Genomic DNA, 453509 nt, shown 5'->3' with positions numbered 1-453509 from the left:
AACAGGCCTTCCACTCGGCGGCGCGCGTGCTGAAGGAAACCGGCTGCAGCGCCGTCAAGCTCGAAGGCGGGGCGGAAATGGCCGAGACGGTCGCCTTCCTCACCAGCCGCGGCATTCCCGTGCTCGGCCATGTCGGGCTGATGCCGCAGCTCGTCAACACCACCGGCGGCTATCGTTCGCTGGGGCGCAACGACCGCGAGGCGGAGAAGATCCGTCGCGACGCCAGGGCGATCGACGAGGCCGGCGCCTTCGCCATCGTCGTGGAAGGCACGGTGGAACCGCTGGCCCGCGAGATCACGGCGACCCTCAGCGCTCCCACGATCGGCATCGGGGCGTCGCCCGCCTGCGACGGCCAGATCCTGGTTTCCGACGACATGCTGGGCATTTTCAACGACTTCAAGCCGCGCTTCGTGAAGCACTTCGCCGAACTTGCGCCGCTGATGTCGCAGGCCTTTGCCGACTACGCGGCCGAGGTGAAGGCGCGGACCTTCCCCGGCATCGAGCATACGTTTCAGGTGAAGAGCGAAAAGAAGGACTGAGGCGGGCGGGCCCTTGGGTACCGCCGGTGTGTCTTAGCGGCGATGTCGGGCAGTTTTTGCTTTGTTCCATCAGCCAAACGGATCAGTCGTTCAGCGAAATTGATTTGTTCACTCAAGGTTCCGGCCCTATTTCCTGAGGCTTCGGAAGAGGTCAGACCAATGCGGTTGCGACGTTCCGTCCTTCCCGGTCAGGAGTGCCGATGAGCGGCTCGGAATTGATGCAAGGCGCACGGCGCGGCATAGCGGTTGCGGTCTCTGCGGCGCCCTTCGGGGTGCTGTTCGGCGCGGTGGCGGTTGAGAAGGGCTTGTCGGTCGGCGATGCGCTTTTGATGAGTGCGACGATCTTTGCCGGTGCCAGCCAGCTTGTCGGCGTGGAGTTGTTCCAGCATTCGGTGCAGCCTTGGCTCGTTGTTCTCTCGGTCTTTGCCGTCAATTTTCGCCACGTGCTCTATTCGGCGGCGATCACCCGGCATTTTACGGGCTTCAGCCTGCCGCAGAAGCTCATCAGCTTCTTCTTGCTCACCGATCCGCAGTTTGCCGAGGCGGAGCGCCGGGTGGAGGCGAGCGGCGGCGTTGGCTTCGTCTGGTATATGGGGCTTGGGCTGACGGTCTACATGGCCTGGCTGGCAGCCACGCTCGTCGGCACGCTGTTTGGCCGGCTGATCGGCGATCCCAAGGCGATCGGGCTCGATGTGCTGCTGCCGATCTATTTCATGGGGCTGGTTCTTGGCTTCCGCAGCCGGGACAACTGGCTGCCGGTGGTGGCCGTCAGTTCGGTTGCCTCGATCATCGCGATCAAGGTCGTGGGGACGCCCTGGCATGTCAGCCTCGGCGCGCTTGCCGGCATCCTCGTGGCTGCGCTCTTGCCGCCGCGGGGCGGGGCAGCCGCAGAGGTGGCGGAGGATGCACCTGCCGGCACGGTGCCCGTGGCGGGGAGCATCGAGCGATGAGCGATCACACCTCGATGGCCTGGATCATCCTGGCGGCGGCGCTGGCGACCTTTCTCACCCGCGTCGGCGGCTACGTGCTGATCACGCGCATGCGCCGTATTCCGCCGCGGCTCGAGGCCGGGCTGAATGCGGTGCCGGCGGCGGTTCTTTCGACGCTCGTGGCGCCTGCCTTCGCCTATGGCGGATGGGACGTGGCGCTGGCCATGGCGGCGGCGCTTGCCATTGCGCTGCGCTATTCCACGCTGCTTGCCATGGTCGCTGGTTGTGCGGCGGTGGTTATCCTGCGCAACGCCTTCGGCATCTGAAGGGGCGGCGTTTCCCCATCGAAGGAAACGCCTGATCCCCCGATCAGAGAGGCGCGGTGGCTTGCTCCAGCCAGCGGCGCACGCTTTCGCCCTCGATCATCGGCATCAGCTTATCCCGTGTCGTGGCGTGGTAGGCATCGAGCCAGGCGCGTTCCTCGGCCGTCAGCAGGTCCGTTACCACCAGACGCCGGTCGATCGGGCACCAGGTGATCGTCTCGAAACCGAGCATCGGCAGGTCGCCGCCCTCGATCATGGCGGCCTCGTTGACGACGATCAGGTTCTCGATGCGGATACCGAAGGCGCCGGGGCGGTAGTAGCCGGGTTCGTTCGACAGAATCATGCCCGGCAACAGCTCCTGCTGGCTCGCGCGGGAAATGCGCTGCGGCCCCTCATGTACCGAAAGATAGGAGCCGACGCCGTGGCCGGTGCCGTGCGCGAAATCGGCTCCGGCCTTCCAGAGCGCGATGCGTGCCAGCGGATCGAGATCCACGCCGCGCGAGCCCTTGGGGAAACGGGCGGCGCTGATGGCGATCATGCCCTTGAGCACGAGCGTGAAGAAGCGCTTTTCCTCCGCGCCGACGGAGCCGATCGCGACCGTGCGGGTGATGTCGGTGGTGCCGTTGATGTATTGCGCGCCGGAATCGATCAGGAAGAGCGTGCCGGGTTCGATGGTCCGGTCGCTTTCGGTGGTGACGCGGTAGTGCATGATGGCGGCGTGATCGCCAGCGCCTGAAATCGTGTCGAAGGAAATGTCCTTCAGCGGGTTCTGCAGCCGTTCGCCAACGGTGCGGCGCGTGGCCTCCAGCTGCTTCGCCACGGCAATTTCCGTGACCGTGCCGGGCTCGGTCTGGTCCAGCCAGGCGAGGAATTCGACCATGGCGGCGCCATCCTGCAGATGGGCGCGGCGGGCGCCTTCGATCTCGGCAGCATTCTTGCGGGCACGGGGAATACGGGCCGGATCGGGCGCCTCGACGACCGTGCCGCCGCTCTCAGTGATGAGGCGGGTGAGCGCACAAGGGGCGAGATCGGGATCGAGCAGGATGCGGCGGCCCTCGGCGGCAAGGGCCGCCAGATGCCTGCCGAATTCGGACGGCGGGGCGAGGTTGGCAAGCTGGGTGAGATAGGCTTCCTCGGTGATCGGCGCCTTGCGCTTGTCGATGAAGAGCACCGGCAGGCCCTCGGCCGGCACGATGGCGCGGGCCAGCGGGTGGGGCGTGTGCGGCACATCGGCGCCGCGGATGTTGAAGGCCCAGGCGACGGAGGAGGGGTCGGTGATGAGCACGGCGGAGGCGCCGCGGTCGCGGACGCCCTCGGCGATCATCGCAAGCTTTTCCGATGCGAGCTGGCCCGCATGGTCGAGGCTCTGAAGGGTGATGCGGCCGAGCGGTTCGGCAGGGCGGTCGGTCCAAAGGCGGTCGAGCGGGTTGTCGTCGAGCAGGGTCAGCGTCCCGCCGATGCTGTCCAGCGCGGCTTCGAGCTTGCGCACCTCGGCGCCCGTATGCAGCCAGGGATCGATGCCGAGGCGGAAACCCTTCGGCGCATGGTTTTCCAGCCAGCGATGCGGCGGTTCGCCAATCAGGTCGCCGCCGGTAAAGACGGCCGGATCGACCTGCTGGGCCAACTGCGTGACGTAGCGGCCATCGACGAAGACCACCACCTCGTTCGGCGTAACCAGCGCGATGCCCGCCGATCCGGTAAAGCCCGTGAGCCAGGAGAGCCGTTCGGCGCAGGCCGGCACATATTCACCCTGGAACTCATCGGCGCGGGGCACGAGGAACCCGTCGATGCCGGCCTCCTTCAGGCTGGCGCGGAGCGCCGCGACACGGGCGACGCCGAACTGGGGCGTGGAGGTGACATCGAAGGACTGGAACATGAGCGGTCTTCCCGGCAAGCGATTCTGTCTGGTGGGCGCCACGCTAGAGTATTTCGGCCGCGAGCGGAATCGCTTCAGTGTCGTGCAAGCTGCGCCCTGCACGTGCTGATGGTCCAGTGGAAATGCGAATCACCTCAGCTCTTTACGGGCTCGCGTTCATGCGACTGGCGAGGTGGGGTGGCCTGCGGTCTGCTCCGATGACCCACCGCGCGCGGCATTCAAGGCGGGATTATGTCTAGGCCTATGCGCATGCTGCATGGCACCCATTCCCCTGGCCCTCTGTCTCGCAGGTGCGAAGGCGCCTATAAGCGAGCCAACAAGAGGGCGCGACGAACGCCCACCCGAAAGGAAATGAAAATGCCGGTTTCGATCTATCGCCACGCCAAGAGCCTCGATGCAGCCCAGCAGGGTCGCTCCGCACTGCGCGTCAGCGGTTCCATGATGGCTTCCAACGATGCGACGATCGCTGCTCTCGGCCTGTCGCGCGAGGAAACCCGCCGCCGCGGCGCACATCGGTAAGTTTCAGAGCTAAGTGTTCTGAACCCATGGTCTTGTCCGATACCCCTCCTCCCTCATCGGCCTGACCTTCAGAACACCTAGGTCCGCTTGAGCGCTCCTCCTCCTCCTCAAGCTCGCGGACATGTCGGATTTCCGACCTTAAGGCGGTGCCATCGGCACCGCCTTTTGTCTGTCTGCCGATCGGTGAATGCGGGCGCGCCCGGCCGTAGGGTCGGAACACCTGGCCGGTAACGGGGAGGTTTCGGGCGGCGGCCCGAATCAGCGCGAGAGGAGGATCGTCACCCAGCCGTTGCGCCAGAGCGTGCGCACGTGCTTGAGACCCGCGCCGTTATAGGCCGCGAGCACCTTCCACCGCTGGCTGGCGAGGATGCCGGAGAGAATCACCAGACCGCCGGAGGCGAGGTTGCTTTCAAGCTGCGGCGCCATGCGCATCAGCGGGCGGGCCAGGATATTGGCGATGATGAGGTCGAAAGGACCGTGGTCGCGGAAGGCGGTGGAGTGGAAGCCGGCGGCGGTGACGGCCCTGACGCCCGCAGCAGCGCGGTTGCGGCGGATGTTTTCCTTCGCGACGCGGGTGGCGATCGGGTCGATGTCGGTGGCGAGCACCGGGATGTTCGCCATGCGATAGGCGGCGATGGCCAGCACGCCGCTTCCCGTTCCGAGGTCGAGCGCGTTGCGGATCGCCGCCTTCGCGCCGCCGGAATGGGAGGCGCCGCGCTGGCGCAGTACCCATTCTATCATTTCCAGACATCCGGCCGTCGTGCCGTGATGGCCGGTGCCGAAGGCCTGTCCTGCATCGATCTCGATGGCGATGTCGCCGGCCTTCACCTTGTCCCGATCATGCGACCCATGCACGAGGAAGCGGCCGGCGCGTACCGGCTGGAGGCCTTCCAGCGACTTGGCGATCCAGTCCACGTCGGGCAGCACCTCGCGGTGAATCTCGAGGCCCGCGAAGTTTTCGGCCAGCAGGTCGCGAAAACGTTCCGCGACTTGATCCTCATCCTCGAAGTCGAGATAGACGGAGGCTTCCCAGATGTCGTTCTTCTCGTCCATCTCCATCGTTGCGATGGCGAAGCCGTCGTCCTCGAACAGGCTTTCCATGCAGGCGAGCACCCGTTCGGAATCGTTTTCGTTGGTGACGACGTAAAGTCTGAGTTCGCTCACGATGGCTTTCCCGAAGAGGCTTGGGCTTTCCCAAAGACGTTTGCCGACGCCAGCAGCGCCGATGTGGCGCCGCTTTAGCATCTTGGAGGATCGGGGGGAAGTTTCCGCGCGCCGCGCAGGCAGGCGCCGATCAGCCGGCGATCAGGTTCTTGAGCTTCTGTTCGGCCGTATCCGTGGTTTCCTGGTAGGCGATGGTGCCCTTGAAGTCGCCGTCCTTGTCCAGAAGAAAGACCGAGGCCGTGTGGTCCATCGTGTAGTCGCCGGTCGGGTTCTTCTCATCGACGGGCACCTTGCGATAGTAGACCCGGAAACCCTTGGCCATTTCCAGAACCTTGTCCGGCGGGCCGGAAATGCCGGTGATACGGCTGGAGACATTCGAGACATACTGGCCGAGGATCGCAGGCGTGTCGCGCTCAGGATCGATGGTGATGAAATAGGCCTGCAGCTTCGTGCCGTCAGGATCGACCTTGGTCAGGAGACCGTTCAGCTCGAAAAGCGTGGTGGGGCAGACTTCCGGGCAATGGGTAAAGCCGAAGAAGAGGGCGGTCGGCTTGCCCTTGAAGGCGGCTTCGGTGATCGGCTTGCCGTTCTGGTCGACCAGCGAGAAGGGAACGCCGAAGGCCTTCGTGGCGATTTCCTGCCGGTTTGCGCTCATCTCGAAGGTGAGCCAGCCGAGAAGGGCCGCCAGCAGGCCGGCCGCGGCCCACAGGATGATGCGGAAATTTTTCATGCTCGTCATCCAATCCGAAGTCTTGCGGCGAACCCGGCACGATGGGGAAACGTCGCGGGCCGCCCGCGCGGCTTCCCTCTAACAAGGCTATCCGATGCAGGCAAAGGGCGAATTGACGCGTCCTGTGTGGCGGATCCGCGCTTGGTGCGGTGCTCAGAGGCACCAGGAGAGGCCGGCCTGCTGGAGGGTGAACAGCATGTCGCTGCCATGCGTCAGCCAGGTGTGCCAGCCCCAGGTGAACAATAGCGTGAGCACCAGCACTGCAGCCGGCAGGGCCGCATGCCTGGCGATCTGGGGATAGACTGTGTCGCGCAACCTCGTCATGGCGCTGATCCTATCACTCACGGCGCGTTTGGTCACGGGGTGCTGCGCGGGGACGTAACGTTAGCGAAAACCACCGGATTTGCGGGGTTGGATTAGCTATTGGTTAATTCATCTGTCCGAAAATTGATCATCGGGGATCGGATCGCAGCAGTCATCGCATGCGCGGCAGGCGGCGCGGCTCGACCTGTCGATTTTCACGGGCGCGACCCGGTGGCAAAGGGACACTTCATGACGTCCACGGCAAGCATGCAACGCAATCTGTCGGTACGGCAGCGACTGACTTTGCTCGGCGCCGCTGCGCTGGTCGGGTTCGGCTCGATGCTGGCGACGGGGTTCTACCAGAACAGCCAGGTCAGCGCGGCGCTCGACCTTGCCGATGATGCGCAGGACAATCTCGGCATCATCAACAAGATGCGGCTTGCCAACACGGAAGTCGTGCTTGCCGCCATGGACACGATCATCGACCGCGAGGAGAAGGTCGTTCAGCCCGAGCGTCTGAAAATCATCGACGAAAACTTCAAGATCCTTTCCGACATCACGGCGCTGAAGGCCGTCGCCGCCGAGACGGGGCAGGCTGCGGCGCTGGAGCGCTTCGAAGGCGATGTCGCGGCACTGCGCCAATCCATCGGCGTCGATCTGAAGACCATGGTGGAGACGGGCGCCTCGGCCGATGCCTATGATGCGATCGATGACACGATCGACGGCGCGGGTGAGCGCGTCAAGGCGGTGCTGCAGACCATAGCCGATGCCGGCGCAACCTATGCCGCCGAACGGGTCGCCGAGGCGCGGGAACGTTCGCATAACACGGTCATGATGCAGCTCGGACTTGGCATCGCCGCCATGGTCAGCATGCTGCTGTTGCTGGTCGTCAACGGCAACATCCTGCGCCGCGGCATCGATACGGTGCTGGAAGGCATGCAGCGCGTGCTGTCTGGCGATCTCGACAGCCGTGTGGCTGCGCTGGAGCGCAGCGACGAAATCGGCCATATGGCACGGGCGCTCGAACAGTTCCGGCAGGCGGCCATCGACAAGCGTGCGCTTGAGGCGGACGCCGCGCGCCGCCAGTCGGAGACGGACGAGGAGCGCGCGACGCGTGAGGCGCAACGCGCTCAGGAAGTCCAGCAGGTCCAGTTTGCCGTCGAAGCCCTCGGTCGCGGTCTCAACCGGCTTGCGGAGGGCAACCTCACCGAGACCATAAGCCAAACGTTCCGCGACGACCTTGAAAGCGTGCGCCGCGACTACAACCAGACCGTCTCGCGCCTGAAGCAGGTGTTGAGCGACGTGAGCGAGAACGCCCGCTCCATCCATGCCAACAGCCGGCAGATGCGCGCGGCGGCAGACGACCTGTCGCGCCGTACCGAACAGCAGGCGGCTTCCCTGGAGGAGACGTCTGCGGCCCTCAGCCAGATCACGTCGACGGTCAAGACGTCGACGGAAAAGGCCGAGGAAGCCACGGCGATGGTCGATGCGACGCGTATCAATGCCGAGGAATCCGGTCGCATCGTCAGCGAGGCGATTTCTGCGATGGCCCGGATCGAGACGGCATCAAACGAGATCGGCAAGATCATCAACGTCATCGATGAGATCGCCTTTCAGACCAATCTCCTGGCTCTCAATGCCGGCGTCGAGGCCGCCCGTGCGGGCGAGGCGGGCAAGGGCTTTGCCGTCGTGGCGCAGGAAGTGCGCGAACTGGCGCAACGCGCCGCGGGTGCTGCCAAGGACATCAAGTCGCTTGTTGCCCGGTCGGGCCAGGAAGTGGGCACCGGCGTCGAGCTCGTGCAGGCGACCGGTCAGGCGCTCGGACGGATCGGCGAGGATGTGATACGGATCAACGAGCATGTCCGTTCGATTGCCCAGGCCGCCCGCGACCAGTCGATCGGCCTCCAGGAGATCAACACGGCCATCGGCCAGCTCGACCAGATGACGCAGCAGAATGCCGCGATGGTCGAGGAAACCAATGCCGCCAGCCACACGCTGGCGCAGGATGCCGACAACCTCACCCAGATCATCGGCCAGTTCCGCCTCGATGCCGAGGATCGCAACCAGGCGACCGTCAACCAGGGCTGGACAGGATCTTCTTCGTCATCCGGTTCCTCACGCCCGTCAGCCGCCGTCTCGTCGCTGCGCACCGTTGCGCCGACCATCTCCGCCGGCCCGGTCGCGGCAACGCGCACCAGCCGTTCCGCCCCATCACCCGCCAAGGCGCTCCTTGGACGCCTTTCCGGGGCCTTCGACAGCAACAGCAACCCGCCGGCCTCCAAGCCTTCGACCTCCGGCGAAAACTGGGAAGAGTTCTGATCATGTCCAATGCCATCAAGCAGACCGGGGCCTACCTGGAAATCGTGTCGTTTCATCTCGGCGACCAGGAATTCTGCATCGACATCATGGCGATCCGCGAAATCCGCGGCTGGGCGCCGGTGACGCCGATGCCGCATACGCCTGACTTCGTGCTCGGCCTCATCAACCTGCGCGGCGCGGTGATCCCGGTCATCGACATGGCCTGCCGCCTCGGCATGAACATGACGGAGCCGTCCGAGCGCTCCGCCATCATCGTCACCGATATCGCCGGCAAGCTGGTCGGCCTGCTGGTCGAACAGGTTTCCGACATGATGACCATCAAGAGCGAGGCGTTGCAGCCGCCGCCGGAAATCATCCCGGAAGCCCAGCGCGCCTTCTGCCGCGGCATCGTGGCGCTCGAGAAGTCGATGGTCTGCTTCCTCAACCTCGACACCGTGATTGCCGACGAGCTGGCGCAGGCCGCCTGATCCCTTCAATCGCAGCACTCTTCACGGGCCCTGGCAGCAATGCCGGGGTCTTGTCGTCTGGTGTAACGGCATTCGCGTTGCCGGCATGGATCGGCTGGTGACCGGCGGCAGCGAGTCGGGCTAGATCAGCCGCACCATCCATGCGGCAAGGAGAGCGTTTCATGAAGTGCCTGCTTCTCATCGATATCCAGGTGGGCTTCTGCCCAGGGGGCAATCTGGCGGTTACCGAGGGCGACGCCGTCGTGCCCGTCGCCAACCGGCTGATGGCGGAAGGGGGCTATGATCTCGTCGTGGCCTCGCAGGACTGGCACCCGGCCGACCATGGCAGTTTTGCTTCGCAACATCCTGGCGCGGCGCCGTTCACGATGGGGGAACTGAACGGCAAGCCGCAAATGATGTGGCCTGATCATTGTGTTCAGGGCACCCACGATGCCGACTTCCATCCCGATCTTGCAATGGGTGCCGTCGACCATGTCCAGCGCAAGGGCATGAATCGGCTTGTCGACAGCTACTCCGCCTTCCGCGACAATGATCGCGACGCCGTGACGGGGCTGGCCGACTGGCTTCGGGCGCGCGGTGTGTCGATCCTCGATATCTGCGGACTGGCCACCGACTACTGCGTGCGGTTCTCTGCGCTCGACGCCCGCGAGATGCTGCCCGGGGTGACGGTTCGTTTCGTTGCCGATGCAAGCCGCGGGATCACGCCTGAGGGCGTCGCAGACGCAGAGGCCGAGATGCGGGCCGCCGGTATTGCGGTCGTTCAGGCTGCCGATCTCATCGCCGCGGATTGACGCTCGCGGCGCGTTCAAGCGACCGTGATGCAGAAATTTCGATGGTCGGCGAAACTATTCTCGTTTTGCTTCGTTTTCTGGCTGTGTCGACCCGGTGATCTTCCCAAGACGGACATCGGACAAAACGCAGAAGAATTTCCGCACTGTATCGAACAGCGGATGTAAAACGAACGAAGACAGAAGGAGAAAGACCATGAAGACTTCGATCAAGCTCGCCATTGCTGCAGCTCTTTTCACCACCGCCGGCTTCGGTTCCGCCATGGCTCGCCCGGACAACGGCGATTACTACGTAGGTGCCACGAAGCAGATGTTCTCGGCCGAAGGCTCGTCCTCTGCCGGCACCGCAGCTCCGGCCCTGCCGGAAACCGGTGAGAGCGCCTATTACGAAGGCGTATCGCGTCAGCCGAACGTTGACGTCATGAGCACCGGCTCGATCGACCGCGGCCAGCCGAGCACCTTCGTACCGGGTGAAGGCCGCTACTACCGTGGCGTTGAAGCCCCGAACTAATAAAATGTTGTCCTCACGGACATCACGAAGCGCCCCGGCATCCAAGCCGGGGCGTTTTGCGTTTTGCCCTCACGCAGCCGGGCCGGCGGGGCCGGCGCAGCCGCTGTCCTTTACGGTTTGCCCTTGGTCCAGGTGACGGGCTGATTGAAGAGAGGCACGGTCGAGATCGACATTTTCGCGGACCCATCCTTGATCTGGCTGGAATGGGCCAGATAGATCAGCGTGTCGTTCGCCTTGTCATAGACGCGCGTCACGATCAGGCTTTTCCAGATCAGCGAGAGGCCTTCGCGGAAGACGCTTTCGCCACCCTTCGACAGGTCAATGTCCCCGATCTCGATCGGGCCGGTCTGGCGGCAGGCGATCGCGTTGTTGGAGGGATCCTCGAACCAGTTGCCGTTCTTCAGCCGATCGATGACGCTGCGGTCGAAATAGGTGATGTGGCAGGTTATGCCCTTGACCTTTGGATCGGCGATCGCGTCGATCAGGATGTCGTTGCCGATCCAGTCCACGCCAACCTTTCCGACCGTTTCTGCACGGGCTGCGGGGGCGGAGAGGGCAAGGAGCGCCACGAGGCCGCCAAGGGCGGCGCGAAAGGCAGGCTGGAACATGGAGTGACTCCGTTCGATGAAGTTGGTCTGCCGCCAAGATAGTGTGGTCATCCCCCGATCTGTAGTGGGCGGCAGACGCCCGTTGACCGAAACGCGGCTTTCGGCAGTTCGAAGGCCGCAGCCGGAGCCCGCCAGATACCGATCCTTGGCCTACCCGTGACACCGTGGATCGGGTCTGGCAGGCACTCACGTCCGGCGTATCTCGGGCAGGGCCCGTTCCGCCGGTTGTGACGGATGCGACGGGGCGAGATCGGCGCCGCGCATCTGTGCGGCGGCGGCGAAGAGCGCGCGGGTGGCGGCATCCATGTCGGAGCGGCGCCGGCCGGAGGCGGCGGCCCGATTTCTCCCGGCCTGTTTGGCCGCGTAGAGTGCGGTGTCGGCTTCGCGCAGCGCGGCGGTGATATCGGCCTGAAGATCCGCAGCGCGGTCCACGGGGGCGACGCCAAAGCTCGCCGTCAGGCAGATCACGTCCTCGCGGCTTTCCGCATCGACCAGCCGAACCGGGCTGGTGGCGAGGCGGTCGCGCATCCGTTCGGCATGGCGAATGCCGGCTTCCTCGCCTACGCCGGAGAGCGCGATGCCGAATTCCTCACCGCCGAGGCGGCCGACCAGCGCCGTGCCGGAGCCGTCCGGCGCTGCAGAGCCCGCCAGAATGGCGGCGGCATGGCGCAGCGCCTCGTCACCCCCGGCATGGCCGAAGCGGTCGTTGATGGCCTTGAAGTGGTCGAGGTCGATGAGCAGGAGCGTCACCTGGGCATCGCGTCGCGTTGCCTTTTCCAGCATGGCTTCGGCCTTTTCCAGAAAGGCCGGGCGGTTGAGAAGGCCGGTCAGGTCGTCACGCTCTGCCCTGCGGAGCAGAAATCGCAGATCGCAGGCTGCAAACAGGACGAGCGCTGCTGCGAGCGCGACGGAGGTCGCGGCTGCCTGCAGGTTCAGATCCGGCGCGGTGACCTGAATGGCAGCGGCGCCGGCCAGTCCGAGTACCGCCGGAAGACGCCAGACGCGCGGCGGCAGGCGGTTGACGCCAGACCTTGGGCGGATCAACGGCAGGATGGCGCCCAAAAGTGCGGGGGCGGCGTTGTTGGTGGCCACAACCAGCGCGGTTACCAGCACGCAAAGCCCGACCGCGGCATGGGGTTCGAGCATGCGCAGCGGTCCGGGCGGCGCAAGTGTTGCGATCGGCTTCAGGCGCCAGGGAAAGGCCATGAAACCGAAGAAGAGCAGAAGGGCTGCGAAGTGATGGGCTGCCGTCAGAAAGACAGGAGCCGCCCCCAGGCAGGCTGCAATCGAGGCCGAAAGCGCGGTCACCAGCGATGACCCGATCAGCCAGCCCCCGACATGCCGGTGCAGCGAGGGGAGGAAGAGTGCCGGCAAAAGCACGGCATATAAAAGCATAACAATCGAAAAGGCGTTCACTGTCATCTGTGCCACCCGCTTTTCACCTATGTCCCTGCGGCCCGTCATGGTCGCATCGGCACAGCTACACCGGGAAAGGTTAATTTTTACTGGCCAGAATTAGGGGTGTTTGAATCTCTTGCTCCAATGCCGCCATTTTCCCCAGGCAAGGCACGTCTTCATCCGGTCAAGAGGAGGCTTAGCGCTGACGGAACTCTGCATGACGTCTCTGCGCCGTTTCGCACAGGAAGGGTTCGCTCTTAAAGGTTTTGGTTACCATGTTTTGTCATGGTTAACGGGTCCCTTCCGGAGCGGCCCGTTTCGCCGACATCCCTGGGCGCGTTTGCGTTGTCGAGTTCGGGTAAGAGTATGACGGTGTCTTCCAGTCCAGTTTCCTCGAAGGCCGCCCTGCGCGGTTCTTCCGGCCGCCGCAAGCAGCGTTCGGCCTCCGCGCTCGCCCTGGGGCTTGCCGCTCTTCCGGTTGCCGCCCTTTTCTGGTCGGCAGTCACATTCCTCTCCGTCCAGCATGCGGCAACACCGCCCGGTGGCGTCGGCGCCGTGCGTTTCGATGCCTCGCTTGGTCTGAAGCCGATCGTGCGGCAGGCACAGGCCGAGCGTCTTGTTGCGCCGGACAAGTTTGCCCGCCTGTCGAAGCCGACGGAATCGGAAAAACGCCAGGCCATGCTGACGGCGGAAGCCATCAAGGCCTCGCACAAGCGGCAGACGGTTCTCGCCGCAATGACCAAGGCCCGCGTCGAGGCCGAGATCGCACGTGCCGAGGCCAAGCGCCACAAGGCTGCCGATGATGCCGCCGTCGAGGTGGCGATGGCGGCGGAAAGCGATGCCTCGCCGCTGGTGACGGCGCTTGTCGATCCGGCCGCGAGCCAGGTCGAGACGACCCGCAAGCCCTTCGACCTCGTGCTCCAGGAGCCGGCATCCGACATGGCGCTCGCCTTGCCCGAGAGCGTGCCGCTGCCGGTTCTTCGCCCGCGCACCGCCATGCTCGCGCCTGAAGCAGACGAGGATGACAGCGAAGACCAGAAGCCTGCACGCGGCCCTGTCAAGGCGAATGCCAAGCCGGCCGTGGATGGCGACGCGCCCGAGGCGCAGAGCAAGCCGCGTCCGCGCAATGCCCGTCCCGAGAAGGAACTGGCCTATGCAAAGCCCGAAAAGTCTTTCTTCGAAAGTCTCTTCGGCGGCGGCGCCGACAATGGTGCGTGGCCGGGTCGCGGAACGCGCATTGCGGTCTACGACATCTCCGGCGCCACGGTCTACATGCCTGACGGTACGCGGCTCGAGGCCCATTCCGGCATCGGCGAGATGCGCGACAATCCCAAGTACACGCATGTGAAAATGCGTGGACCGACGCCGCCCGGCGTGTTCCGTCTGAGCATGCGCGAAAGCCGGTTCCACGGGGTGGAGGCGCTGCGCATGACCTCGGTCGATGGCACGAACCCGCGGGGTCGCGACGGTCTTCTGACGCATTCCTACCTGCTGCGCCGTTCGCCGGGCGACTCCCACGGCTGCATTGCCTTCCGCAACTATCCGGCATTCCTGAACGCCTTCAAGCGCGGTCATGTGAACATGATCATCGTCGTGGAAAGCATGCCGAAATCGAAGACGCAGATCGCCCAGCTCTATCGCCGCGGCGTGTGACGCAAACCGCCCTTGACGCCTCCAAGGCCCGCTTCCGGCATTGTTCCGGGAGCGGGCCTTTTGCTGTCGGCAGCCTGTCAAATAAGTGTCATGCGGGCGTGGAATAAGCGGCCTGAACCATCGTTTTCCGCAAGATCAGGGACCGGGCGCCATGAACCACGACGACCTCAAGCAGACCGAGGACAGGGACGGCGCGCTCGACTGGCTCGAAGCCGAACTCCAGGACACGCTGGACGAAGATTACGAGCTTGAGCTGTCAGAGCCGGAGATTTCCGAAGAGCTGCGGCGCATCTACAAGACCAGCCATCCGCCGTCGATTCCGCGCGCGGACTATTTCCGGGCGCTGCTCAAGCTGCAGTCGGAGTTGATCAAGCTGCAGAGCTGGGTCTCGCACCACAAGGAAAAGGTCGTCGTTCTCTTCGAGGGTCGCGACTCCGCCGGCAAGGGCGGCGTCATCAAGCGCATCACCCAGCGTCTGAACCCGCGTGTCGTGCGCGTCGTGGCGCTGCCGGCGCCGTCCGACCGCGAGAAGACGCAGTGGTATTTCCAGCGCTACGTGCCGCATCTGCCGGCCGGCGGCGAGATCGTGCTGTTCGACCGCTCCTGGTACAATCGCTCCGGCGTCGAGCGCGTCATGGGCTTTGCCGGCGAGGATCAGGTCGAGCAGTTCTTCAACGACGTGCCGGAATTCGAACGCATGCTGGTGCGCTCCGGCATCCGTCTGGTGAAATACTGGTTCTCGATCACCGACGAGGAGCAGCAGATGCGCTTCATGATGCGCATCCACGATCCGCTGAAGCAGTGGAAGCTTTCGCCCATGGACCTGCAGTCGCGCGTGCGCTGGGAGGCCTATACCAAGGCCAAGGAAGAGACCTTCGCGCGCACCAATATCCCGGAGGCGCCCTGGTACATCGTTGAAGGCAACGACAAGAAGCGCGCCCGCCTCAACTGCATCGATCACCTCCTGTCGCTCATTCCCTACGAGGATGTGCCGCATGAGGAAGTGACGCTGCCGCAGCGCGTCTTCAACCCCGACTACGAACGCCAGGTTCTGCCGCGCGATCTCTACGTGCCGGAGAAGTATTGAGGCGGGACGCCTGATGGTGCTTTCGCATGTGCGAACCCGGACAACGACTCCGTCCGGGCTCCTCCGCCTGTCTGCCTTTGCGCGTTGTCAACACAGACCAAGACACCGTGTCCTCGGCGCATGCCGTCAAAGCGGATCGCATGCCTCGTCATGAGCAAGCCGACTGCCGCGCAATTTGAGGGACGTGCGGTAGTTCACGCAATAGAGCTGGTAAGCGACCTTATCTCCAATCGGGCCAAGGTCTTTCAGAATTTCGCAATCGCGCGCATTCTCACGCGCACACATCAGCGCGAGCCTGAGCATACCGGTGGCAAGCTTGCGCATGCTGTGCTGATCGATCGGCCCCGTCTTTCCTGAGATGGGATTGATGCCGTATGTCGAGAGCTTGGCGTCGTTCTCATGCTTTTGCTGAGATCTGCCGAGAATGGTGCGAACGACTTCAATGGCTTCCTGCTTCTCGTATATCTGCACGACGCTGGGATTCCGCTTCTTGCAAAGCAAGTCGTTGTGCACGAAGGACGTATCAAATGTCACTGCCGACACGTCGTTAAAGCACTTTGCGAGGTGGATGGCCAGGCCGCCGCCAAGGGAATGTCCCGTGGCTATGAACTGCACGTCATAAGACGGATAGCGGGCCTTGATGTGCTCTTTCAGCAGATGGAACTGTGTTTCGATTTCTTTATACTGATTGAAGGGCAAAAAAGGCGGGATGATCGAAAAATTCGTCAACCAGTCATTGATGGCGCTTGGCCCATCCGTGCCCCGCGCTGCGACCATGACGTAGAGGCATTTGCGGATCGCTTGATAATAGGTGTCGAACGACAAGCCTGTCAGGCTATTCGAATATCGATGCGGAAGAGCGCTCTTCGGCTGCCACTCGAGTCTCTTCCACCCGAGATTCGATGGGTTTCGGCTCGGCAGGAAAAGGAATTGCTGGTCATTGTTTGCGTAGGCGTCCTCGCTGGCCGCTGCATATATACCAAAAGACGCGGCGAGGAGTTCGGCGTTGAAATTTCGCTTTCCCCGATAGTCTTTATCGATGGGCTTGACCAGAAAGTCGGTGCAGCGTCTTGGCGGGTCCGCAGAGGCTGGCCGCGCTCCCGCATTGGCAGTGACGCACGTCCCCAACAGAACCATGCACGCTATTGAGAGCACAAATTTCCACATCGTTTCACCCTGCACAAAGTCCTTTGTGCAGGGTTCTAGACTTTCAGACCGCGGTCAAGCCGAAACTCGCCCAAAGGTAGCAAACGCGTTTTTTATCAAGGCAACGGCGTGAAAGATGTCCCGCTCACGTTTTCCGTCCTTCAGCGCGCGCGGGCGACCTTCTTCGGGGCGGGCAGCACGCCTTCGCGCTGCAGCTTCTTGCGCTCCAGCTTGCGGGCGCGGCGGATGGCTTCGCCCTTTTCGCGGGCGCGCTTTTCCGACGGCTTCTCATAGGCGCTGCGGGCCTTCATTTCGCGAAAGACGCCTTCGCGCTGCAGCTTCTTCTTGAGGACGCGGAGGGCCTGATCGACGTTGTTGTCTCGTACCAATACCTGCAAGGCGATATCCTTTCGTGTTCGATGGGCGGGCCGGCGGCGAACCGCGGCGATTAAAATGGGCGCGTCTGTCAGCCGTCGCGGCGCGGGGTGGGCGTCGTGCGGCGGCTGCGGATGCTGGATGTGGTCAGCCAAGAGCTACCGGTGAGGGGCGCATCCGTGTCTGCGGACGCGGCATCACCATCCGGGCCGGACGAGGCCTCGATGTCACTTTCGGTGATGCGGCGCTCGAACTTCTCGTCACCCAGCTGGACGCGATACTGGCGTTCGCCATTTTCCTTCACGGGCAGAAGGCCGACGATCCTGCATTCCTTGGCGCCGGCGTCGGGGCGGATGATGCCGGTGATCAGCGTGACGTTGTCGCCTATGGCGTAGGGTGTGTTGCGCATGGTTCAATCCTTGGTGGGCCGCGGCTGCCGCAAAACGGGCGCCACCGGCGATGGGACAATCTGCCGTGGGGGCAGGGCGAAGGCTTCGGGTCGCGGCGGACGTGCCGTCGGAACGTGGCATCAGGCGTTGTTCCGCCCGAGGCATCATCGATCTTGCATCGGGCAACAGCCCCGGATCGCCACAGAACAGAAAGAACCCGGGCATGCCGACGCTTTGGCTTGCGACTGTCTGCGCGGGTCGAGCGGTGCCGTTGTCATCAAGAAAACGGCTGGCCGAAAAAGCAAAAAGGCCGGGCTTTTGACCCGACCTCTCCCGTCACTCCGATCTCAGGGCGGCGCGATCATGAGCGCGCACAAATCCCGAAACCAAGGTCCAGCTGCCAGTACATCCGTGGTCAGCCGTCCTGAGTGACAATTGCTGCAGCTTCAATCAAGCGGCCTTGAGGTTGTCAGCGGCGTTCTTGCCCGACTTGCGGTCACGAACCAGCTCGAACTGAACCTTCTGGCCTTCATTGAGCGAACCCATGCCGGACCGTTCAACGGCCGAGATGTGAACGAATACGTCGGCAGAGCCGTCGTCGGGCTGAATGAAGCCGAAACCCTTGGTTCCATTGAACCACTTTACAGTGCCAGTTGCCATAACGATTTCCTTCCAATCGTCTGAGAGTGCGGACACACCATGCCCGCTTTCGATCGAATTTTGAGAGGAAACAGTAAGGGCGCTAGGCCCTAGCAATGATCACAAGCAAGTCTCGATGGGCTAGATATAGACCCTCTCGTCGAATATGCAATGGCGAGCAGCGGTATTTTATTTCCAATCCATCTCTGAAATGCCCTGAAGCCGCTGGAAAGACGGGTTTTTCATCAGCCGAAATATTTTCGTGATCGGCGATTTTACTTTCCCGTTGCGAGGCCTTCGTGACGGATTGCGACGCCCGTCACGCTTTTTCCACGAAGCCGTCCAGCACGCGTTTCTGGCCGGCGCGGTCGAAGTCGATCGTCAGCTTGTTGCCTTCGATGGCGGAGATGTTGCCGTTGCCGAACTTCAAGTGGAAGACGCGGTCGCCGACGGCAAAGCGCGAGGGCTCGGCGGTCGTGGACTTGGCGATCAGCTCGCCGTCGATGGTGCGGCCGCGCGGGCCGCTTTCGCCGTAGCCGATGCGCTCCACCGCATGGCCGGAGCGGTTGCCCCAGTTGGTGCGCGTGGCCTCCGTCTTGTTGGTCTGGGCGCGTCTCCAGCCGGGGGTGGAATAGGAGTTGGCGAAGGGTTCGGCCTTGTCGAAGCGCGACTGGCCATAGCCGCCCCGCCCGTAGCCGCCATAGCTCTGGTCGATCTCGGCGACCTCCACATGCTGGTGCGGCAGTTCCTCCAGGAAGCGGGAGGGGATGGTGGATTGCCACAGGCCGTGGATGCGGCGGTTCGACACGAACCAGATGTGGCAGCGGCGCTTGGCGCGGGTGAGGCCGACATAGGCGAGGCGGCGTTCTTCCTCGAGGCCCGAGCGGCCGCCCTCGTCCAGCGCGCGCTGGTGGGGAAAGAGGCCTTCCTCCCAGCCGGGCAGGAAGACGGTCTCGAATTCCAGCCCCTTGGCGGAATGCAGCGTCATGATGGAGACGGCGTCGAGGTTTTCGTTGGTCTCGGCATCCATCACCAGGGAGACATGTTCGAGGAAGCCGCGCAGGCTCTCGAAGGCCTCCATGGAGCGGATGAGTTCCTTCAGGTTTTCCAGCCGGCCGGGTGCTTCGGCCGTCTTGTCCGCCTGCCACATGGCGGTGTAGCCGCTCTCGTCGAGGATCTGCTCGGCGAGTTCGGTGTGCGGCATGGTTTCGAGCAGCGACTGCCAGCGGCGGAAATCGGTGACGACGTCGAAGAGCGCCTTGCGTGCCTTCGGTTTGAGCTCGTCCGTCTCGATGATGTCGGCGGCGGCGGCGAGCATGGGGATGTCGCGGGCGCGGGCATAGTCGTGGAGATTGCGGATCGTGGTGTCGCCGAGGCCGCGCTTCGGCGTGTTGACGATGCGCTCGAAGGCGAGGTCGTCGGCCGGCTGGCAGACGAGGCGGAAATAGGCCATGGCATCGCGGATTTCGAGGCGCTCGTAGAAGCGCGGGCCGCCGATGACGCGATAGTTGAGGCCGAGCGTCACGAAGCGGTCTTCGAATTCGCGCATCTGGAAGGAGGCGCGCACCAGGATCGCCATGTTGTTCAGCGGATGCTTGCCGCGCTGCAGCTGCTCGATTTCCTCGCCGACCGCGCGGGCTTCCTCTTCCGAATCCCAGGCGGCATGGACCTGCACGCGCTCGTCGTCGGGGTCCTGCCGGTCGGTGAAGAGCGTCTTGCCGAGGCGGCCTTCATTGTGGGCGATGAGGTGGCCGGCGGCGCCGAGGATATGTTCGGTCGAGCGGTAGTTGCGCTCGAGCTTGATGACCTTGGCGCCCGGGAAATCCTTCTCGAAACGCAGGATATTGTCCACCTCCGCGCCGCGCCAGCCATAGATCGACTGGTCGTCGTCGCCGACGCAGCAGACATTCTGCGGCACGCCCTTTGGGCGCTGGGCGAGCAGGCGCAGCCACATATATTGCGCGGTGTTGGTGTCCTGATACTCGTCGACGAGGATGAAGCGGAACTTCTGGTGATACTCGCCGAGCACATCCGCATAGGTGCGGAAGATGCGGATCGGGTGCAGCAGCAGGTCGCCGAAGTCGCAGGCGTTCAGCGTCTTCAGGCGGGCCTGGTAGGCGGCGTAGAGCTCGCGGCCCTTGCCGTTGGCGAAGGCGCGGGCGTCACCTTCGGGAATGTCGGCGGGGTCGAGGCCCTTGTTCTTCCAGCCGTCGATCATGCCGGCGAACTGCTTGGCCGGCCAGCGCTTGTCATCGATGCCTTCGGCCTGGATGAGCTGCTTGATGAGCCTTGTGACGTCGTCCGTGTCGAGAATGGTGAAATCCGAGCGCAGGCCGACGAGCTCGGCATGGCGGCGCAAAAGTTTCACGCCGATGGAGTGGAAGGTGCCGAGCCAGGGCATGCCCTCGACGGCATGGCCGACGAGAACGCCGATGCGTTCCTTCATCTCGCGCGCTGCCTTGTTGGTGAAGGTCACGGCGAGGATCTGCGAGGGATAGGCGCGGCCGGCAGCCAGAATATGGGCGATGCGGGTCGTCAGCACGCGCGTCTTGCCCGTACCCGCCCCGGCGAGAACCAGAACGGGACCGTCGATGGTCTCCACCGCCTCGCGCTGCTCCGGGTTGAGGCCGGAGAGATAGTCGGGCATGCGATGGGCGTCACGCGCGGCCATGGCGCGCGCGGCGATGCCGCCGGAGGGGGCGCCGGCGCCCTCGGGGCCGTGCGTCCGGGGATCCGCAAGGGGCGCATCGGGCGCCGCGCGGCCGGGCTTGCGCACCGGCGCGGGTTCCTCGTCGAAGAAGGGAATATCGTCAAAGCCGCTGATCATGCGGCCCAATGTAGTGATTCGGGTCTGAAAGGCCAGAACGTGTTCTGCTTTTATTCCCGAATCCAAGCCCTTTCGGCGCAGGGCCGGCGATATCCCCAGCCTCAGTTGCGGTCGGCATCGAAGGCGGGGTCCACCGGCAATTGCAGGGCCGTGGCGAGCTGGTTGGTCTTGCCGGCGAGCGCTATTATCGACAGGAGTTCGGCGTGCTGCTCGCGCGTCAGGCCCTTCGCCTTGGCGGCCGCCGTGTGGGAATGGACGCAATAGCTGCAGCCGTTGGTGACGGAGACGGCGATGTAGATCAATTCCTTGACCAGCGGATCGAGCGTGGACGGCGTCGCCATCACGGCTTTCACCTCGGCCCAGGTGCTTTCGAGCAGGGCGGGATCGAAGGCGAGGTAGCGCCACATATTGTTGACGAAGTCGGATTTGCGTGTGGCGCGGATGTCGTCGAAGACAGCCTTGACGCGGGGATCGGACTCGAGATCGGCGGCGGGCGTGACGGTGCTCATGGTGTTCCTCCGGCAGGGGAAGCGGGCCGACGGATGGCCCGCTTCCGGTGTTCGATTTCAGACGAGGGCGAAGACGCGGGCCGGTCCGCCGGTGCCGCCCTTGACCTTCGGTGCGCCGACGATGAGCGTTGCGCCCTTTTCGGGCAACTGGTCGAGATTGGCGGCGGCTTCCAGGCCCCACTTGCCTTCGGGCAGCCAGCCGTAATGGGTGGCGAAGTCGGCGGACTGGCCGAAATCGAGCGAGAGCGTATCGACCGCGATGCCGGCGGCGGTGGTGTTTTCCAGCAGGTACTTCGCAGCCTCCACGTGGAAGCCGGGGAAATGCATCTTGCCGGCATCGTCGGCATTGCGGAATTTCGGGGTGCCGAAATGCTTGGTCCAGCCGGAATTCAGCGCCACGCAGGCATTGGCGGGGATATCGCCGTTCTTTGCGACCCAAGCCTTGATGTCATCGGGCGTCAGCTGCGCATCGGCATTTGCATCGGCCTTGGCGCGGATGTCGATGACGACGAGGGGCACCACGAGATTGGCGACCGGGATTTCGGCGACCGACTGGCCGTTTTCGGAAAAGTGCAGCGGCGCATCAACATGGGTGCCGGTGTGTTCATTGACGCGCAGTTCAAAGAGATTGAACTTGTGTTCCTTGTAGTTGAACTTCTGTTCGCGGAAGAACTGCTTCTGGCCGAAGAAGGTGGGTGTGTCCTCCGACAGCTCATGCGTGAGGTCGGTGACGGCCGCGGGCGTGGCGGCAAAGGCGGGTGCCACGGGCGCGCTGGCGGCCAGCACGGCCGCGGCGGCGCCGCCCGCGGAGGCCTTGAACAGGTTGCGGCGCGAGAGCATGCGCGATTTGACGGATTCGATGACGCAGGCATTGCACATTGGATGTCCCTCTCCATGTTTCCGATTGCCGGCCGACGCGGGTTGCAAAGGCAGTCGGCCCAGCATCCAGAAGGTGGCCGCGCGATACGGGCAGCGTCAAGGACAGGTTTTGCGCGATCCCGTCGCGGCAAGGATTACAATTCGGTAACCTCCCCATTCTGTGATCGGATGGCGGTTTGCAATGCAGCACAGTCGGACTAGATCATCGCGGCATATGAGCATTTGACGTGCCCCGGGGCCTCTCGCAATCCGGGCGAAGATTTCCTTGGAGATGAAACGAGATGCGGCTTTGGCAACAGGTTGTCGTGAGCGTTGTCGTGATCGGCGCGGGTGTTGCGGTCTGGGGGCGGATGTCGCCCGGCGCGGCCGGGACGCTGCGCGCCGCAGGCCTGCCCGACACGGTCGTCGCGGTACTGGCGCCCGCCCAGCCGGCCACCGAGGCGGGGCAGGCGCAAAGCGGCAACCAGCGCCGCGGCGGCGGCCCGGCGCTCGTCGTCACCCGTCCGGTTGGTTCGGCCGTCATCAATGACCGGCTGAATGCCATCGGCAATGGCGAGGCGATCCGTTCCGTCACGGTCACGCCGTCGGCCACCGGCAACCTGACCGAGATCCTCGTCAAGTCGGGCGATGTCGTGAAGACCGGCCAGGTGATCGCCAAGCTCGATTCCGAGGACCAGACGATTGCGGCGCGGCAGGCGCGGGTCGCGCTCGACAGTGCGCGCGAGAAGGTGGAGCGCTACCGCAAGAATGCCTCTGCCTTTGCCGTGCAGGACCTGCGCGACGCCGAGACCACGCTGCAAGGGGCGGAACTGACGCTGCAGGCGGCCGAACTTGATCTGAAGCGCCGCGACATCACGGCCCCGACGGGCGGCATCGTCGGGATCATCACGGTGAATGTCGGCGATTACGTCACCACCTCGAGCCCGATCGCCAATATCGACGACCGATCCGAAATTCTGGTCGATTACTGGGTGCCAGAGCGTTTCGCGACCAAGATCACGGTCGGCCAGCCGGTGACGGCCCAGGCCGTCGCCCAGCCCGGCAACCCGCTGTCGGGCGTCGTCCACGCTGTCGACAACCGCATCGACCAGACGAGCCGGACGCTGCGCGTGCGCGCCCGCATCGACAATGCCGACGACCGGCTGCGGGCCGGCATGTCGTTTTCGGTGACGATGGCCTTCGACGGCGACCGCTATCCGACCGTCGATCCGTTGTCGGTGCAGTGGAGCGGCGACGGCTCCTTCGTCTGGCGCGTGGCGGGCGAGAAGAGCGAGCGCGTGCCGGTGAAGATCGTGCAGCGCAATCCCGACAAGGTGCTGGTGGAGGCCTCGCTTGCCGATGGCGATCCGGTCGTGACCGAAGGCGTGCAGCGGCTGCGGGACGGCGGTGCCGTTTCCGTCGCCGGCCAGACGCGCGGCGATGGCGCGGCCCCGCCGGCCGGCGCCGACAAGACGGCCAAGGCGGAAGGGGCGCGCTGATGAGTGCTGACAAGACCGACGCCGTTTCTCACACGACGGAAGGGCAGGGAACGGCCGCTGCCGTAAAGGCCGGCGGCAGTGCCGGCTTCACGGCGCTCTTCATCCGCCGGCCGATCTTCGCGCTTGTCGTCAACACGCTGATCATCGTGGCCGGGCTTGCCGCGCTGAACGGCGTCGAGATCCGCGAGCTGCCGCAGGTGGATCGCCCCGTCGTCTCCGTCACCACCGATTTCGACGGCGCATCGCCTGAAACCATCGATCGCGAGGTGACCTCGATCGTGGAGGGCGCAGTCGCGCGCGTGCAGGGCATCCAGAAGATCGCCTCGCGCTCGTCCTTCGGCTCCAGCCGCGTGACGATGGAATTTTCCGAAAACATCGATATCGGCCAGGCCTCCAACGATATCCGCGATGCGCTCGGCCGCATCCGCAACCAGTTGCCCGACGGCATCGACGAACCGCGCATCGTGAAGGCCGATGCCGACAGCCAGCCGATCATGCGGCTCGCGCTCACCTCCGACACGCTGTCGATGGAAGACATGACGCTGCTCGTGGAAAACGAGATCAGCGACCGCCTGGCCGCCGTGGAAGGCGTGGCCGACGTCGCCGTCTATGGCGACCAGGAAAAGGTGTTCCGGATCGATGTGGATCAGGCCAAGCTCGCCGGGCGCGGGCTGACGGTGGCGAACCTGCGCACGGCGCTCGCTACAGCGTCCTTCGACGTGCCGGCCGGCTCGATCACAAGCACCAGCCAGGACATCACCGTGCGCGCCACGGCCGATCTCCAGACGCCGGAGGACTTCGAAAACCTCTTGATCGGCACCAACATCCGCCTGCGCGACGTCGCCTCGGTGACGCTCGGCCCGGATACGGGGCAGACGGCGCTGCGCTCCAACGGCAAGCCCGGCATCGGTCTCGGCATCGTGCGGCAGGCGCAGTCCAACACGCTGTCGATCTCGGACGGCGTGCGCGCCGCCGTCAGCCAGATGGGCAATATTCTCCCCGAGGGCACGCAGCTCGCCATCACCAGCGATGATGCCAACTTCATCAAGGGCGCCATCCACGAGGTGGAGATCGCGCTCGTCGTTGCCGTTATCATCGTGACCATCGTCATCTATCTCTTCCTGCTCGACTGGCGCGCGACGCTGATCCCCGTCATCACCATGCCGATCGCGCTGATCGGGACGGTGGTGGCCATCTATCTCGCGGGCTTTTCGATCAACATCCTGACGCTGCTCGCCATCGTTCTGGCGACGGGTCTCGTGGTGGACGATGCGATCGTGGTGCTGGAAAACATCGTGCGGCGGCGCAGCGAGGGGCTCGGGCCGCGGGCGGCGGCCGTTCACGGGACGCTGGAGGTGTTCTTTGCGGTCATCGCGACGACGGCGACGCTGGCAGCGGTCTTCATCCCGCTCTCCTTCCTTCCGGGGCAGACGGGCGGCCTGTTCCGCGAGTTCGGCTTCGTTCTCGCCTTTTCCATCCTGCTCTCGGCCTTCGTGGCGCTGACGCTGTGCCCCATGCTGGCCTCGCGCATGCTGACCACCCACAAGGAGCATGGCGGCGGGGTGATGGGGAAGATCGGCAATGTCTTTGCCGGCGGCTATCGCCATGCGCTCAGGGCCTGCCTCAACGCGCCGCTCGTGGTCTTCATCGTCGCCTTGCTCTTCACCGGTGCCGGCTTCCTGATCTTCACGGGCGTGAAATCGGAGCTGACGCCGCAGGAGGACCGCGCGTCCGTCATGCTGCGCATCACCGCGCCGCAGGGCGTGTCGCTCGACTATACGCAGTCGCAGATGCGACGCATCGAGGATGGTATCCAGCCGCTTCTCGACAGCGGCGAGATTGCCAACGTCTTCTCGATCTCCGGCCAGGGCGGCTCGACCAATTCGGGTTTCATGGTGCTGACGCTGGCGCCCTGGGGTGAGCGCGAGCGCACGCAACAGGCGATCGCGGCCGACATCAACAAGGTCACGGCGCGCATCCCGTCGGTCCGTGCCGTGACGAACCAGCCGAACAGTCTCGGCATTCGCGGCGCCGGCCAGGGCCTCCAGATCGCGATCGTCGGCAATGACTACACCAAGCTCGGCGATGCCGCGTCCGCGCTCATCCGGCAGATGGAGGACAGCGGGCGCTTCCAGAACGTGCAGCGCAATTACGAGCCGAACCAGGCGCAGCTCTTCGTCACCATCGACCGGGAGCGGGCCTCCGATCTCGGCATCGACATTACGGGTCTCGGCGCGGCGCTTCAGGCGATGCTGGACGGGTCGAGCGTCGTGGATGTGTTCGTGGAGGGTGAGGCCTATCCGGTCAAGCTGATGTCGTCGACCAATCCGGTCAACGACCCGACCGACCTCCAGAACATCTTCCTGAAGACCGGCGACGGCAAGATCGTGCCGATGTCCACCATCGCTGCCGTCGAAGAGCGGGCCGTGGCGCCGGAGCTGACGCGCGAGCAGCAGCTGCGGGCCGTCTCGGTTTCCGCCGGTCTCACGGACGGGCTGGCGCTGGGCGAAGCGCTGACCATGGTCGAGCAGATGGCCGAGCCGCTGCTGCCGCCGGGTTCGCGCATTATTCCGCTGGCCGAAGCCGCGACGCTCAACGAAAATGCCAACGGCCTGATCATCACCTTCGGCTTTGCCATGGTGATCATCTTCCTCGTGCTCGCAGCGCAGTTCGAAAGCTTCGTCTCGGCTGTCATCATCATGATCACGGTGCCGCTGGGTCTTGCCTGCGCCATGCTCGCCATGCTGCTGACGGGCACCACGATCAACGTCTACAGCCAGATCGGCCTGGTGCTGCTCGTCGGCATCATGGCCAAGAACGGCATCCTGATCGTGGAATTCGCCAACCAGCTGCGAGACCGGGGCTTGAGCGTGCGCGAGGCGATCGAGGACGCCGCCAACATCCGCCTGCGGCCCGTCATGATGACGATGATCGCCACGATCGTCGGTGCGGTGCCGCTGGTGCTGGCGCAGGGCGCAGGCGCGGAAGCGCGCATCGCGCTCGGCTGGGTGCTGGTCGGCGGTCTCGGGCTTGCAACGCTGGTCACGCTGTTCCTGACGCCCGTCGCCTATCTCGTCATTGCCCGGTTGACCAAGCCGCATGCGGACGAAGAGCGGCGCCTGGCCGAGGAAATGGCCGCGGCCGAAAAGCTGGCGGCCCAGCCTGCGGAGTAGGTGCCGCGTCCGCTTTCCCGCAGCCGGGTTTCAAAAGGCGGTCCTGCGGAGCCGCCTTTGTCCGTTTCTTGATGTGTTGATTCATGTTCTGGACAAAGTGATTCCGATTTGCACAGTAGCGCCCTGAAAATGCAGCATTTCGACGCTTGGTCGGGAGGGTGCACCGGGGAGTGGGTGCGGCTCCGGCGGAGAGTGGCGGGCGCGGGCGAGGAGGATGGTCATGCACGGGACGCGGTTGGACGGGGATGCCGAAAAGCGGCGTGCAGCGGGACTTGCCGATCTGCGGGCGCGGTTTGGCGATCGCTTCCAGGCCGGCGAAGCGATCCGTTCGCAGCACGCCAACACCACGACCTACATTCGTCCGCAACTGCCTGATGCCGTGATCTTTGCCGAAAGCGAGGCGGATGTGCAGGCCGTGGTGATCGCGGCCGGCGAGTATGGGCTCCCGATCATTCCCTTCGGCACCGGCAGTTCGCTGGAAGGCCATGTCAACGCGCCCTTCGGCGGCATCAGCCTGGATTTGTCGCGGATGGACAGGGTGCTGTCGGTGAATGCCGACGACCTCGACTGCACGGTCGAGCCCGGCATCACGCGCGAGGCGCTGAACACCTATCTGCGCGACACCGGTCTGTTCTTCCCGATCGACCCCGGCGCCAATGCCTCGATCGGCGGCATGACCTCGACGCGGGCATCGGGCACCAATGCGGTGCGCTACGGGACCATGAAGGACAACGTGCTTTCCGTGACCGCGGTGACCGCCGGCGGGCGGATCGTGCGCACGGCGCGGCGCGCCCGCAAGTCCTCGGCCGGCTACGATCTCACGCGGCTCTTCGTGGGTGCGGAAGGCACGCTCGGCGTCATCACGGCCGTCACATTGAAGCTTTACGGCATTCCGGAAGCGATCGGGGGCGGGGTCTGTGCCTTCCCGAGCGTCGGGGATGCCTGCAAGGCCGTCATTCTCACGATCCAGAGCGGCATTCCCGTGGCGCGGATCGAGCTTCTGGACGACACGCAGGTTCGGGCCAGCAATGCCTATTCCGGCCTGACGCTTGCGGAGACCGCGACGCTTTTCGTGGAGTTTCATGGTTCGCCGGAGACGGTGGCCTTGCAGATGCGGCAGTTTTCGGAGATTGCCGCGGACTTCGGCGGCACCGATTTTCGCGCCACGACGGATGCGGCCGAGCGGGCGGTGCTGTGGAAGGCGCGCCACAACGCCTATTGGGCGCAGAAGAGCCTCCGGCCGGGTGCCGGCATCCTCTCCACCGATGTCTGCGTGCCGATCTCGCGTCTGGCCGATTGCGTGATGGAGACACAGGCCGACATTGCCGAGAACGGCTTCCTTGCGCCGATCGTCGGCCATGCCGGCGACGGGAACTTTCATGTTGGCCTGATCTTCGATGATCAGGATCCGGTGGAGCTGGAGCGTGCGATGGCCTTCGTCGCCCGGCTGAATGCGAGGGCGCTTGCCATGGATGGCACATGCACCGGCGAGCACGGGGTGGGGCAGGGCAAGATGAAGTTCCTCGCCGCCGAGCATGGCGAGGGGCTGGAGCTGATGCGCGGCATCAAGCAGGCGCTCGATCCCCAGATGATCTTCAATCCGGGCAAGATTTTTGCTGTCGGCGCGGATGCGGGCGGCTATGTAGGGTAAAGGCCCGGTCGGAACGGCCGGCGACCTCAGGCAACAGCCTCGACGGGCGGGAACGGGAACAGACGAGTGCTGTCGCGCATACTGGTGACAATCGGCGGGCTTCTGGTGGTGGCGCTTTTTGCGGCGCTCATCGCGCCCTATTTCGTTGACTGGACGAATTTCCGCCGCGAGTTCGAGGCGCAGGCGACCCAGATCCTCGGAAAGCCTGTCGTCGTCCATGGCAGTGTGGACGCACGTCTGTTGCCGTTTCCTTCCGTGACGCTGAATGACGTACGCGTTGGCGAGGGCGAAAGCGGCCAGCCGCTGATCCAGGTCGCCCGCTTTTCCATGGATGCCGAGCTCGCCCCGTTCCTCAGCGGCGAGGCCTTCATTTTCGACATGCGCATCGAGGAGCCGAAGGCGACGCTGCGCCTCCAGCCGGATGGTACGCTGGACTGGGCGCGCGGCCGTCGTGCGGTCATTCCGGCCAAGGTGGTTGTGCTGGAAAATGTCGAGATCACCGGCGGCAGCATCGATTTCATCGACGAGCAGACGGGGCGTTCGCGGCGGATCACCGATCTTTCTGCTGCGGTTTCGGCCCGGTCGCTCGCGGGACCCTGGCGGATCGACGGGCGTGCGGCACTGGACGGGGAGACCGGTGGCTTCTCGCTGACGACCGGAGCCGCTTCCGAAGCGGAGGGCCTGCCGCTTCGCGCACGCGTCATGCCCGATGCACGGCCCTTCGGTGTGGATCTCGACGGTCTCGTCAAGATTGTCGATTTCAAGCCGGTCTATGAAGGCGACTTCACGCTGGTGCATGGCGAGAGCGACCAGAAGGACGCCGGCTCGAACGAGTTGCCGCCGCGGCTGAAGGGCAAGTTTGCCCTGACGAACGAAAGCGTGCGCGTGCCGGAGTACCGGCTGGAAGTGGGCCCGCGCGACGATCCTTATCTTGTGACCGGCGAAGCCACACTCGATACCGGCAAGGAACAGCGCTTCCTGCTGGTGGCCGATGGCCAGCAGATCGACGTGAGCCGGATCGGCAATGCCGGTGGCGAGGCGGGCAAGACGTCCCGCAATCCGTCGCTTTCGATGCGCGAGCGCTTGCAGGCGGTGCTGGGCATTGTCGCCGATATCCCGATCCCGCAGGTGCCGGGTCGCGCCAGCCTGCGCCTGCCGGCGATCGTCGTCGGCGATACCACGGTGCGCGACGTCAGGCTCGATGTGGTGCCTGATGGCAACGGCTGGCAGGTAGAGAACGCCGTGGCGCTGCTGCCGGGGCGGACCCAGCTGGAGGCCAAGGGCCGGCTGACACTGAAGGGCGAGCGCGCCTTTCGCGGCGATCTCCTGATCGCATCGAACCAGCCTTCCGGCCTTGCCACCTGGCTTGCCGGCTCTGTCGATCCCTCGCTGCGCTCGCTGAAGACTGCGGGCTTTTCGGCGTCCGTCAATCTGACCGATACGCTCCAGCAGTTCGAGGGCCTTGAGATTGCCGCGGGTCCGGCGACGCTGAAAGGCCATATCGAGCGCCAGTCGCTGCCCGACCAGACCCCATCGCTGACCATTGCGCTGAAGGGCAATCGCGTCGATATCGATGCGTTGCGCGCGCTGACCGGCATTGTCGCCGGCGACAATTCCACCGATGCCATCCTCGCCCATACGATCGCGATCGATTTGCAGGCCGATACATTTGCAGCCTTCGGCGAGGAAGCGCGCGACGTGCAGGCCGTACTGACCTCCAAGGGCGGGCAGTTGCAGATCGAGCGCCTGTCGGTCGGCGATCTCGCAGGCGCCAAGCTTGCGGCATCCGGCCGGGTCAGCGGCTCGCTGACACAGCCCATCATCGGTGCGAAGATGAAGCTGGCCGCAGCCGATCTTGCGCCCTTTATCGGGCTCGTGGCGCGGCACGTTCCCTCCCATCCGCTGCTCGAGCGGCTCGTGCGCGGCGGGGGATACTATACAGATGCGGCGCTCGACCTGACGCTGACGGCCGGTAGCAAGGACGGCAATGCGCCGGTGACCTTCGGCGTGATCGGCACGGCAAACGGCACGCGGATTGCCGCCCATTACCAGGTGCCCGATTTCCTGCGGGCGCTGGCCGGCAAAAGCATGGTCCTGGAAGCAACACTGGAAAACCCAACGACGCTGACGCTGATGGGGCAGGCGGGCTTCGATCCGCTGCCCTTCGATCTCGAGCCGAACGGCGTGCTGTCGCTGCGCCTGCAAAGCGACGACACGGGGGCCGGGAGCGGTGCCGTCACTTTTACCGCTGAGGGGACGTCGCTTGCCGCCAACGGCAATTTCAGCCTTGACCGCGACCGCTTCCTCGAGGGCGAGCAGACCGTGACGATCGACAGTCGCGACCTCGAACCGTTCCTGCTGCTGAAGGGCGTGGCGCTGCCCGGTGCGGGGACGGGGCTTCCCGTCAAGATGACGGCGAAGCTGGTGACGACGAGCGGTGCGGTGGCTGTCAACGACATCAACGGGCAGGCCGATGGCAACGGCTTCAAGGGCGAGCTGAGTTTTGATCGCAATGCGGCGCAGGCCAAGGTCACCGGCAAGATCGCCGTCGATCGCGCCGCACTCTCCTGGCTGGGCGAGACGGTGCTCGGGCCGGTCGAGGACGTGAGCGGCGGTGGGCTGGCGCGGACCCCGGTGGCTCAACCGTTCTGGAACGGCGTGGATATCGCCATCGATCTCTCGGCAGGGACGTTCGATACGGGCCTTCTCACGCCTGTCCAAGGCTTTACGGGCAAGCTCGCCTTTACCGGGGATGCCGTGACGCTCGACGCCATGGCCGGGACATGGGTGGGCGGCCAGCTTTCCGGCCGCATATCGGCCGGTAGCGGCAATCAGGCGGCGACGTTCAGCGCGCGGGTCGATCTTGCCGGCGCCGACCTGGCGCAGATGAGCTGGATGCGTGCAGGCGCGCCGGTACTTTCCGGCAAGGGCGATCTTTCGGTGTCGGTCGAGGGCACGGGGGCCAGTGTTGCAGACGTTGCGCAGACGCTGAGCGGCTCGGGCTCGGCGACGCTTTCCGACGTGACGGTGACGGGGCTGAACAGCAAGGCGCTTGAACCGCTGCTGAAAGCCGCAGACGGAATGGACGGCGAGTTGAAGCCGGAGCGTCTTCTGCCGGAGGCAGAGCGGAGCGTGCTTTCGGGGCAGACCAGCCTCAAGACCGTGAGCCTGCCGTTCAACATAGCAGGGGGAACGCTGCGTCTACAGTCGGTGGCGGCCGGCGATGATTCGGCGCTCTTCACGGCCAATGCGGCCCTTGAGCTTGCCGACCGGACGCTGGACGGTGCGCTCCAGGCAAGCTTCAAGCCGGGCGACCAGGCGATGTCCGGCGCCGAGCCGGCGGTGACGCTGAATTTTGCTGGGGCTCTTGCCGCACCCCAGGTCAGTCTCGATGTCGCCGATCTCTCCAATTTCCTGTCGCTGCGCGCCTTCGAGCGCGAGCGGCGGCGCGTCGAGATCCTTCAGGCTGCCGTGATCGAGAAGCAGCGTCTGCGACGGGAGGCCGCTCTTTACAAGGCGCGGGCCGAGGAGCGGGAGCGTGATCGGCTCCGCGCGATCGAGGAAGAACGGTTGCGCAAGGCTGCCGCCGAGCGGGCCGAGAAGATCCGCGTGGAGGCTGAGATCCGCAAGCAGGAAGAGGCGCGAAAGGCCGCAGAAGCCGAGGCTGCACGCAAGGCCAAGGCAGAGGCCGACCGGCAGGCGGCCGAAGCGGCAGCGCGACGCGCGGCCGAACAACAGGCGGTGCCGCAGCGGGCAACGCCCATCACCGGACCGGACGCGGTGACGCGCGGCGGAGAATTGCCGCCCCCGGTTTCCGGCGCGACAGGCAACTGACGGGCTCCGGTCGCCGTCCGTAAAGGCGCGCGCCGGATGTTCGGCTCTTATGTCGTCTTTTGCCGACGCCGGTCTGTCGCCTCAACTGGACCACAGCGCCGCTCTCTTTCACCTCAGCATCTCTGCCGGTCACGGGATGGCGTCGGACTGCCGCATGCTTTTCCATGTCCCGCCTTGCCCGGTAGCCAAGGGATCGCGCTTCGGCCGACGGATTGTCATCTGCGTCGCTCAGGCCGGTGCTCCAGGATCTGTTTAAAGAAAAATAACCGTGTCGATCCTCGTTTCACTACGGTCGGATAAGGCGCCGCAAGACATGATCGCCTTCTTGATCTCGAGGCCGAAGATTAAAAATCATATGATATTATGTTTCTTCTGCGTTTCGTATCTTCGATATCCCCGTAATGTCTTCCTTTATGATATTTGCGCTATCCGATGCATTCTTCCCATCCGATTAGAAAAGTCTTAGAGGTATTTTTCTATCGTTTTCGTGGTGAAGCTTGACGCATGGAGGCGGCGAGGTCATGACGCGGATCTCGCGGTTGAATTTCTGGGTACTGACGGTCGGCGGTGCTGTTGTTTGTGCGGCGCTCTGTTCGGCGGTGACGGCCTATTTCATCGCGCCGTTCGGCTGGCAGGTCATGCGCGTTTCCCTTGCACTTGCGCTTGGGTTGCCGCTGGGGCTCGGCCTGCCGATTTTTGCTTTCCTTGCCGTCAAACTGCGTGAACTCTCCGAAAGCAACGACAGGCTGCTTCGGCTGAACCGTCTGGATGCGTTGACCGGCGTGCTCAACCGCGCCACCTTCACTGCCGAGGCCGAGGGCGTGCTTGCCGATCGTGACGCACGATCCGGCGTGCTGCTGATCATCGATGTCGATCACTTCAAGCAGATCAACGATTGTCACGGACACAGGGCCGGGGATGAGGCGCTGGTGGCGATCGGCCGGAGCCTGGAGGCTGCCGTGGAAGGCCGGAGTGCTCTTGTGGGGCGGCTCGGAGGCGAGGAGTTCGGCATCCTGCTTCCGTGTCTTCGGGCAGATATGGCGACGCTCGTTGGCGAGCACGTGCGCCTTGCCATCGAGACCATGGCGCGCCCGGCCTCGCTGGAAGCGCATCCCATCACGGTCAGCGTCGGTGCATGCGCCTTCACGACACCTTCGGAGTTTGCGCGTGTTTTCAACCGCGCCGACGAAGCTCTTTATGCCTCGAAGCGCAATGGCCGCAACCGCGTGACGCTGGCCGCCGGGGATGTGCCGGAGGACACGCGTGGCCAGGAGCCTCGCCCACGTTTTGCGCAGGTTCGCTGAGCCGTTCAGGCTGTCGTCTAGAGCACTTCCGGTGAAAACGGGAACACCTGAAATACTCTATCTGTTTGTTTTGACGCAGTCCGGATGCAAAACCGCTAACGCAATTTTGCTGGACGTACTCTAGGCAAGCGGCTGGCCGGCCTGTTTCACCCAATGGAAAACATAGAGGCGGATGGCGGAGGAGAGGTTGGTCTCCGCATCGCGCCCGTCATCGATTTCGGCGATCAGGCGTGCCAGCGCCATGTCGCGCGCAGCCGCGATCGCCTTCAATTCCTGCCAGAAGGCCTCTTCCAGGGTGAAGCTGGTTCGGTGACCGTGAAGGGTTGCGGAATGTTTGCGGATCATCGCGGTGTTGACACGGGGCTTGAGAGGCTTCGAAAAATGAGTCCGCCGGCTCCGGCAAGGCGCTGATCACTCCGGCTTTTCAGGCTTCGATCCATCCGGCCCGGACGTGCCTTCGAGGCGACCCTGGTCCAGTCGGCGCTCGGCCTGATCCTTCAGCGCCCGGGTCAGCGTCTTCTCGGCCTTGGTGCGGCCATGGGCGAGGCGATTGGCGTCGGCGGCGCGCTCCTTGTCGGCGCGCGCCTTCTGCTTGCGGGCCATGCGGAGATTGATGATCTCGGCCGCCATGGCGTCTCTCCGGTTGATCGATCAGTTCTTCTTGCGGAACGCGTCGAGGGAGACGACGGAGGCGCCGGCCGGCTTGTCGCCGCCCTCTTCGCCCGTCTCCGAGCCGGCCTTGTCGTCGCTGCGCTCGACCGGAGCCAGCGGATAAGCGGTGATCTCCGCGCCGTCCTCGTCCTCGTCATCCATGGCGGCAACGTCGAATTCCAGCTCGAAATTGACAGCCGGATCATAGAAGCCGCGGATGGCATTGAAGGGGATGACGAGCTTTTCGGGCGTGTCGGAGAAGGACAGGCCGATTTCGAAGAGCGATTCGGTGACCTTGAGATCCCAGAACTGGTGCTGGACGACGATTGTCATCTGCTCGGGATACTTCGTCTTCAGGTGCTGGGAAATCCGCACGCCCGGCGCGCCGGTGAGGAAGGTGATGAAAAAGTGATGGTCACCCGGGAGATGGCCGGTGGTGGCAACCTCGGACAGGACCTTCCGGATCACGCCGCGCAGCGCGTCCTGGGCCAGAATGTCATAACGGATGTGGTCCTGGGACATTGTTTTCCAATCTTCTTCAACTCGAACCCTGACCGATCTTATGCCACCGGCCACGCGTGCAGGAAAGACCCGCAAGCGAATCCTGAAAAGGTATAAACGATTTCGCAGAAGGAAAGAAGGTGAAGGCTTCTGTTGCCAGGTGCCTTCGGACCCCGCCTTACGGTGCTACCCGCAAGGGCTTGATTTGAAGTGTCGCACTGCGATTAAGCAGCGAGACGAGCTTCAGCATAGTTGTCGTTTGCAACTACAATTTTAGCCCGATAACGGTGGTACAATGCCGAGCAAAAGAGCGATCTTTACACCCTTGTCGATCCTATTTCGCCCCCATCAGCAGCCGGCCGCGCCGTGATCGTCCGCCGGTTCCTGGTGGAGGCGCCGGGTACCGCCCCCGGGTCCAATAGGTTTATTTCATCGTCCGTTTATTGCCATAGCCGCCCGAAGACGGCCCGAAGGATATAAGATGTCAGAACGATGAAGGGAAGGGGGCGGGAAAAATAGTCTGCAGGCGGACATCCCCGCGAAAGCGGTGGACGCGTCGTAGGCCGCGCTTGGAGCGGCAGGACCTATGGGGTAGGGTCCGCACGATCTTCCAGACAACGGGACCGGCGCCATGCGGCAGTATCACGACCTCCTTCGCCACGTGATGGACAACGGCATCGACCGAGGCGACCGCACCGGCACCGGCACGCGCGGCGTCTTCGGCCACCAGATGCGCTTCGATCTTTCCGAGGGCTTTCCGCTGGTGACGACCAAGAAGCTGCACCTGCGCTCGATCATCCACGAATTGCTGTGGTTCCTGAAGGGCGACACCAACATCGCCTACCTCCGGGAGAACGGCGTGACGATCTGGGACGAGTGGGCGGACGAGAACGGTGACCTCGGGCCGGTCTATGGTTACCAATGGCGTTCGTGGCCGGCACCCGACGGCACCCATGTCGACCAGATCGCCAATCTGATCGAGGGGCTGAAGACCAATCCGAATTCCCGCCGCCATATCGTGTCTGCCTGGAACCCGGCGCTGGTGGACGACATGGCGCTGCCGCCCTGCCACTGCCTGTTCCAGTTCTACGTGGCCGATGGCCGGCTTTCCTGCCAGCTCTACCAGCGCTCGGCTGACATCTTCCTCGGCGTCCCCTTCAACATCGCGGCCTATGCGCTGCTGACGATGATGGTGGCGCAGGTGGTGGGGCTGAAGCCCGGCGATTTCGTCCATACGCTCGGCGATGCGCATATCTATTCCAACCATTTCGAGCAGGTGCGCGAGCAATTGACCCGTACGCCGAAGACGTTGCCTCTGATGAAGATCAATCCGGCCGTGAGGGACATCTTCGGTTTCCGCTACGAGGATTTCGAACTCGTCGGTTACGAGGCGGATGCGAGCATCAAGGCGCCGGTGGCCGTCTGACAGGGAGCGCGTCTGCGGGCGGCGTGGCATAGGATGAGTGAGGCAAAACTGGTGCTGGTGGTGGCCGTTTCGCGAAACGGCGTGATCGGTCGCAATGGTGATCTGCCGTGGCGCCTGCCCTCCGATCTCAAGCGCTTCAAGGCGCTCACCATGGGCAAGCCTGTCATCATGGGTCGTCGCACCTGGGCCTCGATCGGCCGGCCGCTGCCGGGGCGGCCGAACATTGTCGTCACGCGCGATTCCTCCTTCGTCGCCGACGGCGCGGCGGTTGTCGGATCCGTTGCCGAAGCGATTGCTCTCGGGCGCCTGGAGGCAAGGCGGCTCGGGGTGGACGACGTCTGCATCATCGGTGGCGGCGAGATCTACCGCCAGACGATCGATGAGGCGGATCTGATCTATGTGACCGAGGTCGGCGCTGACATCGACGGGGATACGCGTTTTCCCGAAATCGACCCGGATCGCTTCGTCCGCAGCTTCCAGGAAATCCTGCCGCAGGGCGAAAAAGACAGCCATCCCATGCGTTTCGTCACCTATTCCCGCCGTTCGTAAACCCTTTTGCGCACTTCACGAACAATTCTGCGGCATTTCAGCTGTTGCCGGGTGCTGTGCGTTGAAAGCCCATGTTTCGATACCTATAACGGGATCACGGGAAGCGGCCGCGCGAGCAATTGGCGCGCCGGTGCCGAGGGAGTTCAACTAAAGAGGATTTGATGCCCTGGAGCAATCAGAATGGCGGCGGCCCATGGGGCGGCGGCGGCGGTAACAACCGGCCGGGCGGACCCTGGGGGCAGGGCCCGAACCGTCCGAAAGGCGGCGGTGGCGGTCGAGGCAATGGCGGACCGCCGGATCTCGAGGAAATCATCCGCCGCGGACAGGACCAGTTGAAGAACGTGGTTCCGGGGGGCTTCAATGGCGGCGTCGTCGCGATCGTCGCGCTTCTCATCCTCGGCTTCATGCTGATGAATTCGATCTACACCGTCCAGCCGGACGAGCGTGGCGTGGAGATGCGCTTCGGAAAGCCGAAGGAAGAGGTCTCGATGCCGGGCCTGCACTTCCACTTCTGGCCTTTCGAGACCGTGGAATTCGTGAAGGTCACGGAACAGCAGCAGAATATCGGCGCGCGCGCATCCTCGACCCAGAATGCCGCGGGACAGATGCTGACGGGTGACCAGAACATCGTGAACGTGCAGTTCTCGGTGCTCTATTCGGTCACGGATCCGAAGGCCTATCTCTTCAACGTGGAAGATCCGGCCGATACGCTGCAGCAGGTGGCCGAGAGCGCCATGCGCGAGGTGGTCGGTCGCCGTCCGGCGCAGGACATCTTCCGTGATAACCGCCAGGCGATCGCCGAGGACGTGAAGACGACCATCCAGGCGACCATGGATACCTATGGCGCCGGCATTTCCGTCAACACGGTCGCGATCGAGGATGCGGCCCCGCCGCGCGAGGTTGCCGATGCGTTCGACGAGGTGCAGCGCGCCGAGCAGGACGAGGATCGCTTCGTGGAAGAAGCCAACCAGTACGCCAACCAGGTTCTCGGCCGCTCGCGCGGTCAGGCCGCGCAGATCCGCGAAGAGGCAGCCGCCTACAAGGATCGCGTCGTCAAGGAGGCCGAGGGTGAGGCCCAGCGCTTCATTTCCGTCTACGACGCCTACAAGGCGGCGCCTGACGTGACGCGTCGCCGTCTCTTCATCGAAACCATGCAGGATGTCATGGGCAAGTCCAAGAAGGTGATCATCGACGAGAAGAACGGCCAGGGCGTGCTGCCCTATCTGCCGCTGAACGAGATCGGCCGTCCCACGGCCGGCCAGGTGACGGGAGGGGCCCAGTGATGAACGGTAGCCGTCTTCCCATTTTCCTGATCGTCTTCGGCGTGGTGCTACTGGCGCTCTATTCGTCCATCTTCGTCGTGAACCAGCGCCAGCAGGCGGTCGTGGTGCGCTTCGGCCAGATCCAGTCGGTCAAGACCGAGCCGGGCCTCTATTTCAAGCTGCCGTTTGCCTTCATGGATGCCGACCGCGTGCAGTATGTCGAGAAGCAGGCCCTGCGCTTCGACCTCGACAATATCCGCGTGCAGGTGTCCGGCGGCAAGTTCTACGAGGTCGATGCCTTCGTGGTCTACAAGATCGCCGATGCCCGCCGCTTCCGCGAATCGGTCTCGGGTGATCGTCTGTCGGCGCAGGCGCGTCTCAGCACCCGTCTCGATGCGTCGCTGCGCCGGGTCTACGGTCTGCGTGGCTTCGAAGCCGCCCTTTCCGAAGAGCGCGCCTCGATGATGCGCGAAGTGCGTCAGGACCTGACGCGGGACGCCGAAAACCTCGGCATCCTGATCGAGGACGTCCGCATTCGCCGGACCGACCTGACGCAGGAAGTCTCGCAGCAGACCTTCGACCGCATGAAGGCCGAGCGTCTGGCCGAAGCCGAGCTGATCCGCGCCCGCGGTAACGAAGAGGGCCAGCGCCGCCGCGCCATCGCCGACCGCCAGGTCGTCGAGATCGTCGCCGAAGCGCAGCGCGATTCGGAAATCCTGCGCGGTGAGGGCGAAGGCGAACGGACGCGCATCTTCGCGGATGCCTTCAACCGTGACCCGAGCTTCTTCGAGTTCTACCGCTCGATGAATGCCTATCAGGCCTCGATTGGCAGCGCGGACACGACGCTGGTGCTGTCGCCGGATTCGGAGTTCTTCCGCTTCTTCAACAATGCGAACGGCACGACACCTCCGGCCGCGACGTCCGGGACGCAGGCCGCCCCGTCCGCCCAGCCGCAGGCACAGCCGGCCCAGTAAGGTACGGCGGTGGCGGTCGCGGCCGCCACGCCATGATCGTCCGAGAGGGGCCGGTTTGACGCCGGCCCCTCTCTTTGTTTTACGCCGCCGTTTCCTGTCGACGTTTTCTTGTAGACAGGGCGCGTCTGCTGCCGCAAATACCGGAAGACCGATTGCGTCCGGCGCTGCCGGGCCGCATGTTTGCCGGCGCCGGTCCCGCCTGGCTTCTCCGAGGTTGAACACATGTCCCGAAAGCTGCTGATCCGTCTCGTGGAGGCCGAATATGCCATCACGCGGCTGAACGTTGGCTCGCAGATTCCCCACTGGTTGCCGGGCCCCGGCTTCTGGACGGTGTCCAGCTCGCGCGAGGAGATGACGCTCGTCTGTCGCGCAGCCCGCGTGCCTGCAACGGTCCAGACATCCGGCGGATGGCGTTGCCTGCGCATCGAGGATCATTTTCCGGTCGATGTTCCCGGCGTTCTTTCCGCGCTCCTGCAGCCGCTTTCCACGGTCGGCGTTGCCATTTTCGCCAACTCCACCTTCAGCACGGACTATGTCTTCATCGCCGGCGGCGATCTGGAGAAGGCGCTGAAGGCGATGCGCGAATTCGGGCACGAGATCATCTGACCTGCCGCAGGTGGCGCACGCGCCTTCTTCTCACGTTGCGGTGTGCAGCCGAAAAAGTCTGTAGACGCGTCTTCATTCCGCCTTATCTTGAGGTCCATCGTCGGGCTACAAGGGCGGACTGCGGGGCATGAACAGGCCCGGCCGGCCATTTTCAGCCCGACCCGACACGAGAGGTTTTCATGCTGCCTTCGATCCGTCCCGCGACCCGCCGCCTTCTGGCGCTGTCGAGCGCACTCGTGCTTGTCTCCGGCGCCATCGCCCCGGTCACGCCTGCCATTGCGCAGACGCGGCCTGCCAATACCACGCAGCAGGGCCCGGCCTCCGTCGCCGATCTTGCGGAAGGCCTGCTCGGCGCCGTCGTCAACATCTCCACCTCGCAGAATGTGAAGAACGAGGACAAGGCGCCAATGCCCCAGGTGCCGGAAGGCTCGCCCTTCCAGGATTTCTTCGACGAATTCTTCAAGGGGCAGGGCCAGGACGGCAACCGGCCGCGCACCGTCAATTCGCTCGGCTCCGGCTTCGTCATTGACCCCGCAGGCTACATCGTCACCAACAACCACGTGATCGACGGCGCCGATGACATCGAGGCGAATTTTGCCGATGGAAGCAAGCTGAAGGCCAAGCTGATCGGCAAGGATACCAAGACCGACCTCGCGCTCCTCAAGGTGGAGCCCAAGAAGCCGCTGACGGCGGTTCCCTTCGGCGATTCGCGCAAGATGCGCATAGGCGACTGGGTGATGGCGATCGGCAATCCCTTCGGCCTTGGCGGCACGGTCACTGTCGGCATCGTTTCGGCGCGCGGGCGCAACATCAATGCCGGCCCCTACGATAACTTCATCCAGACGGATGCCGCCATCAACCGCGGCAATTCCGGCGGCCCGCTGTTCAACATGTATGGCGAGGTCATCGGCATCAACACGGCGATCATTTCTCCGTCGGGTGGTTCGATCGGCATCGGCTTCTCGGTGCCGACGGAGCTTGCGGAAAACGTGATCAAGCAGCTGCGCGACTTCGGCGAGACGCGGCGCGGCTGGCTCGGCGTGCGCATCCAGCCGGTAACGGACGATATTGCCGCGAGCCTCGGCATGGAGCGCCCGCGCGGCGCGCTGGTGGCCGGCATCATCACCGGCGGGCCGGTGGCAAACGGCGAGATCAAGACGGGTGACGTCATCATCCGCTTCGACGGCAAGGATGTCGGCGAGATGCGCGACCTGCCGCGCGTGGTGGCCGAAAGCCCGGTTGGCAAGGCGGTCGATGTCGTCGTGATCCGCGACGGCAAGGAGCAGACCGTGAAGGTGACGCTCGGCCGCCTGGAAGACAGCGAAGCGGCTGCCGCTGCCGGCGCGGAAGAAAACCCGACCGTGGCGCCCGAGGAGGGGCAGGAGCAGTCCGACGAAAACGCAGCGCCCGAAGATCCGCCGGCCGTCGAGATGCCGGCCGATGGCCGCGTTCTCGGCATGAAGCTCGCCGAACTCGATGATGCCGCCCGCAAGAAATATGGCATCAGCGAGGATGTCGAAGGCGTCGTGATCACGGAGGTGAAGCCGGGCACGGCGGCGGCCGAACGGCGCCTCAAGGCCGGCGACGTGATCGTCGAGGTCGCGCAGGAGGCCATGACGACGCCCGAGGACGTGCTGACGCGGGTGGACAGCCTGAAGAGCGACGGCCGGCGCAACGCGCTGCTGATGATCGCCAACAAGACCGGCGAGCTGCGCTTCGTCACCGTGCGGATGGAATAGCGGACGGATCGGCTCGCGGGAGGGTGTCATGCCGCAGCGGATGATGGTCATCGAGACGCGCGGTGCGGGGCTCTACGAGTTCACCCGGGAGGCGAGCCACTTCGTGTCCGAGGCCGCTGGCCGGGCAGGCGAGCGGCTTCTGACCGTCTTCGTGCGGCATACGTCCTGCTCGCTTCTGATCCAGGAGAATGCCGATCCGGATGTGCGCCGCGATCTCGACGCCTTCTTCCGCCGCCTGGTGCCGGCGGCAGATGACCCTGCCATGGCCTATCTCGTCCACCGCGACGAGGGGCCGGACGACATGCCTGCCCACATCAAGGCGGCGCTGACGGCCGTGTCGATCGGCATTCCCGTGCATGCCGGCCGCATGGTGCTGGGCACCTGGCAGGGCCTCTATCTGTTCGAACACAGGGCTCGTCCGCACAGGCGCGAGATCGTGCTGCACCTGTCGGCATGAGTGGGTGCGGGCGCTTTCGCCGCAGCGACGAGGTGCTGGACAAATCGCGCGTGTGGCGCGAATCTGATGGCGTACACCGAGTGTCATTTGTCTGTCATGGCGCGCCGTTTTCGGGAACGTCTTCAAGGCTTTGGCGTTATCGCTTTCGGCGTGTGCCCGGCAGCAGCCTTTCCCGTGCGGTGGAAAGACCGTCCCGCTGCGGGATGATCGCGACCACCAAAAGGCGGGACCGAACCCGCCGAGCCGGAGGACCCCCAATGACCGATGCCCAGACCGTTGTCAGTCGCTTCATCGAAGCCTTGAACCGCAGGGATTTCGACACGATCGCCGCCTTTCTTGACGAAGACGTGGCGCTTGATTCCCTGACAGGCCAACGCACCATCGGCGCCGAGCCGCTGCGCATCGCCGTTGCCAATTATCTCAGGCATTTCGACGAGACCTTCTCGGACATCGTGCTGATGCACGATGCCTTCGGTCAGCGGGTCGCCGCCGATGTGACCGCGCACGGCACCTATCGCGAGACCATGACCGGCTTTCCCGAAGCGCGGCAGCAGAGCTATGCGATCCCCAGCGTCTTCATCTTCGAATTCGAGGATGGTGCCGTCTCGCGCCTCAGCCACTATCGCAATACGCGGGTTTTCGAGGAAATGCTGGCGCGCTGACGGACGCAGGCGCCCGGCTGAATGGGGCATGAACGGCCAGTTCCGGCAGCGTTCAGCTTGATCCTCTATAGTGATCGTCAATGGAGCGGATAGGCCCGCTCCCGATGGGCGCAGGGGAAGCGGTTCTTCTCTTCCGCCCGATCATCAGAGGGATGCCCGATCTCGAACGAGGGGCAGCCTTCAGGACAGCCACATGGCCGGCGGCGCAGGACAGAGCGCCGGGCCCGGACAATGGAGACGACGATGAAGACCTTTCTGAAGACCGCCGTGATCACGCTTTCCGTCGCGCTGACGGGCCTCACCGGCATGGCCGTCACGGCGCCGGCCGCCAAGGCCGATACGCTCGAATTCCGCATCGGCCCCGGTGGTGTCGACATGCGCGAGCGGCCGCGCTGGGGTCACCATGACCGCTGGGACCGCGACCGTCGCGGCCGCTGCCACCCCGGCCTCGCCGTCGAAAAGGCCCGCGACTACGGCTTCCGCCGTGCCCAGGTCGTCGATGTGACGCCGCGCCGCGTGGTTGTCGAAGGCCGCCGCTTCGGCGACTACCGCACCATCAGCTTCGCCAATGTGCGCGGCTGCCCGGTGCTCGGCCGTTAAGGTTCAACGGGAAAACACGGTGCCGCGGCTTTGCCCGGCGGCACCGGCTCGCGCATGAAAACGCGACGGATTTCTTCGGATTGATACCGCCCGGCGCCCGGATCTGTTCCGGCAGCGGTCGGTTCATAAGGCACCCTCCACGGAACGCGCCCTGTGGAGGGTGTTTTCGTGCGACCTGCCGGACACCGCGGGGATCATTGGGCAACACGTCAGTGATCGCGGGATCACCTTCGACACCCCATGCGCCCGTGTTGAACCGCATTGTCCGAGGCCGAAGCGATCACGCGCCGGCTGGACATGTGCGACAGCCGGGGCGCTGCTGCGAACGCCCCGGTGACGCCGAAGACTTAGCGCTCTGTTCGATCTGACAGGATCAGATCGGCGCTCTAAGTCCTCTTTTCTAAAGCATAATCTTGTCGATCCTCGTTTCAATCCGGTCGGATTATGCTCTAGTCGCCGATCTCGAAGCGCATGGAGACGGAAACCGTGTAATTGTTCTCGCCCGCGGCGATCGGCACGGACTCCGCACCGGCATCCTTGGCCATGGTCCGCATCATCTGCGGCATGGGGATCGGCTGGCCCATGGTTTCGGAGATTTCGAGCACACGACCGACCTTGATGCCGGCAGCATCCGCCATCGTCTTCGCCTTCTCGACCGCCTCGGAGACGGCTTGTTTGCGGGCCTGCGTCATCGCGGCCTTGGGGTCGTCATTGGCGAACTGGACCGTGCCGCCCTGATTGACGCCGAGCGTCACGGAGCGGTCGAGGAGATCGCCGAGCCGCTTGAGATCCCGCAGCTTGACCGTCAGCGCATTGTTGGCCTGGTAGCCGGTCAGCTTTGGCGGCCTGTTTTCGCCATTGGAGTTGTCGTAATAGGTGTATTGCGGGTTGATCGAAAAGCCGCTCGTCTGCATGTCGCGCTCGGCAATCCCGTCTTCCTTCAGCGCCGCCAGCACCTTCTCCATCGCCGTATTGGTGGCCGTGACGGCCTCCCGCGCGGTGGCTGCCGTTTCCTGGACGCCGAGGCTGATGATGGCAATGTCGGGGGCAACCTGCGCACTGCCTTCGCCGGTCACGACGATCACACCCTTCTGCGGCCCCTCTGCCGCAAGTGCGGGAAGGGCCGCGGTCGATGCCAGCGCAGCCAGAAGGAGGGCACCGGCCAGACGGCGCGGTACGGCAATGAAATCAGTCATTTCGGGTCTCCGATGTTTCCTGTCCCTGCTGCCGGTTGTGGCCAAGGAATGTGTAGGGATTGCGGCACCGCCTTTACGCCCCCGCCGAATTCGGCTAGAGCCGGAACTGAGAGGCGCCGGCAACCCGCAAGGTGCGGCCGGGCGCTCCAAAGGGGTCCCATTGCCCCTGCGCCGCTTCTGCGGCCGGGCCTGTAGCTCAATGGTTAGAGCCGGCGGCTCATAACCGCTTGGTTGGGGGTTCGAGTCCCTCCGGGCCCACCAATTTTCCAAGTCATTGTTTTATTTATTTTTATCTCGTCGCTGACGCTGTTCCGTCCGTGTAGTCGTGTAGTCCTGTGGTCGTGTCGGTGCGGCGGGCTGGTAGGGGATTTTTCAGGGAAGGATAGTGGGGGTGCTGGACAAGATAGTGGACATGGTCCACTATCTTCGCTGCGGCGCACAATGGCGACCGCGGGCGAACAAAGTTACAAGAACAAGGGGAACTTATGTCGCACACCTCCACGTCGGCCGACGTGGTGCTGTCCGTTCGCAATCTGACGGTGGATCTGCCGCCGGGGATGGAGCGCACGCACGCGGTCAGGGATATTTCCTTCGATCTCCATGCCGGTGAGATCCTCTGCATCATCGGCGAATCCGGTTCGGGCAAGTCCGTGACCGCCAATACGATCATGGGCCTTCTGTCGCCCGTCATCAAAGTCAGCGCGGGCGAAATCCATTTCAGGGGCATGGACATTCTCGCCGCCCGCGAAGACGCCATCCGTCCGCTGCGCGGCCGGGCGGTGTCGATCATTTTCCAGGATCCGCTGTCTGCGCTCAACCCGCTGATGACGGTCGGTGACCAGATTTCGGAAGTGCTGGAGGCCCATGGCCATGGCACGGCCGAAAGCCGCAAGGCCAAGGTGCTGTCGCTGCTGGAAGAGGTGGGCCTGCCCGATCCGGCGCTGATGCGGCTGCAATATCCCTTCCGGCTCTCCGGCGGGCAGCGTCAGCGGGTGATGATCGCCATGGCGCTGGCGCTCGATCCGGACGTGCTGATCGCGGATGAGCCGACCACGGCGCTCGACGTGACCACGCAGGCGCAGATCCTCGATCTCATCCGCAGGATCCAGAAGCGCAAGGGCATGAGCGTCATGTTCATTACCCATGATTTCGGTGTCGTTGCCGAGATCGCCGACCGGGTGGTGGTGATGGAAAAGGGGCATCTGGTGGAACAGGGCCCGGCCGATCAGGTGCTGGTGCATCCCGCCCATCCCTATACCCAGCGCCTCGTGGCTGCCGTGCCGCGCATGCGGGCGCGGGCTGCCGATGTCATCGCGCAAGATGAGCCGCCCGTGGTGCTCGAGGTGGAAAACCTCGAAAAGGAATATCGGGCCGGCGGCTCCTTCTTCCGCAAGACGCGGGTCGTCAAGGCGGTCAATGGTGTCAGCTTCACGCTGCGCAAGGGGCAGACGCTCGGCGTGGTCGGTGAAAGCGGGTCGGGCAAATCCTCCCTCGGCCGGGTGCTTCTGAAGCTCCTGCAGCCGGATGGCGGGTCGATCCGGTTCGACGGGCGCGACATCGCGGCCATGGGCGAGGACAGCTTTCGGGCGCTTCGGCCCTATATCCAGATGATCTTTCAGGATCCCTTCGCCTCGCTCAATCCGCGCCACACCATCGGCAGGATCCTGACGGTCGGGCCGGTGGCGCATGGCGTGCCGGTGGGAGAGGCGCGCGCCAAGGCGTTGCGGCTGCTGGATCTCGTTGGACTGGACGCGCAGGCCTATGACCGGTTCCCGCACGAGTTTTCCGGCGGGCAGCGCCAGCGCATCGGCATTGCCCGCGCGCTGATGTTCGATCCGGTCGTGCTGGTGGCCGACGAGGCGGTCTCGGCGCTCGACGTGTCGATCCAGGCGCAGATCCTCGAACTGCTGGCCCGCGTGCAGGCGGAGATGAAGGTGGCGATGATCTTCATCACCCATGATCTGCGCGTGGCGAGCCAGATCTGCGACGAGGTGATCGTCATGCATCGCGGCGTGGTGGTGGAGAAGGGGCCGCCGGCCACGATCTTCCGCGATCCGCGCCACGACTATACCCGCAAACTCGTCGCCGCGATCCCCGGCGCCGACTGGGAACCGGCCGCCGCGGCCGTGTGATCCCTTCAGGCGGCGGTTTTCCACGCCTGGCGCGTGTCGGATGGCTTGTGAGCGCCCGCGCTTCCGCTGGTTCCGAAGGGGGCCGGCGGCGCTTGTGTTTTTGTTTTCAAGATTTTGATTTTACTGAAAAAAATAGTCGATTTTGCCGCAGAAAATAGTTGCAAATATCCACTATCTGTCCTTTCATATTGTCACGGAATTGAAATACGACAGCGACGGAAGCCCGAAGCTGCGGCCTGCGCGATGCAGGCCTGCGGACGGGAGAACTCTTGTCCAGTCGAACGGAAACCCGATGACGAAACCGCCTTCAAAGCCTGCGATCAAGCCGCCGACGGTGCCAGAGGACATCAACATCGATGTGCTCGAGGATACGCTGAGCTTCTACATCCGCACCATCAACCTCGCGGTGTCGCGCGATCTCGATGAGCGGCTGGAGGGGCTGGATGTCGCCAAGGGCACGGGCAAGATCACCACGCTGCTCCTGGTCGACGACTATCCGGGTATCCGGCCCTCGGTGATCGCCCACCTCATTCTGAAGGACCGCTCGGCCATGGGCCGGCTCATCGACCAGATGGAGCATCACGGCCTCATCCGGCGTGAGGTGTCGCCGGACGACAGCCGCGCGCAGCAGCTTTATATCACCGAGGCCGGCGCCGCGCTGGCGGTGAAGATCCGCGAGATCGTCCCGCAGCAGTCGCGCGATTTCTTCTCCTTCATTCCGGACGACGAGCAGAAGCTGGTCATCGATATCCTGCGGCGCGCCTATCGCCGGATCGTGGGGCTGTCATGAGCGATTTTCCCAAGGGCGCCGTGGCGCTGATCTCGGGTGCCAGCCGCGGCATCGGCGACCATGTGGCGGCGGAACTGTTGCGGCAGGGCTGGAACGTGTCGCTCGGCATGCGCACGCCCGTCATGCCGGCCTGGGCGGAAGGCGAGGAGGATCGCGTCCAGCTCTTCGCCTACGAGGCCGGCGACGTGACGGCGGAGGCGCGATGGGTGGAGGCGGCCACCGTCCGCTTCGGCCGTATCGACGCGCTCGTCGCCAATGCCGGCATCATGATCCCGAAGACGGTGATCGAGGCCGAGGACGAGGATATCGAGGCCATGATGCAGGTGAACCTCAAGGCGCCGCGCCGGCTGGCGAAGGCGGCCTGGGAGACGCTTGCGGCGACGGGCAGGGGGCGGGTGATCATCCTCGCCTCGCTCTCCGGCAAGCGGGTGAAATCGGCCGGTGCCGGCAGCTATTCGCTCTCCAAATTCGCGGCCGTGGCGCTGGCGCATGCCATTCGCCAGACCGGTTTCGACCAGGGTATCCGGGCAACCGCCGTCTGCCCCGGCTTCGTCGCCACCGACATGGCGATGGCGCTGACCGACCGGCCGGCCGACCTCCTGACGCAGCCGGACGATCTCGCCCGCATCATCGCCATGCTGATTGCCCTTCCCAATTCGGCCTCGGTCGCCGAATTCGCCATCAATTGCCAGCTTGAGGAATTTTTCTGAGATGCCCGGTCCTTATGTCGTTCCCGTCCATGGCGATGCCGAGCTGCCGAAGGAGGTGGATGTCGTCGTCATCGGCGGCGGGATCATCGGAACATCCACCGCGCTGGAGCTTGCCGACAGCGGCCTGCGCGTCGCGCTCTGCGAGAAGGGCGGCATCGGCCACGAACAGTCGAGCCGCAACTGGGGCTGGGTGCGCATCTCCCGGCGCGACCCGCGCGAGGTGCCGCTGATGGCGGAAGCGCTGCGCATCTGGGCCGATCTCAACCGACGCACGGGCCGCGAGACCGGCTTCAAGCGCTCCGGCATCGTCTTCACCTGCGCGGATGAGAAAGCATTCGACGAGCACGAGCGCTGGAACCGCAATCTCGAGGGATACCAGATCGAAAGCCGCATGCTGAGCGCGGCCGAGTTCAACGCCAAGTACCCCGGCAACACGATGAAGATCGCCGGCGCGCTCTATACGGCCGGCGACTGCCGCGCCGAGCCGCAGCGGGCCGCACCCGCCATCGCGGAGGCTGCGCGCGATCGCGGCGCGCATATCCTCACCGAATGCGCGGTGCGCGGCCTGCAGATGGCGGGTGGCAAGGTGTCGGGCGTCGTGACGGAGCGCGGCGAGATCGCCTGCACATCCGTCGTGCTGGCGGGTGGCGCCTGGTCGAGCCTCTTCATGGGCAATAACGGGCTCGACCTGCCGCAGCTCAAGGTGCTGAACTCGGTATTGCGCACCAAGCCGCTGGAAGGCGGGCCGGAGGAGGCGATCTGGGCGAGCGGCTTTGCGCTGCGCAAGCGCCAGGACGGCGGCTACACGATCGCCGACGGGGCCCAGAACATCGTCGATCTCGTGCCCGCCTCGTTCCGCTACGCAACGAAATTCCTGCCGGCCTTTTCGCATGAATGGCGCTCGCTGCGCTTCCGGCTCGGTGGCCGCTTCTTTGATGAGGCCCGCATTCCGCGCCGCTGGGCGCTCGATGAGGCCTCGCCCTTCGAATACAACCGCGTGCTCGACCCGATCCCGTCCAAGGCCATGTCGGATGCGGCGCTGAAGCGTCTCTCGGTCGCTTTCCCGGTCTTCAAGAAGGCCGAGATCGCGCAGCGCTGGGGCGGGATGATCGATGTGACGCCGGATGCGGTGCCGGTCATCGACGCCATCGATGCGATCCCGGGTTTCCACGTCGCGACCGGCTTTTCCGGCCATGGCTTCGGCATCGGCCCGGGGGCCGGGCGGCTGATGGCCGACATCGTTCTCGGGCGTACGCCCATCGTGGAGCGCCGCGACTTCCGTTTCAGCCGCTTTTCGGATGGTTCGAAGATCGAACTCATCAGCGGCTTTTGACGACCAGAGCGGCCGGCGGTCCGCCGCCGGTCGCAGCGCATGCCGGCAGGGAACTGCCGTCGGGAGGCTCAACCGCCCAGAGAGGCGGAGGCACGCACTGAGATGACTTGTCACTCCATCGGATAAAAGGGGAACTGAAAATGTCCGATACCAAAAAGCCATTCCTGAACACCACGCGCCGCCAGGCGCTCGGCCTTCTCGCCCTCGGCGCCTCCGGCGTCGTCATGACCGGCCTGCCGGGGTTCACCCGCGCCTTTGCCCAAGGGGCCAAGGATGCCAAGGGACAGCTGACGATCGGCTTCTCGCAGGAGCCCACCGTCTTCAACCCGCACATGCCGCATATCGAGGTGGATGAGGGCATCCATTTCAGCATCTTCGATCCGCTGTTCTATGTGGACGAGAAGGGCGCCTTCGTTGCCGCACTCGCCGCCGAAGTCCCGACCGTCGAAAATGGCGGCATCTCCGCCGATGGCCTCAGCTGGAAGGTCAAGCTGCGCGACGACGTGAAGTGGCATGACGGCACGCCGTTCACGGCCGAGGACGTGAAGTTCACGCTGGAACTTCTGGTCGATCCGAACTTCCGCTCCTGGCGCAAGACCGGCCACGAATATGTGCGGGAGCTGACGGTGGTGTCGCCGACCGAGATCACCTGGAAGATGGAAAAGCCGTTCGCGCCCTATCCGTCGATCCTCGCCTCCACCTTCATCACGCCGAAGCATGCCTTGGGTTCTGCCGCCGACCGCAACACGGCACCCTACAACAATGCGCCCATCGGCACCGGTCCCTTCAAGTGGAAGGACCGCGTTGCCGGCGACTACATCCTGCTCGAGGCCAATGCCGACTATTTCGGCGCCGGCCCGCATATCGGGAAGCTGATCTACAAGTACGTTCCCGACCTCAACGTCATGTACACGCAGTTCAAGACCGGCGATATCGACGTGGTCGGCTTGCAGTGGATCACGCCGGATCATTACGACGAGGCGAAGGCGCTGGAAGGCAAGGTCGTCACCGTCGTGCCGGGCTCGACGGTGGAATCCTTCACGCTCAACATGGAGCGGCCGCAGTTCAAGGATCCCAAGGTGCGTCAGGCGCTTTACCACGCCATCGACAAGCAATCGATCATCGACGCGCTCTATTACGGCCTGCCGACGCCGACCGAGAGCTATGTGCCGCAGCAGTCCTTCTATTACAATCCGGACCTGCCGAAGCATGAATATTCGATGGAGAAGGCGAAGGCGCTGCTGGACGAGGCGGGCTGGGTGCCGGGCGAAGACGGTATCCGTGCCAAGGACGGCGTGAAGCTTGCCTTCACCTGCTCGACCACGGCCGGCAACCACATCCGCGAACAGGTGCAGCAGTACATGCAGCAGTCGTTCAAGGATCTCGGCATCGACATGACGATTTCCAACCTGCCGCCGGCCGTCATGTGGGGCGACTACTGGATGCTGTCGAAGTTCGACACGGTCATCGTTGGCCTCGACTTCCTGACCGGGCCGGATCCTGATACCTCCGACTTCTTCCGCTCGACCTCCAGCCCCGCCAAGGGCGGTTCGGGCCAGAACACCTGGCAGTTCGCCAATGCTGAAGTGGACGAGCTTCTGGCCAAGGGCGGCAGCCTCTTCGTGCCGGAAGAGCGCAAGGCGGCCTATCTCAAGATCCAGGAGATCATGCGCGCCGAACTGCCGTTCCTGCCGCTCTTCCAGTACGCCACCGTGCGCGGTCACAAGCAGGGTGTCGAAAACGTCGTGTTCAACATCAACACCCGCATCGACACCTGGAATGTCGGCAGCTGGACTGTCAGCTGATGTGAGCCTGCACCGGGCCTCAAGCGAGGCCCGGTCCATCGCATCGCGACGGCCCAAACCCGGCGCCTGCGCCGATCCGGCGCCGGCTGCCCGTGGCCGTTGCGGACGATCCTCAAGGCATGCCCCCGCCGCACGGATGCGCGGGCTGACCGGAGCTTGACCCATGGTCTCCTATCTTCTGAACCGCCTGTGGCAGAGCCTCGTGCTTCTGGTGCTCGTTTCCATCATCGGCTTTGCCGTGCTCAACCTCGCGCCCGGCGGTCCGCTCTCGCAGTTTGCCCTGACCCCCGGCATGACGCGGGAAGCGCTCGACCGCATCGCCGAGCAGATGGGGCTCAACCGTCCGCTGCCGATCCAGTATCTCGACTGGGCCTGGCGACTTTTGAGGGGCGACTGGGGCACATCCTACCGCGACCAGCGGCCGGTGCTGGAGATCATCTCTGGGCATCTTTTCGCGACGCTCCTGCTGATGGGATCCTCCACGCTCATCTCGATCCTCGTCGGCACCTGGATCGGCATCAAGGGCGCGACGAAGCGCTATTCGCTTTTCGATTATACCGCCACCGTCGGCGCCATGGTGGCGCTGTCGATCCCGACCTTCTGGTTCGGCCTCGTCGCCATCTACGTTTTCGCGCTGAAGCTCAAATGGCTGCCGGCCGGCAACATGTACACGATCGGCGACCAGTCCTTCTATGACTATGCCATCCATCTCGTCATGCCGAGCCTCGTGCTGGCGCTCGTCAACATCGCCGTGTGGAGCCGCTACATGCGCACCGCGACGCTCGATGTGATCAATCAGGACTTCGTCCGCACGGCCCGCGCCAAGGGGCTTTCGCCGCGCCGCGTGCTGATGAAGCATGTGGTGGGGAACGCCCTTTTGCCGATGATCACGCTCGCCGGCCTGCAACTGCCGACCATTCTCGGCGGCGCGCTGGTCACCGAAACGGTCTTCACCTGGCCGGGCATGGGGCGGCTCTTCCTCGATAGTCTCGGATACCACGACTATCCCGTCGTCATGGGCCTCCTGATGTTTTCCGCCATTCTCGTTCTCGCCGGCAGTCTTCTCGCCGATCTCCTCGTCGCGCTGGTCGATCCGCGCATCCGTCTCGGCTGATCGCCGGTCGCCACCTGCCTGAAGGGATAGATCCATGTCCGCAGCCACGCTTCCGACATCCGCCGCCGCACCCGGCAGCCACTGGTGGCAGAGCCGCACCGTCCGCCGCTTCGCACGCCACAAGCTCGCCGTCGTCGGTGTCGTGATGATCGGGATCCTGATCTTCGCCTGCGTCGTCGGCCCGCATCTCTTGCCCTATGACGAGCTTTACATCGACCTGCGGGCCCGTTTCGCGCCACCGCTCACCGGCTACCACATTTTCGGCACCGATCCGCTCGGGCGCGATATCGCGGCACGGCTCTTCAATGCCGGGCGCATCTCGCTGCTCGTCGGCTTCTTCGCCATGGTGCTCTCGACGCTGATCGGCACCGTAATCGGCGTTGTGGCCGGCTATTACGGCGGGCGCGTTGGGGCGGTGCTGATGCGCTTCGTGGATGCCTTCCTGTCCTTTCCGAGCATCTTCCTGCTGCTCGCGCTCGCCGCCTTTGTGAAGCCCAGCCCCTTCATGATCACTGTCATCATCGCGGTGACGAGCTGGATGGAAATCGCCCGTCTGGTCGAGGCCGAGGTGCGCTCGCTGCGTGAGCGCGATTTCGTGCTGGCGGCGCGCATGCTCGGCCTGCCGAACGGCTGGATCATGTTCCGCGAGCTTCTGCCGAACGCGGTCGGGCCGATCATCGTGGCGGCGACGCTGACGGTGGCGCGGGCGATCCTGCTCGAGGCCTATATCAGCTTCCTCGGCTACGGCATCCAGCCGCCGCTGCCGAGCTGGGGCAACATGCTGAACGGCGCGCAGCAATATCTCGACAAGGCGCCGTGGCTCGCCATCGTGCCCGGCGTCGCCATCACGCTCGCGGTCACCAGCTTCAACTTCATCGGCGATGGCCTTCGCGATGCGCTCGATGCGCGCAGCGACCTGAACTGAGGGGGAGGATGCCATGACGCGGTTTTCGCCCTTCGACGCCACGCTCTGGTATGCGACAGCCGCCGCTGCCCCGCGCACGGAAACGCTCGACGGCACGGTGAAGGCGGATGTCTGCATCGTCGGTGCCGGCTATGCCGGGCTGACGACGGCGCTGGAACTCGCCAAGGCCGGCGTCAGCGTGGTCGTGCTGGAACGGGAGGAGGCGGGCTTTGGCGGTTCGGGCCGCAATGCCGGCCACTGCACGCCGACCTTCACCCATTACAGCCTGCCGGAGCTGCGCAAGATGCTGGGGCAACCCTGGGCGGAACGGCTGATCGACCGGCAGACGCGGGCGAACGACCGGGTCGCCGCCATGGTGCGCGACTACCAGATCGACTGCGAGTGGGTGCAGAACGGCTATGTGATGGGCGCGCACTACAAGGGTGCGCTGGCCGGTATCCGCAAGAAGGTCGAGACCTACAATGCCGTCGGCGCGAAGACGCGTTTCGTGGACCGCGACGAGGTGGCCGCGATCACCGGTAGCCCGCGCTTTCACGGCGGCTGGCTGCACGAGGAGGCGGGGCATCTCAACCCGCTCGGTTACGCGCGCGGGCTGGCGCGGGCCGTCATCCAGGAGGGGGCGAAGATCTTCACGGGCTCTGCCGCGACGTCCTGCGAGCGCGAAGCGGGCGGCGGCTGGACGGTGGGGACGGCGGGCGGCGCCGTGATTGCCGACAAGGTGATCTTCACGACCGGTGCCTATACGGTCGGCGGCTGGCCGAAGCTCGACCAGACCTTCAAGATCCAGCGCGTCTTCGTGGCGGCGACACAGGTGCTGTCGGAGGAAACGCGCCGCAGCGTGCTTCCGCAGAACACCACGATCCATGACGGGCGCGGCGACATCTACGTTTACAAATACAATGCCGAAGGCCGGATCGTTGCGTCGATGTTCCCCATGGGCCGGCGCGGGCGCGACATGGCCTATACGCGCCAGGTGATGAGCGAGCGGCTGAAATGGCTGCATCCTGATATCCGCGAGGAGATCCGCTGGGACTATTTCTGGTTCGGCGAACTCGACATGCAATATCGAACCATTCCGCGCTTCTACGATCTCGCGCCCGGCGTCGTGGCGCTCACGGGCCTGTCCGGCCGCGGGGTGCCGACCGGCTCGATGCTGGGATCGATCCTGTCGGAATGGGCGCTGGGCAAGCCGCAAAACGAGCTGGCCTTGAAGCTGGAGCCGCTCAAAGCCGCACCCTTCTACATGGCCTTCGGGCCGGCGCTGACGCTGCGCTACTACCGGATGCGCGACAATCTCGCGACCCGTCTTTCCGGCGCGGCGCTGCCGCCGCACGCCTGACAACCATCAGAGATAACCCAAGGAGACTGCCGCAATGAGCATGCCCATCTACAACATCGCCGACGACATCGACCTCACGCCCGCCATGCCGGCCGAGGGCCGCGATGACGGTTCCTATCGCCGGCCGATCTGGCAGGATACGGTCGAGAACGGCACGATCGTCGCCGTCTGGAAGGCCGAGCCCGGCATCTACAACTATCCGGGCCGCGATCTCGAAGAGACTTTCGTGGTCGTGGAAGGGGAAGCCATCTATTCGCAGGCCGAGGAAACTCCGGTGAAGATCGGCCCCGGCACCATCGTTTCCATTGCCAAGGGCGTGCCGAGCCGGCTGGAAATTCTCTCGCCCTTCCGCAAGCTTGCGACGGTCGTGCCGAAGCCCTGATACTTCAGCAAGACTGGACAAGGGACAGCCAGCCCGCAACTCCCTGCAGTATGCGCGCCGCGCTCACCCGCGGCGCGCACTCCGCCCTGTTCGGCGGCATTTATCCACGCCTCACGTGCCCGGCATGGCCGCAAGGGATCCGATGTGAAGCTGAAGGGGGCTCTCCTCGGATCCTTCATAAGTCTGCATATATATTAGACAAATTTCAACAGACACATGGTATTCCGGCAGAAGGGATGGGCGCCGAGCGGGGGGATGCCATGGATCTGGCCGGGCGGGCCCATTTTCGATCGATTCACGTGTTGCGTGGCGCGGCAGCCTTCTCGGTGCTGCTGTTTCACCTGCATGTGCAACTGGTTCGGATGGGCTATGATGGCTGGTGGCCGCAGTTTCTGCAAAGCGGCGTTGATCTCTTCTTCGTCATCAGCGGCTTCGTGATGTGGCAGACGACGGCCGGCCGAACGGTCGGGGTGGTCGACTTCTATGGGAAGCGACTGCGCCGGATCGCGCCGCTCTACTGGATGATGACGACGGCCATCGTCGTCGTGGCGCTGGTCGTGCCAAGTGCCCTGCAATCCACACAGATCAGCCTCTGGCATACTCTGGCGTCCTACCTCTTCATCCCATCGGTGACACCGGGCGATACGATCATCGCGCCGGTTCTCCTGCCGGGCTGGACGCTGAACTACGAAATGTTCTTCTACGCCATTTTCGGCGCATGCCTGTGGATGCCGACCATCTGGCGGCTGCGCATCGTGCCGGCCCTTCTCGTCGCTATCGTGCTGGCCGGCCTTGTCTTTCGTCCGCAGGCGTCGGCGCTGGCGTTCTGGACATCGCCGATCATCCTCGAATTCGGCTTCGGGATCATCGCCGGCTACATGGCCTCTTCGGTCAGCTTTTCAAACGGCGCGCTGGCGCGGCTCTTCATCCTCAGCCTTGCCGTGGTGATGGGGACGGGCAATCTCGAGCTCGGCGAAAGCCGCTGGCTGCTGCACGGGCTGCCGGCGGCGATCATGATGCTGAGCCTCGTCGGCATCGAAAGGGCAGGCGCGCTGCCACATCTGCCGGTGCTCTCTCGTCTTGGCGACTGCTCCTATTCGCTTTATCTCTCCCACGGCCTCATCCTGTCGGCCGTTGCGCAGGGCTGGCGCGGCATGGGCTGGTCCGGATCGGTGATGGGGTGGCTGACCTACATGGTCTGCGCCGTCGCCGCAGCCGTCCTCGTCGGCTGGCTGGTCTACCGCCTTGTCGAAAAACCCGCGATCGGGCTGGTCGCAAGCCGCAGGACACCCGCTGCCGCCTGAGCGGGCGGCGCAAAAAAAGGACGAGGGGCCGGCCTTCTCCCGTGGCCGCCCCCTCGCGTTCCGCGTCGTGTCGACCAACGCGTTCCTGGTCTCTGTTATCGCCTCAGGCAGCCTTGCGCGCGCCTTCGCCGGCGGCGTTGACTGCCGTTTCGGCCAGCTGCGTCAGGCTTGCATCCGTCTTCGTCTCTTCCTTCAGGGTCGCATCCAGAAGTGCCACGGCATCCTTGTAGCCGAGCTGGGCGGCCCAGGCCTTCAGCGTGCCGTAGCGGGCGATCTCGTAGTGCTCGACGGCCTGGGCTGAGGAGACAAGGCCGGCATCAAGCGCTGGCGTATCCTTGAATTCCTCCATGATTTCCTCGCCTTCGGCGATGATGCCCTGGATCGCCTCGCAGGTCTTGCCCTGGGCGCGCTTGCCGATGATCTCGAAGACCTGCTGCAGGCGCTCGATCTGGCCCTGGGTTTCTTCCTTGTGCTGCTCGAAAGCCTGCTTCAGCTTGTCGTCCGTCGCCGAACGCGCCATTTTCGGCAGTGCCTTCAGGATCTGGCGTTCGGCGTAATAAATGTCCTTCAGCGTATCGTAGAACAGGTCGTTGAGGGTCTTGGTGGCCACGGGAAACTCCTTGTCGGATGACGTCAGCATCGGGGTGAGGGCGGTCCGGACAGGTGGGGCGCTCGTCTGCCGTTTCGTTGGCCGTGGCGGGAAATCGGAAAAACCGCCGCGTTCGCCATCCCTGTCGCGTCCGATTGACACGAACCGTTCCTCTGGCCGCCTAACCGGACCTCCCGCGAAACGTTCCCGTAAATGTTCAGAATTCTGGTTGGTGCGTTTGACGCTAAGCGTCAGAGATGATGATCGAGGAAGAACCACTGGTCGATGTGGGCGCTGACGACGGGTTCGATCACGGCGTTGAGGCGGGCGACATCGGTCGCGAGGCTCGCGCCGGCCTCGTCTTCGGGTGTCAGGTCGAGAGATGGAAGCCAGCGACATTCGAAGCGGGCGCCATCGCGGCGCAGCACGTGCACCGGCACGATTGAGGCGCCGGAATGGCGCGCCAGCCGGACGGCGATGGCGAGGTTGCCGGCCAGGTGCGGCGGGCGGCCGAAGAAGGGTGCCATGATGCGGTTTTCGAAGCCCTCGTCGCCGAAGATCATCACGACGCCGTCCTTGCGGGCGAGATGTTTCAGGGCCGGCCTGACGCCGCGAACGCCGGGCGCCAGAAGTTCGGCGCCGAAATTGCGGCGGATGCGGCAGGCCGTGCTGTGTTCAAAGCGGCTTTCCGGCGGCATGTAGAAGGTGGCGACCGGCACGCCGAGCGTTCGCAGCACCGGAGGCAGGAGCTCCCAGTTGCCGAGATGCATGGCGAGAATGATGATGGGTCCCCGGCTGCGGGCTGCATGCAGGTGCTCGGCACCGGTGATGGAGACATTTCGGCCGCTGGCGATGCGTGGCAGGACGGAGAATTCCGCCATCAGCCGGCCCTTGTTGCGCCAGTTGGCGCGCATGACCGCGGCCGGGTCGAGGTCCGGGCGAATGCGGGCGGCGTTTTCCTGCATGCGGCGGCTGCGGCCGGGATAGAAGCGGCAGACGATGCCGTAGTGGAAGGCGCCGAGCATCGACGCCCAGGCGGACGGCAGAAGCTTCAGGCCGTGGAAGCTCAGCCATTTCGGGGCATCGTTCAGCGTGTCGTGCCACCAGTAGCGAAGGAAGGCCTGCCGCCGCTCACCCCCGGCGAGAAAATCGGCGAGCGGGGGCGGCGTCTCTTCCTGCCAGACGAAGGCCTTGCGGGTTTCAAGGCCGGCATCCGTGTTCTTGGTCCGCATCGTGCCGTGCTCCCTACCGCGCCTGAAGCGTCATCGGCATGCCGCCCACGGGCCTCAGCGTCAGGCGCGAGGCCGGCCTGACCTTAACATCCGGTGCGAGGCGCAATGTAAAGCGCTGCGCGAGGATGGCGAGGCAGAGAATGGTTTCGGTCAGGCCGAATTGCAGGCCGGCGCAGATGCGCGGCCCGAGCGCGAACGGAAAGTAGGTGTAGGGCGCGGGGCGGCCCGGACCGAGGAACCGTTCGGGCACGAAATGGTTCGGCCGGTCCCAGACATCGGGATTGCGGTGCATGAGCCAGGGCGAGATGGTGACGAGCCCGGCCGGCAGCACGTCGATATTGCCGATCCGGTCGGCCTCGCGGGCCTGACGGCCAAGCAGCGGCACAGGCGGATAGAGCCGCAGCGTCTCTTCCACGATCGCGCGTGTGTAATCGAGCTTGCCCACGTCTTCGAGGGTGGGGCTGCGGCCAGCGCAGACGCGGTCGATCTCCGCATGCAGGGCTTCCTCCGCCCACGGGGCATGGGCGAGGAGATACCAGGCCCAGGTCAGCGTTCCCGCCGTCGTTTCCTGTCCGGCCATGAAGATCGTCGCGGCCTCGTTGCGCAGTGCCGCGAGATCAAGGCCGAGTTCGGGGTTCTTCTGCTGGCGGCGCACGAGAAGGTCCATCATCGAGCCATCGCCATGGGTGGCTTCGAGATGGTTGCTGGCAACGCGGTCGATGACGGCGCGCACGCGTTTGATGGCGCGCCGCAATCGCGGCGTCTTCAGGACCGGAATGCCGTCATCGAAGCCGGCGACATAGGCGAGGTTGATGTTGTCGACGACGCCCTGAAAGCTCGTGAAGCCGCAGACGACCTCGTTGGCCGCATCCGGGCCGATATCGTCGCCGAAGACGGCGCGGGCGATGATCTCGGCCGTCAGCCCGCCCATTTCGGAGAGCGCATCGATCGTGGTGCCCGGCGGCAGCTCGCACCAGCGCGTGACGAGCGCCTGCGACACCTCCTCCATGTGACGGGAAAACTGCGGTATGCGGCCCTTGTGCACGATGTCGGCGACCAGCGGCCGGCGGCATTTCCATGTCTCGCCATCGGAAATGAACAGGCCGTCGCCCAGAAGGTGTTCCAGCGCCCGGCGCATGGAGGGCGCCTTGCGCTCGAAATTGTCGTTGCGCGTCACCAGGACGTATTTGATGTCGTCCGGCACATTGACGGTGACAAGCTGGCGCCCGAAGCCGCGCATCTGCGAATTGCGGGTGCGATAGTCACTTTCGCGGAAGACGCTCAGATAGTCGCGGCGGGCGAGGCGGTAGAGACGGATGAAATCGCGCCCCGGACCTGTCATCGGCTCGGGACGCGCTGGCTCGAAGCTGCCCTCCGCGATGGTCTCGATAATGGCCGGCGGGTCCGCCCGGAAGGAAAAATGCATGCATCAGCACCAGGGATGAACGATGCGGGCGCGGAGCGCGACCGGAGGGAGGGAAAACCGCGAAGCCCTGCGGCGGCGCGTGGCCTGAAGCTTTGCCGCTGATTGCCGGGCTCCGCAAGCCCGGCCGGGGCGCAACATGCCATCAATCTTGATGAGTCATCGCTATCGTTCGAAGGGTTCACCGAGCGAGGCGACGCCGTTCAGCTTCAAAAGCCGCCTGTTGGCGGAGATGATGCCGAGAACGATGATGGTGACGAGGTAGGGCAGGCTGGAGAGAAGCTGCGAGGGCAGATCGATCCCGGTCGCCTGTGCCGCAAGGCTCATCAGCGACACGGCGCCGAAGAGGCAGGCGCCGAGGAAGATGCGGCCGGTGAGCCATGTGCCGAAGACCACGAGCGCAATCGCGATCCAGCCGCGTCCGGCGATCATGCCATCGGCCCACAGCGGGGTGTAGACGACCGAGGCATAGGCGCCGGCAAAGCCCGCCAGCAGGCCGCCAAACGCGATGGCGGCGATCCGCACGGCGATGACGGGATAGCCGATCGCATGGGCGGCCTTCGGATTTTCGCCGATGGCACGGATGACGAGGCCGGTCCGGGTGAAGGCAAAGCCGGCCCAGATGGCAAGGGTGAGAAGCAGCGACAGGAAGACGACGATGTCCTGCACAAAGAGCCCGCCGATGACCGGAAGATCGGAGAGGCCGGGGATTGCAAGCTTCGGCAATCCCTTCACCGTCAGGCTCTCGTAGGTCTTGCCGAAGAGGGCGGAGAGGCCCTGGCCGAGAATGCCGACGGCAAGGCCGGCGGCGACCTGGTTGGCCCGGAAACCAAGGGCGACGAGCGCGAAGACGAGGGAGAGGGCGACGCTGGCGAGGCCGGCGGCGAGGAAGGCGAGGATGTGGCCGCCGCCGTGATAGACGATGATGAAGGCGATGACGGCGCCGAGCGCCATCAGGCCTTCCACGCCGAGGTTGAGCACGCCCGCACGCTCGACGACGAGTTCGCCAAGTGCGGCCAGCAGGAAGGGCGTTGCCGCCGCCAGCATGCCGGACAGGATGAAGTCCACCGCGTTCATGCTGGCCTCCGGTCTGCGGGTTTGCGCCATTCGAGGCGATAGCGGACGAAGGCGACCGCGATCAGATAGGCGATCAGCAGGCTGCCCTGGAAGACGCGCACCGCCGCGATCGGCAGCTCGGCCGAAACCATGGCATTGTCGCCGCCGATATAGAGCACGGCCATGAACAGCGCGGAGACGATGATGCCGAGCGGATGCAGGCCGCCGAGATAGGCGACGATGATGGCGGCATAGCCGTAGCCGGTGGAAATCGAGCGCTGCAATTGCCCCAGCGGGCCTGCGACTTCCGCCGCCCCCGCAAGGCCGGCCGCAAAGCCGCCGATCAGCAGGGAGAGCCAGATGGCGCGGCCTTCGCTGAAGCCGGCATAGCCGGCCGCACGCGGTGCGAGGCCGCCCACCTGGAGCTTGTAGCCCATGAAGCTCTTCTGCATGAAGACATAGGCTGCGAGCGACAGGAGGATCGTCAGCGGGAAGGACCAGTTGACGCGGGTGCCCTCGATGAGGATCGGCACCATGGCATCGTACTGGAACATCACCGATTGCGGGAAGTTGAAGCCGTTCGGATCCTTCCAGGGGCCGAGCAGCAGATAGTTCAGCACCTGCGCGGCCACGAGGCTCAGCATCAGAGAGACGAGGATTTCGTTGGCATTCAGCCGCACGCGCCAGAAGGCGGTGATGGCGGCCCACAGCGCGCCGCCGATCGCACCCGACAGCAGCATGGCCGGCCAGATCCAGCTGCCGGTCGCCATCGGATACCAGACGGGGATGGCGGAGGCGAAGATGGCGCCGAGGATGAACTGGCCTTCCGCGCCGATGTTGAAGACCTTGGCGCGGAAGCCGATGGCCAGACCCTGCGCGATGAGGAGCAGCGGGCCCATCTTCAGCAGCACTTCGGAAAAGGCCGCCCAGCTCAGGAAGGGTTCGAGCAGCATGGCGTGGAAGACGGCGCCCGGCTCCTTGCCCATGACGGCGTAGAGCGTGAGATTGAGAAGGGTCGCAATCGCCAGTGCGGCGATCGGCGCCAGCACGGTCGCCGTCAGCGAGGCGCGCTCGCGGCGCACGAGGTGAGGGAAGGCGCTCATGCCGTGACCTTTCCGGCGCTGGCCGTCTCGACGCTGGCGGTGTGGTCCGCGCCGATCATGTAGCGGCCGACATCCTCGACGCGCGTGTCCCGTGTGACGAGGGAGGGGCTGAGCTCGCCGGCGTGGAGAACCTGGATGCGGTCGCAGATCTCGAAGAGCTCCTCGATCTCCTCCGATACGACGAGGATCGCCATGCCGGCATTGCGCAGTGCAATCAGCCGCTGGCGGATGGCGGTCGCCGCGCCGATATCCACGCCCCAGGTGGGTTGCGCGACGAAGAGCAGTTTCGGGGCCAGCATGATTTCGCGGCCCACGATGAACTTCTGCAGGTTGCCGCCAGAGAGCGCGCCTGCTTCCGCCTCCGGGCCGGGCGTCCGCACGTCGAAATCGCGGATGCAGGTCTCGGCGAAGGTCTTTGCGGCGGAACGATCGATCAGGCCGCCTTTCACGAGGTCGAGCGGGTGGGCGGTCAGGATGCCGTTCAGCACGAGCGAGAGTTCCGGAACGGCGCCGCGGCCGAGGCGATCTTCGGGCACGAAGGCAAAGCCGAGACTGCGGCGGGCGGCGGCATCGAGGCGCCCGACATCCGTGCCCATCATGAAGATCCGGTCGGTCGCCTCGCGGCCGAGCCGAGTTTCGCCGGAGATGATGGCGGAAAGCTCGGCCTGCCCATTGCCGGAAATGCCGGCAATGCCGAGGATTTCGCCGGCCTTGACCTCCAGCGTCACCTTTTTCAGGGCAACCGCGAAGGGATCGTCCGGCCTGTGGTCGAGGCCGATCAGTTCGAGGCGCTTTTCGCCCGTCTCGACGGCGGCGGCCGGCGTGATCTCCGGCATGTCGCGGCCGATCATCATGCGGGCGAGATCATGGGCATCGTGTTCGCGCGGGTCCACATGGCCGGTGACGCGGCCGGCGCGCAGGATGGTGGCGCGGTCGCAGATGGCGCGGATCTCCTCCAGCTTGTGGGAGATGAAGAGGATGGAAACGCCGCGCTCGCGCAGGCGCTTCAGCGTTTGGAAGAGCTTTTCGACCGATTGCGGCGGCAGAACCGAGGTCGGCTCGTCGAGGATGATCAGCTTCGGGTCGGTCATCAGGCAGCGGATGATCTCCACCCGCTGCCGTTCGCCAACCGAAAGCGCATGCACCTCGGCGAGCGGATCGACCTCCAGCCCGAAATCGCGGCCGAGCGTGCGCACGCGCTGAACCAGCTCGCTCTTCTTTCCGGGCACGACGAGGGCGATGTTTTCGACGACCGTCAGGGTCTCGAAGAGCGAGAAATGCTGGAAGACCATGCCGATGCCCTGACGGCGCGCCTCGGCCGGCGAGGCGAGCCGGATCGGTTCGCCCTGCCAGGTCACCGTGCCCTCGTCCGGGGTTTCCACGCCATAGATCAGCTTCATCAGCGTGGATTTGCCCGCGCCGTTTTCGCCGAGGATGGCGTGGATCGAGTGTTCCGCCACGTCCAGATCGATGCCCTGATTGGCGCGGATCTGGCCGTAGCTTTTCGAGAGGCCGCGAAGCGAGAGCAGCGGTGTGGTCATCGGCCGATGGTCACTTCGGCAGCGGCGTTGCGACGCCCTTGACGTGCCAGTCCATGGCGACGATCTCGCCATCCGAGAGCGTCTTGCCGGCGGCGACCGCTTCCGACCCGTCGGCCTTGGTGATGGGGCCGGTAAACGGCGAGAAGCTACCATCGGCGATCTTCGCTTCGGCTTCCTTGATCTTCGCCACGGTATCGGCGGGCACGGCCGGGTTCCAGTCGACCACCTCCACCACCTTGTCGGACACGCCGAGGAAGGCATTGGCGCCCTTGAAGGTGCCGGCCACATGCGCATCCACCGAGGCCTTGAAGAAGGGCGACCAGTCGGTGGCCACGCAGCCGAGATAGGTCTTCGGGGCGTAGCTCTTCATGGAGGAGTTGAGGTTGAAGGCGTAGACGCCGGCCTCCTCGCAGGCGGAGATCACGGAGGGCGTGTCCTGCGCATTGGAGAAGATCACGTCGCAGCCCTGGGCGATCAAGGCTTTGGCGGCTTCCTGCTCCTTGGCCGGGTCGAACCAGGAATTGACCCAGACGACGGACACCTCGATGTCGGGCTTCACCGCCTGGGCGCCGAGCGTGAAGGCGTTGATGGAGGTGATGAGCTCGGGGATCGCGAAGGCGGAGACGGAGCCGAGCTTGCCGGACTTGGTCAGCGCGGCGGCGGCCATGCCCATCAGGTAGGTGCCCTGGAAATATTTGGCGGCGAAGGGCGAGAAGTTCGGCGCGACCTGAAAGCCGGAGGCGTGCAGCACGGTGACGCCGGGGTTGCGCCGCGCGATCTGGAGCGCACCGTTCTGGTAGCCGAAGGAGCCGGCGATCAGCACCTTGTTTCCGTCGGCCACGGCCTTGTTCATGATGCGGTCGGCATCCGGGCCTTCGGGGATGTTTTCGAGCACGGTGACCTTCACCTTGTCGCCATAGGCGGCCTTGACCGGCTCAAGTCCCGCGGCCAGCGCATGGCCCCAGCCCACATCGCCGATCGGCGAGGGCACGACGAGCGCGATGCCGAGCGGCTCGTCGGCGGCAAGGGTCACGCGGGCGCCGATGGCGCTGGCAAGGCCGGAAAGCGCGACGCTCTTCAGAAGCGTGCGGCGGTTGATGGCGGTGATCATGTTCGGTTCCCTCTTTTGGTTGTGTCGGTTCAAAAGTCGATGGTGGCGAGCGCGGCTTCCGCGTCCGCAAAAAGCCTGCCTTCGTCGAGGCCGGTAAATTCGCCCTTCGCCCAGACGATGCGGCCGTTGATCATGGTCATGTCGGTCGGCGCGCCGATGCCGACCTTTGCGATCAGGCTCAAGGGATCGTGGCGCGTGCCGACATAGTCCATGCGGCGCGTGTCGATGGCGAAGAGATCGGCGGCCATGCCGGGCGCGAGGCGGCCGATATCGGGCCGGCCGAGCAGCGCCGCGCCGCCCGTCGTGGCATAGCCGAGGAAATCGGCCGGCGGCGGCACGGGATGGGTGCGGGTGGAGGCCACCAGGCATTGCAGCATGTAGGCCGAATGGATGCAGTGCAGGAGGTTGGAATTGTCATTCGACGCAGCGCCGTCGCAGCCGAGCCCGACGGTGACGCCAAGCGCGCTCATGGCCGGAATGTCGGTCACTTCCGCGCCCACCAGATAGACGGGCTCGGGGCAGTGAGCCACGCCGGTGCCGGAGGCGGCCATGGTGCTCAGTTCGTCGTGGGTCAGTTCCCAGCAATGGGCGTAGAACGTATCCGGGCCGGCAAAGCCCATGTCGTGGAGGTAATCGACGGTGCGGGCGCCGTGGCGGGCAAGAATCACGGGGCTTTCGCCTTCGCCGACATGGGTGTGGAGCCGGACACCCTTGTCGCGGGCAAGGCGTACCGATTCCACGAAGGTCTCGCGATAGCCGTTGACGGGCTGGCAGGGCGCGACCACGACCTGGCGCAGGCTGAAGGGTGTCGCGTCGTGATAGGTGTCGACGAGGCGGGCGCAATCGGCGATGAACTCGTCCGTCGTCTCGAGCATCTCGTCGGGAATGGTGGAGCCTTCCGCCTTCGGCAGCGAATTGCCGCCGCGGCCGGCATGGAAGCGCATGCCGAAGAGGTCGGCGGCTTCGAACTGCCGGTCGATCAGCCGCTTTCCGGCATGGCGCGGGAAATTGTACTGATGATCGAAGGCCGTGGTGCAGCCATGCTTGATCAACTCGGCCATGGCCGTGACGGAGGAATGGTAGAAGCAGTCCTCCGTCAGTCGCGAGAAGATCGGGTAGATCCGGTCAAGCCATTCGATGACGGAGAGCTTCGTCCAGTCGAGATCGGCGCGGTTGCGTACGAAGCACTGGAAGAAGTGGTGGTGGGTGTTGACGAGGCCGGGATAGACGAACCAGCCGCTGGCATCGGTGACCTCGATGCCGTCCGGCAAGGGGCCGGCCGCGAGGTTTTCGCCGATCGCCGCAATTGCGGGACCGTCCGTCAGGAGGTCCACATTACGACGGACGGCGGGGCCGATGCCGTCATTGACGATCACGGCGGCGCAGTTTTTCAGGAGGTGACCGGCCATCGGGTCAGGCCTCCGCTGCCGCTGGCGTCTCGTGCGGATCGGGCTTCAGCTCGTGCAGGCGGTGAATGCCCGGCATTTCGATGAAACCGTCGAGCGAGCGGATCGCGCGCATCCAGAGCCGGATCGAGGGGTAGGCGTCGAGCGATACGCCGCCGTCCGGCGCCAGTGCCACATAGGGGAAGCAGGCGATATCGGCGACCGTCGGCGCGCCGCCGACGAGGAAGGCTTCGCCCTTCAGCCGCTGTTCGAAAAGGGCGGCCTCCAGCTCACGCAGGGCAGCGATCCCTGCACAGCGCAGCGCGCCGATATCGCCCGGACGATGCAGCATTTCGGTAAGACGCGCGCCGCCGAGGCTGGCGGTGAGGCGGGCGGAGAAGGCGAGCCATTGCTGGATGCGTGCCGTCTGGACCGGCGCGCCAGAGCCGAGAAAGGCGGGAGCGGCCCTGCCGGCGATATAGACGAGGATGGCTGCCGACTCGGTCAGGATGAGATCGCCATCGTCCTGCGGGGCGACGAGGATAGGGATGGAGCCGGCCGGGTTCAGCGCCAGCAGCTCCGGGCCGCGATGCTCGGCGCCGGGGTGAAAATCGACCGGCCTCAGCGTCAGCTTCACGCCGGCGAGTGCCGCCATCAGGCGCGCCTTGTAGCAGCTCGGCGAGAGGATGTAGTCGTAAAGGATCATGGCGGGGAGGGTCATTGGGCCACCAGCTGTGCGCCATAGGTGAAGTCGTGGCGTTTGAGCCAGCGGCGATAGGCGACGGAGGTGAGGTCGGCGCGCGTCGGCGTTTCCATGCCGGGGTCGAGCGGCAGGCGGCGCGGGATCTGGTTTTCGAGGATCGAGCGATCCTGAAGGAAGATCATCTGCTGGAAATGGATGAGGTCGGTCATCGGCGTGTCGTCGTCATAGAGCGCCATCCACGGCCAGACATCGCAGAGGTCTTCCGTCAGCGGCTGCACGAAGAGGGTGATGACATCCCATTCGCCGGGGCGCGGCGGGCAGGTCTTGTAAAGCACCGAGCAGGTCGGCGCGGGCACGCGGTACATATATTCCGTGGTGATGCCGCCGCTTGCCGATTTGGCGGCCTGCGGCTGGTAGAACGTCACCTGTGTCGCCCAGACCTCGTCGGTGTCGTCGCGGATCTCGACCTTGTAGTTCTCGACCTCCGTATGGGGCTCGGCGCCGAGGATGTCGGTGTGGACGAAGGGGAAGTGGGCGATGTCGAGGAAATTCTCCACCGCGCGCAGGGGCGAACAGCGCACGCGCACCACGCCGACATCGACGAGACGGCGGCCGGGCTGCTCGGCTTCGGGAATATCGAAGAGCGGTCTGGCGGGGGCGCCCAGCGACGACCAGACATGGCCGTAGCGTTCGGTGACCGGCAGCGGGCGGCCATCGGCGGTGACGACTGCCGCCTTGCCGTCGTGGCCGCGCGAGACGCGGATCGTCTCGCCCATCAAAAGGGTCTGGCGTCCCTCCGGCAGGAGCCGGCTGATGAGGCCGACGGGATACCACTGGTCGATCATGGCGTTCACGGTCATGCGGCCTCTCCGGTGACAGCAGCGGCCTCGGCCGTGCGGCGAAGCGTTTCCAACGCGCGGGAGGCTGCGACCTTTTCGGCGTCGGTGGCGTCTGCGGCAAGGAGGAGGTGAAGGAGGATGCTGCCGTCCTCGGCTGCGGGGGCGATCAGGAGACGCGCCCTTGTCTCGCGGACGCTCCACTCCAGGCCGCCATCGGAAAGGGGCGTGCCAAGGCAGGCGGCGAGCGTTTCGGCTGTCGCGGCGAGCGTGATGCTGCGCAGGCCCGCAAAACCGTCATGGGCGGGCGGTGCGCCGGCATCCTCGCCGGCTGCGACCCAGAGGATGCCGTCGCGCTCGGCGGCGCTGTAGGTGGCAACGCGGATGGCTTCGGGCGGCGTCAGGCCGGGATGGGCGGGTATGGCCAGGCAGCGACCCGTCTTTGCATAGCGCCAGCCGTGATAGATGCAGGACAGCGCCTCGCCGCGCACGAAGCCGTGCGAGAGCCGCATGCCGCGATGCGGACAGCGATCGGCGACGGCCGAAACGGTGCCGCCCGCCGACCGCCAGAGGGCGAGCGCAGCATCGGCAAGACGCGCCGGGATGACCGATGCCGCCGGCAGATCCGCCGACAGGGCGACCGGTGTCCAGGCAGGGGCAGTATCCTTGGGCATCGTCAGTCTTTCCAGAGCGGGCCCGGAGAACGGGTGTTCGTCCGGCCTTCACTCTCTTTTGTCTCGTAGCGTTTCCGCCGGAGCGCGTGACTGCGGCGGGAACATAACACTGGCATTCCAGAGGCTTGACCCTCGGATCGCGTTTGGCTGAACGGGTGTCGCGCCGGCAGCCGACCTGCACGTTTGCACGAAATTTCCGCAGGTGCAATGATGGCTAATATTTGCGCACGTACCTTTTTTCAGGTGGGCGCAGCGCCTGCCATCCGGGGCTGTTCATGGCTGTGAGATTGCAGCTTCCGCGCGCCTGATGTCCTCGACCCAGACGTCGATCGGCCCCAGCGAACAGCCCATTTCCATGGCGTCGAGCAGTTCGATCGGGCCGGCAACGGTCAGTTCGATCCGCTCGGGGTCGGCGTGCTCCACGGTTTGGTCGATGCCGAGCCGGGCGGCGTGGCGGCGGATCCAGGGCAGAAAGGTCGGGGCGCCGAGCAGGCCGACAATCGTCATGCGCTCGGTGCGGATTTCGGGCGAGGTACCCCGGGGCAGGGCAGGCGCCGGAAACTGGTGATGAGACGTGACCATGGAACGCTCGGTGTCTCGGCCGGACGATCAGAAATCGCCGAACTCGGCCTTGTAGAGAAGCTTGCTGCGCGGGGCGGCCTGGATCGGCTCGAGGCGGCGCATGCATTCCTTGTAGTGTTCGGTGGCGCGGTGGGCTTCCACCGCCTCGGCGGAGGCGAAGACTTCGTAGAGGACGAAGGTGTTGGGGCTGGCTTCGTCCCTCAGCACGTCGAAGCGGATGTTGCCGGGTTCCTTGCGGGTGCCCGCATAGTTCAGGCCGATCGCGTCCCGGAATTCCTGCTCATGACCTTCCTTGATATGGACCGTCACCATCTGGATCAGCATGTGTCTTTCTCCTCCGCAAGCCGACGCGCCCGCGCCGCTCCGTCGGTGGTAGACGGTGGCGATGACAGCGTCAATTGTCGCGGGGGGCGGTCGGCGCCGGCGTCAGGCGGCGATGGGCATATGTACGGGCGACAGGGCCTCGAAGCTCGGCCGTGCGAGGAAATAGCCCTGCATGTACTGCACGCCGAGGTCGCGAAGGACGTTGAATTCACCTTCGGTCTCGATGCCCTCGCAAATCGTCGTGACGCCGAGTTCGGCAAGCATGGCGATCGTGTGTGCGACGATGGTGCGGGCCTGAGGCCGTTGGTCGATGTCGCGGATCAGTGCCATGTCGAGCTTGACGATGTCGGGGACGAAGAGGTTCAGGAGGTTCAGTCCGGACCAGCCGGCGCCAAAGTCGTCGATCGCCGTCCTGAAGCCCATGGCCTTGTAAGACTTCAGGATTTTCAGGAGATGTGCTGTATCGACCTGCTCGCTCTCGGTGAATTCGAAGATGATGTGGCTTGTCGGAAACCCGTACTGCGTGGCCGCTTCCAGCGTGGCGCGGATGCAGGCCCTCGGCTCGTAGACGGCGTTCGGCAGGAAGTTGATCGACAGGCGCGCGTCGTTAGAGGCAATCGCCAGCCGTGCGGCCAGCTCGATCGCCTTGACCCGGCAGCGCTGGTCGAAGGCGTAGAGCGAGGCTTGCGAAACCTGCGAAAGAATGGCGCCCGCGCCTTCGCCATTCACGCCGCGGACAAGCGCCTCGTGTGCAAAGGGCCGCCCGGTTCTGATATCGACGATCGGCTGGAAGGCCATGGTGATGTCGATGGGGAAGGCCGTTCCGTTCGCACAGGACGAGCAGCTCATGCGTGCGACTCCAGATTATCTTCAAATAGACGTATAATCGACGTTCGTAACCGATGCGTTACTTTTTGTCCCACGAATGTCGGTGTGTCGCCCATGCTGAAGCGTGGAAGCTGCCCGCTGTCGGTCGCGCGCGGCTACACTCTGAGTGTTGCGTCCGGCAGTTCGCCCTTGATCTCGCGGTCCATCACGTCCCATGCGGTCTCGATCGTGTCGGCCATGTGGAAAAGGCCGGTGGTGCCGAGCACCAGCACGTCCGCGCCGGCATTGACCATGCGCGCATAGGTCTTCCGGTTGCAGGAGCCGTCAATCTCGATCAGGAAGTTCAGGCCTTTGCGCGTCCGGAAATCGCGCGCCGACTCGATTTTCTCGATGACTTCCGGAATGAACGGCTGTGCGGCGTAGCCGGGATCGACGGTCATGATCGTCAGCTTGTCGAGGCGGTGCAGATAGGGCTCCACGGTCGAGAGCGGGGTCGCCGGATTGATGGCCATTCCCGGCTTGCAGCCATGGGCGCGGATCATCTCGATCGTGCGGAAGGCGTGCGCGTTGATCACCTCGGCATGCGGGGTGATGTAGGCGGCGCCCGCCTCGGCCAGAGCCGGCACCCAGAAGGCGGGATCGGTGACCATGAGATGCGCATCCATCGGCACATCCGTCACCTTTTTCACCGCCTTCATGAAGAAGGGCGAGAGCGTCAGGTTCGGCACGTAGTGGCCGTCCATGATATCGATGTGGAGGAAGTCGGCGCGGCTGTCGAGGAAGGTCAGCTGTTCGCGAAACAGCGACAGGTCCATGCACATCAGGGACGGGGCGATATGAACTCTCATGCTGCGGTCCTCCTCGACCGGAAACGGAATTTTCAGAGCGTGCCGAACATGGCTTCGGCTTCGGCGCGGGTCGGTACGCTGTCGGACGAGCCCTTGCGGGTGCAGGCAAGCGCGCCGCAGGCGGATGCGAAATGGATGGCGCGCTGAAGGCCGACGCCCTCCGCAAGGGCAACGGCCAGTCCGCCATTGAAGCTGTCGCCGGCAGCGACCGTATCAACCACGGTCACCGGGAAGGGCGGCAGATGCAGGTCGATGCCGTCGCCGAGCGCATAGACGCCGCGGGCGCCGAGCTTGACCACCGCCGTGCCGACGCCAAAGGCACGCAGGCGCTCTGCGGCAGCGCGCGCGGACGGCAGATCGACGGGATCAATCCCGGTGATCTTGAGCGTCTCGACCTCATTGGGGGTGGTAATGTCAGCCAGCTTCCAAGCGTTGCTGTCGATCGGCGCGTCCGGCACGGGGGCGGGGTCGAGGACGTAGAGCCCGCCGCCGGCCCGCACCCGGGCGGCCGCTTTCAGCGACGTTTCGAGGGGTGTCTCGATCTGCGAGAGAAGGACGCGGGCGCCGCGCAGCGCGCTCTCGTCCAGGACGTCTTCCGTCAGCGTGTCGTTGGCGCCGGGAATGACGATGATCGAATTCTGGCCGGAGGCGACAATGGGAATGACGGCGATGCCGGTGGCGGCTACCGGATCCGTGGTCACCGACCGGGCATCGATGCCGCGGCTGGCCAGCCGTTCGCGCACGAAATCACCGAAGGCATCCGCGCCGATGCGCCCGATCAGTCGGGTCGGCGCGCCAAGGCGGGCGGCGGCGGTCGCCTGGTTGCAGCCCTTGCCACCCAGCACCATGGCATAGGTTTCGCCCTTCATCGATTCGCCGGGCGCCGGCATCCGGGCCGAATAGGTGACGATATCGACGTTGATGCTGCCGATGACGACAACGGACATGGTTCTCATTCCTCCAGGCTGCCCGCTCGGTGCACGGCCGGACGGATCAGGCGGTGCGTCATGCGGATCGCCGCACTCTTCCTCCGCCCAAGGCTTCTGCGTCAAGCCATGGCGTGCAATCTGACGGCATTCGCGGCGGAAAATTTTGACGCGCGTCAACACCGCCGGGTTGTGGCTTCGCAGATTGGAATGTTTCTAAGATTTAACTTTCCTTGGAGGAGACGGTCGGCAATATGGCGGCGATCTTTGCCAAGGAACCCGCTCCCCGTGAAAGACCTGCTTTACAAATATGCCACGCCGTTGACGACCGGCCTTTTCATCATCTCGCTGATCTCCGGCGTCTTTCTTTTCGTCAAGATTGGCGGCCCGCTGAAGGGCATCCACGAATGGCTGAGCATGGTGCTGATCCTGCCCTTCGTGCTGCATCTCTGGCGAAACTGGCGGCCCTTTACCGCCTATTTCAGGCGTAAACCGATGATGATCGCGATTGCGATCAGCGTGGCGCTCACCATTCCCTTCTTTCTCGCCAGCGGCTCGCGGAGCCTTCCGCCCTACGTCCAGTTTTCCCGCGCCATGCTGAAAGGCACGCCGGCGGAGCTTGCGCCGGTGCTGGATGTTCCCGCCGCCGAGATCGTCGCTTCGCTGGTTGCGGCCGGCTATGCGGGCGCGCAGGAGAACAAGAGCTTCGAGGTGATCGCGAGCGAGGCGGCCAAGGATAACAATGCAATGATCGCCACGCTCGCGGCCGTCAGGTCCAAAGCCAACTGACGTTGGTTGGCATATCAGCTCAGGCCGGCGTCACGAAGTCGCTGCGACGGTAGCCCTGGATGTAAAGAAGCGCCGTGAGGTCGCCATGGTCGATGCGGATCTTCGCTTCGGCCGCGACTGCGGGCTTTGCGTGGAGGGCAACACCGCTTCCGGCCAGCTTGATCATGCCGAGATCGTTGGCGCCATCGCCCACGGCCATTGCCTCTGCGGGCGTGATGCCGAGGCGTGCGGCGATGTCGATCAGGGCTTCGACCTTTGCTTCGCGGCCGAGAATCGGGCGTGCGACCTCGCCGGTCAGCCTGTCTTGCGAAACGATCAGCGTGTTGGCGCGGTTTTCGTCAAAGCCGAGACGGGCGGCGACCGGGCCGGTGAAGACGGTAAAGCCGCCGGAGACGAGCGCGGTGTAATGGCCGCGGGCGCGCATGGTCGCGACAAGTTCCGGGCCGCCGGGCATTAGCGTGATGCGCTTTTCGATGACGTCACCGACGACGGAGGCCGGCAGGCCCTTCAGCAGCGCGACGCGCTCGATCAGCGCCGGCTCGAAGGCGATCTCGCCGTTCATGGCGCGGGCGGTGATGGCGGCGACCTTGTCCTTCAGGCCGACTTCGGCGGCGAGCTCATCGATGCACTCCTGCTGGATCATGGTGGAGTCCATGTCTGCGATCAGAAGCCGCTTGCGCCGCGTGTCGGCCTCCTGCACCACGACATCGACGGGGTGTCCGGCGACGGTCGCGCGCAGGGTATGTTCCGTTGTGGCCGCGTCCGCGCCGTCCTTGAGCACGATGTCGCAGGCGATGCCGTCGGCAAGCCAGTAGAGACCTGCCGCATCAACGGCGGCGGCAGCCGCTTCGCCGAGGGTCGGCGTCAGCATGGGGTTTGACGGAGCGGCGACAAGCGTGGCAACCAGAGCCATGATGAAGAACCTCGACGATCATTTCGACGCGATCCTGATAACGGGGCCGACAGCGAGCGGCAAGTCGGCGCTTGCACTTCGCCTTGCCGAGACGGTTGGCGGCGAGATCGTCAATGCCGACAGCATGCAGGTCTATGACACGCTGCGCATCCTGACGGCGCGTCCATCCGCGGATGAGATGGGCGGCATTCCCCATCATCTCTATGGCCACGTGCTGGCCGAACACGTCCACTCGACGGGCGCCTGGCTGCGGGAAGCGGCCGACGTGATCGCGGACATCCGTGCGCGGTCGAGGATCCCGATCGTGATCGGCGGGACGGGGCTCTATTTTCGGGCCCTGACCGGCGGTCTTGCGGACATGCCGACCATTCCCGACGCCATCCGGGACGGGCTGAGGGCTCGCCTTGATGCGGAGGGCGCGGAAGGGCTGCACCGGACGCTGTCGACAGTAGATCCGGAAACGGCGGCGCGGGTCGGCCCCGGCGATGCCCAGCGCGTCCTGAGGGCGCTTGAGGTGTTCGAGGCCAGCGGGCGGCCTCTTTCACAGTTCCAGAAGGAAAGCGGCCCGCAGGTCGTTGATCCCGCCCGGTCTCGGAAGCTCGTCGTGCTGCCGCCACGCGACGTGCTCTATCAGCGCATCGACCGCCGCTTTCAGCAGATGATGGACGAGGGCGCGGTGGAGGAAGTGCGCGCGCTTCTCGACAAGGCCATTCCCGACGATCGGCCGGTGATGCGGGCCATCGGGGTCGCGCAGATCGGCGATCTCCTGGCCGGCCGGATATCCCGGGATGAGGCGGCCTCCCTGGCGGCGACTGCGACGCGCCAGTACGCCAAGCGGCAGATGACCTGGTTTCGCAACCAGATGGGCCCGGACTGGCGGCGTATCGATCCGACAGACCCGGTGCAGCTGGAAGCCGCTTTCGCGCGATGACGGCTATTTGTTGAACAGGCCGCCAAGCGGTTTGCGGATCAGACTTTCCCGAAGCGAGGAAATTTCCGTGCGCTGCGTTTCCTGGCCCGCGGGGCGATAGGTGGCGCGCTCCGGCGCCGGAGCGGGCCTTGCTGCGGGCGTCGCTTCCGGTGGCTCCGCCATGTCGCCGTCTTCCGACAGCAACTGTTTGCGGATCTGGTCGAAGCGCGCCTGCGTGGCGTTCGGCATCGATGGCGAGGCGAGCGATCCCGTGTCGCGCGGCAGCATGGAGGCGCGGTAGGAAGGAAGCGGCGCGGCGCTGCCGAATTCGTCGGCTGCGTCGTCAAACGTCAGGCTGTCTTCGCGTTGCTCCATGCCGAGGCCGGCCATGTAGCTGTTCTGGAAGGCCGTGATGTCGGGCCCGCTGACGCCGCCCGCCGCACGCATGCGGCCGACGATCGTGGCGAGATCCACCGTGGCGTTGTCGGCGGATTTCCGCTCCTGCCGGCTGAGGCTAGCACGCGGCAGGAGGCGTTCGCTGACGCGGTCGAAGCGCATGCGCATCGGCACCCGCACGGCTTCGCCAAAGGCGATGGCTTCGCCATTGCCGATCGATGCGATGAAGCTTGTGGTCGATGCCGAGGAGTTCGGCAGGGCCGAGCGGATGATGTCCTGGTCGCGCTCATTGGCAAGACGCATGGCAAAGACCGTCGAGCACTGGGACAGGATCGTGGGGTCCAGTTCGCCGGGGCGCTGGGTGATGATGCCGAGCGATACGCCGTATTTGCGGCCTTCCTTGGCGATGCGAGCAATCGCCTGGCGGGTCGGGAAGAAGCCGAGATTGGGGTCGGCCGGAATGTAGCGGTGGGCTTCTTCGCACACGACCAGCATATGGATGCCGCCGCTGCTCCACAGGCCGATCTCGAAGGCCATGCGGCACAGCACGGAAGCGACGGCATTGACCACTTCCGACGGAATGCCGGAGAGCTGGAAGGTGGTGACCGGTCGTCCTTCGCCCGGAATGCGGAAAATGCGGGTCAAGACATCAACGATCGTGTCGGTGATCGTGTTGGTCGAGAACATGAAGCGGAAACGGGCATCGTTGATCGCCGAGAACAGCTTCGTCTTCAGCGACCGAAGATGCGGCTTTTCCTGCCGCCCTTCCAGCTTGCCGATGCGCTCGTCGATGGCCGCCATGAGGTCGGCCATGCGGTAGGGCACGGGCGTATCCGCGGTGTAATTGTGCTTCTCGGCCTGACGGCGCACGTTGCCGGTGTCGGTCGCACCACGGAAGGCGCGCTTTGCTTCCGGGATCGCCTCGCGCAGGATGTCCAGTTCGTCGGGGATCGGCGGGCGGCCACGAAAGATCACCTCCGCGAACTCCTCTAGCCGGAAGAGCCAGAAGGGAAGGTCGAGTGTGTCGGTCTCGATGACGACGGCGTGGTCGGGGAAGGCGGCGGCGAATTCGTTGTGCGGGTCGAGGATCAGGACGCGCAGCTTCGGGTCGGCTTCGATGGCCTTGTGCAGCAAAAGCGTCACCGCCGTTGACTTGCCGACGCCGGTCGTTCCGACGATCGCGAAGTGCTTGGACAGCATCGAGGGAATATGGATCGTCGCGGCGATCGTCTCGTCCTGCGTCAGGCGGCCGATGGTGCAGACATCGCTGAGGCCGGTGTCGTAGATCGTCGCGAGATCGGCAGTGCGGATGCGGTGGGCGATGGCGCCGAGATAGGGATACTGGCTGATGCCGGAGGAGAACTCCGGTTTGCCGTCCGGCCCGTTCCAGACCTCTCCCATCAATTCGACCTCGATGGCGAAGGTATTGTCGCTGGCCTCGCCCCAGTCATTGTCGGTCGTGCGCATGGACGATGCCAGCGCGACGACGCGACGCGTTCCGACGGAAATGGAAATCAGCCGCCCGACCGACCAGAGTTCGGTGAGCGAGGTTTCGCCCTGTTCGGCGACAGCGGCAATCGTTGCGCGCGAGCCACCGCAGGCGACCACGCGACCCAGAAAGCGGTTGCCGCGCGTCAACGTGTCCCGGCGCTCCGCTTCGGTCGCTTCCGCGCCAACCTCTTTCCTGTCCGTCAAGGCAAACCTCTTTTGCTTCGAAGGAACAGTACAGGATCCTCGTTTAACAACCGGTTGCCGTCGCAGGCGTCGCCCGTTTTCGTGGAAACGTTGACGACGGGCCATTTTGCCGCTACGGGTGTCGGCCATGAACATTTTCGCAAACATTCTTGTGGTGGGACGGCGCATGGGCAGGATGGTGTAACCATCCGGCAATAGCCACCCATGCGCAAAACGAGGCTCCTGACGGGGCCTTTTTTTATGTCTTCAAACAAGCTAGCAGAGCCGGAAACAGAACCATGGACGGAAACAGGCCGATGAGCGGGACGGAAATGCAGATGACGGGCGCGGAGATCGTTCTCCAGGCGCTGAAGGACAATGGTGTCACGGATATCTTCGGCTATCCGGGCGGCGCCGTGCTGCCGATCTATGATGAGATCTTCCAGCAGGACGACATCCAGCACATTCTCGTGCGGCACGAGCAGGGCGCCGGCCACATGGCCGAAGGCTATGCCCGCTCGACCGGCAAGGTCGGCGTCGTTCTCGTCACTTCCGGCCCCGGCGCGACCAATGTCGTCACGGCGCTGCAGGATGCGCTGATGGACTCCATTCCGCTCGTCTGCCTCTCCGGCCAGGTTCCGACCACGCTCATCGGTTCGGATGCCTTCCAGGAATGCGACACGGTCGGCATCACGCGGCCCTGCACCAAGCACAACTGGCTGGTCAAGGATGTCAACGAGCTGGCCCGCACCATTCACGAGGCGTTCCGCATCGCGCAGTCCGGCCGTCCGGGCCCGGTTGTCGTCGATATCCCGAAGGACGTGCAGTTTGCGACCGGCACCTACACGCCGCCATCGGTCTCGCCCATCCAGTCGAGCTACCAGCCGAAGAAGCAGGCCGATCGCAAGCGGATTCAGGAGGCCGTCGAGCTGATGCGCACGGCGCGCCGGCCGGTCATCTATTCCGGCGGCGGCGTCGTCAATTCCGGACCGGAAGCCTCGCGGCTGCTGCGCGAGCTGGTCGAGATCACCGACTTCCCGATCACCTCGACGCTGATGGGTCTCGGCGCCTATCCGGCCTCGGGCAAGAACTGGCTCGGCATGCTGGGCATGCACGGCACCTACGAGGCGAACATGGCGATGCATGACTGCGACGTCATGGTCTGCATCGGCGCGCGCTTCGACGACCGCATCACCGGCCGGCTGAACGCCTTTGCCCCGAATTCGAAGAAGATCCACATCGACATCGATCCCTCCTCGATCAACAAGAACGTCCGCGTCGATATTCCCGTCGTCGGCGATGTCGGCCTGGCGCTCGAGGAAATGGTCATGCTGTGGCGCTCCTCGGCCAAGGACCTGGCCAAGAACCGCCTGGATGACTGGTGGACGAGCGTCGAGCGCTGGCGGGCGCGCAAGTCGCTCTCCTACACGCCGTCGAACGATGTCATCATGCCGCAATACGCCATCCAGCGGCTCTACGAGCTGACCAAGGACCGCGACACCTACATCACCACCGAAGTCGGCCAGCACCAGATGTGGGCTGCGCAGTTCTACGGTTTCGAGAAGCCGAACCGCTGGATGACCTCGGGCGGCCTCGGCACCATGGGCTACGGTTTCCCGGCGGCAATCGGCGTGCAGGTCGCCCATCCCGACAGCCTCGTCATCGACATCGCCGGCGATGCCTCGATCCAGATGTGCATCCAGGAAATGAGCTGCGCCGTGCAGTATAACCTGCCGGTGAAGATCTTCATCCTGAACAACCAGTACATGGGCATGGTGCGCCAGTGGCAGCAGCTCCTGCACGGCAACCGCCTGTCGAACTCCTATACGGAGGCCATGCCCGATTTCGTCAAGCTCGCCGAAGCCTATGGCGGCGTCGGCATCCGCTGCGACAAGCCGCAGGATCTCGATCAGGCGATCCTTCAGATGATCGACACCAAAGCGCCGGTGATCTTCGATTGCCGTGTCGCCAATCTCGCCAACTGCTTCCCGATGATCCCCTCGGGCAAGGCGCATAACGAGATGCTGCTGCCGGACGAGGCGACCGACGAAGCGGTTGCCAATGCCATCGATGCCAAGGGCCGTCAGCTCGTCTGACCGGGAGGAACAGGACCATGAACGCACAGCTACAGCCGACCGGATCGGCCTATTTCATCGCCAAGGAAACGCAGTCTGTCGAAAGCCACACGCTTTCGGTGCTGGTCGATAACGAGCCGGGCGTTCTTGCCCGGGTCATCGGCCTGTTCTCCGGCCGCGGCTACAACATCGAGAGCCTGACGGTGTCCGAGACCGAGCATGAGGCGCATCTGTCGCGCATCACCATCGTGACGCGGGGAACGCCGGGTGTTCTCGAACAGATCAAGGCCCAGCTCGAGCGCATCGTGCCCGTGCACCGCGTCGTGGATCTGACGGTGCGTGCGCGCATGCTGGGGCAGGAGCGTCCCATCGAGCGCGAGGTGGCGCTGGTCAAGGTTGTCGGTTCGGGCGAAACGCGTGCCGAAACCCTGCGTCTGGCCGATGCCTTCCATGCCAAGGTTGTGGATGCGACCGTCGATCACTTCATCTTTGAAATCACCGGCAAGTCATCGAAGATCGACCAGTTCGTCTCGGTCATGAAGCCGCTCGGCCTCAACGAGATCTGCCGCACCGGGATCGCGGCCATGAACCGCGGCCCGCAGGGCATGTGACAACGCCTTCGTTTTGATGGCACGGTGCCGCTGGAGATCAGACCATCTCCAGCGGCATTTTTCGTTGCGGCGGGGGAAAGAGGGCGTCGAGCCTTTCCCGATCCCCATCGGTCAGGGCAATATCCAGGGCTGCAAGGTTTTCATCTACGCGGTGCGGGTCCGACGTCTTGGGGATCGCCACGACGCCGGGACGCGAGAGCACGAAGGCGAGTGCCAGTTGCGCCGGCGTTGCCTGATAGGCCTTGGCCATGTGGACGAGATCGGGATGGCGGGCGAGAAGGCCCTGCTCGATCGGGGAATAGGCCATGACCGGCATGCCGTGCGCCCGGCACCAGGGCAAGAGATCGAACTCGATGCCACGCCGGGTGAGGTTGTACATCACCTGATTGGTGGCGCAGTTCTTGCCGTTTTCGACTGCAAACAGCTCTTCCATGTCGGCGACGTCGAAATTGGAGACGCCCCAGGCGCGGATCTTGCCGGCGGCCTTCAGCGCCTCGAAAGCAGCAACCGTATCGGCAAGGGGATGAGAACCGCGCCAGTGGAGAAGGTAGAGGTCGATATGATCCGTCTTCAGCCGTTCGAGGCTCCGCTCGCAGGCGTCGATGGCGCCGGTGCGGCTCGCATTCCACGGATAGACCTTGCTGACGAGGAAGACCTGGTCGCGGCGGCCGGCCATCGCGTCTGCCACCACCTCTTCGGCGCCGCCGTCGCCATACATTTCCGCCGTATCGATGAGCGTGATGCCGCGATCGAGGCCGTGGCGGAGGGCGGCGGCCTCGCCTTCGGCCGCTTCCTCCCGTTCGCCCATCGTCCAGGTTCCGAGGCCAAGCACGGGAATGGACATGCCGCCCGGTAGCGCTGTCTGTGGAACTGCCCCTGCCATGCCATTCTCCTATACGCGCTTTGTCAGCTTTCGCCCGGGATGTTATAATGGGCTATCAAGGAGCGCTTCAATGACGAAGGTTACGATCACATTGTCGGAGGACAGTTCCGCCATCCGCCTGCCGCAGGCAGCGATTGACGAACTCGGGCTGAAGGCGGGCGACATTGTCGATTTCGTGGTGCGCGACGGACGCGGTGTGATCGAGGCGAAACGGCAGAGGCTCGCGCCGTCGCTGGAGGAGATTGTCGCCGAAATTCGCCGACTGGGGCCACAGAATGAACCGCCAACGGTGGACTGGGGTCCGGACGTCGGCTCGGAACGTTACTATGACCACGAATGATCCGCGTGTTTATCGCGCGGGTGACGTCCTGATCCTCACGCTGGACCCGGCACTGGGCACGGAGCAGTCCGGGCGCAGGCCTGCACTGGTCATTTCGAATGCCTTGATGCACGAAGTGTCCAAGCGCATCATCGTTTGCCCGATTACACGAAACATGACGCCTTGGCCGACAAAGGTAACAATCCCGAATGGTTTCAGGACCAAAGGCATGATCCTCGCGGACCAGGTCCGCTCACTCGATCATGACGCACGGGTTCTACGCCATGTCGAAAGGCTGCCGGACGATATCGTCTCCCTCGTGCGCAGCTATGTCGGACGTCTCCTCGATCTCGAGGTCGCATCCGGGGCCTGAGCGCTTTGTCACCGCCGCATCAGACGGTCTGCGAGCAGGCGGGCGATGGTGGGGCCGATGGCCATGACGATCAGCAGGCGGGCGGTCTGCAGGGCCATGATGAAGGGCACGTCCACATCGATGGATGCGGCAATGATGGCGATCGAATCCATGCCGCCGGGGCTGGTCGCGAGATAGGCCGTCAGGGGATCGATGCCGGCGAAGACGTGCAGTGCGTAGGCGAGCAGGCCGCAAAAGCCGATCAGGAGCAGGATGGCACCCGTGACCGGCACCAGGGCGCGGCCGGCATGCAGCAGCACGTCGCGGTCAAAGCCGAGACCGATCGTCCAGCCGAGCAGGGCATAGGCAAGCGCCAGCACGAGTTCCGGGACATAGAAGGACAGGCCGGCCACATGCAGCACGGCGCCGAGCACCAGCGGACCGAGCAGCAGGCCGGCGGGCAGGCGCGTCGCCCGGCCGAGGAGCGTGCCCGCAAGCGCGATGGCGGCGGCGGTCATGGCCTCGGCGTAATCGGGCATCTCGAAGAAGGCGTGGGCGGGCGTGCCGGCGGTGACGCCTGCCACGGTGCGCGCGACGATGGCGGCAATGCTGGCGACGAAGATGACGCGCAGATACTGCATAAAGCCGACGAGACGCGCATCCGCGCCATAGGCCTGCGCCATCAGGACCATGGCGGAGGCAGCGCCGGCCGAGGAGCCCCAGATGGCGGTGGTGGCCGGCAGTACCTTCAGCCGCGCCAGCGCGTAGCCGCTCAGCGCACTGACGGCTATCACCGCGACGATGGTCGCCAGAAAGAGCGGCCAGCGGGCCGCGAAGGTGACGAGGATGTCGGCCGTCACGGTGGTCGCGATCATCACGCCGATGACGGCCTGCGCGAAACTGCGGCTGAAGGCGGGCATGGAAAGGCGGACGCCGGCGAGCGCGATCATGATGCCGGCGGCCATGGGGCCGATCAGCAGGGCGGCGGGCAGGCGCACGGCCTCCAGCACGAGGGTAATGGCAAGGCTGAGGGCGATCAGCGAGAGCCAGCGCAGGGCGATTGCGGGCATGGGTGTTTCGCGCTTTCCTCGGCTTGTCCGTCCGGCGGTCTCTTCAGGACCGTTCCGACCGTCTGCGACTCGTCTCCCGCCTTTCTTCTAAGCCGATCCCCGCGGCATGGGGAGATCCGCCGGGGCGATTTCTTCGATCACGCGCAACCGTCGATTTGGCTTGCAGGCCGAGGCCGAATCCTGCCACCTCCAGCCCATGCAGTTCGCACCCCAACAGGATGAAGCCCTCAAGGCCGTTTCACGCTGGCTGAAGGAGGGTCGCTCGCCGCTCTTTCGCCTGTTCGGCTATGCCGGCACGGGCAAGACGACGCTTGCCCGGCATTTTGCCGAGAATGTCGATGGCGAGGTGCTGTTTGCAGCCTTCACCGGCAAGGCGGCGCAGGTGCTGCGCTCGCGCGGGGCGTCCAACGCCAAGACCATCCATTCTCTGATCTACCGGCCGCGCGGTGAGGAAGAAGTGGAAAACGAGGAGACCGGCAAGACGCAGGTCGCGCCGATGTTTTCCATCAACCGCCAGTCGCCCGTCGCCAAGGCGGCGCTGATCATCGTGGACGAATGTTCCATGGTGGACGAGCAACTGGGCAAGGATCTCATGAGCTTCGGCACGCCGATCCTCGTGCTGGGTGATCCCGGCCAGTTGCCACCCGTTTCCGGCGGCGGTTTCTTCACCAACGAGGAGCCGGATTTCCTTCTGACGGACATCCACCGGCAGGCGCGCGACAACCCGATCATCCAGCTCGCCATGCAGGTGCGCGAGGGCAAGGAGATCATGCATGGCGACTATGGCACCGCGCAGGTTATCCCGCGCGGCGAGGTGACCCAGCCGCTGGTGCTGGAGGCCGACCAGGTGCTGGTGGGAACCAACAAGACGCGGCGCCGCTACAATATGCGGCTGCGCGAGCTGAAAGGCTTCACCACGGAATATCCGCAGTCCGGCGACAAGCTGGTGTGCCTTCGCAACGATCCGGCCAAGGGGCTGCTCAACGGCTCGCTCTGGCAGGTCATGAGCTCGTCCAAGGAGACGGTGAAGCCCGGCATCAACCTGATGATCCGGCCGGAAGACGACGACATGGACCGCGGTGCGGCGAAGATCAAGCTGCTGAAGGCCGCTTTCGAGGAAACGGAAGGCGAGATCCCGTGGTCGACGCGCAAGCGTTACGACGAGTTCGACTACGGCTATGCGCTGACGGTCCACAAGGCGCAGGGCTCGCAGTGGAACACGGTCGTGTTGTTTGACGAGAGCTGGGCGTTTCGCGACACGCGCGAGCGCTGGCTCTACACGGCGATCACGCGCGCCGCCGAGCGCATCACGATTGTGCGCTGACGGCGAGCAGGATCAGGGGGCCGTCAGGAGATTGAGATTCGTCACGAGCGGCGCATCGTCCTTGGCGCTGGCGCCCAGGGAGCGCTGGCAGGAGCGAGCGGCGGCGAAGGCTTCGCGTGTCAGCTTCTGGTGATAGATGCTGGTCTTGGTCAGGCACAGCATCAGCGGGCTGGAGAGCCCGGATTTCTCCGAATAGGCAAACAACGTTCCGGTGACCTTGAGCCAGCTTGCGGCCAGCGTGGTCGACTCGAATGTCAGGTCGGCCGATGTGTCGATGCTGTCAGCGGTGATAACCCTGGTTGCCACCCGGTCACGGGAAGGGTCGTGGATGAGGTCGACCACGAGGTCTCCGTCGGCGTTCAGTGTCCGGATCTGAATGGAGAAGCGCATATCGCGCACCGTACCGTAGGGCGGCTGAGCGGTGCCGGGCATCGGGTAGACCTGAATACGATAGTTTGTTGCTGCTTCCCGCATCGCTTCGGCAAAGCGGCGTTCCGCACCGCCGGCCGGCCAGCTTTCGGCGATCGACACGAAGGGAAGGGACAAGGCGCGATCCCCACCGGGTTGGCTAAGTCGTGTCGAGAAATGGCCGTTGCGAGCGCCGTCGAGGGATAGGGCAGGGGTGCTGAGCGGTGCGAAAAGGGCCAGCGGCAGCACGAAGGACAGTAGTGCCATTGGCGAGGAAAGCGGCTTCGGCCGCCAGGTCGCGCGGGCCGCGGCAGCAGGCGTCACCGTTCCTGCAGGGGCCAATGGATCCGCCGCGTTGCTGACATGCTGCGGAGCGAGCGGCGCGTAGGATGGCACATAGGCGCCTCTTGGCAGGCTGATCCGCCAGGTCTCGTCCCCGACTTCTTCGTCGTAATAGCGGTCGAGAAGCTTGCGCAGCTTTCCCGCATGCACGCGAACAAGGGGGTCGGTATCGGCGTTGAAGTCCGATGGCTTGCCGAAGACGTCGATGGCGATGGCATAGCCCTTCAACTGGGCGCCTTCGCCGGCCAGTTCCCGTGTGACCACGTAGGAGAGAAAGTTTCGCAGCCGTTCGGAGCGCGAGAAGACGTTGCTCGACAAGACCCTGTCGAGACTCAAGCGGATGTCCGCGTGGGATGGCCTGGTCCCCTGGAGCATGGCACTTTCTAAAATTCAGATCCTGGCGGGATGGCTGCCGGTCGACATGGTCGCCGACGGTGCCACTGTCAGTCGATTCGGGCGCCTGACGAAAGCGGCACCATCGCGTTCTTACCTTCGTATCCACAGAAGAGGCAAGCCGGACGCGTAATGGTGGGGACAATCTTCTGCGTCCGTTGCGACCATCTCCGGTCGCTCGGATGCCGGGCGTCAGACGTCGCCCGGCATCCGCGTTTTTTTGTCAAAGCTATCCACCAAGGCGCCGCGCCCGAAAGGCCGTGAAGCGCGCCGCCTCGTCCTTAAGGCCGTATCAGGCGCCGAGGGCCGCCTTGTTGGCTTCGAGGAAGCTTTTCAGATCCTGCGGCGCCTTGCCCGAGAGCGTGCGGACATCGTCCGTCACGACGTCGAAGAGGCCTTCGCGGGCATTGCGGTCGAAGGACACGAGAGCCGGGATGAAGCCTTCCGGAAGGCCGGCATGGGCAAGGCCCGTCGCAAGGCTTGCATCATCGATGTTGACGACGGCGATCGGCTTGCCGGTGATCTCCGTGACGAGGGCCGCGATTTCGCCGTTGGTGTAGGCTTGTCCGCCGGTCAGCGTGTAGGTGCGGCTCTCGCTGCCTGCAGCCAGCAGCGCGCCGGCGGCTGCGGCGGCCAGGTCCGCGCGGGCGACGTAGGGGTTCCGGCCTTCGCCAGCCGAGGTGTACCAGGTGCCGGAGGCCAGAGCTGCCGGCAGCGACATGAAGAGGTTTTCGGCGTACCAGGAGTTGCGCAGGATCGTGTAGGCAATGCCGCTTGCCTTGATCACCTCTTCCGTCCCGAGGTGGTCAGGCGCAAACGTGATGACAGAGGTGTCGGCGTTCGGCAGCGAGGTATAGGCGATGTGGCCAACGCCGGCGGCCTTGGCAGCGGCGACGGCGGCCTTGTGCTGGCGCAGGCGGGTCTGGTTCGCGTCGAGCGCATCGGTGGAGATGATGAGCAGCGTGTCGACGCCGGCAAAGGCCGCGGCAAGCGTATCGGCAGACGCGTCGAAATCGACGGCGCGGGTCTGGACGCCACGGGCAGCGAGATCGCCAAGCCGGGCCGGGTCGCGGCTGCCGGCGACGATGTCGGAGGCAGCGATCTTGCCGCTTGCGAGCAGATTGTCGATGACGAGACGCCCGAGCTTGCCCGAAGCGCCGGTGACGAGAATGGTCTTGCCCATAGTGAGTTCCTCTTGAGCGGCCGGGAAGCGCGAAACTGCGTCTTCCTCGTGAAATATCTTCAGTCTCTTTTTGAGACCATGTCTTATTTCGGAATTGACGGGAGATTGTAAAGGAGGCAGAAAATCATGCGAAGGTTACTTGGAAGGAACCACCATGAACAGGCATGTGCGTGACAGCCGGGGCGAGCGGGTGCTGACGGTGATGGGCCTGAGCTTCACCGCTTCCGACTGTCCGGTGCGCGATGTGGTCGATCACATGGGCGGCAAGTGGAATGTGCTGCTGATGTTGTCGCTGGCGGCGGGTCCGACGCGATTTTCGGCGCTGAAGCGGCAGATTCCCGATATTTCCCAACGTATGCTGACGCAGACGCTGCGCGATCTGCAGCGCGACGGCTATATCAGTCGTACCGTCTATCCGACGCTGCCACCGAGCGTCGAATATAGCCTGACGGAACTCGGGCAGTCGTTCCTCGGGGTTCTGAGAGTGCTTGTCGACTGGTCGGTCGAGCATCACGGCGCAATCAAGGATGCGCGCCGCCGGTTTGACAGCGACGGCGCCTGAGCGCCGCGCTGCGTTTTCCGAGCCGCCATCAGGCGACGCGGCGTTCCTCTTGGCGGTCGGCGAGCGCGAAATCGACTGCTGCCGCAGCGTGGATCGCGGTCGAGTCGAAGCCGGGAAGCGGCAAGTCGGCAGGATCGAGGATCAGGCAGATTTCCGTGCAGCCAAGGATGACGGCGTCGGCGCCATCTGCTTTCGCCGCCTCGATCAGGAGACGAAGATCGGCTCGCGAGCTGTCCTTGACTTGGCCTTGGCAGAGTTCGTCAAAGATGACTTCGTGGGTCCGCGTGCGGCCCTGTCCATCCGGCACCATGATCTCGATGCCGTGGCGCGCCATGCGCTCGGCGTAAAAGCCGTGCTCCATCGTGTAGCGGGTGGCGAGCAGCAGCGGCTTGCGGCAGCCGGCAGCGGTCAGCGCGGCTGCTGTTTCGTCGATGATGTTGATCAGCGGCACCTTAACGGCGTCGGCGACGGCATCGGCCACGAGATGCATGGTGTTCGTGCAGATCAGCACCGTGTCGGCACCGGCGGCCTCGAGCCCGCGGGCGACGTCCGAGAGCGCCTTGGCGGCGCAATCCCAGCGGCCGGCCTTCTGAAGCGCGACGATGCGGGCGAAATCGACCGAATGCAGGATGACTTCTGCCGAGTTCAAGCCGCCCAGACGATTGCGCACGGCCTCATTGATCATACGGTAATAGACGAGGCTGCTCTCGAAGCTCATGCCGCCAATCAGTCCGATGGTCTTCATCTCGCAGTCCCCTTCGTTGCGTTCGGTGATGATGAACGGATGATCGCGCGATTTGCCTGCGAGAAGGTCGCAAAGATTGCTTTCCTTGCGTCTTGTGACGCGATAAATTTGCTTTCTGATGTGAGATGACGCGAAAAATTTTCGTGAAGGAGGATTGTTGCGATGCTGGATGAGCGTGATCGCAGGCTTCTGGCGCTGTTGCAGACGGATGCGTCGCTGCCGATTTCGGAACTGGCCGAAAAGGTGAGCCTTTCGCTGTCGGCCTGTGCGCGGCGCATTCAGCGGCTGGAGGAGAGCGGCCATATCGCGGCGCGTGTTGCGGTGCTCGACCGGGAGAAGATGGGGGTGCCGACCACCGTCTTTGCGCTGATCAAGACCGCGCACCATCAGGACGGCTGGATCGAACTCTTTCGCCGCACGGTTGGCGAGATCGCGGAGATCACCGAGGCGCACCGGCTGACCGGCCATTACGACTATATTCTGAAGATCGTGCTGCCGCGCGTCGAACACTATGACGTCATCTACAAGGAGATCGTCAGGCGCGTGGAGCTTTTCGACGTCTCTGCTTCCATCTCGATGGAGGTGCTGAAAAGCGGAACGAGCGTGCCGGTCGGGCACGCTCGCTGACAGGCTCGAGGCCGGCGTTCAGTCGAGGTCGATGTGGCGGCGGTCGTCGCAGTGGCGGATCGTGTTGCGCTTGCCGGCACGGTCGTGGAGGGCGGCCCAGGTGGTCGCGCAGTAGGCACCGCCGCGCTGCAGCAGAAGGATGCGTCCGGGCGCGCGCACGTGGGTGATCGGCGCCGAGGCGGCGCCGGAGAAATACTCGCCGCGGCCGCCGTTGCCACCGTTGTCATTGCCGGTGTTTCCGCGGTCGAAGGACTGGGCGAAGGACGGTGTCACGATCGCGGACAGCGCAGTTGCCGTTACGATCAGCATGGATGCGGTCTTCAGCATGGGATGCTCCTTTCGAGGGTGGTGGACGCCCTCCCGGCGTCCTTGTCCCCATCCTCGCAAAGGGCGCTCGCTGCCGCTGTTCCCGCCGGAACAGGCGGCACTTACTGCGGAGTGGCGAGGGCCGGATCGTTCTCGCAACGCGACAGGGGGATCTGCTTGAAGCTGTAGATCGCCGTGATGCGCTCGTCGGCGGTGTCGACGTCTACCGACATGCAGGCGCAGGCGTAGCCGTAGTTGCCATTGGTGGCGCGGTAATCGCCGGCGGAGATATCGGGGACGAGATCGAAGCCATCGGGATAGGAATCCGAGCCTTGCGTGCCGATGGTCCAGCTGGCGTCGGCATCCGTCAGCCACCAGTTGCCGGGTGTCGGGTTTTCGATATAGCCGCAGCGGTTTTCAGCGGCTTGCGCGCCCGCGGCGATAGCGGAAACGGTCAGGGCGCTCAGAAAGGCGAGGGAGATCAGCGACTTCATTGGGAAACCTCGATTGCTGCCTCAGGGCTTGGGCCCGTCAGGTCAGACGTTTGCAGGAAAAACCGTCGCCGCTCGCCTGTGAGAACCACTCCATGGTCGTCTTCGTCACGGCGGAAAGGTTGATGCGGTAGTCGTCGTCAAAGGAAAGTGTCCAGATGCCGTCCTCCACCGTTGCCGCGCGGATCGGCATCGGGCCTTCGCCGGCATCATAGTGCGTCGGCGTGAAGGTGAAGGTCGCGACCTCGCAATCCCAGCGGCCGACCCAGGGGGGTGTCAGGCTGTCGGCGGCGCGTGTGGGCGTTACGATCGTGCCTGCAAGCAGGGCGAGGGCGAGGATGCCGCGCATGACCGGGTGCCTCAATTGTTGATGGCTGTGATTGCCCAATGGGTCGCCGAGCAGGTGGAATTGTCGCAGATGGCGGCAAGCCAGACCGTGCCGTCGCCGATCGCGACGCCGTCGCCATTAACGAGGAGATCGCCGACATCGACGCCGGTGATGGCATCCAGCGTGTCCTGCGTGACGATCGTGTCGAAGTTCTCCACGAAATCATTGGCGTTCTGGATGTCGTAGGTTTCGCCATTGGCGTTGACCGTCAGGGGATATTCCGCGAAAGCGGCGATGCTTTGTGCATCGTGGCCCTTGGCGCTTTCGCGCAGGCCGTCGAAGGTCTCCCAGAAACCGTCCGTATTGCCGTGCATCGCTTCGATGCGCGCCTCGACATCCTCCTGGCTTCCCGCTCTCGCGGGCAGGGAGGAGGCGAGGAGGGCCGCCGCCAGGCCAAGGGCGAGCGGCAGTTTCGTCAGGGAGGCGGAGGGCTTGCGCATGGGGGCCGGCATCGTGGTTTGTTGGACAATGCCAATGTCTTAGTCGATTGTGCGGGGCCTGTGCAGGGGGTGTATCCCGGCGCGACCGCCGCCGCCCCACCATTTTCGGTCCCATTGCCGCTTGACGCCATCCTCCGGCAATGCCATAAGGCGAACCGTACCGTACGGTACTGAAATTTGGCGCCGGAGAGCGCCGCGGGAGGAAGCCTTGCAGATCGACACCACCTTCGACGCGCCGGAGCGCTCGGAACGGCAGGAAGCCGTTCTCGATGTCGCCCTTGGCCTGCTGGTCGAGGGTGGCGAGAAGGCGCTGACGACGGCCGGTCTGGCGCGGGCGGCGAACTGCTCCAAGGAAAGCCTCTACAAGTGGTTCGGCGACCGCGACGGTCTGCTCTCGGCCATGATCGCCTATCAGGCGAGCAAGGTGCGCGGCGTCGAGGTCGAGGGCGGGCGTCTGACGGCCGATCGGCTGAAGGCGCTGCTGGTGACCTTTGCGCAGGATCTGCTCGGCGTTCTCTCCGGCGAGGTATCGCTGGCGCTGAACCGGCTGGCGATCGGGCAGGCGAGCCGCGAGAGCTCCAAGCTCGGCCGGCTCCTGGAGGACCAGGGTCGCCGGCAGGTGCGCCGTCGCGCGATCGGGCTCATGGAGGCGGGCCGGCGTGCGGGCCTCCTGCGCTTCGAGACAAGCGAGATCGCTTACGAGAGCTTCTACGGCCTCGTTGTGTCGGATCTGCATCTGCGCATGCTGCTCGGCGAGGATGCCGGGCCGATGAAACATGAGTTTTCCCGGCGGGCGGGGCGGGCGGTAGACGCCTTTCTCACGCTCTACGGGACGGGAAGGGATACGGCAGCGGCCTGAGACGGGCTGCTCCGAAGGAAAACGACGAGCCAAGGGAAGGACACCACAATGCGCGTCTATTACGATCGTGATGCCGATTTGAACCTCATCAAGGCCAAGAACGTAGCCATCGTCGGCTATGGTTCGCAGGGCCGTGCGCATGCGCTGAACCTCAAGGACAGCGGCGCCGCCAACGTGGTCATCGCTCTCAAGGCCGGTTCGCCGACCGTCAAGAAGGCCGAGGCCGACGGCTTCAAGGTCATGACCGTTGCCGAAGCCGCCAAGTGGGCCGACCTCCTGATGATGGCGACGCCGGACGAGCTGCAGGCCGACATCTACAAGGCCGAAATCGCCGGCAACATCCGTGACGGCGCAGCGATTGCGTTTGCCCACGGCCTCAACGTCCATTTCGGCCTCATCGAGCCGAAGGCCGCGCTCGATGTCGTCATGATCGCGCCGAAGGGCCCGGGCCACACGGTTCGCGGCGAATACCAGAAGGGCGGCGGCGTTCCCTGCCTCGTTGCCGTTCACCAGAACGCTTCGGGCAACGCGCTTGATCTCGCACTCTCCTACGCCTGCGGCGTTGGCGGCGGCCGCTCCGGCATCATCGAGACCAACTTCAAGGAAGAGTGCGAAACCGACCTCTTCGGCGAACAGGTCGTTCTGTGCGGCGGTCTGGTCGAACTGATCCGCGCCGGCTTCGAAACGCTGGTCGAGGGCGGTTATGCCCCGGAAATGGCCTATTTCGAGTGCCTGCACGAAGTGAAGCTCATCGTCGACCTGATCTATGAAGGCGGCATCGCCAACATGAACTACTCGATCTCCAACACGGCCGAGTGGGGCGAATACGTGACCGGCCCGCGCATCATCACCGCCGAGACCAAGGCCGAGATGAAGCGCGTGCTGCACGACATCCAGACCGGCAAGTTCACCTCCGACTGGATGCAGGAATGGAAGGCCGGCGCCGCCCGCTTCAAGGGCATCCGCCGCATGAACGACAGCCACCAGATCGAGGAAGTCGGCGCGAAGCTCCGCGGCATGATGCCCTGGATCGGCAAGAACAAGCTCGTCGACAAGGCTGTGAACTAAGCGGCTTGCCGACCCCGGTCATCGCAGCGGCACGCCTTCGGCGGTGCGGGGATCGGCAAGAACAGGCTCGTCGACAAGGCTGTGAACTAAGCCTCGTTTATCATGTAGCAGCAAGCGGCCGGGGACATATCCTCCGGCCGTTTTGCGTTGGGGTTCCAAACTTCGAGGCAGTTCGGTTTCGTCCCGGAAAAGGCCGCAATGCTGCACCAAAAATTAGGTCAGCATTATTGACTTAAATCCGGACTCATGGTCAGGTGCGGCACAAAATTTCGAGGAAACACGTCATGAATTGGGAAAGCATCTTCGCCACCCGCGCGAGCCGCATGAAAGCGTCCGAGATCCGCGAGCTTCTGAAGCTTCTGGAGCAGCCGGACATCATCTCCTTTGCCGGCGGAATTCCTGACGTGGCGCTGTTTCCGAAAACGGAGGTGTCGGAGGCCTATGCGGAGGTTCTGACGGGTGCGCAGGGCGATGCGGCGCTGCAATATTCGGTGTCGGAAGGCTACAAGCCGCTGCGGGACTGGATCGTCCAGGACATGGCCAAGATCGGCATCACCTGCACGGCGCAGAACGTCTTCATCACGTCCGGCTCGCAGCAGCTGCTCGATTACCTCGGCAAGCTCTTCCTGTCGCCGAAGGATACCGCACTCGTCACCTGGCCGACCTATATGGGCGCGCTCGGTGCCTTCAATGCCTACGAGCCGAACTACGACAAGCTGGTGCCGCTCTCCAACCGCGAGCCGGCCTCCTACACGGATGCGGCGGTCGAGAAGGGCGGGCGCGTGAAGTTCGCCTATTGCGTGCCCGAATTCCACAATCCGACCGGCGTCACCATGACGAAGGCCGAGCGCGAATGGCTGCTCGACCTTGCCGAGACGCTCGACGTTCCCGTGATCGAGGATGCCGCCTACCAGTCGCTACGCTACGAGGGCGAAAGCGTGCCGCCGATTCTGGCGCTCGATCTTGCCCGCAACGGCGGCGATATCGAAAAGACCCGCACCTTCTATTGCGGCACCTTCTCCAAGACGCTGGCGCCCGGCCTGCGCGTCGGCTGGGTCGTCGCCAATTCGGAAGTCGTTCGCAAGCTCGTCCTCATCAAGCAGGCCGGGGATCTGCATTCCTCGACCGTCAACCAGATGGTCATCACCAAGGTTGCCGAGCGTCTCTACGACCAGCAGCTCGCCAAGATCCGCGCCGCCTACGGCCACCGCCGCAAGCGCATGCTGGCCGCGCTTGAGGCGCATATGCCCGCGGGTGTGGAGTGGACGAAGCCCGAAGGCGGCATGTTCGTCTGGGTGACCCTGCCGAAGGGCATGGACGGTGCGACCCTGCTGGCACGGGCGCTGGAAACGGTGCGCGTCGCCTTCGTGCCGGGCAAGGCCTTCTTTGCCGACGGTTCGGGCGAGAACACCATCCGCCTGTCCTTCTCCTGCGCCTCCGACGAGATGATCGACAGCGGCGTGGAGCGCCTCGGGCAGCTGATCCGCGCCGAAGCGCCGAAGGCTGCGTGAGAATAATCCGACCGGAGTGAAACGAGGATCGACAAGATTATGCTTTGAAAAAGAGGGCTTAGAGCGCCGATCTGATCCTGTCAGATCGAACAACGCTCTAAGCTAGCTTTTTAATTGATGGACTTTGTGGAGGGCCTGCGTGGATGCGCGGGCCCTTTTTGATTCCGGGTGAGGGAAGTGAGGACGCTTGGTGCCGTGCAGCGTGGCCGCTTTCGCTTGCTTTCTGGCACCAGCTACACCCCACCCGCCGTCATTCCCGGCCTCCGAGCCGAGAATCCATTCCAGGGCTGCGCAGCGCCGCGTGGGTCCTCGGGTCAGGCCCGAGGACGACGGAGGAGAGGGTGGAGAGTGGCGAGAGGACGGGCGGCGAGGCGGCGTGTCTCCCTGCACGGCGCCGGCACCGTCACCCGTCCGATCAGTCCCGCGCCAGCACGATGATCCGGTCGGCCGCTTCGAAGGCGACCTTCTCGGACTTCTTCGGGTTGACCAGCACGCCGGCGAGATCACGGGTATCGGCGTCGCCGGCGCGCTGGCGACGGTAGCCGATGGCGATTTCGCCACGTTTGAGGGCGGACAGGCAGACCGTGTAGAAATTCACGGGATTTGCGATGTCGATATAGTCGGACATCGGCCGCATGTAGATCTCCGAGCCTTCCTCATCCAGCAGCTCGTCGAAGATCGCCGACATGCTGGCGTTTTCCGAGGCCTGCGCGAGCATCAGGCTGACCAGCTTGTTGCTGACGACGAAATCGTCGGCGCGGGTGACTTCGGCGAGATCGCGGTTGCGCACGTCGATCATTTCGCTGACCACGCTGATATGGCGGCCGGCGGCGTCGGCGATCTTGCGCAGTTGCAGCAGCACCACCAGCGTGCGCGTGTCGGCCGATTGCGCGCCCATATGGTCGCTGTAGCCGAGTACCAGCACATGGTCGTAGGAGGGCACCTCGAGCGCGTCGAGCTGGCGGCGGTCGCTTGTGTCGATCCGCTTCAGTTCGATCGCCAGATTGTCGTTGGCCCGCTGGATGCCGGCGACATCGGCGGCAATGTCCGGCGTGTCGGCGGCGATCGTCAGCAACGAGCCCGGCGCGACATAGCGCGAGAGTTCGCCGGCGATGATCGGGCCGCGGCGGTTCCAGCCGAGAATGAGAGTGCGCTCGGCGGCGGCCTTTCGCGGCTGCGGCGGGCGCACGGCCTCGCGCGTCAGGCGGATCTCCTGGTCGGACATGCGGATGGCGGCGTCGTCTTCGGCGATGACGATTGCCTTTTCGCCGGGCGCGAAGACGCGGGTCGGGTGCGGGTTCAGATGCACCTTGCCCTCGGCATCCTGCAGGCCGATGAGGCTGCAGTGTTCATAGCCCATGACGCCGGCGGCAAAGGTCTTGCCGGTGAGGCCCGGCTGCTCGACCGTGTAAATCTCGCAGCCGTCGAAATCCAGAAGCTCCGAATAGACGGCGCTCAGACCCGCCTGCCGGCTCGAATGCACCACGATGCGCGAGATGAGCTCGTCGGCCAGCACCAGTTGCACCTCGCCACCGCCGACGATGCGGGCGACTTCCGCGTTGCGTGCATCGCGGATTTCGGCCGCGATCTGGTAGGGCTCCTTGCGGCGGTTGGGATCATGGACGATCGCCAGCACCGACTTGATGACCTGTGAATCCGGGTCTTCCGTTTCCGGCGACAGGACGACGACGGAGCGCGATGTCTGCGGGTTGACGATGCCGAGATCGTAGAGATCGGTCGGATCGCCGCTGCGGCAGATGATCTTTGTATTGGCGAGGTCGGGCACCTTGTCGGCGATATCGTCCTCCATCTCCACCTTGTCCTTCGCGGCAAGGATGACGATGTAGGGCCGCCGCCGGCTTTTGTTGGCGATGACGAGTTCGGAAATGACGTCGAAGATCGAGGGCGACCAGTTGAGGATGATCGTGTGGTCGCGTTCCAGCACATGGGAGCGGCCCTTGCGCAGCTCGTCCAGCTTGTTGTCGAGGCCGGAGGAAAGGACGCCGATCAAGGCCGAGAAGACGAAGATGCCGGCGATCGTCACCACGAGCGAGACGCCACGGAAGCTCCAGCCCATGTCGCCGCCCATGGTGCCGGCATCCATGGTGCGCATCAGGGATTCCCAGGCGCCTTCGATGAAGCCGACGGGCTGTCCGCCTTCCGGCGCAATGCCCGTCACCGCCAGGAACGCGGCGGCGATCATGATGACGATCAATGAAATGACTGCGAGCCAGCCGATCAGCGCCACTGATCCGCCGGCCATGCTCTTGTCGAAGGCGTAGCGCAGCCGCGCCCCCAAGCTGCCTCTGTTCTGCATTCCCCAAACCTATCTGTCCGACTGACCGAGAAATCGCAGAAAATCAGCGTTTCAGCAATGAGCCGGCAAAGCAATCGGGCGGCCGTTTTTGGTTCTGCGGCCGCCCTGCGTCTCTCGCCGGGTGGCCGGCTGCCTCAGCGCGCGCCCGAGCACTGCCAGCGCACGACGCGGCAGCCATCGGAATATTGCGAGCACTGCTTGATGGCTTCGCGGCGAGCGCGGTTGCTGTTGCTGCCCCAGCCAGAGCCCCAGCCGCCATCATCGCCGGCGGCGACGGCGCCGCAGGCATTCTTGAACCAGATGGCGACGCGGCAATCACCTGCATTCTCGTAGCAGTTCTGCTGCGCCTCCCTTTCGGCCTGGCGGCGGCTACTCCAGGAGTAGGACCAGCCGGTGGCGCCGGTATCGGGCGAATAGGAGATGGCGCCGAAGCTGTCGGCGAGTGCGCCGTGCGCGGAGACGAGCGAGGCGAGGACGAAGCCGAGGCCGAAAATCGAGCGACGAAGAACAGACTGCATGTGATTTCCCCAAGATTGTGGACCGAGACTGATCCGGAAGGCGATGCTGATATAACGGACACAGGCAATGACTTATTCGTAAGCGGGATGCGCCCATTTCCGGGCCTAATCCACGCCACGCCGGTCGTTTCGTGCGGGCGGTTAACGGGGGATTTCCGGCGGGCACTTCGTGTAGTCTCGCGTCATTGCAACGGATTCGCTCTGCCCATGTCGCTCCGCATCGCCACCTTCAATATCGAGAACCTGATGAGCCGCTTCGATTTCAGCGGTTTCCGCAACCAGCTCAAGCAGGATCGGGTGCTGAGGCTCTTCGAGGTCAGAAGCGAGGCGGAATATCAGCGGCTGGAGGAGGCGCGCACCATCGCGCATACCGACGACACGCGCCAGCTCTCCGCGCTGGCCATCGCCGAATGCGACGCAGACATCCTCTGCCTGCAGGAGGCCGACGACATGGCGGGGCTGCAGGCCTTCGAATACGGCTATCTCTTCAAGATGGTCGGTAATGGCTACCGGCGCAAATATCTGATCGAAGGCAACGACACGCGCGGCATCGATGTCGCCGTGCTGATGCGCGAGGAGACGCGCGACGGCGAGCCGATCATCTGCACCAATGTCCGCTCCCATGCCGCGCTCACCTATGGCGACCTTGGCCTTCATACGCCGGATCTTGCCGAACTCTCGCACCTGCCGACCGATCGCATCTTCAAGCGCGACTGCCTGGAGCTCGACATTTCCGTCGGAGGGCGGTCCTTCACGCTCTATGTCGTGCATTTCAAGTCCATGGGGCCGGCGCGCGACGGGCAGGACGGGCGCGCCGCGACCATGCCGGTGCGCCGCGCCGAGGCGCTGGCCGTGCGGCGTATCATCGAGGACCGTTTCGGACCGCGGGGCGGGGAGGCGTCTTTCATCATCGCCGGCGACATGAACGATTATCAGGAACGCGTCGATGTGATCGGCGACAGGCGCAGCGGCTACCGTTTCGAGCCGCGTGCCGAAGGGGAAAGCGCGCTCGACGTCTTCAGCCAGGACGATTTTGCCGAGAACATCGTGCGGCGCCGGGCCGAGATCGACCGCTGGACGCTTTTCCACAGCCGCGGGCCGCAGGAACGTCATCTTTGCCAGCTCGATTACCTCTGGCTGTCACAGGCGCTTGCTAGACGCAATCCGGGCGCCGTGCCGGAGATCATCCGCGCCGGCCAGCCCTTCCGAACCCTTTTTCCGCCGGGGCAGGCGGTGGAGCGCTTTCCCCGGACCGGCTGGGACCGGCCGAAAGCCTCCGACCATTGCCCGGTCGTCGCCACACTGGAACTCTGATGTCACCCGTTCAGCCTGCCCTCATCACCAACGGTATCCCCGAATATGCGATCTTTCCGGTCGATCATCTCGAACTCAACGTCTCCGCCGATCCGCATCCGCTGATCGCCAGCCACGGTGGCGAGATCCGCGACAACTGGGCGGCAGAGGTGGCGGCCAATCCGGCGCTCTACGATGGCACGATGATCCTGCAGCGCCGCATCGTGCTGTCGCCAGGCTCGGTCGTCGCGACCGGCCATGTGGTGCCGTTTTCGACGCTTCTCTACTGGCGCAGGGCCAAGCCGCCGGGTGGCGCGGCGCATCTGTTCTCCATTCCCGTGCTGCTTTCGTCGGACAATGCCGTCATCGCGATCCAGATGGGGGCGCATACGGCCAATCCGGGCAAGGTCTATTGTGCTGCCGGATCGCTGGAGGCGGAGGATATCGTGGACGGGCGCTGTGACGCCGATATCAACATGGCGCGCGAGGTGATGGAGGAGACCGGGCTGTCGCTGTCGGATGCCGCTGAAGTCGGTGGCTTCCACGCGCTGCACGCGGACGACTATGTGACGCTCTTCCGCGTCTACCGCTTTGCCGAGACGGCCGAGACGCTGCTCGCCCGCATTGCCGCGCACACGGCAACGGAAGCGGAGCCGGAGATTGCCGGGGCTGTCGCGATCCGCGACGCCGATCCCGGCCGCCACCACTATGCCCATTTCATGCCGCCCATGCTTGCGTGGATTTTCGAAGGCGGGCAGGTTGACCGCCTCAAGACCTGAAGAAAGCAGGAAGGGAGCCTCCCATGTCGCGCCGTTACGCCATCTACGATGTCTTCACCGCCGAACGCCTGAAGGGCAATCCGCTGGCGGTGGTCTTCGATGCCGAGGGGCTTTCTGACGCCGCCATGCAGGTGATCGCTGGCGAATTCGCGCTGTCGGAGACGGTCTTCGTGCTGCCGCCCGACAATCCCGCCCACGGGGCGCGGCTGCGCATCTTCACGCCGGCCCATGAACTGCCCTTTGCCGGCCATCCGACGGTTGGCACCGCGATTGCGCTCGCCGAGGCCAGTCATCCCGGCGCAACGATCGATCTCGTGCAGGTTCTCGAGGAGACGATCGGGCCGGTGCGGTGCGCGATCCGGCTCGCTGAGGGCGAACCAAGCTTTGCCGAATTCGACCTGCCGCGCCGCTCCGAGCCCCTGCAGGCCGCCTTCGACCGGCAGGCGGTGGCGGACGCGCTCGGTATCAAGAGCACGGATGTCGGCTTTGAAAACCATGTGCCGATGCTCTGGAGCGCGGGCGTACCCTTCGTGACCATTCCCGTTCACGACCTTGCGGCTGCGGCAGCCATCGAGTTCGACCCGGCCGGGTGGGAGCGCATCGCGCCGCTGGCCGAAGGGCGACTCGCAGCCGCCTATGTCTACTGCCGGGGCGGCATCCACCACCAGGCCCGCTTTCATGCGCGCATGTTCGCGCCCGGCATGGGCATCGTCGAAGACCCCGCCACGGGCGGTGCGGCAGCGGCCTTCTCCGGGACCATCAACCACTTCGACCAGCCGACCGACGGCCACCATGCCTTCCTGATCGAGCAGGGCGTGGAAATGGGCCGCGCCTCCTACCTCCACCTGCATCTCGACATCGCACAGTCGAAGGTGAGCGCTGCGCGGATCGGTGGACAGGCTGTGAAAGTGGCTGAGGGGGTACTTTTCGTCTGAGAGGATGCGGTGGAGCGACCTGTGGGTCCACCTGATTCTCTCTGGCGATTGCGCGCTGGCTTAGCAGGCCGTCAACGGCAAAACACGATCACGCGGTTTGCGAAACGGTTGCAGGACTCTGTTTAAGAGATTGATTTGGTGGGTGATCACGGGCTCGAACCGTGGACCCGCTGATTAAGAGTCAGCTGCTCTACCAACTGAGCTAATCACCCATCCGGACCGCGTCGCCGCGGTGTGAGGGGGGCTATAAAGAGCTTCTTTCGGCTTGTCCAGCACCTCGCGAAACTTTTTTGAATTTCTTTTCGCTGGTGCGAAATCAGCCTGTGGAAATCGGGCGGCGGGTGGGGCCGGCGCGGTGGGCGCCGGCCCTTGCCTGGCAGGGATTAGCGGAAAAGGGTCCATTTCTTCGGACGGAAGGCGAGGCGGGCGCCGTCCACATTGCCCCGGTCGCTCGGCAGTTCGATTTCCACGCTTGCGCCGGAGGCGCCGGTGGAAACTTCGACGTGGCGTGTGCCGGCAACGCGGCGGGACGCCGTGACGACGCCGGCCAGACAGCCGCCGCAGCCGTCCAGCAGCTCGATGTCGTGGGGGCGGAAGTAGAGCTTGGCGTCGCCGTCGGGTTGGCCGGGCGTCTTCACGCCGATCGGGCGGTCCTCGAACCAGACTTCGCCACCTTCGACGCGCACCGCAAGCGTGTTGGATTCGCCGATGAAGCCGTAGACGAAGGGGGAGGCGGGCGTGTCGTAGATCTCGTCTGCGGTGCCGACCTGCTCGATCTTGCCCTTGCTCATGACGACGACGCGGTCGGCGAGTTCGAGCGCTTCTTCCTGATCGTGTGTGACAAAGACGGTGGTGTGGCCGGTGCGGTCGTGGATGTCGCGCAGCCACTTGCGCAGTTCGCGGCGCACCTGGGCGTCGAGCGCGCCGAAGGGCTCGTCGAGCAGCAGCACGTTCGGCTCGACCGCCATGGCGCGGGCGAGCGCCACGCGCTGGCGCTGGCCGCCGGACAGCTGCGCCGGATAGCGCTTTTCGAGGCCGGTCAGCTGCACGAGGTCGAGCAGTTCCAGCGCGCGGCGGCGGATGTCGTCGGCCGGCGGCCGGCGGTCGGCGGAGCGGACCTTGAGGCCGAAGGAGACGTTTTCCAGCACCGTCATGTGGCGGAAGAGGGCGTAGTGCTGGAAGACGAAGCCGATATTGCGCTCCTGCACGGTCTTTTCCGACGCATCCTCGTCGCTGAAGAAGATCTGGCCGGTGGTCGGCGTTTCCAGGCCGGCAATCAGGCGCAGCAGGGTCGTCTTGCCGGAGCCGGAGGGACCGAGCAGCGCGATCAACTCGCCCGAGCGGATGTCGAGGGAGACATTCTCCAGCGCCGGGAAGCGGGCGAATTCCTTGACGATGTTCTTGACGCGGACTTCCATCAATTCAAGCCTTTCAGTGCCTGCGGCCGCTGGAGATCACATCCGAGAAGCGCAGCTCCAGGAGCGTCTTCAGGATGAGGGTGACGAGGGCCAGCAGGGCCAGCAGGGTCGCGACCGCGAAGGCGGCCACGAAGTTATATTCGTTGTAGAGGATCTCGACCTGCAGCGGCATGGTGTTGGTCATGCCGCGGATGTGGCCGGAGACGACCGAGACCGCGCCGAACTCGCCCATGGCGCGCGCGTTGCACAGCAGCACGCCATAAAGCAGGCCCCATTTGATGTTGGGCAGCGTCACGTAGAGGAAGGTCTGCCAGCCGGAGGCGCCGAGCGACAGTGCCGCCTCCTCATCCGCCGTGCCCTGTTCCTGCATGAGCGGGATCAGTTCGCGCGCGACGAAGGGGAAGGTGACGAAGACGGTGGCAAGAACGAGGCCCGGCACGGCGAAGAGGATCTGGATATTGTAGCTCTTCAGGATCGGTCCGAGCAGGCTGTGGGAGCCGAAGAGCAGCACGAAGACCAGGCCGGAGATGACCGGCGAGACCGAGAAGGGCAGGTCGATCAGCGTCGTCAGGAAGGCCTTGCCCTTGAACTCGAACTTGGCGATGGCCCAGGCGGCGGCGATGCCGAAGACAAGGTTTAGCGGCACGGCGATGCCGGCGACGATGAGCGTGAGGCGGATGGCCGAGAAGGTCTCGGCATCGCCCAGCGCCTCGAAGAAGGCCGGCACGCCCTTGCGCAGGGCTTCCGTGAAGACGGCGATGAGCGGCAGGACAAGAACCAGCAGCAGGAAGACCAGCGTCAGGCCGATCAGGGCGCGGCGAGCGAGCGGACTTTCGGTCGTGGCGCTTTGAACGTTCAGGCTGTCGGCATCATGCGCCATAACCATACCTCCTGCGGCTCCAGGCCTGGATGCTGTTGATCACCAGCAGCATGGCAAAGGAGATGATGAGCATGATGACGGCAATGGCCGTCGCGCCGGCGTAGTTGAACTCCTCGAGCCGGATGACGATGAGGAGGGGCGCGATTTCCGAGACATAGGGCTTGTTGCCGGCGATGAAGATGACCGAGCCGTATTCGCCCACGCCTCGGGCAAATGCGAGCGAGAAGCCGGTCAGCACGGCCGGCGCAAGGCCCGGCAGCAGCACGCGGCTGATGGTCTGGAAACGGGTGGCGCCAAGCGTCGCTGCGGCTTCCTCCACCTCGCGGTCAATCTCTTCCATGATCGGCTGCACCGTGCGCACCACAAAGGGCAGGCCGACGAAGACCAGCGCCACGACGATGCCGGCCGGGGTGAAGGCGATCTTCAGGCCGAGGGGCTCCAGAATGGAACCTATCCAGCCATTCGGCGCGTAGATGGCCGTCAGCGCAATGCCGGCGACTGCCGTCGGCAGCGCGAAGGGCAGGTCCACCATGGCGTCGATGATCCGGCGGCCCCAGAAGCGGTAGCGCACCAGAACCCAGGCGAGGATGACGCCAAAGACGACATTGACGAGGGCGGCCACGAAAGCGGTGCCGAAGGAGACCTTCAGGGCCGCGATCACGCGCGGATCTGCCGCGAGCGCCAGAAAACTGGAAAAGCCAATGCCGCTGGCGCGGGCAACGAGCCCGGCCAGCGGAATGAGAACGATCAGGGTCAGCCATGACAGCGTGACGCCGAGCGCCAGTCCGAAACCCGGAATGACGCTCGGCTGTCTGATCTGCCATCGCCGCTGGGTGCGATGTATGGTCAAGTCTTATTGTCCCGGCTTGTAGATCTGGTCGAACACGCCGCCATCTCCGAAGAACTTCGGCTGAGCTTCCTTCCAGCCGCCGAAATCGTCAATGGTCGCGAGCTTCAAATCCTGGAAGCGGGCGATGTCCGCCTTGTCGGCCAGTTCCGGCTTGAAGGGGCGGTAGTAGTGCTTGGCGGCGAGCTTCTGGCCGACATCCGAGTAGAGGTATTCGAGATAGGCTTCGGCAACCTTGCGGGTGCCCTTGCCATCGACGTTGCCGTCAACGAGGGCTACAGGCGGCTCGGCCTTGATCGAGACGGAGGGGGTCACGATCTCGAATTTGTCCGGGCCGAGCTCTTCAAGCGAGAGATAGGCCTCGTTTTCCCAGGCCAGAAGCACGTCGCCGAGGCCGCGCTGCACGAAGGTGGTCGTTGAGCCGCGCGCGCCGGTATCGAGAACCGGGACATGCTTGAAGAGTTCGGTCACGTATTCCTGTGCCTTGGTGTCGTCGCCGCCGTTTGCCTGACGGGCCCAGGCCCAGGCTGCGAGGAAGTTCCAGCGCGCGCCGCCGGAGGTCTTCGGGTTGGGCGTTATGACTTCGATGCCGTCCTTGACCAGATCGCCCCAGTCCTTGATGCCCTTCGGATTGCCCTTGCGCACCAGGAAGACGATCGTGGAGGTGTAGGGGGCGCTGTTGTTGGCAAGGCGACCCTTCCAGTCGGCCGGGATCTTGCCGGTTTCCTTGGCGATGGCGTCGATGTCGGCTTCGAGCGCCAGCGTCACGACATCGGCCTCAAGGCCGTCGATCACCGAGCGGGCCTGCTTGCCGGAACCGCCGTGCGAGGTCTGGATCGTCACGGTCTCGCCCGTATCCGTCTTCCACTTTTCAGCAAAGGCGGCGTTGTAGTCCTTGTAGAGTTCGCGCGTCGGATCGTAGGAGACGTTGAGGATCGTCGTGTCGGCAAAGGCGAAGCCGAGGGCGCCGACCTGGATCGCGCTGGCCAGCAGGGCCGTTGTCAGGATGCGCGTGAAGCGTCTGGACTGCATGTTCACCTCCATTGTTGATGATCAAACACTATCAGTTCAGTCGTGTTTCGGAACGCAGGAATTTCCTTCCTGATGGCACGTCAGGGAAACGTCCTGTCTTTCAGGCGTCCATTCCGGGAATGGTGTGCCCGGCGGCTGTCGCGCTCAGGCTGTCGGCCAGCGTGGTGCCGTCGAGAATGTCACGCGTCGCCTCGGCCACCTTGGCAAAGACATGGCGAATCTCGCAAGCGGATTCGCTCGTGCAGTCGGCACAGCGATGGTAGGCGACCTTGCTGAGGCAGGGCAGCGGGGCGAGGGGGCCGTCGATGAGACGCAGCACCTCGCCGAAGCTCACGGCATCCGGCGCGCGCATCATCAGGTAGCCGCCGGCCTTGCCGCGCCGGCTGGTGACGATGCCCTCGCGCTTGAGGTCGAGCAGGATCTGTTCGAGGAACTTCTTCGGGATATTCTGGCTTTCGGCGATCTCGCCGATCATCAGGCTCGTGCCGGGTTCGACGCGGGCGAGCGCGACCAGCGCCCGCATGGCATATTTGGCTTTCTGCGAAATCATTTCTTCACGCCGGCATTGTCACGCTCAGATGACACGCCGTTTTTGTCCGGCCTGCCACGTCCCGGCACAATCGGCCGGAACGTGGCGGCAATGCAAGCCCGGTCGGGGCGTGTCCTGCTCGATCTCTCTAGAATTCCGGAAAGAAATCGGGTTGAACGCGCCGGTTTGTGAGCTTCAGCGACCGATCCGGCTGGATGACGTAGGTTTCCTCGACGCGCCGTCCGCGATCATCGAAGAACTGATGGGGCACGATGCTGCCGATCGGCGCCTTCGTCAGCTTGGTCCTGGGTTGGCCATTATAGGTGATGCTGCCGGGGATGGGCTCAAGGCCGGGGCCGTCGGTGGCCGTGCAGCCCGCAAGCACACCGCCTGCAAGGAGGATGCCTGCGAGCAGAGCGGCGATGCGACCGTGTTTCATTTTTCGTCTCCCGTGTTCCGAGATGGGATGTAGGCCGCAAAGGCCCGTCGAACAGGCGTTGATCCGGACAGTCGCCACGATTTGTCATGCTGCGCTGCAACATAATTCTTGCATCCGGACGAATCTGTGGAACACTTCGATCTATGGGAGGGATAACGGAGCGCTTGTCATGCGACTGACCCTGCCTGCCTGTCTTTCCGCTTTCATCCTTGCTGCGGCGCCTGCCGCTTCTGCCGCCTCCGCGGGCGATGTGCGCAGCGATCTCATCGAAAAGATCGCCGACATCGTCGCGATCGGACGACTGTGTCCGGCGCTTGAGGTGGATATGATCAATGTCACCACCGTCTCGCGCGGCAGCCGGATCGGCGAGCGCGCCGAAGATTATGCCGTGATCGAAACGCTTGCGAGCGCGCGGGAGGGAGCGGTTTTGAGAGCCGGCCTGACGGACAGCGCCTGCCTGGACGGCGCGCGCCGTTACGGTCCCGGTGGCAGCACGCTGCCGGGCATGCTGCGGCAACGCTAGGCGCAGGGCAGGATTGCGAAGCCTTGCCTTTCTTGGTCATCTTTTCGACATGGGAAGAGGCTGTAGACAGTGGCCGCCCGGCCGTCTATTCGCCGGGATAGCGAAATCCGGGGCGAAGGCTTTGCGCACCGGCTTTCGACGCTAGATTGGCACGATGCGGCGAGGCCGCAGCCCATAGCCGCTGACCGCGAGAGGAGACCGGAGAGCATGCCCGACCGGATCTGTGCGCCCGAAGAGATATTGAGCTTCTGGTTCGAGGAATTGACGCCCGAGAACTGGTTCAACCCGACACCGTCGCTCGATGCACAATGCGAGCGCCGTTTTGCGCCCACGCATTTGCATCTCGCACGGGGCGTGCCGGATAGCTGGCGCAGCACTCCGGAGCGGCGGCTCGCCGCGATCATCCTGCTCGACCAGCTTCCGCGCAATATCTATCGGGGCACCGCGCTTGCCTTTGCGACGGACGGCCTGGCGCTGGCGCAGGCCCGCGAAGCGGTGGCGACTGGCGATGACCAAAAGGTATCGGCCGACCGTCGGATCTTCTTCTACCTGCCCTTCGAGCATTCGGAGGATCTGCAGGACCAGGAGACGGCTGTCGCGCTTTTCACCACGCTCGGTCATCCGCTCTATCTCGATTACGCCATCCGCCATGCGGAGGTCATTCGCAGCTTTGGCCGCTTCCCGCATCGCAATGCCATGCTCGGTCGCGCCTCCAGCGAGGCGGAGGCTGCCTATCTTGCCCAGCCAGGCGCCGGATTCTGACCCGATGATCAATCGCTGCAATCACCGTGCCGGGCCTTCGGCGCGCGCCCTTCTTCTGTTTTTCGTCTTCGTGGGGCTGGTAGCTTCCGGCACACGGGGCGCGCTGGCGCAGACAACGACCCAGCCCGCCCCGCTGCAGCAGGTGCAGCAGATCCAGAAGCAGTTGCAGCAGCAGGGCCAGCCGCCGGCCGACGGTGCCAATGCCCAGCAGCCACCGGCCGACGGTGGCGCCCGCACGGAAACGAGCGCGCAGGTCAGCGCCGAGCTTGACAAGGAAGCGGCAGAGCTGAAGCGTCTGTCGTCATCCTTCGACGCCGCCAAGGACGACGACGTTGCGCTGTCTGAGCTCAAAGTTTCCGTCGATGCGCTGGCACGCCAGATCCTCACGACCTCGGCCGCGACACGCCCGCGTCTGGAAGAGATCAAGGGGCGCCTGACGGAGCTCGGTGATCCGCCGGGCGAAGGGCAGCCGCCGGAAGCTGCGGCTGTGACCGCCGAGCGCCAGCGCCTGATGAGCGAGCGCAACGACATCAATGCGCTGACCGGGCAGGCCGAGAACCTGTCCATCAGTGCCACGAAACTATCGAACGCCATCACGGCCACGCGCCGTACGCTGTTTTCCAAGGCGCTTTTCGGCGTCACGCAGATCTCCGGCGAGATGTTCTCGACGGCTGCAGATGCCTTTACGGTCGAGATGCAGACGCTCGGGCGCAGCCTGACGAGCTGGCTCAGTTTCTCTTGGACCTACAAGCGGCTGCCGCTGCTTGGCGCGATCTTCCTGTCGCTGTGCTCGGCGGCCGTGTTCCTTGCGGGCAGCAAGCGGCTGTTCGCCTCGATCTTCCGGCGGGATCCCGAGGACGACGATCCCAGCTATTTCCGCAGGCTGTCGGTCGCTTTCTGGTCGACGATGCTGCCGACGATCAGCGTCTCCGCCTTCGCGGTCACCAGCTATCTGTGCCTCGATGGTTTCAACGTGCTGCGCTCCGATATCGCGCCGCTCGTGTCCAACCTGCTCGGCACCATTGTCGCCGTGCTTTTCGTCGCCACGCTGTCGCAGGCGGTGCTGGCGCCTGCCTATCGCCGCTGGCGACTGGTCGCGGTCTCCGACAGTGGCGCACGCATCCTGACCGGCATCATCTTCGCCATGGTCCTCGTCAACGGCATCGACTATCTGCTGGCCGAGGTCAGCGAGGTCTTCGGTTCGCCCGTCGTGCTGACGGTGGTGAAGAGCTTCTTTGCCTCGATCATCATCGGTCTCATCGTGATCGGCGCCTCCATGGTCCGGCCGCTGCCGCCGGCAGAGGACGACATCGATGCCAAGCCGCGCCGCTGGCCGCGCTACATTTCGACGCCGCTCTTCCTCATCGGTCTCTCGCTGATCGGCGCGGCCGTCACGGGCTATGTGGGGCTTGCCCGCTTCATCGCCACGCAGATCACCATTACCGGTGCGATCGCCGTTGTCATCTATATCGGCATGCTGGCGGGGCGGGAGCTGTCGCGGCAGGGCGCGTTTGCCGATACGGCGATCGGCAGCCGGCTGGAGAAGCGCTTCGGGCTGAGCGCCGTCGCGCTGGACCAGATCGGCCTTGCGGCGAGCCTTGGAACCTATGCGCTGGTCATCAGCGTTTTCGTGCCGTTGCTCTTCCTGCAATGGGGCTTCCAGATTGCGGATATCCAGTCCTGGGCCTACCGGATCGTCACTGACATCCGCATCGGCAGCATCACGATTTCGCTTGCCGGCATCCTGGCCGGCCTGCTGCTGTTTGCCGCCGGCTACATCATCACCCGCTGGTTCCAGCGCTGGCTGGACAGCAGCGTGCTGGCGCTGAGCCGGGTCGATACGGGCGTGCGCAACTCGGTGCGCACCGGCGTCGGCTATCTCGGGGTGGGGCTGGCGGGGCTTGTCGCGATCTCCGCGGCCGGCATCGACCTGTCGAGCCTGGCGCTCGTTGCCGGCGCGCTTTCGCTCGGTGTCGGTTTCGGTCTGCAGAACATCGTCTCGAATTTCGTCTCGGGCCTGATCCTGCTTGTCGAACGCCCCTTCAAGGTGGGCGACTGGGTGACGACGGGCACGACGGAAGGCTTCGTCAAGCGCATTTCCGTCCGTGCGACCGAGATCGAGACATTCCAGCGCCAGTCGATCATGGTGCCGAACTCGCTGTTCATCAATGCGCCGGTCGGCAACTGGACGCACCGCAACCGGCTCGGGCGGGCCGATATTTCCGTCGTCGTCGGCTATGACGCCAATCCGCGCCGCATCCTCGAACTCCTCGCCGAGATCGCCGACAAGCAGCCGCAGGTCTTGAAAAACCCGGCGCCGATGACCGTCTTCGTCGGCTTCGGCGACGAGCGCATGACCTTCGAACTGCGGGTGTTCCTGGCCGATATCGTCAGCTCCATGGCGGTGCGCAACGATCTGCGGCTGCAGATCTTCGAACGGTTCCGCGCCGAGGGAATTGCGAGCCCCTTCGTGGTGGCGGACGCCGGTACGGCACTCGTTGAGACCGAGGAGGCTTCGAAGTCGGCCGCCCAGCCGGGTGATGCTACCAGCGCCTCGGCGACGGCGGCCGCCCCTTCGGTGGTCTCGCCGCCGCAGGCCGCGGTCACGACACAGGCGCCCGTGCCCCTTCCCTGGCAGCCCGGCGCCCGGCGGTAAACTTCGGTATTTCCACAAAAACGGCGTGCCATTCCGGCACAGCGCTTGACACGCGCCATTCAGCCATCATTCAGCCGCCCTGCCTTAAAACGGGTGCAATTCCTTCCGGGAGCACCTACAGTCTCCGGTGGAAGCGCCGCGCACGACCCGACGCAATCGCGCCGAGGGCGGGGCCGGCCGAAAGGGGCGACGCCTTGGCGTCGATGGGCCATGCTGAAGATTGCGACCGTTCTCTTTGCCGCTGTTTCCGTTGCCGGCCTTGCCCGCGCGGCGACCATCACCAACAAGGATGCCGATACGGCCGTTCTGGTGGTCGTCGAGGGCGAAAGCCGCATGGAGCTTGCAATCCCCGCCGGTTCTTCCGAACAGGTCTGCCCCAGCGGCTGCTTCATCACGACGCCCAGCGGCGACCGGATAGGTCTTGAAGGTGGCGAAACTGTCGAAATCGTTAACGGTTCGGCACTCATCAAATAAGAATTGAATTAACCTGAGCGCAAAGCTTTGAGGTTAGTGTTTTTCCAGGGGCGCTCATGGGGAAACACTCAATGTCATTTTTTGGCCTGTCCGGAATGGTCTATTCCGGTGAATCGCTGAACCATCACCGTATCGTTCTGGCGGAAGATTCCAATCTGTTCTCTGCAATGGTTTCGAAGCGGCTGAAGGAGCTGTTCGATATCGATGTGATCGTATGCCGGGATTTCGACGACCTGCAGTTCGCAATCGAGAATGACAGTTTTCCTGCAGCGCTGGCGATCACCAATATCAACCTGCCGGGCGCGGAAAACGGGCAGGCGCTGAACTACCTGATCGAGATGAGCGTGCCGACCGTGGTCTTCACCGGCACCTTCCAGGAAAGCATCCGCGCCGAGATTATCGCCAAGGAACTCGTCGACTACGTGCTGAAGGACAGCGTGCTGGCCGTCGACATGCTGGCGGAAGCGGTCTGCCGCTTCCTCACCAATCACCGCCATCACGTCCTGATCGTGGACGACAGCCCGACGGCGCGCGCCATTCTGACCACGCAGCTGAAGCGCTATAATTTCAAGACGAGCGCGGCCGAAAACGGTGCTGTCGCGCTGGAGGTTCTCAAGAAAAACCCGGATATCGAGCTTGTCATCACTGACTACAACATGCCGGAAATCGACGGTTTCGAACTGACGCGCCGCATCCGCTCCGGCTATGGCATGCACCAGCTGCGCATCATCGGCGTGTCCTCATCCGCCGACCGGCTGCTGTCGGCACGGTTCCTCAAGGCCGGCGGCAATGACTTCGTCATGCGGCCCTTCGTCAACGAGGAATTCTACTGCCGCGTCAACCAGAACCTCGACACGCTGATGAAGATCCGCTCGCTTGCCGAGCGCGTGAAGGCTGTCGCCTGATCACTTCGCGGTCATCGTCACACAAAGACCCCGCCGTCATTGCTGCCGGCGGGGTCTTTGTTTTGCGAGGCCAAAGGGTTTCCGCGGCTCAGCGGACGGCCTGAAGGGTCAGCTTGCGATCGGCGCGCTCCTGCTGTGGCGAGCGGTTGTAGAGTTCGCGATAGCACTTGGAGAAATGCGAGGCGGAAACAAAGCCGCAGGCGACTGCCACTTCCACAACCGGCATGGCCGACTGAACCAAGAGGTGGCGGGCGCGATCGAGGCGGATTTCGAGATAGTAGCGCGCCGGCGAGCGGCCCATTTCCTGGCGGAACAGGCGCTCGATCTGCCGGCGCGAAAGATCGGCCGCGTCAGCGATTTCCAGAAGGGACAAGGGCTCTGCAAGGTTGGCTTCCATAAGCTCGATGATCGACAGAACCTTGGAATTCTGAACGCCGAGGCGGGCGCGCAGCGGCAGGCGCTGGCGGTCATGGGAGCCGCGCACGCGGTCGGTCAGCGCCTGTTCGCAGACGCGGTTGACGAGGTTCTCGCCGAAGTCCTGGTCGATCAGATTCAGGACCATGTCGAGGGAGGCGGTGCCGCCAGCACAGGTATAGATGTTGCTGTCGATCTCGTAGAGGTCGGCGTAGACCTCTGCCTGCGGGAAGGCTTCGGAAAAGCCCGGCAGATTTTCCCAGTGGATGGCGCAGCGCTTGCCGTTCAGCAGGCCGGCTGACGCCAGCACATGGGCGCCCGTACAGAGGCTGCCGACCGCAATGCCGCGATTGTAGGTCTCGCGCAGCCAGGCGTTGACCGACTTGTTGTAGAAATCCTCGACATAGATGCCGGAACAGACGATGACCATGGAAGGGCGGTTTTCGCCGCCGAGCAGCTTGCGTTCGTCGGCCAGCGAGGTGTTGGCCTCGATGCCGATGCCGCTCGAGGACAGAACCTTGTCGCCGTCGGTGGAGGCGAGGCGCCATGTATAGGCTTCGTAGCCGAGCATCCGGTTGGCGATGCGCAGCGTTTCGATTGCCGCAGAAAAGGGCAGCATCGAGAAGTTCGGCACGAGGAAGAAGACGAGCGAGCGCTTCTTCGACAGCGGTTTTGACATGGCTTTGTTCCCCGGTTCTTTGTTCCCATTGCGCCTCTTATGCAAAGGAACTGCTTTTCCATTTGCGACATTTAATCGAAATGCGGCGACGGGTGCGCTGCACAATCCATCACGAGAGGTGATTTTGTCATCGGAATTGTGTCGCATTTTCGCTGCGTCGCCGGGGATAATGACGCAGACGGGCAAAAATCACTGTCGATGACGTGTTTGGCCTGGATTTCCCATCGGATGGGACGGTCGGGCGCGGGGCTGACCTGTTTGCGACTTTTGACGGCAGGCTGAAATAAAAACGGGCACCTCGTTTCCAAGGTGCCCGTCAGGCGTCAGATGGACCGTCATGGTCCTGATATCGGCACGCAGGTTTCACTCGGCCACCCCGTGGTTTTGGGCGGAGGTGATGGTGCGATAGCCCATGTCCTTGCGCAGGTCGTGCGGCATGCTTTCGAGAGTGCGCTGGTCCTGATAGCGCTGATAGGCCGTGAGGAGGCCGGCGACTGCGGCGGTCAGGCGGGCGAACCGGCGCGACAGCGATGCGGGGTCAAGCGGCTGCAGGGTGCGGGGATAGTCGAATGTATCGAGTGCCATGGTCTTCTCCTTGGGATGGCGGGGATGTGCAGGCCGATTATCGGTAGGCCGATCGCATCAGTCCAATGAATGATTTTTCGCTAAAACATCACGAAAACTGAAGTGTGCGCTGGCGGGCATCTCCCGCATGGAGGCCGGTGCCCGGTACGGCCAGCCGATATCGTCCAGCAAATGCGACGGAAGCTTTTCGATTTCGGCGATCACGTGCCGCATGCGGCGCCGGTGGGCGAGGTTTTCCAGCCGGCGGGCGATTCCCGTCAGCATGGCCGACACAGGGTCGGGTGGCGGGCGCCGGAGCGAGATGTCGATGGTCATGGTCCTGTCCTTCAATTGGGGAGGGCTCCCCTGAGCAAGGCCAGTGTCTCGCCGAATTGACTTTCAGGGAAACGAAATGATATCGTCATAAAGATCAATAAATCTGAACGGTGACGCCATGGCCCTGTCCTCCCGCCCCAACCTGCCGCTTCTGGAAACGGATGTGCTGCGCACTTTTATCGCCATTGCCGATACCGGCAGTTTCACGACGGCGGGCGAGGTGGTGTTCCGCACGCCGTCTGCCGTTTCGATGCAGATCAAGAAGCTGGAGGAGATGCTGGGCGTGCCCGTCTTCCGCCGCGATGCGCGCTCGGTGTCGCTGACGCCGCATGGAGAGATGCTGCTGAGCTATGCGCGGCGGATGATTGCGCTCAACAACGAGGCCGTGGCCCGCTTCGTTTCTCCGGAGATGAACGGCGTCGTGCGGCTCGGCGCGCCGGACGATATCGGCGAACTGATGCTGCCGGGCATTCTCCGGCATCTGTCGGAGACCTGGCCCAATCTTGCCGTCGAGGTCACCATCGACAATTCCACGCATCTGCGCCGCGCCGTGGAGGAGGGGCGGCTGGATCTCACCCTCTTCAACTTCCTGCACGGGATCGCGCCTGATCCGGCGCTCAAGGTGATGACCGAGGATCTGGTCTGGGCCGGCAAGCGCCACGGGCACGCGCATCTCAAGGATCCCGTGCCGATTTCGGTCTGGGAAGAAGGGTGCGTCTGGCGCAAACAGGCGCTGGATGCCCTGACGGCGGCGGAAAAGCCGTTCCGGGTTGCCTATTTCTGCGCCCATCACATGGGCCAGATCGCCGCCATCCGCGCCGATATCGCGATCGCGCCGCTCGCCCGCTTCCTGCTGCAGGACGACATGGTGGCGCTGGACGAGCGGGACGGGCTGCCGAAGCTCGGCACTTACGACATCGGCCTTGTGACCCGCGAGGGTGCGACGCAGCCGGTGCAGGCGGTGGCGGAATATGTGCGCTGCGTTCTCGGCGACCGCTCCGTGCTCGACAGCGTCAAGGCGGCGGCCTGAAAGCCGCCGACAGGTGACAGGTCGGGCCTATTCGCGCGAGCGGCGACGGCGGCGCCCGCCATCGGCGGCGTCGGCCAGAACCTTGCGCTCCGGCAGGGTCACGACCTTGGCGAGTTCCGGGAAGGCATCGGCCTTGTTGGGCATGGCCATGGCGTTCACGAAGAGCTGCTGGAAATTGCCTTCCAGCGCCGTCTCGATCTTTTCGATGCGCTGCACGACGCTTTCGATCTCGCGGCGGTGATCGCGGTTCAAGAGCGCCATCAGCGCGCCGGTGCCGGCGGCATTGCCGACTGCCTTGACCTCGGTGAGATCGCAGTCCGGGATGAGGCCCAGCACCATCGCGTATTTCGGATCGATAAAGGAGCCGAAGGCGCCGGCGAAGCGGATCGTATCGACGGTCTCGACGCCCTGCTTTTCCATGAGAAGCTTGATGCCGGCATAAAGGGCGGCCTTGGCGAGCTGGATGGCGCGGATGTCGTTCTGGGTGACGGTGATGCGCTGCTCGCCGTCATGCAGGAGGTAGGAGAAGGTGCGTCCGTTCTCCAGGATGCGTGGGCTCTTGGCCGCCATGGCACCGTCCACCACGCCATCCTCGGAGATGACGCCGGCGAGATACATTTCCGCGACGACTTCGATGATGGCGGAGCCGCAGATGCCGGTGATGCCGACATCCTTCGCCGCTTCGGCAAAACCGTCCTCGTTCGACCACTTATCGACGCCGATGACGCGGAAGCGGGGTTCGAGCGTTTCGGGGTCGATGCGCACGCGCTCGATGGCGCCCGGTGCCGCGCGTTGGCCGGCGGAGATTTCCGCGCCTTCGAAGGCCGGGCCCGTCGGCGAGGAGGCGGCGACCACGCGCTCGCGATTGCCAAGCACGATTTCGGCGTTGGTGCCGACATCGACCAAGAGCATCATGCGATCCTGGCGATAAGGGCCTTCCGACAGCGTCGCGCCCGCCGCATCCGCGCCGACATGGCCGGCGATGCAGGGCAGCATGTAGACGCGCGCGCCGCGGTTGACGTCGATGTCGATATCGTGGGCCCAGTATTGCAGCGCGCCGGAGACGGCGAGCGCGAAGGGCGCCTGGCCGAGCTCGGTCGGATCGATGCCGAGGAAGAGGTGGTGCATGATGGGATTGGCGACGAAGACCATGTCGAGCACGTCGTGGCGATCGACGCCGCCTTCGGTGCAGACCTTTTCGATCAGGCCGTTGATCGCCTCGCGGACAGCCTTTGTCATGGCCTCGCGGCCATCCGGGTTCATCATGACGTAGGAGACGCGGCTCATCAGGTCTTCGCCGAAGCGGATCTGGGGGTTCGACGTGCCGGAGGAGCCGACGATGCGGCCCGACAGCAGCGAGACGAGATGCATGGCGATCGTCGTCGAGCCGATGTCGCAGGCAATGCCATAGGCCTCGTTCTTGAGGCCCGGATAGAGCGCAATGATGAAGGGCCGCGAGCTTTCCATGTCGCGATGGATGGCGGCGGTCACGCCCCAGTTGCCCTTGCGCAGGATGGACTGCACCTGAGGAATGAGGTGCGGCGCGATCAGCAGGTCCTTGAAACCCCAGTCCTTTGCGAGCATCACTTTCAGCCGGTCGAGGTCGCCGAGCGGCTTGTGCATGTCGGGCTCGTCCACCTCGACATAACAAAGCTGGACGGCGGCGTTGCGCTCGATGACGCGGTCGGAGGCGGCCTTGCGCACCACCTGCGCATTGACGACGGTATCCTGCGGCACATCCACCACGAGGTCGCCCTGGATCAGGGCCGAGCAGGAGAGCCGCCGGTTTTCCGGCAGGCCACGGACCTTGTCGTAGCGCTCTTCCTTCGGGCCGCGCGGCGAGATGTGGTCGTTGGAGGAGGTGATGCCATGCTTGGCGAACTGCCCCTCCTGCACCTCGATCTGGCACCGCCCGCAGGTGGCCCGCCCGCCGCAGACGCTCTCGACATAGACGCCCAGCTGCCGGGCGGCCTCGAGCACGGGCGTTCCGACGGGGAAACGGCCACGCTTGCCGGAGGGCATGAAGAGGACGAGGGGATCTGCGGACATGATGTTCCTTCCAACTTTTTAGCCCGGGCGAGACAGGCGCGCCCGGGCTCAACAGCCTTGGTTGTCGGCTTGACGTTTACTCCGTCGGTGCACCCGCACCCACGCGGGCAGCACGGCCACCACGACGGCCGCCCGATGCGGCGGGGGCCGGGGTTGCCGGGGCGGCGGCGCCGTGGCCGCCTTCGGCCGGCTTGTAGTCGCGGTAGGTCTTGATCCAGTTGGTGCAGTTCGGGTCGGTGCCGTTCAGCACGTTGGCGGCGCGCACGGCTTCCATTTCCTGCGGGCGGCAGGGGTTCATGATGGCGGACGTCATGCCGGCGCCGATGACCATGGGGATGAAGCCGGCATTGATGCCGTGGCGGTGCGGCAGACCGAAGGAGATGTTGGAGAGGCCGCAGGTCGTGTTGACCTTCAGCTCCTCGCGCAGGCGGCGCAGCAGCGCGAATACCTGCTGGCCGGCGGTGCCCATGGCGCCGATCGGCATGACGAGCGGATCGACCACGATGTCATGGGCCTTGATGCCGTAATCGGCGGCGCGCTCGACGATCTTCTTGGCGACGGCGAAGCGCACGTCCGGGTCCTCGGAAATGCCGGTCTCATCGTTGGAGATGGCGACGACCGGCACATCATACTTCTTGCAGAGCGGCAGGATGGCTTCGAGCTTTTCTTCCTCGCCCGTGACCGAGTTGATCAGCGGACGGCCCTTGGCGACCTTCAGCGCGGCCTCGATGGCGGCGGTGACGGAGCTGTCGATGGAGAGCGGCACGTCAACGAGGCCCTGGACGATCTCCATCGTCTGGACGAGCAGGCCCGGCTCCGTCTCGTTCGGGTTGACCGAGGTCACGCCCGCATTGACGTCGAGCATGGTGGCGCCGGCTGCGACCTGCTCCAGCGCGTCCTTGATGACGGTGTCGAAATTGCCGGCGATCATTTCGGCGGCCAGCTTCTTGCGGCCGGTCGGGTTGATCCGCTCGCCAATCACGCAGAAGGGCTGGTCGAAGCCGATGATGATTTCGCGGGTGGCGGATGCGACGATGGTGCGGGTCATGGGATCTTCCTCGGCGATTCCAGGGGATATAAAGACTTCTTTATATCGTTATGTGGTGGGTTGCAAGCTGTCTCGACGGGCGGGTCACCCTCCCGTGGCCTGCCCCTCGTCATTCCCGCAGCCCGGCTCAGGACAGGCGGGCGGCGTCTTCCTGCATCTGATCGACAAGCTCGCGCATTTCCGATGCCGGGCGGCGCTTCCAGGGGGTGCGGCCCTTCAGCACGCCGGATTCATGCACGATTTCGGCGACATATTCTTCCTGGCGGTAGGCCATGACGTGGATGCCGGCAACGCCCTCGATCTCCTTCACCTCATTGATGATGTCGATGCAGAGCTGCTTGCCTTCCTTCTTCTGGTTCTCCGCGCCCTCGAGACGCTTGATGACGCTGTCGGGAATGTGGATGCCCGGCACGTTGGAGCGGATCCACTTGGCGGTCTTGGCCGACGCCATGGGGCCGACGCCGACGAGGATGTAGCACTTCTCGTGCAGGCCGAGATCGCGGACCTTCTTCATGTATTCCCTGAACATGGGAACGTCGAAGCAGTACTGGCTCTGCACGAACTGGGCGCCGGCCTCGATCTTCTTGCCGAGGCGATAGGGACGGAAATCGTAGGGCGGGGCGAAGGGGTTGATGGCGGCGCCGAGGAAGACCTGCGGCGGGCTCGTCAGCTTGCGGCCGGAGAGGAATTTCGAGTTGTCGCGCATGATGCGCACGGTTTCGAGCAGCGACATGCAGTCGAGGTCGAAGACGGGCTTGGCGCCCGGCTGGTCGCCGGCCTGCACGCCGTCGCCGGTCAGGCACAGGATGTTGGCAACCCCCATGGCGGCCGCGCCGAGCACGTCGCCCTGGATGGCGATGCGGTTCTTGTCGCGGCAGGCGATCTGCATGATCGGCGCATAGCCCATGCGCGTCAGCAGCGCGCAGATGCCGACCGAGGACATGTGGCAGTTGGCGCCGGAGGCATCGACCGCGTTGATGCCGTCCACCCAGCCTTCGAAGATCGCGGCGCGTTCATAGACGTCTTCCGGATTGGCGCTGTCGGGCGGATTGAGTTCGGCGGTGACGGCGAATTCGCCGCGGCGCAGCACGCGTTCCAGACGGCCGCGCGAGGAGTGGCCGGGCAGGGGATCGAGCGGCAGGTGGGGCCCGAGGGGGTTTTCGTCGATCATCGGCATCTCTGTCAGGCGTCCTTGGCGGCGTTTTCGCGGGCGGCGGCGGCTTCTGCGGTCACGCGCAGCCAGGAAGAGGTTTCGCGCAGCGACTGGTTTACCGGCTTCTGCACATTGAGGATCGCGTCACCCTTTTCCATCTTGCGCGAGCCGTTCCAGGCCTGCACCCACACACAGGGCATGTCGGGCTCGACCTCGCAATTGCCGTTGGCGCGCACGCCGCCGCAGGGGCCGTTGCGCAGTTGTTTCGGACAGTTCATCGGGCAGGACATGCCCGTGGACGACAGGGCGCACTGGCCGCACATGCGACAGTCGAAGAGGAAGCCCTTCACGTGCTTCTCGACGAAGGTGACGGGACGCTCGACCCTGTTGTAGCCGAGCGCCTTCCACACGGGGTGGAGCATCAGGAAGAGGCTGGCGAAGCGATGGTAGAACCATTCGAGGAAGCGCGCGTTGCGCACCGCCCACAGGCGCACCGTATATTTATGGCGGGCGCGGCGGTTGGGCGATACGCCGGAGGGCGTGAAAGCCCCCGACGCTGCCTTGGCGCCCGGCGCGACATTGCCCGAGCGCTCCTTCGTGTCAGCCATCGTTTCGTCCTCCTGCCTTGACGAGCGCGACCAGCCGTTCCTTGTCGTAGGCCGCTTCGAGCTCGGCGGCGGCGCGGTCTGCTTCTGCTTCTAGATCGTCGGAGACGGGCACGGGATCGGCCTTGCGCCATTCGGCGAGATAGTCGTCGGTCTCGGCCGCGCCGGTGCGCATGGCGCACATGTCGATCGCCTCGGTGAAGCGCAGCGAAAGCTCGCGCTTGGCGGTCTTGCGGCCCTGCTTGATGATGACCTGGGCGGGGATGTCGCGCCAGTAGACGACGATGCGGTCTGCCATGTCCTCAAATTCTCCTCTTGGTCTGCGAGAATGATGAACCGGCCCGCGCATGGCTCACCTCGCCACGACGCCGGACCGGCTCAAATACGACGCTCGCACGGTTGATCGGAGAATGCGATCCGGCCGCTACCATATCCCACGGGAAATGCCGTGCCACAGCCAGGTCCACAGGGGCGGGTGGTACCATTGCCGCGATGCCCCCTCTGCCGCCACGGGCGCGAGGCGGCCGGCCAGGGCGTCGTCGATGGCGCGGACGGCAATGTCGGTGGCGCCGGCCGTCTGGAGCAGCGGGTAGGTGTGGATCGTGTCGCGTTTCGACGGCGTCAGGCGCTTGGTGTAGAGGATTGCACCGGTATCGACACCGGCATCGACAAGATGCACGGTGGCGCCGAAATTGTCTTCGTCGCGCATGACGCGGGCCCAGTAACCGCCCATCAGGCCGCGATATTGCGGATTGATGCCGGCGTGGAAATTGAGGACGGGGCAGGCAATGGCGGCGAGTGTGGTTGCCTGCAGCATGCGGCAGGAGATGAGGAAGACGACGGCCGGCTTCTCGGCCTGGAGTACGGCCAGCGCCTCGGGCGTGTTGATCGAGCCGATGGGAATGGTCCGCACGCCGGCCGCCCGTTCGGTCGATGCGTCGTAGCTTGACAGGATTTCAGCGGCGCGGGCGCGGGTGAAGCGTTTGCCGAAGCGGGAGACGACCATCGTTGCAAGCTGGCCGAGCGCGCTGATCCACCCGAGCTTGCGGGCGCGGCGGCGCAGGAACAGCGCCTTCGATTCCGGTGGCTCCTGAAGAACGACGATGTCGGAAAAGCGACGTGCCAAGGCATCGATCATCACCGACGGGTTTTCGCCGCCGGCGGTGACGATGACGATGCGTCCGGGAAGCCGGTCCATCACAGGAAGGCCGTGACGAGGGCGCCGGCCGCGGCGATGACGCCGGCGACGACGACGAGGGACAGAAGGCCGAGCACGCAGCCGATGGCGAGCACGATACCATCGCGCTGGCTGTGGGCCAGGCCGATGACGGCGATGGCAAAGGCGGGCGCCCAGTTGCCGAGCGGAATGGGCAGGAAGACGACGGTGGCCAGGACGAGGCAGAGGGCGCCCACGGCGCGCTCGGCAAGGCGCGATTCGATGATCCAGAAGCGGGGCCTGACGAGCCGTTCGACGCGCTCCAGCCAGGGCGTGATGCGGGCGACGACAAGTGCGAAGGTCGCCGTCTCCATGGCATAGTTAGCAAGCTTCGGCGGCAGGCTGACGCGCGGCAGGCGCGAGAATGTCATCTGGAAGGCGAGGTAGACGAGCGGCAGGCCAAGGAGGAAGGTGGCACCCGGCGGCAGCGGGATGAGGTTCGGCAGGGAAAAGACGACGAGGAAGGCGCCGAAGGAGCGGTCCTCCATCGCGATGGCGATATCGCGAAGCGACATTTTCGGCCTGTCCTGCCGGGAAAGCTCGGTCAGCAGCTCGGAGAGTTTTTCCGAGACCGGTGGCGGTGATGCGTAGTCCCTTGCCTCGAATGTGGTGTCCGTCATCCCCGTTGTCCTTTTCTCGTTTTGCAGACAGGATGCGCGGGGGCGCTTAGCAACCGCTTAAGGCGGGGCCGTGGCAGAAAACTGACGAAGATCAGGCCTAACAGAGCGTTATCGCCCGATACGGCACCGGGGGTGGGTCAGAGCCGTTTCAGGTCGGCGGCGAGATCGCCGTAGCCGGTGAAACGGTATTCGTAGTCGAGGCCGAGCTTCAGGGCGGCGTCCTCGGCCTTGCGCTGCAAATCCTCGTCCTGCGTCTGGGCGAGGTAGATCAGCTTGCGGTAATGGCCGAAATACATGTCGCGCAGCTCGGGATGCCGGTCGAGGCCGAGCGGCTCGACGACGAAGGCCTCGAACTGGCGGGCGAGGAAATCCGTTAGGAAAAAGGCTGTGAGATCGTCGTCCCAGCGCGCCGCGAAGGCCTCGTTGCCGGCGAAGAAGGAATAGCAGTGCGGACCGGCGATGCGCTCGACGCCGGCCTTCTCGCAAAAGACATCCAGTGCTCCGCCGGTGCCGCAATCGGCATAGGCGACGAAGATGCGGGTGTCGGGGTCTTCGGCGCGCTTTTCGGCAATCGCCTTTGCAAGGCCGGGCACGATGCGTTCGGGGTGGTTGTGCCAGATGGCGGGCAGACAGTGGAGATCGATGTGGGCGAGGCCGCTTGCCTCGCAGACGGCGAGGATTTCGCGGGCGAGCGCGCCGCAGGCGATCACGTGAACTTTTTTGGCCGTGATGCGTTCTGGGTCCCGAGAGGCCTGCGCTGTGTCGCTCTCGCTCGAAACGTCCATCGAAAGGAACCCTTCCATGACCAAATCTTCCATCGCTCTTCTCGGTGCTGCCGCCATTGCCGTCCTGACCCTGTCCGGTTGCGGCAATACGATCCGTGGTCTCGGCAAGGATACCGCAAACGCGGTGGATGCGACACAGGATGCCGGCCGCAGCGTCGAGCGTGCCGCCAAGTAAGGCCGAACTGGCCTGAAATGACGAAAGCCGGCTGCGGGTGCGGCCGGCTTTCCTGTTTTACGCGGTCTCGCCGGCCAGATCAGAGCTGGTTGTGGCGGCGCTTGAGGAAGTCCTTGGCGGTTTCGACGGCGATGGCCGCATCACGGCAATAGGCGTCGGCGCCGACGGCCTTGCCGAATTCCTCGTTGAGCGGCGCGCCGCCGACGAGAACGACGTAGTCGTCACGGATGCCCTTTTCCTTCATGGTGTCGATGACGACCTTCATGTAGGGCATGGTGGTGGTGAGCAGCGCCGACATGCCGAGGATATCGGGCTTCTCGCGCTCGAGGGCTTCGAGATAGTTCTCGACGGGATTGTTGATGCCGAGATCGACCACGTCGAAGCCTGCACCTTCCATCATCATGCCGACAAGGTTCTTGCCGATGTCGTGGATGTCGCCCTTGACGGTGCCAATGACCATCTTGCCGAGCTTCGGCGCGCCGGTTTCGGCCAGAAGCGGACGCAGGATCGTCATGCCGGCCTTCATCGCGTTGGCCGAGAGAAGCACTTCGGGAACGAAGAGAATGCCGTCGCGGAAATCGACGCCGACGATGCGCATGCCCTCGACCAGCGCTTCGGTCAGAATGTCGTAGGGCGTCCAGCCGCGTTCGAGCAGGATGTTGGTCGCTTCCTCGATCTCCTCCTTCAGGCCATCGTAGAGGTCGTCGTGCATCTGCTGCACGAGTTCCTCGTCGGAAAGCTCCGAGAGAATGATGTCATCGTCTGCCATTGTGTGGTTCCTCGTTCCCAGCGCGGTCAGGCGAAAATCCGGACGCGTCGATCCCATGCTAGCCATGCATACGGCAAAATCCCTTTTCGAATGCGACGTGGCGTGCGATGAAAAGCGACGGTGCCGGCCGGCGCGATAGGCTTAGCAAAATCAATGCATTCTTGCCATCTGGAAATGTTTGCCGATGATGTGTTCGAGTTGCGGCACTTGGTGGCGCATTGAGACCGGCCCCGCTCTGGCGGCTCGATAGCATATTGGGCGACACGGGCCTGACGGCGCGTTCTGGGAGAGGAAACGAGACATGACTGACATCACCGAACAGACCCCGCCCGAGGCTCCCGCGCGCCGGTCGCGCTCGGAAGGTCGCGGTGCCGCGGCCCGGCGCGCCTCGCGGACCGGCGGCGGCGCGGGCCCCTCCTTGCCCTACATCACGCGCAAGATTCGCGAATACGAGGTGCTGGACGAGGAAGGCCTGGCGCTGATCGAGTATAATGCCGAGACGGTGCTGGAAGAGATCGGCATCGAGTTCCGCGAGGATCCGGAGGCGCTGGCGCTGTGGCGTGAGGCGGGTGCGGACGTGCGCGGCGAGCGCGTGCATTTTCCGCGCGGCCTGTGTCGCGCGCTTCTGAAGACCGCGCCGAAGGAATTCACCTGGCATGCGCGCAACCCCGAGCGCAGCGTTCACATCGGCGGCAAGGCGACCGTTTTCGCGCCGGTCTACGGCCCGCCCTTCGTGCGCGACCTCGAAGGTGTGCGCCGCTATGCGACGATCGAGGATTTCCGCAATTTCGTGAAGCTCGCCTATATGGCGCCGTCCATGCATTCGTCCGGCGGCACGGTCTGCGAGCCGGTGGACATTCCGGTGAACAAGCGTCACCTCGACATGGTCTACAGCCACATCAAATATTCCGACAAGCCGTTCATGGGCTCGGTGACGGCGCCGGAACGCGCCGAAGACACGGTCGCCATGGCGAAGCTCGTTTTCGGTGACGAATTCGTCGAAAACAACACGGTGACGCTGAACCTCATCAATGCCAACTCGCCGATGGTCTTCGACGAGACTATGGTGGGCGCGCTGAAGGTCTATGCGCGCCACAACCAGGCCTGCGTCGTCTCGCCCTTCATTCTTTCCGGCGCCATGAGCCCGGTGACGGTGGCGGGTACGCTGACGCAGATCCTGGCCGAAGTGCTGGCCGGCGCCTCCTTCACCCAGCTGATCCGCAAGGGCGCGCCGGTGCTGTTCGGCACCTTCGCCGCCTCGATCTCCATGCAGTCGGGCGCCCCGACCTTCGGTTCGCCGGAGCCGTCGCTGGTCTCCTACGGGGCCGCGCAGCTCGCGCGCCGTCTCGGTCTGCCGTTCCGTACGGGCGGTTCGCTCTGCGGCTCGAAGGTGCCGGATGCGCAGGCCGCGCATGAGTCGTCCAACACGCTCAACATGACGCTGCTCGCCGGCACGAACTTCGTGCTGCATGCCGCAGGCTGGCTGGAAGGCGGTCTGATCTCCTCCTACGAGAAGTTCATGATCGACCAGGACCAGCTCGGCATGATGCAGAAGCTTGCCGAGGGCGTGGATCTTTCGACCGAAGCGCAGGCGCTGGATGCGATCCGCGAAGTGGGTCCGGGCAGCCATTATCTCGGCTGCGCCCATACGCAGGCCAACTTCCAGACGGCCTTCTACCGTTCCCCGCTCGCCGACAACAATTCGTTCGAGCAGTGGGAAATCGAAGGTTCGAAGCGCATCGAGGAACGCGCCAATGCGCTCTGCCGCTCGTGGCTCGACAGCTACGAGGCTCCGGCGCTCGATCCGGCGATCGACGAGGCGCTGCTCGCCTTCATCAAGGCGCGCAAGGACTCCATGCCCGACGCCTTTACCTGAAGCGAGCCCGAAAACGCCAGGGAGCAAGGCGGGGCGGCCAAGGTCGCCGACATGATCCAGAAGGAAGTCTGGCGTCCCCATTACCAGGTGATGGGGCCGCGGCCGAAATGACGGCCGGGATGGATCGTGGCGATGCCCGGCCGCGACTGGACAGGATTGCCGAGGATCTGGCGCCGCACGGATTGTCTGCCCGCGGCGTCGTCGTTTTTGGCGAGGATGACGACCGGCCGGCCCTGATGAGCGGTGAGCCGGCCGCGAGCGTCGTGCTGGTCGGCGCGGTGGGCGGCTCGTTATTCGAACCGTTCACGGCTTGGCGGCATCGGGATCCGGCGGGTGGCGGCAGCGATCCGCTCGACACCTGGTCGAAGGCCGTGATCGCGCCGGTGGCAGCGGCGCATGGCGCGACGGCCTTCTTTCCCTCCGATCCGCCCTATCAGCCGTTCCAGCGCTGGGCGATGCGGGCGGAAGGGCTGAAAGCCTCGCCGCTCGGCATTCTCATCCACCCCGACCATGGCCTGTGGCACAGCTATCGCGGTGCGCTGGCCTTTCCTGTTGTCATCGAGGCCCCGGCTGTTGCCGCCCGTCCTCACCCTTGCGAGACCTGCCGGACGCGCCCGTGCCTTTCCGCCTGTCCGGTCGGTGCGATCAGAGAGGACGGGTTTGCCGTGGCGGACTGTCGCCGGCATCTTCGCCTGGCGGAGGGGCAGGCGGGCTGCATGCTGGACGGGTGTATCGCGCGCAACGCCTGTCCGGTCGGGGTCGCAGACCGTTATGGACCGGACCAGCTGCGCTTCCACATGGCGGCGCTGACGCTGTGATCATGCCTTGGGATAGGCGCGCTCCAGCCCGCCGGATCGGGTCAGGCCGGCCTTGAAGGCCTGATAGGCGGGGTGCTGGCTGGAGCGGGCGACTTCGCTCAGGCGAATCTGCAGCCGCGCCGGGGCCTTGTCGCCAAACCAGTGGCCGAGCCGGTCGAGCTTCATGGAATTCAGGAAGGGGGCGGTCGCCTGACGGTCAAGGTGCAGGTGCAGGCCTTCGAGCAGGTTGTCGTCCTGCAACGGGTTTTCCATGATCAGCATCACGTAGGACTGGTCGGCTTCGCCGAAGGCCTGCAGCTTGTCGGCAAGGCTTTCCCGGTCTGGGAAGGAAATGGCGGCGCTGTTCATGGCGACTCGTCTCCGGCTCATCACCCGGATGTGATAGGGGATCGGCCGGCGGGCTTCAATCCGCCGGCTTCGTGATCCACCGTTGCCTAAAGCGCATCGCGATCTTTCAGATTCGCTCCTGACGCTTTCGCTTTTTGTTCTATCGCATGTCGTTACCGCAAAACCGCTGCACACTTTTGCGCGACATGCTTTAGCCGCGACGGCCGCGGCGTTCGCGCGGGGCTGCTGTCGGGCCTTCGTTGGCGGTCTTGTTGCGCAGCGGGCCGATGCGCTCGACGATGGTATCCAGCGTCGGGCGCGGGCCGGGCGTGTGGCTGTCGAGCGCCTCGCGCATGGCGGCGAGGTGGTTGCAGGACGTGCCGCAGCAGCCGCCGATGATCTTCGCGCCGGCATCGCGGGCAAGGCGCGCATAGTCGGCCATCAGCGGCGGCGTGCCGGAATAGAAGATTTCCGAGCCGCGGAATTCTGGAATGCCGCAATTGCCCTTGACGACAACCGTCGCGTTCGGATCGGCCTCGGTCATGTCGAGGAGCGAGGAGAGGATGTCGGAGGCGCCGACGCCGCAATTGGCGCCGACCGCGACCGGGCCGTCGCCAATATCCTTGGCCACCGCATGGATGTCGCGCGGGTGCAGGCCCATCATGGTCTTGCCGGCGGTGTCGAAGGAGCCGGTATAGACATAGGGCAGGCCGACGCGCACGGCCGCTTCGGCAGCGGCGCGGATTTCGTCTGCCGAGGACATGGTCTCGATCCAGAGCACCTCGGCGCCGCCGGCCTTCAGGCCTTCCATCTGTTCGGCGAAGGCCTCGACGGCGTCCTCGTAGGAGAGGGCGCCGAGCGGGATCAGCAGCTCACCCGTCGGGCCGACCGAACCGGCGGTGATGACCTTGCGCGGCGCCTTGTCGGCCACGGCGCGGGCGATCTCGGCGGCGCGCTTGTTGAGCGCATGCACGCGGTCCTGAGCATGATGGAGCTTCAGGCGATGGCGGGTGCCGCCGAAGGAATTGGTGAGGATGATGTCGGCGCCGGCATCGACGAAGTCCTGATGAAGCTTCGTGATGTTTTCGGGCTTTGCCTCGTTCCACAGTTCCGGCGCTTCGCCGGCCTCCAGGCCCATGGCAAACAGCGAGGTGCCGGTGGCGCCGTCGGCGAGCAGCACGCCCTTCTTCTGGAGCAGGTCGGAAAGCGGATTGGCGGCAGCAGTCATCGGGCACCCTCTCGAAATCAATTACAGAGAGATATAAAGATATCTTTATGTGATGGCAAGGCCGCATGTGGATGCGATGTTTTGCGTGGCTGATCAGCGGCGGAAATCGGCGTGCCGGGCCATGCCGAGGCCGAAGATGGCCAGCGCCGTCAGAAGCCACTGCGGATCGGCGCGGTTGAAGATGAAGGATTCCAGCATGCCGTTATAGGTCATGAAGATGATGACCATCATGCAGAAATCGGCAAAGGCGCGGTTGGCGGGATATCGCGTTGCCTTCACATAGTCGAAGAGCGGCTTGACGAAGAGAATGGCGATGATGATCGGCCCGCCGATCAGGCCGAAGGTGATGATGGCGTCGAGGAACGTATTGTGCCCGGAGACGATGCCGCGCACGTCCCAGTTTTCCTCGAAATTGGCTTCCATGCCCATGATAACGGGCGAGAGCCAGAAGCCGGCAAAGCCATGGCCAAACCAGGGATGATCGGCAATCGCGGCCGCGCCGAACCGCCAGATCGCGTCGCGTCCGGTAAAGGTATAGTCCTCGAGAATGGCCGACGTGATGTGCAGGAAAGTCGGCGAGAAGATCGTGCCGATTGTCAGGCAGCCAACGAGCACGGTGAACATGGCGTGCGAGATGATCGTGAAAAGGGAACTGCCGATGGCGCGGCCGGCAAGGACGAGCATGATAGCGACGGGCAGGAAGCCCATGGTGGTCTTGGACCCGGTATGGGCCACGAAGATGAAGGCGAGCAGCGTGATCGCCGCACCGCGCAGCATGGCGCCGCATCGGAACGCGTAGATGCCGAACATGGCGATCACCGAGAAGATCGGCGCCGTGACGTTCTTGTGGATCAGGTGGCCGCGCCAGAAGCCGGCATGCCAGGCTTCCGCGCCCGTGCTCTGGTGGATGGCCTTGGCTGGCAGGACGACGAGGGCGGCGTAGTCAATCAGCACCAGCGCAAGGACGGCTGTTGCACCCGCATTGACGAAGTCGCGCTCGCTGCGCGGGATGGCGATCAGGCCGATCACGATCAGCATGGCAACGAGGCTGAGCGTCAGCCCGCGCGCGGCCGATTGGGGATCCCAGGATTGCAGGCAGGAGACGTAGGCGAGCGCAAAGACGATCAGCCAGCTTGGCGAGACGAGGCGCGAGAGTTTTCCCCGCTCCACGGTCACGAGAATGGCGAAGAGAAAGACGAGGCCAAGACCGAGATAGCCCACCTGATTGACGACATTGGCCGTATCGACCACCACGACATCGGGATCGAGGTCGCCCAGGAAGGGCGTCAGCGTAAAGATGATGATGAACAGGCCGAAGCCCGAGAGAATGGAAGCCGCCGTGCGGACCACCCGGTCGAGGCCGGGCCCGATGTCGGGTGGTATCGCGGTCCTGATGTCGGCGCTGCGCACGGTGATGACTTTCCGGTAGTGGCTTGGGCCGGTGACGGGTTGGGAAGGGCAGTTTGCCTGGAGCCTACCCTGTGCCGAACATGGTTAAGGCGTGCTTAATGCCTGATGACGACGAGGTCTGGCGAGCCTGCAGAACGGGGAGAGGATGGCCACGCATGGCGCGCGGTCGCCTCGATCTCCGGACGTAGCGATATAACCCGAAGCGTGCCCGCGATGCCGGAGTTGGTTTCGCCTTTTCCTTGAGTGAAAGGCCCCGCCCGGATGGGCGAGGCCTTTGCTTTGGGATGCGTGACGGTGATGCGCCGCGTTGTCCGGCGCGATCAGGCCGCCTTCAGATGCGTCGTCGGGGTGACCATTGCCGAAATGATCGAGGCGAGATCGATGGCGCCGACCGGCCGGCCGGCCGCATCGACCACATGGGCCGTCGTGATGTTGTTGGCCGTCATCTGGCGGGCAGCATGTTCAAGCACCGTGCCTGTTGTGATGGGCATGCCGGTGGGCTGACCGCTGATCGGATGCATGATGGTCTCGACATTGATCACGCGGCCGCGGTTCACTTCCTTCACGAAGGCGGTGATGTAGTCGTCTGCGGGGTGGAGCACGATCTCCTGGCCGCTGCCCTGCTGCACCACGCGGCCATCGCGCAGGATGGCGATCTTGTCGCCGAGGCGCAGCGCCTCGTCGAGATCGTGGGTGATGAAGACGACGGTCTTCTTCAGTTCCTTCTGCAGATCGAGCAGAACCGTCTGCATGTCGACGCGGATCAGCGGATCGAGTGCCGAATAGGCTTCGTCCATCAGCAGGATGTCGGCATCGTTGGTGAGTGCGCGGGCGAGGCCGACACGCTGCTGCATGCCGCCCGACAACTGGTTGGGATAGTGGTTTTCGAAGCCCTTGAGGCCGACGCGCTCGATCCAGCCGCGCGCCCGCTTCTGGCTTTCCGTCCGGTCCACGCCCTGGATTTCCAGACCGTAGATGGTGTTTTCGATGACCGTGCGGTGCGGCAGCAGCGCGAACTTCTGGAACACCATCGCCGTCTTGTGGCGGCGGAATTCCCTGAGATCGTTCTCGTTCATCTTGCAGATGTCGACGCCGTCATAGAGCACTTCGCCGGCTGTCGGATCGATCAGGCGGTTGATGTGGCGGATCAGCGTCGATTTGCCGGAGCCGGACAGGCCCATCACCACCATGATGCCGCCGGCGGGCATGGAGATGTTGATGTCCTGCAGGCCGAGCACATGGCCGTGCTTTTCGTTCAGTTCCGCCTTGCCGAGGCCGGCCTTGACCTGATCGACGAAGGCGCGACCGTTGGGGCCGAAGATCTTGTAGAGGTTCTTCACCTCGATCGCGTGACTAGCCATGGATGACCTCCGAATGCTTCTGCAGGCGCCGGCCGAAGGCCTGGCTGGTGCGGTCGAAGATGATGGCGATCGCGACCAGCGAGAAGCCGTTCAGGAAGCCGACCGTGAAGAACTGGTTGTTGATGGCCTGCAGCACGTTGCGGCCGAGACCGCCGACGCCGATCATGGAGGCGACGACGACCATGGCGAGCGACATCATGATGGTTTGGTTGATGCCGGCCATGATGGTGGGCAGCGCCAGCGGCATCTGCACGTTCTTCAGCTTCTGCCAGCCGGAGGAGCCGAAGGCGTCGGCTGCTTCCAGCACTTCCTTGTCCACCAGGCGGATGCCGAGGTTGGTAAGGCGGATCATCGGCGGAACGGCGTAGATGACGACGGCGATCAGGCCCGGCACCTTGCCGATGCCGAAGATCATGACGACTGGAATGAGGTAGACGAAGCTCGGCATGGTCTGCATGACGTCGAGGATCGGATTGACGATCCCCTGGGCGCGATCCGAACGCGCCATGACGATGCCGATTGGGATGCCGATGAGAATGGAGATCAGCGTACAGACGGTGACCATGGCGAGCGTGATCATCGTGTCGTTCCACAGGCCGACAAGGCCGATGGCCGCCATGGCGAGCGCGGTGCCGATGGTGATCCTCATGTTGCGGCTGCCAGCATAGACGACGGCGACCATTGCGGCGAGGATGATGATCCAGGGCGTGTTGACGAAGACGCCTTCGAGGAAATTCAGGAACCACTGGAGCGGCTGGACGAGCGAGTCGATCGCATTGCCATAGGCGCGAACGAAGCCCTTGAAGCCATCATCGATCGTCTTGCGCGCGGTTCGGATGGTCGTGTCATCTATCGCCGGGAATTTGCACAGCAATTCCGGCAGCATGCTACATAAAGATGCCATTCTTGTCCCCTTTTATGTCCGTCACGGACCCGGATGGCGGCCTGATCGCTCGTGTTGGCGATGGCTGCTCTTGTGTCCAGCGCCCTTAAGGGCGTCCGCTCTCATGATCGTCGGCGAAATTGGCGCGCGCCGCTTGGCGGTTTGCGACGCACCGTTCCATGGAAACGGCGTTGTGACCAGTCTTCCGGACATCGAGATGTCATCAGCCGGTCTGCTTGCAGCGATGACTGACGACAAAAAGGCAGTCGCCATGCGTCGGTGCATGGCGACTGCCCGTGACACTGCGCCTTAGAGGGCGGCCTTGACCTTTTCAGCCACTTCCGGGGAGACCCACTTGGTCCACATGTCCGGGAAGTTCTGCAGGAAGTACTTGGCGCCGTCCTCGTTGGTGCCCTGGTTGCTGTCCATCCAGGCCAGAACCTTGTTCACGGTGCCGTTGTCCCAGTTGCGGGCCTTGACGTAGTCCATGGCGACGCCAGCCTTGTCGGCGAAGCCCTTGGTCACGACCGTGTAGACGTCGGAGACCGGATAGGCGTTCACCTTCGGATCCGGGCAGTCCGGAACGGCCGTGCAGGCATCCCAGTCGGCCTTGTTATGCTCGACGCCGAAGGACAGGCGGGTCATCTCGTACTTGCCGAGGATGGCCGTCGGTGCCCAGTAGTAGCCGAGCCAGCCCTTCTTGTTTTCGAAGGCGTTGGCGATCGAGCCGTCGAGGCCTGCAGCCGAGCCGGTATCGATCAGTTCGAAACCGGCCTTTTCGGCGCCGAGCGCGCGGTAAAGGTTGGCGGTCGAGACCTGGCAGTTCCAGCCGGCCGGGCAGTTGGTGATGGCGGCCTTCGAGGCATCTTCCGGCGCCGGGAAGAGTTCGGGATGCTTCAGCGCATCCTCGACCGTCTTGATGTCGGGGTGGGCGTCGGCGAGGAACTTCGGAATCCACCAGCCTTCGACGCCGCCTTCGTTCAGGATCTTGGCGGCTTCGATCAGGCGGCCTTCCTTGACGGCAGCGTCCAGCGGCGTGCGCACGGCGTTGACCCAAAGTTCCGGCGCCATGTCCGGCTGGCCCTTTTCGTTCATGGACGCAAAGGTCGGCATGGTATCGCCGGTGACCAGCGTCGCCGTGCAGCCGTAACCGTTTTCGAGAATGAACTTGTCCACATGGGCGGCGACACCGGCGGACGCCCAGTTCATTTCGGCAATCGAGACTTCGCCACAGTCTGCGTAGGCGGCCGAACCGGCCAGGGCATAGAAGCCTGCGGCGATGACGGTGGATGCGAGCAGTTTCTTCATGGTCTCTCAGACCTCCCAGTCTGGATGCAGCGTTCGATGTGCGCGGCGAGCCAGGGTGCTGCGGCGCCCCGGAGCCAAACGTTTCACTGGCCCCCAACGGGGAGAAGGCTGGTTGCAACCGGCTTTCCCCGTGCAAGACCGGGCCCCGCCGAACCTGTTTTACGGTCGCCTGCTATCAGCCGCCGGTCCGGTCGTTTCGGAGCCATGGGAGGAGCCTAAGTAATCCGGAAGAGAAATCAACCGCCCCGGTCCGCACCGAGGCCGATGCTGTTCCAGACAAAGGCCGGTCAAGGAAAGGGAAAATCGGCGATTGCGACATTTTCGGCAAAAAATGCGCAGACAAATGCCCTTCTCGTGGGCAAATTTGGCGTCTGTGACACATCGGTGTCAAGACTCTGTTTCATTTCAGACACTTGCTATCCTGTCTGCGTCGAGCGAAATATTTTTCGCACACGGGAAAAAAGTGAAATTTCGCCTGTTCACCATTGGTTTACCACCCGCTAACCAACCGGTAACGATGTCCCGCTATTTGTCTTCTTGCGGCGGGGGACACTGCCGCTGGTCCGGATCAGGTTGTGCGTACCGGACCTGCAGCGATTGCGGGATGCGTATTTTCCCGTTTGGCCAGGCGTATTTTGGCGGGCCGCGCGATCCTCCTTGAGGTTCGGCGCGGCCTTCGCGTGTCTGCAGAGGCGATCTCCCACATAGACCTGCTTGCGAAATGAAAACTTGCGACATGAAAAAAGGCGCACTCGGGAGCGCGCCTTCGTTCGGTCCGCCATAGTCTCAGAATATCAGCCGACGTTGCGGGTGCGGATGAAGCCGAGCGGGCCCATCGGGGAATCGGCGACCATGTTGCGGACGCGCGACTGGTTTGCCGGCACCTGGGAGTTCCAGGCGATCTGGAGAAAATTCGGCTTGCTGAAGATGAACAGCATGGGTGTGACCTCAGGTAAGAGGAAGTCTCGCGCTTCCTTCGTGTTGATGGCGCTGATATAGGCTCGGATATGCGGCTTCGCAACGCCGAAATCGGCTGCGAATGTCGCAAATGCGATACTATGCAAACTTTGCATGGCTCCTCCGTCGAGCACCGCTTCCGGTGCATAAACGGAGGCGGCGAAATTGAGGCAGGGCAGGGGATTGCGGCGGTTCTGCCACAATCGGACGGAGACGGAATGACGCGCGCGATCATGCTGCAGGGGACCGGCTCCGATGTCGGAAAATCGGTATTGGTGGCGGGGCTCTGCCGGCTGGCCTCCAACCGGGGTCTGAAGGTGGCCCCGTTCAAGCCGCAGAACATGTCGAACAACGCCGCCGTTTCCGATGATGGCGGCGAGATCGGGCGGGCGCAGTGGCTGCAGGCGATCGCCGCGCGCGTGCCCTCGTCGGTGCACATGAACCCTGTTCTCCTGAAGCCGCAGTCGGAGGTCGGCAGCCAGATCATCGTGCAGGGCAAGGTGGCGGGGCAGGCGCGGGGGCGCGACTATCAGGCGCTGAAGCCGAAGCTGATGGATGCGGTGCTGGAGAGCTTTTCGATCGTCGAACAGGGCGCCGATCTCGTGATCGTCGAGGGCGCGGGCTCGCCGGCGGAAATCAATCTCCGGGCCGGCGATATCGCCAATATGGGCTTTGCGACGCGGGCCGGCGTGCCGGTGGTGCTGGTCGGCGATATCGACCGGGGCGGCGTGATCGCCTCTCTTGTCGGCACGCATGCGATCCTGCCGCCGGAAGACCGGGCGATGATCGCGGGCTACATCATCAACAAGTTCCGCGGTGACGTCAGCCTGTTCGATGACGGGCTGACGGCGATCGGCGCGTTCACCGGCTGGCCCTGCTTCGGCGTCGTGACCTGGTTGAAGGCCGCCGGCCGCCTGCCGGCGGAGGATTCGGTGGTGCTGGAGCGGCGTCTTGCCGGTCGCGGGCGGGCGCTGAAGATCGCCGTGCCGGTCTTGCCGCGGATCGCCAATTTCGACGATCTCGACCCGCTGGCGCAGGAGCCGGAGGTTGACCTCGTCTTCGTGCGGCCGGGCGAGCGGCTGCCGGCCGATGCCGGTCTCATCATCCTGCCGGGCTCGAAATCGACCATTGCCGACCTTAGGGATTTCCGCATGCAAGGCTGGGACCAGGATCTGGCCCGGCACCGGCGGCGCGGCGGGCAGGTGATCGGTATTTGTGGCGGCTACCAGATGCTGGGGCAGCGCGTGACCGATCCGCTCGGCATCGAGGGCAGCGAGCGGGAGATCGCGGGCCTCGGCCTGCTCGACATCGAGACGGAGATGGCGCCGGAAAAGACGGTGCGCAACTCCTCCGCCCATTCCACCGTGCACGATGTGGCGCTGTCCGGCTACGAAATCCATCTCGGCAAGACGACGGGTGCGGACTGCGCCCGCGCGCCCGTCCTGATCGACGGGCGGCCGGACGGGGCGATGTCGGCGGACGGGCGGGTGTTCGGGACCTATCTGCACGGGCTGTTTTCCAGCGATGCCTTCCGCCGCGCACTTCTTGCCGATTTCGGCATCAGCGGCGGGGTGGAGGACTACCGCGCCTCCGTCGATGCCGCACTCGACGATGTTGCCTCGGAACTGGAGACGATGCTGTCGCCGGATTTCCTGTCACGGCTCTTGGATGGCGCCGCCTGACGGCGCGGGCGGGCTTTGACTTTTCGGCCGTAAATATCTATTGCTCGGCTCAGGATGGTTCCCGGGCCGGGCGGCCGGCTTGGGAGTAAATGGGAATGCGAAGGGATGGACCCATGTCGGGCATCCTCATCGCAGCCGACCCCGCGACTGTAGAGCGGTCAGGGGTCGCCATCCGGCAACGTTGCTGCTCACCTCGGATTTGCGCGTGTCGTGCAAGGCGGGTTTTCGGAAGCGGTGCTGGAAAAGCCACTGGATCAGGCATGATCAACCGGGGTGGGGCGCCTCTATTTTCTACGAATCGCCCGCCTTTTCATGCCGCTTCGATCCGGGAAGGCGAGGCGACCCCGTTTTCGCGCCGGCATCATGCCGGACGCGAAGGGACCCGCGAGCCAGGAGACCTGCCATCCGAAACGGGCGAAGAGCCCGGTCGGGCGCATCATCGCCCATTCGGCCAGCACGGAGGTTGTCATGGCTCGCGAGACTGTCCGGTGGGGCACTGTCCCCGCCACCCGAATTCATTGCGTGCGTCGTGACCGCAGGCCTGCGGCTGCCGTACGGTGGTCCACGTGACGGCGTCTTCCTCCCGCTCCATTTTCGTGCTCGGCGGCGCGCGCTCCGGCAAGTCCTCCTTTGCGGAGCGGCTCGTCGTGGAGAGCGGTCTTGCCAGCGCCTATATCGCCACCAGCCGTGCCTGGGATGATGAAATGCGGGCGCGCATTGCCGCCCACCGCGAAAGCCGCGGGCCGTCCTGGCAGACGGTCGAGGAGCCCATGGATCTCGTCGGCGCGCTGGAAAGGCTCGATGATCCCGGCACCGCGATTCTCGTCGATTGCCTGACCCTCTGGGTCACCAATCTGATGATGGAGGAGGCTGATATCGCCGCCGAATCGGCGCGGCTCGCAGGCCATCTCTCACGGGCCAAAGGGCTGGTCGTTCTCGTCTCCAATGAGGTCGGGCTCGGCATCGTTCCCGAGAACGCCATGGCGCGGGCCTTCCGCGATCATGCCGGCCGCCTGCATCAGGCGGTCGCCGCGGCGTCTTCAGAGGTTTACTTCGTGGCGGCAGGGCTGCCGCTGAGAATGAAAGGTTGATTTCCATGGCTTCCACGACGACGCAGACGGGCAAGATCCCCGCCACCGTCATCACCGGCTTCCTCGGCGCCGGCAAAACGACGATGATCCGCAACCTGCTGACCAACGCAGGCGGCCGGCGCATCGCCCTCATCATCAACGAATTCGGCGATCTCGGCGTCGATGGCGAGGTGCTGAAGGGCTGCGGTGCGGAGGCCTGCACGGAAGACGACATCATCGAGCTCACCAATGGCTGCATCTGCTGCACGGTGGCCGATGATTTCATCCCGACCATGACGAGGCTTCTGGAGCGCGAGAACCGCCCCGACCACATCATCATCGAGACCTCGGGCCTCGCGCTGCCGCAGCCGCTCGTCGCGGCCTTCAACTGGCCGGATATCCGCACGCAGGTGACGGTGGATGGCGTGGTGACGGTGGTGGACAGCGCCGCTGTGGCCGCCGGCCGCTTTGCCGACGATCACGACAAGGTGGATGCGGCGCGCGCCGAAGATGACAATCTCGACCATGAAAGCCCGATCGAGGAGCTTTTCGAGGACCAACTGACGGCGGCCGACCTCATCGTGCTCAACAAGACCGACCTCATCGACGCCGATGGCGTTGCCGCCGTTCGCGCCGAAGTCGCCTCGCGCACGCACCGTAAGCCGGCGATGATCGAGGCCCAGAACGGCGAGGTGGCGGCGGCCGTGCTGCTCGGTCTCGGCGTTGGCACGGAAGGCGATATCGCCAACCGGAAGTCCCACCACGAGATTGAGCACGAGGCGGGCGAAGAGCACGATCACGACGAATTCGACAGCTTCATCGTGGAACTCGGCCCGATTGCCGATCCCAATGCCTTCGTCGCGCGGCTGAAGGATGTGATTGCGGCCCATGACGTGCTGCGCCTCAAGGGTTTTGCGGATGTGCCGGGCAAGCCGATGCGGCTTCTGATCCAGGGCGTCGGCCAGCGCATCGACCAGTATTTCGACCGTCCCTGGGCAGCGGGCGAGACGCGGAGCACCCGCCTCGTCGTCATCGGCCTGCACGACATGGACGAAGCGGCCGTGCGCGCTGCCATTGCCGCAGCGGTCTGAGGGTAGGAAACGATGCATCTGCTGCTGGCGCAAAAGGGAACGATCAGTGACGGGGACGAGGCGATCGACCTTGGCCAGTCTCCGGCCGACATCCTGTTCCTGTCGGCAGCGGATACGGAGCTTTCCGTGGTCGCTGCCGCGCACCGCCAGTGGCGGGCCGCGCGGCCGGATGTGCCGCGCTTGCGCGTCGCCAGCCTTGGCATGCTCAAGCATCCGATGTCGGTCGATACCTATGTGGAGCGCACGGCGCGGCATGCGAAGCTGATCGTCATCCGCCCGCTCGGCGGCGCCAGCTATTTCCACTATGTGCTGGAAGCGCTGCATGCGGCGGCGGTGACGCACGGGTTCCAGATCGCCGCGCTGCCCGGCTGCGACAAGCCCGATCCCGGCCTCGATGTCTTCTCGACCGTGAGTGCCGAGGCGCGGGCCCAGCTCTGGGCCTATTTCACCGAAGGCGGCATCGACAATGCCGTCGGCATGCTCGCCGCCTGCGAGGCGCTGATGGCGGGCGAGCCGCTGCCGGCGCCGGCGCGGCCGCTGATGAAGGCGGGCATCTGGTGGCCGGGGACTGGCCTCGTCGGCACGGATGAATGGGCGGCGCTCGACGCCTCCCTGTCGCGGCCCGCAGATGCGCCGCTCGCGGCGATCTGCTTTTACCGCGCGCTGGTGCAGAGCGGCGAAACGGCGCCGGTTGAAGCTCTGGTGACGGCGCTTGCGGCCGAGGGACTGCGGGTGCTGCCTGTCTTTGTCTCCAGCCTCAAGGATGCGGTATCCGTGGCGACTCTCGACGCAATCTTCGAGCGCCATGCGCCGGATGTCGTGATCAACGCGACCGGCTTTGCCGTCTCCGCGCCCGGCGCGGACCGCGTGCCGACCGTGCTGGAGGCGCGCGGCGCGCCGGTCCTTCAGGCGGTGCTGTCCGGCTCCACCCGCGAGGCCTGGACCACGTCAGCGCAGGGGCTGATGGCGCGCGATCTCGCCATGAATGTCGCCCTGCCGGAGGTGGACGGGCGCGTGCTGACGCGGGCGATCTCATTCAAGGCGGCGGCTGTCCACGATCCCGATGTCGAGGCCAATATTGTCGGCCACCAGCCGGAGCCGGGCCGCATTGCCTTCGTGGCATCGCAGGCGGCCGGCTGGGCGCGGCTGAGGCACCGCCGGCCGGCGGAGCGGCGGGTGGCGATCATCCTTGCCAATTATCCCAATCGCGACGGGCGGCTCGGCAATGGTGTGGGGCTCGATACGCCGGCCGGCATCGTCGAGGTGCTGCGGGCGATGGCGACGGAAGGCTATGATGTCGGCGAGCTGCCGCTGGACGGCGAGGCACTGATTGCCCATCTCATGGCCGGGCCAACGAACGCCGCCCATGACGGGCGCGAGATTCGCGAGAGGCTTTCGCTGAAGGATTACAAGGCCTTCTTCGAAAGCCTTCCTCTTCAGAATCAGTTTCAGGTTCGCGAGCGCTGGGGTGCGCCGGAGGCCGATCCCTTCTTCACGGAAGGCGGTTTCGCACTGTCCCTGTCGCGCTTCGGCAAGGCGATGATCGGCATCCAGCCGGCGCGCGGCTATGCGGTTGATCACAAGGAGAGCTACCATTCGCCGGATCTCGTGCCGCCGCATGGCTATCTCGCCTTCTATGCGTTCCTGCGCCGCTCCTTTGCGGCCGACGCGATCATCCACATGGGCAAGCACGGCAATCTGGAATGGCTGCCGGGCAAGGCGCTGGCACTGTCTGAGGCCTGCTGGCCGGAAGCGCTGCTCGGCCCCGTGCCGCATCTCTATCCCTTCATCGTCAACGATCCCGGCGAGGGTACGCAGGCCAAGCGCCGCACCAGCGCTGTCATCATCGATCACCTGACGCCGCCCCTGACGCGGGCGGAGAGCTATGGGCCGCTGAAGAACCTCGAAGCGCTGGTGGACGAGTATTACGAGGCAGCCGGCGGCGATCCGCGCCGGCTGCGGCTGCTGTCCAAGCAGATCCTCGACCTCGTGCGCGACATCGGGCTCGACCGTGACGTGGGCATCGACGATCGCGACCCCGAGGACAAGGCGCTCGAAAAGCTCGACGCCTATCTGTGCGATCTCAAGGAATTACAGATCCGCGACGGGCTGCATGTCTTCGGCGTGGCGCCGGAGGGGCGGCTTCTGACCGACCTCACGGTCGCGCTCGCCCGCGTGCCGCGCGGTCTTGGCGAGGGCGGCGACGAGAGCCTGCAACGGGCCATCGCGGCCGATGCCTTCGGGTCTGCGGGGGCCGGGTTCGATCCGCTGGATTGCGTGACGTCTGACGCCTGGGCCGGCCCGCGTCCGGCTTTGCTCGCCGATGTCTCGGACGCGCCGTGGCGAAGCAATGGCGACACGGTGGAGCGGATCGAGCTTCTCGCGGCGCAGTTCGTTTCCGGTGCCGTTCCGTGTCCGGATGATTGGCCTGCGACGCGCGCCGTGTTGTCCGAGATCGAAGCGGCCATCCGCCCTTCCATCGAGGCCTGCGGACGCGCGGAGATCGCGGCGCTGCTCACCGGTCTCGACGGCCGTTTCGTGGCGCCCGGCCCCTCCGGTGCGCCGACGCGCGGGCGGCCGGACGTACTGCCGACGGGGCGCAATTTCTTCTCCGTCGATAGCCGCGCCGTACCGACGCCGGCTGCCTGGGAGCTGGGGCGCAAGTCTGCGGAACTGCTCATCCGCCGCTATCTTCAGGATCACGGCGACTGGCCGACCTCTATCGGCCTCAGCGCCTGGGGCACGGCCAATATGCGCAGCGGCGGTGACGACATCGCGCAGGCCATGGCGCTGATCGGGGCGAAACCCGTCTGGGACATGGGCTCGCGCCGCGTGACCGGCTACGAGATCATCCCACTCGCGCTGCTCGGCCGGCCGCGCGTCGATGTGACACTGCGCGTCTCCGGCTTCTTCCGCGACGCCTTCCCGGAGCAGATCGCGCTTTTCGACCGCGCGATCGGGGCCATTGGCGGCTTAGACGAGGATGACGAGGACAACCGGATTGCGGCGCGCATGCGGGCCGAGACCGCGCGGCTCGTCGCGGCTGGCATGGCGGCGCCGGATGCGGCACGGCGGGCCTCCTACCGCGTCTTCGGCGCCAAGCCGGGCGCCTATGGCACCGGGCTGCAGGCGCTGGTCGATGCTAAGGGCTGGAGCGAGCGGGCCGATTTCGGCGAAGCCTATCTCGACTGGGGCTCCTATGCTTACGGTGCCAACGAGGAGGGCGCGGAGGCCCGCGGCTTGCTGGAAGCGCGCCTCGAAAGCGTGCAGGCCGTGGTGCAGAACCAGGACAATCGCGAGCACGACCTGCTCGACAGTGACGATTACTACCAGTTCGAGGGCGGCATGAGTGCGGCCGTCGAGAAGTTGTCCGGCGCGCGGCCGACGCTCTACCACAACGACCATTCGCGGCCCGAAAAGCCCGTCATCCGGACGCTCGAGGAAGAGGTGGGGCGCATCGTGCGCGGCCGCGTCGTCAATCCGAAGTGGATCGCCGGCGTGATGCGCCACGGCTACAAGGGCGCCTTCGAGATGTCGGCGACGGTGGACTACATGTTCGCCTTCGCCGCCACGACGGGCGCCGTGCAGTCCCACCATTTCGAAGCGGTCTATCAGGCCTTTCTCGTCGATGATGCCGTGCGCGGCTTCCTGGAAGCGCGCAATGCGTCTGCGCTGCGCGACATTCGCGACCGCCTGACCGAGGCGATGGACCGGGGCTACTGGACCCCGCGCTCCAATTCGGCGCGTTTCGACCTCGACAATCTGGCCGTTGCGGCCGAGTGACATGCATTCCGGGAGTGAAGAGATGAGCGAAGAGATCAACGAGAGCGGCGAAGGCGTCGAAAAGGTGGAGGACGGCGCGCGCCATGCCATGAAGATGGCGAAGAAGAAGGTCGCGCGCGAGAAGATCATGGCGACCAAGACGGACGAGAAGGGGCTCATCATCGTCCACACCGGCAAGGGCAAGGGCAAGTCCACGGCCGGTTTCGGGATGATCTTCCGCCATATCGCCCATGGCAAGCCGTCGGCCGTCGTGCAATTCATCAAGGGCGCCTGGCAGACGGGCGAGCGCGACCTGATCGAGGCGCATTTTTCCGATCTCTGCCAGTTCTACACGCTCGGCGAAGGCTTCACCTGGGAGACGCAGGATCGGGCGCGCGACGTCGCGATGGCGGAGAAGGCCTGGGAGAAGGCCAAGGAACTCATCCGCGACGAGCGCAACTCGATGGTGCTGCTCGACGAGATCAACATTGCGCTGCGCTACGACTATATCACCGTGGCCGAAGTGGTGCGGTTCCTGGCCGAGGAAAAGCCGCCCATGACCCATGTCGTGCTGACGGGCCGTAACGCCAAGGAGGAACTGATCGAGATCGCCGATCTCGTCACCGAGATGGAACTCGTCAAGCACCCGTTCCGCTCGGGCATCAAGGCGCAGATCGGCGTCGAATATTAAAACCCGGCCCATTGCCTGAGCGGATTGGCGGGATCGGCGAGAAGCCGGATGGCGAGTGCGATGGAGGACAGCACCAGCAGAGGCTTGATCATGCGCGCGCCGATCCGCATGGCGAGGCGGGAGCCCACCTGCGCGCCAAGAAACTGGCCGACTCCCATGACGATGCCGACCTTCCACAGCACGACGCCGGCCAGTGAGAAGACCGCGAAGGCGCCGATGTTGGAGCCGAAGTTGAGGAGCTTCGTGTGGGCTGTCGCCTTCAGGATGCCGAAGCCGGCGAGCGTCACGAAGCCGAGCATGAAGAAGGAACCGGTGCCGGGGCCGAAGACGCCGTCATAAAAGCCGATCAGCGGCACCAGTGTCAGCGAAAAGGCGAAGGGGGAGATGCGCCGCGCCCTGTCCTCGTCGCCGATGCGGGGCTTCAGGCCGAAATAGAGGGCGATGGCGATGAGCAGCAGCGGCAGCGCGGCCCTGAGCAGGTCGCCGGGCACCTGCGTGGCCAGCAGGGCGCCGATGACGGATCCGGCGGCCGAGATCGCCGCCATCGGCAACTGTTCGCGCAGGTTCACATGGCCGCGCCGGGCATAGGCGAGGCTTGCGGAGCCAGAGCCGAAGAGCGATTGCAGCTTGTTGGTGCCGAGCGCCTCCAGCGGCGGGATGCCTGCGATCAGCATCGCGGGAAGCGTGATCATGCCGCCGCCGCCGGCGATCGAATCGATGAAGCCGGCAATGAAGGCGGCAATGAACAGGAAGACGAGCAGGTGGACGGCGAGGTCATGCACGGCGGGGGCACTTTCATGCTGGTGGAAGCGTGGCGGAGATCCGCACCAGACGCCGACTCTTCGGTCGCATGGTCGCGGGCGTCACACACGGCGCCGCGCGGCCGGATAGTCGTCGCGGCGCGGGCGCTGTCTGCTTCTTGCAGGTTCGCGGCCAAATGGCAAAGCCGGGTCGCGACATTTCACGTCCGGCCGACATCCGTGGCGCGGGCGCGGTGGCCGATGGCGCAAACGCGTTTGACCGTCTCCCGGCCGTGGTCTAGAACTGTGACACTGAGACGACGGCGTCCGCAATGCGACGGACACGCCGGCCTCCGGGATTGCGTCGACCCAGACCGGGGACGCCCAGGGAGCCGTCGGGAAACATGTTGTGCAAGGCAAGGCTTGTCTGCCTGGCCGGGTATGGGTGGCGCTGCGGTTCGCTCGGGTCCGAGGGAGGCCTTCATGTCCGCACATCCTGCCACGTTTTCCATGCCCTCCCGTTGCTCGTCCCCCCGTTCCTCGTCGTGCCTTTCCCCGTCGTCCGGGCACTTGGCCCACGCTCTTGCCGTGCTCCCGCCTGCGCCCGACGCCGTTCGCGACTGTCTCGTTCTCGGCCTTGGTTGCGAATGCGGCACGTCGGCGGGCGAACTGATCGCGCTTGCTGAGGACGTTCTTGCCGGAGAGGTTCTGGCTGAAGAGGTTCTGGCTGAAGAGGTTTGGGCCGGGCAGCGACCGGACGGGCAGGGCGTGCCGCTGCCGGGCCGGGCCGTCCTTTTGTCGGCAATCGCGACCATCGACGGGCGGGTGGCTGAGCCGGCCATGCATGCCACGGCCGCGCATTTCGGCGTGCCGCTGCTGGTCTTCGGCGCTGCCCGCCTTGAATGCGAGACGCCGCGTCTCGCGACACCTTCGGAGGTGGTCTTCCGTCTTGTCGGCTGCCACGGGGTGGCGGAATCGGCCGCGCTCGCCGCTGCCGGTCCCGATGGCGCCCTCGTGGTCGCCAAGCGGAAATCGGCCCGCGCGACGGCGGCCCTTGCGCGGATACCGGCCGATAAATCTCCGTCGGGCTTTTCCGGATTTGTCGAATCGAAACAGGTGCCTGAGCGGGCTTTTTCGTGTGATGATTCCGCATCTTCATGTTTTGATTCAGGATTTTCCGGGATCTGCGTTGCCGCGAGGCCCGGATCGTGAGCGCGGGCATCTTTGACGGGCTGCCGGCCTTGGAAAAGGGTCATGTCTGGCTGGTGGGCGCCGGGCCGGGTGATCCGGGTCTCCTGACGCTGCTGGCCGTCCACGCGCTTCGGGAGGCGGACGTGATCGTCCATGATGCGCTGGTCGATCCGGCTTGCCTCAGCCATGCGCGGGCCGGAGCCCGGCTCGAATTTGCGGGAAAGCGCGGCGGCAAGCCCTCGCCCAAACAGCGTGACATTTCGCTTCGCCTCGTGGAACTGGCGCGGGCCGGCCACCGTGTGCTGCGGCTGAAGGGCGGCGATCCCTTCGTGTTCGGGCGCGGCGGCGAGGAGGCGCTGACGCTGGTCGAGAACGGTGTGCCCTTCCGCATCGTGCCGGGCATTACGGCCGGTATCGGCGGGCTTGCCTATGCCGGCATTCCTGTCACGCATCGCGAGGTGAACCATGCCGTCACCTTCCTCACCGGCCATGATTCCTCCGGCGTCGTGCCCGACAGGATCGCCTGGGATGCGATCGCCAGGGGATCGCCCGTCATCGTCATGTACATGGCGATGAAACATATCGGCCAGATCACCGGGCAACTGATGGCGGCCGGTCGGTCGCCTGACGAGCCGGTCGCCTTTGTCTGCAATGCCGCGACCCGCGCGCAGCAGGTGCTGGAGACCACGCTGTCGCGCGCCGAGGCCGATGTGCGGGCATCCGGGCTGGAGCCGCCGGCGATCGTCGTGATCGGCGAGGTGGTGCGGCTGCGTGGCGGGCTCGACTGGCTCGGCGCCCTGACCACCGGCCGTGTTCTGGACGCGGGCGTCGATGGCGGCCGTGGCCGGCGTGATGTAGCCGGAGATGCGGCATGACGGGCATCCTGATTGCCGCGCCGTCTTCGGGCAGCGGCAAGACGACGGTGACGCTCGGGCTGATGCGGGCGCTGCGCAATCGGGGCATCCGGCTGTCTCCGGGCAAGGCCGGTCCCGACTACATCGATCCCGCCTTCCACACGCTGGCCAGCGGCGAGACCTGTTTCAACTACGACCCCTGGGCCATGCGGCCCGAGCTGATGCGCTGGCGCGCCGACGCCGCGGTCGCAGACGGGCGCCTGCTGCTCATCGAGGCGATGATGGGGCTGCATGACGCCTCGTCGGACGATTACGGCTCGCCGGCAGACCTTGCCGCGCTGCTTGAACTTTCCGTCGTGCTGGTGGTGGATTGCGGGCGCATGGCGCAGTCGGTCGCGGCGCTGGTGCGCGGCTATCGCGACCATCGCAGCGATGTGACGATCTCGGGCGTCATCCTCAACAAGGTCGGCAGCGACCGGCACGAGGGCATGCTGCGCGGTGCGATCGAGCGGATCGGCATGCCGGTGCTGGGGGTGATCCGGCAGGATGCGGGCCTGAAGCTTCCCGAGCGGCATCTCGGCCTCGTGCAGGCGGGCGAACTGACCGATATCGAGGCCTTTACCGAGGGCGTGGCCGGCGTTGTGGCTGCCGGCATCGACCTCGACGGGCTGATCGCGCTGGGGACGCGCGGCACGCCAGCGGATCTCTCAGCGGTCAGGGCGGTGGCGGGCATTCGTCCGCCCGGGCAGCGGATCGCGGTGGCGCGCGACGTCGCCTTTGCCTTCTCCTATCCGCATCTTCTGGAGGCCTGGCGGCGGGCAGGGGCGGATATCTCCTGGTTTTCGCCGCTTGCCGACGAGGGGCCGGCGGCGGATGCGGACGCGGTCTATCTGCCCGGCGGCTATCCCGAGCTGCATGCCGGCCGGCTTTCGGCCGCGGCCCGGTTTCGCGCCGGCATGGAAGCGGCGCGCGCCCGCGGCGCGCTCGTCTATGGCGAGTGCGGCGGCTACATGACATTGGGCGAGGGCATTGTCGCGGCCGATGGCACACGGCATGCCATGCTCGGTTTCCTGCCGCTGGAAACGAGCTTCGAGAAGCGCCGCCGCCATCTCGGCTACCGGCGTATCCAGCCGATCGGCGGCGCGCCTGATTTTCTGGGCGGGCCCCATCGGGCGCATGAGTTCCACTATGCGAGCATCCTATCCGAAGGGGCGGCGGAGCGGCTGTTTTCGGCCGTGGATGCGCGCGGGCAGGCGCTCGGCGGCGTGGGCTTGCGCCTCGGCCGCGTTTGCGGTTCCTTCATGCATCTCATCGACCGGGAGCCGGCATGACGCATCATTTCTTTCTTCTGGCCGGCGCGCTCCTGCTCGACCGCGTGGTTGGTGATCCCGACTGGCTGTGGCGGCGATATCCGCATCCGGTCGTGCTGTTCGGCAAGGCGATCTCCTTTGCAGATCAGAAGCTCAACATCGAAACGGAACGATTCGAACAGCGGCGCTTCAAGGGTGTCGTGGCGATCGCGTTGCTCGTGGGATTGAGCCTGGCGGTCGGCTGGATCCTGCACGCAGCCTTCCGGCATTTCGGATTGATCGGCCATTTGCTGGAAATTGTCGTGGTGGCCGTGCTTCTGGCGCAGAAGAGCCTCGCCGAGCATGTGTTGAGGGTTGCCATCGGCCTGCGCGAGGGCGGTATCGAAGGCGGACGCCAGGCGGTGTCGATGATCGTGGGGCGCGATCCGAAGGCGCTCGACCAGTCCGGCATCTGCCGTGGCGCGATCGAAAGCCTTGCCGAAAATTTCTCCGACGGCATCGTGGCGCCGGCCTTCTGGTATGCGGTGCTCGGCCTGCCGGGCATTGTCGCCTACAAGATGATCAACACGGCCGATTCCATGATCGGTCACAAGAGCCCGCGTCATCTCGCCTTCGGCTGGGGTGCTGCGCGGCTCGATGATCTCGTCAACTGGCCGGCCTCGCGGCTTTCGGCGCTTTTCGTGTCGCTTGGCGCCGGCCTGCGCTTCGGGCCGGCGGCGATCCGGCGCGGGCTTGGCGGGGCGCTGCGCGATGCCGGCATGCACCGCTCGCCCAATGCCGGCTGGCCGGAGGCCGCACTTGCCTGGACGCTCAACGTGCAGATTGCGGGTCCGCGCTCCTATGGCGGCGTGGTCGTTGCCGAGCCGATGATCAACGGGGCGGGGCGTGCGGCGTTGACCGCTGTCGACATCGAGGACGCCGTGTCGGTCTTCCTCCTGGCCTGTTCTGTTCTCCTGGCCGCCACAGTCGCTGCAGGCGTAATCTTCAGCCTCGTCTAGGCGTATCCTGACATTGTCCCAAAAGTGGATGCTCTGCCGTGTTCGAAGATATTCGCGGCGATCAGCATCACGCACTGCATCCATTGTGGGACGAAGTTCTGCCAACCTGTGACAAAACAGGGACTTGCCGCAGTGTTGCATTGCCGGTCTTACAAATGCTCCGCAATGCTTACCCATCAAGGTTAACAGCCGGTTTTTTCCTTCGCCTGTTCCCTTCGTTACTGCTTAATGTTGCCTCAGGGAAATACAGGTATATCCTTCTTCAACGGGACGGCCCTTATGGGCCTTGGTGGGTAAGAGGGGCTAAGATGAAAAAACTGTATGCGGGGGCGCTTGCCCTCATTCTTGCTGTGTCCGGCGTCAGCACTGCTTCCGCAGCCAATGTCGTCGCCAATATCAGCCTGTCCAGCCAGACGATGACGGTGACCGAAAACGGTGTGGTCAAGTATCGCTGGAAGGTCTCGACGGCGCGCAAGGGCTATGTGACGCCGCAGGGCGCCTGGAAGGCGAAGTGGCTGTCGCGCAACCACCGTTCGCGCAAGTACGACAATGCGCCGATGCCTTATGCCGTGTTCTTCAATGGCGGCTATGCCGTTCACGCCACCTTTGATCTCAAGCGCCTTGGCCGCCCGGCCTCGCATGGCTGCGTGCGTCTTCATCCGGATAATGCTGCGACCTTCTTCTCGCTCGCCCAGCAGGCCGGCCTCAGCAACACACGCATCGTCGTCAGCAACTGATCCGGCAGTCGTAGCCGGATCTCAGTCCATGCCGGCGTAGCGGGCGAGGCGGTCCATATCGGGCACGTGGACTTCGCGGTTGTGCTCGACGGCGATGACACCGTCCTTGCGCAGCTTGGTGATCTGGCGGCTGACGGTTTCGATCGTCAGGCCGAGATAGTCTGCAATGTCGGCACGCGACAGCGGCAGATCGAACCGGCTGACGTCGCTGGTCTCAGGATCGATATGCGTGGCAATCAGGTGCAGGAAGCTTGCGACCTTTTCCTGCGCCGTCTTGCGGCCGAGGGTGAGCATCCAGTCGCGCGCCTCGTCCAGTTCCTTCAGGGCCTGTTCGTGCAGCCGGTGTTCAAGTTCCGGCGACTGTTCCACAAGACGTTCGATGACGCTGCGCGGGAAGGCGCAGATCTGGGTGTCTGTCGCGGCTTCGACGGAATGGGCGCTTTCCGTGCTGAAGGGACGGCCCATGAAGTCGGGGGCGAATTGCAGGCCGACAATCTGCTGGCGTCCGTCGGCCAGCATCTTGCTGAGCTTCACCACGCCGCGAATGATGTTGGCGTAACCCGGCGCGCGTTCGCCCTGACCGAAGACTTCTGTACCTGCATCGAGATCCCGGCGCTTTGACTGGCGCGAGAGCTCGGTCAGTTGTGACGGGTCCAGTGCCCCGCAGACACCGCCGTGGCGTGCCTCGCAGGACAGGCAGACGACCGGGATACCCGAAGTGTGTACATCCTCACGCTGTTGGTCGATCGCTCGCACATGCATCATCCTGCATCCCCCGCCACTATTGCCATTATCCAGCCCGATGAACATTCATCAATAGTTCGATCGGAGGATTTACGCGGCTGCGAAACAATGCCTCGCAGTGATTTGCACATTATCAAGTTTGCCTGAACGGGGACTTGATCGAAATCAAGGCGCGGAAAATAACCTCGCGATTTATCTCTCTGATCAAAGGGAGATGCCGATGTCCGAGAGCCTTGCCGCACGATTAGCCGCCCCGGTGCCACGTTACACGAGCTACCCGTCCGCACCGCATTTTTCCGGCGCGGTCGATGCGGACACCTACGGAGATTGGCTTGCACAGTTGAATCCGGGCAGCAGCCTCTCGCTTTACCTCCACATTCCCTATTGCGATCGTCTGTGCTGGTTCTGCGCTTGCCACACAAAGCAGACGCAGCGCTACGAACCGGTCACCGCCTATCTGCAGGGCTTGTTCCAGGAAATCGCGCTTGTCGGCACGCGCGTTCCGGCCGGCGTGACGGTGACCGACATCCATCTCGGCGGCGGTTCGCCGACCATGCTGCAGCCGCAGGACATGATCGCACTGAAAGAGCGGCTTGCAGACGCCTTCCGGCTTGCGCCCGATTGCCGCATCAGTGTCGAGATGGACCCGAACGATCTGGATGAGGCGCGCCACGATGCGCTCGCCGCCATCGGGCTTACCCGCGCCAGCCTCGGCATCCAGGATTTCGAGCCGCAGGTGCAGGCTGCCATCAACCGGCACCAGACGTTCGAGCAGACACGGGATGCGATCGATGCGTCGCGGTCACGGGGTGTGTCCTCGGTCAATTGCGACGTGCTCTACGGTCTGCCGCATCAGACGCTGGCCTCGCTGGAGCGCACGGTGGAGCGCATTCTGTCGCTTCGCCCCGACCGGATAGCGCTTTTCGGCTATGCCCATGTGCCGTGGATGAAGAAGCACCAGACGATGATCCCGGAGGCCGCGCTGCCGTCTACCACCGAACGCTTCCGGCAGATGCAGCACGCCGGTCAGATGCTGACGGCAGCGGGCTACCAGCCGATCGGCATCGACCACTTCGCGCTGCCGGATGACAGTCTGGCGGTCGCCGCGCGGGAAGGGCGGCTGAAACGGAATTTTCAGGGTTACACGGATGATGCCGCCGATGCGCTGATCGGGCTCGGCGCCTCCTCCATCGGGCAATTGCCGCAAGGCTATGTGCAGAACCAGCCGGCGACGGGGGAATATCTGCGACAGGTTGCGACGGGCGCCCTACCGGTGGTGCGCGGCTATGCGCTCAGCGCCGATGACCGGCTGCGGGCGCATGTGATCGAGCGGCTGATGTGCGACTTCTCCGTCGATCTTTCCGATCTTTCGACCCGCTTTACCGATGGCGCGACGATGGCGGACGAGATGCGGCAGACCGTGCTGATGGATGATGACGGACTGACCGTGATGGAGGGCGACATCTTCCGGCTGACGGCGGCGGGGCGTCCTTACGCGCGCACGGTCGCAGCGCGTTTCGATGCCTATCTTTCGAATGGCAAGGGGCGCCATTCGATCGCGGTGTGACGCGGAGGCCCCTCAAAACTTCATCGGGCCCATTGGCTTTTGGCCGGCATTTACCTATAGCTTCGCCAAATTCCAGAACCGAAGAGGTATCCAATCGTGACTGCAACGTTCGACAAGGTCGCCGATATCATCGCCGAGACGAGCGAAATCGACCGCGAGACCATCACGCCCGAAAGCCATACGATCGACGACCTCGGTATCGACAGCCTCGACTTCCTCGACATCGTCTTCGCGATCGACAAGGAATTTGGCATCAAGATCCCGCTCGAGCAGTGGACGCAGGAAGTCAACGAAGGCAAGGTTTCGACCGAGGAATACTTCGTTCTGAAGAACCTCTGCGCCAAGATTGACGAGCTGCGCGCCGCCAAGGCCTGAGCCTCGTTCGTTTACAGCGACACACATCCGATGCCGCCGTCGCGCCTCAAGCGCTTGACAGGCGGCATCGGCGTTTTTACTTCACCCGCAGTTCCGCGGCACCGTTTCACCGGGCGTCGCATCAAAAGACGCTCCGTCTTCAGTCAGGTCCGGCCGCGATGCTCCTCGAATATTTCCAGATGATCGACCGCGTCGACAGCATCGACCTTGCTGCCGGCAGGCTCCATGCGACCGCCGTCGTGCCGGAGAAGAGCCCGGTTTTCGAGGGGCATTTCCCCGGCTATCCGCTGGTTCCCGGCGTGCTTCTGATCGAGACAATGGCGCAGGCCTCGGGTTTCCTGGTGCTTGCCAAGACCGATCTTTCTGCCATGCCCTTCCTGATGTCGGTCGATGGCGCGAAGATGCGCAGCTTCGTCGAGCCGAACGCTGTGCTCGATATCGAGGCGCTGCTGGAGCATGACGGCTCCGGCTATGCCGTGACAAAGGCGCGCATCACGTCTGCGGGCAAGAAGGTCTGCGATGCGCAGCTGAAACTGAAGACCGTGCCCTTTTCGCAATTGCCGATCGGCGATGTCGTGAAGCGCCGGGCCGAAGAGGTCGGCCTGATCGCCGCGATCGCCGCCAATGGCCAGCCGGAGACCTGACCCATGAGCGCAGCCAACGACGTCGTCATCACCGGTGTCGGGATCGTCACCTCGCTCGGTGTGGGGGCGGAAGCGCATGCCGCGCTTCTGTCGTCGGCGAGCGCGCCCGCCGTCCATGTCGAGGCCGAAAAGTTCGCGCCCTATCCCGTGCATCCGCTGCCGGCCATCGACTGGTCGCAACAGATACCCAAGAAGGGCGACCAGCGGCAGATGGAAAACTGGCAGCGCCTCGGCGTCTTCTCTGCCGGCCTGGCGCTCCAGGATGCCGGCCTCAAGGAGGATCTGGCCGCCTGCGGCAGCATGGACATGATCGTTGCGGCCGGCGGGGGCGAGCGCGATATCGCCGTCGATTCGATGATCGTGGACGAAGCGCTGAAGCGAAACGACCGCGAGCAGTTGCTGAACGAGAAGCTGACGACCGAGCTTCGCCCGACACTGTTCCTTGCGCAGCTTTCCAACCTCCTGGCCGGCAATATCTCGATCGTCCACAAGGTCACCGGCTCCTCGCGCACCTTCATGGGCGAGGAAGCCGCCGGCATTTCCGCCATCGAGACGGCTTACGCCCGCATCAAGGCCGGCCAGTCCACCCACACGCTGGTGGGCGGGGCCTTCTCGGCCGAGCGTCTCGACATGATCCTCCTCATCGAGGCGATCCAGGGGCATGCGCTCGGAGCCTGGGCACCGATCTGGTCGCGCAGCCGCGAGGAGAACGGCGGCGGCATGATCCTCGGTTCCGTCGGCGCCTTTCTGGTGCTTGAATCGCGGGCGCATGCCGAGGCGCGCGGCGCACGCATCCACGCGACGATCGATGCGGTGGGTGGCGATCGCGGCAATCGCGAGGAGGGGCGCTTCGAAAAGCGTCTCGACTGCCTCACCGCGCCTGCCGGCACACCGTCGGCCGAGACATCGATGATCTATAGCGGTACGACCGGGTTTCCGGAACTGGCTGGCCGCGAGCGCGACTTCCTGCGCCAGCGCTTTCCCGGTCTGCCGATGCGGGCCTATGGTGGTCTGGTGGGCCACGGGCTGGAGGCGCATTTTCCGCTCGGGCTTGCGCTTGCCGCACTTTCTCTTTCGAACGGCGCGCCGGCACCGGCTTTCGATCCCTCGGAGAAGCCGGCCTCGGGCCGTCTCGAGACGGCGATTGTCACCACGGTCGGCCATGCCCGCGGCGAAGGTGTCGCCGTCCTTTCCGCGCCGCAACGGGGATAACACGCGATGAGCACGAAGTTCACCGATCATCAGGGACGCCCGATCGTCGCCGTCACCGGCATGGGCGTGATCACCTCGCTGGGGCAGGGGCTTGCCGATAACTGGGCGGCGCTGACCGGCGGCGTTTCCGGCATCCACCGGATAACGCGGTTCCCCACCGATGGTCTTTCCACCCGCATCTGCGGTACGGTCGATTTCATTGATCTACCGGCGGAAAATGCCGTCGAGCGCTCCTATGCCATGGCGCGCGAGACGACCATTGAGGCGCTGGCGCAGGCGGGACTGTCCGGTGATTTTGGTGGCCCGCTGTTTCTCGCGGCGCCGCCCATCGAGCCGGAATGGGAGGCACGCTTTGCGCTTGCCGACCGGTCCAAACCCTCGGAGAAGCCCGGGGACGCCTATAACCGTTTCCTCGCGGCGTTGCGCGAGCGGCCCGATCCCGTGTTCCACGAGGCGGTCCTGTTCGGCGCCATCTCTGAGCGGCTGGCCGATCGCTTCGGCACGCGGGGTCTCCCGGTGACGCTGTCGACCGCCTGTGCGTCCGGTGCAACCGCCATCCAGCTCGGCGTCGAGGCGATCCGCCAAGGACGGGCGGAGCGGGCGCTGACGGTCGCGACCGATGGTTCCGTGAGCGCCGAAGCGCTGATCCGCTTTTCGCTGCTCTCGGCGCTCTCCACCCAGAACGACCCGCCGGAAAAGGCCTCCAAGCCCTTCACCAAGGATCGCGACGGCTTCGTGATCGCGGAAGGGGCAGCGACGCTCGTTCTCGAATCGCTGGAATCGGCGCTGGCGCGCGGCGCGACAGTGCTCGGCATCCTGAAAGGCTGCGGCGAGAAGGCCGACAGTTTCCACCGCACGCGCTCCTCGCCGGATGGCGGCCCCGCGATCGCGACGATCCGCGCGGCGCTGGAGGATGCCGGCATCAACGAGGATGCGATCGGCTATATCAACGCCCACGGCACCTCGACGCCTGAAAACGACAAGATGGAATATGGGGCGATGCTCTCGGTCTTCGGCGAACAGCTTAAGGCGATTCCCGTCTCCTCCAACAAGTCGATGATCGGCCATACGCTGACGGCGGCCGGAGCGGTCGAGGCGGTGTTCTCGCTGCAGACCATGCTGACCGGCACGCTGCCGCCGACGATCAACTACCAGAACCCGGACCCGGCCATCGAACTCGATGTCGTGCCGAATGTGAAGCGCGAAGCGAGCGTTTCGGCCGTGCTGTCGAACTCCTTCGGCTTCGGCGGCCAGAATGCCAGCCTCGTCATGACGCGCGAGCCGGCCTGAAGCGGCCAGCCGAGACCGGACGACTGAAACAAGGACAAGACCATGCGCGCATTGCAGCTCATCGACGACCGCAAGCTTGAAATCACCGACCTGCCGGAGCCGGATGCGCCGGGTCCGGGCGAGGTGACGCTGCGGGTCAAGGCCGTGGCGCTGAACCACATCGACGTGTGGGGCTGGCGCGGCATGGCCTTTGCCAAGCGCAAGATGCCGCTCGTGATCGGCGCGGAAGCCTCCGGCGTGGTGGACCAGATCGGTCCGGGCGTTGCCAACGTTCTTCCCGGCCAGCTCGTTTCCATCTACGGCGCGCGCACCTGCGGCCTTTGCCGTGCGTGCCGCGAGGGTCGCGACAATCTATGCGAACATGTGGGCGGGGTGCACGGCTTTCACCTCGACGGCTTCGCGCAGGAGAAGGTGAACCTGCCGGCACGCCTGCTCGTTCCCGCCCCGCCCGGCGTGGACGCCGTGGCGGCCGCACTGGCGCCGGTGACCTTCGGCACGGTCGAGCACATGCTTTTTGACAATGCCAGGCTCGAGCCCGGCGAGACCATTCTCGTGCATGCCGGCGGTTCCGGCATCGGCACGGCGGCGATCCAGCTTGCCAAGAAGATCGGCTGCACCGTCATCACGACCGTCGGCTCGGATGACAAGATCGAGAAGGCCAGGGCGCTCGGTGCCGACCACGTCATCAACTACCGCACCGATCGCTTCGAAGGCGTGGTGCGCAAGTTGACGAAGAAAAAGGGCGTCGACGTCGTCTTCGAACATGTCGGCAAGGATACTTGGGCGGGGTCCATGCTCGTGATGAAGCGCGGTGGGCGTCTGGTGACCTGCGGCTCGACCTCGGGCGTCTCCACCGAGATGAACCTGATGATGCTGTTCCAGCAGCAACTGAAGCTCTTCGGCTCCTTCGGCTGCCGCATGGAGAACATGGCGAATGCCATGCAGAAGATGGCGCGCGGCCTCGTGCATCCCGTTATCGATACGGAAGTGACCTTCTCGGATATCGACCGGGCTCTGGAGCGCATGGAGGGTCGGCAGGTGTTTGGCAAGATCGTGCTGAGGCTCGACTGACGCCGATGAGGATGCTGATCACCCGGCTGGTGCTGTCGGCGGAGCATGCCCGCCAGTGGTTCAACGCCCAGGTGGCGTTTCTTCCACTTACCGTGATGAAGCTCTTTCCGGCCGATCCGGCGATCCGGTTTGCCGATCGATTCGCGCGCTGGCTCGGCCCGAAACTCACGTCGCGCCACAGGCTGACGTTCACCAATCTGCGCAATGCCTATCCGGAGAAGTCCGAGGCCGAGCTGGAGGCGATCGCGCTCGAAAGCTGGGGCAATATCGGCCGGATGGCTGCGGAGTATGTTTTTCTCGACACGCTTTTCGACTTCGACCCGGACAGGGCGACGCCGGGCCGGATCGAAGTGTCGGGTATAGAGAGCTTTCTCGATCTGCGCGCCAATCCGCGACCTTTCATCGTGTTTACCGCGCATTCGGGGAATTTCGAGCTGTTGCCGGTCGCCGCATCGGCCTTTGGGCTGGACGTGACCGTGCTCTTTCGCCCACCGAACAATCCCTATATCGCAAAGAAGATTTTCGATTTTCGGAAGAAGCGCATGGGCCGGCTGGTTCCTTCCCATGCGGGATCTTCTTTCACTCTGGCGCGTCAGCTGGAGAAGGGCGGAGGGGTCGGCGTTCTTGTTGATCAGAAGTTCCACAAGGGCGTGAAGACGAAATTCTTCGGGCGCGATGTGCAGACAAATCCATTGCTTGCCAAGCTGGTGCGCCAGTTCGAGTGCGACGTTTTTCCGGCTCGCTGCATACGTCTTCCCAACAATCGCTACAGGTTGGAACTGGAGCCGGCAATTGCCATTCCTCGCAAGCCCGATGGCCGCGTGGATGTAAATGCGACGGCGCAGGTACTGAACGACAAGGTCGAAAGCTGGGTGCGTGAATATCCCGGCCAGTGGCTTTGGTATCACGACCGGTGGAACATCAAGCGCTCTCTGTGAGTGCGACAGAATTTACGTCGTTCGACACAGGTACCGATAACTTACGAATTTGTTTTTTGCCGATAGCCGATTATACTGACGACCTGACCTCGGATTTCGATTACAGATTGCAAATTCGAATCAGGCTCGGAAAGATGGTGGGGCTTCGAAGGCAGAGTCCGAAGACTGCCGCCACCTGTTGCCGACCAGCAGCATCTTGATATTCTTGGCGGTTCCTGTTTTTGGACCTGCAGCCGCGGTTTCTGTTTGGGGGGAGCGCTTGAGGGATCTCGTTGATCGTTTCTGGCTGAAGCACGCACAGCTACAGCAGGCCATCGAATCATCCAACGATGCACTGGTCGATAGCCTTGATCGTGAGCTGGATGACCTGCTGCACGCCATTCACGAGATCGAAGCAGATGGCTTCGACGATGCAAGAATCCAGTTCGAGTTCTTTACCGCGCTCACTAAGGTCGAGGCGCAGGATTTCGCCTGTGTGACGCGCAACAGTGAACTCCTATCGCAGCTCGCGGACCGCTACTTCGATGAGGATGCGATTTCGAGGGGACGCTACGGGATGCGGCTGCCGGAAATTTTCCAGCCGAACCCGCTGTCGCAGGAAACCTATCTCAACGAGGCCATCCTCGATGCCATGCCTGACCGGATCGCTGTCGTCACGACCGATTACCGGTATCTCTACTCCAACCCTGCCAATGCCGCATATCTTGATCAGCGCCCGATGGACCTGATCGGACGTCACATCGTGGAGTTCGTGGGTATCCAGCGTTTCGAGTTGCGGGTGAAGGAAAAGCTTGATGCCTGCTTTGCAGGCGAGACGGTCGATTACACCTTCACCAAGACGAGCGGGAACCGCACGGTTGTGGTGCGATGCAGGATGACGCCGTGCTACGCAGGTCCCGGCAAGCTGATCGGCGCCATCCTTATCCTGCAAGAGACTGCCGACCGCCGTCGTTCGATCGCCGCCTGAGGCGGTCGAGTTCAGCTTCCCAATGCGGTTCGTCGGACGACGGGGCGCAGGGTCTCAGGACTGAGAGTTTGCCAGTCCGCGTGTTGCCCCGATCAAGTGCTCGCGTTCGAAGGCGATATGGCGCCGCACAGTGGTGAAGAATCCGCGCAGCATGTATCCGATCGTTTCGGGATGAACGCGGGGATCGCCAGCTGCAAGCCTGTGCAATGCGTCGGACAGCTCGTCGGCGAAACCCTCATCCTCACAATGCTCGAATTGCAGGCGACGCAGCGTGTCGGCGAGGTTCGGCGCGCCGGGAAAGCGGGCTGAGATCGCCGGAAATACAGTTGTTTCCTCGAAACGATGGGCCTGTCGGACGATCTGGGCGATCGCTTTGGCCGCATAGAGGCAGCGCTGCCGGTTGATCTCGGCAGGAAGGCTGTCGGCGATTGCCTCCAGCTGGTCGCAGACCGCCAGCTTTTCGCGATGGATGTCCTCCAGCCTCAGCAGGCTCTCGGCGAAACCTTCGCTGCTCTCTGGCAGGTGTGTACGGACGGCGGCATCAGGTTCGCGTGACGCCCCGTGCGGCGTGTTGAAGCTTGCCACGGCATATCCTCCGCTCCAGCCGCGGGTGCGGCAAATGGCCCAATCTCAGGTGTTCATTGTCTGCCACCGAGGTCCTTCAGGCCTTGATCTGGATCAAGGTCGCTTCCCCCCCGATCTGACAAGTCTCACCCAGCCGAAGAGGGGAGCCGCATCAAGGCGGCAAGCCCGGGCAATCCGCGAAATCAGTTGGGGGACCAACGATGAAATACAGTACCGAAACCGCCTTCGTGGGCATCGGCGCGTTCCTGGCATTGCTGGGCGCCGGGTTTGCGCAGGACTCGCTTTTCCAGGCCCATATGTGGGTCCTGTTCTTCACGCTGCTGGTCGCGACGGTCCTCCTGTTGCGCCGCATCAGCTTTGCGCCGGCTGCGGCCAGCGCCGGCAACCGCACGGAATATTTCGATACGGTGGTCAAGTATGGCGTCATCGCCACCACCTTCTGGGGCGTGGTCGGCTTTCTGGTCGGCGTCGTCGTGGCGCTGCAGCTCGCCTATCCCGATCTCAACATCGAGCCGTTCTTCAATTTCGGCCGCATGCGCCCGCTGCACACCTCGGCGGTCATCTTCGCCTTCGGTGGCAATGCTCTCATCGCAACCTCCTTCTACGTTGTGCAGCGCACCTCCCGCGCCCGCCTCTTCGGCGGCGACACGCTCGGCTGGTTCGTGTTCTGGGGCTACCAGCTCTTCATCGTCATGGCCGCCACGGGCTATCTGCTCGGCATCACGCAGGGGCGCGAATATGCGGAGCCGGAATGGTATGTTGACCTGTGGCTGACGGTTGTCTGGGTCGCCTATCTCCTCGCCTTTCTCGGCACGATCATCCTGCGCAAGGAGCCGCATATTTATGTGGCCAACTGGTTCTACCTCGCCTTCATCGTGACGATCGCCATGCTGCACATCGTCAACAATCTGGCGGTGCCGGTCTCTTTCCTCGGCGTGAAGAGCTATTCGGTCTTCTCCGGCGTGCAGGATGCGCTGACCCAGTGGTGGTACGGGCACAATGCCGTGGGCTTCTTCCTGACGGCCGGCTTCCTCGGCATGATGTACTACTTCATCCCCAAGCAGGCCAACCGCCCGGTCTATTCCTACCGCCTGTCGATCATCCACTTCTGGGCGCTGATCTTCATGTATATCTGGGCCGGTCCGCACCATCTGCACTATACGGCCCTGCCGGACTGGGCGCAGACGCTCGGCATGGTGTTTTCGATCATGCTGTGGATGCCCTCCTGGGGCGGCATGATCAACGGCCTGATGACGCTTTCGGGCGCCTGGGACAAGATCCGTACCGACCCGATCATCCGCATGATGGTCATGGCCGTCGCCTTCTACGGCATGTCGACCTTCGAGGGGCCGATGATGTCGATCAAGGCGGTCAACTCGCTCAGCCACTATACGGACTGGACCATCGGCCACGTGCATTCCGGTGCGCTCGGCTGGGTCGGCATGATCACCTTCGGCGCGGTCTACTACCTCACGCCGAAACTGTGGAACCGCCAGCGCCTCTACAGCCTGCGTCTCGTCAACTGGCACTTCTGGCTCGCCACGCTCGGCATCGTCGTCTACGCCGCCGTCATGTGGGTGGCCGGTATCCAGCAGGGCCTGATGTGGCGCGAATATGATGACCAGGGCTTCCTCGTCTACTCCTTCGCGGAATCGGTGGCGGCGCTGCATCCCTACTACGTGCTGCGTGCGGTGGGCGGCGCCATGTATCTCGCCGGCGGGCTGATCATGGCCTGGAACATCCTGATGACCATCCTCGGCCACGAACGGCAGGAAGCCCCCATTCCGGGCGCCCAGCCTGTCCTTCAGCCGGCAGAATAGGAGGGCATGACCCATGTCCATTCTCGACAAACACGCGATCCTGGAGCGCAACGCGACGCTCCTCCTGGTCGGCTCGCTGCTCGTCGTCTCCATCGGCGGCATCGTGGAGATCGCACCGCTCTTCTACCTCGAGAACACGATCGAGAAGGTGGAAGGCATGCGGCCCTACACGCCGCTGGAGCTGGAGGGCCGCAACATCTACATCCGCGAAGGCTGTTATGTCTGCCACAGCCAGATGATCCGTCCGTTCCGCGACGAGGTGGAGCGCTACGGCCACTACAGCCTTGCGGCTGAGTCCATGTACGACCATCCCTTCCAGTGGGGGTCGAAGCGCACCGGGCCGGATCTCGCCCGTGTCGGCGGCCGCTATTCGGACGAATGGCACGTGCAGCACCTGACCGAGCCGCGCTCGGTCGTGCCGGAATCGATCATGCCGGGCTACAGCTTCCTGGCGACGACCGATCTCAAGGTCGAAAATCTGGCGGCGAACCTGAAGGCCAATGCCGATGTCGGCGTGCCCTATGACCATGCGATGATCGACAATGCCGAGGCCGATCTCAAGGCACAGGTCGATCCGAACGCGGATACGACCGGGCTCGAGGCCCGCTATCCCAAGGTGAAGATCGCCGATTTCGACGGCAATCCGAAGCGGTTGACGGAGATGGATGCACTCGTGGCCTATCTGCAGATGCTCGGCACGCTGGTCGATTTCTCCACCTACGATCCCGCAACCGGCTACCGGTAAGGAGCACCCCGATGGAAACCTACACTGCCATGCGGCATTTCGCCGACAGCTGGGGGCTGCTCGCCATGACGCTGTTCTTTGCGGGCGTCATCCTCTTCACCCTGCGTCCCGGCGGCGGAAAGGAAGCCGCCAGCGCCGCCGAAATCCCTCTGAAGGAGGATTGATCATGGCCGAGAAACATGTGGACGAACTGAGTGGCGTCGAGACCACCGGCCATGAATGGGACGGCATTCGCGAACTGAACAATCCGATGCCGCGCTGGTGGGTCTGGACCTTCTACCTCACCATCCTGTGGGCCATCGGCTATGCGATCGCCTATCCCTCGATCCCGCTGCTGACGGGATCCACCAAGGGGCTTCTCGGCTATTCCAGCCGCGCCGAGGTTGCCACCGAACTCGCCGATGCCAAGATGGCGCAGGCCGGGTTCATCGAGAAGATCGCCGCTGCCAGCGTCGATCAGATCGTTGCCGATCCGCAGCTCAGCCAGTTCGCGATTGCCGCGGGTGCCTCCGCCTTCAAGGTCAACTGCGCCCAGTGCCATGGCACGGGGGCGGCGGGTGGGCCGGGCTATCCCAACCTCAACGACGACGACTGGCTGTGGGGCGGCTCGGCTGAGCAGATCTACACGACGATCCTGCACGGCATCCGCTACACGCAGGACCCCGATACTCGTGTCTCGGAAATGCCGTCCTTTGCCGACTTGCTGACGCCCGAGCAGATGAAGCAGGCGGCGGCCTATGTGGTCAGCCTGTCGGACACGCCGTCTGATGCGGCGCTTGTCGGACCCGGCAAGCAGATCTTCGCCGACAATTGCGCGGCCTGCCATGGCGAGGACGCCAGGGGCAACCGGGATGTAGGCGCGCCGAACCTGTCGGACGCCATCTGGCTGAAGGGCAAGGGCGAGGCGGCGATCATCGCGCAGATGCGCGCACCCAAGCACGGCGTGATGCCGGCCTGGCAGGCCCGCCTCGGCGATACGACCGTCAAGGAACTCGCCGTCTTCGTGCATTCGCTGGGCGGCGGCGAATAGAGCATAATCCGACCCGAGTGAAACGAGGATCGACAAGATTATGCTTTAAAAAAGCGGGCTTAGAGCGCCGATCTGATCCTGTCAGATCGGACAGCGCTCCAAGCGCTCATACCGGGCCGGGGAGAGGCGAGGCCACGCGGGGAGACCTGCGTGGCCTTTTTGCCTGTCCGCCGCGATATGAGATGCCCGCCGCGAGGGGGTATGTCCGTTCTCAGGCGGACGGCGGTCCGGCGTTCTCCGTCCAGACGGCGAGTTCGTAGCCGTCCGAATCGGTGAAATGGAAGCGCCGGCCGCCGGGGAAGGTGAAGATCGGCTGGCTGATCGTGCCGCCGGCCGCCGTCACCCTGGCTTCCGCGGCTTCGATATCGTCGGCGTAGAGAATGACGAGGGGACCACCGCTTGCACGCACCGGTGCCGTGGTCGTCAAGCCGCCGGCCAGGCGCCCGTCGCGGAATTCGCAATAGGCCGGCCCGTAATCCACAAACTGCCAGCCGAATGCGCTCCCGTAGAAAGCCTTCGAGCGGGCGATATCGGTGACGTTGAATTCCACGTAGTCGATCCGGTTGTCGCGTGGCGGACGCGTGGTGGTTTCTGCGCTGGGCATCGGCTTCTCCCGCAAGTCTGATCCTGTTTTGTTCTCATTCCTACCATGCCCGCGCAAGCGCCACAATGCCGCAGATTGACTTAAGTCAAGGTGTCCGGCGGAGGTGCATGGGAGAAGGCTGTCACCACGAGGACATGCCCGATGAATCTCTACACCGCCCCCGATCTCGAAACCGTCGATGTCGAGCGCCACGATGCGCAGCCGGTCAATTCGGCAAAGCTGCGCAAGCCGCTTTACGAGAAGCGCAGGAAGATCTTTCCCAAGCGCGCCAGCGGACGGTTTCGGCAGTTCAAGTGGCTGGTAATGCTGGTCACGCTCGGCATCTATTACCTGACGCCCTGGATCCGCTGGGATCGTGGTCCTTATGCGCCGGATCAGGCCGTTCTGATCGATCTCGCCGGGCGTCGCTTCTATTTCTTCTTCATTGAGATCTGGCCGCAGGAGTTCTTCTTCGTCGCCGGCCTGCTCGTCATGGCGGGGTTCGGACTGTTCCTTGTCACCTCCGCCGTTGGTCGCGCCTGGTGCGGCTATGCCTGTCCGCAGACGGTCTGGGTCGATCTCTTCCTGGTGGTCGAACGCTTTATCGAGGGTGACCGCAATGCCCGCATCAAGCTCGATGCGGCGCCCTGGAGCATCGACAAGCTGTGGAAGCGGGCGAGCAAGCATGCGATCTGGCTGCTGATCGGGGTTGCGACCGGCGGTGCCTGGATCTTCTACTTCGCGGATGCGCCGACATTGCTTCTCAATGTGCTGACGGGCGCCGCCGCGCCGGTCGCCTACATCACCATCGCCATCCTGACGGCGACGACCTATGTCTTCGGCGGTCTCATGCGCGAGCAGGTCTGCACCTATATGTGCCCCTGGCCGCGCATCCAGGCGGCCATGCTCGACGAGAATTCGCTGGTTGTCACCTACAATGACTGGCGGGGCGAGCCGCGCACCAAGCATGCCAAGAAGGCGATCGCGGCCGGTGCCTCCGTCGGCGACTGCGTGGATTGCAATGCCTGCGTCGTCGTCTGTCCCATGGGCATCGACATTCGCGACGGCCAGCAGCTGGAATGCATCACCTGTGCGCTGTGCATTGATGCCTGCGATGGCGTGATGGACAAGATCGGCCGCGAGCGCGGGCTGATCTCCTATGCGACGCTCAGCGACTACGAGGCCAACATGGCACTGGCGCGCGGCGCCGATGGGGCGATCGACCCGACGCGGGTGCGGGACGCGAGCGGCGCGTTTACCGAAAAGCTCCGGCATTTCGACTGGCACGTGATCTTCCGGCCACGCACGCTTCTCTACATGGGGGTCTGGACGCTGGTCGGCGTGGGTCTGCTCATGGCGCTTTTGTCGCGCGACCGGCTGGAGCTCAACGTGCTTCACGACCGCAACCCGCAATTCGTGCTCGAATCCGATGGTTCGGTGCGCAACGGCTATGTCGTGAAGCTCCTGAACATGATCCCCGAGGAGCGTGTCATCACGCTGTCCATGGAGGGCCTGCCGGGTGCGGTGATGCGGATCGCCGGTCAGGCACCGGGCGATGGCCGCAGTTTCGCGGTGCCCGTCAGCCCCGACAGGGTGACGACGCTCAAGGTCTTCGTGACACTGCCGAAGGACGCGCTGTCCGACGTGGACGACGATGATGCGGGTCTGCGCTTCATCGCCGAGGACACAGCCAGCCACGAGCGGGAAATCTACAACGCCCATTTCAACGCACCGGGAGAAGAATGATGGCGAAAAGCATGGTTGAACCGCGCGAGAAGGTCTTTACCGGCTGGCACATGCTGGCGATCCTCATCGCATTCTTCGGCACGGTGATCTCCGTCAACCTGCTGATGGCCTGGTATGCGACCTCCACCTGGAGCGGCCTCGTCGTCGAAAATTCCTATGTCGCAAGCCAGGAATTCAACGAGAAGGCGGCGGAGGCCCGGGCGCTGACGGCGAGCGGCATCCGCACGACGCTTGCGGCCGACAGCGGATCGGTCACCTACCGGCTGCTTGCGGCCGACGGCACGCCGCTTGCCGGTGTTGCGCGCGTACAGGCCGCGTTCCGCCGGCCCGTGGAAAGCCACGAGGATCTGATCTTTGACCTGACGCCGAAGGGGGACGGAACCTATACGGCGACGCTCGCCATCAAGCCCGGCCAGTGGATCGCCGACATCGACACGACCGGCACGGATGCACAGGGCAAGACCCGCCGGCTTTACCGGGAGGCGGTACGGCTCGTTGTGACGGGAGGCCGGCCATGAGCTGCTGCGCACCGGGGACGGAAGCGGCCCTCGACATGGCCGGCGCGGGCGGTGAGCTACCGCCATCGGAGGAACTGCTGCTTGCCAGCCGCCCGCTCGGCAACGGCTGCCGCCAGATCGACCTCAGCGTGCCGGGCGTGCATTGCGGCACCTGTATCACGACGCTCGAGGGCGCGCTTGCGGGGCAGGCAGATCTTCTGAGCGCCCGCGTCAATCTCTCCACGCGGCGTCTCAGCGTCGTGTTTCGCGAGGCGGGCGAGGGCGGGCCGGTCGATCCGCGTGCCATCCTGGCCCCCCTTGCCGGCACGGGCTATGCCGTGCACCTCTTCACGCCGGGCGAGGAGGAGACCGACCGGGAGCTGCAGGGGTTGATCCGCGCTGTCGCCGTCTCGGGTTTTGCGGCGGCCAACATCATGCTGCTGTCGGTGTCGGTGTGGTCGGGTGCCGATCATGCCACGCGCGATCTCTTCCACTGGATCTCGGCGATGATCGCCGGACCGGCGCTGATCTATGCGGGGCGCTTCTTCTACCTCTCCGCCTTCCGGGCGCTCAGGCATGGCCGCACCAACATGGATGTGCCGATCGCGCTGGCCGTGACGCTCTCCTATTGCATGTCGCTCTACGAGACGATCCACCACGGTGCGCATGCCTGGTTCGATGCCTCCGTCACGCTGCTGTTCTTCCTGCTCATCGGCCGTACGCTCGACCATCTGATGCGGGGGCGGGCACGGTCGGCGATCAGCGGTCTGGCGCGGCTGATGCCGCGCTGCGCCATGGTGGAACGTGATGACGGCGCGCGCGAATACCGCGCGACGGCCGACATTCGTCCGGGAGATCGCATTCTGGTTGCGGCCGGTGACCGCATTCCTGTCGATGGAACCGTCCTGACGGGAGCAAGTGATCTCGACTGCTCGCTGGTCAACGGCGAGAGCGCGCCGGTGCCGGTCAAGGCCGGCGTGGCGGTGCAGGGGGGTACGCTGAACCTGACGGGCGCGCTGACGCTTGTCGCGACCGCATCGGCGCGCGATTCTTTCCTTGCCGACGTGATCACGCTCATGGAAGCGGCCGAGGGCGGACGCGCCCGCTACCGCCGCATCGCCGACCGGGCGGCGCGCTATTACTCCCCGGCCGTGCATCTCCTGGCGCTGCTTTCCTTCATCGGCTGGATGCTGGTCGAGGGCGACGTGCAGCATGCGATGCTGATTGCCGTTGCGGTTCTCATCATCACCTGCCCCTGTGCGCTCGGCCTTGCCGTTCCCGTGGTGCAGGTGGTTGCGGCCGGACGGCTCTTCGAGGGGGGCGTCATGGTCAAGGATGGCTCGGCCATGGAGCGGCTGGCCGAAATCGACACCGTGCTCTTCGACAAGACCGGTACGCTGACGATCGGCAAGCCGCGCCTCGTCAATGGCAACGCGGTGACGCCGGACGTGATGATGCGGGCTGCCAGTCTGGCGGCCGGCTCGCGCCATCCCTTGTCGATGGCGCTGCATGCGGCGGCCGGCGCACCGGTCCGGTCGCTCGAAACGCTCCGGGAGATTCCGGGCGGCGGCATGGAGGCCGAGATCGACGGTGCTGTCTGGCGGCTCGGCAGCCGCGCCTTTGCCGGCGGCTCCGAGCAGCCCGACGCCGGGGCGTTCTCGGAGGCGGTGCTGTCGAGGAACGGCACGGTGGCGGCGGTGTTCCGTTTCGAGGACCAGATGCGACCGGGCGTGGCCAAGGCGGTGGATGCGCTGAGGGACCGCGGGCTCGACCTTGCCATCCTTTCCGGCGACCGGCAGCCCGTGGTGGCGGAGCTGGCGCGGCGCCTTCGCATCGAGCGGTGGTTTGCGGGGCTTTCCCCACGCGGCAAGAGCGGGACGATCGAGGAGGCGAGCCGCCACGGTCACCACGTGCTGATGGTCGGCGACGGCATCAACGATGCGCCGGCTCTCAGTGCCGCGCATGTGTCCATGGCGCCGGCGACGGCGGCCGATGTCGGCCGGCAGGCGGCGGATTTCGTCTTCATGCATCAGGATCTCGGCGCCGTGCCGCTGGCCATCGCGGTCTCGCAACGGGCGGGCCGGCTGATCCGCCAGAATTTCGCGCTGGCCATCGGCTACAATGTCATCGCCGTTCCGATCGCCATTCTCGGCTATGCGACGCCGCTCGTGGCCGCCATCGCCATGTCGACCTCCTCGCTCGTGGTCGTCGTCAATGCGCTGCGGCTCAAGGGGCAGGGCGGTCTTCGGCGCGACCTGCGCAATGCCGATAGCGCCGGCATTCCGCTTGGCGGGGAGCGCGTCGCATGAACACGCTGGTCTATCTGATTCCGGTCGCGCTTTTTCTCGGCGGCCTCGGGCTCTTTGCCTTCCTGTGGTCGTTGAAGAGCGGCCAGTATGACGATCTCGAGGGGGCGAGCTGGCGGGTGCTGGATGATCAGGACGATCGGCCAAGGCTCTGATTTCCCGTAAACATGCCTTGTCCCAAATCGATTCAGGTGCCACAACACGCGCGACAAAAGTCAAACGGAGGCTTACACGTGGCACAGGCGGAAATCGGGCTTATCGGACTTGGCGTGATGGGCGCAAATCTGGCGCTCAACATTGCCGAGAAGGGCAACAAGATCGCCGTTTTCAACCGGACGGTCGAACGCACCCGCGAATTCGTGCAGGAGGCTGGCGCGCTCAGCGATCAGGTGATCGGCTGCGAGACCATTGAAGAATTTGTGGCGGCCATCCGTCCGCCGCGGCCGATCATCATCATGATCAAGGCCGGCGACCCGGTCGACCAGCAGATGGCGCTGCTCAAGCCGTATCTCTCGGCCGGCGACATCATGATCGATGCCGGCAATGCCAATTTCCGCGACACGATGCGCCGTTTCGATGCGCTGAAGGATTCCGGGCTCACCTTCATCGGCATGGGCGTTTCCGGGGGCGAGGAGGGCGCGCGCCATGGTCCTTCTATCATGGTGGGCGGGACGGAAGAGTCCTGGAAGCGCGTGGAGAAGGTGCTGACCTCGATCGCCGCCAAGTACAATGACGAGCCCTGCGTGGCCTGGCTCGGCGAAAACGGCGCCGGCCATTTCGTCAAGACGATCCACAACGGCATCGAATATGCCGACATGCAGATGATCGCTGAAATCTACGGCATCCTGCGCGACGGCCTGAAGATGAGCGCCGACGAGATCGGCCAGGTCTTCGGCACCTGGAACAAGGGGCGTCTCGAATCCTACCTGATCGAGATCACCGAAAAGGTTCTCCACGTCGCCGACCCGATCACCGGCAAGCCGATCGTCGACATGATCCTCGACAAGGCCGGCCAGAAGGGCACCGGCAAGTGGTCGGCGATCGAGGCGCAGACCATGGGCATTCCGGCCACGGGCATCGAGGCGGCCGTTGCGGCGCGTTCGATCTCCTCCATGAAGGAAGAGCGCGAGGCGGCTGAAAAGGTTCTCGGTCTTCCCGCCGTCGCGCCGCTTGCCGTCACCGACAAGGCGGCGTTCCTCAAGGATCTGGAAGACGCGCTGCTGGCCGGCAAGATCGGTGCCTATGCGCAGGGCTTTGCCGTGATGGCGGGTGCCTCGAAGGAATTCGGCTGGAACCTCCCGATGCCGACGATCGCCCGTATCTGGCGCGCCGGCTGCATCATCCGCTCGCAGTTCCTCGACGAGATCACCTCGGCCTTCACCAAGGCGCCCGATGCTGCCAACCTTATCGTGACGCCGGCCTTTGCGGGTCTGGTGAAGGAAACCGATGGTGCGTTGCGCCGGGTGGTTTCGGCGGCGGCGCTCGGCGGACTGCCGGTTCCGGCGCTCGCCTCGGCGCTCGGCTATTTCGACAGCTACCGCCGCGGCCGCGGCACGGCCAACATCATCCAGGCGCAGCGCGACTTCTTCGGCGCGCATGGCTTCGACCGCGTGGATGGCGCCGACAGCCATCACGGTCCCTGGGGCAGCGGGCTGGGCGGCTGAGCCTTTCCGCCAGCGGTGCTTGTTATTGCGGGGTCGCCATTTCTGGCGGCCCCGTTTTTGTTTCGAGGGGCGCGGCGGCTCTTCAGACGGTGCTGAGGGATTGCAAGGCATCGGCATTTTCCCCGTCAATACGCGCCAGGACGGCGCGGGCAAGTTCGCGGCCCGCAAGGCGGAAGTCCTCGTGGATGGTGATGAGGTCGGGGCGCAGCCAGCGCAGCACGTCGTTGCCGACCTTGCTGACCACATCGACATCAGTACCCAGACGCAAGCCGGCGAGGTCGAGAGCGGCGACGAGCGCCGTTGTGCTGGATGAGGCCGAGGAGATGAGGGCATCGGGGGCACCGTGTTTGCGAAGCATCACGGCTGATCGGTCACGGATCGTCTCCAGCGAATCGTCGGAGTTCATGTCCTCCATGATTGCGCCGGTGAGGCCGAACGCCGCGAGGCCCTTTTCGAAGCCGCTTTTGAGGTGCGTGAAATAGGTGAGATGGGACGGCGGCGGCAGGAGCAGGACGTGGCGCCGGCCCCGCCCGGCAAGCCGCCGGACTGCCTCGAAGGCGAATGCCTCATTGTCGAAATCGTGGAACGGATGCTCGACGCCCATTTCGGTACGGCCATGGGTCGCGAAGGGAAAGTCGTGCTCCAGCAGCAGGCGCACGCGCGGGTCGTCCGGCTGCGTGCGCGAGAGGATGAGGCCATCGGCCGCTCCCGTCTCGAGGATGTGGCGAACCGGGACGAGGGGGTCTTCGGTCTGCTTGTAGGGGGAGACCATCAGGTGGTAGGGCGTCGCGGCAAGCACCTCGGATATGCCGAGCACGACGGGGCTCGTGGCGCCCATGACCTCGTCTTCCAGCGACATGACGAGGCTGATGACGAAGGTCTTTCCGGTGCGGAGCCGAAGGCCGGCGCGGTTTGGATGGTAGCCAAGGTCGCGCGCAACCTGCCGCACGCGCGCCTTGGTGTCCATGCCGATATCGGGGGCATCCTTCAAGGCGCGGGAGACCGTGGTGACGCCGAGCCCGGTGAGGTCTGCAATCGATTTCAGGGTGGGCCGCGAGCGCGTTGACGGGCTCGTGCGGTCTTCTGCCGCCGGATCGCGCTTCGGTCCTGGAGGAATTGTCGTCATGCCGAAAGCCTAGCGCAAAGACGGTACGGGTCTAAGGGAGATAAAGGGTGAAGCGGGATTTTGCCCCGAGGCCGGAGCATTAGACAAAAGTCGAAAATAGGCCATTCTGCCCGCGCTGGACACAACTCCTCCGTTATGTAACGGTGGCAGGGTGCTGGTATTTTAGAACTGGCTGCAACAGGTTGCTGCGTCCCCTGTGGGAGCATGGGGCGCGTCTTTCCCGGTGGGGGAAAGTCCTGGCGGATCAAGGGAGGAAACATGGATCGCCGTCTATTCATCAAGCGTGCAAGCCTCGGCGGATTGGGGGCTGCGGCCGCTTCGACGCTGGCTGCGCCGGCCATTGCCCAGAGCACCCCGAAGGTGAACTGGCGCCTGACTTCGTCGTTCCCCAAATCGCTCGACACGATCTATGGCGGCGCCGAGGTCATCTCCAAATATGTCTCGGAAGCCACCGACGGCAATTTCCAGATCCAGGTCTTCGCGGCCGGCGAAATCGTGCCCGGCCTGCAGGCGGCCGATGCGGCGGCTGCCGGAACGGTCGAGGCCTGCCATACGGTGTCCTACTACTACTGGGGCAAGGATCCGGTCTGGGCGCTCGGCGCGGCCGTGCCGTTTGCGCTCAACGCGCGCGGCCATAACGCCTGGCAGTATCATGGCGGCGGCATCGACATGTTCAACGAGTTCCTGGCGACCCAGGGCCTCGTCGGCTTCCCCGGTGGCAATACCGGCGTGCAGATGGGCGGCTGGTTCCGCAAGGAAATCAAGACCGTCGCGGACATGCAGGGCCTGAAGATGCGTATCGGCGGCTTTGCCGGCAAGGTCGTCGAAAAGCTCGGCGTCGTGCCGCAGCAGATCGCCGGCGGCGACATCTATCCGTCCCTCGAAAAGGGCACGATCGACGCGGCCGAATGGGTCGGCCCCTATGACGACGAAAAGCTCGGCTTCTACAAGGTCGCGCCCTACTACTACTATCCCGGCTGGTGGGAAGGTGGTCCGACGGTGCATGCCATGTTCAACAAGGCGGCCTTCGACGGCCTGCCGAAGGCTTACCAGTCGCTGTTGCGCACGGCCTGCCAGGCGGCTGACGCCAACATGCTGCAGAAGTACGACTGGCTGAACCCGCCGGCGATCAAGCGTCTGGTGGCTGCCGGCGCCAAGCTGAGCCCGTTCTCGCCGGAAATCCTGTCGGCCTGTTTCGATGCGGCCAACCAGGTCTATGCGGACATGGAAGCCAAGAACCCGACCTTCAAGAAGATCTGGGAGTCCATCAAGGCATTCCGTGGCGAGTATTACCTCAATGCGCAGATCGCCGAATACAATTACGACACGTTCATGATGATCCAGCAGCGCGGCGGCAAGCTGTAAGCTGGCATCCATCAACGCTACGACGAAACCCGGTGCCGGAAACGGTGCCGGGTTTTTCATGTCCGGCCGTGTGCGTGCCGGGCGAGGCGCGCGCTCGCTGCGGTGGCGCGTGCATCCGTGTGGGAGATGCGAAAGACGCGATGGTCGAAGACCTGTCCGTCCTACGGGATGTTTGAAGCGCATACCTGTCTCCTGCAGCCGAATGCCTTCATCATAAGCGACAGCCGCCCCGGGTGGATCGGGGCGGCTGTTTTTTTGTTTGCCGATATCGCCTTGTCCGTCAGTTGAAGGCGGGCGGTGCCGAGAGGTCGGTGGCGGGCTTCTGCTGCGGCTGGCCGGAAGCGGGATCGGAGCCTGCTGGAGGGGTGCCGCCGAGGCCGCCGGGAAGGCCGTTCAGCCCGCCGGGCAGGCCGAGACCGCCGCCATTGTCGGTGCCAAGGCCGGGCAGGCCGCCATTGGTGCCGAAACCGGGGACTTCGATCTTGATCGTGTTCGGATCGACCGTTGCACCCGTTCCCTTGTAGTGCATGACCATCTGCGGGAACATGATCGTCAGCGCCACCATCAGGATCTGGATGCCGACGAAGGGCACGGCACCCCAATAGATCTGGCCGGTCGTCACCGGTTCCATGCGCTTTCCGGTCACCTTGTCGAGATAGGGGACCTTGGCGGCGACCGAGCGCAGGTAGAAGAGCGCGAAGCCGAAGGGTGGGTGCATGAAGCTGGTCTGCATGTTGATGCCGAGCAGCACGCCGAACCAGATGAGATCGATGCCGAGCTTGTCGGCCGCTGGCGCCAGCAGCGGGACGATGATGAAGGCGAGCTCGAAGAAATCCAGGAAGAAGGCCAGGAAGAAGACGAGCAGGTTGACGGCGATGAGGAAGCCCGTTTCGCCGCCGGGCATGGAGACGAGCAGGTGCTCGACCCAGAGATGGCCGTTGACGCCGTAGAAGGTGAGCGAGAAGACGCGCGCACCGATCAGGATGAAGAGCACAAAGGCCGACAGGCGCGTCGTTGCTGCCAGCGCCTGGTTGATCACGTCGAGCGACAGGCGGCGCTTGGCGGCCGCCATGACGAGGGCGCCGACGGCGCCCATGGCGCCGCCTTCGGTCGGCGTGGCGATGCCGAGGAAGATGGTGCCGAGCACAAGGAAGATCAGCGCCAGCGGCGGGATCAGCACGATGATGACCTGCTGGGCAAGGCGCGACATCATGTTGATCTTCGCGCCCTTGTCGATGAGCGCGACGGCATAGATGAAGACAACGCCCGCCGTGGCACCAAGAATGTCGGCATTGGCGCCGTGCGTCGGATACAGATAGACGTGCGCGGCGTAGGCGAAGAGGCCGGCCACGACGAGGGCGACGGCGAGCGACGTGACGCCCGCGCCAAGGGTGCGGGCCTCCAGCGGCAGGGCCGGCATGGAATCCCGCTTCAGGAAGGTCATCAGCAGGATATAGGCCATGTAGAGCCCGGTCAGGACGAGGCCGGGGATCAGCGCGCCGGCATACATGTCGCCGACGGAGCGGCCGAGCTGGTCGGCGAGAACGATGAGGACGAGCGAGGGCGGGATGATCTGCGCCAGGGTGCCTGAGGCGGCGATGACGCCCGAGGCAATGCTGCGATCATAGCCGTAGCGCAGCATGATGGGCAGCGAGATGAGGCCCATGGCGATGACGGAGGCTGCGACCACGCCGGTCGTTGCGGCCAAAAGCGCGCCGACGAAGATGACGGCATAGGCGAGGCCGCCGCGGATGGGCCCGAAGAGCTGGCCGATCGTGTCCAGCAGGTCTTCGGCCATGCCGGATTTCTCCAGCACGATCCCCATGAAGGTAAAGAAGGGGATGGCGAGCAATGTGTCGTTCGACATCACCCCCCAGAGCCGTTCCGGCATGGCATTCAACAGCGGCCAGGAGAGGTTGATGCTGTCGGACAACGGCGCGAGCTCCACGCCGATGATGAAGAAGAGCAGACCGTTGGCCGCAAGCGCGAAGGCGACCGGGTATCCCATCAGCAGGAACACGATCAGCGACACGAACATGATCGGCGCGAGGTTTTCAGCGATGAACTCGATCATCCGTGCTTCTCCCCGGTCGGCGTGTCCATGTCGAGCGGCGCATGGGTGGGAACGTAAGGGGCGGGATCATCGATGACGCCGCGCATAATCGCGATCTTCTTGATGATCTCCGACACGCCCTGGGCGGCCAGAAGCAGGAAGCCGGCGAGCAGGATGGCCTTGGCGGGCCAGATGATCAGGCCGCCGGCGCTGGAGGAGACCTCCTGCGAATGGAAGGACATGGTCACATAGGGGACGAGATACCAGATCATCAGCAGCACGAAGGGCATCAGGAAGACGCAATGGCCGAAGAGATCGATCCAGTGCTGGGTGCGGCGCGAAAACTTGCCGTAGACCACGTCGATGCGGATGTGCTCGTTCTGGCTCAGCGTATAGGCGGCCGCCAGCATGAAGGCGCCGCCGAAGAGATACCACTGGGCCTCCAGCCAGGCATTGGACGAGACGTTGAAGATCTTTCGCACGATGGCGTTGCCGGCGCTGACGAGCACGGCGACCAGAATAAGCCAGGCGACCGACTTGCCGATCCACTCCGTGATCGTGTCGATGACCCGGCTCAGGCCGAGTAGTGATTGCATGTGAGCCTCCCCATCCGGCCTTATCCGTTGCCTTGCCGGACGTTCTCATGAGTGCCGATTTCAACCGTGGTTGCAAGCATGGAACGGGCTTTTCAAGCGATGAGTGATGTTCTTAGACGAAAGTCGCAGGGGCCTTGCGGCGCCCTGCGACGAGGATTTTCCGGTGCGGAAAGCCATTGTCCCGCGAGGAAAGAGGTCTTACCCCTGCGCTGACAGGCAGGTCTTGAGCGAGGTCGCGATGCCCGTCATCATCTGGAAATAGAGATCCGGTCCGGCGGTCAGGCTGCCTGCTTCCGGGTCGAGAACGCCGGCCTTGGCCTTGGTCCCCTCGATGACGGTGTTGACGAGCTTGGGCTCGAACTGCGGCTCGGCAAAGACGCAGGTGGCGCCGAGCGTGCCGATTTTTTCCTGGATTTCCTTGAGGCGGGCGGCACCCGGCATGGTCTCGGGGCTGACGGTGATCGAACCGGCGACCTTCACGCCGAAGCGGCCTTCGAAATACTGGTAGGCGTCGTGGAAGACGATGAAGGGCTTGTCCTTGACCGGCGCGATGGTGGCGGCGATCTCGGTCTCCAGATCCTTCAGGCGCGTCTTGAGCCTGGCCAGATTGGCGTCGTAGGCCGCGGCATGGTCTGGATCGGCCGCCTTCATCGTCTTCGCGATCTCGTCGGCGATGGCGGCGGCATTCTGCGGGTCGAGCCACAGATGGGCGTCGATGCCGCCATGCTCGTGCTCATGACCATGCTCGTGGCCGGCTTCTTCGGCCGGCTTCGCCTCGCCTTCATGGGCGTGCTCATCCGCGTGGGCGTGTTCACCCTCGGCGTGGTCATGGCCTTCCTCGTCGTGGTCATGCGCCTCGAACGCGCCGCCTTCACGGAACGGCAGGGTGATCAGTGCCGGCGCATCCTGGAGTTCGACGACCTTGGCCTTGGACGCCAGCGCCTCCAGCGGCTTTTCCATGAAGCCTTCGAGATTGGGTCCGACCCAGAAGATGACGTTGGCCTGTTCGAGCGCTGCGGCCTGCGACGGCTTCAGCGAATAGGTGTGGGGGGAGGCGGCGCCATCGACGATGAGCGTCGGCGTGACCACGCCCTCGGTGATGGCGGAGACCAGCGAATGGATGGGCTTGATCGTCACCACGACGGATGGTTCTGCCGCGGCGGCAGCCGATGCGGCCAGGAGGATGGTGGAGGCGAAAAGGGCGGTGGTAAGGCGCGACATGGGGTCTCCGTCTTTGCCAGGTCCGGTAGCGGGAGAGCGGCCGGATCCTGTTGAACTTGATATGTAATGTTATTACATGAATTGCGTAACGCTATAACGTGTGCGATAGCATGGCGCAACAGGGATCCTTGACTGATGCTCGATCGACCGATCTCCACCGACGTGACGGCAGCCGGCGCGCAGGCAGCGGGCACGCCTGCCGCTGACCACCAGCGCGACATTCTCGTCTCGCTGAGCCAGGCCGGCATCCGGCGGCAGGGGCGCTATCTCGTGCGCGGCGTCGATTTTTCCATCCGGCGCGGCGAGATCGTGACGCTGATCGGGCCGAACGGGTCGGGCAAATCCACCACCGCGAAAATGGCGATCGGCGTCTACAAGGCCGACGAGGGCCGGGTGACGCGCAAGGCCGGGCTGAAGGTCGGCTATGTGCCGCAGAAGCTTGCCGTGGACTGGACGCTGCCGCTGACCGTGGAGCGGCTGATGACGCTGACGGGGCCGCTGACGCGGCGCGAACTCCTCGATGCGGTCGAGGCGACCGGCGTCGCGCATCTCCTGAAGGCCGAGGTTCAGCGTCTGTCGGGCGGCGAATTCCAGCGCGCCCTTCTGGCCCGCGCGATCGCCCGCCGTCCCGATCTGCTGGTGCTGGACGAGCCCGTGCAGGGCGTCGATTTCAACGGCGAGATCGCCCTCTACGATCTCATCAAGACGATCCGCAACCGGACAGGCTGCGGTATCCTGCTGATTTCGCACGATCTCCATATCGTGATGGCGGAAACGGACACGGTGATCTGCCTCAACGGTCATGTGTGCTGCCGCGGGACGCCGGAGGTGGTGAGCCGCAGCCCGGAATATCTGAAGCTGTTCGGTGCGCGGGCTGCGCAGACACTGGCCGTCTACAGCCATCACCACGACCATACCCATCTGCCGGACGGACGCGTGCTGCATGCCGACGGCACGGTGACGGCGGACTGCCATCCCGACGACGGGCACCACGACCATGCGCACCGTGATGCCGGCAACGGCACCTGCTCCTGCGGGCATCCGCACGCGCCGCAGCCCGCGCAGCCGGTGCTGCGCCTGAACGGCTACACGCCAGAGGGGCGTCCGCGTGTTTGACGATTTCTTCACCCGTGCGCTGGTGGCCGGCATCGGTCTGGCGCTGACGGTCGGGCCGCTCGGCTGTTTCATCATCTGGCGGCGCATGGCCTATTTCGGCGATACGATGGCGCATTCCGCGCTGCTCGGCGTTGGACTGGCGCTGTTCTTCGACATGAACATCATCGTCAGCGTCTTTGCCGTCGCGGTGGCCGTGTCGCTGCTGCTCATCCTGCTTGAAAAGCGCGGTGCGCTGTCCACCGATGCGCTGCTCGGCATTCTCTCCCATTCGGCGCTGTCGATCGGCCTCGTTCTGCTCGCCTTCATGACCTGGGTGCGCGTCGACCTCATCAATTTCCTGTTCGGCGACATCCTCGCGGTGACGGAGAGCGATATCGACATCGTCTGGGGCGGCGGCGTGCTGGTCATCCTGTCGCTGATCTATCTCTGGCGGCCGCTGCTCGCCTCCACCGTCAATCCTGAACTGGCGGAGGCGGAGGGGCTGGAGCCGCAGCGGGCCAAGATCTTCTTCATGCTGCTGCTGGCGGCCGTGATCGCCATCGCCATGAAGATCGTCGGTATCCTGCTCATCACCTCGCTGCTGATCATTCCGGCCGCGACGGCGCGGCGTTTCGCGCGCACGCCAGAGGTCATGGCGGTGATGGCGTCGGTGATCGGTGCCCTTTCGGTGACGCTCGGTCTCTATGGCTCGCTGCATTACGATACGCCCTCCGGTCCATCGATCGTCGTCGCGGCCTTGCTGATCTTCGTGCTCAGCCTGCTGCCAGTCGGCAGACGGCTTTCGGGCCGCGACCATGAGCATAGGCTGGCCGGAGCGGAGGGGCATTCGGGGGGAAATGGAGGCATTGATGAGTGAACACGATCTGACGCGCAACCAGGCGCTTGTCTTCGACGCGCTGCGGGCTGCCGACCAGCCGCTCAGTGCCTATACAATTCTCGACAAGCTGCGCGATGCGGGGTTCCGCGCGCCCTTGCAGGTGTATCGGGCGCTCGAAAAGCTGATCGAGAAGGGGCTCGTGCACCGTCTCGAGAGCATCAATTCCTTCGTCGCCTGCGCCCATCCGCATGACAATTGTGCCTCCCACGGACTGACGGCCTTTGCGATCTGCGAGCGGTGCAGCCAGGTCATCGAATTCCACGACCACGGGATCGAGCATCGGCTGGCCGACTGGGCGAAGGAACGCGGTTTCAAGCCCTCCAAGACGCTGATCGAGGTGAAGGGCATCTGCGCGGCCTGTGCCGCCTGACGGCTGTCACGGATCGATCCGCTGGAGGCCACGGGCGAAACGCTGCCAGTTCTTCACGTAATGGCTTGACGAGAGCTTCAATCCGTTGATCGCGGCCTCATCCAGCATTCGCACGGCCTTGGCGGGCGCGCCGACGATGAGGCTGCCATCCTCGAAGACCTTGCCTTCGGTGACCAGCGCATTGGCGCCGACGAGGCAGTTGTTGCCGATGCGGGCGCCATTGAGGATCGTGGCGCCCATGCCGACGAGGCTGTTGTCACCGATGGTGCAGCCGTGGACGATGGCGCGGTGACCGATGGTGCAGCCTTCCCCGATCGTGACGGGAAAGCCCGGATCCACATGGAGCACCGCACCTTCCTGGATATTGGTGCGGGCACCGATGCGGATCAGCTCATTGTCCCCGCGCAGCACGGCGCCGAACCAGATGCCGACATCCTCGCCGAGATCGACCCGGCCGATGACATGGGCATCGGGCGCGACCCAGTAGCGGCCCTCCGGGGGAAGCGTGGGACGCTGGCCATCGATGGCATAGAGAGGCATGGGGCGCGTTCCCTTCGCTTCACACGACGCTGACGGTGAGTGTCCCGAGGTCGTCGATGCCGCAGGTGATCGTGTCACCGCGCTTGACGGGGCCGACGCCGGCGGGGGTGCCGGTAAAGATCACATCGCCGGGAGCGAGCGTGAAAAGCCGCGAGGCGTGCGCGATGATATCGGCCATGCCCCAGGTCATGTCGGCAATATCGGCGTCCTGCCGGCGCTTGCCGTTGACGTCGAGCCAGATGCGGGCCGTCGAGGGATGGCCGAGGCGTGCGGCGGGTATAATGGGCGAGATTGGCGCGGAGTGTTCGAAGGCCTTGGCCGCCGACCACGGCTTGCCGGCGGCCTTGGCGGCGGCCTGCATGTCGCGGCGGGTGAAATCGATGCCGACGGCATAGCCATAGACATGGGAGAGGGCGTCTTCCGGCGCAATGTCCGATCCGCCCTTCGCCAGCACGGCGACGAACTCGACCTCGTGATGCACGTCATTGGTCTGTGAAGGGTAGGGGAAGGCGCGCCCGGCGGTCAGCAGATTGTCGGGGTTCTTCTGGAAGAAGAAGGGTGGATCCCGGTTCGGTTCGTGGCCGATCTCACGGGCGTGGTCGGCATAGTTGCGGCCGACGCAATAGACCCGGCGCACCGGAAAGCCGGCGGCTTCGCCCTCGATGGGCAGGAGAATGGTTTCGGGCGGCGGAAAAAGCGGCTGCATGGTCTCTCACTAAGGCGTTACGTTCGCGCAAAGCCTAAAGCACGTCGCCTGATTCGAGATTCATGCGATGTGCTTTCGTTTCTTGTTTTCGCATGTCTTTTTCCCGAAACCGCTGCGCACTTTCGGGAGACATGCTGCAGCACCGCTCTTCCCACCGTGGAAATCCTGCAATCAGCCGCAAGCGTATTGCTTGAGCTGTTCGCGCGTCAGGTAATGGCCGTTGCTGCGCGAGTTCAGCGCCGGGTCCGAAACTTCGATGGTCGCGCCCTGCGGCAGTGCGAGCGCCTGGCGAACGGTCATGATGCCGATGTCCCGCCGGGCAGAGCCCTGGCGCAAGCTGACCTCGACGATCCGGTACAGATTCTCCTCCTGCATGATCCTCTCCCGTTTTTTGATTCATTTATTTCGGTACGGTAAAATCGTATCACGAAATTGTTTTTTATGAGGCACCTCCGCATATTCGCGGCGCAAGGTCAACATGCAGCGCACCAATTGCGGGCATTTGCTTCATTGCAGTGCAGCGTGGTAGGAGCCGCGCGACGAAAGGATGCCGGCCATGACGGATCACGCACAGGTTGGAACGACGGGCGTTGGCGAGATCGGCAGCGCCGGGCGGGGCCGCTATTTCGCTGGCCCGGTCTTCGCCGTTGCCCCGATGATCGATTGGACCGACAGTCACTTCCGGGTTTTTGCCCGGCAGATGTCGCGCCATGCGCTGCTCTACACCGAGATGATCGTGGCGGATGCGGCGATCCGTGGCGACCGGCAGCGGCTGCTCGGTTTCGAGCCTTGCGAGAACCCGGTCGCGCTGCAGCTCGGCGGCAACGATCCCGCCAAGATGGCGGAGGCCGCGCGGATCGGTGTCGGCTTCGGCTATGACGAGATCAACATGAATGTCGGCTGCCCCTCCGACCGGGTGCAGTCCGGCACGTTCGGCGCCTGCCTGATGCGCGAGCCTGATGTGGTGGCCGACTGCGTGGCGGCGATGAAGGCGGCGGTCTCGATTCCCGTCACCGTCAAATGCCGGATCGGCGTGGACGAGCAGGAGCCGGAGGAGGCGCTGTTCGACCTGGTGGCGCGGGTCAAGGCGGCGGGTGCCGATGCCGTCTGGGTCCATGCTCGCAAGGCCTGGCTGCAGGGCCTGTCGCCGAAGGAAAACCGGGATATTCCGCCGCTCGATTACGCGATCGTGCATCGGCTGAAGGCAGCGCATCCCGATCTCTTCGTTGGGATCAATGGCGGGCTGAAGACGCTGGCGGAAGGCATTGCTGCGAGCGAAGGGCTCGACGGCATGATGCTGGGGCGCGCGGCCTATCAGGACAGCAGCCTTCTGGCCACGGTGGATGCCCATGTGCCGCATCCGCTGACGGGTGCGAGCGCACACGACCTTGCGCCGCGGGATGCCGACTTCTGGCGCCGCGTGTGTGCCGCCATGCAGGACCATGCGGCGCGGCACATCGAAAAGGGCGGGCGGCTCATTCACGTCACGCGGCATATGGTCGGCCTCTTCCAGGGGATGGCCGGGGCGAAGCGCTACCGGCAGATCCTGTCCTCCGAAGCGGCGCGCATGGATGCCGGGCCGGAGGTGATTGCAAAGGCCTTCGATGCGGTGCTGGTGCGGATGGACGCGGGGGAAACCGACCAGGGCGACAGCAACGAGGCGCTGTCAGCCTAGGCGACTGGAACAGAGGGTGGAAAAACGGCGGCGGGATTTTTCGCGCCGTCGCGGTGCGCTCCCGTTTTAGCCCCCCTGATTTTCGACCCCTGAAACGCAACATGGCGGCCGGAGCCGCCATGTTTCGAAATCCTTGTCACCCTCCGGGGGAGGGCGGCGCGCAGATTATGCAGCGCGGATGTTGACGGCCTTCGGGCCCTTGCCCATGCGATCCGGCTCGGTGTCGAAGGTGACCTGCTGGCCGTCCTTCAGCGTCTGCAGGCCGGCAGCCTGGAGAGCGGAGATGTGAACGAACACGTCCTTCGCGCCGCCTTCCGGCGTGATGAAGCCGAAGCCCTTGTCCTGGTTGAAAAACTTAACGGTGCCCTTGGTGGCCATGGGGGGAGATCCTCTTTCCCTTTTTGCAGTTTGCCGCCGCGAGATAGGTGCGGATGGCGTTTTGTCGAGTAGTCACGATAACGGGGAAAGAACGTCTACGACGCCGGCCCATGCCTGCGGCCCGGAGGCCATAGGGTCTTGCGGTCAGCTACCCGGCAAGCCGGGCATACAGTCAGTCCAGTCTCCGGGATAGAAAACGCCCGAACGCCGATAGCCTTGACAGTTTTGTCGTGGAAAAGCAACGCCCAACTTTTGGCCTTTCGGCGGCGGCGCAGTCGGTTCATGCTGGCAGGCGCGGACCGAAAGAAGACGCCATGCCACCAGCCATGCCGCCCTTTCGTCCCATTTGCGGGCCAAGGCAGCGGGCAAGCCATCTGGGGATCGGCGTGCCGCGCGCTTGCGGGGTGCGGACGAAGCCGGTACCCCTTGAGGCCTGCGACAGGGGTCTGCACCCGGGCAGGCCGCAGGGCAGGCGTGAAGCACAGGCTGGCGAGAGAGATGGGGGAGCAAGGCGTGATCGACCCTTATGAAACGCTGGGTGTCGCCCGGGACGCGGGCGAGGCGGAAATCCGCGCTGCCTTTCGCCAGGCCGCCAAGAGTGCCCATCCCGACCAGGGCGGCGACGTGGAAAGCTTTGCGCAGCTGACGGCGGCGCACGAACTGCTGAAGGATCCGGTGCGGCGCAAGGTCTATGACGACACCGGCTACGACCCCGACATGGCCGACCCCAAGGCGCTGAAGGGGCTGATGATGCTGGAGGCGCTGGTCAACGAGATGATCCTCGACGAGCGCATGCCCGGCAGTTTCGATCCCGTGGCAGCGATGCGGCGCAAGCTTTCGGACGACATTCTCAAGAACCGTTTCCACATCCTGGAGCTGGAGCGCCATCGCGACCGGGTGCGCCACCATATCGACCGGCTGGCGCGCCGGCCGGGAACGGACGTGCTGGGCTCGATGCTGCGCGCCCGCTCGCAGTCGATCACCGATGCCATCCGCTCCACCGAGCAGCAGATCGCCGCCATCGAGCAGGCCTATGGCATGCTGGACGGCTATGCCTACGAGCTGGACGCCCGCGACAGCGACAGAGGCGGACTTGCAGAGCGCCAGCCCGCGCCGCACGACAGCGCGCCTCCGGTGCATGCAAGCGCCCCCGGGGCCGATGCGGCGCCCGACATCGAGCCGGACGCGGCCGACGACGTGCCGAAGGCGGCCGAGTAAGGGCTTTTCCATTCGTTTCAAAAAGCGACCGGCGCAGCCCTTGCGGGGGCTGCGCCGGCTTCGTCTTTTGCGATCGCGCGGTTACTTCTTCGCGACGATCTCCCAGGTGATGTTGTCGCCGTGCTGCTGGGTGTAGAAGACGCGCCAGCCATTGGCGAAGGGGGTGGGAACGGCCACGCCGAGCAGGCCTTCCACCGTCGGATTGCCGTCGGAGACGTGGATGCCGGTGATCTCGTTGTCGCCGTCGTTCTTGAAGCCGGTTTCCTCGGCATCCTTCGAAAGCGCGCTGTCGATGGTGGCGGAGGGATCGCGGCCTTCGGCGAGGAAGCGGACCGGCTCGGCGCCCGTGGCGTAATCCGCCTTGAGGTCGATCAGGTAACCGCTGTCATAGGCCTTGCGCTGCGAGTGGGCGGTATCGCCGTCATCCTCGACCACGGCGATCGTGTCCTTGTCCCAGAAGGCGATGTTGTCGACGCCCGAATGGGCGGCGTCGCCGAGATAGGCCATGGAGAGTTCGCCTTCATCGGCCGAGGCGGAGGGCAGCTTGACCTTCAGCACGGCGCCGAAGCCGCCATATTCGCGGCCGGCGGCGGTCTTGACGTTGGTGTCGCCGGTTTCGGTGAAGTAGAATTCGGTGAAATCCGTGCCCGGGCGGAAGAGACCGTTTTCCGGACGCTTCAGCGGCGAGGCGCCGGCTTCGCGGGCCTTTTCGAAGGCTATGAAGGGTTCGGTGCCGTCCTTGTCGGTGTCGTGGACGGTGACCCACTTGGCCTTCAGCGTGGTGCCGTAGGTGTGCAGCGCCTTCAGGCCTTCCGACTTGATGTCGCCATCCATGTCGTCGGCGTGGAAGGTGACCGGCTTGCCATCGGCGGTGGCATATTGCAGGGCCTGCAGCTTGCCGCCCTTGGAGAGGTCCGTCTTGTCCTTCGGCACGAAGCGGTAGACGAAGGAATTCGGCTGCTTGGCCTTTTCGAGCGTCTTCGAGGTCTTGCCGCCGGCATCCTCCACGAGCCAGATATTGCCGTCCTTGTCGACCTGCACGCCTTCATAGGAGGCGTGGCCGAAGACGCCGTGCAGCGTGGTGACCTTGGCCGGATAATCGATCGTGGAGAGCCAGACGCCGCCATCCTTGCCCTCTTCCGAGGTCAGGAGGAGCTGCTTGGTGAAGGGGTTCCAGGTGGAGCCGTCGAACATCTGCAGCGGCTTGCCTTCGGTATCCTGCGAGGCCAGCAGCGTCACGCGGTGCGCCTCATCGGTGGCATCGAGATTGATGCGGGTGACGTAGCCATAGGGCTGGCCGTTGATCTCGACGGCCGATTCGTGGCCCTGGAAGAGGAAGTGCGTGCCGTAATTATAGGCGGCGTCGGCGCCCTTCTGGCCGTCCAGCACGAGATAGGTGTTCTTGTCCGGCTCGGTCTTCACGGCCTCGACGTCATGCGTCTTGCTCTGCACGTCGCCGGCTTCCGGAACGAAGGGGCCGTCGCCGGCATAGCCGTAGGAATGGATGACGAGGGTCGCGCCATCGAGCGTCATGGCGCCCTTGGCGGCGGCGACGCGATCGAGCTCCGGCGACAGCACGCTGTCGGCCGACTGGCCGTCGACCTTCTCGACGGGCTTGGCGACGCTGGTCGGATGCGCCGCATCGGCGGCGAGCGCGGGACAGAGGGCGCCGAGCAGGCCGGTGGCGAGCGCGGTGGAGACGAGGAGAGTGGAAAGGCGGTCAGACATGGGAGGAAACCTCATGGGTGTCAGGGACCGTGATCCCCTATCAACTGCCGATGACACTTTCGTGATCATTCTGTGATCGGGGCGGCCGGGCCGCAGCGGCTGCCGCACGGGCGCGCAGGAAGCGGCGGATGCGTCTGACATCGCCGGGATGGCCGGGGCGCGGGCGCTGGAAAATGACGCCGGCCGCAAGGTCTTCGAGCGCGCGGCGCCGCGGATCGTCCGAGAGGAAGAGATCGCCCTCCGCCTCGGCGAAGGCGCGCATGTCGAGGCTAAGACCCAGCAGCCAGACGAGGGCGTCACGCCACCGGTGGTGCAGCCGGATGAGGCAGGGCGGTTCGACCAGGCCGGCGGCGAAGCCGAGGCAGCGGTGCGCGCGCCGGCAGCGCCGCCGGCGGCAGAAATACTCGGGGCCAAACAGGGCCTCGACCACGGCGGCGAGGAACGCCCGCTCCGCCCAGTGGGCCAGCCGGGCGAATTCTGGATCGCGGCAGCGGCTGGTGGTGAGGCGCAGCCGATCGGGCAGCCGGCTCGCGACGGGATCGGCATGGAAGGAGACCCAGCCGTGACGCGGCGGCGCCAGCCAGCCATGGCAGGGCCAGAGCCCGGCGGGAACGGATTTTGCCGCCGGGGCGGGCGCGTGCTTTGCGGGTTCGGGCTTTTTGAGATCGGCAAAGATCTCCTCAGGTCGGACAGGGGCGGAGAGAGGCTGTTGGGCGAGGGACGGCCGGGGAAGGGGATGCTCTGGCATGAGCGGGCGCCTTTCGTGCGGGGGACGGGGTGCGCCTGACGCCGGACGCGCGATGGCTGCCCCGGACGCGGAGCGCCCGGGTTTGGCCGGTTCAGTCGGTCATTTCGGACGGGGCGCTGCAAGCTGCCGGTGCGAAATGTTTTGTAATGACACCTTGCGGCGCCCCGTTCAGCGGTTTTTGCACGCGACTCCGGTCTCTCTGGAGGGTGTCTGCCCGGCCGGCGCTCTCTTCATCCGCGCCCCGCCATGGCCGAAGCCACCGCGGGACGGAACGATCGCCGGTCCATCCGGGTCAGGGCCGAGGGAACGCTGTCCCTTCCGACATCTGGCCCGGCGGACATCTGGTCCGGCGAAGCCGACCGTGCATCCACCCCGTGCATGCCGCACAGGCACATCCGGCGCTCGCATGGAGACCATGACGCAGGAGCCGGTCCGACGCCCCCGCACCACGCCTCCCGTCACCGGAGGGAGACCATTTTCCGCGCACCCCTGAGATGAGGACTTACGTCTTTCCCCCACCCCAGGCGCCGGCCCCACCTCGCCGGAACGTCTTCCGGTGTATCCGATGGCGGGACGGGGAGAGTGTAGGGGCGCTGCGGGGGGAGGGGGATGGAGGGGGAAATTAATGCAATTGGAAACCGCTTACGGGACTGTTCCGGTAACGTAGTGTACCGGTGAGATGGATTTTCCCATCGCAAATAAGAGAGCTTCCTCAGTCATCGATGCAGGATAAGAGTATTTATGAAAAATATAATATAAAGAATGCATAGTGTTGACATAAAGGGGTCAGAAAACAGACCCCTTTATTTAATTACGTCCGACTTAGTTCTCGCTGTCCACGGTGAACTGAGTCGATCCAACCGTGAACCGATTGCGAAAATCTTCAATAGCACCGTCAAATGTCACTCGGCTCTTGTCCGCGGCTGATTGCAAGCGATTAAGGATGTCAGTGTGGCGATCAGGAGCCGCTTCTGCTTTTGTCTCAACCTTACGTTCGGTTGCCATGTTCACCCCCTGCGTGTAATTTGTGAGTCTAGACGCTCGCATCGCCTCATTAACAAATGGCTAACGACATGGCTACGGAAGAGTTCCAGGGTTCTGATAACATTTTGCCCGAAATTGTAATAGGAATCGTTTCTCCCGTAGGAACCAGTCTTGACTCTACAATTTCAAGCTTGAGAGAGCAGTTTCTGAAAAAGAAATTTGCGTTTCATCATGTTAAAATATCATCTCTTTTTCCTGATGTAGCGAAATTGCTTAATTATTCCGGACTTGATCCAGATAAAAAGAATGATCGCATAGACTCATACATAAAATTCGGAAATTTTGCCAGAGATCACATTGGATCGAAAGTCTGGTCTCTCTTTGCTATGTCTGAGATATCTAACGCTCGAGATAAGCGTGATCAGGACGCTGAAGGAATCGCGTTTGTAATTGATCAACTCAAAACAGAGGACGAACTCAGCGCACTTAATCAAATATATGGAAATCGGTTCATACAGTTATCCGTATATTCCGCTAGGGATGTTAGAGTAGACAACCTTTCAAAGATCATAGCCAGAGACCACAATCGAAGAGACGGCAACAAATATCGAGGAATTGCCGAGGATTTAGTGGTGCGGGATGAGGATGAAGAAGGTGAGCCCAATGGGCAAAAAGTTGGGAAGATCTTTCAGTATGCTGATGTAGTGGTGAATGATGATCGAACTGACGCAGGCGTTTCTGTTGCCGATCAAATCGAGAAATTCATAGATCTACTTTTTGGTCATAATGGGTATTCACCAAATCACCTTGAATATGGAATGTACTTGGCACATTCAGCTGCACTCAGAAGTCTGGACCTGTCTCGGCAAGTCGGAGCCGCCATCTTTCGCCCGACCGGAGAAATCGCGGCGCTTGGTTCTAATGAGGTCCCTAAAGCTGGCGGCGGGACGTATTGGTGTGATGACCCTGCTGATGCACGTGAATATAAGCTCGGTCATGACAGTAATGATCTTCGCAAGAAAGAGCTTTTAAAAGAAATAATCAGCATTATAAGTCCGGACGACCAGTTGACGAAAGAAAAGTTGGCGCAATTGGATAATTCTCAGTTTATGGACGCTTTGGAATATGGGCGCATAGTACATGCTGAGATGTCTGCAATCAGTGATGCTGCACGATTGGGGATTTCAATTCAGGGGGGTACAATATATTGTACCACTTTTCCATGTCATATGTGCTCAAAGCATATTGTTTCGTCAGGTCTTTCCAAAGTCATTTTTTTGGAGCCCTATCCCAAGAGTCTTACCAGTGACTTGCATCCGGATTCGGTTAAAATCGAAGGCACTTCACGGGGATCATTTTCCAAGTTTGGCTCTGTAGAATTTGTGCCTTTTTTTGGCATCACGCCCAGACGCTATCGTGATTTCTTTAGTAGAACTAAACGTAAAAAAGACGGAAAATTTCAAAGCTACAAAGAAGGATGTCCGAGCTTGATGATGTCCAATTCTGGCCCCGTCTATGCCCGCAGGGAAGCTGAAGCGATAGAAGCGCTCGGAGACGCTCTTGTTCGCTACAATGAACTACATCAGGAGACTGCACACTCTAAGAATGCCTGACTTTGAAGGCCATTTTTAGACACGCAGCCAACCTACTTTCCCGGCCGGCCCGTCTTCCCCTTCGTCCTGCCTTTGCGCTTCTGCTCCGCCGGGTCCTCGTAGGAGCCGGCGCCTGGGCGGGCGCGGATGATGGGGCGCGGATCGTCGGTGGGGTTTTTGGGTGTGGGGACCCCCTCATCCGCCCTTCGGGCACCTTCTCCCCGCTGGGGAGAAGAGGGATTGGTGCTTGTGGTCGGCTTCGGTTTTTCCGGGAGTTTGCCGGGGACGGGTTTTTCGGTGCGGCCGACGGTCATTTCGTCCAGCGTGTTCTTGCGGAAGAGGGCGCCGCCGCGTCCGGATGCCGGGATTTCGGTGTCGGTGCCGGGGCCCATGTCGTCGAGCGCGGGTTTGGCGAAGTAGGACGGGGCGTCGGCGCGTGTGGTCGTGGATCCTCGGGTCGAGCCCGAGGATGACGGTGCCTGACCGGGGGTGTCGGTGGGTGTGGCTATGGATCCTCGGGTCGGGCCCGAGGATGACGGGAGAGGGGTGGCGGCCAGCTTTTCCTGCCTCCCCCTCGTGCCTTCGGCACTCGACGCCTCTTGTTGCTTCGCCATCGGGTCGTCCATCGTGGCGAGTTCGGCGGCCTTGAGGCGTTTGATTTCGTCGCGCAGGCGCGCGGCTTTTTCGAAGTCGAGGTCGGCGGCGGCGTCGCGCATGCTCTTTTCGAGCGCGTTGAGGTGGGCCTGCAGGTTGTTGCCGACGAGGTGGCCGCCGTCCGCGAAGCCCTTGCCGCCGGCGCCGGAGATGTCGGCGCGGACGTGGTCGCGTTCGTAGACGGAGTCGAGGATGTCGGAGATGCGGGCCTTGACCGATTCCGGCGTGATGCCGTGTTCGAGGTTGTAGGCCATCTGCTTTTCGCGGCGGCGGGCGGTTTCCTCCATGGCGCGGCTCATGGAGCCGGTGATGTGGTCGGCATAGAGGATGACCTTGCCATCGACGTTGCGCGCCGCGCGGCCGATGGTCTGGATGAGGGAGGTTTCCGAGCGCAGGAAGCCTTCCTTGTCGGCATCGAGGATGGCGACGAAGCCGCATTCGGGAATGTCGAGGCCTTCGCGCAGCAGGTTGATGCCGACGAGCACGTCGAAGGCGCCAAGGCGCAGGTCGCGGATGATCTCGATGCGCTCCAGCGTGTCGATGTCGGAGTGCATGTAGCGGACGCGCACGCCCTGCTCGTGCAGATATTCGGTGAGGTCTTCGGCCATGCGCTTGGTGAGCACGGTGCAGAGCGTGCGGTAGCCCTTGGCGGCGGTCTCGCGGATCTCGCCCAGCACGTCGTCGACCTGCGTCTTGGCGGAGCGCACCTCGACCGGGGGATCGATGAGGCCGGTGGGGCGGATGACCTGTTCGGCGAAGACGCCGCCGGACTGTTCCAGCTCCCAGCCGCCGGGCGTGGCGGAGACGGCGATCGTATCCGGGCGCATGGCGTCCCATTCCTCGAAGCGGAGCGGGCGGTTGTCCATGCAGGAGGGCAGGCGGAAGCCGTATTCGGCCAGCGTCGCCTTTCGCCGGAAGTCGCCGCGATACATGCCGCCGATCTGCGGGATGGTGACGTGGCTTTCGTCGATGAAGATCAGGGCATTGTCGGGGATGTATTCGAAAAGCGTCGGCGGCGGCTCGCCGGGGCGGCGGCCGGTGAGGTAGCGCGAATAGTTCTCGATGCCCTGGCAGGAGCCGGTCGCCTCGAGCATTTCGATATCGTATTTGGTGCGCTGCTCCAGGCGCTGGGCTTCCAGCAGGCGGCCGGCCTTTTCGAGCTCGGCGAGGCGCAGGCGCAGCTCTTCCTTGATGGCCTTGATGGCGCCGTTCAGCGTCGGGCGCGGCGTCACGTAGTGGCTGTTGGCGTAGATCTTCACCGACTTCAGGTCGCCGGTCTTGTGGCCCGTCAGCGGATCGAATTCGGTGATGGCGTCGATCTCGTCGCCGAACATGGAAATGCGCCAGGCGGCATCCTCCAGGTGGGCGGGGAAGATCTCGATCGTATCGCCGCGCACCCGGAAGGAGCCGCGCTGGAAATCCATCTCGCGGCGCTTGTACTGCTGCGCCACGAGGTCGGCCAGAAGCTGGCGCTGGTCGAGCCGGTCGCCGACCTGCATCTGGAAGGTCATGGCCGTGTAGGTCTCGACCGAGCCGATACCGTAGATGCAGGAGACCGAGGCGACGATGATGACGTCGTCGCGCTCCAGCAGCGAGCGCGTCGCCGAGTGGCGCATGCGGTCGATCTGCTCGTTGATGGAGCTTTCCTTCTCGATATAGGTGTCGGAGCGCGGGACGTAGGCTTCCGGCTGGTAGTAATCGTAGTAGGAGACGAAATACTCGACCGCGTTTTCCGGGAAGAAGTTCTTGAATTCGCTGTAGAGCTGGGCGGCCAGCGTCTTGTTCGGCGCGAGGATGACGGCGGGGCGCTGGGTTTGCTCGATCACCTTGGCCATGGTGAAGGTCTTGCCCGAGCCGGTGACGCCGAGCAGCACCTGGCTGCGCTCGCCGGTTTCGAGGCCGCCGACGAGATCGGCGATGGCCGTCGGCTGGTCGCCGGCCGGCTGGTATTCCGAGACCATGCGGATCGGAATGCCGCCTTCGGATTTCGCCGGCCGGGCCGGGCGGTGGGGGGTCCAGAGCTTGCCGTCCTTGAAGAGCGGATTGCCGCTCTCGATCAGCTTGGCCAGCGCATCGACGGTGGCGGTGACGGCGCCGGGCGCGAGGCTGCCGGCCTCCTCCAGCGAGACATCCATGCCGGCAACGGGATTGAGGCCGGCGGCGGCGCGCGTCTTCGGATCGGAGGAGCCGCCGATGGAGACGCCGCGCGAGGTTTTCGAGCTGCTGGCGTTGCGGTCGGGGCCGGGGGCTGTCTTTTGCGCGCCTGCGGCGTCGCGGGAAGTGCCTCGCACGAGCTCGGACGTCCGTTCGGACTTGCGGCCTGCGGCCGAAGACGTTTCCTTCTCTTCCGATTCCCGAGCCTTTGAGGCGGCGATCTCCACGGCCTTGCGGTGCTTGCCGGCCTTCGAGGCGACCTCGCGGCGGCTCTGGACGGTCGAGGCCTCCGCCTCGGCTTCGAGCTGTTTCACCCAGTCGGAGACGGAGCCTGAGAGCGGCGCGCCCTCGAAGGACGCCTGCGGGGCTTCCCCGAAGCCATCGGTTTCAGGGGCGGAGGATTTCGGTGTTCTGGCCATGGGCGGAATATGGAGAGAGTCCCGGCGGAAGGGAAGAGGTGGCGGGTACAAAAGGGAAACGCGGGCGAGGAGGCACCCGCGTTTCCAGCCGCGCCTGCCGAGAGTGTCAGGCGGCCCGGCGGGCGGGTGTCGGGGCCGGCGGGACGATGCGGTGGCGCCAGACGAGGAAGAGGGCGATGGCGCCGATGGCGATGCCGCCATGGACGAGGTAGGCGAGGCTGTAGCCGCCCTCCGAGACCAGCGTTCCCGCCACCGCATTGCTGAAGGAGGCGCCGATGCCCTGGATGGTCATGAGGGCGGCGAGGCCGACATTGAAGCGGCCGGAGCCGGAGAGCAGGCGCTCGACCGCGACCGGGGTGGCGATGCCGAGCAGGCCGGCGCCGACGCCGTCGAGGATCTGCACCGGATATATCGACCAGAAATCATGGACCGTGCCGGCAATCAGGCCGCGGATCGGCAGGGCGATCAGGCCGATGAGGATGACGGGTGCGAGGCCGAGGCGGCGGATCATGAAGGGGGCGGCGACGGCGACTCCGATCATGGCGAGCTGGGCGACGCCGGTGATCAGCGCCGTGGTGCGGAAGGGGGTGCCGAGCTGGATGGAGAATTCCTGGGCGATGAGGCGGCCCATGGGCGCATTGCCGAAGTGGAAGACCATCAGGATCACCGCGAGCAGGATGAGGCCCGGCGTCTTGACGAGCACCGAATAGCCGGAGGGGCCGGGCTCGCCCTCGTCATGGCCGAGGCCGCGGGCGACATTGTGGTCGATCTTCTTCGCATCAATGCAGGCCACCGCGATGCAGGTGCCGATGGCGGTGAGGATCATCAGGCCGACGATGCCCTGCATGCCGAAGAAGGTGGTGGCGGCATAGACACCGACCAGCGACACGACATTGCCGGCGTGGTTCCAGAATTCGTTGCGCGATACCTGGTGCGGGAAGGCGGCCTCGCCGACCAGGCCGAGCGTGAGGCCCATGAGGGCAGGGCCGACCACGGCGCCGACGATGGCGGTGACCGTCTGGCCGCCGATGACGATGGCGACGTCGGGCTGCAGCAGCGTCCACAGGGCGGCGGCGGTGACGAGCAGGACGGGGATGACGATGAGCGCGCGCTTGTAGGGCGTGTTGTCGACCAGCGCGCCGAAGATCGGCGTCGCTACCATGCCGAGGATGCCGCCGAAGGTGGCGATGAGGCCGAGCGACATGGAGGACCACCCGTTGGTGGCGAGGAAGGCATCGAGGAAGGGGCCCAGCCCGTCACGGGCATCGGCGAGGAAGAAATTGAGCGCGGCGAGCGCGACGAGGGATTGTCCGGCGACAGTGGCGCGTTGCAAGGGGATCTCCAGCGACTGGCCGAGGCCTGCTGCCGGGAGGTCGACAGGGTCTGGCGCGCGAGCAATGCCTGTCCGCGCCATTTGTTCCATTAGGACGGTGTTACGTTCGAAAGCATGCAGGGGTCCGTCCGGCGCGGGTGCGCGCGGATGGACACGCCAACGGATCAGGCGATGGCGGCGATGCCGGCCGGCTGGCGGACTGCCGGGGCGAGGCTGCGGACGGCCTCGTCGGCGGCCATCGGTCCGCCCTGGAGCGCGCCCTGTCCCAGAGCGCAGCCGAGAAGGCGCAGGGCGACGGCCTGCTCCTCCGTTTCGATGCCATCAGCCATCAGATCGACGTCAAGCGCCCGGGCAATGCCGACGAAGGCACTCATGACGAGCTGCTTTTCGGGATTGGTGGCAAGGCCGGAGGAGACGCACGGCGCAATCTTGACATAGCCCAGCGGCATGCCGGCGAGCTGGCCGAGCGATGCATGGGCGGTGCCGAAGCGGTCGAGCGCCAGGCGGAACCCGGCGTCGCCGATCGTGCGGATCGCGGAACGCAGGTCGTCGGCGACATGCATGGCCTGTTCCGGCACTTCGACCACCAGGGCCGCAGGCGGAAGACCGATCGCGCCGACCACATCGCGCAGCATGGCATCGACCCGGTAGAGGTGAAATTCCGTGGCGCTGACATTGAGGGAGACTGCGATGTCGGACCGGCCGAGCGTCCTCAGCCGCAGGGCGAAGGCGGCGGCGCGCTCCGCGATGTAGCGGGTCAGGCTTTTGGAATGGCCGAGCGCGGCGGCGGCCTCAACCATCTCGCAGGTGTTCACCGCACCGATCTGCGGCACCTTCCAGTGCGGCAGCGCCTGAAAGCCCACGATCTGGCCGGTCTGCAGATGCCGCTGCGGGGCGAAGCGGACCTCGATCAGGGCGTGTTCGAGGGCATGGCGGACGTAGAATTCGACGACACGGCGGCGGTCGAGCTGCGCGTTCATGGCCGTTTCGAAGACGCAGACCCGCTGGCGCCCTTGCTGCTTGGCGGCGTAAAGCGCGGTATCGGCGCTTTCATAGAGCGCCTTGGCGGAGCGCGCATGCTGCGGGGCCTGTGCCATGCCGATGCTGGTGGCGACGACAATCTGGCGGCCTCCGACATCGATGGGCTCACCGGCTGCCTCGAGCATGATATCGGCCACCGCGACGGCCCGGTCGAAGGCGTTGGGGCCGCCGATGACGATGGCGAACTCGTCGCCGCCGAGGCGCGAGACGCTGTCCTGGCCGTCCGTGACGGCGAGCAGGCGGCTGGCGAAGGTCTTCAGCACCATGTCGCCGGCGGTGTGGCCGAGCGTGTCGTTGATCTGCTTGAAGCGATCGAGATCGAACAGGATCAGGACGGCCGAATGCGTTCCGTCGAGCGCCGATTCCACGGCCTCATCCAGGTCCGCATTGAAGGCGGCGCGGTTGCCGAGGCCGGTGAGGGGGTCGGTGTTGGCCAGCCGCTCCAGCTTGCGGTTTGCCTCCTGAAGGGAGCGGGCAAGGTCGGCCGAGCGGATGCGCGCGATCTCGGTGCGGATGAAGGCGGCCTCGCTCATGAAGGAGGAGCGCGTCAGCATGACGAGGAACAGCGCAAGATTGAGGACCACCATCAGGGCGGTGAAGGTGCCCTGCATGGAGAGGGCGACGATCGCGGCGGTGAGGGCCGGGACGGACATGCCCATGGGCGGGCGGGCGCAGGCGCTGCTCTGGATGATGGCGCCGGCGGAGATGCCGGCCAGAATGAACACGACAAGCCCATGGCTGCCCTGCGTATCAAGGCCGGCGCCGAGAAAGGCGACCGAACTCCAGATCACGCCGCCGACGAAGGCGCTTGCCGTCAGGATATTGATCACGCGGCGCGCCCGCCGTGGCTGCTGGCTCATGCGTCTGAGCCAGGGCAGGCTGGCCAGCCGGCACATGTTCGACAGGACCACGCAACAGAACCAGACCGGGATCAGGATGTCGTGGTCTTCCTTCCAAATGAAGGCAGCGGAGGAGGCGGCGATAAAGGTATTGGCAATCAGGGTAAGCGGCATCGCCTTCAGGATGGCGCGCGCCTGGGACTGGTCGACCAGATACTGCTCGTCCTGCGTCAACGCGCGGCCAATGTTGATGTCCGAAACCTGCATGCGATCCTCGTGGGGGCCATGCTCCCGTCACTTCGAATCCTCGCACGCGGGTATATAATGCAGGCTTAACATAACCGCTCCAATACAAGGGAGGCGGCGCTTTCGACGGCATGCGCGCGGCACTGGACGCCGGGACAAACTCTGCTATTTGCGTGCCTGTCAGTGTGGGCCGCGATGACTCACCTGGCCGGGCGCTGCATCCGCAGCCGGGCGGTCAATCCCAACAACGAGGACTACCATGAATTTCGCGTTCTCTCCGGCCGCCATCTGGCCGATCGCGCTGCTGCTCTGCTCCAACGTTTTCATGACCTTCGCCTGGTACGGGCACCTGAAATACGGCAATGCGCCGCTGTGGCTGGTGATCATCGTCAGCTGGGGCATCGCTTTCTTCGAATATTGCCTCGCCATTCCGGCCAACCGCATCGGCCATACGGTCTATTCGACCGCGCAGCTGAAGACGATGCAGGAAGTCATCACGCTGCTGGTCTTCTCGGCCTTCTCCGTGTTCTGGCTGAAGGAGCAGCTGACGTGGAACCACGCGATCGGCTTTGCGCTGATCGCCATCGGCGCATCCTTCATCTTCAAGGGCTGATTTACGGTCGAACCCGTGCCGCGCGGGCGTTCAGACGCCCGCCTGGCCGTTTTCCGGCGGCACGGTCTTTTCCGGCGGAACGGGCGTCGGCTTCCCGCCCTTGTCCAGCGCCACCATGACGAAGGTGGCGTCGGTCACCTTCTCCATCACATCGGACAGATAGCGCTGCGCCCAGGCCTCGACCTTGAGCGTGATCGAGGTGCGGCCGACGCGCTCGATGTCGGTGTAGATGCACAGCGTGTCGCCGATCTTCACCGGCATTTCGAAGGCCATTTCCTTCACCGCGGCGGTGACGACGCGGCCACGGGCACGCTCGGCGGCGCGGATGCCGCAGGACAGGTCCATCTGCGCCATGACCCAGCCGCCGAAGATATCGCCGGCCGCATTGGCATCGCCGGGCATGGCGAGCGTGCGCAGGGTCAGTTCGCCCTTCGGGCGGGCAGGGGACGGGCTCATGCGGTTCTCCTTCGGCGTATCGGTCGCCATCTTATACACACAGCCGACGGCGCTGTACGCGCCATGATCGCGCCTTTGTCGCGACGCCCCCCTTCTTTCTCAAGGTTGCGGCGCAACGCTTCGTTTACCCTGTTTGGATAGAATTTTTCCATCGAAAGACGTGGAGCGCCGGTCTCCTGCATTCAGCCCAAATTCTCCTTTTGTCTGGGGGCGGGCGACATCCGGTGCCCTATGACGCGCTGTTGCGGCCGGACCCTGTCAACGGGTTCTGCGTTCGCAGGCGGGCGGGGTGAGAATGGGTATTGCGTTTCTTTCCCGCCGCGGCGGTTCCTGTCTGCCGCCCGGCCATCCTGCTGGAGGTACGGACGGCGCTCGTCGCCCCTTGCGGGCCGCGCTTGCGCTCCTCCTGTCGACGGCGCTTGTCGCCTGTTCCACCGATGATCTCGCGCCATCCTCGCGCATCGATACGCGCACCCATGTGGGTGCCGTCAGGCCCGTGCTCGAAGGTCGCGTCGATGAGGAGCGCGCCTATCCCGTCGAGCAGGAGCGTCGCCAGTCGCAGGCCGCCCGCCAGGCGGCGCTCGACCAGCCGCTGATGGAGCAGGGGGATACGGCACCCGTGACGCAGACGGCGGCGGCCGCTTCCGGCATGACCGAGGTGCCGCCCGGCGGCGTCGACATGGATCAGATGCTGGGCCTCACGCCTGTCGTCGGTCTTGCGCAGGAAGAACACCAGCAGATTGCCGAGGGCAACACGACCCAGCCGGTCGTGGGCGGCATCGGCGAGGAGAACGTCCAGCTTCTGTCCGCGCCCGCGACCGCGACGGCAAGCGCCAATCCGGGCTACGACCCCGACCTGCCGCCGCTGACGCCGGAACAGATCGCGGCGGAAAATGCCCGCAAGGCGGAGCTTGCCGGCCGCCAGCAGGCGCGGGACGCGGAAATCCGCGCGCTCAGGGCCAGGCAGGCGGCCGAGCAATTCGCCATGCTGCCGCGGGTGGAAAACCCGGTCGAGATGTCGGAAGAGCCGCAGATGAGCCGGCCGGCGCTGCCGGATGTCATGCCGGCCTCCGAAGTCGCCTGCCGCAGCCAGTTGCGCAAGCTCGGCGTCGAGTTTCGCGACATTCCCCGCATCTACAATGGCCCTGCCTGCGGCATCGACTATCCGATCGAGCTGACGGGGCTTTCCGGCGGCATCGACGTGAAGCCTTCGGTCAAGCTCAACTGCCAGGTGACGGCGGCCTTTGCCCAGTGGGTGAAGTACGAACTCGTGCCGTCGTCGCGCTACCGCTACTTCTCCGGCGTCAAGGTCATCAAGCCGCTCGGGGGCTATTCCTGCCGGCGCATGAATTCGCGCTCGCGCGGGCCGATGTCGGAACATGCGCGCGGCAACGCGATCGACGTCGGCCAGTTCGTGCTGAAGAACGGCAAGGAGATCGACGTGCGCAAGCCGGGCTTCTTCGCCTTCCGCGAAAAGGGGCTGCTGAAGGCGGTGCGCGAGGACAGCTGCAAATATTTCGCCACCGTGCTTGGACCCGGCAGCGATCCGTTCCACAAGGATCACTTCCACTTCGACCTGCGCACGCGCAAATCAGGCTACAAGCACTGCGACTGAGGCATTCGGGCGCAGCGAAAAAAGGCCGGGGTCGGACCGGCGAAGAATGCATCGGCGGTGCGGAAGGGGTGCCTCGCCGGTCTTGCGGGCGGACCATCGCCAAACAACGTTACGGGCGTGTGACGAAGGCTGTGTGTCGCCGAATGTGGCCGGCGGGGGTGTAACCGCCATGGAATCGCCCCATATAGGCCCGGTCCGCTTCTCCCTTCGGGAATTCCCATGGCCCCCATCGTTTCCATCAAAGATCTCCGCAAGACCTATGCGTCGGGCTTCCAGGCGCTGAAGGGCGTCAGCCTCGATATCGAAGAGGGAGAGATCCTCGCGCTGCTCGGGCCGAACGGCGCCGGCAAGACGACGCTGATCTCCATCATCTGCGGCATCGTGAACCCCAGCGGCGGTCAGGTGATGGTCGGCGGCCATGACGTGGTCAAGGATTTCCGCGCGACGCGGTCGCTGATCGGGCTGGTGCCGCAGGAACTGACCACCGACCAGTTCGAGACCGTGTGGAACACGGTGTCCTTCTCCCGCGGCCTGCACGGCAAGAAGGCGGATCCGGGCCATATCGAGAAGGTGCTGAAGGATCTCTCGCTCTGGGACAAGAAGGACAACATGCTGCGCGAACTCTCGGGCGGCATGAAACGGCGCGTGCTGATCGCCAAGGCGCTGTCGCACGAGCCGCGCGTGCTCTTTCTCGACGAGCCGACGGCGGGCGTTGATGTCGGCCTGCGCAAGGGCATGTGGCAGGTGGTGGAGAAGCTGCGCGAATCGGGCGTCACCATCATTCTGACGACCCACTACATCGAGGAGGCGGAGGAGATCGCCGACCGGATCGGCGTCATCAATGGCGGCACGCTGCTGCTCGTGGAGGAAAAGGCGGCGCTGATGCGCAAGCTCGGCCGCAAGCAGCTCTCCGTGGAACTGACGGAGCCGATGACGACGGTGCCGCCGGCGCTCGCCGGTTTCGGCGTGACGCTGGAGGGCGAGGGCACGCGTCTCGTCTATGACTGCCATCCCGACAAGGCGGGGGCGGCCATTCCGGCGCTGCTCTCAGCACTTTCGGCCGAGGGCGTCGGCTTCAAGGACATCGCGACGCGGCAGAGCTCGCTGGAAGACATTTTCGTGGAACTGGTGGAGGGCGGACGATGAATTTCGAAGCGGTCAAGGCCATCTACCTCTTTGAAATGGCCCGCACGCGGCGCACGATCCTGCAGAGCGTCGTCTCGCCGGTGATTTCCACCTCGCTCTATTTCATCGTCTTCGGCGCGGCGGTGGGGTCGCGCATCCAGGCGATCGACGGGGTCTCCTACGGCGCCTTCATCACGCCCGGCCTCATCATGCTGACGCTTCTGACGCAATGCGTCGGCAACGGCTCCTTCGGGATCTATTTCCCGAAATTCACGGGGACGATCTACGAGATCCTGTCCTCGCCCGTCTCCATGGCGGAAATCGTGCTCGGCTATGTCGGGGCGGCGGCGACCAAGGGGATGATGATCGGGCTCATCATCCTCGCCACGGCGTCGTTCTTCGTGGATCTCTCCATCCAGCATCCGCTGGCGATGATCGGCTTCTTCGCGCTCACGGCCGTGACCTTCAGCCTGTTCGGCTTCATCATCGGCATCTGGGCGAAGGATTTCGAGCAGCTGAACCTGATCCCGATGCTGGTCATCCCGCCGCTCGTCTTCCTCGGCGGCAGCTTCTATTCGGTCACCATGCTGCCGCCCATCTGGCAGGCGGCAAGCCACCTCAACCCGGTCTTCTACCTGATCAGCGGCTTCCGCTGGAGCTTCTTCGGCATTTCCGACGTCAATCCGGCGATCAGCGCGGCCATCATCCTCGTCTTCCTCGCCATCTGCATGGGCCTGCTGACGTGGATCTTCAAGACAGGGTATCGGCTGCGGAACTGAGGCGGGGGGCGCTTTACGCCCCGTCGATGGTCACGTGCCACCAGCGGGGGCGTTGGCCCTTGTAGGAATGGGAGAGGGGTTTCAGTGGCAGCAGGTGCGGCTTGTCGAAGGTGCCCGTGAGAAGCGCCACCACCGGGGCGTCGTCAACGGCGCCGATGGAGCTGCCGCAGGCGGGGCAGAAGGCGCGGGAGGACTTTTCCGAGGAACGCCAGGTGGCGGGGGCCTCGCCCGGGCCGGTCCAGTCGATCGCGTCGCGGTCAACCTCGACCCAGGACGCCGTCAGCGCGCCGGTGTGCTTCTGGCACATGCGGCAGGAGCAGGTGTGGGGAAATGCAACGGGGCCACGCAGGCGGTACCGGATATGTCCGCACAGGCAGCCGCCTTCGAAGATCCTGGTCGTCATCTCAATCCCTCAATCTCAGCTCGTCCGTCTGCATCTGCAGGAAGTCCAGTGTCGAGAGGAAGCTCATGCCGAGCAGGCTCTGGTCGAGCTGGCCTTCCTTGGTGACCACGGCGCGGATGCCCTTGCGGGTGATGGGGCCGATGGCGATGTCGGCGAGATCGACGGGGGCGGCCATGGCCTGGCCGTTGGCGGTCATGACGGGCAGGCTGAAGGTGAGGGCGCCGGTGTCGATGCCGGCGCGGCGGGCGTCCTCGAAGCTCAGCACGACGGAGCTGGCGCCGGTATCGACGAGCATGTCGAGGGTGGCGCCGTTGACCTGCACATCGGCCTGGAAATGGCCGTTCAGCATCTTGTGGAGCACGACTTCCTGGCCGCCTTCGCTGTCGGTGATGACGGTGGCACGGCCGGGCAGGAGGCCGGCGGCAAGGCGCTGGCCGTAATTTTCCAGATCCTGCCGGTAGAGATAGGCGCTGACGAGGGCGAGCGCGATCAGAAGCCAGACGGCCGCCATGCGCAGCGTATCGCCGAACTGGCGGCGACTGGCGACGATGCCGGAGCCGATCAACACGGCGATGGCAGAGAGGCTGACGAGCGATTCGAAGCTGTCATTGGCAAGACCGAAGGTGTTGCCGCGCTCATGGTTGGCGATGAGCAGGGCGAGGCCGATCCCGAGGATGGAGAGTGCGACCCACAGCCGTTTCATTCGTCCTCCGGTCCTCCATCGTCGCTGCCCGCGGGTGCATTGCGTTCGCGGGCCATGCGGGTGCGGCGGGTCTCGCGGCGCGGCTTGCGCTCGACCGTCGCAAGGCGGGCGGGCAGGGTGGCCATGACGGCGCTGCGCTCGGCATTGGTATAGCCGATCCAGCCGGCGATCTCGTCGCGCGTGCGTCCGCAGCCGAAACAATAGCCGGTCGCGAGATCGATGGAGCAGACGAGGATGCAGGGCGATTGCATGGGGCGGTCGGCGACAGCGTTCGGGTTGTTACAGAGATGATATATCTGGCTTTCACACCGTCAGCGCAAGGGCTGTCAGCAGCGCCATTTCCGTCATCTGCTGTGCCGCCCCGATTGTGTCGCCCGTATGGCCGCCGAGCCGGCTTTCGATGAAGCGGCCGAAAAGGACGAGGACGCCGACAGAAAGCCCGAGCGAGACGAGCGTGGGCAAGAGGCCCGCGCCGGCAAGGGCCAGCAGCACGAGGCCGGCGCCAAGCCCGCTGACGATCGCAAACCGGGTAGCGTCGGCATCCGGCACGCCGGCGGAGGCCGCGATGCCATCGCGGCGGGCGGGCGGCAGGGCCTGCCAGTGCCAGACCATGGCGGTGCGCGACAGCGCTGCGACGGCGAGCAGGATGAGGCCGAGCCCCGTCGGGGAGACGGCGGGGACGAGGGCGGCGATGGCGGCGACGCGGATGGCGACGCTGAGGATCAGGGCGAGACCGCCGAAGGTGCCGATGCGGCTGTCCTTCATGATGGTGAGCGCCTTTTCGCGGTCATGGGTCGCACCCAGGCCGTCCGCGACATCGGCAAGGCCATCCTCATGCAGGGCGCCGGTGCCGATGGCGAGGATGGCGACCGCCAGCAGGGCGGCAAGCGTTGGATCGGCCCGGAAGGCATCCATCATCGACAGGAGGGCGGCGGCCGGCAGTGCAATCATCAGCCCTGCGGCCGGAAAGGCGCGGGCGGCGCGCACAAGGCGGCCGTCGAAGCCAACGAAATGCCGCTCCGGCACGGGAAAGCGGCTGAGGAAGGCGATCGAGCGCGCCAGATCGTCCGTGAAATCCCGCAGCCGCATGAGTTCCTCCCCGCCGGCGTCTCATCGCGCCGAATCGCCTTCCCCTGATCTCATCATGCGATGGTCCTGCATCGGGCTGCAAACGCGACGACGACACAGGCAAGGTCGCAAATGCGGTTGCCGCCTGCCGGGGCGCGCACTATGAGAGGGCACCGCGACGCGCGCCTGCCCGGCCATGGCCGATTCCGGCGGCGTGTCGCAGCCAGACCGGACGTTTCCAGAACCTTCTAAGGACCGACCCATGAGCGCCAGCGGGCTTCCCTTCGACGATTTTCGCGAACTGCTTCGCCATCTGCCGGGACCGGATTCCGCCGCGCTCGTTGCGGCGCGCAACCGCGACCAGCAGCTGACCAAGCCGCCGGGCGCGCTCGGGCGTCTGGAGGAAATCGCCATGTGGCTCGCTGCCTGGACCGGCCGCCCGCCGGCGGTGACACGGCCGCTGGTGGCGATCTTTGCCGGCAATCACGGTGTCACGAAGAACGGCATCACTCCCTATCCGTCCTCGGTGACGCAGCAGATGGTGGAAAACTTTGCCGCCGGCGGCGCTGCGATCAACCAGATCTGCGTGACGCACGATCTCGGCCTCAAGGTCTTCGACCTCGCGCTCGACTATCCCACGGGCGACATTACCGAAGAGGCAGCGCTTTCGGAGCGCGACTGTGCGGCGACCATGGCCTTCGGCATGGAGGCGGTGGCCGGCGGCACGGACCTGCTGTGCATCGGCGAGATGGGCATCGGCAACACGACGATCGCTGCCGCCATCAACCTTGCGCTTTATGGTGGCACGGCCGCCGACTGGGTCGGGCCCGGCACGGGCTCCGAGGGCGAGGTTCTGGCCCGCAAGGTTGCGGCGGTCGAGAAGGCCGTGGCGCTGCACCGCCCGCACCTGTCCGATCCGTTGGAAGTGCTGCGTCGTCTGGGCGGGCGCGAGATTGCGGCGATGGCCGGCGCGATCCTCGCCGCGCGCATGCAGAAGGTACCCGTCATCATCGACGGCTATGTCGCGACCTCGGCTGCCGCCATCCTCAAGGCCGCCAACCCGGCCGCGCTCGACCATTGCCTGATCGGCCATGTCTCGGCCGAGCCGGGCCACATCCGCGCCATCGAGATGCTGGGCAAGACGCCGCTTCTGGCGCTTGGCATGCGGCTTGGCGAGGGCACGGGCGCAGCCCTTGCCGCCGGCATCGTGAAAGCGGCCGCCGCCTGCCATTCCGGCATGGCGACCTTCGCGCAGGCCGGCGTTTCCAACAAGGAAGCGTGATCGCCTTCAGGCCCGCGTCAGGAACTGCGGGTCTTGAAGCCGGGGCGTTCGTCGCATAGGTAGCGACGGCGGATGCAGGCGCGTGCGACAGACCGCGCGCCCACCGACAGGACACGGAGAGGAAGACCCCGCATGGCGGCAGGAGGCGAAGCGACAATGACCCAGCGCGGGCCGATCAAGAAGAAGACCGGCATCAGCCACTTCTTCGCCGCCGCCACCTACTCTTTCGGCGGCGCCAAGCGGCTCATCGGCGAATCGGCCTTCCGGCACGAGCTGATGGCGATCGGCGTCATTGCCGTGCTCTTCGTGCTCGTGGGCGCCACCTTCTTCCAGTACGTGGCGATGGGCATTCTCTTCCTGCTGATGATCGCCTTCGAGGCGCTGAACACGGCCATCGAGGAAATCGTCGATCGCGTGTCGCCAGAAATTTCCGACATGGGGCGCAATGCCAAGGATCTTGGCTCGCTCGCCTGCCTCTGCCTGATCGTCGCCAACGGCGTCTATGCGGCCTATGTGGTGATCTACACGCCGCTGATGGCGGGCTGAGACAGCGCGCCGTCAGGCAAAGCTGCGGCGCTTTCGTTCGATGGCTGTCGTTTCCTCGGCCGGGGTCGCCTGAAGGACGCGCTTGGCGGGCAGGATCGCGATGGCCTCCGTGCCTTCGCGGAGCTTCGAGCGCAGGATGAACTGGCCCTCGTGCTTGGCTAGGATGGCCTGGACGATGGGCAGGCCAAGGCCGGTGCCCTGCTCGGCGCTCTTGATGGCGATGGAGCCCTGGCCGAAGGCGGAGAGCACGACGGGAATTTCTTCTTCCGGAATGCCGGGGCCGTTGTCGCGGATCGAGACATACTGGCCGCCCGTTGCCGTCCATCCGGCCTTGACGGTGATCAGGCCGCCGGCCGGGGTGAATTTCACCGCGTTCGACAGGAGGTTCAGCGTCACCTGGCGGATCGCCTTCTCGTCCGCCCAGACGGACGGCATGCCGGCCTCGAACTGCTGGCGGATGGAAATGTTCTTCGACCGCGCCTTCAGCTGCACCATGCCGATGCAATCCTCGGCGATCTCGACGACATGCACGGCTTCCTCGTTCAACTCGTAACGGCCGGCCTCGATGCGGGAGAGGTCGAGGATTTCGTTGATGAGGTTCAGCAGGTGCTGGCCGGAGCGGTGGATGTCGTCGGCATATTCCTTGTAGGTGGGATTGTTGAGCGAGCCGAGCACCTCTGTGGACATGACCTCTGAAAAGCCGAGGATGGCGTTCAGCGGCGTGCGCAGTTCGTGGGACATGGAGGCGAGGAAGCGCGACTTGGCGAGGTTGGCTTCCTCGGCGCGGCGGCGGGCCTCGTCGGACATGGATTTCGCCACTTCCAGCTCGGCGATCAGATCGTCCTTTTCCGTCTGCATGGCAAGGATCCTGAGATTGGCGGCATGCATGCGGTGCGTCATGAAGGCGAGGAAGGCCAGCGAAAGCGTGACGAGGCCGCCGAGCAGCGCCGTGCCGGCCTGCGGATCAAGAATGGCGTGGGTGACGAGCGTGGCGACCACGGGCAGGAAGCCCACAAGCAGCGCACCGCGCAGCAGCACGGTGCTCATCGCCATCGTCGCCAGCGCAATCAGCAGGACGGTACCTTGGGCCAGCTGGAAATTGGCCGTGTTGCAACTGTCGCAGCCGAGCGCCAGGAACGAAGACCAGCACAGGCCCATGCCGAAGGACGCCGCCAGCATCAGGCGCCGCCAGCGGCCGACGCGTTCCGCCGTCAGCTCGGAGCGGCAGGCGCGGCGCGCGAGCATCAGTCCGACGGCGTGGATCGAGAGCGATGCCGCCAGCCACAAAATGACCTGCGGATTGCCCGTGACGTAGAACATGACGCCTGCAACGACGATCAGCAGGACGGGAAGTGCGAGCGCGCTCTGCCCGATCGAATGAATGTAGAGTTCCAGCATCTCCCTGTCGAAGGCGCCGGTATTGCCAAGGCCCGACTGCAGGCGCATGCGCGTGTCGCGCACGGCCTTGCTCACCGCCTTGTTGCGAGGCTGGCGCGACTTGTCGACGATGTTCTTGTCGGTCGATGGGGCGAAAATCATGGTCTGCACTAGGGTTGCAAGTTGTTGCAGCCTAGTCAGGAATCCTTAAGAAGTTGCTGCCTCGGCAGGGGAGTAGAGGTGGCCGCCAGAATGCGACGAGCGGAAAACCGCCAGGACAGACACCGTCTTTCGCCGGCCCGGCTGCGATGGGTGCGCGATGGCCTGCTGCTGCTTGGCCTGTGTCTTGCCGGATTGCTGGTGGCGGTGAAGGAACGGTCGCCGGAGGCCGGCGGGCGGCTTGTCGGGCAGCCGCGGATCGTGGATGGCGATACGCTTGCCTTCGATGCCACGCGCCTGCGGCTTGCCCGGATGGATGCGCCGGAGCGCGGGCAGATCTGCTTGGGAGATGCCGGGCCCGAGGATTGCGGGCGACGGGCGGCGGATGCCCTTGCTGCCCTGATCGGCGACAGGCCCATTCGTTGCATCACCGAGGGGCAGGACCGATATGGGCGGGTGCTCGCCGTGTGCTTCGACGCTGGCGGACGGGATCTGAACGCGGCCATGGTGCGTTCCGGCATGGCGGTGGCCTTTGGCGGCTACCGCGACGAGGAGCGGGCGGCAGCAGCCGAGCGCATTGGCCTTTGGGCCGGCGATTTCGAGCGGCCGGCCGACTGGCGACGCCGACAGGGTGGGCTTGCCGAAATGCCGCATGACCTGCCGGGCGTGATCGGCCGGTTCTGGCGCTGGCTGAGCGGTCTCATCGGCTGAGAAGGATCAGGAGGGCGGATGATGGAGACGGTGGACGAGGAAACCGCGCGCGCGGAACAGCTGGTGCATCTCGCAAGCCGCATTGCAGCCTGCCGGATCTGCGTGGAGGCGCCTGTGAGGGGGCCGGAGGACCGGCTGCCGCACGAGCCGCGGCCCGTGGCGGTTCTCTCCCCGACGGCGCGCATCCTGATCGCGGGGCAGGCGCCCGGCATTCGCGTGCATGACAGCGGCCAACCCTTCAACGACCCCTCCGGCGACCGGCTGCGCGACTGGCTTTCGGTGGATCGCGCGCGCTTCTACGATCCGGATCGCTTCGCCATCGTGCCGATGGGCTTCTGCTTTCCGGGCTATGACCGGCATGGCGGCGACCTGCCGCCGCGCCGGGAATGCGCGCCGCGCTGGCGGGCGCAGGTGATGGCGGCCATGCCGCAGATTTCGCTGGTGCTCGCCATCGGCCATCATGCGCAGCGCTGGCATATCGGGCCGGACTGCCCCGCCTCCATGACGGAGACGGTGCGGCGCTTCCGCCAGTATCTCGACCGCAACTCCGGCCCCTCGGTCATTCCGCTGCCGCATCCGAGCTGGCGCAACAGCGGCTGGCTGAACCGCAATCCGTGGTTTGCGGAAGAGGTGCTGCCGGAACTGCGGCGGCGGGTGGCGGCGCTGATCGATTGAAAAAATATTCTTCCATCCGGCGAATAATCTGCTTATAGAAGAATAATTCTATCGCTGGGGAACCAAATGGACCGTCTCGACCGCAAGATCCTGCGCCTGCTGCAGGAGGATTCCACGCTCGCCGTTGCCGATCTCGCCAAGAAGGTGGGTCTTTCCACCACGCCGTGCTGGCGGCGCATCCAGAAGATGGAAGAGGATGGCGTGATCCGCGGGCGCGTGGCGCTGCTCGATCCCGCCAAGGTCAACACCAAGGTCACCGTCTTCGTCTCGATCCGCACCAATGCCCATTCGATCGAATGGCTGAAGCGGTTTTCGGAAGTCGTGGGCGAGTTTCCCGAGGTGGTCGAGTTCTATCGCATGAGCGGCGACGTGGATTACCTCCTGCGCGTCGTGGTGCCCGACATCGCCGCCTATGATGCCTTCTACAAGCGGCTGATCGCCAAGATCGAAATCCGCGACGTCTCCTCGGCCTTTGCGATGGAGCAGATCAAGTACACGACGCAGCTGCCGCTGGACTACATGGTGCTGGACCAGGCGAAGTCGGCGGAGGATTGAGAGGCTGGTTTTTGCCGGCGCTGGGGCGTGTCGTTTCTCGAAGTCACGGAGTGTCGTATGAGCGATCTCAGCAAACATATCCTTAGAAACCTTGATCGCGTCGCGTCGATGGGGCGTGCCGCGCGGAAGGCCGCTCTTGACGCTGGTGTTTCTACAGCTGGGATCGACCGCAAGACAGGTGAGATGGTGATCGAAAGGCCGGCGGCGCCTTCACTTCAGCTTACGCAACCGCTTCCGCAACCATCTGCGGATGACGGGCAATGACGCGGACATAGGCGACGGCGAAATCGGGTGCGGTGGCGCGGGCCTGCTCCCAGTCGCGCAGCGTTCCGACGGGCACATGGAAGCGGGATGCGAATTCCGATTGCGAGAGGCCGAGGGCCGTGCGCGTGCGGCGGATGAGGCGGGCGCGCTGGCCACGGTCGAGTGCTTCCGGGGAAACGGGGAAATCGTGTTCGTCCCCGTCCTCAGCCGGCAGTCCGATAGGCTCGTTCTTCGCCATGATTGCTCCTTCTGACCGATATGAAGCGCGGTAGGGCTCAGTTTATCATGGTCTAGCCGAAATGCTGGACGTCTCGTTGGGTCGTGCGGGTTCAACACCCGCCGTCATCCTCGGCCACCGAGCCGAGGATCCATGCCACGGCCGCGTCTGCCGCGTGGATGCTCGGGTCGAGCCCGAGCATGACGGGCTTGTTGGAGGCGCCGGTTCAACAGCGGGCGTCGCGTCCGAGGTTGGCGACCAGATGGCCGCGGGCCTTCGTGACAGATTACAAACCGGACCTGGAGGAAGGCTCACCCGCCTACTTCTTCTCCAGCCGCGCGAGCAGCGAGGATGTGTCCCAGCGGTTGCCGCCAAGGGTCTGGACGTCGGCGTAGAACTGGTCGACGAGGGCGGTGACGGGGAGGCGGGCGCCGTTTTCGCGGGCTTCGGCGAGCACGATGCCGAGGTCCTTGCGCATCCAGTCCACGGCGAAGCCGAAGTCGTAGCGGCCTTCGTTCATGGTCTTGTGGCGGTTTTCCATCTGCCAGGAGCCGGCGGCGCCCTTGGAGATGACGTCGATGACCTTCTCGATGTCGAGGCCGGCGCGCTTGCCGAAATGGATGCCTTCGGCAAGTCCCTGCACGAGGCCGGCAATGCAGATCTGGTTGACCATTTTCGTCAACTGGCCGCTGCCGGCCGGGCCCATGAGGCCGACCATGCGGGCAAAGGCGTCGATGACGGGTCGGGCTTTGTCGAAGATCTCGGGGTCGCCGCCGCACATGACGGTGAGAACGCCGTTTTCGGCACCCGCCTGGCCGCCGGAGACGGGGGCGTCGATGAAGCCGATGCCCTTGGCGCTCGCCGCCGCGAAGAGTTCGCGGGCGACTTCGGCGGAGGCCGTGGTGTTGTCGATGAGGATGGCGCCCGCCTTCATGGTCGAGAGGGCGCCGTTCTCGCCTGTGGTCACCTGCCGGAGATCGTCGTCATTGCCCACACAGGTGAAGACGAAGTCGGCATCGCGGGCGGCTTCTGCCGGCGTCGGGGCGAAGGCGCCGCCGAATTTTTCGACCCAGGCCTGCGCCTTGGCGGCCGTGCGGTTGTAGACCGTGACATCGTGGCCGCCCTTGACCTTCAGGTGGCCGGCCATGGGGAAGCCCATGACGCCGAGACCGATGAATGCGACTTTTGCCATGGGAGACCCCTTGTCCTTCTCGAATCAGTCCGGGTTGCGCCGTGCGACGACGAGGTGGCCGGGGATCGGCGCGCCCTCTTCCATGCGCACCGTGATGTCCGAGACATCGACGAGGCTGAAGCCGGTCTCGGCGAGGCGCTCGGCAAGGTAGGACAGTGCATGGGCGAAGCGCTGGTGCGGGCCGACCATGAAGCCGCGGCCGGCCATGATGTCGTCGGGCAGCGTTTCGCTGGAGAAGACGAAAAGGCCGCCGGCGTTCAGATTGTCGGCCACGCCGAAGAAGAGTGGTTCGAGCGCGCCGAGATAGGGCAGCACGTCGGTGGCGGTGACGAGATCGAAGGGCTCGTCATCGTTGTCATCGAGGAAATCGATGATCTCGGCCACGTAGAGGGTCTCGTAGAGATCCTTCTCATGGGCGATCTCGACCATGTTTTCGGAAATGTCGATGCCGGTGATGTCCTCGGCCATGTCGCGCAGCGCGCCGCCCGTGAGCCCCGTGCCGCAGCCGAGATCGAGCAGGCGGGCAAACGGCCCGAGGCCGAGATCGGTCAGCTTCTGGCGCACCAGCAGCGGCACGCAGTAGCCCAGTTGTTCGACCAGCACGTCATCGAAGACTTCGGCGTGCTGGTCGAAGAGGGTTTCCACATAGGCGTCCGGCGCCTTCATCGGCGTCTCGCCACGGCCCATGGAGGCGATGCGCACGGCGGCACCGCCATGGTCCTCGGGGTCGATGGCCAGGACCTCGTGATAGGCGGCCACCGCCTCGTCGACGCGGCCTTCCTTTTCGAGCGCAAGCGCCCGGTTATAGGCCTCTGCGAGGGCCTCTTCGTCAATCTTCTTGGTCATGCCCGCGTCTTACGGCGCGCGCCGGTCAAATGCAATGCGCTTCGGCAGAGCGCCTGCCGGCGTGGTCCCGCAACGGCCGGGCCGGGGATGTCGCCGGGTCGTCTCAGTGGAGGATCATCTCTCCCTTGAGCGCGCGCCACTCGGTGGCGGAGATCAGCTTGCGGTGGGTGTAGCGCACCGAGTGGAGCGGGCCGTCGAGCTTTTCCTGCCAGAATTTGAGGAAGCTCTTCATCTCCGGGAAATCGGGAGCGATGTCGTAGTGCTGCCAGACATAGGATTGCAGCAGGGAGGGGTGGTCGGGCATCCGGTAGAGGATCTGGGCCGTCGTCAGGCCGTAACCCTTGAGCTGAAGCGCCATTTCGTTCGTCATGCTGGACCTCATCGTGGTTAATGATGGTCCCTATGATGAAAAACCTTTCTGGTTAATCAAGTCTTGACATGCGAGCCGGCTAAGGAAAATTGTGTGCGAAAGCAAGGGGTTGGCAGCAGTTGGAGGGGAGTGCTGCCAAGGGGCGCGGGAGACAGGCGGTCGCCAACAGGCGGGAGGGTGTTGAAAGGCGGCGCGGATGGCCGGAGCACTCTCCTGCCGAATGCCGAATGCCGAATGCCGAATGCCGAATGCCGAATGCCGACTGCCTGCTGCTTGCTGCCTGCGGGCATCCACCCGAAGCCCTCGCCCCGGGTGGACCTTTCCATCACATCAGGCCGTGACGGCCGTCACCTGGCGGCGGGTGAGGCGCGTCAGCAGGACGAGGATGACCATGATGGCGGCGAAGACGGCGAAGATCTGCGTATTGAAGTAGACCATGGCGCCGAAGGCGATGATGGCCATCCCGAGCGCGAAGGCCGGGGCGACGGGGTAGAGCGGTGCGCGGAAGGGCCGGGCAAGGGCCGGTTCCGTGCGGCGCAGCTTGAAGAGGCTGAGCATGCTCATGATGTACATGGTCAGCGCGCCGAAGACGGCCATGGTGACGATGCTGGCCGTCAGCGACTGGCCGGCGATGGAGACCAGATTGTCGCTGAAGATGGCGGCGATGCCGATGACGCCGCCGGCGATGGTGGCGACATGCGGGGTGCGGAAGCGCGGATGCAGGCGGGAGAAGAACTCCGGCAGGAAGCCGGCACGCGACATGGCGAAGATCTGGCGGGCATAGCCCATGATGATGCCGTGGAAGGAGGCGACGAGGCCGAAGAGGCCGAGCCAGACGAGCATGTGCAGCCAGCCGCTCGAATCGCCGACGACGGTCTTCATGGCCTGCGGCAGCGGATCGTTGAGGTTGGACAGGGACTTCCAGTCGCCCGTGCCGCCGGCAAACAGCATGACGCCGAAGGCCAGCACGACGAGGGTGAGGACGCCGGTGATGTAGGCGATCGGGATGGTGCGCTTCGGATCCTTGGCCTCTTCGGCCGCCATCGCCACGCCTTCGATGGCGAGGAAGAACCAGATGGCAAACGGGATGGCCGCGAAGATGCCGCCGACGGCCGCCATGCTGAACGTATCCTCACCGCCCCAGCCGCCGGCTGCGAAATTGGCGAAGCTGAAGGCCGGGGAGACGACGCCCATGAAGACCAGGAGTTCGCCGACCGCCAGGATCGTCACGAAAAGCTCGAAGGTCGCGGCAATCTGCACGCCGATGATGTTGAGCGTGATGAAGACGATATAGGCGCCGAGCGCGGCGATCTTCGGATCGAGGCTCGGGAACTGGATGTTGAGGTAGGCGCCGATGGCCAGCGCGATGGCCGGCGGGGCAAACACGAATTCGATCAGGGTCGCAAAGCCGGCGATGGCGCCGCCCGTGGGGCCGAAGGCGCGCAGCGAATAGGCAAACGGGCCGCCGGCCTGCGGAATGGCGGTCGTCAGTTCGGTGAAGGAGAAGATGAAGGCGACGTACATGGCCGCGATCACCGTGGTGGTGACCAGGAAGCCGAGCGTGCCGGCGCTGGCCCAGCCATAGCTCCAGCCGAAATACTCGCCGGAGATGACGAGGCCGACGGCGATGCCCCAGAGATGGAACGTGTTCAGTGTCTTCTTGAGGGTGATGTCCTGATGTTGGCTCATATGGCTGTTCCCTTATGATTGATGAGCGTGATCGGGGTGGGGGGATTACTCCGTTTTCGCGGCGGCCTCCAGTTCGGCCTGTGCGGTCGTCTGGTCGAGCGTCGTGCCGGCGCCCATGTCGTCCTTCAGCTGGACGCCCGTGAGGCCGAGCCTGAGTGCTGCGGTTGCCAGCCAGACAAGCTTGTTGGCGGCGTCCACGTAGGACAGGCCGCCCTTGCCGTGAATGTTGGAAATGCAGTTGCGCTCGTCGTCGCGCCGGCCGCGCCGGGGGCCGAAGGTGAGGTAGACGCCCAGGCTTTCGGCGACGCTGAGGCCAGGGCGTTCGCCGATCAGCATGGCGACGAGGCGGGCGTCGAGCCTTTCGCCGACATCGTCGCCGAGCGCGACGCGGGCCTGGGTGGCGATGACGACAGGGGCGATGCGGAAGCCCGGAAGGCGCTCCGCGCAGGCCTTGACGAGGGCTGCCGCGTGCATCTGCACCGCCGTGGCCGAGAGGCCGTCGCCGATGACGAAGGCAATGTCGAAGCCGCGGCCGGCGGCATCCAGACCGGTCGCGGTCTCGTCGCCGAGCGTGCGGCCGAGGTCCGGGCGGGTGAGATAGGTGCGCCGGTCGGGTGCGGCACTGCGGACCCGGATCACCTCATGCGGGTGAAGGTCGCGGGAAAGGGCGTCCACATCGAGCGGACGATGCACGGCATCGCGCGCGCTGGCATGGGCATGCTGGAAATCCAGCACGGCCTCGAGCGGCATGGCATGGCCGGAGCGGCCAAGGCCGATGCGGGCCTTGGTTGCCGCGCGCAGCCGCGACCAGGGATCGGAATTCGGGATCACGTCGTTGAAGGGTTCTTTTTTCATGCCACCAGCCTCGCATTGGACAGAAGACGCGACATGCGGGGATCGCCGACCGCGAGTTCGCGGATGCCCCCTTCCGGGGTGGCAAGGCCCATGCGGTCGAGCCAGACCTCGAATTCCGGGGCGGCCCTGACACCCAGCGTTTCGCGCAGATAGAGCACATCGTGGAAGGAGAGGCTCTGGTAGTTGAGCATGATGTCGTCGGAGCCCGGCACGGCGATGAGGAAGGTGGCGCCAGCGACCGTCAGCAGCGTCATCAGCTGATCCATGTCGTCCTGGTCGGCTTCGGCGTGGTTGGTGTAGCAGACGTCGCAGCCCATCGGCAGGCCGAGCAGCTTTCCGCAGAAGTGATCCTCCAGGCCGGCCCGGATGATCTGCTTGCCGTCATAGAGATATTCCGGACCGATGAAGCCGACGACCGTGTTGACCAGCAGCGGATCGAAGGCGCGGGCGACCGCGTAGGCGCGGGTTTCCATCGTCTGCTGATCGACCCCGTGATGGGCGTTGGCCGACAGGGCCGAGCCCTGTCCCGTTTCGAAATACATGATGTTCTGGCCGACCGTGCCGCGCTTCAGCGCAAGGCCTGCCTCGTAGGATTCGCGCAGCACCGCAAGGTCGATCCCGAAGGAGCGGTTGGCGGCCTCGGAGCCGGCAACGGACTGGAAGACGAGATCGAGCGGCGCGCCGCGGTTCATGATCTCGATGGCGTTGGTGACATGGGTCAGCACGCAGGTCTGCGCGGGGATGTCGTATTGCTGGCGCACCTCGTCCAGCATCTCCATCAGCGCGATGGCGTTCGGGATGTTGTCGGTGGCCGGGTTGATGCCGATGACGGCGTCGCCGACGCCGTAGAGCAGGCCGTCGAGCACGGAGGCGGCGATGCCGCGCGGATCATCCGTCGGGTGGTTGGGCTGCAGGCGCGTGCCGAGGCGGCCTGGCAGGCCGAGCGTGTTGCGGAAGGCCTTGACGACGCGACACTTGCGGGAGACGGCGATGAGATCCTGATTGCGCATCAGCTTGGAGACGGCGGCGACCATTTCGGGCGTGAGGCCGGGGGCGACTGCTGCAAGGGCCGCGCTGTCGGCGGCAAGCAGCCAGTCGCGCAGGCCGCCGACCGTCAGATGCGCGACGGGCGCGAAGGCCGTGTCGTCGTGGCTGTCGATGATGAGGCGGGTGACCTCGTCGGCCTCGTAGGGCACGACGACTTCGGTCAGGAAAGTCTTCAGCGGAATGTCGGCCAGCGCGTAGCGGGCGGCGATCCGCTCGGCGTCGGTTTCGGCCGAAAGCCCGGCGAGATCGTCACCCGAGCGGCGGTGCGAGGCGCGCGCCAGCACCTGCCGGAGATCGTCATACACGTAGCGCTGCGTGCCGAGCGTGGTCCTGAAGGCCATGCAGAGTCTCCCTCGTCAAGGGCGGGCCGTCCCGGGGCGGTTCATCCCGCATTTGACGAATGTCTACTTCATGCCGGGTCCTTCGGCTTGACGGCGCGGTGCAAAGTTTTGACGCTGGGGAGCAATGCAACGCCGTTCGGCCCCCGCCATGTTGCACTTGCTCACAGGCTCGACTAATGTTGCCGGATAAGGAAACGGGAGCACGCAATGCCTTGCATCTCCTCGCGATCGGGATCCGTACAGGTGCTTGCCGCGGCAGGCACGGGGCTCGTCGACTTCCTTGCCAGCCGCAAACTTTGCGCCGACAGCCTGTTCGGCAATGTCGGACTTGACCCGCAGGTGCTGGAAACGCCGACGGCGACGATCGGGCTCGATCAGTATTGCGCGGTGATGGAGCAGGCCGCCCGGCGCAGCCGCGATCCGAATTTCGGGCTGGACTATGGCCAGCAGTTCACGCCGGAGATGCTGGGGCTGATCGGCTATATCGCGCTCTCGTCGCCGACTGTTCTCGACGCTGCCGCCAATCTCGCCCGCTATTTCGGCTATCACCAGCAGCAGACCATCACGACGCTCGACCGCCATGAGCGGCTTTATCATCTCACCTACCGGATCGACAGCCAGCGCATTGCCGACCGGTCGCAGGATGCGCTGATCACGCTCGGCATGTTCTGCAACGTCTTCCGCTCGGCAGCCGGCACGCATTGGGCGCCGGAGGCGGTGCATGTCGAACACGGCGCGAGCGAAAATGTGGGAGACATCGAACGGGCATTCGGTGCGCCGGTGCTGTTCAACCAGCCCACCAATGCGCTGGTGTTTCGCGGCGAGGCGGCCGAAGGCGTGATGCCGCATGCCGATCCGCGACTGCTGCAGCTTCTGTGCGCCAACCTGACCGGCCTTGGCCTGCGCAACACGCCGCCGTCGCTCATCGATCGCATCCGCACCACGATCCGCGACAATCTCGCGGTGCGTCCCGTGGACCTGCCGATGGTGAGCGAGGTGCTGTCGATCCCGGCATGGACGCTGCGGCGCCGGCTTTCGGAGGAGAATACCAGCTTTTCCGATCTCGTCGACCAGGTGCGCCGCGACATGGCGGAAGACTATCTCGTCAACACCGATCTCCAGATCGGCCAGTTGTCCGAACGGCTCGGCTATGCCGAGATCAGCGCGTTCACCCGCGCTTTCAAGCGCTGGCACGATGTCTCGCCGGCGCAGTACCGCAAGGGCCGCGCAGAGCGGCTGGCGGCGGGGCGCTAGGGTCAGCGCCGATTGCCTGACATGCTTTACGGGTGCGTGCCTGCCGGATGTCCTGGCGCGGGATCGATCACGTCGGGGCGGGAGCGGTTGTCGGTCGGCGAGGCGGTGCCGCTTGCCGGGGCCAGGCGGCTGCAGAAGAGATCGACGAGAAAGTCGAGCCGCGCCGGGTGGCGGGTCTGCGACAGGGCGGCCTGCACGACGACGTCGAAACCGAGCGCCAGCATGGCATCCGTCATCAGCGCGCTGTCGTGCGGCGCCATTTTCCCGGCGGCAACCCAGGCCTCCAGATCCGTCTGAAGGTCGCGCTGGACGAGAGTCGCGGCTCGGCCGAGGTAGAAGGTCTCGCGAAAGAGGGTCTGGTTGCGGGCGATCAGCGCGGCGGGGCGGGGATTTTCGAGCGCGAAATCCATGGCGATCCCGAAGGGGCCGCGGACGAAGTCCTCGACTGTGCGGGCCTCGCGCCGGGAGGCCTTCAGCCGGGTTGCGAGCGGCGTGATGATCTCCTCCACGAGGGCGGCGAAGACATCCTCCTTGCTGTCGAAGTAATTGTAATAGGAGCCGATTGCCAGCCCGCTGGCGCGCACGATGTCGCGCACGGTGGCGGCGCCGAAGCCTAAGGAAATGAAGACATCCACCGCTCCGTTGAGGATGGCGGCGCGGTTGGCGAGCTTGTTCGATTCGCGTTTCGTCAGGGTCATGGCCCACTGTCGCACAGTCTCGTGCCACAGCAAAATGACGCATACGTCATAAAATAATTGACGCATCCGTCATTTTTTGTCAAGCTCCCTTCATTCTTCTGGGAGGAGACAGAGATGACGAAGACAGTGGCTGTCATTGGCACCGGGCCTGCGGGCATCACGGCGATCAAGAATTTCATGGATCTGGGTTTCGAGGTTGTCGGTTTCGACCGATGCCAGGGCGTGGGTGGAAACTGGCGCTTCGACGATCCGACCGGCCATTCCAGCGTGTTCGAGACCACGCATATCATCAGCTCGCGGCACACCTCGTCCTATGAGGATTTTCCGCTGCCTGCGGATGTGGCCGACTATCCGTCGCACCGGATTCTGGCAAAATACTTCTCCGATTATGCGGCGCGGTTCGGGGTGGACCGGGTCGTCCGCTTCGAGACCGAGGTGACGCGCTGCGCGCCGGAACCGGGCGATCGCTGGGCGGTGACCTGGCGCCGCAGCGGGGAGACGGAGACGCGCACGGAGATCTTTGATGCCGTCTGTGTGTGCAACGGCCACCATCACACGCCGCGCATGCCGAGCTATCCCGGCGTGTTTGCCGGCAAGATCATGCATTCCCATGACTACAAGCGCGCCGCGCCCTTCGCCGACCAGCGGGTGCTGGTGATCGGCGGCGGCAACTCGGCCTGCGACGTGGCGGTGGAGACGGCGCGCGTTTCGAAGAAGACATCGATCAGCTGGCGGCGCGGCTACTATCTCGTGCCGAAATTCATGCTCGGCCGGCCCGTGGACAAGCTGTACTACCAGCTGCAGTGGCTGCCGAAGCGCATCCAGCTCAGGCTGTTCAAGTGGCTGCTGCTCATGACGCAGGGGCACAATCGCGACATCGGCCTGCCGGAGCCCGATCACGAGCTGATGCAGACGCATCCGACGCTGAATTCGGATCTCTATCTCGCCATCCGCCACGGCAAGGTCTTCCCAAAGCGCGACATCCAGCGGTTCGAGGGGCACCGCGTGCATTTCGTCGACGGCACGTCGGAGGAATATGACGTGGTGGTGGCCTGCACCGGCTATCACATCACCCATCCCTTCCTCGATCCCTCGCTGATCGATCTGTCGAAGGGGCCGGTGCGGCTTTACCAGAAGATGATTCCGGAGCGGCTGAAGAACCTCTATTTCATCGGCCTTTTCCAGCCGATCGGCTGCATCTGGCCGGGCGCCGAGCTGCAATCGAAGCTGGCCGCCCGCCATCTGGCCGGCCTGTGGGAGCCGGCCAGGCCGCTCTCCGCGCTCATCGACCAGGAACTCGCCCACCCGGACGTGCACCAGGTGGATTCGCCGCGCCATACGATCACGGTCAACGACATGGCATTTCGCGCGCGGCTGAAAGCGGAGCTGGCGCGTGCCCGGCCCGTGACGACCGCGCCGTCCTACCGGTCCCAGACGCTCGCCGCAGCGGAATGACGGCCATGGAGGAGTTCTTCATCGAGGGCTCCAGGGGAACGATCGCCGGCCGCTGCCTAAGGGCGGCTGCCGGTCCGCGGCGCGGCGACATGCTGTTCGTGCACGGCGCCTGGTCGTCCACCTGGTACTGGGAAAAATACTTCATGCCCGCCTTCGCGCGGGCCGGTTACGACTGCTTCGCGCTCGACCTGCGCGGCCACGGACACAGCGAGGGCAATATCAAGCTCGGCACGATCGGCGGCTATGTGGACGATGTCACCCGGTTCGTGCGCCGTCTCGGGGCGCCGATCCTTATCGGCCACTCCATGGGCGGTTTGATCGCGCAGCATGTCGCGGCGCGCCAGGCGCTGTCGGGGCTCGTCCTCATGGCCTCCGTGCCCCATTACGGCTGCTGGTCGGGCTTTTTCGCATCGCTGAAGGCAAGTCCGCTCGGCGTGATGAAATGCCTTGCCCGGCTCGATCTCTCGCCGCTGGTGGATGATGCGGATGCGTTCCGGCATCTGTTGCTGTCGCGCGGTCCGGTCGAGACGCAGTATGACTATGTGCTGGACCAGTGCGGGGCGGAATCGCTTCTGGCGCTGATGGGAATGCTGCTGAAGCTGCCGCCGGGTCTGCCGGATGCGGCCATGCCGCGTCTGGTGATCGGGGCCCGCGAGGACCGCTTCATCTCGGTGGGGGATGTCGAGCGCACGGCGCGGCGGCTCGGCACCGCGCCCGTGATCTTCCCGCAGACGTCGCACATGCTGATGATCGACGAGCGCTGGCCGAGCGTCGCGCGCAGCATGCTGGACTGGCTGGACGAGCAAAGCGGGGCGCTGCCGGCCAACCAACCGGCCGTTGGCCAGCCATCCGTCAGCCAGCCGGGCGCACTGGCCGGCTGAGGTTTTACCCGGCCGCGCGGCAGGGGTTTGCGTGACGGGCGCTCACCGCTTCAGGTGCCGCGTCAGACGCTGTTCCAGCCAGTTCCAGAGGTTGCGCAGGATTTCGACGATCATCAGGTAGAGGACGGCCGCCCAGAGATACATCTGGTAATCGAAGGTGCGCGAGAAGGCGCGGCGCGTTTCGCCCATCAGGTCGAAGACGGTGACGATGGCGACGATGGCCGAGCCCTTGACCATCAAGATGATCTCGTTGCCATAGGGACGCAGCGCCACGATCATCGCCTGCGGCAGGATGACCTTGTAGAAGGCGACGCGCCGGGGCAGGCCGAGGGCGGCGGCACCCTCATGCTGGCCGCGGGCGACGGAATTGATGGCGCCGCGCAGGATTTCGGCCTGGTAGGCGGCGGTGTTGAGCACGAAGGCGAAGAGCGCGCAGTTCCACGCCTCGCGGAAGAACCACCAGAGCCCCACCGCCTCCAGCTCCGGGCGGAAGCTGCCGAAGCCGTAATAGATCAGGAAGAGCTGCGTGATCAGCGGCGTGCCGCGGAAGAGGTAGATGTAGATATAGGCGGCCCAGGAGGCGACGGGATTGCTGGACATGCGCGCCGCCGCGATGGGCAGCGAGAGAAGCGCGCCGAGCACGATGGAGGTGCCGACGAGCGTCAGCGTGACGCCGAGGCCGGAGAGGAGGCTCGGGCCGTATTTCGTGAATTTCTCCGGATCCCAGCCGTTGACGATGGTGAGGAACATACCGATCGACAGCGCCAGCCAGATGCCGAGCGCGACCGAGCCGAGGAAGCGTTGCAGCGTGTAGGGCCGGGCTTCGGCCGGCGGCGGCGGGGCAGGCGGAATGAGCGTCGTCACATGGCTCATCGGCGTACCTCCGACCGGTTGAAGCGCCGCTCGATGGCCGCGAAGATGACGGAGGAGAGGAAGGCCAGTACCAGGAAGAGCAGGCAGGCGATGCCGAAGAATTCGAAGGCCTGCTTGGTGACGCGGGCCGCGATGCCGGTCTGGCGCAGGATGTCGGAAAGGCCGATGACGGAGACGAGCGCCGTATCCTTCAGGAGCGCCATCCAGAGATTGCCGAGGCCGGGCAGGGCGATGCGGACCAGCTGCGGCAGGATGATCTTGCGCATGGTCTGGCCGCGGCGCAGGCCGAGCGCCTCGCCGGCCTCGTACTGGCCGCGCGGAATAGCCTGGAAGGCCGATTGCAGCACTTCCGAGCAATAGGCGGAGAAGACGACGCCGAGCGCGATCATGCCGGCGAAGAAGGTGTTGATCTCGACCGCACCTTCATAGCCGAGGGCGGCCAGTGCCTGCTGCACGAGGATCTGCAGGCCGTAATAGACGATGAAGAGGGTCAAAAGCTCCGGCAGGCCGCGAAAGATGGTGGTGTAGATGTTGGCTGCCAGCCTGAGCTGCGGTTCTGTCGAGCGCTTGGCGAGCGCGATGAAGAAGCCCATGGCCAGGCCGACCGGAAGGGTCGCAATCGCGAGCGAGGCTGTGACGAGGAAGCCCTGCGCGATCTCGTCTCCCCAGCCGGTATCGCCGCAGGCCAGCAGCGTATCGCCTGCCAGCCAGCGGAACAGGCCGAGCGGACCGCAGAACGGATCGATGATGGACAGGACCCATCCGATGGCGGATGAGATGGCGGCAAAAAGACCGCTCATGCCGATTTTTTCCCCTCAGCCCGTCGTCTGGCATCGCGCGATGCGCGGCATGGCCAGCCGGCTGTTCTTGTTGTTGTTTTCAGTCGATATGGGGATGCCCGGCGCGAGCCTCAGGCCGGGCATCCCGAAGGGCAATCAGCCGCCGTAGACGTCGAAGTCGAAATACTTCGCGTTGATTTCCTTGTACTTCCCATTGGCGCGGATGGCGTCGATGGCGGCGTTGAGCTTTTCGCGCAGGGCATCGTCGCCCTTGCGCACCGCAATGCCGGCGCCTTCGCCGTTGATGACGGGATCGACCGGCAGCGTGCCGAGCAGCTTGCAGCAGGCGCCGTCCTGGGTCTTCAGCCATTCCGAGAGCACCACGACGTCATCGATGACGGCATCGATACGGCCATTGGCGATGTCGAGCTTGTACTCGTCGGCGGTCGGATAGAGCTTGAGTTCGGCACCCTTCATATGCGCTTCGGCATAGTTGGAATGGGTGGTGGAGGACTGGGCGCCGAGCGTCTTGCCGGACAGGGCGGCCTCGGTCGCTTCGGTGATGGTCGAATCCTTCGGCACGACGATGGCCGGCGGCGTGTTGTAATACTTCTTGGTGAAGTCCACCTTCTGCTTGCGCTCGGCGGTGATGGACATCGAGGCGATGAAGGCGTCGAACTTCTTGGCGTTCAGCGCCGGGATCGCGCCATCCCACTCCTGCGTGACGAAGGTGCAGTCGGCCTTCATCTCCGCGCAGAGCGCCTTGGCGATGTCGATGTCGAAGCCGGTGAGGGAGCCGTCGGCTTCCAGATTGTTGAAGGGCGGATAGGCGCCTTCCGTGCCCATGACGATCTTCTCGCCATCGGCAAGGGCCGAACCCGCCGACAATGCGATCACGGCAGCCGTGGCGGCGCCAGCCAGTTTTGCGAACATACGCATCAAAATCCCCTTTGTTATCGATCCCGGCGCGACGCTGTGCTCTGCCGGGGCCGTCAGGCGCACATCTATTTCTGCGGCCTTGTCAGATACTTCTACGCCTGCCGGGGCGAAATCAACCCCAAAATGCGGCTCTTCCGCCAAACTCGTCCGGCGGCCCGCGCGACTGTCTGAAACTTCCGCTCCCCCCTTTGCGAATGAAAGATGAACACTACGTTCAGGCCAGGTTAAGCGCGGCGGCGCTACCCGTGATGGTCTCGAAGGCATCCGCGTGCCGGACAGAGACTGTCCGCGGATGTCGCTGAATTTGCCCCGTTGCCGCCCGTTTCGACAGGCAGACGGATGACGACAAAGGCCCGTTTCCGGCACGAAACGCGCGCCATGACAAAAGCCGAGAGGAAACAGGATGACCTATCGTAGCAAGCTGTTTGCGACCGTGGCGATGCCGTGGCTGGCACTCGCCGTTGCCGTGCCGCCGGCACTGGCCAAGGATCTGACGCAGGCTTTCGAACTGGCGCAGGCCGAAGGACAACCGGCTGACGGCGGTCCGAGCCAGGAAGAACTGCTGCTCCTTCAGCAGCAGCAGGCGGCCGAAGAGGAAGCCAAGCGGCAGGCCGCCGAGGAAGAGGCCAAGCGCCAGGCCGAACAGCAGGCTGCCGAGGAGCAGCAGCGCCAGGCCGAACAGCAGGCCGCCGAAGAACAGCAGCGCCAGGCCGAGCAGCAGGCTGCCGAAGAGCAGAAGCGTCAGGCCGAACAGCAGGCTGCCGAAGAGCAGAAGCGTCAGGCCGAACAGCAGGCTGCCGAAGAGCAGCAGCGTCAGGCCGAGCAGCAGGCTGCCGAGGAGCAGAAGCGCCAGGCCGAACAGCAGGCTGCCGAAGAGCAGAAGCGTCAGGCCGAGCAGCAGGCCGCCGAGGAGCAGCAGCGCCAGGCCGAACAGCAGGCTGCCGAAGAGCAGCAGCGTCAGGCCGAGCAGCAGGCTGCCGAGGAGCAGAAGCGCCAGGCCGAACAGCAGGCTGCCGAAGAGCAGAAGCGTCAGGCCGAGCAGCAGGCCGCCGAGGAGCAGCAGCGCCAGGCCGAACAGCAGGCCGCCGAAGAGCAGAAGCGCCAGGCCGAGCAGCAGGCTGCCGAAGAACAGAAGCGGCAGGCCGAGCAGAAGGCCGCCGAGGAGGCCCAGCAGCAGCAACAGCAGCAGCAGACGGCCGATCCTTGCGCCGTGCCCGAGGGTGCGGAGCGTCCGGCCGACTGCCCGGTTCCGGCACCGGCTCCCGATCAGGCTGAGCAGCCCGCGCAGCAGCCGCCCGTCAACGATCAGGCGCAGCAGCCTGCCGACCCCGCCCAGCAGCCGCCGGCCGACCAGGCTCAGCAGCCTGCCGCCCAGCCGCCGGTGACCGATCAGGCCCAGCAGCCCGCCGACCCGGCGCAGCAGCCGCCGGCTGACCAGCAGGCCCAGCAGCCGGCACCGCAGCCGGTCGAGCCCGTCGTCGACAACCGCACCGAGGAGCAGAAGCAGCAGATTGCCGCCGATCCGGCTTCGACCAACGACACGATCGTGCTTCCGGTCGAAAACGGTGCGGCCGTGCTCGACAGCGACAAGGACGCCGATCTGCAGGGCGGACAGGCGGCGCGCGAGCAGCGCCGTGCGCTGCGCGAGGAGGTGCAGGCCCAGGAACAGGCGCCGCCTCCGACCACCGACGCCGACGCGCAGGCTGCCCTTGCGCAGGAAGGCCAGACCGTCGATCCCGCCACCGTCAAGGCGCGCCTGACGGAAGAGGGCACCCGCGTGCAGGAAGCGCCGCAATTTGCCGTGCCGCAGACGACGAACATCATCAACAACACCGTCATCAACAACACGGTGATCAACAACACGACCAACAATACCGAGGTGAACAACACCACGAACAACACGGTCGTGAACAACAACAACACCGTCATCAACAATGAGGTGACGCAGGTCCGCGTCGAGCAGCAGGTGGACAATCGCACGGTTCTGGCCGTCGGCGACCGTATCATCGTGCGCGGCGACGAGCGCCCGCGCCTGCGCCGCGACTCGCAGGAGGTCTACTACGACGAGCTGTCGCGTGGCCGCACCCGCGAGACCATCGTGCGCGAGAACGGCGTCCAGATCGTTACCGTCTACAACCGATATGGCGACGTGATCCAGCGTTCGCGCATCGGCCGCGACGGGGAAGAATATCTGCTGATCTACGCGCCGGAGGCCGATGAAGGCCCGCGTCGTCCGCAACTGGTGGATGTCGGCTACGAGCTGCCGCCGATGCGCCTGCGCATTCCCGTCAGCGACTATATCGTCGATTATTCGGAAGAGCCGAACCGGGACTATTACGAGTTCCTGTCGGAGCCGCCGGTGGAGCGCGTGGAACGCGTCTACACGATCGACGAAGTCCGCACCTCGGCCCGCCTGCGTGACAAGGTGCGCCGTATCGACCTCGACACGATCACCTTCGCCACGGGCAGCGCCGAAGTCTCGATGACGCAGGCCAAGACCATGCGCAAGGTGGCCGACGCCATGAGCCAGATCCTCAAGAAGGATCCGGGCGAGACCTTCTTCATCGAGGGTCACACGGATGCGGTCGGCTCGGACCAGTCCAACCTGATCCTGTCGGACAAGCGTGCGGAAAGCGTTGCCGTGCTGCTCACCGAAGTCTACGGCATTCCGCCGGAGAACCTCGTGACGCAGGGCTATGGCGAGCGCTTCCTGAAGGTGCGCACGAGCGAGGCCGAACAGCAGAACCGCCGCGTGACCATCCGCCGCGTGACGCCGCTGGTGCGCCCGGTTGCCCAGGCCAACTGACGCCCAGGCGAACTGACGCCCGCGTGGCGGGCTGACATGCTGCCGCCACAGTGATGGACGATCTCGAAAGCCGGCCCGCCCTCGCGCGGGCCGGTTCTCGTTTGACGGTACCATCGCCATGTCGTTTCCTACTGTTCTCCCCCGTGCCGGCCTCGCGCTCGCGGTTCTTCTTTCCTGTGCGCCTGTCGCCGCCATGGCCGGGCAGGACGGGCTGGTCGAGCCGCGGCTCAATTTGCGGATCGCGGAAGCGTCCAAGGACGCGCCGCGCGTGGCGCTGACCTTCGATGCCTGCATGGGCAAGACGGATGAGCGCATTCTCTCCACGCTCGTCGACAACCGCATCCCCGCCACCATCTTCGTCACGGCCCGCTGGCTGCGCCGCAACGCGCCGACGGCCGCACTCTTTGCCGCCCATCCCGATCTCTTCGAAATCGAGGATCACGGCGCCGAGCATGTGCCGGCGGTCGATCGTCCCGTGAAGGTCTACGGCATCGCGGCGGCCGGCAGTGCCGCGGCAGTCGCAAGCGAGGTGACGGGCGGCGCCAGCGCCATTGCCGCCGTCGGCCTCCAGCCGCCCCGCTGGTTCCGCGGCGCGACCGCGAAATACTCGCCCTCGGCGATCGCCGAAATCCGCGGGCTGGGGCTGACGGTGGCCGGCTACTCCATCAATGGCGATGGCGGCGCGCTGCTCGGGGCCGCTGCGGCGGAGCGGGCCTTTTCGAAGGCGCGGGACGGGGATGTCATCATCGCCCATCTCAACCAGCCGGGCCGCGAGGCTGGCGCCGGCGTCGTGCGCGGCATTCTCGACCTCAAGGCGCGGGGTTACCGGTTCGTGCGGCTGGAGGATACGGGGGCGCGGGGGACGGACGGGACGACGGAGTGAGGCGGCAGGTGGGCTGGCGGAGTGCTGGCGGTGTGCTGGCGGTGTGCTGGTGGTGTGCTGGGCGGCGTACCCCCCCTCTGTCCTGCCGGACATCTCCCCCGCAAGGGGGGAGATCCGCCAGCGGATGGCTCTTGCCCTGACAGAGGCCACAGCGTTGTGTGGACGGCTCCCGTCAGTCAGAAGGCCTGAGAACGTTGAGGTGAAAGCGAGCGGAGGCGCCCAGCCAATCTCCCCCCTTGCGGGGGAGATGTCCGGCAGGACAGAGGGGGGTGCCCCACCCACCTACCGCACCAAAACCTAATCCGCCGAATCCCTTCCGCCCGTTTCCTCATCCATGTCCGCAGCGCCGATGCCGGTGATCGTCTCCACGAAATCGGCAAGCGCCAGCGTGTCGTCGAGGTCGAAGACGGGGAGCTTCGTGTCGGTGACCGGGTGGTCGGCGGCAATGGCGATGATGTGGGGATCGAGGGCGGCGAGCGGGGTGCGGTTGGCGGCGTCCAGCCGGCGGGCCTCTATTTTCGGGATCGGTTCGCGCTTGTAGCCTTCGACGATGACGATGTCGCAGGGGGCGAGGCGGGCGAGGATTTCCTCGAAGCCCGGTTCGGGGGCGCCGCGCAATTCGTGCATGATGGCAAAGCGGGTGCCGGAGACGATGGTGACTTCATGGGCGCCGGCCTCGCGGTGGCGGAAGCTGTCGGCGCCGACCTTGTCGATGTCGAAATCGTGGTGGGCGTGCTTGACGGTGGAGACGCGGTGGCCGCGACGCGTCAGTTCCGCCACGAGACGGACGGTGAGGCCGGTCTTGCCGGAATTCTTCCAGCCGGCAATGCCGAGGATCGGGGGGCGTTTCAGGCGGTCGGTCATTGGCGTTATCAGGCGTAGGGCAGGAGGCGGGCGGCGTTTGCCAGATCCTCCGGCGTGTTGATGTTGAAGAAGGGATCGAGCGGGCCTTCCGGCGTGTCCGTCACGGCAAATTCGACATTGACGGTCCTGAGGCCGGCGAGGAAGCCGGTGACGCGGCGCTTTTCGTCGGTGGCGACGAAGGCGGCGAGATGTTCGGCAAGGGCTGCGGGCCAGAGGGCTGCGACCGGGTGGGTGCGGCCGGCGCTTTCGGCCACGATGACGGTTCGGTCGGGATCGTTGGCGCTCTCGCGGGCTGCCGCGAGGCGGGCGGCGACGTCTGTCGGGATGAAGGGCGCATCGACCGGCGTGGTGAGCACGGCGGGGCAGGCGCGTTCGCGGGCAAAGAGCATGGCGGCATGGATGCCGGCCAGCGGTCCCGGGCGGTCGGGGAGATGGTCGGGCACCAGGCTGAAGGCGGGCGCATCCGGTGCGCTCGTTCCCGTGTCCGGCCGGTTGACGCCGAGCGGGGCGGCCTGCGGGGCGAGGCGGGCGAGGACATGGGAGAGCAGAGGGCGGCCGGCGAGCATCACCGCCGCCTTGTCCGTGCCCATGCGGCGCGACAGGCCGCCCGCGAGGATGACGGCCGGCAAGGGGCGGGCCGCGCTCATTTCGGTGTCACCGGCTCGGCCGACTGGGCGATCGCGGCGGCGCGGCGGCGGTTTTCGCGGTAGAAGGTGTAAAGGCCCGAACCGACGATGACGAGGATGCCCGAAATCATCCAGATATCGGGCACTTCCGCGAAGAAGACGAGGCCGAGGCCAATCGACCAGATGAGGCTCGTATAGCGGAAGGGCGCGACGAAGGAGATCTCGCCATTGCGCATGGCAAGCACGATGCACTGGTAGCCGATGAGCAGCAGGCAGCTGGCGCCGGCGAGATGGGTGAGGCTTGCGAGGCTTACCGGCTTCCAGCCACCGCCCGGCACGATGAGGGCCGCGCCGACGAGCGTGATGACCACCGATGTCAGCACGGTGATGAAGAGGGACGGTACCTCGCGGGCGATGCGCCGGGTGCACAGATCGCGGATCGCGGCGAAGACGACGCAGGCGACGACGCTCAGCGCCGCCGGTGTGAAGCCTTCCGGGCCGGGGCGCAGCACGATGAGCACGCCGATGAAGCCGACGATGATGGCGAGCCAGCGTCGCCAGCCCACGGGTTCGCCGAGGAAGAGGGCGGCACCCAGCGTGACGGCGAGCGGCAGGGCCTGGAGGATGGCCGCGGCATTGGCAAGCGGGATCTGGCCGAGCGCGCTGATATAGGTGAGCGATGCGCCGACCTCGGCGAGAATGCGCAGGCCGAGCACCGGGGTCAGCGCCACGCGCCCGGGGCGCAGCGCGCCGAAATGCCAGGCCAGCGCGATGACGAGGACGGAGGTCATCAGGCCGCGCAGGAACATGATCTGCGCGGTGCCCATCTCGCCGGTGACGGACTTCACCAGCGCGTCGTTCATGCTGAAGCCGGCCATGGCCAGGGCCATGAAGATGACGCCTTTGACATTGGCTGAGAGAGATGAGGCGGCGGGCATTCGGCTTCCGTGCTGGTCTTCGGCGGCTCTCCGGCAGCGTGCCGGCGGTCAGGCCACCTTCGTCACGGTGTCATATAGCATGCGGCCCGCCTGAAAAGCCGTCATGCCCCAAAATTCTCGGCAGAACCGGCTGGAGCACCCCGATTTTTGCGGAGTGTCAGGTCAGGACAGCCCGACTTGTAGCGATGCGCTGGTAAGTAAAAATTTATTCGAACCGGATCAATCTGGGGATGTTTCGACATCGCCGCATCGCGCGGCCGTGTTGCGCCGTCCGGGGGGCGGTGCGCGCGGCGCCGACCGGGGGGAGACCGGTGGTGGTCGATGCAATGAACGAAAATCAATCGGGGATTATCATGGGTTTCGTCGATCGCCTTCTCCAGCGCCTGAGAATCATCACCAAGGTGCTGCTTTTCGTCGTGCCGCTCGTGGCCTTGATCGCGGGCATCGGGCTTGTCGGCTACTTTACCGCGACGACGCTGAACGGCCATATGACGGTGACGCGCGAAACCATCAGCACGCTGTCGGATTTCCAGGCCCTGCGCTCCGCGCTGCAGGGCTTTATCGACCAGCCCGACGAGACGGCGCGGGGCAAGCTGACGGCTGCCATCGGCGAGCTCGACACGGGCGTGAAGTCGCTGGACGGTCTGTTGACGGAGGCGTCGGATCGCGCCGAGATCGCCCCGGTTCTGGCGCTTCCGCAGCAGATGAGCGGTGCGCTCGATGGTCTCTGGACGATCGAACAGGAGCGCCGGCAGGTGACGGACGAACTGGCCGGGGCGCTCGACGGCGTCAAGACCGCCGGCGAGACGGCGCGCAAGCAGCTCGATCTCGTGCGCAAGGAAGCGGGCGACAAGGAAGGCTTTGCCAAGGCGCTGCTTTTCGATGCCGCCGCCTCGCAGGGGCTGGCCGACCGGATCAAGAAATTCCGCCTGCCGGTCTCCATGGCCGCCACGCCCGAGGCGCGCATTGCCGCTGCCAAGACCTATCTTCCGCATCTCCTGAAGCAGATCGGCGAGGCCGATGCCATCGCCTCGAAGAAGATCAAGGTGCAGATCGCCGCCGTGAAGGCGGACGCCGACAAGGTGGCGGCGATCATCGCCGGCCCCGAGGATGACGTGGCCAAGAAGACGGCACTGGTGCCCGTGCTCAGCAATTTCGCCAAATACGAGGCCGATTTCATCAAGCAGGGCGCCGAGTTCTCCAACACGGCGGCGACGCGCTTCGTTTCCATGGATGCGACCGTGACGGTGCTGCGCGACCTGGTGGGGCTGATGAGCGCGACCTTCAGCGCCATGGATTCGGCTGCCCTGCATGTCAGCGAACTGCACCGCAAGCTCGACCAGCCGAGCCGCGATGCGCTGATGGCCGACCTTGCCACGCTGCGCGCCACCACGGCCGAGCTTGCCGAAAAGGGTGCGCGCAACAATGCCCTGCGCGATCTCAGCGGCAAGCTGGAGCCGCTGCTGGCCGTGATCGAGAAGGACAGCGCGCGCGCCATTTCGGTCGGCGCCAGCTGGGTCGAGGCTCGCGGCAAGGCGCAGGCGCTGGTCGCGGGCGCCTCCGCGACGCTGGAGGCCTTCGTCTCCACCGCCCAGGAAGCCGGCAAGCGCGACAGCCAGGCGTCGGCCAACCTCTCGATCTTCGCCATGGTGGCCGGTACGGTGCTGGCGATCATCGGCGGCCTGATGCTGGTGGAAACGCTGCGTGGTCCGCTGAAGCGCGTGACGGATGTGATGACGCGGCTGGCGCGCGGCGAACTCGACATCGAGATCGACGGACGCGAGCGCGGCGACGAGATCGGCGACATGGTGCGCTCCGTCGCCGTCTTCCGCGACAATGCCCGCCAGACCATTCGCCTGGAGCGGGAGGCGGAGGCCCAGCGTGCGCGCTCGGCAGAAGAGGAAGCACGTCAGGCCAGCGAACGGGCTCGCGTCGCAGCCGAACAGATGCAGGCGCTCGAAGCGCTCTCCGACGTGCTCTCCAAGCTCGCGGAAGGCAATCTGGAGGCCGGCATGGCCGAAAGCCTGCCGGCGGACTATGTCGTCATGGCCCGCACCTACAATGCCGCCGTCGAGGCGCTGCGCGCCACGCTTTCGGACGTGCGCGACGTGACGCAGGAAATCAACGGCGCGACCGGCAACCTTGCCTCCTCGTCGGACGATCTGGCGCGGCGCACGGAACAGCAGGCCGCAGCGCTCGAGCAGAGCACGCGGGCGCTGCGCGAACTGACGGAGATCGTGCGCGGCACCGCCGACAGCGCGCGGCGCACGACGCTGTCGGTCGACGAGACCTCGGCCCATGCCCGCCATTCCGGCGAGGTGGTGACGCGCGCCGTTGCCGCCATGGCCGCGATCAACCGCTCCTCGGAGAAGATCGGCACCATCATCGGCGTCATCGACGAAATCGCCTTCCAGACCAACCTGCTGGCGCTGAATGCCGGCGTCGAGGCGGCGCGCGCCGGGGAGGCCGGTCGCGGCTTTGCGGTCGTCGCGCAGGAGGTGCGGGAACTGGCACAGCGCTGCGCGGGTGCGGCCCGCGAGATCAAGGGCCTGATTTCCGAAAGCGCCGGACAGGTGCGCGAGGGCGTGTCGCTGGTCGAGGATACCGGCAAGGCGCTCGGCGTCATCAACGAGCACATCAACCAGATCCACGGCCTCGTCAGCACCATCGAGGCGGCTGCCGCGGAGCAGTATCGCGGCCTCAACGAGGTCAACACCGCCGTTCACGAAGTGGAGCAGCTGACCCAGCAGAACGCCGCGATGGTGGAGGAAAGCACCGCCGAAATCCACACGCTGCGCAGCCAGGTGGAAGCGCTGAACGAGAAGATCGAGCGCTTCAAGACCGGCACGCGCACCGTCGGCGGGGGGTATCGGCGCCACGCGGCGTAAGGCTTGAGGAGCACCGGGCAGAGCGCCGGGGACTGAATTTTGGCCGGCGGCTCGAAAGGGCCGCCGGTTATGTTTTGTGTGGCGGGTTGACAGGCCAGCACCAAAATGCAGGACTGGTTGTGGCTTCGTGCAGCCCGCCGCTCACGCCGGTTCCCGGTCTGGTGAATGCATGTGACGAGACACGGTTCCGTAACGCCAGCCCTTGGCGATCGGTCAGCAATGTGAGCCCTGACGCAGAGATCGCCCGAAAGGAACTGGCATGTTCAGGACACATGGCATCAAGGCGATGGCGAAGACCCTGCGCCAGGCGCTTGCCGAGCGCAAGATCGATCTTTCCCACAGCGACTGCCTCGAATTGATCGCCCGGCAATTCGGCTTCAGGGACTGGAACGGTTTTTCTGCGGAACTGGATTCGTCGGCGGTCGACAGGCCGCTATCGTTTTCCGTCGTCGGCGAAGCGATGCGTCTGCATCGCACGACGGAACGGCTCGACGTGAACGATACGGATCTTTCCGGGTCGCGTTTCAACGACGCCAATCTCTCCGGCACGTCCTTCAACCAGATCAACTTCTCCGGTGCCCGCTTCAATGACAGCAACATGACCGGCTGGCATGTAAATGACGTGAACCTTGCCGGATCGACCTTCCAGCACATCAATCTCTCCGGCGCCATCTTCAGCGATTGCCGTCTGTATGGCGCCACGCTGGACGGCGTGCCGATAGAGGATCTTTTGGACGCCTACAGGACGCGTCCGCAGACATAGGCGAGACTTGATCGTCTGGGCGGGGACGGCGATGTGCTCTGAGCTTCCTCAATCGTCGCTCAAGCGCCCCGCCCATCCGGCAGCGGTCAGGTGGTTGATCTCGTCGATGCCGAGCGGCGTTGCGCGACGGGGCGTCCCGTCGAGGAGGGTGAAAAAGGCGTCGAGCGTGTTGGCGGGCCCGTTTCCACCGAGTTTCACCGAACCGTCCGGCAGCGCTTCGACAACCAGCGTTCCACCGGCCGGAATACCCAGATGCAGCATCAATTCGGGCGTCAGGGTGACCTGTCCGTCTGCCGTGACGATCAATGGGAGCATGGCGGTCTCCATCATGGTTTCGCAGAGTGTGGATCGCGTCTGCCTGACCGTCAATGTCTGGCAACCCCGGCGCCCGCACAGCCCGAAAGTTGCCTTTTCGCCCCACCCTTGCTATATCCGCTCGCGTTGAAAGAGGACGGCCTCTGCCCTGTCACGGGGTCTTTTCGCACGGGACGACCCGGGCTTATCGGAGGTCTTTCCATGCGCACGCTTCCCGACCGTATTCGTCATGCCATCAGTTTCGAGGTGATCGGGCTTCTGCTCGTGACGCCGCTCGGCGCTCTGGCGTTCCACATGCCGCTCGATGACATCGGTGTGGTGACCGTTGTCAGCGCCACCATCGCGACGGGGTGGAACTTCTTCTACAATGTCGGTTTCGACATGGCGCTGAAGCGGCTGACCGGCTCGACGCAGAAATCCTGGTGGGCGCGCGTCTGGCACGCCGTGCTGTTCGAGGCGGGGCTTCTGATCGTGCTGGTGCCGTTCATCGCCTGGTATCTGCAGGCGTCGCTCTGGCAGGCGCTGGTGATGGACGTGTCCTTCTCGGTCTTCTACGTCGTCTACGCCTATGCCTTCAATCTCGCCTACGACTGGCTGTTTCCGTTGCCGGAATGGGCGGCGGAGGCTGAAGAGCGGGCCGGCTGAGGGCGGCTGCGATCAGGGCTTCGGCTTCTCCGCCAAGTCGAGCACGACGATGCCTTCGTCGGTCTTTTCATTGTCGAAGCCGTCGAAGGTCGGGTTCACCTCGTAGCGGGTGAGCACGAAGCTGTCGTCCCTGAACTCCCAGCGGCCGTGGTCCCAGGCGTCGCCGATGCCGCGCCACAGGCCGCGGCTGGTGATGGTCCGGGTGGCCAGGTCGAAGCGGGCGTTGACGAGGATGCTCGTCGCCTTGTAGCCGGTGATGCGCGGCGGGCTCTTTAGCTTGGTCTGCTCGTCGTCGGCGTAGTCGAGGCCGAGATCGGGGCTGGCGAAGGACAGCAGGCGCGGCGTCTCGTCGTCCTGCGTCTTGATGACGAAGGCGAATTGCAGATTGTAGGCGCCGATGGAGCAGAGCAGCTTGTAGAGGGTCGCCTCCGCATCCGGCTGATCGGCCGTGTACCAGCTCGGACGATACTTGAAGGTATAGACGGTGTGGCCGGCCGCGTCCTCCGTGCCATCGGCAACGACGGGCGTTTCCTCGGGATCGCGCATCAGGCAATCGACGCCGAGCGCCTTCTTCGCCACGTCCTCCGCCTCCTTCAATCCGGCCGGGCGCTCCGCCGACAGGGCCGGGGCGGTAGCAAGAAGCGTGAGGGCGAAGGCGCAGATGAGGCGGCGCATGGGCAGGCTCCGGATCCCTGGATGGCTGGCGGGGTTGGCGGCAGGCGATCAGCCGCCGGTGACACTCATGTGGCGGCCGATGGCAGGACGATTGCGCCGATCGATGACAAAATCATGGCCTTTCGGCTTGCGGGCGATGGCCGCATCGATGACGGCGGAAAGATGCGCGTCATCCTCGCTGGCGCGCAGCGCCGTGCGTAGGTCGGCCGCATCCTCCTGTCCCAGGCACATGTAGAGCGTGCCGGTGCAGGTCAGCCGCACGCGGTTGCAGCTCTCGCAGAAATTATGGGTCATCGGCGTGATGAAGCCGAGCCGGCCGCCGGTCTCGGCGACGGTGACGTAACGGGCGGGGCCGCCGGTGCGGTAGGGACTGTCGGTGAGCGTGAAGCGCTCCGCCAGATCGGCGCGCACCTTGCTGAGCGGCAGGTAGAGGTCGGTGCGGTCGGCGTCGATCTCGCCCATGGGCATGGTTTCGATCAGCGTCAGATCCATGCCGCGTCCGTGGGCCCAGGCCATGAGGTCCGGGATTTCGGCCTCGTTGTCGCCCTTCAGCGCCACCGCATTGATCTTGACGGCGATGCCGGCGGCCTGCGCGGCGTCGATGCCCTCGAGCACGCGGGAGAGGTCGCCCCAGCGGGTCAGGCGGCGGAATTTCTCCGGGTCCAGCGTATCGAGCGAGACGTTGATGCGTTTGACGCCACAGTCGGCCAGCTCGGCGGCGAAGCGGGCAAGCTGCGAGCCGTTGGTGGTCAGCGTCAGCTCGTCCAGCCTGCCGGCTTCGATCTCCTTCGACAGCGCCCGGATGAGGAACAGGATGTTCTTGCGCACCAGCGGCTCCCCGCCGGTCAGGCGCAGCTTGCGCACGCCCTTGGCGATGAAGGCGCGGCAGAGGCGGTCGAGCTCCTCCAGCGTCAGCAGGTCGCGCTTCGGCAGGAAGGTCATGTCTTCCGCCATGCAATAGGTGCAGCGGAAATCGCAGCGGTCCGTGACGGAGACGCGCAGATAGGTGACGGCCCGGCCGAAGGGATCGACCATCGGCTCGTTTGCGCCGCCGATGGCGGTTCCGGTCGTCGGTGTGGCGATGCTGTTCACGGGTCTGCTGATCCTGCCGCGCGGGGTACGGCATTATATGGCGCGGTCAGAGGCATAATGCAAAGCGGGCAGGGCGGATTGATGGCGGATTGCGACATGCAGCATGCGGGTTGCGGTGGGCGGGTTGCGGTGGGCAGGCAGAACCGTGCTTGCGGTCGAAGACGACGGAGCGTGGGTGAAAGGGGAGCCTGCCAGCGGGCACCTCATGTTTCAGGATGATCCGTTGACTGTTCAATCCGGTGACGCGCCACCTTCTCCTCCGTCATGCTCGGGCTTGACCCGAGCATCCCTGCGGCAAACGCTGAGCCTGCGGTGTGGATCCTCGGGTCAAGCCCGAGGATGACGGTGAGCTGGGCGATGTTCTGCCCCTATCAGCCCTGAGCCTTGCGGGCCTTTGTCGTCGCGTCGAAGGCACGCTGCATGTACATGTCGCGGTCGTAGACGTCGTCGAAATATTCGACCTTGCCGTCCTTGTTCGGCCAGGCCGTGAAATAGGAGACGTAGACCGGGATCTTCGGCGTGGAGACGGCCTTGTTGGCCCCGCCGGCGATCTGGCGGCCGATATCCTCGACGGTGGTGCCGAGCACGGCGGCGGCCATCTTGCGCGGTTCGGCAAGGCGCACGCAGCCATGGCTCAGCGCCCGCATGTCCTTCTTGAAGAAGCTCTTCGACGGCGTGTCATGCATGTAGATGGCATGGCTGTTGGGGAAGAGGATCTTCAGCTCGCCGAGCGCATTGTCGCTCGACGGCGGCTGGCGCACGGCAACGCCTGCGGTGGAGCCGTACCAGTTGACCGAAGAGGAGGCGACGGCGCGGCCGCCGACTTCGACCTGGTAACCCAGGCGGTCGAGATAGGACGGGTCGTTGCGCAGCTTCGGCAGCATCTCGTTGACGATGATCGACTGCGGAACGCCCCAGTAGGGGTTGAATTCGACGGTCTGGATCTCGTCCTGGAAGAAGTAGGTCTGGTTGCTCTTCGAGCCCACCACGACGCGCATGGCGAACTGCTCGCGGCCCGCTTCGTGGTAATAGGCCTGGAAGGCCGGCTGGTTGATGAAGACGTAGCGGCTGCCGAGATCGGCAGGCAGCCAGCGGGCCTGCTCCATGGCGATCTTGACCTTGTCGATGCGGGCGGCATTGCTGTCGCCGCCGGTCATGATGCGGATGGAGGCATTGCCGACGACGCCGTCGGGTTTCAGGCCGTGTTCCTTCTGGAAGGCTTCGACCAGCGCGACCAGTTCCGGCGTGTAGTCCGGCGTGCCCTGATAGGCTGCGAGCGTTGCCTGATGGGCGGCCTTCAGCGCGTCGGAACCCTTTGCCTTGATGGCGGCGACGATATTGGCGAGTTCCGGATTGCTCTGGCCGGGCTTCAGGAGCGTGCCGGGCGCAATGGTGATGCGCGGCGCGCCGTCGCCGGCCCCTTCGAGCGTGGACAGCTCGCGCATCAGCGCCATGAACTGCGGGCTGGACGGATTGAGCTGCGTCAGCGCGAAGGCCGGGGCATCCGAGGTGGCGATCGTCTTCAGCGTCGCGACGAGGTCGACATCCTTGCGCTTGAAGTCGTGATAGCCGGAGATCTTGTTGGGATCGATGCGGCCACGGATCGTGTCGGCGGCATAGGTCGCGACGGCGGCCGTCAGCGCCACGTCGAAGCGCACGAGTTCGCTCTGGCGGGCGGCAATATCGGTCGTCTCGGCGGCATTTGCCGGACGTTCCACGGCATAGTCGGCGGGGTCAAGGCCGACGCGCTCGGCGCGGGCCAGCATCGCGATGACGGCATCCGCCTTCGGCGTCACGCCGTTGCCATCCACCCAGACGAGGCCGGCATGGCCGGCATAGAAGCTTTCGACCGCCTTGGCGATCTCGGCCGGAGCGCGGACATCGACGGACGCCGCGACCGGGCGCGCGCCGGAGGCGGCCGGCGTCTCAACAGTCGGCGTTGCGGCGCTGTCGAGCGAACCCGTCACGACCGGATCGGCCACCGTCTGGCTCGCGATCGTCGGGGCAATTAGGCCGGCGGTGGCGATGCGGCGCAGCGGCTCTGCCTTGTAGGTATAGTAGCGCGGGCCGGTGATCTTCTGCACAGGCGCAGGCTTTGCCCGCGGCTCTTCGATGGCCATGCCCTGGGACACGCCGGGCAGGCTGGTTTCCGACGCCTGCGGCGGGGCCTGCTCGCTGACGCGCGGGCGACCGCCACGAATAATGTCCATCAGCGTCAAGGCCGCTGCCGGCCGCGCATCGAGGGTCACAAGGGCACAGCCCGCCAGGAGGGCGCAAAACGCCGCGGTCGTCTTCAGTTTCATCGGTCGTGAATTCCCTGTCTTGCTCACCGCGGGAAACGGTCTGCCGTCGCGCGTCGCCCCACGTCCATCAACCTATAAGAAAGGATGGTGAATGAAAAGAAAACGCGCTGTCTCCCGGGGAACCGGTGATGACAAAAAATCCAAGAAAATCTGTGGGTCCGAAAACGTCGCCGGCAACGGCGGCAATTTTGCAACAGGGGCGCCGGGCAAGGGGATCGTGGCGCTCCTCCGGCGCCCGGAACGGGGTGGCGGCATCAAAATCGCAGGCGCCGTCACTCTAAACGATTGTAGGGCGCAAAGCCCCTGCGCCGTCTCTTTACAAGGTCGCTTGCAATGGTCCACAGAAGGGCCCCGAAAGCGCCGGAGAGAGGGCGGCAAATGCCGGCCGGCGCGTCAAACAAGGACGAAGGCAGGAGACGGCATGACCTCCACGCGCACCGAGACAGATACATTCGGCCCGATCGACGTGGCCAGCGACCGCTACTGGGGTGCCCAGGCGCAGCGCTCGCTCGGCAACTTCAAGATCGGCTGGGAAAAGCAGCCGCTGGCGATCGTGCGTGCGCTCGGCATCGTCAAGCAGGCCGCCGCCCGCACCAACATGGCGCTCGGCCGCCTGGACCCGGCCGTCGGCGAGGCGATCGTCAAGGCAGCGCAGGAAGTCATCGACGGCAAGCTCAACGAGCACTTCCCGCTCGTCGTCTGGCAGACGGGCTCCGGCACGCAGTCCAACATGAATGCCAACGAGGTGATCTCCAACCGCGCCATCGAGATGCTGGGCGGCGTGATGGGCTCGAAGAAGCCCGTTCACCCGAACGACCACGTCAATATGAGCCAGTCGTCGAACGACACCTATCCGACGGCCATGCACATTGCCTGCGCCGAACGCGTCATCCATGACCTGCTGCCGGCGCTGAAGCACCTGCATGCGGCGCTGGAAGCCAAGGTGAAGGCCTTCGACCACATCATCAAGATCGGCCGTACCCATACGCAGGATGCGACTCCGCTGACGCTCGGCCAGGAATTCTCCGGCTATGCGGCGCAGGTTGCCTCCTCCATCAAGCGTATCGAGATGACGCTGCCCGGCCTTCAGGAACTGGCACAGGGCGGCACCGCCGTCGGCACGGGCCTCAATGCGCCGGTCGGCTTTGCCGAGCAGGTGGCGGCCGAAATCGCCAAGATCACCGGCATTGCCTTCACCTCCGCGCCGAACAAGTTCGAGGCGCTGGCCGCGCATGATTCCATGGTCTTCTCCCACGGGGCGATCAACGCCACGGCGGCGGCGCTCTTCAAGATCGCCAACGACATCCGCTTCCTGGGCTCCGGTCCGCGGTCCGGTCTTGGCGAACTCTCGCTGCCGGAAAACGAGCCGGGCTCCTCGATCATGCCGGGCAAGGTTAACCCGACCCAGTGCGAGGCGCTGACGCAGGTCTGCGTGCAGGTGTTCGGCAACCACGCGGCGCTCACCTTCGCCGGCAGCCAGGGCCATTTCGAGCTCAACGTCTACAATCCGCTGATGGCCTACAATTTCTTGCAGTCGGTGCAGCTGCTCGCCGATGCCGCGATCTCGTTCACCGACAATTGCGTCGAGGGCATCGAGGCCCGCGAGGACAACATCAAGGCAGCACTCGACCGCTCGCTGATGCTCGTCACCGCGCTGGCGCCGAAGATCGGCTATGACAATGCCGCCAAGATCGCCAAGACGGCCCACAAGAACGGCACGACGCTGCGCGAGGAGGCCGTGGGTGGCGGTTACGTCACCAACGAGGAGTTCGACGCGGTCGTCCGTCCCGAGACGATGATCAGCCCGGCCTGAACCGTCGGCTGATGCTTTCGCAACCAAAGCGGGAGGCTGGCTTTGCCGCCTCCCGCTTTTGCGTTGCGTTCATTTCTGGGTGCATCCACCCGTAGCCGGGGTGCGAATTGTTTTGCCACAACGATCCGTGCTTAACGCTTTGAAAGTAATTGATCCCTAATGATACAAAAAGTTGAAAAATATCATGACGTGGGGTCGTCATATGGCCGCTGCTCCAGCGCAGAAGATGCCGGTACCAGATATCGCAGCCCAGGTGACGCATGCCATGCGCGTGATGGGGATCGCGCCGATTCCGCGAAACTATGAGCTTTATTACGAGGCTTACATCGGCTCGAACCCGAAGCTGACCAAGGAGCTTGCGGCGCTCGGCAGCAAGGCCACGCAGGAAGAGCTTGACGAGATCGGCATGCGCTACTTTGCGCATATCCACCGCCCGGCGACGCTGGAGACGGCGCATCGCAACCTGTCGGCACAGCTCACCGAGATCCTGAACATGCTGCGCGACGAGCAGCATGCGCTCGAGAACTACAACCAGATCCTCGGCGAGGCCTATCGCAACATCAACGGCAAGAGCGCAACCGGCGTGGAACTGCTGCGCCATGCGATCAACATTCTGGCCGATGCGACCAATGCGACGATGACCGAGGGCAAGGAGCGCGTCGAGAACGTCGTGCAGAAGTCCTTCGAGATCGAATCGATCCGCCAGGAACTCGACGAGTACAAGCGGATTGCCAACACGGACTCGCTGACGCGGCTCGCCAACCGTCGCGCCTTCGACGAGCGGCTGACGGGCGTCTACAATTCGGAGAAGTCTCGGCACACGACCGGCCTTCTGGTCGCGGATATCGACCACTTTAAGAAGGTCAACGACGCCTACGGCCATCCGGTGGGCGACAAGATCCTGGCGACCGTCGGCAATCTGATCCGCCTGACCGTGCCGCGCGAGGCTTTCGTGGCGCGCACCGGCGGCGAGGAGTTCGCCGTCATCGTGTCGGACCTTTCGCCGGAGGAATGCCAGGCCGTGGCCGAGCGGGTGCGCGCGGCCGTGGCCGCAACGCCCTTCAAGAATTCCAAGACCGGCATCAATTACGGCCCGATCACGCTGTCCATCGGCATCTGCATGGTCTCGGAAGCCGACGACCCGACCGACCTTTACCAGAAGAGCGACCTGGCGCTCTACTGCGCCAAGAATGGCGGCCGCAACCGCGTGGTCCATTACGAAGACGGCATGCGCAAGGACAGCGGCAAGAGCTGGCTGATCTATCGCCGCTGACACGTCCGGGAATTACCGGATCATTTTCCAGACCCTGTGATGACGGGATCATCCTACGTCCAGCCGAGGCGGTCGCGCTTCGGCTGGACCTGTGCTTGCCGATCAGGCGAAGCGGTCCTTGAGGTGGGCAAGGCACCGCCGGAAGGCGGCAAGATCGGTGTAGAGCGCATCGGGGGCTGCACTGCCGATGGCGACGAGGCCGCCACGGCGCTCGACGCCGCCATGCAGCATCAGATTGTCGATCATCTCGAAATCCTCCAGCGACAGCCCGTCCGTGCCTCGGATATACCCGTCCTCGCCGCGCGTGACCCGGCCCTCGTAATAGGCGACCGTGCGCGCATAATGGCTTTCCGGCACATTCGTATAGGCCGTGACGGGCTTGCCGAGCGCGCACATGAAGCCGAGCTCGAAGGCCGTGCCGACATCGGCGGCAAGGCCGCGGAAGGGCGTAAGGTTGGCGATGATCGCGTCGGCCTCCAGCATCATCTCCTCATCCACCCGGCTGATCGACAGGCCGAAATCCTTCTTGGTCGGCGCCGGGGGAATATCGAGGTCGCCGGGGCAGATGGCGCGGAAGCCGGCCTCGCGGGCAAGGCGCGTCTTTTCCTCCATGATGGCGCGGGCATTCGGCAGGAAGACTTCCGGGCCCGCCATGTAGATCGATCGCACCATGGCCATTCTCCTTTGTGCCTGCGCTGCCGGCCCGCATCCAAGCGCGCGGTGGATGCTCACCCTGAACCGGCTGGAGGCTTCGTGTCTATCGCGTCGCGCGCTGCTGCGGGATAGCCGGCCCGCACTTATCCCCGACAACCGCGTCGTCTGGCAAGCTTGGGCGGCGGGCGGAAGGCGGGCTTGCCGCTGCGATAACATCTGATCACGTTTCCGTGCCGGGGGCCGGCATGTCACGGCGCTGTAAATTCGCGCCGCTACCCCGCCTGTGTCACTTCCGATCCACCATGCCAGAGAGGGTATCATGACCAGGACCGACACGTTCAAGCTGAGCTGGGACGAATGGGACGAGCTGCAGAATCCGCCGCCGGCCGTTACCGATTTCGACCGCGTCGTCGAGGCTGCCGTTTCGCGCCGCGGCTTCCTTGGTGGCATTCTGGCTTTCGGTTCGGCTGCCGCCGCCATGGGCACGCTCGGCCAGCTGATGAGCTCCACCGCCGCCGAAGCCGCCACCGCGACCTCGCGCTTTCCCTTCACGCCGGTTCCGGCCGGGACGGACGCGACCGTGCATGTGCCGGACGGCTACAGCTGGAAGCCGCTTGCCAAATGGGGCCAGCCGCTCTTTTCCAATGTCCCGGATGTCGATCCGGCCAAGGGCGTTTCGGTGGAAAATTCCGACAAGGTCTTCGGCGAGAACACCGACGGCATGGAACTCTTCGTGGTCGGCGGCCACCAGCTGATCGCCGTCAATCATGAATATGTGAACCCCGAAATCAACCTGCCGCATGCCGAAAAGGGCATTCCCCAGTCGGCCGACGACGTGAAGATCCTGCAGAACATGCAGGGCGTGACCGTGATGGAAGTCGCCGAGGGTGAAAACGGCTGGCAGATCGTGCTCGACAGCCCCTTCAACCGCCGCATCCACCACAATACGCCGATGACGCTTTCCGGCCCCGCCGCCGGCTCCGATCTCCTGAAGACCGAAGCCGATGCCACCGGCACCGACTGTCTCGGCACGCTCAACAATTGCGGCGCCGGCAAGACGCCCTGGGGCACGTATCTGACCTGCGAAGAGAACTTCAACGGCTATTTCGGCTCGACGGACGCGAATTTCGCCCTGCCGGCAGACTACAAGCGCTATGGCATTGCCGCCGAGTCGGTCTATTCCTACGAGAAATTCGATCCGCGCTTCGACGTCTCCAAGAACCCGAACGAGCCGCACCGTTTCGGCTATGTCGTGGAGATCAATCCGGCGGATGCCACGTCCAAGCCCGTGAAGCGCACCGCGCTCGGCCGCATCAAGCATGAGAACGCCGCCGTGACGATTGCCCGCGACGGCCGCGTCATCGTCTATATGGGCGACGACGAGCGTGGCGAGTTTCTCTACAAGTTCGTTTCCAGCGGCATCTATGTGCCGGGCGGCGACACCTCCACGCTGCTCGACGAGGGCACGCTGCATGTCGCGAAGTTTTCCGACGACGGCACCGGCGAATGGCTGGCGCTGACGCCCGAGACGACGGGCATGAAGGCCGACGAGATCGCCGTCTTCACCCGCAAGGCCGCCTCGAAGGTCGGCGCCACCACCATGGACCGTCCCGAATGGGTTGCCATCAACCCGGTCGCCGTGGAAGCCTATTGCGCGCTGACCAACAACAGCCGCCGCGGCGAGATGAAGGACGGCAAGCTGCGCACCAATGCCGGCGGTGACGAACTCACCCTCAACGCCGTCAATCCGCGCGAGAAGAACGGCTACGGCCAGATCGTGCGCTGGTATCCGGAAAACGACGACCATGCGGACGGTCGCTTCAAGTGGGACCTGTTCTGCATGGCCGGCAACCCGTCGGTCCACAAGGATGCCTATGCGGGTTCGGCGAACATCAACGAGGGCAACATGTTCAACTCGCCCGACGGGATGATGTTCGATTCGACCGGCCTGCTCTGGATCCAGACGGATGGCGAGGACACCAACGAGGGCGATTTTGCCGGCCAGGGCAACAACCAGATGCTCGCCGGCGACCCCGTGACGGGCCGCATCGAGCGCTTCCTGACGGCGCCGAAGGGTGCGGAAGTGACGGGCCAGACCTGGTCGGCCGACAAGCGCACCCACTTCGTCGGCATCCAGCACCCCGACGCGCCCTTCCCGGACGGCGAGGGCAAGCTGCCGCGCTCGACCATCGTCGCCATCAAGCGCGCCGACAATGCAATGATCGGGTAAGCGCATGATCGGCCGGGCCGGCCACGCGACAAAGGCATGACGGCGGCGGGAGGTGACTCCCGCCGCCGGCTTTTTGGAAGGGTGGCAGAGTTGGCTGCGGGCGGGCCCGTCAGCGGTTATAGACGGCGGTGATCCGTGCAGTGGCGATGGTGCTGGCGCCGATCATGAAGCCGGCCAGCGCGTTGCTGGCGTTTTCCGGCAGATCGAGCTTCTCGGCCGAGAGCGCATGGACGGTGAAGATGTAGCGGTGGACTTCGCCCGGCGGCGGGCAGGCGCCGCCGAAGCCGGCGCTCCCATAGTCGTTCTTCAGCGCGACTGCGCCTGCCGGCATCTCGCCGCCGCTGCCGGCGCCCGCATCCAGGCCGGTGACGGAGGCGGGGATATTGACGACATTCCAGTGCCACCAGCCCGATCCTGTCGGGGCATCGGGATCATAGGCGGTGATGGCGAAGCTCTTCGTGCCCTCAGGCGCGCCGGTCCAGGCGAGATCCGGCGAGCGGTTGCCACCCTCGCAGCCGAAGCCTGCGAAGACGGCGTCCGGCGCAAGCTGCGCGCCTTCCGCGATCGAGGTGCTGGTGAGCCTGAAGTCGGCGGCGCTGGCTGCGGAGCCGAGCGTGGCGGCAAGGAAGAGAACGGGGAGGAGAGCGGGGAGGAGAGCGGGGAGGAAGGCTGTCTTCGGCATGAACGTGTCCCTTCTGGACGGTTGATCATGCCACAGGGATAGCCCCGCAAACGATGGCCCGCTTCCGGCCGCCGATCAAAGACTATCGAAAATCGCTCATTTCTCTGCCTCCCGGATCGATTTCGGCTTGATGCCGAACCGTTCACGAAAGGCGTCGGAGAAATGCGATGGCGTCTTGAAGCCGCAGTCGAGCGCGATCTGCGAGATCGGCAGCGTCGTCGTCTGCAGCAGGGCAAGACCGCGCTCAAGGCGGGTATGGAGGAGGATGCGCGCAAAGCCGGGGCCGGATCGCGTCAGCCAGCGCCGGAAGGTCGCTTCGCTCATGGCGAAATGCCCGGCGACGTCTCCGATGCGCCAAGGCCGCGCGACGTCTGTCTCGATCAGGCGGCGCACCCTGGTCGAAGGGGCTTCGTCATCGCGCGCCGGCAGCTTGATGCCCTGATGGCGCAGCCAGATGAGCGGCTCCAGGAGGCGATGGCGCAGGAGCAGCGGCGGCAGGCTCTCCTCGGTGACCGTGGCCTTCAGCAGCGCCAGGATGTCGGTGGGGCGGTGTGCGGCGGCTCGCAGGATCTGGATACCGGCGGGCGGCTGGTGCGGCGCGGGATCGGAAAAGACCTCATCCAGAAGATCGCGCGTGAAACAGACGCCATCGGCGCGGTAACCGACCCGCGGGACCGGGCGGTTTTCCAGGGTCACGAAGGAGCCGGGCGGGAAGACCATGAGATCGCCTTCCTCGCCGATCAGTTCGCCGTTGACCGGACAGATGACGCGTTTTGCACCGGAGCGGATGAAGCAGAGAAAGGTGAGGCCGATGAACAGATCCGTGAAGACGGCGGTCGTCGCCTGCGTGATGGTGAACAGGGAGACGCCGTGCGTTTCGCGGATGCCGGGAATCGCGCCCTGTTCGGCCTGCGTCCCGCGCTCCTCGGCCATGACCTCTTGCAACCCGACTTCCATCGTTTGAACCTCTCCATCGCCCCGCCGCGATCCGGCATCGCATTCGCGACCCTGAGGGCCATCTTCTGTCGATGGTAGACCAGACGGCGTGCCTAGGGAAAGCGGGCGGTTGCGGGATGACAGCCGTCGCCCCGGCCACGTCACGACGATGACATCGGCCATCCCGGCGACGAGGCCGGAGATCGTTGCGACCTGGCGGGCCGGCCAATCAAAAAAAGGGCCCGCCGGTTTCCCGGCGGGCCTTCTCATTGCGTCCTGCGCAGCCGTTGGCTCAGCTGAAGCGGCCGGCGGCGTGGGCGAGCATGGTGTAGACCTTGCCGGTGTCGGAGGTCAGATAGCTCTGGGTCATGGTGCGGTCGCGGTCGTTGCGGGCGACGTCCGAGAGCAGTTTTTCGAAATCGCCGATGTAGCGATCGACGGCGGTGCGGAATTCCGGTTCGCGGTCGTACTTGCGCTTGATCTCGTCGAAGGTCTGCTGGCCCTTCAGCGTATAGAGGCGACGGGTGAAGACGTCGCGCTCGCCGCGTTGGTAGCGGCGCCACAGATCGACGGAGGCGTCGTGGTCGATGGCGCGGGCGATATCGACCGACAGCGAGTTGAGCGATTCGACGACATGGCGCGGGTTGCGGGCTTCCGTGGCCGGCCGTGCGGGCTGGGGCTGCGGATCCGGCTGGCGCGGGGCAGGGGCCGGCGCTTCCTCGCGCGAGGCGGCGCGCAGGAGATCGCGGACCCAGCCGCCGCCTTCTTCCTGGCGGGGACGGTAGTCGGCAGCGGCCGCATCGGCGGTCGGCAGGCGTGGCTGCTGGGCCGGCTGCGTCGCGCGGTCGAGGCCGAGGCTGCCGCGCAGGGCCTCGCGCGGCTCCGGCTGGGCGCTGGCGCGCAGCGGTGCGGCCTGCGGCAGGCCGGCGGCAATCGTTGCCGAAACGCCTGCCCCCATGCCGGCCGGAAGGGCCGTCGTGGGCAGGGCTGCCGCAGCAGAGGCCGCGGCGGGCTGGCGCGCCGTCGGCGTCGCGAACTCCAGGGCATTGGAGGAACGACCGATGATGGCCGAGAGATCCTGCAGGGCCTTGATCTGCTCGGCGACGGCGCGGCGCATGGCGCCGGCGCTTTCTTTCGCCTCTTCCGGCAGGTCGAAGGCGCCGCGCTTCAGGTCTTCGCGCGTCGCGCCGAGTTCGCGGCGGATCTCGTCGGCGGCACGGCGGATTTCTTCCGTGGCACCCGAGAAACGGGTGATGGCCTCGTCGGCGGACTGGCGCAGGACGGCGCGCAGCTGCTCGCTTGCCCCTTCCGAACGCTTGCCGGCTTCGGCCAGCACGCGGTCCACATCGGCGAGCGAGGTGGTGACGCTGCCGCGCAGGCGCTGGGCGACTTCCCTGGAGCGTTCTTCGGCCGACTGGAAGGCCTGCTCGACGCTTTCGGTCGCCTCGGCACCGGCCTGGGCCGCGGTTCCGCGCAGCGTTTCGGCAGCCTTGAGCGCGCGCTGCTCGGCGGCGGAAAGGACCTGGTTGACCTCTTCGTAGCTCGAGCGCAGACCCTGGCGGATGGCGTTCGCCACCTGGGCGGAGCGTTCTTCTGCCTGCCTTGCGGTCTGGGCGACGGCCTGGCCTGCATCCTCGCCGGCCTTGGCGACGGTGTTGCGCAGGGCTTCGGCGGTGGCGGCGGCGCGGGTCTCGGCGTCGGTCAGCACGCGGCCGATTTCGACGAAGGAAGACTGGATGCCGCTGCGCAGCGTGTCCGTCGTCTCCACGGCGCGCTGTTCGGCGCGGGCAAAGGCGGCGTCCACCAGGCCTTCCACCTGGCGCATGGTGTTCTCCACCTCTTCCGAGCGCCGGACAAGGCCCACCGACAGGGTGCGCAGGGCTTCCTGGCGCTCATCGAGCGTGTTGGCGAGGTTCGACTGTGCCGCGCCGAGCAGGTCGGATGCCTGGCTCAGGACCTTCGAATGCTCCTCGAAGCGACCGACGATGCCGCCGATCTGTGAGAGCGTGTGCGACGACACATCCGCCAGTTTATCGACGCGGCCTTCGATGAGGCGGGTCGAGCTTGCGAGCACGTCGAAGACGCGCTCGGCCGTGTCGGAGATGCGCTGGGTGGTGGCATCGAGCTTGCCTTCCATCGCGCCGAGCGTGTTTTCGGCGGTGTCCAGCACCTCACCCATGGCGGTGTTGCTGCGGGCGAGGCGATCGATGAGCGAGGTGGCCGTGGCGGCCAGCCGCGATTCCATCTGCTGCATCGCGCCGGCCGTTTCGGTCGCGCGGTTCGACAGGGCATCGATGGTCTCGCCGGTGCGCTGGGTGATCGTTTCCACCAGCGAGGCGCTTTCGGCGCGCAGCCGGTCGGCGCTGTCGCGGGCGGCCATGCTGATCTGGTCGGCAGCCTGGGCGCCGGTCGCGGCATAGCGGTCCACAAGCGGGCGAGCCTGTTCGTCGATCAGGCGGCCAAGCTCTGCCGAGCGCGTGGAGAGCAGCGAGTTGAGGTCGCGGGTGCGCTCGTCCAGCGTCGCGCGGATCGAGTCGCCGCGCGCTTCCAGCGCCTTTTCCACGGCGCCGAGGCTGGTCGACACGTTGCGGGCCTGGGCGTCGATGGTCTTGCCGGCCTCGGCAAAGCGCGACACCGCAGTGGCGGACGCCACGTCGATGGTTTGCTGGACGGCGCGGGCGCGCTCGCCGATCTCCTCGCCGGCCAGGGACAGGCGCTCGACGGCGCTGCCGGCGGCTTCATCGATGCTGGCATTGACGAGGCGGGCCTTTTCGCCAATCCGCTCGTTGGCTTCCGAAAGACGCGCGATCGCGGCATCCGAGGCGTCCGTCACGCCGCGGGCGAGGGATGCGCTGCGGGCAGCGGTTTCGTTGGCCTTCTGCTCGACGGTTTCGGCAAAGGTCCTGCTCTGCAGGTCGAGCGCGCCGGTGAAGCTCTCGCCCGTCTGGGCGAGGCGTTCGGCTGCGCGCCGGGCTTCGGCGTCGATCTCTTCGGTCGTCTGCTGCACGGCGCTGCGCAGCGTGACGGCCAGCGCGCCGGCGCGGGTCTCCAGCGTGCGGCTGACATTGTCGAGGCCGATGCCAAGGGCGCGATCCATGGTCCCGAAGCGCTCTTCGAGATGGGCGGTGCCCTGCTCCAGGGTGGAGGCGATGCGGCTGGCGCCGGTGTCGGCGATGCGCTCGAGATCGGTGACGCGGGCGGTCAGAGCCTCGTCGATGCGGGTCGCCGTGCTGTCGCCGGCGCGCGCCAGTTCGCCGGTCCGGCTGGCAAGCGTGTGGTCGAGACGGCTGGCGGCGGATGCGACCGTGCGCTCGAGGTCGCCGGCGCGGGTGGCCAGCGTGTCGTCGATGAGGCTGGCCGCGGTCGCGGTGATGCGCTCGATATCCTCGACGCGGGCTCCAAGGGTGGCATCGATCTGGCTTGCGGCGGTGACGGTGATGCGTTCGATATCGCCGACCCGGGCGCCAAGGGTCGCATCGATCTGGCTGGCGGCCGTGGCGGTGACGCGCTCGATATCGCCGACGCGGGCGCCGAGCGCCGTGTCGATCTGGCTGGCGGCGGAGGTGCCGGCACGTTCGAGATCCACGATGCGGCTCGCCAGGCTGTCGCCGATGTCGCGGCCGGCCAGATCCACCATGGCCTGAACGCCGGTGACGCTGTCGCGGATGCGCTCGCCGAGCACGCCGATGCTGGTTTCGATCTGGAGGGCGGTTTCGCCCAGACGCTCGTTGAGGCCGTTGAAGGAATTGTCCATCTGGCTGTTGAGCGTGTCGGCTGCCCGGCCGATATGGTTGGCGGTCTCGCCGAGGCGGTCGGCGATGGCGCTGGTGGAGGAGCGCAGACGGTCCTCGAGCGCGACAGCGCTGGCCTCGATCGTCTGGCCGATGGCGGCCTTGCGGGCCTCCAGCGCGATTTCGAGCTGGGCCGTTCCCGACGACAGGGTGTTGGCAATCGCCGCCGACTGGCCATCGAGTACGCCGCGAATATCCTCGCGGCCGTCCGACAGGGTCGAGCGGATCGTTTCGATCCGGCTGTCGAGGTCGCCGCGCAGGGTCGCCTGCGTGGAGACCAGGCTTGCGGCCAGCGTTTCGGCCGTGCCGGCAATGGTGCTGGCGGCGTTGTCCGAGGTGCGCAGCATCGTTTCGGTCAGCGTGCCCACGCGTTCGGCAAGCTGATCGCCCAGTTCGCCGGTGCGGTCGCCGAGCGTTTCGGCCGTCACGGCGGTGCGCAGCGCGAAGCTGGTGGCCATGTCGTCGAACCGCTCGCCGACGCTGTCGACCATCATGCGGGCACGCTCGCCCATGTCGGCAATGCCGTCCGTCAGCTTGGCGCTCAGGCGCTCGTGGCTATCGGTGAGGGCATGTTCGATCGTGCCGAGGCCCGAGCCGAGCGTTTCGGCAAATTCGCGACCGCTGGACAGCAGGGCGGAGGACAGACGATCCTGGCCGACCTCGAGCGCCGTCTGGATGGCGGTGGTGCTGTTCGACAAGGTTCGCTCGACGCGATCCTGGCCGGACGCCAGCGCAGCCTCGACGGCGGTGATGCGGCTGTCGAGGGTCTGGGTGATCTCCTGGCTGCGCTCGGAGAGTGTTGCGGCCAGGCGCACATGGGTGGCCGACAGGTTGGTGTCGATGGTCGCAAGGCCGCCTTCGATGGTCGCGGCGATTTCGCGGCTGTGGCCGCCGATCGCCCCGCCGATCCGCTCGTAGCCGCCCGACAGCGCAGTCTCGATCGTCTCGATGCTGCTGTCGAGGCCGGTCTGGATCTGAAGGCTCTGGGCCATCAGCGTCGTCGTCAGGCGATCATGGCTTTCGTCCAGCGTGCGGCCGAGATCCCGTCCATGGGCGCTCAGCGTGGTTTCCAGCTGGTCACGTGCTGCCGAAAGGGTGATGTCCATGGCGCCGAGGCCGCTGCCGATGGCTTCGGCAATGCCGCCCGTGCCGTTCGACAGGACCTTGTCGAGCCGCTGCTGACCGCCGGCAATGGCGGCTTCCACCGTCTCGATCTTCTCGGCGATGCTGGAGCCGATCTTTTCGCTATGGCTCGACAGGACCTCGTCCAGCCGATCGGTGTTGGCGGCCATGGCGGTCTCGATGGCGAGTGCGCCGGAGGCAAGGCCGTCATTGATGCGGCGCTCGCTTTCGACCAGCGTGCGCTGAAGCATTTCGGCGCGACCGCCGAAGCCGTTGTCGAGGCGGGCCTGGGCCGCGTCGAGGGCGCCGAGGAGCGCGCCGGAGCGATCCGACAGAACGGTATCGACACGGTCATGAACCGTCTTCAAGGCTTCCGTCAGGGCGCCGGTGCGGGTGCCGATGCTCTGTTCGATGGCCGTCTGGGTGGCGTCGAGCGCACCGATCAGGGCACCGGAACGCTCCGCCAGCACGCCATCGACGCGCTGGTGGACGGTTTCGAGAGCCGATGTCAGGGCCGCCGTGCGCTCGCCGATGGTCTTTTCGAGCGCGTCGGTGCGGCTGCCGATGCTTTCCTCGATCGCCATCTGCGTGGCGCCGAGGGCGCCGACGAGTGCCGTGGAGCGCTCGGCCAGGACATCATCGACCCGCAGGTGAACGGTCTGCATGGCATCCGTCAGCGCCGCGGTGCGTGCCTCGATGCTCTCCTCGATTGCGGCCTGGGTGGCGCCGAGCGAGCCGATGAGAGCAGTGGAGCGCTCGAACAGAACCGAATCAATATCTTCCTGCGCGGCTTTCATGGCGTTTGCCATGGAGGTCGCGTTGCTGGCCATCGTTTCCTCGATGGCGCTGCGGGTGGCGCCGAGCGCGCCGATCAGGATGGCGGAGCGATCCACGAGCGTCGCGTCGATCCGGTCCTGCGCGGACTGCATGGCGTCTTCCATGGAGGCGGTGGTGGTGGTCACCGTCTCCTCGATGGCGCTGCGGGTGGCGCCGAGCGCGCCGATCAGGGCGGCGGAGCGATCCGCCATCGTCGAGTCGATGCGTTCCTGCACGGACTGCATGGCCTTGGCCATGGAGGTGGTGCTGGTGGTCATCGTTTCCTCGATGGCGCTGCGCGTCGCGGCCAGTGCGCCGATCAGCGAGGTCGAGCGTTCCGCCATGATCGCATCGACGCGCTGGTGGGCGTCCTGCATGGCCTCCGTCAGCGCAACCGTCTTGCTGCTGATGCTGTCTTCGATGAAGTCCTGGGTCGCGCCGAGCGTGGCAGCGAGCGTCAGCGAGCGATCCGTGAGGGCCGCGTTCAGCCGGTCGATGCGCTCGTCCAGCACGCCGCCGATCGCATCCGAGCCACCGTCCACGGCCTTTTCGATCCGGCCGAGGCTGTTGCTGATGCGGCTGTCCAGCTGGCTGGCGCGACGGTCGAAGGCATCGGCGAACTCGGTGAAGCGGTTGTCGAACGCGCCCGAAAGCTGGCCGACGGTGGCCTGCAGCTTGTCTTCGAAGAAGCCCGAGCGCAGATCGAGATCCATGATGGTCTCGTCGGCCACGGACTGAAGCGTCTGGCGGAAGGACTGGCCCTTGTCTTCCAGCGTCGTGTTGATCGACAGGAGCATCTCCTCGATGCCGCCGGCGATCGTCTGCTGGCCGAAACTCAGGGTCTCGTTGAGGTCGCGGGTGCGGGCGATCAGCGTCTCGTTGAGCTGGCGGGCGCGCTCGTTCAGGGCGGCATTGAGCTTTTCGGTGTTGGCGTCGAGCGTCGAGGCGCGCGTCTCGAACTGGCCGAGCAGTTGCTGGCCGCGCTTGTTGAGCGTCTGGCTGAGCTGGTCGAGGCGGGCGTCAAATTCGTTGCCGAGCTGCACGCCGGCGGTGGTGAGATTCGACAGGAGCGCATCGGCGCGGGTCGTCAGCATGGCGCTGATCGTCTGGATCGCGCTGCTGGACTTCTCGTTCAGCGTGGCGGCGCGCGTCTCGATGAGCGAGGCGAAGGCTTCGCCCGAGGTCGCGATGCGGCGGGCGACCTCGTCGCTGACGTTGGCGATCTCGTCCTTCAGCTGCGACTGGGCACCGACGATGGAGGAGCGGATGCGGTCGGCATGGCCGATGATCGCTTCGCGCTCGAGGCCGAGTTCCTGCACGAGGGCGCGCACGCGCAGCTCATTGTCGCTGTAGCTGCGTTCGAGCGCATTGACCTCGGAATGGACAAGCGCTTCGAGCTCGGTGGCGCGCGCAATGGTGCGCTCGATGCCTTCGTTCATGGCCGAGACTTCGCGGCGTACGGCCTGGCCGACCGACATGACGCGGTCGGCGGCGATGGTTTCCGGCTCGGAGAGGCGCAGCGCGACTTCTGCCATGGAGCGGGCGGCGGTGCGCAGTTCCTGCACGCGGGCAACCAGCAGCGCGACGAGGAAGAAGACAGCCATGGGCAGGAAGGCGGCGAGCATCACCCCGATCGCGCCCGGAGCCGCGGAGAGATCGGAGAGCGAGCGGATGCTCCACAACTCTGATCCGAAGAGCGTATTGGCGATGCCGAGCGTGCCGACGAGCCAGACGATCGAGACGATGGCGGCCATGCGCATGGGGCGGCGACCCTGGCGCACGTCGAAGGCGCGCAGAAGGGCGGAGTTCGAGCGGCGGGAATCGTCGTTGGCGGCGGCAAAGCTGGGCGATTTCGGGGCAGGTTCTGCGGCGGCGCGCGTTTCGGCACGCCGTTCGGTCGCGGCGGCGGGGGCAGGGGCGGCAGCGCGGGCCTTCACGTCGCGGGCCTTCTGATCGCGGTCACGGCGTTCGGCGCGCGTCGGCTGCGGCACGGGCTCGGGCACGCCGGACGGCGGCGCATCCGGGTCCGCCTGGTCGTTCAGCGAAGACTTCAATTCGTCGAAGTCGATTCTCAAGGCATTTTCGAGCGCGCGAAATGCCTGATCATCGATCGATTCGTTGCCCTTTTTCGTCGCCATACAGAAACGCCTCGTTACTATCTGCCCGACCACGAAAACCGGGCGGATGCCGCCAGCATCGCGCCGTTGGTCGTCATGACCGGGAAGGCCTGCCGGTTTCCCGCGATCATCGCGGGCGGGACCGTCACGTACCTTACACACTCACAGGGCCGGACACCTGCGAAACCTCGGTTTTTCCACCATGTTCCGTCAGTGCCCCCTCACGCCTTTACGCATGGCTAAAGGAGGAAGCCTCAAGCGTACCGTAGTGACACAGAAGCCGCCGCCACACAATTAACCGCCTCCGGCAAACGTTAAAATCCTAATGATTTCTTAACCGCCAATTTTCGCGAGGTGCCCGAAAATGCAGCATTTCGCGGGGTTTAACAGACGTTAACCAAACTTGTAGATTTCCGCGTCCGCCAGCCCCGATTGTGCCCCAGTTTAAAGGGATAGCAGCGCCCGTCGGCTAACACTTGGTCCACGCCCCCGGAGACGGGTTCCCCGGGGAACAGATGCCGGTGACGGATCCGCCATAAGCTCCGGGACACAGACACCCCGTGACACCTGGCGCGAAACCACCGTTTGACGCCGACCGACGATTTGTAAAACAAGGGAAAAACACCAATGGCAGCCCTCAAGATTGCCTTCGAAGCGCCTGACAATTCCGGCATGTTCCGCCCCTCGCAGGCTCGCCCGATCGACCTCGTCCACCTCGCCAACCAGACGATGGGCGACAAGGCGCTGGAGCTCGAAGTCCTGCAGATGTTCTCGCGCCAGTCGCGCCAGCTCATGAAGGACATGGGCGAGGGCGGTATCGAGGCGCGCAAGGCTGCGGCCCATCGCCTCAAGGGCGCAGCCCTTTCCGTCGGCGCACACATGGTTGCCCGTGCCGCCGAGACGATCGAGGCCGAGCCGGAGGCCGACGCGCATCTGTCCGCGCTCTCCGCTGCCGTGCTTGAGGCCGAACATTTCGTTCTGAAGCTCTGCCGCTAAGGCGTAGGGCATCGGGCGCGGGTCTGGCTGGCAGGGCCGGCCCGCTCCGCGCCGGAGGCTTTCCGGCGTGCGGCCTGATTCGCAAGCCATGTGACATGCCGTAGGATTCTGGTTTTGCATGTCTTTTGCCCAAACCTGCGAGACAGTTTCAGGAGACGTGCTTTCGCGGCGCGCTGCCGGTTGACTGGCCTTGCGAATTGAGGGAAGAAATCCGGTGTGCCGCGCATGCCGGACCCTTATGGCCTCGCGGTTCCCGTCTTACCACGCATGTCCGAGCAGGGCGGGGTCGCCCCCGCGCCGGTTCCTGCGGCCAGAACAAGAAGCGCGAGCATGTGCGGCGGCCATGGGCCATCGAACGTGCTCCTGACATCACCGGGTTTCGAATGAGCAAGCTTACCATCGTCGCCTTTGACGGCACGCGCCATGATCTTGATGTCCAGGACGGCACGACCGTCATGGAAAACGCCGTCCGCAAGGCCATTCCGGGCATCGAGGCGGAATGCGGCGGCGCCTGCGCCTGCGCCACCTGTCATGTCTATGTCGATGACGCCTGGACGGCGGCTGTCGGCGCGCCGGAAGCGATGGAAGAGGACATGCTGGACTTCGCCTTCGACGTCCGCCCGACGTCGCGCCTTTCCTGCCAGATCAAGATGAGCCCGGCGCTCGACGGGCTCGTCGTGCACGTGCCGGAACGCCAGGCCTGAGGCCTGCCGCATCCATTCTTTTCATCTGCCGATGATCGTGCCACCCGGATTTCATTCAGGTGGCGTGTTGCGTTATGCGCGCAAAAAAAAGCCTCGCAGGTCGAGGACCAGCGAGGCCAGGCGGGCGCGTCGCGTGATGATGAGGGAGGGAGCATCTCACGCATTAGGACACGCCAGGAGAACACGGACACGCATGCGAAGCCGAGGCGCGAGCGCGCACAAGCATTCGTTAAAGTATGTCGAAGCCATTGCAGCGCCGGGGACAACATCTCCCGTCAGAGCCTGTTCCGGTTGTCTGTCAAACCGGCATCGCTTCTGATCAACGCTGACTATGCTTTGAAAGATACACGCCGATTTGACGTTTTACTATCGCTAGAAATGACTGGTGAAATACTGGCGATGCGCAACAGCCTGTGTCACAGGGGTTTGCGGTGCCATCAACCGGGGCATGGCGCGCCAAGAATCTGATTTGACTGTCTTTCCACCACGGCGCAAGGCGCGGTGATATGTGGGGCAAGGCAGCAAATCGGCTGCGAATACGTCAGTTTTGACTTACGCAAACGCTTCGGCCGATGATTCGGCCGGCGATGCCGCCCGAGGCGGTGCGCGGCGGCTTACTGTTGTGCCTGCTGGCGCTTGATCGTGTCCAGGCGGTACTGGAGCAGGCGGATCATGCGGCGGTCGAAGTTGATGGCCTCCGAGCGGTCGAAGCGGGCCTGATCCTTGTCGTGTTCGGCCACGGCCTTTTCGCTCTCGCGTGCCACCAGCGCCTGCATTTCGGTGCAATCGGTCTGGGGGCGGAGGTTCTGCAGGGTGGTTTCCAGCGTGCGGGCGTAGTTGCGGGCGATTTCGGCGTGGCGCTCCTCGTGCCGCTTGATGTCGGCCGAAAGCGTATCCCAGACGAGTGCCAGATCCGGGTTGGCGCGCTTGCGGTTTACCCAGCGCGGCAGGATGATGCGGGTGTTGAGCGTCACCACGGCCTTGCCGACGGCGCATTTCCCGCCGCGGCTGACATAGGTGACGGAGCCGCCGAACTTGATGCGGGTGGCGCCGGGATGGCGGGCGCCGGTCGATTTCATCAGCGGCCCCTCGCGGGATAGGGCGCCATCCAGCTCGGCGGCGGTGGTGCCGCCGACGGAGAAATAGGAAAAGCTCTTGGAAAAGCGCAGTTCGGCACCGGCGGGTGCTGCCGTGGAGACGACAAGCAGCGCGGCGAGTGCGGCGGACAAGAAACGAAAGCGACGCATCGGGATGGCTCGGCACGATTGAACTTGCATAAAGCTTGGGGCATAGGCTCATGCAAAGCAATAGACATTCCGTTTCACGCGGCCCTGGTCCCGGATCTTTGATGGTCGATCCCTTCCTTCCCTTTACCTGGACACTTGCGCATCAGCGTTCGCTGACGCTCGGGCCGACGGGCGTGCTGATGGCGATCATCAATGTCACGCCCGACAGCTTTTCCGATGGCGGAGTCAATTTTGCGCTGGAGACGGCGGTTGCGTCTGCTGTCGCGGCGCATGCGGCGGGCGCTGCCATTCTCGACATCGGCGGCGAATCGACCAGGCCGGATGCGGCACCCGTGACGGCGGCCGAGGAGCAGGCGCGCGTGCTGCCGGTCATCGCGGCGCTCAGCGCGCGGCTTCCGGATGCGATCCTTTCGATCGACACCTACCGCGCGGAGACGGCTGACCTGGCGGTCGCCGCAGGCGCGCATATCGTCAACGACGTGCACGGGCTGCAGCGCGAGCCCGACATTGCCGGCGTTGCGGCACGGCACGGGGCCGGGCTCTGCATCATGCATACCGGGCGCGGACGCGAGAAGCTCGCCGACGTCATCGCCGACCAGATTGCGTTTCTCGATCGCTCGCTGGAGATCGCGGCGGCCGCCGGCATTGCGGACGGGCAGATCGTGCTCGATCCCGGTTTCGGCTTTGCCAAGGATGCCGATGAGAACCTGTCGCTGATGGCGCGGTTCGGGGCGTTGCACCGGTTTGGCCGGCCCTGGCTCGTCGGCACCTCGCGCAAACGGTTTCTCGGCGCCGTGACGGGCCGGGAGGCGGGCGAACGCGATGTGGCGACTGCGGCCACCACGGCGCTGCTGCGGGCAGCGGGCGCGGCGGTATTCCGGGTGCATGATGTCGCAATCAACAGGGACGCGCTGGCGGTTGCGGATGCTATGCTGGCGCACCGACTTGTGTCATAGCGCGGAGGCGGTCCGGTGGTTCCGGGAAACAAAGGCCGCGACAGTTGAAATGGAAGAGGGCGTGCGATGACCACGACTTACAAGATCACGCTCAAGAACTGCGCCTTCTTTGCCCGCCACGGCGTGCATGACGAGGAGGAATTTCTCGGCCAGCGCTTCTTCGTCGATGCGGAGATGGACGTGACGCCGGGCAGCGCGCTCGAAAACGATGCGATCGAGGATACCGTGCATTACGGCATCGCCTTCACCGAGATCGAGAAGATCATCACCGGGCGGCGCTACTACCTGATCGAGGCGCTGGCACACGAGGTGGCGCGCATGCTCTGTTCGACCTTCCCGCAGGTGCGCCGCGCGAAGGTGTCGATCCGCAAGCCGAACGCACCGGTGCCCGGCGTGCTCGATTATGTCGAGGTGACCGTCGAGCACGTTTCCCCGTGACGATGGCATCCGAACCCGTCGTCAGGGCCGCGCTCGGGCTTGGCGGCAATATCGGCGATCCCGTCGCGGCGATGGCGCGGGCGCTTCGGGCCCTGGACGGGCGGGCCGATACGTCCGTCACCGCCGTTTCCCGCCTCTATCGAACGCCGCCCTGGGGGAAGACAGACCAGGCATGGTTCTTCAATGCCTGCGCGCTCGTCGAAACCGCGCTTCAGCCGGAGGCGCTGCTGGATGTCGGGCTCGACATCGAGCGCAGCATGAAACGCGAGCGCATCGAGCGCTGGGGGCCGCGCACCATCGACATCGACGTGCTGCTCTGGGGCGAGGCCGCGATCGCCAGCGAGCGGCTGACCGTGCCGCATCCGCGCATGACCGAGCGCGCCTTCGTGCTGATGCCACTCGCCGACATCTTCCCCGACGGCATGGTGGGTGGGCGATCGGTGACCGACTGGCTGGCGGCCGTTGACAAGGCGGGCATCGAGGTGGCGGATGCCGATTGCGGCTGGTGGCAGCGGGCTTAGCGGCGGCCCTCGGCGGGGCGCAGCGCGCTGCGGGATACGAAAACCTGGCTTGCAGGCAGGGAAACTCAGGATGCGAGGCTATCAGCTTCGGCATCGCGTTCCAGTGCGGTCCTACCTCTCCACCCGGTCATCCTCGGGCTTGACCCGAGGATCCATCCTTTCAGGCATTCACGGGCGTGGCTGTGGATCCTCGGGTCAAGCCCGAGGATGACCGGGTGGAGAGGGATTCGCCGTTGATGAGAGGATGCGCGCATAGCTTTCCCAAGATTTTTCCGCGGCGTCATCAGGTCGTGAACCAGATGCGTCGCGTCACCACCCGCAAACGAAAAACCCGGCGCGAACGCCGGGCTTCGGGGCAGGGTCTTCTGTAAGATCTTACGGCTTGATCGAGCCGACGGCGATCTCGTCAACCTGGCGGGTCAGGCTGACGCCGATGACCGGGACCATGGTTTCCTCGACTTTGACCGAGATGGTGATGTTCATGGTGCGATCGTCTGCAAGGCGGGCGATCATGGCGCCGTTCAGCTTCTTGCGGTTGATGCCGACGACGACCTTGTCCTTGCCGACATTGCCGGAAATGACGTCGAGGCCCTTGCCGTCGGAACCGTCCAGGAAGGTGCCCTTGTAGCTCTTGCCGCCGCGCTGGATGGTGGCGGTCATCGGCTGCTTGAAGACGCCGACGCGGCAGAAACCGTCCATCTTCAGGCCGGCCGGACCCTGGTCGATGGAAGCGCCGGTCAGTTCGCAGGTGAACTTGGTGCCCTTGTACTTGCCGGCGACGATCTCGCCCGGGCCCTTCCACTGGCCGGAGACGCGGTCGAAGAAGGCCTTGTCGCTGCCGGCGGCATGGCCCGTTGCGGATGCCAGCGAAACGCCGGACAGAACTGCTGCCGCCAGGATGCGGGCAACCAAAGAAGTGCGCGAATACATGAACGATCCTTGATGTTCGACGGCTTTCGTAGCATCGACATTTGATCGAGAATGGTTAATGGACGGTTTCGCGCGGGGGCGGCGCGGCCGGCAAAAGGGCCAGGCACGGTGCTTTCCACAGGCTGGCAGGAGGCCTGCGGCTTTCCTGCAACACCGCCGCCGGTCGCCGCGTCAGCCGGATTTGCGATCGCGGCCGAGCGGCGAGATTTCCGCCATCACGTCGGCGACGCGCGGGCGCGGCAGGGCGGAGAAGGCGACGGGGCGGCAGAGATCCATGGCGGCAATGCCGATGCGCGCCGTCATCAGGCCGTTGATCACGCCTTCGCCGAGCTTGGCCGAAAGCCGCGAGGCGATGCCGTGGCCGACGACTTCCTGCACGAGACTGTCGCCCACCGCAATCGAGCCGGTGACGGCCAGATGCGCCAGCACGTCGCGCATCAGCCGGAGCATGCCGAAGGTGCCGGGACGGCCGCCATAGAGTTCGGCCATGCCGCGTACCAGGCGCACGGCCTCGAAGCCGACATAGGCGAGATCGACGATGGCGCGCGGGCTGACGGCGGTGACGACCGAAACACGCTTGGCAGCATCCAGCGTCATGCGCTTGGCGATCCGGTCAAGCGGCGCGAGCAGTTCGCGCTCGGCGAGATCGACGAGATCGGCGGCGTCGATGATGTCGCCGTCGCTTTCCTTCAGCCGCGCCCGGCCGGCCGCGGTTTCGGGCCGGTGGGCGATGAAGGCGGCGAGGCGGTCGATCTCGGCGCGGGCCGTCTTCGGCGTGCCCTTGAGGCGCTCGGCGGCGAGGTCGGCCTTGATGTCCTGCACGGTGGCAAGGCGGCGCAGGCCGAGGAATTCGCGGATGGCGATGGCGACAACGCCGAGCACGGCGAGCGTGGCGGCGGCGAGCGCGACATAGCCCAGCCACTCGGCGCGGGCGAAGAGATCGGCAATCAGCCCGTCGATCCAGAGACCAATGCCGAGCGACACGAGAATGCCGAGGCCCCCAAGCGCAATCGAGGCGAAGGGCGCGCGGCGGCGGCGCGGCGGAACGACAGGCGGCAGGGCGTCGTCAAAGATGTCCTGGTCGGCGGCGATTTCGGCCAGCCGCTCGTCGAAGGCGGCGGGCTTGCGGGGCGCGGCCGGTTCGGCGCTGACGCGCACCGGTTCCGCCTGCTGATCATCGAGGCGGATGGCGGCGGGGCGGCGGCGCGGGGTGTCGCTATCGCTGGTCATGCGAGACGGTCTCCCATCAGGAACTGCATGGCGCGGTCGAGCCGGATATGCGGCACGGACAGTTTCAGCCCGCCGGCCGTCTCTTCGATGTGCGGCGGGCGAAAGCGCACGAAATTCAGACCCATGCGGGCGATATCCTCAGAGGTTGAGTCCGACCGTTCGAAAAGTGAGTCCGGATTTTCCGGCAAGTCACCGGGAAATATGGCTGTTTTCGTATCGCCATCGAAACTTTCGCCATTGATCGTCTCGCCGGCGATGGGATTGCCGACAATGACCGGCAGCGTCTGGCCGTCGTGGCGCACCGTTGCCTCGCGGGTGGCGCGCACCGAGGCGATCGCCATCACCTCGATGCCGGCGCCGGACAGCCCGATGCGGTCGATGGCGCGGGCGACGATGCGGCGCGTGATCTTCTCCAGCCGGTCGTGGCTTTCGTGGTGCAGGTGATCGGCCTTGGTGGCGGCGATCAGCACCTTGTCGATGCGGCGCGTGAGCAAGGAGGAAAGAAACGAGTTCCGGCCGGGACGGAAGGTGGCGAGCACGTCGCCGAGCGCGCTTTCGAGGTCGGCCAGCGATTCCGGTCCGCCATTGATGGCCTGCAGCGCATCGACCAGCACGATCTGGCGATCGAGACGGGCGAAGTGCTCGCGGAAGAAAGGCTCCACCACATGGGTCTTGTAGGCCTCGTAGCGGCGCTCCATCATCGCATGCAGGCTGCCTTTCGCCGGTTTTTCATCCGGCAGATCGGACAGCGGGGCGAAGGTCAGCGCCGGTGATCCCTCGAGATCGCCGGGCATCAGGAAGCGGCCAGGCGGCAGCGCGGCGAGCGTGCGGCGATCGGCCCGGCAGCCGGCGAGGTAATCGGTAAAGGCGGCGGCGAGCCGGCGGGCATCGTCCTCCTGTCCCTCGGCCGCCGGATCGAGGCTGGCGGCAAGCGCCAGAAAGGCGCCGGAGTGATCGGCGCGGATGCCCCGGCGGGCCAGTTCCACCGTGTTGCGGCTGAAGGTGGCGTAGTCCTGCGACAGGAGCGGCAGATCGAGCAGCCATTCGCCGGGATAGTCGACGATATCGACCGACAGGCGGCCGGGCGAGAACATGCGGTTCCAGCCGCTGGCGCTCTGGTAGTCGAAGGTGAGGCGCAGTTGCGAGACGGCGCGGGTCGAATCCGGCCAGATGCGGTCGCGCACCAGCGCCTTCACGTGATCCTCGTACTGGAAGCGCGGCACGGCGTCGTCCGGCTGCGGCTCCAGCCGCACCTTGGACACCCGGCCCGAGCGGATGGGCTCGAAGACCGGGATGCGGCCGTCATTCAGGAGATTGTGGACCAGCGAAGAGATGAACACCGTCTTGCCGGCGCGCGACAGGCCCGTCACGCCGAGGCGGATGGCGGGATCGGTGAGGTTTGCGGCGCGGTCGGCGATGTTGTCGATGACGAGGCGGGCATCGTTGCGCAGGGTATGGAGAAAGCTGGCCACGGGGCGAAGGATCCGGAAAGGCTCATGGCAGCGCGGGGGATGGCTGCGGTTTCACTGACCCTGCATATAGGAAGGCCGGGCGCGACATCAAAGCGGCCGGGCAAGAAGGAGCGGCAGGACGGCGGGAGGCCAGGTGCGCCCGGCGGTGCGTCAGCCGTGGTCGTGGGGGCTCAGCCACTGGGTGAGCGTGGCCAGTCCGGGTGCGGTCAGCGCACGGTGGGCATCGAACTCCACGACGGCAAGGCCGGCGGGGGGATAGCCGAGCGGGATGCGCAGCGCCGCGGCATCATCGCCGACAAGGGCGCGCAGCAGTTCCTCGATCATGGGATTGTGCCCGACCAGCATCAGGGAGGCGACGTCGTCCTGCGCGGCGGCGATGTTGCGGTAGGCCTCGGCCCCGGCGGCATAGAGCTCGTCGGTGTACTGGATGTCGGTTTCCTCGCCGAGCACCCGGCGGAAGGCCTCCGTCGTTTCCCGGCAGCGCACGGCAGTGGAGGAGATGATGCGGTCGGGCCTGAAGCCCCTGTCGGCAGCGCGGTCGGCGACGAGCTCGGCCTGAGCATAGCCGGTGTCGTCGAGCGTGCGGTCGAAATCCTTTTGCCCAGGGGTGGCCCAGCCCGCCTGGGCGTGGCGCAGCAGGTAAAGGCGGAAGGGCGAGGCTTCGGTGCTGGGCATGGGCGCTCCTTCCCGGGTTTCGGTCTGCTTGATCCTGCGGCCTGACGCGTGGTGTGCCGGGCGGGTCTCCCGGTCTTGAGCGCAGGCGCTTTCAAATCGTCAGGGCTTTGTCGATCCGGGCGGCAGAAATTTCAAGGCCATACGCGCGAAAAAGCGAAGGCGGGCGGGGGCGGTCGGCCGAATTCGGTGGGCCACCGGGGCCGCTTTGCGGGTGAAATTTGCGCTGCTTAAATAAAGGGCGATTTTGTGGCTCCTGGCCGCCAGCCCGCTCCGATCGCGCCCCGCAGTCGCGGTTGCGGACAGGGAGTTTTCCAACCCGATTATAATTTTGCTGAAATATTAGTCTGTTAGCCTCAGGAATTGACAGTGTCGTCCGGTCGCGCTGTCGCTTTGGCAGGCTTGAATGCGGACCCTCATGGGTCTATACACCGCGCACACGAGATGTTCTTCAGGAGAATCGCGTTGAGTGAGAAGATCGATCTTAGGAACTACGTCCTCTCCGAGGACGAAGAATTCATGAATCCCAACCATCGGGCTTATTTTCGTGCCAAGCTGAATGCCTGGAAGAACGATATCCTTCGGGAAGCCCGCGAAACGCTCGACCACCTCGCGGAAGAGAGCGCCAACCACCCCGACCTCGCCGACCGTGCCTCTTCCGAGACCGACCGCGCCATCGAGCTTCGCGCCCGCGACCGGCAGCGCAAGCTGATCTCCAAGATCGACGCCGCACTGCAGCGCCTGGATGACGGTACCTACGGCTATTGCGAGGAAACCGGCGAGCCGATCGGCCTCAAGCGTCTCGACGCCCGCCCGATCGCCACGCTGTCGATCGAGGCGCAGGAACGCCACGAGCGCCGCGAAAAGGTCTACCGCGACGAATGATCTCCACGACAGCAGCGCCCGCCGGGCGCTGTTTTCGTCTGGAGCATCGCCGTCTGGCGTGATCCTGCGCGCCTGCCGGGGACAGCCCCTTTGCCGGGACTGGACCACCGGGCTATAGCGCGCGGCCGGCTCTGCCGGTCACGCTCTTCCAGCGTCTCCGTCCTATCTTTCTGTTCTGCCGGCTGGCCCTGATGTCCATCTGGTCTGACAGGGTGTGATCCTCATGGGCAGTGGCCCGGCGAACGGTCGGCCATGAGACAGAGGCCATGAGCAGGCGAAACGCCTGTGGTCACGGGCACCTTTCCCTTTCGGCGGCGGGAGGCGCGCCGTTTCGAACGGCGTTCCCGTCCTGGACCACCGTCTCCCGAGGTCAACGATTTCCGCGATTGTCGCGCTCTTCCAGCAGGCGGAACATTTCCTCCTCCAACGAAGGTTCGCGGCGCTGGGTGGGTGTCGCGGCTGTTGCCTGGGCCGCAGCGCGCGGGGCGGCGGCGGGCTGGCCGCGGCCTGCGGTGTCGCGTGCATCGGGCGTGATCCGCTGCAGGTCGCCGCTGATTTCGGCATCCAGCAGGCGTTCGAAATCCGAGGTCGGGCCGGCGGGATTGCGGGCAGGCTGCTGGATGATGCGGGCATCGGCCACGGGTTGGGCCGCGATCGCCTGCGGACCCTGGGGCTGGACGACCTGCGGCTGGGCAGCCTGGGGCATGACGCGCAGGCGCGCGGCTTCCAGGATGTCTTCGGGGCGGGCCGTCTCGCGAAGGGCGGGTTGCGCAGCCGCCGGCTGCACGGGGCGGCGCTGCTCGGTCGTCTGCGGTGCGGCTGCGGGCGTCGCGACCTGGGCGGTGGGGCGCGGCATGGTCACGGCCTGTTCGCCGTAGAGGGCCGCGCCGGCATTGGAGATGGTGGGATCGACCTGAGCAGCCGGCGCCGTGCGCTCGCGCGGGGCGGATTGCGGCTGAACGGGCGCACGTTCGGCGGCGCAGCGGTCGACCGACGCGATCTCCGTCCTGCCGTCCGGCGCGCGTGTCTCGGGTGTCGGCGTCGCGCCACGCTCGGCGGCAGGGGCCGGCTGCTGGCCGGCCGAAGCGCCGACGATCCGGCTTTCGATGACCACATCGGTCGGGCCGCCGATCAGGATCAGGTGCTCGACATCGTCGCGGCGCACGAGGACGAGCCGTCGGCGGGTATCGACGGCGGCGGCGTCGAGGACGGCCAGGCGGGGCTGGCGGGTGCGGCCGCCGCGGATGAAGGGCGATGAGGGACGGTTCTTCATCCACCAGAGCACGCCGACCAGAACCAGAAGGCCGATGCCGACGCCGAGAATGGCAATCATCAGCCGGCCGCCGGTATCGCCCAGTATCGTCGTGTCCATCGCGCCGTCTCCCGATCCTTCGTCGTCTCCAGCCCGAAGGTAGCGGGCTGCCGCCGATTTCAAGGCTTTATCATTAGAGCGTATTCATGAAAGGATACAAGGTGGCCGGGGCGGCGCATGCGGGAGATCGGGGCAGACGCCAGCCCAAAGCCGCGTCAAGCGCCTGCAAAGTCCTGCTTTTTTTCAGGAAATTGCCTGTGAATTGCCGGTCGGAGCCTTTCTTGCGGTGCTTTGTGCATTGCTCTTCGACTGATAAGCATTGAGTCTGATATGGGGCGGCATACGGTAAAGATTCGGCCGGCATGGCCCAAGCTTTCGGCGCACGCGCCGGATGCGTGCATTTCACGGTGATGGGCAGGGCCTGCGGCGCGCGGGCGCGCTCGCGGGCGAAGGGGACCGGATGACGAAACTGCGGCAGGCCAGCGGCTACCAGATGCCGATCGTGGATCGCGGCGCCCGGCCCGGCACCGTGCTGCGGATCATCGTGCTGGCCTTCGTGCTGACGGCCTCGGCCGTCGGGTTCATCGCCTTCAAGAACCAGCTGGAAAACGAGATCGGCCTTGGCATTCTGGGCGTTCTCGCCATGGTCGGCATCTTCTTCCTCGTCTCCGCCGTGATCGGCTTCATCGAGGTCATGCCGCAGTCGCGTTCCGACGATCTGGCACGCGCCTTTCTCGACGGGCTGGAGGACGGCGCCGTCGTCACCGACCGCAAGGGGCGCATCGTCTATGCCAATGCCGCCTATGCCCGGCTCACGGGCGCGTCCAAGGCGACCGAGGTCCAGCCGCTCGAAGCCATCCTGTCGCGCAACCGCGAGGCCACGGAGGCCATCTACCGGCTGACCAACGGGCTTCGCGAGGGGCGCAAGGGCGCGGAAGAATTCCGCCTCCTGCGGCCGCTGTCGCCCGGCGCCAGTGCCGGTTCGGGCGCGCACTGGTTCCAGCTGAAGGCGAGCGTGCTGCCGCTGCGCGACGGTGACAAGCAGCCGCTGCATCTGTGGCAGGTGGCCGACATCACCTCGTCGCGCGACGAGCAGGAGCGGTTCTTCAAGGAATTGCAGAACGCCATCGACTATCTGGACCATGCGCCGGCCGGCTTCTTCTCGGCCGGACGCCGTGGCGAGATCTTCTATATCAATGCAACGCTTGCGGACTGGCTGGGCATCGATCTCACCAAGTTCCAGCCGGGCAGCCTCAGCATGGCTGATCTTCTCGCCGGCGAGGGCCTGACGCTGGTGCAGTCGGTGCAGGCCGAGCCGGGGCTGAAGAAGACCAAGGTTCTCGATCTCGACCTGCGCAAGGCGAACGGCCAGAGCCTGCCGGCGCGGCTGGTGCACAGCGTTTCCTCCACGCGGGACGGGGCGCCCGGCGAAAGCCGCACCATCGTGCTCAACCGCCGTGCCGGTGACGACAGCGACCAGCCGGGCTCCGTCGCGGCCATGCGCTTCACGCGCTTCTTCAACAACACACCGATGGCGATCGCCTCGATCGATGGCGACGGGCGCATCCTGCGCACCAACGCGCCCTTCCTGAAGATGTTCTCCGGCGCTGTGTCGCGCGACGAGATGGACAATGGCGCGAAGCTCGCGCTGGTGGTGCACGAGAACGAGCGGCAGGCGCTTGCCGATGCGCTGGCGGCCGCCAAGGACCTGCAGGGCGACATCGCGCCGATCGACAGCCGGCACCCGAAGGACGAGGCGCGTCATTTCCGTTTCTACGTGCATGCCGTGATCGACCATACGGACGAGGCGCCGGAAGAGGCGGCGATCGTCTACGCCGTCGAGACGACCGAGCAGAAGGCGCTCGAGACGCAGATGGCGCAGACGCAGAAGATGAATGCGGTTGGCACGCTCGCCGGCGGCATCGCGCATGACTTCAACAACGTGCTGACGGCGATCCTGCTGTCGGCCGACCATCTGCTGCTGTCGGCCCGCTCTTCGGATGCGAGCTTCGCCGACCTGATGGAGATCAAGCGCAACGCCAACCGCGCGGCCGTGCTGGTGCGCCAGCTTCTCGCCTTCTCGCGCAAGCAGACGATGCGCCCGACGGTGCTGAACCTCACCGACGTCATCGGCGACCTGCGCATGCTGGTCGATCGCATGACGGGCACGCATGTGAAGATCGACGTCGATTTCGGCCGCGACCTCTGGCCGGTGCGCACGGATCTCGGGCAGTTCGAGCAGGTGCTTCTGAACCTTGCCGTCAATGCGCGCGACGCCATGCCGAATGGCGGCACGCTGACGATCCGTACCCGCAACCTGCCGGCGTCGGAAGCGGCGGCAATGAACCGCACGGAACTGCCGGCGGAAGACTTCGTCGTCGTCGATGTCGTGGACGAGGGCACCGGCATTGCGCCCGAAATCCTCGACAAGATCTTCGAGCCCTTCTTCACCACCAAGGAAGTCGGCAAGGGCACGGGCCTCGGACTTTCCATGGTCTACGGCATCGTCAAGCAGTCGGGCGGCTACATCTATCCGGAAAGCGAAGTCGGCAAGGGCACGACCTTCCACATCCTCCTGCCGCGCTACATCGAGGAGCCGGTCGCCGCTGCCGCCGAGGGGGCCGAGGCCGCGCCCGTGGCCGAACAGGCGGCCGAGACGATCGCCGTCGGCAAGCAGCTCGGCCAGTCCGCCACCGAACCCGCCGACCTTACCGGCGGCTCGGCCGTCGTCCTGCTCGTCGAGGACGAGGAGGCGGTGCGCCGCGGCGGCAAGCGCATGCTGGAAACGCGCGGCTACACCGTCCACGAGGCGGGCTCCGGCGTGGAAGCGCTTGACATCATGGAGGAGCTGAACGGCGCGGTCGATATCGTCGTCTCCGACGTGGTGATGCCTGAAATGGACGGGCCGACGCTGCTGCGCGAGCTTCGCAAGACCTATCCCGACCTCAAGTTCATCTTCGTCTCCGGCTATGCCGAGGACGCCTTTGCCCGCAACCTGCCCTCCGACGCCAAGTTCGGCTTCCTGCCGAAGCCGTTCTCGCTGAAGCAGCTCGCCGTGGCGGTGCGGGAGATGCTGGACAGCTGAGGTGCTCGCGCGGGTGGCGGCGCGTTCTCGGGCCGCTATGTCCGGGTCCTGACCGAGATATCCATGCGGCTCGCTGTGAATGTGCGGCTGTGGATCCTCGGGGCAAGCCCGAGGATGACAGTGGGTGGGGTGGCCGCCGGTTCCTCGCTGGCCGCTCTCGAAGCGCTGCGGCGAGCTGAGGGTGGTCGTTGACGGCGGCGCGCCTCACACTCCTGAAGCCGCCGCCGCATGCGCCCGCCGGCGGAAGAGGCGGCCCGGCAGTCTCGACAGGCGGTCCATCTCGACGAAGATCACCGGGGTGATGAAGAGGGTCAGCGCCTGGGAGACCAGCAGGCCGCCGACGATGGCGATGCCGAGGGGCTGGCGCAGTTCCGAGCTGGTGCCGGTGCCGAGCGCAATCGGCAGGGCGCCGAGCAGCGCGCAGAAGGTCGTCATCATGATCGGCCGGAAGCGGCGGATGCAGGCCTCGTGGATCGCCTCGCCCGGTGTGATGCCGGCGCCGGAGCGCAGGGTTTCGAGCGCCACGTCGATCATCATGATCGCGTTCTTCTTGACGATGCCGATCAGCATCAGGAGGCCGATGATGGCGATGATCGAGAGGTCGAAGCCCATGACCTCCAGCGCGAGCAGGGCGCCGAGTGCGGCGGACGGCAGGCCGGAGAGGATGGTCAGCGGGTGGATGAAGCTCTCGTAGAGCACCCCCAGCACCACATAGATCGTCAAGACGGCGGCGAGGATCAGCACCGGCATGGAGCCTTGCGACTGCTGGAAGATCTGCGCCGAGCCGCCATAGGAGGTGAAGACGTCGGCGGGAACCCCGATGTCGCGCTTGATCGCATCGATGGTCTTCGTGGCGTCTCCGAGCGAGATGCCCTGCGGCAGGTTGAAGGAGATGGTGGTGGAGACGAGCTGGCCGGTCTGGTTGATGGTGACCGGCCCGGTGCCCCGCGTCACCGTCGCAAAGCTCGACAGCGGCACCAGCGCCCCGCCGGTGCCCGGCACGCGGATGGCGGCGAGGCTGTTTTCATCCCAGGGCTTCGACCGGTCATATTCGACGATGACGTTGTAGCTGTTGCCGGTCGACTGGATCTGCGTCGGGGCGTTGGAGCCGAAGGCCTGGAGGAGCGTGGTGCGCAGGACATCCGTGCCGATGCCGTAGGCGGCCATCTTCTCGTGGTCGATGGCGATGTCGGCCTGCAGCGCATTGTTCTGGGCATCCGACACGAGATCGGTGAAGTGGCCGTCGCGGCGCATGGCGGTCAGCAGGTTGCCGGCCCACAGGTTGGTCGTGGCTGCGTCCAGACCCTGCACGACGAGCTGGTACTGGCTGGCGCTCTGCCGGCCCCCGAAGCGCAGGTTCTGCTGCGGGGTGACGAAGCCCTGCAGGCCGGGCACGGAGGCGACCGTGCGGCGCAGTTCGGCCAGCGTCTGGTCGAGCGGCGGGCGCTCCTCCTTCGGCTTCAGCTCCACGAACATGGTACCGTTGTTGACGGGACTGCGGGCGCTGCCGCCGGCAATCGACACGACATGGGCGACGGCCGGGTTCTGCCGGACGAGATCGGCGGCCTGGTTCTGCAGGGCCTGCATGGCGGCGTAGGAGATATCCTGCCGGGCGCGGGTGGAGATGTTGAGCCGGCCGATATCCTCGGTCGGGAAGAAGCTGGTCGGCAGCGTCATGAAGAGGGTGACGGTGGCCGCAAGGGAGGCGAAGAACAGGCCGAGGATGATGAAGCGGTGCCTGAGGCACCAGCCGACCGAGCGGCCATAGGCGCGTGTCGTGGCGGCAAAGCCGGCATCGAACAGGCGAATGAGCAGCGGCGGGCGGGAATGGCCACCCGACAGGCGGGCACCGAGCATGGGCGTCACTGTCAGCGAGACGACGGCGGAGGCGAGGATGGCGATGGTGACGACCATGCCGAACTCGTTGAAGACCCGGCCGATGACGCCGCCCATCAGAAGGATGGGCAGGAAGACGGCGACGAGCGAGATCGACATGGAGACGATGGTGGTGCTGACCTCGGCCGAGCCGAGGATCGCCGCCTTGCGCACCGGCATGCCGGCCTCCACGTGGCGCAGGATGTTTTCCAGCATGACGATGGCATCGTCCACCACGAGGCCGACCGCAAGCGTGAGCCCCAGCAGCGAGATGTTGTCGATGCTGTAGTCCAGCGCATACATCACGCCGAAGGTGGCGACGAGCGAGAGGGGAACGGCGAGGCCCGGAATGACGGTCGCGCCGAGGTGGCCGGTGAAGAGGTAGATGACGAGGATGACGAGGCCGATGGTGAGCAGGAGCGTGAACTTCACATCGGAGATCGCATCGCGGATCGGCTGCGAACTGTCGTTCATCACGAAGGTTTCGACCGAGGCCGGCATGACGGCATGCAGCGCAGGCAGCTTTGCCTTGATGGCATCGACCACCTCGACCGTGTTGGCGCCCGGCTGGCGCTGAATGGCGAGCAGGATGGCGCGGTTGCCGTCATACCAGCTGCCGGTCTTGTCGTTGGCCACGCTGTCGCTGACGGTCGCGACGTCGCCTAAGTGCACCGGCGCGCCGTTCGGGGCAGCGATCACCAGCGAGCGGAAGGCATCGGCATTGGTGAGCTGTGAATTGGTGTTGATCGTCAGGCTCTGCTGGGCCGTATCGATGGTGCCGACCGGAAGCTGGTTGTTGGCGGCCGCGACCGCCTTGTCGACGCTGGTGATGCTGATGCCGCGGGTGAGCAGCTTGTCGGGGTCCACCTCGACGCGCACGGCATAGGTCTGGGCGCCGTAGACCTGCACCTCCGCCACGCCCGGCAGGGTGGAAAGCGCCGGCGAAATGACGTTTTCGGCGATGTCGTCGAGCTTTGCGCCCGGCAGCGTCTCGCTGCGCACGGCCAGCAGCATGACCGGCGCATCGGCCGGGTTGGTCTTCCGGTAGCTCGGCGGCGTCGTCATGTTGGAAGGCAGTTGCCGGTTGGCAAACGAGATCGCCGCCTGCACGTCGGCCGCTGCCGCATCGATGCTGCGGTTGAGATCGAACTGCAGCACGATGTTGGAATTGCCGAGCGAATTGGTGGCGCTGATTTCGCTGACGCCCGGAATGGTCTGGAACTGCTTGATGAGCGGTGTCGCGACCGAGGTCGCCATGGTCTGGGGCGAGGCGCCGGTCAGCGAGGCGGAAACGCTGATGGTCGGGAAATCCACCTTCGGCAGGGCGGCGACCGGCAGCAGGCGGTAGGCGGCCATGCCGGCGAGCATGACGCCGATGGCCAGAAGCGTGGTGGCGACGGGCCGCTCGATGCAGAAACGGGGGATCATGGTGCCTGCTCCGATGCGACGGTCTGCGTGGCCTTGGCGGGGTCGGCGGCGGTGCCGTCTGCGACGCTTTCCGTCACGGGCCGGCCGGGGAAGAGCTGCGCCTGGCCCTCGACCACGACATGATCGCCGGCCGAAAGGCCCGCGCTGACGGCGGTCATGTCGCCGGCGACGCGATCGACGGTAACCGGCACGACATCGGCCTTGCCGTCGCGGATGACATAGGCGATCGGCCCCTGCTGGCCGGGCTCGACGGCAACCGTCGGCACCAGCACGTGGCTGTCATCCGTGTTGATGTGGGCGACCATGTTGACCGCCTGTCCCGGCCAGAGCGTGCCGTCGGGATTGTCGAACCGCGCCTTGACAAGAATGGTGCCGGAGGCGGGATCGACGGTGTTGTCGAAGAAGGCGAGCGTGCCCGTGTGCGCGACATCGCCCTTGGCGGACGGCACGGTGGTGACGCTGACCGGGCCCTTGGCGAGCGCGCTGCGCAGCCAGGGCAGCAGTGCCTGTTCCATATGGGCGCTGACATAGACGGGGTCGAACTTGACGAGCCGCACGACCGGCGCGCCATAGGCGAGGTTTGCGCCGAGGCTGACCTGGATCTCGCCGAGGCGCCCGTCGAAGGGGGCGCGGATCTCGGTGTGCTCGAGGAGGACCTGATCGGCCGCGCGCGTCGCCTTGTCGGCCTCCACGGTCGCGGCGGCGGTATCGCGGGCCGCCTGTGCCTGGTCCAGCGTCTGCTGGGCGCCGGCCTTGTTGGCAACGAGATCCTGGGCGCGGCGCAGGGCCGTCTCCGTTTCGGCAAGGGTGGCGCTGTCGCGCAGGATCATCGCCTCGTCCTTCGCGACGGCGGCGCGGGCAGCGCGGTCATCCAGTCTGGCGATGAGATCGCCGCTCTTCACGGTGGCGCCGTCGCTGACCGCGATATCGGTGACGACACCCTGTTCTGCCGCCGTCAGCATCGTCGTCTGATCGGCGACGGCAAAGCCGGTGGCGGGAATGTCGAGCGGCAGCACGCCGGTGACGGCGGCAACCGTCTTGACGGCCGCCGGGCCGCCGGTGCCGCCATTCCTGCCGTGGCCACCGCCGGTGCCATTGCCACTGCTTTGGGCCGGCGCCTCGGCCGTGGTCTGGCCCTGATCCTGACCGCCGGTCTTGTCGTGGTGGTGGTGGGTCTGGCCGCTGGCGGTCGCATCGGCTGCGGCCGGCTGGCCGCCCGGCGGGGAGGTCTGTGCCTCTGCGGCAGGATGGCCGAAGGGCAGGGCGGCGAGGAGGGCGGGCGGCAGGCGATCGCGCCAGAGATAGGCGGCCCCGCCGGCGGCGGCTATGACAAGGATGGAAAGGCTTGCGGTGCGGATCCGGGACGTCTTCAAAGGCTGTCCTTTCGGGCGGACGACAGTCGAAAAGGGATCGCGAACAGCTGCACGGGTCGTTGCGGGCGGGACACCGGGAGGGGGCGGGCGGCGGCGGGTGCGGACTGGCGATGCGGGAAGTTATATTCCTGCTCGCAGGTGCGGTAAGCCCTTTGGCATATTAAATTTTCTTAATATGGCGGGCGGTGTTCGCCCCTTTCAACGGCAACGGCCGCGCCCTTTCGGGACGCGGCCGCCGGTTTCTCCGCAGGTCGTCTGGCGTCGTCAGTCCTTGTTGAGCGCCACCGCGATGCCGGCGGCGAGGCGGGCATTGTTTTCGACCAGCGCGATATTGGTCTTCAGGCTGCGGCCTTCCGTGAGTTCGAAGATGCGGGCGAGCAGGTAGGGGGTGACCGCCTTGCCGGCAATGCCGTCATCCTCGGCATCGGCGAGCGCGGTGCGGATGTAGATTTCCATTTCCTCGCGGTCGATCTCGCTTTCGACCGGCACGGGATTGGCCACCAGCAGGCCGCCATCCACGCCGAGCAGGTCGCGCATGGCCTGGAAATTGGCGATCTTGTCGGCGCTGTCGAGGGAGAGCGGCGACTTCAGACCCGATTCGCGCGACCAGAAGGCCGGGAATTCCGTAGAGCCATAGGTGACGACGGGAACGCCGCGCGTTTCCAGCACTTCCAGCGTCTTGGGAACATCGAGGATCGCCTTGGCGCCGGCGCAGACGACGATGACGCCGGTGCGCGAGAGCTCGTCGAGGTCGGCGGAAATGTCGAAGCTGTCTTCCGCGCCGCGATGCACGCCGCCGATGCCGCCGGTGGCGAAGACGCGGATGCCGGCGCGGGCCGCCGCGATCATGGTGGCGGCGACCGTGGTGGCGCCGGTGCGGCCTTCCGCGATCGCGAAGGCGAGGTCGGCGCGCGACAGCTTCATGGCGCCCTCGGTCTTTGCCAGCGATTCCAGCATCTCGGGCGAGAGGCCGACATGCAGCACGCCGTCGATGACCGCGATGGTGGCGGGAACCGCGCCGCCGGAGCGGATGATCGCCTCGACGCTGCGGGCCATCTCCAGATTGCCGGGATAGGGCATGCCATGGGTGATGATGGTCGATTCCAGCGCCACGATCGGCTGGCCGTTCGCCTTGGCGGCGGCGACCTCATCGGAATAGTTCATCGGCAGGAGCGGCGAAAAGGGTCTGCTCATCAGTGTCATCCTGTTGGGCCGGCGGGGCGGGGGGAGGCACCACCCGGCTCTTTCACAATCGTTCGTGGCCGCTTCATGCCAGCAAGTGGCCGGGCCGGACAAGGTCAAATCGATCCGCTTCGGCCTATTCCCCGCCGCGCTTTCGCTCCGCGGCGAGGCGTTCCGGCGAGAGATCCGGATGGACGGCGAGCGGCGACCGCAGCGTGATGGCCGCGGCCGCGAAGCCGCTTTCCAGGCATCCGGCAAGGCTTTCACGGGCAAGATGGGCGGCGAGGAAGCCGGAGGCGAGGGCATCGCCGGCCCCGGTGACGTCGCCGATCACCTCCAGCGGGCGCGGTGCGCGCGTCACCTGCTCATCACCCGAAAAGGCGACCGCCGTGCCTGCGCCGGCCGTGACCACGCCGCCGCGCAAGCCGCACGCCGACAGCAGCGCCGGCCAGGCCTGCGGATCCGCGGCCTTTTTCCCTGTCAGCGCGGCGGCTTCGGCGGCATTCAGGAAGAGGAAATCGAGCGAAGCCAGGCTATCGGCAAAACGCACCACCTTGGCGGGCGAGACGCCGATGCCGGCGGTGAGACAGCCTGCCGCCTTTGCCGTCGCTGTCAGCGCGGCCAGCGTTTCGGCGGGAAGGTTGGCGTCGCAGAGCACCAGGCGGGACTGCGCGACGAGATCGCGCAACGCCTTCTGGCGCAGGCGGCGCGGCGAGAAGAGATCGTAGAGCGCCATATCGGCAATGGCGATGACGAGGTCGCCGTTGCGCTCCAGGATGGCCGTATAGGTGGGCGTGCGCCGGTCGAGGTAGATGGCCGGGCGATCGGTGACGCCGGCCTCTGCCGCCGCGCGCGCCACGCTCTCGCCTTCGGCATCGCCCCCGCGCGGGCTGACCATCGTCACGGCATGGCCGAGGCGGGCGAGATTGCGCGCTGCATTGAAGCCGCCGCCGCCGGGCTCCTCCATCCACGTTCCCGGATTGCTCGCGGCCGGCGCGGTCTCGCCGGCAATGCGCCCGCGCCGGTCGATATGGGCGCCGCCGAAGACGGAAATCACTGGCTGCGTCATGCCCGCGCTTCCCCGCTGCAAAGCGCCCGAAGCGGCGAATCGAGACGGGGGCGCGCCGGGCTTGCGGGGCTGCTCCGGCATCCGTCCATCCGCACATCACGATGTTCGGCAGGGCCGAAAACAAAAAAAGAACACGCGCCGGATAATGAAATCTCACCAATCATTTGGCGGGCCCTTGCAAGATGAGAACAAAAAGAGTACATACCTGACCACGGCGGCTTCGTTGCCTGATCAACTCCAATACCCTAAAGGTGAACCGATGGCACAGAACAGTTTGCGGCTCGTAGAGGACAAATCGGTGGATAAAAGCAAGGCGCTCGAAGCGGCTCTCTCCCAGATCGAACGGTCGTTCGGCAAGGGATCGATCATGAAGCTCGGTTCGAAGGACAGCGTGATCGAGATCGAGACGATCCCGACCGGTTCGCTCGGCCTCGATATCGCACTCGGCGTCGGCGGCCTGCCGAAGGGCCGCATCATCGAGATCTACGGGCCGGAAAGCTCGGGCAAGACGACGCTGGCGCTGCAGACCATCGCGGAAGCCCAGAAGAAGGGCGGCATCTGCGGCTTCGTGGACGCCGAACATGCGCTCGACCCGGTCTATGCCCGCAAGCTCGGCGTCGATCTCGAAAACCTCCTGATCTCGCAGCCCGACACGGGCGAGCAGGCGCTGGAGATCGTCGATACGCTGGTGCGTTCCGGCGCGCTCGACGTTCTCGTGGTCGATTCGGTCGCCGCACTGGTGCCGCGCGCCGAAATCGAGGGCGAGATGGGTGACAGCCTGCCCGGCATGCAGGCCCGCCTGATGAGCCAGGCGCTGCGCAAGCTGACGGCCTCGATCTCCAAGTCGAACTGCATGGTGATCTTCATCAACCAGATCCGCATGAAGATCGGCGTCATGTTCGGCTCGCCGGAAACGACGACGGGCGGCAATGCGCTGAAGTTCTACGCCTCCGTGCGCCTCGACATCCGCCGCATCGGCGCCGTCAAGGACCGCGAAGAGGTGGTCGGCAACCAGACGCGCGTGAAGGTCGTCAAGAACAAGATGGCGCCGCCCTTCAAGCAGGTCGAATTCGACATCATGTATGGTGAGGGCGTTTCCAAGACCGGCGAGCTCGTCGATCTCGGCGTCAAGGCCGGCATCGTCGAGAAGTCGGGCGCCTGGTTCTCCTACAACAGCCAGCGCCTCGGCCAGGGCCGCGAGAATGCCAAGCAGTTCCTGCGCGACAATCCGGACGTGGCGCGCGAGATCGAGATGGCGCTGCGCCAGAATGCCGGCCTCATCGCCGACAAGTTCCTGCAGAATGGCGGTCCCGACGCCAATGACGATCTGGATGCGGCCGACATGTGATCGGCCGGCGGGGCTGGTGATCGGCCGGGATCGACAATCGTTTTGGAAGCCGGCCGTCCGCAACGGCCGGCTTTCTTCGTTCGTCCCGGGGTTTTCGACCCTGCGGTTTGCTGTCTGGACAGGGTTTGTGACGGGCGATAAAAGCGCTCATCCGGTTGGGTGCCGGCAGGAAAGACCTGCGCGGCGCCGAAGGGCGGGCGAGGCGACCGCGCCGATGGTGCGGCCTCAACGACAAAAGGGCTGAACGATGAGTGGCGTGAACGAAATCCGGTCGACCTTCCTCGACTACTTCAAGAAGAACGGCCATGAGCCCGTGGCCTCCAGCCCGCTCGTTCCGCGCAACGACCCGACGCTGATGTTCACCAATGCCGGCATGGTGCAGTTCAAGAACGTCTTCACCGGCCTGGAGCAGCGCCCCTATTCGCGCGCCGCAACCGCGCAGAAATGCGTGCGCGCCGGCGGCAAGCACAATGACCTCGACAATGTCGGCTACACCGCGCGCCACCATACCTTCTTCGAAATGCTCGGCAATTTCTCCTTCGGCGATTATTTCAAGGAGAATGCGATCGAGTTTGCCTGGAACCTGATCACGAAGGAATTCGGGCTCGACGCGAAGCGCCTGCTGGTGACCGTCTACCACACCGACGACGAGGCCTTCGGGCTGTGGAAGAAGATCGCCGGCTTTTCCGACGACCGCATCATCCGCATCCCGACCAGCGACAACTTCTGGGCGATGGGTGACACCGGCCCCTGCGGTCCCTGCTCGGAAATCTTCTACGACCATGGCGACCACATCTGGGGCGGCCCGCCCGGCTCGAAGGAAGAGGACGGCGACCGGTTCATCGAGATCTGGAACCTCGTCTTCATGCAGTACGAGCAGGTGACGAAGGAGGAGCGCATCAACCTGCCGCGTCCCTCGATCGATACCGGCATGGGTCTCGAGCGCGTCGCCGCCGTCCTGCAGGGCGTGCACGACAATTACGACATCGACCTCTTCAAGGCGCTGATTTCGGCGTCGGAGGAAGCGACCGGCGTCAAGGCCGAGGGTGACCGCCGCGCCAGCCACCGGGTCATTGCCGACCACCTGCGCTCCTCCGCCTTCCTGATCGCCGACGGCGTGCTGCCGTCGAACGAGGGTCGCGGCTATGTTCTGCGCCGCATCATGCGCCGCGCCATGCGCCATGCGCAGCTTCTGGGTGCTCGCGATCCGCTGATGTACCGCCTGCTGCCGGCGCTGGTCGGCCAGATGGGCCGCGCCTATCCGGAGCTGGTGCGCGCCGAGGCGCTGATTTCGGAGACGCTGAAGCTCGAGGAAACCCGTTTCCGCAAGACGCTGGAGCGCGGTCTCGGCCTCCTCAACGATGCGACCGCCGATCTCGCCTCGGGCGACAAGCTCGACGGCGAGACCGCCTTCAAGCTCTACGACACCTACGGCTTCCCGCTCGACCTGACGCAGGATGCGCTGCGCCTGCGCGGCATCGGCGTCGACACCGATGCCTTCTCGACCGCCATGGAGCGCCAGAAGGCCGAGGCCCGCAAGAGCTGGGCCGGCTCCGGCGACAAGGCGACCGAGACGATCTGGTTCGAGCTGCGCGAAAAGCACGGCGCGACGGAATTCCTGGGCTACGACACAGAGACGGCCGAAGGCGTGGTGCTCGCCATCGTCAAGGATGGCGTTTCCGTCAGCGAAGCGGCTGCCGGCGAAACGGTGCAGCTGGTCTTCAACCAGACGCCCTTCTACGGCGAATCGGGCGGCCAGATGGGCGACGCCGGTGTCGTGACGGTCGAGGGCGGCGCGGTCGCGGTTTCCGATACGCAGAAGCGCGGCGAGGGCCTCTTCGTCCATGCCGGCACGGTATCGGACGGCCGCATCAAGGTGGGTGACGCAGCCCAGCTGACGGTCGATCATGCGCGCCGCGGGCGTCTTCGCTCCAACCACTCCGCGACCCACCTCATCCATGAGGCGCTGCGCGAAGTGCTCGGCACCCATGTGGCCCAGAAGGGCTCGCTGGTCGCGCCGGAGCGCCTGCGCTTCGACGTTTCGCATCCGAAGCCGATGTCGGCCGAGGAGTTGAAGATCGTCGAGGACATGGCCAACGAGATCGTCGTGCAGAACAGCCCGGTCACGACGCGCCTGATGAGCGTGGACGATGCGATTGCCGAGGGCGCCATGGCGCTGTTCGGCGAGAAATACGGCGACGAAGTGCGCGTGGTGTCGATGGGCCGCGGCGTGCGCGGCGGCAAGGCCGGCAAGCCCTATTCGGTCGAGCTGTGCGGCGGCACCCATGTCGGCGCCACCGGCGAGATCGGGCTGGTGCGCATCCTCGGCGACAGCGCCGTCGGTGCGGGCGTGCGGCGCATCGAGGCGCTGACGGGTGAGGCGGCGCGCGCCTATCTTGCCGAGCAGGACGAGCGCGTACGCCAGATCGCCGCGACGCTGAAGGTGCAGCCGGGCGAGGTGCTGGGGCGCGTTGAGGCGCTGATGGACGAGCGCAAGAAGCTCGAAAAGGAGCTTGCCGAGGCGCGCCGGAAACTCGCCATGGGCGGCGGTTCGGCGGCCGGCACGGATGCCGGGCGCGACATCAACGGCGTGAAATTCCTTGGCCGCGTGGTCACGGGTGTCGATCCGAAGGACCTGAAGGGTCTTGCGGATGAAGGCAAGGCAAGCCTCGGTTCGGGCGTCGTCACGCTGGTCGGCGTTGCCGCCGACGGCAAGGCGAGCGCGGTCGTCGCGGTCACCGAGGATCTTGTCGGCAAGGTCAGCGCCGTCGATCTCGTCCGCGTCGCTTCTGCCGCGCTTGGCGGCAAGGGCGGCGGCGGTCGTCCCGACATGGCCCAGGCCGGCGGCCCCGACGGCGACAAGGCCGACGCCGCCATCGAGGCCGTGGCGGCAGCCCTGGCCGGGTGAGCGTTTGACAGGGGCGCCGGTGCGCGCCCCTTTCTCCGGCTGTTTTGGGGCCGGACTTTGCGAGCTCGCACCCGCTGCGCTTGCGGCGTGGATCCTCGGCTCGGGGGGCGAGGATGACGGCGTATGGGGTGATGGCCGTGCATATGGCGAGCGCCTCCCGTCTTCTCAGCAGAGCTGACGGCGACAGAGACGCCGGGCGAGAACAAGCGGCTCGGTTTCAGACGATAGATCAGCGTATCAAATGCGGTGGCCGGCCTGCTATCTGGCATGGTCGGGCGTGACCCGAGCATCCATGCGTCAATCGCCGTGGCTGCGGCGTGGATCGTATTCTCGCGGGCCGGGGGCGACGGTGGGCGGGCGATGGCAGGGCCTCGCAGCGGCCGCCTCGCGTCTTCGCAACAGACGTCATGAAAGCGAATGTGGTGAATGGCGTGCACCCCTGCGGATGCGGGCGCTGCCCGGCACCTGCACGGATGGCGGCGCGTCCGGCGATCGTCATCGTCGCCTGCGGCGCACCTCTAAGCGCCAGTCGGCGGCGTCGATGGCCGCGTGTTCGCTCGGGTGCTCAGGCCTTGCCCCTGGCCGCTTTCTGGTGGCGCTTCAGCAGGCGCTCGCGTTTGAGGCGGGAGAGGCGGTCGAGCCAGAAGAAGCCGTCGAGCTGGTCGATTTCGTGTTGCAGGCAGGCGGCGAGAAAGCCGGTGGCGTGGATTTCGGCGGGGTCGCCTGCGAGCGTCTGGTAGCTGACGGTGACCTCGGCGGGGCGGGTGACATCTTCCACGAGGCCGGGGAGCGAGAGGCTGCCTTCCGGATGCGTGGCGAGGCTGTCCGAGGCCTTCGTGACCTTCGGATTGACCAGCACGAGCGGTGCGGCCATGTCCTCCAGCCGGATCACAGTGGCGCGGAGGGTCTTTCCGATATGGGGTGCGGTGATGCCGAGACCGCGCGCGGCGGTAAGCGTATCGGTGAGGTCGGCCACCAGTGCGGCGAGCGCCGCGTCGAAGGTCGTCACGTCGGGGCAGGGCGTCTTCAGTGCTGTGTGCGGCCAGGTGACGATGTCGCGAACGGGCATGCTCTCTGTTCCTCTGCGGAGACGCGCGGGGCCATTCTCGGCGGTCTGCCCACGCGGCCCGCCTCAGCCGCAGGCATGCGGCGACGCGGGTGTCTCTTGTCGCGAAGGTGCAGGCGGAATGCAAGATCACCGCGCTGGAAGGCCTGTTGAGCGGAGTGCGCGGGTTGCGGTGGCCGTGACGGGGCCAGCGCGCGTCCGCTTTGCTCTCTGGACGAGACTGGCGACCCCGCTCGCGAACGGCGCCACGGGTCGGCCGGCGATGCCGATAGGTCCCCTGATATCCTGTCGCAAGCAACAGGAAACGCCGTGTTTCATATGCGGATGCAACAGCTTGCCGGAAAATGTCGGCGGCGGGGCGGGAAGGGTGGCGCTTGTGCTGGACCTCTCCCACCGACTGCGCTAGCTCAAGTGGGCCGGGCACGCCATGCCTCGATCCGCTTCGAGGACGCCGGCCGCCGATCCGCTTCCGGCCGTCGCCTTCCTTGGGGGCAGGCGGCCTGTTTTTCACGTCCTTCCGGGGAGCCGCGCGATGTCTGCCAACACCGACGAACCCGATCTCGTGCCGCCGGATGTCCGCCTGCCGGATGCCGGCATCTATGACGAGGACGATTCGGTGCGCGCCGACGTGCTGATGCACATCGCGGCGGCGATCGGCGACCGGGATGTGCTCTATCTGCGCCAGATGGTCGAACGGCTGCACCCGTCCGAACTCGGCGACATCATCGAGGCGCTGCATCCCGACCAGCGCATCGCGCTCGTCACCCTGCTCGGCGATGATTTCGATCTCTCGGTCCTGACGGAAGTGGACGAGACGATCCGCGTCGAGATCGTCGAGCAGATGCCGAACGAGCAGATCGCAGCGGCGATCGGCGAGATGGATTCGGACGATGCCGTCTACATTCTCGAAGACCTCGACCAGGAAGACCAGGACGCGATCCTCGCGCAACTGCCGTTTACGGAACGGGTGCGCCTGCGCCGCTCGCTGGATTATCCGGAATCGACGGCCGGCCGCCGCATGCAGACCGAGTTCGTCGCCGTGCCGCCGTTCTGGACGGTCGGGCAGACGATCGACTACATGCGCGAGGATGGCGACCTGCCGGAGACCTTCTCGCAGATCTTCGTCATCGATCCCACCTTCAAGCTGCTCGGCGCCGTCGATCTTGACCGCATCCTGCGTGCCAAGCGCGCGGTGAAGATCGAGACGATCATGCGGGAGACCAACCATCCGATCCCGGCCGAGATGGACCAGGAAGAGGCGGCGCAGGTCTTCGAGCAATACGACCTTCTCTCCGCCGCCGTGGTGGATGAAAACAGTCGCCTCGTCGGCGTGCTCACCATCGACGACGTGGTGGACGTGATCCAGGAAGAGGCGGAGGAAGACCTGATGCGCCTCGGCGGCGTCGGCGATGAAGAGCTGTCGGACACGATCCTCTCCACCAGCCGGTCGCGCGTGCCGTGGCTGCTGGTCAACCTCGTCACCGCCTTCTTGGCTGCCGCCGTCATCGGGCTGTTCGAGGGGACCATCGAACGCGTCGTGGCGCTGGCCGTGCTGATGCCCATCGTTGCCGGCATGGGGGGCAATGCGGGCTCGCAGACCATGACGGTTTCGGTGCGCGCGCTTGCCACCCGCGATCTCGATGCCAACAATGCTTGGCGCATCATTCGCCGCGAGGCGGGGGTCGGGCTGTTGAACGGGGTGCTGCTCGGCCTTCTGGTCGGCGTGATCGCGGGCGTTTGGTTTCAGGATCTGCCGCTCGGCGTCATCATCGCGAGCGCCATGCTGATCAACCTGATCGCGGCGGCGCTCGCCGGCATCTTCATCCCGCTGCTGCTCGATCGCTTCGGCGCCGACCCGGCCGTTTCCTCGGCGGTCTTCGTGACCACCTGCACCGACATCATTGGTTTCATGGCCTTCCTGGGCCTTGCGACCTGGTGGTTCATGGGAAATTGACTTATACGTAAAAGTCAATAAAATGGACCGCTGTAAAGCAGGATGTGCGGCGTGGAAAAGTATTACACCATTACCCAGTTGACGCGGGAATTCGGGATCTCCACCCGAACCCTGCGGTTTTACGAGGATGAGGGTCTGATCCACCCCGAACGGCGCGGTCGCACGCGGCTGTTCCGGCCGGCCGACAGGCGATTGATCCAGGAAATTCTGCGCGGCCGCCGTATCGGCTTCACCGTGGCCGAGATCCGCGAGATCATCCATGTCTACAAGGATCCGCCGGGCGAGATCGGCCAGCTTCAGCTTCTCATGCGCAAGGTCAACGAGAAGCGCGAGGAACTGCGCCAGAAGCGCAAGGACATCGACGACACGCTGTCGGAACTCGACAATGTGGAAGAGGCCTGCCTGACGCGCATGGCCGAGATCGGCGTCAGCACCTGATCTGCCGTTTCGGGCCTAGGTGCGTGGCGCCGGCCTGTATACCTATCTCTCAGATCCAGCGGGCCGTGCGGCGGCTGTAGCGCTCGAAGTCGATGCCGAAGCGCGAGAGCAGGTGCTGTTCCTCCTGGTGGATGGCGTAGAGGCTGGTCAGCGCCACGAAGAGGATCGCCATGACGAAGCACCAGGCATTTCCGTCGATCAGGCCGACGCCGGCCAGAAGCAGCGTATAGCCGAGATAGATCGGGTTGCGCGTCAGCGCGAAGGGCCCGCAGGTCACCAGATGACGGGTGCAGTGATGCGGCAGAACGGCCGTCTTGCGTTCGATCAGCGTCTTGATGGCCCACAGATCCATGGCAATTGCGCTCACCACCAGGGTGAAGCCGATGGCCCGCGCCAGGAGGCCGCCGGTATCGGCGACCGGCAGGGGGTAGCGCATGTCGAGCATCAGGGCGGTGGCCGCCGACAGGCCGAAGAGAAGCGGCGGCCAGGGATAGGTCATCGGTTTGGTGCGGAAGGCATTCACTGTGGCACTCCTTCGCTGCTTGTGCGCCCTTCGGGTCAGGGCGTGGGGGATGGGACCGGGGGAGAAGACAGGGTGCATTGCTCGCGCATCTCGGTGATGCGCGCATCGGATGTCAGGTCGATTTCGCCCTTGTTCATGGGTTCGAAGAGATTGAGGGCTTCCAGCCTGTCCAGCGTGCACTGGCAAAAGGCGGTGCAGGAGACGACGGCCGGCTCTGCGCTGCAGGCACGCACGCAGCTCTCGACGTAATTGGCCTTCAGATCCGGCGGCGGAGCGGGATGGACGAGCGAGGCGAGATAGACGAGGCCGATCAGGACGGGCTGGTGGATGAGGTAGACGGCAAGGCTGTGGCGACCGGCCGAGGCCGCGACAGTCAGCGGCGGCGTTGTGGCCGCCGATTCGGCAAGGCGACCGAGCGCGCCCATGCGCGTGCGCAGCAAGCGGGTGACGCCCATGCCGGCGAGGAAGGGGCCGATCCAGGGGAAGAGCGGCACGTAATCATTGGAGAGCGGCGGGCGCGTGGAAAGGCCGACCCACCAGAGGGCCGGCGTATCGAAAAGGGGAGCGCGCAGATAAAGCGGTGCGGCGATGGCGGCGGCGCCCAGCAGGATGGAGATCACGCCCGGCACGCGCAGGAAGGCAAGCCCGATCAGGCTGAAGGTGCCGATGGCGTGCAGGATGCCGAAGAAGATGAAGCTGTCCGGAAAGGCGAACCAGGTCGCCACGGTGATCACGGCGGCGGCGGCGTAGATCTTGCCGAGCCGCAGGAGGAAGGGCCGCCAGCGGATGGCCCCGGTGCCGTGGGCCAGAACGAGGCCGACGCCGGCGAGGAAGAGGAAGCTGCCGGCCGTGCCGCGCGCCAGCATCTTCCAGCCGCCGACGGTGGTCGTGCCCTGCTGCAGATAGCCGAAAAACTCGAGGTCCCAGCCGAAATGGTAGATCGCCATCGCGACGAGGGCGAGACCGCGCAGCATGTCGATCGCCTCGATCCGCCGGCGGGCCGGGGGGACGGGCGTGGCATACAGGTCGTTGGCCTGCCGCTCAGCGGCAACGGACGTCGTCATGGTGTGCTCCTGGAAAAAGCTATGGTCCATCGACCTTGCGTGAGGCGGGATGGCACGGTTGCAGTCCCACGGCCTCTACCCGTCCGTCGGGCGGCTGCGGATGCGATGGATGGAAGAGACTGCCCTTTGCCGGATGGTCAGGGCGAAAGAAGGGCGTTGCGCGCTTCGGAGAAGAACTGGCGGCGCAGGAGGACGAGGATGATGAGAGTCGTCGTCGCCATGAAGACGAAGGCGTTCACGAACCAGCCGAGATAGCCGATCGAGAGGAAGACGGTTCTCAGCCCCGCATTGAAGTTCATGGCCGCGATGATGTTCATCGTAGCGGCCTTTTCGACGGCATGTTCGGCCTCTTTTTCGCGGCCGGCCACATCGGACATCATGGGGATGGCGCCGATCAGGATCGAGCAATAGTTGAAGAGGCGGTAGGACCAGCCGAACTTGAAGAAGGCATAGCCGAACAGGCAGGCGAGCCCGCCCACCTTGATCTCGAAACCCTCGCGGCTGGAGTGGAAGATGAAGGGCAGGTCGGCGAAGATGGTCTGCACCTTCTCCGTGGCGCCGAGAAGCGCGAAGCAGCCGCCGAGCGCGAAGATGGTGGACGAGGCGAAGAAGGCGGTGCCCTGCTGCAGGCCGGCCAGAATCTGCGTATCGATCATGCGCAATTCGCGCCGCAGCGTGTTGCGCAGCCAGCGGCGTCGTTCCTCGATCATCAGGCGGGTCAGGCTGACGCGCGCAAAGGTGCGCGACGTATCCGTCAGCCAGTTGAAGCCGAGCCAGAGAAAGGCAAACAGCGCGAGCGCCAGGAGGTCATATTGGGTCATGGCGTTCTTGTCGCACGGCCAGCCGAAATTTCAAGGTGGGCCCTCCTGCTTGGACGCAGGCTGTGCGGTGGCCTTCATCTTTGGGGCGAGATCATGGCGCAATCGCCTGCCGCACGCGGCAGCCTGGTGCGGGCCTTTGTTGATTTCATTGGCATTCCTGCTTGGCCTGCATGGCAGCTCTCCACAATTTCGCCGGCTTGGTTATTGTGTGTCAGGCTTGGCTCAGGTAAACAGCGGCCTTGTTGGCGCCGCTCCCCCTTTCGGCGCATGACCGTTTCGGAGCTTTCGTGGAATCGACTGTCGAAAAATCCTGCTGGACGATCACCCTGCGTGTGGTTGCCGGCTTCGCCCTCGTGATGGCGGCTCTTTACCTCTTCAAGGTGCTCTGACACCTTCCCATATCCCAGGTGATGGCCTCCGGCCCGGTGCGTCGCGCCGGGCCGTCGTCATTTCGGGTGTGCCGGCAATGTCGCAGGCGTTGAAGCCGATGTCGGTCGCCCGCCCGGCGCGCCGGCGACTTGACGTTAGGCTTCGCACAACGTTTTGAATGGTCGCACTGCTTCGCAGGACTGGCGTCTGGCCGGTGCGGATGTGCGGGAGCCGGCGCCATGGCCGGTCGGGAAGGGCAATCGCGATGTTTCTGTCTGTCTTCGACGTCTTCAAGGTCGGTGTCGGCCCGTCCAGTTCCCATACGATGGGTCCGATGACGGCGGGCAACCGCTTTCTCGAGCTCATCGCCTCCAACGAGTGGCCGCGTCCGACCAATGCCGTGGTCGCTGCCATCCGCTGTTCGCTGCATGGTTCGCTGGCGCATACCGGCATTGGCCACGGTACGGGCCGGGCCGTCATTCTCGGCCTGATGGGCGAGCGGCCCGACCGGATCGACCCGGACCGCATGGACGGGCTGATCGAGACCGTGGAGCGGACGGGGCAGGTGACGCCGCCCGGCCATCCGGCCTACCAGTTCCAGCCGAAGACCGACCTGGTGTTCGACAAGAAGGTGCCGTTGCCGGGCCATGCCAATGGCATGGCGCTCGAAGCGGTCGATCGCGACGGGCGGCTGCTTCTGCGGCGGATCTATTATTCCATCGGCGGCGGCTTCGTGGTGACGGATACGGAGCTGGAGGCCATGCGCGCCACAAAGGGCAAGCCGCAGTCCGGACCAAAGGTGCCGTTTCCCTTTGCCACGGCAAAGGAGATGCTGGAGATGGCGGCACGCTCGGGACTCACCATCGCGCAGATGAAGCGCGCCAATGAAGAGGTGGTCAGAAGCCGCGAGGAACTCGATGCCGGCCTCGACCATATCTGGGACGTCATGCGCGCCTGCATCGACCGTGGCCTGACGCAGGAGGGCATCATGCCCGGTGGCCTCAAGGTGCGCCGGCGCGCTCGGATGATCCATGACAAGCTGGAGGCGGAGTGGCGTTCCAACAAGGCGAACCCGCTTCTCGCGAACGATTGGCTGAGCGTGTACGCCATGGCCGTCAACGAGGAGAATGCCGCCGGCGGCCGCGTGGTGACGGCACCGACCAACGGGGCGGCCGGCGTGGTGCCGGCAACGCTGCGCTACTACCTGCATTTCCATGAGGATGCGGATGCCGAGGGCATTCGCGACTACCTGCTGACGGCAGCGGCCGTCGGCGGCATCATCAAGACCAATGCCTCGATTTCCGGCGCCGAAGTGGGCTGCCAGGGGGAGGTGGGGTCCGCAGCCGCGATGGCGGCAGCCGGCCTTGCTGCCGTGATGGGCGGAACGCCGGAGCAGATCGAGAACGCCGCCGAAATCGCACTCGAACACCATCTCGGCATGACCTGCGATCCCGTCGCCGGCCTCGTGCAGGTGCCCTGCATCGAGCGTAATGCGCTGGGCGCCGTCAAGGCGGTCACGGCGGCTTCACTCGCGGTGAAGGGCGACGGCCAGCATTTCGTGCCGCTCGATGCCTGCATCGAGACCATGCGCCAGACCGGCATGGACATGAGCGAGAAATACAAGGAAACCTCCACCGGCGGTCTTGCCGTGAATGTGGTGGAGTGCTGAGCCGCGCGGCCGGCCTGCGGCAGGTTGCGCCTTGACCGGCCGGGCTGCCGCGCTATTCATGGCGCCATGAGCCTCAATCTGATCAAACTCTGCGTCGGCGCGGACAGTGTCGACGATCTGCGCGAGTGGGTTGCCGACCGCGCGCTGACCGCGCTTGCCGCGGGGCTTGAGCCCCACAGCCGGCATACCACCCGCATGGTGCCGAAGCGCATCGAGGAGCTTCTGCCGGACGGCTCGCTCTACTGGGTGATCAAGGGGCAGGTGCAGGCCCGCCAGAAGCTTCTCGGTATCGAGACCTTCACGGATGGCGAGGGCATCGGGCGGTGTCATCTGGTGCTGGGTCCCGAGGTGATCGAGACCGAATTCCAGCCGCGGCGTGCTTTTCAGGGGTGGCGCTATCTGGAGGCCAAGGATGCGCCGCGCGATCTCGCGGCACTTGGCACCGGCGCGGCAGAGATGCCCGCGGACCTGCGCCGCGAACTGGCCGAACTCGGCCTTCTCTGATATCTCCCGCTTATTGTCTTCAGCGCAGGCGCATCCGGAGCGCCGGGCGATGCGACATGCTTGTGACGTAGAGGTGGATCGCCACCGGGTCATGGGTCGAACGCCAGGCACGCGCGCCGTGGACGAGAAGCAGGCCGACCAGATCCTTCGTCTTCGAAGAGGGACGGGCAAGGCCGATATCGGCGATGCGGATCGCTGCTTCATGCAGGGGGTGGAGATTGCCGCGCAGGCGCGATCCCCGTCGCACCGGGGGGCGGTTGCCTTGCCCCGGCATGTTCTCATTCACAGCCATAACAAACCTCGTACGCAATACCTGATCGAGGAACACGGGCCGCAACAACACACAGTCCCGCGGAATGTCTCGAGCGTGTCCGGTGAAACCACAGAAGCTGACACGCTCGGTCTATTGTCGTGCGGCACCTTCCACAGAAGGCCGCCGCCTGGCCGGCCCGAAGGCCGGCGGAAAGCTTACTGCTGGGCGGCCCAGCACGCGAAGCCGGCACGCTTCAGCGACTTGCAGGCCGACAGCGCCTTGTCCTGGGAGCCGAAGCCGCCGAAGCGGGCGCGGTAGACCGTGGCACCGCCATCGCCGAAGGCAACGGTGAAGGGCTGGGCGACGCGGAGCGCCTTGCCACCCTTGTCCTTGGCCTTCGACAGGAGCGCGTCGGCCTGGGACTTGTCGGCGGTGGCGCCGATCTGGATGACCCAACCGCTCGGCGTGTCCTTGGCGTCGTTGGCTTCGGGGGCGGTTGCCTTGACCTTGGCCTTCGCCGTGACGGGGGCGGCGGCGGGAACGGAGTTCGTCACCTGCGCATCGACACCGGCCGGATTGGCTTCGCCAGCCGAAAGCGCTGCGTTCTGGGCGTCCAGCGTGTTGGCGGCAATCACGACGGGGTTGCGGGAGGTGACGCGCGGTGCGGCGGCATAGGCCACTTCGCGGGTCGCGGCCGGAGCCTCGTCTGCTGCCTCACCATTATAGCGCACGCTCGGAACCGGGCCGTTGTGGGGCAGATCCATGCCGGCAAGCGCCGGGTTGGCAGCCTGTACAGCTGCAGCCGTCTCGACGGTTTCGGGTACGGAGCGGGCTGCGACGCGGGCCGGAGCCTGCTGCTGGACTTCGACGGCGGCCATGGCCGGCTGTTCGATCTCCGCGCCACCGCCGCGGCGCGAGGCCTTGGGCATATAGGCGGCAACGAGGCGGCGCATCTGCGCATCGCGGGCACCGCCGCTGGTGCCACCCATGACGACGGCGACGATGCTGCGGCCATCGAGCTGGGCGGATGTCACGAGGTTGAAGCCGGAGGCGCGGGTGTAGCCGGTCTTGATGCCGTCAACGCCGCGGACATTGCCGAGCAGACGGTTGTGGTTGCCGATCACCTGCTTGCCGAACTTGAAGCTGCGGGTGGAGAAATAGGCGTAATACTGTGGGAAATGCTGGCGCAGCGCCATGCCGAGACGGGCCTGATCGCGGGCCGTCGTCATCTGGGCCGGGTTGGGCAGGCCGTTCGCATTGCGGTAGACGGTGCGCGTCATGCCGAGCGCGCGGGCCTTCTGCGTCATCATCCTGGCAAAGCGGTCTTCGGAGCCGCCGAGCAGTTCGCCGAGCGCGGTTGCCGCATCATTTGCCGAGCGGGTGACCAGCGCGAGGATCGCCTGTTCGACCGTGATGGCGCGACCGGAGCCGACGCCGAGCTTGGATGGCGGCTCCTGGGCGGCATGCTGGGAGAAGGGAACCGGTGTGTTCTTGTTGACGCGGCCGTTTTCCAAGGCCTCGAACGTCAGGTAGAGCGTCATCATCTTGGTCAGCGACGCGGGATAGCGCAGATCGTCAGCGTCCTCGCCGTAGAGAACCTTGCCGGTGCGGGCATCGACGACAATCCCGGAATATTTGGGATTGGCCGATGCGGCGGCGGTCATCATGAAGGTTGCCGCTACGCCCGCAAGTACAATGCGGCCTGCAGATTTCGTCAGGGCGGCGATCCGACGCCCGGCGGAACCGAGAATATTGTTCTGGGACACTCGCTTACTCTTCATTTCGATCTTTAGGGCGCCGCACGTCATATTCTGACGCGCATGACACGCACTAACGCCTTCATTCCATCCATCACGTGCTCCCCTGGTCAAAGCTGACGTCGGGGATGATGGTGTGGGACTGTCCGGGAGCCGCCTCCAAGCAACCGTTCCCCGGAATTTAGCCTCGTCACGGTTACCAATCAGTTTAAGGTGAATGGGTGGTTTCCGGCATTGCGCGAATTGTTCGTCTTTTCTGGTCTTCGGTCTCATTCCCGGCTGCCGTTCTCAGGAGCGGTTCAGCCGTGCGCGCACAAAGGACGAGACCTTGTGTTCGATCGCCTGCCATTGCGGCAGAAGCCGGGCGGAAAAGCGATAAAGCACCAGCAGGTCGTTTCCGATGTGGATATCCCGCATGCAGTCCGCGCCCGTGACCTCGCTGCCGGCGCCCGGCGCCAGGCAGCGAACGACGTAATCGTCGCCATTGTCCAGCTTGCCCGTGTAGAAGACATCGTCGCCATAGCCGGTTCCCGGCTTGAGGTGATGCAGCGTAAGGCCGGCGGCGGCCGGCGAGGGGGTGCCCTCGAACAGCTGGCGATAGATGGGCTCAAGGCGCCCCGACATGTCCCGCGACATGGTGCTCTGCGACAACTGCAGGAAAATCAGGCCTTCGGGATGGGTGACGTCATCAAAGGCGCGGCGGTTTTCGGCCGTATAGCCTGTCATGTCCGGCCATGTGGCGTAGAGGTCGAGGCGTTCCGTCACGCCGTCGCGGCGCTGGTCTTCCATGCGGATGTAATTGTCCGCCATGACGATCCTGTCAGGACCGATCAACTGGTGGCGCAGGGTGGTGGAGGTGGTATGGCCGGCCAGCGCCAGTCTGTCTCCGAGCTGGCGGCTTGCCAGATTGAGGCCGGCGGTCGCCAGCGCCAGGACGACAGCGCAGGCCGTCAGCCGGTAGAGAAAGCGCGGCGAGATCAGCGGTTCATGGGCGCCGGTAGCGGCAAGGTTGGACATGCGCAGGCATCCTTGCGTCAGGTGGGGAGTCGGGCCGGGTGGCCCTCCTGCCGCAAGCTTTCGGCTGACATGGTTAATGAACCGTTAACTCCAGGCGTGCCATTCGATCGTCTGCATGCCGATGGGTGCACCGAGCGCGTCTTCCGAAAGGATCGTCGTTCCGAAACGCATCTCACTCGGTCTCATGATGGCCACGGGTGTCGCAGGACGGAAAAGGCCGGCCCCGGGGACAACGGGACCGGCCTCATGTGCCCGGGCGGGACAGGGTGACAGAGGCCCGGGCGTTCCCGAGGTTGCGCGGACCGTGACACCGCGCCTCCCCGTGTCTGGCAAGGCGGCGGGCCGCGGCCCGCGCCTCAAGAGCAATCAGCGCACGCTACCGACGACAGGCGCGCGGCCGTCCTCGATCTTGACCCAGCGTCCGGAGTTTTCCGACGATTGGCGCTTGAGGTAGGTGTATTCCGTGTCGGACCACAGCAGGACCTTGGTGCGCATATTGTCGAGCACGAAGTCGCCGCGGTCGGTGCGCACCGTCAGAACGGCGTGGCCGTCACCATTGGGCTGCAGGACCACCGTGATCAGCAGGTTTGCAGGCGAAAAGCCGGCCTGCATCAGTTCGCGGCGCTTGAGCAGCGCATAATCCTCGCAGTCGCCGACAGTCGTCGGATAAGCCCAGCGCTCTTCGACGCCGTAGATTTCCATGTCGGTCATCGGCTTGATCTTCTCGTTGACGTCGTAGTTGACGGCGAGGATCTGGCGCCAGCTTTCCTTCGTCAGCAGTTCCGGGCCCGGGTCCTGACCGTTGGAGCGGCATTCGCCCGGGTTTTCCTTGCAGAACTCGTAGTGCCCGATCGGCGGGTTCGTCGTTCCGATGATCTGCATGTTGGCCGGCACTGCGGATGCGCCGTGGGCCAGAAGCGTCGAGGCGATCAGGCCGAGCAATGCTGACTTCGCGAGAGGTGTTGGCATGTCTGTCTCCCCGTTATGGTTTGACAATGCCAGATATATTTTGATCCATCGCGAAATTGCGTAGCTCAATTCAATCTATATTTGGATTTTACTTGAAGAAAACTTGAGTAAATCTTTCCATTGTTTTGAGTAAAACGCGTGCGACGTTTGAATAAATTTTGTCACAAATCCCGCGCGCCGGTTGCTATCCCATTGAATTTGCTTCGTGCTGGAGGGAGGCTCGCAGCCGAGGAGGTGGTGCGGTCTCGACGGGTGTGCGGCGTGGCGCTGATCCTGTGCGAGGCAAAGCCGATTTCCTGCCGGTGCCTGATGAAAGTCGGCGAAAAAAAATGTTTCAGCTCGGCACGCATGAGGGGTGCGGCGGGCGTGCCGGGTTCCGTTTCGACACAGATCCGTTGCCGCGACGGACGTCGCAGGTTTGGTGCGGTCGCCATGGGGCGTGTCTTCAACGGTGCGGAAAGAGCATGCGAGCGCATCCCGGGAGCGACCTGGTCGTTCTTGCGGGCGATGCGTGGCTGTGGCTGTCGCCTGGGCGGGCAACGGCCTTGAGGATGGGAGAGCGAGGTTCAGATCAGGATGGCGTGCCGATCGGGGGCATTGTCCGACGCCGAAGCGATGACGCGTCAGCTTGACATGCGACGGGGATCAAAAGCCGGGTGGGACCGGTGAAAGATGGGCCGGCTGATGGCGAGCGGTGCTCGACAGCTCAGAGAAATTCGACGAGCGTCTCGCGGGTCTGGACACCGACGAACTCGATGGCGACGCCTTCCTGGAAATGGCGGACGACACGGCCGCGGATCGAGCCGATCAGGACCGGCGTGCCGAGCGGCGGGCGGTTGTCGACATCGACGGCGCAGCCCGACAGCGACAGGTCGATCAGGCGGCAGGGTTCGACGCTGCCATCCTCGCGCGAAAGGGTCGTGCGTGTGCGGCGCGGCTGGATACGATCATGGCGGCGATCTTCGGGCAGGCCGAGTTCGTGCTTGTTGGCGATCCAGGTGAGCTGTGCGGCGAGCTTTTCACGCTTGCGCTCGGGCGCGACGATCTGCAGGACAAAACCGCCATCGGCGAAGCGGGCGACCGTGCCCTCGATGCGGCCGACATGATCCATGTAGGCGATGATGCGTTCGCCCTTGCGGGGCATGACTTCGCACATCATCACGGCGTCGCCCGGCGACATCTCTGCCGCCATGCAATCATATTCCTCATGATTGGACAGCATGAGACGCCCGGACAGCCTGACGCCGACGCGCTGGAAGGCGCCCTCGTCATACTGCTTCGCCTGGGAGACGCCGGTCTGCTGGAACTGATACATGATGGACTGCCTGCACAAGAGAACGTACAGGCGGGACTGTAGCGCCAGCAGGTTAATACGCGGTGTCTCACATACACCGACTTTCACGATAATCCGCCGTCGAGAATTCCAAGCGGCCCGAGGCGGCGTGCGGCACCCTTCCATCGCCAGTCGTGGTCTGCGGAGCGGTCCTTTTCGTTGTCCGGCGCGGGTGCCGGCGGGGGAACGATGACGGAAAGCCCGGTCTGTTCCAAGACGATAATCGGCAGCGCCGCTTCCGACATCTGAAGGCCGATCATGTCCATGGCACCCAGAAGCCGCGTCGGCTGTCCGTCTGGATCCGCAAGGGGAAACAAGGGGATGTCGAAGCGGAGGCGGTCGTCGTGGAGCGTGGTTGCCGCAGCCGCCAGGCTCATGGGTCTGGCCTCCTCCAGCACGCGGCGGGCGGTGCGGGCGGTCTGGCGGTGCTGGTCGCGGCGCCACAGGCGGCTAAACGGCGTGCCACGCAATTCCCGTCCGAAGAGGGTGCAGACGCGCGTGCCGGCAAGCCGCAACCGGTGGTCGCCATCGGCTTCGGCCTCGAGGATGAAGAGATCCGGCAGGATGCTTGCGAGGGAGGCCGGATCGATCTGCGTGCGAAGCGGCATGGGGCGTCCGGCGCGAAGCTCCGTCCAGTATTGGAACAGCCTTGCGGAAAGCGGCGTGCGCATTCGTGTCATTCTCCGTAACCTGCCCCATCATGGAACAGACAAACGCGGGATTTCCGGCGTCGATACGGACAATGCGAAAAGCGTGCCAGATGGGACGCACGCGACATGGCGCTGGCGCGCGAACGGGCGGCGAAATCAGTTTGCAGGCGTCCGGGCGCTTCGATAAGACATCGCGGGGCGGGCGCAGGATGCCTGACCGTGGCCACTGGCGCGATCCCGTGTCGGCTGGCCGATGCGGCGGGCGAGCGCGGGGCGCGAGGAAGCGGAGCCAGGGATGAACGGTACGGAAGACACCAGACCCGAATTGGCGCCGGAGCCGCCGCGCCGCGAGCCGGCGTTCAACCTGCCTGCGCCGCTCGTGGTCATGAGCGCGGTCCTGATCCTCATCCATCTGGTGCGCGTCTATCTGCTCAGCCCGGAGCAGGACGCCGAACTCATCTTCAACTTTGCCTTCCTGCCGGCGCGCTACTCCCATCCGCTGGCCGATCAGGGGCTTGCATGGCTGTGGTCGCCGGTGACCTACTCGCTGCTGCATGGCGGCTTCGAGCACCTGATCTTCAACCTGTTCTGGATGGTCGCCTTCGGCGCGCCGGTGGTTCGGCGGATCGGGACCTTGCGCTTCGTGCTCTTCTGGCTCCTGTCGGCCGTTGGCGCCATTGCCCTGCACCTGGCCATGCACTGGAACGACATGAGCGTGGTCATCGGTGCCTCGGGCGTGGTTTCGGGATTGATGGGGGCAGCGGCGCGATTCGTCTTTTCGCCAAGCGGGCGGGTGAGTCGCCAGTTTGCCCATCTCAACCGGCGACTGAGCATCGGGGAGGCCCTGTCGAACCGCTCCGTGCTGGTCTTCACGGGTATCTGGTTCATCACCAATCTGGTGGTCGGCGTCGCCTCGCTGTTTGCGGTCGGTGGCGCGCCGATCGCCTGGGAAGCGCATGTCGGCGGCTTTCTTTTCGGCTTTCTGCTGTTCGGCCTGTTCGACCCGCGTCAGGCCTGAACGGACCCAAAAGCCGCTCCTCGCGTTAACCTCCCGGTAATGTGTCCGCGATCGGTGCTTGATTTCGCCCTATCTCGGGCGCACCATGACCACTTCCGCATGATCGGGGCAGGGAGAGCCCCGAGCGGAAGTTTCGCCACATCAATGGGAGGATGTGCATGTCCGTGAATGTCAAGATCATACTGGATCAGAAGGGCCGCAACGTCGTCACCGTGGGACCGCAGGTCACGATGCGACAGGCCGCACGCTATCTCAACGAACACCATGTCGGCGCTTTGATCGTCGTCGAAGGCAATGACCGCATCGTCGGCATTCTCGCCGAGCGCGATATCGTCTCTTCCGTTGCCAAGCATGGTGCGGACTGCCTCGAAAAGCCGGTCTCCGCCTTCATGTGGGGCAATGTCTATTGCTGCACCGAGGACATGACGGTCGGCACGCTGATGGAAAAGATGACGCGTCTGCGTGCCCGCCACCTGCCGGTGGAGCGCGACGGGCGGCTGTCCGGCATCATCTCGATCGGCGACGTGGTGCGCCACCACATCGAGGCGATCGAGCGCGAAGCCGAGCACATCAAGGCCTATATCGCCGGCTGATCCGGACGCTTGACGCGCTGGCGCCCTTCGGCGTGGTGGCGGGATGCCGTCACCACGCACAAGCGCTCTGTGCCAAGGATTTCAGGCGATGATCAGCGCAGGGCTTCCGTCTGCATACGGCGGATCTCGGCCAGCTTGGCGCTGGCCTCATTATAGCCCCGGTCAATCGCTTCCGATGCGCGGTGGAATTCGGACAGGCCGATATCGGAGAGCTTCGGCAGCAAAGCCAGATCCGGTGGATCACCCGCCAGGCGCGCGCGCGAAATGCGATCCTGAATGATGTTGAACGCCTGGACCATGACGCTGGTGACGCCAAGCCGCGAATTGGGATTGTGGGCGGCGGCCGCTTTCTCGTCTTCGGGCGTGACAACTGCGGCCGTGTGCTTGACGACGGCGGAGCGGCCATAGAGGTCGTAGTGCAGGTTCACGGCGACGACCAGCGGCTGCTCGTAGGAGCGGCAGACGGAGACGGGGACCGGATTGACCAGCGCGCCATCCACCAGCGTGCGGTGGTTGCACTTGATGGGTTCGAAGATGCCGGGCAGGGCGTAGGAGGCGCGGATCGCCGTGATGAGCGAGCCGCGCTCGATCCACACTTCATGACCTGTCTGGATTTCCGTCGCGACGGCGACGAAGGGGCGGTCGAGATGTTCGATCGACAGATCCTGCAGATGTTCCTGCATGCGCTTGGTGAGCCGCAGGCCGCCCAGAAGGCCGCCGCCGCCAATGGCGAAATCGAGAAGGCCGGCGATGCGCCGGACCGTCAGAGAGCGAGCGAAGGACTCCAGTTCATCCAGCTTGCCGGCGAGGTAGCAGCCGCCGACGAGGGCGCCGATCGAGGTGCCCGCGATCATGCCGACCTCGATGCCGGCTTCGTCCAGGGCGCGCAAGACGCCGATATGGGCCCAGCCGCGCGCCGCGCCGCCGCCCAGCGCCAGCGCGATCTTTGCCTTGCGGGGTGGGGCAGGCTCGGGAATGAGGGGCGTGGTTGCACCCATCTGCTGGCTTGGGCCGTCAGCACTCTGGGTACGCAGGAAACTCCAGTTCAACACGTTGCCCTCCAGTCAGGCCGCCGCGCAGATGCGTGCCGGTCCTTGCCCGCCCGCCTGCGTCGCCACAGAACGGGCCGTGCAGCCGCTTTTGCCGGTTGCTGGGATCTTCATGGGAAAAATCCAGTGCCAGAAGCGGTGTCTGACCAGTAAAGCCGAAATTTGGTTTCATTTCGATGAAGTGTCGGAATGTCTGTGCTGAAACCGGGCAGATGCTTAATTTTTGCCATAGACGTCAGCGGGGTCGAAGCTCGGATCGCCACCGGTCACGGTGAGGCGGGCCTGCCCGTTCTCCAGCGTGACGCTGCGGTAGAAGCATGAACGGCGGCCCGTGTGGCAGGTCGCGTCATGCCCCGCGACCTCGACCTTCAGCCAAATGGCGTCCTGGTCGCAGTCTGTCAGGATCTGGCGCACGGTCTGGAGATTTCCAGAGGTCTCGCCCTTTTTCCAGAGCTTGCCGCGCGAGCGGCTGTAATAATGCGCGATGCCGGTCTCTATGGTCAGCGAAAGCGCCTCGGCATTCATGTGCGCCACCATCAGCAGTTCGCCGTCGCGGGCGTCCGTCACCACGGCCGTCACGAGGCCATGGGCATCGAAGCGCGGTGACAACAAAACGCCTTCCTCAAGCGTCGGCTTGTCGGAAGGCGCGGGTTCGAAGGTGATGGTCATGCTGGGCTCCCGCTTGGTGCCGGAGCCCCGCGTTTCAGATCAGCGGAAGCCCCGGATCATGGTCATGAAGCGGACCTGTTCGGCCGGCTCGGTCTTGAACGAACCGGTAAAGGTCGTCGTCAGCGTTGTCGAGCCCTGCTTCTGGATGCCGCGCATGGCCATGCACATATGCTCGGCCTCCACCATGACGGCAACGCCGCGCGGACGCAGGCTCTCGTCGATGGCCCTGGCGATCTGCGAGGTCATGGTTTCCTGGGTCTGAAGGCGGCGGCCGAAGATCTCGACGACGCGGGCGATCTTGGACAGGCCAAGCACGCGGCCATTCGGCAGGTAGGCGACATGGGCCTTGCCGATGATCGGCACCATGTGATGCTCGCAGTGTGAGAAGAACGGGATGTCCTTGACGAGCACGATGTCGTCATAGCCTGCCACTTCCTCGAAGGTGCGGCCGAGCACGTCTTCCGGCGCCTGGTCGTAGCCGGAGAAAAGTTCCTTGTAGGCCTTGGCGACGCGCTTGGGCGTATCCAGCAGGCCCTCACGGTTCGGATCGTCGCCGGCCCAGCGCAGGAGAACGCGGATCGCGTCCTCGGCTTCCTTCTGGGTGGGGCGATCCCCTTCGCTGTCGGCGAAGGAGGGAAAATTCTTCACGATGGCATCCATGGTACGGCCTCTTGCGCGACGATCGCGGTACGACGATGATCATTCGGACGCTACGCCGCTGGCCGAGCACCTGTCAGACAGGTGTGGGTTCCGTTGGCGGGCTCCGGGGCTTTCCGGACATCTGCATTTCGTGTCGCAGATGCCTTCCGGCACGGTTTCCCAAACAACAGGCGACAGCCGCAGGTCTTGCGGACCTGTCACCCCAACACGACATAGCATATAGTATGGCGCTATATCCGTGAAAGAGCACGTGAGCGACGCGCTGTGCTTTTTTCCGACATACGGCGCAAAATTCGTTACGGATCAGCGCTGCCGACGAAATGCTGAAACTTTGACAGGGCCCGGCCGCCTCTTGGCCGGACGGGCCGCTCAGGACGAACCGATGATCGACGATATCTACAGCAGCCGCATCCTCGATTTTGCCGGCAATATCGGCCGCATCGGCCGGCTTGCTGCACCGGACGCGACCGCATCGGCCCATTCCAAGCTCTGCGGATCACGGGTGACGGTCGATCTTGCGGTGCGGAACGGGCAGGTGGTGGATTTCGCCCATGAGGTAAAGGCCTGCGCGCTGGGGCAGGCGTCCTCCGCCATCATGGCGGCCCATGTCGTCGGCGCTTCCGTGGAGGAGGTGCGTGCGGCCCGCCAGGCCATGGTCGCCATGCTGACCGCTGAGGGGGAGGGACCCGAGGGGCGGTTTTCGGACATGCGGTTTCTCAAGCCCGTTAAGGATTACAAGGCACGGCATGCCTCGACGCTTCTGACCTTCGATGCCGTCTGCGCCTGTCTGGACCAGATCGAGGCGGAGGCTGAGGGTGCCTTGGCGCCGTCGGCTGCCGTCTAGCCATGTGCTCCGAGCATCCTATGTGCTCCGACGACAAGGAGACGGGTAGCGATGCGCCGCCCCGGCGCTTTTCCCGCAACTGGCAGGGCGCTTTTCCGAAGACGCCCGGCCGGCTTTTCGGCCTTGTCCTCATCCGCGCCTACCAGCTCACGCTCTCCTCGCTCATCGGCCAGTCCTGCCGGCATGCGCCGACCTGCTCGGAATATGGCTACGAGGCCGTGGCGCGCTTCGGCCTGTGGCGCGGCGGGTTCATGGCGCTGTTTCGCGTGCTGCGCTGCGGACCGGGCGGCACCCATGGCTTCGATCCTGTGCCGGAGCAGCTTGCGCCGCATTTCGTCTGGTGGGCGCCCTGGCGGCTGTGGGCCGTGTCGCGGCCGCACTGAGGGCCGGTGTCACAGGCCGACATTGGGACGGTCGATGATCTCGCGCAGGGCAAAGCTCGAATTGATCTTCACCACATGGGGGAGCGCGGAGAGCCAGTCGCGGTGGATGCGCTCGTAATCCTCCAGATCGCGCGCGGCGATGCGCAGGATGTAGTCGTATTCGCCGGACATGAGATAGCAGACAAGCACGTTCGGACAGAGTTTGACCGCCGCCTCGAATTCCGACAGCGTCTTGGCGAACTGGCCGGACAGCGAGATGTGGACGATGGCGATGATCTTGTAATCCAGCGCCCGGTGCGACAATCTCGCCTGATAGCCGCTGATGACGCCGCTTTTTTCGAGAATATCCAGCCGGCGCGAGCAGGCAGATGGCGACAGGCCGACCTTCTCGGCCAGTTCCGCATTGGAAATGCGGCCGTGGTGCTGAAGCACTCTCAGCATCGCAGTATCGATGGCATCCAGGGCGGACATTCGAATTTCCTTCGATCATATCGTTTCAGATTCGCAGGATATTCTGAATTTAGCGTTCGCAGCCGAAACTTTGCAAGGACATTTCCGCTTTCCGGAGTCAGGCTCTCGATCCTCAGGAAAGGCCGCGGAAAGGGAGCACAATGCGGGTCGGATGTCCGAAGGAAATCAAGAATCACGAGTATCGCGTCGGCCTGACGCCGGGTGCGGTGCGCGAATATGTGGCGCACGGCCATGAGGTGCTGATCGAGACCAAGGCCGGGGCCGGCATCGGCGCTGACGACGACGCCTATCGCGCCGCCGGCGCGAAGATCGTCGGCACGGCCAGGGAGATCTTCGAGAAGGCCGACATGGTCGTGAAGGTTAAGGAGCCGCAGCCGGAGGAATGGGTTCAGCTGCGCGAGGGCCAGATCCTCTACACCTACCTGCATCTGGCGCCCGATCCGGCCCAGACGAAGGGTCTGCTTGACAGCGGCGTCACCGCCATCGCCTACGAGACGGTGACGGACGAGCGCGGCGGGCTGCCGCTTCTGGCCCCCATGTCGGAAGTAGCCGGGCGGCTCTCCATCCAGGCGGGCGCCACGGCCCTGCAGAAGGCCAATGGCGGACGCGGCATCCTGCTCGGCGGCGTGCCGGGCGTGCTGCCGGCCAAGGTCACCGTGATCGGCGGCGGCGTGGTCGGCCTGCATGCGGCGCGCATGGCCGTCGGGCTCGGGGCGGATGTAACGATCCTCGATCGCTCCCTGCCGCGCCTGCGCCAGCTTGACGATCTCTTCGCCGGCCGCATCCACACGCGCTATTCCACCATCGACGCGCTGGAGGAGGAGGTGTTTTCAGCCGACCTCGTGATCGGCGCGGTGCTGATCCCCGGAGCGGCTGCGCCGAAGCTGGTAACGCGCGAGATGCTGTCGGGCATGAAGCAGGGCGCGGTCATCGTCGATGTCGCCATCGACCAGGGCGGCTGCTTTGAGACCTCGCATGCCACGACCCATTCCGACCCGACCTATGTGGTGGACGGTGTCATCCACTACTGCGTCGCCAACATGCCGGGCGCCGTGCCTGTCACCTCGGCCCACGCGCTGAACAACGCCACCCTCCACCACGGCCTGCAACTGGCCGATCGCGGCCTGAAGGCGATTGCCGAGGACCGGCATCTGCGCGCCGGCCTTAATGTGCACCGGGGACGGGTGACGAATGCGCCGGTGGCCGAAGCGCTGGGCTACGAGGTCCAGCCGGCCGAGCGTGCCTTGCAGGTGGCGTAAGAGACGTTTCCCGGGTGGCCGGCGCTTACAAGGTGCCGGTTACGCCCTCGTTCTGCGCCAGACCCGATCCGGCGAATGGCCGTATCCGGTCTTTGGGCATACTCGGTCTGCGAAGCGACAGCGTTTCGGATGGACATCGCCGGGCGCTGCAAAGGCGGCGCGCGTGTGACAGCCACTGACGGCAGCCTGTCGCGTGTTCCGGGATTGATGCGACACGCAGTCGATATCGTTCTCGCATGTCTTTCTCCTGAAACCGCGCAACATTTTCAGGATACCTGCTTCAGGCCCGGTCATCCAGGAACCGGCACCCCACAACAGCAAAACGCCGGAGCGCATGAGCACTCCGGCGTTTTCATGTGTTCTGTTCCTGCCCGATCCGGATCGCCGCGCGTCAGCGGCCGGCACCCGCTCGGTTCAGGTTGCGTCAGTTCAGGCGGGCGCGGACTTCGCCGAGCGCGCTGTTGAACAGCTCGTTCTGGGTCGAAGCGTCGGACTTGGCGGCAATCACCTTTTCGGCGGCGGCGATGGCCAGATCGACGGCGGCGGAACGCACGGCGTTGATCGCGTCGCTTTCGGCCTGGCGGATCTTCTGTTCCGACAGAGCCGTGCGGCGGGCGACGTATTCTTCCGTCTTCGCCTTGGCTTCGGCGGTCAGCGCATCGGCTTCGCGCTTGGCAGCGGCGACGATGGATGCGGCTTCCTGCTCGGCGTCCTTGCGCTTGCGCTGGAACTCGGCGACGAGCGCCTGGGCTTCTTCACGCAGACGCTTGGCTTCGGCCAGCTCGTTGCTGATCTTGTTGGCGCGGTCGTCGAGCGACTTGGCCAGCATGCCCGGAACCTTCAGGTACACCATCAGGCCGAGGAAGATGAGAAGGCCGACAAAGGCCCAGACTGTTGCAAGGGAGGTCAAATCCATGGCGCGTCTCCCTTACTTTGCAGACTGCACGGCGGCAGCTACGTCGGCTTCGCTGGCCTTGGGGCCGATGAGGCGTTCGACGACGGCGCCTGCCGTTTCGGTGGCGATCGTGCCGACTTCGGCCAGCGCCTTCGCCTTGATGTCGGCGATGCGGACTTCGGCGGCGGAGATCTTCTGGGTCAGGTCCGCTTCGAGCGCGGCGCGCTCTGCGTCAGCCTTGGCCTTGGCGGCATCGCGCGCTTCCGAAGCGATCGCATTGCCCTTGGCCTTGGCGGCTGCCAGTTCCTGTTCGTAGGATGCGATGGCCGCATCGGCCTCGGCCTTCAGGCGGGCGGCCTCATCGAGGTCCTGCGCGATCCGGTCGTGGCGTGTCTCGAGAATTCCGCCAATGCGCGGAATGATGACCTTGCTCATCAGGAGGTAGAACAGGCCAAAGGAAATCGCGAGCCAGAGAAGCTGCGATGCGAAATGGGTTGTGTCGAAGGGCGGGAAAACGCCTCCGTGACCGCCTTCGTGGGCTACACCGGTTTCGGTGTGAAGCTCACCGGCCGGAGCAGCGGCGTCATGTCCTGCTGCTGCGCCTTCCGTTGCGGTCGGCTCTGTCGTGGTTGACTGGGCGTAGGCCGCGGTCACAAACATGCTCACCTCCAGGTGCACTCAAATCGAGCGACCGCGGCGCACGCTGGCGCGCCGCGGTCGTGCCTTGCCGATATCAGACGGCGAAGAGCAGGAGGAGAGCGATGAGCAGCGAGAAGATGCCCAGAGCTTCCGTAACGGCGAAGCCGAATACCAGGCGGCCGAACTGGCCGTCAGCAGCCGACGGGTTGCGCAGGGCGCCGGCAAGGTAGTTGCCGAAGATGTTGCCAAGGCCGAGAGCCGTGCCGGCCATGCCGAGGGTCGCGATGCCTGCGCCGAGGTACTTTGCTGCTTCCGCTTCCATGTGAAACTCCTTCGAAATGGTTGTTGCGGCTATTCTTGTGGCGCCCGGAAGACAGGGCGCCGACGACGTTCAATCCTCAGTGACCGCCCGGGTGCACCGCGTCGTTGAGGTACATGCACGTCAGTACCGCAAAGACGTAGGCCTGCAGGAAGGCTACGAGGAATTCGAGACCGGTGAGGGCCACCGTCATGGCGAGCGGCAGAACCGCGCCGCCAATGCCGACGGCACCGAGCGTGCTGAGCGTGGCAACGAAGCCCGCGAACACCTTCAGCGTGATGTGACCGGCCAGCATGTTGGCGAAGAGACGAACCGAGAGGCTGATCGGACGCGAGAGGAACGAGATGACCTCGATCGCGACGACGAGCGGCAGAAGCGCACCCGGAACGCCATGGGGCACGAAGAGGCCGAGGAAGCCGAAGCCGTGCTTGTAGAAACCGTAGACGACGACCGTCAGGATGACGAAGAGCGCCAGAGCGAAGGTGACGATGATCTGCGAGGTGACCGTGAAGAAGTAGGGCACCATGCCGAGCAGGTTCGCGGTGAGCACGAACATGAACAGCGAGAAGACCATCGGGAAGAACTTCATGCCGTGGCTGCCGGCGCCTTCGCGCAGCATCGAGGCGATGAATTCGTAGGAGAGCTCGGACACCGACTGGAGGCGGCCGGGAATGAGGCCGCGCTGCGAGGTCGTGAGGTACAGGAAGCCGGTGGCGAGAACCACGGCGGCGACCATGAAGAGCGAGGAATTGGTGAAGGAGAAGTCGATGCCGCCAATTTCGATCGGAACGATCTTGTTGACCACAAACTGGTGTACCGGATCTACCTTGTCGCCTGCCACAGCCGCTCTCTCTGTCTTGTTGCCCGCCTTGCGGCCGGCCTGTTCGCGATCCGACCGGCCGTCAGGGCCCGTCGTTCTTATCCCTGCCGCCCATGCGGTCGACCGGATGGGGCGAAGCCACCATTCCCGCCGCGCGCATCACGTTCAGCACGCCGGCACAGAAGCCGAGGAGAAGGAACACGATCATTCCCCACGGCCCTGTAGCCGCAAAATTGTCCAAAAGCCAGCCCAGAATCGCACCGACGATGACGGCTGCAATGAATTCGCTCGAAAGCTTGACAGCCATGGCGTAACCCTTGCGGGTCTCGCTCGCACGCTCGTCAGCGGCCTTGATCTCCTCATCGTTCCGCCGGCGCCCCTTGAGGTTGGTCTCAAGCTTCCTCAGGCGTGCCTCGGGACTGTCTTCGGGTTTCTCCGCCATGGCCTTTTCTCCCTTTCGCTTCGCGCCGCATCATGTGCTGCGGCGGGATGACAAGGGCTGAAACTGCGCGGTGGCGGCCCGTTTTCAAGTCGGCCGCAACATAGTTTTAGGCCTCCCGCTAGTCAAGGCAGGGGCTTGCGCATTGCAGCGCATTAATTTCTCATGAAATCAAAGGGATAAGACGAAGGTCGGATTCGCCGCAGGGAATCTCTGGGGAATCGCTTGTGCGGCGCAACGAATTGCACCGCCTCACGAAAGCGTCATCGCCTTGTCTGGAATCAGGACCAGCCGCCGCCATAGGTGCGATAGAAGATGTGTTTGCCGATCTGGCCGACCCGCTTCATCGTCGGCGCCCAGTTCGGGCGCACATAGGTGGCGTGGTAATGGGTGGCGGAGCCCACTTCCGGCAACCAGATCTTGCCCGCGGTGACGGCCATGGCGACTTCCTTGGCCATTTTCCAGTGGGTGTGGGAATGCACCACGTCCTTGATGAAGTCGCAGGCGAACGAGAACTGGCAGCGATTGCGCCACTGTTCGTTCTGGTAGACGACGCCGCAGATGGTCTTCGGATAGGCGGGATTGCGCACGCGGTTGAGGATCACCTGCGCGACCGCGGCCTGACCTTTGAGGGATTCGCCGCGCGCCTCGAAATAGATCCCGTTTGCCAGGCATTCCTGCTCCGCTGCGGTGAAGACCTCCGGCGGCAGCGGTGTTGCGGCCCAGGCGTGGTCTTCGGGGGAGATCTGCGGGATGAAACGGCCGCGGCTGTCCTTGTCGGTCAAGATCGAATCGAAGGGCGACTGGCGGGCGTAGTCCGGCGCAGGTTCGGCATAGGCGGTGGCGAGAATGTCGGGCTTGGTGTTGGTGACGAGGCTTGCCAGCATGGGCGAGACCTGCGGATCGGCCGGTTCCGGCTTCTTGCGATAGAAGGCGGTGGCGATCTCGATTTCGCGGCCCTTGATCTTCGGGCGGGCGAAGGTCATGCGCTCCTTCCCGTCGAAATCGGGCTCCAGCAGCATGGAGTGGCGCTCGAGGATCGAGCCGGCAGTGAAATCCTTGGGCGGGGTGACGGGCACGACGGCGACGATTCGGCCCTTCTTGTCGCGGCGGTTGACGCGGTCTTCGTCCGGCGTCCCCGCCTCGTTCTTCTTGTCCCCCGTCAGCGCGGCCATGCGGCCATCGGGAAGGCGAAGGCCTGCGCCATCGGCCAATGCGCCGGTGGTGATGGGGTCGTTGAAGACCATCTCGACCTCGTGCACGGAGCCGGCGGGCGAGGTCGTCATATACATGCGCCAGCGTTCGCCGCCCCGGTTGATGCCGGAGAGATAGGTTGCGAGATCGGAATGGGCGGCATCGGTGGGCGTGCCGACGAAGGTGAGAATGCCGAGGAGGACGGGGCTGAGGAGCCCGAGGACCGACTGACCTGCCGTGCGGCGAGAAGCATGACGCTGACGCAAAAGACCGACTCCAAGGGAACGCGAACTGCACTGAAACGACAGGCGCCTGCACAGCGGCACCGGCGGCGACAGGCGGGGGCAACACCCTGCCGGCCGGGGCTTTCGGCCCGTTCGCCATGGTCGGAAAAATGAAGCATTAACCTTGATGTTTGGTTAATCGGCGCTTGCGGAGATCGGCGGGGCGCGAAAATGGCCGCCCTCGCATCCCGGCCCGACGGACATGATGGAGGGCGCCGGGTGCGTTACAATCCGGCGCGCTGCGCGAGTGCCAGCAGTTCCTCGTCGGAGAGCGGCGTGACTTCGGCCGTCGAGGTCGCGACGGGAGAGAAGCCGAAGCGCTGGTAGAGCTGGACGGCGCGGGGATGGTCGAGGTTGTTGGTGGTGGTGACGACGCGCTTCGGGGCCTCCGCCCAGGCGGCGTGGAGGGCCTGGAGCAGGAACCATTTGCCGAGACCCAGGCCGAGAGCGTGTTCCATCAGGCCGAAATGGGTGAGCTCCACCGTCTCCTCATCGATCTTCAGCAGCTCGAAGAAGCCGGCCGGAGCGCCGTTGACGTAAAGGACAGTCACGGAATTCCGGGGATCGTGCAGGGTCGCGGCCAGCGTGTCGCTGTCCATGCGCAGCCGGTCCGTCCACTGCCAGCGGCGCCCCACCTGAAGATAGAGGAAACGGTAGTAGGGCAGCGGGATTTCCGGCACGCGCAGGATGGCCGTCTGGATGTTGACCGGCACCGGCAGGCTCTGGCGCGGCGGCGCGGTCATTTCAAGCGCGGTGACGTGGGCGATGATCGTGCCGGTCGTGGGCTCCTGCTCGGCCGCCGCCGCGGTTGCGGGGCCGGGATCGCGTCCGATGCGCGGGATGTCGTTACCAATCATGCGGTCAGCGATCCTTCTTCGGGGTCGGCTCGGTGGTGACGGGCGTGTCGCTCCGGCTGCCCCATTCCGACCAGGACCCGTCATAGAGCGTATTGTCGGTATGGCCAAGCGAGTGCAGGGCCAGCGTGATCGTCGCTGCGGTCACGCCGGAGCCGCAGGAGGTGACGATCGGGCGGTCGAGGTCGATCCCGGCTTCGGTGATCAGGGTCTTGAGCTCTGCGAGCGTCTTCAGCCTGCCGTCGCTTGCGAAACTGCCGGCGGGCAGGTTGAGCGCGCCGGGCATGTGGCCGGACCGCATGCCGGGGCGCGGCTCGGCTTCCGTGCCGAGGAAACGGCCCGGACCGCGCGCGTCGGCAATCTGCACGGAGCCGTTATCCACGATGGCGCGCATCGCGTCGAAGCTTGTCACGGCATCCCCGTTGTAGGTCGGGGTGAAGGTGGCTGGCTGTGGGGTGGTCTGGACTGTCACCAGCGCGCGCCCCTCGTGCTTCCAGCCATCCAGCCCGCCATCGAGCACGAAGACCTTCCGTGCGCCCATGATGCGGAACAGCCACCAGACCCTGGGGGCGGAAAACAGGCCCGGGCCGTCATAGACGACGATCGTATCCGTCTCGGCGATGCCGAGCGCGCCGACGGCGGCGGCAAAAGCCTCAGGCGACGGCACGGAATGCGGCAGGCCGGTCGTCTTGTCGGCGATCTCGTCCTGATCGAAGAAGACGGCGCCCCGGATGTGGCCGGCCTCGTATTCGGCCCGGCCGTTGCGGTTGTGGGCGGGCAGATACCAGGCGGCATCGACGATGCGTATGTTTTGATCGTCGAGCCGGTCTTCCAGCCAGCTGGCGGAAACGACGAAGGGGCTCTTCTCTTCGCTCATGGGATTTTCGCTTTCGAATGGGACACGGATGGCGGCGGGTGTACGGCGCGGGCGAGCCGCGCTCAGGTCGCGGGGTCCGGCGTGCCGAACCGGATGCGGAAGCGGCGGTTTTCCTTGCCCTTCTTCTCGATGCGGGCAATGTGGATGGCGCCGACTTCGCCCGTCTCGGAGACGTGGGTGCCGCCGCAGGGTTGGCTGTCGATGGCGGCGTCCTTGCCGATGCAGACAAGGCTGACGCGGCCGAGGCCGACCGGGGGGCGGACGTTCTTCGACTTGACGATACCGGGATTGGCCAGCAGCTCGTCGTCAGTGATCCACTGGAGGTAGACGGGGTGGTTTTCGTTGACCAGCCGCATGAGGTCGGCGGTCACGGCGTCGCGGTCGATGGTCTCGCCCATGTCGAAATCGACCCGGCTTTCCTCCTCGCCGACGGCGGCACCCGTGATGGGGTAGGGGCAGACGACGGAGAGCAGGTGGCAGGCCGTGTGCATGCGCATCAGACGGTAGCGGCGCGGCCAGTCGATGTGGAGCACCAGCGCCTCGCCGATATCGGGCATCACAGCGCCTTCGGCCGGCTGGTGGATGATGATGTCCTTGGTGGCGCCGTGGCGGGCGACGGCAATGTCGATGCGGCTGCCATCGGCGCGCTCCAGGAAGCCGCTATCCCCCGGCTGGCCGCCGGAGGTCGCGTAGAAGCAGGTCTGGTCGAGCAGGATGCCCCCGTCGTCGGAAAAACCCGTGACGATCCCTTCCGCGGTCGAGAGATAGAAATCGTCGCGGAAGAGGGGGCGTGTCTGCATATGGATCTCAGGCCGTTTCGTAGGGGACTTCGATCTCCGGCGCCTTCGTCAGCCAGTCCGGGACGGGAAGTCCCTTGGAGCGCAGGAAATCGGGATTGAAGAGTTTCGACTGGTAGCGATTACCATAGTCGCAGAGGATCGTCACGATCGTATGTCCGGGGCCGAGGTCGCGGGCGAGCCTGATGGCGCCGGCGATGTTGATGCCGGAGGAGCCGCCAAGGCAGAGGCCTTCCTTCTCGATGAGGTCGAAGACGAGCGGGATCGCCTCCTGATCGGGGATCTGGTAGGCGAAGTCGGGCGTGAAGCCTTCGAGATTGGCGGTGATGCGTCCCTGGCCGATGCCTTCGGTGATGGAGCTGCCTTCGGCCTTGAGTTCGCCCGTCGTGTAGTGGCTGTAGAGGGCGGCGCCCAGCGGATCGGCAAGGCCGATCTTGATGTCGGGGTTGAAGGATTTCAGCCCCAGCGCGACGCCGGCCAGCGTGCCGCCGGAGCCGACGGCGCAGATGAAGCCATCCACCTTGCCGTCCGTGTCACGCCAGATTTCCGGCGCCGTCGTCTCGATATGGGCATCGCGGTTGGCGGTGTTGTCGAACTGGTTGGCCCAGACGGCGCCGCGCGGATCGGACTTGGCGAGCTGTTCGGCAAGCCGGCCGGAGAGGCGCACGTAGTTGTTGGGATTGCGGTAGGGGACGGCCGGCACTTCCACCAGTTCGGCGCCGAGAAGCCGCAGCGCGTCCTTCTTTTCCTCGCTCTGGGTTTCGGGAATGACGATGACGGTGCGGTAGCCGAGCGCGCGGGCGACGAGCGCAAGACCGATGCCGGTATTGCCGGCCGTGCCTTCAACGATGACGCCACCGGGCTTCAGCGCGCCGCTCTTTTCCGCGGCGCGGATGATGGAGAGTGCCGCGCGGTCCTTCACCGATTGGCCGGGATTGAGGAATTCCGCCTTGCCGAGAATGGTGCAGCCCGTCAGCTCCGATGCGCCCTTGAGGCGGATCAGCGGGGTGTTTCCAATGGCATCGAGAACGGAGGGCAGGGCGGGCATGGAGACTCCTCATGGCAACGATTCGCGGGGTGCGAGACGACGGCGCCGGTGGGCGGCACGCGTGCGGGCAGGATTGCGTTGTTTTCCGTCCAGCCCAAGGGAAATTCAAGCAACACCGTTGCGTCGCCATGCGATCCGGCACAAAAATCATTCGGAGCGGAAATTATTTGCCGGGGACCGTCCCGCGACTGATCCGGCGCTTGACGACCTGCGTAATGTTCACCGAGAACATGAAAACCATGATCGGCACGGGACACACGCTCGCGTGTTTCTCGACCTTTGAAATGGAGCAGCTTCGCCAAATGGCAAGCGCGAAACAAACAGGACTAGAGAAAAGAGTGCGGACAGAAGTTGAGACCATCGACGCCCTGCTGGCGCATTATGCTTCCGGCCTTCTGCCGGAGCCGGCCCGCGTCATCGTCGAGGCGCATCTTGAGATCAAGGCCGCCAATCGCCCGCTGGTCTCGGTGTTCGACGAGGTCGGCGGCGACATGCTGATGAGCGGACCGGAGGCCCAGATCACCCGGCGCGACGAGCGGCTGAACGCGATCTTTTCGGCAGAGCCGATCGCCGTTTCTCCTGTCAGGGACAGGGCTCCGGTGCTGGTCGACATGGGCGGCGGCGAGCAGATCCTGATGCCGAAGGCGATCCGCGAATTCGTTGGCTATGATGCCGACCGCATTCCGTGGCGCAGCAAGCTGCCCGGTTTCAAGGAGCACATCGTCGGCGAGATCGACGGTTTTGAGGTCAGCTTCTTCTGGATCCGTCCGGGCCGCGCGGTTCCGGCGCATACCCATCACGGCTGCGAGCTTTCCATCGTGCTCGACGGCGCCTTCAACGATGCGCGCGGCCGCTTCGGCCGGGGCGATATCTCGCTCGCCGACGACAGTGTCGATCACCGTCCGGTGGCGGAAGCCCAGCGCCCCTGCTTCGGCTTTGCCGTGGTCGATGCGCCGCTGAAGCTCACCGGCTCGCTCCGGCAGCTGATCGGCGACTTGATCGGCTGATCCTCGCCCTATCTCCTGACGTATAGGTCGACAGGACCTTTACAGGAGATAAGAATGGGCCACGCTTTCATTGCTAAACCGGATCAGGGCGTGGCCTGGGTCACGGGCGCGAGCAGCGGCATCGGCCGCGCCGTCGCGCTCGGCCTTCTGGCCCACGGTTTCCGGGTCGTGGTCACGGCGCGCAGCCATGACAAGCTGGTCGAGCTGCAGAATGCCTCCTCCGACCCCGGCCGGATCATCGTTCTCGATGGCGACGTCACCAACCCCGACGACATGAAGCGTGTTCTGGCCTCGATCGAATACGAGCACGGGCGCGTGGCGCTCGCCGTCCTCAATGCCGGCATCTACATCCCTGTTTCGGGCGATGATCTGAAGGTCGAGGATTTCCAGAAGACCTTCGACGTCAATCTCTCCGGTGTCGTGAACGGCCTGGTGCCGCTGATTGCCCATATGCGCCAGCGCCAGGGCGGCCAGATCGCCATCGTCTCTTCCGTCACGGGCTATCGTGGCCTGCCGACGAGTGCTGCCTATGGCGCGACCAAGGCGGCGCTGATCAACATGGCCGAATCGCTGAAATTCGATCTCGACCACGAAAACATCCACCTTCAGATCATCGACCCCGGCTTCGTGGAAACGGCCGCGACGGCGTCGAACGCGTTCACCATGCCGGCGCTGGTGACGGCGGAGGAGGCGGCAAAGCGCATCGTCAAGGGGCTTGGCACGGGCGCCTTCGAGATCACTTTCCCGAAGCGCTTCACCTATGTGCTGAAGCTGCTGCGCATCTTTCCCTATGCGCTCTATTTCCCGCTGGTGGCCCGCATGACGGGCTGGAACAAGCCGAAGGTCGAGCGGGAGCGGGCGGCAGCGCGCAAATCCTGACGCGCGATCGACTCACGGCTTTCCGGCGCGGGCGCCGATCTTCGAGCGGAGATCGGCCTGCTCCGTTTCTCCGAGCGGAAAATTCCACATGAGCGCGATGGCCGCGAGCTTGAGCGCGATGGGCAGCCAGGCATAGAGCATGGCGAGCGCGAAGAGCGCGTCGTCGCTGTTGGCGGCGGCGGGCTCCGTCGAAAAGCCGGCAAGCGACAAAAGCGGAAAGACGATGCCGACGCCGGCGGCGAGCGAGAGTTTGGTCGCGAGCCCCCAGGCTGCGAAATAGAAGCCGCTGCGCTGGTCGCCGGAGGCGGCTGTGTCCGCATCGATCACATCGGCCTGGATGGCGGCGGGCAGCACGAGATCGAAGCCGAGCAGCACGCCCGTGAGCACGCAGACCAGCGCGAAGCCGACCATCGCGCCGGCCGGCAGATGCGGTGCGGCGGCGAAGACCGCGCAGGCGGCGATCATGGCGAGAGACCAGGCGCGGTGCTTGCCGAGCTTCCTTGCGACAAGCGACGCCAGCGGGATGCCGGCGATGCCGCAGAGGAAATAGAGGAAGAGGAAGGGGCCGCGCATGTCCGGCAGCTCCAGCCGGGCGGAGACGAAATAGAGGAAGAGCGTCGCGGGGATGCCGTTGGCGAGGCCGTTCAGGAAGAAGGCCGAGAGCAGGCGCAGGAAGGGGCGGTTTGCCGCGATCTCCTTCAGCGCGGCCTTGAGCGTCAGGGCGCTGACGGTCGCGTCGTCCGGCTCCGGCACGCGGCTGACGGTCAGTGCGCCCAGAAGCGGAAGGCTGATGGCGACGGTGACCCCGAGCGCCGCAAGGCCGGAAAAGCCTTTCGTTTCGAAGCCGAGCGCAAAGGGCATGACGATCGCCACCAGCGTGCCGATCAGCGTGAAGATTTCGCGCGTCGCGGCAAGCTGCGTGCGGCCGTGATAATCGGAGGCGAGTTCCGCACCCCAGGCGGAATAGGGCACCATGCTCAGCGTATAGGAGAGCGACAGCGCCAGCGACCAGACAGTGAGATAGACGAGCCCGGCATCGGCCGGCGGCCAGTAGAGCATCAGCGCCGAAAGGGCGGAGATCGGTAGGGACAGGGCGAACAAAGCGCGCCGCCGCCCGAAGGCCGGGCGCCAGCGGTCCGCGACATAGCCCGCCAGAGGATCGGTCAGGGCATCAAAGAGACGGACGGCGAGGAGCACCCAGCCGACGGCTGCGATCGAAAGGCCGATCGTCTCGGTATAATAGGTCGGCACCAGCGCATAGAGCGGCAGGCCGAGTGCCGCGAGCGGCGCGGCGGGGAGGGCGTAGGCGAGGCGGGTCCGGCCCGTCTCTTTCCGGCCTTCCCCGGCCAGCGCATCGTCACGCATAGACGACCTGGCGGACGTCGATGTTGCGGGCGCGGAAGCCAGCCTCGCAGTAGAAGAAATAGAACTCCCACAGCCGCTTGAAGCGCCTGTCGAAGCCCAGCGCCTCGACCTTGTCCCACACTGCCCAGAAGCGTTCGCGCCATTCGGCGAGCGTGCGGGCATAATCGAGACCGAAGCCCATGTCGGCGACCATGGTGAGCCCGTGGTCGCGGCCAATCGAGACAAGATGCTCGCGGGTCGGCAGCATGCCGCCGGGGAAGACATATTTCTGGATGAAATCCGGGTTGGCCCGATATTCCTCGTAGCTTTCCTTCTGGATCGTGATGATCTGCAGCCCGGCCTTGCCGCCCGGCTTCAGGCAGCGGCGGACCTGGCTGAAATAGGCCGGCCAGTATTTCTCCCCGACCGCCTCGAACATCTCGATCGAGACGATGCGGTCGTAGACGCCCGTTTCGTCGCGGTAGTCCTGGAACTTGATCTCCACCTTGTCCGACAGGCCCTTGCGCTCCATGCGCTCGCGGGCGAAGGCCAGTTGCTCGCTGCTGATCGTGAGGCCGGTCACCTTGCATCCGATCTCGGCGGCGGCAAACTCGGCGAAACCACCCCAGCCGCAGCCGATTTCCAGCACATGGTGCTCCGGCTTGAGGCCGATCGCCTCGGCCAGCGCGCGGTACTTTGCCGTCTGGGCGCTTTGCAGGTCATTGGCGCCGGTCTGGTAGAGGGCCGACGAATAGGTCATCGTCGGATCCAGCCATTCGCGGTAGAAGGCGTTGCCGAGATCGTAATGGGCGGAAATGTTGCGCCGCGAGCCCTTGCGGGTGTTCTCGTTCATCCAGTGGCGGAACTTCTCGATGAGGCGCAGCACGCCGCGCGCGCCGTTCGGAAATTTCGCGCCGACCTCGCTGTTGACGAGGAAGAGTTCCAGGAAGGCGCCGACATCCGGGCTGTCCCAGTCGCCGTCCATGTAGCTTTCGGCGACCGCGATCGTGCCGCCGGTCAGGGCGCGCTGCGGCAGGTTCCAGTTGTGCAGCGTGACGGCGGCGTTCGGGCCCGAGGTGCGGCCGCGGATCATCACGGTGCGGCCATCCGGCATGGTCAGTTGCAGCGAGCCGGCCTGCAGGTTGACCAGCCCCTTCAGCACCAGCCTGGCGCGGGCCGGGAGGCCGCGCAGGTGGCTGGCGAGGCTCTCCTTGGAGAGCATCTCGACGGTTCCTGTCTGTGAACAAAAGCGATTGTGTGGGTTCATGACGTCACGCCTTTCACCTGTCTCCTCATCCCCGTGCGGCAGCCTAGCGTCATTCCGCGGCCTCGCCAAGGATGGAGCCGTTGCCGGCAGAAGAGACGTTATCCGAGCTTGCCTGTTTGCGATGGAGGGGTTCACGACGACCGTTCTGCCACAGGCTCTGCTCGGCTTTCGGCGGTTCGGGTCGAGGAATATAACGCACGCCCTTGAGGAAAAGTTTCAACGCTTCCCAATGAATGGCGCCGAGGATCTTTGCTGTCAGCATCGGCATGCGGCCGACAAGGGCGAGCAGCGTGCGGGTTGTCAGCGGCTTGAGATCGCCGGCAAAAGTCGCCGACAGGAGCGGCCCGCCTTCATCCGTTTCGAGGATGCGCCAGCGGATCGCGCGGCCGGGCGGCAGCATGCGGAAGTGATAGCGGGCGTGAAGCGCGATGAAGGGCGAGACGTGGAAGATCTTTTCCGCGCTCTGGCGAATGCCGGCAGGGCTTACATCACCCGAAAGCACCGGGCAGACATAGGTGTGGCGCTCGCCGAAAGTGTTGCGTACCTCGTAGATGATCGCGGCCAGCGCCCCGTCTGCCGCATAGGCATAGTAGACCGCCAGCGGATTGAAGACCTTGCCGAGCACGCGCGGGTAGCAGACGAGCAGGACGCGCGCCGGCGGCGTTTCCAGCCCGGCATCGGCCAGGAGCCCGTTCACCCAGCCGCGCAGGCCGCGCGGCGTGCGGCCGCCATGGTCGCTCTCGTGGAAGGAGAGCAGGTTGAAGCGGTTGACGGAGAAAAGCCGCGACAGGCCGTCGGCCTCCTCCAGACGGTCGAGATCCACCATCAGCGAGAAGACATCATAGGTGAAGCGATGGCCGACCGGCTTCATGCGCTGGTGCATGACGCTGCCATCGAAGAAGGCGGCGGCGGCATCCGGCGCCGGGCCGTTCGCGGCCATGTCCGCGCCGGCCCGTGATGCGGTCTGCCAGGTCGCGCGATCGCTCATTCGGCCGCCTCGAGATGCGGCAGCACCGTGCCCGTCTGGCGCCAAGGGATGATGCCGCCCAGCGCTTCGGCCGCGGCAAGGCCCGAGGAGAGCCCGTCCTCGTGGAAGCCGTAGCCGGTCCAGGCGCCTGCGAAGAAGGTGTGGTTGGTGCCCTGCATGCCCTTCAGCCGCGCCTGTGCGGCCATGGAGCGGGCGCCGAACTGCGGATGGTCGTAGCTGAATTCGCGGAAGACGAGATCGCGGGCCGGCTCCCGGTCGGGATTCAGCGTCACGAAGAGCGGCTTCTTCGCATCAATGCCCTGCAGGCGGTTCATCCAGTAGGTGACGGCAACGCCCTGCGCGCCGGTCGGCTGGCTCGAGCGCAGATAGTTCCACGAGGACCAGACCCGCGTGCGCTTCGGCATCAGGTCCGGGTCACGGTGCAGCACCACGCGGTTGGCCTGATAGGGGACAGAGGTGAGGATGGCGCGTTCGTCGGCACTCGCGTCGCGCAGGAGGGCAAGCGTCTGGTCGCTATGGGCGGCGAAGATGACCTTGTCGAAGGCATGCGTTTCGCCGTCCGTCGTCTCGATCGTCACGCCCTGGGCGTGGCGGGTGACGCCGGCAACGCCGAGCCCGATCTTCACGCGGTTGCCGAGCGGCTTCAAAAGCTTCGTCAGGTAATTGCGGCTGCCGCCGCTGACCGTGCGCCAGCGGTGCGGCGTCATGTGAACGAGGCGGTGATTGTCGAAGAAATTGACGAAATGCTCGGCCGGGAACTCCATCATCCGGCCGGCTTCCGTGGACCAGATCGCCGCTGCCATGGGGATCAGGTAATTGTTGGTGAAGCCCGGCGAGAAGCCACGCCAGTTCAGGTACTCGCCGATCGACATGGCCTGCAGGCGACCTGCGGTCCGATCGGCGATGCAGAGCTTGTTGAAGCGCAGGATTTCGCGGATCATCCAGAGGAAGGAGGGGCGCAGAAGGTTGCGCTTCTGGGCGAAAAGCGTGGAGAGATTGTCGCCGCTCCATTCCAGCTTGCCGCGATCGAGCGAGAGCGAAAAGCTCATGTCGCTCGCATGGGTCTCGACGCCGAGTTCGGCAAACAGCGCCGTCAGGTTCGGGTAGTTGGCCTCGTTGTAGACGATGAAGCCCGTATCCACGGCGATATGCGTGCCGAGATAGTCGATATCGACGGTGGCCGTATGACCGCCGGCGCGGGCGTCCTTCTCGAACAGCGTCACATCGTGCACGCCGTGCAGGGCCCAGGCGGCGGACGCACCGGAAATGCCGCTGCCGATGACCGCTATCTTCAGCCGGCGCCCGGTGTCGGAGGAAGAGGGCAGTGTGTGGATGGTCGCGGTCATTGCGGCTCCTCTAGGGACTTGAAGGCTTTCAGCGCACGGTCGCGCGCCTCGTGATGGTCGACGATGGGCGTCGGATAGGTTTTGCCGAGCGTGACGCCCGCCGCTTTCAGCTGATCCAGCTTCGCCTCGAAGGGGCGGTGGATGACCTTGGCGTCGAGCTTTGCAAGCTCCGGCACGAAGCGGCGGATATAGGCACCGTCGGGATCGAATTTCTCGCCCTGCAGGATGGGATTGAAGATGCGGAAGAAGGGTGCTGCATCCGCACCCGAGCCGGCCACCCACTGCCAGCTCGCCGCATTGGAAGCCGGGTCGGCATCGACCAGCGTGTCGCGAAACCAGGCCTCGCCTTCGCGCCAGTCGATCATCAGGTCCTTGATGAGGAAGGAGGCGGCAATCATGCGCACGCGATTGTGCATGAAGCCGTGCCGCCAGAGCTGGCGCATGCCGGCGTCGACGATCGGGTAGCCGGTTTCGCCGCGCTGCCAGTGCTTCAGCGCCGTCTTGTTGCTGACCCAGGGGAAGCTATCGAACTTCGGCTGAAGATTGCGGCGGTCGAGGTGGGGATTGTGGAAGAGGAGGTGGTAGGAGAAATCGCGCCAGGCAAGTTCTTTTCGAAAATGCGTGATGTCATCCGGCGGCGCCTTAACGCCGCGTGTTGCATGCCAGACCATGGCCGGGCTGATCTCGCCCATGGCGAGATGCGGCGAGAGCATCGAGGTCGTCTCGCCATCGGGATGGTCGCGATTGGTCTTGTAGCCGGCAAGCGCCTGTTTCACGAAGCTCTTCAGACGCTTGGCGGCGCCCGCCTCGCCGGGCTCCCAGACTTCGTGGAAGGTCTTCGCCCAGTCCGGCTTTTCGGGTAGCAGGGACCAGTCTGAGAGGCGTTCGCCTTTCAGACTCTTGTCAAAGGACGCCAGCTTCTTGGGGGCGGCGATCGGTTCATCCGGTTCGCCATCGGCTTCCAGCGCGCGCCAGAAGGGCGTGTAGACGCGGAACGGGCCGCCGCTCTTGGTCTTGAGGGTCGACGGTTCGTGCATGAGCTGGCCGGCAAAGCTGCGGACCTCGATGCCGTCGCTCTTCAGCCGGTCCTTCAGGGGGCCGTCTACGGCGATGCCCTTGGGGTCATAGCGGCGGTTCCAGTAGACCGCGCCGGCGCCTGTTTCCTTGATGAGATCGTCGAGAACGGCATCGGCGCTGCCGGTCTTCAGAAGAAGCTCCACGCCGGCGCTCGAGAGGCCGTCGGCAAGCGCTTGCAACGAATGATGTAGCCACCACGCCTGCGCGGCGCCGAGCGGGCCATTGCCCGTCTTTTCCGGCTCGCGGATGTAGATCGCGATAATAGGGCGGCCCGTGTCAGCGGCGGCGGAGAGCGCGTGGTTGTCGGACAGGCGCAGGTCACGCCGGAACCACACGATGACGGGGGTGTACCGCCCGCGATCTGTTGATTCCTGATTTTCCGTTGACATTCAAAACCCTGACTTTCGAGATTGCCGACCGTGTACGCAGGTACGGTGTTCCCGGATCAAAGGTTTCACCTCGTCCGATCATTTCCTGAAATGAGAATCCGATCAACAAGAAGCGGCTCACATGGGCGTGAGTTTTTCTCTCATCAACGGAAAAGTTTGGAAGAATTTGGCTCCCCGGGCCGGATTCGAACCGGCGACCTGTCGATTAACAGTCGAATGCTCTACCGCTGAGCTACCAGGGAACGTCTGCGGCGAAGGCGTTTGCTTGCGCCGCTGATGTGGTGCTGCTCATACTGATGCTTTCCGGATTTGCCAAGCGCAAAAATCAAAAAAATGCATTCGGCCCGCAATGAATCGGCCGTGTCGGGCTCCAGCCCTTGCCAAACTGTGGACAAGCAACCATCTCCCGGCACCATGACACAGACACATGAGAGCAACGACAAGCCGAAGCCGCGTTTCGGCATCGATCCTCGCACCGGCAAGCTGATGCTGGGCTCCTTTGGCATGCGCCTGCCGCAGTCGCGGGGCCTGCGCATCGGCATCGGCATTGCGCTGATCATCTTCGGCTGCCTGGGCTTTCTGCCGATTCTCGGCTTCTGGATGGTGCCGCTCGGTCTTCTCGTGCTGTCCAACGACCTGCCGGCCGTGCGGCGATGGCGCCGGCGCCTTGCCGTGTGGTGGGCGCGCCGCCGGCAGCAGCGCCAGGGACAGACGCGCCGCGATTCGTAAGCATCCCCTCATCAAAAACCGTTGCGCGCCGGAACCAGCCTTCATTCCGTGCGTTACCCCTCCCGAAAACCGGCGGCTCATCCCATGAGCAAACTCAAGAGCCGCCGACAGGATCAACACTGCCCGTATCACAGATGGGCGAGGAGGCTTCATGAAGACGATTCTCTCTGTTTCGGCGCTTGCCATTGCCATGACCATGGGCACTTTCGCGGGTGTCGCACCGGCCGCCGCCCAGGATCTCGAACTGAGGATCGGCCCCGATGGCGTGCGTCCGATCGTTCGCGACCGCGAGGCCGAGCGCGATCGTCTGCGTGACCGCGCCCGTGGCTGCAGCGAGCGCGAAGCCCGCTTCGCCGCCCGCCAGGCCGGCCTGCGCGATCCCGAGGTCGTGCGTGTGACGCCGCGCCGGATCGTTGTTGAAGGCATGACGCGCCGCGGCCCGGATGAAATCGTGTTCGCCAACGTGCGTGGCTGCCCGGAACTCTGATTTGCAGCCGTCGGCAGGAGATGTCGACAGGACACAAGGGGTGGCCGCAAGGCCGCCCCTTTTTGATGTGGGGCCGCCCGTTTCAATATGAGGCCGCGCATTGCGATGCGGGGAGTGCGTCTGGATGCTCGTACGGGCCGCGCCGCGTGGCCGTTGCTCTGCCAAGCGAGCCGCCAGACCACGGCACCATCCCGTCGAAGCTTACTGAGGGCTGACAGCTTGAGCGCCGACAGGCACCTTGCGGCATTCGCCAGCGCCGCGCAGAAGGCCGCGGACGCGCTCAGCGCGCGCCTTGGTGTCGTCCGTCAAGCTCTTGAGTTTGTTGGAGGCCTCGCCCGGAATTGAACCGGGGTACAAGGATTTGCAGTCCTCTGCGTCACCACTCCGCCACGAGGCCTCGCTGCGGTCCGGCTTGTCGCCGGATGTGAGGGGCGTTTAGACCGATTTCAAAGTAAGCGCAAGCGCTCTCCAATCAAACCGGGGGATTTTTGCGTTTCGTCCACGACAGGCCTGTGACGCCCTGCCGGCCGACGCCGGTCCTGATGCGATGAGGCCCGGCTGCCCGGAGCGACGGGCGGCGTGCGTGTCAGTGGTAGCGGCGGATGAGGCCGACGAGCTTGCCCTGGATCTTGACGCGGTCGGGACCGAAGATGCGGGTCTCGTAGGCGGGGTTGGCGGCCTCGAGCGCGATGGAGGCACCCTTGCGGCGGAAGCGCTTGAGGGTTGCTTCCTCGTCATCCACGAGGGCGACGACGATCTCGCCCGGGTTGGCGGTGCTGGAATTGCGGATGATGACCGTGTCGCCGTCGAGAATGCCGGCCTCGATCATCGAATCGCCCTTCACCTCCAGCGCGTAGTGGTCCCCGTTGCCGAGCATTTCCATGGGCACGGCGATTTCGTGGGTGGTGTTCTGGATGGCGGAGATGGGCACGCCGGCTGCGATGCGCCCCATGACGGGAACGGAGACGGATCCGCCATCCTCGCTCTTTGCGGCCGGCCTGGGGGGCTGCACGTTGGCCGCAGCCGGTGCCGTCTTGCCGAGCGAGCCTTCGATGACGCTTGGCGAAAAGCCGCGGCGGGGCGCGAGCGTCGGCTGGTAGGCTTCCGGCAGCTTGATGACCTCGAGCGCGCGCGCCCGGTTCGGCAGGCGGCGGATGAAGCCGCGTTCTTCCAGTGCCGTGATCAGGCGATGGATGCCCGACTTGGAGGCCAGATCGAGCGCATCCTTCATCTCGTCGAAGGATGGCGGAACGCCGGATTCCTTCATCCGCTCATGGATGAAGAGCAGCAGTTCCTGTTGCTTGCGGGTCAGCATGCTTGGCCTCCAGAATCGGAAACAAATCCAGAACGGACACTATCTGTTCCATTTGTGTTCCGCAAGGGGCTAAGAAAGGATGAAGGCGGGGCGGTTAGGCTGAAATTCTGGTGGCCGCTGTGGGAATCGAACCCACACGGGCGTTGCCCGAGGCATTTTAAGTGCCTTCCGTCTACCAGTTTCGGCAAGCGGCCACATCCGGGCCCTCATGCCCGAATGTGGCGATTCAGGCAAGGCGTGTGTGGTTGCTGCCGAATCAGGATGGTGACCGTTGCGATCTCAGCCGTCGACGACTTCGGTCTCGGGGCGGTCGCCGCCATCGGCGTGTTCGGTGTGCCAGTTGCCCTTGTCGTCCTGATAGAGGATTTCGGCATCCTCGCCGCCCACCTGCTGCTCGATGGCCGCGATCTTGGCGGCGCGCAGGGCTGCCTTGTGGGTGGGGAAGCTTTCGGAAAAGGCGCCGTCGAGCTGGTAGGCCCAGCCGCCGTCATGTTCGACGATCGTGTAGCGAATGACTGTCATCGGGTTCTCCTTGGGGTTCTCCTCGGGGGGCATCCTTCGGCGCCGTTGCCGGTGCAGCGGGAAAACGACGCGCAGGGCCGACCGGTTCCGTCGCGCAGACGGCGACAGTCTATCACGGGAGACGGCGCCGCGGACACGCCTTGCGGGCGAGGGGAGACGACAACGAAAAGAGCCCTGCCTGCATGGCTGCAGGCAGGGCTCCGGAGGGGCACAGGCCGGATGGATCAGGCCGAGAGCTTGGAAGAGAGCTTGGCGACGTGGGCGCCCTGGTAGCGGGCGCCTTCCAGCTCGATTTCGGAGGGCTGGCGCGAGCCGTCGCCGTCGGTGATGGTGGAGGCGCCGTAGGGCGAATTGCCCTTGACGGCTTCAACGCCCATCTGGCCCTGGAAGGCGTAGGGCAGGCCGGCGAAGACCATGCCATGGTGCAGGAAGGTGGGGATGAAGCCCATGATCGTCGTTTCCTGGCCGCCATGCTGGGTGGCCGTGGAGGTGAACATGGCGCCGACCTTGCCGACCAGCTTGCCGTTGAACCACAGGCCGCCGGTCTGGTCCCAGAAATTGCGCATCTGCGAGGCGACCGTGCCGTAGCGCGTGCCGGCGCCGACGATGATGGCGTCGTAGTCGGCGAGTTCGTCGACGGTGGCGATCGGGGCGGCCTGGTCGAGCTTGTAGTGCGAGGCCTTGGCGACGTCTTCGGAGACGAGTTCCGGAACGCGCTTGACGGTCACGTCGGCACCGGCCGAGCGTGCACCTTCGGCAACGGCATTGGCCATGGTTTCAATGTGGCCGTAAGCGGAATAGTAGAGAACCAGTACCTTTGCCATCGTCGTCTCCTTGGTGTTTGCGAACAATCTGTTTGCGGGCAAATCGCTTGCCCGTCCCTGGCGAAACGTTCTAACAGATTGGCATCGATCGGCCAGTCGCGGCCTGCGAACGCACTGTTCACAAAATGCGACAGGTCCGGTCACATTGTCGTCGCGTAGAACACGATGACACCGGCTGTCCACGCCGAGCCTTGGCAGTCCCGTTCCCCTTTTCGTCCTTCTGGAGCCATGCCCGTGAAAGCAACCGTCTCTGCCGCCATCCTCGCCATTGGCGACGAGCTTCTCTCCGGTCGCACCAAGGACAAGAATATCGGCTTCCTGGCGGAAAACCTGACGCTTGCCGGGATCGACCTCAAGGAAGTGCGGATCGTGCCCGACGAGGAGCCGGAGATCGTCGCGGCAGTCAACGCGCTTCGGGCGCGCTACACCTATGTCTTCACCTCCGGCGGCATCGGGCCGACCCATGACGACATCACCGCCGATGCGATTTCGGCAGCCTTCGGCGTCGAATGCCGTCACGATGACGCGGCCATGGAACTGCTCGGCGCGATGTATGCCCGCCGCGGCATGGAGTTTACCGAGGCGCGCCAGCGCATGGCGCGCATGCCGGTCGGCGCGCGCCACATTCCCAATCCCGTTTCCACGGCCCCCGGCTTCGTCATCGGCAATGTGCATGTGATGGCGGGCGTACCGCAGGTGTTCCAGGCGATGGTCGCGGCCGTGCTGCCGACGCTTTCGGGCGGCGTTCCCGTGCAGTCGCGCTCGGTGCGCTCGCATTTCGGCGAGGGCGACATCGGCACGCCGCTCGGCGAGATCCAGAAGCGCCATCCGGAGACCAGCATCGGCTCCTACCCGAAGTTCGACGGGCAGAATTTCTCGACAGAGATCGTGGTGCGGGCGCGCACGCCGGAGGCCATCGATGCCGCCATTACCGACGTCGAGGCCATGCTTGCCGACATCGCTGCGCGCAAGGTCGCGCCGAAGCCTGACTGAGCGGGCTTCGATCCGCGGAGCGGGCGATGCAGCGTGCAGCCTTACTGGGCGGCGATCGTGAACTTCTGATCGACCGTTGCGGTGCGGTTTCCGTTGATGTCGTTGAAGTGGTAGCGCACGACGTAATCGCCGGCCGGCGCGCCGCCGACATCGATCGTCAGGGTCGAATAGATTTCCTGGTTGCGCACGTAGCCGGTGAAGGTGAAGTCGCCGAAAGCCTTCTGGCTCGCGAGCACCTGGCCCTCGGGGTTCAGGATGTCGAAATCCACGGTGAAATGCGTTTCGATCTGGCCGGCGGTGGCGGCCGGCTTCCAGGTCAGGCCGATCGGTTCCACGTAGGAGACCAGCGACTCGCCCGGCTTGAAGACCGGCGAGTCCTTCGGCTGGTACATGGCGTAGCCCTTGGGATCGCTGGTCACGAACACGGCCTTGCCGATGGTGAAGGGCAGTTGCGCGGAAAATTCGCTGACGGCCTCGCGCAGCGTTTCATGGGCGCCGAGCACGTCTCCGGCGGCAGCCTGTTCCTCGGCCTTCTTGGCGGCGTCAGCCAGCGGGCCGGCGAGCGCCGGGAGGGCGAAAAGTGCCGCCGCGGTCGCGGACATCATCAGTGTCTTCATCAGCTTACGCGCAATCATGTCCGTCCCCATCTCGCTGGTTGCGGGGCGGAGACTTCGGCATTTGACCTTTTCTGTCAAGCCGTCAGGACAGCGCCGATCGACCAATTTCAGCGGCGCCAGAAGACCGGTGTCAGGATCACGAGAACGGTGAGGATTTCGAGGCGCCCGAGCAGCATCATGACCGAGAGCAGGTAGAGTTCCGGCGCGGCGAGGGAGGAGAAATTGCCGACCGGGCCGATGAGCGGACCAAGGCCGGGACCGACATTGGAAAGCGCGGTGATGACGGCAGAGGTCGCGGTGATGAAGTCATAGCCAAGCAGCGCCATCACCAGCGAACCGAACACCCAGAGCAGCAGGTAGATGATGACGAAGAGGAAGATGGCGCGCTGCGTGTCGGCATCCACCGTCTTGCCGCCGTAGCGCACGTGGTAGATCGCGTCGGGATAGACGAGGCGGTTCACGCCGGCGCGGATGGCGTTGAAAAGGATGATGAAGCGGTATGCCTTCAGTCCGCCCGCGGTCGAGCCGGAGCAGCCGCCGACGAAGGTCGCGATGAAGGCGAGCATGACCACGAAGGGCCCCCAGAGGGAATAGTCTGTGCTGGCATAGCCGGTGGTCGAGAGAATGGAGGTGACGTTGAAGAAGGCGTGGATCAGCGCATCATCGAAGGGCGCGCCATTGACGAGGCGGTGGTAGACGCCTGCGGCCATCGAAAAGAGCGTGAGATAGAGCAGGAAGACGATGATCTGCGGGTCGCGCAGCGCATGCACCCGGCCGCGCACGAGGAAGACGATCAGGATGGAAAAGGGCAGGCTGCACAGCGCCATGAAGAAGGTGGCCGCGACCAGGAGGCCCGTATCGTCGGCATAATAGCCGAAAGAGGCGTCCTTGGTCGAAAAGCCGCCGGTGGCGATGGTCGACATGGCGTGGTTCAGCGCATCGAAGCCGGTCATTCCGAGGCTGGCATAGGTGATGGTGCAGAGCGCGGTGATGCCGACATAGACGGCAACGAAGGCGCGGGTGAAGTTCGCGATGCGGGCAAAGGTCTTCTCGTTGGTGTCGGAGCTTTCCATCTTGAAGAAGGACATGCCGCCGACCCTGAGAAAGGGCATGATGAAGAGGCCGAGCGCCACGACGCCGATGCCGCCCAGCCAGCAGATCAGCGAGCGCCACAGAAGAAGGCCGGGCGGTGCGTTGTCGAGGCCGACGATGACCGTGCTGCCCGTGGTGGTGATGCCGGAGACCGATTCGAAGATCGCCTGGGCGAAGGTCAGGTTGAGGGACGAGAGCCAGAGCGGCAGCGCGCCGATGACGGAAAAGCTGAGCCACAGCACGTTGACGACGAGAAAGCCGAAGCGCTTGGAGAAGGGCGGGGGACCGGAGCGCGTCGCGATCGCCGTCGCGCCGCAGAAGCTGCCGACCATGAAGGAGGAGAAGACGAACAGTTTCCAGTCCTCATGGCCGGCATAGAGATCGACGAAGGCGGGCAGCAGCATGGCGGCAGCGAGGTAGAGGCCGAAAATCGCGGAGACGTGCACGGCGTGCCGGAAGAGCATGGCGTTCAAGGGGATCGGTCCTCTGCGGGCGGCGATCAGCGGCCGCCATAGACAGCGCATCCCTCGCAAAATCGTGGTGCGCTGCGCCGCAATATGCCATAGCGGTCGTCATCTTCAACCGCAATGGGATGACGTCGATGCAGCCGGTCAGCGCATTCAGGGCGGGTGTGGACGAAGCCGCAGAGGCGATCCGCGGACTTTTTCCGGCCACGCCGCTGCAACTCAACGAACACCTGAGCAAGCGCTGGGGGGCGCGCGTCTATCTGAAGCGCGAGGATCTGTCGCCGGTGCGCTCCTACAAGATCCGCGGCGCCTTCAACTTCTTCCGCAAGATGCTGGCAGCTGATGATGCGCCGCGCACCTTCGTTTGCGCGTCGGCCGGCAACCACGCCCAGGGCTTTGCCTTCGTCTGCCGCCATTTCGGGGTCGAGGGCGTTGTCTACATGCCGGTTACCACGCCGCAGCAAAAGATCGACAAGACGCGCATGTTCGGCGGCGCCTTCATCACGATCCGCCTTGTCGGCGATATTTTCGACCAGTGCTACCGCGCCGCGCAGGAGCATGTGGCGGCGAGCGGCGCCGTGATGGTTCCGCCCTTCGATCATGACGACATCATCGAGGGACAGGCGAGCGTTGCGGCCGAGATCCTCGAGCAGTTGCCGGAGGGCGAGACGATCGACCGGCTCGTCATGCCGGTCGGCGGCGGCGGGTTGTCGGCAGGCCTGACCGGCTATCTCTCCGGCCAGGTGGCGCACGATGCCTTCCTTTTCGCCGAACCGACCGGCGCGCCGAGCCTGAAGCGCAGCCTGGAAGCGGGCGCGATCGTGACCCTGCCGCGCGTCGACAATTTCGTGGATGGCGCGGCGGTGGCGCGTATCGGCACGATCAATTTCGAACGGCTTTCCGCCTTTTCGTCCGGGCAGGTGATGCTTCTGCCGGAAAACGCGATCTGCGCCATGATGATCGAGATGCTGAATGTGGAAGGCGTGGTGCTGGAGCCCGCCGGCGCGCTGTCGCTGACCGCGCTCGAGGCGCTGGGACGCGAACGGCTTGAAGGGCAGACCGTCGTCGCGATCGTCTCCGGCGGCAATTTCGATTTCGAGCGTCTGCCCGACGTCAAGGAGCGCGCCATGCGTTATGCGGGGCTGAAGAAGTATTTCATCCTGCGCATGCCGCAGCGCCCCGGCGCGCTCAAGGACTTCCTGACGCTGCTCGGGGAGGAGGACGATATCGCCCGTTTCGAATATCTGAAGAAGTCGGCGCGCAACTTCGGCTCCGTGCTGATCGGCATCGAGACGAAGCGGCCGGAGAATTTTCCCCGTCTCATCGCCGCCTTCGAGGCGTCAGACCTGCAATATGAGGATATCACCGACAATGAGATCCTGTACAATCTGGTCATCTGAAGGCTTTGCTCCATATCAGCGAAGTCCGGATCGGGAGCGTGCTTTTCCTGGCGCTCTCACCTCACGCTAAGAGAGTGACATGGCATCGTTTTTCTCCAAACTTTTCGGTCGTTCCTCCGATACCGCAGCCGCACCGGCCAAGGAATCCGTGCAGATGCACGGTGACTGCACGATCCGTGCGACGCCGATGCGCGAGGGCGCGCAGTACCGGATCGCCGGCACGATCGAGAAGACCGTCGACGGCGCGGTGCTGAAGCGGACCTTCATTCGCGCCGACGTGTTTGCGAGCGAGCAGGACGTGCTCGACGCGACCTTCCGCAAGGCGCGCCAGATCATCGACCAGAACGGTGCCTCGCTCTTTTCGGACGGTGCGGCCAGCCGTCAGGTCTGAGCCGAACGCGGCCTGCCATGTGCCTGCGCGTTGCAGGGCAGGCTGTAGCGGCCGGGTCTTTCGGTCACCGTTTCCACCGGCCGGTGGGAACGGCTCCCTTGCTTCGCCGACGGGGCCTCGCTGACGGGGTCGAAGGATCCAAATCAGGCATCGCATGACAGTCCCGCATCTCTATATCCAGAACATGCTTCTCCTGCTCGGCGAAGCGGCATTTTACGTCTTCGTCATGGTCGGGCTTCTGCACCTGCGCCAGCGGATCGGGCTTGGCGTCTTCATCGCCGCGCTTGGCGTCATGCATTTCATCGAGACCTATCTGGCGGCCGTCTTCTATATTCCGCTCGCATTCGGCATCATTTCGCCGGGTTCCGTCGTCTTCTTTGCCGGCAAGCTGATGATGATCCTGCTTCTTTACGTGAAGGAGGATGCGTCCACGGTGCGCCAGCCGATCTACGGTCTCTTCATCGGCAATTTCCTGGTGCTCTTCATCGCGCTGGCGCTGCGCTTCCACGAGACGCTGCCGGTCGTGCCGGGCCGCTTTGCGGACATCGCCTTCCTCAACGAAATGGGCTGGCTGATGGTGTGGGGCACGCTGCTGCTCTATGTCGACGCGATCGGCATCATCCTGCTCTACGAGCGCCTGGGCCGCCTTCTGCCCGGTCATGTCATCCTGCGTTTCTTCCTCTGCGGGGCGGCGGTGCTGACCTTTGACCAGATCGGCTTCTACGCCGCACTCCAGACCGTGAACGGCGCCCCGAGCGCGGTGTTCTGGGGTGGCTGGTATGCCAAGATGGGGGCCGCATTGTTCTATTCCGTCGCCATCGGCCTTTACGTGCGCGCCACGAGCGGCGTCGTGCAGACGGCTTCCGGCCGGCCGCTGGGCGATGTCTTCAACGACCTGACGTTCCGCGAGCGCTATGAAAACCTGCTCGCCCATGCCGGCCGCGACAGCCTGACGGGTGCGCTGGACCGCGGCCGTTTCGAGACGGACGGGCAGGCGCTTGCCGCACGCTCGGCGCTTTCCGGCCTGATCATTCTCGATGCCGATCACTTCAAGGCCGTCAACGACCGCTTCGGCCATCCGGAAGGCGACCGCGTGCTGCGCGACCTCGTTCGCCTGGTCCAAGGCCGCCTGCCGCCCTCGACGGAGCTTTACCGCTATGGCGGGGAGGAATTCGTCGTGCTCGCCGATGGCGTGGATGTCGACCTTGCGGCGGTCGCCGAAACGCTGCGCCGCGCGGTGGAAGGCGAACTCGAGACCCGCGACGGCACGCCCGTCACCATCAGCCTCGGACTGGCCCGCACGCCCGTCGATGGCGCCGACCTGCCCGCCCTCGTCCAAGCTGCCGACCGCCGGCTCTACCGGGCCAAGCAGGCGGGGCGGAACCGGCTCGTGGCCGAGGGGTGAGGGACGTCCCGAGACGCGGTGCTCTTGACGAATTGTATCCATTGGGATACATTTTCTCATGGTGAAGTTCGAGAAGACGGCGGCATTCGATCGATGGCTGAGAGATCTCCGCGATCTGCAAGGGCGGGCGCGGATCCTTGCCCGCCTTGTTGCCGCCGAGCGTGGCCATCTGGGGGATTGCGCTCCTGTGGGCAGTGGCGTGTCGGAAATGCGGATCCACTACGGACCGGGTTACCGTCTCTATTTCACTCGGCGTGGCGAAACCCTCTATCTGCTGCTGATCGGCGGAGACAAAAGCTCCCAGCCGCGCGACATCCGGCGGGCCATCGAACTTGCAAATGCGCTGGGAAAGGACACGCGATGACGACCGAAATCACGACAGACTTCGATGTCAGCGACTATCTCGACAGTGACGAGATGATCGCCGCTTTCCTGTCCGCTGCGCTGGAAGATGAGGACGCGGATGTGTTTCTCGCGGCGCTCGGCCATGTGGCAAAGGCGAAAGGCATGGGAGAAATTGCAAAGGAAGCGGGTCTCGGCCGCGAAAGCCTTTACAAGGCCCTGAAGGAAGGCGCCCGCCCGCGTTATGATACGGTGGCGCGTGTACTGTCAGCGCTTGGCATGAAGCTGACAATCGTCGAAAAGGTCGCGTGAGGCGAGGCTTGCGCCCGTGACCCACCCTTCCCATCGCGCCCAAATCCCCCTATACCGCGCAGCGCGCGGCCATCCGGGCCGTTTTTGTCCCATGCACCACCCGCATTCGTAGGCGGGACTGGATCAGGAGATTTTTGATGTCTGTTTCCCTTACTTTCCCCGATGGCTCCGTCCGCTCCTATGAGGCGGGCACGACCGGCCGGGATGTGGCCGAATCCATTTCCAAGTCGCTCGCCAAGAAGGCGGTCGCGATTGCGCTGGATGGCGTCGTCACCGATCTCTCCGATCCCGTCACGGACGGCCGGATCGAGATCGTGACGCGCGAGGATCCGCGCGCGCTCGAGCTCATCCGCCACGACACGGCCCACGTGATGGCCGAGGCCGTGCAGGAGCTTTGGCCCGGCACGCAGGTGACCATCGGTCCGGTGATCGAGAACGGCTTCTATTACGACTTCAAGCGCGTCCACCCCGACAGCGGCGACGACTGGCCCTTCACGCCCGATGACCTGCCAGTCATCGAGAAGAAGATGAAGGAGATCATCGGCCGCGGCAAACCCTTCACCAAGGAAGTCTGGCCGCGCGAGAAGGCGCGTCAGGTCTTTGCCGAGAAGGGCGAGCGCTACAAGGTCGAGCTGGTCGACGCGATCCCGGAAGGGCAGGACCTCAAGATCTATTATCAGGGCGACTGGTTCGACCTCTGCCGCGGGCCGCACATGGCCTCGACCGGCCAGATCGGCATGGCCTTCAAGCTGATGAAGGTGGCTGGCGCCTACTGGCGCGGCGACAGCAACAATCCCATGCTGACCCGCATCTACGGCACGGCCTGGGCAACGCAGGAAGATCTCGACCGCTACCTCCACATCCTCGCCGAGGCCGAAAAGCGCGATCATCGCAAGCTCGGCCGCGAAATGGATCTCTACCATTTCCAGGAGGAAGGCCCGGGCGTCGTCTTCTGGCACGGCAAGGGCTGGCGCATGTTCCAGACGCTGACGGCCTATATGCGCCGGCGGCTGGCGGGCGCCTACGAAGAGGTCAACGCGCCGCAGGTGCTGGATGCTTCGCTCTGGGAGACCTCCGGTCACTGGGGCTGGTACCAGGAGAACATGTTCGCGGTGAAGTCGGCCTATGCCTTTACGCATCCCGACGACAAGGAAGCGGACAACCGCGTCTTCGCGCTGAAGCCGATGAACTGCCCCGGTCACGTGCAGATCTTCAAGCATGGTCTGAAGTCCTACCGCGAACTGCCGATCCGCCTTGCGGAATTCGGCATCGTGCATCGCTACGAGGCCTCCGGCGCCCTGCACGGTCTGATGCGCGTTCGCGGCTTCACGCAGGACGATGCGCATGTCTTCTGCACGGATGAGCAGATGGCGGCCGAGTGCCTGCGCATCAATGCGCTGATCCTCTCGGTCTATGAGGACTTCGGCTTCAACGAGGTCGTCGTGAAGCTCTCCACGCGCCCGGAAAAGCGCGTCGGCACCGACGCGCTGTGGGATCGCGCCGAAAGCGTGATGATGGACGTGCTGAAGACGATCGAGGCGCAGTCGGAAGGCCGCATCAAGACCGGCATCCTGCCGGGCGAGGGCGCCTTCTACGGTCCGAAGTTCGAGTACACGCTGAAGGACGCCATCGGCCGCGAATGGCAGTGCGGCACCACGCAGGTGGACTTCAACCTGCCGGAACGCTTCGGCGCCTTCTATATCGACCAGGCCTCGGAAAAGCAGCAGCCGGTGATGATCCACCGCGCCATCTGCGGCTCCATGGAGCGCTTCCTCGGCATCCTCATCGAGAACTTCGCCGGCCATATGCCGCTGTGGTTCGCGCCGGTGCAGGTGGTGGTCGCGACGATCACGTCCGAGGCCGATGATTACGGCCGCGAGGTGGCGGAGCTTCTGCGCGATGCCGGTCTCCATGTCGAGACCGATTTCCGCAACGAGAAGATCAACTACAAGGTCCGCGAACACTCGGTCAGCAAGGTGCCCGTGATCATCGTATGCGGCAAGAGGGAGGCGGAGGAGCGCTCCGTCAACATCCGCCGCCTCGGTTCGCAGAACCAGACGCCGATGGCACTCGACGCGGCGCTTGCGGCGCTGATCGACGAGGCGACGCCGCCGGATGTGAAGCGCAAGCGCGCCCAGCGCGGGCTTTGATGAAAATGGGGGCTGGCCCTGATGGCCGGCCCCTTTCTTTTGGGGAGCGGTGTCCGGTTGGGCGGTTGCCGGGATTGCCGGCAAATTTGGCTGCGCAAACGCCTGCAAACCCCTCACATGCTCTGTCAGAAAAGTGTAATATTTCCGGCGTATGACGGCGCGATGACGAGGTGCGACGCTTGAAGTTCAAGGAATTGTCCTACGCGAATGCCAATGATCCCCGCCTCAAGCGGTGGTTCATCCGGTCCGTCGAAGGCCTGTCGGGCCGCAATCGCTATGCGAAGCTCTACGAGCGCTGGAAGACGGAGATCGTCGGCAAGAGCGCACGTGTGTTCGGCGAGATGCTCGACCTCATCAATGTGAAGATGCAGGTGAGCGGCGAATGGCCGCCGCGCGACCTGCCGGATGGCCCGATCGTCATCGTCGCCAACCACCCCTTCGGCATCGGCGACGGTATCGCCGTTCTGGCGCTCGCCGAAGAGCTTGGCCGCCCCTTCCGTGTCCTCATCAACAACGAACTGCTGAAGGTGCCAGAAATGGCGCCCTATTCGCTGCCGATCTCGTTCGAGGAGACCAAGGAGGCGCTGGCGCTGAACATGGCGACACGCCACGAGGCTGTGCGGCTGCTGAAGGAAGGCGTCACCGTCGTCGTCTTTCCGGCCGGCGGTGTCGCGACGGCCCGCAAGGGGTTCGGGCGCGCGGAAGACCTGCCGTGGAAGATGTTTGCCGCCAAGCTCATCCAGTCGGCCCGCGCCAGCGTCATTCCCGTCTATTTCGAGGGCCAGAACGGCCGCCTCTTCCATCTCGCCAGCAAGCTGTCGCTGACGCTGCGCCTCTCGCTGCTGATCCGCGAGTTCCGCCGCCTGTCCGGCAGCACGATCTCGGCGCGCATCGGCCGCATGCTGCCCTACAGCGAGATCGCCGCCATCACCGACCGCAAGGATCTGATGAGCCGCCTTTACACCTCGGTCTTTTCGCTCGCCCCGCCACCGCGCCGCAGGCTGCGCCGTACCGCCTAAGGCGGCGCGGGCACGCGTCTAAGCCCGCCTTGCAAGAATGATGATCTCGGGGCTTTCGGCCGTCAGCGGTCGCGCCTGAAAGTCGCCGTACAGCGCTTCGATGACGAAGCCGCATTCGCTCACGCGTTGGGCGAGGGCCGCTGCATCAAGGAAACGCAACCGGCTCTCGCTTATGAGCGGCAGGGCGGGATGGTTGCCGAGAAAGTCGTGACGGAAGGCGATGGTGTGGCCATCGAAAGCCGCCGTCACGGTCGTCACGATCGTGACCTCGGTGCCATCCTTGAGGCACACCAGCGCTGGCCGATCCGGCGTCCAGCGCTCCCACGGGCGGACGAGCGGATTGCGGGTCTCGAAGGCGAAGAGCCCGCCCGGTTCAAGACACTCCCTGACGCCGCAGAGGAACGCGTCGACATCGGCATCGGAGAGGATCGCCTGGAAGGCGTGGCCGGTCATGACGGCGAGATCGAAACGCGCCGTCCAGTCCGGCCGGGGCAGGGTTCCCTCAACCCATTCGACATCCGGAAAGGCATAGGCCCGCGACAGCACGCCTGCGCCCGGATCGATGCCGCAAAGCAGTCCCCGATGGCCGGATCGTCTGGCCTCGTCAAGAAGCGTCCCTGTGCCGCAGCCGATATCCAGCACCGATCGTGCACGCATGATCAGCGGCATGTAGAAATCGAAATCGTCGCGCACGCCGCGCGGATGCCAGGCGTCGTAGATTTCGGACAGGAAGACGTCGTCGAAAAGGCGGTCGCTGCTCAAGCGGGTCTCCGGGTGGCGCTGAGGTCCGGAGCATAGTCAGGGCAGGCGACTTTGCAAATGGCCCCGGCGCGCCAGTCAGGCGCCGACAGGCGCGTGGCGGGCTGCGACAAACCCTGTTCGCAGATGCGAATTGCGGTTGATTCCGCACGCCGTGCCGGTAGCATCGCAGCCGAACCGGACAGATGTTGGCCGGGCCGTTTCGGAGGCGAGACATGCAACGTGTGCGCGATATTCTTGAAGTCGTCCTGCAGATCGATAATCACACGCCGAGCCATGTGGTGATCACGGCGGTGGGGCAGGTGACCAGCACGGGCTGGTCCTCGCCGAGCCTTGATCCGTGGTTCTACGTCGATACGCCGCAGGATGGCTACCAGGACTTTGATTTCACTGCCGAGCCGCCGGCCACGATGGCCAACATGGTCCTGTCGACCATCACGGCGACGCTGCATGTGCCCGTCGATATCCAGAATTACTGGGGGCATGAGCAGCCGCTGCGTGGCATCCGCATCCACAGCCAGCGCAGCATACAGGAATTCGGCCTGCATGATGCGCAGCCGCTGGAGACCAACAAGCGCTTCCCCTGGGATGTCTTCAAGCCCGGCCAGACGCTGGGCTCCGTCAACAGCCCGGTCTCCAGCCTCGTCGGCCGTCCGCTGCGGGTTTACCACACCGGCGACATGGTCACGCAGGACTACAATCCGCAGCGCGTGAACATCGAGCTGAAGCCCGATAGCGACGAGATCGTGCAGATTACGTTTGGCTGATCAGTCCGCGACGGCGGCAGCGCGGGCGCCCTGTTCGGCCTGGTGCTGGGAGAGCAGGACTTCGACATCGGTGTTGACGCCGGCGCGAACAGTGAAGTCGCGCTGGTAGATCTTGTCCTTGTTGCGGGCGACCGCGATGTAGGTGCCTTCCGCCAACACGATGGTCGGGAAGGCGCCGACGCTTTCGCTGACCGTGTCGCCGGAAGATGTCAGGATCGACCAGGCCGTGTCGGCGATCGCCTCGCCGCCGGGTCCGGCCACGAGCTTCAGCGTCAGCTTCGCGGCCCGGTGCTGGATGGTGGCTTCGGTGAGCTTGCCTGCCTCGATCTGGATATCGGCGCGGATGGTGGCGTTGACGTCCCCATAGTTGGAGACGACGTGATAGGTGCCGGCATTCAGCCGCACCACGGCGTTGGGCTTCACATCGGCCATGATCAGCGTGCGCTCGCCATCCTCCTTTTCCTCCGAGGAGTAGATGGCGAAGGAGAGTTCGTCCGGGGGAATGCGCACATCCGCGCCCGAGACCGCGTTCAGCTTCACGCCGCCGGCATCGAGCACGAGCTGCTGGCGCTCCACTGCGCCGGTTTCGGGCACGCGGATCTTGCGGGTTGCGGCGGCGCGGCCGAAGGCGACATTGACGAAATATTCGCCGGGGACGAGGTTCAGGGCCGCCGAGCCGCCCTCGGCCGTGGCCAGCAGCGGCAACTTGCCGTCGGCGCCCGGAATGGGCGAGAAGATACGCCAGGTCAGTCCCTGTTCCACGGGCTTGCCCTTCTCGACCAGCAGCGCTTCCAGCCGAACGTCGCGGGTCTTCGGCACGGCTTCCTCGATCGTCAGCGGATTGAAGCCGCTCGCCGGCGTCTGGGCGGGCGAGGCGGGCTGCTGCTGCTCGGTGCCGAGCGGGAAGGTCTTGAAGGCGTCGGCGCCTTCCTGCGCTTCTGCCGTCATCGGTCCCGCCAGAAGACCGGCAAGAAGGGCCAGCGCAAGGCCGATCGGCCGGCGGCATGGGAGCATCTCGGAACCGGGAAACGGGCGGGGGCTTGGCATGGTGCTGTTGACTTCCTGAGCGTCAGACTCCACTTGAAGCGGGCCTGTGGCAATTTCGTGGCTCGCCGGAGCCGCATCCGCAAGCGTGCCGCGATGTGCCGAAGGCGCGTCTGCCGGTTCGCGTTCTGACCCGACCTTGTCTTGTCGCCCGCCGTCTGCATGAATGCGGCATCCTGATGCGACATGCTTATTGGAATTTCCGCCCGATGAAAACGCAAATCACGCTCCCCGACTATCTCGCCACCCGCCGCTCCATTCCCGCCTTCCAGATGGCCGAGCCCGGCCCGTCGCGCGCCGAGATCGAGGAGATGCTGACGCTGGCCTCGCGCGTGCCCGATCACGGCAAGCTCGCCCCCTGGCGCTTCATCGTCTATCGCGGCGCCGAGCGCGTGCGCATCAGCGAGGCGCTGGCCGAGATCGCCATGGGTGACAAGCCGAATCTTTCCGAGGAGATGGTGAAGGTGGAGAAGACGCGGCTGACGCGCGCACCGCTCGTCATCGCCGTCATCAGCCGGGCGGCCCCGCATGTGAAGGTGCCGGAATGGGAGCAGGTCATGTCGGCGGGTGCGGTCTGCCTCAATCTCCTGATGGCTGCCAATGCGCACGGCTTTTCCTCCAACTGGCTGACGGAGTGGTACGCCTTCGACGCGCGCGCCTTCCCGATTCTCGGCGTCGAAGCGGGCGAAAAGGTCGCCGGCTTCATCCATATCGGCACGGCCACCGTGCCGCCGACGGAGCGTCCGCGCCCGGCACTTTCCGACATCGTCACCTGGGTCGGCGGTGAAGACTGATGTTTTACGAGACCGCCGAAAATCGCCACGGGCTGGCGCATGATCCCTTCAAGGCGATCGTCTCGCCGCGCCCGATCGGCTGGATCGGCACGCTGTCGAAGGATGGCGTGCGCAATCTCGCTCCCTATTCCTTCTTCAACGCCATCAGCGACCGGCCGAAGCTCGTGATGTTCTCGTCCTCCGGCTGGAAGGACAGTGTGGAGAATGTGAAGCAGACGGGGGTCTTTACGGCGAGCTTCGTCGGCCGGGCCATCATCGATGCGATGAACGCATCGTCCGCGCCTGTCGGGCCTGATGTGGATGAATTCGTGCTGGCCGGTCTGACGCCGGAACCGGGTCGTCTTGTCAACGCGCCCTTCGTGGCCGAAGCGCTGGCGGCGCTGGAGTGCCGGGCGACCGACATCCTCCAGCCGAAGGGCATCGACGGCGCGCCATCGGAGAATTTCATGGTGATCGCCGAAGTGGTCGGCATTCACATCCGTGACGAGGCGATCCGCGACGGGCGATTCGACATGGGCTTTGCGCGTCCCGTCGGCCGGCTCGGCTACATGGACTATGCCGATGCCGGCGATGTCTTCGAGCTCATGCGGCCGGGCGCCGCACGCTAGGCGGGTGACAGCATTCTTCTGGGCGGGAAGGCTTTCGGCGCGAGCCTTTCCAGTCTCTTAAAGGACATGGTGAACCAATCATAAACCTTTCCCGCCTAATCTCGATGAGGACAAGTCGAGTCTTTGTCGGGTGGGGCGTACGTGATCATACATTCTTTTTTGTGCTGGGCGGAAACGGCCAAGGTTGCGGAGCGGACGCGGGCGGCCAGCGCTCTGGGGCGCGCCTATCGCCAGCGGTCGCTGAAGGGTCCGGACCAGCACGCAGCCGAAATGGCGATGACCTTCCTGCTGGACGATCCCTCACCGAAGGTGCGCCTGGCGCTCGCCGAGGCCATCGCCGACAGCGCCGAGACGCCGCGCTCGCTCATCCTGCCGCTCGCTTCCGACCAGCCGGAAATCGCCTATACCGTCATCTTCCGCTCACCGGTGCTGACGGATGACGACCTGGTGGACATTGCCGCCCGCGGGACGCCGGAGATCCGCGGCGTGATTGCTGCGCGCCGGCAGCTTTCTCCCGCCGTCTCCGCCGCGATCGTCGAGATCGGCGGGCTCGCCGAAATGCTGATCCTGCTCGACAATCCCCATGCGCACCTCATTGCGCGCACGCTGCGCCGCATTGCCGAGCGCTATGGTCACGAACCGCGCGCCCGCGAGGCGCTGTTGCAGCGCGATGCCTTGCCGAGCGATGTCCGCCACATCCTCATCGAGAAGGTGGGGCAGGCGCTGGCGCTTTCCGGCCTCGTCCGCTCCGTCGTCGGGGGCGAGCGGGTGGATCGCATCGCCCGCGAGGCCTGCGACAATGCCGCCGTCGAGATGGCCGGCAGCTCGCCACAGGCCGAATTGCCACGCCTCGTGGCGCATCTTCGGGACACGGGACGCCTGACGCCCGCTTTCCTGCTGCAGGCATTGGTCACGGGCCGCATCGATTTCTTCGCCGCCGCGATCGTCATTCTTTCCACGCTCAACGAGCGGCGCGTGCGCTCCATTCTGTCCGACGGCCGCCTTCATGCCATCCGTGCGCTCTTCCAAAGCGCCGGCCTGAGCCCTGAAATCGGTGCACTGTTTGCCGAGGCCGTGCTGTTGTGGCGGGTCGAACGAAGCCGGCTGCTCGGCAGCGAGACGACCGGCGTTGCGGCCGACCTTCTCGTCAGGCTCGGCCAGACCCGCACCGCGCTTTCGGGCTCGCCCGCCGTTCGTGCCATTCTCGAGCAATTGTCGATCGCCGAACGCCGCCGTGGCGCGCGCGCCTATGCCAATCAGGTCGTCCGCGAGGCGGCCTGAGGCACCCCCGGGCGCGGCCTGGCAATCGGCCTTACGTCGTCCACCCGGCCTTCTGCGCTCCGGCGTTTTTCCTTTTCCCAGGCGTCTTCTTCTCCATGTTGCCGCCGGTGCTGACCCGCCGTCTTGCATCGGCCGTCGGGCCGGGCGAAGGTGACGGCCTGTCTGCGCTTCGGCACAGTATCTGCCGACCGGTTGGATGGAGAGGGTGACATGGGAACAGTGCTGGTTACCGGCATTGGCGGTTTCATCGGCCGCCATATCGCCGCGGAGTTGATCCGCTGCGGGTTTTCGGTGCGGGGCACGCTGCGCGATCTCGCGCGTGGCCCGGAGGTGGAGGCGTCGATCCGCGCTGCGGCCGGCCAATTGCCCGCCGAGATCGGTTTTGCCGCTGCCGACCTCCTCGACGGTACCGGCTGGGCGACTGCGATGCAGGGTGTCGATGCCGTCATCCACTGTGCCTCGCCCTTTCCGGCGCGCGTGCCAGAGCGGGACGATGATCTGGTGCGGCCGGCGCGGGAGGGGACGTTGCGCGTGCTGAAGGCCGCGCGCGAGGCGGGCATTCGTCGCGTCGTTCTGACCTCTTCCATTGCGGCGGTGTGCTACGGCAGTGGCCGCTCTCCCTTCACCGAAGAGGACTGGACCGATCCCGACGGTCCGCTGACGACGCCCTATTACCGCTCGAAGACGCTCGCCGAGAAGGTGGCCTGGCAGTTTGCCGCCGAGTCGGGGCTCGATCTTTCGGTCATCAATCCCGGCCTCGTGCTCGGTCCCCTGATCGGCAAGACCTACGGCACCTCGGTCGGCCTCGTGGCAAAGGCCATGCGCGGCGTCTATCCTGCCGTGCCGAAGCTGTCGCTTCCGGTCGCCGACGTGCGTGATGTCGCGCGTGCCCATGTGCTGGCGCTGCAGACACCGGAGGCGGTCGGCGAGCGCTTCATCGTCGCCGCCGAAAGCCTCAGTTTCCGCGAGATCATGGGCATCCTGCGCGTGACCGCACCTGATCACGCGCGCAAGCTGCCGCGTCTGGAGCTTCCGAATCTCGTGACGCGGCTGGTCGAGCGGTTCGATCGCTCGCTGACCCCCATCATCCGTGAATTGGGGCGCGATACGCGGGTCTCCAACGACAAGGTCAGGCGCGTGCTGGGTCTGACGCCGCGCCCGGCGCGCGAGGCCGTGGCGGCGAGCGGGCTCAGCCTCATTGCCGCAGGGCTGGTCTGAGACGCTGACCGCACACGCGGCGTCGTTCATCCGGTGAGGTTTCCTGCGCCCGGCGGTGTCGGACACGGCCGGACACACAGTCCCGTCGCGGCTCTCGGTCGTCGCGTTTCCAGACAATCTCTGAGAGCACTTCCGGTTGGGTGCCGGTCAGTCGGTGGAAAAGCGGCGCGCCACCCAGGAGTAACCGTTTTCCAGCGTATGGACCGGCGTCGTCACCACGGCTTTCAACTGGTCGCGGCTCGGCAGAACGCCGGTGATGAGGTCGAGCGCGCGGCGGGGCAGGGTGGCCGGCTGTCCAGCGGGAGCGGTGGTGGTGGTCTCAAGCGTCCCGGCACTGCCGACAGGGGCAGGTAGCGTTTCGGAGCCGACCGGCTGCGATGCCGCCGCGTTTCCGGCCTGGCTGCCGGCGGCGGCTGCCCTGGCGATGGCCTGGTCCGCCTCGGCATCATGGGCGATGGCCGCGCTGTCCGGCGTTTCGCAGACCGCCACGATAACGGGATAGTTCTTGTTCTGATGCGTCGCGATCTCGGTTTCCGAGCGCTTGTCGCATTCGCTGATGGTCGTAAAGCCCTTCTCCACGGTCGCGACGTAATGGCATTGCGTGACGCTGTCGTCGCAGCCGAGAATGGTCATCACGATAAGCGCGGTCTTCATCGATGGCGGTTCCTGATGCAGGGATGCGGCCGAGGCATCCGTGGTCTTGTGCTCACACGAAGGAAATGCCTAACCGGCGACCCGTGTCAAACTATGACCGCGGCGACCGTCACGGAAAACTTTTTGTTTCAGCCCGTTGTCCGGCTTGAACCTTGCCGCCGGACGGGGTTGACGCTGGCGGGCAAATGTCGTTTCACCGAAGCCCCGACCATGGACCACCGGAGCCGAGATGAGCGTCACGATCGCGCTGGAACCCGCAAGGCAGGAGGCGATCATCGCGCTTCTCGATCAGTCCGACCGCTACATGCAGGCGCTCTATCCGCCGGAAAGCAATCATCTCGTCGATGTCTCGACGCTGGAGCAGCCGAATGTCCGCTTCCACGTCGCCCGCCATGACGGCGCCGTCGTCGGCTGCGCGGCGCTGGTGCTTTCAGGCGACGGAACGGGGGAGATGAAGCGCATGTTCGTCGATCCCGCGGCCCGCGGCCTGAAGATCGGACGCCGGCTTTTGGACGCGCTGGCCGAAACCGCGCGCGCCGAAAACCTCGCCGCCATCCGCCTCGAAACCGGCATCCACCAGCCGGAAGCCATCGGCCTCTACCGCTCCGGCGGCTACACCGAAATCCCGCCCTTCGGCAGCTACCAGCCCGATCCGCTGAGCCTTTTCATGGAGAAGCGGTTGCGGTGAGGGCGGAGTGCGCCACCCTCAAATATCCAGATTGTCGGCAAAGGCGGCGCGTTCCTGGATGAAGCGGAAGCGGGCGTCGGCCTTGGTGCCCATGAGGTTGTCCACGGCCTCGCGGGTGCCTTCGAAATCCACCTCGTCGATCTCGACCTTCAGCAGGGTGCGCTTCGAAGGGTCCATGGTGGTTTCTTTCAGCTGCGCGGGCAGCATCTCGCCGAGACCCTTGAAGCGGCCGATTTCCACCTTGCCGCGGGCGTTGAAGGCGGTGCGCATCAGTTCCTCGCGGTGCGCGTCATCGCGGGCATAGAGGGTGCGGCCGCCCTGGCTCAGGCGATAGAGCGGGGGAACGGCGAGGAAGAGGTGGCCCTTGCGCACCAGTTCCGGCATTTCCTGATAGAAGAAGGTGATGAGCAGCGAGGCGATGTGGGCGCCGTCCACGTCGGCATCGGTCATGATGATGATGCGCTCGTAGCGCAGGTCTTCCTCGCGGTATTTCGAGCGCGTGCCGCAGCCGAGCGCCTGCACGAGGTCGCCGATCTGCTGGTTGGCCGAGAGCTTGTCGCGGCCGGCGCTGGCGACGTTGAGGATCTTGCCGCGCAGGGGCAGGATCGCCTGGTTGGCGCGGTTTCTCGCCTGCTTGGCGGAGCCGCCGGCCGAGTCGCCTTCCACGATGAAGAGTTCGGCGCCTTCCGCGGTGTTCTGCGAGCAGTCTGCGAGCTTGCCGGGCAGGCGGAGCTTGCGCACCGCGCTCTTGCGGTTGACTTCCTTCTCCTTGCGGCGGCGCACGCGCTCCTCGGCGCGCTCGATTACCCAGTCGAGGAGCTTGGCCGCTTCCCCCGGATTGCCGGCGAGATAATGGTCGAAGGGGTCGCGCAGCGCGTTTTCGACGATGCGCTGCGCCTCGACGGTCGCAAGCTTGTCCTTGGTCTGGCCAACGAATTCCGGCTCGCGGATGAAGACCGACAGCATGGCAGCGGCCGAGATCATCACGTCGTCGGTGGTGATGATGGCGGCGCGTTTGTTCTGGGTCAGTTCGGCGTAGGTCTTCAGCCCCTTGGTGAGCGCGATGCGCAGGCCCGCCTCATGCGTGCCGCCCTCGGGGGTCGGGATGGTGTTGCAGTAGGAGTGCACCTGGCTGTCGCCGCCATACCAGGTCACGGCCCATTCCAGCGCGCCGTGGCCGCCGGTCTTTTCGGTGCGGCCGGCGAAGATCTCGCGGGTGACGGTGAAGTCCTTGCCGAGCGTGGCGGCAAGATAATCCTTCAGGCCGCCGGGGAAGTGGAAGACGGCCTTTTCCGGCACGTCCGAACCTTCCGGCAAAAGCGCGGGATCGCAGACCCAGCGGATTTCCACGCCGCCGAAGAGATAGGCCTTGGAGCGCGACATGCGGAACAGCCGGCCCGGATCGAAGCGGACATTCTCGCCGAAGATCTGCGGGTCGGGGTGGAAGCGCACCCGCGTGCCGCGCCGGTTCTGCACGTCGCCGACCTCCTCCAGCCCGCCCTGCGGCAGCCCGCGCGAGAAGCGCTGGCGGTAGAGCTTGCGGTTGCGGGCGACTTCCACCTCCAGCACGTCGGACAGCGCGTTGACGACGGAGACGCCGACACCGTGCAGGCCGCCCGAGGTCTCGTAGGCCTTGCCGTCGAACTTGCCGCCGGCATGCAGCACGGTCAGCACCACTTCCAGCGTCGACTTGCCGGGGAATTTGGGGTGGTTCTCCACCGGAATGCCGCGGCCATTGTCGGTGACGGTGAGAAAGCCCTCGGCATCAAGGCTGACCTCGATGAAGTTCGCGTGGCCGGCGACCGCCTCGTCCATGGAGTTGTCGATGACTTCGGCAAAGAGGTGGTGCAGCGCCTTTTCGTCCGTGCCGCCGATATACATGCCGGGGCGGCGGCGCACGGGCTCCAGCCCTTCCAGGACCTCGATGGCGGAGGCGTCGTAATTGCCGGTATCCGATCCGGCCGGGGCTTCGCGGCTTTCGGCAGCGATCGGGCTTGCGGCCCGCTGCACGGCAGCCGGTGTCGTGGCGGCCGGACGGGGGGCTGCGGCGGAAGCGGCCGGTGCCTTCGGGGCGGCTGGAATGGCGGAGAAGAGATCGTCGGTCATGCCGTCCTTCGGGTCGTTCTCGTCAATGGGTGGCCGTGCGTCCGGTCGCGTCCGCATGGGGACCGGGCGGGCAGCCGACCGGGGTCGTCCAGCCTTGCCGGTTCCGGGCCTTCGGGCGCCGCGCTGCCTTGGGGCTGCCGCGAATCACCCTGTATGCTCTGGCGCTGTTCCCGTTCCGTTTACTCCAGAACGGTTGCGTTGCGGAAGGGCCGGTGGCAAGGCTCTTGCCGAAGCGAAGGAGATTCCGGTCCGCATGTCCACAGTTCATTTCATCTCCGCCGCCGCGCGCCGCGCTTTGTGCCCGGCAGCCTGCCGTCTCCTTGCCCTTCTGGCGGGCCTCGCGCTGGCGCTGCCGGCCTCGGCCGAGCTTCTGAAACCTTTCAAGGACGATCTTTTCGCCTACAATCCCGTCACTGAAACGGCCGATGGCGGGGCGCGGCTGACGGTCGGCTACGACGAGATGCGCGACATCAACGGCCGCGACGAGATTCCTGAGCGCCGGGTCAAGCGGGCCTATGTCGATCTCGGCATCAAGCGTGAGCAGGCGATGGAAAGCGTGATGACGACGCGCGGGGCCATCGATGTCGCCCGCACGGGGCCGGCCGAAGGCGGTGCGTTCAGCGTCGTCTTCATCCATGGCCGGGGCGGGGACCGCCGGCTTGGCGCCAACGACTTCTCCTTCGGCGGCAATTTCAACCGCATCAAGAACCTGGCGGTTGCCAATGGCGGCACCTATTACAGCGCCAGCATGAAGGGTTTCGATCAGGCAGGGGCGGCCGATCTCTCCGCTCTCGTCGTGGCCCTTTCGGCCCGCACGGCCGGCCGGCCGGTCTATGTCGCCTGCGCCTCCATGGGCTCGTTTCTCTGCTGGGGCATTGCGCGCGACCCCGCGACCGTCAAGGCGCTCGGCGGCATGATCGTCATGGGCGGACCGGCGGATCCGGATTATCGCACGTCCGCAGCCTACAAGGCCCGCCTGCCGCTTTATCTCACCCATGGCGGGCGCGACAGCGTCTATCCCGCAAGCGCCCAGCAGGCAGTCTATGAGGCGCTGCACAAGGCCGGCTATCCCGTGCGCTTCGTGCTGTTTACCGATGGCTCGCACGGAACGCCGGTGCGCATGACGGACTGGCGCGCGGCGATCAACTTCCTCGCATCGGCCCGCTAGAGTATTTCTGGCAAAAGCCGCTTCACCGGACATACTCCTTCCGCTTGTTTTGACCCTGGGGTCGAAGCCGGGTCACGGCGCCGGCAGGCCCGGCAGGCTGGCCCGGAATGAACCATGTGCTCCATACTGGCCCAGATCGTTCAAAGTCTAATGAGTTCGTCTGCGCTTTCTTAACCACGGAAACAGATGGGTGTCCGAAAATCGGTCGCCTTTACGACTCCGGCAACCCGGCCGTGCAAATCTCCGTCCATGCGGGAAGCAATGCGGCGGGACAACAGTCAGCATGCTCCCGAACGGTTTGATTGACGAGGCCTTGGCCGGTCCCCCTCGGACGCGCCGCCTCAAGGGTCGAAACAGGGGATTTGCATTCATGGACGCCCGGACCGACACGCGGCACATTCCGCTTTGCGTTGACCTGGACGGTACGCTTGTGGCCGCCGACACGCTGTGGGAGGGCGTGGCGATCATCCTGCTGCGCAATCCTCTCCTGCTGTTTGCCATGATCGGCTGGGCGCTGAAGGGCAAGGCGTGCCTGAAGGCGGAGGTTGCGCGCCGCTCCGGCCGCGTGGCTGCCGACTGGCCCTACCGCGACGCAGTCCTCGCGCGGCTGGAGCGCGAGAAGCTGACGGGCCGGCCGATCGTGCTGGTCACGGGGGCTGCCGAAAGTGTCGCGCGCGACATTGCCGCCCATACGGGCCTCTTCACCGACATCATGCATTCCACGGAGACGCTGAACCTGACGCATAGCCGCAAGCGCGATGCGCTGGTGGCGCGCTACGGGGAGGGCGGCTTCGACTATATGGGCAACAGCCGCGACGACGTGCCGGTCTTTTCCGCCGCGCGGCGCGCCATTGTCGTCGCACCCGATGCCGCTGCCGAAGCCTGGCGGCGCGATCACGATGCCGAGCGTCTGGATGTCGGCCGGATCAGCCCGCTTGCGGCACTGAAATCCATCCGCGTCCACCAGTGGGCAAAGAATGTGCTGATCGCGGTCCCGATGATCCTCAATCACGAGGTTCTGCACCTCGATGCGCTGTTCTCGGTCATCATCGCCTTCTTCGCCTTCTCCTTCCTGGCGTCGGCTGTCTATGTGATCAACGACCTCTCCGATCTCGGCAATGATCGCCGGCATCCGAAGAAGCGGTTCCGTCCGCTGGCGAGCGGCCAGATGTCCGTGCCGGTCGCGATCGTGCTGGCCGGCTGCCTGACGGTCGCATCCGTGGCGCTGGCCCTTCTGCTGCCCTTCGATTTCGCCCTCGTGCTCGGCTTCTATGCGGTGGCAACGACGGCCTATACCTTCGTGCTGAAGCGCAAGCTTCTCGTCGATGTCTTCACGCTGGCGGGTCTCTACACCGTGCGCATCGTTGCCGGCGCGGCTGCGACCGACACGGAACTCTCCTTCTGGCTGCTGGCTTTCTCGATCTTCTTCTTCCTCAGCCTCGCGCTGGTGAAGCGGTACGTCGAGCTCAACGATTTCGACGGCGAGCCGGATGCCTATGTGCCCGGCCGCGGCTATCAGGCGGTGGACTTCGACATGGTCGGCCAGGCCGGCATTGCCTCGGCCTTCACCGCCGCGCTGGTTCTGGCGCTCTACGTCCACAGCCGCGAGATGGAAGCCATGTATTCCAATCCGCTGGCGCTCTGGCCGCTTTGCCCGCTGGTGCTCTACATGCTGCTGCGCATCTGGATGCTGGCGCGCCGGCGCATGCTGCACGAGGATCCGGTCGTCTTCATCATGCATGACTGGCGCTCGATCTTCACCGTCGGTATCGGCGCGGTGCTCGTCGTCGCCGGCACGCTGGGGAGCTGAGGCGTGGAGGATTTCGCCAGCTGGGGCCGGATCCTGACGCGACCGCGTCGCGCGATCACGCCCGATGCCTACGAGAACCGCATCGGCAGCCATGCTGCGGGCGGCTTCCTGCCCTTCGGCCAGGGCCGCTCCTACGGCGACAGCTGCCACAATGATGCCGGCAGCCTGATCACCATGCGCCCGCGCGCCCGCATCGTGTCCTTCGATCCCGGGACGGGCGTCCTGGTCGCTGAAGCCGGGGTGACGCTGCGCGAGGTCATCGAGCATGTCGCCGCCCACCGCTTTTTCCTGCCCGTCACGCCCGGCACCGCCTTCGCCACGATCGGGGGCGCGATCGCCAATGACGTGCATGGCAAGAACCATCATGCGCGCGGCACTTTCGGCCATCATGTGCGCCGTTTCACGCTGCTGCGCTCCGACGGGTCGGTGCTCGATTGCGCGCCGACGCAAAATCCCGATTTCTTCGCCGCCACCATCGGCGGCATGGGGCTTACGGGCGTCATCCTGACGGCCGAGCTGCAACTGATGAAGGTGCCGGCGGTGCATGTGCAGCAGCATGCCATCCGCTTCGAGACCCTCTCGGACTATTTCGCGCAGGTCGAAGCGGTGGATGCCGCGCACGAATATTCCGTCGCCTGGATCGACCAGCTGGCCAAGGGCAGGGGTTTCGGACGCGGCATCCTCTTGGCCGGCGACCACGCCAATGCCGATGGCGAGATCCCCGACATTCCCAAGAAGTGGGTGCGCCCGTCGGTGCCGTTCACGCCGCCGGTCAATCTCCTCAACGGCTTGACGCTGAAGGCCTTCAACGAACTCTATTTCCGCAAGGTGCGGCCCGGCGAGCAGGTTTCGACCGTGCCCTGGACGAGCTATTTCTACCCGCTCGACGCCATCTCGCACTGGAACCGTCTCTACGGGCCGCGCGGTCTCTTCCAGCACCAGAGCGTCTTTCCGGCCGAAGCCGGCGAAGCGACGGTGCGCGCGCTGATGCTGGCGGCGCAGGAGGCAGGGCATGCCTCCTTCCTGACGGTGCTGAAGAAGTTCGGTGATCGGCCGCAGCGCGGGCTTTTGTCGTTTGCGCGCCCCGGCTTCACGCTGACACTCGATTTTTCCAATCAGGGGGCTTCGACACTGCAGCTTCTCGACCGGCTCGATGCCATCGTTCTCGCGGCCGGCGGGGCGATCAATCCCTACAAGGACCAGCGCATGGCACCCCAGACCTTTGCCGCCTCCTTCCCGGGCTGGCAGCGGCTGGAAGCTGCGCGCGATCCCGCACTCCTGTCCGATTTCTGGAGGCGCACGGCGCTTGCGCTCACCAATCGGTAACCGAAGGTCTTCGATTAAAATAAACCACTGTTCTTCATCGAATAGTACGTCTTGTCCGGTACACCGCATGCTGGAAAAAGGGACATTGTCATGAAGTATATCCCGTTTATATTGTTTACTGTTCTCACGAACGCGGCCGCGCAGCTGATGCTGAAGCAGGGCATGTCGACGCTTGCGTCTCCGATGTCCGACAACATCATCCTGAAGCTCCTGCAGGTGGTCTTCAACCCCTGGGTTTTCGCCGGCCTTCTGACCTTCGTCATCTCCATGGCCTCGCACCTTTTCGTGCTGTCGAAGGTCGAGCTGTCCTTCGCCTATCCCTTCCTCAGCCTCGCCTATGTGGCGGTGGCCGTCTTCGCCTACTTCCTCTTCAAGGAAGACATCAACGCCTGGCGCATCGCCGGGATCGGTTTCATCTGCGTCGGCACGGTGCTGATCGCCCAGTCCGGGATGTCCTCCCATGACACGGCCGAAACACCTGCCCTCGCCACTCAAAACGCCGACATGAATATCGGGAGCCAGTCATGAAACATGTGATCTTCGGGGGCGACGGTTTCGTCGGCCGCCATCTTGCCGAACGCCTGCTCAATGAGGGCGAACAGGTCCTCATCGCCGACATCGCCAAGTCGGACCTGCCGATCTATGCCCGCGCGCAGCATGTGCGCTGCGACGTGACCGATCCCGCAAGCGTCGCCAAGGTCGAGATCGGCCCGGACGACATGGTCTACAACATGGCTGCCAAGATGCTGTCGCCGCTGCAGAAGCGCGCCGATCGCTGGCAGTTCTTCTGGCCGGTGAACTATTACGGCGCTGAAAACATCATGAAGGCCGTTTCGGCTGCCGGTGCGACGAAGCTCGTGCAGTTCACGACCGACATGATCTACGGCCACACGGTGCAGTCGCCGCAGTCGGAGGACCATCCGGCCGCGCCGCTCGGCGAATATGGCAAGTCGAAGCTTGCGACCGAGGAGCTGGCCTATGACTGGCGCAAGCGCGGTCTCAACATCACCATCTTCCGTCCGCGCCTCATCATCGGCCCGGGCCGCCTCGGCATTCTCGAAAAGCTCTTCAAGCTCATCGACGCCAACCTGCCGGTGCCGATGATCGGTTCGGGCAAGAACCCCTACCAGTTCATCTCCGTCTTCGACTGCGCGGAAGCGGCGCGTCTGGCCTGGAAGGGCGGGGTGCCGAATGCGGAATACAATCTCGGCTCGGACAATCCGCCGTCGGTGCGCGCGCTGCTCGGCGGCCTCATCCGCCATGCCGGTTCGAAGTCCTTCCTGCTGCCGACGCCGGCCTTTGCCGTCAAGGCGACGCTGGCCGCCTTCGACCGCATCAACCTGCCGATCATGGACCCCGAGCAGTACCTCATCGCCGACGAGATGTGCGTGCGCGAAACGGGCCGCCTGAAGCGGGACCTCGGCTGGAAGGCCGAATACAACGACGCCGCCATGCTGATCGCAGCCTATGACGAATACCGCGCCAAGAAGGCCGGCCGGGCCTATGCCCAGCCCGCCGCCGTACCGGCCGAATGAGGGGAGAGACGACCATGCTCGACAGACCGGACCGCGTCGCACTCGACGCCCCCAAGCTTGACGGCTCGATCCGCAAGCCGAACCTGATGACGGTGGAACAGGCCAAGGAGATGAGCGTCGCCGACATGACGTCGCTCTTCAAGGATCACCTGAACCCCGGCCAGCTGCATTTCATGAAGCTGCTCGGCTTCAACAAGATCAAGGTCGAGACCGCCGAGGGCATGTACTACATCGACCAGAACGGCCGGAAGATTCTCGATTTCTTCGGCGGCTTCGGGTCGCTGGCCCTCGGCCACAACCATCCCCGCATCATCGCGGCGCGCAAGCAGTTCCAGGACGAGAACCGCCACGAGATCGCGATAGCCTTCATGTCGCAATATGCCGCGGCGCTTGCCAAGAACCTTGCGGAAATCGCGCCCGGTGATCTCGACATGGTCTTCCTCGGCTCCTCCGGTTCGGAAGCCATGGAAGCGGCCATCAAGGTGGCCGAACGCGCTGCCGGCCCGAAGCGGCCGCGCGTCGTCTATGCCGAGAACTCCTTCCACGGCAAGACCAAGGGCGTGCTGTCGATCACCGACGGGCCGCTCTATCGCGGCGAGTTCCGCCTGCTCGACAACAACATCAAGGTGCCCTTCGGCGATATCGACGCCATCCGCCGCGCCTTCGAGAGCGATCCCACCATCGGCGTCATCGTTCTGGAAACCATCCAGGGCGGCGGCGGCATCAACATCGCACCGCCGGACTTCTGGCAGCAGGTGCGCGCGCTCTGCGACCGGCACGGCGTGATCTTCGTCGCCGACGAGGTGCAGTGCGGGGTCGGCCGCTCCGGCCGCTTCTTCGCCTTCGAGCATGCCGGCATCGTGCCGGACGTGACGGCGGTGGCAAAGTCGCTCGGCGGCGGCAAGACAGCGGTCGCCGCGATGATCGCGCGCCGCGAGATCTACATGAAGGCCTATGGCACGCCGAAGACCGCGATGATCCACGCCCAGGCCACGTTCGGCGGCATCGGCGAGGCCTGCATCACGGCCATCGAGACGCTGAACGTGCTCTATGACGAGGACCTGATCGAGAACGCTGCCATCCAGGGCGACTATCTCGTCGAGCGGCTGAATGCGCTGAAGGACAAGTATCCGAAGATCATCAAGGAAGTGCGCGGCCAGGGCCTCATGGTCGGCCTCGAATTCCAGGATTTCAGCCAGACCCTGCCGATGGTGCTCCGCCCCGTGGTCGCGATGCTGGACGACAAGCTGAAGGGCTCGCTCTCGGGCTTCATCGGCGCGCTGCTCCTGCGCGACTACGACACGCTAGTGGCCTTTACCGAGTACAACCGAAACGTCATCCGCCTGCTGCCGCCGCTGATCTGCGAACGCCAGCACGTCGACCAGCTCTGCGACGCCCTCGACGACCTGCTCGGCCGCGGCATCGTGCGCATCGTGAAGGACTTCGTCGGCAGCCAGATGGGGTGACGCGACCTCAAGGAGTTGAAAAGCCGCCGGGGTGTCTCGTCCCGGCGGCTTTTTCATTCCCACGCAGCGTTAGGAGCGCAGCAGTACCTTTGTTGATTGCACGGCGACGGCGACGCGCTGGTAGTGCTGTTGGCGCTTTTCGGAGTTGTCGGCGGCGCGAAGCAGTTCGGTCTGCAGTTCATCGACAACCCTGCTTGCCGCGGCCATGGCCTTTGCGAGGTTTTCGCGCTTGATGGCGCGGTAACTGCGGTTGCGGGCAAAGCGCGGATTGGCGCCGGGCTTGGCATCGAGTTTCGGGGCGCGGGTATCGACATTGGCGCGCACGATGGCGTCCAGCTTGTCGGCGGCGCGCAGGATCGCGCGCTTCATGTCGCCATAGGCGGCGTTGCGGGGAATGCGTTGCGCCGTCAGGCGAAGGCCGCGCTGGAGGCAGTCGATGCGGTAGACCGGGTCATAGCGGCCGCATTCGGCTTTCACCGCTTCGACGTTGCGGATGATGCTGGTGGTAAAGGCGGTCTCGAGGCCAGTTTCGCCACCCACATCGGAGTCACCAAAGCCGACATTCGGCGTGGTCGTATTGCCCGTCGGACCACTGGTCGGCCCGGTCGTTTGCGCGTAGACGGCCACGCTGTCCGCACCTGCCAGTGCAAGCGAAATGGCCAGGGCGGTCGGGAACCGCCAGCGCCGGGCAGGGCGGCGGGGGTCCGCCTTTCTGCGTTGCGACGGTGTCGTTGCCGTCGGCGGCGCGTCCGTTGCCGGTCCCGTCATTCCCGTGACCGTCGTTTCGGAATTGCCCGACCGGTCACGCCCTGCCTCCGGCGCTTTCCCATGCATCGTCTCGCTCATTGCCCCGCCCTCTTTGCCGGTGTTGCCCTCGGTCTTGCCGGTCCGTCCGGTCTGCCTGTCGTTCTTGCCGCGCCATCTGCACGACGTCGCCCATGCCGGCATCGCCACGCCGCCCGTTCCCCCTTATGCGCGGGCCTTGCGGCCGTCGGCTGCGCGGGGGGTAGCCCGTTTTAGCCGTCCTTGCCGAAGGCGAGGCGCAGGCTGCGTTGCGTGCCCTTGCCGAAGGCGCCGTCGAAGGTTCCTTCGTAGAACTTGTTTTCCGACAGGATTTTCTGCAGCGCCTTGCGGGTCTCGGCCTTGAACATGGTCGGCTTGGTCGTCAGCTGGGTCAGCACGTCCTCGACGCCGGAGCGGAGCGCCAGATAGAGGAACCGGGCCGCGTCGTCCGGTCCCTTGCCGGGCACGATGCCGTCGTCGATCAGTGCGGCAACGTTGAACATGGCCTGGGGGTGGCGCAGCTCGGCGGCGCGGGTGAAGAGCGCGATTGCCTTTTCCGGATCGCGCTCAAGGCCCTCCGTGCCCTGATAGGTGAGGAAGCCGAGATCGTTGATGGCATCGGCAAAGCCACGCTCGGCCGACTGGCGGTAGAGATCGAGCGCCTTGGCCACATCCTGCGGCGTGCCGATGCCCTTCTCGTAGAGCTTGCCGAGTTCGTACATGGCTTCTGCATCGCCTTTGGCAGCGGCGGCGGTGAAGAAGTCGAGCGCCTTTTTCGGATCGAACTTGACGGGATCGGGGGTGAGCGCGATGTAGCCGAGGCCGATCATGGCGCGGGTGTCGCCGTCGCCGGCAAGGGCTGCCAGCTGTACCTCCTGGTCGGGTGCGAGCTTCTGCCAGGCGGCCGGCTTGTCGGCCGGGGACGCCTCGGTCTTCGCCTGATTGCCGGCAAGGAAGAAGGGGACGCCCGTCAGCGAGCCGTAGAAATGCGGCTGCTGGCGGTTGGCCGTCAGCGCCATCACCTCGTCGCGCACCTGCCGGAACATCAGGCCGATTTCCACGTCGGGTTTCCGTAGATTGTCGGCGAGTGCCGTGGCGAAGGGGCTGTTGTCTCCCTTGCCGTCGAGCGCCACTTCCCCGTCCTTGGCGGCATAGACCACCATCATGCCGCGCTCGGGGGAGGCCGGCGCGAGGCCACCGCGCTTGAGCCCCCGCGTGGCATCTGCATCCGCCCCTGCGTTTGCGGCACCGGCCTGTTCGGGCGCTGCGCCATCCGGCAGGGCGGGAACCACGGAACGGGCCGCGGTCTCCGTGGCCGGCGTTTCGTTTGCGGCGGCAGCCTTGCTTTCGGTGGCTGGCTTCGGCAAGGCGCCGGCGGGAAGCGCGCCTGCTGCGAGGTTGCCAGCATCGCCCGTCACGGCGGCCACCGTCACGGCCGGGGCTGCGGCATCGGGAAAGGGATTGTTGCGGCAGCTATCGAGGATGACGATGCGCAGCTGGCGGGCATTCTCGACGGTCGCCAGCACCTCCTTGAGCGACACGGCCTGCTGTGGCAGCTGGGTGGCATTCTGCACGGCGACATCGACCGGAACGATATAGTTCTGGCCACCCACCTCCACCCCGTGTCCGGCATAGTAGACGAGGGCGATGGAGGCGGTTTCGGCCTTGAAGGCGAAATCCTTCATGGCCGCCTTCAGCTGCGGCAGGGTGGCGTCGTTCAGTGTCTCGGTCTCAAAACCGAGGTCTCTCAGCGTGCGGGCAATGAGCGCTGCATCGGCCGGCGTGTTGCGCAGCGGGTTGATGGTCTTGTAGCCCGCCATGCCGATCACCAGCGCGACGCGGTCAGCCGCTGTTGCAAGACCGGGGAAGGGCAGGGCCACGAGGAGCGCCACAGCGCCCGCATGCGCCAGACCCCGGATGCGCGACACGCGCCCGCAAGCCGGCCGCGCATGGCTTGCCGGGTGACCAGATCCAGTCCCTGAAGGGGCCGGGAGGCTTCTTGCCCCGGCTGCTCCCCATTTCATGTGCATGTCTGCCCCACTTGCTGCGGCCCGACCCTCGTCCCCCCGAGCGCGGCGATCCGCCAGATCCGTTCCTCCCGAAACCTGCTATTGCAGCGTCGAAATCTCCACCCGTCGGTTGCGGCCATCGGTCGGATAATCCGGGAAGAGCAGGTAGTCCTCCCCGAAAGCACGCACCACGAGCCGGTCGGGATCGATCTTGTAGAATTGCGTCAGATAGGCCTTGGTCGTCTTCGCGCGCCGCTCGGAGAGCGTCAGGTTCGCCTCGCGCCCGCCGACGGCGTCGGTATGGCCGCCGATCAGGAAACGGTAATTGCCGAGTTCGGGCGACTGCAGGGCCTCGCCTACAGTGTCGAGCAGCTTCTGTGCCTCCGGCGTCAGCGAGGCGGATCCGAGCCTGAAGGTCACGGCGAGGTTGACGGTCGCCTGGATCTTGTCGCCGTAGGAATTGACCGCCGCATAGCCGGCGGCCGGTGCATGATAGGTGGAGGCCTGGTTGGCAGGCGCCTGATAGGTCTGGGTCGCGGCCGGCTGGTAGTCGGTCTGCGGCTTGGCCTCGTAGCCCTGTGCCGCCGGCTGCTGGTAGCTGCCGCTCTGCTGGCTCTGATAGGTCTGCGTGGCCGGCTGCTGGTAGGCCTGGTTTGCTGCCGGTGCCTGATAGGTCTGGCTGTTGTTGCTGCCCTGGAACTGTACGCCGCTTTGCGGCTGGCGCGCGCCGCCGCCCATCGCGCCGCCGAGGTCGCGTGCGCCATGCGGTGTCAGCTGGCGGATCAGCTCGTCGGGCGTCGTTTCCGACAGCACGTCCTGCGCCAGCACCGGCGCCATGGAGAGACAGAGAAGCGTGCAGGCCGTGCCGAATTGTCTGATCATGCGAGCAGTCCCCCAACCGCTGGGCCGACGGCCGCCCCCGGCCGGTATCGCCCTTATCCGCGTCGAAACGTAGCACCAAGAAGACCGTCAGGAAACGGCTTTCCTTGGTGCTAATAAATCCTCGGCCGACATTCCGGAAAACGCCTGCTTTCCTTCGCGGCCGGCCTCTGGTAGAGCCGCCGGTGACGCTCGGAGGGATCGTGGAGACGACCCTCGAAGGGACCGTGGAGACAGAGGAAGGACCCCGCATGACGCCCGAAATTCGCCCGCTGGTGGCCGGCAACTGGAAGATGAACGGCACGCGCGACAGCCTGGACCAGCTGAAGGCGATCGCCGCCGGCGTCGTCGGCCCGCTCTCGGCCAAGGTCGATACGCTGATCTGCCCGCCGGCAACGCTCCTCTACGTCGCCACCGCGCTTGCGACCGACAGCCCGCTCGCCATCGGCGCGCAGGACTGCCACACGAAGGAATCGGGCGCCCATACGGGCGACATTTCCGCCGCCATGATCGCCGATTGCTACGGCACCTACGTGCTCGTCGGCCATTCCGAGCGGCGCACCGACCACAAGGAAGACGACGCGCTGGTGCGCGCCAAGGCCGAAGCGGCGCATGCGGCAGGGCTGACGGCCGTCGTCTGCATCGGCGAGACCGGTGACGAGCGCAAGGCCGGCACGACGATCGCCGTTCTCACCCGCCAGCTTCTCGGCTCGGTGCCGGATGGCGCGACGGCCGAAAACACCGTCATCGCCTACGAGCCCGTCTGGGCGATCGGCACGGGCCTGACGCCGACGGCGGCCGACGTGGAAGAGGCCCATGCGGCGCTCCGCGCCGAGCTCGTCTCGCGCTTTGGTGACGCCGGCAAGCGCATGCGCATCCTCTATGGCGGCTCGGTCAAGCCCTCCAACGCGGCCGAGCTGATGGGCGTTGCCAATGTCGACGGCGCGCTGATCGGCGGCGCGAGCTTGAAGGCGGCCGACTTCCTCGCCATCTATGGCGCCTATGAAGGTCTCACGGCCGGCGCCTGATGGCTGCCGGTCGGCGGGCCCGCAGGCAGGAACAGATCGACCGGGCCCCGATGCATCGGGGCTTGGAATGGGCGGCGCATTGGTATATGGACCCGCCGAACGTGAATTGTGGCCCACGGGGCCGGGAACCTTGAAAACATGCAGACCGTCTTGCTCGTCATCTATCTCATGGTCGTGGTCGCGCTGATCGGCGTCGTGCTCATCCAGCGCTCGGAAGGCGGCGGTCTTGGTATCGGCGGGGGCTCCGGCTTCATGTCGGCGCGCGGCACGGCCAATGCCCTGACGCGCACGACGGCGATCCTTGCCGTGCTGTTCTTCGGCCTGGCGCTCGGCATGGGCATTCTCGCCCGCTTCCAGCCCGGTGCCTCCGACATTCTCGACCGTATCCCCGGCACGACGTCGAACGGCAATGGCGTGCTCGATTCGCTTGGCGGCGCCACCCCGGCTCCGGCCACCAACGGCCAGACCCCTGCAACCACCACGCCGTCCACCACGACCCCGTCTTCCACGGCACCGGCAACGACCACCACGCCTTCGACGACGCCGTCTTCCACCCCGGCAACCGGCACGCAGGCTCCGGCGGCAGGCGCCACCGATGGCGCGGCGACCACGCCGTCCACGACCGCTCCGGCCACCACGACGACGCCGTCCAGCACGCCGGCGACCGGCACCAACACCGCCCCGGCCAACACCGGCTCGGGCGTCCCCACCGGCCAGTAAGGCCCGTGACGATCTGAACCGCCGGCGGAAGTTGTCTTCCGCCGGTTTTCTTTTGTGCAGTCCGTTTCGCCAGCCTATTCGCCTTTGCCCGTGGATAAACGGGGAGGGCGTGATTTTGGGGGTGGCGGAAAAGGTCCTGAAACGATATCCGGTGACTCCCATGGCGCGATATGTTTTCATCACCGGCGGCGTGGTCTCTTCCCTTGGCAAGGGCATTGCCGCCGCCGCTCTCGGGGCTCTCTTGCAGGCCCGCGGCTACCGGGTCCGGCTCCGCAAGCTCGACCCTTACCTCAACGTCGATCCCGGCACGATGAGCCCGACCCAGCACGGGGAAGTCTTCGTGACCGATGACGGGGCCGAAACGGACCTCGATCTCGGCCATTACGAGCGCTTCACGGGGCGTTCGGCGACGAAGACCGACAACATCACCACCGGCCGCATCTACAAGAACATCATCGACAAGGAACGGCGCGGCGACTATCTCGGCGCCACCGTGCAGGTCATTCCGCACGTGACGAACGAGATCAAGGCCTTCGTCACCGAAGGCAATGACGACTATGATTTCGTCATCTGCGAGATCGGCGGCACGGTGGGCGACATCGAGGCCATGCCCTTCATGGAGGCGATCCGCCAGCTCGGCAACGATCTGCCGCGCGGCACGGCGGTCTATGTCCATCTGACGCTGATGCCGTGGATTCCGGCCGCGGGCGAATTGAAGACCAAGCCGACCCAGCATTCGGTGAAGGAACTTCAGGCGCTCGGCATCCACCCGGATATCCTGCTGGTGCGCGCCGATCGCGAGATCCCGGAAGCCGAGCGGCGCAAGCTGTCGCTGTTCTGCAACGTGCGCCCGTCCGCCGTCATCCAGGCGCTCGACGTTTCCTCGATCTACGACGTGCCGCTCGCCTACCACAAGGAAGGCCTCGACGACGAAGTGCTGGCCGCCTTCGGCATCGAGCCTGCGCCGAAGCCGCGTCTGGAGCCCTGGAAGCAGGTCTCCGACCGCATCAAGACCCCGGAAGGCGAGGTCACAATCGCGATCGTCGGCAAGTATACGGGCCTCAAGGACGCCTACAAGTCGCTGATCGAGGCGCTCTACCATGGCGGCATCGCCAACCATGTGAAGGTGAAGCTCGAATGGATCGAGTCGGAAATCTTCGAGAAGGAAGATCCGGCGCCCTGGCTTGAAAAGGTGCACGGCATCCTCGTTCCCGGCGGTTTCGGCGAGCGCGGTTCGGAAGGCAAGATCAACGCGGCGCGCTTTGCCCGCGAGCGCAAGGTGCCCTATTTCGGCATCTGCTTCGGCATGCAGATGGCGGTCGTGGAAGCGGCCCGCAACCTCGCCGGCGTCGAAAAGGCCTCCTCCACCGAATTCGGCCCGACGGCCGAACCCGTGGTCGGCCTGATGACGGAATGGGTGAAGGGCAATGCGCTCGAAAAGCGCGCGGCTTCCGGCGATCTCGGCGGCACGATGCGCCTCGGCGCCTACAAGGCGGCGCTCAAGAAGGATACGAAGATCGCCGAGATCTACGGCTCCACCGACATCTCCGAACGCCACCGCCACCGCTACGAGGTGAACGTGGACTACAAGGAGCGCCTGGAAGGCTGCGGCCTCGTCTTCTCCGGCATGTCCCCGGACGGCCTCCTGCCGGAAACGGTCGAATACCCGGATCATCCGTGGTTCATCGGCGTGCAGTACCACCCGGAACTGAAGAGCCGCCCGCTCGACCCGCATCCGCTGTTTGCGAGCTTCGTGGAAGCGGCGCTGGAGCAGAGCCGGCTGGTTTGAGGGGCGGGGCCTTCGGGCGTCCGATATGAGATTTGGAGCAGGGCCGGGCCGGAGGGGTTCGGCCCTGTCTGTTTAAACGGTCGGGATCGTTCCGCCGTCGATCCTGTATTCGGTGCCTGTGATCGCCTGGGCGCGGTCGGAGGCCAGGAAAGCCAGGAGACTTGCGACTTCTTCGGGTTTGGTGGGCCGGCCGAGCGGGATTCCGCCGAGACTGTCCATGATGATTTTCCTGCCGCCTTCGACGTCGGTTCCTGCCTCTGCTGCCAGCCGTTCCGCAAGGCGCAGGGACGCTTCGGTCTCGATCCAACCGGGCGAAACACGTACGACGCGCACGCCCCTTGGCGTGACGTCCTTGGAGATCGCCTTGCTGTAGGTCGATAGCGCAGCCTTTGCGGCCGCGTAGGCGACCGTGGCTTCCGCGAGCGGCATCACGCTCTGGATGGAGGTGACATGCAGAACCACTCCATGTCCGCGGTCCGTCATCCCGGGAATGAGGGCCCGGTCGATCCGCACGGCGGGAAAGAGGTTCAACGACAGTTCGTTTTCCCAGGTCTCGTCGCTCAGCGCGCCGAACCCTCCGGCCGGTGCGGAGGAGCCGCCGAGCATGTGGACAATGATATCAACGCCGCCGAGACGGTCGCCGACAGCCCTGATGACCGTGTCGCATCCTGCCGCTGTCGTCAGGTCCGCTTCCACAAACATCTCCTCGGGCATGCCGTCGGGCCGGCTGCGCGCGGTCGTCAGCACCTTTGCCCCGAGTTCTACGAAGAGATCGACCGTTGCGGCACCGGCCCCCTTGGTGCCGGCCGTGACGAGGGCCCGCTTGCCTTTCAATGAAAGAAAGTCCGTCATGGCCGGATCTCCAGCCTGCTGATCTTTCCACCTTCGGATGTGAAGGTGTAGGTCAGGTCGATCGGGCTGCCGGCGAAGTTGCCGCTGACGGTCGCGCGAACGACGGCCGTGTCGCCCTCCCGGACTGCGCTTTTCGGCACCACGACGAATTGCGAGGCCGCTTTTGCGGCCATCCACCATGTGCGGATCGCGTCACGTCCGTGGTGAAGTGCCTTCTCGTCCTCCACGACGGCGTCCGTCGTGAATGCTTGACTGAGGCTGTCCGCGTCGTCGTGTTGGCCTGCACGGAAAAATGCACCGACAAAGTCTGGCATGTTCATGGGAAATCTCCGGTGGTTGGTGTTGCCACCCAGAGATAGATCTCGACGATCCATCGAATAAGTGGGACAATCATGCATGTCAAATTGCGGATTTCGGGATAATGTTGGATGTCGGTCTGAAGGAGCTTGACGCCGTGCTCGCGGTGGCGCGCTGCGGCACGTTTCGTGCTGCGGCGATTGATCTGGACGTGTCCACCACGGCGCTCAGCCATACGATCGCGCGTCTGGAGGCGGGTCTGGGCGTGCGTCTGTTCAATCGCACGACCCGCAGCGTTTCGCTGACGGATGCCGGCCGGCTCTTCGTCGGAACAGTCGGGCCGTCGGTTCAAGACCTGCGCAACGCTCTCGGAACGGTTCAGGCGCACAGGGAGACGCCGACGGGAACGCTGCGCATCAATGCGGCACCCTTTGCCGCACGCGCGATCATGCAGCCGCTGGTGATCGCCTTCCTGACGCAGTATCCCGATATGCATGTCGATCTCGTTACCGAGGGCCGGATGGTCGATATCGTTCGCGACGGTTTTGACCTTGGCGTCCGCCTCGCCAGTCTCGTGCCGAGCGACATGATCGCCGTCCCGCTTGGAGATGTGCAACGTCACGCCGTCGTCGCAACCGCGGCTTTTCTTGAAAGACATGGAACGCCACAAGTCCCGACCGATCTGTTGCGCCAACCCTGTATCCGCATCCGCCTTCCAGACGGCTCGCTCTTCCGCTGGCGTTTCGAGAAAGACGGTCAGCAGGTTCTCATCGATGTTTCCGGCCCGCTCTCGCTCGACGATGCGAGCCTTGTCAGATCGGCTGTGTTCAACGGCATGGGCGTCGGCTATTTCATCGAGGCGGATATCATCGACGACATCAACGCCGGGCGGCTGGTGCGCGTGCTGGAAGACTGGACCCCATCATCTGCGGGATTGTGCCTCTACTATCCCGGGCGGCGTAATCTCTCGGCCGGGATGCGGGCGTTCCTGGACTTGGCGCGCACCTTTGCCCGACAGGCGCCGGGCCCCCGTCCAGCCGCAGAATAGCCTTTAGAATCAAACCAGATTTCGAACTGAGACCGTGATGACGCCGATGATCGTCTCCACCGCCGCGCGCCCCGACCTCGTGCCCACCACCGCACGCTGGCGGTGGGAGGCCTTCTTTCAGGATGCGATGTCGCTGGACGAGATGCTTCTGATGGAGGCCGAGGCGACCAACAGCGAGCTGATGCCGACCGTGCTTGTTCTGCTGGAGGGGGAGGAGCCTGTCGGGATGGTGGCGCTGTGCCTCGATGATCTCGAGGGGCGGCCCGATCTCAATCCTTGGCTTGCAGGCCTCTATGTCGCGGATGCCCATCGCGGCAACGGATATGGGCTGCGTCTGATTGCGGAACTGGAAGGCCTGGCGCGCCGGGAAGGGATCGATCGCCTGTCGCTCTATACCGCGAGCGCGGTTGATCTCTATAGCAAGGCCGGCTGGTCGGAGGTGGAGTCCTTCTCCAAGGATGAGGCAACCTACTGGATCATGCAGAAGGCTCTGTAGAGGCGCACAATCCTTTCGCCTTGCGAGGCACATGCCTATGTGCGCTCGCCTGCCTGATCCTGTGGCCACCTGACCAGCGCCGCCCTTCCGGCTTCCGTCAGCCCATAGACACCGCGCTCCACCCGTTCGAACCAGCCATAGACATTGCCTTGCAGGATCTTCGCCGCCTCCGGCACGGTGGTGCGGATCTCCTTCACCTTCAGCGGTCCCTCCGCCAGTGCCGCCGCGCAGGCCAGCGCCTGCTGGCGGTAGGCGGTCATGAGGGGCGCTCGGGTGCTGCCGCCGAGGGTGGGGTCGCCGCGGCGTTTTTTGTGTTCCTGCATCAGGCGGGAGCGGCGCTTGGGGTTGGTGCGCGGCATGGGGGTGACGGCGCCGACGATGATCTCCACCGTGCCCGCATCGGAGACGCCGAGCATGCCGAAACCGAGGCGGCGGCAGAGGTCGCGGTAGCGGCGGTCGGCGTCGCGGCCCTTGCCCTTGGCGGATACGCGGGCGGCGATCCAGACTTCGTCGGCCACCGGTGCGCGGTCGACCGCCTGGAGGATGAGTTCGAGGTTGAAGGTCATCTTCAGCTCGCAGATGACCACCACCGTGGGGTCGCCATCGCTGAGGCCGACGAGGTCGCAGCCGCCGATCTCGCCCTTCACCGTGTAGCCGGCGGTTTCGAGGAAGGCTTTGACGGGCGGGTAGAGGCTGGTTTCCATGGTCACCGGGGGCATGTCGTGTCGCGGCTTTCGCGCCCCGTCGCATTCTTCATGACGAGCGGGAGCGGCGAATCAAGGTTGACCCTAGCGGAAACGGCGAGCCATGAGACCAGCGGAAACGGGGCGGGTGGCCTACCAGCGCAGCATGCGGGCGCCCGCGACCGCTCCGATGAGCGTCAGCCCGCCGATCGCCAGCGTGTACCAGGTGGCGACGAAAAAGGGGCTGTCGTCGGGGCAGTGCAGCGCATAGAGCGTCGCGGCGAGCGCGCCTGCCGTCAGCCCCGCAATGGCGCCGGCGCGCGCCGGGCTTTGCGGCGCGCCGCGTTTCAGCGCGAAGAGAAGCGCCACCAGCGGCACCGCGCCCATCAGCATCACCATGGCGAGGCAGGCGGCGGCATTGTGGCCGATCAGGCTGGTGCGCCAGTCGCTTTCGGGCACGACGAGGAATTCGCCGCCGACGGCCGCAACGATGATCGCGGCGGGGACGAGGAGGGCGCGGGCCGGGCGGGCAAGGTCGGCTTCCGGCCGGCCGGCGCGGGCAACGAGCATGAGGGAGGCGGCCGACAGCAGCACCACGACGGCGAGCTTGACGAGAACACGCGGCGTGGCGAGTGCGTCCGGCAGCCCCGGGCGGAAGCCGAGTTCGATGAAGAAGAGCGTGACGGCGGCGGAAAGACCGGCGGCGAGTGCCACGACCAGCGCGCGGCCAAGCGTCGGCCCCGTGCGGGTATCGGCAGCCATCAGGCGGATCAGCGCGTCGGTCTTCATGTTTCGTTGCTCCTGTAGAGGGCGGCGAGCGTCTTCAGCGCCCTGTGCAGGGCCACGCGCACCGCGCCTTCCGTCATGTTCATCCGCGCCGCCGTGTCGCGCACCGGCACGCCGTCGAGCGAAATGGCCTGCACGATGCTGCGCTGCGGCTCCTTGAGCTTCTGCAGCAGTTGCGTTGCATCGCGCCGGTCGTCGTCGCGCGTGTCGGTCTCGGCAGCCAGGCCCTCCATCACATCCTCGATGGGGATGGAGACCCGGCGGCCGCGCCGGCGCAGGCTGTCGATCAGCTTGTTGCGCACGATGGCGCCGAGCCAGGGGCCGAGCGGGCGGGCCGGATCCCAGCTCGTCCGCTTCAGGTGGATGGCGATCAGCACTTCCTGCACCACGTCTTCGGCCTCTGCGGCCGGGGCGCCGAACGCCGCCACCCGGCGACGGGCCATCGCCCTCAGATGCGGCGTGACCGCGCGCAGGAAACGATCATAGGCGGCCGCGTCGCCGTCAAGAGCGGCGCGCAGCCAGCCGGCCCACTCCTCGTCGCGCGCATGCCTGTCCAACACATCCCCCGTACGTTCCGGCCCCGGCTTTCGTTACACGAGGCCGATGAAAATTTCCTGTTTTTCTTATTGTTCGGCTTTCCGGCCCGGGGATGAAAAAAATTTCGTGGCCGCTGTAACGACCGTCTGCCCCGTTGCGAATGACCTTTTGCAGCACCGAGAGCGGTGCCTGCCTCACCAACGGAGAACCCCGCCATGAAGACCCAGATTGCCTCGCTCGCCCTTGCCGGTTCGCTCGCTGCCGCCCTTGCCGGTCTTGCGCCTGCTGCCCATGCCGAGGATGCCTCGAAGGAAAAGTGCTACGGCGTCGCGCTGAAGGGCCAGAACGATTGCGCCGCCGGCGCCGGCACGACCTGCGCCGGAACGTCGAAGATCGACTACCAGCAGAATGCCTGGAAGCTCGTGCCCGCCGGCACCTGCGTCACCATGAAGACGCCGAACGGCATGGGCTCGCTGACCCAGGGCCCGGCCCCGGTCTGATCCGGCAGCCAGTCTTACCGCGTGTCCGGCGGCGGTGTCTGCCGCCGGGCGCCTTCCTTGCAAAGCCCTGATCGATCCCATGCCCGAGACTGAAGAGGTGAGCCATGCGTTCCTCCACTTTGCCGCCCGCCGCCGGTGTCGGCTTCAAGCCCGAGCACTTCGGGGCGCTGGTCGAGGCGCCGCAGCCCGTCGGCTTCCTCGAGGTGCATGCGGAAAACTACATGGGGGCCGGCGGTCCGCCGCATGCGCAGCTTTCCCGCCTGCGTGCCGATTACGCGCTGTCGATCCACGGGGTCGGCCTGTCCATCGGCGGCATCCAGCCGCTCGACCGCGATCATCTGGAGCGGGTGCGCATGGTCTGCGAGCGCTACGAGCCGGAAAGTTTTTCCGAGCATCTCGCCTGGTCGACCCACGAGACGACCTTCTTCAACGACCTGCTGCCGCTGCCCTATACGGACGAGACGCTGGCGCGCGTGGTGGAGCATATCGATCAGGTGCAGGGCGTGCTGAAGCGGCGCCTGCTGCTTGAAAATCCGGCCACCTATCTGGAATTTGCCGCAAGTCACATCGAGGAAACCGATTTCCTCAGCGAGATCGTGGCGCGCAGCGGCTGCGGCCTGCTGCTCGATATCAACAATGTGCATGTGGCCTGCACCAACCGGGGTGCGGATGCGGCCGCCTATCTCGCGCGGTTTCCGCTGGAGCATGTCGGCGAAATCCATCTCGGCGGGCACGCCATCGACAGCGACGAGACCGGTGCGGCCCTCCTCATCGACGCCCACGACCGGGCCGTCGCCGATCCCGTCTGGGCGCTCTACGAAAGCGTCATCGCGCGCGCCGGGCCGCGTCCGACGCTGATCGAATGGGACAATGACGTGCCGGACTGGCCGGTGTTGCGGGCCGAAGCCGAGGCGGCGGGGGCGATCCTTGCCCGCGCGCGTACCACCCGGCAGGCTGCGTGAGGGGCGAAAGGTCATGTCCACCGCCCCGATCTACAGCGCCTTTGCCGCCGGACTGCTTGCCCCGGCCGCGCCGGTGCCGGCCGGTCTCGCCTCCGTCAGCGCGGCGCCACCCCTTCGCCGCTACGGCGTCTACCGCAACAATGTCGGGCATTCGCTGGTCGCGGCGCTCGAAAGCCGCTTTCCGGTGGCGCGGCGCATCGTCGGCGAGGCCTTCTTTTCGGCGCTTGCACAGGCCTATGTCCTGTCAGAGCCGCCGCGCTCGCCGGTGCTGATGTTCTATGGCGACACGTTCGGCGCCTTCGTCGCCGGTTTCCCGCCGGCTGAGGGCGTGCCCTATCTTGCCGATGTGCTGCGGCTCGAGGCGGCGCGCGGCCATGCCTATCATGCCGCGGATGCCGCCCCGCTCGATCCCGCCCCCTTGGCGAGCCTTTTGCCGGAGCGGCTGGCAGCGCTTCGCCTCGTGCCGCATCCGGCGTTGCAGCTCCTGTCCTCGCCACACCCGGTGCACACGATCTGGGCGATGAACCGCGAGGGCGAGACGCCGCGGCCGATTGCCGACTGGCTGCCGGAAGCCGTCGCGATCTCCCGGCCGGGGCTGGTGGTCGCCGTCAATCCGCTGCCGCCCGGCGTCTTCGCCTTTCTCTCGGCGCTTAAGGCCGGCGATCCGCTCGGCGCGGCGGCCGGGGCCGGCATGGCGGCGGATGCCCGTTTCGACCTGCAGGGGGCTTTCGGTCTGCTGCTGGCCGGCGGCTTCTTTGCCGGCATCGCATCCGACACCCGAGATTTCTGACCGTCCACCACCTCCGTCCGCAGGCCCGTGAACCCGGCGCTGCGGGACGCCATGAAGGAGCCTGCCATGACCCTCATCACAGACGGCCCGGTCGCCCACGGTCCGGCCGCATTCGTCGCGCGCCTCATCGCCCTCTTCGAGCGCATCCCGCTCAGCCTCGCCAGTACGGTCGCGCGCATCGGCATTGCCGGCGTCTTCTGGCAGTCCGGCCAGACGAAGGTCACGGGCTTTGCGCTGAACGACAGCGCCATCTACCTCTTCGAAAACGAATATCGCCTGCCGCTCATCGATCCCTGGCTGGCCGCGCATCTGGCGGCGATCGCGGAGCATCTCTTTCCAATTCTGCTCGTCATCGGGCTTGCCTCGCGCTTTTCGGCGCTCGCCCTTCTCGGCATGACGCTGGTCATCCAGATCTTCGTCTATCCCGATGCCTGGCCGACCCATGGCACCTGGGCGGCGTGCCTGCTTCTCATCATCATCGCCGGGCCGGGGCCGCTGTCGCTCGACCGGCTGATCGCTGGCGGGTTCCGGGAACATCGCTGAGGGGAGCCGGCTTGCCAAGGCGCGCCAAAACCGGGTAAGGCTTCCAGCCGTCCGCCGGGATTCCCCGCCGGACGGCGAAGATGCATCATTTTGAGGGTGTTAGGCGCAGCCATGCCGCCGTCACTCCGATGCCGGCCGCAGGGGCCATCCGATCGCGGCGAGCCGAAACCGGCGCCGCGGCTCAAGGCCCCGGCCGGGTGGTGGCAAGCCGAGGAGCCCGCATGCCTGAACAGCCGCCCGTTTCCCGTCCCGTCGATCATCTCGTTCTGCCGGTGGACTCCCTGGTGTCGTCGCGCGAGCGCTACCGCAAGCTCGGCTTCACGGTTGCCGCCGATGCGCAGCACCCCTTCGGCACGGAGAATGCCTGCGTCTTCTTCATCGACGGCACCTATCTGGAGCCGCTGGCGATCGGCGAGCGCGAGGTGGCGGAAGAGGCGGCCCGCACCGGCAACGCGTTTGTCGCGCGCGATCTCGCCTTCCGCTTCCGTCGCGGGGAGGGCCTGTCGGCCGTCGTTTTCGGCACCCGGCAGGCAGCCGCCGACGACGAGGCGTTTCGCGCCGCCGGCGTTTCGGGCGGCCAGCCGCTTGCCTTTTCGCGCGAGATGAAATTGCCCGATGGCCGCAGCGGCATCGGAAGCTTCCGGCTGTCCTTCGCAGCGGATTTCCGCGCGCCCGACTTCTTCTTCTTCACCTGCCAGCGCGTCAATCCGCTGCCGGCCGATCGCTCGACGCTCGAGGTCCACGAGAACGGCGTGACGGGGCTGGCGGAGGTCATCCTCACCGAGCCGAACCCGACGGATTTCCAGTATCTGCTCCAGGTGGCGAGCGGCGAGCGCCGCGTGGACGCCGGCTCCTTCGGCATGCGGATCGATACCCCGAACGTGCCCGTCTCCGTGCTGACGCCTGCGGGTCTCACCGCCTTTTACGGGCTTTCGTCGGAAGCCGGCGAGCGCGGCCTGCGCGGCGCGGCCATCCGCTTTTCCGTGGCCGATCTCGGCGTCACGGAACGGCTTCTCGCCGCCCGCGCCGTTCCCTTCATCAGAAAGGCCGATCGCCTGATCGTGCCCAAGGCCGCCGGCCAGGGCGTCGCCTTCATTTTCGGAGACTGAGCATGCAAGCCAACGCCCGTGTCGTCGTCAAGGGAGCCTCCACCGAGGTCGTCTTTTCCCAGTCCGAGCGCCTGTCGCTGATCGCCGGCCCGTGCCAGATGGAAAGCCGCGACCACGCCTTCATGATCGCCGGAAAACTCGTCGAGATCACGAAGGCGCTCGGCATCGGCCTCGTCTACAAGTCCTCCTTCGACAAGGCCAATCGCACCTCGCTGTCGGGCAAGCGCGGCATCGGGCTTGAAAAGGCGATGGAGGTCTTTGCCGATCTCAAGGCGGAATACGGCTTCCCGGTTCTGACCGACATCCACACGGAAGAACAGTGTGCCGAGGTTGCCGCGACCGTCGATATCCTCCAGATCCCCGCCTTCCTCTGCCGCCAGACGGACCTTCTGGTCGCTGCCGCGAAGACCGGCCGCGTCATCAACGTGAAGAAGGGCCAGTTCCTTGCGCCCTGGGACATGAAGAACGTGCTCGCCAAGTTCACCGAGAGCGGCAATCCGAACGTGCTTCTATGCGAGCGCGGCGCCTCCTTCGGCTACAACACGCTCGTTTCCGACATGCGCTCCCTGCCGATCATGGCGGGTCTCGGCGCGCCTGTCGTGTTCGACGCGACCCATTCCGTGCAGCAGCCGGGCGGGCAGGGCGGTTCTTCCGGCGGCCAGCGGGAGTTCGTGGAAACGCTGGCGCGTGCGGCGGTCGCCGTCGGTGTCGCCGGTGTCTTCATCGAGACGCATGAAGACCCCGATCACGCCCCGTCCGATGGCCCGAACATGGTGCACCTGACGGATATGCCCCGCCTTCTCGAAACGCTGCTTGCCTTCGACGACATTGCCAAGCAGCGCGCCGCATAAATCGATTTGGCTCGGGTTAATCGATTTAACGGCCGGTTCTGCGAAATTTTCGTGACAGCGCCATCCGCAGCGCAGCCTTGCGCGTGGCGCCATTGTAATTTCGCGGTCTTCGATTATGACAGGTGCCGTCTGACTGAATTTCTCCGGCCCGCGCCCGTCGGGCCTGCTTGTTCCACCCATCCGCAATAGGGAAGAGACCATGACAGCCATCATCGACATCATCGGCCGCGAGATCCTCGACAGCCGTGGCAATCCGACCGTGGAAGTCGACGTGCATCTGGAAGACGGCAGCTTCGGCCGCGCCGCCGTTCCCTCCGGCGCGTCCACCGGCGCCCACGAGGCTGTCGAGCTGCGTGACGGCGGCAAGCGCTACCTCGGCAAGGGTGTCGAGCGCGCCGTCGAATTCGTCAACGGCGAGATCTATGAGGCCGTCGGCGGTCTCGATGCCGAAGACCAGATCGAGATCGACAATGCGATGATCGAGCTGGACGGCACAGCCAACAAGAGCCGCCTGGGCGCCAACGCCATCCTCGGCGTGTCGCTCGCCGTCGCCAAGGCTGCAGCCGCTGCTGCCGGCCTGCCGCTCTACCGTTACGTCGGCGGCCCGAATGCCCGCTACCTGCCGGTTCCGATGATGAACATCATCAATGGCGGCGCGCATGCCGACAACCCGATCGACTTCCAGGAGTTCATGATCGTTCCGGTCGGCGCCGAATCGATCCGCGATGCCGTGCGCATGGGCTCGGAAGTCTTCCATACGCTGAAGAAGCAGCTTGCTGCCGATGGCCACAACACCAATGTCGGCGATGAAGGCGGCTTCGCGCCCGGCCTCGCTTCGGCTCCGGCGGCCCTCGACTTCATCATGACCTCGATCGAAAAGGCCGGCTACAAGCCGGGCGACGACATGGTGATCGCGCTCGACTGCGCCTCGACCGAATTCTTCAAGGATGGCAAGTACCACCTCGAAGGCGAAGGCCGCGTGCTGGAGCCGGAAGCCATGGCCGACTACCTCGCCGAGCTTGCCGCCAAGTACCCGATCTTCTCGATCGAGGACGGCATGGCCGAGGATGACTGGAACGGCTGGAAGTACCTGACCGACAAGATCGGCAGCAAGGTACAGCTCGTCGGCGACGACCTCTTCGTCACCAATTCCGAGCGCCTGCGCAGCGGCATCAAGATGGGTGTGGGCAACTCCATCCTCGTCAAGGTCAACCAGATCGGCTCGCTGTCGGAAACGCTCGATGCCGTCGAGACCGCCCACAAGGCCCGCTACACCGCCGTCATGTCGCACCGTTCGGGCGAGACCGAGGATTCGACGATCGCCGACCTCGCCGTTGCCACCAACTGCGGCCAGATCAAGACCGGTTCGCTTGCCCGTTCCGACCGTACCGCCAAGTACAACCAGCTGATCCGCATCGAAGAGCAGCTCGGCAGCCAGGCCCGCTACATGGGCCGCGGCATCCTGAAGGGCTGAGCTTCACCCCTTTGTGATCCCGGCACCCACACGAAAGCCCCCGCATCCTTGCCGGATGCGGGGGCTTTCGCATTTTCGCGGGCATGGTCAACGCTCGGTTAATACCTTGGCGCTACAGTGAAAACCGTATTGCGTAGCAGGGTATTTCCATGTGGACCAAGCATCACCGGAAGCGGCATTATGGTCGCCTCATCGTTCCTCTCATCACTGTCGCTTTCGTTTCCTATTTCGGCTATCATAGCGTGCATGGTGCGCTGGGGCTGAAGGCGACGGAGGTGTTTGAAGCCCAGAAGGCCGAGCGGGAGGCGCGGCTGTCCGAACTCACGCACAAACGTCAGGTTCTGGAACGGGAAGTGGCGCTGCTCAGCGATGGTTCGCTTGAGCGGGACATGCTCGATGAAAAGGCGCGTTCAGCGCTCAACATGTCGCGCGCCGATGAGATCACCATCTTCCACTGAGTGCAATTAACCGAAATCGAGTTAATTGAAATTCTCATATTGATTTCAATGTCTTGCGCCTCATGTGAGGCATGCAATTAGGGCATTGCTGTCCGCGTCAACTTTCCCTATGGTGTGCGCCGAGGCAAACCATAGGGAGGAACGAATGGCCCCGCGTAAACCCGCGACCGTTTCCAGCCGCAAGCCGTCCGCCAAGCCGGCGAAGAAAGACTTCAACGGCGGCACCATCGTCGAATTTTCCAAGGATGAAGATCTGAAGGCCTACCGCGAAATGCTGCTCATCCGGCGTTTCGAGGAGAAGGCCGGCCAGCTTTACGGCATGGGCTTCATCGGCGGCTTCTGTCACCTCTATATCGGCCAGGAGGCCGTCGTCGTCGGCATGCAGCTGGCGCTGAAGGAGGGTGACCAGGTCATCACCGGTTACCGCGACCACGGCCACATGCTGGCCTGCGGCATGAGCGCGCGCGGCGTCATGGCGGAGCTGACCGGGCGCCGCGGCGGCCTGTCGAAGGGCAAGGGCGGCTCCATGCACATGTTCTCCAAGGAGAAGCATTTCTACGGCGGCCACGGCATCGTCGGCGCGCAGGTCTCGCTCGGCACGGGCCTGGCGTTTGCCAACCGCTATCGCGGCAATGACAATGTCTCGCTCGCCTATTTCGGCGACGGCGCTGCCAACCAGGGCCAGGTCTACGAGAGCTTCAACATGGCGGCGCTCTGGAAGCTGCCGGTGATCTACATCGTCGAGAACAACCGCTACGCCATGGGCACCTCCGTGTCGCGCGCCTCGGCCCAGACCGACTTTTCGCAGCGCGGCGCCTCCTTCGGCATTCCGGGCTACCAGGTGGACGGCATGGATGTGCGCGCCGTCAAGGCGGCGGCCGACGAGGCTGTCGAGCAGTGCCGGTCCGGCAAGGGTCCGGTGATCCTGGAAATGCTCACCTACCGTTACCGCGGCCACTCCATGTCGGACCCGGCCAAGTACCGCTCCAAGGACGAAGTGCAGAAGATGCGCTCCGAGCATGACCCGATCGAGCAGGTGAAGGCCCGCATCCTGGAACAGGGATGGGCCACCGAGGACGAGCTGAAGGCGATCGACAAGGACGTCCGCGACATCGTCGCCGACAGTGCCGATTTCGCCCAGGCCGATCCGGAGCCGGATGTATCCGAGCTCTACACCGATATCCTGCTGTAATTCGGGGAGGGACACCTGATGCCGATCAATATTCTCATGCCCGCCCTGTCTCCGACCATGGAAGAGGGCACCCTCTCCAAGTGGGTCAAGAACGAGGGTGACACCGTCAAGTCCGGCGACGTGATCGCCGAAATCGAAACCGACAAGGCGACCATGGAAGTCGAGGCCGTCGACGAAGGCGTCATCGGCAAGCTTCTCGTTGCCGCCGGCACCGAAGGCGTGAAGGTCAATACGCCGATCGCGGTTCTCCTGCAGGATGGCGAAAGCGCCGATGCAGCAGCCGCTGCCCCGGCCAAGGCCGAAGCGCCTGCCGATGCCGAGGGCGGCAAGGCCCGCGCGGCAGCCGACGAGCCGACCGCCAAGTCCGACGCGACCGTTCCGGCCCAGCCGAAGGCGGCTGTCGCTGCCGATCCGGATATTCCGGCCGGTACCGAAATGGTGACGATGACGGTGCGTGAAGCACTGCGCGACGCCATGGCGGAAGAAATGCGCAAGAGCGACGACGTCTTCGTCATGGGTGAAGAGGTTGCCGAATACCAGGGCGCCTACAAGATCACGCAAGGCCTGCTGCAGGAGTTCGGCGCCCGCCGCGTCATCGACACCCCGATCACCGAGCATGGCTTTGCCGGCGTCGGCGTCGGTGCGGCGATGACGGGCCTGCGTCCGATCGTCGAGTTCATGACCTTCAACTTCGCCATGCAGGCGATCGACCACATCATCAACTCGGCTGCCAAGACGCTCTACATGTCCGGCGGCCAGATGGGTGCGCCGATCGTGTTCCGTGGTCCCTCGGGTGCCGCCGCGCGCGTCGCGGCCCAGCATTCGCAGTGCTATGCCGCCTGGTACAGCCACATTCCGGGCCTCAAGGTCGTCATGCCCTACACGGCAGCCGACGCCAAGGGCCTGCTGAAGGCGGCGATCCAGGATCCGAACCCGGTCATCTTCCTCGAAAACGAAATCCTCTACGGCCAGTCCTTCGAGGTTCCGAAGCTCGATGACTTCACGCTGCCGATCGGCAAGGCCCGCATTCACCGCGCCGGCAAGGATGCGACCATCGTCTCCTTCGGCATCGGCATGACCTATGCGGTCAAGGCTGCCGCCGAGCTGGAGAAGGACGGCGTCGATGTCGAGATCATCGACCTCAGGACCATCCGTCCGATGGACCTGCCGACCGTGATCGAATCGGTCAAGAAGACCGGCCGTCTCGTGACCGTCGAAGAAGGCTTCCCGCAGTCCTCCGTCGGCGATTTCATCGCCAACCAGGTCCAGCGCGCCGCCTTCGACTATCTCGATGCGCCGATCCTCTCGATCGCCGGCAAGGACGTTCCGATGCCCTATGCCGCCAATCTCGAGAAGCTCGCGCTTCCGACTGTCGGCGAGGTCGTCCAGGCGGTGAAGGCCGTCTGCTACAAATAAGGGGAGGAGAGGCAAGATGCCGATCAATATCACCATGCCGGCGCTCTCTCCGACCATGGAAGAGGGCAACCTTTCCAAGTGGCTGGTCAAGGAAGGCGATACGGTCAAGTCCGGCGACGTGATCGCCGAGATCGAGACCGACAAGGCGACCATGGAAGTGGAAGCCGTCGATGAGGGCGTCGTTGCCAAGATCGTCGTTGCCGCCGGCACCGAGGGCGTCAAGGTCAACACGCTGATCGCGATCCTCGCCGCTGATGGCGAGGATGTGTCGGCTGCCGCCGCTGGCGGTGGCGCGGCCCCGAAGGCAGAAGCCAAGGCGGCCGAGCCCGCCAAGGCCGAGGCCCCGGCACCGGCCGCCCAGCCGGCCGCAGCGGCTGCACCGGCTGCGGCCGCACAGCCTGCCAAGACGGCGTCGGCCGGCGCATCGAACGGCAAGTTCTCCTCGCCGCTTGCCCGTCGCCTCGCCAAGGAAGCCGGTCTCGACATCTCCGCCATTTCGGGCTCCGGCCCGCATGGCCGCGTCGTCAAGAGCGACATCGAGAAGGCGATTGCCGGCGGTGGCGCCAAGGCCGCTCCGGCTGCTGCGTCCGCGGCGCCGGCATCCGGTGCAGCACCGGCACCCGCCCTTGCCAAGGGCATGTCGGAAGAGGCCGTGCTCAAGCTCTTCGAACAGGGCTCCTACGAGCTCGTGCCGCATGACGGCATGCGCAAGACCATCGCCAAGCGTCTGCAGGAGAGCAAGCAGACGATCCCGCACTTCTACGTCTCCGTCGACGTGGAGCTGGATGCCCTGCTCGCCCTGCGTGCCCAGATCAATGCGGCAGCACCCGAAAAGGACGGCAAGCCGGCCTACAAGGTCTCGGTCAACGACATGGTCATCAAGGCGCTGGCACTCGCGCTGCGCGACGTTCCTGATGCCAACGTCTCCTGGACCGACAATGCCATGGTCAAGCACAAGCACGCCGATGTCGGCGTTGCCGTGTCGATCCCGGGCGGCCTGATCACGCCGATCATCCGCAAGGCCGAGACGAAGAGCCTGTCGGCCATCTCCAACGAGATGAAGGACTACGGCAAGCGCGCCAAGGAACGGAAGCTGAAGCCCGAGGAATATCAGGGCGGCACCACGGCCGTTTCCAACATGGGCATGATGGGCGTCAAGAACTTCGCCGCCGTCGTCAACCCGCCGCACGCCACGATCCTTGCGGTCGGTGCGGGCGAGGAGCGCGTCGTCGTCAAGAAGGGCCAGATGGTCATCGTCAACGCCATGACCGTCACGCTCTCCACCGACCACCGCTGCGTGGACGGTGCGCTCGGCGCGGAACTCTTGGGCGCCTTCAAGCGCTACATCGAGAGCCCGATGGGCATGCTGGTCTGATGCCGAAGGCGGGCGATATCAATCCCCGCTCGCAACAGGTGATGGGCGACACCGGTCGCCCGTCCACCACCCATTACAATCAGCGAATCTGGGAAATGAAATGCCTGCTCTGCGCCGCGGAGTATAGCGCCAACGGGTGCGATTGCCACATCAGGAAGTGTCCGGTCTGTCAACGCGGCCGAACTTCGGAGCCGCTGGTTTGATCTGCCGGCTTGATCGCGCCTCAAAGGATGAAATCGCATTCGGCATGACTTATGTTTGAAGGGAATTGATGGTCACCTGAGCTTCAAGGAGCGAACGGCATGGCAAGCGAACCGGAAAACATGATTTTGCTGCTGCTGCGGGAGATGCGCGCTGACATCGACCGGCGGTTTAATGAAGTCCGGACGGATTTCGACGATGTCAAGCAGCGGCTCGACAAGCTGGAAAGCGGCCAGAAGACCATCCGCCAGGCGCTGACGGCCGATACGATGATGTCGAAATTCGTCACCGGCGATTTCGAGGAGCGGATCTTCGAGCTGGAGCGCAAGGTCGAGGCGCTGACGAAGGGTCGATGACGGCGCGGTTGTGCCGTGGAGGACAGGACCGGTGAAGGCCGGTCGGAGGAGAGAGATGAAAACCGTCCTTTGCTACGGCGACAGCCTGACCTGGGGATACAATGCCGAAGGGCCCGGGCGCCATGCGCTGGCGGACCGCTGGCCGAGCGTGTTGCAGGTGGCGCTGGGGCAGGGCGTGCAGGTCATCGCCGAGGGGCTGAACGGCCGCACCACCGCTTACGACGACCACACCGCCGACTGCGACCGCAACGGGGCGCGCATCCTGCCGACCATCCTGCAGACGCACGGTCCGCTGGATCTTGTCATCATCATGCTGGGCTCCAACGACATGAAGCCCGTCGTCGCCGGTCCCGCCTTTTCCGCCGTGCAGGGCATGGAACGGCTGATCGAGATCATCCGGCACCATGCCTGGCCGCTTGGCCAGGACCAGACGCCGGAGATCCTGATCGTTTCGCCGCCGGCGCTGTGCGAAACCGCCAACACGGCTTTTGCGGCGATGTTTGCCGGCGGCGTCGAACAGTCGTCCATGCTTTCGACGCTTTACGCCGATCTTGCCGACGAGACGGGCTGCGGCTTCTTCGATGCGGGCTCCGTCGCGGTCACCACGCCGCTCGACGGGGTGCATCTGGATGCCGACAACACGCGCGCCATCGGCCGTGCACTGGCGCCCGTCGCCAGCATGATGCTCGGGCTTTAAGGGCGGCTTGCTCAAGGCTTTGATCGGGATCAAGGAGGGTTTGAAGGGCTGGCGTAGCGTGGGGATGTCACCAGAAGGGGAGATGTTTCCATGTCGAACACACCGCATGAACTGGCCGAGGACTTTCCGCAGCATGTCGCCGCCATCCGCCATCTGAGGGCGACGGACGGGCACTTCCATCGGATCACCGAGGCCTATCACGAGGTCAATCGCGCCCTCCATCGCGCCGAGACGGACATAGAGCCCGCCGACGATCTTCGCATGCAGGACATGCGCAAACGCCGGATGGCCCTGAAGGACGAAATCTACGGGCTCCTGTCGCGACCGGAAGCGGTTCCCGACCCGGTGCCCTGAGGGGCGGACATGCTTCCGCTCTTTCGACACACGCCGGCCCATTTTGAAGGACCCCGGCGAGACGGAACAAGAAAGAAGGAGTGGAAGCGCTCATGTCGACTGCTTACGACGTCATCATCATCGGTTCGGGCCCGGGCGGCTATGTGACCGCCATCCGTGCCGCTCAGCTCGGCCTCAAGACCGCGATCGTGGAGCGCGAGCATCTGGGCGGCATCTGCCTCAACTGGGGCTGCATCCCCACCAAGGCGCTCCTGCGTTCGGCCGAGATCCTCGACCATGCCAACCACGCCAAGAGCTACGGCCTGACGCTGAACGGCACGATGACGGCCGAGGTGAAGGATGTCGTGGCGCGCTCGCGCGGCGTCTCGGCCCGCCTCAATGGCGGCGTCGCCTTCCTCATGAAGAAGAACAAGATCGACGTCATCTGGGGCGAGGCCAAGCTCACCAAGCCCAACGAGATCGTGGTCGGCAAGATGACAAAGCCCGTGGTCGAGCCGCAGAACCCGGTTCCAAAGGGCGTGCTCGGCGAAGGCACCTATACGGCCAAGCACATCATCGTCGCCACCGGTGCGCGCCCGCGCGCGCTGCCCGGCATCGAGCCGGATGGCAAGCTGATCTGGACCTATTTCGAGGCGATGAAGCCGGATTTCATGCCGAAGTCGCTGGTCGTCATGGGCTCGGGCGCCATCGGCATCGAGTTCGCCTCCTTCTACCGCTCCATGGGCGTCGACGTCACCGTGGTCGAGCTGATGGCGAACATCATGCCGGTCGAGGATGCCGAAATCTCCGCCTTTGCCCGCAAGCAGCTCGAAAAGCGCGGCCTGAAGATCATCACCGAAGCCAAGGTTTCGAAGGTCGAGAAGGGTGCCAATTCGATCACCGCCCATGTCGAGACCAAGGACGGCAAGGTGCAGACGATCACCGCTGACCGCCTGATCTCCGCCGTCGGCGTGCAGGGCAATATCGAGAACCTCGGTCTCGAGGCGCTCGGCGTGAAGACCGATCGCGGCTGCATCGTCATCGACGGTTACGGCAAGACCAATGTCCCCGGCCTCTATGCGATCGGCGACGTGGCGGGACCGCCGATGCTGGCCCACAAGGCCGAGCATGAGGGCGTCATCTGCATCGAGAAGATCGCCGGCGTTCCCGGTGTTCACCCGATGGACAAGGCGAAGATCCCGGGCTGCACCTATTGCAACCCGCAGGTCGCTTCCGTCGGTCTCACGGAAGCCAAGGCTAAAGAACAGGGCCGCGACATCCGCGTCGGCCGCTATTCCTTCGCCGCCAACGGCAAGGCGATCGCGCTCGGCGAAGACCAGGGCATGATCAAGACCATCTTCGACAAGAAGACCGGCGAACTGATCGGCGCCCACATGGTCGGCGCCGAGGTGACCGAACTCATCCAGGGCTTCGTCGTCGCCATGAACCTCGAGACGACAGAGGAAGAGCTGATGCACACGATCTTCCCGCATCCGACGCTGTCCGAAATGATGAAGGAAAGCGTGCTCGACGCCTATGGCAAGGTGCTGAACGCCTGATTTTTCGTCGAATTCCGACGCCGGGCGGAACAAAAGATCATCCTGCGGGTTCATAAGCGGCAATGCATGAACCCACAGGAGATTTGCAATGGACCTGAACGGCGTCGGATTGATCGGTGCAATCGTGGTCGGCGGTATCGCCGGCTGGCTGGCCGAGCAGTTCATGAGAAGCAATATGGGCCTTCTCATGAATATCGTACTCGGCATCATCGGCGCGGCCGCGCTGAACTTCGTGCTGAGCCTTGCCGGTGTCTACACCGGCACCGGGCTTCTGGTTTACCTGGTCGTCGGCTTCATCGGCGCCTGCATCCTCATCGCCATCGCACGAGCCGTCAGGCGATAGGACGCATCTTAAAAAAACCAGCACATCGCGTCAGGCCGGGTCGAAAGACACGGCCTGACTTTTTGTTTCAGGCCGTCTATATAAGGCAGGTTGCCGGCGTGACCGGCGAGACGGGATCCTTAAGACAGATGGTTACACTCTTCGATGCAGTCGCCGGCCGAGAGGCCCGTCCCCGCCACCCCGAAAAGGCGCACCGCCCGGATACGGAAGTGGCCCGCAAGCCGGACTGGATCCGCGTCAAGGCCCCGAATTCGCCCGGCTACATGGAGACGCGCCAACTCGTGCGTTCCCATAAGCTTGTGACGGTCTGCGAGGAAGCGGGCTGCCCGAATATCGGCGAGTGCTGGGAAAAGAAGCACGCGACCTTCATGATCATGGGCGAGATCTGTACGCGCGCCTGTGCCTTCTGCAATGTCGCGACCGGCAAGCCGAACGCGCTCGACATGGAGGAGCCGGAAAACGTCGCCAAGGCCGTCAGGCAGATGGGCCTTTCGCACGTCGTCATCACTTCCGTCGACCGTGACGACCTCGCCGATGGCGGCGCCGAGCATTTCGAGAAGGTGATCTTCGCGATCCGCGCCGCTTCGCCCACCACCACCATCGAGATCCTGACCCCGGACTTCCTGAAGAAGCCCGGCGCGCTGGAACGTGTCGTCGCCGCCAAGCCCGATGTCTTCAACCACAATATGGAAACCGTGCCCGGCAATTACCTGACGGTCCGTCCCGGCGCGCGCTACTTCCACTCCGTGCGCCTCCTGCAGCGCGTCAAGGAGCTCGACCCGACCATGTTCACCAAGTCGGGCATCATGGTGGGGCTCGGCGAGGAGCGCAACGAAGTGCTCCAGCTGATGGACGACCTGCGCACGGCGGATGTCGATTTCCTCACGATCGGCCAGTATCTGCAGCCGACCCGCAAGCACCATAAGGTCGAGGCCTTCATCACGCCGGACGAGTTCAAGTCCTACGAGACCGTCGCCTATTCCAAGGGCTTCCTGATGGTCTCCTCCAGCCCGCTCACCCGCTCTTCCCACCATGCCGGCGACGATTTCGCCCGGCTGAAGGCGGCGCGGGAGAAGAAGGTGACGGAAGCGGTCGCGTAAGGGCCGCATCCGCCAAGGCCGGGGGACGGCAGCTATGGCCAACGTCGTGACGATTGAAGAGGCGGTCCTTTGTCTTCGCAAGGCCCGTCGGATTGTCGTGATCGGCTCATCCGGCGGCGGCAAATCTACTCTGTCGCGCGCCATTGCGGAGCGTTTTGCGCTGCCGCTTCAGTCTCTTGACCGCGATGTGCGCTGGCTGCCCGGCTGGGTGGAGCGCGACCGGGCTGAGCAGCGCGCGCTGACGGTGCGTCTCGCGGCCGAGAAGCGGTGGGTCATGGATGGCACCGGCTCGTCGAGCTTCGACATTCGCCTGCCGCGAACGGATCTCATCCTCTGGGTTCGCCTGCCAAGATTGCACTGTTTCGTCGGTCTGGCGCGGCGGGTTCTCCGCTACCGGGGAACGGTCCGGCCGGATATGGCGCCGGGTTGCCCCGAACCATGGCCGGACAAGGATTTCCTGTCCTATATCTGGAACTTCGAACGCAAATACGCCCCCATCATCGTTGATCAGATCGACCGCCACGGACCGACGATCCCGGTCTGCCTGTTGCGATCCCGTCGGGCGATGCGACGGCTTCTCGAAGGGTAGGGGGCGACACCCTGCCCGGGCAACGTGTGCTGGTGGTCAGATAGGGAGTGCCGGCATGATCATCATCATCGAAGGCATCAGCGCCGCCGGCAAGACGACATGGTGCCGCCGGCATGCAGGTCATTGCCTTGTTCCTGAGAGTTATCCGGCTGATCGCAAGTCCCAACCGGAAACCGGGCGCGCGACGGCGCAATACTGGACCGACTGGAACGCCAAGCGTTGGGGAGATGCGCTGACGATGGAGGCGGATCGCGAGATTGCCGTCTGCGACACGGACCCGATGAAGCTGCATTTCAACTGGTCACTGTGTCAGATCGGCCTGCACCCGCCGAGCCAGTGGGCGTTCCAGCGCGATGCGACGCGTGAGGCGATGCGCGCCGGAAAACTGGGCTTCGGCGATGCCTATTTCGTCAAGGTCATCGATCCCGATGTGGCCCGCCGGCAACGCGATGGCGACACGACGCGTAGGCGGGATCGCTTTGACCTGCATGTGCGTCTTCAGCCGACGCTCGTCCGCTGGTACAAGACCCTGGACGGGCTTCTACCCGGCCACGTTCACTGGGGGCTGCCGGAAACGGGGCTGCCGAACCATAGCGTTCGGAAAAACGCTCACCGGTACAATCTCGACCTGTTCGACATGTTCACCGCGCGTCTCGATGCGCCTGTCGTCTGAGCCGTTCGTCGTTGCATGCCGCGCGAATGTGCGAAAACCGGGTTGGCGGCATGCCCGCGTCCTTCAGCCATCTTGCCAAGTGCCATCGGCGGGACTAACTGCCAAGACATGCCCAAGTTCGAGACCCGCCGCCCCGTTCCCCATTCGCCCGTGCAGATGTTCGATCTCGTTGCCGATGTCGAGCGTTACCCGGAATTCCTGCCGCTGTGCGAGGCGCTGTCGGTGCGCACGCGCAAGGAGCGGGATGGCAAGGAGCTGCTGATTGCGGATATGACCATCGGATACAAGGCGATCCGCGAGACCTTTACCACGCAGGTTCTGCTGAACCGGCCGGAGCTTGCGATCGACGTGAAGTATGTCGATGGACCGTTCCGCTATCTCGACAATCGCTGGCGCTTCGAGCCGGCCGGCGAGGGGGCCTGTTCGGTGCATTTCTTCATCGACTACGAGTTCAAGAACATGCTGCTCGGCGCCATGATGGGGACGATGTTCGAGCGCGCCTTTCGGCTGTTTTCCGAGGCCTTCGAGAAGCGGGCGGACGCGATCTACGGCGCGGCCTGATCGTCTCCCGTCATGTCGTGAACGCTACGTCTCGCAGCATCTCCAGCGCGGTGCTGAGCGTGGCGAGCCGCACGCCGGTCCGCCCGAGGTCGCCATAGCGCATTTCGCGGTGGAGCCGCGCGCCGCCCTTGGTGCCGGCGGCGATGTGCACCAGCCCGACCGGCTTTTCCGGCGAGCCGCCGCCCGGACCCGCAATGCCGGTGACGGCGACGGCGACATCGGCGCGGGAGTTTTTCAGCGCGCCTGCTACCATCTCCAGCGCGGTCTCCTGCGATACGGCCCCGACGCGGGCGAGCGTGTCGGCGGAGACGCCGAGCAGGTCCATCTTCGCCTCGTTGGAATAGGTGACGAAGCCGCGATCGACCACGGCGGAGGAGCCGGAAATCTCCGTCAGCGCGCCTGCGATCAGCCCGCCCGTGCAGCTTTCCGCCGTCGCCGCCATCAGGCCGGCGGCCTTGAGGCTGGCGATGAGGTCGGCGGCTGTCGCCTCGATATCCCCGGGCCAGAGCGTCATGCGGCACTCCCGGGATAGACGACGGTGGCGGTTGCGATGGCACAGATGCCTTCGCGCCGGCCCACGAAGCCGATCGTCTCGTTGGTGGTCGCCTTGATCGAGCAGCGGTCGAGGCTGATGCCGAGGAAGGCCGCGAGGTTTTGGCGCATGGCAAGGCGATGCGGGCCGACCTTCGGCGCTTCCGCGACGATGGAAATGTCCGCATTGGTGATGATGCCGCCGCGCGCACGCACGATTTCGGCGGCGCGTTCGAGGAAGATGCGCGAGGCGGCACCCTTCCATTGCGGGTCCGATGGCGGGAAGTGATCGCCGATGTCGCCGGCGCCGCAGGTGGCGAGCAGCGCGTCCGTCAGCGCATGCAGCGCGACATCGGCGTCGGAATGGCCTGATAGCTTGCGGTCATGCGGAATGAATGCGCCGCAGAGCGTCACGCCGTCGCCGTCCACCAGCTGGTGCACGTCGTAGCCATTGCCGGTGCGCACATCGGGCACGAATGCCGGCTGGGCGCGGGCGGAAAGCGTTTCGTCGGCCAAGGCGATATCCCTCTGCAAGGTCAGTTTCACATTGTCGGTGCTGCCCTCCACCAGATGCACGGCAAGACCGTGCCATTCGGCGATCGAGGCATCGTCGGTAAAGTCGTGGCGGCCGCTTTCGCCGGCGGCATGATGGGCGGCGATGATGTCGGCGAGCGCGAAACACTGCGGCGTCTGGGCGCCGTAAAGGCCGGCACGCGGCACGGTTTCCAGGACGAGGCCATCGGCATCGGCGCGCTTGATGGTCTCGGCGATCGGAAGGGCGGGCAGCACGGCCGCCTTGCCGGCGAGAAGCGCGTTCCGGCAGCGGTCGAGAAGCGTGGCGTCGATGAAGGGCCGAACGGCATCCTGGATGAAGGCGTGGCTGACGCCGGTCGCCGCCAGCGCTTCGAGACCGGCGCGCACCGATGCCTGCCGCGTCGCGCCGCCATGGATGACGCCGAGCCGCTCGCGGGCAGCCGTGTCGAGGCCGGCAAGCGCCGTTTCGAGGAGGGTCGTGTCGTCGGGGTGGATGGCGATGATGATGGCTGCCGTCTCCGGCCAGGCGAGAATCACGTCCAGCGTGCGGCGGATGACGGGCACGCCGCCGATGCGGCGATATTGCTTCGGCCCCTCGACAGACTGGCCGGCCCGCTCGCCGCGGCCTGCGGCGACCACCACGAAGCCGATGCTGGGCGTGGCCCAATTTAGAAAAACTTCATCTTTCATGGCGCTTTGAGGCTTCCTGTTTGCCGGCCGGCGTGGTTTATCGCGCCCGGACGCGCAAGGCCAGAAGCGGCCGGAGGTCGCCGACCGAAATTTGTGCGTTGCCTCATAAAAGAGCTTGGCAAGCGCCGGCGTCTCTGTCTAAAAATAATGCACGAACGCGGCGTGCCTGAAAGATATGCATTTGCTGAGTCCCACTCTATCATCTTCCTTCGAGATCGGCGAGATCGTCGTGCGCAACCGCGTCGTTCTGGCACCGATGTCCGGTGTCACCGACGTGCCGTTCCGGCGGCTGGCCTGGGCGCATGGGGCCGGCCTCGTGGTGACGGAGATGGTGGCGAGCCGGGAACTGGTCGGCAAGGCGCGCGAATCCTGGCTGCGCATGGAGAATGCCGGCGGCCGGCCGCATATGGTGCAGCTCGCCGGCCGCGAGGCGGACTGGATGGCGGAGGCCGCGAAGGTCTGCGAGGCCAACGGCGCAGATATCGTCGATATCAACATGGGCTGTCCGGCCAAGAAGGTGATCGGCGGCTATTCCGGCTCGGCGCTGATGCGCGATCCCGATCATGCGCTCTCCCTCATCGAGGCCACCGTCAAGGCGGTGAAGATCCCCGTGACGGTGAAGATGCGGCTCGGCTGGGACGATAAGTCGATCAACGCGCCGCTGATCGCCAGGCGCGCCGAGGAGGCGGGCGTTGCCATGGTGACCGTCCATGGCCGCACCCGCATGCAGTTCTACACCGGCCGCGCCGATTGGGACGCGATCCGCGCCGTGCGCGATGTGCTCACCATCCCGCTCGTCGCGAACGGCGATATCGACAGCCGCGCCGATGCCGAGGAGATCCTGCGCCGCTCCGGTGCGGATGCCGTGATGATCGGTCGTGCCGCGCAGGGCCGCCCCTGGCATCCCGGCGTCGTCGCCGGCTTAGCCACCGAGCCGGACCGGGCGGGCATCGCTTCGATCTTTTCCAGCCATTACCGTGGCATGATGGATTTCTACGGCGAGAAGGGTGGCGTTCGCCATGCGCGCAAGCATGTCGGCTGGTATCTCGATCGCCACGCGCCCGGCCTCGCACCGGCCGAGAAGAGCGCGATCATGACCTCGGACGCTCCGGCCGAGGTCTTGGCGCGCGTGAGCGAAGCAATTCTCTCCGCAGGCGAACGGGCGCGCGCGGCGACGGGCGAAGGGGATATGGCCGCATGAGCACGAAACGTCCGCTGCCCGAGGGGATCAAGGATCAGCACGCCCTGCCGCTCGCGGTTCTCAACGCCATCCAGAACCCGGTGATCATGGTCAACGAGACCGGCCATGTGGTCTTTGCGAACTGGGAGGCGGAATCCTTCTTCGGCGCCAGCGCCAACTATCTGGCCCGCCACGAAATCCGCGCCTTCATTCCCTTCGGCAGCCCGCTTCTGACGCTGATCGACCAGGTGCGCGAGCGTCTGGCGCCCGTCAACGAATACCGCGTCGATCTCTCCTCGCCGCGGCTCGGCGCCGACAAGCTGGTGGATCTCTATGTCGCGCCCGTGCTCGGCGCGCCGGGCTGCGTGGTCGTCGTCTTCCAGGAACGCTCGATGGCCGACAAGATCGACCGTCAGCTGACCCATCGCGGGGCGGCGCGCTCGGTTACCGGCCTTGCCTCGATGCTGGCGCACGAGATCAAGAACCCGCTGTCGGGCATTCGCGGCGCCGCACAGCTGCTCGAAACCTCCGTCACCGACGAGGACCGGGCGCTGACCCGGCTCATCTGCGACGAAACGGACCGCATTGTGTCGCTGGTCGACCGGATGGAAGTCTTCTCCGACGAGCGGCCGGTGGATCGCGTTGCGCTGAACATCCACTCCGTGCTCGATCATGTGAAGGCGATCGCGAAAGCCGGCTTTGCGCGCGACATCAAGATCACCGAGAATTACGATCCCTCCCTGCCGCCGGTCTTTGCCAACCGCGACCAGCTCGTGCAGGTCTTCCTTAATCTCGTGAAGAATGCGTCGGAGGCCATCGGCGACAAGCCGGATGGCGAGATCCTGCTGACGACCGCCTACCGCCCCGGCATCCGGCTTTCGGTGGCCGGCACGCGGGAAAAGGTCTCGCTGCCCTTGGAGTTCTGCGTGCATGACAACGGTCCGGGCGTGCCGTCCGATCTCTTGCCGCATCTCTTCGATCCCTTCATCACCACCAAGACCAACGGCTCGGGTCTCGGCCTTGCGCTGGTCGCCAAGATCATCGGCGGCCATGGCGGCATTGTCGAATGCGACAGCCAGGGCCACCGCACCACCTTCCGCGTTCTCATGCCGGCTTCCAAGGGGCTGACGGCCCCCGAAGACGGACCCATTCCGACAAAGGGCACATCCTGATGACTGGCGCCACGATCCTCGTTGCTGACGACGACGCAGCCATCCGCACCGTTTTGAACCAGGCGCTGTCGCGCGCCGGCTACGAGGTGCGCATCACCTCGAACGCCGCCACGCTCTGGCGCTGGATCGCCGCCGGCGACGGCGATCTCGTCGTCACCGATGTCGTCATGCCCGACGAGAACGCCTTCGACCTCCTGCCGCGCATCAAGAAGGCGCGGCCCGATCTGCCGGTGCTCGTGATGAGCGCCCAGAACACCTTCATGACCGCCATCAAGGCGTCTGAGAAGGGCGCTTACGACTACCTGCCCAAGCCCTTCGACCTGACCGAGCTCATCGCCATCATCGGCCGGGCGCTGGCCGAGCCGAAGCGCCGGCCGGTGAAGCTCGACGACGACAGCCAGGACGGCATGCCGCTCGTCGGCCGCTCCGCCGCCATGCAGGAAATCTACCGCGTGCTGGCGCGTCTCATGCAGACCGACCTGACGCTGATGATCACCGGCGAGAGCGGCACCGGCAAGGAGCTGGTGGCGCGCGCGCTGCATGATTACGGCAAGCGCCGCAACGGGCCTTTCGTCGCCATCAACATGGCTGCGATCCCGCGCGATCTCATCGAGTCCGAACTCTTCGGCCACGAGAAGGGCGCCTTCACCGGCGCGCAGCAGCGCTCCACCGGCCGTTTCGAGCAGGCCGAAGGCGGCACGCTCTTCCTCGATGAAATCGGCGACATGCCGATGGATGCGCAGACGCGCCTGCTGCGCGTTCTCCAGCAGGGCGAGTATACGACGGTTGGCGGCCGCACGCCGATCCGCTCCGATGTGCGCATCGTCGCGGCCACCAACAAGGACCTGAAGCAGTCGATCAATCAGGGCCTGTTCCGCGAAGACCTCTACTATCGCCTCAACGTCGTGCCGCTGCGCCTGCCGCCCTTGCGCGACCGTGCCGAAGACATCCCCGATCTCGTGCGCCATTTCGTGCAGATGGCGGAAAAGGAAGGGCTCGACGTCAAGCGGTTCGACCAGGAAGCGCTCGACCTCATGAAGACGCATCCCTGGCCGGGCAATGTGCGTGAGCTGGAAAACCTCGTGCGGCGGCTGACCGCGCTCTACCCGCAGGATGTCATCACCCGCGAGATCATCGAGGCGGAGCTGCGCGCCGACATTCCCGACAGCCCGATCGAGAAGGCCTCCTCGCGCTCCGGCGCGCTGACGATCTCGCAGGCGGTGGAAGAGAACATGCGCCAGTATTTCGCCAGCTTCGGCGACAGCCTGCCGCCGCCCGGCCTCTACGATCGTGTGCTGGCGGAGATGGAATATCCGCTGATTCTCGCCGCACTCACCGCGACGCGCGGCAACCAGATCAAGGCGGCCGACCTGCTCGGCCTCAACCGCAACACGCTGCGCAAGAAGATTCGCGAACTTGGCGTCTCCGTCTACCGCTCCTCGCGCGGCGCGTGAGGGGTGCGGGCGGAAGACGGAGGATGACGTGAGGCGTTGGCGCCTTCCTGTCCGTCATCCCGGCCCCAAGCCGGCACTGGTAACGACGCATCTGATTTCCTGGTTCCGTCACGCCGACCAACCGTCTTGCGGCAAGGGTCGTGAAAGCCGTGTGTTTCGAGGCGACAATCTTTATGTCGTCATTGTCGGGCTTGACCCGAGGATCCATTTTTCAAGCGTTTACGGGCGGGGCGGTGGATCCCGGCTCGTTGGCCGAGGATGACGTAGAGGGCGGGTTCGACCTTATCGAAACGGTTTGCGGAAGGGGCCTTCGACCTTGGATGGCAGATGGCACGGCTGATAAATCATTGCATCACCCGGCAACCTTTCCCCCGCGCTTGACTTGCCCCCGCGAAGCGTTGCATTTTCGCCACATTGGCTTGGTTGATGCGATCAACGAGGTTCGCAGCCGCGGCCGCCTCTCGCGTGCTTCCTGCAGACGTCCGGATCTGCTGTCGCGTCGGTTTCGGCGCGCGGGTGGTTCAGGTGTCGGCGCAAGGTGGCACGAGGGGCATCAGGCCCGGACGCGGCAGAGAGACGACGCCGGACGCGGAATGCGCCCGGCACGGCAGGGGAAGGTGCATGATCGATGGCTGACGGCATGGCGATGCCATCGGGAGCCGCAGGCGGGACGGAGATGGTCACCGACCGGCGGTCGTCCTTCGCCTTGCCGGGGCTCCTGCTGGCGACGGGCGCGCTGATCTGCGCCATCGTTTCGCTGCCCATCCTGCTCGGCTTGACGCCGATCCGGCCGGAGCCGAACGTCGTCATCGCCTGCGCGGCGATCAACGCGGTCTTCGTCGTCGGCCTCATCTTCCTCATCGCCCGCGAAATCACCCGGCTTCTGAAGGCGCGCTCGCGCGGCCGTGCTGCGGCGCGCCTGCATGTGCGCATCGTGGCGCTGTTTTCCATCGTCGCGATCACGCCGGCGATCCTCGTGGCGATCTTTGCTTCCATCACGCTCGATGTCGGCCTCGACCGCTGGTTCTCGATCCGAACCCAGGCGATCGTGAAGTCCTCGCTCAACGTCGCCAAGGCCTATGTGCTGGAAAATGCGAGCTATCTCCAGGGGCAGACGGCGTCCATGGCGAGCGATCTCGACCGCAACCGCCAGCTCTACAGCCTCGATCGCACCGGCTTCGTGGACCTGATGACGCGGCAGGCGCGCGGGCGCGGCATGCTCGGCGCCTTCCTGGTGCGTGGCGATGGCAGCGCCATTCTCCAGGCCAATATCCCGACCGACCGGCCGCTGCCGGCCATCCCGACCGATGCGCTGAAAAGCACGGTGGCCGGCCAGCCGACGCTGATCCCGCCCGGCATCACCAATCTCGTCGGCGCGGTCATTCCGCTCTCCAACATTGCTGGCACCTATCTCTACACGGTGCGCACCGTCGATCCGGAAGTGATGGATTCGATGCGGCTGATGGAGGAGAACACGGCCGAATACCAGTCGCTGCAGGCCGGGCGCACCTCGCTTCAGCTCGCCTTCGGCGTCCTCTATATCGGTTTTGCGCTGATCGTGCTGCTTGCGTCCATCTGGACGGCGATCGCGGTCGCCGACCGGATCGTGCGGCCGATCCGGCTGCTGATCAGCGCTGCCGATGCTGTCGCGTCGGGCAATCTCGGCGTCGTGGTTCCCGTGCGCGCCGTGGATGGCGACGTGGCGAGCCTTTCCAGCACCTTCAACAAGATGATTGCGGAAATCCGGACCCAGCGCGACCAGTTGATGGAAGCGAAGGACGAGATGGACGACCGCCGCCGCTTCATCGAGGCGGTGCTGTCGGGGGTGACCGCCGCCGTCATCGGCGTCGAGGAAGACCGCCGCATCTCGATCGCCAATCCCTCGACGGAGGCGTTTCTGGCCAAGAACGCGCTCGACATCGTCGGCGAGCGTCTGGCGGATATCGCACCCGAGATCGACGCGGTGCTGACGGAAGCCGCCGCCCGCCATCGTCCCGAGCACCGCCAGCAGATCAACATCATGCGCGGCGGCAAGGAGCGGACGCTCAACGTGCAGGTGACGCGCGAAGAGGCGCATGACGGCAAGGACAGCCACGTCATCACCATCGACGACATCACCGACCTCGTGATCGCCCAGCGCTCCACCGCCTGGGCCGACGTGGCGCGGCGCATCGCCCACGAAATCAAGAACCCGCTGACCCCGATCCAGCTGTCGGCCGAACGCCTGAAGCGCCGTTATGGCCGGCAGATCGACGAGAGCGATCGCGCCGTCTTCGACCAGTGTACCGACACGATCGTCCGGCAGGTCGAGGATATCGGCCGCATGGTGGACGAGTTCTCCGCCTTTGCCCGCATGCCGAAGCCCTCCAAGGAGGCGGCCGACCTGCGCGACATCCTCAAGGACGCCGTCTTCCTGCGCGAGATGGGCAGCAGCGAGATCACCTTCTTGCGCGATTTCGGCGATGAGCCGCTGATCGGCGCCTTCGATGCCCGCATGCTGGGGCAGGCGTTCGGCAACATCGTCAAGAATGCGGTGGAGGCGATCGAGGCGCTGCCGCCGGAGGCCGTGCGCGACGAGCGCAAGGTTTTCGTCCGGGCGCGTGCCAACGATACCGGCACGGGCTTCGTGGTCGACGTGATCGACAACGGCAAGGGCCTGCCCACAGAAAACCGCCACCGCATTCTCGAACCCTACATGACGATGCGCGAAAAGGGCACCGGGCTCGGCCTCGCCATCGTCAAGAAGATCATCGAGGACCATGGCGGCCATCTTGAACTGCATGACGCGCCGCCCGATTTCGATGGCGGGGTCGGCGCCATGATCCGCATCGTCCTGCCCAGCGTCTCGTCCGAGACGGCCGACGCCGGCCCGATGAGCAACAAGACCGTGAATGATAAGGAAAAGACCAATGGCGGCTGACATTCTGGTGGTGGACGACGAGGCGGATATCCGCGACATCGTTTCCGGCATTCTCTCCGACGAGGGACACGAGACGCGCACCGCCCATGACAGCGACAGTGCGCTCGCGGCCATCAACGACCGCCTGCCGCGCCTGGTCTTCCTCGACATCTGGATGCAGGGCAGCAAGCTCGACGGTCTGGCGCTGCTGGACGAGATCAAGACGCGCCATCCCGACCTTCCCGTCGTGATGATCTCCGGCCATGGCAATATCGAGACCGCGGTCTCGGCCATACGGCGCGGCGCCTATGATTTCATCGAAAAGCCGTTCAAGGCCGATCGCCTGATCCTGATCGCCGAGCGCGCGCTGGAGACCTCGAAGCTGAAGCGCGAAGTCTCCGAGCTCAAGAAGCGCTCCGGGGATCCGGTGGAGCTGATCGGCACCTCCGTCGCCGTCTCGCAGCTGCGCCAGACCATCGAGCGCGTCGCGCCCACCAACAGCCGCGTGATGATCAACGGCCCGTCCGGTTCCGGCAAGGAGCTGGTGGCGCGCATGATCCACCGCAAGTCGTCGCGCGCCACGGGTCCCTTCGTCGTGCTGAATGCCGCCGCGATCACGCCGGAGCGCATGGAAATGGCGCTCTTCGGCACCGAGGGCACGACCGGCCAGCCGCGCAAGACCGGTGCGCTGGAAGAGGCCCATGGCGGCATCCTCTATCTCGACGAGGTCGGCGACATGCCGCGCGACACGCAGAACAAGATCCTGCGCGTGCTGGTCGACCAGCAGTTCGAGCGCGTCGGCGGGTCGAAGCGGGTGAAGGTCGATGTCCGCATCATCTCGTCCACCGCCTACAATCTCGAAAGCCTGATCGCCGAGGGTGCGTTTCGCGAAGACCTCTACCATCGTCTCGCGGTGATTCCGGTGCGCGTGCCGGCGCTTGCCGAGCGCCGCGAGGACATTCCCTTCCTCGTTGACATGTTCATGCGGCAGATCTGCGAGCAGGCCGGCATTCGGGCCCGCAAGATCGGCGAGGATGCGCTGGCCGTGCTCCAGGCCCATGGCTGGCCGGGCAATATCCGCCAGCTGCGCAACAATATCGAGCGGCTGATGATTCTTGCCCGCAGCGACGGCCCGGATACGCCGATCAGCGCCGACATGCTGCCGAGCGAAGTCGGCGATACGCTGCCGAAGATCTCCGTGCAGGGCGACCAGCACATCATGACGCTGCCGCTGCGCGAAGCCCGCGAAATGTTCGAGCGCGACTATCTCATCGCCCAGATCAACCGCTTCGGCGGCAATATCTCGCGCACGGCGGAGTTCGTCGGCATGGAGCGCTCGGCGCTGCATCGCAAGCTGAAGTCGCTCGGGGTCTGATCCCCGGGCGCGCCTTGTCCTTTCGCCCTCCCGATACCGGAATGGTCTCATGAAAGTCATCATCTGCGGCGCCGGACAGGTCGGTTACGGGATCGCCGAGCGCCTGTCGCAGGAAGACAACGATGTCGGCGTCATCGATACCTCCGCCAGCCTGATCGCCAAGATGACCGACACGCTCGACGTGCGCGGCGTGATCGGCCATGGCGCGCATCCGGATGTTCTGGCGCGCGCCGGCGCGGATCAGGCGGACATGATCATCGCCGTCACCCTCTATGACGAGATCAACATGGTGGCCTGCCAGGTCGCCCATTCGCTCTTCAACGTGCCGACCAAGATCGCCCGCATCCGCGCCCAGAACTATCTGAAGCCGGAATATCTCGACCTCTTCTCGCGCGACAACATGCCGATCGACGTGACGATCTCGCCCGAGATCGAGGTGGGCAAGATGGTGCTGCGCCGCATCGCCTTTCCGGGCGCGACGGATGTCGTGCGCTTTGCCGACGACCATATCGCCATGGTCGCGATCGAGTGCATGGAGGACTGCCCGGTGGTGGATACGCCGCTGCGCCAGCTTTCCGAACTCTTCCCGGATCTCATGGCCACCGTGGTCGGCATTTCGCGCGGCGGCACGCTCATCATTCCCCAGTCGGGCGATCATCTGCTGAATGGCGACCTTGCCTATGTCGTCTGCCAGCGCGACCACATTCGCCGCACGCTCTCGCTCTTCGGCCATGAGGAGCAGGAGGCGGGCAGCATCATCATTCTCGGCGGCGGCAATATCGGCTTCTACGTCGCGCAGATGATCGAGAAGCACCAGCCGAAGACGCGGCTGAAGATCGTCGAGGCGAACCGCGAACGGGCGCTTCAGATTGCCGACGAGCTGCGCTCCACCGTCGTCCTCAACGGCTCGGGCCTCGACCAGAAGCTTTTGCAGCGCGCCGACATTGCGGATGCCGATCTCGTGGTGTCGCTGACCAACAACGACCAGATCAACATTCTGGGGTCGATGATGGCCAAGCGTCTCGGCGCCAAGGCGAGCCTTGTTCTCATCAACGATCCCGCCTATCATGACTTTGCCGACGATGCCGGCATCGACGCGACCATCAACCCGCGTGCCGTGACCATCTCCCGCATTCTCCAGCAGATGCGCAAGGGCCGCATCCGCGCCGTCTATTCCGTGCAGCAGGGCCATGCGGAGGTGATCGAGGCCGAGGCGCTCGATACATCGCCGCTGGTCGGCCAGTGCCTGCGCGACCTCGATCTTCCCGACGGCATCCGCATCGGCGCGCTCTATCGCGATGGCAAGGTGATCCGTCCCGATGGCGAGACGCGTATTCGCACCAAGGACCGGGTGGTGCTTTTCGCCAGTCAGGACGCGGTGCGCCACGTCGAACAGCTCTTCCGGGTCAGCATCCAGTATTTCTGAGCGTCATTGCCCCATTTTTTGTGCGGCAGCCTTGCCACGATGCGTCTTTCGTTGATGGTTTTGGACGTTGCGGAAGGTGGATCGATTTGATACCAAAATCGATGGAGAGGCGGGGGGAATCTTGTCTGCCCTCATTCCATGTGTTTAGTGATGACCATACCGGCTGCCAGTCGGACAATAAGAAAGAAGCGGCGCCATGGCGGAACGTTCTCAGAACCTGCAGGATCTTTTTCTTAACACGGTTCGCAAACAGAAGATTTCCCTGACAATTTTTCTCATCAACGGCGTGAAGCTGACGGGGGTCGTCACGTCATTCGATAATTTCTGCGTGCTGCTGCGCCGTGACGGCCACTCCCAGCTCGTCTACAAGCACGCCATCTCGACCATCATGCCGGGTCAGCCGATGCAGATGTTCGAGAGCGAAGACAGCGCATCCTGACGGTCTGATCCCATTACCAAGCATCCGAAGAAACACACATCCATCATTCCGGAACTCGAGACGCGGCGCGACGACATGCGCGCCGCCGTCATCGTCCCGGTCCTGAAAGCCGACCGGCGCAACAGCGAGACCGTTGCCGCGCCCGAGCGGACGGACGAGAGCCGGCTGGAAGAGGCCGTCGGCCTTGCGCTCGCCATCGATCTCGAGGTCGTCTGGCGCGCCGTCGTTCCCGTCGCCCAGCCCAAGCCCGGCACGCTGCTCGGCACCGGCAAGATCGAGGAGATCGGCCGGGCGCTCGTCGAGATGGATGCCGGCCTCGTCATCGTCGATCATCCGCTCACACCGGTCCAGCAGCGCAATCTCGAGCGCGAGTGGAACGCCAAGGTCATCGACCGCACCGGCCTCATCCTCGAAATCTTCGGCCGCCGCGCCTCCACCAAGGAAGGCACGCTGCAGGTCGAGCTTGCGCATCTCAACTACCAGCGCGGCCGTCTCGTGCGCAGCTGGACCCACCTTGAGCGCCAGCGCGGCGGTGCGGGCTTTATGGGCGGTCCCGGCGAAACGCAGATCGAGGCCGACCGCCGCCTGTTGCAGGACCGGATCGTCCGGCTGGAGCGCGAGCTGGAGCAGGTGCGCCGCACCCGCCAGCTGCACCGCGCCAAGCGCCGCAAGGTGCCGCATCCGATCGTGGCGCTGGTCGGCTATACCAATGCCGGCAAGTCCACCCTCTTCAACCGGATCACCGGGGCAGGGGTTCTGGCCGAGGACATGCTGTTTGCGACCCTCGACCCGACGCTGCGCCGCATCAAGCTGCCGCAGGGTCGCATGGTCATCCTCTCCGACACGGTGGGCTTCATCTCGAACCTGCCGACCCACCTCGTCGCCGCCTTCCGCGCGACGCTGGAAGAGGTGCTCGAGGCGGACCTCATCCTGCATGTGCGCGATCTCTCCGACCCCGACAATGCCGCCCAGGCTGCGGATGTGACGCGCATCCTTGCCGATCTCGGCATCGACGAGAAGGAAGCTTCCGAGCGGATCATCGAGGTCTGGAACAAGATCGACGCGCTGGGCCCTGAGGCCCACGATGCGCTCGCCGAGCGCGCCAGCGGCCGCACCGACGTCATGGCGATCTCGGCGATCACCGGGGAAGGCGTCGAGCCGCTGCTTTCCGAAATCACCCGCCGGCTCTCGGGTCTCGCCACGGAAACGACGATCACGCTTGGCGTCGATCAGCTCGGCCTGCTCTCCTGGGTCTATGCCAATGCGGACGTGACGGCCCGCGAGGACAATGAGGACGGCTCCGTCACGCTCGATCTCACACTGTCGGAAACCCAGGCCGCCGATCTCGAGCGAAAGCTCGGTAACGGTCCGAAGCCGGCGCGCGAGGACTGGGAGGACTGAGGTCGGCCCACCCGCCATCCCCGGTTTTGTTCGCAAACTCCGACGTGAAGGTGGAAAAGCGGCGGTGGCCTCATCCTCCGTCATCCGCGGCCCCCGAGCCGAGGATCCACCGCCAAGGTCGCAGAGGGCCGCATGGGTCCTCGGGTCAAGCCCGAGGACGACGTTGAGGGTGGGGCACCCTCTTTCCCCGTCATCCCGGCCCCCGAGCCGAGATCCAGCCGACGGGCGTCCGCGTTTCGAGAAAATGAATGAAAATCAATAATCTGTGCGGGCTGTACGCCGGATCGAGTCCGGCATGACGGCGGAGATGAGAGCTGCCGGTGCAGCGATCGCATCCCCGGGCACTTAAAGCATGTCGCGCAAAAGTGTGCAGCGGTTTTGCGGTTACGACATGCGATAGAACAATGAGTGAAAGCGTCAGGAGCGAATCTGAAAGATCGCGATGCGCTTTAGCCCGGCACCACCCTTACGCCGCCTGCCTTTGCCCCGTTTCCCCCACAAAACCCACGATCCGCGCCAGCACGGGTGCTGCCGAGACGATACGGCGGTGGCCGTAGCCGTTGGCCCAGAAGAGTTCGGCGCCCGGCACCGCTTCCCCATAGGCGCGGGCGTGGTGGGCGGCGACTTCCTTGTCGTCTTCGGCATGCACCACCAGCATGCGGAGATCCGATTCGCCCAGCATGGCAGCGGCCGAGAAGCCGTCGAGCGAGCGGCCGGCGCGGTCTTCGATGATGGCTTCCATGGCGCGCTGCGTTGCGGGTTTCAGCCGCATCATCTTTGCGAAGTCGGCAAAGAGCCAGCGCATCTCGCTCGGCGATCCGATGGTAACGAGAGCCGCAGGGCGGTGCGCGGGCACGCCGCTGAGCACGCCACCGGCGGCGACGGCCTGCGCGGCCCCGCCGAAGGAATGGCCGATACCGGCGTCGAAGGGACCGTAGCGGCGCCAGGCGGCGTCGATCGCCTTGACCGCCTCGATCATCGTCAGGAACCGCCCCGGCGCGCCGCCATGGCCGGGCCAGTCGAGCGCCACCACCTCCGCGCCCGCCGCCGTCAGCGCGCCAATCAGCGCGGTCATGTAGTCGATGCGCGAGCCCCAGCCGTGGGTGACGAGGATGCGGCGCTGGGCGGCGCCGCTGGCGGGAGCAAAGACATGGGCAAGCGCGGCGCCGCCGTCAAAGGGCAGCGCTTCCCGCCTGGCGCGCCTCATCACACCTTGCGCGGCGGCGAAGACCTCACGCTCCTTCGCGCGGCGCGGCGGCTTGGGCGGGGCGAGCGAAAAGACCTTCAGCCCCAGCCTGGCGGCCGCAGCCGGCGAAACGGTTTCCACGCCACGCAGGATGTTGCGGATGACGGCGATGCCAAAGGATGCCATGATGGGGGTCCAATTTCTGTTCAACAATGAACAATAAAGTACAACATTGAACAAAACACAAGCCTCTTCCGTACCGTCAGCCCCTGATGCCCCCGCGCTTGCCTTTCCCTGGGATCATCCGCGCTTTTCCAGCTGGATCTCGATCGGCCAGGCCTGCCAGCTGATGCAGCAGTCGCTGGCGCGCTCCCTTGCCCCGCTCGACATCAAGCCGCCGCATCTCGACATCCTCATCAATCTCTATCGCTTCGAGGGGATTTCGCAGCAGGCGCTGGCCCGCAAGCTCTTGGTCGGCCGCTCCAACATGAGCATGCTGTTGCCGCAACTCGAAAAGCGCGGCCTCATCGAGCGGCGCGGCGACGAGAAGGATCGCCGGGTGCTCCGGCTCTTCCTGACCGAGACGGGACGTGACCTGACGCAGCAGGCGATGGTGGTGCAGACGGCGCTCATCGAGCGGATGCTCGGAGACGCCCCGGCTGAGGACTGCGAGGCCGTCGCCCGCTCCATGCAGCGCGTCATCGGCCTGCTTCTCGCCGAGCAGGCCGGGGAGGAGGGCTGAGAGGGGCCTTTACCGCGGCCGTTCGGCGTGGTCGCGGCTCATGCCCTTGTCGGCGAGTTCCTGCTCGTAGGCGGCGAAGAGGTCGGCGCCCGTTTCGCCGAGCGTGCGCAGATAGGCCCAGGTGAAGATGCCGCTGTCATGCATGTCGTCGAAGCCGATGCGCACGGCGTAGTTTCCGGTGGGCGTCACGGTGAGGATCGCGACATTGCGCTTGCCGGGCACCGTCACCTTCTGGCCCGGCCCATGGCCCTGCACCTCGGCCGAGGGCGAAAGCACCCGCATCATCTCCGCCGGCAGCGCAAATTGCGCGCCATCGGCAAAGCTCACCGTCAGGGTGCGGCGGTCTCTGGAGACGCGCAGTTCGGTGGGGCGGGTCTGGTTGGTCATGGGATGATCCCTCTGGCATTGGCGGCGTCCCGGCGACGTGCGCGGCTGGGTTTGGTGCCGCTGTCATCCTCCGCCGCCCACCGTATGCGTCATCCTCGGGCTTGACCCGAGGATCCATACCGCGAACTTGTCGGATGCCGGTGGATCCTCGGGTCAAGCCCGAGGATGACGACGATGTTGTGTTCGGACCCTGACTTATAACCAAACGCCCCCAGCCGCAACGCATCGCCTCGGGCCCCGGTCGTTCCGCAGGGGCCTGTCAATCCTTGTCTCAGCTCGATCGGATAACGCGCTAGCGCCCCGTCAGCCGGGCAAAGAGCGCGGCGTCCAGCTCGTCATAGTGGTCGATGACGTGGTTGGGCGAGAGCGCGGCGATCGGCACGTCCGTGTAGCCGAAGGGAACGCCGAGGGCGGCGACGCCCGCATTGCGGGCGACCAGCATGTCGTTCAGGCTGTCGCCCACCATGACGGTGGTGTCGGGCGCGCCGCCGGCCAGCCGGATCGTGCCGATGAGGTGGTCGGCATGCGGCTTGCGCACGGGAAATGTGTCGCCGCCGGTGATCGCCGCAAACCGCGGCGTCATGTCGAGGGTATCGAGGAGGCGTCGCGCCGGGGCTTCGAGCTTGTTGGTGCAGACGGCCGCCGCAATGCCTGCCGCCTCCAGCCGGTCGAGCGCGTCGATGAGGCCGGGGAAGGGGCGCGAGGCGCCGGGCATGCCGGCGAGATAATGATCGAGGAAGATCGCCTGCAGCCGGTCGAGCGTGTCGGTCGTCAGTTCCCGGCCATGCAGCGTGAAGGCCCGCGTGATCATCGCGCGCGAGCCGTGGCTGAAGGCCTCGTTGAGATCGGCGCGGCTGAGCGGCTCAAGTCCTTCGCCGGCTATCGAATGATTGCAGCTGGCGACGAGGTCGGGCGCCGTATCGATCAGCGTGCCGTCGAGATCGAAGACGACGAGCGGGCGAGGGGCGGCGGTTATGGAAGGCGAGGACATCAGGCAGGGGCTCCGGGCGACAGGGTCGGCCACGATGGATAAACGTCGCGCGCCTGTGCGCAAGGCGTTTTCGCGCGCTTATCGACTTTCATTTGGACTTTCGTTTGCGGCGGGCAGCGTGTAAACGTCCAGACGAAATCCGGGCCGCGCCTGACGGGCGCGGGTGATCCGGAGACAGGAAACAACGGGAGCGAACGGCGCGATGGACGCCCGTCAGATGAAGATCAAGGCCGCCGAGGCGGCGCTTTCCCATGTCGAGGACGGCATGCGGCTCGGCATCGGCACCGGCTCGACGGCGGAGGAATTCGTCCGTCTTTTGGCCGAGAAGGTGGCAGGCGGCATGCGCATCGAAGGCGTGCCGACCTCGGAGCGCACGGCGCGGCTCTGCCTCGAACTTGGCATTAGCCTGAAGTCGCTCGACGAACTGCCGGAACTCGACCTCACCATCGACGGTGCCGACGAGGTGGATGCAAAGCTCCGCCTCATCAAGGGCGGCGGCGGCGCGCTGTTGCGCGAGAAGATCGTGGCGGCCGCATCGGCGCGCATGATCGTCATTGCGGACGAGACCAAGGTGGTCGATACGCTCGGCGCCTTCAAGCTGCCGATCGAGGTGAACCCGTTCGGGCTGGTCGCCACGCGCAAGGCGGTGGAGAAGGTGGCTGCTCGGCTTGGCCTTTCCGGCGATATCGTTGTGCGCGAAGGCGGCGACGGGCCCTTCATGACGGATGGCGGCCATCTGATCCTCGATGCATCTTTTGGCCGTATTCCTGATCCAGAAGCGCTCGCAAGTGCGCTCAATTTCATCCCCGGTGTCGTGGAGCACGGCCTGTTCATCGGTCTTGCCTCGCTCGCGATCATCGCCGGACCGAACGGCGCCCGCACGCTTTCGGCCTGAAAAGGCCATCCCCATCGGGGGCGCGGGCCGAACCCGGTCGCGCGCCCTCTCGAGACGTCCGGCCCCCGGTTTCCCCGGCGCGGCCGCCAACAGACAGGAGCAATGACTCTATGAGCACGATTTTCGGCACCACGCTTTCCGGCTTCGGAAAGGTTCTCGCCGCCGCCACGCTTTTCGCCACGCTCGCCGCGCCGGCCGTGCGCGCCCAGGAAGTGACGGAAGACCAGCTGAAGGCGGCCCGCGCCACCATCACCGCGCTCGGCGTCACCAACAGCTTCGACAACATCCTGCCGAATCTGGCGGAGCGGCTGAAGAACACGCTGATCCAGGCCTCGCCGAACCATCAGGACCTGATCACCGCGACGGTGGACGAAAAGGCGCTGGCGCTCGCCGCCCGCCGTGCCGATCTCGAAAACGAAGCCGCCACCATCTATGCCAAGACCTTCTCGGTGGACGAGCTGAACGCCATCACTGCCTTCTACAATTCCGACGCCGGCAAGAAGCTGCTGAACAACGGCCCGATCGCATCGCGCGAACTCCTGAAGGCCGCCGACATCTGGGCCGCCGGCATCTCCCGCGATCTCAGCCAGGACGCCACCAAGTCGCTCGATGAAAAGATCGGCTCCGAGACGCCTGCCCAGGGTGCCGCCGACATGCCCGTCGCCACCCCGGACGCCCAGCCGCAGCAGTAAGCAGCGGCGTCAGCGCACCCCTTCAAAGCCCGGCCGTCGTGCCGGGCTTTTTTGTGGTCCGGCTCACTCAGCGTTGATCGCCGGCCGAAGCTTGGAGCGCGATCCGCAGGCCGAGCGCCTTCATCACGGAAAGCGTCGTCTTCAATGTCGGATTGCCGTTGCCGCTGAAGGAGCGGTAAAGCTGCTCGCGAGAAAGCCCGGTTTGCCGGGCGATGTCCGTCAGGCCCTTGGCCCGCGCCACGACGCCGAGCGCATGGGCGATGTATCCCGCATCCTCGGACGCAAAGGCCTCGTCCATGAACGCGGCGTCGCCACGTCATCGGTCAGCAGCTCGGCCGGATCTATAGGGTCAGGGTTTCTGCTCGCAGGTGACGCATCATGTAAACCGAGGCCTGTGGCGTGCCAAATGGATCGACGAAGTGGTGCGGGACGACACCGATATCCTCCCAGCCGAGACGCCGGTAAAGCCTTTCACCGGCGCCGTTCTGCACCGTATCGAGAAGCAGAAGGGTACGGCCATACCGGGCGGCAACATCCTCAACCGTCGACATGAGCGCCTCGCCGAGCCCGCGGCATCGAAAGTCACGGTGAACGAGCAGTTTGTAGACCTCGGCACGGTGCGGGGCGTTCGGCTCAGGTGAAAGGAAGAGCTGCACCGTACCCGCTTCCACGCCGTCTGCCTCCGCGATCAGGACGATGCGCTCCCCGGCGTCGGTGGATGCTGCCACGTCGCGCCAATAGGCGGCGATCGTGTCGCGATCAACGGGGAGGATATGGCCGACGAGTGCGCCGCCTTCGATGCAATCGATCATGATGTCGGTCAGCCGTTCGATCCCCGCGACGATCTCCGTGCCGTTCCATTCAATGATACGCACCATGTCTGCCTCCCGCCAAAGTTGACGTCACCTATAACATTCGACGTCGAGCGTGGAGAGCTGCGATCTGCCAGCCCGCCACCCTTCCCACACCCGCCCCCCATACCCTATATCTCTCCCGTCGGCCGCCTTATCGGCGGCCCTGTCTTTTCCCGGCGGCGGTTCTCGCTGGCATCCGGGGTTTCGCGAGGATTGAGCATGGCAGCCCGGGATTATGATCTCTTCGTCATCGGCGGCGGTTCCGGGGGCGTGCGCAGTGCGCGGCTGGCGGCGTCGATGGGCAAGAGGGTGGCGATTGCGGAGGAATTCCGTTTCGGCGGCACCTGCGTCATCCGGGGCTGCGTGCCGAAGAAGCTCTATGTCTATGCCTCGCAGTTCCCCGAGCATTTCGAGGATGCGGAAGGCTTCGGCTGGAGTGTCGGCGAGCGCAGCTTCTCCTGGGAAAGGCTTGTGGCCGCCAAGGAGAAGGAGATTACCCGTCTCGAAGGCCTCTATCGCAAGGGGCTGGAGAATGCTGGTGCGGAGATCATCGAGAGCCGGGCCGAACTCGTGGATGCCAATACGGTCCGGCTTCTCGCCGATCGCCGAACCGTCACGGCCGAGCGGATCGTGATTGCGGTAGGTGGCCGGCCGCAGGCGCCGGCGGGGCTTGTCGGCGCCGAACACTGCATCAGTTCCAACGAGGCCTTCGATCTGAAGCGCCTGCCGGCCTCCATCCTGATTTCCGGCGGCGGCTATATCGCCGTCGAATTCGCCAATATCTTCCATGGGCTGGGCGTCGAGACGACGCTGATCTATCGCGGCGCGGAAATTCTCTCGCGCTTCGATGGCGACATGCGGCGCGGCCTGATGGCGGCCATGCAGGCCAAGGGCATCCGGATTATCCTCGGCGACGTCATCACCGCCGTCACGGTGGACGGCGAGGGCCGGCGGGTTGCCGAGACCGGCCAGAACGGTTCGCTGGTGGTCGATCAGGTGATGCTGGCGACGGGGCGCGTGCCCAATACGGCCGGCCTCGGCCTGGAGGCGGCGGGTGTCACTGTCGATGCGCGGGGCGCGATCCGCGTCGACGCCTTCTCGCGCACCAGTGCGCCCGGCGTCTATGCGCTCGGCGATGTCACCGACCGCGTGCAGCTGACCCCGGTCGCCATCCACGAGGCCATGTGCTTCATCGAGACCGAGTACAAGCACAATCCGACCTCGCCGGACCATGATCTCATCGCAACGGCGGTCTTCTCTCAGCCCGAGATCGGCACGGTCGGCCTGTCGGAGGAAGAGGCGGTCAAGACACATGCGGCCGTCGATGTCTTCCGCGCCGAGTTCCGGCCGATGAAGGCGACGCTTTCGGGCCGCACGGAAAAGACGATCCAGAAGATCGTGGTCGATGCCGAGACCCGCAAGGTGCTGGGCGTCCACATTCTCGGCCACGAGGCCGGCGAGATGGCGCAGCTTCTCGGCATCGCGCTGAAGGCCGGCGTGACGAAGGACGATTTCGACCGCACCATGGCCGTGCATCCGACCGCTGCCGAAGAGCTTGTGACCATGTACCAGCCAAGCTACCGCATCCGAGACGGGGTGCGTCAGTAGTCCGTGATATCAACGGGTTGTTCGAATTTTACTCACTATTGACCCAATCTCCTTACCGGCGGCTAAGGCTGGTTCCGGGTTCTTCTGACAGGCGGTGAGAAGCGCGCTATGGTGCGATCATCCCTTGAATGGAGACGTGACATGGCAGCGATTGCCCTGCAGCCTGAAACCGCGCCGGAACCCAGTCTGGCCCCCGTCCGCCGCGCCTCGACGCGCGTTGTCGTGGAGCCGCGGCTTGTGACGCGCACGCGTCCCGCCACGGGCCGCAACTGGGCGCTGCTGCTCACCTTCGCCGTGATCTGCGGCGGCATGCTGACGGCCGGCGGCGCCGGCGTCTATGGCCTCGTCAAGGCCGGCATCTGGGCCGCCGGGCTCGTCTGAGCCGTCGCACCGGCCGCCACACCACATCCTTTCCTGCGCGCATGCTTCCCCGGCATCCGCGCATGGTCTGCGGATCGGCTATCCCCAGGATCGATCCGATTGCTTGACTGGCGGGTGCATCCCGGATGCGCCCGCTTTTTTGCGTCCGTTGATCGCGTCCGGGCTTTTGACCGCGAAGAGCGCCGCATGAAAATGCCACGCCCCGCATGCGTTGCCCCCGACGCTGACAGTCCAGCGTGCGGGGGCGGTTCACATGCGGCGGCGGGGCTCTTTGCGTCGAGGCTCGTCCGGTCCTCAGTTCGTCAGGTGCGGGCTCTCGATGACGCGGTAGAAGAGGGCTTTCATGGCGTCGGCAATGCCCTGGGTCGGGCTCACCTCGAAGAAGAGGCCGGGCGAAGCGCAGGTCTGCATGCGCGTCGAGATTTCGCTCTGGAACGGCTTGATCCAGGTATTGTACCAGTCGTTCGTCGGCAGCGGCAGGTAGGTGGTGTAGAGCACGGCGATGCGGATGCCGCGATCCTTGAGCTTCTGGCAGTAGGTCGTGTCGATCGGCTCCTGGCAGCGGCCACCGGTTGTCCGCTTGGTGCAGGTGGACGGCTTGTAGCTGTCACCGACGCCGTCGGCGACGAAGAACAGGATCTTTTCGCGGTCGCTGATCGATGCACCGGTGCCGGGCGTGTCGATCTCGCTGCTGATCTTGGTCAGCGCGTCGTCGAAGCTCGTCTGCTGGTCGCCGTTGTAGCCGTTGTAGGGGATGCTCATCAGCTTGATGGCATCGGTCTTCTTCTTGGCGGCGGTGAAGTTGCTGGTCAGCGACGCCACCTTCTGCAGCTTCACGTCTTCGGCCTTCTCGCCGAAGGTGTAGGCCGCAATGCGGAACTGGTTGGCAAACTGCATCTGCGCCTTTGCCTCGTCCATGAGCGCGGCCGTGGCCTTGGCGACCACGTCGATGCGGATCGTCGCGCCGATCTTGCGGGCGAGGTTGTAGTAGCTGTTGGGATCTTCCACGCCGTCCTTCACGATGTGGCAGGCGAAGGCGCACTTGTCGGACGTGGCGTTGACGAGCTTGGCGACGTCGGCTGGCGTGGCACCGACGCCCATGGAGGGCGTGTTGTCGAGCAGCATGTAGAAGTCCATGAAGGACTGCGTCTGGAGCACGGCCGTCGACTGGCCGGAGACCACGAGATCGTTCTGGCCGATAATGGCGAGGAGCGTGGTCGGCACCTCCTGGGTGAAGGTGATATTGGCCGACAGGGTGCGGCCCTTCTTGGTCACCGTGCCCTGAAAGGTGGTCGCAGACGAAGAAAGATCACTCGGCTTTTCGTCGCCCTGCTGAGCCTTGACGAGGCGCGCCATGGCGTCGCTGCCGATCGCGACCGTCCCGTCGCCGGACATTCCCATGGCGGCGGCCACCGTCTCGGAGTTGGGCGCGAGAACGCCGAGCGCGGCCGTGTCGGCCTGCGCCTTGAGGTCGTTCTGCGTGCTCAGCGCCCGGGCGAAATCGACCGAAAGGCCGCCGGCCGCAACCAGCGGAACCGCCGTCAGCGCGAAAAGCATGCCAAAATTGCCGCGGCGATCCTTCCAGAGACGTGAAAGCGTGGATCTCATCTGAAACATCCTTCGAGCGTCAGCACATCGGCGTTGCGCGGGATGAGCGGCCATGCGCCCAGCGATCCTGCACGGTATGCGTTTAATTCCCATTGCCGGGGCACCTTATCGGGAGGATGTTTCCATCTTCTTTCCGCATCCTTTAAAATACGAAGCATGTCCCACTTTGGGTGATTGGTACGATGGGGGCGATCCGGCGGGCGCGGGCGAACGGGAGGCGGAAGGTGCGCCCTTTCCATGGGCGCCCGGCATTGCGGCGCAGATACGTGCCCCTACGCCGTCAATCCGCTAGCTTTCGCGAACGTTAACGTCTATAAGCCCGCATCCTATTGTCCGCTGCACGGTGCACGGGCGAGGCTGGCGCGCGGGACGCACTCCCGGCGGATGCGGAGGCATCCGGGCGCTACGGAAAACAGGTGAACGACATGGCACAGAATTGGACCCCGAACAGCTGGCGGAACAAGCCGATCCAGCAGGTGCCGGACTATCCGGACGCGGCCGCGCTGGAGGCGACCGAAGCACGCCTCGCGAAATTTCCGCCACTCGTCTTTGCCGGCGAGGCGCGTCGCCTGAAGGCGTCGCTCGCCAAGGTCGCCGATGGCCAGGGTTTCCTGCTGCAGGGCGGTGACTGCGCCGAAAGCTTCGCCGAACACGGCGCCGACACGATCCGCGACTTCTTCCGCGCCTTCCTGCAGATGGCTGTCGTGCTGACCTTCGGCGCCCAGCAGCCTGTCGTGAAGGTCGGCCGCATCGCCGGCCAGTTCGCCAAGCCGCGTTCGTCCAACACGGAAACGCAGAACGGCGTATCGCTGCCCTCCTACCGTGGCGACATCATCAACGGGATCGAGTTCACGGAAGAGGCCCGCGTGCCCAATCCGGAACGCCAGATCATGGCCTATCGCCAGTCGGCCGCGACGCTGAACCTGCTGCGCGCCTTCGCCATGGGTGGCTATGCCAATCTCGAAAACGTGCACCAGTGGATGCTCGGCTTCGTGAAGGACAGCCCGCAGGCCGAGCGTTACCGCAAGCTCGCCGACCGCATCTCCGAAACCATGGATTTCATGAAGGCGATCGGCATTTCCGCCGAGAACCATCCGGGCCTGCGCGAGACGGATTTCTTCACCAGCCATGAGGCTCTCCTGCTCGGCTACGAGCAGGCGCTGACGCGCGTCGATTCGACGTCCGGCGACTGGTACGCCACCTCCGGCCACATGATCTGGATCGGCGACCGCACCCGCCAGCCTGACCATGCCCATATCGAATACTGCCGTGGCATCAAGAACCCGATCGGTCTCAAGTGCGGCCCGTCGCTGACCGGCGACGGCCTGCTGGAGCTCATCGATCTCCTCAATCCGGCCAACGAAGCCGGACGCCTGACGCTCATCTGCCGCTTCGGCCACGACAAGGTTGCCGAGCACCTGCCGCGCCTCATCCGCGCGGTCGAGCGCGAGGGCAAGAAGGTCGTCTGGTCCTGCGACCCGATGCACGGCAACACGATCACGCTGAACAACTACAAGACCCGTCCCTTCGAGCGGATCCTGTCGGAAGTCGAAAGCTTCTTCCAGATCCACCGTGCCGAGGGCACCCATCCGGGCGGCGTCCATATCGAAATGACCGGCAATGACGTGACGGAATGCACCGGTGGCGCGCGTGCGCTCTCCGGCGCCGACCTCGGCGACCGCTACCACACCCATTGCGACCCGCGCCTCAACGCCGATCAGGCGCTGGAACTGGCTTTCCTTCTTGCCGAGCGCATGAAGACCGGCCGCGACGAAAAGCGCATGGTCGTCAACGGCTGATCGGCCGCGACAGGACGGATCAAAAAAGGGCGGGTCGCTTCGGCGGCCCGCCCTTTTGCTTTCGCTCCACGCCCTTCATCGCATGCCGGCCATCCCTTCAATGCTTCGTTTCCGGCAGCTTCGCGTGCAGGCGAGCCAGTTCCTCCCGCAGGCTGGCGAGTTCGGACAGGACCTCCATGTCGATCTTGCGATGCAGGGAGAGGATTTCCAGTTCGGCCTTCAGGTTCACCTCGTAGTCCTTGGCGGCTTCGAAGCGGTCGCGTTCGGCCTGGCGGTTCTGGGACATCATGATGATCGGCGCCTGGATGGCCGCGATCATGGAGAGGATGAGATTGAGGAAGATGAAGGGGTAGGGGTCGAAGGCATCCGCCGTCAGGATCACCGTGTTGATCAGCGACCAGGCGACCAGGAACAGGATGAAGGAGATGATGAAGCCCCAGGAGCCGCCGATGCGGGCGATGCGGTCGGCGAGCCGCTGGCCGAAGGTGGCATGCGCCGAGATGGCGGCATTGACGTCGGTGGAGATGACCAGATGCTCCTCCGCCCGGTCGAGAACACGCCGTTCGACCGCGCCCAGTGCGTCGATCGGCTTGCCGAAATGGCGGTTGGCGTGGCTGTGTCGCTTTGTCATCGTTGGGGCCTCGTCAGCGTCAGGACGTCCGGCGGGCGCCTGGCGCCGCGACTCGGGCGGAGAAGATGGACTTCGATCTCTCTCATCTACGCCAATTTGAAGACGGATCCATGGGGTGTGCTGTGGACGGGGGACGCGTGCACGCATCGCGGCGCTTGATCCTTCGCTTCAATTCTCTGAATTGGACAGGTCGCTCCATTGCGGCCAAGTTCGGCCATCCGAAGCGGTGGAAGGGGGATTGGCGATGACGGAGCGGTTGGGAGGATGCCTGTGTGGGGCCGTGCGCTTTGCGGTCAGCGGTCCGCTTCGCGAGGTCGTCTTCTGCCATTGCAGCCAGTGCCGTCGGCAGACGGGGCTCTACTATGCCTCGACAAATGCGGCGCGCGCGGATGTCGCGATCAGCGGCGAGGGCGAGATCACCTGGTACGGATCGAGCGCGCACGGACGGCGCGGCTTCTGCCGCCAGTGCGGTTCAGCGCTGTTCTGGTCCTATGAGGGTGCCGAGGGCATCTCGATCCAGGCGGGGGCCTTCGACCAGCCGAGCGGTCTTCAGCCCGGCTATCACATCTTTGCGGCCGACAAGGCGGATTTCTACGAGATTGCCGATGGTCTGCAACAGTTCGCGAAAGGCCGGCCGGGGCTTCTGACAGACGGCTGACGCCGTCGGCGGAAAGGCTGGTTTCCCTCGTCCGCTACTCGGCCGCTTCGGCGTCGCGCTCCGCAAGGGCTTCGGCGAAGGCCTGCGCGATGGCGGCGAACTTGACCGCCTGCCAGCCGGCGTGGTCCCGCACCAGTGTTTCGCCGATCCACAGCCGGCGGGACCGGGTCGATCCTTCCCAGCCGATCACGCCCAGGGCTTCCGCCTTCTGGAACAGGCGTCGCACGCTGGTCAGCGACAGGCGGTAGCGCTCGGCCAGTGCCGTCAGCGAATAGGGTCCGATCGCGATGCGGCCGTCGATGCTGTCGGCGGGCTCGGGAATATGGGAGAACAGATCGTGCAGCACGTTGCTGCCGCTATCGGTCCACACGAAGGCGCCCACGGATTCCGGTGGCGTGTTCCAGGCGGGATTGTCGACGAGGACCGCGGCGGCCCGGCCATGGGCGCGGGGGAAGAGATCGGGATCGGCATCGAGCCTTGCGACACGATCGCCGCCGTCGAGCGCATCGAGGCCCGTGAGATGCGCCCGGAACCACAAGGCCATCGCAGCCTCGGTCCTTTCGGTCATCACAAGCGGCCGGACGCGTTTGGAGGAACAATCCGGCGCATCCTCGACCAGCTTGTAGGCGATGAGTTCGGCCAAGTGGGCGGCGGCGGTGTTCCGGCTTGCGGCTCCCGTGCGGATGGCGATCTCCAGCAGGCGCGACGCGGTGATGCCGGTGGTTGGCCGTGCCGGATCGCGATTGAAATGCAGCGCAAAGAGCGACTGCGTGAGAAGCCAGCGCTGGATGCTCGCCATGTAGCGCACCATCTGCGGCGCCGTGTCGTGAATGCCCGTCAGGGCCCGGCCGATCGCGCTCAGTTGCGCCTCGAAATCGGGATGCGTCGCAATCACGGCGGGGTCGGTCAGGTCCGGGCGCGGCTTTCGTCCCGCGCTTTCGGTCTGGCGGGAGCCGGGTCCGGTGTCTGGAGAGGCGAACCTGGTCATGCGTCTCAATTCACTCTGGCCACCGACGGCAAATGGATCGCCGCGATCGGTGCCCCTGGTCCGTCCGGTTCATGCCGAACCGTCAGGCCCCTTGCTTCCTGTTTCACCTTCGCCTGATCGGGCCAGCGGTTTCCCGCCGATCCCGGACGAATGCCGGCGGATCATGCAGCGCGTTTAGACTGCCACCCTGTCATATGCAACGCTGAAGATATCCGGCAAGGGGGCTGCTCGGCATGATCCGTCCGTTCAGGAAACGGCAAGGCGTGGGCGCGCGCGGACCGGCGGTTCTGCGGCGCCACTGCGGATCGACAGCGCGGCCCGGAAGGCCGCGTCGATCGCCGTCAGGCGCCTTGCCTGCCAGTCGGCGTAGGCTTGGGTCAGCGCCGGCGCGATGATGAGCCGGCGGCACGAGCGCTTGCCGGTGCGCAGCAGCATGCCGGTTTCCTCCGCCTGCGCGCACAGCCGGCGCACATGGGTGCAGGATACCGCATAGCGGTCGGCAAGCGCCGTCACACCGAACTCCTCGACTTCCAGCGTCATGCCGGTGCGGATGCCGGAGGCGGGTGCCAGCGTTGCGGCGCGCGCCATGAGATCGTCGATCAAGAGATTGCCGGCATCGGTCCACAGAATGCAGCCGAGCGGGCCAGCGGGCTCGCGCCACGCGTCGTCGGCCATCAGCGTGCGGGCGGCGAGCGGCTGCGCGATGGCGATGAGGGCAGGGTCGGCCATCAAACGGCAGGCGCGCGCGCCGCCATCGATGACGTCGAGCACCTGCAACTGGCCGAGAAACCACTGCCGCATGGCCTCGCTCGCCGCTTCGCCGGGGGCGAGCGGCCGCACGCGGCGGTCTCCCCTGGAGGGCAGATCGGTAAAGACCCGGGCGGCGCGCATTTCCTGCACGAAGGCTGAGACCGTGTTGCGGCTGGCGGCGTGGTATTCGAGAATGAGATCAAGCAGATGACCTGCCGTGAGGCCCGGGACAGCCTCGGTCTCTTCGCCCGCCTGCGCGGCTTCATGATGCAGGGCAAAGGCCGCCTGGCAGAGAAGCCATCGCTGCTGCGAACCCATCAGGCGGCGCAGGCGCGGAAACTGCGGAAGAAGACCGATCGTGCCGCGTGCGACGAGGCCGAGATGGGCGAGCACCGCATCGCGATCTGGCGCGCCGCCATCGGCAACGGCAGGGCCGAAGGCTGCCGCCTGGCCAAGCGTCGTTCCGGCGCAAGTGTTTGCCGGATGGGCGGACGACGAGGCGAATGGCGAGCCGCCGGCCGCCAGCGTGGGCGTGAGTGTGCCGGTCAACGTGCCCGTGGTCGTGCCTGCCAATCCGATGGCGTGCGGCGCGGTGAGGGTCGCGGTGAAAGAAGCGGAGGATACGAGTGCAGAGGATACAGGGGCGTGCATCGCGTCAGGGTCCCGAATGTGATGCCGGGCCGCCGGGGCGGGGGCATGGCTTTCAACAGTGGTGAACGATAGCCGGACGTTACTTATTCGGTCCGACCATGACACTGTGATCACAAAGGGCCCCGGACGCTGTTTCCTGCGTGACAGGGTGGGCCGTTGGCACCCTCTTTCCGTGTGCCGCCAAGGAAAAAAAGCCCGAGGCATCGGTGGCGATCTCGCGATCCTCACCGGTGCCTCGGGCCGTTATTCATTCTCTTTTCTGATCCTTACGGCCGTCCGTCAGCCAAGCGGGCGAGGAAAGAGGTCCGCATGGGTCGGGAAGAAGCGTTCCGTGCCGTAGCGCTTGCCGAACATCATGTCGTGCTGAAGGAAGCGGTAATCGCGCACCACATCCGGGATGTCCTTGCTGCGCGCCCAGTCCGCCGTCATCTCGTCCTTGCCGTTGACCAGCATGAAGCGGTCGACGATCTGGTAGTCGTTGAAGACGCGGCCGAGGAAGCCCGTGTAATAGGGATGTTCGTAGCCGCTCGCCTTCAGCGTCTGGTAGGAGATGAAGGCCGGGCTGATCGTGCCGAGGTCGCGCACCGGGCCTGTCTTGTTCGACCAGACGATCAGAGGCGTCTCGTGGGTGCGCTTCATCACGTCGAGCGGGCCCTTCCGGCTGGCCGTCACGTCAGGCATGAAGCCGGTGTTGGGGTAGACGGTGTTGAGCGGCGGCAGGTGATCGCCGAAGAGCACGATGATCGTCTCGCGGTCGCGCTCTTTCGCCCAGTCCATCAGCATCTTCAGGCTGTCGTCGGCTTCCTTCACGCCCTGTGCATAGGTCTCCAGCACCTGCCGGTCGGCCGGCGGCAGGTTGCCCTCCACCTTGATCGTGTTTTGCGCATAGCGGTTCGGCTCGTAGGGGCCGTGGCCCTGCAGCGTCACGGTGAAGAAGAAGAACGGATCTTCCATCTGGTCGGCCTGGCGCATGATTTCCTTTGTCAGCGCCTCGTCGGAGGTAAAGATGCCGCGCTTCTGCATCGCGGGCAGCTTTTCTTCCGAGCGGAAGGTGTCGAAACCGAAGGCCTTGTAGACGGCCGAGCGGTTCCAGAACCAGCTCTGGAAGGGATGGATGGCCCGCGAGACATAGCCTTCGCCCTTGAAGAAGGTGGCAAGCGAAGGGATCGGGTCGCGGATATACTGCTGGTAGGGAATGCTCCCATAGGGCAGGAAAGCATTGGAAAAGCCCGTCAGTGCCTCGAATTCCACGTTCGCCGTCATGCCCCCGAACTCCGGCGACATGACATTGCCGGACTGGATCTCGCGCATCGTGGGCATGGGATCGGCCGAGAAGGTCACGTTCGGCAGACGGGTCGGGTCGAAGAGCGACTCGCTCATGATCACGATCACATCCGGCTTGCCGCGATGGGTGGTGCCGGCAGGCACGACCGGGCTTTCGATCGCGTTGATCGCGTCACCCATGTAGCCGGCAGGCGCGCTGACATTGGCCATGGGCAGGTTCAGCGCAAAGGCCATGGAAAAGCCGTTATGCCGGTAGTTTTCCGTCTGGTCCCACATGATGGGGATGATGTTCAGCCGGTCGCGCAGCCAGGAGAACTGGTTGAAATCCATGATATGCACGAAGCCGGCAATGAGCGGCACGGCAAAGATCAGGCGACCGATGCGCTCGCGGCGGCTGAGGCGCGGAAAGCGGCGCCAAGCGAAGACCAGGAGCGTGCCGAGCCCGACGACAGCCACGACGATGCCGATGGCGATCGCCAGCGCGGTGCCCGGCCGGTCGCGCACCAGAACCGGCATCAGTTCCATGATCTGGCGGCCGAACAGGAAATCGGTCGGGTAGAGCGGATCGGAGAGATAGATCTGTTTCTGCTTCGAAATCAGCGCCGGCAGGAGCGCAACCGGCGCCAGCACGAGGCTCGCATAATGGGCGCGGCCGAAGATGCCGTCGAGGCCGAGGAAGAGCAGCATGAACACGCCGACGGTCGCCCAGGCAGGGCGCATCGGATCACCGAAATAGGCAAGCGTTTCGGCGAAGGAGCCGCGCTGGACGATCTCGATGCCGGCGGTCAGGAGCAGCGCAAGCGAGAGCGACAGGAGAAGCGTGGCGACCATGCTGAAGGCTGCATCGATGCGTGCGGCATCGCGGCCGAGGAGGACCGTCGTTTCGCCGCGAAGGGCGCCCACAAGCGGGGTCGCTGCCGTGTCGATACTCGCCAAGATCGTCTCCAGTCTGTCTCCGGCAGACGGTCTTTTCCGCCTGCGTCGCATCGCGTGCCCGGAGGTTTGCAGCGAGGCTGTCATCCTGGCGTCACGTCAGTGTCATGCTACTGTCATAGAGATGTCATGTTGAATGGCGCATGAATAAGTCAAGCGTCCGGGCGCGCTGACATTTGCCAATCCCCATTGACCTGGCATTTCGGTCACGCAGGGTTGCCTCACCCCCCGCGCGACATCACGGCGCCGAGACGGATTTCGTTTTCCGTCGGGATGCTCTAAATGGCACCTCGAACGGATCGCTATCCCGACCGAGAGGGCCCGCCTATGACCGCTTCCGCTTCCCCGTCTGCTGTGCCGGACCGCCTGCGCATCGCCGTCGCGCAGTTGAACCCGACGGTCGGCGACATCGCCGGCAATCTGGCGCTGGCGCGCAGGGCACGCGCCGAGGCGGCCGAGGGCGGCGCCGATCTGCTGCTCCTCACCGAACTCTTCCTTTCCGGCTATCCGCCGGAAGACCTTGTCCTGAAGCCTGCCTTCCTGAAAGCCTGTTGGGCGGCGCTCGAGACGCTGGCGGCCGAGACCGCCGATGGTGGCCCCGGCCTCATCATCGGCCTGCCGCGACAGGGGGAGGCGGGTCGCCACAACAGTGCCGCCGTTCTCGATGGCGGCCGCATCCTGCATGTGCGCGACAAGGTGGATCTGCCAAACTACGGCGAGTTCGACGAAAAGCGCGTCTTCGTCGAAGGTGCGATTTCCGGTCCGGTCGATTTTCGCGGCGTGCGCATCGGCGTGCCGATCTGCGAGGAAATCTGGAACGATGCGGGCGTCTGCGAGACGCTGGCCGAAGCGGGCGCCGAGATCCTGCTGGTGCCGAACGGCTCGCCCTATTATCGCGGCAAGGTGGATGTGCGCCATCAGGTCGTGCTGCGCCAGGTGATCGAGAGCGGCCTGCCGATCCTTTTCGCCAACCAGCTTGGCGGGCAGGACGAGCTGGTCTTCGACGGCGCGAGCTTCGCCTTCAATGCCGACAAGAGCCTTGCCTTCCAGCTTGCGCAGTTTCAGCCCTGCCTTGCCTTCTCCGACTGGTCGCGCACCGCCGATGGCTGGGTCTGCGAGCCGGGCGAGATCGCGACGATCCCGGAAGCGGAAGAGGCCGATTACACGGCCTGCATGCTGGGGCTTCGCGACTACGTCAACAAGAACGGCTTCAAATCCGTGGTGCTCGGCCTTTCCGGCGGCATCGATTCGGCCATCTGCACGGCGCTTGCCGTCGATGCGCTGGGGCCCGAGCGGGTGCGCACCATCATGCTGCCCTACCGCTACACATCCTCGGATTCCTTCAAGGACGCGGAAGCCTGCGCGAAGGCGCTCGGCGTGCGCTACGACACCGTGCCGATCGGCGAACCCGTCGATGCCTTCTCCTCGGCACTCTCCGATCTCTTCGAGGGAACGGAAGAGGGCATCACGGAGGAAAATCTGCAAAGCCGCACGCGCGGCGTGATCCTCATGGCCGTCTCCAACAAGTTCGGCTCCATGGTGGTGACGACGGGCAACAAGTCGGAAATGTCGGTGGGATACGCCACGCTCTACGGTGACATGAACGGCGGCTTCAACCCGATCAAGGACCTCTACAAGATGCAGGTCTACGCCCTCTCGCGCTGGCGCAACGGCGCGGTGCCGGCGGGCGCGCTCGGTCCTTCCGGCGAGGTGATCCCGATCAACATCATCGACAAGGCGCCGTCCGCCGAGCTTCGTCCCAACCAGACCGACCAGGATTCGCTGCCGCCCTATCCGGTGCTCGACGATATCCTGGAATGCCTGGTGGAACGCGAGATGGGCACCGACGAGATCGTCGCGCGCGGCCATGATGTCGCGACCGTGCATCGCATCGAGCACCTGCTCTACATCGCCGAATACAAGCGCCGCCAGTCCGCACCGGGCGTCAAGATCACCCGCAAGAACTTCGGCCGCGATCGCCGCTACCCGATCACGAACCGCTTCCGCGACCGGTGACGCGCCACGATCGCGCCTCTTGCAAAGCGTGAGCACAAATGGTGAAGTCCCGGCCATCAGGTGCCCCGGCTTGAGGTCGGGGAGAATCGGGAATCCGGTGCAAGTCCGGAACGTGCCCAACGCTGTCAGCGGGGACGGCCCCTCGGGTGAAATCTGAGGATTTCACCAGAAGCCACTGGTATCGCTTGATATCGGGAAGGCGAGGGCGTCGGTTGATCCGCGAAGTCAGAAGACCGGCCTGATAACCATGGAGCGGACCCGTATGGACGGCGGGACGCTTGGTTTGCGGCGGGATGCGAGGCTCTGACAGGGCCGGCGTCCTCGAGACCGGTCGTCCGCCAGCATGCATCAAGGCATGGTCGATCGCCGGCATCCGCTCAAGGGGAGGATGAGGATGATGGACAGCTTTGGCGACCGGTGTGCCGGCTCAGGGAGCGTGCAGCCGGGCACGAGTGTTACGGCGACGGATCATGGACAAGCGACCGTCCAGGCCGATCATGCCGGGTTTGCCGGGGCGTTGGCGACCGCCGACGGGGATGCCGCACGACGCGTGGCGAATGCCGGTTCTGATCCCGGCCTCGATCCGGATTGCGACCCCTGGCAATCCCATCGCCATGCCGCCGGCCCCTTCGATCCGGCGGAGCGCGCCGCCGTCTACCGCGCCATCGAGACACGCCGCGACGTGCGCGGCCAGTTCGAGCCCACACCGATCGACGATGCACTCCTGCGCCGCCTGCTCGCCGCCGCCCATGCCGCGCCATCGGTCGGCTTCATGCAGCCGTGGAATTTCATCCGAGTCACCAGCGAGGCCGTGAAGGCGAGGGTGCATGCCGCCTTCGCCACGGCCAATGCGGAAGCCGAGGCCATGTTCGAGGCCGGCGCCCGCGACCGCTACCGCGCCCTGAAGCTCGAAGGCATCCGCGAGGCGCCGGTCAATCTCTGCGTCACCTGCGACCCGAGCCGCGGCGGCCGCGTCGTGCTGGGCCGCACGCACCAGAGCGAGATGGATCTCTATTCCACCGTCTGCGCCGTCCAGAACCTGTGGCTCGCCGCCCGCGCGGAAGGCATCGGCGTCGGCTGGGTCTCGATCTTCCGCGAGGCGGAGGTGAAAGCCATTCTCGGCATTCCCGATCATGTCCGCATTGTCGCCTGGCTCTGCCTCGGCCACGTCAGGACCCTCTACGACGCACCCGAACTCGCCATCAAGGGCTGGCGCCAGCGCCTGCCGCTCGAGGAGCTGGTGAGCGATGAGGGATGGGGTGCGGGGACGGCGTTGTTCGGGGGATGAGACGCTCCGCAGTCGGCATCGGATGGACGGACGGGAGCACCGCGGCTATCGGGCCAGCCCGCGGTCGTGCTCCAAATCTCAGGGCTTGTCTTCGAGTTCATCGACCCGTTCCGCGACTTCGACAACCTGCCTCTCGATCCGTGCAAGGGATTGCTCCATTGCCGTCTGGACATTGGCGAAAGAGCCGCCGATCTCCATTTTGATCATCAACTCGATGTCGTCGCGCAGTTCCGTCTCGCGTCGCTCGACACGGCGGGTGAGTTCATAATTTGCGGTGACGAGGCGCAGTACACCGGCCATATCATTGCGCAACCCTGCCATTTCCTGGCGGATCAGGCGCATTTCGTCCATCTGGACCTTTGCCTGACGCGCCAGAAATTCGAGACTGATGGTTTCGGTCGTCATCGCCTGTCTCCGACTGTCGTGCGAAGATAGCGCGAAATCGCGCTGCTACAAAGCCCGTTTGCGGTTCTGGCTGCGCCCCAATCCCTCAGTTCTGCACCGGCTGATATCCCGGCCCGGCCGGGTTCTTGAGGTCGATGCGGGATTCTTCCGAGGGGAGGAAGGTAGGGCCGACGACGCGGACGCGGGTGTTCTTGGGGTCGTAGGGACGTTCGTACTGGGTGGTGGCGCGCAGCGGAGTTTCGGCAAGCGCCGGCAGGGGCTTGGATGTCTGAACCTTCGATGTCTCGGCCTTCGACGGCTGCGCTGCCCCGTCCTCCGGCTCGCCACTGAGCGTCGCCGTCTTTGGCAGCTGGCAGCCGCACTGTGCGGCGCCGGCGCGGTCGCGGGTGCGGTAGGCAAAGGCGTTCGGCAGATCGGAATAGGGCGCCCCGGTGGTCGCGGAGACCATCTGGTCGCTCTCTTCGGTCGTGAGGTTATGGTAATAAAGTTCCGTTTCGGCCCCGGGGCATCGGGCCGAACAGGCCGCCGCATCGCGCGGAAAATCCTCCGGCGTCGCGTCCGATGTGATCGGGAAGAAGGCGCCGTCGCAGGTGCGCACGCACATGGTGCGATAGGGCCCGCGGCGGCTGCCGGGAATCGTCAGGACGCTCGATCCCTCGCCGCCGATGAAGGGCACGTTCTCGTCGATCTCGGGCAGGTCTTTCAGGATGTTGCGCGGCTCGGTCGCCCCGGTCGACGACGCCTCGATCACATCCGCCTGGGTTTCGTTGCAGCCGTTGCTCAACAGCGCGGACTGGATGATGGCGCGTGTGGCCTCGGTGTCCATGCCGTTGGCGGCCCGGCGGCGTTCCTTCAAGGCGCCCAGCTCCGCCTCCAGGCCCGCGACACGCCCTTCGAGCGCCGCGCAGGCCTCTTCGTTCGGCCCACCCACCACAATGATGCTGCCGGACGAGCAGCCGAGCCGGCGCAATTCGATGCGTGCACTGCGCAGGTCGAGGTTGAGGCGGGAGAGGCCACCGGCCATGTCGGTCACGGCGACGGGTTCGGCATTGCTCACGACCTTCGGCAGGCCCGCCAGCCGCGCCTCAAGCCGCTCGCACACGGCGGATGCGGCATGGGCGCTTTCGGCACCGGCCAGCAGCGGGAACAGGATGAGGGCGATGCGCGACGCGGCGATCACGGGCAAACACCTTGCAAGGACGACGAAAGGGCCGGGTCGCCGCGACAACCGGCGTCGGCGACCTTCCTGCCCTTATCATAGCGTCCGGCACGGCGCTGGCAACGGCGCACCCGGTTTTGAAGTTAATGCAACCGTATCGGCCGGCGCAGCGCTCAGGAGATCAGCGGTGCGGGCGTTCCCGCGCCGATGGCTTCCAGCTTGCGCAGGCCGTTTTTCAGAAAGAAACCGACCATCTGTTCGGCCATTCCAAGGCCTGCGGCGATCTCGCGGGCGGGGCGCCCCTTGCGCGTGGCATCGACCACGGCCCTTTCCCGCGGTGTCAGTGTCACATCCGGTCGCGCGGGCGCGCCGGAGCGGTCTGTGAGCGCCGAATGGAAGAGGATTGCGATGAACTGCAGGTCGCGCTGGTGCCGGTGCAGGAAGAGGCGCCAGTCCGAAGACGCCATGCCGGCTTCCACGATCAGGACGGCGGCCCGGCCGGGCGGGCAGGCCTGCGGCAGCGCAAGCCCTTGCATCGGCCGGTCGTCCGCCGTCACGGTCACCGTCAGATAGGCGTCGGCGCCGGCGCTGCGGCGCACGTAATCATAGTCCAGCGGGCGGAAACTCTGCAGCGCCATCACAAGGGCGCGATCCTCCACCCGTCCCTCGGCGCTGAAGCAGGGTCCGGCCCGGTTGCGCGCATGGGTGCATTCCAGGGAGCGGGCGTGATAGTGGCCGCCGATCCGCTCGGCTTCGAGATACATGAGATCCGTCAAGCCATAATGCTCTCGCATCAGGCCATAGACATGGTCGATGTCGATTTCCGGGCTCGTCTCGAGATAGGCCATCACAGTGTCGAAAGCGTCGGTGTCGGCCATGCGGTTCCTCCGGCACGCGATCATCGGGGCGTGCGTCACAGTCTCCCTTGGAACCACAGGGAGCTTGTGCCAGTCTCGCGGCATGCCGCGCCGGCGGCGAGGAGGGCTCTCTTCACGCGTCCGGCATAGACGGGACGCTCCACAGCGCCCCGCCGTATAGGCTTGCCCTCCGCCTCAGAGCGGGTAGCTGGCCTCGGTCACGGCGAGCGCCGCCATGTTGACCACGCCGCGCGAGGTCACCGACGGCGAAAGGATGTGGGCCGGCAGCGCCGCACCGAGCAGGATCGGGCCGACATGCAGGCTGTCGGTCATGCTTTTTACCACGCCGAGCGTGATGTTGGCGGCGTCGAGGTTCGGGAAGACCAGAAGGTTGGCTTCGCCCGACAGCGTCGAGTGCGGCATGACGCGGTGGCGGAGCGCCTCGGAGATCGCCGAATCGCCGTGCATTTCGCCATCCGCCTCAAGGTCCGGCGCCAGTTCCCGCACCAGCCCGATCGCCTTGCGCATCTTGAAGGCGCTTTCGCTGTCGCGGGAGCCGAAATTGGAGTGCGAGACGAGCGCGGCGCGCGGCACGATGCCGAAGCGGCGGATTTCCTGCGCCGCCATCACAGTCGCCTGGGCGATCTCTTCGGCGGTCGGGTTGAAGGTCACATAGGTGTCGGTGAAGAAGGTCGCGCCGCGCTGCGAGATCAACAGGCTCATGGCGGAGAAGTCGAGCACGCCGGCCTTCTTGCCGATGATCTGCGAGACATCGCGCAGATGCCGGCTGTAGCGTCCCTCGACGCCGCAGATCAGCGCATCGGCGTCACCACGGCGCACGGCAAGCGCACCGATCACGGTCTGGTTGGTGCGCACGATGGTGCGGGCGGCTTCCGGGATCACGCCAAGCCGGCCGACGAGGGCGAAATATTCGTCCACATAGTCGCGGTAGCGCGGATCGCCTTCCGGGTTCACCACCTCGAAATCGGTTTCCGGGCGGATGCGCAGGCCGTAGCGCTGCAGGCGCGTTTCGATGATCTGCGGACGACCAATCAGGATCGGCTCGGCAATGCCGTCTTCGAGCAGCACCTGGGCGGCGCGCAGCACGCGCTCGTCCTCGCCTTCGCCGAAGATGACGCGCTTCTTCGACGCGCTCTTGGCGGCGTTGAAGACCGGCTTCATGATCAGGCCGGAGCGGAAGACGAAGCGGTTCAGCTGGTCGAGATAGGCGTCCCAGTCGGTGATCGGGCGCTCGGCGACACCCGATTCCGCCGCAGCCCGCGCCACGGCGGGCGCGATGCGCAGGATGAGGCGCTGGTCGAAGGGCGAGGGGATGAGATAATCCGGCCCGAAGATCGGCGTGTCGCCGGAATAGGCCCGCGCCGCAACGTCGGAAGGCTCCTCACGCGCCAGCGCCGCGATGGCACGCACGGCGGCCATCTTCATCTCTTCGTTGATCGTGTTGGCGCCGCAGTCCAGCGCACCCCTGAAAATATAGGGGAAGCAGAGCACGTTGTTGACCTGGTTCGGGAAATCCGAGCGGCCCGTGCAGATCATCGCGTCGGGGCGGGCGGCACGCGCCAGTTCCGGCATGATCTCGGGGTTCGGGTTGGCGAGCGCCATGATCAGCGGGCGCTCGGCCATCTGCACCAGCAGTTCCGGCTTCAGCACGCCGGCGGCGGAAAGGCCGAGGAAGACGTCGGCGCCGCCGATGGACTCGGCCAGCGTCCGCTTGTCGCTCTTCTGGGCGTAGACCGACTTCCACTCGTCCATCAGCACCTCGCGGCCCTCATAGACGAGGCCTTCGAGGTCGTGGACCCAGATGTTTTCGCGCGCGGCGCCCAGCGTGACGAGCAGGTTGAGGCAGGCGAGTGCGGCGGCACCGGCGCCTGACGTCACGATCTTCGCCTTGGCAATGTCCTTGCCAGCCAGTTCCAGCCCGTTGAGGATGGCGGCGGCGACGATGATCGCCGTGCCGTGCTGGTCGTCGTGGAAGACCGGGATATTCATCTTTTCCCGCAGACGGCGCTCGACCTCGAAGCATTCCGGCGCCTTGATGTCTTCCAGATTGATGCCGCCGAAGGTCGGCTCCAGCGCCGAGACGACATCGACCATGCGGTCGATTTCCGGCGCGTCGATCTCGATGTCGAAGACGTCGATGCCGGCGAATTTCTTGAAGAGGACGGCCTTTCCTTCCATGACGGGCTTGGAGGCAAGCGGGCCGATATTGCCGAGGCCGAGCACGGCCGAGCCGTTGGAGACGACGGCGACGAGGTTGGCGCGGGCGGTGTAGGCGGCGGCCGCCGCCGGGTCGTCCCGGATGGCGAGGCAGGGCGCGGCGACGCCCGGAGAATAGGCGAGCGCCAGATCGCGCTGGTTGCCGAGCGGCTTGGTCGGCGTCACCTCCAGCTTGCCCGGGCGGGGATAGCGGTGGAAGAACAGGGCCTGCTGGTCGATATCGCCCGTGGCCGGAACCGCCCGTGAATCCTTCTCGCCCATGCTCATCGCCCGCTCACTCCTTCGAAATGGTTCAAACGCGGACCTTCTGGCATGATTTGCGACCAAGGTACAGGCTGAGGCAGGGCGTTCTAACGATTAGGTTTTCGCGAGAACCGGGCGTTCCACGGCCGATGTCATAACGCTGAAACACGATTCTGTTTTTCACTGCGGGCAGTCGTCAAGCCAAACCCGCGGGAGGCAGCATGTCCGGCAAAAACGCAATCCCCGAGCCGCGCAAGTTCCGCACCCTCTTCATCTCGGACGTTCACCTGGGATCCAAGGCGGCGCGCACCGACTATCTGCTCGATTTCCTGCGCCACCACGAGGCCGAGACGATCATTCTCGTCGGCGACATCATCGATGGCTGGCGGCTGAAGCGCTCCTGGTACTGGCCGCAGGGCTGCAACGACGTCGTGCAGAAGCTGTTGCGCAAGGCCCGCAAGGGCGCCCGCATCATCTACATTCCCGGCAATCACGACGAATTCCTGCGCGATTTCCCCGGCACCCATTTCGGCGGCATCGAAGTGGCCGACCGTCACATGCACACGGCCGCCGACGGGCGCCGCTATCTCGTGCTGCATGGCGACCAGTTCGATGTGGTGGTGCGCAATGCGCGCCTTCTCGCCTATCTCGGCGACTGGGCCTATGACGCGGCCATCGCCATCAATGTCGTGCTGGCAGCCATCCGCCGGCGCCTTGGCCTCGGCTACTGGTCGTTTTCGGCCTGGGCCAAGCTTCAGGTCAAGCATGCCGTCAACTTCATCGGCGAGTTCCAGACGGTGGTGGCGGACGAGGCCCGCGAGGCCGGCGCCGACGGCGTCATCTGCGGCCACATCCACCATGCCGTCATCGCCGATATCGAGGGCATCCGCTACATCAACACCGGCGACTGGGTGGAAAGCTGCACGGCCGTCGTCGAGCACATGGACGGCACGATGGAACTGCTGACCTGGCAGCAGGCGGGCGCCGCCCAGCCCGTCACGGAGACGGATGGGGAAGAGGCGCGCATGACCGAGCAGATGCTATCAGGCATTCTGGCCCGCCCCGCCGCATAGGCGGCGCTGTTGCCCGGTCCTGCATCCGGACGGCTCTCCCGCCGTGCGATGCCGCGTGAGCGGCGCGCGCCACGCCTGGCAGTCGCGACGGCTGAGACATTTTTGCAACCGTCGCGATCCATGCGCCCCCGTGTTGCGGTGCACGCTTTCCGGTCATGGCCGACGCATGGTATCGATTCGTCGTCTCTTCCGATGGATCGTCCATGTCTGCCGCTTCGCCGACCGTTTCGCGGGCGGATGCGCCCCGTTTTTTCGAGGCGCGCATCGCCCTGCTGTTTTCCGCGCCCCTCATCGTCAACGGCGTCGCCATGCCCTTCCTGCCCGTCTGGCTGCACGGGCTGTCGCTGACGGATAACGAGATCGGCGTGCTGCTCGGCCTGCCCATGTTCATCCGCGTCCTGACGGCGCCGGTCGCCGGCGTCATTGCGGATCGCATCCGCGAGCGCGCCAATGTCCTCGTCGTCTCCGCCGCCATGACGCTCGTCATGGCGCTGTCGCTCTTCACCACCAACGGATTCCTCGCCATCCTCATCGCCTACGGCCTGCACCAGGCGTTTTTCTCGCCCTATCTGCCGATCACGGAGGCGATCACGCTGACCGGGGTCCGGCGCTGGCGGTTCGATTACGGGCGCATGCGCTTCTGGGGTTCGCTCGCCTTCATCGGCGCGACGATGATCGGCGGCATGCTGATCGGCCGTCATGGCGGCGGGGTCGTGCTCCCGATGATGGCGATCGGCTCCTTCCTGATGATCGTCACGGCGATCCTTGCGCCGCGCGTCGGGCGGCCGCGCCAGCCGACACCCTTGTCGGGCCTTGCAAGCCCGCCGGCAAAGGCGCTGCGCCAGTTCGATCTCCAGTTGCTGATGCTGGGCGTGGCGCTGGTCAATGGCAGCCATGCCATGCTGTTCGCCTTCTCGGCCATCTACTGGCAGCAGATCGGCTTTTCCGGCACGGCGATCGCGATGCTGTGGAGCGCCGGCGTCTTTGCGGAAGTGCTCGTCTTCATCTTCGCCCGCGCGCTGCTGCGCCGCTTCAGCCTGTGGACGATGATCTTCACCGGCTGCTTCCTCGCCGTCCTGCGCTGGATCATCTTCCCGCACGATCTCGGCTTTCCCGGCTATTTCGTGCTGCAATGTTTCCACGCCTTCACCTTCGCCACCATGCATGTCGGCATGCAGAACATGATGGTGCGGCGCGTGGCCGAGGCGCAGGAAGCCTCCGCGCAGGGGCTCTATTTCTTCTACAACGGCTCCTTCACGGCGCTTCTGACGCTGTTGTCGGGCAGCCTCTTTGCGCTCTACCATGTCCAGGCCTTCTACGTCATGGCGGTGGTGGCGAGCGTCGGCTGCGGGCTGGCGCTCACCGGCTGGCGATTGCGGCCCGGAGGCAACACCCTGCCGGTTCCGACCTGAAAAGCGTGCGGCGCTAATGACACTCGGTCAGGGGTGACCTAATTAAGATATCGTCACTTTCGCAAGATTGAGTTCGGGGCGCGTGAAGGCACAGATCAGACAGCAACCGGAAACGGCCGGAATCACGGTCGAAACCGGCGAGGACGGCACGGCGCGCTTCATGCTGAGCGGCGACTGGCGGCATACGCAGGCGCCGGCGCTGGCGCGCGAGCTGAAGTCCATGCCGCAACAGGACGGCCCCGCCGTCATCGATCTCTCCGGCGTCACCGGCATCGACACGTCCGGCGCCTGGCTCATCCGCCGCCTCATGGCCGGTCTCGGCGGCAAGGATGCGGGCGTGACGCTGGAAGCCGGCGACAGCCGCTACGCCGATTTCATCGAGGCTCTGCCCGAGCGCCTGCCGGAGCCCAAGACGGAAGGCAAGGGACCGCCGCCGCTTTACGAGCGAATCCTCTCGCCGATCGGCCGCGCCGTCGTGTCGTCCTGGCAGGATCTCATCGCCGCCATGTATATTCTGGGCTCTGCGGTGCGCGGCGCGCAGCTGAAGCTCGGGCGCGGCAGCGGGCTGTCGCCTGCGGCCATCGTCAACCAGATCGACCGCATGGGCGTGCAGGCCGTGCCGATCATCCTGCTGATGTCCTTCCTGATCGGCGCCATCATCGCCCAGCAGGGGGCCTTCCAGCTGCGCTATTTCGGCGCCGAAGTCTTCGTGGTCGATCTCGTCGGCATCCTGCAATTGCGCGAAATCGGCGTTCTGCTGACCGCCATCATGATCGCCGGCCGGTCCGGCAGCGCGATCACGGCCGAGATCGGCTCGATGAAGATGCGCGAGGAGGTGGATGCGCTGAAGGTCATGGGCCTCAGCCCCATCGGCGTGCTGGTCTTCCCGCGTCTGGTGGCGCTGACGATCGTGCTGCCGCTTCTGACGATCCTTGCCAATTTCGCGGCCCTTGCCGGGGCTGCGCTCGTCTCCTGGGCCTATTCCGGCATCACATTCGCCACCTTCCTGTCGCGCCTGCAGGAGGCCGTCGATATCTCCTCCGTGCTCGCCGGCATGATCAAGGCGCCGTTCATGGCGCTGATCATCGGCGTTGTTTCTGCGGTCGAAGGCTTGAAAGTCGGCGGCAGCGCGGAATCTCTCGGCAAACACGTCACGGCCTCGGTCGTGAAGTCTATCTTCGTGGTCATCCTCATCGATGGCCTCTTCGCCATGTTCTACGCCGCCATCGACTTTTAAGGGAGGACCGGATGGACACCGACACCAGCCCGCGTCCGACAGAGGATGCGACCCGGCAACCGCCCGGCACGAGCGAAGGCAAGGGCGAGGCGCGCGAGGCGATCCTTTCCGTCAAGGGACTGACCGTCTCCTTCGGCGAAAACACCGTGCTCGACAAGCTCGACCTCGATGTCTATCGCGGCGAGATCCTCGGCTTCGTGGGCGCGTCCGGCACGGGCAAGTCGGTGCTGATGCGCACGGTGCTGCGCCTCCTGCCGCACAAGGAAGGCACGATCGAAATCCTCGGCAAGGATTACGACGCGGCCACCGATGCCGAGCGCCTGCAGCTCGACATGCGCCTTGGCGTGCTCTTCCAGCACGGCGCGCTCTTTTCCTCGCTGACGGTGCTCGAGAACATCCAGGTGCCGATGCGCGAATATCTGGATCTGCCGCAGGACATGATGGACGAGCTGGCACGGCTGAAGATCGATCTCGTCGGTCTCGCCCCGGAGGCGGCGTCCAAATATCCGTCGGAACTGTCGGGCGGCATGATCAAGCGCGCCGCGCTCGCCCGGGCGCTGGCGCTCGACCCGGACCTCGTCTTCCTCGACGAGCCGACCTCGGGCCTCGATCCGATCGGTGCCGCCGAGTTCGACGATCTCATCGCCAAACTGCGCGACACGCTGGGATTGACCGTGTACATGGTGACTCACGACCTCGACAGCCTGTTTTCGGTCTGCGACCGGATCGCGGTGCTGGGCAAGAAGAAGGTGCTGGTCGAGGGGACGCTCGACGACATGCTCGCCTTCGACGACCCCTGGGTGCAGTCCTATTTCAAGGGCAAGCGGGCGCGCTCCGTGGTTGTCGGTGACACAAGTCAGGCATGAATGGCCGGCGCTGAGGCGCCGGTGACTGAAGACGTCGGCGCGACGGGCATCGAGCCCTGAAACGCCTGCCCCGCAAGGAAGATGGCCGGAACGCATGGAAACCAAAGCCAACTACACGATCGTCGGTTTTTTCACCGTCTTCGTCGTCGCGGCGGCCTTCGGGTTCGTCTACTGGATGTCGCAATATGGCCGCGGCGGCGAGATGGCGCCGCTCGTCATCTCCATTCCCGGTTCCGCCAACGGCCTCAGTGTCGGCTCGCCCGTGCGCTTCAACGGCATTCCCGTCGGCTCGGTGAAGGGTCTGGCGATCAACTCCAACGATTCGCGCTATTCGGTCGCCCGCACGGAAGTCTCCGTCGATGCGCCGGTCGTGGGCTCCACCACGGCCAAGCTTGAAATCCAGGGCCTGACGGGCGCGGCCTATATCGAACTGTCCGGAGGCAAGAAGGGCGAGGAAAACATTCTCGCCAAGGCGCTCGAGACCGGCCAGGCGGCGACGCTGACCGCCGACGAATCGAGCGTCACGACGCTGCTGACCACCGCCGACCAGATCCTCGACCGCGCCAATACCGCGATCGGCGACCTCCAGGGCTTCGTCAAGGACGTGCGCGGGCCGCTGACGGAGACGATCGGCAATGCCGAGCGCTTCACCAAGTCGCTCGCCGACAATGCCGACGGTGTGGACAAATTCCTCGAAAGCGTCGCCAACATGTCGGACTCGATCAACTCGGCGTCCGCCAAGCTCGATTCGACCCTTGAGGCTGCCAACAACCTCGTGCGCGCGGTCGATACCAAGAAGGTCGAGACGATCGTTTCCAACGTCGAGACGATGAGCAACGACCTTCGCGCCGCCTCCGGCCAGGTGGCGGACGCTGTCTCCGGCATCAAGCGCACGGTGGAAACCTACGAGACCTTCGGCAAGAACGCGCAGGAGACGCTGAAGCGCGTCGATGCGCTGGTCGCTTCCGTGGATCCGGCCAAGGTCGGCTCGGCGGTCGACAATGTCACCGCCGCATCGGCCGATGCGCGCGCGGCGGTCGCCTCCTTCCAGCGGCTCGGCGAGACCATCGACCAGCGCCGCCCGGATATCGACAAGACCATCGACCAGGCCCGCGACATGATCGAAAAGCTCAACGCCGCTTCCACGCGCGTCGATGGCATCCTCGTCAAGCTCGATGGTTTCCTCGGCGATGCCGATGCGCCGTCGCTCTCGGCGCAGGCGCAGGATACGCTGAAGTCGTTCCGCGCGGTTGCCGACAATCTCAATGCGCAGATCGGTCCGATCGCCGACAACATCAAGCGTTTCTCCGGCTCGGGCCTGCGCGACGTGCAGGCGCTGGTGGACGAGACGCGCCGCACCATGCGCACGCTGCAGGATACGATCTCGACCTTCGACAAGGATCCGCAGCGCCTGATCTTCGGTGGCGAAACGGTCAAACAGTATGACGGGCGTACGCGCCGGTAGGTTCGGGGCGCGGCGAGACCTTTCCGGCGTCGACGCAGGCGCATGGGGAAGAGCGCCGTGCAGAGTGTGTTTCCCTGCACTTTGGCGCGTGGTGTCAATTGCTTTCGGGTCCGCGGCCTCTACATTGCGGACAGGTTTATGAGAGGTTCAGTACAGATGGCGCGTCGTTCAGTCGGTTCGGTCCGGTTTCCCGTCCTTCGGGCCGCAACGTTGCTTGCGCTTTCCGTCCTTACGCTGGCCGGCTGTGCCGGGCAGGCCAAGAACGACACGTTCACGCTGAGCAGCATGCCGGCCGTCGAGGGCCGTTCCGCCAAGGGCCGTCAGCTTCTCGTGCCGGAGCCGACCGCGCTGAAGGCGCTCGACAGCGAGCAGATCGTCGTGCGGCTCTCCGGCGCCGAGCTGCAATATCTCTCACAGTCCCAGTGGAGCGACCGCCTGCCGCGCATGGTGCAGTCGAAGCTCGTGCAGGCCTTCGAATCGACCGGCCGCCTCGGCGGCGTCGGCAAGCCGGGCGAGGGGCTTGCGATCGACTACCAGCTCCTGACCGACATCCGCGCCTTCGAGGTCTCCACCGCAGGTCCGCAGCGCGCCATCGTGGAAATCTCCGCCAAGCTCCTCAACGACCGCAACGGCTCGATCGTCGCCCAGAAGGCCTTCCGCGCCGAACTCCCGGTCGCTGGCTCCGGCAACAAGGCCTTCGTCGCCGGCCTCGACAAGGCCTTCGCTGAAGTCGCCGCCCAGATCGTTTCCTGGTCGCTCAGCGTGATCTGAGGGCAGGGGCGGGCCGCAGGTTTGGTGGGTGGGGGCACCCCCCTCTGTCCTGCCGGACATCTCCCCCGCATGGGGGGAGATCCGAAGGCGGCAAGCTCCGCAAGCCTCTCTCCGGCCTCTAGAATTTCACTGGTTCTGATCGGGGCAGCGGGCACGCCTCTTGCCGATCTCCCCCCTTGCGGGGGAGATGCCCGGCAGGGCAGAGGGGGGGCTGGCGCACCCGCCCAGTCAGACCCTCACGCCGGCCACTTCACCATCGGCGGCATGGACGACAGGATCGACTCCACGTTCCCGCCGGTCTTCAGCCCGAAGATCGTGCCGCGGTCGTAGAGCAGGTTGAACTCCACGTAGCGGCCGCGGCGCACCAGTTGCTCCTCGCGGTCGGCCTCAGTCCAGGGCGTTTCCAGATTGCCGCGCACGATGCGGGGATAGACGAGCGCGAAGGCCTGGCCCACGTCGCGGGTGAAGGCGAAGTCGGCGTCGAAGCCGCCCTTTTCGGCTGGCGAGTGCAGCCAGTCGTAGAAGATGCCGCCGACGCCGCGCGGCTCGTTGCGGTGCTTCAGGTGGAAATAGTCGTCGCACCAGGCCTTCAGGCGCGGATAGTCGGCGATGTCGGCGTGGCGGTCGCAGACGAGCTGCATGGCGCGGTGGAAGAGCTGCGTGTCCGGATCGTCCTGCGTGCGCCGCCGGTCGAGGACCGGGGTCAGATCGGCCCCGCCGCCGAACCAGCGGCTGGTGGTCACCACCATGCGGGTGTTCATGTGCACGGCCGGCACGTTGGGGTTCACGGGGTGGGCGATCAGCGAGATGCCGGAGGCCCAGAACCGGGGATCTTCCTCCGCGCCGGGGATCTGGCCGCGGAACTCGGGCGAGAACTCGCCATGCACGGTCGATGTGTGGACGCCGACCTTCTCGAAGACGCGGCCTTCCATCATCGACATGCGTCCGCCGCCGCCTTCGCCGCCGTCGCGCTGCCAGTCCTTGGCCACGAACCGGCCCGGCGCCTTGTCGGCATTCGGTCCGGTCAGTTCGTTCTCCAGCGTCTCGAAGGCCGCGACGATGGTGTCGCGCAGGCTTTCGAACCACTGGCGCGCCTCCGCCTTCCGCGTCTCGATGTCGTCGGGCAGGCCCTTGGGCAGCTGGGGTCGTTCCATGGTGTCGATCCTGTCGCGGTCGCGCGGGGCCGAAGCGGCGCCGGCACACTGTCACTCCTGCATGACAGTTCGACCATTCGGCCGTCAATTGCAACGGTCAGGTGCGCCGAGGGGCCGCAATCATCTGGAAAGACTCGCAAAATGCGCCGCATCGGCCTATCTTGAAGGCCGTAGCGAGGGCATCCGATGGCAGGCATGAGACCGTTACCACCGCTGGAAGGATTGCGACGGCAGATCGAGCGCCGGCGCGGCGAGACGTCGGGCGAGTCGAAGCGGCGCGATCCCTTCGTGCGCGAGACGTTCCGCATGGACCGCGCGGCGGCACGCGAGAAGGCGCGGGAATGGTTCGACGCCTGGCCCAAGGCCGCCTACTGGACCGAGGTGGAAAGCTGGCGCCAGACCGATGGCGGCGAGATCGAATTCACCATGCGCCGCCTGCCGACGGCAGACTGACAGCCCTTCGCCAACAGCCAATTCTCGAAAAATGACGATTGGCTCAAATTTTAGCAATTGCGCGAAGCGTTCTGCAAAAGATCATCCTCATATTCCCCGCAGAGGCTCGAAGAACCGCGTGACACGGCTCGAAGGGCTCGCATCGGCCATGACGGCCGGTCTTGGGACAGGGGACTTCGAGCATGACGAACATGGGTATTAGCGCAGCGACGGCTTCGGCCCTTTCGCTTCTGAATGGTGTCAACCGGGTACAGCAGCGCGCGCCTGTGCGCGGCGCGACCGCCAAGAAGATCACCACCGCCGTTGCCGCCGATACGAGCGGTTACTGGTCGGCCACGGGCGCGCTCGGCGCCGAGCGCCTGTCGCTCGCCAGTGCCGAAGATGCCACTGCACTCTCCGCAGCGCTTGCCGATTCCGCCGCCATCGGCATCGAGACGGCGCGGGCCGTCGTCGAGCAGATCCGCAAGCGCCTCATTCAGGCCCAGGCCGAATCGGCCGAGAACAAGGGCCGTCTCGACAGCGAGATCGAGCGCCTGAAGGCGCAGCTGTCCGCCGTCATCGCCAAGGCCGGCTTCGGCGGCCAGAACTGGTTGAAGACCGAAACCCATGAAAAGCCGGGGGTGCGCTCCATCATTGCCGCCGTCGAGCCGACCGGAGACCGGCCGCTCGTGCGCACCATCGAGGTCGATACGTCGCGTACCAACCTCATCGCCGAAGGCAATGCCGAGGATGGTCTGCTGACCCGCAGCTACACCGGCCGCACCCGCGCCGGCACGGGCTTCGACTATCATCTGATCGGCGGCATTTCGGAGATCCCCACCTCCGGCGAGGAGATCGGGCTTGACCGCAACACGCGCCTGGACGAGCTCGAAGGCATGATCCGCGCCATCGATGCGATGCTCGGGGGGCTCACCACGGCCCGCACCGTCGTCGGCTCGGCGGCCGCGCGGGTCGAGACCTCCGCCAGCTTCACCCAGATCCTCGACAGCATGGACGACAGCGGCATCGGCCGCCTCGTCAACAGCGACCTGCAGGAAAACGCCGTGCGTCTCGGCGCCGAGCGGGCCCGCGCCGCGCTGAAAAGCCTCGGCTTCGGCATCGCCAATTCCGCACCCCGCGCGCTGGCGAACGTGATGGATTGACCGCCAGCCGTCCGTCCGTCGTCACACGGTGCCAAACCCGCCCGTCTGCCGCAAGGCTTCGCCCGCCACCATCGCCGCCGTCACCGCGACGTTCAGCGAGCGCATGCCGGGCTTCATCGGCACCAGCACACGGGCGTCCGCCGCCGCATGCACAGTCTCAGGCACGCCGGCGCTTTCGCGACCGAAGAGCAGGATGTCGCCATCCGCATAGGCGAAGTCCGTATAGGGGAGGGCGGCCATCGTGCTGGAAAGTACCAGCCGCCGGCCGGTCTGCTGCCGCCAGTCCTGAAACGCCGCCCAGGTCACATGCCGCGTCAGGGCGGCTGCGGCGATGTAGTCCATGCCGGCCCGCTTCAGGTTGCGGTCGGAAAGGTCGAAGCCGGCGGGCTCGATGACGTGCACGCCGAGCCCGAGGCAGGCGGCAAAGCGCAGGATCGTGCCGGTATTGCCGGCAATGTCGGGCTGATAGAGCGCGATGTCGATCATGGCCATCTCCTGGCAGTTCCTCGCGTTTGCTGTTCCGCCGGGTCGGGCGGCAGGCGTTTCGGCGGGTAGTCGATCTGTGCCGATTTGGCAACAGGCCGGCCGCTTCTGCCGAAAATGCAGGCAGGCGGGCTGGCGAGCATCTGCAAAAGCCGGTAGACATATCCCATCTCAACGCGAACCGACGGAGGGCTGCCGAATGACATTTCTGTTTCTTGCGCCATCCGCATGGCTTGGCGGCGCTTCGCGCCCCTGACCGGTTCTGCCGTCCGCATCGATTGCTCTGACATCGATACCGTGCCGTCCGGTCTGCCCCGCCCAAGGGTATCCGGTTCGTGACCGTTTGAGACCGGCTCCCTGCTTTCGACATATGTCCTGCCGCCACGGTCCGTTCCCGGCTGATTGCGGCCCCTATCAGGAGTTTTTCCATGTTCGCCTGGTTCGAATCCCGGCTCAATCCCTTCCCGACGGAGGAGCCGACCGCACCGCCGAAGGGTCTCTTCGCCTTCTGCTGGCACTATACGCGCCCGGCCGGGCCGTGGCTGGCGCTGCTCGGCCTCTGCTCCATGCTGATCGCGTTCGGCGAAGTCTTCCTCTACCAGTTCCTCGGCAACATCGTGGACTGGTTGTCGACGGCCAATCGCGAGACGTTCCTGCAGGACGAAAGCACCCACCTGATCTGGATGGCGGCGCTGCTTCTCATCGGCCTGCCGCTCGTCGGTACGCTGCACACGCTGACCATGCATCAGGCGCTGGCCGGCAATTATCCGATGATCGCGCGCTGGCAGATGCACCGCTATCTGCTGCGCCACTCCATGACCTTCTTCGCCAACGAATTCGCCGGCCGCGTCTCCACCAAGGTGATGCAGACCTCGCTTGCCGTGCGCGAAGCGGTCATGAAGATCATCGACGTCTTCGTCTATGCGATCAGCTTCTTCGTCTCGATGCTGGCGCTGGTGATTGCCGCCGACTGGCGTCTCGTGGTGCCGCTCGTCGTCTGGTTCATCGCCTATGCGGCCATCCTGCGCTACTTCATCCCGAAGCTTCGCAAGTCCTCGAGCGACCAGGCCGATGCCCGCTCGATGATGACGGGGCGCGTGGTGGACAGCTACACCAACATCGCGACGGTCAAGCTCTTCTCCCATGCGGGCCGCGAGGAACACTATGCCCGCGAGGGCATGGGTGCCTTCCTCGGCACCGTCCACCGGCAGATGCGGCAGATCTCGGCGCTCAACATTCTCGTCGACATCAACAATGCCGTGGCGATCTTCGCCGTGGCCGCCCTCGGCATCTATTCCTGGCTCACGGGCACCATCTCGGTCGGCGCCATCGCAGTCGCGATCGGCCTTGCCATGCGCATCAACGGCATGTCGCAGTGGATCATGTGGGAGGTCGCAGCCCTCTTCGAAGCCATCGGCACGGTCTATGACGGCATGAGCATGATGACGAAGGCGCATGACATCGTTGACAAGCCGGCAGCCCCTCAGCTGACGGCCCCGCGCGGTGCGATCCGCTACGACAACGTCACCTTCCACTACGGCAAGGCGGGCGGTGGCGTCATCGAGGGCCTGACGCTCGACATTCGTCCGGGCGAGAAGGTCGGCCTCGTCGGCCGCTCGGGTGCCGGCAAGACGACGCTGATGAACCTGCTCCTGCGCTTCTACGATCTGGAAGGCGGGCGCATCACCATCGACGGCAAGGACATCGCGACGGTGACGCAGGATAGCCTGCGCGGCCTGATCGGCGTCGTCACGCAGGATACCTCGCTTCTGCACCGCTCCATTCGCGACAACATCGCCTATGGACGGCCCGAGGCGAGCGATGCGGAGATTGTCGAAGCGGCGAAGCGGGCGAATGCCTGGGACTTCATCGTCGATCTCGAGGACATGCAGGGCCGTCGTGGCCTCGATGCGCAGGTCGGCGAGCGCGGCGTGAAGCTCTCCGGCGGCCAGCGCCAGCGGATCGCGATCGCCCGTGTCTTCCTCAAGAACGCGCCGATCCTGATCCTCGACGAGGCGACCTCGGCGCTCGATTCGGAAGTGGAAGCCGCGATCCAGGAAAACCTCTTCGCCCTCATGGAAGGCAAGACGGTGATCGCCATCGCCCACCGCCTGTCGACGCTGACGGAGATGGACAGGCTGATCGTGCTGGAGCACGGCCGCGTGGTCGAGACCGGCAGCCACGGCGAACTCGTCGATCACGGCGGCATCTACGCCGCCCTCTGGGCCCGCCAGTCCGGCGGCTTCCTCGCCGACGACACGGAAGAGGCGGCGACGGAGACTGTGCCGGCTCAGTGAGACGACACCGAAATGACAAAGGGCGCCGCGAGAGATCACGGCGCCCTTTGTTGTCTTCGTCAGCGTCTCTTCCCACCGTCGTCCTCGGGCTTGACCCGAGGATCCACGCCACGCCCGCACGGCTTGCTGCATGGATGGTCGGGTCAAGCCCGACCATGACGGAGAGGGAGTGCCCAGATATCGACCAGCACGCCCTTACGCCGGGCGGCTGCCCTTTGCTCCGTAATAGGCGATGTAGAGGTAGCAGATGACCGGCATCAGGAAGGCGTGCTGGATGCCGAACGTGTCGGCGAGCGCGCCTTGGGCGAGCGGCAGGATGGCGCCGCCGACGATGGCGAGGCACAGGATGCCGGAGCCCTGGCTGGTGTGGCGGCCGAGGCCGTGGAGCGCCAGCGAAAAGATCGTCGGGAACATGATCGAGTTGAAGAGGCCGATAGCCAGCACCGCCCACATGGCGAGCGAACCCGAGGTGAAGACGGTGACGAGCAGGAGTGCGGTCGCCGCCAGCGCGTTGAAGGCGAGCGCCTTGCCACCGGGGATGGTGCGCATCGCGGCCGAGCCGATGAAGCGGCCGATCATCGCGCCGCCCCAGAAATAGGCCACGTAATGGGCGGCTTCGGCCTCCGGCATGCCGGCGATCGATGATTCGCCCAGGAAGTTCACGAGGAAGCTGCCGATCGAGACTTCCGCGCCGACATAGAGGAAGATCGCGACGGCACCGAGCACGAGATGCCTGTGGCTCCAGGCCGAGCCCGTGTCGGCGATCGGCGAGAGGTCTTCGAGATCGTCCACTTCGGGCAGGCGCAGCGCCGCAAAGAGCGCGGCAAGGGCGAGAAGGGCCGCGGCAAGGCCCATATAGGGCAGCTTGACGGCCGCGGCTTCCGCCGCCTTCACGGCGTCGATCTGCTCAGGCGTCATGGTGGCGGTCGCGGCGGCCGCGCCGCCGAGGATCAGGAAAGCGCCGAACATCGGGGCGACCGTGGTTCCCAGCGAATTGAAGGCCTGCGTCAGCGTCAGGCGGCTTGCGGCCGTGTCCGGCGGGCCGAGCACGGTGACGTAGGGGTTGGCGGCCACCTGCAGCAGCGTGATGCCGCTGGCGAGCACGAAGAGCGCGCCGAGAAAGAGCGGGTAGGAGCGCTCGGAGGCCGCCGGCACGAAGAGGCCGCAGCCGATGGCGGCGACGACGAGGCCGGCGACGATGCCCCACTTGTAGCGGATGCGCTTGACGATGGCGCCGGCCGGCAGCGACACGAGGAAATAGGCGCCGAAGAAGCAGAACTGGATCAGCATCGACTGCGTGTAGTTCAGCGAGAAGACATTGCGCAGATGCGGCACGAGAATGTCGTTCAGGCAGGTGATGAAGCCCCACATGAAGAAGAGCGAGGTGAGCGCGACGAGCGCGAAGCGAAAGCTCGTGGGACCGGAAGCGGTCGTAGCGGCGCCGGACGATGCGGCCGCCGCCTTGGTCTGTGGAATGGATGCCACGGGTGAACCCTTTGTCGAAAGTGCGCCGCTCCTTCGGGAGGCTGAGGGCGGACGCGACGGTTGACGGGGCCTTCCGGCTCATGGGAGCTCGCCGGCAGGCTGTCATCGGAAAATGGGCGGCGTTCGAAGCGCCGCCGCTTGCCATCGGGAGACGGCATGGGCGCGATCTATGGCTCTCGTCGCCGCTTGGCAAGCATCCAAAACGCTTTGGCCGCATGTTTGCCCCACTCTTGCGCCGCAGGCGTGCTGCCGGGCACCTTCCTTGACGAAGTTTAATTTGCCGCAGCGCGGGAAGGGGCTATATCAGCGCCATGATGAACCGGCTCTTCCGAACCTTCGAAACCTGGATCGATCCCTTTGCGGAGCGCGACACGCTGCAGCCGCCAAAGCCGCTTCTCGCCTTCATCTGGTTCTACCTGCGTCAGGCGAAGCTCCCCTTCTTCCTCATGCTCGTGCTCGGGGGCGCCACCGCCGGCATCGAGGCCGCGACCTTCTGGTATGTCGGCCGTATCGTCGACATTCTTGATACGCTGAAGCCCGGCGACGGCTGGAGCGGGCTGATCGCCGCCCACGGGCTCGAACTTCTCACCATGCTGCTGCTCGTCGGCGTGGTGCGTTTCCTCGTCGCCTTCCTGACGGCGCTGATCGACCAGCAGGTCATCACGCCGGGCTTTTACAATCTGGTGCGCTGGCAGTCCTACGTGCATGTGGCGCGCCAATCCATCTCCTTCTTCCAGAACGATTTTTCCGGCCGCATCGTCACCAAGGTCTGGTCGGCGGGGCAGGCGACCGGCGATGTCATGACCTCCTTCATGGAGAGCATCTGGTTCGTGGCGATCTATGCGGTCTCCACGCTGGTGCTGATCGGCAGCCTCGATCTGAAGCTCGCCGCCATCGTCCTCCTCTGGATCGCGGCCTTTGCCGGTCTTGCGCGCTATTTCGTGCCGCGCATCCGCGAGCATTCGCGCGCCTCGGCTGAAGCCTCCTCCATGCTGTCGGGCCGCATGGTGGATGCCTATTCCAATATCCAGACGCTGCGCCTCTTCGGCCGCGACGAGGAAAACGACCGCTACATGCGGGCCGGCTTCGACATTTTCCAGGAAACCATCATCCGCTTCACGCGGCTTCTGACCGCCGTGCGCGCCTCCATGTCGCTGCTTTCGGGCGTCATGATCGTCTCCATGGCGGCCCTGTCGATCCATCTCTGGCTCTCCGGCCTCGTCACCTCGGGCGCCGTCGCCTTCACCATGGCGCTCGTGCTTCGGCTCAACTTCCTGCTCGGACGCCTGATGACGCAGCTGAACGGCATCATGCGCAACATCGGCACGATCCAGAACTCCGCGGACCTCATCTCGCAGCCCATCGGCCTTGTGGACCGGCCGGAGGCGAAGCCGCTTGTCATCCAGCGACTCGAAGTCCGCTTCGAAAATGTCCGCTTCCACTACGGCCGCGAGAGCGGAGTCATCGATGATCTCTCGCTCGTGGTTCGCCCCGGCGAAAAGGTCGGCATCGTCGGCCGCTCGGGTGCGGGCAAGTCCACACTCGTCAACCTTCTGCTGCGCTTCTACGACGTCGAGGGCGGGCGCATCCTCATCGACGGACAGGAAATTGCGGCCGTCACGCAGGAAAGCCTGCGCGGGCAGATCGGCATGGTCAGCCAGGACACCTCGCTGCTGCACCGCTCGATCCGCGACAACATCCTCTTCGGCCGCCCGGATGCGGACGAAAAGGCGCTCAGGGACGCGGCTGACAAGGCCGAGGCGCTGGATTTCATCGAGCGGCTGGAGGACCAGCGCGGCCGCAAGGGGTTCGATGCCCATGTCGGCGAGCGCGGCGTCAAGCTTTCCGGCGGCCAGCGCCAGCGCATCGCCATTGCCCGCGTCATGCTGAAGAACGCGCCGATTCTCGTCCTCGACGAGGCCACCTCGGCGCTTGATTCGGAGGTGGAGGCCGCCATCCAGTCCAATCTGGAGCGGCTGATGCAGGGCAAGACCGTGCTCGCCATCGCGCATCGGCTTTCGACCATTGCCGCCCTCGACCGACTCGTGGTCATGGATCGCGGCCGGATCGTCGAGGACGGCACCCATCACGACCTTATCCGCCGCGGCGGGCTCTATGCCGATCTCTGGAACCGCCAGTCCGGCGGCTTCATCGCCCGCGACGAGGCGGCGGCGGAATAGGCGAGGGGCGGCTGACGCGTTTTCCCCGCCATTCCAGCCGCTTGCGCCCCGTCAAGTCAGCAAGCGGCAATCCCGCGACATTGTGGCCCGTTGCCATTGCGACACTGGACATGGACGCTGTTCGCGCATAGAACGCGGCGGATTGACGGGGAATCTGTGTCCGGCCGATGGCAGGCGAGGCGGGGCACACGGGAGGAGGGTTCAAAAATCCTTTCCGTGTTTCAAGCTCGCTTATTGATCTGGCGCAATTTCTTCGTTCAACTGCATGCGGGGGCAAGGGTTTAGACCCGTTCCGGCGGGGTGGCGAAAGGCCGCTTTCGTGTCCGGGATGCGGTTCGACGGAGCACCGGGCGACAAGATGTGCGGTTTCCGCAAGAGAAATGCGTGAGAGGATGGTTTGACCGTGAGCGAACACGAGACAACGAGCGAAACGTCCGGCGAGCCGACTCGCCGAGATTTCCTGTACCTGACGACCGGCATGGCCGGTGCCGTCGGCGCCGCGGCCGTAGCCTGGCCCTTCATTGACCAGATGCGTCCGGACGCATCGACGCTGGCGCTCGCCTCCATCGAGGTCGACGTGTCGAGCCTGCAGCCCGGCATGTCGCTGACGGCCAAGTGGCGCGGCAAGCCGATCTTCATCCGCAACCGGACCGACAAGGAAGTGGAAGAGGCCAAAGCCGTCCAGCTTGCCGATCTCAAGGATCCGATCGCCCGCAATGCCAACATCGCGCCGGACGCGCAGGCGACCGACATCGATCGTTCGGCCGGCGAAGGCAAGGAAAACTGGATCGTCATGATCGGCTCGTGCACGCATCTCGGCTGCGTGCCGCTCGGCCAGTCCGGCGATTTCGGCGGCTGGTTCTGTCCCTGCCACGGCTCGCACTACGATACGGCCGGCCGTATCCGTAAGGGCCCGGCACCGCAGAACCTTGCCGTTCCGACCTTTTCGTTCGTCAACGACACTGTCATCAAGATCGGTTGAGGGGACACCTGATAATGAGTGCAGATCATTCGACCTACCAGCCGTCGACGGGGATCGAGAAGTGGATCGACTCGCGCATGCCCTTGCCGCGTCTCGTCCACGACAGCTTCATCTCCTACCCGGTTCCGCGTAACCTCAACTATGCCTACACCTTCGGCGCCATGCTGGCGGTGATGCTCATCGTGCAGATCCTGACGGGCGTCGTGCTCGCCATGCATTATGCTGCCGATACGACGGTCGCCTTCACCTCCGTCGAGAAGATCATGCGCGACGTCAACCACGGTTGGCTCTTGCGCTACATGCATGCGAACGGCGCGTCGTTCTTCTTCATCGCCGTCTACCTGCATATCGGCCGCGGTCTCTACTACGGTTCCTACAAGGCCCCGCGCGAAATCCTCTGGATCCTCGGCGTGGTCATCTTCCTGCTGATGATGGCGACCGCCTTCATGGGCTACGTGCTGCCCTGGGGCCAGATGTCCTTCTGGGGTGCCACGGTTATCACCGGCTTCTTCTCGGCCTTCCCGTGGGTGGGCGAGTGGATCCAGCAGTTCCTGCTCGGCGGCTTTGCCGTTGATCAGCCGACGCTGAACCGTTTCTTCTCGCTGCACTACCTGCTGCCCTTCATGATCGCCGGCGTCGTCGTGCTGCACATCTGGGCGCTGCACGTCACGGGACAGACCAACCCGACGGGCGTCGAAGTGAAGTCGAAGACCGACACCGTGCCCTTCACGCCCTATGCGACGCTGAAGGATGCGCTGGGCGTCTCGATCTTCCTGATCGTCTATGCCTGGTTCGTCTTCTACATGCCGAACTATCTCGGCCACCCCGACAACTACATCATGGCGAACGCCCTGAAGACCCCGGCGCACATCGTTCCGGAATGGTACTTCCTGCCCTTCTACGCCATGCTGCGCGCCATCACCTTCAATGTCGGCCCGATCGACTCCAAGCTTGGTGGCGTTCTCGTGATGTTCGGCGCGATCATCGTGCTGTTCTTCCTGCCCTGGCTCGATACGTCCAAGGTCCGTTCGGCCGTCTACCGTCCCTGGTACAAGCTGTTCTTCTGGATCTTCGTCGCCAATGCCATCATGCTGGGCTGGCTCGGCGCCATGCCGGCGGACGGCATCTACGTGACGCTGTCGCAGACCGGCACGGCCTACTACTTCGGCTTCTTCCTCGTGATCCTTCCGCTGCTCGGCCTGTTCGAGACGCCGAAGCGCATCCCGAACTCGATCACCGAAGCGGTCCTTGAAAAGAGCGGCAAGACCGCTGCGGCCAAAGCCTGAGAGCGCGTGAGAGGAATACATCGATGAAGAAGCTTGTCACGAGCATCGCTCTGATCGCCGCGCTGGCCGGATTTTCCGGCCAGGCCATGGCTGCCGAGGAGCACGGCGATCTCGCCGCGCTCGCCGAACATGCCGCCAAGGCCGGTCACTATCCGATCCTGAAGCCGAAGCAGGAAAGCTGGACCTTCGCCGGCCCGTTCGGCAAGTACGACAAGGGCCAGCTGCAGCGCGGCCTCAAGGTCTACAAGGAAGTCTGTTCGGCCTGCCACTCCATGAACCTCGTCTCCTTCCGCACGCTGGAAGGCCTCGGGTATTCGGATGCGCAGGTAAAGGCTTTCGCCGCCGAGTACGAAGTGCAGGACGGCCCGAACGGCGACGGTGAAATGTTCACCCGCAAGGCCGTTCCCTCCGATCACTTCCCGTCGCCCTTCCCGAACGTGGAAGCGGCAGCGGCCGCCAACAACGGCGCGGCGCCGCCGGACATGTCGTTGCTCGCCAAGGCCCGCGGCATCACCCGTGGCTTCCCGCAGTTCGTCTTCGACATCTTCACCCAGTACCAGGAAGGCGGCCCGGATTACATCCACTCGCTGCTGACCGGTTACCAGGAGCCGCCGGAAGGCGTCACCGTCGCGGAAGGCACGCATTTCAACCCGTACTTCGCGAACGCCGCGGCACTTGCCATGGCGCCGCCGCTCTCGGACGACCAGGTCACCTATGACGACGGTTCGCCGCAGACGGTCGACCAGTACGCCCGCGACGTCTCCGCCTTCCTGATGTGGGCCGCCGAGCCGCATCTGGAAGACCGCAAGCGCACCGGCTTCATGGTCATGGTGTTCCTGCTGATCTTCACCGGCCTCGTCTACCTCACGAAGAAGTCGGTCTACGCCACCAAGGAACATTGATCCGCGATCTGCGGTTCATGCTCCGACCTATCCGAAAGGCGGCCTGCGGGCCGCCTTTTTGCGTTGTCGCGGGCTTAACGACCGTGCGGCCTTCTCTGGAGACGCAAGGCGAAGCCAGCCTCCGTGTTCTCGCCCCTAGGCAGAGCATCCACACCGCAAGCGCATCGGGTACGGCGTGGATGCTCGGGTCAGGCCCGAGCATGACGGCAGTCGGAATGGCTGTTCGGGTATATCAGAGGCGTCGAAATCCGCTGAGGGATGCGGTTCCTCGCCCTCGGCACCGCCCACTCACCGTCATCCTCGGGCTTGACCCGAGGATCCACAGCCACAGGCGCGGCGCCGCATGGGTGCTCGGGTCGAGCCCGAGGACGACGCAAGGAGTGTGTTTCTCCGTCGGTTGTCCCCTGCAAAGCATGTGCGCTATCACTTTGCACGCCCTGAATCCGTTTCATCGCGCCCCGTATTTGCCCCCTTTTCCCCCTCCGGCGCGGGCGGCCTATCATCGTCGTCGCTCCGCCATCGGATGCACCGGCAGGCGTGCCGGCGAGGCGGGGCCGGCGCAAGACGGAGGGGAGGGACGCATGCCCTTCCGTCGCGGGTTCGCGAAAGGATCGACCGGTGGGCTGCATGAATCCTGCCGGGGAGGCCGCAAGGCCACAGGAACGCGATGGCGGCGGGTGGAAGACCGCCGTCCTGTAAAACCTGGCGTCTGGGACGTCTTTCAAAGCCGCGTCCCTTGCGCCGGACGAGATGCCGGGACGAGCCGGTTTCCGTTCTACCGATCAGGCTTGCGAGCAAAAACCGCCGAACGGGGCGCGCCACGGGCGCTTTTCCTTTTCCATCCCATCCCGCGCCGGTGGCGCGCCCCGTCCGACCTGACCGTAACCCCGGCGTTGTCGCGCGCGGGGGTGTTGGTGCGGAGGGCGCGCAGGTGCGGGTGGGCCCGGTATGGGGTGTGGTGCTACCCCCCTCTGTCCTGCCGGACATCTCCCCCGCAAGGGGGGAGATTGGCAAGAGGCAGGCTCATCGCTCCACATCGCAGCCGGCACGATCCCGTCATGTCGCCCTCCGAAGCCATTGAATGAGCATGCTGCCGGCGCGCCCTGCCAATCTCCCCCCCCTTGCGGGGGAGATGTCCGGCAGGACAGAGGGGGGGTGCTCCCACGCACGACCGCGAAAAAACTACCCCCCACCCATCCCGTAGAGATACAACCGCGTCCCGCGCCGGTCGGAGAGCTCCCATACCTCGTCGGCCTCCACCTCCGGCACGGCGAAGCTGTTGGAGACGAAGAGGCTGCCCGGCTTCATCTGACGCCTGGCCTTCTCAAAGAGGGCGGGCATGGGTTCGGGCGAGAGGAAGGCGTAGACGAGATCGCTGTCGCCGAGATCGGTCTCCCAGAGGCTGACCCGCGCGATCGAACCGCGACCCGTGAGGCGGGAGAACAGCCAGGACAGCGCGAAGGCGAAGGGGGCGGTCTCCACGCCGCGCGCGGTGCGGCCTTCGCCGTCGAGCGCGCGCACGACATCGCCGAGGCCGGAGCCGAGGTCGAGGGCGCTCGTCAGGCCGCGCTCGCGCATCAGCCCCTTCAGCGCCTCCGCCGTCACGCGGTTCGTCAGGTAGAGCGGCACGCGCTCCCGCGCCGTGTTGGAAAAGACGAGCGAGAGCAGCAGGAAGGCGAGCCCGAAGGGCCAGGCGGGCAAGGTGCCGGCGGTCATCAGCGTCAGCCAGATCGCCAGCGGAAAGCCGGCGCCGATCCAGATCCACCAGACGGGCAGTCCGGCAAGGCGCGTCAGCCCGGCGGCGATGCCGGCCTCGGCCAGTGCTGCGGACATCAGCAGCCAGAGCGGCAGGCCGGGGTCCGCCTCGCCGCCGCTTGCCGAGTCCATGGGAAGAGCGGCGCGCAGCCCGGCCAAAAGCGCAAGGGCGACCACCAGCGCCACGATCTGGATTGCGGCGGCCGACAGCAGCGGATGACGGCGAGCGAGCGGCATCACCGCCTCATCGACGCCCGGCGGAGACGGCGCCATCCAGCGTCGATGTCGCGGGGAAGCTCGCAGGCGATGTCGCAGCACCCGACGTATCGGCGTCCTCCGAAGCCGACCCTACCGCCGCCGCGCTCGCTGCCTCACCCTCCGCTGCCGGTTCCAGACGCTTGGCGTCCTGCCAGAGTTCTTCCATCCGCTCCAGCGTGGCGGCGCCGATGTCCTCGCCCATGTCGGCCAGCACCTGTTCGATATGGCCGAAGCGGCGGCGGAACTTGGCATTGGTGGCACGCAGCGCCTCTTCTGGATCGGCTTTCACATGGCGGCCAATATTGACGACGGCGAAGAGAAGGTCGCCGAGTTCGCCCTTCACCTTGTCCGTCCCGCCCGCTGCCAGCGCCTCGCGCAATTCGGCGATCTCCTCCTCGATCTTGTCGAGGATGGGGGCGGCGTCCGACCAGTCGAAGCCGACGGTCGCGGCCTTCTCCTGCAGGGCCAGCGCCTCCGTCAGCACCGGCCCGCGCCTGACAGCGTCGAGCAGCCCCGGCGTGTGCGTGATCCCGCGCGCGGCGCGGCGGGCGGTGCGTTCGGCCTTCTCCTCGGCCTTGATCGCCGCCCACTGCGCCTTCACGGCGGCGGGCGTATCGGCGTCGGAGCGGGCGAAGACATGCGGATGGCGGCGGATCATCTTCGTGGTGATGGCGTTGACGACATCGCCGAAGGAAAACTCTCCGGCCTCCTCCGCCATGCGGGCATGGAACACGACCTGCAGCAGCAGGTCGCCCAGCTCGTCGCGCAGGTCGTCCATGTCGCCGGTGTCGATCGCCTCGGCTACCTCGTAGGCCTCCTCGATCGTGTAGGGCACGATGGTCTGAAAGGTCTGTTCGATATCCCAGGGGCAGCCGGTCTCCCGGTCGCGCAGCGCCGCCATGATCTCGATGAGGCGGGCAATGTCGGTCGAAGGCTGCATGGGGAGGTCCGATCAGCTCAGTTCAGCGGGATGTCATTGTCGCCCTTGGACGACTGGTAATTGTCGGAAAGGGCCGCATAGCGCGCCCGGATCGCCTCGGCGCGGGCTTCCAGGCTTGCGCGCTCGGGGGAGGCGGCGATCAGTGCGGCGATGGCGTCGGAGACCCAGTAGGCATTCTTGCGCGCATACTGTCCCGGCTCCAGCTTGAAGACCTCCTTGAGGATCTTCAGGTCGTGCGGGATCGAGAAGGCGTCGCGGCTGTCCTCGTGGCTGAAGAAATAGTAGAAATTGTCGAATCCCGCCCAGGTGATGGCCGAAAGGCACATGGAGCAGGGCTCGTGGGTGGAGAGGAAGACGAGATCCTTCGTGTCCGGCCGTTCGCCCATCTCGTAGAAGCGCTTCAGCGTGTGCACCTCGCCGTGCCAGAGCGGGTTTTCCGTCTCGTTGTTGGTCTCGGCCAGCACCAGCGAGAGATCGGATTTGCGGAGGATCGCCGCGCCGAACACCTTGTTGCCGGCTGCCACGCCCTTCTCCGTTAGGGGCAGGATGTCGTTTTCGATGACGGAGAGAAGCCGGTCGGCCAGATCGCCCGCCGTCCTGTCGCTGGTCGGGGTCGTTTCGCTGGTCAGGGTCATCGCCGCTCTCCTTCGTCGTCTCTCTTCCGTTCCCGGCACCATTTAGCGGGCCGTCGCGCGCTCTTGCAACGGCCGGAAACCGGAATGCACCGCAAGTTTGGGTGCGCCACGCGGCAGCGGCGCCGGGGAGCGTTTTTCCCCCTGGCCATGGCTTCTGGTAAAAGAAGTTGTCAAAGGAGCCGCAATCGCATTTCCGTACCTTCATTTCGCCGTCGGGATGAAGGATATTCCTGCCACCCCGATCAGGATCGCCTTTCTCTGCCCATGACTGACCGCCTTACCGTTTTTCCAGCCTTTTTCCGTGTCGCGGACAAGCGTGTCGCGGTGTTCGGCAATGGCGACGAGGCGTTTGCGAAAGTGCGGCTGCTCCTCAACACGCAGGCGCATATCGTTGCCTTCGCGAATCAGCCGGAGGCCAATTACGCCGCGCTGCTCGCCGAACGGGGCATCGAGACGGTCCGCGCCCCTTTCGACGCCACGCAGGTCGATGGCGCAACGCTCGTCTTCGCCGCCACCGGCGATGCTGCCTTTGACCGTGAAATCGTGCGCACGGCGCGCGCCGCCGGCATTCCCGCCAATGCGGTGGACCAGCCGGACTGGTGCGATTTCCTGACGCCCGCGCTCGTCAACCGCGCGCCCGTCGCCGTCGCCATCGGCACGGAAGGCGCCGGGCCGGTTCTCGCCCAGATGATCCGCGCCCGCATCGACCAGATCCTGCCGCCGTCGCTTGGCCGTCTGGCGCAGCTTGCGCAGACCTACCGCCGCGCCGTCGAGGTGCTGCTGCCCAAGGGCAATGCGCGGCGCGGCTACTGGAAGCGCTTCTTCACCGGTGATGTGGCGGAAGCGGTCGCTTCCGGCGATCTCTCCACTGCGCGCCGCACCGCGACCCGCATGCTGAAGGCGTCCGGCCCGTCCGAGGGCCGCGTCTTCCTGGTCGGCGCCGGTCCGGGGGCGGAAGACCTTTTGACGCTGCGCGCCCAGCGGCTTCTCATGGAAGCCGATGTCATTCTCTTCGATGCGCTGGTGCCGCAGGCCGTGGTCGATCTCGGCCGGCGCGATGCCGAGCGCATTTCGGTCGGCAAGCGCAAGGGCTGCCATTCCAAGCCGCAGAGCGAGATCAACCAGCTGCTCGTCACGCTCGGGCGCGAGGGCAAGCGCGTCGTGCGGCTGAAGGCCGGCGATCCGCTCGTCTTCGGCCGGGCAGGTGAGGAAATGGCGGCGCTGCGCGAGGCCGGCATTGCCTACGAGATCGTTCCGGGCGTCACCTCTGCGCTTGCGGCGGCGGCCGACTTCGAGCTGCCGGCGACGCTGCGCGGCGTCTCGTCTTCGCTCGTCTTCACCACCGGCCACGACCTCAAGGGCGATATCCTGCCGGACTGGGCCCGCCTTGCCATCTCCGGCGCGACCGTCGCGGTCTATATGGGCCGCTCGGTTGCGGCTTCCGTCGCGGGACGGCTGATGGAGATCGGCGTGTCCGCCGAAACCACCGTCGCCGTGGTCGAAAATGCCGGGCGCGCCGACCGCCGCATGCTGCACGGCACGCTTGCCGATCTGCCGGCGCTTGAGCATCGCGACGAGCTGACCGGGCCTGTCATGGTCATCATCGGCGATGCCGTGGCGGGTGCCAATTTCACGCATTCTAATCCGCTGGCCGAACCGCTGGCCGCCGGGCGCCCTGTCGTGCCCGTTTCGCCCCTTGCGGCGCGGGCGGACGGCGACTACGAACGCATCGCATCCGACATTTCGATATTGCAGACTGGAGAACACCGCTGATGGTCGACAAGGTCCTCACCGCCAACCGGTTGGCCGATGGCATTTCCGTCTGGCTCGATGCTGCCGGCGCGTGGACGGAATCATTGCAGGACGCCTTCGTGGCGCGCCATGCCGAGGCCGTCACGGCGCTCGAATCGGCCGGCAAGAAGGCTTTTTCCGACAACAAGGTGGTTGACGTGAACGTCATCGAGATCGAAGAAGTGGATGGCGTGCTCAGGCCGTTGCGTCTTCGCGAACGCATTCGCGCCGAAGGCCCGAGCATCGACTATGCGGTGGGCTACAAGGGCCTGCACGCCGAAAAGACCGCCTGAGGAAGAGCCGATATGTATCGCTATGACGAGTTCGACCACGCCTTCGTGTCCGCCCGCGTGGCCCAGTTCCGCGACCAGGTCGAGCGCCGCCTGTCGGGCGCGCTGGCCGAGGATGCCTTCAAGCCGCTCCGGCTGATGAACGGCGTCTATCTCCAGCTGCATGCCTACATGCTGCGCGTCGCCATCCCCTATGGCACGCTGTCCAGCCGCCAGATGCGCATGCTCGCCCATATCGCGCGCAAATATGACCGCGGCTACGGCCATTTCACCACGCGCCAGAACATCCAGTACAACTGGCCGCGCCTGTCCGACACGCCTGCCATCCTCGATGAGCTTGCCTCGGTCGAGATGCATGCGCTGCAGACGTCGGGCAACTGCATCCGCAACGTGACCGCTGATCACTTCGCCGGTGCGGCCGCCGACGAGGTCGCCGATCCCCGGCCCTATGCGGAGATCCTGCGCCAGTGGTCGTCCGTCCATCCGGAATTCTCCTTCCTGCCGCGCAAGTTCAAGATCGCCGTGACCGGGGCCGAGCGCGACCGCGCCGCCATTCAGGTCCACGATATCGGCCTGCACCTGAAGAAGAATGCGGCCGGCGAACTCGGCTTTGCCGTCTATGTCGGGGGCGGGCAGGGGCGTACGCCGCTCGTTGCCAAGAAGATCCGCGACTTCCTGCCGGAAGAGGATCTTCTGTCCTACACCACCGCCATCATGCGCGTGTACAACCTGCACGGCCGGCGCGACAACAAGTACAAGGCCCGCATCAAGATCCTCGTCCACGAGACCGGCATCGAGGAACTGACGCGCCAGGTCGAGGCTGAATTCGTTCACCTCAAGGACACCGAACTCAAGCTCCCCGATGCCGACGTGCAGGCCATCGCCGCCTATTTCGCGCCGCCGGCTTTGACCGAGCGTCCCGAGGGCTGGGCGAGCCTTGCCGCCTGGAAGAAGGCCGATCCCGAGTTTGCCCGCTGGGTGCAGCAGAACGTCAATCCGCACAAGCACCCGGATTACGGCAGCGTCACCATCTCCCTGAAGCCGATCGGCGGCATTCCGGGCGATGCGACCGACGTGCAGATGGAGGCCGTCGCCGACATCGCCGAGGAGTTCGCCTTTGACGAAATCCGTGTCAGCCACGAGCAGAACCTCGTCCTGCCGCATGTGGCGCTCGCCGATCTCGAGGCGGTCTACCGCGCGCTGGTCGCCCAGGGGCTCGCCACCGCCAATGCCGGCCTCATCACCGATATCATCGCCTGTCCGGGCCTTGATTATTGCGCGCTGGCCAATGCCCGCTCGATCACGGTCGCGCAGGATATCTCCAATCGCTTCGGCAGCGCCGAGCGGCAGGCTGAAATCGGCGAGCTGAAGATCAAGATCTCCGGCTGCATCAATGCCTGCGGCCACCACCATGTCGGCCATATCGGCCTTCTGGGTGTGGAGAAGAAGGGCGCGGAACTCTACCAGATCACGCTTGGAGGCTCGGCCGACGAGAACACCTCGATCGGCGAGATCATCGGCCGCGGCTTCGAGCCCGAGAAGGTGACGGATGCCGTCGAGACGATCGTCGATACCTATCTCGGCCTTCGCCTCTCTAAGGACGAAACCTTCCTCGACGCCTACAGGCGCGTCGGCCCGCAGCCCTTCAAGACGGCGCTCTACGGCAATGCGCAGGCCGCGGCCTGAGGAGATCTGACATGACGACCCGCATCTGGACCGAAACCGGCTTCGTCGCCGACGATTCCTGGGTTATCGAGACCGAGGAGACCAAGGCCGGCGGCAATGAACGGCCGATCCTCAAGCTTGCCGATTTCCTTGCCGCCGCCGAAGCGGGCGGCGAGGGGCTCGGCGTGCTGATCGCGCCGGCCGACGATGTGACGGCGCTTGCGCCCCATCTCGACCGCATCGCGCTGGTCGCGCTTGCCTTCCCCGCCTTCAATGACGGCCGCGCCTTCAGCCATGCCTCGCTGCTGCGCGCGCGTCTCGGCTATTCGGGCGAAGTCCGCGCCGTCGGCGACGTGCTGATCGACCAGGTGCCGCACATGCTGCGCTGTGGCATCGACAGCTTCGCCGTCACCAATGCGACTGCCCTCCAGCGCCTTGCCGAGGGACGCCTGCCGGGCATCGATCACCATTACCAGCCGACCGCGCGGCCGGCCACCAAGGCCGGCGGCTACAGCTGGCGGCGCGTCTCCTGACGCGGCGCCGTTGCGGTTGTTGAGGCCTCGCCCGGGCTGGCGCGGCCATGCGACGGCGTGAAGCGTTCCGCATCGCGCGAAAAGCGTGTTATTTGGAATGGAATTTCTTCCAAATGCTGCCTGCCTGATTTATGCGGCGATAGTTGACCGCCATCGTCACGATTTTGAGGACGCCCTATCCGATGAATGCTCCCGCCAAGACCGAGGATTTTGCCGAAACCGCGCCGGCCGGCGTCTTCGTTGAAACGGTGACCGAGGTCGCGCATTATACCGATCGCCTGTTCCGCTTCCGCATGACACGCCCGGCAGGCTTCCGCTTCCGCTCCGGCGAATTCGCGATGATCGGCCTGATGGTCGAGGGCAAGCCGATCTACCGTGCCTATTCGATCGCCAGCCCCGCCTGGGACGAAGAGCTCGAATTCTTCTCGATCAAGGTGCCGGATGGTCCGCTGACCTCGCATCTCCAGAAGATCCAGCCCGGCGACAAGGTGCTGATGCGCAAGAAGCCGACCGGCACGCTGGTGCTCGATGCACTCACCCCCGGCAAGCGCCTCTACATGTTCTCGACCGGCACGGGCATCGCACCCTTTGCGAGCCTCATCCGTGATCCCGAGACCTATGAGAAGTTCGAGGAAGTCGTTCTCGCCCACACCTGCCGCGAAGTCGCCGAGCTGAAATACGGCTTCGACCTCGTGGAGGAGATCAAGAACCACGAGTTCCTGGCCGAGATCGTCGGCGACAAGCTCAAGCACTACGCCACCGTCACCCGCGAACCCTTTGCCTTCCAGGGCCGCGTCACCGACCTCATGCGCTCCGGCAAGTTCTTCACCGACCTCGGCGTCCCCCCGCTCGATCCCTCGATCGACCGCGGCATGATCTGCGGCTCGACCGAGATGCTGAAGGACACCAAGACCATCCTCGAGGAAGCCGGCCTTACCGAGGGCGCCAACAACAAACCCGCCGAATTCGTCATCGAACGCGCCTTCGTGGGGTAAGGGGGCGGCATCGGATGCCGGCTCAGCCTCTCGCCAGACATTCGGCTGCCGGCACTGCCGGGCGGGCGCCACGCTATAAACGCCGTCATCCTCGGGCTTGACCCGAGGATCCATCCACTGGCCCTGCGCTTGCCGCATGGATGCTCGGGTCAAGCCCGAGCATGACGGGCGTTGCGGATGCCGATAATAGCTCTCACTGCGGACGCGCGCGGGCTTGATTGCGAGGCGGCAGAGCGCACGGTCATTTTGGCCGCTCCGCAGGTTGGTGCCGCTCAATGGGTGGCGCGCCAACCCCACCCGCCGTCATCCTCGGGCTTGACCCGAGGATCCATGCCACGACTGCAGTCATCGCCGCGTATGTGCCGGGGAAGAACCCGACCAACACGTCGGCAAACCGCCAGTTCCCCCACAAATTCCCGTCACCCCATCGACACTGCCCTCCACCACCCCACATAGTCGCCCGAACGAACACAACAAAAGGGCGCCATACGGCATGACACTCCTCCGCACCATCCTGGCCCGGCGTCCCTGGCGGCGCGAGTTTCTCGCGTGGTCGATGGTGCTCGGGGCCTCGCTTCTGGTGCTCGTCTTCCTGGTGCTGGCCCGCGAGATCATAGAGGGCGAGACGCACCGGCTGGATGATGCGATCCTCACGGCGCTGCGCACGCCGGGCGATCCCTCCGTGCTGATCGGTCCCGCCTGGCTCACCAAGGTGATGACCGACATCACCGCGCTTGGCGGCGTCACGGTGCTGACCCTCATCACCACGCTCGTCACGCTCTATCTGGTGCTGGCGCGGGCCGAACGCACCGCGCTCTTCCTCGTCGTTTCGATCGTCGGTGGATGGGGCCTCAGCAATCTCCTGAAGATCGGCGTCGGCCGCCCGCGGCCGGATCTCGTCCCGCATCTCGTCGAGGTCCACGACCTCAGCTTTCCGAGCGGCCACGCCATGCTCTCGGCGATCGTCTACCTCACGCTGGGCGCGCTCCTGTCGCGGCTGGAAACCCGCAAGCGGCTGCGGTTTTTCTTCATGGCCACCGCCCTCGTCCTCACCCTCATCATCGGTCTCAGCCGCATCTTCCTCGGCGTTCACTACCCGACCGACGTCATCGGCGGCTGGTGCGCCGGCCTTGCCTGGGCGAGCCTCACCTGGTTTGCTGCCCAGCGCCTCCTCGGCTGGCGAACGGCGACGGATCGGCCGGCGGAAGGCGATCCGGATGAGGGGACCCTGGGTGCGGCTGACCGGATGCCAGGTCATGAAAGGGGTAGCCGGCAATGAAAGCAACCGAACAGACATTTCTCGGTCTGCCGACAGTGCCTGAAGGCGGTGTTGCGCCGAAAGCTGTCATTGCCGGCGTTCGGCATGCCACCGCCTATCCGGAGCAGGACTGTGCGGGACACGCAGCCGCCGCAGCCGCGATCCGTGCCGCCAGCCAGGAGGATGCCGGCTTCATCGGGCATTTCGATTTCGATCTCGGCGGGCCGCTCTTTGGCGATGGGCCGGTCTGCTGCATCGATGGCGGCGATATCGACACCACCGCGCATGACAATGCCGCCAATCGGCTCCGCATCGAAGAGACCGTGCAATCCATCCTGTCGTCGTCGGCGGTCCCGATCCTGATGGGCGGCGACTGCTCGGTGACCATCCCGTTCCTGTCGGGCTTCAGCGGCGGCGAGCCCATCGTCGTCGTGCAGATCGATGCCCATATCGACTGGCGGGAGGAACGCTTCGGCGAGCGTTTCGGCTTCTCAAGCCCGATGCGCCGCGCAAGCGAAATGCCGCACGTCGCTGGCATGGTTCAGGTCGGTATGCGCGGGGTCGGCAGCGCCCGTCCAGCCGATGTCGACGATGCGCTGGCCTATGGCAGCCGCTTCGTTCCGGCCCGTGCGGTTCGTACCAGTGGCATCGACGCGGTGGTGGCGCAGGTGCCGAAAGACGCCCGCATCGTGATCACGCTCGATTGCGACAGCCTCGACCCCTCGGTCATGCCAGGCGTGGTCGCGCAGGCGCCGGGTGGCCTGACCTACGCCGAGATCATCGATCTCATCGCCGCGCTTGGCCGGCACGCGCGCATTGCCGGGTTCAATCTCGTCGAATTCTATCCGCCGGCCGATGTCGGCAACCAGTCTGCCATCGTGGCGTCGCGCATCCTCGTCAATGTGATCGGCGCGGTGGTTCGGCAAGGGAGCTGACACGAAACCGATCGCACCCCCTTGAACCAGATCAAGGCCCGCGCCGCCGATCCGTCGGATGAGAGGCACGCCACCAACAAGGAGCGGGCATATGACATGGTCTCACGAGGATATCCGGGCGCGGATCGGCAGCGATGCCCTGATGCAGCGGCTGATGACGGCGGCGGATGCGGCGCGCCTCATCACGGACGGCATGGTCGTCGGCATGAGCGGCTTTACCCGGGCCGGCGATGCGAAAGCCGTGCCGCTGGCGCTTGCGCACCGCGCGCTCACCGATCCCCTGAAAATCACCCTGATGACCGGCGCCTCGCTCGGCCACGATATTGACCGGCGGCTGACGGAGGCCGGCGTTCTTTCCCGCCGCATGCCCTTCCAGTCCGATGCCGTGCTGCGCGCCGCCATCAATCGCGGCGAGGTCATGTTCATCGACCAGCACCTGTCCGAAACCGTCGAGCAGCTGCGCTCCGGCCAGCTTGCGCCCATCGACATTTCCATCGTCGAGGCCGTCGCGGTCAAGGCCGACGGCGCCATCGTTCCCACCACCTCCGTCGGCAATTCCGCAAGCTTCGCCACGCTTGCCAAACGCGTGATCGTCGAGCTCAACATGGGCGACAGCCCGGCGCTGGAGGGGCTGCACGACATCTATCTGCCCGAGCGCCGGCCGAGCCGCACGCCCATTCCCGTCGTCACCGCCGATAGCCGGGTCGGGACCACCGCGATCCGCATCCCCGCCGACAAGATCGCCGCCATCGTCGTCACCGACAAGGCCGACAGCTTCGCCCGCGTCGAGGCGCCGGATGCCGAGACGAGCGCGATCGCCGGGCATCTTCTCGCCTTCTTCGCAAGCGAAACGGCCGCCGGCCGGCTGGACCTGACACAGAACCCGCTGCAGGCCGGTATCGGCGTCATCGCCAATGCGGTCCTGTCAGGGCTGAAGACCGGTCCCTTCGACAATCTCGTCATGTACAGCGAGGTGCTGCAGGACAGCACTTTCGAACTGATGGATGCCGGCAAGCTGCGCTTTGCCTCCGGTGCCTCAATGACGCTCGGGCCGGAGCTGGCGCAGCGCGTCTTTGCCGATTTCGATCGCTACCGCGACAGGCTGGTGCTGCGTCCGCAAGAGATCAGCAACCACCCGGAGATCATCCGCCGCCTCGGCGTCGTCGCCATCAACACGGCGCTGGAATTCGACATTTACGGCAATGTGAATTCCACCCATGTCTTCGGAACTGAGATGATGAACGGCATTGGCGGCTCCGGCGATTTTGCCCGCAACGCCTATCTTTCGATCTTCATCGCGCGCTCCACCGCCAAGAAGGGCGCGCTCTCCTCGGTCGTGCCCATGGTCAGCCATGTCGATCACACCGAGCACGATGTCGATATCCTCGTCACCGAACACGGCCTTGCGGATCTGCGGGGTCTCGCGCCGCGGGAAAGGGCAGGGCGCATCATTGCGGCCTGCGCCGATCCCGCCTTCCGCCCGGCGCTGGCCGATTATGTGACACGCGCCAATCGCGAGCGCGGCGGCCACACCCCGCACATTCTGGAGGAGGCCCTCTCCTGGCATGCCCGGGCAAGGGCGACCGGCCGGATGTGACGCCGCCGTTCACGGCCCCGCATAGGTCGTGAAGGACGCCCGCACGCCATCCACCACGAACTGGGCGGCGAGGGCGGCGAGGATCACGCCGAGAAGCCGCGTCAGGATCGCCCGTCCCGTCACGCCGAGGAACCGGTCCAGCCGGTCGGCGACCGCCATGGATGCGAGCAGGATGGCGAGGCTTGCGATGATGACGAGCAGCAGCTGCACGCGGCCGGCCGCGCCGTCGAAGGCGCCGGAGAGCAGGATGGTCGCGGAGATCGCGCCGGGGCCGGCGATCAGCGGCAAGGCGAGCGGGAAGACGGCGATATTGTGCATGTGGTCGCGGGTGATCGCCACCTCGCCGGTCTTCTCCTTCCGCTCCTGCCGCTTCTCGAAGATCATTTCGAAGGCGATGACGAAGAGCAGGAGCCCGCCGGCGATGCGGAAGGCGCCGATGGAAATGCCGAGCAGAGAGAGAATGCTTTCGCCGAACAGCGCGAAGGCTGCGAGGATGCCGAGCGCGATCAGCGTGCCGCGCAGCGCCACCTGCATGCGCTGCGAGCGGGTCATGCCCACGGTGAGGCTGAGGAAGATCGGCGCCATGCCCGGCGGGTCGATGGTCACCAGCAGCGTGGTCAGCGCATTGATCAGAAGGTCGGTGTTGAGCATTGTTTTTCCCCGCGCGATCCCCGTGCGCCGCGCCCATGCTAGACTGATTTCGGTGGCGATTGAAACGGGCAGGCGGCGGGATTGCCGGCGCTTTCCCTTTCGCCGGCCGGTTTTCCAGCCCCTTTGGGCGTCTAGGGCAGGGGAGATGACGCAAAATCGGTGCATTTGCCGCTAAACAGGCCAAAAGACTGTTCAAAACCACGGCGGAAATTGGCGCTCCATGGCGCGATCCGCTATAAAAATCCATCTGATTCCAACAGAGATCGTGAACGACATTGACGGACCTCACTCCCCCCGGCGGCGGTAAGACGCCCCCCGGCATCGAACCGATTTCGATCATCGAGGAAATGCAGCGCTCCTATCTCGATTACGCCATGAGCGTGATCGTATCGCGCGCGCTGCCGGATGTGCGCGACGGCCTGAAGCCCGTGCACCGGCGCATTCTCTACGGCATGTCCGAACTCGGCATCGACTGGAACAAGAAATACGTCAAGTGCGCCCGCGTCACCGGGGACGTGATGGGTAAGTATCACCCGCACGGCAACCTCGCCATCTATGACGCGCTGGCGCGCATGGCGCAGGACTGGTCGCTGCGCCTGCCGCTCATCGACGGGCAGGGCAATTTCGGCTCCATCGACGGCGATCCGCCGGCGGCCGAACGCTACACCGAGTGCCGTCTGCAGAAGGCAGCGCATGCGCTTCTCGACGATCTCGACAAGGAAACGGTCGATTTCCGCGACAACTATGACGGCACGCTCTCCGAGCCCGTCGTCGTTCCCGCCAAGTTCCCGAACCTGCTCGTCAATGGCGCGGGCGGCATTGCGGTCGGCATGGCGACGAACATTCCGCCGCACAACCTCGTCGAGGTCATCAACGGCTGCATCGCGCTCATCGACAATCCCGGCCTTGAACTTCCCGAACTGATGCAGATCATTCCGGGCCCGGACTTCCCGACCGGCGCGCTGATCATGGGCCGCTCCGGCATCCGCCAGGCCTACGAGACCGGCCGCGGCTCCGTCATCATGCGCGGACGCGCCCATGTCGAGCCGATGCGCAACGATCGCGAGCAGATCATCATCACTGAAGTTCCCTATCAGGTGAACAAGGCGACGATGATCGAGAAGATGGCCGAACTGGTGCGCGAAAAGCGCATCGAGGGCATTTCCGACCTGCGCGACGAAAGCGACCGGCAGGGCTACCGCGTCGTCATCGAGCTGAAGCGCGATGCCAATGCCGACGTCATCCTCAACCAGCTCTATCGTTACACGCCGCTGCAGACCTCGTTCGGCTGCAACATGGTGGCGCTGAACGGCGGCAAGCCGGAGCAGATGACGCTGATCGACATGCTCAAGGCCTTCGTTGCCTTCCGCGAGGATGTCGTCAGCCGCCGCACCAAGTTCCTGCTGCGCAAGGCGCGCGACCGCGCCCATGTGTTGGTCGGTCTCGCCATCGCGGTCGCCAATATCGACGAGATCATCAACCTCATCCGCCGCGCCCCGGATCCGCAGACGGCGCGCGAGCAGTTGATGGAACGCCGCTGGCCGGCCCATGACGTGGAAGCGCTGATCCGTCTCATCGACGATCCGCGCCACACGATCAACGAGGACCTGACCTACAATCTCTCCGAGGAGCAGGCCCGCGCCATCCTCGAACTGCGCCTTGCCCGCCTGACGGCGCTCGGCCGCGATGAAATCGGCGACGAGCTGAACAAGATCGGGACCGAGATCGAGGATTACCTCGACATTCTCTCTTCGCGCCTGCGCATCATGACGATCGTCAAGGACGAGCTTTCCTCGATCCGCGACGAGTTCGGCACGCCGCGCCGCTCGGAGATCGTCGAGGGCGGTCCCGACATGGAAGACGAGGACCTGATTGCCCGCGAGGACATGGTCGTCACCGTTTCCCACCTCGGCTACATCAAGCGCGTGCCGCTCACGACCTATCGCGCCCAGCGGCGCGGCGGCAAGGGCCGCTCCGGCATGGCGACGCGCGACGAGGATTTCGTCACGCGCCTCTTCGTCGCCAGCACCCACACGCCCGTGCTGTTCTTCTCCTCACGCGGCATCGTCTACAAGGAAAAGGTCTGGCGCCTGCCGATCGGCACGCCGCAGTCGCGCGGCAAGGCGCTGATCAACATGCTGCCGCTGGAAGCCGGCGAGCGCATCACCACCATCATGCCACTGCCGGAAGACGAGACAACGTGGGAAAACCTCGACGTCATGTTCGCCACGACGCGCGGCACGGTGCGCCGCAACAAGCTGTCGGACTTCGTTCAGGTCAACCGCAACGGCAAGATCGCCATGAAGCTCGAGGAGGAGGGCGACGAAATCCTCTCCGTCGAGACCTGCACGGACCGCGACGACGTGTTGCTCACCACCGCGCTCGGCCAGGCGATCCGCTTCCCGGTCGACGAGGTCCGCGTCTTTGCCGGCCGCAACTCGATCGGCGTGCGCGGTATTTCGCTCGCCGATGCGGACAGCATCATCTCCATGACCATCGTCGGCCATGTGGATGCCGAACCCTGGGAGCGTGCGGCCTATCTCAAGCGCTCGGCGCTGGAGCGTCGCGCCGCCGGTGTGGATGAGGAAGAAATCGCGCTTGTCGGCGAAGAGGTGGTCGAGGAAGGCCAGCTGTCCGACGAACGCTACGAGGAGCTGAAGGCGCGCGAACAATTCGTGCTCACCGTCTCCGAGAAGGGCTTCGGCAAGCGCTCGTCTTCGTACGACTTCCGCACGTCGGGCCGCGGCGGCAAGGGCATCCGCGCCACCGACACGGCCAAGACCGGTGAAATCGGCGTTCTCGTCGCCGCCTTCCCGATCGAGGACAAGGATCAGATCATGCTCGTCTCCGATGGCGGCCAGCTGATCCGCGTCCCCGTCGCCGGCATCCGCATCGCCAGCCGCGCCACCAAGGGCGTGACCATTTTCTCCACCGCCAAGGACGAGAAGGTCGTCTCCGTCGAGCGCATCAGCGAGCCGGCGGACGAGGATGAGGGCGAGGCTGTCGAGACGATCGAGGGCGAGGCCGTGGTTGCGACGGATGCGCCGGCAGGTGACGCCGCTGAAGGCTCGGTCGAAGAGTGATGTCGGCGGGTGAGGGGGCGTTGGTCGTCGACCAAGGCCTCTGATCTCGCCCCAGGCCGTACTGCGTTCCCAGCGTCATCTAGGGCTCGATCCGAGGATGACGCGGTGGTGGAACGCTGCGAATACCGCGAGCGTGTGGACACGGAGCGAAAAGCGTGGACACCGCGCAAAGAAAAAGCCGGACGGGCAGGGAACCGTCCGGCTTTCCATTTTGCCCGGGAAGCCTTGGCGGTGGCGTCTCCGGGTGAAGCTTCCGACTGGAGGAGGTGTGAGAAGCTTCGGCTTTCAGTAAACTCACGATGTCGGGGAGGAACCTTCGCCCCAATTGGGGCTACTTTAGGTCCTCACCGATAGAAACAGGTTCAAACGCTGAAACCCTTGGTGCTCTGGCGTTCACGAATGAGCGCCTGGCGTTCGCGGTGGAGTTCGGCGAGCGTACGGGTAAAGTCGAACAGGAACACGATACTAATCACTGCTGACGCAAGCATCATTGCTGCAGCCATCGGTGTTCTCCTGGTGTCAGCGGTCGGACAGCAACCGGTGAGACATTTCGTTTTCGCCCTCCGCCTTCAGCGCGCGCAAGGTGGCGAACAGCATGGCAAAGAACATTCCCATCGAAAGAAGCGCTATCAGCATGGTCGTCATCCTTTCTTTCGTGCCATTAACGGGCGAGATCGAGAAATAGTTCCAACTCTTCTTGTGAAACGCTAGCAAACCTGATGTGACGCCGGCGTGAACTGGCTCTTCATATGACATTCAGGTGAGAGCCAGGCTGTTTCGCGGGGAACAAGCCGGGAAAGGCTGTCGCAGGTGGCGGCCTCGACTTGCGGCGCGCGCCCGTCCGTGACAAAAGGCTGCCATCCGAAACGCGGGACAGGAGAGCGGACGGGAATGACGACAGCCTTCTATCCCGGCTCCTTCGATCCGATGACGAACGGCCATCTCGACGTGCTGCAGCAGGCGCTGGCGATCGCCAGCCGCCTCGTCGTCGGGATTGGCGTTCATCCCGGCAAGACGCCGCTCTTCTCCTTCGAGGCCCGCGCCGCGCTGATCCGCCAGGCTCTTTCTGCCGTCACCGATATCTCCGCCGTCACCGTGGTCGCCTTCGACAGGCTGGCGGTCGATGCGGCGCGCGACCATGGCGCGACACTCCTCATCCGGGGCCTGCGCGATGGCACGGACCTTGACTACGAGATGCAGATGGCGGGCATGAACCGGGCCATGGCGCCCGATATCCAGACGGTGTTCCTGCCGGCCGGCACCGCCGTCAGGCCCATTACCGCCACATTGGTCCGCCAGATCGCGGCCATGGGCGGCGACGTCAGCACCTTCGTGCCACCCGTCGTCCACGAGGCGCTCATCAACCATTACCGGCGCTAAAAGCGCCCAGATCCGGAGATCGTTTTCATGTTCTTCAAACGTGCCGCCGTTGCTTTCGTCGCTGTCGCCTGCCTGGCCGGTTCGGCCTATGCGCAGGCCAAGGAGTATCTGACGATCCAGCTGAAGGACGGCCCTGTTGTCATCGAGCTTCGTCCGGATATCGCGCCGAAGCATGTCGCGCAGATCAAGGCGCTGGCTGCTGCCGGCGAGTATGACAATGTCGCCTTCCACCGCGTCATCGATGGCTTCATGGCCCAGACCGGCGACGTTGCGCATGGCAAGATCGGCACCAATTACGACGCCGGTTCTGCCGGTACGGGCGGTTCCTCGCGTCCGGATCTTCCGGCCGAATTCTCCGACGTACCCTTCGAGCGCGGCACGGTCGGCATGGCCCGGTCGCAGGATCCGAACTCGGCCAACTCGCAGTTCTTCATCATGTTCGCGCCCGGCGATTTCCTGAATGGCCAGTACACGGTGGTCGGCAAGGTCGTCGAAGGCATGGAAAATGTCGACAAGATCAAGCGCGGCGACGGCGGCAACGGCGAAGTCACCGATCCCGACCGCATGGTGAAGGTCACCGTCGGCCGCTAAGCGCCGAGACCATTTCGCAAGGCCGCACCGTTCCGGGGACAGGAACGGAGACTGCGGTCCATCCGGGCGAGGTTTCCTCGCCCGCCAACCTCCGAGCACATCTCAGAGACTATAGAAGGAGACAGGCCATGGCCGAGATCAAGGATCCGGAAAACACCATCATCATGGAAACGACGAAGGGCCAGGTGGTCATTCAGCTGTTCCCCGACCTCGCACCCGGTCACGTGGGCCGCATCAAGGAACTGTCGCGCGAAGGCGCCTATGACGGCGTGGTTTTCCACCGCGTCATCGAGGACTTCATGGCCCAGACGGGCGACGTGCAGTACGGCAAGACGGGGGGCGCTGCCTTCAATCCGTCGCGTGCCGGCATGGGCGGTTCGGATAAGCCGGACCTCAAGGCCGAATTCTCCGCAACGCCGCACATTCGCGGCACCTGCTCCATGGCCCGCTCGCAGAACCCGAACTCGGCCAACTCGCAGTTCTTCATCTGCTTCACGGATGCGCCCTGGCTTAACAAGCAGTATTCCGTCTGGGGCCAGGTCATCGAGGGCATGGAAGTGATCGACAAGATCAAGCGCGGCGAACCCGTCAAGGATCCCGACACCATCGTCTCCATGAAGGTTGCCGCCGACCTCGCGGCCTGATAGACGACGCCTACGTTTCAGAGCGGCGCCGCGTCCCTCGCGGGTTCGATATCCAGTCCTGACAGGATCGGATGTCGACCCTTGGGGGCGCGGCGTTCGCCGTTTCCCGAAGGATTGGACGATGGCCGTCTTCTTTTCGGCGCTTCTCGCCATCATCGCCGGTGCCTGCATCACCATCCAGGCCCCCGTCAACGCGGCCCTTGCCCGCGGTCTCGGCATGCCGTTTGCGGCCGCCTGCGTCTCGTTTCTGGCCGGCGCGATCGCGCTCGGCATCGCGACCGCCGTCTCCGCGCAGGTCGAGGGGCGCTGGCCGGCCTTCTCCGTGCCGCAGCCCTGGCTGTTCGTTGCCGGCGGCCTGCTCGGTACGGTCTATGTGACGACTGCGATCCTGCTGACGCCCCGCATCGGCGCCGCCGCCGTCATGGCCTTTGCCGTCACCGGCCAGCTGATCGCCGGCATCATCGTCGATCGCATCGGCCTGCTTGGAATAGCCGTGCGCGAAATCAGCCTTGGCCGCATCGCCGGCGCGCTGCTCTTGATTGCCGGCGCCGTCCTGATCCGGGTGACCTGATGCGCGTCGACCTCTTCGATTTCGATCTGCCGGAAGAGCGCATCGCGTTGCGTCCCGCCAATCCGCGTGAGAGCGCTCGTCTCCTCGTCGTGCGCCCCGATGCCGCGCCGACGCTCGCCGATTTTACCGTCGGCAACTTGCCGGATCTGCTGCAGCCTGGCGATGCGCTGGTCTTCAACGACACCCGCGTCATTCCCGCCCAGCTCGAAGGCTTCCGTCTTCGGGACGGAGCCGGCGAACAGCCGGTGTCTGCGACGCTGCACATGCGCATCGCGGCCAATGCCTGGAAGGCCTTTGCCAAGCCCGGCAAGCGCATCAAGACCGGCGACCGCATCCGCTTCGGCGGCGGGCAGGACAGCACCTGCCTTGCCGGCCAGCTCGATGCGACCGTGACGGCAAAGGGCGAGGGGGGCGAGGTGACGCTGGCCTTCGACCTCTCCGGCCCTGCACTCGACGAGGCGATCGCCACCGTCGGCCATATCCCGCTGCCGCCCTACATCGCCTCCAAGCGCCCGGAGGATGCGGAGGACCGGCGCGACTACCAGACGATCTATGCCCGCGAGGAGGGCGCCGTCGCGGCGCCCACCGCCGGCCTGCATTTCACGCCCGATCTTTTCGAGCAGCTGGCGGCGCGCGGTGTCGAGCGGCATTTCGTGACGCTGCATGTCGGCGCCGGCACCTTCCTGCCGGTCAAGGCCGACGACACCGACGATCATCGCATGCATGAGGAGATCGGCTATGTTTCGCCCGAAACGGCGGCGGCGCTGAATGCCGTCAAGGCGCGCGGCGGGCGCATCGTTTCTGTCGGCACCACTTCGCTGCGCCTGCTTGAAAGTGCCGCGGCCGAGGATGGCACGATCATGCCCTGGTCGGGTGCGACCGGCATCTTCATCACGCCGGGCTACCGTTTCCGCACGGCCGATATTCTGATGACCAATTTCCACCTGCCGAAATCGACGCTCTTCATGCTCGTCTCCGCCTTCTCGGGTCTTGAGACGATGCGCGGTGCCTATGCCCATGCGATCGAGACCGGCTACCGCTTCTATTCCTACGGCGATTCCAGCCTGCTTTTCCGGAAGACCTGAATGACCGAGACCTTCCAGTTCAACCTTCTCGCCACCGATGGCGCGGCGCGCCGCGGCGAGATCACCATGCCGCGCGGCACGATCCGCACGCCGGCCTTCATGCCGGTCGGCACGGTCGGCACGGTGAAAGCCATGTATCTCGATCAGGTGCGTGATCTCGGCGCCGATGTCATCCTCGGCAATACCTACCACCTGATGCTCAGGCCCGGTCCGGAGCGCGTGGCGCGGCTCGGCGGCCTGCACGAGCTGATCCGCTGGCCCTATCCGATCCTGACCGATAGCGGCGGCTTCCAGGTCATGTCGCTGTCCGGTCTGCGCAAACTCGATGAGCAGGGCGTCACCTTCAAGAGCCATGTGGACGGCGCGTTGCACCACATGTCGCCGGAGCGCTCCATCGAGATCCAGGGCCTGCTCGACAGTGATATCCAGATGCAGCTCGACGAGTGCGTGGCGTTGCCGGCGGAGCCGAAGGAAATCGAGCGCGCCATGGAAATGTCGGTGCGCTGGGCCGAGCGCTGCAAGGTCGCCTTCGGCAACCAGCCCGGCAAGGCCATGTTCGGCATCGTGCAGGGCGGCGATATCCCGGCGCTGCGCGTCAAGTCGGCCGAGGCGCTGTCGGCGCTCGACCTCAAGGGCTACGCGATCGGCGGTCTGGCGGTCGGCGAGCCGCAGCATGTCATGCTCGACATGATCTCGACCACGCTGCCGCATCTGCCCACCCACAAGCCGCGTTACCTGATGGGTGTCGGCACGCCGGATGATCTCCTGAAATCCGTGGCGCGCGGCATCGACATGTTCGACTGCGTGATGCCGACGCGTTCCGGCCGGCATGGCCTGGCGTTTACCCGCCGCGGCCGCGTCAACATCCGCAATGCCCGCCATGCCGAGGATATGCGTCCGCTGGACGAGGAGAGCAGCTGCCCGGCGGCGCGCGACTATTCCCGCGCCTATCTGCATCATCTGGTCCGCGCCAACGAGGCGCTGGGCGGCATGCTGCTGACCTGGAACAACCTGGCCTACTATCAGGACCTCATGCAGGGCATCCGCACCGCGATCGAACAAGGCCGTTTTGCCGATTTCATGGCCGAAACGCAGGAAGCCTGGGCGAAGGGCGATATCGATCCCGTCTGAGGATCGAAATTCTCCAAAGGAAAAGATGCACCCTGCACCGCAGCCGGGTTATGCTCGGCGGCGGGGCAGCGAGTCAGCGGCGCAGGCCGGTTTCCCTTGGGGAGGAAGACCTTTTTGAAGAGCGTGCGTCGGAGAGGCGAAGTGGGTCACGGATCGGGTTTGTTCGTCACGTTCGAGGGCGGGGAAGGGGCGGGGAAGTCCACGCAGCTTCGCCGCCTTGCCGAGACGCTGCGCGCCCGCGGCCACGACGTGGTCACGACGCGCGAACCCGGCGGCTCGCCCGGCGCGGAAGCGGTGCGCCATGTGGTTCTCTCCGGTGCGGCGCAGGAGTTCGGCGTGCGCGTCGAGGCCATGCTTTTTGCCGCCGCGCGCAGCGATCATGTCGAGCAGCTGATCCGCCCGGCGCTGTCGCGCGGCGCGGTCGTTCTGTGTGATCGCTTCATGGATTCCTCGCGCGTCTACCAGGGCATCACCGGCAATCTCGATCCCGCATTCGTCGAATCGCTGGAGCGCGTCGCCATCAACGGCGTAGTGCCGGACTGCACCATCATCTTCGACTTGCCGGCGGCGGAGGGGCTGGAGCGGGCCCGCACCCCCGCGGCCGCCGACCAGTCGTCTTCGCCCGTCAGCGGCCAGCTTGATCGCTTCGAGATGGAGGAGATCGACACGCACGAAAAGCGCCGCGAAGCCTTTCTCGATATCGCAGCCGCCGAGCCCTTGCGCTGCCGCGTCGTGGATGCCGGCCTGCCGGTAGAAACGCTCGCCGCCCGCGTCCTCGATATCGTCGAGCCGCTCCTGCCCACGCTCGGCGGCCGTCGGCGGCGCGAACCGGAAAAGACCCGATGAGCGAAGACAGTCCCGATCTGCTCGAAGGCGCGGTTTCGCCGGCGCTCAATCCGAACCTGTTCGGCCACGGGGAAGCGGAATCCTTCCTCGCGGAAGCCTATGCGGGCGGCAAGATGCACCATGCACTGCTGATGGAAGGGCCGCGCGGCATCGGCAAGGCCACGCTCGCCTTCCGCTTCGCCAACCATCTCTTGCGCCACCCCGATCCGGCGCGCGCGCCGCTGATGCTGACGCCGCCCGATCCCGATCATCCCGTGACGCGCCAGATCGCGTCCGGCGCCTCGCATGATCTGCTCCACCTCACCCGTCCGCTGGACGAGAAGGCGGGGCGGCTGAAAAGCGCCATCACGGTCGACGAGATCCGCCGCGCCGGCAAGTTCCTTGGCCAGACCTCGGGCACCGGCAACTGGCGCGTCGTCATCGTCGATGCCGCCGACGACATGAACCGCAACGCGGCCAATGCCGTCCTGAAAATCCTCGAGGAGCCGCCGCGCCGCGTCCTCTTCATGCTGGTCTCGCATGCGCCGGGCAAGCTTCTGCCCACCATCCGCTCGCGCTGCATGCCGCTGCCGCTGCGCCCGCTTGCCGAAGCCGATCTCGCCGCGGCACTCGCCGCGCTCGAGGTGACGCTTCCGGCCGCGAGCGCCGACCGCATTCTTGCGGCTGCCGGCGGCAGCGTCGCGGAAGCCTTGAAGCTCATCCATTATGGCGGCCTCGACATCATGGCCGCGCTCGAAACCATCCTGAAGCCCGGGCCTTCCACGCGGCGCGAGATGCACAAGCTTGCCGATCTCCTCTCGGCAAAGGATGCCGAGACGGTCTTCCTGTTCTTCACCGAGTTGGCCGGCCGGCGGATCGTGGCGGAGGCGAGGGCATCCGCCCTTGCCGGCGATCTCGGCCGCGCCGACCGTCTCGCCAGCCTCTCCCAGTCGCTCACCGAAAAGATCGCCATCTCCATCGGCTACAATCTCGACCGCAAGCAGACGGTGCTGCAGATCCTCGACGACATGCGCGGGGCGATGACCGGGTAGGGTGAGAGGCAGGAGCCGGACTTCGGCGGCGCATTTATTGCGGCCGCGAAGGTTCCTTCCGCCGGGCGGATGGGCTAAGAGCAACCATCCAGAATATCGTAACGTTGCGAACGAGTTGCCGCCATGGCCGATACCACGCCCTTCTACATCACCACCGCCATCTCCTACCCGAACGGCAAGCCGCATATCGGGCATGCCTACGAGCTGATCGCGACCGACGCGATCGCCCGTTTCCAGCGCCTCGACGGCCGGGATGTGTTCTTCCTGACCGGCACGGACGAGCATGGCCAGAAGATGCAGCAGACGGCGCGTGCCGAAGGCATCACGCCGCTGGAGCTTGCCACACGCAACTCCAACGAATTCCGCGAGATGGGCCGCCTCCTGAATTCTTCCAACGACGATTTTATCCGCACCACCGAGCCGCGCCATCATGCGACGGTGCAGGAGCTATGGCGGCGCATGGCGAAGGCCGGCGACGTCTACAAGGACAGCTATGCCGGCTGGTATTCAGTGCGCGACGAAGCCTATTATCAGGAAGAGGAAACCGAGCTTCGCGCCGATGGCGTGCGCTACGGGCCGCAGGGCACGCCGGTGGAGTGGGTCGAGGAGGAGAGCTATTTCTTCCGCCTCTCCAACTACACCGAAAAGCTGCTCGCCCATTACGAGGCGAACCCGGATTTCATCGGTCCTTCCGAGCGCCGCAACGAGGTGATCTCCTTCGTGAAATCGGGCCTCAAGGATCTCTCGATCTCGCGCACCACCTTCGACTGGGGCATTCCGGTTCCGGATGACCCGAAGCATGTCATGTATGTCTGGGTCGATGCGCTCACCAACTACATCACCGCCACCGGCTACGTCGAAGACGAGAATGGTCCGCGCGCCAAATACTGGCCGGCCGATATGCACATCATCGGCAAGGACATCATCCGCTTCCACGCCGTCTACTGGCCGGCCTTCCTGATGTCGGCAGGCCTGCCGCTGCCCAAACGCGTCTATGCCCACGGCTTCCTGCTCAACAAGGGCGAGAAGATGTCGAAGTCGCTCGGCAACGTCGTCGATCCCGTCAATCTCGTCACGCATTTCGGGCTCGATCCGGTGCGCTACTTCTTCCTGCGCGAAGTCTCCTTCGGCCAGGATGGCAGCTATTCGGAAGAGGCGATCGCCACCCGCATCAATGCCGACCTCGCCAATGGCATCGGCAATCTCGCCAGCCGCTCGCTGTCGATGATCGTCAAGAACTGCGAGGGCGCGATCCCGACGCCGGGCGCCTTCACCGAAGACGACACGGCCATGCTGGCGTCTGCCGACGGCCTGCTTGCCATCTGCCGGGAGGAGTTCTCGAAGCAGGCGATCCAGAAGGCCGTCGCCGCCATCATCGCCGTGGTCTCGGAGGCAGACCGCTATTTCGCGGGGCAGGAACCCTGGGCGCTGAAGAAGACCGATCCGGCCCGCATGGGCACGGTGCTCTACGTCACGGCCGAAGTCGTGCGCCAGATCGCCATTCTCCTGCAGCCGATCACGCCGGCCTCTGCCGAAAAGCTGCTCGACCTCGTCGCCGCGCCCGCCGACCAGCGCAGCTTCGCGTCGCTCGGTGCGGCCGGCCGCCTCAAGGCGGGCACGCCGCTCGAAGCCCCGAAGCCGGTCTTCCCGCGCTATGTCCCGCCGGTCGATCCGGCCTGAGCGGAGCTGCGTTCGCAATGCTGATCGATACCCACTGCCATCTGGATTTCGCCGATTTCGACGCCGAGCGTGACGATCTCGTCGCGCGTGCCACGGCTGCCGGCGTCGCCCAGATGGTGACGATCTCCACCCGCGTGCGGCGGCTCGACACGCTGCTGGCGCTTACGGACCGCTATCCGAACGTTTTCTGCTCGGTCGGCACGCATCCGAACAATGCCAACGAAGAGCTGGATGTCACCGCCGAGGATCTCGTGCGGCTTGCGGGTTCCCATCCGAAGATCGTCGCGATCGGCGAGGCGGGTCTCGACTACTTCTACGACACCCAGACGCCCGCCGACCAGAAGACCGGCCTCATCCGTCACATCGAGGCCGCGCGCATCACCGGCCTGCCGCTCGTCATCCACAGCCGCTCGGCCGATGACGACATGGCGGCGATCTTGACGGAGGAAAGCGGGAAGGGGGCCTTCCCCTTCATCCTTCATTGCTTCTCCTCCGGACAGGCGCTTGCCGATACCGGCGTGGCACTCGGCGGCTACATCTCGTTTTCGGGCATCCTCACCTTCCCCAAGTCGGAGGATCTGCGCGCCATTGCCGCCACCGTTCCGCTCGACCGGCTGCTGGTCGAAACCGACGCACCTTACCTCGCGCCAAAACGCTGGCGCGGCAAGCGCAACGAGCCCTCCTATGTCGTGAACACAGCGGAAGTTCTGGCCGAGGTGAAGGGCATGTCCTACGAAGAGGTCGCGCGCATCACGACCGAAAATGCATTCCGCTGCTTCTCGCGGATGCCGAGGATCTGACGCCATGGCGGTCCGGCAGGTCTTCACCATCCTCGGCTGCGGCTCGTCTCCCGGCGTGCCCCGCATCACCGGCGACTGGGGTGCCTGCAACCCGGACAATCCGAAAAACCGCCGGCTGCGCGCCGCGCTCCTCATCGAGCAGATCGCCGAGAGTGGCGAGAAGACCGTTGTCGTCGTCGATACCGGACCCGATTTCCGCGAGCAGATGATCAGCTCTGAGGTCGAGCACATCGACGCCGTGCTCTACACGCATTCGCATGCCGATCATCTGCACGGTATCGATGATCTGCGCGGCTACTTCATCTCCGCGCGCAGGCCCGTTCCGATCTTTGCCGATGCCTTCACCATGGAGCGCATCGCGGAAGGCTTCCGCTACTGCCTGCATTCGCTGCCCGGCAGCGGCTATCCGCCGATCGTGGAAGCCAATCTGATCCCCGACACGCTGCCGCCGATCGTCGTCTCCGGCCCCGGCGGCGATATCCGCATCGTGCCGCATCGCCAGCAGCACGGCGCGATCCACTCGCTCGGCTTCCGCATCGGCGACTTCGCCTATTGCACCGATGTCAGCGATTTTCCGGCCGAAACGCTGCCGAAGCTTCAGGGCCTCGACACGCTCGTCATCGATACGCTGCAATACCATCCGCATCCGAGCCATCTGTCGCTGGATCAGGCACTTTCCTGGATCGAGCGCATCGGCCCGCGCCGCGCCATCCTGACCCATATGCATACGCCGCTCGACTACGACACCGTCATGGCGTCCACGCCCGTCCACGTGGAGCCGGCCTATGATAGGCTGCGCATTGAGGTCACCGTCAGCGACGCGGCCTGATTTTGGTCAGCGGGGCGAGGAGGGCTCATGCAGAAAACGCCGTTCCTGTCACCGACACCCACACGCTTCCTCGACAACGTTCGCAAGGGCCGCATCCTGGCCCTTCTCCGGCGGGGTGAACTGGCCCTTGTCTTTCTGGCAATTGCCTGCGGCCTGCTGGCCGGCCTTGCGGTTGCGGCCATCGGTTTCCTCAGCCGCTTTCTGCACGCCAGCATTTTTGGCGTCCAGGGCTCTCTCAGCGGCAGCGCCCTCAGCGCTCCCGTTGTCGTGCTTGGCCCGCTTGCCGGCGGCGTCATCCTCGGCATGATCGTGCTGGTCCTCTCGCGCTGGCGCAAGAAGCCGATGCGCGACCCGATCGAGGCCAATGCGCTTTATGGCGGCCGGCTGTCGCTCACCGACAGCCTCATCGTCTGCCTGCAGAACATCGTCTCGAACGGTTTCGGCGCCTCCGTCGGGCTCGAAGCCGGCTATACGCAGGTCGCATCGGCCATCGCGTCCAAGATCGGCACGATCGTCAAGCTGAGGCGAGGGGACATGCGCATCCTCGTCGGCTGCGGCGCCGCCGGCGCGATTGCCGCCGCCTTCGATGCGCCGCTGACCGCCACCTTCTATGCGATCGAGCTTATCATCGGCACCTATACGGTGATGACCCTGACACCCGTCATCGTCGCCGCACTCACCGCCAAGCTCGTCATCGACCAGATCGCCACCAAGGGCCTGACGATCAGCCTTGAAGCCTCCGGGCCGCTCAGCCATTCCGATTACGGGCCGGCCATCCTGCTGGGACTCGTCTGCGGCGGGCTTGGCATCCTGCTC

At 65.0% G+C, this 453509-nt stretch carries 426 protein-coding genes, 5 tRNA genes, 1 other RNA gene, 3 pseudogenes and 2 riboswitches (2 of these 437 cut by a window edge); of the genes and pseudogenes, 232 read left to right on the top strand and 203 right to left on the bottom strand.

All coding sequences use genetic code 11. From position 1 onward, the window contains the following. From panB to ACED18_RS05405, 3 genes are all read left to right on the top strand, one after another. On the top strand, positions 1-539 hold the 3' portion of the coding sequence (gene panB, locus ACED18_RS05415; protein WP_377289728.1) for a 3-methyl-2-oxobutanoate hydroxymethyltransferase. Its footprint begins 295 nt before the window's first position; 539 of the gene's 834 nt are visible here — the last part of the coding sequence; its start codon lies beyond the left edge, outside the window; its stop codon occupies positions 537-539. Between the two features lie 200 nt (positions 540-739). Then, a complete protein-coding gene (locus ACED18_RS05410; RefSeq protein WP_377289726.1) occupies positions 740-1489 on the top strand; it encodes an AzlC family ABC transporter permease in 750 nt (249 codons plus the stop codon). Continuing rightward, a complete protein-coding gene (locus ACED18_RS05405; RefSeq protein ID WP_377289724.1) occupies positions 1486-1794 on the top strand; it encodes an AzlD family protein in 309 nt (102 codons plus the stop codon). The genes ACED18_RS05410 and ACED18_RS05405 overlap by 4 nt, the downstream gene beginning before the upstream one ends. A gap of 43 nt (positions 1795-1837) precedes the next feature. On the opposite strand, the gene ACED18_RS05400 is transcribed toward ACED18_RS05405, so the two are convergent. Beyond that, positions 1838-3667 (bottom strand): aminopeptidase P family protein, encoded by a 1830-nt coding sequence (locus ACED18_RS05400; protein WP_377289722.1) that lies wholly within the window; start codon positions 3665-3667, stop codon positions 1838-1840. Positions 3668-4024: 357 nt separating this feature from the next. Between ACED18_RS05400 and ACED18_RS05395 the strand changes: the two genes are divergently transcribed. After that, complete coding sequence (locus ACED18_RS05395) at positions 4025-4186, top strand: hypothetical protein (RefSeq protein ID WP_377289720.1); 162 nt, start codon at positions 4025-4027, stop codon at positions 4184-4186. A gap of 258 nt (positions 4187-4444) precedes the next feature. Here ACED18_RS05395 and ACED18_RS05390 read toward each other — a convergent pair whose 3' ends face one another. The 3 genes from ACED18_RS05390 to ACED18_RS05380 all read right to left on the bottom strand — a co-directional run bounded on the left by ACED18_RS05390 (position 4445) and on the right by ACED18_RS05380 (position 6404). Then, a complete protein-coding gene (locus tag ACED18_RS05390; RefSeq protein WP_377289718.1) occupies positions 4445-5350 on the bottom strand; it encodes a 50S ribosomal protein L11 methyltransferase in 906 nt (301 codons plus the stop codon). 130 nt (positions 5351-5480) lie between these two features. After that, complete coding sequence (locus tag ACED18_RS05385; protein ID WP_377289716.1) at positions 5481-6080, bottom strand: SCO family protein; 600 nt, start codon at positions 6078-6080, stop codon at positions 5481-5483. A 153-nt stretch (positions 6081-6233) separates the two neighbouring features. Next, the gene (locus ACED18_RS05380; RefSeq protein ID WP_377289714.1) at positions 6234-6404 is read right to left on the bottom strand and encodes a hypothetical protein; all 171 of its coding nucleotides are present in this window, start codon (positions 6402-6404) and stop codon (positions 6234-6236) included. Positions 6405-6632: 228 nt separating this feature from the next. Between ACED18_RS05380 and ACED18_RS05375 the strand changes: the two genes are divergently transcribed. The 4 genes from ACED18_RS05375 to ACED18_RS05360 all read left to right on the top strand — a co-directional run bounded on the left by ACED18_RS05375 (position 6633) and on the right by ACED18_RS05360 (position 10468). Next, positions 6633-8702: a methyl-accepting chemotaxis protein gene (locus ACED18_RS05375; protein WP_377289712.1), complete on the top strand. Its 2070-nt coding sequence runs from the start codon at positions 6633-6635 to the stop codon at positions 8700-8702. A 2-nt stretch (positions 8703-8704) separates the two neighbouring features. Continuing rightward, positions 8705-9169, top strand: a complete 465-nt coding sequence (locus ACED18_RS05370; RefSeq protein WP_377289710.1) for a chemotaxis protein CheW — start codon at positions 8705-8707, stop codon at positions 9167-9169. Positions 9170-9330: 161 nt separating this feature from the next. Continuing rightward, positions 9331-9960, top strand: coding sequence for a bifunctional nicotinamidase/pyrazinamidase (gene pncA, locus ACED18_RS05365; RefSeq protein WP_377289708.1), 630 nt, complete (start codon positions 9331-9333; stop codon positions 9958-9960). Between the two features lie 193 nt (positions 9961-10153). Next, positions 10154-10468: a hypothetical protein gene (locus ACED18_RS05360; RefSeq protein WP_377289706.1), complete on the top strand. Its 315-nt coding sequence runs from the start codon at positions 10154-10156 to the stop codon at positions 10466-10468. A gap of 110 nt (positions 10469-10578) precedes the next feature. Here the strand turns inward: ACED18_RS05360 and ACED18_RS05355 are convergent, their stop codons facing one another. Both ACED18_RS05355 and ACED18_RS05350 read right to left on the bottom strand, forming a co-directional pair. Next, entirely contained in the window at positions 10579-11076 is a 498-nt protein-coding gene (locus ACED18_RS05355) for a CreA family protein (protein WP_377289704.1), read from the bottom strand. A 186-nt stretch (positions 11077-11262) separates the two neighbouring features. Further along, positions 11263-12498 carry a diguanylate cyclase gene (locus ACED18_RS05350; protein ID WP_377291053.1) on the bottom strand — a complete coding sequence of 412 codons (1236 nt, stop codon included), beginning with the start codon at positions 12496-12498 and terminating at the stop codon, positions 11263-11265. Positions 12499-12846: 348 nt separating this feature from the next. Here ACED18_RS05350 and ACED18_RS05345 point away from each other — a divergent pair, with 348 nt between their 5' ends. Next, on the top strand, positions 12847-14127 hold the full coding sequence (locus ACED18_RS05345; RefSeq protein ID WP_377289702.1) for a tlde1 domain-containing protein: 1281 nt from the start codon (positions 12847-12849) through the stop codon (positions 14125-14127). A 151-nt stretch (positions 14128-14278) separates the two neighbouring features. Then, the gene (gene ppk2, locus ACED18_RS05340) at positions 14279-15214 is read left to right on the top strand and encodes a polyphosphate kinase 2 (protein WP_377289700.1); all 936 of its coding nucleotides are present in this window, start codon (positions 14279-14281) and stop codon (positions 15212-15214) included. Positions 15215-15340: 126 nt separating this feature from the next. Here the strand turns inward: ppk2 and ACED18_RS05335 are convergent, their stop codons facing one another. From ACED18_RS05335 to ACED18_RS05305, 7 genes are all read right to left on the bottom strand, one after another. Beyond that, positions 15341-16381, bottom strand: a complete 1041-nt coding sequence (locus ACED18_RS05335; protein WP_377289698.1) for a hypothetical protein — start codon at positions 16379-16381, stop codon at positions 15341-15343. 140 nt (positions 16382-16521) lie between these two features. Continuing rightward, positions 16522-16758, bottom strand: coding sequence for a 30S ribosomal protein S21 (rpsU, locus tag ACED18_RS05330; RefSeq protein ID WP_377289696.1), 237 nt, complete (start codon positions 16756-16758; stop codon positions 16522-16524). 68 nt (positions 16759-16826) lie between these two features. Then, entirely contained in the window at positions 16827-17144 is a 318-nt protein-coding gene (locus tag ACED18_RS05325; protein WP_377289694.1) for a cold-shock protein, read from the bottom strand. Between the two features lie 430 nt (positions 17145-17574). After that, positions 17575-17784, bottom strand: a complete 210-nt coding sequence (locus tag ACED18_RS05320; protein WP_377289692.1) for a cold-shock protein — start codon at positions 17782-17784, stop codon at positions 17575-17577. Positions 17785-18082: 298 nt separating this feature from the next. Next, on the bottom strand, positions 18083-20590 hold the full coding sequence (locus tag ACED18_RS05315; RefSeq protein ID WP_377289690.1) for an ATP-dependent helicase: 2508 nt from the start codon (positions 20588-20590) through the stop codon (positions 18083-18085). A gap of 101 nt (positions 20591-20691) precedes the next feature. Beyond that, positions 20692-21099 (bottom strand): carboxymuconolactone decarboxylase family protein, encoded by a 408-nt coding sequence (locus tag ACED18_RS05310; protein ID WP_377289688.1) that lies wholly within the window; start codon positions 21097-21099, stop codon positions 20692-20694. Between the two features lie 57 nt (positions 21100-21156). Then, positions 21157-21978, bottom strand: a complete 822-nt coding sequence (locus tag ACED18_RS05305) for a cyclase family protein (RefSeq protein WP_377289686.1) — start codon at positions 21976-21978, stop codon at positions 21157-21159. Between the two features lie 281 nt (positions 21979-22259). Between ACED18_RS05305 and ACED18_RS05300 the strand changes: the two genes are divergently transcribed. From ACED18_RS05300 to ACED18_RS05280, 5 genes are all read left to right on the top strand, one after another. After that, entirely contained in the window at positions 22260-23456 is a 1197-nt protein-coding gene (locus tag ACED18_RS05300) for an efflux RND transporter periplasmic adaptor subunit (RefSeq protein WP_377289684.1), read from the top strand. After that, positions 23456-26629: an efflux RND transporter permease subunit gene (locus tag ACED18_RS05295; protein ID WP_377289682.1), complete on the top strand. Its 3174-nt coding sequence runs from the start codon at positions 23456-23458 to the stop codon at positions 26627-26629. The genes ACED18_RS05300 and ACED18_RS05295 overlap by 1 nt, the downstream gene beginning before the upstream one ends. A gap of 220 nt (positions 26630-26849) precedes the next feature. Beyond that, complete coding sequence (locus ACED18_RS05290; RefSeq protein ID WP_377289680.1) at positions 26850-28280, top strand: FAD-binding oxidoreductase; 1431 nt, start codon at positions 26850-26852, stop codon at positions 28278-28280. 66 nt (positions 28281-28346) lie between these two features. Next, positions 28347-32114: an AsmA-like C-terminal region-containing protein gene (locus tag ACED18_RS05285; protein ID WP_377289678.1), complete on the top strand. Its 3768-nt coding sequence runs from the start codon at positions 28347-28349 to the stop codon at positions 32112-32114. A gap of 521 nt (positions 32115-32635) precedes the next feature. Further along, on the top strand, positions 32636-33418 hold the full coding sequence (locus tag ACED18_RS05280; RefSeq protein WP_377289676.1) for a GGDEF domain-containing protein: 783 nt from the start codon (positions 32636-32638) through the stop codon (positions 33416-33418). Positions 33419-33538: 120 nt separating this feature from the next. Here the strand turns inward: ACED18_RS05280 and ACED18_RS05275 are convergent, their stop codons facing one another. From ACED18_RS05275 to ssrA, 4 genes are all read right to left on the bottom strand, one after another. Beyond that, on the bottom strand, positions 33539-33763 hold the full coding sequence (locus ACED18_RS05275; RefSeq protein ID WP_377289674.1) for a ribbon-helix-helix domain-containing protein: 225 nt from the start codon (positions 33761-33763) through the stop codon (positions 33539-33541). Positions 33764-33829: 66 nt separating this feature from the next. Continuing rightward, positions 33830-34048, bottom strand: a complete 219-nt coding sequence (locus ACED18_RS05270) for a DUF4169 family protein (RefSeq protein WP_377289672.1) — start codon at positions 34046-34048, stop codon at positions 33830-33832. Between the two features lie 21 nt (positions 34049-34069). Beyond that, complete coding sequence (locus ACED18_RS05265; RefSeq protein WP_377289670.1) at positions 34070-34591, bottom strand: SspB family protein; 522 nt, start codon at positions 34589-34591, stop codon at positions 34070-34072. 118 nt (positions 34592-34709) lie between these two features. After that, positions 34710-35076, bottom strand: a transfer-messenger RNA (tmRNA) gene (gene ssrA / locus ACED18_RS05260). 125 nt (positions 35077-35201) lie between these two features. Here ssrA and ACED18_RS05255 point away from each other — a divergent pair. The 9 genes from ACED18_RS05255 (at position 35202) to ACED18_RS05215 (ending at position 42845) form a co-directional block, all read left to right on the top strand. Then, on the top strand, positions 35202-35996 hold the full coding sequence (locus ACED18_RS05255; protein ID WP_377289668.1) for a thymidylate synthase: 795 nt from the start codon (positions 35202-35204) through the stop codon (positions 35994-35996). 33 nt (positions 35997-36029) lie between these two features. Beyond that, positions 36030-36545: a dihydrofolate reductase gene (locus ACED18_RS05250; RefSeq protein ID WP_377289666.1), complete on the top strand. Its 516-nt coding sequence runs from the start codon at positions 36030-36032 to the stop codon at positions 36543-36545. 161 nt (positions 36546-36706) lie between these two features. Further along, the gene (hflK, locus tag ACED18_RS05245; protein WP_377289664.1) at positions 36707-37828 is read left to right on the top strand and encodes an FtsH protease activity modulator HflK; all 1122 of its coding nucleotides are present in this window, start codon (positions 36707-36709) and stop codon (positions 37826-37828) included. Further along, positions 37828-38781: a protease modulator HflC gene (gene hflC, locus ACED18_RS05240; RefSeq protein WP_377289662.1), complete on the top strand. Its 954-nt coding sequence runs from the start codon at positions 37828-37830 to the stop codon at positions 38779-38781. The genes hflK and hflC overlap by 1 nt, the downstream gene beginning before the upstream one ends. Before the next feature lie 222 nt (positions 38782-39003). Next, complete coding sequence (locus ACED18_RS05235; protein WP_377289660.1) at positions 39004-39387, top strand: ACT domain-containing protein; 384 nt, start codon at positions 39004-39006, stop codon at positions 39385-39387. A gap of 179 nt (positions 39388-39566) precedes the next feature. Beyond that, positions 39567-41126, top strand: a complete 1560-nt coding sequence (locus ACED18_RS05230) for a DegQ family serine endoprotease (protein ID WP_377289658.1) — start codon at positions 39567-39569, stop codon at positions 41124-41126. A 28-nt stretch (positions 41127-41154) separates the two neighbouring features. Then, positions 41155-41583 carry a secondary thiamine-phosphate synthase enzyme YjbQ gene (locus ACED18_RS05225; RefSeq protein WP_377289656.1) on the top strand — a complete coding sequence of 143 codons (429 nt, stop codon included), beginning with the start codon at positions 41155-41157 and terminating at the stop codon, positions 41581-41583. A 257-nt stretch (positions 41584-41840) separates the two neighbouring features. Further along, positions 41841-42245, top strand: coding sequence for a ketosteroid isomerase-related protein (locus ACED18_RS05220; RefSeq protein WP_377289654.1), 405 nt, complete (start codon positions 41841-41843; stop codon positions 42243-42245). A 243-nt stretch (positions 42246-42488) separates the two neighbouring features. Next, a complete protein-coding gene (locus tag ACED18_RS05215; RefSeq protein WP_377289652.1) occupies positions 42489-42845 on the top strand; it encodes a hypothetical protein in 357 nt (118 codons plus the stop codon). Between the two features lie 449 nt (positions 42846-43294). Here the strand turns inward: ACED18_RS05215 and ACED18_RS05210 are convergent, their stop codons facing one another. After that, entirely contained in the window at positions 43295-44041 is a 747-nt protein-coding gene (locus ACED18_RS05210) for an SIMPL domain-containing protein (protein WP_377289650.1), read from the bottom strand. A 185-nt stretch (positions 44042-44226) separates the two neighbouring features. On the opposite strand from ACED18_RS05210, the gene ACED18_RS05205 reads away from it, so the two are divergent. The 11 genes from ACED18_RS05205 to ACED18_RS05155 all read left to right on the top strand — a co-directional run bounded on the left by ACED18_RS05205 (position 44227) and on the right by ACED18_RS05155 (position 55875). Beyond that, positions 44227-44302: transfer RNA gene (locus tag ACED18_RS05205), tRNA-Ile, on the top strand. A gap of 224 nt (positions 44303-44526) precedes the next feature. Further along, entirely contained in the window at positions 44527-46173 is a 1647-nt protein-coding gene (locus ACED18_RS05200) for an ABC transporter ATP-binding protein (protein ID WP_377289648.1), read from the top strand. 292 nt (positions 46174-46465) lie between these two features. Then, positions 46466-46963: a MarR family winged helix-turn-helix transcriptional regulator gene (locus ACED18_RS05195; protein WP_377289646.1), complete on the top strand. Its 498-nt coding sequence runs from the start codon at positions 46466-46468 to the stop codon at positions 46961-46963. Then, on the top strand, positions 46960-47673 hold the full coding sequence (locus ACED18_RS05190) for an SDR family NAD(P)-dependent oxidoreductase (protein WP_377289644.1): 714 nt from the start codon (positions 46960-46962) through the stop codon (positions 47671-47673). Before ACED18_RS05195 ends, ACED18_RS05190 begins: the two co-directional genes overlap by 4 nt. A 1-nt stretch (position 47674) precedes the next feature. Further along, positions 47675-49006, top strand: a complete 1332-nt coding sequence (locus ACED18_RS05185; protein ID WP_377289642.1) for an NAD(P)/FAD-dependent oxidoreductase — start codon at positions 47675-47677, stop codon at positions 49004-49006. A gap of 140 nt (positions 49007-49146) precedes the next feature. Continuing rightward, the gene (locus ACED18_RS05180; RefSeq protein WP_377289640.1) at positions 49147-50811 is read left to right on the top strand and encodes a peptide ABC transporter substrate-binding protein; all 1665 of its coding nucleotides are present in this window, start codon (positions 49147-49149) and stop codon (positions 50809-50811) included. Between the two features lie 163 nt (positions 50812-50974). After that, on the top strand, positions 50975-51925 hold the full coding sequence (locus ACED18_RS05175) for an ABC transporter permease (RefSeq protein ID WP_377289638.1): 951 nt from the start codon (positions 50975-50977) through the stop codon (positions 51923-51925). A gap of 34 nt (positions 51926-51959) precedes the next feature. Then, a complete protein-coding gene (locus ACED18_RS05170; protein WP_377289636.1) occupies positions 51960-52850 on the top strand; it encodes an ABC transporter permease in 891 nt (296 codons plus the stop codon). Positions 52851-52863: 13 nt separating this feature from the next. After that, entirely contained in the window at positions 52864-54189 is a 1326-nt protein-coding gene (locus ACED18_RS05165; protein WP_377289634.1) for an NAD(P)/FAD-dependent oxidoreductase, read from the top strand. A 34-nt stretch (positions 54190-54223) separates the two neighbouring features. Continuing rightward, the gene (locus ACED18_RS05160) at positions 54224-54571 is read left to right on the top strand and encodes a cupin domain-containing protein (RefSeq protein ID WP_377289632.1); all 348 of its coding nucleotides are present in this window, start codon (positions 54224-54226) and stop codon (positions 54569-54571) included. 260 nt (positions 54572-54831) lie between these two features. After that, positions 54832-55875 (top strand): acyltransferase family protein, encoded by a 1044-nt coding sequence (locus ACED18_RS05155; protein ID WP_377289630.1) that lies wholly within the window; start codon positions 54832-54834, stop codon positions 55873-55875. Positions 55876-55978: 103 nt separating this feature from the next. Here the strand turns inward: ACED18_RS05155 and ACED18_RS05150 are convergent, their stop codons facing one another. The 16 genes from ACED18_RS05150 to ACED18_RS05075 form a co-directional block, all read right to left on the bottom strand. Continuing rightward, positions 55979-56515, bottom strand: coding sequence for a ferritin-like domain-containing protein (locus ACED18_RS05150; protein WP_377291051.1), 537 nt, complete (start codon positions 56513-56515; stop codon positions 55979-55981). 200 nt (positions 56516-56715) lie between these two features. Beyond that, positions 56716-57696 (bottom strand): lysophospholipid acyltransferase family protein, encoded by a 981-nt coding sequence (locus tag ACED18_RS05145; protein ID WP_377289628.1) that lies wholly within the window; start codon positions 57694-57696, stop codon positions 56716-56718. 13 nt (positions 57697-57709) lie between these two features. Continuing rightward, positions 57710-59122: a cytochrome P450 gene (locus tag ACED18_RS05140; protein WP_377289626.1), complete on the bottom strand. Its 1413-nt coding sequence runs from the start codon at positions 59120-59122 to the stop codon at positions 57710-57712. Between the two features lie 162 nt (positions 59123-59284). After that, positions 59285-60196: an ABC transporter permease gene (locus ACED18_RS05135; protein WP_377289624.1), complete on the bottom strand. Its 912-nt coding sequence runs from the start codon at positions 60194-60196 to the stop codon at positions 59285-59287. Continuing rightward, positions 60193-61278, bottom strand: coding sequence for an ABC transporter permease (locus tag ACED18_RS05130; RefSeq protein WP_377289622.1), 1086 nt, complete (start codon positions 61276-61278; stop codon positions 60193-60195). The genes ACED18_RS05135 and ACED18_RS05130 overlap by 4 nt, the downstream gene beginning before the upstream one ends. Next, the gene (locus ACED18_RS05125; protein ID WP_377289620.1) at positions 61275-62819 is read right to left on the bottom strand and encodes an ABC transporter ATP-binding protein; all 1545 of its coding nucleotides are present in this window, start codon (positions 62817-62819) and stop codon (positions 61275-61277) included. Before ACED18_RS05125 ends, ACED18_RS05130 begins: the two co-directional genes overlap by 4 nt. A gap of 10 nt (positions 62820-62829) precedes the next feature. Then, the gene (locus ACED18_RS05120) at positions 62830-63927 is read right to left on the bottom strand and encodes a BMP family ABC transporter substrate-binding protein (protein ID WP_377291049.1); all 1098 of its coding nucleotides are present in this window, start codon (positions 63925-63927) and stop codon (positions 62830-62832) included. A gap of 32 nt (positions 63928-63959) precedes the next feature. After that, entirely contained in the window at positions 63960-65339 is a 1380-nt protein-coding gene (locus tag ACED18_RS05115; RefSeq protein WP_377289618.1) for an amidohydrolase, read from the bottom strand. A 4-nt stretch (positions 65340-65343) separates the two neighbouring features. Then, positions 65344-66021, bottom strand: coding sequence for a glutathione S-transferase family protein (locus ACED18_RS05110; RefSeq protein ID WP_377291047.1), 678 nt, complete (start codon positions 66019-66021; stop codon positions 65344-65346). A gap of 11 nt (positions 66022-66032) precedes the next feature. After that, positions 66033-66878 (bottom strand): aromatic ring-hydroxylating dioxygenase subunit alpha, encoded by an 846-nt coding sequence (locus ACED18_RS05105; RefSeq protein ID WP_377289616.1) that lies wholly within the window; start codon positions 66876-66878, stop codon positions 66033-66035. Then, the gene (locus ACED18_RS05100; protein ID WP_377289614.1) at positions 66875-67528 is read right to left on the bottom strand and encodes a Rieske 2Fe-2S domain-containing protein; all 654 of its coding nucleotides are present in this window, start codon (positions 67526-67528) and stop codon (positions 66875-66877) included. Before ACED18_RS05100 ends, ACED18_RS05105 begins: the two co-directional genes overlap by 4 nt. A gap of 273 nt (positions 67529-67801) precedes the next feature. Continuing rightward, on the bottom strand, positions 67802-68035 hold the full coding sequence (locus ACED18_RS05095; RefSeq protein ID WP_377291045.1) for an acylphosphatase: 234 nt from the start codon (positions 68033-68035) through the stop codon (positions 67802-67804). Positions 68036-68137: 102 nt separating this feature from the next. Then, positions 68138-68434 carry an antibiotic biosynthesis monooxygenase gene (locus tag ACED18_RS05090; protein ID WP_377289612.1) on the bottom strand — a complete coding sequence of 99 codons (297 nt, stop codon included), beginning with the start codon at positions 68432-68434 and terminating at the stop codon, positions 68138-68140. A gap of 102 nt (positions 68435-68536) precedes the next feature. Then, positions 68537-69283 carry an EAL domain-containing protein gene (locus tag ACED18_RS05085; protein WP_377289610.1) on the bottom strand — a complete coding sequence of 249 codons (747 nt, stop codon included), beginning with the start codon at positions 69281-69283 and terminating at the stop codon, positions 68537-68539. 134 nt (positions 69284-69417) lie between these two features. Beyond that, positions 69418-70110, bottom strand: coding sequence for a D-allulose 6-phosphate 3-epimerase (alsE, locus tag ACED18_RS05080; RefSeq protein ID WP_377289608.1), 693 nt, complete (start codon positions 70108-70110; stop codon positions 69418-69420). Positions 70111-70142: 32 nt separating this feature from the next. Then, positions 70143-71057, bottom strand: coding sequence for a ribokinase (locus ACED18_RS05075; RefSeq protein WP_377289606.1), 915 nt, complete (start codon positions 71055-71057; stop codon positions 70143-70145). A gap of 267 nt (positions 71058-71324) precedes the next feature. Here ACED18_RS05075 and ACED18_RS05070 point away from each other — a divergent pair, with 267 nt between their 5' ends. After that, positions 71325-71825, top strand: coding sequence for a DUF4405 domain-containing protein (locus ACED18_RS05070; RefSeq protein WP_377289604.1), 501 nt, complete (start codon positions 71325-71327; stop codon positions 71823-71825). A 19-nt stretch (positions 71826-71844) separates the two neighbouring features. Here ACED18_RS05070 and serB read toward each other — a convergent pair whose 3' ends face one another. Further along, on the bottom strand, positions 71845-72738 hold the full coding sequence (gene serB / locus ACED18_RS05065) for a phosphoserine phosphatase SerB (RefSeq protein ID WP_377289603.1): 894 nt from the start codon (positions 72736-72738) through the stop codon (positions 71845-71847). Between serB and miaA the strand changes: the two genes are divergently transcribed. Next, positions 72737-73669 (top strand): tRNA (adenosine(37)-N6)-dimethylallyltransferase MiaA, encoded by a 933-nt coding sequence (gene miaA / locus ACED18_RS05060; RefSeq protein WP_377291043.1) that lies wholly within the window; start codon positions 72737-72739, stop codon positions 73667-73669. The two genes, serB and miaA, sit on opposite strands and share 2 nt — an antisense overlap. Before the next feature lie 3 nt (positions 73670-73672). Here miaA and ACED18_RS05055 read toward each other — a convergent pair whose 3' ends face one another. Beyond that, complete coding sequence (locus ACED18_RS05055; protein WP_377289601.1) at positions 73673-75739, bottom strand: ATP-binding protein; 2067 nt, start codon at positions 75737-75739, stop codon at positions 73673-73675. A 296-nt stretch (positions 75740-76035) separates the two neighbouring features. Between ACED18_RS05055 and ACED18_RS05050 the strand changes: the two genes are divergently transcribed. Further along, complete coding sequence (locus tag ACED18_RS05050) at positions 76036-77814, top strand: acetolactate synthase 3 large subunit (RefSeq protein WP_377289599.1); 1779 nt, start codon at positions 76036-76038, stop codon at positions 77812-77814. A gap of 17 nt (positions 77815-77831) precedes the next feature. Further along, on the top strand, positions 77832-78404 hold the full coding sequence (gene ilvN / locus ACED18_RS05045) for an acetolactate synthase small subunit (RefSeq protein WP_149737470.1): 573 nt from the start codon (positions 77832-77834) through the stop codon (positions 78402-78404). 37 nt (positions 78405-78441) lie between these two features. Here the strand turns inward: ilvN and ACED18_RS05040 are convergent, their stop codons facing one another. Beyond that, entirely contained in the window at positions 78442-79287 is an 846-nt protein-coding gene (locus ACED18_RS05040) for an aldo/keto reductase (RefSeq protein ID WP_377289596.1), read from the bottom strand. A 70-nt stretch (positions 79288-79357) separates the two neighbouring features. Here ACED18_RS05040 and ACED18_RS05035 point away from each other — a divergent pair, with 70 nt between their 5' ends. Together ACED18_RS05035 and ACED18_RS05030 are read left to right on the top strand one after the other, a co-directional pair. Further along, positions 79358-79627 (top strand): AbrB/MazE/SpoVT family DNA-binding domain-containing protein, encoded by a 270-nt coding sequence (locus tag ACED18_RS05035; RefSeq protein WP_377289594.1) that lies wholly within the window; start codon positions 79358-79360, stop codon positions 79625-79627. Next, on the top strand, positions 79614-79979 hold the full coding sequence (locus ACED18_RS05030) for a type II toxin-antitoxin system PemK/MazF family toxin (protein WP_377289592.1): 366 nt from the start codon (positions 79614-79616) through the stop codon (positions 79977-79979). The genes ACED18_RS05035 and ACED18_RS05030 overlap by 14 nt, the downstream gene beginning before the upstream one ends. 8 nt (positions 79980-79987) lie before the next feature. Here ACED18_RS05030 and ACED18_RS05025 read toward each other — a convergent pair whose 3' ends face one another. Then, the gene (locus ACED18_RS05025) at positions 79988-81028 is read right to left on the bottom strand and encodes an AbrB family transcriptional regulator (RefSeq protein ID WP_377289590.1); all 1041 of its coding nucleotides are present in this window, start codon (positions 81026-81028) and stop codon (positions 79988-79990) included. Between the two features lie 196 nt (positions 81029-81224). Here ACED18_RS05025 and ACED18_RS05020 point away from each other — a divergent pair, with 196 nt between their 5' ends. After that, positions 81225-82352, top strand: coding sequence for an ATP-dependent RecD-like DNA helicase (locus tag ACED18_RS05020; protein ID WP_377289588.1), 1128 nt, complete (start codon positions 81225-81227; stop codon positions 82350-82352). A 12-nt stretch (positions 82353-82364) separates the two neighbouring features. Here the strand turns inward: ACED18_RS05020 and ACED18_RS05015 are convergent, their stop codons facing one another. Both ACED18_RS05015 and ACED18_RS05010 read right to left on the bottom strand, forming a co-directional pair. Then, on the bottom strand, positions 82365-83438 hold the full coding sequence (locus ACED18_RS05015; RefSeq protein ID WP_377289586.1) for a hypothetical protein: 1074 nt from the start codon (positions 83436-83438) through the stop codon (positions 82365-82367). Positions 83439-83787: 349 nt separating this feature from the next. Then, positions 83788-84678 carry an SDR family oxidoreductase gene (locus ACED18_RS05010; RefSeq protein WP_377289584.1) on the bottom strand — a complete coding sequence of 297 codons (891 nt, stop codon included), beginning with the start codon at positions 84676-84678 and terminating at the stop codon, positions 83788-83790. 154 nt (positions 84679-84832) lie between these two features. Here ACED18_RS05010 and ACED18_RS05005 point away from each other — a divergent pair, with 154 nt between their 5' ends. Beyond that, complete coding sequence (locus tag ACED18_RS05005) at positions 84833-85240, top strand: winged helix-turn-helix transcriptional regulator (protein WP_377291041.1); 408 nt, start codon at positions 84833-84835, stop codon at positions 85238-85240. Between the two features lie 28 nt (positions 85241-85268). Here the strand turns inward: ACED18_RS05005 and ACED18_RS05000 are convergent, their stop codons facing one another. Next, entirely contained in the window at positions 85269-85985 is a 717-nt protein-coding gene (locus tag ACED18_RS05000) for an aspartate/glutamate racemase family protein (RefSeq protein ID WP_377289582.1), read from the bottom strand. A 162-nt stretch (positions 85986-86147) separates the two neighbouring features. Here ACED18_RS05000 and ACED18_RS04995 point away from each other — a divergent pair, with 162 nt between their 5' ends. Continuing rightward, on the top strand, positions 86148-86612 hold the full coding sequence (locus ACED18_RS04995) for an Lrp/AsnC family transcriptional regulator (protein ID WP_377289580.1): 465 nt from the start codon (positions 86148-86150) through the stop codon (positions 86610-86612). An 18-nt stretch (positions 86613-86630) separates the two neighbouring features. On the opposite strand, the gene ACED18_RS04990 is transcribed toward ACED18_RS04995, so the two are convergent. From ACED18_RS04990 to ACED18_RS04975, 4 genes are all read right to left on the bottom strand, one after another. Beyond that, positions 86631-86939, bottom strand: a complete 309-nt coding sequence (locus ACED18_RS04990; protein ID WP_377289578.1) for a hypothetical protein — start codon at positions 86937-86939, stop codon at positions 86631-86633. 101 nt (positions 86940-87040) lie between these two features. Further along, positions 87041-87412 carry a DUF4087 domain-containing protein gene (locus ACED18_RS04985; RefSeq protein WP_377289576.1) on the bottom strand — a complete coding sequence of 124 codons (372 nt, stop codon included), beginning with the start codon at positions 87410-87412 and terminating at the stop codon, positions 87041-87043. A gap of 37 nt (positions 87413-87449) precedes the next feature. After that, positions 87450-87758 (bottom strand): hypothetical protein, encoded by a 309-nt coding sequence (locus tag ACED18_RS04980; protein WP_377289574.1) that lies wholly within the window; start codon positions 87756-87758, stop codon positions 87450-87452. 11 nt (positions 87759-87769) lie between these two features. Then, entirely contained in the window at positions 87770-88237 is a 468-nt protein-coding gene (locus ACED18_RS04975; RefSeq protein ID WP_377289572.1) for a hypothetical protein, read from the bottom strand. Between the two features lie 208 nt (positions 88238-88445). Here ACED18_RS04975 and ACED18_RS04970 point away from each other — a divergent pair, with 208 nt between their 5' ends. The 3 genes from ACED18_RS04970 to ACED18_RS04960 all read left to right on the top strand — a co-directional run bounded on the left by ACED18_RS04970 (position 88446) and on the right by ACED18_RS04960 (position 91675). Next, entirely contained in the window at positions 88446-89096 is a 651-nt protein-coding gene (locus ACED18_RS04970) for a TetR/AcrR family transcriptional regulator (RefSeq protein WP_377289570.1), read from the top strand. A gap of 48 nt (positions 89097-89144) precedes the next feature. After that, entirely contained in the window at positions 89145-90164 is a 1020-nt protein-coding gene (gene ilvC / locus ACED18_RS04965) for a ketol-acid reductoisomerase (RefSeq protein WP_377289568.1), read from the top strand. A gap of 284 nt (positions 90165-90448) precedes the next feature. Continuing rightward, positions 90449-91675 (top strand): PLP-dependent aminotransferase family protein, encoded by a 1227-nt coding sequence (locus tag ACED18_RS04960; RefSeq protein WP_377289566.1) that lies wholly within the window; start codon positions 90449-90451, stop codon positions 91673-91675. Positions 91676-92090: 415 nt separating this feature from the next. Here ACED18_RS04960 and ACED18_RS04955 read toward each other — a convergent pair whose 3' ends face one another. Beyond that, on the bottom strand, positions 92091-93992 hold the full coding sequence (locus ACED18_RS04955) for a hypothetical protein (RefSeq protein ID WP_377289564.1): 1902 nt from the start codon (positions 93990-93992) through the stop codon (positions 92091-92093). Positions 93993-94126: 134 nt separating this feature from the next. Beyond that, positions 94127-94510 carry a DUF4189 domain-containing protein gene (locus ACED18_RS04950; RefSeq protein ID WP_377289562.1) on the bottom strand — a complete coding sequence of 128 codons (384 nt, stop codon included), beginning with the start codon at positions 94508-94510 and terminating at the stop codon, positions 94127-94129. Between the two features lie 207 nt (positions 94511-94717). Here ACED18_RS04950 and ACED18_RS04945 point away from each other — a divergent pair, with 207 nt between their 5' ends. From ACED18_RS04945 to ACED18_RS04935, 3 genes are read left to right on the top strand one after another with little or no spacing between them, the layout of a single operon-like run. Continuing rightward, entirely contained in the window at positions 94718-95824 is a 1107-nt protein-coding gene (locus ACED18_RS04945; protein WP_377289560.1) for an endonuclease/exonuclease/phosphatase family protein, read from the top strand. Continuing rightward, positions 95824-96582, top strand: coding sequence for an NUDIX hydrolase (locus ACED18_RS04940; RefSeq protein WP_377289558.1), 759 nt, complete (start codon positions 95824-95826; stop codon positions 96580-96582). The genes ACED18_RS04945 and ACED18_RS04940 overlap by 1 nt, the downstream gene beginning before the upstream one ends. A 23-nt stretch (positions 96583-96605) precedes the next feature. Beyond that, complete coding sequence (locus ACED18_RS04935; protein ID WP_377289556.1) at positions 96606-97517, top strand: PhzF family phenazine biosynthesis protein; 912 nt, start codon at positions 96606-96608, stop codon at positions 97515-97517. 136 nt (positions 97518-97653) lie between these two features. On the opposite strand, the gene ACED18_RS04930 is transcribed toward ACED18_RS04935, so the two are convergent. The 7 genes from ACED18_RS04930 to ACED18_RS04900 form a co-directional block, all read right to left on the bottom strand. Then, positions 97654-97729: transfer RNA gene (locus ACED18_RS04930), tRNA-Lys, on the bottom strand. 171 nt (positions 97730-97900) lie between these two features. Continuing rightward, complete coding sequence (locus ACED18_RS04925) at positions 97901-98935, bottom strand: sulfate/molybdate ABC transporter ATP-binding protein (protein ID WP_377289554.1); 1035 nt, start codon at positions 98933-98935, stop codon at positions 97901-97903. A 13-nt stretch (positions 98936-98948) separates the two neighbouring features. Further along, entirely contained in the window at positions 98949-99821 is an 873-nt protein-coding gene (gene cysW, locus ACED18_RS04920) for a sulfate ABC transporter permease subunit CysW (RefSeq protein ID WP_377289552.1), read from the bottom strand. Then, complete coding sequence (gene cysT / locus ACED18_RS04915) at positions 99805-100659, bottom strand: sulfate ABC transporter permease subunit CysT (RefSeq protein ID WP_377291039.1); 855 nt, start codon at positions 100657-100659, stop codon at positions 99805-99807. The genes cysW and cysT overlap by 17 nt, the downstream gene beginning before the upstream one ends. A gap of 9 nt (positions 100660-100668) precedes the next feature. Beyond that, entirely contained in the window at positions 100669-101694 is a 1026-nt protein-coding gene (locus tag ACED18_RS04910; protein ID WP_377289550.1) for a sulfate ABC transporter substrate-binding protein, read from the bottom strand. 100 nt (positions 101695-101794) lie between these two features. Continuing rightward, on the bottom strand, positions 101795-102244 hold the full coding sequence (locus tag ACED18_RS04905) for an RrF2 family transcriptional regulator (RefSeq protein WP_377289548.1): 450 nt from the start codon (positions 102242-102244) through the stop codon (positions 101795-101797). 127 nt (positions 102245-102371) lie between these two features. Continuing rightward, a complete protein-coding gene (locus ACED18_RS04900; RefSeq protein ID WP_377289546.1) occupies positions 102372-102662 on the bottom strand; it encodes a hypothetical protein in 291 nt (96 codons plus the stop codon). Positions 102663-102831: 169 nt separating this feature from the next. On the opposite strand from ACED18_RS04900, the gene ACED18_RS04895 reads away from it, so the two are divergent. The 5 genes from ACED18_RS04895 to ACED18_RS04875 all read left to right on the top strand — a co-directional run bounded on the left by ACED18_RS04895 (position 102832) and on the right by ACED18_RS04875 (position 107982). Next, positions 102832-103185 (top strand): hypothetical protein, encoded by a 354-nt coding sequence (locus tag ACED18_RS04895; protein WP_377289544.1) that lies wholly within the window; start codon positions 102832-102834, stop codon positions 103183-103185. A gap of 207 nt (positions 103186-103392) precedes the next feature. After that, positions 103393-103947: a DUF924 family protein gene (locus tag ACED18_RS04890; protein ID WP_377289542.1), complete on the top strand. Its 555-nt coding sequence runs from the start codon at positions 103393-103395 to the stop codon at positions 103945-103947. Positions 103948-103951: 4 nt separating this feature from the next. Further along, a complete protein-coding gene (locus tag ACED18_RS04885; RefSeq protein WP_377289540.1) occupies positions 103952-106603 on the top strand; it encodes a mechanosensitive ion channel family protein in 2652 nt (883 codons plus the stop codon). Between the two features lie 210 nt (positions 106604-106813). After that, the gene (locus ACED18_RS04880) at positions 106814-107077 is read left to right on the top strand and encodes a hypothetical protein (protein ID WP_377289538.1); all 264 of its coding nucleotides are present in this window, start codon (positions 106814-106816) and stop codon (positions 107075-107077) included. A 71-nt stretch (positions 107078-107148) separates the two neighbouring features. Then, entirely contained in the window at positions 107149-107982 is an 834-nt protein-coding gene (locus ACED18_RS04875) for a response regulator (RefSeq protein ID WP_377289536.1), read from the top strand. Between the two features lie 88 nt (positions 107983-108070). On the opposite strand, the gene ACED18_RS04870 is transcribed toward ACED18_RS04875, so the two are convergent. The 3 genes from ACED18_RS04870 to ACED18_RS04860 form a co-directional block, all read right to left on the bottom strand. Continuing rightward, the gene (locus tag ACED18_RS04870; RefSeq protein WP_377289534.1) at positions 108071-109075 is read right to left on the bottom strand and encodes a GlxA family transcriptional regulator; all 1005 of its coding nucleotides are present in this window, start codon (positions 109073-109075) and stop codon (positions 108071-108073) included. A 363-nt stretch (positions 109076-109438) separates the two neighbouring features. Then, entirely contained in the window at positions 109439-109660 is a 222-nt protein-coding gene (locus ACED18_RS04865) for a hypothetical protein (RefSeq protein ID WP_377289532.1), read from the bottom strand. A 57-nt stretch (positions 109661-109717) separates the two neighbouring features. After that, on the bottom strand, positions 109718-109975 hold the full coding sequence (locus ACED18_RS04860) for a hypothetical protein (protein ID WP_377289530.1): 258 nt from the start codon (positions 109973-109975) through the stop codon (positions 109718-109720). A gap of 118 nt (positions 109976-110093) precedes the next feature. Between ACED18_RS04860 and ACED18_RS04855 the strand changes: the two genes are divergently transcribed. Continuing rightward, the gene (locus ACED18_RS04855) at positions 110094-111005 is read left to right on the top strand and encodes a LysR family transcriptional regulator (RefSeq protein ID WP_377289528.1); all 912 of its coding nucleotides are present in this window, start codon (positions 110094-110096) and stop codon (positions 111003-111005) included. 27 nt (positions 111006-111032) lie between these two features. Here ACED18_RS04855 and ACED18_RS04850 read toward each other — a convergent pair whose 3' ends face one another. The 8 genes from ACED18_RS04850 to ACED18_RS04815 form a co-directional block, all read right to left on the bottom strand. Beyond that, positions 111033-113054 (bottom strand): ASKHA domain-containing protein, encoded by a 2022-nt coding sequence (locus ACED18_RS04850; protein ID WP_377289526.1) that lies wholly within the window; start codon positions 113052-113054, stop codon positions 111033-111035. Between the two features lie 76 nt (positions 113055-113130). Beyond that, positions 113131-114102, bottom strand: coding sequence for a methyltetrahydrofolate cobalamin methyltransferase (locus ACED18_RS04845; protein ID WP_377289524.1), 972 nt, complete (start codon positions 114100-114102; stop codon positions 113131-113133). A 127-nt stretch (positions 114103-114229) separates the two neighbouring features. After that, a complete protein-coding gene (locus tag ACED18_RS04840; RefSeq protein ID WP_377289522.1) occupies positions 114230-115279 on the bottom strand; it encodes a methylenetetrahydrofolate reductase in 1050 nt (349 codons plus the stop codon). A 5-nt stretch (positions 115280-115284) separates the two neighbouring features. Continuing rightward, entirely contained in the window at positions 115285-115863 is a 579-nt protein-coding gene (locus tag ACED18_RS04835; protein WP_377289520.1) for a methylenetetrahydrofolate reductase C-terminal domain-containing protein, read from the bottom strand. After that, entirely contained in the window at positions 115856-116158 is a 303-nt protein-coding gene (locus ACED18_RS04830; RefSeq protein WP_377289518.1) for a virulence factor, read from the bottom strand. Before ACED18_RS04830 ends, ACED18_RS04835 begins: the two co-directional genes overlap by 8 nt. Before the next feature lie 126 nt (positions 116159-116284). After that, complete coding sequence (locus tag ACED18_RS04825; protein WP_377289516.1) at positions 116285-117058, bottom strand: formyl transferase; 774 nt, start codon at positions 117056-117058, stop codon at positions 116285-116287. Beyond that, a complete protein-coding gene (locus ACED18_RS04820) occupies positions 117058-117696 on the bottom strand; it encodes an exopolysaccharide biosynthesis protein (RefSeq protein WP_377289514.1) in 639 nt (212 codons plus the stop codon). The genes ACED18_RS04825 and ACED18_RS04820 overlap by 1 nt, the downstream gene beginning before the upstream one ends. A 137-nt stretch (positions 117697-117833) precedes the next feature. Continuing rightward, positions 117834-118481 carry a DUF1638 domain-containing protein gene (locus ACED18_RS04815; RefSeq protein WP_377291037.1) on the bottom strand — a complete coding sequence of 216 codons (648 nt, stop codon included), beginning with the start codon at positions 118479-118481 and terminating at the stop codon, positions 117834-117836. Positions 118482-118497: 16 nt separating this feature from the next. Here ACED18_RS04815 and ACED18_RS04810 point away from each other — a divergent pair, with 16 nt between their 5' ends. Next, positions 118498-118656: an entericidin gene (locus tag ACED18_RS04810; protein ID WP_377289512.1), complete on the top strand. Its 159-nt coding sequence runs from the start codon at positions 118498-118500 to the stop codon at positions 118654-118656. Positions 118657-118735: 79 nt separating this feature from the next. Here ACED18_RS04810 and ACED18_RS04805 read toward each other — a convergent pair whose 3' ends face one another. Continuing rightward, positions 118736-119425, bottom strand: a complete 690-nt coding sequence (locus ACED18_RS04805) for a B12-binding domain-containing protein (protein WP_149737400.1) — start codon at positions 119423-119425, stop codon at positions 118736-118738. Positions 119426-119726: 301 nt separating this feature from the next. On the opposite strand from ACED18_RS04805, the gene ACED18_RS04800 reads away from it, so the two are divergent. Further along, on the top strand, positions 119727-121301 hold the full coding sequence (locus ACED18_RS04800; protein ID WP_377289510.1) for a trimethylamine methyltransferase family protein: 1575 nt from the start codon (positions 119727-119729) through the stop codon (positions 121299-121301). 107 nt (positions 121302-121408) lie between these two features. Further along, the gene (locus ACED18_RS04795) at positions 121409-122119 is read left to right on the top strand and encodes a ferredoxin (protein WP_377289508.1); all 711 of its coding nucleotides are present in this window, start codon (positions 121409-121411) and stop codon (positions 122117-122119) included. Here the strand turns inward: ACED18_RS04795 and ACED18_RS04790 are convergent, their stop codons facing one another. From ACED18_RS04790 to ACED18_RS04760, 7 genes are all read right to left on the bottom strand, one after another. Further along, positions 122120-122467 carry a hypothetical protein gene (locus ACED18_RS04790; protein ID WP_377289506.1) on the bottom strand — a complete coding sequence of 116 codons (348 nt, stop codon included), beginning with the start codon at positions 122465-122467 and terminating at the stop codon, positions 122120-122122. Between the two features lie 190 nt (positions 122468-122657). Continuing rightward, complete coding sequence (gene bmt / locus ACED18_RS04785) at positions 122658-123674, bottom strand: betaine--homocysteine S-methyltransferase (RefSeq protein ID WP_377289504.1); 1017 nt, start codon at positions 123672-123674, stop codon at positions 122658-122660. A gap of 93 nt (positions 123675-123767) precedes the next feature. After that, on the bottom strand, positions 123768-125084 hold the full coding sequence (locus ACED18_RS04780; RefSeq protein ID WP_377289502.1) for an O-antigen ligase family protein: 1317 nt from the start codon (positions 125082-125084) through the stop codon (positions 123768-123770). Positions 125085-125404: 320 nt separating this feature from the next. Then, on the bottom strand, positions 125405-126445 hold the full coding sequence (locus ACED18_RS04775) for a glycine betaine/L-proline ABC transporter ATP-binding protein (protein ID WP_377289500.1): 1041 nt from the start codon (positions 126443-126445) through the stop codon (positions 125405-125407). Continuing rightward, positions 126438-127349 (bottom strand): ABC transporter permease, encoded by a 912-nt coding sequence (locus ACED18_RS04770; RefSeq protein WP_377289498.1) that lies wholly within the window; start codon positions 127347-127349, stop codon positions 126438-126440. The genes ACED18_RS04775 and ACED18_RS04770 overlap by 8 nt, the downstream gene beginning before the upstream one ends. Positions 127350-127637: 288 nt before the next feature. After that, positions 127638-128636 (bottom strand): ABC transporter substrate-binding protein, encoded by a 999-nt coding sequence (locus ACED18_RS04765; protein ID WP_377289496.1) that lies wholly within the window; start codon positions 128634-128636, stop codon positions 127638-127640. A 794-nt stretch (positions 128637-129430) separates the two neighbouring features. Continuing rightward, complete coding sequence (locus ACED18_RS04760; protein ID WP_377289494.1) at positions 129431-129709, bottom strand: hypothetical protein; 279 nt, start codon at positions 129707-129709, stop codon at positions 129431-129433. A 102-nt stretch (positions 129710-129811) separates the two neighbouring features. Here ACED18_RS04760 and ACED18_RS04755 point away from each other — a divergent pair, with 102 nt between their 5' ends. The 5 genes from ACED18_RS04755 to cobO all read left to right on the top strand — a co-directional run bounded on the left by ACED18_RS04755 (position 129812) and on the right by cobO (position 137889). Then, entirely contained in the window at positions 129812-131275 is a 1464-nt protein-coding gene (locus tag ACED18_RS04755) for a cobyric acid synthase (RefSeq protein ID WP_377289492.1), read from the top strand. 38 nt (positions 131276-131313) lie between these two features. Beyond that, positions 131314-131696: riboswitch (cobalamin riboswitch) on the top strand. Positions 131697-131841: 145 nt separating this feature from the next. Continuing rightward, positions 131842-132366: a bifunctional adenosylcobinamide kinase/adenosylcobinamide-phosphate guanylyltransferase gene (gene cobU / locus ACED18_RS04750; RefSeq protein WP_377289490.1), complete on the top strand. Its 525-nt coding sequence runs from the start codon at positions 131842-131844 to the stop codon at positions 132364-132366. Positions 132367-132371: 5 nt separating this feature from the next. Further along, the gene (cobW, locus tag ACED18_RS04745) at positions 132372-133436 is read left to right on the top strand and encodes a cobalamin biosynthesis protein CobW (protein ID WP_377289488.1); all 1065 of its coding nucleotides are present in this window, start codon (positions 132372-132374) and stop codon (positions 133434-133436) included. Between the two features lie 12 nt (positions 133437-133448). Then, positions 133449-137219: a cobaltochelatase subunit CobN gene (gene cobN, locus ACED18_RS04740; protein WP_377289486.1), complete on the top strand. Its 3771-nt coding sequence runs from the start codon at positions 133449-133451 to the stop codon at positions 137217-137219. Positions 137220-137241: 22 nt separating this feature from the next. Then, the gene (gene cobO, locus ACED18_RS04735; protein WP_377289484.1) at positions 137242-137889 is read left to right on the top strand and encodes a cob(I)yrinic acid a,c-diamide adenosyltransferase; all 648 of its coding nucleotides are present in this window, start codon (positions 137242-137244) and stop codon (positions 137887-137889) included. Here the strand turns inward: cobO and ACED18_RS04730 are convergent. Continuing rightward, on the bottom strand, positions 137886-138671 hold the full coding sequence (locus ACED18_RS04730) for a TSUP family transporter (protein WP_377289482.1): 786 nt from the start codon (positions 138669-138671) through the stop codon (positions 137886-137888). The two genes, cobO and ACED18_RS04730, sit on opposite strands and share 4 nt — an antisense overlap. 546 nt (positions 138672-139217) lie before the next feature. Here ACED18_RS04730 and ACED18_RS04725 point away from each other — a divergent pair. The 5 genes and pseudogenes from ACED18_RS04725 to ACED18_RS04705 form a co-directional block, all read left to right on the top strand. Then, positions 139218-139709: pseudogene (locus tag ACED18_RS04725) on the top strand (cobalamin biosynthesis protein); the annotation flags it as partial. Positions 139710-139837: 128 nt separating this feature from the next. Further along, the gene (gene cobA / locus ACED18_RS04720) at positions 139838-140695 is read left to right on the top strand and encodes a uroporphyrinogen-III C-methyltransferase (RefSeq protein WP_377289480.1); all 858 of its coding nucleotides are present in this window, start codon (positions 139838-139840) and stop codon (positions 140693-140695) included. Next, complete coding sequence (locus tag ACED18_RS04715; RefSeq protein ID WP_377289478.1) at positions 140692-142005, top strand: cobyrinate a,c-diamide synthase; 1314 nt, start codon at positions 140692-140694, stop codon at positions 142003-142005. Before cobA ends, ACED18_RS04715 begins: the two co-directional genes overlap by 4 nt. After that, positions 142002-142982, top strand: coding sequence for an adenosylcobinamide-phosphate synthase CbiB (gene cbiB / locus ACED18_RS04710; RefSeq protein ID WP_377289476.1), 981 nt, complete (start codon positions 142002-142004; stop codon positions 142980-142982). Before ACED18_RS04715 ends, cbiB begins: the two co-directional genes overlap by 4 nt. Positions 142983-143290: 308 nt before the next feature. Continuing rightward, on the top strand, positions 143291-143719 hold the full coding sequence (locus ACED18_RS04705; protein ID WP_377289474.1) for a L,D-transpeptidase: 429 nt from the start codon (positions 143291-143293) through the stop codon (positions 143717-143719). Positions 143720-143740: 21 nt separating this feature from the next. Here the strand turns inward: ACED18_RS04705 and ACED18_RS04700 are convergent, their stop codons facing one another. After that, positions 143741-144466: a Crp/Fnr family transcriptional regulator gene (locus tag ACED18_RS04700; protein ID WP_377291035.1), complete on the bottom strand. Its 726-nt coding sequence runs from the start codon at positions 144464-144466 to the stop codon at positions 143741-143743. Between the two features lie 217 nt (positions 144467-144683). Between ACED18_RS04700 and hemN the strand changes: the two genes are divergently transcribed. The 8 genes from hemN to ACED18_RS04660 all read left to right on the top strand — a co-directional run bounded on the left by hemN (position 144684) and on the right by ACED18_RS04660 (position 152527). Further along, positions 144684-146030, top strand: a complete 1347-nt coding sequence (gene hemN, locus ACED18_RS04695; RefSeq protein ID WP_377289472.1) for an oxygen-independent coproporphyrinogen III oxidase — start codon at positions 144684-144686, stop codon at positions 146028-146030. A 96-nt stretch (positions 146031-146126) separates the two neighbouring features. Further along, positions 146127-146405 carry an acyl carrier protein gene (locus ACED18_RS04690; protein WP_046797252.1) on the top strand — a complete coding sequence of 93 codons (279 nt, stop codon included), beginning with the start codon at positions 146127-146129 and terminating at the stop codon, positions 146403-146405. 158 nt (positions 146406-146563) lie between these two features. After that, positions 146564-147049, top strand: coding sequence for a 3-hydroxyacyl-ACP dehydratase FabZ family protein (locus tag ACED18_RS04685; protein ID WP_377289469.1), 486 nt, complete (start codon positions 146564-146566; stop codon positions 147047-147049). 3 nt (positions 147050-147052) lie between these two features. Beyond that, positions 147053-148261 carry a beta-ketoacyl-ACP synthase gene (locus ACED18_RS04680; protein WP_377289467.1) on the top strand — a complete coding sequence of 403 codons (1209 nt, stop codon included), beginning with the start codon at positions 147053-147055 and terminating at the stop codon, positions 148259-148261. Positions 148262-148267: 6 nt separating this feature from the next. After that, entirely contained in the window at positions 148268-149551 is a 1284-nt protein-coding gene (locus tag ACED18_RS04675; protein WP_377289465.1) for a beta-ketoacyl-ACP synthase, read from the top strand. 42 nt (positions 149552-149593) lie between these two features. Continuing rightward, the gene (locus tag ACED18_RS04670) at positions 149594-150622 is read left to right on the top strand and encodes a zinc-binding dehydrogenase (protein WP_377289463.1); all 1029 of its coding nucleotides are present in this window, start codon (positions 149594-149596) and stop codon (positions 150620-150622) included. Positions 150623-150633: 11 nt separating this feature from the next. Continuing rightward, on the top strand, positions 150634-151560 hold the full coding sequence (locus tag ACED18_RS04665; protein WP_377289461.1) for a lipid A biosynthesis lauroyl acyltransferase: 927 nt from the start codon (positions 150634-150636) through the stop codon (positions 151558-151560). A 259-nt stretch (positions 151561-151819) separates the two neighbouring features. Next, the gene (locus tag ACED18_RS04660; RefSeq protein WP_377289458.1) at positions 151820-152527 is read left to right on the top strand and encodes a PAS domain-containing protein; all 708 of its coding nucleotides are present in this window, start codon (positions 151820-151822) and stop codon (positions 152525-152527) included. Between the two features lie 54 nt (positions 152528-152581). Here ACED18_RS04660 and ACED18_RS04655 read toward each other — a convergent pair whose 3' ends face one another. Further along, positions 152582-153112: a hemerythrin domain-containing protein gene (locus tag ACED18_RS04655; protein ID WP_377289456.1), complete on the bottom strand. Its 531-nt coding sequence runs from the start codon at positions 153110-153112 to the stop codon at positions 152582-152584. Between the two features lie 200 nt (positions 153113-153312). Here ACED18_RS04655 and ccoN point away from each other — a divergent pair, with 200 nt between their 5' ends. From ccoN to ccoP, 4 genes are read left to right on the top strand one after another with little or no spacing between them, the layout of a single operon-like run. Next, on the top strand, positions 153313-154932 hold the full coding sequence (ccoN, locus tag ACED18_RS04650) for a cytochrome-c oxidase, cbb3-type subunit I (RefSeq protein ID WP_377289454.1): 1620 nt from the start codon (positions 153313-153315) through the stop codon (positions 154930-154932). Positions 154933-154945: 13 nt separating this feature from the next. Beyond that, positions 154946-155677 (top strand): cytochrome-c oxidase, cbb3-type subunit II, encoded by a 732-nt coding sequence (gene ccoO, locus ACED18_RS04645; protein ID WP_377289452.1) that lies wholly within the window; start codon positions 154946-154948, stop codon positions 155675-155677. 11 nt (positions 155678-155688) lie between these two features. Then, positions 155689-155841 carry a cbb3-type cytochrome c oxidase subunit 3 gene (locus ACED18_RS04640; protein ID WP_377289450.1) on the top strand — a complete coding sequence of 51 codons (153 nt, stop codon included), beginning with the start codon at positions 155689-155691 and terminating at the stop codon, positions 155839-155841. 2 nt (positions 155842-155843) lie between these two features. Further along, positions 155844-156707, top strand: a complete 864-nt coding sequence (gene ccoP / locus ACED18_RS04635; protein WP_377289448.1) for a cytochrome-c oxidase, cbb3-type subunit III — start codon at positions 155844-155846, stop codon at positions 156705-156707. Positions 156708-156918: 211 nt separating this feature from the next. Here ccoP and ACED18_RS04630 read toward each other — a convergent pair whose 3' ends face one another. After that, positions 156919-157311 (bottom strand): VOC family protein, encoded by a 393-nt coding sequence (locus ACED18_RS04630; protein WP_377289446.1) that lies wholly within the window; start codon positions 157309-157311, stop codon positions 156919-156921. 141 nt (positions 157312-157452) lie between these two features. Here ACED18_RS04630 and ccoG point away from each other — a divergent pair, with 141 nt between their 5' ends. From ccoG to gndA, 5 genes are all read left to right on the top strand, one after another. Next, the gene (ccoG, locus tag ACED18_RS04625) at positions 157453-159036 is read left to right on the top strand and encodes a cytochrome c oxidase accessory protein CcoG (RefSeq protein WP_377289444.1); all 1584 of its coding nucleotides are present in this window, start codon (positions 157453-157455) and stop codon (positions 159034-159036) included. Beyond that, positions 159036-159554 carry a FixH family protein gene (locus ACED18_RS04620; RefSeq protein WP_377289442.1) on the top strand — a complete coding sequence of 173 codons (519 nt, stop codon included), beginning with the start codon at positions 159036-159038 and terminating at the stop codon, positions 159552-159554. The genes ccoG and ACED18_RS04620 overlap by 1 nt, the downstream gene beginning before the upstream one ends. Beyond that, the gene (locus tag ACED18_RS04615) at positions 159551-161842 is read left to right on the top strand and encodes a cation-translocating P-type ATPase (protein ID WP_377289440.1); all 2292 of its coding nucleotides are present in this window, start codon (positions 159551-159553) and stop codon (positions 161840-161842) included. The genes ACED18_RS04620 and ACED18_RS04615 overlap by 4 nt, the downstream gene beginning before the upstream one ends. Beyond that, positions 161839-161994 carry a cbb3-type cytochrome oxidase assembly protein CcoS gene (gene ccoS, locus ACED18_RS04610; protein ID WP_377289438.1) on the top strand — a complete coding sequence of 52 codons (156 nt, stop codon included), beginning with the start codon at positions 161839-161841 and terminating at the stop codon, positions 161992-161994. The genes ACED18_RS04615 and ccoS overlap by 4 nt, the downstream gene beginning before the upstream one ends. 78 nt (positions 161995-162072) lie before the next feature. After that, on the top strand, positions 162073-163503 hold the full coding sequence (gene gndA, locus ACED18_RS04605; protein WP_377289436.1) for an NADP-dependent phosphogluconate dehydrogenase: 1431 nt from the start codon (positions 162073-162075) through the stop codon (positions 163501-163503). An 82-nt stretch (positions 163504-163585) separates the two neighbouring features. Here gndA and ACED18_RS04600 read toward each other — a convergent pair whose 3' ends face one another. Beyond that, positions 163586-164629: a LacI family transcriptional regulator gene (locus ACED18_RS04600; protein WP_377289434.1), complete on the bottom strand. Its 1044-nt coding sequence runs from the start codon at positions 164627-164629 to the stop codon at positions 163586-163588. A 258-nt stretch (positions 164630-164887) separates the two neighbouring features. On the opposite strand from ACED18_RS04600, the gene ACED18_RS04595 reads away from it, so the two are divergent. After that, a complete protein-coding gene (locus tag ACED18_RS04595) occupies positions 164888-165994 on the top strand; it encodes a TRAP transporter substrate-binding protein (RefSeq protein WP_377289432.1) in 1107 nt (368 codons plus the stop codon). Between the two features lie 280 nt (positions 165995-166274). On the opposite strand, the gene ACED18_RS04590 is transcribed toward ACED18_RS04595, so the two are convergent. The 3 genes from ACED18_RS04590 to znuA form a co-directional block, all read right to left on the bottom strand. After that, positions 166275-168068, bottom strand: a complete 1794-nt coding sequence (locus ACED18_RS04590) for a TRAP transporter large permease subunit (RefSeq protein ID WP_377289430.1) — start codon at positions 168066-168068, stop codon at positions 166275-166277. Continuing rightward, positions 168065-168643, bottom strand: a complete 579-nt coding sequence (locus ACED18_RS04585; protein WP_377289428.1) for a TRAP transporter small permease subunit — start codon at positions 168641-168643, stop codon at positions 168065-168067. The genes ACED18_RS04590 and ACED18_RS04585 overlap by 4 nt, the downstream gene beginning before the upstream one ends. A 198-nt stretch (positions 168644-168841) precedes the next feature. Continuing rightward, entirely contained in the window at positions 168842-169864 is a 1023-nt protein-coding gene (znuA, locus tag ACED18_RS04580) for a zinc ABC transporter substrate-binding protein ZnuA (protein WP_377289426.1), read from the bottom strand. 135 nt (positions 169865-169999) lie between these two features. On the opposite strand from znuA, the gene ACED18_RS04575 reads away from it, so the two are divergent. Genes ACED18_RS04575 through ACED18_RS04565 form a run of 3 tightly spaced genes read left to right on the top strand, consistent with a single transcriptional unit; the run spans position 170000 to position 172227 of the window. After that, positions 170000-170980 carry an ATP-binding cassette domain-containing protein gene (locus ACED18_RS04575; protein WP_377289424.1) on the top strand — a complete coding sequence of 327 codons (981 nt, stop codon included), beginning with the start codon at positions 170000-170002 and terminating at the stop codon, positions 170978-170980. Next, on the top strand, positions 170973-171836 hold the full coding sequence (znuB, locus tag ACED18_RS04570) for a zinc ABC transporter permease subunit ZnuB (RefSeq protein ID WP_377289422.1): 864 nt from the start codon (positions 170973-170975) through the stop codon (positions 171834-171836). Before ACED18_RS04575 ends, znuB begins: the two co-directional genes overlap by 8 nt. Next, positions 171829-172227, top strand: a complete 399-nt coding sequence (locus ACED18_RS04565) for a Fur family transcriptional regulator (protein WP_377289420.1) — start codon at positions 171829-171831, stop codon at positions 172225-172227. Before znuB ends, ACED18_RS04565 begins: the two co-directional genes overlap by 8 nt. Positions 172228-172233: 6 nt before the next feature. Here ACED18_RS04565 and ACED18_RS04560 read toward each other — a convergent pair whose 3' ends face one another. The 3 genes from ACED18_RS04560 to ACED18_RS04550 all read right to left on the bottom strand — a co-directional run bounded on the left by ACED18_RS04560 (position 172234) and on the right by ACED18_RS04550 (position 173848). After that, a complete protein-coding gene (locus ACED18_RS04560) occupies positions 172234-172767 on the bottom strand; it encodes a gamma carbonic anhydrase family protein (protein WP_377289418.1) in 534 nt (177 codons plus the stop codon). Positions 172768-172786: 19 nt separating this feature from the next. After that, on the bottom strand, positions 172787-173473 hold the full coding sequence (locus ACED18_RS04555; RefSeq protein WP_377289416.1) for a fumarylacetoacetate hydrolase family protein: 687 nt from the start codon (positions 173471-173473) through the stop codon (positions 172787-172789). Between the two features lie 171 nt (positions 173474-173644). After that, the gene (locus ACED18_RS04550; protein WP_377289414.1) at positions 173645-173848 is read right to left on the bottom strand and encodes a hypothetical protein; all 204 of its coding nucleotides are present in this window, start codon (positions 173846-173848) and stop codon (positions 173645-173647) included. 181 nt (positions 173849-174029) lie between these two features. On the opposite strand from ACED18_RS04550, the gene dusA reads away from it, so the two are divergent. Further along, positions 174030-175148 (top strand): tRNA dihydrouridine(20/20a) synthase DusA, encoded by a 1119-nt coding sequence (dusA, locus tag ACED18_RS04545; protein ID WP_377289412.1) that lies wholly within the window; start codon positions 174030-174032, stop codon positions 175146-175148. A gap of 165 nt (positions 175149-175313) precedes the next feature. Here the strand turns inward: dusA and ACED18_RS04540 are convergent, their stop codons facing one another. Continuing rightward, complete coding sequence (locus ACED18_RS04540; protein WP_027486412.1) at positions 175314-175526, bottom strand: cold-shock protein; 213 nt, start codon at positions 175524-175526, stop codon at positions 175314-175316. Between the two features lie 498 nt (positions 175527-176024). On the opposite strand from ACED18_RS04540, the gene ACED18_RS04535 reads away from it, so the two are divergent. Continuing rightward, positions 176025-176744: a J domain-containing protein gene (locus ACED18_RS04535; protein WP_377289410.1), complete on the top strand. Its 720-nt coding sequence runs from the start codon at positions 176025-176027 to the stop codon at positions 176742-176744. Positions 176745-176825: 81 nt separating this feature from the next. On the opposite strand, the gene ACED18_RS04530 is transcribed toward ACED18_RS04535, so the two are convergent. The 3 genes from ACED18_RS04530 to ACED18_RS04520 form a co-directional block, all read right to left on the bottom strand. Then, entirely contained in the window at positions 176826-178472 is a 1647-nt protein-coding gene (locus ACED18_RS04530) for an alkaline phosphatase PhoX (RefSeq protein WP_377289408.1), read from the bottom strand. A 40-nt stretch (positions 178473-178512) separates the two neighbouring features. Beyond that, the gene (locus ACED18_RS04525; protein ID WP_377289406.1) at positions 178513-179220 is read right to left on the bottom strand and encodes a hypothetical protein; all 708 of its coding nucleotides are present in this window, start codon (positions 179218-179220) and stop codon (positions 178513-178515) included. Between the two features lie 822 nt (positions 179221-180042). Beyond that, positions 180043-180225, bottom strand: a complete 183-nt coding sequence (locus tag ACED18_RS04520; protein WP_377289404.1) for a hypothetical protein — start codon at positions 180223-180225, stop codon at positions 180043-180045. Positions 180226-180293: 68 nt separating this feature from the next. Between ACED18_RS04520 and ACED18_RS04515 the strand changes: the two genes are divergently transcribed. Continuing rightward, positions 180294-181817, top strand: coding sequence for an anti-phage dCTP deaminase (locus tag ACED18_RS04515; protein ID WP_377289402.1), 1524 nt, complete (start codon positions 180294-180296; stop codon positions 181815-181817). 32 nt (positions 181818-181849) lie between these two features. On the opposite strand, the gene uvrB is transcribed toward ACED18_RS04515, so the two are convergent. The 3 genes from uvrB to ACED18_RS04500 all read right to left on the bottom strand — a co-directional run bounded on the left by uvrB (position 181850) and on the right by ACED18_RS04500 (position 188503). Then, positions 181850-185023 (bottom strand): excinuclease ABC subunit UvrB, encoded by a 3174-nt coding sequence (gene uvrB / locus ACED18_RS04510; RefSeq protein WP_377289400.1) that lies wholly within the window; start codon positions 185021-185023, stop codon positions 181850-181852. 106 nt (positions 185024-185129) lie between these two features. After that, positions 185130-186446 (bottom strand): MFS transporter, encoded by a 1317-nt coding sequence (locus tag ACED18_RS04505; protein ID WP_377289398.1) that lies wholly within the window; start codon positions 186444-186446, stop codon positions 185130-185132. Between the two features lie 74 nt (positions 186447-186520). Then, complete coding sequence (locus ACED18_RS04500; RefSeq protein ID WP_377289396.1) at positions 186521-188503, bottom strand: putative bifunctional diguanylate cyclase/phosphodiesterase; 1983 nt, start codon at positions 188501-188503, stop codon at positions 186521-186523. A 238-nt stretch (positions 188504-188741) separates the two neighbouring features. Here ACED18_RS04500 and ACED18_RS04495 point away from each other — a divergent pair, with 238 nt between their 5' ends. Continuing rightward, the gene (locus ACED18_RS04495) at positions 188742-189095 is read left to right on the top strand and encodes a DMT family protein (RefSeq protein ID WP_149737340.1); all 354 of its coding nucleotides are present in this window, start codon (positions 188742-188744) and stop codon (positions 189093-189095) included. Positions 189096-189125: 30 nt separating this feature from the next. On the opposite strand, the gene ACED18_RS04490 is transcribed toward ACED18_RS04495, so the two are convergent. Continuing rightward, complete coding sequence (locus ACED18_RS04490; RefSeq protein ID WP_377289393.1) at positions 189126-189551, bottom strand: acyl-CoA thioesterase; 426 nt, start codon at positions 189549-189551, stop codon at positions 189126-189128. 295 nt (positions 189552-189846) lie between these two features. Between ACED18_RS04490 and ACED18_RS04485 the strand changes: the two genes are divergently transcribed. The 3 genes from ACED18_RS04485 (at position 189847) to ACED18_RS04475 (ending at position 193070) form a co-directional block, all read left to right on the top strand. Beyond that, positions 189847-191166 (top strand): extensin family protein, encoded by a 1320-nt coding sequence (locus tag ACED18_RS04485; RefSeq protein WP_377289391.1) that lies wholly within the window; start codon positions 189847-189849, stop codon positions 191164-191166. 219 nt (positions 191167-191385) lie between these two features. Continuing rightward, on the top strand, positions 191386-192312 hold the full coding sequence (locus ACED18_RS04480; protein WP_377289389.1) for an ABC transporter ATP-binding protein: 927 nt from the start codon (positions 191386-191388) through the stop codon (positions 192310-192312). Beyond that, entirely contained in the window at positions 192309-193070 is a 762-nt protein-coding gene (locus tag ACED18_RS04475; RefSeq protein WP_377289387.1) for an ABC transporter permease, read from the top strand. Before ACED18_RS04480 ends, ACED18_RS04475 begins: the two co-directional genes overlap by 4 nt. Positions 193071-193083: 13 nt before the next feature. On the opposite strand, the gene ACED18_RS04470 is transcribed toward ACED18_RS04475, so the two are convergent. From ACED18_RS04470 to ACED18_RS04455, 4 genes are read right to left on the bottom strand one after another with little or no spacing between them, the layout of a single operon-like run. Then, entirely contained in the window at positions 193084-193473 is a 390-nt protein-coding gene (locus ACED18_RS04470; protein ID WP_377289385.1) for a GFA family protein, read from the bottom strand. A 1-nt stretch (position 193474) separates the two neighbouring features. Next, positions 193475-194176, bottom strand: a complete 702-nt coding sequence (locus ACED18_RS04465) for a TIGR02281 family clan AA aspartic protease (RefSeq protein WP_377289383.1) — start codon at positions 194174-194176, stop codon at positions 193475-193477. Then, entirely contained in the window at positions 194173-194427 is a 255-nt protein-coding gene (locus ACED18_RS04460) for a DUF1289 domain-containing protein (RefSeq protein WP_377289381.1), read from the bottom strand. The genes ACED18_RS04465 and ACED18_RS04460 overlap by 4 nt, the downstream gene beginning before the upstream one ends. Positions 194428-194479: 52 nt before the next feature. Next, positions 194480-195265: an adenosylcobinamide-GDP ribazoletransferase gene (locus tag ACED18_RS04455; protein WP_377289379.1), complete on the bottom strand. Its 786-nt coding sequence runs from the start codon at positions 195263-195265 to the stop codon at positions 194480-194482. A 241-nt stretch (positions 195266-195506) separates the two neighbouring features. Between ACED18_RS04455 and cobT the strand changes: the two genes are divergently transcribed. Both cobT and ACED18_RS04445 read left to right on the top strand, forming a co-directional pair. Next, on the top strand, positions 195507-196526 hold the full coding sequence (cobT, locus tag ACED18_RS04450; protein WP_377289377.1) for a nicotinate-nucleotide--dimethylbenzimidazole phosphoribosyltransferase: 1020 nt from the start codon (positions 195507-195509) through the stop codon (positions 196524-196526). Between the two features lie 156 nt (positions 196527-196682). After that, entirely contained in the window at positions 196683-197072 is a 390-nt protein-coding gene (locus tag ACED18_RS04445) for a diacylglycerol kinase (RefSeq protein WP_377289375.1), read from the top strand. A gap of 12 nt (positions 197073-197084) precedes the next feature. Here the strand turns inward: ACED18_RS04445 and ACED18_RS04440 are convergent, their stop codons facing one another. Further along, the gene (locus tag ACED18_RS04440; RefSeq protein ID WP_377289373.1) at positions 197085-198611 is read right to left on the bottom strand and encodes a sensor histidine kinase; all 1527 of its coding nucleotides are present in this window, start codon (positions 198609-198611) and stop codon (positions 197085-197087) included. Positions 198612-198701: 90 nt separating this feature from the next. Here ACED18_RS04440 and ACED18_RS04435 point away from each other — a divergent pair, with 90 nt between their 5' ends. From ACED18_RS04435 to ACED18_RS04425, 3 genes are all read left to right on the top strand, one after another. Continuing rightward, complete coding sequence (locus tag ACED18_RS04435; RefSeq protein WP_377289371.1) at positions 198702-199319, top strand: thermonuclease family protein; 618 nt, start codon at positions 198702-198704, stop codon at positions 199317-199319. Positions 199320-199340: 21 nt separating this feature from the next. Continuing rightward, positions 199341-199994: a uracil-DNA glycosylase family protein gene (locus ACED18_RS04430; RefSeq protein WP_377291033.1), complete on the top strand. Its 654-nt coding sequence runs from the start codon at positions 199341-199343 to the stop codon at positions 199992-199994. Between the two features lie 66 nt (positions 199995-200060). Next, the gene (locus tag ACED18_RS04425; protein ID WP_377289369.1) at positions 200061-200549 is read left to right on the top strand and encodes an Lrp/AsnC family transcriptional regulator; all 489 of its coding nucleotides are present in this window, start codon (positions 200061-200063) and stop codon (positions 200547-200549) included. A gap of 220 nt (positions 200550-200769) precedes the next feature. On the opposite strand, the gene ACED18_RS04420 is transcribed toward ACED18_RS04425, so the two are convergent. The 7 genes from ACED18_RS04420 to ACED18_RS04390 form a co-directional block, all read right to left on the bottom strand. Next, positions 200770-201051, bottom strand: a complete 282-nt coding sequence (locus ACED18_RS04420; RefSeq protein WP_377289367.1) for a helix-turn-helix domain-containing protein — start codon at positions 201049-201051, stop codon at positions 200770-200772. Positions 201052-201349: 298 nt separating this feature from the next. Continuing rightward, positions 201350-202222: an NAD(P)-dependent oxidoreductase gene (locus tag ACED18_RS04415; protein WP_377289365.1), complete on the bottom strand. Its 873-nt coding sequence runs from the start codon at positions 202220-202222 to the stop codon at positions 201350-201352. Between the two features lie 24 nt (positions 202223-202246). Then, positions 202247-203068 carry a methyltransferase gene (locus ACED18_RS04410; RefSeq protein ID WP_377289363.1) on the bottom strand — a complete coding sequence of 274 codons (822 nt, stop codon included), beginning with the start codon at positions 203066-203068 and terminating at the stop codon, positions 202247-202249. 103 nt (positions 203069-203171) lie between these two features. After that, on the bottom strand, positions 203172-203438 hold the full coding sequence (locus tag ACED18_RS04405; protein ID WP_149737323.1) for an usg protein: 267 nt from the start codon (positions 203436-203438) through the stop codon (positions 203172-203174). 330 nt (positions 203439-203768) lie between these two features. Next, positions 203769-205127 (bottom strand): ethanolamine permease, encoded by a 1359-nt coding sequence (gene eat, locus ACED18_RS04400; protein ID WP_377289360.1) that lies wholly within the window; start codon positions 205125-205127, stop codon positions 203769-203771. A 45-nt stretch (positions 205128-205172) separates the two neighbouring features. After that, a complete protein-coding gene (eutC, locus tag ACED18_RS04395; RefSeq protein WP_377289358.1) occupies positions 205173-205982 on the bottom strand; it encodes an ethanolamine ammonia-lyase subunit EutC in 810 nt (269 codons plus the stop codon). After that, positions 205979-207370: an ethanolamine ammonia-lyase subunit EutB gene (locus tag ACED18_RS04390; protein ID WP_377289356.1), complete on the bottom strand. Its 1392-nt coding sequence runs from the start codon at positions 207368-207370 to the stop codon at positions 205979-205981. The genes eutC and ACED18_RS04390 overlap by 4 nt, the downstream gene beginning before the upstream one ends. 243 nt (positions 207371-207613) lie before the next feature. Between ACED18_RS04390 and ACED18_RS04385 the strand changes: the two genes are divergently transcribed. Further along, the gene (locus ACED18_RS04385; RefSeq protein WP_377289354.1) at positions 207614-208624 is read left to right on the top strand and encodes an AraC family transcriptional regulator; all 1011 of its coding nucleotides are present in this window, start codon (positions 207614-207616) and stop codon (positions 208622-208624) included. Positions 208625-208650: 26 nt separating this feature from the next. Here ACED18_RS04385 and ACED18_RS04380 read toward each other — a convergent pair whose 3' ends face one another. After that, a complete protein-coding gene (locus ACED18_RS04380; protein WP_377289352.1) occupies positions 208651-209322 on the bottom strand; it encodes a TetR/AcrR family transcriptional regulator in 672 nt (223 codons plus the stop codon). A 114-nt stretch (positions 209323-209436) separates the two neighbouring features. Between ACED18_RS04380 and ACED18_RS04375 the strand changes: the two genes are divergently transcribed. Further along, on the top strand, positions 209437-210777 hold the full coding sequence (locus ACED18_RS04375; protein ID WP_377289350.1) for a flavin-containing monooxygenase: 1341 nt from the start codon (positions 209437-209439) through the stop codon (positions 210775-210777). A gap of 5 nt (positions 210778-210782) precedes the next feature. After that, a complete protein-coding gene (locus tag ACED18_RS04370) occupies positions 210783-211658 on the top strand; it encodes an alpha/beta hydrolase (protein WP_377289348.1) in 876 nt (291 codons plus the stop codon). 42 nt (positions 211659-211700) lie between these two features. On the opposite strand, the gene ACED18_RS04365 is transcribed toward ACED18_RS04370, so the two are convergent. After that, positions 211701-212531 (bottom strand): ABC transporter permease, encoded by an 831-nt coding sequence (locus tag ACED18_RS04365; protein WP_377289346.1) that lies wholly within the window; start codon positions 212529-212531, stop codon positions 211701-211703. After that, entirely contained in the window at positions 212528-213331 is an 804-nt protein-coding gene (locus tag ACED18_RS04360; protein ID WP_377289344.1) for an ABC transporter permease, read from the bottom strand. Before ACED18_RS04360 ends, ACED18_RS04365 begins: the two co-directional genes overlap by 4 nt. On the opposite strand from ACED18_RS04360, the gene ACED18_RS04355 reads away from it, so the two are divergent. Continuing rightward, complete coding sequence (locus tag ACED18_RS04355) at positions 213330-213479, top strand: hypothetical protein (protein ID WP_377289342.1); 150 nt, start codon at positions 213330-213332, stop codon at positions 213477-213479. The two genes, ACED18_RS04360 and ACED18_RS04355, sit on opposite strands and share 2 nt — an antisense overlap. Here ACED18_RS04355 and ACED18_RS04350 read toward each other — a convergent pair. Next, positions 213467-214249 (bottom strand): ABC transporter substrate-binding protein, encoded by a 783-nt coding sequence (locus tag ACED18_RS04350; protein WP_377289340.1) that lies wholly within the window; start codon positions 214247-214249, stop codon positions 213467-213469. The two genes, ACED18_RS04355 and ACED18_RS04350, sit on opposite strands and share 13 nt — an antisense overlap. A gap of 403 nt (positions 214250-214652) precedes the next feature. Here ACED18_RS04350 and ACED18_RS04345 point away from each other — a divergent pair, with 403 nt between their 5' ends. Beyond that, entirely contained in the window at positions 214653-217055 is a 2403-nt protein-coding gene (locus tag ACED18_RS04345; protein WP_377289338.1) for an OmpA family protein, read from the top strand. 118 nt (positions 217056-217173) lie between these two features. Beyond that, positions 217174-217938 carry a polysaccharide deacetylase family protein gene (locus tag ACED18_RS04340; protein ID WP_377289335.1) on the top strand — a complete coding sequence of 255 codons (765 nt, stop codon included), beginning with the start codon at positions 217174-217176 and terminating at the stop codon, positions 217936-217938. A gap of 297 nt (positions 217939-218235) precedes the next feature. Here ACED18_RS04340 and mobB read toward each other — a convergent pair whose 3' ends face one another. The 3 genes from mobB to ACED18_RS04325 are packed head-to-tail and all read right to left on the bottom strand — an operon-like array spanning position 218236 to position 220366. Continuing rightward, positions 218236-218802 carry a molybdopterin-guanine dinucleotide biosynthesis protein B gene (gene mobB / locus ACED18_RS04335; RefSeq protein ID WP_377289333.1) on the bottom strand — a complete coding sequence of 189 codons (567 nt, stop codon included), beginning with the start codon at positions 218800-218802 and terminating at the stop codon, positions 218236-218238. Positions 218803-218810: 8 nt separating this feature from the next. Then, positions 218811-219449 carry a molybdenum cofactor guanylyltransferase MobA gene (gene mobA, locus ACED18_RS04330; protein WP_377289331.1) on the bottom strand — a complete coding sequence of 213 codons (639 nt, stop codon included), beginning with the start codon at positions 219447-219449 and terminating at the stop codon, positions 218811-218813. After that, complete coding sequence (locus ACED18_RS04325; RefSeq protein ID WP_377289329.1) at positions 219446-220366, bottom strand: DMT family transporter; 921 nt, start codon at positions 220364-220366, stop codon at positions 219446-219448. The genes mobA and ACED18_RS04325 overlap by 4 nt, the downstream gene beginning before the upstream one ends. Before the next feature lie 353 nt (positions 220367-220719). Here ACED18_RS04325 and ACED18_RS04320 point away from each other — a divergent pair, with 353 nt between their 5' ends. Both ACED18_RS04320 and ACED18_RS04315 read left to right on the top strand, forming a co-directional pair. Next, on the top strand, positions 220720-223254 hold the full coding sequence (locus ACED18_RS04320; protein WP_377289327.1) for a methyl-accepting chemotaxis protein: 2535 nt from the start codon (positions 220720-220722) through the stop codon (positions 223252-223254). 259 nt (positions 223255-223513) lie between these two features. Then, positions 223514-224017 carry a pentapeptide repeat-containing protein gene (locus ACED18_RS04315; RefSeq protein WP_377289324.1) on the top strand — a complete coding sequence of 168 codons (504 nt, stop codon included), beginning with the start codon at positions 223514-223516 and terminating at the stop codon, positions 224015-224017. 48 nt (positions 224018-224065) lie between these two features. Here the strand turns inward: ACED18_RS04315 and ACED18_RS04310 are convergent, their stop codons facing one another. Then, entirely contained in the window at positions 224066-224332 is a 267-nt protein-coding gene (locus ACED18_RS04310) for an AbrB/MazE/SpoVT family DNA-binding domain-containing protein (protein ID WP_377289322.1), read from the bottom strand. Positions 224333-224533: 201 nt separating this feature from the next. Between ACED18_RS04310 and ACED18_RS04305 the strand changes: the two genes are divergently transcribed. Then, positions 224534-224977, top strand: coding sequence for a PACE efflux transporter (locus ACED18_RS04305; protein WP_377289320.1), 444 nt, complete (start codon positions 224534-224536; stop codon positions 224975-224977). 12 nt (positions 224978-224989) lie between these two features. Here the strand turns inward: ACED18_RS04305 and ACED18_RS04300 are convergent, their stop codons facing one another. The 3 genes from ACED18_RS04300 to ACED18_RS04290 form a co-directional block, all read right to left on the bottom strand. Beyond that, entirely contained in the window at positions 224990-225652 is a 663-nt protein-coding gene (locus ACED18_RS04300; protein WP_377289318.1) for a DUF1176 domain-containing protein, read from the bottom strand. Between the two features lie 48 nt (positions 225653-225700). Further along, on the bottom strand, positions 225701-226687 hold the full coding sequence (gene moaA, locus ACED18_RS04295) for a GTP 3',8-cyclase MoaA (RefSeq protein ID WP_377291031.1): 987 nt from the start codon (positions 226685-226687) through the stop codon (positions 225701-225703). A gap of 428 nt (positions 226688-227115) precedes the next feature. After that, positions 227116-229047, bottom strand: a complete 1932-nt coding sequence (locus tag ACED18_RS04290) for a murein L,D-transpeptidase (RefSeq protein WP_377289316.1) — start codon at positions 229045-229047, stop codon at positions 227116-227118. Between the two features lie 421 nt (positions 229048-229468). On the opposite strand from ACED18_RS04290, the gene fumC reads away from it, so the two are divergent. Continuing rightward, positions 229469-230860 carry a class II fumarate hydratase gene (gene fumC, locus ACED18_RS04285; protein ID WP_377289314.1) on the top strand — a complete coding sequence of 464 codons (1392 nt, stop codon included), beginning with the start codon at positions 229469-229471 and terminating at the stop codon, positions 230858-230860. Between the two features lie 202 nt (positions 230861-231062). Beyond that, positions 231063-232133 carry a GGDEF domain-containing protein gene (locus ACED18_RS04280; RefSeq protein WP_377289312.1) on the top strand — a complete coding sequence of 357 codons (1071 nt, stop codon included), beginning with the start codon at positions 231063-231065 and terminating at the stop codon, positions 232131-232133. 102 nt (positions 232134-232235) lie between these two features. On the opposite strand, the gene ACED18_RS04275 is transcribed toward ACED18_RS04280, so the two are convergent. After that, positions 232236-232805 (bottom strand): nucleoside 2-deoxyribosyltransferase, encoded by a 570-nt coding sequence (locus ACED18_RS04275; protein WP_377289310.1) that lies wholly within the window; start codon positions 232803-232805, stop codon positions 232236-232238. A 301-nt stretch (positions 232806-233106) separates the two neighbouring features. On the opposite strand from ACED18_RS04275, the gene ACED18_RS04270 reads away from it, so the two are divergent. Further along, positions 233107-235017 carry a PhoX family protein gene (locus ACED18_RS04270; protein WP_377289308.1) on the top strand — a complete coding sequence of 637 codons (1911 nt, stop codon included), beginning with the start codon at positions 233107-233109 and terminating at the stop codon, positions 235015-235017. A gap of 109 nt (positions 235018-235126) precedes the next feature. Here the strand turns inward: ACED18_RS04270 and ACED18_RS04265 are convergent, their stop codons facing one another. From ACED18_RS04265 to ACED18_RS04255, 3 genes are all read right to left on the bottom strand, one after another. Next, positions 235127-235699, bottom strand: coding sequence for a YbhB/YbcL family Raf kinase inhibitor-like protein (locus tag ACED18_RS04265; protein WP_377289306.1), 573 nt, complete (start codon positions 235697-235699; stop codon positions 235127-235129). A gap of 96 nt (positions 235700-235795) precedes the next feature. Then, positions 235796-236656 carry a helix-turn-helix transcriptional regulator gene (locus tag ACED18_RS04260; protein WP_377289304.1) on the bottom strand — a complete coding sequence of 287 codons (861 nt, stop codon included), beginning with the start codon at positions 236654-236656 and terminating at the stop codon, positions 235796-235798. Between the two features lie 271 nt (positions 236657-236927). Beyond that, complete coding sequence (locus ACED18_RS04255; protein WP_377289302.1) at positions 236928-244502, bottom strand: hypothetical protein; 7575 nt, start codon at positions 244500-244502, stop codon at positions 236928-236930. Between the two features lie 606 nt (positions 244503-245108). On the opposite strand from ACED18_RS04255, the gene ACED18_RS04250 reads away from it, so the two are divergent. Together ACED18_RS04250 and ACED18_RS04245 are read left to right on the top strand one after the other, a co-directional pair. Further along, positions 245109-245477, top strand: coding sequence for an Hpt domain-containing protein (locus ACED18_RS04250; protein WP_377289300.1), 369 nt, complete (start codon positions 245109-245111; stop codon positions 245475-245477). Between the two features lie 383 nt (positions 245478-245860). Continuing rightward, complete coding sequence (locus tag ACED18_RS04245) at positions 245861-246181, top strand: 2Fe-2S iron-sulfur cluster-binding protein (RefSeq protein ID WP_149737303.1); 321 nt, start codon at positions 245861-245863, stop codon at positions 246179-246181. A 614-nt stretch (positions 246182-246795) separates the two neighbouring features. On the opposite strand, the gene ACED18_RS04240 is transcribed toward ACED18_RS04245, so the two are convergent. After that, complete coding sequence (locus ACED18_RS04240) at positions 246796-247428, bottom strand: DUF922 domain-containing Zn-dependent protease (RefSeq protein WP_377289297.1); 633 nt, start codon at positions 247426-247428, stop codon at positions 246796-246798. Positions 247429-247526: 98 nt separating this feature from the next. Between ACED18_RS04240 and folP the strand changes: the two genes are divergently transcribed. The 3 genes from folP (at position 247527) to folK (ending at position 249343) form a co-directional block, all read left to right on the top strand. Beyond that, the gene (gene folP, locus ACED18_RS04235; RefSeq protein ID WP_377289295.1) at positions 247527-248384 is read left to right on the top strand and encodes a dihydropteroate synthase; all 858 of its coding nucleotides are present in this window, start codon (positions 247527-247529) and stop codon (positions 248382-248384) included. A 66-nt stretch (positions 248385-248450) separates the two neighbouring features. After that, entirely contained in the window at positions 248451-248822 is a 372-nt protein-coding gene (gene folB, locus ACED18_RS04230; RefSeq protein WP_377289293.1) for a dihydroneopterin aldolase, read from the top strand. A gap of 2 nt (positions 248823-248824) precedes the next feature. Next, positions 248825-249343, top strand: coding sequence for a 2-amino-4-hydroxy-6-hydroxymethyldihydropteridine diphosphokinase (folK, locus tag ACED18_RS04225; RefSeq protein ID WP_377291029.1), 519 nt, complete (start codon positions 248825-248827; stop codon positions 249341-249343). A gap of 375 nt (positions 249344-249718) precedes the next feature. Here the strand turns inward: folK and ACED18_RS04220 are convergent, their stop codons facing one another. From ACED18_RS04220 to ACED18_RS04205, 4 genes are all read right to left on the bottom strand, one after another. Then, positions 249719-250273, bottom strand: a complete 555-nt coding sequence (locus ACED18_RS04220; RefSeq protein ID WP_377289291.1) for a hypothetical protein — start codon at positions 250271-250273, stop codon at positions 249719-249721. Between the two features lie 171 nt (positions 250274-250444). Next, entirely contained in the window at positions 250445-251503 is a 1059-nt protein-coding gene (locus tag ACED18_RS04215; RefSeq protein ID WP_377289289.1) for a YcjF family protein, read from the bottom strand. Continuing rightward, positions 251500-252975 (bottom strand): YcjX family protein, encoded by a 1476-nt coding sequence (locus ACED18_RS04210; protein WP_377289287.1) that lies wholly within the window; start codon positions 252973-252975, stop codon positions 251500-251502. The genes ACED18_RS04215 and ACED18_RS04210 overlap by 4 nt, the downstream gene beginning before the upstream one ends. 150 nt (positions 252976-253125) lie before the next feature. Continuing rightward, positions 253126-253650: a SixA phosphatase family protein gene (locus tag ACED18_RS04205; RefSeq protein WP_377289285.1), complete on the bottom strand. Its 525-nt coding sequence runs from the start codon at positions 253648-253650 to the stop codon at positions 253126-253128. Positions 253651-254112: 462 nt separating this feature from the next. Between ACED18_RS04205 and dksA the strand changes: the two genes are divergently transcribed. Then, the gene (gene dksA, locus ACED18_RS04200; protein ID WP_149737295.1) at positions 254113-254532 is read left to right on the top strand and encodes an RNA polymerase-binding protein DksA; all 420 of its coding nucleotides are present in this window, start codon (positions 254113-254115) and stop codon (positions 254530-254532) included. A gap of 370 nt (positions 254533-254902) precedes the next feature. Here dksA and ACED18_RS04195 read toward each other — a convergent pair whose 3' ends face one another. Continuing rightward, positions 254903-255904, bottom strand: coding sequence for a flagellar biosynthetic protein FliO (locus tag ACED18_RS04195; RefSeq protein WP_377289282.1), 1002 nt, complete (start codon positions 255902-255904; stop codon positions 254903-254905). A gap of 400 nt (positions 255905-256304) precedes the next feature. Here ACED18_RS04195 and cckA point away from each other — a divergent pair, with 400 nt between their 5' ends. Then, positions 256305-258929 (top strand): cell cycle histidine kinase CckA, encoded by a 2625-nt coding sequence (gene cckA / locus ACED18_RS04190; protein ID WP_377289280.1) that lies wholly within the window; start codon positions 256305-256307, stop codon positions 258927-258929. A gap of 204 nt (positions 258930-259133) precedes the next feature. On the opposite strand, the gene ACED18_RS04185 is transcribed toward cckA, so the two are convergent. The 4 genes from ACED18_RS04185 to ACED18_RS04170 form a co-directional block, all read right to left on the bottom strand. Next, positions 259134-262232: an efflux RND transporter permease subunit gene (locus ACED18_RS04185; RefSeq protein WP_377289278.1), complete on the bottom strand. Its 3099-nt coding sequence runs from the start codon at positions 262230-262232 to the stop codon at positions 259134-259136. Next, positions 262229-263605, bottom strand: a complete 1377-nt coding sequence (locus ACED18_RS04180) for an efflux RND transporter periplasmic adaptor subunit (protein WP_377289276.1) — start codon at positions 263603-263605, stop codon at positions 262229-262231. The genes ACED18_RS04185 and ACED18_RS04180 overlap by 4 nt, the downstream gene beginning before the upstream one ends. 264 nt (positions 263606-263869) lie before the next feature. After that, entirely contained in the window at positions 263870-264799 is a 930-nt protein-coding gene (locus ACED18_RS04175) for a pseudouridine-5'-phosphate glycosidase (protein ID WP_377289274.1), read from the bottom strand. Positions 264800-264923: 124 nt separating this feature from the next. Then, positions 264924-265856, bottom strand: a complete 933-nt coding sequence (locus tag ACED18_RS04170) for a carbohydrate kinase family protein (protein WP_377289272.1) — start codon at positions 265854-265856, stop codon at positions 264924-264926. 259 nt (positions 265857-266115) lie between these two features. On the opposite strand from ACED18_RS04170, the gene recA reads away from it, so the two are divergent. Both recA and alaS read left to right on the top strand, forming a co-directional pair. Beyond that, entirely contained in the window at positions 266116-267204 is a 1089-nt protein-coding gene (gene recA, locus ACED18_RS04165; RefSeq protein ID WP_377289270.1) for a recombinase RecA, read from the top strand. A gap of 247 nt (positions 267205-267451) precedes the next feature. Then, positions 267452-270112 carry an alanine--tRNA ligase gene (alaS, locus tag ACED18_RS04160; protein WP_377289268.1) on the top strand — a complete coding sequence of 887 codons (2661 nt, stop codon included), beginning with the start codon at positions 267452-267454 and terminating at the stop codon, positions 270110-270112. A gap of 565 nt (positions 270113-270677) precedes the next feature. On the opposite strand, the gene ACED18_RS04155 is transcribed toward alaS, so the two are convergent. Next, positions 270678-271181 (bottom strand): peptide deformylase, encoded by a 504-nt coding sequence (locus ACED18_RS04155; RefSeq protein WP_377289266.1) that lies wholly within the window; start codon positions 271179-271181, stop codon positions 270678-270680. A gap of 529 nt (positions 271182-271710) precedes the next feature. Between ACED18_RS04155 and mgtE the strand changes: the two genes are divergently transcribed. Both mgtE and ACED18_RS04145 read left to right on the top strand, forming a co-directional pair. After that, entirely contained in the window at positions 271711-273132 is a 1422-nt protein-coding gene (gene mgtE, locus ACED18_RS04150; RefSeq protein WP_377289264.1) for a magnesium transporter, read from the top strand. A gap of 51 nt (positions 273133-273183) precedes the next feature. Then, a complete protein-coding gene (locus ACED18_RS04145) occupies positions 273184-273570 on the top strand; it encodes a MerR family DNA-binding transcriptional regulator (RefSeq protein ID WP_377289262.1) in 387 nt (128 codons plus the stop codon). Positions 273571-273619: 49 nt separating this feature from the next. Here the strand turns inward: ACED18_RS04145 and ACED18_RS04140 are convergent, their stop codons facing one another. The 3 genes from ACED18_RS04140 to ACED18_RS04130 all read right to left on the bottom strand — a co-directional run bounded on the left by ACED18_RS04140 (position 273620) and on the right by ACED18_RS04130 (position 275978). Further along, entirely contained in the window at positions 273620-274093 is a 474-nt protein-coding gene (locus ACED18_RS04140) for a methyltransferase family protein (protein WP_377289260.1), read from the bottom strand. A 35-nt stretch (positions 274094-274128) separates the two neighbouring features. After that, on the bottom strand, positions 274129-275157 hold the full coding sequence (locus ACED18_RS04135; protein ID WP_377289258.1) for a DUF1624 domain-containing protein: 1029 nt from the start codon (positions 275155-275157) through the stop codon (positions 274129-274131). Between the two features lie 137 nt (positions 275158-275294). Next, positions 275295-275978 (bottom strand): DUF599 domain-containing protein, encoded by a 684-nt coding sequence (locus ACED18_RS04130; RefSeq protein WP_377289256.1) that lies wholly within the window; start codon positions 275976-275978, stop codon positions 275295-275297. Between the two features lie 634 nt (positions 275979-276612). Between ACED18_RS04130 and ACED18_RS04125 the strand changes: the two genes are divergently transcribed. Then, entirely contained in the window at positions 276613-278016 is a 1404-nt protein-coding gene (locus ACED18_RS04125; protein ID WP_377289254.1) for an L-serine ammonia-lyase, read from the top strand. 66 nt (positions 278017-278082) lie between these two features. Next, a complete protein-coding gene (locus tag ACED18_RS04120; RefSeq protein WP_377289252.1) occupies positions 278083-278520 on the top strand; it encodes a DUF1489 family protein in 438 nt (145 codons plus the stop codon). A 19-nt stretch (positions 278521-278539) separates the two neighbouring features. Here ACED18_RS04120 and ACED18_RS04115 read toward each other — a convergent pair whose 3' ends face one another. The 6 genes from ACED18_RS04115 to ACED18_RS04090 all read right to left on the bottom strand — a co-directional run bounded on the left by ACED18_RS04115 (position 278540) and on the right by ACED18_RS04090 (position 284520). Further along, positions 278540-278812, bottom strand: a complete 273-nt coding sequence (locus ACED18_RS04115) for a hypothetical protein (RefSeq protein ID WP_377289250.1) — start codon at positions 278810-278812, stop codon at positions 278540-278542. 176 nt (positions 278813-278988) lie between these two features. Then, complete coding sequence (locus ACED18_RS04110; RefSeq protein WP_377291027.1) at positions 278989-280560, bottom strand: SPOR domain-containing protein; 1572 nt, start codon at positions 280558-280560, stop codon at positions 278989-278991. A 258-nt stretch (positions 280561-280818) separates the two neighbouring features. Further along, positions 280819-281547: a hypothetical protein gene (locus ACED18_RS04105; RefSeq protein ID WP_377289248.1), complete on the bottom strand. Its 729-nt coding sequence runs from the start codon at positions 281545-281547 to the stop codon at positions 280819-280821. Positions 281548-281913: 366 nt separating this feature from the next. Beyond that, the gene (locus tag ACED18_RS04100) at positions 281914-282516 is read right to left on the bottom strand and encodes a transglutaminase-like cysteine peptidase (protein WP_377289246.1); all 603 of its coding nucleotides are present in this window, start codon (positions 282514-282516) and stop codon (positions 281914-281916) included. A gap of 706 nt (positions 282517-283222) precedes the next feature. Beyond that, positions 283223-283831: a PilZ domain-containing protein gene (locus ACED18_RS04095; RefSeq protein WP_377289244.1), complete on the bottom strand. Its 609-nt coding sequence runs from the start codon at positions 283829-283831 to the stop codon at positions 283223-283225. An 83-nt stretch (positions 283832-283914) separates the two neighbouring features. After that, positions 283915-284520 carry a PAS domain-containing protein gene (locus ACED18_RS04090; protein WP_377289242.1) on the bottom strand — a complete coding sequence of 202 codons (606 nt, stop codon included), beginning with the start codon at positions 284518-284520 and terminating at the stop codon, positions 283915-283917. A 274-nt stretch (positions 284521-284794) separates the two neighbouring features. Here ACED18_RS04090 and ACED18_RS04085 point away from each other — a divergent pair, with 274 nt between their 5' ends. After that, positions 284795-285517 carry a rhomboid family intramembrane serine protease gene (locus ACED18_RS04085; protein WP_377289240.1) on the top strand — a complete coding sequence of 241 codons (723 nt, stop codon included), beginning with the start codon at positions 284795-284797 and terminating at the stop codon, positions 285515-285517. 164 nt (positions 285518-285681) lie between these two features. Then, positions 285682-286110 (top strand): CBS domain-containing protein, encoded by a 429-nt coding sequence (locus ACED18_RS04080; RefSeq protein WP_377291025.1) that lies wholly within the window; start codon positions 285682-285684, stop codon positions 286108-286110. 92 nt (positions 286111-286202) lie between these two features. Here ACED18_RS04080 and ACED18_RS04075 read toward each other — a convergent pair whose 3' ends face one another. From ACED18_RS04075 to folE, 3 genes are all read right to left on the bottom strand, one after another. Further along, complete coding sequence (locus ACED18_RS04075) at positions 286203-287162, bottom strand: patatin-like phospholipase family protein (protein WP_377289238.1); 960 nt, start codon at positions 287160-287162, stop codon at positions 286203-286205. Positions 287163-287375: 213 nt separating this feature from the next. After that, positions 287376-287828, bottom strand: a complete 453-nt coding sequence (hisI, locus tag ACED18_RS04070) for a phosphoribosyl-AMP cyclohydrolase (protein ID WP_377289236.1) — start codon at positions 287826-287828, stop codon at positions 287376-287378. Positions 287829-287867: 39 nt separating this feature from the next. Continuing rightward, positions 287868-288488 carry a GTP cyclohydrolase I FolE gene (gene folE, locus ACED18_RS04065; protein ID WP_377289234.1) on the bottom strand — a complete coding sequence of 207 codons (621 nt, stop codon included), beginning with the start codon at positions 288486-288488 and terminating at the stop codon, positions 287868-287870. Between the two features lie 382 nt (positions 288489-288870). On the opposite strand from folE, the gene ACED18_RS04060 reads away from it, so the two are divergent. After that, complete coding sequence (locus tag ACED18_RS04060) at positions 288871-289332, top strand: iron-sulfur cluster assembly scaffold protein (protein WP_377289232.1); 462 nt, start codon at positions 288871-288873, stop codon at positions 289330-289332. A 20-nt stretch (positions 289333-289352) separates the two neighbouring features. Further along, a complete protein-coding gene (yidD, locus tag ACED18_RS04055) occupies positions 289353-289715 on the top strand; it encodes a membrane protein insertion efficiency factor YidD (RefSeq protein ID WP_377289230.1) in 363 nt (120 codons plus the stop codon). Positions 289716-289724: 9 nt separating this feature from the next. Here yidD and ACED18_RS04050 read toward each other — a convergent pair whose 3' ends face one another. Further along, positions 289725-290186 (bottom strand): Lrp/AsnC family transcriptional regulator, encoded by a 462-nt coding sequence (locus ACED18_RS04050; RefSeq protein ID WP_377289228.1) that lies wholly within the window; start codon positions 290184-290186, stop codon positions 289725-289727. 140 nt (positions 290187-290326) lie between these two features. Between ACED18_RS04050 and ald the strand changes: the two genes are divergently transcribed. Continuing rightward, complete coding sequence (gene ald / locus ACED18_RS04045) at positions 290327-291445, top strand: alanine dehydrogenase (RefSeq protein ID WP_377289226.1); 1119 nt, start codon at positions 290327-290329, stop codon at positions 291443-291445. 424 nt (positions 291446-291869) lie between these two features. On the opposite strand, the gene ACED18_RS04040 is transcribed toward ald, so the two are convergent. From ACED18_RS04040 to ACED18_RS03995, 10 genes are all read right to left on the bottom strand, one after another. Further along, the gene (locus ACED18_RS04040) at positions 291870-292361 is read right to left on the bottom strand and encodes a F0F1 ATP synthase subunit B (protein ID WP_377289224.1); all 492 of its coding nucleotides are present in this window, start codon (positions 292359-292361) and stop codon (positions 291870-291872) included. 12 nt (positions 292362-292373) lie between these two features. Next, on the bottom strand, positions 292374-293000 hold the full coding sequence (locus tag ACED18_RS04035; protein WP_377289222.1) for a F0F1 ATP synthase subunit B: 627 nt from the start codon (positions 292998-293000) through the stop codon (positions 292374-292376). Between the two features lie 73 nt (positions 293001-293073). After that, positions 293074-293301: a F0F1 ATP synthase subunit C gene (locus tag ACED18_RS04030; protein WP_149739511.1), complete on the bottom strand. Its 228-nt coding sequence runs from the start codon at positions 293299-293301 to the stop codon at positions 293074-293076. Positions 293302-293377: 76 nt separating this feature from the next. After that, a complete protein-coding gene (locus ACED18_RS04025) occupies positions 293378-294139 on the bottom strand; it encodes a F0F1 ATP synthase subunit A (RefSeq protein WP_377289219.1) in 762 nt (253 codons plus the stop codon). Positions 294140-294200: 61 nt separating this feature from the next. Continuing rightward, positions 294201-294560, bottom strand: coding sequence for an AtpZ/AtpI family protein (locus ACED18_RS04020; RefSeq protein ID WP_377289217.1), 360 nt, complete (start codon positions 294558-294560; stop codon positions 294201-294203). Between the two features lie 278 nt (positions 294561-294838). Then, positions 294839-295942 (bottom strand): cell wall hydrolase, encoded by a 1104-nt coding sequence (locus ACED18_RS04015; protein ID WP_377291023.1) that lies wholly within the window; start codon positions 295940-295942, stop codon positions 294839-294841. A gap of 317 nt (positions 295943-296259) precedes the next feature. Continuing rightward, on the bottom strand, positions 296260-296778 hold the full coding sequence (locus ACED18_RS04010; protein ID WP_377291021.1) for a GNAT family N-acetyltransferase: 519 nt from the start codon (positions 296776-296778) through the stop codon (positions 296260-296262). A gap of 118 nt (positions 296779-296896) precedes the next feature. Then, complete coding sequence (gene sseA / locus ACED18_RS04005; RefSeq protein ID WP_377289215.1) at positions 296897-297766, bottom strand: 3-mercaptopyruvate sulfurtransferase; 870 nt, start codon at positions 297764-297766, stop codon at positions 296897-296899. 62 nt (positions 297767-297828) lie between these two features. Beyond that, positions 297829-298566: an alanyl-tRNA editing protein gene (locus ACED18_RS04000; protein WP_377289213.1), complete on the bottom strand. Its 738-nt coding sequence runs from the start codon at positions 298564-298566 to the stop codon at positions 297829-297831. A gap of 7 nt (positions 298567-298573) precedes the next feature. Continuing rightward, on the bottom strand, positions 298574-299611 hold the full coding sequence (locus ACED18_RS03995) for a cysteine synthase A (RefSeq protein WP_377289211.1): 1038 nt from the start codon (positions 299609-299611) through the stop codon (positions 298574-298576). 302 nt (positions 299612-299913) lie between these two features. On the opposite strand from ACED18_RS03995, the gene ACED18_RS03990 reads away from it, so the two are divergent. Both ACED18_RS03990 and ACED18_RS03985 read left to right on the top strand, forming a co-directional pair. Continuing rightward, positions 299914-300618: a ChrR family anti-sigma-E factor gene (locus tag ACED18_RS03990; RefSeq protein ID WP_377291019.1), complete on the top strand. Its 705-nt coding sequence runs from the start codon at positions 299914-299916 to the stop codon at positions 300616-300618. Positions 300619-300672: 54 nt separating this feature from the next. Beyond that, positions 300673-301497 carry an SDR family NAD(P)-dependent oxidoreductase gene (locus ACED18_RS03985; protein ID WP_377289209.1) on the top strand — a complete coding sequence of 275 codons (825 nt, stop codon included), beginning with the start codon at positions 300673-300675 and terminating at the stop codon, positions 301495-301497. A gap of 12 nt (positions 301498-301509) precedes the next feature. Here ACED18_RS03985 and ACED18_RS03980 read toward each other — a convergent pair whose 3' ends face one another. The 6 genes from ACED18_RS03980 to ACED18_RS03955 all read right to left on the bottom strand — a co-directional run bounded on the left by ACED18_RS03980 (position 301510) and on the right by ACED18_RS03955 (position 308150). Further along, a complete protein-coding gene (locus ACED18_RS03980; RefSeq protein ID WP_377289207.1) occupies positions 301510-302862 on the bottom strand; it encodes an MFS transporter in 1353 nt (450 codons plus the stop codon). Continuing rightward, positions 302855-304063 (bottom strand): class I SAM-dependent methyltransferase, encoded by a 1209-nt coding sequence (locus ACED18_RS03975; RefSeq protein WP_377289204.1) that lies wholly within the window; start codon positions 304061-304063, stop codon positions 302855-302857. The genes ACED18_RS03980 and ACED18_RS03975 overlap by 8 nt, the downstream gene beginning before the upstream one ends. A 94-nt stretch (positions 304064-304157) precedes the next feature. Further along, entirely contained in the window at positions 304158-305096 is a 939-nt protein-coding gene (locus tag ACED18_RS03970) for a DUF1365 domain-containing protein (RefSeq protein WP_377289202.1), read from the bottom strand. Beyond that, positions 305093-306442 carry an NAD(P)/FAD-dependent oxidoreductase gene (locus tag ACED18_RS03965; protein WP_377289200.1) on the bottom strand — a complete coding sequence of 450 codons (1350 nt, stop codon included), beginning with the start codon at positions 306440-306442 and terminating at the stop codon, positions 305093-305095. Before ACED18_RS03965 ends, ACED18_RS03970 begins: the two co-directional genes overlap by 4 nt. Next, positions 306439-307908 (bottom strand): cryptochrome/photolyase family protein, encoded by a 1470-nt coding sequence (locus ACED18_RS03960; RefSeq protein WP_377289198.1) that lies wholly within the window; start codon positions 307906-307908, stop codon positions 306439-306441. Before ACED18_RS03960 ends, ACED18_RS03965 begins: the two co-directional genes overlap by 4 nt. A gap of 167 nt (positions 307909-308075) precedes the next feature. Next, positions 308076-308150, bottom strand: a tRNA-Asn gene (locus ACED18_RS03955). A gap of 172 nt (positions 308151-308322) precedes the next feature. On the opposite strand from ACED18_RS03955, the gene ACED18_RS03950 reads away from it, so the two are divergent. Both ACED18_RS03950 and ACED18_RS03945 read left to right on the top strand, forming a co-directional pair. Then, positions 308323-308637, top strand: coding sequence for a hypothetical protein (locus tag ACED18_RS03950; RefSeq protein ID WP_377289196.1), 315 nt, complete (start codon positions 308323-308325; stop codon positions 308635-308637). Between the two features lie 151 nt (positions 308638-308788). Continuing rightward, positions 308789-309124 carry a hypothetical protein gene (locus tag ACED18_RS03945; RefSeq protein ID WP_377289194.1) on the top strand — a complete coding sequence of 112 codons (336 nt, stop codon included), beginning with the start codon at positions 308789-308791 and terminating at the stop codon, positions 309122-309124. A 323-nt stretch (positions 309125-309447) separates the two neighbouring features. Here ACED18_RS03945 and ACED18_RS03940 read toward each other — a convergent pair. The 5 genes from ACED18_RS03940 to wrbA form a co-directional block, all read right to left on the bottom strand. Beyond that, positions 309448-309521 (bottom strand) — tRNA-Cys (locus ACED18_RS03940). A 189-nt stretch (positions 309522-309710) separates the two neighbouring features. After that, a complete protein-coding gene (lexA, locus tag ACED18_RS03935) occupies positions 309711-310439 on the bottom strand; it encodes a transcriptional repressor LexA (protein WP_377289192.1) in 729 nt (242 codons plus the stop codon). Between the two features lie 108 nt (positions 310440-310547). Further along, positions 310548-310633: transfer RNA gene (locus ACED18_RS03930), tRNA-Leu, on the bottom strand. A gap of 85 nt (positions 310634-310718) precedes the next feature. Continuing rightward, positions 310719-310961, bottom strand: coding sequence for a DUF2188 domain-containing protein (locus ACED18_RS03925; RefSeq protein ID WP_377289190.1), 243 nt, complete (start codon positions 310959-310961; stop codon positions 310719-310721). 224 nt (positions 310962-311185) lie between these two features. Then, positions 311186-311785 (bottom strand): NAD(P)H:quinone oxidoreductase type IV, encoded by a 600-nt coding sequence (wrbA, locus tag ACED18_RS03920; protein WP_377289189.1) that lies wholly within the window; start codon positions 311783-311785, stop codon positions 311186-311188. A gap of 234 nt (positions 311786-312019) precedes the next feature. Between wrbA and ACED18_RS03915 the strand changes: the two genes are divergently transcribed. Then, positions 312020-312778 (top strand): competence/damage-inducible protein A, encoded by a 759-nt coding sequence (locus tag ACED18_RS03915; protein WP_377289188.1) that lies wholly within the window; start codon positions 312020-312022, stop codon positions 312776-312778. 41 nt (positions 312779-312819) lie between these two features. Here ACED18_RS03915 and ACED18_RS03910 read toward each other — a convergent pair whose 3' ends face one another. Together ACED18_RS03910 and ACED18_RS03905 are read right to left on the bottom strand one after the other, a co-directional pair. Next, a complete protein-coding gene (locus ACED18_RS03910; RefSeq protein WP_377291017.1) occupies positions 312820-313395 on the bottom strand; it encodes a hypothetical protein in 576 nt (191 codons plus the stop codon). A gap of 107 nt (positions 313396-313502) precedes the next feature. Next, positions 313503-314960 (bottom strand): TrkH family potassium uptake protein, encoded by a 1458-nt coding sequence (locus ACED18_RS03905; RefSeq protein WP_377289187.1) that lies wholly within the window; start codon positions 314958-314960, stop codon positions 313503-313505. 128 nt (positions 314961-315088) lie between these two features. On the opposite strand from ACED18_RS03905, the gene ilvA reads away from it, so the two are divergent. The 7 genes from ilvA to ACED18_RS03870 all read left to right on the top strand — a co-directional run bounded on the left by ilvA (position 315089) and on the right by ACED18_RS03870 (position 321973). Further along, the gene (gene ilvA, locus ACED18_RS03900) at positions 315089-316354 is read left to right on the top strand and encodes a threonine ammonia-lyase (protein ID WP_377289186.1); all 1266 of its coding nucleotides are present in this window, start codon (positions 315089-315091) and stop codon (positions 316352-316354) included. A 79-nt stretch (positions 316355-316433) separates the two neighbouring features. Beyond that, on the top strand, positions 316434-316745 hold the full coding sequence (locus ACED18_RS03895; RefSeq protein ID WP_377289185.1) for an HlyU family transcriptional regulator: 312 nt from the start codon (positions 316434-316436) through the stop codon (positions 316743-316745). Between the two features lie 154 nt (positions 316746-316899). After that, positions 316900-318150 carry a diguanylate cyclase gene (locus tag ACED18_RS03890; protein WP_377289184.1) on the top strand — a complete coding sequence of 417 codons (1251 nt, stop codon included), beginning with the start codon at positions 316900-316902 and terminating at the stop codon, positions 318148-318150. A 58-nt stretch (positions 318151-318208) separates the two neighbouring features. Continuing rightward, complete coding sequence (locus ACED18_RS03885) at positions 318209-318514, top strand: type II toxin-antitoxin system RelE/ParE family toxin (RefSeq protein WP_377289182.1); 306 nt, start codon at positions 318209-318211, stop codon at positions 318512-318514. Then, entirely contained in the window at positions 318511-318804 is a 294-nt protein-coding gene (locus ACED18_RS03880; protein WP_377289180.1) for an addiction module antidote protein, read from the top strand. The genes ACED18_RS03885 and ACED18_RS03880 overlap by 4 nt, the downstream gene beginning before the upstream one ends. Positions 318805-318941: 137 nt before the next feature. Continuing rightward, the gene (thrS, locus tag ACED18_RS03875) at positions 318942-320954 is read left to right on the top strand and encodes a threonine--tRNA ligase (RefSeq protein ID WP_377289178.1); all 2013 of its coding nucleotides are present in this window, start codon (positions 318942-318944) and stop codon (positions 320952-320954) included. 179 nt (positions 320955-321133) lie between these two features. Then, positions 321134-321973, top strand: coding sequence for a lysophospholipid acyltransferase family protein (locus tag ACED18_RS03870; protein ID WP_377289176.1), 840 nt, complete (start codon positions 321134-321136; stop codon positions 321971-321973). Between the two features lie 18 nt (positions 321974-321991). Here the strand turns inward: ACED18_RS03870 and ACED18_RS03865 are convergent, their stop codons facing one another. Beyond that, positions 321992-322735, bottom strand: a complete 744-nt coding sequence (locus ACED18_RS03865; RefSeq protein WP_377289174.1) for a methyltransferase domain-containing protein — start codon at positions 322733-322735, stop codon at positions 321992-321994. A 212-nt stretch (positions 322736-322947) separates the two neighbouring features. On the opposite strand from ACED18_RS03865, the gene ACED18_RS03860 reads away from it, so the two are divergent. Then, positions 322948-323499 (top strand): I78 family peptidase inhibitor, encoded by a 552-nt coding sequence (locus ACED18_RS03860; RefSeq protein WP_377289172.1) that lies wholly within the window; start codon positions 322948-322950, stop codon positions 323497-323499. Here ACED18_RS03860 and ACED18_RS03855 read toward each other — a convergent pair whose 3' ends face one another. Further along, on the bottom strand, positions 323500-324513 hold the full coding sequence (locus tag ACED18_RS03855; protein ID WP_377291015.1) for a hypothetical protein: 1014 nt from the start codon (positions 324511-324513) through the stop codon (positions 323500-323502). 239 nt (positions 324514-324752) lie between these two features. Between ACED18_RS03855 and ACED18_RS03850 the strand changes: the two genes are divergently transcribed. The 4 genes from ACED18_RS03850 to ACED18_RS03835 all read left to right on the top strand — a co-directional run bounded on the left by ACED18_RS03850 (position 324753) and on the right by ACED18_RS03835 (position 328444). After that, positions 324753-325337 carry a nitroreductase gene (locus ACED18_RS03850; protein ID WP_377289170.1) on the top strand — a complete coding sequence of 195 codons (585 nt, stop codon included), beginning with the start codon at positions 324753-324755 and terminating at the stop codon, positions 325335-325337. Further along, positions 325337-325945, top strand: a complete 609-nt coding sequence (locus tag ACED18_RS03845; protein ID WP_377289168.1) for a flavin reductase family protein — start codon at positions 325337-325339, stop codon at positions 325943-325945. Before ACED18_RS03850 ends, ACED18_RS03845 begins: the two co-directional genes overlap by 1 nt. A 141-nt stretch (positions 325946-326086) precedes the next feature. Further along, a complete protein-coding gene (locus tag ACED18_RS03840; protein ID WP_377289166.1) occupies positions 326087-327226 on the top strand; it encodes a DUF2336 domain-containing protein in 1140 nt (379 codons plus the stop codon). A 210-nt stretch (positions 327227-327436) separates the two neighbouring features. After that, complete coding sequence (locus tag ACED18_RS03835; protein ID WP_377289164.1) at positions 327437-328444, top strand: NAD-dependent epimerase/dehydratase family protein; 1008 nt, start codon at positions 327437-327439, stop codon at positions 328442-328444. A 147-nt stretch (positions 328445-328591) separates the two neighbouring features. Here the strand turns inward: ACED18_RS03835 and ACED18_RS03830 are convergent, their stop codons facing one another. Beyond that, the gene (locus ACED18_RS03830; RefSeq protein WP_377289162.1) at positions 328592-329098 is read right to left on the bottom strand and encodes a hypothetical protein; all 507 of its coding nucleotides are present in this window, start codon (positions 329096-329098) and stop codon (positions 328592-328594) included. A 229-nt stretch (positions 329099-329327) separates the two neighbouring features. Between ACED18_RS03830 and ACED18_RS03825 the strand changes: the two genes are divergently transcribed. Continuing rightward, the gene (locus ACED18_RS03825; RefSeq protein ID WP_377289160.1) at positions 329328-329786 is read left to right on the top strand and encodes a GNAT family N-acetyltransferase; all 459 of its coding nucleotides are present in this window, start codon (positions 329328-329330) and stop codon (positions 329784-329786) included. Positions 329787-329804: 18 nt separating this feature from the next. Here ACED18_RS03825 and parE read toward each other — a convergent pair whose 3' ends face one another. After that, a complete protein-coding gene (gene parE, locus ACED18_RS03820) occupies positions 329805-331892 on the bottom strand; it encodes a DNA topoisomerase IV subunit B (RefSeq protein WP_377289158.1) in 2088 nt (695 codons plus the stop codon). A gap of 253 nt (positions 331893-332145) precedes the next feature. Here parE and ACED18_RS03815 point away from each other — a divergent pair, with 253 nt between their 5' ends. From ACED18_RS03815 to ACED18_RS03790, 6 genes are all read left to right on the top strand, one after another. Further along, the gene (locus tag ACED18_RS03815) at positions 332146-333060 is read left to right on the top strand and encodes a dienelactone hydrolase family protein (protein WP_377289157.1); all 915 of its coding nucleotides are present in this window, start codon (positions 332146-332148) and stop codon (positions 333058-333060) included. A 370-nt stretch (positions 333061-333430) separates the two neighbouring features. Next, the gene (locus ACED18_RS03810) at positions 333431-334870 is read left to right on the top strand and encodes a UbiA family prenyltransferase (protein WP_377289155.1); all 1440 of its coding nucleotides are present in this window, start codon (positions 333431-333433) and stop codon (positions 334868-334870) included. 3 nt (positions 334871-334873) lie between these two features. After that, entirely contained in the window at positions 334874-336196 is a 1323-nt protein-coding gene (locus ACED18_RS03805; RefSeq protein WP_377289153.1) for an FAD-dependent oxidoreductase, read from the top strand. A 90-nt stretch (positions 336197-336286) separates the two neighbouring features. Continuing rightward, entirely contained in the window at positions 336287-336724 is a 438-nt protein-coding gene (locus ACED18_RS03800; RefSeq protein ID WP_377289151.1) for a transporter, read from the top strand. Further along, positions 336721-337731, top strand: a complete 1011-nt coding sequence (locus ACED18_RS03795; protein WP_377289149.1) for an NAD-dependent epimerase/dehydratase family protein — start codon at positions 336721-336723, stop codon at positions 337729-337731. The genes ACED18_RS03800 and ACED18_RS03795 overlap by 4 nt, the downstream gene beginning before the upstream one ends. 14 nt (positions 337732-337745) lie before the next feature. Beyond that, the gene (locus ACED18_RS03790; RefSeq protein WP_377289147.1) at positions 337746-339197 is read left to right on the top strand and encodes an aspartate aminotransferase family protein; all 1452 of its coding nucleotides are present in this window, start codon (positions 337746-337748) and stop codon (positions 339195-339197) included. Positions 339198-339266: 69 nt separating this feature from the next. On the opposite strand, the gene ACED18_RS03785 is transcribed toward ACED18_RS03790, so the two are convergent. The 3 genes from ACED18_RS03785 to ACED18_RS03775 all read right to left on the bottom strand — a co-directional run bounded on the left by ACED18_RS03785 (position 339267) and on the right by ACED18_RS03775 (position 342871). Further along, positions 339267-340043, bottom strand: coding sequence for a hypothetical protein (locus ACED18_RS03785; RefSeq protein WP_377289145.1), 777 nt, complete (start codon positions 340041-340043; stop codon positions 339267-339269). 170 nt (positions 340044-340213) lie between these two features. Beyond that, entirely contained in the window at positions 340214-341908 is a 1695-nt protein-coding gene (locus tag ACED18_RS03780; RefSeq protein WP_377289143.1) for a caspase family protein, read from the bottom strand. A 180-nt stretch (positions 341909-342088) separates the two neighbouring features. Continuing rightward, complete coding sequence (locus tag ACED18_RS03775) at positions 342089-342871, bottom strand: OmpA family protein (protein WP_377289141.1); 783 nt, start codon at positions 342869-342871, stop codon at positions 342089-342091. A 248-nt stretch (positions 342872-343119) separates the two neighbouring features. Between ACED18_RS03775 and tpiA the strand changes: the two genes are divergently transcribed. The 3 genes from tpiA to ACED18_RS03760 all read left to right on the top strand — a co-directional run bounded on the left by tpiA (position 343120) and on the right by ACED18_RS03760 (position 346405). Further along, complete coding sequence (gene tpiA / locus ACED18_RS03770) at positions 343120-343896, top strand: triose-phosphate isomerase (protein WP_377289139.1); 777 nt, start codon at positions 343120-343122, stop codon at positions 343894-343896. A 138-nt stretch (positions 343897-344034) separates the two neighbouring features. Next, a complete protein-coding gene (secG, locus tag ACED18_RS03765) occupies positions 344035-344616 on the top strand; it encodes a preprotein translocase subunit SecG (protein WP_377289137.1) in 582 nt (193 codons plus the stop codon). Between the two features lie 160 nt (positions 344617-344776). Beyond that, the gene (locus ACED18_RS03760; protein ID WP_377289135.1) at positions 344777-346405 is read left to right on the top strand and encodes a CTP synthase; all 1629 of its coding nucleotides are present in this window, start codon (positions 344777-344779) and stop codon (positions 346403-346405) included. A gap of 72 nt (positions 346406-346477) precedes the next feature. Here the strand turns inward: ACED18_RS03760 and ACED18_RS03755 are convergent, their stop codons facing one another. Both ACED18_RS03755 and ACED18_RS03750 read right to left on the bottom strand, forming a co-directional pair. Further along, positions 346478-347257 (bottom strand): SDR family oxidoreductase, encoded by a 780-nt coding sequence (locus tag ACED18_RS03755; RefSeq protein WP_377289133.1) that lies wholly within the window; start codon positions 347255-347257, stop codon positions 346478-346480. Next, a complete protein-coding gene (locus ACED18_RS03750) occupies positions 347254-347577 on the bottom strand; it encodes a nuclear transport factor 2 family protein (protein WP_377289131.1) in 324 nt (107 codons plus the stop codon). Before ACED18_RS03750 ends, ACED18_RS03755 begins: the two co-directional genes overlap by 4 nt. Before the next feature lie 101 nt (positions 347578-347678). Here ACED18_RS03750 and ACED18_RS03745 point away from each other — a divergent pair, with 101 nt between their 5' ends. Both ACED18_RS03745 and ACED18_RS03740 read left to right on the top strand, forming a co-directional pair. Then, positions 347679-348602, top strand: coding sequence for a LysR family transcriptional regulator (locus tag ACED18_RS03745; protein ID WP_377291013.1), 924 nt, complete (start codon positions 347679-347681; stop codon positions 348600-348602). A 37-nt stretch (positions 348603-348639) separates the two neighbouring features. Continuing rightward, positions 348640-349098, top strand: a complete 459-nt coding sequence (locus ACED18_RS03740; RefSeq protein ID WP_377289129.1) for a GNAT family N-acetyltransferase — start codon at positions 348640-348642, stop codon at positions 349096-349098. A 35-nt stretch (positions 349099-349133) separates the two neighbouring features. Here the strand turns inward: ACED18_RS03740 and ACED18_RS03735 are convergent, their stop codons facing one another. From ACED18_RS03735 to ACED18_RS03725, 3 genes are all read right to left on the bottom strand, one after another. Further along, positions 349134-349802 (bottom strand): DUF2161 domain-containing phosphodiesterase, encoded by a 669-nt coding sequence (locus ACED18_RS03735; protein WP_377291011.1) that lies wholly within the window; start codon positions 349800-349802, stop codon positions 349134-349136. 132 nt (positions 349803-349934) lie between these two features. After that, positions 349935-350570 carry an NrsF family protein gene (locus ACED18_RS03730; protein ID WP_377289127.1) on the bottom strand — a complete coding sequence of 212 codons (636 nt, stop codon included), beginning with the start codon at positions 350568-350570 and terminating at the stop codon, positions 349935-349937. Continuing rightward, positions 350567-351124, bottom strand: a complete 558-nt coding sequence (locus tag ACED18_RS03725; protein ID WP_377291009.1) for a sigma-70 family RNA polymerase sigma factor — start codon at positions 351122-351124, stop codon at positions 350567-350569. Before ACED18_RS03725 ends, ACED18_RS03730 begins: the two co-directional genes overlap by 4 nt. Before the next feature lie 195 nt (positions 351125-351319). On the opposite strand from ACED18_RS03725, the gene ACED18_RS03720 reads away from it, so the two are divergent. The 20 genes from ACED18_RS03720 to ACED18_RS03625 all read left to right on the top strand — a co-directional run bounded on the left by ACED18_RS03720 (position 351320) and on the right by ACED18_RS03625 (position 368186). Beyond that, entirely contained in the window at positions 351320-351604 is a 285-nt protein-coding gene (locus tag ACED18_RS03720; protein ID WP_377289125.1) for a DUF2282 domain-containing protein, read from the top strand. Positions 351605-351708: 104 nt separating this feature from the next. After that, complete coding sequence (locus ACED18_RS03715) at positions 351709-352566, top strand: DUF692 family multinuclear iron-containing protein (RefSeq protein WP_377289123.1); 858 nt, start codon at positions 351709-351711, stop codon at positions 352564-352566. 13 nt (positions 352567-352579) lie between these two features. After that, positions 352580-353356: a putative DNA-binding domain-containing protein gene (locus ACED18_RS03710; protein WP_377289121.1), complete on the top strand. Its 777-nt coding sequence runs from the start codon at positions 352580-352582 to the stop codon at positions 353354-353356. Positions 353357-353422: 66 nt separating this feature from the next. Then, positions 353423-353899, top strand: coding sequence for a DoxX family protein (locus tag ACED18_RS03705; RefSeq protein WP_377289119.1), 477 nt, complete (start codon positions 353423-353425; stop codon positions 353897-353899). A 221-nt stretch (positions 353900-354120) separates the two neighbouring features. Further along, on the top strand, positions 354121-355008 hold the full coding sequence (locus tag ACED18_RS03700) for a VOC family protein (RefSeq protein ID WP_377289117.1): 888 nt from the start codon (positions 354121-354123) through the stop codon (positions 355006-355008). A gap of 2 nt (positions 355009-355010) precedes the next feature. Next, entirely contained in the window at positions 355011-355859 is an 849-nt protein-coding gene (kdsA, locus tag ACED18_RS03695; RefSeq protein WP_377289115.1) for a 3-deoxy-8-phosphooctulonate synthase, read from the top strand. 199 nt (positions 355860-356058) lie between these two features. After that, complete coding sequence (eno, locus tag ACED18_RS03690) at positions 356059-357333, top strand: phosphopyruvate hydratase (RefSeq protein WP_377289113.1); 1275 nt, start codon at positions 356059-356061, stop codon at positions 357331-357333. 149 nt (positions 357334-357482) lie between these two features. Continuing rightward, positions 357483-357791 carry a septum formation initiator family protein gene (locus ACED18_RS03685; RefSeq protein ID WP_377289111.1) on the top strand — a complete coding sequence of 103 codons (309 nt, stop codon included), beginning with the start codon at positions 357483-357485 and terminating at the stop codon, positions 357789-357791. A gap of 145 nt (positions 357792-357936) precedes the next feature. Then, on the top strand, positions 357937-358983 hold the full coding sequence (gene pdhA, locus ACED18_RS03680) for a pyruvate dehydrogenase (acetyl-transferring) E1 component subunit alpha (RefSeq protein WP_377289109.1): 1047 nt from the start codon (positions 357937-357939) through the stop codon (positions 358981-358983). 18 nt (positions 358984-359001) lie between these two features. Beyond that, a complete protein-coding gene (locus ACED18_RS03675; protein WP_377289107.1) occupies positions 359002-360399 on the top strand; it encodes a pyruvate dehydrogenase complex E1 component subunit beta in 1398 nt (465 codons plus the stop codon). A gap of 16 nt (positions 360400-360415) precedes the next feature. Next, positions 360416-361774, top strand: coding sequence for a pyruvate dehydrogenase complex dihydrolipoamide acetyltransferase (locus ACED18_RS03670; RefSeq protein WP_377289105.1), 1359 nt, complete (start codon positions 360416-360418; stop codon positions 361772-361774). Between the two features lie 302 nt (positions 361775-362076). Further along, positions 362077-362331, top strand: coding sequence for a hypothetical protein (locus ACED18_RS03665; RefSeq protein ID WP_377289103.1), 255 nt, complete (start codon positions 362077-362079; stop codon positions 362329-362331). Positions 362332-362386: 55 nt separating this feature from the next. Beyond that, positions 362387-363028: an SGNH/GDSL hydrolase family protein gene (locus ACED18_RS03660; protein WP_377289101.1), complete on the top strand. Its 642-nt coding sequence runs from the start codon at positions 362387-362389 to the stop codon at positions 363026-363028. A 90-nt stretch (positions 363029-363118) separates the two neighbouring features. After that, the gene (locus ACED18_RS03655) at positions 363119-363382 is read left to right on the top strand and encodes a YdcH family protein (RefSeq protein ID WP_377289099.1); all 264 of its coding nucleotides are present in this window, start codon (positions 363119-363121) and stop codon (positions 363380-363382) included. A 92-nt stretch (positions 363383-363474) separates the two neighbouring features. Beyond that, the gene (lpdA, locus tag ACED18_RS03650; RefSeq protein WP_377289097.1) at positions 363475-364920 is read left to right on the top strand and encodes a dihydrolipoyl dehydrogenase; all 1446 of its coding nucleotides are present in this window, start codon (positions 363475-363477) and stop codon (positions 364918-364920) included. Between the two features lie 88 nt (positions 364921-365008). After that, complete coding sequence (locus tag ACED18_RS03645; RefSeq protein ID WP_377289095.1) at positions 365009-365263, top strand: GlsB/YeaQ/YmgE family stress response membrane protein; 255 nt, start codon at positions 365009-365011, stop codon at positions 365261-365263. Between the two features lie 128 nt (positions 365264-365391). Then, the gene (gene lipA, locus ACED18_RS03640; protein WP_377289093.1) at positions 365392-366363 is read left to right on the top strand and encodes a lipoyl synthase; all 972 of its coding nucleotides are present in this window, start codon (positions 365392-365394) and stop codon (positions 366361-366363) included. Between the two features lie 34 nt (positions 366364-366397). Continuing rightward, a complete protein-coding gene (locus tag ACED18_RS03635; protein WP_377289091.1) occupies positions 366398-366952 on the top strand; it encodes an AAA family ATPase in 555 nt (184 codons plus the stop codon). Between the two features lie 55 nt (positions 366953-367007). Continuing rightward, the gene (locus ACED18_RS03630) at positions 367008-367625 is read left to right on the top strand and encodes a hypothetical protein (RefSeq protein ID WP_377289089.1); all 618 of its coding nucleotides are present in this window, start codon (positions 367008-367010) and stop codon (positions 367623-367625) included. A gap of 108 nt (positions 367626-367733) precedes the next feature. Then, positions 367734-368186, top strand: a complete 453-nt coding sequence (locus tag ACED18_RS03625) for a type II toxin-antitoxin system RatA family toxin (RefSeq protein WP_377289087.1) — start codon at positions 367734-367736, stop codon at positions 368184-368186. A gap of 10 nt (positions 368187-368196) precedes the next feature. Here the strand turns inward: ACED18_RS03625 and ACED18_RS03620 are convergent, their stop codons facing one another. Both ACED18_RS03620 and ACED18_RS03615 read right to left on the bottom strand, forming a co-directional pair. Beyond that, complete coding sequence (locus ACED18_RS03620) at positions 368197-368700, bottom strand: CinA family protein (protein WP_377289085.1); 504 nt, start codon at positions 368698-368700, stop codon at positions 368197-368199. Further along, positions 368697-369941: a bifunctional 2-C-methyl-D-erythritol 4-phosphate cytidylyltransferase/2-C-methyl-D-erythritol 2,4-cyclodiphosphate synthase gene (locus ACED18_RS03615; protein WP_377289083.1), complete on the bottom strand. Its 1245-nt coding sequence runs from the start codon at positions 369939-369941 to the stop codon at positions 368697-368699. Before ACED18_RS03615 ends, ACED18_RS03620 begins: the two co-directional genes overlap by 4 nt. Positions 369942-370116: 175 nt before the next feature. Between ACED18_RS03615 and dusB the strand changes: the two genes are divergently transcribed. The 8 genes from dusB to hflX all read left to right on the top strand — a co-directional run bounded on the left by dusB (position 370117) and on the right by hflX (position 381287). Then, on the top strand, positions 370117-371142 hold the full coding sequence (gene dusB / locus ACED18_RS03610; RefSeq protein WP_377289081.1) for a tRNA dihydrouridine synthase DusB: 1026 nt from the start codon (positions 370117-370119) through the stop codon (positions 371140-371142). Then, the gene (locus tag ACED18_RS03605) at positions 371139-372293 is read left to right on the top strand and encodes a nitrogen regulation protein NR(II) (protein ID WP_377289079.1); all 1155 of its coding nucleotides are present in this window, start codon (positions 371139-371141) and stop codon (positions 372291-372293) included. The genes dusB and ACED18_RS03605 overlap by 4 nt, the downstream gene beginning before the upstream one ends. Continuing rightward, a complete protein-coding gene (gene ntrC, locus ACED18_RS03600) occupies positions 372293-373747 on the top strand; it encodes a nitrogen regulation protein NR(I) (protein WP_377289077.1) in 1455 nt (484 codons plus the stop codon). Before ACED18_RS03605 ends, ntrC begins: the two co-directional genes overlap by 1 nt. Before the next feature lie 628 nt (positions 373748-374375). Next, a complete protein-coding gene (locus ACED18_RS03595; RefSeq protein ID WP_377289075.1) occupies positions 374376-376667 on the top strand; it encodes an ATP-binding protein in 2292 nt (763 codons plus the stop codon). Next, positions 376657-378021, top strand: coding sequence for a sigma-54-dependent transcriptional regulator (locus ACED18_RS03590; RefSeq protein WP_377289073.1), 1365 nt, complete (start codon positions 376657-376659; stop codon positions 378019-378021). The genes ACED18_RS03595 and ACED18_RS03590 overlap by 11 nt, the downstream gene beginning before the upstream one ends. Before the next feature lie 49 nt (positions 378022-378070). Further along, positions 378071-379447, top strand: coding sequence for a Trk system potassium transporter TrkA (trkA, locus tag ACED18_RS03585; protein ID WP_377289071.1), 1377 nt, complete (start codon positions 378071-378073; stop codon positions 379445-379447). A 196-nt stretch (positions 379448-379643) separates the two neighbouring features. Continuing rightward, entirely contained in the window at positions 379644-379886 is a 243-nt protein-coding gene (gene hfq, locus ACED18_RS03580) for an RNA chaperone Hfq (RefSeq protein ID WP_149737191.1), read from the top strand. A gap of 75 nt (positions 379887-379961) precedes the next feature. Continuing rightward, positions 379962-381287, top strand: a complete 1326-nt coding sequence (gene hflX / locus ACED18_RS03575; RefSeq protein WP_377289068.1) for a GTPase HflX — start codon at positions 379962-379964, stop codon at positions 381285-381287. Between the two features lie 466 nt (positions 381288-381753). On the opposite strand, the gene ACED18_RS03570 is transcribed toward hflX, so the two are convergent. Then, positions 381754-382659 carry an alpha/beta fold hydrolase gene (locus ACED18_RS03570; protein WP_377289066.1) on the bottom strand — a complete coding sequence of 302 codons (906 nt, stop codon included), beginning with the start codon at positions 382657-382659 and terminating at the stop codon, positions 381754-381756. Positions 382660-382705: 46 nt separating this feature from the next. On the opposite strand from ACED18_RS03570, the gene ACED18_RS03565 reads away from it, so the two are divergent. Further along, positions 382706-383215, top strand: a complete 510-nt coding sequence (locus ACED18_RS03565; protein ID WP_377289064.1) for a MarR family winged helix-turn-helix transcriptional regulator — start codon at positions 382706-382708, stop codon at positions 383213-383215. A 9-nt stretch (positions 383216-383224) separates the two neighbouring features. On the opposite strand, the gene ACED18_RS03560 is transcribed toward ACED18_RS03565, so the two are convergent. Then, positions 383225-383602: a gamma-butyrobetaine hydroxylase-like domain-containing protein gene (locus ACED18_RS03560; RefSeq protein ID WP_377289062.1), complete on the bottom strand. Its 378-nt coding sequence runs from the start codon at positions 383600-383602 to the stop codon at positions 383225-383227. A gap of 292 nt (positions 383603-383894) precedes the next feature. Continuing rightward, positions 383895-384593, bottom strand: coding sequence for an HAD family hydrolase (locus tag ACED18_RS03555; RefSeq protein ID WP_377289060.1), 699 nt, complete (start codon positions 384591-384593; stop codon positions 383895-383897). 202 nt (positions 384594-384795) lie between these two features. Between ACED18_RS03555 and rpiA the strand changes: the two genes are divergently transcribed. After that, a complete protein-coding gene (gene rpiA / locus ACED18_RS03550; RefSeq protein ID WP_377289058.1) occupies positions 384796-385488 on the top strand; it encodes a ribose-5-phosphate isomerase RpiA in 693 nt (230 codons plus the stop codon). Positions 385489-385598: 110 nt separating this feature from the next. Then, positions 385599-386180, top strand: coding sequence for a DUF2059 domain-containing protein (locus ACED18_RS03545; protein ID WP_377289056.1), 582 nt, complete (start codon positions 385599-385601; stop codon positions 386178-386180). Positions 386181-386247: 67 nt separating this feature from the next. Here ACED18_RS03545 and ACED18_RS03540 read toward each other — a convergent pair. Together ACED18_RS03540 and ACED18_RS03535 are read right to left on the bottom strand one after the other, a co-directional pair. Then, positions 386248-386525, bottom strand: a pseudogene (locus ACED18_RS03540) (addiction module antidote protein). Beyond that, positions 386522-387058 carry a GNAT family N-acetyltransferase gene (locus ACED18_RS03535; RefSeq protein WP_377289054.1) on the bottom strand — a complete coding sequence of 179 codons (537 nt, stop codon included), beginning with the start codon at positions 387056-387058 and terminating at the stop codon, positions 386522-386524. Before ACED18_RS03535 ends, ACED18_RS03540 begins: the two are co-directional and overlap by 4 nt. Positions 387059-387253: 195 nt before the next feature. Here ACED18_RS03535 and gor point away from each other — a divergent pair, with 195 nt between their 5' ends. After that, positions 387254-388642 (top strand): glutathione-disulfide reductase, encoded by a 1389-nt coding sequence (gor, locus tag ACED18_RS03530; RefSeq protein WP_377289052.1) that lies wholly within the window; start codon positions 387254-387256, stop codon positions 388640-388642. 141 nt (positions 388643-388783) lie between these two features. Further along, entirely contained in the window at positions 388784-389023 is a 240-nt protein-coding gene (locus ACED18_RS03525) for a hypothetical protein (protein WP_377289050.1), read from the top strand. Positions 389024-389317: 294 nt separating this feature from the next. Here the strand turns inward: ACED18_RS03525 and ACED18_RS03520 are convergent, their stop codons facing one another. Next, a complete protein-coding gene (locus tag ACED18_RS03520; RefSeq protein ID WP_377289048.1) occupies positions 389318-390631 on the bottom strand; it encodes a TadE/TadG family type IV pilus assembly protein in 1314 nt (437 codons plus the stop codon). 425 nt (positions 390632-391056) lie between these two features. On the opposite strand from ACED18_RS03520, the gene ACED18_RS03515 reads away from it, so the two are divergent. Continuing rightward, positions 391057-392430: a class II 3-deoxy-7-phosphoheptulonate synthase gene (locus ACED18_RS03515; protein ID WP_377289046.1), complete on the top strand. Its 1374-nt coding sequence runs from the start codon at positions 391057-391059 to the stop codon at positions 392428-392430. Between the two features lie 97 nt (positions 392431-392527). Here ACED18_RS03515 and ACED18_RS03510 read toward each other — a convergent pair whose 3' ends face one another. Beyond that, entirely contained in the window at positions 392528-393061 is a 534-nt protein-coding gene (locus tag ACED18_RS03510; protein ID WP_377289044.1) for a DUF1003 domain-containing protein, read from the bottom strand. Between the two features lie 244 nt (positions 393062-393305). On the opposite strand from ACED18_RS03510, the gene ACED18_RS03505 reads away from it, so the two are divergent. Continuing rightward, positions 393306-393719 carry a GFA family protein gene (locus ACED18_RS03505; protein WP_377289042.1) on the top strand — a complete coding sequence of 138 codons (414 nt, stop codon included), beginning with the start codon at positions 393306-393308 and terminating at the stop codon, positions 393717-393719. 34 nt (positions 393720-393753) lie between these two features. On the opposite strand, the gene ACED18_RS03500 is transcribed toward ACED18_RS03505, so the two are convergent. The 3 genes from ACED18_RS03500 to ACED18_RS03490 all read right to left on the bottom strand — a co-directional run bounded on the left by ACED18_RS03500 (position 393754) and on the right by ACED18_RS03490 (position 398379). Beyond that, the gene (locus tag ACED18_RS03500) at positions 393754-394707 is read right to left on the bottom strand and encodes a hypothetical protein (protein ID WP_377289040.1); all 954 of its coding nucleotides are present in this window, start codon (positions 394705-394707) and stop codon (positions 393754-393756) included. 246 nt (positions 394708-394953) lie between these two features. Further along, the gene (locus ACED18_RS03495; RefSeq protein WP_377289038.1) at positions 394954-396108 is read right to left on the bottom strand and encodes a hypothetical protein; all 1155 of its coding nucleotides are present in this window, start codon (positions 396106-396108) and stop codon (positions 394954-394956) included. A 279-nt stretch (positions 396109-396387) separates the two neighbouring features. Then, the gene (locus tag ACED18_RS03490) at positions 396388-398379 is read right to left on the bottom strand and encodes an LTA synthase family protein (RefSeq protein ID WP_377289036.1); all 1992 of its coding nucleotides are present in this window, start codon (positions 398377-398379) and stop codon (positions 396388-396390) included. 273 nt (positions 398380-398652) lie between these two features. Here ACED18_RS03490 and ACED18_RS03485 point away from each other — a divergent pair, with 273 nt between their 5' ends. After that, positions 398653-400341 carry an NAD+ synthase gene (locus tag ACED18_RS03485; protein ID WP_377289034.1) on the top strand — a complete coding sequence of 563 codons (1689 nt, stop codon included), beginning with the start codon at positions 398653-398655 and terminating at the stop codon, positions 400339-400341. Positions 400342-400382: 41 nt separating this feature from the next. After that, positions 400383-400598, top strand: a riboswitch (cobalamin riboswitch). 260 nt (positions 400599-400858) lie between these two features. Beyond that, complete coding sequence (gene bluB / locus ACED18_RS03480) at positions 400859-401629, top strand: 5,6-dimethylbenzimidazole synthase (RefSeq protein ID WP_377291007.1); 771 nt, start codon at positions 400859-400861, stop codon at positions 401627-401629. A gap of 78 nt (positions 401630-401707) precedes the next feature. Here the strand turns inward: bluB and ACED18_RS03475 are convergent, their stop codons facing one another. The 4 genes from ACED18_RS03475 to ACED18_RS03460 form a co-directional block, all read right to left on the bottom strand. After that, complete coding sequence (locus tag ACED18_RS03475) at positions 401708-402034, bottom strand: hypothetical protein (protein ID WP_377289032.1); 327 nt, start codon at positions 402032-402034, stop codon at positions 401708-401710. Between the two features lie 85 nt (positions 402035-402119). Next, positions 402120-403214, bottom strand: coding sequence for a DUF2865 domain-containing protein (locus ACED18_RS03470; RefSeq protein WP_377289030.1), 1095 nt, complete (start codon positions 403212-403214; stop codon positions 402120-402122). Between the two features lie 152 nt (positions 403215-403366). Further along, positions 403367-404071, bottom strand: coding sequence for a helix-turn-helix transcriptional regulator (locus ACED18_RS03465; RefSeq protein ID WP_377289028.1), 705 nt, complete (start codon positions 404069-404071; stop codon positions 403367-403369). 174 nt (positions 404072-404245) lie between these two features. Beyond that, entirely contained in the window at positions 404246-406555 is a 2310-nt protein-coding gene (locus tag ACED18_RS03460; protein ID WP_377289026.1) for an NADP-dependent malic enzyme, read from the bottom strand. Positions 406556-406752: 197 nt separating this feature from the next. On the opposite strand from ACED18_RS03460, the gene ACED18_RS03455 reads away from it, so the two are divergent. The 6 genes from ACED18_RS03455 (at position 406753) to ACED18_RS03430 (ending at position 413355) form a co-directional block, all read left to right on the top strand. Next, positions 406753-407604 carry a UDP-2,3-diacylglucosamine diphosphatase gene (locus ACED18_RS03455; RefSeq protein ID WP_377289024.1) on the top strand — a complete coding sequence of 284 codons (852 nt, stop codon included), beginning with the start codon at positions 406753-406755 and terminating at the stop codon, positions 407602-407604. 203 nt (positions 407605-407807) lie between these two features. Continuing rightward, on the top strand, positions 407808-409016 hold the full coding sequence (locus tag ACED18_RS03450; protein WP_377289022.1) for an MFS transporter: 1209 nt from the start codon (positions 407808-407810) through the stop codon (positions 409014-409016). Positions 409017-409176: 160 nt separating this feature from the next. Then, on the top strand, positions 409177-410253 hold the full coding sequence (locus tag ACED18_RS03445; RefSeq protein ID WP_377291005.1) for an ABC transporter permease: 1077 nt from the start codon (positions 409177-409179) through the stop codon (positions 410251-410253). An 11-nt stretch (positions 410254-410264) separates the two neighbouring features. Further along, complete coding sequence (locus tag ACED18_RS03440; protein WP_377289020.1) at positions 410265-411119, top strand: ABC transporter ATP-binding protein; 855 nt, start codon at positions 410265-410267, stop codon at positions 411117-411119. A gap of 94 nt (positions 411120-411213) precedes the next feature. Further along, positions 411214-412584, top strand: a complete 1371-nt coding sequence (locus ACED18_RS03435) for an MlaD family protein (protein WP_377289018.1) — start codon at positions 411214-411216, stop codon at positions 412582-412584. A gap of 156 nt (positions 412585-412740) precedes the next feature. Beyond that, entirely contained in the window at positions 412741-413355 is a 615-nt protein-coding gene (locus tag ACED18_RS03430) for an ABC-type transport auxiliary lipoprotein family protein (protein WP_377289016.1), read from the top strand. Between the two features lie 236 nt (positions 413356-413591). Here the strand turns inward: ACED18_RS03430 and hemF are convergent, their stop codons facing one another. Then, on the bottom strand, positions 413592-414509 hold the full coding sequence (gene hemF, locus ACED18_RS03425; protein WP_377289014.1) for an oxygen-dependent coproporphyrinogen oxidase: 918 nt from the start codon (positions 414507-414509) through the stop codon (positions 413592-413594). Positions 414510-414695: 186 nt separating this feature from the next. Between hemF and ACED18_RS03420 the strand changes: the two genes are divergently transcribed. Both ACED18_RS03420 and ACED18_RS03415 read left to right on the top strand, forming a co-directional pair. After that, positions 414696-414962 carry a hypothetical protein gene (locus tag ACED18_RS03420; protein WP_377289012.1) on the top strand — a complete coding sequence of 89 codons (267 nt, stop codon included), beginning with the start codon at positions 414696-414698 and terminating at the stop codon, positions 414960-414962. A gap of 182 nt (positions 414963-415144) precedes the next feature. Next, a complete protein-coding gene (locus tag ACED18_RS03415; protein ID WP_377289010.1) occupies positions 415145-416104 on the top strand; it encodes a hypothetical protein in 960 nt (319 codons plus the stop codon). 21 nt (positions 416105-416125) lie between these two features. On the opposite strand, the gene ACED18_RS03410 is transcribed toward ACED18_RS03415, so the two are convergent. Then, positions 416126-416596 carry a tRNA (cytidine(34)-2'-O)-methyltransferase gene (locus ACED18_RS03410; protein ID WP_377289008.1) on the bottom strand — a complete coding sequence of 157 codons (471 nt, stop codon included), beginning with the start codon at positions 416594-416596 and terminating at the stop codon, positions 416126-416128. 419 nt (positions 416597-417015) lie between these two features. Between ACED18_RS03410 and ACED18_RS03405 the strand changes: the two genes are divergently transcribed. Continuing rightward, positions 417016-418884, top strand: coding sequence for an ABC transporter ATP-binding protein (locus tag ACED18_RS03405; protein WP_377289006.1), 1869 nt, complete (start codon positions 417016-417018; stop codon positions 418882-418884). 195 nt (positions 418885-419079) lie between these two features. Here the strand turns inward: ACED18_RS03405 and ACED18_RS03400 are convergent, their stop codons facing one another. Continuing rightward, positions 419080-420369 (bottom strand): sugar MFS transporter, encoded by a 1290-nt coding sequence (locus tag ACED18_RS03400; RefSeq protein ID WP_377289004.1) that lies wholly within the window; start codon positions 420367-420369, stop codon positions 419080-419082. A gap of 311 nt (positions 420370-420680) precedes the next feature. Between ACED18_RS03400 and ACED18_RS03395 the strand changes: the two genes are divergently transcribed. From ACED18_RS03395 to ACED18_RS03380, 4 genes are all read left to right on the top strand, one after another. Then, complete coding sequence (locus tag ACED18_RS03395) at positions 420681-422549, top strand: ABC transporter ATP-binding protein (RefSeq protein ID WP_377289000.1); 1869 nt, start codon at positions 420681-420683, stop codon at positions 422547-422549. Between the two features lie 403 nt (positions 422550-422952). Next, positions 422953-423531 (top strand): ubiquinol-cytochrome c reductase iron-sulfur subunit, encoded by a 579-nt coding sequence (gene petA / locus ACED18_RS03390; RefSeq protein ID WP_377288998.1) that lies wholly within the window; start codon positions 422953-422955, stop codon positions 423529-423531. 14 nt (positions 423532-423545) lie between these two features. Next, complete coding sequence (locus ACED18_RS03385; protein ID WP_377288996.1) at positions 423546-424817, top strand: cytochrome bc complex cytochrome b subunit; 1272 nt, start codon at positions 423546-423548, stop codon at positions 424815-424817. A 23-nt stretch (positions 424818-424840) separates the two neighbouring features. Beyond that, complete coding sequence (locus ACED18_RS03380) at positions 424841-425719, top strand: cytochrome c1 (RefSeq protein WP_377288993.1); 879 nt, start codon at positions 424841-424843, stop codon at positions 425717-425719. A gap of 1182 nt (positions 425720-426901) precedes the next feature. Here the strand turns inward: ACED18_RS03380 and ACED18_RS03375 are convergent. From ACED18_RS03375 to ACED18_RS03365, 3 genes and pseudogenes are all read right to left on the bottom strand, one after another. Continuing rightward, positions 426902-427711, bottom strand: coding sequence for a hypothetical protein (locus tag ACED18_RS03375; protein WP_377288991.1), 810 nt, complete (start codon positions 427709-427711; stop codon positions 426902-426904). A 130-nt stretch (positions 427712-427841) separates the two neighbouring features. Continuing rightward, a pseudogene (mazG, locus tag ACED18_RS03370) lies at positions 427842-428672 on the bottom strand (nucleoside triphosphate pyrophosphohydrolase); the annotation flags it as partial. A 17-nt stretch (positions 428673-428689) separates the two neighbouring features. Then, a complete protein-coding gene (locus ACED18_RS03365) occupies positions 428690-429307 on the bottom strand; it encodes a nucleoside deaminase (protein ID WP_377288989.1) in 618 nt (205 codons plus the stop codon). A 264-nt stretch (positions 429308-429571) separates the two neighbouring features. Between ACED18_RS03365 and cysG the strand changes: the two genes are divergently transcribed. The 8 genes from cysG to ACED18_RS03325 all read left to right on the top strand — a co-directional run bounded on the left by cysG (position 429572) and on the right by ACED18_RS03325 (position 438371). Beyond that, positions 429572-431080, top strand: a complete 1509-nt coding sequence (gene cysG, locus ACED18_RS03360; protein ID WP_377288987.1) for a siroheme synthase CysG — start codon at positions 429572-429574, stop codon at positions 431078-431080. Further along, positions 431080-431391: a DUF2849 domain-containing protein gene (locus tag ACED18_RS03355; protein ID WP_377288985.1), complete on the top strand. Its 312-nt coding sequence runs from the start codon at positions 431080-431082 to the stop codon at positions 431389-431391. Before cysG ends, ACED18_RS03355 begins: the two co-directional genes overlap by 1 nt. 12 nt (positions 431392-431403) lie before the next feature. Beyond that, entirely contained in the window at positions 431404-433074 is a 1671-nt protein-coding gene (locus tag ACED18_RS03350) for a nitrite/sulfite reductase (protein WP_377288983.1), read from the top strand. 11 nt (positions 433075-433085) lie between these two features. Next, positions 433086-433586 (top strand): DUF934 domain-containing protein, encoded by a 501-nt coding sequence (locus ACED18_RS03345; protein ID WP_377288981.1) that lies wholly within the window; start codon positions 433086-433088, stop codon positions 433584-433586. A gap of 182 nt (positions 433587-433768) precedes the next feature. Continuing rightward, the gene (locus tag ACED18_RS03340) at positions 433769-434581 is read left to right on the top strand and encodes a ferredoxin--NADP reductase (protein WP_377288979.1); all 813 of its coding nucleotides are present in this window, start codon (positions 433769-433771) and stop codon (positions 434579-434581) included. Between the two features lie 493 nt (positions 434582-435074). Further along, positions 435075-435860 (top strand): phosphatase PAP2 family protein, encoded by a 786-nt coding sequence (locus tag ACED18_RS03335; RefSeq protein ID WP_377288977.1) that lies wholly within the window; start codon positions 435075-435077, stop codon positions 435858-435860. Continuing rightward, positions 435857-436774, top strand: coding sequence for an arginase family protein (locus tag ACED18_RS03330; protein WP_377288975.1), 918 nt, complete (start codon positions 435857-435859; stop codon positions 436772-436774). Before ACED18_RS03335 ends, ACED18_RS03330 begins: the two co-directional genes overlap by 4 nt. 91 nt (positions 436775-436865) lie before the next feature. Further along, on the top strand, positions 436866-438371 hold the full coding sequence (locus tag ACED18_RS03325; RefSeq protein WP_377288973.1) for a succinate CoA transferase: 1506 nt from the start codon (positions 436866-436868) through the stop codon (positions 438369-438371). 9 nt (positions 438372-438380) lie between these two features. Here the strand turns inward: ACED18_RS03325 and ACED18_RS03320 are convergent, their stop codons facing one another. Continuing rightward, positions 438381-439022: a MarC family protein gene (locus ACED18_RS03320; protein ID WP_377288971.1), complete on the bottom strand. Its 642-nt coding sequence runs from the start codon at positions 439020-439022 to the stop codon at positions 438381-438383. A 275-nt stretch (positions 439023-439297) separates the two neighbouring features. On the opposite strand from ACED18_RS03320, the gene gyrA reads away from it, so the two are divergent. Beyond that, entirely contained in the window at positions 439298-442105 is a 2808-nt protein-coding gene (gene gyrA / locus ACED18_RS03315) for a DNA gyrase subunit A (RefSeq protein ID WP_377288969.1), read from the top strand. Positions 442106-442467: 362 nt separating this feature from the next. Here the strand turns inward: gyrA and ACED18_RS03310 are convergent, their stop codons facing one another. Together ACED18_RS03310 and ACED18_RS03305 are read right to left on the bottom strand one after the other, a co-directional pair. Beyond that, positions 442468-442608: a hypothetical protein gene (locus tag ACED18_RS03310; RefSeq protein ID WP_377288967.1), complete on the bottom strand. Its 141-nt coding sequence runs from the start codon at positions 442606-442608 to the stop codon at positions 442468-442470. A 16-nt stretch (positions 442609-442624) separates the two neighbouring features. Further along, on the bottom strand, positions 442625-442750 hold the full coding sequence (locus tag ACED18_RS03305) for a hypothetical protein (protein ID WP_377288965.1): 126 nt from the start codon (positions 442748-442750) through the stop codon (positions 442625-442627). 246 nt (positions 442751-442996) lie between these two features. On the opposite strand from ACED18_RS03305, the gene coaD reads away from it, so the two are divergent. From coaD to ACED18_RS03245, 12 genes are all read left to right on the top strand, one after another. Continuing rightward, positions 442997-443485, top strand: coding sequence for a pantetheine-phosphate adenylyltransferase (gene coaD / locus ACED18_RS03300; RefSeq protein WP_377288962.1), 489 nt, complete (start codon positions 442997-442999; stop codon positions 443483-443485). Positions 443486-443512: 27 nt separating this feature from the next. After that, positions 443513-444076 carry a peptidylprolyl isomerase gene (locus tag ACED18_RS03295; protein WP_377288960.1) on the top strand — a complete coding sequence of 188 codons (564 nt, stop codon included), beginning with the start codon at positions 443513-443515 and terminating at the stop codon, positions 444074-444076. A 128-nt stretch (positions 444077-444204) separates the two neighbouring features. Beyond that, on the top strand, positions 444205-444720 hold the full coding sequence (locus ACED18_RS03290) for a peptidylprolyl isomerase (RefSeq protein ID WP_377288958.1): 516 nt from the start codon (positions 444205-444207) through the stop codon (positions 444718-444720). A 121-nt stretch (positions 444721-444841) separates the two neighbouring features. Then, positions 444842-445291 carry a DMT family transporter gene (locus ACED18_RS03285; RefSeq protein WP_377288956.1) on the top strand — a complete coding sequence of 150 codons (450 nt, stop codon included), beginning with the start codon at positions 444842-444844 and terminating at the stop codon, positions 445289-445291. Continuing rightward, positions 445291-446376: a tRNA preQ1(34) S-adenosylmethionine ribosyltransferase-isomerase QueA gene (gene queA, locus ACED18_RS03280; protein ID WP_377288954.1), complete on the top strand. Its 1086-nt coding sequence runs from the start codon at positions 445291-445293 to the stop codon at positions 446374-446376. Before ACED18_RS03285 ends, queA begins: the two co-directional genes overlap by 1 nt. Beyond that, positions 446377-447507: a tRNA guanosine(34) transglycosylase Tgt gene (gene tgt / locus ACED18_RS03275; RefSeq protein WP_377288952.1), complete on the top strand. Its 1131-nt coding sequence runs from the start codon at positions 446377-446379 to the stop codon at positions 447505-447507. A 141-nt stretch (positions 447508-447648) separates the two neighbouring features. Next, on the top strand, positions 447649-448353 hold the full coding sequence (gene tmk / locus ACED18_RS03270) for a dTMP kinase (RefSeq protein WP_377288950.1): 705 nt from the start codon (positions 447649-447651) through the stop codon (positions 448351-448353). After that, positions 448350-449384 carry a DNA polymerase III subunit delta' gene (locus tag ACED18_RS03265; RefSeq protein WP_377288948.1) on the top strand — a complete coding sequence of 345 codons (1035 nt, stop codon included), beginning with the start codon at positions 448350-448352 and terminating at the stop codon, positions 449382-449384. Before tmk ends, ACED18_RS03265 begins: the two co-directional genes overlap by 4 nt. A 123-nt stretch (positions 449385-449507) precedes the next feature. Further along, on the top strand, positions 449508-451064 hold the full coding sequence (gene metG / locus ACED18_RS03260) for a methionine--tRNA ligase (RefSeq protein ID WP_377288946.1): 1557 nt from the start codon (positions 449508-449510) through the stop codon (positions 451062-451064). A gap of 17 nt (positions 451065-451081) precedes the next feature. Next, positions 451082-451864 carry a TatD family hydrolase gene (locus tag ACED18_RS03255; protein ID WP_377288944.1) on the top strand — a complete coding sequence of 261 codons (783 nt, stop codon included), beginning with the start codon at positions 451082-451084 and terminating at the stop codon, positions 451862-451864. A 4-nt stretch (positions 451865-451868) separates the two neighbouring features. Continuing rightward, complete coding sequence (locus ACED18_RS03250; RefSeq protein ID WP_377288942.1) at positions 451869-452693, top strand: MBL fold metallo-hydrolase; 825 nt, start codon at positions 451869-451871, stop codon at positions 452691-452693. 27 nt (positions 452694-452720) lie between these two features. Next, positions 452721-453509: the start of a chloride channel protein gene (locus tag ACED18_RS03245; RefSeq protein WP_377288940.1), read on the top strand. Its footprint extends 999 nt past the window's final position; 789 of the gene's 1788 nt are visible here — the first part of the coding sequence; its start codon is at positions 452721-452723; the stop codon falls past the right edge of the window.

Origin of the sequence: Rhizobium sp. SG2393, from assembly GCF_042610495.1 — a bacterium.
Taxonomy (GTDB): Bacteria; Pseudomonadota; Alphaproteobacteria; order Rhizobiales; family Rhizobiaceae; genus RU20A.
Note: the sequence above shows the minus strand (reverse complement) of the source record. Positions and strands in the feature narration are given on the sequence as shown.

Bases quoted from the DNA above. Each gene is read 5' to 3' on its own strand.
- ACED18_RS03560 (WP_377289062.1), bottom strand. From the start codon at position 383,602: ATGACCAACCAGACCCGCCCCACCGAACTGCGCGTCTCCAGAGACCGC.
- ACED18_RS04615 (WP_377289440.1), top strand. From the start codon at position 159,551: ATGAGCTGCTGCGCACCGGGGACGGAAGCGGCCCTCGACATGGCCGGC.
- ACED18_RS05290 (WP_377289680.1), top strand. From the start codon at position 26,850: ATGCACGGGACGCGGTTGGACGGGGATGCCGAAAAGCGGCGTGCAGCG.
- ACED18_RS05035 (WP_377289594.1), top strand. From the start codon at position 79,358: ATGACGAAGGTTACGATCACATTGTCGGAGGACAGTTCCGCCATCCGC.
- ACED18_RS03325 (WP_377288973.1), top strand. From the start codon at position 436,866: ATGACATGGTCTCACGAGGATATCCGGGCGCGGATCGGCAGCGATGCC.
- ACED18_RS05300 (WP_377289684.1), top strand. From the start codon at position 22,260: ATGCGGCTTTGGCAACAGGTTGTCGTGAGCGTTGTCGTGATCGGCGCG.
- ACED18_RS04460 (WP_377289381.1), bottom strand. From the start codon at position 194,427: ATGCAATCGCCCTGCATCCTCGTCTGCTCCATCGATCTCGCGACCGGC.
- ACED18_RS05210 (WP_377289650.1), bottom strand. From the start codon at position 44,041: ATGACTGATTTCATTGCCGTACCGCGCCGTCTGGCCGGTGCCCTCCTT.
- cysG (WP_377288987.1), top strand. From the start codon at position 429,572: ATGACTGACCGCCTTACCGTTTTTCCAGCCTTTTTCCGTGTCGCGGAC.
- ACED18_RS05135 (WP_377289624.1), bottom strand. From the start codon at position 60,196: ATGAACGCGGTGGACTTCATCCTGTCCGGCATGCTGGCGGCGGCAACG.
- ACED18_RS03685 (WP_377289111.1), top strand. From the start codon at position 357,483: ATGTGGACCAAGCATCACCGGAAGCGGCATTATGGTCGCCTCATCGTT.
- ACED18_RS03660 (WP_377289101.1), top strand. From the start codon at position 362,387: ATGAAAACCGTCCTTTGCTACGGCGACAGCCTGACCTGGGGATACAAT.
- lpdA (WP_377289097.1), top strand. From the start codon at position 363,475: ATGTCGACTGCTTACGACGTCATCATCATCGGTTCGGGCCCGGGCGGC.
- lexA (WP_377289192.1), bottom strand. From the start codon at position 310,439: ATGCTGACCCGCAAGCAACAGGAACTGCTGCTCTTCATCCATGAGCGG.
- ACED18_RS04845 (WP_377289524.1), bottom strand. From the start codon at position 114,102: ATGACCCGCACCATCGTCGCATCCGCCACCCGCGAAATCATCATCGGC.
- cobO (WP_377289484.1), top strand. From the start codon at position 137,242: ATGAGCGAAGAGATCAACGAGAGCGGCGAAGGCGTCGAAAAGGTGGAG.
- ACED18_RS03435 (WP_377289018.1), top strand. From the start codon at position 411,214: ATGGAAACCAAAGCCAACTACACGATCGTCGGTTTTTTCACCGTCTTC.
- mobB (WP_377289333.1), bottom strand. From the start codon at position 218,802: ATGACCGACCGCCTGAAACGCCCCCCGATCCTCGGCATTGCCGGCTGG.
- ACED18_RS04240 (WP_377289297.1), bottom strand. From the start codon at position 247,428: ATGCGTCGCTTTCGTTTCTTGTCCGCCGCACTCGCCGCGCTGCTTGTC.
- ACED18_RS03975 (WP_377289204.1), bottom strand. From the start codon at position 304,063: ATGCTCTCCAAGGAGAGCCTCGCCAGCCACCTGCGCGGCCTCCCGGCC.
- ACED18_RS03740 (WP_377289129.1), top strand. From the start codon at position 348,640: ATGACGCCGATGATCGTCTCCACCGCCGCGCGCCCCGACCTCGTGCCC.
- ACED18_RS04030 (WP_149739511.1), bottom strand. From the start codon at position 293,301: ATGGAAGCGGAAGCAGCAAAGTACCTCGGCGCAGGCATCGCGACCCTC.
- cckA (WP_377289280.1), top strand. From the start codon at position 256,305: ATGACGAAACTGCGGCAGGCCAGCGGCTACCAGATGCCGATCGTGGAT.
- ACED18_RS04515 (WP_377289402.1), top strand. From the start codon at position 180,294: ATGGCTACGGAAGAGTTCCAGGGTTCTGATAACATTTTGCCCGAAATT.
- ACED18_RS03555 (WP_377289060.1), bottom strand. From the start codon at position 384,593: ATGTCCTCGCCTTCCATAACCGCCGCCCCTCGCCCGCTCGTCGTCTTC.
- ACED18_RS03495 (WP_377289038.1), bottom strand. From the start codon at position 396,108: ATGCACGCCCCTGTATCCTCTGCACTCGTATCCTCCGCTTCTTTCACC.
- uvrB (WP_377289400.1), bottom strand. From the start codon at position 185,023: ATGGCCAGAACACCGAAATCCTCCGCCCCTGAAACCGATGGCTTCGGG.
- sseA (WP_377289215.1), bottom strand. From the start codon at position 297,766: ATGAGCGAAGAGAAGAGCCCCTTCGTCGTTTCCGCCAGCTGGCTGGAA.
- ACED18_RS04275 (WP_377289310.1), bottom strand. From the start codon at position 232,805: ATGGTGCGATCGATCTACATGGCGGGCCCGGAAGTCTTCCTGCCGAAT.
- ACED18_RS04860 (WP_377289530.1), bottom strand. From the start codon at position 109,975: ATGACCATCGACATCTCGCTCCGGCGCCCGCCACCCGACCCTGTGTCG.
- ACED18_RS03465 (WP_377289028.1), bottom strand. From the start codon at position 404,071: ATGGCCGACACCGACGCTTTCGACACTGTGATGGCCTATCTCGAGACG.
- ACED18_RS04315 (WP_377289324.1), top strand. From the start codon at position 223,514: ATGTTCAGGACACATGGCATCAAGGCGATGGCGAAGACCCTGCGCCAG.
- ACED18_RS04470 (WP_377289385.1), bottom strand. From the start codon at position 193,473: ATGACGACCAGGATCTTCGAAGGCGGCTGCCTGTGCGGACATATCCGG.
- ACED18_RS04955 (WP_377289564.1), bottom strand. From the start codon at position 93,992: ATGCAGAACAGAGGCAGCTTGGGGGCGCGGCTGCGCTACGCCTTCGAC.
- ACED18_RS04115 (WP_377289250.1), bottom strand. From the start codon at position 278,812: ATGGCTGTGAATGAGAACATGCCGGGGCAAGGCAACCGCCCCCCGGTG.
- ACED18_RS04365 (WP_377289346.1), bottom strand. From the start codon at position 212,531: ATGAGCCATGTGACGACGCTCATTCCGCCTGCCCCGCCGCCGCCGGCC.
- ACED18_RS04940 (WP_377289558.1), top strand. From the start codon at position 95,824: ATGTCACCCGTTCAGCCTGCCCTCATCACCAACGGTATCCCCGAATAT.
- ppk2 (WP_377289700.1), top strand. From the start codon at position 14,279: ATGAACCACGACGACCTCAAGCAGACCGAGGACAGGGACGGCGCGCTC.
- ACED18_RS03420 (WP_377289012.1), top strand. From the start codon at position 414,696: ATGGCAGGCATGAGACCGTTACCACCGCTGGAAGGATTGCGACGGCAG.
- dusA (WP_377289412.1), top strand. From the start codon at position 174,030: ATGACGGATCACGCACAGGTTGGAACGACGGGCGTTGGCGAGATCGGC.
- ACED18_RS04435 (WP_377289371.1), top strand. From the start codon at position 198,702: ATGCGACGAGCGGAAAACCGCCAGGACAGACACCGTCTTTCGCCGGCC.
- ACED18_RS04000 (WP_377289213.1), bottom strand. From the start codon at position 298,566: ATGCAGACACGCCCCCTCTTCCGCGACGATTTCTATCTCTCGACCGCG.
- ACED18_RS03295 (WP_377288960.1), top strand. From the start codon at position 443,513: ATGTTCTTCAAACGTGCCGCCGTTGCTTTCGTCGCTGTCGCCTGCCTG.
- ACED18_RS04950 (WP_377289562.1), bottom strand. From the start codon at position 94,510: ATGCAGTCTGTTCTTCGTCGCTCGATTTTCGGCCTCGGCTTCGTCCTC.
- ACED18_RS03450 (WP_377289022.1), top strand. From the start codon at position 407,808: ATGTCTGCCGCTTCGCCGACCGTTTCGCGGGCGGATGCGCCCCGTTTT.
- ACED18_RS03810 (WP_377289155.1), top strand. From the start codon at position 333,431: ATGGACGCCCGGACCGACACGCGGCACATTCCGCTTTGCGTTGACCTG.
- ACED18_RS05410 (WP_377289726.1), top strand. From the start codon at position 740: ATGAGCGGCTCGGAATTGATGCAAGGCGCACGGCGCGGCATAGCGGTT.
- ACED18_RS05225 (WP_377289656.1), top strand. From the start codon at position 41,155: ATGCCGCAGCGGATGATGGTCATCGAGACGCGCGGTGCGGGGCTCTAC.
- ccoO (WP_377289452.1), top strand. From the start codon at position 154,946: ATGTCCATTCTCGACAAACACGCGATCCTGGAGCGCAACGCGACGCTC.
- ACED18_RS04090 (WP_377289242.1), bottom strand. From the start codon at position 284,520: ATGCGCACGCCGCTTTCCGCAAGGCTGTTCCAATACTGGACGGAGCTT.
- ACED18_RS04870 (WP_377289534.1), bottom strand. From the start codon at position 109,075: ATGTCAAAACCGCTGTCGAAGAAGCGCTCGCTCGTCTTCTTCCTCGTG.
- ccoP (WP_377289448.1), top strand. From the start codon at position 155,844: ATGGCCGAGAAACATGTGGACGAACTGAGTGGCGTCGAGACCACCGGC.
- alsE (WP_377289608.1), bottom strand. From the start codon at position 70,110: ATGAGAGTTCATATCGCCCCGTCCCTGATGTGCATGGACCTGTCGCTG.
- ACED18_RS03410 (WP_377289008.1), bottom strand. From the start codon at position 416,596: ATGGCCATGATCGACATCGCGCTCTATCAGCCCGACATTGCCGGCAAT.
- ACED18_RS05125 (WP_377289620.1), bottom strand. From the start codon at position 62,819: ATGACCACACCGCTGCTCTCGCTTCGCGGCCTCTCGAAAAGCTACGGC.
- ACED18_RS04840 (WP_377289522.1), bottom strand. From the start codon at position 115,279: ATGCCGATGATCGACGAAAACCCCCTCGGGCCCCACCTGCCGCTCGAT.
- ACED18_RS03655 (WP_377289099.1), top strand. From the start codon at position 363,119: ATGTCGAACACACCGCATGAACTGGCCGAGGACTTTCCGCAGCATGTC.
- ACED18_RS04410 (WP_377289363.1), bottom strand. From the start codon at position 203,068: ATGACCAAGAAGATTGACGAAGAGGCCCTCGCAGAGGCCTATAACCGG.
- ACED18_RS04680 (WP_377289467.1), top strand. From the start codon at position 147,053: ATGAGCGCAGCCAACGACGTCGTCATCACCGGTGTCGGGATCGTCACC.
- ACED18_RS03775 (WP_377289141.1), bottom strand. From the start codon at position 342,871: ATGATCAGACAATTCGGCACGGCCTGCACGCTTCTCTGTCTCTCCATG.
- ACED18_RS04270 (WP_377289308.1), top strand. From the start codon at position 233,107: ATGACCAGGACCGACACGTTCAAGCTGAGCTGGGACGAATGGGACGAG.
- ACED18_RS04415 (WP_377289365.1), bottom strand. From the start codon at position 202,222: ATGGCAAAAGTCGCATTCATCGGTCTCGGCGTCATGGGCTTCCCCATG.
- ACED18_RS04530 (WP_377289408.1), bottom strand. From the start codon at position 178,472: ATGTCTGACCGCCTTTCCACTCTCCTCGTCTCCACCGCGCTCGCCACC.
- ACED18_RS04050 (WP_377289228.1), bottom strand. From the start codon at position 290,186: ATGTCCGCCCTGGATGCCATCGATACTGCGATGCTGAGAGTGCTTCAG.
- moaA (WP_377291031.1), bottom strand. From the start codon at position 226,687: ATGGTCGATCCCTTCGGCCGGGCCGTCACCTATCTGCGCGTCTCCGTC.
- ACED18_RS05185 (WP_377289642.1), top strand. From the start codon at position 47,675: ATGCCCGGTCCTTATGTCGTTCCCGTCCATGGCGATGCCGAGCTGCCG.
- ACED18_RS04535 (WP_377289410.1), top strand. From the start codon at position 176,025: ATGGGGGAGCAAGGCGTGATCGACCCTTATGAAACGCTGGGTGTCGCC.
- ACED18_RS05195 (WP_377289646.1), top strand. From the start codon at position 46,466: ATGACGAAACCGCCTTCAAAGCCTGCGATCAAGCCGCCGACGGTGCCA.
- cysW (WP_377289552.1), bottom strand. From the start codon at position 99,821: ATGGTTATGGCGCATGATGCCGACAGCCTGAACGTTCAAAGCGCCACG.
- ACED18_RS05155 (WP_377289630.1), top strand. From the start codon at position 54,832: ATGGATCTGGCCGGGCGGGCCCATTTTCGATCGATTCACGTGTTGCGT.
- ACED18_RS03475 (WP_377289032.1), bottom strand. From the start codon at position 402,034: ATGACGACCGAAACCATCAGTCTCGAATTTCTGGCGCGTCAGGCAAAG.
- ACED18_RS03815 (WP_377289157.1), top strand. From the start codon at position 332,146: ATGTCCACAGTTCATTTCATCTCCGCCGCCGCGCGCCGCGCTTTGTGC.
- ACED18_RS03980 (WP_377289207.1), bottom strand. From the start codon at position 302,862: ATGCGTGACGATGCGCTGGCCGGGGAAGGCCGGAAAGAGACGGGCCGG.
- ilvC (WP_377289568.1), top strand. From the start codon at position 89,145: ATGCGCGTCTATTACGATCGTGATGCCGATTTGAACCTCATCAAGGCC.
- ACED18_RS03965 (WP_377289200.1), bottom strand. From the start codon at position 306,442: ATGACCGCGACCATCCACACACTGCCCTCTTCCTCCGACACCGGGCGC.
- cbiB (WP_377289476.1), top strand. From the start codon at position 142,002: ATGACGCATCATTTCTTTCTTCTGGCCGGCGCGCTCCTGCTCGACCGC.
- ACED18_RS04990 (WP_377289578.1), bottom strand. From the start codon at position 86,939: ATGCTGAAGACCGCATCCATGCTGATCGTAACGGCAACTGCGCTGTCC.
- ccoG (WP_377289444.1), top strand. From the start codon at position 157,453: ATGAATCTCTACACCGCCCCCGATCTCGAAACCGTCGATGTCGAGCGC.
- hisI (WP_377289236.1), bottom strand. From the start codon at position 287,828: ATGACCATCACCTTCGAACCCGCGCCTTCCGACAAGCCGACGCTTGAG.
- ACED18_RS05355 (WP_377289704.1), bottom strand. From the start codon at position 11,076: ATGTTCCAGCCTGCCTTTCGCGCCGCCCTTGGCGGCCTCGTGGCGCTC.
- ACED18_RS04405 (WP_149737323.1), bottom strand. From the start codon at position 203,438: ATGACGAACGAAATGGCGCTTCAGCTCAAGGGTTACGGCCTGACGACG.
- ACED18_RS05360 (WP_377289706.1), top strand. From the start codon at position 10,154: ATGAAGACTTCGATCAAGCTCGCCATTGCTGCAGCTCTTTTCACCACC.
- ACED18_RS04060 (WP_377289232.1), top strand. From the start codon at position 288,871: ATGATCGACGATATCTACAGCAGCCGCATCCTCGATTTTGCCGGCAAT.
- ACED18_RS05040 (WP_377289596.1), bottom strand. From the start codon at position 79,287: ATGGCAGGGGCAGTTCCACAGACAGCGCTACCGGGCGGCATGTCCATT.
- ACED18_RS04465 (WP_377289383.1), bottom strand. From the start codon at position 194,176: ATGAAACGGCTGTGGGTCGCACTCTCCATCCTCGGGATCGGCCTCGCC.
- ACED18_RS04560 (WP_377289418.1), bottom strand. From the start codon at position 172,767: ATGCCTCTCTATGCCATCGATGGCCAGCGTCCCACGCTTCCCCCGGAG.
- ACED18_RS03785 (WP_377289145.1), bottom strand. From the start codon at position 340,043: ATGAGCGAGACGATGCATGGGAAAGCGCCGGAGGCAGGGCGTGACCGG.
- ACED18_RS03960 (WP_377289198.1), bottom strand. From the start codon at position 307,908: ATGTCAACGGAAAATCAGGAATCAACAGATCGCGGGCGGTACACCCCC.
- fumC (WP_377289314.1), top strand. From the start codon at position 229,469: ATGACCTCCACGCGCACCGAGACAGATACATTCGGCCCGATCGACGTG.
- ACED18_RS05085 (WP_377289610.1), bottom strand. From the start codon at position 69,283: ATGAGCTGCTCGTCCTGTGCGAACGGAACGGCCTTCCCCATCGACATC.
- ACED18_RS05030 (WP_377289592.1), top strand. From the start codon at position 79,614: ATGACCACGAATGATCCGCGTGTTTATCGCGCGGGTGACGTCCTGATC.
- ACED18_RS04040 (WP_377289224.1), bottom strand. From the start codon at position 292,361: ATGGATTTGACCTCCCTTGCAACAGTCTGGGCCTTTGTCGGCCTTCTC.
- ACED18_RS04705 (WP_377289474.1), top strand. From the start codon at position 143,291: ATGAAAAAACTGTATGCGGGGGCGCTTGCCCTCATTCTTGCTGTGTCC.
- ACED18_RS04995 (WP_377289580.1), top strand. From the start codon at position 86,148: ATGCTGGATGAGCGTGATCGCAGGCTTCTGGCGCTGTTGCAGACGGAT.
- ACED18_RS05335 (WP_377289698.1), bottom strand. From the start codon at position 16,381: ATGTGGAAATTTGTGCTCTCAATAGCGTGCATGGTTCTGTTGGGGACG.
- gor (WP_377289052.1), top strand. From the start codon at position 387,254: ATGGCAGCCCGGGATTATGATCTCTTCGTCATCGGCGGCGGTTCCGGG.
- ACED18_RS03380 (WP_377288993.1), top strand. From the start codon at position 424,841: ATGAAGAAGCTTGTCACGAGCATCGCTCTGATCGCCGCGCTGGCCGGA.
- cobW (WP_377289488.1), top strand. From the start codon at position 132,372: ATGGCTTCCACGACGACGCAGACGGGCAAGATCCCCGCCACCGTCATC.
- ACED18_RS04830 (WP_377289518.1), bottom strand. From the start codon at position 116,158: ATGGCAGACCGCATCGTCGTCTACTGGCGCGACATCCCCGCCCAGGTC.
- ACED18_RS04850 (WP_377289526.1), bottom strand. From the start codon at position 113,054: ATGTCCGCAGATCCCCTCGTCCTCTTCATGCCCTCCGGCAAGCGTGGC.
- ACED18_RS03320 (WP_377288971.1), bottom strand. From the start codon at position 439,022: ATGCTCAACACCGACCTTCTGATCAATGCGCTGACCACGCTGCTGGTG.
- kdsA (WP_377289115.1), top strand. From the start codon at position 355,011: ATGCAAGCCAACGCCCGTGTCGTCGTCAAGGGAGCCTCCACCGAGGTC.
- hemF (WP_377289014.1), bottom strand. From the start codon at position 414,509: ATGGAACGACCCCAGCTGCCCAAGGGCCTGCCCGACGACATCGAGACG.
- ACED18_RS03710 (WP_377289121.1), top strand. From the start codon at position 352,580: ATGTCCACCGCCCCGATCTACAGCGCCTTTGCCGCCGGACTGCTTGCC.
- ACED18_RS04555 (WP_377289416.1), bottom strand. From the start codon at position 173,473: ATGCAGCCGCTTTTTCCGCCGCCCGAAACCATTCTCCTGCCCATCGAG.
- ACED18_RS04480 (WP_377289389.1), top strand. From the start codon at position 191,386: ATGGCCCCCATCGTTTCCATCAAAGATCTCCGCAAGACCTATGCGTCG.
- ACED18_RS05100 (WP_377289614.1), bottom strand. From the start codon at position 67,528: ATGCCCAAGGATACTGCCCCTGCCTGGACACCGGTCGCCCTGTCGGCG.
- ACED18_RS05020 (WP_377289588.1), top strand. From the start codon at position 81,225: ATGCAGTTCGCACCCCAACAGGATGAAGCCCTCAAGGCCGTTTCACGC.
- ilvN (WP_149737470.1), top strand. From the start codon at position 77,832: ATGAACGCACAGCTACAGCCGACCGGATCGGCCTATTTCATCGCCAAG.
- ACED18_RS05010 (WP_377289584.1), bottom strand. From the start codon at position 84,678: ATGGGCAAGACCATTCTCGTCACCGGCGCTTCGGGCAAGCTCGGGCGT.
- ACED18_RS05235 (WP_377289660.1), top strand. From the start codon at position 39,004: ATGTCCCGAAAGCTGCTGATCCGTCTCGTGGAGGCCGAATATGCCATC.
- ACED18_RS05255 (WP_377289668.1), top strand. From the start codon at position 35,202: ATGCGGCAGTATCACGACCTCCTTCGCCACGTGATGGACAACGGCATC.
- trkA (WP_377289071.1), top strand. From the start codon at position 378,071: ATGAAAGTCATCATCTGCGGCGCCGGACAGGTCGGTTACGGGATCGCC.
- ACED18_RS03570 (WP_377289066.1), bottom strand. From the start codon at position 382,659: ATGGCATCCTTTGGCATCGCCGTCATCCGCAACATCCTGCGTGGCGTG.
- ACED18_RS05320 (WP_377289692.1), bottom strand. From the start codon at position 17,784: ATGGCAACTGGCACTGTAAAGTGGTTCAATGGAACCAAGGGTTTCGGC.
- ACED18_RS03845 (WP_377289168.1), top strand. From the start codon at position 325,337: ATGTTTTACGAGACCGCCGAAAATCGCCACGGGCTGGCGCATGATCCC.
- ACED18_RS04475 (WP_377289387.1), top strand. From the start codon at position 192,309: ATGAATTTCGAAGCGGTCAAGGCCATCTACCTCTTTGAAATGGCCCGC.
- ACED18_RS04340 (WP_377289335.1), top strand. From the start codon at position 217,174: ATGTCGTTTCCTACTGTTCTCCCCCGTGCCGGCCTCGCGCTCGCGGTT.
- ACED18_RS04900 (WP_377289546.1), bottom strand. From the start codon at position 102,662: ATGAAACACGGTCGCATCGCCGCTCTGCTCGCAGGCATCCTCCTTGCA.
- ACED18_RS03265 (WP_377288948.1), top strand. From the start codon at position 448,350: ATGAGCGAAGACAGTCCCGATCTGCTCGAAGGCGCGGTTTCGCCGGCG.
- coaD (WP_377288962.1), top strand. From the start codon at position 442,997: ATGACGACAGCCTTCTATCCCGGCTCCTTCGATCCGATGACGAACGGC.
- ACED18_RS04585 (WP_377289428.1), bottom strand. From the start codon at position 168,643: ATGCAATCACTACTCGGCCTGAGCCGGGTCATCGACACGATCACGGAG.
- ilvA (WP_377289186.1), top strand. From the start codon at position 315,089: ATGCAGCCGGTCAGCGCATTCAGGGCGGGTGTGGACGAAGCCGCAGAG.
- ACED18_RS04665 (WP_377289461.1), top strand. From the start codon at position 150,634: ATGCTGATCACCCGGCTGGTGCTGTCGGCGGAGCATGCCCGCCAGTGG.
- ACED18_RS05305 (WP_377289686.1), bottom strand. From the start codon at position 21,978: ATGTGCAATGCCTGCGTCATCGAATCCGTCAAATCGCGCATGCTCTCG.
- ACED18_RS05250 (WP_377289666.1), top strand. From the start codon at position 36,030: ATGAGTGAGGCAAAACTGGTGCTGGTGGTGGCCGTTTCGCGAAACGGC.
- ACED18_RS03440 (WP_377289020.1), top strand. From the start codon at position 410,265: ATGGACACCGACACCAGCCCGCGTCCGACAGAGGATGCGACCCGGCAA.
- ACED18_RS03985 (WP_377289209.1), top strand. From the start codon at position 300,673: ATGGGCCACGCTTTCATTGCTAAACCGGATCAGGGCGTGGCCTGGGTC.
- ACED18_RS04020 (WP_377289217.1), bottom strand. From the start codon at position 294,560: ATGGCGGAGAAACCCGAAGACAGTCCCGAGGCACGCCTGAGGAAGCTT.
- ACED18_RS04360 (WP_377289344.1), bottom strand. From the start codon at position 213,331: ATGAGCGGTCTTTTTGCCGCCATCTCATCCGCCATCGGATGGGTCCTG.
- ACED18_RS04980 (WP_377289574.1), bottom strand. From the start codon at position 87,758: ATGCGCGGCATCCTCGCCCTCGCCCTGCTTGCAGGCACGATCGTAACG.
- ACED18_RS03500 (WP_377289040.1), bottom strand. From the start codon at position 394,707: ATGACCAGGTTCGCCTCTCCAGACACCGGACCCGGCTCCCGCCAGACC.
- ACED18_RS04035 (WP_377289222.1), bottom strand. From the start codon at position 293,000: ATGTTTGTGACCGCGGCCTACGCCCAGTCAACCACGACAGAGCCGACC.
- ACED18_RS03995 (WP_377289211.1), bottom strand. From the start codon at position 299,611: ATGCCCGCCCTGCCCTCCGTTCTCGATGCCATTGGAAACACCCCGCTG.
- ACED18_RS05180 (WP_377289640.1), top strand. From the start codon at position 49,147: ATGTCCGATACCAAAAAGCCATTCCTGAACACCACGCGCCGCCAGGCG.
- ACED18_RS04595 (WP_377289432.1), top strand. From the start codon at position 164,888: ATGGATCGCCGTCTATTCATCAAGCGTGCAAGCCTCGGCGGATTGGGG.
- ntrC (WP_377289077.1), top strand. From the start codon at position 372,293: ATGACTGGCGCCACGATCCTCGTTGCTGACGACGACGCAGCCATCCGC.
- ACED18_RS04800 (WP_377289510.1), top strand. From the start codon at position 119,727: ATGACTGACATCACCGAACAGACCCCGCCCGAGGCTCCCGCGCGCCGG.
- ACED18_RS03310 (WP_377288967.1), bottom strand. From the start codon at position 442,608: ATGGCTGCAGCAATGATGCTTGCGTCAGCAGTGATTAGTATCGTGTTC.
- ACED18_RS04220 (WP_377289291.1), bottom strand. From the start codon at position 250,273: ATGTATTCGCGCACTTCTTTGGTTGCCCGCATCCTGGCGGCAGCAGTT.
- ACED18_RS03850 (WP_377289170.1), top strand. From the start codon at position 324,753: ATGAAAACGCAAATCACGCTCCCCGACTATCTCGCCACCCGCCGCTCC.
- ACED18_RS05400 (WP_377289722.1), bottom strand. From the start codon at position 3,667: ATGTTCCAGTCCTTCGATGTCACCTCCACGCCCCAGTTCGGCGTCGCC.
- ACED18_RS03485 (WP_377289034.1), top strand. From the start codon at position 398,653: ATGACCGCTTCCGCTTCCCCGTCTGCTGTGCCGGACCGCCTGCGCATC.
- ACED18_RS04620 (WP_377289442.1), top strand. From the start codon at position 159,036: ATGGCGAAAAGCATGGTTGAACCGCGCGAGAAGGTCTTTACCGGCTGG.
- ACED18_RS05140 (WP_377289626.1), bottom strand. From the start codon at position 59,122: ATGCATTTTTCCTTCCGGGCGGACCCGCCGGCCATTATCGAGACCATC.
- ACED18_RS05325 (WP_377289694.1), bottom strand. From the start codon at position 17,144: ATGCGCAACACACCCTACGCCATAGGCGACAACGTCACGCTGATCACC.
- ACED18_RS03635 (WP_377289091.1), top strand. From the start codon at position 366,398: ATGGCCAACGTCGTGACGATTGAAGAGGCGGTCCTTTGTCTTCGCAAG.
- ACED18_RS03795 (WP_377289149.1), top strand. From the start codon at position 336,721: ATGAAACATGTGATCTTCGGGGGCGACGGTTTCGTCGGCCGCCATCTT.
- ACED18_RS03395 (WP_377289000.1), top strand. From the start codon at position 420,681: ATGATGAACCGGCTCTTCCGAACCTTCGAAACCTGGATCGATCCCTTT.
- ACED18_RS05370 (WP_377289710.1), top strand. From the start codon at position 8,705: ATGTCCAATGCCATCAAGCAGACCGGGGCCTACCTGGAAATCGTGTCG.
- lipA (WP_377289093.1), top strand. From the start codon at position 365,392: ATGGTTACACTCTTCGATGCAGTCGCCGGCCGAGAGGCCCGTCCCCGC.
- ACED18_RS03625 (WP_377289087.1), top strand. From the start codon at position 367,734: ATGCCCAAGTTCGAGACCCGCCGCCCCGTTCCCCATTCGCCCGTGCAG.
- ACED18_RS03950 (WP_377289196.1), top strand. From the start codon at position 308,323: ATGACACAGACACATGAGAGCAACGACAAGCCGAAGCCGCGTTTCGGC.
- ACED18_RS04310 (WP_377289322.1), bottom strand. From the start codon at position 224,332: ATGCTCCCATTGATCGTCACGGCAGACGGACAGGTCACCCTGACGCCC.
- ACED18_RS05230 (WP_377289658.1), top strand. From the start codon at position 39,567: ATGCTGCCTTCGATCCGTCCCGCGACCCGCCGCCTTCTGGCGCTGTCG.
- ACED18_RS03700 (WP_377289117.1), top strand. From the start codon at position 354,121: ATGCCTGAACAGCCGCCCGTTTCCCGTCCCGTCGATCATCTCGTTCTG.
- secG (WP_377289137.1), top strand. From the start codon at position 344,035: ATGCAGACCGTCTTGCTCGTCATCTATCTCATGGTCGTGGTCGCGCTG.
- ACED18_RS03970 (WP_377289202.1), bottom strand. From the start codon at position 305,096: ATGAGCGATCGCGCGACCTGGCAGACCGCATCACGGGCCGGCGCGGAC.
- ACED18_RS04290 (WP_377289316.1), bottom strand. From the start codon at position 229,047: ATGAAACTGAAGACGACCGCGGCGTTTTGCGCCCTCCTGGCGGGCTGT.
- ACED18_RS03535 (WP_377289054.1), bottom strand. From the start codon at position 387,058: ATGGTGCGTATCATTGAATGGAACGGCACGGAGATCGTCGCGGGGATC.
- tpiA (WP_377289139.1), top strand. From the start codon at position 343,120: ATGACGCCCGAAATTCGCCCGCTGGTGGCCGGCAACTGGAAGATGAAC.
- thrS (WP_377289178.1), top strand. From the start codon at position 318,942: ATGTCTGTTTCCCTTACTTTCCCCGATGGCTCCGTCCGCTCCTATGAG.
- ACED18_RS04130 (WP_377289256.1), bottom strand. From the start codon at position 275,978: ATGACCCAATATGACCTCCTGGCGCTCGCGCTGTTTGCCTTTCTCTGG.
- ACED18_RS04320 (WP_377289327.1), top strand. From the start codon at position 220,720: ATGGGTTTCGTCGATCGCCTTCTCCAGCGCCTGAGAATCATCACCAAG.
- ACED18_RS03375 (WP_377288991.1), bottom strand. From the start codon at position 427,711: ATGCCGCTCGCTCGCCGTCATCCGCTGCTGTCGGCCGCCGCAATCCAG.
- ACED18_RS03335 (WP_377288977.1), top strand. From the start codon at position 435,075: ATGACACTCCTCCGCACCATCCTGGCCCGGCGTCCCTGGCGGCGCGAG.
- ACED18_RS03350 (WP_377288983.1), top strand. From the start codon at position 431,404: ATGTATCGCTATGACGAGTTCGACCACGCCTTCGTGTCCGCCCGCGTG.
- ACED18_RS05025 (WP_377289590.1), bottom strand. From the start codon at position 81,028: ATGCCCGCAATCGCCCTGCGCTGGCTCTCGCTGATCGCCCTCAGCCTT.
- ACED18_RS04100 (WP_377289246.1), bottom strand. From the start codon at position 282,516: ATGCCAACACCTCTCGCGAAGTCAGCATTGCTCGGCCTGATCGCCTCG.
- ACED18_RS04280 (WP_377289312.1), top strand. From the start codon at position 231,063: ATGGCCGCTGCTCCAGCGCAGAAGATGCCGGTACCAGATATCGCAGCC.
- ACED18_RS04495 (WP_149737340.1), top strand. From the start codon at position 188,742: ATGAATTTCGCGTTCTCTCCGGCCGCCATCTGGCCGATCGCGCTGCTG.
- ACED18_RS04775 (WP_377289500.1), bottom strand. From the start codon at position 126,445: ATGGCTAGTCACGCGATCGAGGTGAAGAACCTCTACAAGATCTTCGGC.
- ACED18_RS03715 (WP_377289123.1), top strand. From the start codon at position 351,709: ATGCGTTCCTCCACTTTGCCGCCCGCCGCCGGTGTCGGCTTCAAGCCC.
- ACED18_RS03670 (WP_377289105.1), top strand. From the start codon at position 360,416: ATGCCGATCAATATCACCATGCCGGCGCTCTCTCCGACCATGGAAGAG.
- ACED18_RS03355 (WP_377288985.1), top strand. From the start codon at position 431,080: ATGGTCGACAAGGTCCTCACCGCCAACCGGTTGGCCGATGGCATTTCC.
- ACED18_RS03545 (WP_377289056.1), top strand. From the start codon at position 385,599: ATGAGCACGATTTTCGGCACCACGCTTTCCGGCTTCGGAAAGGTTCTC.
- ACED18_RS03910 (WP_377291017.1), bottom strand. From the start codon at position 313,395: ATGAAGACACTGATGATGTCCGCGACCGCGGCGGCACTTTTCGCCCTC.
- ACED18_RS03305 (WP_377288965.1), bottom strand. From the start codon at position 442,750: ATGACGACCATGCTGATAGCGCTTCTTTCGATGGGAATGTTCTTTGCC.
- ACED18_RS04440 (WP_377289373.1), bottom strand. From the start codon at position 198,611: ATGATTTTCGCCCCATCGACCGACAAGAACATCGTCGACAAGTCGCGC.
- mgtE (WP_377289264.1), top strand. From the start codon at position 271,711: ATGTCTGCCAACACCGACGAACCCGATCTCGTGCCGCCGGATGTCCGC.
- ACED18_RS05145 (WP_377289628.1), bottom strand. From the start codon at position 57,696: ATGCGGACCAAGAACACGGATGCCGGCCTTGAAACCCGCAAGGCCTTC.
- ACED18_RS05050 (WP_377289599.1), top strand. From the start codon at position 76,036: ATGAGCGGGACGGAAATGCAGATGACGGGCGCGGAGATCGTTCTCCAG.
- ACED18_RS03945 (WP_377289194.1), top strand. From the start codon at position 308,789: ATGAAGACGATTCTCTCTGTTTCGGCGCTTGCCATTGCCATGACCATG.
- ald (WP_377289226.1), top strand. From the start codon at position 290,327: ATGCGGGTCGGATGTCCGAAGGAAATCAAGAATCACGAGTATCGCGTC.
- ACED18_RS05130 (WP_377289622.1), bottom strand. From the start codon at position 61,278: ATGAGCGCCTTCCCTCACCTCGTGCGCCGCGAGCGCGCCTCGCTGACG.
- ACED18_RS03455 (WP_377289024.1), top strand. From the start codon at position 406,753: ATGTCCGGCAAAAACGCAATCCCCGAGCCGCGCAAGTTCCGCACCCTC.
- ACED18_RS04910 (WP_377289550.1), bottom strand. From the start codon at position 101,694: ATGCAGTCCAGACGCTTCACGCGCATCCTGACAACGGCCCTGCTGGCC.
- metG (WP_377288946.1), top strand. From the start codon at position 449,508: ATGGCCGATACCACGCCCTTCTACATCACCACCGCCATCTCCTACCCG.
- recA (WP_377289270.1), top strand. From the start codon at position 266,116: ATGGCACAGAACAGTTTGCGGCTCGTAGAGGACAAATCGGTGGATAAA.
- ACED18_RS04985 (WP_377289576.1), bottom strand. From the start codon at position 87,412: ATGAAGTCGCTGATCTCCCTCGCCTTTCTGAGCGCCCTGACCGTTTCC.
- ACED18_RS05090 (WP_377289612.1), bottom strand. From the start codon at position 68,434: ATGCTGATCCAGATGGTGACGGTCCATATCAAGGAAGGTCATGAGCAG.
- ACED18_RS05265 (WP_377289670.1), bottom strand. From the start codon at position 34,591: ATGTCCCAGGACCACATCCGTTATGACATTCTGGCCCAGGACGCGCTG.
- ACED18_RS03885 (WP_377289182.1), top strand. From the start codon at position 318,209: ATGGTGAAGTTCGAGAAGACGGCGGCATTCGATCGATGGCTGAGAGAT.
- ACED18_RS04425 (WP_377289369.1), top strand. From the start codon at position 200,061: ATGGACCGTCTCGACCGCAAGATCCTGCGCCTGCTGCAGGAGGATTCC.
- ACED18_RS03800 (WP_377289151.1), top strand. From the start codon at position 336,287: ATGAAGTATATCCCGTTTATATTGTTTACTGTTCTCACGAACGCGGCC.
- mobA (WP_377289331.1), bottom strand. From the start codon at position 219,449: ATGAGCGCGGCCCGCCCCTTGCCGGCCGTCATCCTCGCGGGCGGCCTG.
- ACED18_RS04825 (WP_377289516.1), bottom strand. From the start codon at position 117,058: ATGGACCGGCTTCCCGGACGCATCGTCATCGTCACCGCCGGCGGCGAA.
- ACED18_RS05150 (WP_377291051.1), bottom strand. From the start codon at position 56,515: ATGCTGACGTCATCCGACAAGGAGTTTCCCGTGGCCACCAAGACCCTC.
- ACED18_RS04565 (WP_377289420.1), top strand. From the start codon at position 171,829: ATGAGTGAACACGATCTGACGCGCAACCAGGCGCTTGTCTTCGACGCG.
- ACED18_RS04195 (WP_377289282.1), bottom strand. From the start codon at position 255,904: ATGGACACGACGATACTGGGCGATACCGGCGGCCGGCTGATGATTGCC.
- ACED18_RS03750 (WP_377289131.1), bottom strand. From the start codon at position 347,577: ATGAACATGCCAGACTTTGTCGGTGCATTTTTCCGTGCAGGCCAACAC.
- ACED18_RS03620 (WP_377289085.1), bottom strand. From the start codon at position 368,700: ATGACGCTCTGGCCCGGGGATATCGAGGCGACAGCCGCCGACCTCATC.
- ACED18_RS03250 (WP_377288942.1), top strand. From the start codon at position 451,869: ATGGCGGTCCGGCAGGTCTTCACCATCCTCGGCTGCGGCTCGTCTCCC.
- ACED18_RS04760 (WP_377289494.1), bottom strand. From the start codon at position 129,709: ATGCAAAGTTTGCATAGTATCGCATTTGCGACATTCGCAGCCGATTTC.
- ACED18_RS05380 (WP_377289714.1), bottom strand. From the start codon at position 6,404: ATGACGAGGTTGCGCGACACAGTCTATCCCCAGATCGCCAGGCATGCG.
- ACED18_RS04260 (WP_377289304.1), bottom strand. From the start codon at position 236,656: ATGGAAGTCGGGTTGCAAGAGGTCATGGCCGAGGAGCGCGGGACGCAG.
- ACED18_RS03790 (WP_377289147.1), top strand. From the start codon at position 337,746: ATGCTCGACAGACCGGACCGCGTCGCACTCGACGCCCCCAAGCTTGAC.
- ACED18_RS03520 (WP_377289048.1), bottom strand. From the start codon at position 390,631: ATGAGATCCACGCTTTCACGTCTCTGGAAGGATCGCCGCGGCAATTTT.
- wrbA (WP_377289189.1), bottom strand. From the start codon at position 311,785: ATGGCAAAGGTACTGGTTCTCTACTATTCCGCTTACGGCCACATTGAA.
- ACED18_RS03755 (WP_377289133.1), bottom strand. From the start codon at position 347,257: ATGACGGACTTTCTTTCATTGAAAGGCAAGCGGGCCCTCGTCACGGCC.
- ACED18_RS04120 (WP_377289252.1), top strand. From the start codon at position 278,083: ATGAGCCTCAATCTGATCAAACTCTGCGTCGGCGCGGACAGTGTCGAC.
- ACED18_RS03760 (WP_377289135.1), top strand. From the start codon at position 344,777: ATGGCGCGATATGTTTTCATCACCGGCGGCGTGGTCTCTTCCCTTGGC.
- ACED18_RS04520 (WP_377289404.1), bottom strand. From the start codon at position 180,225: ATGGCAACCGAACGTAAGGTTGAGACAAAAGCAGAAGCGGCTCCTGAT.
- ACED18_RS05165 (WP_377289634.1), top strand. From the start codon at position 52,864: ATGACGCGGTTTTCGCCCTTCGACGCCACGCTCTGGTATGCGACAGCC.
- ACED18_RS04420 (WP_377289367.1), bottom strand. From the start codon at position 201,051: ATGGCGAAGAACGAGCCTATCGGACTGCCGGCTGAGGACGGGGACGAA.
- hflC (WP_377289662.1), top strand. From the start codon at position 37,828: ATGAACGGTAGCCGTCTTCCCATTTTCCTGATCGTCTTCGGCGTGGTG.
- ACED18_RS04755 (WP_377289492.1), top strand. From the start codon at position 129,812: ATGACGCGCGCGATCATGCTGCAGGGGACCGGCTCCGATGTCGGAAAA.
- znuA (WP_377289426.1), bottom strand. From the start codon at position 169,864: ATGTCGCGCCTTACCACCGCCCTTTTCGCCTCCACCATCCTCCTGGCC.
- ACED18_RS04380 (WP_377289352.1), bottom strand. From the start codon at position 209,322: ATGACCCTGACGAAACGCGAATCGAACAAGCTCGCCAACCGCGCCGCC.
- ACED18_RS05375 (WP_377289712.1), top strand. From the start codon at position 6,633: ATGACGTCCACGGCAAGCATGCAACGCAATCTGTCGGTACGGCAGCGA.
- ACED18_RS04505 (WP_377289398.1), bottom strand. From the start codon at position 186,446: ATGGAACAAATGGCGCGGACAGGCATTGCTCGCGCGCCAGACCCTGTC.
- ACED18_RS04960 (WP_377289566.1), top strand. From the start codon at position 90,449: ATGAATTGGGAAAGCATCTTCGCCACCCGCGCGAGCCGCATGAAAGCG.
- ACED18_RS05275 (WP_377289674.1), bottom strand. From the start codon at position 33,763: ATGATCCGCAAACATTCCGCAACCCTTCACGGTCACCGAACCAGCTTC.
- ACED18_RS03490 (WP_377289036.1), bottom strand. From the start codon at position 398,379: ATGCGACGCAGGCGGAAAAGACCGTCTGCCGGAGACAGACTGGAGACG.
- dusB (WP_377289081.1), top strand. From the start codon at position 370,117: ATGCATTTGCTGAGTCCCACTCTATCATCTTCCTTCGAGATCGGCGAG.
- ACED18_RS04790 (WP_377289506.1), bottom strand. From the start codon at position 122,467: ATGAACAGCGCCGCCATTTCCTTCCCAGACCGGGAAAGCCTTGCCGAC.
- ACED18_RS03855 (WP_377291015.1), bottom strand. From the start codon at position 324,513: ATGCTCCCATGCCGCCGGCCGATCGGCCTTGCGCTGGCCCTTCTTGCC.
- ACED18_RS04250 (WP_377289300.1), top strand. From the start codon at position 245,109: ATGGCAGCCCTCAAGATTGCCTTCGAAGCGCCTGACAATTCCGGCATG.
- ACED18_RS03835 (WP_377289164.1), top strand. From the start codon at position 327,437: ATGGGAACAGTGCTGGTTACCGGCATTGGCGGTTTCATCGGCCGCCAT.
- ACED18_RS05095 (WP_377291045.1), bottom strand. From the start codon at position 68,035: ATGACGATTGTCGGCCTGCTCGGCGCCCCGACCTTTCTGCCCTGGATC.
- ACED18_RS03345 (WP_377288981.1), top strand. From the start codon at position 433,086: ATGACGACCCGCATCTGGACCGAAACCGGCTTCGTCGCCGACGATTCC.
- ACED18_RS04350 (WP_377289340.1), bottom strand. From the start codon at position 214,249: ATGCGTATGTTCGCAAAACTGGCTGGCGCCGCCACGGCTGCCGTGATC.
- ACED18_RS03990 (WP_377291019.1), top strand. From the start codon at position 299,914: ATGGCAAGCGCGAAACAAACAGGACTAGAGAAAAGAGTGCGGACAGAA.
- ACED18_RS04135 (WP_377289258.1), bottom strand. From the start codon at position 275,157: ATGACGACGTCCGTTGCCGCTGAGCGGCAGGCCAACGACCTGTATGCC.
- ACED18_RS03510 (WP_377289044.1), bottom strand. From the start codon at position 393,061: ATGACAAAGCGACACAGCCACGCCAACCGCCATTTCGGCAAGCCGATC.
- ACED18_RS05395 (WP_377289720.1), top strand. From the start codon at position 4,025: ATGCCGGTTTCGATCTATCGCCACGCCAAGAGCCTCGATGCAGCCCAG.
- folK (WP_377291029.1), top strand. From the start codon at position 248,825: ATGGCATCCGAACCCGTCGTCAGGGCCGCGCTCGGGCTTGGCGGCAAT.
- ACED18_RS05000 (WP_377289582.1), bottom strand. From the start codon at position 85,985: ATGAAGACCATCGGACTGATTGGCGGCATGAGCTTCGAGAGCAGCCTC.
- ACED18_RS04185 (WP_377289278.1), bottom strand. From the start codon at position 262,232: ATGATCCCCCGTTTCTGCATCGAGCGGCCCGTCGCCACCACGCTTCTG.
- ACED18_RS04205 (WP_377289285.1), bottom strand. From the start codon at position 253,650: ATGCCCAGCACCGAAGCCTCGCCCTTCCGCCTTTACCTGCTGCGCCAC.
- ACED18_RS05115 (WP_377289618.1), bottom strand. From the start codon at position 65,339: ATGGCCGGTCACCTCCTGAAAAACTGCGCCGCCGTGATCGTCAATGAC.
- ACED18_RS04765 (WP_377289496.1), bottom strand. From the start codon at position 128,636: ATGAAGAAACTGCTCGCATCCACCGTCATCGCCGCAGGCTTCTATGCC.
- hfq (WP_149737191.1), top strand. From the start codon at position 379,644: ATGGCGGAACGTTCTCAGAACCTGCAGGATCTTTTTCTTAACACGGTT.
- ACED18_RS04490 (WP_377289393.1), bottom strand. From the start codon at position 189,551: ATGAGCCCGTCCCCTGCCCGCCCGAAGGGCGAACTGACCCTGCGCACG.
- ACED18_RS04810 (WP_377289512.1), top strand. From the start codon at position 118,498: ATGACCAAATCTTCCATCGCTCTTCTCGGTGCTGCCGCCATTGCCGTC.
- ACED18_RS04085 (WP_377289240.1), top strand. From the start codon at position 284,795: ATGAACGGTACGGAAGACACCAGACCCGAATTGGCGCCGGAGCCGCCG.
- ACED18_RS04170 (WP_377289272.1), bottom strand. From the start codon at position 265,856: ATGACGCAGCCAGTGATTTCCGTCTTCGGCGGCGCCCATATCGACCGG.
- ACED18_RS04600 (WP_377289434.1), bottom strand. From the start codon at position 164,629: ATGACGACAATTCCTCCAGGACCGAAGCGCGATCCGGCGGCAGAAGAC.
- ACED18_RS04875 (WP_377289536.1), top strand. From the start codon at position 107,149: ATGTCATTTTTTGGCCTGTCCGGAATGGTCTATTCCGGTGAATCGCTG.
- ACED18_RS03330 (WP_377288975.1), top strand. From the start codon at position 435,857: ATGAAAGCAACCGAACAGACATTTCTCGGTCTGCCGACAGTGCCTGAA.
- ACED18_RS03515 (WP_377289046.1), top strand. From the start codon at position 391,057: ATGGCACAGAATTGGACCCCGAACAGCTGGCGGAACAAGCCGATCCAG.
- ACED18_RS04265 (WP_377289306.1), bottom strand. From the start codon at position 235,699: ATGCCGAAGACAGCCTTCCTCCCCGCTCTCCTCCCCGCTCTCCTCCCC.
- ACED18_RS04815 (WP_377291037.1), bottom strand. From the start codon at position 118,481: ATGGACGTTTCGAGCGAGAGCGACACAGCGCAGGCCTCTCGGGACCCA.
- ACED18_RS05385 (WP_377289716.1), bottom strand. From the start codon at position 6,080: ATGAAAAATTTCCGCATCATCCTGTGGGCCGCGGCCGGCCTGCTGGCG.
- ACED18_RS05350 (WP_377291053.1), bottom strand. From the start codon at position 12,498: ATGACAGTGAACGCCTTTTCGATTGTTATGCTTTTATATGCCGTGCTT.
- ACED18_RS05105 (WP_377289616.1), bottom strand. From the start codon at position 66,878: ATGACCGTGAACGCCATGATCGACCAGTGGTATCCCGTCGGCCTCATC.
- ACED18_RS04640 (WP_377289450.1), top strand. From the start codon at position 155,689: ATGGAAACCTACACTGCCATGCGGCATTTCGCCGACAGCTGGGGGCTG.
- ACED18_RS04155 (WP_377289266.1), bottom strand. From the start codon at position 271,181: ATGCCCGTTCGCGACATCGTCACCTGGCCGCACACAGCACTGAAGACG.
- ACED18_RS04795 (WP_377289508.1), top strand. From the start codon at position 121,409: ATGACGGCCGGGATGGATCGTGGCGATGCCCGGCCGCGACTGGACAGG.
- ACED18_RS04670 (WP_377289463.1), top strand. From the start codon at position 149,594: ATGCGCGCATTGCAGCTCATCGACGACCGCAAGCTTGAAATCACCGAC.
- ACED18_RS04675 (WP_377289465.1), top strand. From the start codon at position 148,268: ATGAGCACGAAGTTCACCGATCATCAGGGACGCCCGATCGTCGCCGTC.
- ACED18_RS03925 (WP_377289190.1), bottom strand. From the start codon at position 310,961: ATGACAGTCATTCGCTACACGATCGTCGAACATGACGGCGGCTGGGCC.
- ACED18_RS05220 (WP_377289654.1), top strand. From the start codon at position 41,841: ATGACCGATGCCCAGACCGTTGTCAGTCGCTTCATCGAAGCCTTGAAC.
- ACED18_RS04575 (WP_377289424.1), top strand. From the start codon at position 170,000: ATGCTCGATCGACCGATCTCCACCGACGTGACGGCAGCCGGCGCGCAG.
- pncA (WP_377289708.1), top strand. From the start codon at position 9,331: ATGAAGTGCCTGCTTCTCATCGATATCCAGGTGGGCTTCTGCCCAGGG.
- ACED18_RS04880 (WP_377289538.1), top strand. From the start codon at position 106,814: ATGCTGAAGATTGCGACCGTTCTCTTTGCCGCTGTTTCCGTTGCCGGC.
- ACED18_RS04355 (WP_377289342.1), top strand. From the start codon at position 213,330: ATGCCGATTTTTTCCCCTCAGCCCGTCGTCTGGCATCGCGCGATGCGC.
- ACED18_RS04445 (WP_377289375.1), top strand. From the start codon at position 196,683: ATGACCCAGCGCGGGCCGATCAAGAAGAAGACCGGCATCAGCCACTTC.
- ACED18_RS04175 (WP_377289274.1), bottom strand. From the start codon at position 264,799: ATGAGCAGACCCTTTTCGCCGCTCCTGCCGATGAACTATTCCGATGAG.
- ACED18_RS03675 (WP_377289107.1), top strand. From the start codon at position 359,002: ATGCCGATCAATATTCTCATGCCCGCCCTGTCTCCGACCATGGAAGAG.
- cobN (WP_377289486.1), top strand. From the start codon at position 133,449: ATGCATCTGCTGCTGGCGCAAAAGGGAACGATCAGTGACGGGGACGAG.
- ACED18_RS04300 (WP_377289318.1), bottom strand. From the start codon at position 225,652: ATGCGCCGCCTCATCTGCGCCTTCGCCCTCACGCTTCTTGCTACCGCC.
- ACED18_RS04375 (WP_377289350.1), top strand. From the start codon at position 209,437: ATGACGAAGACAGTGGCTGTCATTGGCACCGGGCCTGCGGGCATCACG.
- ACED18_RS03460 (WP_377289026.1), bottom strand. From the start codon at position 406,555: ATGAGCATGGGCGAGAAGGATTCACGGGCGGTTCCGGCCACGGGCGAT.
- ACED18_RS03730 (WP_377289127.1), bottom strand. From the start codon at position 350,570: ATGAAGACCGACGCGCTGATCCGCCTGATGGCTGCCGATACCCGCACG.
- ACED18_RS04630 (WP_377289446.1), bottom strand. From the start codon at position 157,311: ATGCCCAGCGCAGAAACCACCACGCGTCCGCCACGCGACAACCGGATC.
- cobT (WP_377289377.1), top strand. From the start codon at position 195,507: ATGAGCGCCAGCGGGCTTCCCTTCGACGATTTTCGCGAACTGCTTCGC.
- folB (WP_377289293.1), top strand. From the start codon at position 248,451: ATGACCACGACTTACAAGATCACGCTCAAGAACTGCGCCTTCTTTGCC.
- ACED18_RS05315 (WP_377289690.1), bottom strand. From the start codon at position 20,590: ATGATCAGCGGCTTTGACGATATTCCCTTCTTCGACGAGGAACCCGCG.
- ACED18_RS05160 (WP_377289632.1), top strand. From the start codon at position 54,224: ATGAGCATGCCCATCTACAACATCGCCGACGACATCGACCTCACGCCC.
- ACED18_RS04245 (WP_149737303.1), top strand. From the start codon at position 245,861: ATGAGCAAGCTTACCATCGTCGCCTTTGACGGCACGCGCCATGATCTT.
- ACED18_RS04525 (WP_377289406.1), bottom strand. From the start codon at position 179,220: ATGCCAGAGCATCCCCTTCCCCGGCCGTCCCTCGCCCAACAGCCTCTC.
- folE (WP_377289234.1), bottom strand. From the start codon at position 288,488: ATGGATGCCATCGTGAAGAATTTTCCCTCCTTCGCCGACAGCGAAGGG.
- ACED18_RS05270 (WP_377289672.1), bottom strand. From the start codon at position 34,048: ATGGCGGCCGAGATCATCAATCTCCGCATGGCCCGCAAGCAGAAGGCG.
- ACED18_RS03605 (WP_377289079.1), top strand. From the start codon at position 371,139: ATGAGCACGAAACGTCCGCTGCCCGAGGGGATCAAGGATCAGCACGCC.
- ACED18_RS03665 (WP_377289103.1), top strand. From the start codon at position 362,077: ATGGCAAGCGAACCGGAAAACATGATTTTGCTGCTGCTGCGGGAGATG.
- ACED18_RS04485 (WP_377289391.1), top strand. From the start codon at position 189,847: ATGGGTATTGCGTTTCTTTCCCGCCGCGGCGGTTCCTGTCTGCCGCCC.
- ACED18_RS04125 (WP_377289254.1), top strand. From the start codon at position 276,613: ATGTTTCTGTCTGTCTTCGACGTCTTCAAGGTCGGTGTCGGCCCGTCC.
- ACED18_RS04095 (WP_377289244.1), bottom strand. From the start codon at position 283,831: ATGTATCAGTTCCAGCAGACCGGCGTCTCCCAGGCGAAGCAGTATGAC.
- ACED18_RS04685 (WP_377289469.1), top strand. From the start codon at position 146,564: ATGCTCCTCGAATATTTCCAGATGATCGACCGCGTCGACAGCATCGAC.
- ACED18_RS03430 (WP_377289016.1), top strand. From the start codon at position 412,741: ATGGCGCGTCGTTCAGTCGGTTCGGTCCGGTTTCCCGTCCTTCGGGCC.
- ACED18_RS03860 (WP_377289172.1), top strand. From the start codon at position 322,948: ATGCAACGTGTGCGCGATATTCTTGAAGTCGTCCTGCAGATCGATAAT.
- hflK (WP_377289664.1), top strand. From the start codon at position 36,707: ATGCCCTGGAGCAATCAGAATGGCGGCGGCCCATGGGGCGGCGGCGGC.
- ACED18_RS05170 (WP_377289636.1), top strand. From the start codon at position 51,960: ATGTCCGCAGCCACGCTTCCGACATCCGCCGCCGCACCCGGCAGCCAC.
- ACED18_RS04935 (WP_377289556.1), top strand. From the start codon at position 96,606: ATGTCGCGCCGTTACGCCATCTACGATGTCTTCACCGCCGAACGCCTG.
- ACED18_RS03705 (WP_377289119.1), top strand. From the start codon at position 353,423: ATGACCCTCATCACAGACGGCCCGGTCGCCCACGGTCCGGCCGCATTC.
- ACED18_RS05405 (WP_377289724.1), top strand. From the start codon at position 1,486: ATGAGCGATCACACCTCGATGGCCTGGATCATCCTGGCGGCGGCGCTG.
- ACED18_RS03825 (WP_377289160.1), top strand. From the start codon at position 329,328: ATGAGCGTCACGATCGCGCTGGAACCCGCAAGGCAGGAGGCGATCATC.
- ACED18_RS03285 (WP_377288956.1), top strand. From the start codon at position 444,842: ATGGCCGTCTTCTTTTCGGCGCTTCTCGCCATCATCGCCGGTGCCTGC.
- hemN (WP_377289472.1), top strand. From the start codon at position 144,684: ATGTCCGAGAGCCTTGCCGCACGATTAGCCGCCCCGGTGCCACGTTAC.
- ACED18_RS05075 (WP_377289606.1), bottom strand. From the start codon at position 71,057: ATGTCCGTTGTCGTCATCGGCAGCATCAACGTCGATATCGTCACCTAT.
- ACED18_RS05295 (WP_377289682.1), top strand. From the start codon at position 23,456: ATGAGTGCTGACAAGACCGACGCCGTTTCTCACACGACGGAAGGGCAG.
- ACED18_RS04805 (WP_149737400.1), bottom strand. From the start codon at position 119,425: ATGGCAGACGATGACATCATTCTCTCGGAGCTTTCCGACGAGGAACTC.
- ACED18_RS03505 (WP_377289042.1), top strand. From the start codon at position 393,306: ATGACGGAGCGGTTGGGAGGATGCCTGTGTGGGGCCGTGCGCTTTGCG.
- ACED18_RS04925 (WP_377289554.1), bottom strand. From the start codon at position 98,935: ATGGAAGTCCGCGTCAAGAACATCGTCAAGGAATTCGCCCGCTTCCCG.
- eat (WP_377289360.1), bottom strand. From the start codon at position 205,127: ATGAGCCAACATCAGGACATCACCCTCAAGAAGACACTGAACACGTTC.
- ACED18_RS03830 (WP_377289162.1), bottom strand. From the start codon at position 329,098: ATGAAGACCGCGCTTATCGTGATGACCATTCTCGGCTGCGACGACAGC.
- ACED18_RS04975 (WP_377289572.1), bottom strand. From the start codon at position 88,237: ATGCGCAAGCCCTCCGCCTCCCTGACGAAACTGCCGCTCGCCCTTGGC.
- ACED18_RS03290 (WP_377288958.1), top strand. From the start codon at position 444,205: ATGGCCGAGATCAAGGATCCGGAAAACACCATCATCATGGAAACGACG.
- eno (WP_377289113.1), top strand. From the start codon at position 356,059: ATGACAGCCATCATCGACATCATCGGCCGCGAGATCCTCGACAGCCGT.
- ACED18_RS03720 (WP_377289125.1), top strand. From the start codon at position 351,320: ATGAAGACCCAGATTGCCTCGCTCGCCCTTGCCGGTTCGCTCGCTGCC.
- serB (WP_377289603.1), bottom strand. From the start codon at position 72,738: ATGGCTCTGGTTGCCACGCTTGTCGCCGCTCCGTCAAACCCCATGCTG.
- ccoN (WP_377289454.1), top strand. From the start codon at position 153,313: ATGAAATACAGTACCGAAACCGCCTTCGTGGGCATCGGCGCGTTCCTG.
- ACED18_RS04500 (WP_377289396.1), bottom strand. From the start codon at position 188,503: ATGCAGGTTTCGGACATCAACATTGGCCGCGCGTTGACGCAGGACGAG.
- ACED18_RS05215 (WP_377289652.1), top strand. From the start codon at position 42,489: ATGAAGACCTTTCTGAAGACCGCCGTGATCACGCTTTCCGTCGCGCTG.
- ACED18_RS04305 (WP_377289320.1), top strand. From the start codon at position 224,534: ATGCGCACGCTTCCCGACCGTATTCGTCATGCCATCAGTTTCGAGGTG.
- ACED18_RS03415 (WP_377289010.1), top strand. From the start codon at position 415,145: ATGACGAACATGGGTATTAGCGCAGCGACGGCTTCGGCCCTTTCGCTT.
- ACED18_RS03895 (WP_377289185.1), top strand. From the start codon at position 316,434: ATGGCATCGTTTTTCTCCAAACTTTTCGGTCGTTCCTCCGATACCGCA.
- ACED18_RS03745 (WP_377291013.1), top strand. From the start codon at position 347,679: ATGTTGGATGTCGGTCTGAAGGAGCTTGACGCCGTGCTCGCGGTGGCG.
- ACED18_RS04430 (WP_377291033.1), top strand. From the start codon at position 199,341: ATGGAGACGGTGGACGAGGAAACCGCGCGCGCGGAACAGCTGGTGCAT.
- ACED18_RS04010 (WP_377291021.1), bottom strand. From the start codon at position 296,778: ATGACCGCGCCGCCGCGCCAGAGCCTGCCGGTGCCGGTCAACATCCAG.
- ACED18_RS04105 (WP_377289248.1), bottom strand. From the start codon at position 281,547: ATGTCCAACCTTGCCGCTACCGGCGCCCATGAACCGCTGATCTCGCCG.
- ACED18_RS04855 (WP_377289528.1), top strand. From the start codon at position 110,094: ATGGCCCTGTCCTCCCGCCCCAACCTGCCGCTTCTGGAAACGGATGTG.
- ACED18_RS03590 (WP_377289073.1), top strand. From the start codon at position 376,657: ATGGCGGCTGACATTCTGGTGGTGGACGACGAGGCGGATATCCGCGAC.
- bmt (WP_377289504.1), bottom strand. From the start codon at position 123,674: ATGACTGCTGCCGCCAATCCGCTTTCCGACCTGCTCCAGAAGAAGGGC.
- ACED18_RS04715 (WP_377289478.1), top strand. From the start codon at position 140,692: ATGACGGGCATCCTGATTGCCGCGCCGTCTTCGGGCAGCGGCAAGACG.
- ACED18_RS04835 (WP_377289520.1), bottom strand. From the start codon at position 115,863: ATGGCTGACACGAAGGAGCGCTCGGGCAATGTCGCGCCGGGCGCCAAG.
- ACED18_RS04945 (WP_377289560.1), top strand. From the start codon at position 94,718: ATGTCGCTCCGCATCGCCACCTTCAATATCGAGAACCTGATGAGCCGC.
- ACED18_RS03595 (WP_377289075.1), top strand. From the start codon at position 374,376: ATGGCTGACGGCATGGCGATGCCATCGGGAGCCGCAGGCGGGACGGAG.
- miaA (WP_377291043.1), top strand. From the start codon at position 72,737: ATGATGAAGAACCTCGACGATCATTTCGACGCGATCCTGATAACGGGG.
- ACED18_RS03405 (WP_377289006.1), top strand. From the start codon at position 417,016: ATGTTCGCCTGGTTCGAATCCCGGCTCAATCCCTTCCCGACGGAGGAG.
- ACED18_RS04885 (WP_377289540.1), top strand. From the start codon at position 103,952: ATGATCAATCGCTGCAATCACCGTGCCGGGCCTTCGGCGCGCGCCCTT.
- alaS (WP_377289268.1), top strand. From the start codon at position 267,452: ATGAGTGGCGTGAACGAAATCCGGTCGACCTTCCTCGACTACTTCAAG.
- pdhA (WP_377289109.1), top strand. From the start codon at position 357,937: ATGGCCCCGCGTAAACCCGCGACCGTTTCCAGCCGCAAGCCGTCCGCC.
- ACED18_RS05280 (WP_377289676.1), top strand. From the start codon at position 32,636: ATGACGCGGATCTCGCGGTTGAATTTCTGGGTACTGACGGTCGGCGGT.
- ACED18_RS05175 (WP_377289638.1), top strand. From the start codon at position 50,975: ATGGTCTCCTATCTTCTGAACCGCCTGTGGCAGAGCCTCGTGCTTCTG.
- ACED18_RS03645 (WP_377289095.1), top strand. From the start codon at position 365,009: ATGGACCTGAACGGCGTCGGATTGATCGGTGCAATCGTGGTCGGCGGT.
- ACED18_RS03890 (WP_377289184.1), top strand. From the start codon at position 316,900: ATGACAGTCCCGCATCTCTATATCCAGAACATGCTTCTCCTGCTCGGC.
- ACED18_RS05005 (WP_377291041.1), top strand. From the start codon at position 84,833: ATGAACAGGCATGTGCGTGACAGCCGGGGCGAGCGGGTGCTGACGGTG.
- ACED18_RS05200 (WP_377289648.1), top strand. From the start codon at position 44,527: ATGTCGCACACCTCCACGTCGGCCGACGTGGTGCTGTCCGTTCGCAAT.
- ACED18_RS04370 (WP_377289348.1), top strand. From the start codon at position 210,783: ATGGAGGAGTTCTTCATCGAGGGCTCCAGGGGAACGATCGCCGGCCGC.
- ACED18_RS04255 (WP_377289302.1), bottom strand. From the start codon at position 244,502: ATGGCGACGAAAAAGGGCAACGAATCGATCGATGATCAGGCATTTCGC.
- ACED18_RS04550 (WP_377289414.1), bottom strand. From the start codon at position 173,848: ATGCAGGAGGAGAATCTGTACCGGATCGTCGAGGTCAGCTTGCGCCAG.
- ACED18_RS05310 (WP_377289688.1), bottom strand. From the start codon at position 21,099: ATGAGCACCGTCACGCCCGCCGCCGATCTCGAGTCCGATCCCCGCGTC.
- ACED18_RS04390 (WP_377289356.1), bottom strand. From the start codon at position 207,370: ATGGCCTTCAGGACCACGCTCGGCACGCAGCGCTACGTGTATGACGAT.
- tgt (WP_377288952.1), top strand. From the start codon at position 446,377: ATGACCGAGACCTTCCAGTTCAACCTTCTCGCCACCGATGGCGCGGCG.
- ACED18_RS04890 (WP_377289542.1), top strand. From the start codon at position 103,393: ATGCCCGACCGGATCTGTGCGCCCGAAGAGATATTGAGCTTCTGGTTC.
- ACED18_RS04325 (WP_377289329.1), bottom strand. From the start codon at position 220,366: ATGCCCGCCGCCTCATCTCTCTCAGCCAATGTCAAAGGCGTCATCTTC.
- ACED18_RS03445 (WP_377291005.1), top strand. From the start codon at position 409,177: ATGCTGAGCGGCGACTGGCGGCATACGCAGGCGCCGGCGCTGGCGCGC.
- ACED18_RS03525 (WP_377289050.1), top strand. From the start codon at position 388,784: ATGGCAGCGATTGCCCTGCAGCCTGAAACCGCGCCGGAACCCAGTCTG.
- ACED18_RS03630 (WP_377289089.1), top strand. From the start codon at position 367,008: ATGATCATCATCATCGAAGGCATCAGCGCCGCCGGCAAGACGACATGG.
- ACED18_RS04865 (WP_377289532.1), bottom strand. From the start codon at position 109,660: ATGGCACTCGATACATTCGACTATCCCCGCACCCTGCAGCCGCTTGAC.
- ACED18_RS04455 (WP_377289379.1), bottom strand. From the start codon at position 195,265: ATGCGGCTGCGGGATTTCACGGACGATCTGGCGCGCTCGATCGCCTTC.
- ACED18_RS03880 (WP_377289180.1), top strand. From the start codon at position 318,511: ATGACGACCGAAATCACGACAGACTTCGATGTCAGCGACTATCTCGAC.
- ACED18_RS04590 (WP_377289430.1), bottom strand. From the start codon at position 168,068: ATGATCGAGTTCATCGCTGAAAACCTCGCGCCGATCATGTTCGTGTCG.
- ACED18_RS04895 (WP_377289544.1), top strand. From the start codon at position 102,832: ATGCGACTGACCCTGCCTGCCTGTCTTTCCGCTTTCATCCTTGCTGCG.
- rpiA (WP_377289058.1), top strand. From the start codon at position 384,796: ATGGACGCCCGTCAGATGAAGATCAAGGCCGCCGAGGCGGCGCTTTCC.
- ACED18_RS03255 (WP_377288944.1), top strand. From the start codon at position 451,082: ATGCTGATCGATACCCACTGCCATCTGGATTTCGCCGATTTCGACGCC.
- yidD (WP_377289230.1), top strand. From the start codon at position 289,353: ATGTGCTCCGACGACAAGGAGACGGGTAGCGATGCGCCGCCCCGGCGC.
- ACED18_RS03735 (WP_377291011.1), bottom strand. From the start codon at position 349,802: ATGGAAACCAGCCTCTACCCGCCCGTCAAAGCCTTCCTCGAAACCGCC.
- ACED18_RS03365 (WP_377288989.1), bottom strand. From the start codon at position 429,307: ATGACCCTGACCAGCGAAACGACCCCGACCAGCGACAGGACGGCGGGC.
- ACED18_RS03385 (WP_377288996.1), top strand. From the start codon at position 423,546: ATGAGTGCAGATCATTCGACCTACCAGCCGTCGACGGGGATCGAGAAG.
- ACED18_RS04905 (WP_377289548.1), bottom strand. From the start codon at position 102,244: ATGATTTCGCAGAAAGCCAAATATGCCATGCGGGCGCTGGTCGCGCTC.
- ACED18_RS03340 (WP_377288979.1), top strand. From the start codon at position 433,769: ATGAATGCTCCCGCCAAGACCGAGGATTTTGCCGAAACCGCGCCGGCC.
- hflX (WP_377289068.1), top strand. From the start codon at position 379,962: ATGCGCGCCGCCGTCATCGTCCCGGTCCTGAAAGCCGACCGGCGCAAC.
- ACED18_RS05190 (WP_377289644.1), top strand. From the start codon at position 46,960: ATGAGCGATTTTCCCAAGGGCGCCGTGGCGCTGATCTCGGGTGCCAGC.
- ACED18_RS04345 (WP_377289338.1), top strand. From the start codon at position 214,653: ATGACCTATCGTAGCAAGCTGTTTGCGACCGTGGCGATGCCGTGGCTG.
- ACED18_RS04215 (WP_377289289.1), bottom strand. From the start codon at position 251,503: ATGACCAGCGATAGCGACACCCCGCGCCGCCGCCCCGCCGCCATCCGC.
- queA (WP_377288954.1), top strand. From the start codon at position 445,291: ATGCGCGTCGACCTCTTCGATTTCGATCTGCCGGAAGAGCGCATCGCG.
- ccoS (WP_377289438.1), top strand. From the start codon at position 161,839: ATGAACACGCTGGTCTATCTGATTCCGGTCGCGCTTTTTCTCGGCGGC.
- ACED18_RS04540 (WP_027486412.1), bottom strand. From the start codon at position 175,526: ATGGCCACCAAGGGCACCGTTAAGTTTTTCAACCAGGACAAGGGCTTC.
- eutC (WP_377289358.1), bottom strand. From the start codon at position 205,982: ATGAAAAAAGAACCCTTCAACGACGTGATCCCGAATTCCGATCCCTGG.
- ACED18_RS04820 (WP_377289514.1), bottom strand. From the start codon at position 117,696: ATGACGGACACCACATTCGAGGCAAGGGACTACGCATCACCGCCACCG.
- ACED18_RS03615 (WP_377289083.1), bottom strand. From the start codon at position 369,941: ATGAAAGATGAAGTTTTTCTAAATTGGGCCACGCCCAGCATCGGCTTC.
- ACED18_RS04770 (WP_377289498.1), bottom strand. From the start codon at position 127,349: ATGGCATCTTTATGTAGCATGCTGCCGGAATTGCTGTGCAAATTCCCG.
- ACED18_RS05110 (WP_377291047.1), bottom strand. From the start codon at position 66,021: ATGATCCTTTACGACTACATCCTCTCGCCGAGCTGCTACAAGGCGCGC.
- parE (WP_377289158.1), bottom strand. From the start codon at position 331,892: ATGACCGACGATCTCTTCTCCGCCATTCCAGCCGCCCCGAAGGCACCG.